General features: G+C 68.5%; 416 protein-coding genes, 7 tRNA genes and 1 riboswitch (2 of these 424 only partly in view). Of the genes, 245 read left to right on the forward strand and 178 right to left on the reverse strand.

Features of this window, described 5'->3' with window-relative positions:
* Nucleotides 1–487, forward strand: partial view of a response regulator transcription factor gene (locus ACAM42_RS15915; RefSeq protein WP_139705513.1) — the 3' portion only. 206 nt of this gene lie to the left of the window's left edge; the window shows 487 of its 693 coding nt (coding positions 207–693); its start codon lies beyond the left edge, outside the window; its stop codon occupies nucleotides 485–487.
* Between the two features lie 65 nt (nucleotides 488–552).
* A complete protein-coding gene (locus ACAM42_RS15920) occupies nucleotides 553–2,346 on the forward strand; it encodes a 7TM diverse intracellular signaling domain-containing protein (protein ID WP_369632598.1) in 1,794 nt (597 codons plus the stop codon).
* Nucleotides 2,347–2,364: 18 nt separating this feature from the next.
* Here ACAM42_RS15920 and ACAM42_RS15925 read toward each other — a convergent pair whose 3' ends face one another.
* Nucleotides 2,365–3,294 (reverse strand): LysR family transcriptional regulator, encoded by a 930-nt coding sequence (locus ACAM42_RS15925; protein WP_369632599.1) that lies wholly within the window; start codon nucleotides 3,292–3,294, stop codon nucleotides 2,365–2,367.
* Between the two features lie 104 nt (nucleotides 3,295–3,398).
* Between ACAM42_RS15925 and ACAM42_RS15930 the strand changes: the two genes are divergently transcribed.
* From ACAM42_RS15930 to ACAM42_RS15970, 9 genes are all read left to right on the forward strand, one after another.
* Nucleotides 3,399–4,394, forward strand: coding sequence for a Bug family tripartite tricarboxylate transporter substrate binding protein (locus tag ACAM42_RS15930; RefSeq protein ID WP_369632600.1), 996 nt, complete (start codon nucleotides 3,399–3,401; stop codon nucleotides 4,392–4,394).
* A gap of 61 nt (nucleotides 4,395–4,455) precedes the next feature.
* Nucleotides 4,456–5,676, forward strand: coding sequence for a helix-turn-helix domain-containing protein (locus tag ACAM42_RS15935; RefSeq protein ID WP_369632601.1), 1,221 nt, complete (start codon nucleotides 4,456–4,458; stop codon nucleotides 5,674–5,676).
* Between the two features lie 46 nt (nucleotides 5,677–5,722).
* Nucleotides 5,723–6,421 carry a hypothetical protein gene (locus tag ACAM42_RS15940; RefSeq protein ID WP_159272073.1) on the forward strand — a complete coding sequence of 233 codons (699 nt, stop codon included), beginning with the start codon at nucleotides 5,723–5,725 and terminating at the stop codon, nucleotides 6,419–6,421.
* A 26-nt stretch (nucleotides 6,422–6,447) separates the two neighbouring features.
* Complete coding sequence (locus tag ACAM42_RS15945; protein WP_159277173.1) at nucleotides 6,448–7,206, forward strand: thioredoxin family protein; 759 nt, start codon at nucleotides 6,448–6,450, stop codon at nucleotides 7,204–7,206.
* Nucleotides 7,207–7,244: 38 nt separating this feature from the next.
* Nucleotides 7,245–7,814 carry a hypothetical protein gene (locus ACAM42_RS15950; protein ID WP_369632602.1) on the forward strand — a complete coding sequence of 190 codons (570 nt, stop codon included), beginning with the start codon at nucleotides 7,245–7,247 and terminating at the stop codon, nucleotides 7,812–7,814.
* Between the two features lie 104 nt (nucleotides 7,815–7,918).
* A complete protein-coding gene (locus tag ACAM42_RS15955) occupies nucleotides 7,919–8,989 on the forward strand; it encodes a putative FMN-dependent luciferase-like monooxygenase (protein WP_369632603.1) in 1,071 nt (356 codons plus the stop codon).
* A gap of 12 nt (nucleotides 8,990–9,001) precedes the next feature.
* Nucleotides 9,002–9,625 carry a CMD domain protein gene (locus tag ACAM42_RS15960; RefSeq protein ID WP_369632604.1) on the forward strand — a complete coding sequence of 208 codons (624 nt, stop codon included), beginning with the start codon at nucleotides 9,002–9,004 and terminating at the stop codon, nucleotides 9,623–9,625.
* 7 nt (nucleotides 9,626–9,632) lie between these two features.
* A complete protein-coding gene (locus tag ACAM42_RS15965) occupies nucleotides 9,633–10,244 on the forward strand; it encodes an alkylhydroperoxidase domain protein (protein ID WP_369632605.1) in 612 nt (203 codons plus the stop codon).
* A gap of 94 nt (nucleotides 10,245–10,338) precedes the next feature.
* A complete protein-coding gene (locus tag ACAM42_RS15970; RefSeq protein ID WP_369632606.1) occupies nucleotides 10,339–10,599 on the forward strand; it encodes a hypothetical protein in 261 nt (86 codons plus the stop codon).
* On the opposite strand, the gene ACAM42_RS15975 is transcribed toward ACAM42_RS15970, so the two are convergent.
* The gene (locus ACAM42_RS15975) at nucleotides 10,596–11,297 is read right to left on the reverse strand and encodes a TetR/AcrR family transcriptional regulator (RefSeq protein WP_369632607.1); all 702 of its coding nucleotides are present in this window, start codon (nucleotides 11,295–11,297) and stop codon (nucleotides 10,596–10,598) included. The two genes, ACAM42_RS15970 and ACAM42_RS15975, sit on opposite strands and share 4 nt — an antisense overlap.
* Nucleotides 11,298–11,495: 198 nt before the next feature.
* On the opposite strand from ACAM42_RS15975, the gene ACAM42_RS15980 reads away from it, so the two are divergent.
* The 3 genes from ACAM42_RS15980 to ACAM42_RS15990 are packed head-to-tail and all read left to right on the forward strand — an operon-like array spanning nucleotide 11,496 to nucleotide 16,192.
* Complete coding sequence (locus ACAM42_RS15980) at nucleotides 11,496–13,865, forward strand: FAD-dependent monooxygenase (protein ID WP_369632608.1); 2,370 nt, start codon at nucleotides 11,496–11,498, stop codon at nucleotides 13,863–13,865.
* A 24-nt stretch (nucleotides 13,866–13,889) separates the two neighbouring features.
* Nucleotides 13,890–14,840, forward strand: coding sequence for a fumarylacetoacetate hydrolase family protein (locus ACAM42_RS15985; RefSeq protein WP_369632609.1), 951 nt, complete (start codon nucleotides 13,890–13,892; stop codon nucleotides 14,838–14,840).
* A 38-nt stretch (nucleotides 14,841–14,878) separates the two neighbouring features.
* Complete coding sequence (locus ACAM42_RS15990) at nucleotides 14,879–16,192, forward strand: OmpP1/FadL family transporter (RefSeq protein WP_369632610.1); 1,314 nt, start codon at nucleotides 14,879–14,881, stop codon at nucleotides 16,190–16,192.
* Nucleotides 16,193–16,202: 10 nt separating this feature from the next.
* On the opposite strand, the gene ACAM42_RS15995 is transcribed toward ACAM42_RS15990, so the two are convergent.
* The 3 genes from ACAM42_RS15995 to ACAM42_RS16005 form a co-directional block, all read right to left on the reverse strand.
* Entirely contained in the window at nucleotides 16,203–16,937 is a 735-nt protein-coding gene (locus ACAM42_RS15995; RefSeq protein WP_369632611.1) for an AP2 domain-containing protein, read from the reverse strand.
* A gap of 42 nt (nucleotides 16,938–16,979) precedes the next feature.
* Nucleotides 16,980–17,690 carry a Crp/Fnr family transcriptional regulator gene (locus ACAM42_RS16000; protein WP_083259102.1) on the reverse strand — a complete coding sequence of 237 codons (711 nt, stop codon included), beginning with the start codon at nucleotides 17,688–17,690 and terminating at the stop codon, nucleotides 16,980–16,982.
* Nucleotides 17,691–17,848: 158 nt separating this feature from the next.
* Nucleotides 17,849–18,502: a hypothetical protein gene (locus ACAM42_RS16005; RefSeq protein ID WP_369632612.1), complete on the reverse strand. Its 654-nt coding sequence runs from the start codon at nucleotides 18,500–18,502 to the stop codon at nucleotides 17,849–17,851.
* A gap of 397 nt (nucleotides 18,503–18,899) precedes the next feature.
* Here ACAM42_RS16005 and ACAM42_RS16010 point away from each other — a divergent pair, with 397 nt between their 5' ends.
* Together ACAM42_RS16010 and ACAM42_RS16015 are read left to right on the forward strand one after the other, a co-directional pair.
* On the forward strand, nucleotides 18,900–19,925 hold the full coding sequence (locus ACAM42_RS16010) for an AraC family transcriptional regulator (RefSeq protein ID WP_369632613.1): 1,026 nt from the start codon (nucleotides 18,900–18,902) through the stop codon (nucleotides 19,923–19,925).
* Between the two features lie 291 nt (nucleotides 19,926–20,216).
* Nucleotides 20,217–21,005, forward strand: a complete 789-nt coding sequence (locus tag ACAM42_RS16015; protein ID WP_369632614.1) for a winged-helix domain-containing protein — start codon at nucleotides 20,217–20,219, stop codon at nucleotides 21,003–21,005.
* Nucleotides 21,006–21,013: 8 nt separating this feature from the next.
* On the opposite strand, the gene ACAM42_RS16020 is transcribed toward ACAM42_RS16015, so the two are convergent.
* Nucleotides 21,014–21,379 carry a c-type cytochrome gene (locus ACAM42_RS16020; RefSeq protein ID WP_139705347.1) on the reverse strand — a complete coding sequence of 122 codons (366 nt, stop codon included), beginning with the start codon at nucleotides 21,377–21,379 and terminating at the stop codon, nucleotides 21,014–21,016.
* A gap of 173 nt (nucleotides 21,380–21,552) precedes the next feature.
* Between ACAM42_RS16020 and ACAM42_RS16025 the strand changes: the two genes are divergently transcribed.
* Nucleotides 21,553–22,236, forward strand: coding sequence for a hypothetical protein (locus ACAM42_RS16025; RefSeq protein WP_369632615.1), 684 nt, complete (start codon nucleotides 21,553–21,555; stop codon nucleotides 22,234–22,236).
* Between the two features lie 22 nt (nucleotides 22,237–22,258).
* Here ACAM42_RS16025 and ACAM42_RS16030 read toward each other — a convergent pair whose 3' ends face one another.
* The 4 genes from ACAM42_RS16030 to ACAM42_RS16045 are packed head-to-tail and all read right to left on the reverse strand — an operon-like array spanning nucleotide 22,259 to nucleotide 25,720.
* On the reverse strand, nucleotides 22,259–23,065 hold the full coding sequence (locus ACAM42_RS16030) for a polyphosphate kinase 2 family protein (protein WP_369632616.1): 807 nt from the start codon (nucleotides 23,063–23,065) through the stop codon (nucleotides 22,259–22,261).
* A gap of 48 nt (nucleotides 23,066–23,113) precedes the next feature.
* Nucleotides 23,114–23,581, reverse strand: coding sequence for an RNA-binding S4 domain-containing protein (locus ACAM42_RS16035; RefSeq protein WP_062481157.1), 468 nt, complete (start codon nucleotides 23,579–23,581; stop codon nucleotides 23,114–23,116).
* Nucleotides 23,582–23,600: 19 nt separating this feature from the next.
* Entirely contained in the window at nucleotides 23,601–25,019 is a 1,419-nt protein-coding gene (locus ACAM42_RS16040; protein WP_174543702.1) for a sensor histidine kinase, read from the reverse strand.
* Between the two features lie 20 nt (nucleotides 25,020–25,039).
* Complete coding sequence (locus tag ACAM42_RS16045; RefSeq protein ID WP_062481159.1) at nucleotides 25,040–25,720, reverse strand: response regulator transcription factor; 681 nt, start codon at nucleotides 25,718–25,720, stop codon at nucleotides 25,040–25,042.
* Between the two features lie 133 nt (nucleotides 25,721–25,853).
* Between ACAM42_RS16045 and ACAM42_RS16050 the strand changes: the two genes are divergently transcribed.
* From ACAM42_RS16050 to ACAM42_RS16065, 4 genes are all read left to right on the forward strand, one after another.
* On the forward strand, nucleotides 25,854–26,813 hold the full coding sequence (locus ACAM42_RS16050; RefSeq protein ID WP_070060440.1) for a tripartite tricarboxylate transporter substrate binding protein: 960 nt from the start codon (nucleotides 25,854–25,856) through the stop codon (nucleotides 26,811–26,813).
* 142 nt (nucleotides 26,814–26,955) lie between these two features.
* Entirely contained in the window at nucleotides 26,956–27,507 is a 552-nt protein-coding gene (locus ACAM42_RS16055) for a tripartite tricarboxylate transporter TctB family protein (protein WP_062482508.1), read from the forward strand.
* 15 nt (nucleotides 27,508–27,522) lie between these two features.
* Nucleotides 27,523–29,046, forward strand: coding sequence for a tripartite tricarboxylate transporter permease (locus tag ACAM42_RS16060; protein WP_354343496.1), 1,524 nt, complete (start codon nucleotides 27,523–27,525; stop codon nucleotides 29,044–29,046).
* Nucleotides 29,047–29,254: 208 nt separating this feature from the next.
* Entirely contained in the window at nucleotides 29,255–29,590 is a 336-nt protein-coding gene (locus tag ACAM42_RS16065; protein WP_369632617.1) for a multidrug efflux SMR transporter, read from the forward strand.
* 30 nt (nucleotides 29,591–29,620) lie between these two features.
* Here the strand turns inward: ACAM42_RS16065 and ACAM42_RS16070 are convergent, their stop codons facing one another.
* From ACAM42_RS16070 to ACAM42_RS16085, 4 genes are read right to left on the reverse strand one after another with little or no spacing between them, the layout of a single operon-like run.
* Nucleotides 29,621–32,731, reverse strand: a complete 3,111-nt coding sequence (locus tag ACAM42_RS16070; RefSeq protein WP_369632618.1) for an efflux RND transporter permease subunit — start codon at nucleotides 32,729–32,731, stop codon at nucleotides 29,621–29,623.
* A 20-nt stretch (nucleotides 32,732–32,751) separates the two neighbouring features.
* On the reverse strand, nucleotides 32,752–33,939 hold the full coding sequence (locus ACAM42_RS16075) for an efflux RND transporter periplasmic adaptor subunit (RefSeq protein ID WP_369632619.1): 1,188 nt from the start codon (nucleotides 33,937–33,939) through the stop codon (nucleotides 32,752–32,754).
* Nucleotides 33,936–35,429, reverse strand: coding sequence for an efflux transporter outer membrane subunit (locus ACAM42_RS16080; protein WP_369632620.1), 1,494 nt, complete (start codon nucleotides 35,427–35,429; stop codon nucleotides 33,936–33,938). The genes ACAM42_RS16075 and ACAM42_RS16080 overlap by 4 nt, the downstream gene beginning before the upstream one ends.
* Complete coding sequence (locus ACAM42_RS16085) at nucleotides 35,426–36,154, reverse strand: CerR family C-terminal domain-containing protein (protein WP_369632621.1); 729 nt, start codon at nucleotides 36,152–36,154, stop codon at nucleotides 35,426–35,428. Before ACAM42_RS16085 ends, ACAM42_RS16080 begins: the two co-directional genes overlap by 4 nt.
* A gap of 128 nt (nucleotides 36,155–36,282) precedes the next feature.
* Here ACAM42_RS16085 and ACAM42_RS16090 point away from each other — a divergent pair, with 128 nt between their 5' ends.
* From ACAM42_RS16090 to ACAM42_RS16135, 10 genes are all read left to right on the forward strand, one after another.
* Complete coding sequence (locus ACAM42_RS16090) at nucleotides 36,283–37,824, forward strand: sigma-54 interaction domain-containing protein (RefSeq protein ID WP_369632622.1); 1,542 nt, start codon at nucleotides 36,283–36,285, stop codon at nucleotides 37,822–37,824.
* On the forward strand, nucleotides 37,821–38,087 hold the full coding sequence (locus ACAM42_RS16095; RefSeq protein WP_095745066.1) for a hypothetical protein: 267 nt from the start codon (nucleotides 37,821–37,823) through the stop codon (nucleotides 38,085–38,087). Before ACAM42_RS16090 ends, ACAM42_RS16095 begins: the two co-directional genes overlap by 4 nt.
* A gap of 156 nt (nucleotides 38,088–38,243) precedes the next feature.
* Nucleotides 38,244–39,431, forward strand: a complete 1,188-nt coding sequence (locus ACAM42_RS16100) for a substrate-binding domain-containing protein (RefSeq protein ID WP_139703690.1) — start codon at nucleotides 38,244–38,246, stop codon at nucleotides 39,429–39,431.
* 176 nt (nucleotides 39,432–39,607) lie between these two features.
* Nucleotides 39,608–41,062 carry a hypothetical protein gene (locus tag ACAM42_RS16105; protein WP_369632623.1) on the forward strand — a complete coding sequence of 485 codons (1,455 nt, stop codon included), beginning with the start codon at nucleotides 39,608–39,610 and terminating at the stop codon, nucleotides 41,060–41,062.
* Between the two features lie 49 nt (nucleotides 41,063–41,111).
* Complete coding sequence (locus ACAM42_RS16110) at nucleotides 41,112–41,876, forward strand: ABC transporter ATP-binding protein (protein WP_062475886.1); 765 nt, start codon at nucleotides 41,112–41,114, stop codon at nucleotides 41,874–41,876.
* Entirely contained in the window at nucleotides 41,873–42,601 is a 729-nt protein-coding gene (locus ACAM42_RS16115) for an ABC transporter ATP-binding protein (protein WP_095745068.1), read from the forward strand. The genes ACAM42_RS16110 and ACAM42_RS16115 overlap by 4 nt, the downstream gene beginning before the upstream one ends.
* Nucleotides 42,598–43,578, forward strand: a complete 981-nt coding sequence (locus tag ACAM42_RS16120) for a branched-chain amino acid ABC transporter permease (RefSeq protein ID WP_070060451.1) — start codon at nucleotides 42,598–42,600, stop codon at nucleotides 43,576–43,578. The genes ACAM42_RS16115 and ACAM42_RS16120 overlap by 4 nt, the downstream gene beginning before the upstream one ends.
* Nucleotides 43,579–43,591: 13 nt before the next feature.
* Nucleotides 43,592–44,659: a branched-chain amino acid ABC transporter permease gene (locus ACAM42_RS16125; RefSeq protein ID WP_369632624.1), complete on the forward strand. Its 1,068-nt coding sequence runs from the start codon at nucleotides 43,592–43,594 to the stop codon at nucleotides 44,657–44,659.
* 23 nt (nucleotides 44,660–44,682) lie between these two features.
* Nucleotides 44,683–45,555 carry an alpha/beta fold hydrolase gene (locus ACAM42_RS16130; RefSeq protein WP_369632773.1) on the forward strand — a complete coding sequence of 291 codons (873 nt, stop codon included), beginning with the start codon at nucleotides 44,683–44,685 and terminating at the stop codon, nucleotides 45,553–45,555.
* Nucleotides 45,556–45,607: 52 nt separating this feature from the next.
* The gene (locus ACAM42_RS16135; RefSeq protein WP_369632625.1) at nucleotides 45,608–46,114 is read left to right on the forward strand and encodes a DUF1993 family protein; all 507 of its coding nucleotides are present in this window, start codon (nucleotides 45,608–45,610) and stop codon (nucleotides 46,112–46,114) included.
* A gap of 6 nt (nucleotides 46,115–46,120) precedes the next feature.
* On the opposite strand, the gene ACAM42_RS16140 is transcribed toward ACAM42_RS16135, so the two are convergent.
* Nucleotides 46,121–46,972 carry a class I SAM-dependent methyltransferase gene (locus ACAM42_RS16140; protein ID WP_369632626.1) on the reverse strand — a complete coding sequence of 284 codons (852 nt, stop codon included), beginning with the start codon at nucleotides 46,970–46,972 and terminating at the stop codon, nucleotides 46,121–46,123.
* A complete protein-coding gene (gene hemH, locus ACAM42_RS16145; protein ID WP_369632627.1) occupies nucleotides 46,969–48,003 on the reverse strand; it encodes a ferrochelatase in 1,035 nt (344 codons plus the stop codon). Before hemH ends, ACAM42_RS16140 begins: the two co-directional genes overlap by 4 nt.
* A 15-nt stretch (nucleotides 48,004–48,018) precedes the next feature.
* Between hemH and ACAM42_RS16150 the strand changes: the two genes are divergently transcribed.
* Nucleotides 48,019–48,750: an HAD family hydrolase gene (locus ACAM42_RS16150; protein WP_369632628.1), complete on the forward strand. Its 732-nt coding sequence runs from the start codon at nucleotides 48,019–48,021 to the stop codon at nucleotides 48,748–48,750.
* A 3-nt stretch (nucleotides 48,751–48,753) separates the two neighbouring features.
* Here the strand turns inward: ACAM42_RS16150 and ACAM42_RS16155 are convergent, their stop codons facing one another.
* Entirely contained in the window at nucleotides 48,754–49,059 is a 306-nt protein-coding gene (locus ACAM42_RS16155) for an NIPSNAP family protein (protein WP_062475864.1), read from the reverse strand.
* A gap of 108 nt (nucleotides 49,060–49,167) precedes the next feature.
* Here ACAM42_RS16155 and ACAM42_RS16160 point away from each other — a divergent pair, with 108 nt between their 5' ends.
* Complete coding sequence (locus tag ACAM42_RS16160; RefSeq protein WP_369632629.1) at nucleotides 49,168–49,809, forward strand: LysE family translocator; 642 nt, start codon at nucleotides 49,168–49,170, stop codon at nucleotides 49,807–49,809.
* 18 nt (nucleotides 49,810–49,827) lie between these two features.
* Here the strand turns inward: ACAM42_RS16160 and ACAM42_RS16165 are convergent, their stop codons facing one another.
* From ACAM42_RS16165 to hpnC, 4 genes are read right to left on the reverse strand one after another with little or no spacing between them, the layout of a single operon-like run.
* Nucleotides 49,828–50,136, reverse strand: a complete 309-nt coding sequence (locus ACAM42_RS16165) for a hypothetical protein (RefSeq protein ID WP_095745072.1) — start codon at nucleotides 50,134–50,136, stop codon at nucleotides 49,828–49,830.
* Complete coding sequence (gene hpnE, locus ACAM42_RS16170; protein ID WP_369632630.1) at nucleotides 50,133–51,398, reverse strand: hydroxysqualene dehydroxylase HpnE; 1,266 nt, start codon at nucleotides 51,396–51,398, stop codon at nucleotides 50,133–50,135. The genes ACAM42_RS16165 and hpnE overlap by 4 nt, the downstream gene beginning before the upstream one ends.
* A 19-nt stretch (nucleotides 51,399–51,417) precedes the next feature.
* Entirely contained in the window at nucleotides 51,418–52,257 is an 840-nt protein-coding gene (gene hpnD / locus ACAM42_RS16175) for a presqualene diphosphate synthase HpnD (RefSeq protein ID WP_062475853.1), read from the reverse strand.
* A complete protein-coding gene (hpnC, locus tag ACAM42_RS16180; RefSeq protein ID WP_369632631.1) occupies nucleotides 52,254–53,114 on the reverse strand; it encodes a squalene synthase HpnC in 861 nt (286 codons plus the stop codon). Before hpnC ends, hpnD begins: the two co-directional genes overlap by 4 nt.
* A gap of 223 nt (nucleotides 53,115–53,337) precedes the next feature.
* On the opposite strand from hpnC, the gene ACAM42_RS16185 reads away from it, so the two are divergent.
* The 13 genes from ACAM42_RS16185 to ACAM42_RS16245 all read left to right on the forward strand — a co-directional run bounded on the left by ACAM42_RS16185 (nucleotide 53,338) and on the right by ACAM42_RS16245 (nucleotide 68,341).
* Nucleotides 53,338–55,182, forward strand: coding sequence for a potassium transporter Kup (locus ACAM42_RS16185; RefSeq protein WP_062475850.1), 1,845 nt, complete (start codon nucleotides 53,338–53,340; stop codon nucleotides 55,180–55,182).
* 109 nt (nucleotides 55,183–55,291) lie between these two features.
* Entirely contained in the window at nucleotides 55,292–56,494 is a 1,203-nt protein-coding gene (locus ACAM42_RS16190; protein WP_369632632.1) for an efflux RND transporter periplasmic adaptor subunit, read from the forward strand.
* Nucleotides 56,491–59,667 carry an efflux RND transporter permease subunit gene (locus ACAM42_RS16195; RefSeq protein WP_369632633.1) on the forward strand — a complete coding sequence of 1,059 codons (3,177 nt, stop codon included), beginning with the start codon at nucleotides 56,491–56,493 and terminating at the stop codon, nucleotides 59,665–59,667. Before ACAM42_RS16190 ends, ACAM42_RS16195 begins: the two co-directional genes overlap by 4 nt.
* A gap of 205 nt (nucleotides 59,668–59,872) precedes the next feature.
* Nucleotides 59,873–59,959 (forward strand) — tRNA-Leu (locus ACAM42_RS16200).
* Nucleotides 59,960–59,985: 26 nt separating this feature from the next.
* Nucleotides 59,986–61,299: a trigger factor gene (tig, locus tag ACAM42_RS16205; RefSeq protein ID WP_070060465.1), complete on the forward strand. Its 1,314-nt coding sequence runs from the start codon at nucleotides 59,986–59,988 to the stop codon at nucleotides 61,297–61,299.
* Nucleotides 61,300–61,422: 123 nt separating this feature from the next.
* The gene (gene clpP, locus ACAM42_RS16210) at nucleotides 61,423–62,031 is read left to right on the forward strand and encodes an ATP-dependent Clp endopeptidase proteolytic subunit ClpP (RefSeq protein ID WP_062475843.1); all 609 of its coding nucleotides are present in this window, start codon (nucleotides 61,423–61,425) and stop codon (nucleotides 62,029–62,031) included.
* A gap of 110 nt (nucleotides 62,032–62,141) precedes the next feature.
* On the forward strand, nucleotides 62,142–63,410 hold the full coding sequence (clpX, locus tag ACAM42_RS16215) for an ATP-dependent Clp protease ATP-binding subunit ClpX (protein ID WP_062475840.1): 1,269 nt from the start codon (nucleotides 62,142–62,144) through the stop codon (nucleotides 63,408–63,410).
* A 15-nt stretch (nucleotides 63,411–63,425) separates the two neighbouring features.
* Nucleotides 63,426–65,867: an endopeptidase La gene (gene lon / locus ACAM42_RS16220; protein WP_062475837.1), complete on the forward strand. Its 2,442-nt coding sequence runs from the start codon at nucleotides 63,426–63,428 to the stop codon at nucleotides 65,865–65,867.
* Between the two features lie 61 nt (nucleotides 65,868–65,928).
* Nucleotides 65,929–66,004 (forward strand) — tRNA-Gly (locus tag ACAM42_RS16225).
* Between the two features lie 63 nt (nucleotides 66,005–66,067).
* A tRNA-Cys gene (locus ACAM42_RS16230) sits at nucleotides 66,068–66,141 on the forward strand.
* 98 nt (nucleotides 66,142–66,239) lie between these two features.
* Nucleotides 66,240–66,331: transfer RNA gene (locus ACAM42_RS16235), tRNA-Leu, on the forward strand.
* A gap of 23 nt (nucleotides 66,332–66,354) precedes the next feature.
* Nucleotides 66,355–66,993 (forward strand): DUF6806 family protein, encoded by a 639-nt coding sequence (locus ACAM42_RS16240; RefSeq protein WP_095745079.1) that lies wholly within the window; start codon nucleotides 66,355–66,357, stop codon nucleotides 66,991–66,993.
* A gap of 31 nt (nucleotides 66,994–67,024) precedes the next feature.
* Nucleotides 67,025–68,341 (forward strand): MFS transporter, encoded by a 1,317-nt coding sequence (locus ACAM42_RS16245; RefSeq protein ID WP_369632634.1) that lies wholly within the window; start codon nucleotides 67,025–67,027, stop codon nucleotides 68,339–68,341.
* A gap of 15 nt (nucleotides 68,342–68,356) precedes the next feature.
* Here the strand turns inward: ACAM42_RS16245 and ACAM42_RS16250 are convergent, their stop codons facing one another.
* From ACAM42_RS16250 to proV, 9 genes are all read right to left on the reverse strand, one after another.
* Complete coding sequence (locus ACAM42_RS16250) at nucleotides 68,357–69,145, reverse strand: hypothetical protein (RefSeq protein ID WP_369632635.1); 789 nt, start codon at nucleotides 69,143–69,145, stop codon at nucleotides 68,357–68,359.
* A gap of 19 nt (nucleotides 69,146–69,164) precedes the next feature.
* The gene (murI, locus tag ACAM42_RS16255) at nucleotides 69,165–69,977 is read right to left on the reverse strand and encodes a glutamate racemase (RefSeq protein WP_369632636.1); all 813 of its coding nucleotides are present in this window, start codon (nucleotides 69,975–69,977) and stop codon (nucleotides 69,165–69,167) included.
* Nucleotides 69,974–71,527, reverse strand: coding sequence for a fumarate hydratase (locus ACAM42_RS16260; RefSeq protein ID WP_369632637.1), 1,554 nt, complete (start codon nucleotides 71,525–71,527; stop codon nucleotides 69,974–69,976). Before ACAM42_RS16260 ends, murI begins: the two co-directional genes overlap by 4 nt.
* Nucleotides 71,528–71,677: 150 nt before the next feature.
* Entirely contained in the window at nucleotides 71,678–73,825 is a 2,148-nt protein-coding gene (locus ACAM42_RS16265) for a hypothetical protein (RefSeq protein ID WP_369632638.1), read from the reverse strand.
* 126 nt (nucleotides 73,826–73,951) lie between these two features.
* Complete coding sequence (locus ACAM42_RS16270; RefSeq protein ID WP_369632639.1) at nucleotides 73,952–74,530, reverse strand: hypothetical protein; 579 nt, start codon at nucleotides 74,528–74,530, stop codon at nucleotides 73,952–73,954.
* A gap of 226 nt (nucleotides 74,531–74,756) precedes the next feature.
* Complete coding sequence (locus ACAM42_RS16275) at nucleotides 74,757–75,875, reverse strand: helix-turn-helix transcriptional regulator (RefSeq protein ID WP_369632640.1); 1,119 nt, start codon at nucleotides 75,873–75,875, stop codon at nucleotides 74,757–74,759.
* A 148-nt stretch (nucleotides 75,876–76,023) separates the two neighbouring features.
* Nucleotides 76,024–77,034, reverse strand: a complete 1,011-nt coding sequence (gene proX / locus ACAM42_RS16280; protein ID WP_369632641.1) for a glycine betaine/L-proline ABC transporter substrate-binding protein ProX — start codon at nucleotides 77,032–77,034, stop codon at nucleotides 76,024–76,026.
* Nucleotides 77,035–77,056: 22 nt separating this feature from the next.
* Nucleotides 77,057–78,241 carry a glycine betaine/L-proline ABC transporter permease ProW gene (proW, locus tag ACAM42_RS16285; protein WP_369632642.1) on the reverse strand — a complete coding sequence of 395 codons (1,185 nt, stop codon included), beginning with the start codon at nucleotides 78,239–78,241 and terminating at the stop codon, nucleotides 77,057–77,059.
* 21 nt (nucleotides 78,242–78,262) lie between these two features.
* On the reverse strand, nucleotides 78,263–79,516 hold the full coding sequence (gene proV, locus ACAM42_RS16290) for a glycine betaine/L-proline ABC transporter ATP-binding protein ProV (protein ID WP_070060474.1): 1,254 nt from the start codon (nucleotides 79,514–79,516) through the stop codon (nucleotides 78,263–78,265).
* Between the two features lie 557 nt (nucleotides 79,517–80,073).
* Between proV and fumC the strand changes: the two genes are divergently transcribed.
* Nucleotides 80,074–81,471 (forward strand): class II fumarate hydratase, encoded by a 1,398-nt coding sequence (gene fumC, locus ACAM42_RS16295; RefSeq protein WP_369632643.1) that lies wholly within the window; start codon nucleotides 80,074–80,076, stop codon nucleotides 81,469–81,471.
* Between the two features lie 59 nt (nucleotides 81,472–81,530).
* Here fumC and ACAM42_RS16300 read toward each other — a convergent pair whose 3' ends face one another.
* Entirely contained in the window at nucleotides 81,531–82,148 is a 618-nt protein-coding gene (locus ACAM42_RS16300; protein WP_369632644.1) for an NAD(P)-dependent oxidoreductase, read from the reverse strand.
* Between the two features lie 107 nt (nucleotides 82,149–82,255).
* Between ACAM42_RS16300 and ACAM42_RS16305 the strand changes: the two genes are divergently transcribed.
* Complete coding sequence (locus ACAM42_RS16305) at nucleotides 82,256–83,167, forward strand: LysR family transcriptional regulator (RefSeq protein ID WP_369632645.1); 912 nt, start codon at nucleotides 82,256–82,258, stop codon at nucleotides 83,165–83,167.
* On the opposite strand, the gene ACAM42_RS16310 is transcribed toward ACAM42_RS16305, so the two are convergent.
* Entirely contained in the window at nucleotides 83,164–83,799 is a 636-nt protein-coding gene (locus tag ACAM42_RS16310; protein WP_095947778.1) for a YqhA family protein, read from the reverse strand. The two genes, ACAM42_RS16305 and ACAM42_RS16310, sit on opposite strands and share 4 nt — an antisense overlap.
* Nucleotides 83,800–83,952: 153 nt before the next feature.
* On the opposite strand from ACAM42_RS16310, the gene acs reads away from it, so the two are divergent.
* On the forward strand, nucleotides 83,953–85,950 hold the full coding sequence (gene acs / locus ACAM42_RS16315; RefSeq protein ID WP_369632646.1) for an acetate--CoA ligase: 1,998 nt from the start codon (nucleotides 83,953–83,955) through the stop codon (nucleotides 85,948–85,950).
* Between the two features lie 200 nt (nucleotides 85,951–86,150).
* The gene (locus ACAM42_RS16320; protein ID WP_062482638.1) at nucleotides 86,151–86,651 is read left to right on the forward strand and encodes a hypothetical protein; all 501 of its coding nucleotides are present in this window, start codon (nucleotides 86,151–86,153) and stop codon (nucleotides 86,649–86,651) included.
* A gap of 36 nt (nucleotides 86,652–86,687) precedes the next feature.
* Here ACAM42_RS16320 and ACAM42_RS16325 read toward each other — a convergent pair whose 3' ends face one another.
* On the reverse strand, nucleotides 86,688–86,993 hold the full coding sequence (locus tag ACAM42_RS16325) for a c-type cytochrome (protein WP_095745089.1): 306 nt from the start codon (nucleotides 86,991–86,993) through the stop codon (nucleotides 86,688–86,690).
* A 107-nt stretch (nucleotides 86,994–87,100) separates the two neighbouring features.
* On the opposite strand from ACAM42_RS16325, the gene ACAM42_RS16330 reads away from it, so the two are divergent.
* Nucleotides 87,101–87,358, forward strand: a complete 258-nt coding sequence (locus ACAM42_RS16330; RefSeq protein WP_062482640.1) for a TIGR04438 family Trp-rich protein — start codon at nucleotides 87,101–87,103, stop codon at nucleotides 87,356–87,358.
* A 46-nt stretch (nucleotides 87,359–87,404) separates the two neighbouring features.
* On the forward strand, nucleotides 87,405–88,223 hold the full coding sequence (locus ACAM42_RS16335; RefSeq protein ID WP_369632647.1) for a DUF3592 domain-containing protein: 819 nt from the start codon (nucleotides 87,405–87,407) through the stop codon (nucleotides 88,221–88,223).
* A 7-nt stretch (nucleotides 88,224–88,230) separates the two neighbouring features.
* Here the strand turns inward: ACAM42_RS16335 and ilvD are convergent, their stop codons facing one another.
* Entirely contained in the window at nucleotides 88,231–89,925 is a 1,695-nt protein-coding gene (ilvD, locus tag ACAM42_RS16340; protein WP_369632648.1) for a dihydroxy-acid dehydratase, read from the reverse strand.
* Nucleotides 89,926–90,030: 105 nt separating this feature from the next.
* Between ilvD and ACAM42_RS16345 the strand changes: the two genes are divergently transcribed.
* Nucleotides 90,031–90,972 (forward strand): LysR family transcriptional regulator, encoded by a 942-nt coding sequence (locus ACAM42_RS16345; protein WP_139703735.1) that lies wholly within the window; start codon nucleotides 90,031–90,033, stop codon nucleotides 90,970–90,972.
* A gap of 3 nt (nucleotides 90,973–90,975) precedes the next feature.
* Here ACAM42_RS16345 and ACAM42_RS16350 read toward each other — a convergent pair whose 3' ends face one another.
* On the reverse strand, nucleotides 90,976–91,914 hold the full coding sequence (locus ACAM42_RS16350; protein ID WP_369632649.1) for a LysR substrate-binding domain-containing protein: 939 nt from the start codon (nucleotides 91,912–91,914) through the stop codon (nucleotides 90,976–90,978).
* Nucleotides 91,915–92,054: 140 nt separating this feature from the next.
* Between ACAM42_RS16350 and ACAM42_RS16355 the strand changes: the two genes are divergently transcribed.
* From ACAM42_RS16355 to ACAM42_RS16390, 8 genes are all read left to right on the forward strand, one after another.
* A complete protein-coding gene (locus ACAM42_RS16355) occupies nucleotides 92,055–92,828 on the forward strand; it encodes an SDR family oxidoreductase (RefSeq protein WP_070060483.1) in 774 nt (257 codons plus the stop codon).
* 42 nt (nucleotides 92,829–92,870) lie between these two features.
* Nucleotides 92,871–93,140, forward strand: a complete 270-nt coding sequence (locus ACAM42_RS16360; RefSeq protein WP_369632650.1) for a hypothetical protein — start codon at nucleotides 92,871–92,873, stop codon at nucleotides 93,138–93,140.
* Nucleotides 93,141–93,197: 57 nt separating this feature from the next.
* Nucleotides 93,198–94,028, forward strand: coding sequence for a prolipoprotein diacylglyceryl transferase (lgt, locus tag ACAM42_RS16365; RefSeq protein WP_139703741.1), 831 nt, complete (start codon nucleotides 93,198–93,200; stop codon nucleotides 94,026–94,028).
* A 190-nt stretch (nucleotides 94,029–94,218) separates the two neighbouring features.
* Nucleotides 94,219–94,887, forward strand: coding sequence for a GntR family transcriptional regulator (locus ACAM42_RS16370; RefSeq protein ID WP_062480546.1), 669 nt, complete (start codon nucleotides 94,219–94,221; stop codon nucleotides 94,885–94,887).
* Between the two features lie 40 nt (nucleotides 94,888–94,927).
* Nucleotides 94,928–96,394, forward strand: a complete 1,467-nt coding sequence (locus ACAM42_RS16375) for a malonyl-CoA decarboxylase (protein ID WP_369632651.1) — start codon at nucleotides 94,928–94,930, stop codon at nucleotides 96,392–96,394.
* A gap of 90 nt (nucleotides 96,395–96,484) precedes the next feature.
* Nucleotides 96,485–97,474: a Bug family tripartite tricarboxylate transporter substrate binding protein gene (locus ACAM42_RS16380; protein WP_369632652.1), complete on the forward strand. Its 990-nt coding sequence runs from the start codon at nucleotides 96,485–96,487 to the stop codon at nucleotides 97,472–97,474.
* The gene (locus ACAM42_RS16385) at nucleotides 97,471–98,253 is read left to right on the forward strand and encodes an enoyl-CoA hydratase/isomerase family protein (RefSeq protein WP_139703745.1); all 783 of its coding nucleotides are present in this window, start codon (nucleotides 97,471–97,473) and stop codon (nucleotides 98,251–98,253) included. The genes ACAM42_RS16380 and ACAM42_RS16385 overlap by 4 nt, the downstream gene beginning before the upstream one ends.
* A gap of 27 nt (nucleotides 98,254–98,280) precedes the next feature.
* On the forward strand, nucleotides 98,281–99,825 hold the full coding sequence (locus tag ACAM42_RS16390; RefSeq protein ID WP_369632653.1) for a malonyl-CoA synthase: 1,545 nt from the start codon (nucleotides 98,281–98,283) through the stop codon (nucleotides 99,823–99,825).
* Nucleotides 99,826–99,846: 21 nt separating this feature from the next.
* Here ACAM42_RS16390 and ACAM42_RS16395 read toward each other — a convergent pair whose 3' ends face one another.
* A complete protein-coding gene (locus ACAM42_RS16395; protein WP_369632654.1) occupies nucleotides 99,847–100,911 on the reverse strand; it encodes a phenylacetaldoxime dehydratase family protein in 1,065 nt (354 codons plus the stop codon).
* 20 nt (nucleotides 100,912–100,931) lie between these two features.
* Complete coding sequence (locus ACAM42_RS16400) at nucleotides 100,932–101,936, reverse strand: carbon-nitrogen hydrolase family protein (RefSeq protein WP_369632655.1); 1,005 nt, start codon at nucleotides 101,934–101,936, stop codon at nucleotides 100,932–100,934.
* Nucleotides 101,937–102,115: 179 nt separating this feature from the next.
* Here ACAM42_RS16400 and ACAM42_RS16405 point away from each other — a divergent pair, with 179 nt between their 5' ends.
* A complete protein-coding gene (locus tag ACAM42_RS16405) occupies nucleotides 102,116–103,090 on the forward strand; it encodes a helix-turn-helix domain-containing protein (protein WP_369632656.1) in 975 nt (324 codons plus the stop codon).
* 45 nt (nucleotides 103,091–103,135) lie between these two features.
* Here the strand turns inward: ACAM42_RS16405 and ACAM42_RS16410 are convergent, their stop codons facing one another.
* From ACAM42_RS16410 to ACAM42_RS16425, 4 genes are all read right to left on the reverse strand, one after another.
* Nucleotides 103,136–103,561, reverse strand: a complete 426-nt coding sequence (locus tag ACAM42_RS16410) for a universal stress protein (RefSeq protein ID WP_062480532.1) — start codon at nucleotides 103,559–103,561, stop codon at nucleotides 103,136–103,138.
* A 73-nt stretch (nucleotides 103,562–103,634) separates the two neighbouring features.
* Nucleotides 103,635–104,462: a sulfite exporter TauE/SafE family protein gene (locus tag ACAM42_RS16415; RefSeq protein WP_062480530.1), complete on the reverse strand. Its 828-nt coding sequence runs from the start codon at nucleotides 104,460–104,462 to the stop codon at nucleotides 103,635–103,637.
* 292 nt (nucleotides 104,463–104,754) lie between these two features.
* Complete coding sequence (locus ACAM42_RS16420) at nucleotides 104,755–105,090, reverse strand: cell division protein ZapA (RefSeq protein WP_369632657.1); 336 nt, start codon at nucleotides 105,088–105,090, stop codon at nucleotides 104,755–104,757.
* Nucleotides 105,087–105,314 carry a DUF904 domain-containing protein gene (locus ACAM42_RS16425; protein ID WP_369632658.1) on the reverse strand — a complete coding sequence of 76 codons (228 nt, stop codon included), beginning with the start codon at nucleotides 105,312–105,314 and terminating at the stop codon, nucleotides 105,087–105,089. The genes ACAM42_RS16420 and ACAM42_RS16425 overlap by 4 nt, the downstream gene beginning before the upstream one ends.
* A 132-nt stretch (nucleotides 105,315–105,446) precedes the next feature.
* Nucleotides 105,447–105,688: riboswitch (cobalamin riboswitch) on the forward strand.
* A gap of 71 nt (nucleotides 105,689–105,759) precedes the next feature.
* Here ACAM42_RS16425 and ACAM42_RS16430 point away from each other — a divergent pair.
* The 16 genes from ACAM42_RS16430 to ACAM42_RS16505 all read left to right on the forward strand — a co-directional run bounded on the left by ACAM42_RS16430 (nucleotide 105,760) and on the right by ACAM42_RS16505 (nucleotide 122,386).
* Complete coding sequence (locus ACAM42_RS16430) at nucleotides 105,760–107,718, forward strand: TonB-dependent receptor (RefSeq protein WP_369632659.1); 1,959 nt, start codon at nucleotides 105,760–105,762, stop codon at nucleotides 107,716–107,718.
* Complete coding sequence (locus tag ACAM42_RS16435; RefSeq protein ID WP_369632660.1) at nucleotides 107,703–109,100, forward strand: cobyrinate a,c-diamide synthase; 1,398 nt, start codon at nucleotides 107,703–107,705, stop codon at nucleotides 109,098–109,100. Before ACAM42_RS16430 ends, ACAM42_RS16435 begins: the two co-directional genes overlap by 16 nt.
* Entirely contained in the window at nucleotides 109,087–109,668 is a 582-nt protein-coding gene (locus ACAM42_RS16440; protein ID WP_070060494.1) for a bifunctional adenosylcobinamide kinase/adenosylcobinamide-phosphate guanylyltransferase, read from the forward strand. Before ACAM42_RS16435 ends, ACAM42_RS16440 begins: the two co-directional genes overlap by 14 nt.
* An 11-nt stretch (nucleotides 109,669–109,679) precedes the next feature.
* Nucleotides 109,680–110,546 carry an ABC transporter substrate-binding protein gene (locus ACAM42_RS16445; protein ID WP_369632774.1) on the forward strand — a complete coding sequence of 289 codons (867 nt, stop codon included), beginning with the start codon at nucleotides 109,680–109,682 and terminating at the stop codon, nucleotides 110,544–110,546.
* Nucleotides 110,547–110,551: 5 nt separating this feature from the next.
* Nucleotides 110,552–111,562 carry a FecCD family ABC transporter permease gene (locus ACAM42_RS16450; RefSeq protein ID WP_369632661.1) on the forward strand — a complete coding sequence of 337 codons (1,011 nt, stop codon included), beginning with the start codon at nucleotides 110,552–110,554 and terminating at the stop codon, nucleotides 111,560–111,562.
* Nucleotides 111,559–112,341 (forward strand): ABC transporter ATP-binding protein, encoded by a 783-nt coding sequence (locus tag ACAM42_RS16455; RefSeq protein WP_369632662.1) that lies wholly within the window; start codon nucleotides 111,559–111,561, stop codon nucleotides 112,339–112,341. Before ACAM42_RS16450 ends, ACAM42_RS16455 begins: the two co-directional genes overlap by 4 nt.
* Before the next feature lie 319 nt (nucleotides 112,342–112,660).
* Nucleotides 112,661–113,230, forward strand: coding sequence for a cob(I)yrinic acid a,c-diamide adenosyltransferase (gene cobO, locus ACAM42_RS16460; RefSeq protein WP_095745107.1), 570 nt, complete (start codon nucleotides 112,661–112,663; stop codon nucleotides 113,228–113,230).
* A 5-nt stretch (nucleotides 113,231–113,235) separates the two neighbouring features.
* Nucleotides 113,236–113,934: a 5,6-dimethylbenzimidazole synthase gene (gene bluB, locus ACAM42_RS16465; protein ID WP_369632663.1), complete on the forward strand. Its 699-nt coding sequence runs from the start codon at nucleotides 113,236–113,238 to the stop codon at nucleotides 113,932–113,934.
* Nucleotides 113,934–114,407 (forward strand): MotA/TolQ/ExbB proton channel family protein, encoded by a 474-nt coding sequence (locus ACAM42_RS16470; protein ID WP_159271949.1) that lies wholly within the window; start codon nucleotides 113,934–113,936, stop codon nucleotides 114,405–114,407. Before bluB ends, ACAM42_RS16470 begins: the two co-directional genes overlap by 1 nt.
* Nucleotides 114,404–114,757, forward strand: a complete 354-nt coding sequence (locus ACAM42_RS16475; protein WP_062479884.1) for a DUF2149 domain-containing protein — start codon at nucleotides 114,404–114,406, stop codon at nucleotides 114,755–114,757. Before ACAM42_RS16470 ends, ACAM42_RS16475 begins: the two co-directional genes overlap by 4 nt.
* Nucleotides 114,754–118,743 carry a cobaltochelatase subunit CobN gene (gene cobN, locus ACAM42_RS16480; protein WP_369632664.1) on the forward strand — a complete coding sequence of 1,330 codons (3,990 nt, stop codon included), beginning with the start codon at nucleotides 114,754–114,756 and terminating at the stop codon, nucleotides 118,741–118,743. Before ACAM42_RS16475 ends, cobN begins: the two co-directional genes overlap by 4 nt.
* 18 nt (nucleotides 118,744–118,761) lie before the next feature.
* Complete coding sequence (gene cbiB, locus ACAM42_RS16485) at nucleotides 118,762–119,742, forward strand: adenosylcobinamide-phosphate synthase CbiB (protein WP_369632665.1); 981 nt, start codon at nucleotides 118,762–118,764, stop codon at nucleotides 119,740–119,742.
* On the forward strand, nucleotides 119,739–120,755 hold the full coding sequence (locus ACAM42_RS16490; RefSeq protein ID WP_369632666.1) for an aminotransferase class I/II-fold pyridoxal phosphate-dependent enzyme: 1,017 nt from the start codon (nucleotides 119,739–119,741) through the stop codon (nucleotides 120,753–120,755). Before cbiB ends, ACAM42_RS16490 begins: the two co-directional genes overlap by 4 nt.
* A gap of 54 nt (nucleotides 120,756–120,809) precedes the next feature.
* Nucleotides 120,810–121,163 carry a CidA/LrgA family protein gene (locus ACAM42_RS16495; protein ID WP_056581435.1) on the forward strand — a complete coding sequence of 118 codons (354 nt, stop codon included), beginning with the start codon at nucleotides 120,810–120,812 and terminating at the stop codon, nucleotides 121,161–121,163.
* Nucleotides 121,160–121,888 (forward strand): LrgB family protein, encoded by a 729-nt coding sequence (locus ACAM42_RS16500; RefSeq protein WP_099796765.1) that lies wholly within the window; start codon nucleotides 121,160–121,162, stop codon nucleotides 121,886–121,888. The genes ACAM42_RS16495 and ACAM42_RS16500 overlap by 4 nt, the downstream gene beginning before the upstream one ends.
* Before the next feature lie 33 nt (nucleotides 121,889–121,921).
* Nucleotides 121,922–122,386 (forward strand): OsmC family protein, encoded by a 465-nt coding sequence (locus tag ACAM42_RS16505; RefSeq protein ID WP_369632667.1) that lies wholly within the window; start codon nucleotides 121,922–121,924, stop codon nucleotides 122,384–122,386.
* 69 nt (nucleotides 122,387–122,455) lie between these two features.
* Here the strand turns inward: ACAM42_RS16505 and ACAM42_RS16510 are convergent, their stop codons facing one another.
* Complete coding sequence (locus ACAM42_RS16510) at nucleotides 122,456–123,370, reverse strand: LysR family transcriptional regulator (protein WP_070060504.1); 915 nt, start codon at nucleotides 123,368–123,370, stop codon at nucleotides 122,456–122,458.
* 181 nt (nucleotides 123,371–123,551) lie between these two features.
* On the opposite strand from ACAM42_RS16510, the gene ACAM42_RS16515 reads away from it, so the two are divergent.
* The 4 genes from ACAM42_RS16515 (at nucleotide 123,552) to ACAM42_RS16530 (ending at nucleotide 130,644) form a co-directional block, all read left to right on the forward strand.
* Entirely contained in the window at nucleotides 123,552–124,433 is an 882-nt protein-coding gene (locus ACAM42_RS16515) for an alpha/beta hydrolase fold domain-containing protein (RefSeq protein ID WP_070060505.1), read from the forward strand.
* Between the two features lie 155 nt (nucleotides 124,434–124,588).
* Entirely contained in the window at nucleotides 124,589–125,842 is a 1,254-nt protein-coding gene (locus ACAM42_RS16520) for an efflux RND transporter periplasmic adaptor subunit (RefSeq protein WP_062479898.1), read from the forward strand.
* Between the two features lie 40 nt (nucleotides 125,843–125,882).
* Entirely contained in the window at nucleotides 125,883–129,155 is a 3,273-nt protein-coding gene (locus ACAM42_RS16525) for an efflux RND transporter permease subunit (RefSeq protein WP_192196552.1), read from the forward strand.
* A 25-nt stretch (nucleotides 129,156–129,180) separates the two neighbouring features.
* A complete protein-coding gene (locus ACAM42_RS16530) occupies nucleotides 129,181–130,644 on the forward strand; it encodes an efflux transporter outer membrane subunit (RefSeq protein ID WP_159271940.1) in 1,464 nt (487 codons plus the stop codon).
* A 16-nt stretch (nucleotides 130,645–130,660) separates the two neighbouring features.
* Here the strand turns inward: ACAM42_RS16530 and ACAM42_RS16535 are convergent, their stop codons facing one another.
* Entirely contained in the window at nucleotides 130,661–130,900 is a 240-nt protein-coding gene (locus ACAM42_RS16535; protein WP_369632668.1) for a hypothetical protein, read from the reverse strand.
* A gap of 94 nt (nucleotides 130,901–130,994) precedes the next feature.
* On the opposite strand from ACAM42_RS16535, the gene ACAM42_RS16540 reads away from it, so the two are divergent.
* From ACAM42_RS16540 to ACAM42_RS16555, 4 genes are read left to right on the forward strand one after another with little or no spacing between them, the layout of a single operon-like run.
* Nucleotides 130,995–132,461 (forward strand): cobyric acid synthase, encoded by a 1,467-nt coding sequence (locus tag ACAM42_RS16540; RefSeq protein ID WP_369632669.1) that lies wholly within the window; start codon nucleotides 130,995–130,997, stop codon nucleotides 132,459–132,461.
* Nucleotides 132,458–133,501: a nicotinate-nucleotide--dimethylbenzimidazole phosphoribosyltransferase gene (cobT, locus tag ACAM42_RS16545; protein ID WP_369632670.1), complete on the forward strand. Its 1,044-nt coding sequence runs from the start codon at nucleotides 132,458–132,460 to the stop codon at nucleotides 133,499–133,501. Before ACAM42_RS16540 ends, cobT begins: the two co-directional genes overlap by 4 nt.
* A complete protein-coding gene (locus ACAM42_RS16550) occupies nucleotides 133,498–134,292 on the forward strand; it encodes an adenosylcobinamide-GDP ribazoletransferase (protein WP_369632671.1) in 795 nt (264 codons plus the stop codon). Before cobT ends, ACAM42_RS16550 begins: the two co-directional genes overlap by 4 nt.
* A complete protein-coding gene (locus tag ACAM42_RS16555; RefSeq protein ID WP_369632672.1) occupies nucleotides 134,289–134,861 on the forward strand; it encodes a histidine phosphatase family protein in 573 nt (190 codons plus the stop codon). The genes ACAM42_RS16550 and ACAM42_RS16555 overlap by 4 nt, the downstream gene beginning before the upstream one ends.
* A gap of 10 nt (nucleotides 134,862–134,871) precedes the next feature.
* On the opposite strand, the gene ACAM42_RS16560 is transcribed toward ACAM42_RS16555, so the two are convergent.
* Nucleotides 134,872–135,729, reverse strand: a complete 858-nt coding sequence (locus ACAM42_RS16560) for an Ivy family c-type lysozyme inhibitor (RefSeq protein WP_369632673.1) — start codon at nucleotides 135,727–135,729, stop codon at nucleotides 134,872–134,874.
* Nucleotides 135,730–135,750: 21 nt separating this feature from the next.
* Nucleotides 135,751–136,398, reverse strand: a complete 648-nt coding sequence (nth, locus tag ACAM42_RS16565) for an endonuclease III (RefSeq protein ID WP_062480730.1) — start codon at nucleotides 136,396–136,398, stop codon at nucleotides 135,751–135,753.
* Nucleotides 136,399–136,573: 175 nt separating this feature from the next.
* Between nth and ACAM42_RS16570 the strand changes: the two genes are divergently transcribed.
* Nucleotides 136,574–137,761 carry a PLP-dependent aminotransferase family protein gene (locus ACAM42_RS16570; protein WP_369632674.1) on the forward strand — a complete coding sequence of 396 codons (1,188 nt, stop codon included), beginning with the start codon at nucleotides 136,574–136,576 and terminating at the stop codon, nucleotides 137,759–137,761.
* A gap of 9 nt (nucleotides 137,762–137,770) precedes the next feature.
* Here the strand turns inward: ACAM42_RS16570 and ACAM42_RS16575 are convergent, their stop codons facing one another.
* Entirely contained in the window at nucleotides 137,771–137,998 is a 228-nt protein-coding gene (locus ACAM42_RS16575; RefSeq protein ID WP_013541760.1) for a hypothetical protein, read from the reverse strand.
* Between the two features lie 57 nt (nucleotides 137,999–138,055).
* Here ACAM42_RS16575 and ACAM42_RS16580 point away from each other — a divergent pair, with 57 nt between their 5' ends.
* Nucleotides 138,056–138,382, forward strand: coding sequence for a DUF6172 family protein (locus ACAM42_RS16580; RefSeq protein ID WP_369632675.1), 327 nt, complete (start codon nucleotides 138,056–138,058; stop codon nucleotides 138,380–138,382).
* Nucleotides 138,383–138,388: 6 nt separating this feature from the next.
* Here the strand turns inward: ACAM42_RS16580 and ACAM42_RS16585 are convergent, their stop codons facing one another.
* From ACAM42_RS16585 to mfd, 3 genes are read right to left on the reverse strand one after another with little or no spacing between them, the layout of a single operon-like run.
* A complete protein-coding gene (locus ACAM42_RS16585) occupies nucleotides 138,389–139,453 on the reverse strand; it encodes an Ldh family oxidoreductase (protein ID WP_369632676.1) in 1,065 nt (354 codons plus the stop codon).
* Complete coding sequence (serB, locus tag ACAM42_RS16590) at nucleotides 139,450–140,163, reverse strand: phosphoserine phosphatase SerB (RefSeq protein WP_369632677.1); 714 nt, start codon at nucleotides 140,161–140,163, stop codon at nucleotides 139,450–139,452. Before serB ends, ACAM42_RS16585 begins: the two co-directional genes overlap by 4 nt.
* Entirely contained in the window at nucleotides 140,160–143,642 is a 3,483-nt protein-coding gene (mfd, locus tag ACAM42_RS16595) for a transcription-repair coupling factor (protein ID WP_070060516.1), read from the reverse strand. Before mfd ends, serB begins: the two co-directional genes overlap by 4 nt.
* Before the next feature lie 118 nt (nucleotides 143,643–143,760).
* Here mfd and ispD point away from each other — a divergent pair, with 118 nt between their 5' ends.
* Both ispD and ispF read left to right on the forward strand, forming a co-directional pair.
* Nucleotides 143,761–144,474 (forward strand): 2-C-methyl-D-erythritol 4-phosphate cytidylyltransferase, encoded by a 714-nt coding sequence (ispD, locus tag ACAM42_RS16600; RefSeq protein WP_062480715.1) that lies wholly within the window; start codon nucleotides 143,761–143,763, stop codon nucleotides 144,472–144,474.
* Nucleotides 144,471–144,962 (forward strand): 2-C-methyl-D-erythritol 2,4-cyclodiphosphate synthase, encoded by a 492-nt coding sequence (gene ispF, locus ACAM42_RS16605; protein ID WP_369632678.1) that lies wholly within the window; start codon nucleotides 144,471–144,473, stop codon nucleotides 144,960–144,962. Before ispD ends, ispF begins: the two co-directional genes overlap by 4 nt.
* Nucleotides 144,963–144,977: 15 nt before the next feature.
* On the opposite strand, the gene ACAM42_RS16610 is transcribed toward ispF, so the two are convergent.
* Both ACAM42_RS16610 and ompR read right to left on the reverse strand, forming a co-directional pair.
* Nucleotides 144,978–146,399, reverse strand: coding sequence for a sensor histidine kinase (locus ACAM42_RS16610; protein ID WP_062480711.1), 1,422 nt, complete (start codon nucleotides 146,397–146,399; stop codon nucleotides 144,978–144,980).
* Between the two features lie 77 nt (nucleotides 146,400–146,476).
* Nucleotides 146,477–147,208 carry a two-component system response regulator OmpR gene (gene ompR / locus ACAM42_RS16615; RefSeq protein WP_007837017.1) on the reverse strand — a complete coding sequence of 244 codons (732 nt, stop codon included), beginning with the start codon at nucleotides 147,206–147,208 and terminating at the stop codon, nucleotides 146,477–146,479.
* A 95-nt stretch (nucleotides 147,209–147,303) separates the two neighbouring features.
* Between ompR and ACAM42_RS16620 the strand changes: the two genes are divergently transcribed.
* Together ACAM42_RS16620 and ACAM42_RS16625 are read left to right on the forward strand one after the other, a co-directional pair.
* A complete protein-coding gene (locus ACAM42_RS16620; RefSeq protein WP_223301309.1) occupies nucleotides 147,304–147,741 on the forward strand; it encodes a hypothetical protein in 438 nt (145 codons plus the stop codon).
* 54 nt (nucleotides 147,742–147,795) lie between these two features.
* Nucleotides 147,796–148,503: an SIMPL domain-containing protein gene (locus ACAM42_RS16625; protein ID WP_062480709.1), complete on the forward strand. Its 708-nt coding sequence runs from the start codon at nucleotides 147,796–147,798 to the stop codon at nucleotides 148,501–148,503.
* Nucleotides 148,504–148,561: 58 nt separating this feature from the next.
* Here ACAM42_RS16625 and ACAM42_RS16630 read toward each other — a convergent pair whose 3' ends face one another.
* Complete coding sequence (locus tag ACAM42_RS16630; RefSeq protein WP_369632679.1) at nucleotides 148,562–149,332, reverse strand: 3-hydroxybutyrate dehydrogenase; 771 nt, start codon at nucleotides 149,330–149,332, stop codon at nucleotides 148,562–148,564.
* 68 nt (nucleotides 149,333–149,400) lie between these two features.
* Between ACAM42_RS16630 and ACAM42_RS16635 the strand changes: the two genes are divergently transcribed.
* The 6 genes from ACAM42_RS16635 (at nucleotide 149,401) to rimO (ending at nucleotide 155,427) form a co-directional block, all read left to right on the forward strand.
* Complete coding sequence (locus tag ACAM42_RS16635; protein WP_369632680.1) at nucleotides 149,401–150,354, forward strand: alpha/beta fold hydrolase; 954 nt, start codon at nucleotides 149,401–149,403, stop codon at nucleotides 150,352–150,354.
* A gap of 58 nt (nucleotides 150,355–150,412) precedes the next feature.
* A complete protein-coding gene (locus ACAM42_RS16640) occupies nucleotides 150,413–152,602 on the forward strand; it encodes a bifunctional (p)ppGpp synthetase/guanosine-3',5'-bis(diphosphate) 3'-pyrophosphohydrolase (protein ID WP_062480706.1) in 2,190 nt (729 codons plus the stop codon).
* Between the two features lie 38 nt (nucleotides 152,603–152,640).
* Nucleotides 152,641–152,717 (forward strand) — tRNA-Val (locus tag ACAM42_RS16645).
* A gap of 267 nt (nucleotides 152,718–152,984) precedes the next feature.
* Nucleotides 152,985–153,308, forward strand: coding sequence for a hypothetical protein (locus tag ACAM42_RS16650; RefSeq protein ID WP_307693744.1), 324 nt, complete (start codon nucleotides 152,985–152,987; stop codon nucleotides 153,306–153,308).
* A gap of 69 nt (nucleotides 153,309–153,377) precedes the next feature.
* Nucleotides 153,378–153,938, forward strand: a complete 561-nt coding sequence (gene phaR / locus ACAM42_RS16655) for a polyhydroxyalkanoate synthesis repressor PhaR (RefSeq protein WP_062480702.1) — start codon at nucleotides 153,378–153,380, stop codon at nucleotides 153,936–153,938.
* 82 nt (nucleotides 153,939–154,020) lie between these two features.
* Nucleotides 154,021–155,427, forward strand: a complete 1,407-nt coding sequence (rimO, locus tag ACAM42_RS16660; RefSeq protein WP_139704634.1) for a 30S ribosomal protein S12 methylthiotransferase RimO — start codon at nucleotides 154,021–154,023, stop codon at nucleotides 155,425–155,427.
* 84 nt (nucleotides 155,428–155,511) lie between these two features.
* Here rimO and ACAM42_RS16665 read toward each other — a convergent pair.
* Together ACAM42_RS16665 and ACAM42_RS16670 are read right to left on the reverse strand one after the other, a co-directional pair.
* Nucleotides 155,512–155,596: transfer RNA gene (locus tag ACAM42_RS16665), tRNA-Leu, on the reverse strand.
* Between the two features lie 271 nt (nucleotides 155,597–155,867).
* A tRNA-Leu gene (locus ACAM42_RS16670) sits at nucleotides 155,868–155,952 on the reverse strand.
* A gap of 81 nt (nucleotides 155,953–156,033) precedes the next feature.
* Between ACAM42_RS16670 and rnr the strand changes: the two genes are divergently transcribed.
* Both rnr and ACAM42_RS16680 read left to right on the forward strand, forming a co-directional pair.
* Entirely contained in the window at nucleotides 156,034–158,304 is a 2,271-nt protein-coding gene (rnr, locus tag ACAM42_RS16675) for a ribonuclease R (protein WP_369632681.1), read from the forward strand.
* 67 nt (nucleotides 158,305–158,371) lie between these two features.
* Entirely contained in the window at nucleotides 158,372–159,136 is a 765-nt protein-coding gene (locus tag ACAM42_RS16680) for an SDR family oxidoreductase (protein WP_062471631.1), read from the forward strand.
* A 9-nt stretch (nucleotides 159,137–159,145) separates the two neighbouring features.
* On the opposite strand, the gene ACAM42_RS16685 is transcribed toward ACAM42_RS16680, so the two are convergent.
* Nucleotides 159,146–160,609, reverse strand: coding sequence for an NAD(P)H-hydrate dehydratase (locus tag ACAM42_RS16685; protein WP_369632682.1), 1,464 nt, complete (start codon nucleotides 160,607–160,609; stop codon nucleotides 159,146–159,148).
* Between the two features lie 43 nt (nucleotides 160,610–160,652).
* Between ACAM42_RS16685 and ACAM42_RS16690 the strand changes: the two genes are divergently transcribed.
* Entirely contained in the window at nucleotides 160,653–161,072 is a 420-nt protein-coding gene (locus tag ACAM42_RS16690) for a hypothetical protein (protein WP_369632683.1), read from the forward strand.
* Here the strand turns inward: ACAM42_RS16690 and ACAM42_RS16695 are convergent.
* Complete coding sequence (locus ACAM42_RS16695; RefSeq protein WP_369632684.1) at nucleotides 161,062–162,315, reverse strand: D-amino acid dehydrogenase; 1,254 nt, start codon at nucleotides 162,313–162,315, stop codon at nucleotides 161,062–161,064. The genes ACAM42_RS16690 and ACAM42_RS16695 overlap by 11 nt on opposite strands.
* 57 nt (nucleotides 162,316–162,372) lie before the next feature.
* The gene (locus ACAM42_RS16700; protein WP_369632685.1) at nucleotides 162,373–163,695 is read right to left on the reverse strand and encodes an amidase; all 1,323 of its coding nucleotides are present in this window, start codon (nucleotides 163,693–163,695) and stop codon (nucleotides 162,373–162,375) included.
* A 205-nt stretch (nucleotides 163,696–163,900) separates the two neighbouring features.
* On the opposite strand from ACAM42_RS16700, the gene rpsB reads away from it, so the two are divergent.
* From rpsB to ACAM42_RS16805, 21 genes are all read left to right on the forward strand, one after another.
* A complete protein-coding gene (gene rpsB / locus ACAM42_RS16705; protein WP_062471618.1) occupies nucleotides 163,901–164,656 on the forward strand; it encodes a 30S ribosomal protein S2 in 756 nt (251 codons plus the stop codon).
* Nucleotides 164,657–164,737: 81 nt separating this feature from the next.
* Nucleotides 164,738–165,661: a translation elongation factor Ts gene (gene tsf, locus ACAM42_RS16710; protein WP_369632686.1), complete on the forward strand. Its 924-nt coding sequence runs from the start codon at nucleotides 164,738–164,740 to the stop codon at nucleotides 165,659–165,661.
* Between the two features lie 99 nt (nucleotides 165,662–165,760).
* Nucleotides 165,761–166,483 carry a UMP kinase gene (pyrH, locus tag ACAM42_RS16715; RefSeq protein ID WP_095947731.1) on the forward strand — a complete coding sequence of 241 codons (723 nt, stop codon included), beginning with the start codon at nucleotides 165,761–165,763 and terminating at the stop codon, nucleotides 166,481–166,483.
* A gap of 11 nt (nucleotides 166,484–166,494) precedes the next feature.
* A complete protein-coding gene (frr, locus tag ACAM42_RS16720) occupies nucleotides 166,495–167,055 on the forward strand; it encodes a ribosome recycling factor (RefSeq protein WP_119551364.1) in 561 nt (186 codons plus the stop codon).
* Nucleotides 167,056–167,063: 8 nt separating this feature from the next.
* Nucleotides 167,064–167,789: a polyprenyl diphosphate synthase gene (gene uppS, locus ACAM42_RS16725; protein WP_159271921.1), complete on the forward strand. Its 726-nt coding sequence runs from the start codon at nucleotides 167,064–167,066 to the stop codon at nucleotides 167,787–167,789.
* Nucleotides 167,790–167,813: 24 nt separating this feature from the next.
* Nucleotides 167,814–168,659: a phosphatidate cytidylyltransferase gene (locus ACAM42_RS16730; protein ID WP_070060528.1), complete on the forward strand. Its 846-nt coding sequence runs from the start codon at nucleotides 167,814–167,816 to the stop codon at nucleotides 168,657–168,659.
* Nucleotides 168,656–169,843: a 1-deoxy-D-xylulose-5-phosphate reductoisomerase gene (ispC, locus tag ACAM42_RS16735; RefSeq protein ID WP_369632687.1), complete on the forward strand. Its 1,188-nt coding sequence runs from the start codon at nucleotides 168,656–168,658 to the stop codon at nucleotides 169,841–169,843. The genes ACAM42_RS16730 and ispC overlap by 4 nt, the downstream gene beginning before the upstream one ends.
* A 24-nt stretch (nucleotides 169,844–169,867) precedes the next feature.
* Nucleotides 169,868–171,241, forward strand: a complete 1,374-nt coding sequence (gene rseP, locus ACAM42_RS16740; protein WP_369632688.1) for an RIP metalloprotease RseP — start codon at nucleotides 169,868–169,870, stop codon at nucleotides 171,239–171,241.
* A 38-nt stretch (nucleotides 171,242–171,279) separates the two neighbouring features.
* Nucleotides 171,280–173,712: an outer membrane protein assembly factor BamA gene (gene bamA / locus ACAM42_RS16745; RefSeq protein ID WP_062471595.1), complete on the forward strand. Its 2,433-nt coding sequence runs from the start codon at nucleotides 171,280–171,282 to the stop codon at nucleotides 173,710–173,712.
* Nucleotides 173,713–174,258, forward strand: a complete 546-nt coding sequence (locus tag ACAM42_RS16750; RefSeq protein ID WP_070060531.1) for an OmpH family outer membrane protein — start codon at nucleotides 173,713–173,715, stop codon at nucleotides 174,256–174,258.
* A gap of 14 nt (nucleotides 174,259–174,272) precedes the next feature.
* A complete protein-coding gene (gene lpxD, locus ACAM42_RS16755; RefSeq protein ID WP_369632689.1) occupies nucleotides 174,273–175,250 on the forward strand; it encodes a UDP-3-O-(3-hydroxymyristoyl)glucosamine N-acyltransferase in 978 nt (325 codons plus the stop codon).
* Between the two features lie 23 nt (nucleotides 175,251–175,273).
* Nucleotides 175,274–175,729, forward strand: coding sequence for a 3-hydroxyacyl-ACP dehydratase FabZ (fabZ, locus tag ACAM42_RS16760; RefSeq protein WP_056582588.1), 456 nt, complete (start codon nucleotides 175,274–175,276; stop codon nucleotides 175,727–175,729).
* A 25-nt stretch (nucleotides 175,730–175,754) separates the two neighbouring features.
* Nucleotides 175,755–176,543, forward strand: a complete 789-nt coding sequence (lpxA, locus tag ACAM42_RS16765) for an acyl-ACP--UDP-N-acetylglucosamine O-acyltransferase (RefSeq protein ID WP_369632690.1) — start codon at nucleotides 175,755–175,757, stop codon at nucleotides 176,541–176,543.
* A gap of 10 nt (nucleotides 176,544–176,553) precedes the next feature.
* On the forward strand, nucleotides 176,554–177,702 hold the full coding sequence (gene lpxB / locus ACAM42_RS16770; protein WP_369632691.1) for a lipid-A-disaccharide synthase: 1,149 nt from the start codon (nucleotides 176,554–176,556) through the stop codon (nucleotides 177,700–177,702).
* Nucleotides 177,674–178,405 (forward strand): ribonuclease HII, encoded by a 732-nt coding sequence (gene rnhB / locus ACAM42_RS16775; RefSeq protein ID WP_369632692.1) that lies wholly within the window; start codon nucleotides 177,674–177,676, stop codon nucleotides 178,403–178,405. The genes lpxB and rnhB overlap by 29 nt, the downstream gene beginning before the upstream one ends.
* A 7-nt stretch (nucleotides 178,406–178,412) precedes the next feature.
* Entirely contained in the window at nucleotides 178,413–179,198 is a 786-nt protein-coding gene (locus tag ACAM42_RS16780) for a TrmH family RNA methyltransferase (RefSeq protein WP_369632693.1), read from the forward strand.
* A 142-nt stretch (nucleotides 179,199–179,340) separates the two neighbouring features.
* The gene (carA, locus tag ACAM42_RS16785) at nucleotides 179,341–180,525 is read left to right on the forward strand and encodes a glutamine-hydrolyzing carbamoyl-phosphate synthase small subunit (RefSeq protein ID WP_369632694.1); all 1,185 of its coding nucleotides are present in this window, start codon (nucleotides 179,341–179,343) and stop codon (nucleotides 180,523–180,525) included.
* Nucleotides 180,518–183,766 carry a carbamoyl-phosphate synthase large subunit gene (gene carB / locus ACAM42_RS16790; RefSeq protein WP_062471576.1) on the forward strand — a complete coding sequence of 1,083 codons (3,249 nt, stop codon included), beginning with the start codon at nucleotides 180,518–180,520 and terminating at the stop codon, nucleotides 183,764–183,766. The genes carA and carB overlap by 8 nt, the downstream gene beginning before the upstream one ends.
* A gap of 12 nt (nucleotides 183,767–183,778) precedes the next feature.
* Nucleotides 183,779–184,648: a Kdo hydroxylase family protein gene (locus ACAM42_RS16795; RefSeq protein WP_369632695.1), complete on the forward strand. Its 870-nt coding sequence runs from the start codon at nucleotides 183,779–183,781 to the stop codon at nucleotides 184,646–184,648.
* A 66-nt stretch (nucleotides 184,649–184,714) separates the two neighbouring features.
* Complete coding sequence (gene greA / locus ACAM42_RS16800; RefSeq protein WP_056518766.1) at nucleotides 184,715–185,191, forward strand: transcription elongation factor GreA; 477 nt, start codon at nucleotides 184,715–184,717, stop codon at nucleotides 185,189–185,191.
* Nucleotides 185,192–185,196: 5 nt separating this feature from the next.
* Nucleotides 185,197–185,619 carry a DUF4149 domain-containing protein gene (locus ACAM42_RS16805; protein WP_095745195.1) on the forward strand — a complete coding sequence of 141 codons (423 nt, stop codon included), beginning with the start codon at nucleotides 185,197–185,199 and terminating at the stop codon, nucleotides 185,617–185,619.
* 36 nt (nucleotides 185,620–185,655) lie between these two features.
* Here ACAM42_RS16805 and ACAM42_RS16810 read toward each other — a convergent pair whose 3' ends face one another.
* Both ACAM42_RS16810 and ACAM42_RS16815 read right to left on the reverse strand, forming a co-directional pair.
* Nucleotides 185,656–186,375, reverse strand: coding sequence for a glycosyltransferase (locus ACAM42_RS16810; RefSeq protein WP_167395020.1), 720 nt, complete (start codon nucleotides 186,373–186,375; stop codon nucleotides 185,656–185,658).
* Nucleotides 186,376–186,416: 41 nt separating this feature from the next.
* Nucleotides 186,417–186,896, reverse strand: a complete 480-nt coding sequence (locus tag ACAM42_RS16815; protein WP_062471564.1) for a YhbY family RNA-binding protein — start codon at nucleotides 186,894–186,896, stop codon at nucleotides 186,417–186,419.
* Nucleotides 186,897–186,929: 33 nt separating this feature from the next.
* Here ACAM42_RS16815 and ACAM42_RS16820 point away from each other — a divergent pair, with 33 nt between their 5' ends.
* From ACAM42_RS16820 to ACAM42_RS16840, 5 genes are all read left to right on the forward strand, one after another.
* Complete coding sequence (locus ACAM42_RS16820; protein WP_369632696.1) at nucleotides 186,930–187,598, forward strand: RlmE family RNA methyltransferase; 669 nt, start codon at nucleotides 186,930–186,932, stop codon at nucleotides 187,596–187,598.
* 166 nt (nucleotides 187,599–187,764) lie between these two features.
* Nucleotides 187,765–189,681 carry an ATP-dependent zinc metalloprotease FtsH gene (ftsH, locus tag ACAM42_RS16825; protein ID WP_062471558.1) on the forward strand — a complete coding sequence of 639 codons (1,917 nt, stop codon included), beginning with the start codon at nucleotides 187,765–187,767 and terminating at the stop codon, nucleotides 189,679–189,681.
* Nucleotides 189,682–189,796: 115 nt separating this feature from the next.
* Nucleotides 189,797–190,609 (forward strand): dihydropteroate synthase, encoded by an 813-nt coding sequence (gene folP, locus ACAM42_RS16830; RefSeq protein WP_369632697.1) that lies wholly within the window; start codon nucleotides 189,797–189,799, stop codon nucleotides 190,607–190,609.
* Nucleotides 190,606–191,943 carry a phosphoglucosamine mutase gene (gene glmM, locus ACAM42_RS16835; RefSeq protein ID WP_369632698.1) on the forward strand — a complete coding sequence of 446 codons (1,338 nt, stop codon included), beginning with the start codon at nucleotides 190,606–190,608 and terminating at the stop codon, nucleotides 191,941–191,943. The genes folP and glmM overlap by 4 nt, the downstream gene beginning before the upstream one ends.
* Nucleotides 191,940–192,434: a GNAT family N-acetyltransferase gene (locus ACAM42_RS16840; protein WP_369632699.1), complete on the forward strand. Its 495-nt coding sequence runs from the start codon at nucleotides 191,940–191,942 to the stop codon at nucleotides 192,432–192,434. Before glmM ends, ACAM42_RS16840 begins: the two co-directional genes overlap by 4 nt.
* 104 nt (nucleotides 192,435–192,538) lie before the next feature.
* Here the strand turns inward: ACAM42_RS16840 and ACAM42_RS16845 are convergent, their stop codons facing one another.
* From ACAM42_RS16845 to lexA, 9 genes are all read right to left on the reverse strand, one after another.
* A complete protein-coding gene (locus ACAM42_RS16845) occupies nucleotides 192,539–193,816 on the reverse strand; it encodes an acyl-CoA dehydrogenase family protein (RefSeq protein WP_062471546.1) in 1,278 nt (425 codons plus the stop codon).
* A gap of 34 nt (nucleotides 193,817–193,850) precedes the next feature.
* Entirely contained in the window at nucleotides 193,851–194,957 is a 1,107-nt protein-coding gene (locus ACAM42_RS16850) for a phosphotransferase (protein ID WP_369632700.1), read from the reverse strand.
* Between the two features lie 12 nt (nucleotides 194,958–194,969).
* Nucleotides 194,970–195,689, reverse strand: coding sequence for a Crp/Fnr family transcriptional regulator (locus ACAM42_RS16855; protein WP_062471540.1), 720 nt, complete (start codon nucleotides 195,687–195,689; stop codon nucleotides 194,970–194,972).
* 60 nt (nucleotides 195,690–195,749) lie between these two features.
* Entirely contained in the window at nucleotides 195,750–196,529 is a 780-nt protein-coding gene (locus ACAM42_RS16860) for an oxepin-CoA hydrolase, alternative type (RefSeq protein WP_062471537.1), read from the reverse strand.
* A gap of 11 nt (nucleotides 196,530–196,540) precedes the next feature.
* On the reverse strand, nucleotides 196,541–198,061 hold the full coding sequence (locus tag ACAM42_RS16865) for a 3-hydroxyacyl-CoA dehydrogenase (protein WP_369628791.1): 1,521 nt from the start codon (nucleotides 198,059–198,061) through the stop codon (nucleotides 196,541–196,543).
* Between the two features lie 133 nt (nucleotides 198,062–198,194).
* Entirely contained in the window at nucleotides 198,195–199,355 is a 1,161-nt protein-coding gene (locus ACAM42_RS16870; protein WP_070060544.1) for an MFS transporter, read from the reverse strand.
* Nucleotides 199,356–199,359: 4 nt separating this feature from the next.
* On the reverse strand, nucleotides 199,360–200,367 hold the full coding sequence (locus ACAM42_RS16875) for a D-2-hydroxyacid dehydrogenase family protein (RefSeq protein WP_062471528.1): 1,008 nt from the start codon (nucleotides 200,365–200,367) through the stop codon (nucleotides 199,360–199,362).
* A gap of 167 nt (nucleotides 200,368–200,534) precedes the next feature.
* Nucleotides 200,535–200,918 (reverse strand): hypothetical protein, encoded by a 384-nt coding sequence (locus ACAM42_RS16880; protein WP_159271907.1) that lies wholly within the window; start codon nucleotides 200,916–200,918, stop codon nucleotides 200,535–200,537.
* A 143-nt stretch (nucleotides 200,919–201,061) separates the two neighbouring features.
* Complete coding sequence (gene lexA, locus ACAM42_RS16885) at nucleotides 201,062–201,745, reverse strand: transcriptional repressor LexA (protein WP_062471522.1); 684 nt, start codon at nucleotides 201,743–201,745, stop codon at nucleotides 201,062–201,064.
* A gap of 73 nt (nucleotides 201,746–201,818) precedes the next feature.
* On the opposite strand from lexA, the gene ACAM42_RS16890 reads away from it, so the two are divergent.
* Nucleotides 201,819–202,805, forward strand: a complete 987-nt coding sequence (locus ACAM42_RS16890) for an asparaginase (protein WP_369628792.1) — start codon at nucleotides 201,819–201,821, stop codon at nucleotides 202,803–202,805.
* Between the two features lie 34 nt (nucleotides 202,806–202,839).
* Here ACAM42_RS16890 and adk read toward each other — a convergent pair whose 3' ends face one another.
* The 6 genes from adk to ACAM42_RS16920 all read right to left on the reverse strand — a co-directional run bounded on the left by adk (nucleotide 202,840) and on the right by ACAM42_RS16920 (nucleotide 206,633).
* Nucleotides 202,840–203,496 (reverse strand): adenylate kinase, encoded by a 657-nt coding sequence (adk, locus tag ACAM42_RS16895; RefSeq protein WP_056581227.1) that lies wholly within the window; start codon nucleotides 203,494–203,496, stop codon nucleotides 202,840–202,842.
* Nucleotides 203,497–203,631: 135 nt separating this feature from the next.
* The gene (gene kdsB, locus ACAM42_RS16900) at nucleotides 203,632–204,405 is read right to left on the reverse strand and encodes a 3-deoxy-manno-octulosonate cytidylyltransferase (protein WP_369628793.1); all 774 of its coding nucleotides are present in this window, start codon (nucleotides 204,403–204,405) and stop codon (nucleotides 203,632–203,634) included.
* On the reverse strand, nucleotides 204,402–204,584 hold the full coding sequence (locus ACAM42_RS16905; RefSeq protein WP_013541700.1) for a Trm112 family protein: 183 nt from the start codon (nucleotides 204,582–204,584) through the stop codon (nucleotides 204,402–204,404). Before ACAM42_RS16905 ends, kdsB begins: the two co-directional genes overlap by 4 nt.
* Nucleotides 204,565–205,560, reverse strand: a complete 996-nt coding sequence (gene lpxK, locus ACAM42_RS16910) for a tetraacyldisaccharide 4'-kinase (protein WP_369628794.1) — start codon at nucleotides 205,558–205,560, stop codon at nucleotides 204,565–204,567. The genes ACAM42_RS16905 and lpxK overlap by 20 nt, the downstream gene beginning before the upstream one ends.
* On the reverse strand, nucleotides 205,561–205,986 hold the full coding sequence (locus tag ACAM42_RS16915; RefSeq protein WP_062471507.1) for a biopolymer transporter ExbD: 426 nt from the start codon (nucleotides 205,984–205,986) through the stop codon (nucleotides 205,561–205,563).
* A gap of 14 nt (nucleotides 205,987–206,000) precedes the next feature.
* A complete protein-coding gene (locus ACAM42_RS16920) occupies nucleotides 206,001–206,633 on the reverse strand; it encodes a MotA/TolQ/ExbB proton channel family protein (RefSeq protein WP_369628795.1) in 633 nt (210 codons plus the stop codon).
* Between the two features lie 312 nt (nucleotides 206,634–206,945).
* Between ACAM42_RS16920 and xseA the strand changes: the two genes are divergently transcribed.
* Nucleotides 206,946–208,259: an exodeoxyribonuclease VII large subunit gene (gene xseA, locus ACAM42_RS16925; RefSeq protein ID WP_369628796.1), complete on the forward strand. Its 1,314-nt coding sequence runs from the start codon at nucleotides 206,946–206,948 to the stop codon at nucleotides 208,257–208,259.
* 50 nt (nucleotides 208,260–208,309) lie between these two features.
* Entirely contained in the window at nucleotides 208,310–208,891 is a 582-nt protein-coding gene (locus ACAM42_RS16930; RefSeq protein WP_095745206.1) for a superoxide dismutase, read from the forward strand.
* Nucleotides 208,892–208,960: 69 nt separating this feature from the next.
* On the opposite strand, the gene ACAM42_RS16935 is transcribed toward ACAM42_RS16930, so the two are convergent.
* The 3 genes from ACAM42_RS16935 to ACAM42_RS16945 all read right to left on the reverse strand — a co-directional run bounded on the left by ACAM42_RS16935 (nucleotide 208,961) and on the right by ACAM42_RS16945 (nucleotide 210,202).
* Nucleotides 208,961–209,431, reverse strand: a complete 471-nt coding sequence (locus ACAM42_RS16935) for a DUF192 domain-containing protein (protein ID WP_082548869.1) — start codon at nucleotides 209,429–209,431, stop codon at nucleotides 208,961–208,963.
* A gap of 91 nt (nucleotides 209,432–209,522) precedes the next feature.
* Complete coding sequence (locus ACAM42_RS16940; protein ID WP_099797527.1) at nucleotides 209,523–209,711, reverse strand: hypothetical protein; 189 nt, start codon at nucleotides 209,709–209,711, stop codon at nucleotides 209,523–209,525.
* Nucleotides 209,712–209,863: 152 nt separating this feature from the next.
* Complete coding sequence (locus ACAM42_RS16945; protein ID WP_062471494.1) at nucleotides 209,864–210,202, reverse strand: hypothetical protein; 339 nt, start codon at nucleotides 210,200–210,202, stop codon at nucleotides 209,864–209,866.
* A 219-nt stretch (nucleotides 210,203–210,421) separates the two neighbouring features.
* Here ACAM42_RS16945 and icd point away from each other — a divergent pair, with 219 nt between their 5' ends.
* The 9 genes from icd (at nucleotide 210,422) to ACAM42_RS16990 (ending at nucleotide 221,900) form a co-directional block, all read left to right on the forward strand.
* Nucleotides 210,422–211,681, forward strand: coding sequence for an NADP-dependent isocitrate dehydrogenase (icd, locus tag ACAM42_RS16950; RefSeq protein ID WP_062471491.1), 1,260 nt, complete (start codon nucleotides 210,422–210,424; stop codon nucleotides 211,679–211,681).
* 360 nt (nucleotides 211,682–212,041) lie between these two features.
* Nucleotides 212,042–214,366 carry a type VI secretion system ImpA family N-terminal domain-containing protein gene (locus ACAM42_RS16955; protein WP_369628797.1) on the forward strand — a complete coding sequence of 775 codons (2,325 nt, stop codon included), beginning with the start codon at nucleotides 212,042–212,044 and terminating at the stop codon, nucleotides 214,364–214,366.
* A gap of 82 nt (nucleotides 214,367–214,448) precedes the next feature.
* A complete protein-coding gene (locus tag ACAM42_RS16960) occupies nucleotides 214,449–215,030 on the forward strand; it encodes a hypothetical protein (RefSeq protein ID WP_369628798.1) in 582 nt (193 codons plus the stop codon).
* Nucleotides 215,031–215,170: 140 nt separating this feature from the next.
* Entirely contained in the window at nucleotides 215,171–215,530 is a 360-nt protein-coding gene (gene clpS / locus ACAM42_RS16965; protein WP_369628799.1) for an ATP-dependent Clp protease adapter ClpS, read from the forward strand.
* Between the two features lie 67 nt (nucleotides 215,531–215,597).
* The gene (gene clpA / locus ACAM42_RS16970; protein WP_062471453.1) at nucleotides 215,598–217,919 is read left to right on the forward strand and encodes an ATP-dependent Clp protease ATP-binding subunit ClpA; all 2,322 of its coding nucleotides are present in this window, start codon (nucleotides 215,598–215,600) and stop codon (nucleotides 217,917–217,919) included.
* A gap of 100 nt (nucleotides 217,920–218,019) precedes the next feature.
* On the forward strand, nucleotides 218,020–219,468 hold the full coding sequence (cls, locus tag ACAM42_RS16975; protein WP_062471451.1) for a cardiolipin synthase: 1,449 nt from the start codon (nucleotides 218,020–218,022) through the stop codon (nucleotides 219,466–219,468).
* Nucleotides 219,469–220,908, forward strand: a complete 1,440-nt coding sequence (sbcB, locus tag ACAM42_RS16980) for an exodeoxyribonuclease I (RefSeq protein WP_369628800.1) — start codon at nucleotides 219,469–219,471, stop codon at nucleotides 220,906–220,908.
* Nucleotides 220,909–220,927: 19 nt separating this feature from the next.
* Nucleotides 220,928–221,362: a DUF3574 domain-containing protein gene (locus ACAM42_RS16985; protein WP_369628801.1), complete on the forward strand. Its 435-nt coding sequence runs from the start codon at nucleotides 220,928–220,930 to the stop codon at nucleotides 221,360–221,362.
* Complete coding sequence (locus tag ACAM42_RS16990; protein ID WP_369628802.1) at nucleotides 221,349–221,900, forward strand: GNAT family N-acetyltransferase; 552 nt, start codon at nucleotides 221,349–221,351, stop codon at nucleotides 221,898–221,900. Before ACAM42_RS16985 ends, ACAM42_RS16990 begins: the two co-directional genes overlap by 14 nt.
* Here ACAM42_RS16990 and ACAM42_RS16995 read toward each other — a convergent pair.
* Together ACAM42_RS16995 and ACAM42_RS17000 are read right to left on the reverse strand one after the other, a co-directional pair.
* On the reverse strand, nucleotides 221,897–222,406 hold the full coding sequence (locus tag ACAM42_RS16995) for a GNAT family N-acetyltransferase (RefSeq protein WP_369628803.1): 510 nt from the start codon (nucleotides 222,404–222,406) through the stop codon (nucleotides 221,897–221,899). The two genes, ACAM42_RS16990 and ACAM42_RS16995, sit on opposite strands and share 4 nt — an antisense overlap.
* A 10-nt stretch (nucleotides 222,407–222,416) precedes the next feature.
* On the reverse strand, nucleotides 222,417–223,481 hold the full coding sequence (locus ACAM42_RS17000) for a DUF72 domain-containing protein (RefSeq protein ID WP_369628804.1): 1,065 nt from the start codon (nucleotides 223,479–223,481) through the stop codon (nucleotides 222,417–222,419).
* A gap of 61 nt (nucleotides 223,482–223,542) precedes the next feature.
* Here ACAM42_RS17000 and ACAM42_RS17005 point away from each other — a divergent pair, with 61 nt between their 5' ends.
* From ACAM42_RS17005 to ACAM42_RS17040, 8 genes are all read left to right on the forward strand, one after another.
* Nucleotides 223,543–225,021, forward strand: coding sequence for a sensor histidine kinase (locus ACAM42_RS17005; RefSeq protein ID WP_369628805.1), 1,479 nt, complete (start codon nucleotides 223,543–223,545; stop codon nucleotides 225,019–225,021).
* Complete coding sequence (locus ACAM42_RS17010) at nucleotides 225,018–225,674, forward strand: response regulator transcription factor (protein ID WP_095745220.1); 657 nt, start codon at nucleotides 225,018–225,020, stop codon at nucleotides 225,672–225,674. The genes ACAM42_RS17005 and ACAM42_RS17010 overlap by 4 nt, the downstream gene beginning before the upstream one ends.
* A 116-nt stretch (nucleotides 225,675–225,790) precedes the next feature.
* Nucleotides 225,791–226,291 (forward strand): heme-binding protein, encoded by a 501-nt coding sequence (locus tag ACAM42_RS17015; RefSeq protein ID WP_056581174.1) that lies wholly within the window; start codon nucleotides 225,791–225,793, stop codon nucleotides 226,289–226,291.
* Nucleotides 226,291–226,989 (forward strand): ankyrin repeat domain-containing protein, encoded by a 699-nt coding sequence (locus tag ACAM42_RS17020; protein ID WP_369628806.1) that lies wholly within the window; start codon nucleotides 226,291–226,293, stop codon nucleotides 226,987–226,989. Before ACAM42_RS17015 ends, ACAM42_RS17020 begins: the two co-directional genes overlap by 1 nt.
* A 65-nt stretch (nucleotides 226,990–227,054) precedes the next feature.
* Nucleotides 227,055–227,690: an FMN-binding negative transcriptional regulator gene (locus ACAM42_RS17025; RefSeq protein ID WP_095745222.1), complete on the forward strand. Its 636-nt coding sequence runs from the start codon at nucleotides 227,055–227,057 to the stop codon at nucleotides 227,688–227,690.
* A 1-nt stretch (nucleotide 227,691) separates the two neighbouring features.
* Nucleotides 227,692–227,916 (forward strand): hypothetical protein, encoded by a 225-nt coding sequence (locus ACAM42_RS17030; protein WP_062480063.1) that lies wholly within the window; start codon nucleotides 227,692–227,694, stop codon nucleotides 227,914–227,916.
* On the forward strand, nucleotides 227,906–229,021 hold the full coding sequence (gene tadA, locus ACAM42_RS17035) for a tRNA adenosine(34) deaminase TadA (protein ID WP_369628807.1): 1,116 nt from the start codon (nucleotides 227,906–227,908) through the stop codon (nucleotides 229,019–229,021). Before ACAM42_RS17030 ends, tadA begins: the two co-directional genes overlap by 11 nt.
* Nucleotides 229,018–229,995, forward strand: coding sequence for an LD-carboxypeptidase (locus ACAM42_RS17040; RefSeq protein ID WP_369628808.1), 978 nt, complete (start codon nucleotides 229,018–229,020; stop codon nucleotides 229,993–229,995). The genes tadA and ACAM42_RS17040 overlap by 4 nt, the downstream gene beginning before the upstream one ends.
* A 52-nt stretch (nucleotides 229,996–230,047) precedes the next feature.
* Here the strand turns inward: ACAM42_RS17040 and ACAM42_RS17045 are convergent, their stop codons facing one another.
* The gene (locus tag ACAM42_RS17045) at nucleotides 230,048–230,383 is read right to left on the reverse strand and encodes a hypothetical protein (protein ID WP_062480058.1); all 336 of its coding nucleotides are present in this window, start codon (nucleotides 230,381–230,383) and stop codon (nucleotides 230,048–230,050) included.
* A 331-nt stretch (nucleotides 230,384–230,714) separates the two neighbouring features.
* On the opposite strand from ACAM42_RS17045, the gene ACAM42_RS17050 reads away from it, so the two are divergent.
* The 3 genes from ACAM42_RS17050 to ACAM42_RS17060 all read left to right on the forward strand — a co-directional run bounded on the left by ACAM42_RS17050 (nucleotide 230,715) and on the right by ACAM42_RS17060 (nucleotide 232,551).
* Nucleotides 230,715–231,662: an adenylate/guanylate cyclase domain-containing protein gene (locus ACAM42_RS17050; RefSeq protein WP_062480056.1), complete on the forward strand. Its 948-nt coding sequence runs from the start codon at nucleotides 230,715–230,717 to the stop codon at nucleotides 231,660–231,662.
* Between the two features lie 122 nt (nucleotides 231,663–231,784).
* Nucleotides 231,785–232,135 carry a hypothetical protein gene (locus ACAM42_RS17055; RefSeq protein ID WP_139706354.1) on the forward strand — a complete coding sequence of 117 codons (351 nt, stop codon included), beginning with the start codon at nucleotides 231,785–231,787 and terminating at the stop codon, nucleotides 232,133–232,135.
* A 185-nt stretch (nucleotides 232,136–232,320) separates the two neighbouring features.
* Nucleotides 232,321–232,551: a hypothetical protein gene (locus ACAM42_RS17060; RefSeq protein WP_070060568.1), complete on the forward strand. Its 231-nt coding sequence runs from the start codon at nucleotides 232,321–232,323 to the stop codon at nucleotides 232,549–232,551.
* 18 nt (nucleotides 232,552–232,569) lie between these two features.
* Here ACAM42_RS17060 and ACAM42_RS17065 read toward each other — a convergent pair whose 3' ends face one another.
* From ACAM42_RS17065 to ACAM42_RS17085, 5 genes are all read right to left on the reverse strand, one after another.
* On the reverse strand, nucleotides 232,570–232,929 hold the full coding sequence (locus ACAM42_RS17065; protein ID WP_369628809.1) for a response regulator: 360 nt from the start codon (nucleotides 232,927–232,929) through the stop codon (nucleotides 232,570–232,572).
* Between the two features lie 85 nt (nucleotides 232,930–233,014).
* Nucleotides 233,015–234,232 carry an ATP-binding protein gene (locus tag ACAM42_RS17070; RefSeq protein WP_369628810.1) on the reverse strand — a complete coding sequence of 406 codons (1,218 nt, stop codon included), beginning with the start codon at nucleotides 234,230–234,232 and terminating at the stop codon, nucleotides 233,015–233,017.
* Nucleotides 234,222–234,836: a chemotaxis protein CheB gene (locus ACAM42_RS17075; protein ID WP_062480044.1), complete on the reverse strand. Its 615-nt coding sequence runs from the start codon at nucleotides 234,834–234,836 to the stop codon at nucleotides 234,222–234,224. Before ACAM42_RS17075 ends, ACAM42_RS17070 begins: the two co-directional genes overlap by 11 nt.
* On the reverse strand, nucleotides 234,833–235,663 hold the full coding sequence (locus tag ACAM42_RS17080; protein WP_062480071.1) for a protein-glutamate O-methyltransferase CheR: 831 nt from the start codon (nucleotides 235,661–235,663) through the stop codon (nucleotides 234,833–234,835). Before ACAM42_RS17080 ends, ACAM42_RS17075 begins: the two co-directional genes overlap by 4 nt.
* 47 nt (nucleotides 235,664–235,710) lie before the next feature.
* Nucleotides 235,711–239,211, reverse strand: a complete 3,501-nt coding sequence (locus ACAM42_RS17085; RefSeq protein ID WP_369628811.1) for a response regulator — start codon at nucleotides 239,209–239,211, stop codon at nucleotides 235,711–235,713.
* A gap of 141 nt (nucleotides 239,212–239,352) precedes the next feature.
* Here ACAM42_RS17085 and ACAM42_RS17090 point away from each other — a divergent pair, with 141 nt between their 5' ends.
* The 7 genes from ACAM42_RS17090 to bioD all read left to right on the forward strand — a co-directional run bounded on the left by ACAM42_RS17090 (nucleotide 239,353) and on the right by bioD (nucleotide 246,997).
* A complete protein-coding gene (locus tag ACAM42_RS17090) occupies nucleotides 239,353–241,692 on the forward strand; it encodes a helicase C-terminal domain-containing protein (RefSeq protein ID WP_369628812.1) in 2,340 nt (779 codons plus the stop codon).
* A complete protein-coding gene (locus ACAM42_RS17095) occupies nucleotides 241,670–242,287 on the forward strand; it encodes an alpha-ketoglutarate-dependent dioxygenase AlkB (RefSeq protein ID WP_369628813.1) in 618 nt (205 codons plus the stop codon). Before ACAM42_RS17090 ends, ACAM42_RS17095 begins: the two co-directional genes overlap by 23 nt.
* On the forward strand, nucleotides 242,284–242,874 hold the full coding sequence (locus tag ACAM42_RS17100) for a DUF4304 domain-containing protein (protein WP_062480038.1): 591 nt from the start codon (nucleotides 242,284–242,286) through the stop codon (nucleotides 242,872–242,874). Before ACAM42_RS17095 ends, ACAM42_RS17100 begins: the two co-directional genes overlap by 4 nt.
* Nucleotides 242,875–242,988: 114 nt before the next feature.
* Nucleotides 242,989–243,300, forward strand: coding sequence for a hypothetical protein (locus ACAM42_RS17105; RefSeq protein ID WP_062480036.1), 312 nt, complete (start codon nucleotides 242,989–242,991; stop codon nucleotides 243,298–243,300).
* Between the two features lie 298 nt (nucleotides 243,301–243,598).
* Complete coding sequence (locus tag ACAM42_RS17110; protein WP_369628814.1) at nucleotides 243,599–245,026, forward strand: adenosylmethionine--8-amino-7-oxononanoate transaminase; 1,428 nt, start codon at nucleotides 243,599–243,601, stop codon at nucleotides 245,024–245,026.
* A complete protein-coding gene (gene bioF / locus ACAM42_RS17115) occupies nucleotides 245,010–246,242 on the forward strand; it encodes an 8-amino-7-oxononanoate synthase (protein WP_354347023.1) in 1,233 nt (410 codons plus the stop codon). Before ACAM42_RS17110 ends, bioF begins: the two co-directional genes overlap by 17 nt.
* Nucleotides 246,239–246,997: a dethiobiotin synthase gene (bioD, locus tag ACAM42_RS17120; RefSeq protein WP_369628815.1), complete on the forward strand. Its 759-nt coding sequence runs from the start codon at nucleotides 246,239–246,241 to the stop codon at nucleotides 246,995–246,997. Before bioF ends, bioD begins: the two co-directional genes overlap by 4 nt.
* Here bioD and ACAM42_RS17125 read toward each other — a convergent pair.
* Nucleotides 246,980–248,032 carry an aldo/keto reductase gene (locus ACAM42_RS17125; RefSeq protein WP_369628816.1) on the reverse strand — a complete coding sequence of 351 codons (1,053 nt, stop codon included), beginning with the start codon at nucleotides 248,030–248,032 and terminating at the stop codon, nucleotides 246,980–246,982. The two genes, bioD and ACAM42_RS17125, sit on opposite strands and share 18 nt — an antisense overlap.
* 236 nt (nucleotides 248,033–248,268) lie before the next feature.
* Here ACAM42_RS17125 and ACAM42_RS17130 point away from each other — a divergent pair, with 236 nt between their 5' ends.
* Entirely contained in the window at nucleotides 248,269–249,252 is a 984-nt protein-coding gene (locus ACAM42_RS17130; RefSeq protein ID WP_062482185.1) for an AraC family transcriptional regulator, read from the forward strand.
* Between the two features lie 159 nt (nucleotides 249,253–249,411).
* Nucleotides 249,412–250,641: a class I SAM-dependent methyltransferase gene (locus ACAM42_RS17135; RefSeq protein WP_369628817.1), complete on the forward strand. Its 1,230-nt coding sequence runs from the start codon at nucleotides 249,412–249,414 to the stop codon at nucleotides 250,639–250,641.
* A 21-nt stretch (nucleotides 250,642–250,662) separates the two neighbouring features.
* Here ACAM42_RS17135 and ACAM42_RS17140 read toward each other — a convergent pair whose 3' ends face one another.
* A complete protein-coding gene (locus tag ACAM42_RS17140) occupies nucleotides 250,663–250,869 on the reverse strand; it encodes a dodecin (RefSeq protein WP_062482179.1) in 207 nt (68 codons plus the stop codon).
* Nucleotides 250,870–251,045: 176 nt separating this feature from the next.
* Here ACAM42_RS17140 and ACAM42_RS17145 point away from each other — a divergent pair, with 176 nt between their 5' ends.
* The 15 genes from ACAM42_RS17145 to ACAM42_RS17215 all read left to right on the forward strand — a co-directional run bounded on the left by ACAM42_RS17145 (nucleotide 251,046) and on the right by ACAM42_RS17215 (nucleotide 268,141).
* Complete coding sequence (locus tag ACAM42_RS17145) at nucleotides 251,046–251,246, forward strand: hypothetical protein (RefSeq protein WP_062482175.1); 201 nt, start codon at nucleotides 251,046–251,048, stop codon at nucleotides 251,244–251,246.
* A gap of 115 nt (nucleotides 251,247–251,361) precedes the next feature.
* The gene (locus ACAM42_RS17150) at nucleotides 251,362–252,369 is read left to right on the forward strand and encodes an LLM class flavin-dependent oxidoreductase (protein WP_369628818.1); all 1,008 of its coding nucleotides are present in this window, start codon (nucleotides 251,362–251,364) and stop codon (nucleotides 252,367–252,369) included.
* A gap of 28 nt (nucleotides 252,370–252,397) precedes the next feature.
* Nucleotides 252,398–253,744 carry an LLM class flavin-dependent oxidoreductase gene (locus tag ACAM42_RS17155; RefSeq protein WP_369632775.1) on the forward strand — a complete coding sequence of 449 codons (1,347 nt, stop codon included), beginning with the start codon at nucleotides 252,398–252,400 and terminating at the stop codon, nucleotides 253,742–253,744.
* Entirely contained in the window at nucleotides 253,744–254,964 is a 1,221-nt protein-coding gene (locus tag ACAM42_RS17160) for a M20 aminoacylase family protein (protein ID WP_369628819.1), read from the forward strand. The genes ACAM42_RS17155 and ACAM42_RS17160 overlap by 1 nt, the downstream gene beginning before the upstream one ends.
* Complete coding sequence (locus tag ACAM42_RS17165; RefSeq protein ID WP_369628820.1) at nucleotides 254,961–255,497, forward strand: GNAT family N-acetyltransferase; 537 nt, start codon at nucleotides 254,961–254,963, stop codon at nucleotides 255,495–255,497. The genes ACAM42_RS17160 and ACAM42_RS17165 overlap by 4 nt, the downstream gene beginning before the upstream one ends.
* Entirely contained in the window at nucleotides 255,494–257,311 is a 1,818-nt protein-coding gene (locus ACAM42_RS17170) for an amino acid ABC transporter permease/ATP-binding protein (protein WP_369628821.1), read from the forward strand. Before ACAM42_RS17165 ends, ACAM42_RS17170 begins: the two co-directional genes overlap by 4 nt.
* Before the next feature lie 38 nt (nucleotides 257,312–257,349).
* Complete coding sequence (locus tag ACAM42_RS17175; RefSeq protein WP_369628822.1) at nucleotides 257,350–258,273, forward strand: ABC transporter substrate-binding protein; 924 nt, start codon at nucleotides 257,350–257,352, stop codon at nucleotides 258,271–258,273.
* 57 nt (nucleotides 258,274–258,330) lie between these two features.
* Entirely contained in the window at nucleotides 258,331–259,212 is an 882-nt protein-coding gene (locus ACAM42_RS17180; RefSeq protein WP_369632776.1) for an ABC transporter substrate-binding protein, read from the forward strand.
* Nucleotides 259,213–259,231: 19 nt separating this feature from the next.
* Complete coding sequence (locus tag ACAM42_RS17185; protein WP_369628823.1) at nucleotides 259,232–260,275, forward strand: LLM class flavin-dependent oxidoreductase; 1,044 nt, start codon at nucleotides 259,232–259,234, stop codon at nucleotides 260,273–260,275.
* A gap of 119 nt (nucleotides 260,276–260,394) precedes the next feature.
* Nucleotides 260,395–261,345 carry a sulfurtransferase gene (locus ACAM42_RS17190; RefSeq protein WP_369628824.1) on the forward strand — a complete coding sequence of 317 codons (951 nt, stop codon included), beginning with the start codon at nucleotides 260,395–260,397 and terminating at the stop codon, nucleotides 261,343–261,345.
* A 127-nt stretch (nucleotides 261,346–261,472) separates the two neighbouring features.
* Nucleotides 261,473–262,684 carry a YeeE/YedE family protein gene (locus tag ACAM42_RS17195; protein WP_369628825.1) on the forward strand — a complete coding sequence of 404 codons (1,212 nt, stop codon included), beginning with the start codon at nucleotides 261,473–261,475 and terminating at the stop codon, nucleotides 262,682–262,684.
* Nucleotides 262,685–262,849: 165 nt separating this feature from the next.
* The gene (locus ACAM42_RS17200; RefSeq protein WP_369628826.1) at nucleotides 262,850–264,439 is read left to right on the forward strand and encodes an ABC transporter substrate-binding protein; all 1,590 of its coding nucleotides are present in this window, start codon (nucleotides 262,850–262,852) and stop codon (nucleotides 264,437–264,439) included.
* Between the two features lie 9 nt (nucleotides 264,440–264,448).
* A complete protein-coding gene (locus ACAM42_RS17205) occupies nucleotides 264,449–265,414 on the forward strand; it encodes an ABC transporter permease (protein ID WP_369628827.1) in 966 nt (321 codons plus the stop codon).
* Between the two features lie 22 nt (nucleotides 265,415–265,436).
* Nucleotides 265,437–266,378: an ABC transporter permease gene (locus tag ACAM42_RS17210; protein WP_369628828.1), complete on the forward strand. Its 942-nt coding sequence runs from the start codon at nucleotides 265,437–265,439 to the stop codon at nucleotides 266,376–266,378.
* Nucleotides 266,375–268,141, forward strand: coding sequence for a dipeptide ABC transporter ATP-binding protein (locus ACAM42_RS17215; protein ID WP_369628829.1), 1,767 nt, complete (start codon nucleotides 266,375–266,377; stop codon nucleotides 268,139–268,141). The genes ACAM42_RS17210 and ACAM42_RS17215 overlap by 4 nt, the downstream gene beginning before the upstream one ends.
* Before the next feature lie 7 nt (nucleotides 268,142–268,148).
* Here the strand turns inward: ACAM42_RS17215 and ACAM42_RS17220 are convergent, their stop codons facing one another.
* The 3 genes from ACAM42_RS17220 to ACAM42_RS17230 are packed head-to-tail and all read right to left on the reverse strand — an operon-like array spanning nucleotide 268,149 to nucleotide 273,814.
* The gene (locus ACAM42_RS17220; RefSeq protein ID WP_369628830.1) at nucleotides 268,149–270,050 is read right to left on the reverse strand and encodes an esterase/lipase family protein; all 1,902 of its coding nucleotides are present in this window, start codon (nucleotides 270,048–270,050) and stop codon (nucleotides 268,149–268,151) included.
* Nucleotides 270,047–271,060: a DUF4105 domain-containing protein gene (locus tag ACAM42_RS17225; RefSeq protein WP_369628831.1), complete on the reverse strand. Its 1,014-nt coding sequence runs from the start codon at nucleotides 271,058–271,060 to the stop codon at nucleotides 270,047–270,049. The genes ACAM42_RS17220 and ACAM42_RS17225 overlap by 4 nt, the downstream gene beginning before the upstream one ends.
* A 60-nt stretch (nucleotides 271,061–271,120) precedes the next feature.
* Nucleotides 271,121–273,814: a GNAT family N-acetyltransferase gene (locus ACAM42_RS17230; protein ID WP_369628832.1), complete on the reverse strand. Its 2,694-nt coding sequence runs from the start codon at nucleotides 273,812–273,814 to the stop codon at nucleotides 271,121–271,123.
* A 319-nt stretch (nucleotides 273,815–274,133) separates the two neighbouring features.
* Between ACAM42_RS17230 and ACAM42_RS17235 the strand changes: the two genes are divergently transcribed.
* A complete protein-coding gene (locus ACAM42_RS17235; protein ID WP_369628833.1) occupies nucleotides 274,134–275,495 on the forward strand; it encodes a homoserine dehydrogenase in 1,362 nt (453 codons plus the stop codon).
* A gap of 7 nt (nucleotides 275,496–275,502) precedes the next feature.
* Here ACAM42_RS17235 and ACAM42_RS17240 read toward each other — a convergent pair whose 3' ends face one another.
* From ACAM42_RS17240 to ACAM42_RS17255, 4 genes are read right to left on the reverse strand one after another with little or no spacing between them, the layout of a single operon-like run.
* Nucleotides 275,503–276,210, reverse strand: coding sequence for an MOSC domain-containing protein (locus tag ACAM42_RS17240; protein WP_369628834.1), 708 nt, complete (start codon nucleotides 276,208–276,210; stop codon nucleotides 275,503–275,505).
* Nucleotides 276,207–276,899, reverse strand: a complete 693-nt coding sequence (locus ACAM42_RS17245) for a glutamine amidotransferase (protein ID WP_369628835.1) — start codon at nucleotides 276,897–276,899, stop codon at nucleotides 276,207–276,209. The genes ACAM42_RS17240 and ACAM42_RS17245 overlap by 4 nt, the downstream gene beginning before the upstream one ends.
* A gap of 22 nt (nucleotides 276,900–276,921) precedes the next feature.
* Nucleotides 276,922–277,473 carry a peroxiredoxin family protein gene (locus tag ACAM42_RS17250; protein WP_369628836.1) on the reverse strand — a complete coding sequence of 184 codons (552 nt, stop codon included), beginning with the start codon at nucleotides 277,471–277,473 and terminating at the stop codon, nucleotides 276,922–276,924.
* 1 nt (nucleotide 277,474) lies between these two features.
* A complete protein-coding gene (locus tag ACAM42_RS17255) occupies nucleotides 277,475–278,023 on the reverse strand; it encodes a carboxymuconolactone decarboxylase family protein (protein WP_307693663.1) in 549 nt (182 codons plus the stop codon).
* 95 nt (nucleotides 278,024–278,118) lie between these two features.
* On the opposite strand from ACAM42_RS17255, the gene ACAM42_RS17260 reads away from it, so the two are divergent.
* Nucleotides 278,119–279,003 carry an AraC family transcriptional regulator gene (locus tag ACAM42_RS17260; RefSeq protein ID WP_369628837.1) on the forward strand — a complete coding sequence of 295 codons (885 nt, stop codon included), beginning with the start codon at nucleotides 278,119–278,121 and terminating at the stop codon, nucleotides 279,001–279,003.
* A gap of 4 nt (nucleotides 279,004–279,007) precedes the next feature.
* Here the strand turns inward: ACAM42_RS17260 and ACAM42_RS17265 are convergent, their stop codons facing one another.
* Both ACAM42_RS17265 and ACAM42_RS17270 read right to left on the reverse strand, forming a co-directional pair.
* Nucleotides 279,008–280,195 carry a M20 aminoacylase family protein gene (locus ACAM42_RS17265; RefSeq protein WP_369628838.1) on the reverse strand — a complete coding sequence of 396 codons (1,188 nt, stop codon included), beginning with the start codon at nucleotides 280,193–280,195 and terminating at the stop codon, nucleotides 279,008–279,010.
* Nucleotides 280,192–281,133 carry a tripartite tricarboxylate transporter substrate binding protein gene (locus ACAM42_RS17270; protein WP_223301319.1) on the reverse strand — a complete coding sequence of 314 codons (942 nt, stop codon included), beginning with the start codon at nucleotides 281,131–281,133 and terminating at the stop codon, nucleotides 280,192–280,194. Before ACAM42_RS17270 ends, ACAM42_RS17265 begins: the two co-directional genes overlap by 4 nt.
* A gap of 188 nt (nucleotides 281,134–281,321) precedes the next feature.
* Between ACAM42_RS17270 and ACAM42_RS17275 the strand changes: the two genes are divergently transcribed.
* Nucleotides 281,322–282,209 carry a LysR family transcriptional regulator gene (locus ACAM42_RS17275; RefSeq protein ID WP_369628839.1) on the forward strand — a complete coding sequence of 296 codons (888 nt, stop codon included), beginning with the start codon at nucleotides 281,322–281,324 and terminating at the stop codon, nucleotides 282,207–282,209.
* Between the two features lie 12 nt (nucleotides 282,210–282,221).
* Here the strand turns inward: ACAM42_RS17275 and ACAM42_RS17280 are convergent, their stop codons facing one another.
* Together ACAM42_RS17280 and ACAM42_RS17285 are read right to left on the reverse strand one after the other, a co-directional pair.
* Nucleotides 282,222–284,540: an ATP-binding protein gene (locus ACAM42_RS17280; protein ID WP_369628840.1), complete on the reverse strand. Its 2,319-nt coding sequence runs from the start codon at nucleotides 284,538–284,540 to the stop codon at nucleotides 282,222–282,224.
* Nucleotides 284,541–284,590: 50 nt separating this feature from the next.
* On the reverse strand, nucleotides 284,591–285,268 hold the full coding sequence (locus ACAM42_RS17285; RefSeq protein ID WP_369628841.1) for a response regulator: 678 nt from the start codon (nucleotides 285,266–285,268) through the stop codon (nucleotides 284,591–284,593).
* Between the two features lie 66 nt (nucleotides 285,269–285,334).
* Here ACAM42_RS17285 and ACAM42_RS17290 point away from each other — a divergent pair, with 66 nt between their 5' ends.
* From ACAM42_RS17290 to ACAM42_RS17320, 7 genes are all read left to right on the forward strand, one after another.
* The gene (locus ACAM42_RS17290; protein WP_369628842.1) at nucleotides 285,335–286,342 is read left to right on the forward strand and encodes a DUF1120 domain-containing protein; all 1,008 of its coding nucleotides are present in this window, start codon (nucleotides 285,335–285,337) and stop codon (nucleotides 286,340–286,342) included.
* Nucleotides 286,343–286,443: 101 nt separating this feature from the next.
* Nucleotides 286,444–287,139, forward strand: coding sequence for a DUF1120 domain-containing protein (locus tag ACAM42_RS17295; RefSeq protein ID WP_369628843.1), 696 nt, complete (start codon nucleotides 286,444–286,446; stop codon nucleotides 287,137–287,139).
* Between the two features lie 23 nt (nucleotides 287,140–287,162).
* Nucleotides 287,163–287,942: a DUF1120 domain-containing protein gene (locus tag ACAM42_RS17300; RefSeq protein ID WP_369628844.1), complete on the forward strand. Its 780-nt coding sequence runs from the start codon at nucleotides 287,163–287,165 to the stop codon at nucleotides 287,940–287,942.
* 263 nt (nucleotides 287,943–288,205) lie between these two features.
* Nucleotides 288,206–288,922 (forward strand): fimbria/pilus chaperone family protein, encoded by a 717-nt coding sequence (locus ACAM42_RS17305; protein WP_235926578.1) that lies wholly within the window; start codon nucleotides 288,206–288,208, stop codon nucleotides 288,920–288,922.
* A gap of 2 nt (nucleotides 288,923–288,924) precedes the next feature.
* Nucleotides 288,925–291,522: a fimbria/pilus outer membrane usher protein gene (locus ACAM42_RS17310; protein ID WP_369628845.1), complete on the forward strand. Its 2,598-nt coding sequence runs from the start codon at nucleotides 288,925–288,927 to the stop codon at nucleotides 291,520–291,522.
* Nucleotides 291,519–292,100 (forward strand): hypothetical protein, encoded by a 582-nt coding sequence (locus ACAM42_RS17315; RefSeq protein WP_369628846.1) that lies wholly within the window; start codon nucleotides 291,519–291,521, stop codon nucleotides 292,098–292,100. The genes ACAM42_RS17310 and ACAM42_RS17315 overlap by 4 nt, the downstream gene beginning before the upstream one ends.
* An 87-nt stretch (nucleotides 292,101–292,187) precedes the next feature.
* Nucleotides 292,188–293,060, forward strand: coding sequence for a winged-helix domain-containing protein (locus ACAM42_RS17320; protein WP_369628847.1), 873 nt, complete (start codon nucleotides 292,188–292,190; stop codon nucleotides 293,058–293,060).
* Between the two features lie 12 nt (nucleotides 293,061–293,072).
* Here ACAM42_RS17320 and ACAM42_RS17325 read toward each other — a convergent pair whose 3' ends face one another.
* Entirely contained in the window at nucleotides 293,073–294,035 is a 963-nt protein-coding gene (locus tag ACAM42_RS17325) for a LysR family transcriptional regulator (RefSeq protein ID WP_369628848.1), read from the reverse strand.
* A gap of 205 nt (nucleotides 294,036–294,240) precedes the next feature.
* On the opposite strand from ACAM42_RS17325, the gene ACAM42_RS17330 reads away from it, so the two are divergent.
* The 8 genes from ACAM42_RS17330 (at nucleotide 294,241) to ACAM42_RS17365 (ending at nucleotide 300,588) form a co-directional block, all read left to right on the forward strand.
* On the forward strand, nucleotides 294,241–295,566 hold the full coding sequence (locus ACAM42_RS17330) for an MFS transporter (RefSeq protein ID WP_223301321.1): 1,326 nt from the start codon (nucleotides 294,241–294,243) through the stop codon (nucleotides 295,564–295,566).
* 50 nt (nucleotides 295,567–295,616) lie between these two features.
* Nucleotides 295,617–296,171: a 2-oxo-4-hydroxy-4-carboxy-5-ureidoimidazoline decarboxylase gene (uraD, locus tag ACAM42_RS17335; protein ID WP_369628849.1), complete on the forward strand. Its 555-nt coding sequence runs from the start codon at nucleotides 295,617–295,619 to the stop codon at nucleotides 296,169–296,171.
* Complete coding sequence (locus tag ACAM42_RS17340; RefSeq protein WP_369628850.1) at nucleotides 296,164–296,676, forward strand: hydroxyisourate hydrolase; 513 nt, start codon at nucleotides 296,164–296,166, stop codon at nucleotides 296,674–296,676. Before uraD ends, ACAM42_RS17340 begins: the two co-directional genes overlap by 8 nt.
* 48 nt (nucleotides 296,677–296,724) lie before the next feature.
* The gene (gene uraH / locus ACAM42_RS17345; RefSeq protein WP_369628851.1) at nucleotides 296,725–297,060 is read left to right on the forward strand and encodes a hydroxyisourate hydrolase; all 336 of its coding nucleotides are present in this window, start codon (nucleotides 296,725–296,727) and stop codon (nucleotides 297,058–297,060) included.
* 19 nt (nucleotides 297,061–297,079) lie between these two features.
* Nucleotides 297,080–297,571 carry a nucleoside deaminase gene (locus ACAM42_RS17350; RefSeq protein ID WP_369628852.1) on the forward strand — a complete coding sequence of 164 codons (492 nt, stop codon included), beginning with the start codon at nucleotides 297,080–297,082 and terminating at the stop codon, nucleotides 297,569–297,571.
* Between the two features lie 100 nt (nucleotides 297,572–297,671).
* The gene (locus ACAM42_RS17355) at nucleotides 297,672–298,283 is read left to right on the forward strand and encodes a TetR/AcrR family transcriptional regulator (RefSeq protein WP_369628853.1); all 612 of its coding nucleotides are present in this window, start codon (nucleotides 297,672–297,674) and stop codon (nucleotides 298,281–298,283) included.
* 53 nt (nucleotides 298,284–298,336) lie between these two features.
* Nucleotides 298,337–298,792: a nuclear transport factor 2 family protein gene (locus ACAM42_RS17360; RefSeq protein ID WP_369628854.1), complete on the forward strand. Its 456-nt coding sequence runs from the start codon at nucleotides 298,337–298,339 to the stop codon at nucleotides 298,790–298,792.
* A gap of 98 nt (nucleotides 298,793–298,890) precedes the next feature.
* Nucleotides 298,891–300,588, forward strand: a complete 1,698-nt coding sequence (locus ACAM42_RS17365) for a long-chain fatty acid--CoA ligase (RefSeq protein WP_369628855.1) — start codon at nucleotides 298,891–298,893, stop codon at nucleotides 300,586–300,588.
* Here ACAM42_RS17365 and ACAM42_RS17370 read toward each other — a convergent pair.
* Nucleotides 300,580–301,518: a LysR substrate-binding domain-containing protein gene (locus ACAM42_RS17370; RefSeq protein ID WP_369628856.1), complete on the reverse strand. Its 939-nt coding sequence runs from the start codon at nucleotides 301,516–301,518 to the stop codon at nucleotides 300,580–300,582. The two genes, ACAM42_RS17365 and ACAM42_RS17370, sit on opposite strands and share 9 nt — an antisense overlap.
* A 130-nt stretch (nucleotides 301,519–301,648) precedes the next feature.
* Here ACAM42_RS17370 and ACAM42_RS17375 point away from each other — a divergent pair, with 130 nt between their 5' ends.
* On the forward strand, nucleotides 301,649–302,056 hold the full coding sequence (locus tag ACAM42_RS17375) for a RidA family protein (protein WP_369628857.1): 408 nt from the start codon (nucleotides 301,649–301,651) through the stop codon (nucleotides 302,054–302,056).
* Nucleotides 302,057–302,264: 208 nt separating this feature from the next.
* On the opposite strand, the gene ACAM42_RS17380 is transcribed toward ACAM42_RS17375, so the two are convergent.
* The 6 genes from ACAM42_RS17380 to mltG all read right to left on the reverse strand — a co-directional run bounded on the left by ACAM42_RS17380 (nucleotide 302,265) and on the right by mltG (nucleotide 306,935).
* Nucleotides 302,265–302,945, reverse strand: a complete 681-nt coding sequence (locus ACAM42_RS17380) for an ankyrin repeat domain-containing protein (RefSeq protein ID WP_070060614.1) — start codon at nucleotides 302,943–302,945, stop codon at nucleotides 302,265–302,267.
* Entirely contained in the window at nucleotides 302,942–303,748 is an 807-nt protein-coding gene (locus tag ACAM42_RS17385) for a TatD family hydrolase (RefSeq protein WP_159271840.1), read from the reverse strand. Before ACAM42_RS17385 ends, ACAM42_RS17380 begins: the two co-directional genes overlap by 4 nt.
* An 85-nt stretch (nucleotides 303,749–303,833) precedes the next feature.
* Nucleotides 303,834–304,217 carry a PilZ domain-containing protein gene (locus ACAM42_RS17390; protein WP_062472893.1) on the reverse strand — a complete coding sequence of 128 codons (384 nt, stop codon included), beginning with the start codon at nucleotides 304,215–304,217 and terminating at the stop codon, nucleotides 303,834–303,836.
* Nucleotides 304,214–305,236: a DNA polymerase III subunit delta' gene (locus tag ACAM42_RS17395; RefSeq protein ID WP_095947640.1), complete on the reverse strand. Its 1,023-nt coding sequence runs from the start codon at nucleotides 305,234–305,236 to the stop codon at nucleotides 304,214–304,216. Before ACAM42_RS17395 ends, ACAM42_RS17390 begins: the two co-directional genes overlap by 4 nt.
* Complete coding sequence (tmk, locus tag ACAM42_RS17400) at nucleotides 305,233–305,904, reverse strand: dTMP kinase (protein ID WP_369632777.1); 672 nt, start codon at nucleotides 305,902–305,904, stop codon at nucleotides 305,233–305,235. The genes ACAM42_RS17395 and tmk overlap by 4 nt, the downstream gene beginning before the upstream one ends.
* 5 nt (nucleotides 305,905–305,909) lie before the next feature.
* Entirely contained in the window at nucleotides 305,910–306,935 is a 1,026-nt protein-coding gene (mltG, locus tag ACAM42_RS17405; protein ID WP_139705821.1) for an endolytic transglycosylase MltG, read from the reverse strand.
* A gap of 138 nt (nucleotides 306,936–307,073) precedes the next feature.
* Here mltG and ACAM42_RS17410 point away from each other — a divergent pair, with 138 nt between their 5' ends.
* Entirely contained in the window at nucleotides 307,074–308,000 is a 927-nt protein-coding gene (locus ACAM42_RS17410) for a folate-binding protein YgfZ (protein ID WP_070060618.1), read from the forward strand.
* Between the two features lie 147 nt (nucleotides 308,001–308,147).
* Nucleotides 308,148–309,077 (forward strand): hypothetical protein, encoded by a 930-nt coding sequence (locus tag ACAM42_RS17415; RefSeq protein WP_369632778.1) that lies wholly within the window; start codon nucleotides 308,148–308,150, stop codon nucleotides 309,075–309,077.
* Nucleotides 309,078–309,095: 18 nt separating this feature from the next.
* On the opposite strand, the gene ACAM42_RS17420 is transcribed toward ACAM42_RS17415, so the two are convergent.
* Genes ACAM42_RS17420 through ACAM42_RS17430 form a run of 3 tightly spaced genes read right to left on the reverse strand, consistent with a single transcriptional unit; the run spans nucleotide 309,096 to nucleotide 311,814 of the window.
* Nucleotides 309,096–309,980, reverse strand: a complete 885-nt coding sequence (locus ACAM42_RS17420; RefSeq protein WP_095947637.1) for a YbgC/FadM family acyl-CoA thioesterase — start codon at nucleotides 309,978–309,980, stop codon at nucleotides 309,096–309,098.
* Entirely contained in the window at nucleotides 309,977–310,891 is a 915-nt protein-coding gene (locus tag ACAM42_RS17425; RefSeq protein ID WP_159278324.1) for an alpha/beta hydrolase, read from the reverse strand. Before ACAM42_RS17425 ends, ACAM42_RS17420 begins: the two co-directional genes overlap by 4 nt.
* A 50-nt stretch (nucleotides 310,892–310,941) precedes the next feature.
* Entirely contained in the window at nucleotides 310,942–311,814 is an 873-nt protein-coding gene (locus tag ACAM42_RS17430; protein ID WP_369628858.1) for a 2-keto-4-pentenoate hydratase, read from the reverse strand.
* A 63-nt stretch (nucleotides 311,815–311,877) separates the two neighbouring features.
* Between ACAM42_RS17430 and ACAM42_RS17435 the strand changes: the two genes are divergently transcribed.
* The 7 genes from ACAM42_RS17435 (at nucleotide 311,878) to ACAM42_RS17465 (ending at nucleotide 320,869) form a co-directional block, all read left to right on the forward strand.
* A complete protein-coding gene (locus tag ACAM42_RS17435; protein ID WP_095947634.1) occupies nucleotides 311,878–313,014 on the forward strand; it encodes an iron-containing alcohol dehydrogenase in 1,137 nt (378 codons plus the stop codon).
* A 175-nt stretch (nucleotides 313,015–313,189) separates the two neighbouring features.
* A complete protein-coding gene (locus tag ACAM42_RS17440) occupies nucleotides 313,190–315,532 on the forward strand; it encodes a type VI secretion system Vgr family protein (RefSeq protein WP_369628859.1) in 2,343 nt (780 codons plus the stop codon).
* 23 nt (nucleotides 315,533–315,555) lie between these two features.
* A complete protein-coding gene (locus tag ACAM42_RS17445; protein ID WP_369628860.1) occupies nucleotides 315,556–315,993 on the forward strand; it encodes a hypothetical protein in 438 nt (145 codons plus the stop codon).
* Nucleotides 315,994–315,999: 6 nt separating this feature from the next.
* Nucleotides 316,000–318,657: a DUF2169 domain-containing protein gene (locus ACAM42_RS17450; RefSeq protein WP_369628861.1), complete on the forward strand. Its 2,658-nt coding sequence runs from the start codon at nucleotides 316,000–316,002 to the stop codon at nucleotides 318,655–318,657.
* Entirely contained in the window at nucleotides 318,654–319,778 is a 1,125-nt protein-coding gene (locus tag ACAM42_RS17455) for a pentapeptide repeat-containing protein (RefSeq protein ID WP_369628862.1), read from the forward strand. Before ACAM42_RS17450 ends, ACAM42_RS17455 begins: the two co-directional genes overlap by 4 nt.
* Nucleotides 319,775–320,461, forward strand: coding sequence for a DUF3540 domain-containing protein (locus tag ACAM42_RS17460; RefSeq protein WP_369628863.1), 687 nt, complete (start codon nucleotides 319,775–319,777; stop codon nucleotides 320,459–320,461). Before ACAM42_RS17455 ends, ACAM42_RS17460 begins: the two co-directional genes overlap by 4 nt.
* Nucleotides 320,462–320,482: 21 nt before the next feature.
* The gene (locus ACAM42_RS17465; protein WP_056580973.1) at nucleotides 320,483–320,869 is read left to right on the forward strand and encodes a DUF4150 domain-containing protein; all 387 of its coding nucleotides are present in this window, start codon (nucleotides 320,483–320,485) and stop codon (nucleotides 320,867–320,869) included.
* Between the two features lie 16 nt (nucleotides 320,870–320,885).
* Here the strand turns inward: ACAM42_RS17465 and ACAM42_RS17470 are convergent, their stop codons facing one another.
* From ACAM42_RS17470 to ACAM42_RS17490, 5 genes are all read right to left on the reverse strand, one after another.
* Nucleotides 320,886–321,872: a tripartite tricarboxylate transporter substrate binding protein gene (locus tag ACAM42_RS17470; protein ID WP_159272713.1), complete on the reverse strand. Its 987-nt coding sequence runs from the start codon at nucleotides 321,870–321,872 to the stop codon at nucleotides 320,886–320,888.
* Between the two features lie 95 nt (nucleotides 321,873–321,967).
* On the reverse strand, nucleotides 321,968–323,044 hold the full coding sequence (locus ACAM42_RS17475; RefSeq protein WP_369628864.1) for a phospholipase: 1,077 nt from the start codon (nucleotides 323,042–323,044) through the stop codon (nucleotides 321,968–321,970).
* A gap of 40 nt (nucleotides 323,045–323,084) precedes the next feature.
* A complete protein-coding gene (locus tag ACAM42_RS17480) occupies nucleotides 323,085–325,460 on the reverse strand; it encodes a Tex family protein (protein WP_070060629.1) in 2,376 nt (791 codons plus the stop codon).
* Nucleotides 325,461–325,539: 79 nt separating this feature from the next.
* A complete protein-coding gene (locus tag ACAM42_RS17485) occupies nucleotides 325,540–326,454 on the reverse strand; it encodes a sensor histidine kinase (RefSeq protein WP_369628865.1) in 915 nt (304 codons plus the stop codon).
* Nucleotides 326,455–326,545: 91 nt separating this feature from the next.
* Complete coding sequence (locus ACAM42_RS17490; protein WP_062472928.1) at nucleotides 326,546–327,340, reverse strand: response regulator transcription factor; 795 nt, start codon at nucleotides 327,338–327,340, stop codon at nucleotides 326,546–326,548.
* A gap of 379 nt (nucleotides 327,341–327,719) precedes the next feature.
* Here ACAM42_RS17490 and ACAM42_RS17495 point away from each other — a divergent pair, with 379 nt between their 5' ends.
* The 8 genes from ACAM42_RS17495 (at nucleotide 327,720) to ACAM42_RS17530 (ending at nucleotide 333,427) form a co-directional block, all read left to right on the forward strand.
* Entirely contained in the window at nucleotides 327,720–328,412 is a 693-nt protein-coding gene (locus ACAM42_RS17495; protein WP_062472930.1) for a hypothetical protein, read from the forward strand.
* A gap of 78 nt (nucleotides 328,413–328,490) precedes the next feature.
* A complete protein-coding gene (locus ACAM42_RS17500; RefSeq protein ID WP_369628866.1) occupies nucleotides 328,491–329,531 on the forward strand; it encodes a hypothetical protein in 1,041 nt (346 codons plus the stop codon).
* Between the two features lie 23 nt (nucleotides 329,532–329,554).
* On the forward strand, nucleotides 329,555–329,893 hold the full coding sequence (locus tag ACAM42_RS17505) for a hypothetical protein (RefSeq protein ID WP_062480212.1): 339 nt from the start codon (nucleotides 329,555–329,557) through the stop codon (nucleotides 329,891–329,893).
* A 91-nt stretch (nucleotides 329,894–329,984) separates the two neighbouring features.
* Nucleotides 329,985–330,494, forward strand: coding sequence for a hypothetical protein (locus tag ACAM42_RS17510; protein WP_070060632.1), 510 nt, complete (start codon nucleotides 329,985–329,987; stop codon nucleotides 330,492–330,494).
* Nucleotides 330,495–330,550: 56 nt separating this feature from the next.
* Nucleotides 330,551–330,913 (forward strand): GIY-YIG nuclease family protein, encoded by a 363-nt coding sequence (locus ACAM42_RS17515; RefSeq protein WP_369628867.1) that lies wholly within the window; start codon nucleotides 330,551–330,553, stop codon nucleotides 330,911–330,913.
* A complete protein-coding gene (locus ACAM42_RS17520; protein WP_369628868.1) occupies nucleotides 330,910–331,350 on the forward strand; it encodes a MarR family winged helix-turn-helix transcriptional regulator in 441 nt (146 codons plus the stop codon). Before ACAM42_RS17515 ends, ACAM42_RS17520 begins: the two co-directional genes overlap by 4 nt.
* 68 nt (nucleotides 331,351–331,418) lie before the next feature.
* Nucleotides 331,419–331,991, forward strand: coding sequence for a DUF2239 family protein (locus tag ACAM42_RS17525; RefSeq protein ID WP_070060635.1), 573 nt, complete (start codon nucleotides 331,419–331,421; stop codon nucleotides 331,989–331,991).
* Nucleotides 331,988–333,427, forward strand: a complete 1,440-nt coding sequence (locus ACAM42_RS17530) for an MATE family efflux transporter (protein ID WP_307638191.1) — start codon at nucleotides 331,988–331,990, stop codon at nucleotides 333,425–333,427. Before ACAM42_RS17525 ends, ACAM42_RS17530 begins: the two co-directional genes overlap by 4 nt.
* Nucleotides 333,428–333,445: 18 nt before the next feature.
* Here the strand turns inward: ACAM42_RS17530 and ACAM42_RS17535 are convergent, their stop codons facing one another.
* On the reverse strand, nucleotides 333,446–333,922 hold the full coding sequence (locus ACAM42_RS17535) for a VOC family protein (protein ID WP_062480220.1): 477 nt from the start codon (nucleotides 333,920–333,922) through the stop codon (nucleotides 333,446–333,448).
* A 285-nt stretch (nucleotides 333,923–334,207) separates the two neighbouring features.
* On the opposite strand from ACAM42_RS17535, the gene ACAM42_RS17540 reads away from it, so the two are divergent.
* Nucleotides 334,208–335,404, forward strand: a complete 1,197-nt coding sequence (locus tag ACAM42_RS17540; protein ID WP_369632779.1) for a serine hydrolase domain-containing protein — start codon at nucleotides 334,208–334,210, stop codon at nucleotides 335,402–335,404.
* Nucleotide 335,405: 1 nt separating this feature from the next.
* Here the strand turns inward: ACAM42_RS17540 and ACAM42_RS17545 are convergent, their stop codons facing one another.
* The 14 genes from ACAM42_RS17545 to ACAM42_RS17610 form a co-directional block, all read right to left on the reverse strand.
* On the reverse strand, nucleotides 335,406–337,820 hold the full coding sequence (locus ACAM42_RS17545) for a TonB-dependent siderophore receptor (RefSeq protein WP_369628869.1): 2,415 nt from the start codon (nucleotides 337,818–337,820) through the stop codon (nucleotides 335,406–335,408).
* 103 nt (nucleotides 337,821–337,923) lie between these two features.
* A complete protein-coding gene (locus ACAM42_RS17550; RefSeq protein ID WP_369628870.1) occupies nucleotides 337,924–338,940 on the reverse strand; it encodes a FecR domain-containing protein in 1,017 nt (338 codons plus the stop codon).
* Nucleotides 338,941–339,009: 69 nt separating this feature from the next.
* Nucleotides 339,010–339,519: an RNA polymerase sigma factor gene (locus tag ACAM42_RS17555; protein WP_062480225.1), complete on the reverse strand. Its 510-nt coding sequence runs from the start codon at nucleotides 339,517–339,519 to the stop codon at nucleotides 339,010–339,012.
* Between the two features lie 211 nt (nucleotides 339,520–339,730).
* Nucleotides 339,731–341,167, reverse strand: coding sequence for a PAN domain-containing protein (locus ACAM42_RS17560; RefSeq protein ID WP_369628871.1), 1,437 nt, complete (start codon nucleotides 341,165–341,167; stop codon nucleotides 339,731–339,733).
* A gap of 185 nt (nucleotides 341,168–341,352) precedes the next feature.
* Nucleotides 341,353–342,837, reverse strand: a complete 1,485-nt coding sequence (locus tag ACAM42_RS17565; protein ID WP_369628872.1) for a flavin-containing monooxygenase — start codon at nucleotides 342,835–342,837, stop codon at nucleotides 341,353–341,355.
* 19 nt (nucleotides 342,838–342,856) lie between these two features.
* The gene (locus tag ACAM42_RS17570; protein WP_369628873.1) at nucleotides 342,857–344,467 is read right to left on the reverse strand and encodes an MFS transporter; all 1,611 of its coding nucleotides are present in this window, start codon (nucleotides 344,465–344,467) and stop codon (nucleotides 342,857–342,859) included.
* 62 nt (nucleotides 344,468–344,529) lie between these two features.
* Nucleotides 344,530–345,159 carry a membrane integrity-associated transporter subunit PqiC gene (locus ACAM42_RS17575; RefSeq protein ID WP_369628874.1) on the reverse strand — a complete coding sequence of 210 codons (630 nt, stop codon included), beginning with the start codon at nucleotides 345,157–345,159 and terminating at the stop codon, nucleotides 344,530–344,532.
* Nucleotides 345,156–346,817, reverse strand: coding sequence for an intermembrane transport protein PqiB (locus ACAM42_RS17580; protein WP_070060642.1), 1,662 nt, complete (start codon nucleotides 346,815–346,817; stop codon nucleotides 345,156–345,158). Before ACAM42_RS17580 ends, ACAM42_RS17575 begins: the two co-directional genes overlap by 4 nt.
* Entirely contained in the window at nucleotides 346,814–347,557 is a 744-nt protein-coding gene (locus ACAM42_RS17585; RefSeq protein WP_369628875.1) for a paraquat-inducible protein A, read from the reverse strand. The genes ACAM42_RS17580 and ACAM42_RS17585 overlap by 4 nt, the downstream gene beginning before the upstream one ends.
* The gene (locus ACAM42_RS17590; protein ID WP_369628876.1) at nucleotides 347,554–348,198 is read right to left on the reverse strand and encodes a paraquat-inducible protein A; all 645 of its coding nucleotides are present in this window, start codon (nucleotides 348,196–348,198) and stop codon (nucleotides 347,554–347,556) included. The genes ACAM42_RS17585 and ACAM42_RS17590 overlap by 4 nt, the downstream gene beginning before the upstream one ends.
* Before the next feature lie 20 nt (nucleotides 348,199–348,218).
* A complete protein-coding gene (locus ACAM42_RS17595; protein ID WP_369628877.1) occupies nucleotides 348,219–349,649 on the reverse strand; it encodes an MFS transporter in 1,431 nt (476 codons plus the stop codon).
* Between the two features lies 1 nt (nucleotide 349,650).
* Nucleotides 349,651–350,868 carry a multidrug effflux MFS transporter gene (locus tag ACAM42_RS17600; RefSeq protein ID WP_167395025.1) on the reverse strand — a complete coding sequence of 406 codons (1,218 nt, stop codon included), beginning with the start codon at nucleotides 350,866–350,868 and terminating at the stop codon, nucleotides 349,651–349,653.
* 99 nt (nucleotides 350,869–350,967) lie between these two features.
* A complete protein-coding gene (locus ACAM42_RS17605) occupies nucleotides 350,968–351,579 on the reverse strand; it encodes a pyridoxamine 5'-phosphate oxidase family protein (protein WP_369628878.1) in 612 nt (203 codons plus the stop codon).
* Nucleotides 351,576–352,751 carry an MFS transporter gene (locus tag ACAM42_RS17610; RefSeq protein WP_369628879.1) on the reverse strand — a complete coding sequence of 392 codons (1,176 nt, stop codon included), beginning with the start codon at nucleotides 352,749–352,751 and terminating at the stop codon, nucleotides 351,576–351,578. Before ACAM42_RS17610 ends, ACAM42_RS17605 begins: the two co-directional genes overlap by 4 nt.
* A gap of 78 nt (nucleotides 352,752–352,829) precedes the next feature.
* Between ACAM42_RS17610 and ACAM42_RS17615 the strand changes: the two genes are divergently transcribed.
* Both ACAM42_RS17615 and ACAM42_RS17620 read left to right on the forward strand, forming a co-directional pair.
* Nucleotides 352,830–353,711, forward strand: a complete 882-nt coding sequence (locus tag ACAM42_RS17615) for a LysR substrate-binding domain-containing protein (RefSeq protein ID WP_307638180.1) — start codon at nucleotides 352,830–352,832, stop codon at nucleotides 353,709–353,711.
* 78 nt (nucleotides 353,712–353,789) lie between these two features.
* Entirely contained in the window at nucleotides 353,790–355,010 is a 1,221-nt protein-coding gene (locus ACAM42_RS17620; RefSeq protein WP_369628880.1) for an MFS transporter, read from the forward strand.
* A gap of 10 nt (nucleotides 355,011–355,020) precedes the next feature.
* On the opposite strand, the gene ACAM42_RS17625 is transcribed toward ACAM42_RS17620, so the two are convergent.
* Nucleotides 355,021–355,578, reverse strand: coding sequence for a methylated-DNA--[protein]-cysteine S-methyltransferase (locus ACAM42_RS17625; protein WP_369628881.1), 558 nt, complete (start codon nucleotides 355,576–355,578; stop codon nucleotides 355,021–355,023).
* Nucleotides 355,579–355,618: 40 nt separating this feature from the next.
* On the opposite strand from ACAM42_RS17625, the gene ACAM42_RS17630 reads away from it, so the two are divergent.
* The 7 genes from ACAM42_RS17630 (at nucleotide 355,619) to ACAM42_RS17660 (ending at nucleotide 362,996) form a co-directional block, all read left to right on the forward strand.
* On the forward strand, nucleotides 355,619–355,774 hold the full coding sequence (locus ACAM42_RS17630) for a hypothetical protein (RefSeq protein ID WP_369628882.1): 156 nt from the start codon (nucleotides 355,619–355,621) through the stop codon (nucleotides 355,772–355,774).
* A 125-nt stretch (nucleotides 355,775–355,899) separates the two neighbouring features.
* Nucleotides 355,900–356,433 (forward strand): GspH/FimT family pseudopilin, encoded by a 534-nt coding sequence (locus ACAM42_RS17635; protein ID WP_369628883.1) that lies wholly within the window; start codon nucleotides 355,900–355,902, stop codon nucleotides 356,431–356,433.
* The gene (gene pilV, locus ACAM42_RS17640; RefSeq protein ID WP_369628884.1) at nucleotides 356,430–357,029 is read left to right on the forward strand and encodes a type IV pilus modification protein PilV; all 600 of its coding nucleotides are present in this window, start codon (nucleotides 356,430–356,432) and stop codon (nucleotides 357,027–357,029) included. Before ACAM42_RS17635 ends, pilV begins: the two co-directional genes overlap by 4 nt.
* Nucleotides 357,026–358,030, forward strand: coding sequence for a PilW family protein (locus ACAM42_RS17645; protein ID WP_369628885.1), 1,005 nt, complete (start codon nucleotides 357,026–357,028; stop codon nucleotides 358,028–358,030). Before pilV ends, ACAM42_RS17645 begins: the two co-directional genes overlap by 4 nt.
* The gene (locus ACAM42_RS17650) at nucleotides 358,027–358,635 is read left to right on the forward strand and encodes a PilX N-terminal domain-containing pilus assembly protein (protein ID WP_369628886.1); all 609 of its coding nucleotides are present in this window, start codon (nucleotides 358,027–358,029) and stop codon (nucleotides 358,633–358,635) included. Before ACAM42_RS17645 ends, ACAM42_RS17650 begins: the two co-directional genes overlap by 4 nt.
* Nucleotides 358,636–358,639: 4 nt before the next feature.
* Entirely contained in the window at nucleotides 358,640–359,143 is a 504-nt protein-coding gene (locus tag ACAM42_RS17655) for a type IV pilin protein (RefSeq protein ID WP_369628887.1), read from the forward strand.
* 49 nt (nucleotides 359,144–359,192) lie between these two features.
* Complete coding sequence (locus ACAM42_RS17660) at nucleotides 359,193–362,996, forward strand: pilus assembly protein (RefSeq protein WP_369628888.1); 3,804 nt, start codon at nucleotides 359,193–359,195, stop codon at nucleotides 362,994–362,996.
* A 27-nt stretch (nucleotides 362,997–363,023) separates the two neighbouring features.
* Here ACAM42_RS17660 and ACAM42_RS17665 read toward each other — a convergent pair whose 3' ends face one another.
* Nucleotides 363,024–366,080, reverse strand: coding sequence for an FAD-binding and (Fe-S)-binding domain-containing protein (locus ACAM42_RS17665; protein ID WP_369628889.1), 3,057 nt, complete (start codon nucleotides 366,078–366,080; stop codon nucleotides 363,024–363,026).
* A 9-nt stretch (nucleotides 366,081–366,089) separates the two neighbouring features.
* Complete coding sequence (locus ACAM42_RS17670) at nucleotides 366,090–366,797, reverse strand: GntR family transcriptional regulator (protein WP_095948543.1); 708 nt, start codon at nucleotides 366,795–366,797, stop codon at nucleotides 366,090–366,092.
* Between the two features lie 121 nt (nucleotides 366,798–366,918).
* On the opposite strand from ACAM42_RS17670, the gene ACAM42_RS17675 reads away from it, so the two are divergent.
* From ACAM42_RS17675 to ACAM42_RS17685, 3 genes are all read left to right on the forward strand, one after another.
* On the forward strand, nucleotides 366,919–368,163 hold the full coding sequence (locus ACAM42_RS17675) for an alanine--glyoxylate aminotransferase family protein (protein WP_369628890.1): 1,245 nt from the start codon (nucleotides 366,919–366,921) through the stop codon (nucleotides 368,161–368,163).
* A gap of 130 nt (nucleotides 368,164–368,293) precedes the next feature.
* Nucleotides 368,294–369,271, forward strand: a complete 978-nt coding sequence (locus tag ACAM42_RS17680) for a tripartite tricarboxylate transporter substrate binding protein (RefSeq protein WP_070060655.1) — start codon at nucleotides 368,294–368,296, stop codon at nucleotides 369,269–369,271.
* A gap of 306 nt (nucleotides 369,272–369,577) precedes the next feature.
* Nucleotides 369,578–370,342 (forward strand): fumarylacetoacetate hydrolase family protein, encoded by a 765-nt coding sequence (locus tag ACAM42_RS17685; RefSeq protein ID WP_369628891.1) that lies wholly within the window; start codon nucleotides 369,578–369,580, stop codon nucleotides 370,340–370,342.
* Here ACAM42_RS17685 and ACAM42_RS17690 read toward each other — a convergent pair.
* The gene (locus ACAM42_RS17690) at nucleotides 370,291–371,253 is read right to left on the reverse strand and encodes a LysR substrate-binding domain-containing protein (RefSeq protein WP_095948546.1); all 963 of its coding nucleotides are present in this window, start codon (nucleotides 371,251–371,253) and stop codon (nucleotides 370,291–370,293) included. The genes ACAM42_RS17685 and ACAM42_RS17690 overlap by 52 nt on opposite strands.
* 90 nt (nucleotides 371,254–371,343) lie before the next feature.
* Between ACAM42_RS17690 and ACAM42_RS17695 the strand changes: the two genes are divergently transcribed.
* Nucleotides 371,344–372,546 (forward strand): MFS transporter, encoded by a 1,203-nt coding sequence (locus ACAM42_RS17695; protein ID WP_369628892.1) that lies wholly within the window; start codon nucleotides 371,344–371,346, stop codon nucleotides 372,544–372,546.
* Here ACAM42_RS17695 and ACAM42_RS17700 read toward each other — a convergent pair.
* Nucleotides 372,504–373,349, reverse strand: coding sequence for a dienelactone hydrolase family protein (locus ACAM42_RS17700; protein WP_369628893.1), 846 nt, complete (start codon nucleotides 373,347–373,349; stop codon nucleotides 372,504–372,506). The two genes, ACAM42_RS17695 and ACAM42_RS17700, sit on opposite strands and share 43 nt — an antisense overlap.
* 156 nt (nucleotides 373,350–373,505) lie before the next feature.
* Between ACAM42_RS17700 and ACAM42_RS17705 the strand changes: the two genes are divergently transcribed.
* Nucleotides 373,506–374,486, forward strand: a complete 981-nt coding sequence (locus tag ACAM42_RS17705; RefSeq protein ID WP_369628894.1) for a GlxA family transcriptional regulator — start codon at nucleotides 373,506–373,508, stop codon at nucleotides 374,484–374,486.
* A gap of 27 nt (nucleotides 374,487–374,513) precedes the next feature.
* Nucleotides 374,514–375,041, forward strand: a complete 528-nt coding sequence (locus tag ACAM42_RS17710; protein ID WP_369628895.1) for an N-acetyltransferase family protein — start codon at nucleotides 374,514–374,516, stop codon at nucleotides 375,039–375,041.
* On the opposite strand, the gene ACAM42_RS17715 is transcribed toward ACAM42_RS17710, so the two are convergent.
* Entirely contained in the window at nucleotides 375,042–375,683 is a 642-nt protein-coding gene (locus ACAM42_RS17715) for an ATP-binding cassette domain-containing protein (RefSeq protein ID WP_369628896.1), read from the reverse strand. It abuts the gene before it with no gap.
* An 83-nt stretch (nucleotides 375,684–375,766) separates the two neighbouring features.
* On the opposite strand from ACAM42_RS17715, the gene ACAM42_RS17720 reads away from it, so the two are divergent.
* Nucleotides 375,767–380,233, forward strand: coding sequence for a Mur ligase family protein (locus tag ACAM42_RS17720; protein WP_369628897.1), 4,467 nt, complete (start codon nucleotides 375,767–375,769; stop codon nucleotides 380,231–380,233).
* Between the two features lie 15 nt (nucleotides 380,234–380,248).
* Here the strand turns inward: ACAM42_RS17720 and gcvA are convergent, their stop codons facing one another.
* On the reverse strand, nucleotides 380,249–381,160 hold the full coding sequence (gene gcvA / locus ACAM42_RS17725; protein ID WP_369628898.1) for a transcriptional regulator GcvA: 912 nt from the start codon (nucleotides 381,158–381,160) through the stop codon (nucleotides 380,249–380,251).
* Between the two features lie 134 nt (nucleotides 381,161–381,294).
* Between gcvA and ACAM42_RS17730 the strand changes: the two genes are divergently transcribed.
* Nucleotides 381,295–381,981 carry an FMN-dependent NADH-azoreductase gene (locus ACAM42_RS17730; protein ID WP_369628899.1) on the forward strand — a complete coding sequence of 229 codons (687 nt, stop codon included), beginning with the start codon at nucleotides 381,295–381,297 and terminating at the stop codon, nucleotides 381,979–381,981.
* A 33-nt stretch (nucleotides 381,982–382,014) separates the two neighbouring features.
* Here ACAM42_RS17730 and ACAM42_RS17735 read toward each other — a convergent pair whose 3' ends face one another.
* From ACAM42_RS17735 to ACAM42_RS17840, 22 genes are all read right to left on the reverse strand, one after another.
* Nucleotides 382,015–382,920, reverse strand: coding sequence for an SDR family oxidoreductase (locus ACAM42_RS17735; protein ID WP_369628900.1), 906 nt, complete (start codon nucleotides 382,918–382,920; stop codon nucleotides 382,015–382,017).
* A 107-nt stretch (nucleotides 382,921–383,027) separates the two neighbouring features.
* Nucleotides 383,028–383,966: a glutathione S-transferase family protein gene (locus ACAM42_RS17740; RefSeq protein WP_369628901.1), complete on the reverse strand. Its 939-nt coding sequence runs from the start codon at nucleotides 383,964–383,966 to the stop codon at nucleotides 383,028–383,030.
* A 32-nt stretch (nucleotides 383,967–383,998) separates the two neighbouring features.
* Complete coding sequence (locus ACAM42_RS17745; protein WP_369628902.1) at nucleotides 383,999–385,639, reverse strand: isovaleryl-CoA dehydrogenase; 1,641 nt, start codon at nucleotides 385,637–385,639, stop codon at nucleotides 383,999–384,001.
* 31 nt (nucleotides 385,640–385,670) lie between these two features.
* Nucleotides 385,671–386,687 carry an NADP-dependent oxidoreductase gene (locus ACAM42_RS17750; RefSeq protein ID WP_369628903.1) on the reverse strand — a complete coding sequence of 339 codons (1,017 nt, stop codon included), beginning with the start codon at nucleotides 386,685–386,687 and terminating at the stop codon, nucleotides 385,671–385,673.
* 32 nt (nucleotides 386,688–386,719) lie between these two features.
* Nucleotides 386,720–387,190, reverse strand: a complete 471-nt coding sequence (locus tag ACAM42_RS17755) for a PaaI family thioesterase (RefSeq protein WP_082817985.1) — start codon at nucleotides 387,188–387,190, stop codon at nucleotides 386,720–386,722.
* A 1-nt stretch (nucleotide 387,191) separates the two neighbouring features.
* Nucleotides 387,192–387,992, reverse strand: a complete 801-nt coding sequence (locus ACAM42_RS17760) for an SDR family oxidoreductase (protein WP_159276960.1) — start codon at nucleotides 387,990–387,992, stop codon at nucleotides 387,192–387,194.
* A 70-nt stretch (nucleotides 387,993–388,062) separates the two neighbouring features.
* Nucleotides 388,063–389,460 (reverse strand): DUF2252 domain-containing protein, encoded by a 1,398-nt coding sequence (locus tag ACAM42_RS17765; protein ID WP_369628904.1) that lies wholly within the window; start codon nucleotides 389,458–389,460, stop codon nucleotides 388,063–388,065.
* Nucleotides 389,450–389,752 (reverse strand): Dabb family protein, encoded by a 303-nt coding sequence (locus tag ACAM42_RS17770; RefSeq protein ID WP_307638155.1) that lies wholly within the window; start codon nucleotides 389,750–389,752, stop codon nucleotides 389,450–389,452. Before ACAM42_RS17770 ends, ACAM42_RS17765 begins: the two co-directional genes overlap by 11 nt.
* Before the next feature lie 20 nt (nucleotides 389,753–389,772).
* Entirely contained in the window at nucleotides 389,773–390,012 is a 240-nt protein-coding gene (locus tag ACAM42_RS17775; RefSeq protein ID WP_139701578.1) for a hypothetical protein, read from the reverse strand.
* A gap of 2 nt (nucleotides 390,013–390,014) precedes the next feature.
* Nucleotides 390,015–391,868, reverse strand: a complete 1,854-nt coding sequence (locus ACAM42_RS17780) for an acyl-CoA dehydrogenase (RefSeq protein ID WP_369628905.1) — start codon at nucleotides 391,866–391,868, stop codon at nucleotides 390,015–390,017.
* A gap of 18 nt (nucleotides 391,869–391,886) precedes the next feature.
* Nucleotides 391,887–392,369, reverse strand: coding sequence for a PaaI family thioesterase (locus tag ACAM42_RS17785; protein WP_369628906.1), 483 nt, complete (start codon nucleotides 392,367–392,369; stop codon nucleotides 391,887–391,889).
* Nucleotides 392,370–392,371: 2 nt separating this feature from the next.
* Nucleotides 392,372–393,547, reverse strand: a complete 1,176-nt coding sequence (locus ACAM42_RS17790) for an acetyl-CoA C-acyltransferase (protein ID WP_062471327.1) — start codon at nucleotides 393,545–393,547, stop codon at nucleotides 392,372–392,374.
* Between the two features lie 49 nt (nucleotides 393,548–393,596).
* Nucleotides 393,597–395,075 carry a M20 family peptidase gene (locus ACAM42_RS17795; RefSeq protein WP_369628907.1) on the reverse strand — a complete coding sequence of 493 codons (1,479 nt, stop codon included), beginning with the start codon at nucleotides 395,073–395,075 and terminating at the stop codon, nucleotides 393,597–393,599.
* Nucleotides 395,076–395,100: 25 nt separating this feature from the next.
* Nucleotides 395,101–397,203 carry a 3-hydroxyacyl-CoA dehydrogenase NAD-binding domain-containing protein gene (locus ACAM42_RS17800; protein WP_369628908.1) on the reverse strand — a complete coding sequence of 701 codons (2,103 nt, stop codon included), beginning with the start codon at nucleotides 397,201–397,203 and terminating at the stop codon, nucleotides 395,101–395,103.
* Between the two features lie 148 nt (nucleotides 397,204–397,351).
* Nucleotides 397,352–398,047 (reverse strand): ABC transporter ATP-binding protein, encoded by a 696-nt coding sequence (locus ACAM42_RS17805; protein ID WP_369628909.1) that lies wholly within the window; start codon nucleotides 398,045–398,047, stop codon nucleotides 397,352–397,354.
* Nucleotide 398,048: 1 nt separating this feature from the next.
* Nucleotides 398,049–398,825, reverse strand: a complete 777-nt coding sequence (locus tag ACAM42_RS17810) for an ABC transporter ATP-binding protein (RefSeq protein WP_062471315.1) — start codon at nucleotides 398,823–398,825, stop codon at nucleotides 398,049–398,051.
* Nucleotides 398,826–400,151, reverse strand: a complete 1,326-nt coding sequence (locus ACAM42_RS17815; RefSeq protein WP_062471312.1) for a branched-chain amino acid ABC transporter permease — start codon at nucleotides 400,149–400,151, stop codon at nucleotides 398,826–398,828. It abuts the gene before it with no gap.
* A gap of 4 nt (nucleotides 400,152–400,155) precedes the next feature.
* Nucleotides 400,156–401,109: a branched-chain amino acid ABC transporter permease gene (locus ACAM42_RS17820; protein WP_062471309.1), complete on the reverse strand. Its 954-nt coding sequence runs from the start codon at nucleotides 401,107–401,109 to the stop codon at nucleotides 400,156–400,158.
* 83 nt (nucleotides 401,110–401,192) lie between these two features.
* Nucleotides 401,193–402,434: a branched-chain amino acid ABC transporter substrate-binding protein gene (locus ACAM42_RS17825; protein ID WP_369628910.1), complete on the reverse strand. Its 1,242-nt coding sequence runs from the start codon at nucleotides 402,432–402,434 to the stop codon at nucleotides 401,193–401,195.
* A 201-nt stretch (nucleotides 402,435–402,635) separates the two neighbouring features.
* Nucleotides 402,636–403,865, reverse strand: coding sequence for a branched-chain amino acid ABC transporter substrate-binding protein (locus tag ACAM42_RS17830; RefSeq protein ID WP_062471303.1), 1,230 nt, complete (start codon nucleotides 403,863–403,865; stop codon nucleotides 402,636–402,638).
* A gap of 140 nt (nucleotides 403,866–404,005) precedes the next feature.
* Nucleotides 404,006–405,649 carry a 3-(methylthio)propionyl-CoA ligase gene (locus ACAM42_RS17835; RefSeq protein ID WP_070060678.1) on the reverse strand — a complete coding sequence of 548 codons (1,644 nt, stop codon included), beginning with the start codon at nucleotides 405,647–405,649 and terminating at the stop codon, nucleotides 404,006–404,008.
* Between the two features lie 117 nt (nucleotides 405,650–405,766).
* Nucleotides 405,767–407,611: a carboxylesterase/lipase family protein gene (locus ACAM42_RS17840; protein WP_369628911.1), complete on the reverse strand. Its 1,845-nt coding sequence runs from the start codon at nucleotides 407,609–407,611 to the stop codon at nucleotides 405,767–405,769.
* Between the two features lie 149 nt (nucleotides 407,612–407,760).
* Here ACAM42_RS17840 and ACAM42_RS17845 point away from each other — a divergent pair, with 149 nt between their 5' ends.
* The 6 genes from ACAM42_RS17845 to ACAM42_RS17870 all read left to right on the forward strand — a co-directional run bounded on the left by ACAM42_RS17845 (nucleotide 407,761) and on the right by ACAM42_RS17870 (nucleotide 412,540).
* Complete coding sequence (locus tag ACAM42_RS17845) at nucleotides 407,761–408,852, forward strand: AraC family transcriptional regulator (protein ID WP_139701692.1); 1,092 nt, start codon at nucleotides 407,761–407,763, stop codon at nucleotides 408,850–408,852.
* A gap of 73 nt (nucleotides 408,853–408,925) precedes the next feature.
* Nucleotides 408,926–410,407 (forward strand): YdiU family protein, encoded by a 1,482-nt coding sequence (locus ACAM42_RS17850; RefSeq protein WP_369628912.1) that lies wholly within the window; start codon nucleotides 408,926–408,928, stop codon nucleotides 410,405–410,407.
* Entirely contained in the window at nucleotides 410,404–410,814 is a 411-nt protein-coding gene (gene msrB, locus ACAM42_RS17855) for a peptide-methionine (R)-S-oxide reductase MsrB (RefSeq protein ID WP_062471289.1), read from the forward strand. Before ACAM42_RS17850 ends, msrB begins: the two co-directional genes overlap by 4 nt.
* On the forward strand, nucleotides 410,811–411,350 hold the full coding sequence (locus ACAM42_RS17860; RefSeq protein ID WP_062471286.1) for a septation protein A: 540 nt from the start codon (nucleotides 410,811–410,813) through the stop codon (nucleotides 411,348–411,350). Before msrB ends, ACAM42_RS17860 begins: the two co-directional genes overlap by 4 nt.
* Nucleotides 411,347–411,625: a BolA family protein gene (locus ACAM42_RS17865; RefSeq protein ID WP_369628913.1), complete on the forward strand. Its 279-nt coding sequence runs from the start codon at nucleotides 411,347–411,349 to the stop codon at nucleotides 411,623–411,625. The genes ACAM42_RS17860 and ACAM42_RS17865 overlap by 4 nt, the downstream gene beginning before the upstream one ends.
* Nucleotides 411,626–411,754: 129 nt before the next feature.
* Nucleotides 411,755–412,540, forward strand: a complete 786-nt coding sequence (locus ACAM42_RS17870; RefSeq protein ID WP_062471282.1) for a peptidylprolyl isomerase — start codon at nucleotides 411,755–411,757, stop codon at nucleotides 412,538–412,540.
* Nucleotides 412,541–412,588: 48 nt separating this feature from the next.
* Here the strand turns inward: ACAM42_RS17870 and ACAM42_RS17875 are convergent, their stop codons facing one another.
* The 3 genes from ACAM42_RS17875 to ACAM42_RS17885 are packed head-to-tail and all read right to left on the reverse strand — an operon-like array spanning nucleotide 412,589 to nucleotide 415,675.
* Nucleotides 412,589–413,575 carry a Bug family tripartite tricarboxylate transporter substrate binding protein gene (locus ACAM42_RS17875; RefSeq protein WP_369628914.1) on the reverse strand — a complete coding sequence of 329 codons (987 nt, stop codon included), beginning with the start codon at nucleotides 413,573–413,575 and terminating at the stop codon, nucleotides 412,589–412,591.
* A gap of 37 nt (nucleotides 413,576–413,612) precedes the next feature.
* Nucleotides 413,613–414,971 carry an amidase gene (locus tag ACAM42_RS17880; RefSeq protein WP_369628915.1) on the reverse strand — a complete coding sequence of 453 codons (1,359 nt, stop codon included), beginning with the start codon at nucleotides 414,969–414,971 and terminating at the stop codon, nucleotides 413,613–413,615.
* Between the two features lie 17 nt (nucleotides 414,972–414,988).
* A complete protein-coding gene (locus tag ACAM42_RS17885; RefSeq protein ID WP_369628916.1) occupies nucleotides 414,989–415,675 on the reverse strand; it encodes a DUF2848 domain-containing protein in 687 nt (228 codons plus the stop codon).
* Between the two features lie 123 nt (nucleotides 415,676–415,798).
* Here ACAM42_RS17885 and ACAM42_RS17890 point away from each other — a divergent pair, with 123 nt between their 5' ends.
* Complete coding sequence (locus ACAM42_RS17890) at nucleotides 415,799–416,482, forward strand: GntR family transcriptional regulator (protein WP_095745340.1); 684 nt, start codon at nucleotides 415,799–415,801, stop codon at nucleotides 416,480–416,482.
* A gap of 110 nt (nucleotides 416,483–416,592) precedes the next feature.
* Here ACAM42_RS17890 and purL read toward each other — a convergent pair whose 3' ends face one another.
* Entirely contained in the window at nucleotides 416,593–420,561 is a 3,969-nt protein-coding gene (purL, locus tag ACAM42_RS17895; RefSeq protein WP_369632780.1) for a phosphoribosylformylglycinamidine synthase, read from the reverse strand.
* A 238-nt stretch (nucleotides 420,562–420,799) separates the two neighbouring features.
* On the opposite strand from purL, the gene map reads away from it, so the two are divergent.
* Nucleotides 420,800–421,624 carry a type I methionyl aminopeptidase gene (gene map, locus ACAM42_RS17900; protein WP_062471267.1) on the forward strand — a complete coding sequence of 275 codons (825 nt, stop codon included), beginning with the start codon at nucleotides 420,800–420,802 and terminating at the stop codon, nucleotides 421,622–421,624.
* Between the two features lie 22 nt (nucleotides 421,625–421,646).
* On the forward strand, nucleotides 421,647–424,256 hold the full coding sequence (locus ACAM42_RS17905) for a [protein-PII] uridylyltransferase (RefSeq protein ID WP_062471264.1): 2,610 nt from the start codon (nucleotides 421,647–421,649) through the stop codon (nucleotides 424,254–424,256).
* Nucleotides 424,257–424,280: 24 nt separating this feature from the next.
* Here ACAM42_RS17905 and ACAM42_RS17910 read toward each other — a convergent pair whose 3' ends face one another.
* Together ACAM42_RS17910 and ACAM42_RS17915 are read right to left on the reverse strand one after the other, a co-directional pair.
* Nucleotides 424,281–424,625, reverse strand: coding sequence for a hypothetical protein (locus ACAM42_RS17910; RefSeq protein WP_056580768.1), 345 nt, complete (start codon nucleotides 424,623–424,625; stop codon nucleotides 424,281–424,283).
* Between the two features lie 53 nt (nucleotides 424,626–424,678).
* Nucleotides 424,679–425,311: a LuxR C-terminal-related transcriptional regulator gene (locus ACAM42_RS17915; protein WP_369628917.1), complete on the reverse strand. Its 633-nt coding sequence runs from the start codon at nucleotides 425,309–425,311 to the stop codon at nucleotides 424,679–424,681.
* 198 nt (nucleotides 425,312–425,509) lie between these two features.
* On the opposite strand from ACAM42_RS17915, the gene ACAM42_RS17920 reads away from it, so the two are divergent.
* The 3 genes from ACAM42_RS17920 to ACAM42_RS17930 all read left to right on the forward strand — a co-directional run bounded on the left by ACAM42_RS17920 (nucleotide 425,510) and on the right by ACAM42_RS17930 (nucleotide 427,962).
* Entirely contained in the window at nucleotides 425,510–425,752 is a 243-nt protein-coding gene (locus ACAM42_RS17920) for a helix-turn-helix domain-containing protein (protein WP_062471259.1), read from the forward strand.
* 124 nt (nucleotides 425,753–425,876) lie between these two features.
* A complete protein-coding gene (pgm, locus tag ACAM42_RS17925) occupies nucleotides 425,877–427,532 on the forward strand; it encodes a phosphoglucomutase (alpha-D-glucose-1,6-bisphosphate-dependent) (RefSeq protein WP_354346820.1) in 1,656 nt (551 codons plus the stop codon).
* Between the two features lie 16 nt (nucleotides 427,533–427,548).
* The gene (locus ACAM42_RS17930; RefSeq protein ID WP_354346818.1) at nucleotides 427,549–427,962 is read left to right on the forward strand and encodes a PPC domain-containing DNA-binding protein; all 414 of its coding nucleotides are present in this window, start codon (nucleotides 427,549–427,551) and stop codon (nucleotides 427,960–427,962) included.
* Here ACAM42_RS17930 and ACAM42_RS17935 read toward each other — a convergent pair.
* Genes ACAM42_RS17935 through ACAM42_RS17945 form a run of 3 tightly spaced genes read right to left on the reverse strand, consistent with a single transcriptional unit; the run spans nucleotide 427,917 to nucleotide 431,025 of the window.
* On the reverse strand, nucleotides 427,917–428,975 hold the full coding sequence (locus ACAM42_RS17935) for an amino acid ABC transporter permease (RefSeq protein WP_369628918.1): 1,059 nt from the start codon (nucleotides 428,973–428,975) through the stop codon (nucleotides 427,917–427,919). The genes ACAM42_RS17930 and ACAM42_RS17935 overlap by 46 nt on opposite strands.
* The gene (locus ACAM42_RS17940) at nucleotides 428,972–429,970 is read right to left on the reverse strand and encodes an amino acid ABC transporter permease (RefSeq protein ID WP_369628919.1); all 999 of its coding nucleotides are present in this window, start codon (nucleotides 429,968–429,970) and stop codon (nucleotides 428,972–428,974) included. The genes ACAM42_RS17935 and ACAM42_RS17940 overlap by 4 nt, the downstream gene beginning before the upstream one ends.
* Entirely contained in the window at nucleotides 429,967–431,025 is a 1,059-nt protein-coding gene (locus tag ACAM42_RS17945; RefSeq protein WP_354346813.1) for an amino acid ABC transporter substrate-binding protein, read from the reverse strand. The genes ACAM42_RS17940 and ACAM42_RS17945 overlap by 4 nt, the downstream gene beginning before the upstream one ends.
* 173 nt (nucleotides 431,026–431,198) lie before the next feature.
* Here ACAM42_RS17945 and ACAM42_RS17950 point away from each other — a divergent pair, with 173 nt between their 5' ends.
* A complete protein-coding gene (locus tag ACAM42_RS17950) occupies nucleotides 431,199–431,588 on the forward strand; it encodes a DoxX family protein (protein WP_062471245.1) in 390 nt (129 codons plus the stop codon).
* Nucleotides 431,589–431,608: 20 nt separating this feature from the next.
* On the opposite strand, the gene def is transcribed toward ACAM42_RS17950, so the two are convergent.
* From def to smc, 5 genes are all read right to left on the reverse strand, one after another.
* The gene (gene def, locus ACAM42_RS17955) at nucleotides 431,609–432,148 is read right to left on the reverse strand and encodes a peptide deformylase (RefSeq protein WP_070060694.1); all 540 of its coding nucleotides are present in this window, start codon (nucleotides 432,146–432,148) and stop codon (nucleotides 431,609–431,611) included.
* A gap of 44 nt (nucleotides 432,149–432,192) precedes the next feature.
* Nucleotides 432,193–432,612 (reverse strand): hypothetical protein, encoded by a 420-nt coding sequence (locus tag ACAM42_RS17960; RefSeq protein WP_369628920.1) that lies wholly within the window; start codon nucleotides 432,610–432,612, stop codon nucleotides 432,193–432,195.
* A 118-nt stretch (nucleotides 432,613–432,730) separates the two neighbouring features.
* Nucleotides 432,731–434,827, reverse strand: a complete 2,097-nt coding sequence (gene ligA / locus ACAM42_RS17965) for an NAD-dependent DNA ligase LigA (RefSeq protein WP_369628921.1) — start codon at nucleotides 434,825–434,827, stop codon at nucleotides 432,731–432,733.
* A gap of 26 nt (nucleotides 434,828–434,853) precedes the next feature.
* Nucleotides 434,854–435,960 (reverse strand): cell division protein ZipA C-terminal FtsZ-binding domain-containing protein, encoded by a 1,107-nt coding sequence (locus ACAM42_RS17970; RefSeq protein WP_369628922.1) that lies wholly within the window; start codon nucleotides 435,958–435,960, stop codon nucleotides 434,854–434,856.
* A 13-nt stretch (nucleotides 435,961–435,973) separates the two neighbouring features.
* Complete coding sequence (smc, locus tag ACAM42_RS17975) at nucleotides 435,974–439,489, reverse strand: chromosome segregation protein SMC (RefSeq protein ID WP_369628923.1); 3,516 nt, start codon at nucleotides 439,487–439,489, stop codon at nucleotides 435,974–435,976.
* A gap of 113 nt (nucleotides 439,490–439,602) precedes the next feature.
* Between smc and ACAM42_RS17980 the strand changes: the two genes are divergently transcribed.
* From ACAM42_RS17980 to ACAM42_RS17995, 4 genes are all read left to right on the forward strand, one after another.
* Nucleotides 439,603–440,373, forward strand: a complete 771-nt coding sequence (locus tag ACAM42_RS17980) for a hypothetical protein (protein ID WP_369628924.1) — start codon at nucleotides 439,603–439,605, stop codon at nucleotides 440,371–440,373.
* A 55-nt stretch (nucleotides 440,374–440,428) separates the two neighbouring features.
* Complete coding sequence (locus ACAM42_RS17985) at nucleotides 440,429–440,749, forward strand: helix-turn-helix domain-containing protein (RefSeq protein WP_369628925.1); 321 nt, start codon at nucleotides 440,429–440,431, stop codon at nucleotides 440,747–440,749.
* Entirely contained in the window at nucleotides 440,746–442,041 is a 1,296-nt protein-coding gene (locus ACAM42_RS17990; protein WP_369628926.1) for a type II toxin-antitoxin system HipA family toxin, read from the forward strand. Before ACAM42_RS17985 ends, ACAM42_RS17990 begins: the two co-directional genes overlap by 4 nt.
* A 79-nt stretch (nucleotides 442,042–442,120) precedes the next feature.
* A complete protein-coding gene (locus ACAM42_RS17995) occupies nucleotides 442,121–442,813 on the forward strand; it encodes a hypothetical protein (RefSeq protein ID WP_062471226.1) in 693 nt (230 codons plus the stop codon).
* A gap of 256 nt (nucleotides 442,814–443,069) precedes the next feature.
* On the opposite strand, the gene fabG is transcribed toward ACAM42_RS17995, so the two are convergent.
* The 6 genes in view from fabG to ACAM42_RS18025 are tightly spaced (at most 20 nt apart) and all read right to left on the reverse strand, a layout consistent with a single transcriptional unit that may run on beyond the window.
* On the reverse strand, nucleotides 443,070–443,801 hold the full coding sequence (fabG, locus tag ACAM42_RS18000; protein ID WP_062471225.1) for a 3-oxoacyl-ACP reductase FabG: 732 nt from the start codon (nucleotides 443,799–443,801) through the stop codon (nucleotides 443,070–443,072).
* A complete protein-coding gene (locus tag ACAM42_RS18005; RefSeq protein ID WP_369628927.1) occupies nucleotides 443,798–444,271 on the reverse strand; it encodes a hydroxymyristoyl-ACP dehydratase in 474 nt (157 codons plus the stop codon). Before ACAM42_RS18005 ends, fabG begins: the two co-directional genes overlap by 4 nt.
* A complete protein-coding gene (locus tag ACAM42_RS18010) occupies nucleotides 444,268–445,038 on the reverse strand; it encodes a class I SAM-dependent methyltransferase (protein ID WP_369628928.1) in 771 nt (256 codons plus the stop codon). The genes ACAM42_RS18005 and ACAM42_RS18010 overlap by 4 nt, the downstream gene beginning before the upstream one ends.
* On the reverse strand, nucleotides 445,035–445,877 hold the full coding sequence (locus ACAM42_RS18015; protein WP_157627289.1) for a polysaccharide deacetylase family protein: 843 nt from the start codon (nucleotides 445,875–445,877) through the stop codon (nucleotides 445,035–445,037). The genes ACAM42_RS18010 and ACAM42_RS18015 overlap by 4 nt, the downstream gene beginning before the upstream one ends.
* Before the next feature lie 20 nt (nucleotides 445,878–445,897).
* Nucleotides 445,898–448,303: an MMPL family transporter gene (locus tag ACAM42_RS18020; protein WP_369628929.1), complete on the reverse strand. Its 2,406-nt coding sequence runs from the start codon at nucleotides 448,301–448,303 to the stop codon at nucleotides 445,898–445,900.
* Nucleotides 448,300–448,800 carry the 3' portion of a LolA-related protein gene (locus ACAM42_RS18025; protein ID WP_369628930.1) on the reverse strand. The gene runs 135 nt beyond the window's last position, so the window shows 501 of its 636 coding nt (coding positions 136–636); the start codon falls outside the window, past its right edge; its stop codon occupies nucleotides 448,300–448,302. The genes ACAM42_RS18020 and ACAM42_RS18025 overlap by 4 nt, the downstream gene beginning before the upstream one ends.

Here is a 448,800-nt window from a genome sequence, read left to right on the forward strand (position 1 = left end):
CGGCAACGGCGTGGAGCTGATCGCGCAGATGAGCGCGCCGACCGGGGCGGCAATGAACGCCGACGACGGCCCCGGCATCCTCGTGATCTCCGCCTGGAGCACCGACGACCTCATCCTCAACGCGCTGCGCGCCGGCGCCACCGGCTACGTGCTCAAGGAGCGCGACGACCTGGAGCTGCTGCTGTCGATCCGCAGCGTGCTGCGCGGCGGGGCGCCGATCGATCCGTTCATCGCGCGCCGCATCCTCGACCTCACGCAGGCGCCGCCCGCCACGCCGGGGCGCGTCGGCGAAGATGTGCTGACCGCACGCGAACTGCAGATCCTCCAGCTGGTTGCCGAGGGCCTGACCAACCGCGAGATAGCCGAGCAGATTTTCCTGTCGCGGCACACCGTCGAATGCCACATCAAGAACATCTACCGCAAGCTCACCGTTTCCTCGCGCACGCGCGCCGTCTTCGCAGCGCGTTCGCGTGGCTTGCTGGCCTGAGCCTGTGGTGGTTGTTCGCGCACGCGGCATGGGCTGCCGAAGGGTGCGCACCGCACATCGACAGCGTGCGGGCCGTGCGCGCCGCCGCCGGCGCGGGGCCTGAAGCACCGCCGCCCATCGACGGCTGGCAGCCGGTGACGCTGCCTGATCACTGGGCCACGCGCTGGCCCGGCTTCGAGGGCATCGTGTGGTACCGCATCGACTGGCAGCGCCCCTGCGCAGGCCGCGACGACGCGCCGCAGCTGGGCGTGGCCTTCGACTACCTGAGCATGGCCGGCGCGATCTCGCTGAACGACAACCTGCTCTGGCGCGACGCCAGCCTGGTCGAGCCGCTGAGCCGCAGCTGGAACACGCCGCGCGTCTTCTTCCTGCCGGCCGCCGCGTTGAACCCCGGCACCAACACGCTGTGGGTGCAGGTGGTGGGCGGCAGCATGTACGGCTCGGGGCTGGGCCGCGTCGTGCTTGGGCCGGCGGTCGAGGCGGTGGCGTACCACGACGAACGTCGCCTGTTCGCGCGCGTGCTGCCCGCGGTCAACCTCGTCATCTCGATCACGCTGGGCTGCTTCTTCCTCGTGCTGTGGCTCATGCGCCGGCAGGAGGTTGCCTACGGCTGGTACGCGCTCAGCGCCATCGCCTGGCTGGTGTTCGCGAGCAATACCGTGGTCAGCACCTTGCCGTGGCCGTTCGCCTCCACCGACGCCTGGTCGCGCTGGATCACGGCCTGGATGGTCCTGTACGTGAGCTGCTTCTGCATGTTCATGTGGCACTTCGGCGGCCAGCGCTTTCCGCGCCTGGGCCGCGCGCTGTGGACCGTGGCCGCGCTGGCCGTGGCGGCGATCGCACTGCTGCCGCAGCCCGCGCTGTCGGTCGCGACGCTGGCGGTGTTCATCGTGTACTCGCTGCTCTTCATGGCCGTGTGCGTGCAGTTCATCCTGCGCGCGCTCGACACGAAGAAGACCGAGCACCTGCTGCTGGCCCTGTGCGCCTTCGGCTTCCTGGTGGCCGCGGTGCACGACGCGCTGATGATCCTGCGCGTCATCGACGACCGCTTCGGCTACACCGTGGTCACGGCGCCGCTGATCATGATCGGCATGTCGCTGATCCTGGCGGGCGGCTTCACGCGCAGCCTGCGCCGTGTCGAGAGCTTCAACGACGAGCTGGCGCGCGAAGTGCGCGGGGCGCGCACCGAGCTGGCCGACACGCTCAGCCGCGAACATCGCCTGGAGCTCGACAACGTGCGGCTGCACGAGCGCCTGAGCGTGGCGCGCGACCTGCACGACGGCCTGGGCAGTTCGCTGGTGCGCTCGATCGCGCTGGTGGAACAGTCGGGCGAGGCGCTGCAGCGGCCGCAGTACCTGTCGATGTTCAAGTCGCTGCGCGACGACCTGCGCCAGATCATCGACACCCACAGCGGCGGCGCGGCACCGGTGGCCGCGACCCCCACGCAATGGCTGGCCCCGATGCGCCACCGCTTCGGCCGCCTGTTCGAGGAGATGGGCGTGCGCAGCCACTGGCAGACGCCCGCGGCCTGGCCCTGTGCGCTGTCCGCGCGCCAGGTGCTGGGCCTCACGCGCCTGCTCGAGGAGGCGCTGGCCAACGTCGTGAAGCACAGCCGCGCGCGCACCCTGCGCGTGCAACTGCTGGCCGACGGCGAGGCCGGCGTGCTCCTGAGCGTCGAGGACGATGGCGTGGGCTTCGATGCGGTGACGGTTGCCTCGTCGATCGGCGGACTGGGCCTGCGCAGCATGCAGGCGCGCATGGCCCGCATCGGCGGCACTTTGCAGATCGACGCGGGCGACGGCGGCACGCGGCTGGAGGCGAGGGTGCAGGCACCCGCGATGGGCGCTGGCAGCAGCTGAGGCGCGCTGCGCGCGTGATCAGCGCGCCTTGCGGAACGCGCGCACCTCGGGTGCGGGGTGATCCTCGATGTGCTGCAGCAGGAAGTCCAGAAACTCCTGCGCCGACGGCGAGAGTCCCCGGTCCTTGTTGAGCCACACCTGGAACTTGCGGCTGAGCACGGGCGTGACGAGCGGGCGGAATTCGAGCTCCTGACGCTGGAGCAGCTCGCCCGCATAGGGCAGGCAGGTGGTCACGCCCAGGCCGTGCTCGACCATGCTCAGCGCCGTCGTCAGGAAGGCCACTTCATGCGTCGGGCTGAACTCCAGCCGGCCGGGCGACGCATACAGCTCGGCGCTGAGCAGCTGCGTGTACTCGCCCTGCAGCGAGATCACGGGGTAGCGGACCAGGTCGCTCCAGGCGACCCGCTGCTTTTTGGTGAGCGGATGCCCCGGGGGCAGCACCGCGAGGAAGGGCAGGGTGAAGAGCGTGCGCGCCACCACGTTGGCCGGCGCGTCGCGCTCGGGGCCGATGGCCAGGTCGACATCGCCGTTGATGAGCCGGCCCAGCACGCTTTCGACCATCGAGTCCTGCAGGCGCACGCGGATGCCGGGGTACTTCCGGGCGAAGGCGGCCATGATTTCCGGCATGACCGTGCACGCCATCACCTGCGGCACTGCGATGCGCACGGTGCCGGTGCGCAGCTCGCGCAGGTCGGACACCGCATCGAGCGCCATGCCCAGGTCTTGCAGGATGCGCTCGGCCATCGGCAGGAACACCTCGCCCGCGCTGGAGAGCTGCAGCTTGCGCGTCGTGCGGTGAAGCATCTGCACGCCCAGGTTCGACTCCAGGTCCTTGATGAGGCCGCTCAGTGCCGACTGCGTGATGTGCAGCCGCAGGGCGGCCTCGGTCACGCTGCCGGCGCGGGCCACCGCGATGAAGGCGCGCAGTTGGCGCAACGTGACATTCATCGGTTTTTCAGATAAGTGGGAGAGAAATATCTGATTGAACCATGAATGAAGCTCGCATCCAATCGCAGCGCCATCACAACAACCACTGCCAGGAGACATCGTTCATGCCCGTTTCTCATCGCCTTGCGCGCCGCGGTTTTCTTTCGCTCGCGGCCGCCGCACTTGCTTTCGCGGGGGCTCCCGCGCAAGCGCAGGCGCAGGCCTTTCCGTCCAAGCCGATCAAGTGGATCGTCGGCTACCCCGCCGGCGGCGGCAGCGACTTCCTGGCCCGCACCATCGGCGCGCAGATGTCGGTGCAGGCCGGCCAGCCGGTGATCGTCGACAACCGGGCTGGCGCCGGCGCCATCATCGGCGCCGAGGTCACGGCCCGGTCGCCGGGCGACGGCTACACCGTGTTCACGGCCGACAACGGCGTGCTCGTCTACAACCCCGCGCTCTACAAGAAGCTGCCCTACGCCGTCGACCGCGACTTCGCGATGCTCGGCCTGATGGCCCGCACGCCGCTCGTGCTGGTGGCGGCGCCGTCGACGAACCTCAAGACCATCGGCGCCCTGATGGAGCAGCTCAAGAGCAAGCCGGGCACGCTGTCGTACGCCTCGCCGGGCAACGGCAGTCCGCACCACCTGGCGATGGAACTGTTCCTGAGCCGCAGCGGCCTGTCGACGATGCATGTGCCGTACCGCGGCGCCGCGCCGGCGCTGCAGGACGTGATGGGCGGACAGGTGCCGTTGATGGTGGTGGACACCTCGTCGGGGCTCAGCGCCATCCAGGCAGGAAAGGTCATTCCGCTGATGGCCTTCAGCGCCAAGCGCCTGCCGATCCTGCCCGCCGTGCCCACGGTGGGCGAGCAGGGCTTCAAGGATTCGGAGGCCTACGCATGGCAGGGGCTGGTGGTGCCGGCCAGCACGCCCGCCGCCATCCAGGAGCGCCTTTCGAAGGAGATGCAGGCCGCGCTGGGCAACGAGGGCGTGCGCAAGAGGCTGCAGGAAGGCGGCTGGGAGCCCGTGCCGAGCGACAGCGTGCTGATGAAGACCTACGCCTTCGCCGAGACCAAGAAGTGGCACGCGCTGATCCGTGAGCGCGGCATCTCGCTGGACTGACGACGCCGCCTCGCGATGAGGCGGGCCGGGGCGCACCGGCGGTGTTGTAGCCTGTCGCCCCATGGATTCCCTCATCGCCGCCTCCGCGCGCGCGCTCGCTGCCGGCGACGCGCTGGGTGCCCTCAAGCGCGTGGCGCTGCGCGACGACCCGCCGGCGCTCGCACTGCGCGGCATCGCCATGGCCCAGCTCGGCGAGCACCCGCGTGCGCGCGAGCTGCTGCGGCGTGCCGCGAGCGGCTTCGGCGCGCACGAAGAACTGGCGCGCGCACGTTGCGTCGTCGCCGAGGCCGAGGTGGCGCTCGCGATGCGCGACCTGGGCGGCTCGCCGCGCGCGCTGACCGCGGCGGCGGCGACGCTCGAAGCCCGTGATGACCTGGCCAATGCGTTGCAGGCGCGGCTCATCGCGGCGCGCCGGTTGCTGCTGCTCGGCCGGCTCGACGAGGCCGCCGCCGCGCTGTCACTGCTCGACGGGCACAGCCTGCCGCCGTTGCTGTCCGCGGTGGCCGAGCTGGCGTCGGCGGAGCTGGCCTTGCGTTCGCTGCGCACCGCCGCGGCACGCGCGGCGCTCGACCGCGCGCACGACGCGGCCTGGCGCGCGCGCGTGCCGGCGCTGCTGGCCGAGGTGGCGGAAGCGCGCGCCGCGCTCGAGCGTCCTGCCGCCCGGCGTATCGCTGCCGGCGGTGAACAGGCCCTGCGCCTCGAGGAGGTCGAGGCGCTGCTCGCGTCCGATGCGCTCGTCGTCGATGCCTGCCGCCGCGGCGTCGGAGGCGGCGACACCTGGCGTTCGCTCGCACGCCGGCCCGTGCTGTTCTCGCTGGCGCGTGCGCTGGCCGCGGCCTGGCCCGGCGATGTCGACCGCGACGCGCTGATCGCCGACGCCTTCCGCACCCGCGACCCCGACGAGACGCACCGCGCACGGCTGCGCGTCGAGATCGGCCGGCTGCGCGCGCTCGTCAAGCCGATGGCGCGCATCGAGGCCACGCCGCAGGGCTTCATCCTCCAACCTCTGGATGCGCGTCCGGTGGTGGTGCTGGCGCCGCCCATCGACGGCGAACAGGCTTCGCTGGTGGCATTGCTGTCCGACGGCGCAGCCTGGTCGACCTCGGCGCTCGCGCTGGCGCTGGGCGCGAGCCAGCGCACGGTGCAGCGCGCGCTGGCCGAACTCGAGGCCGAGCGGCGCGTGCGTGCCATCGGGCAGGCCAGGGCGCGCCGCTGGCTGGCCCCGCCACTGGCGGGATTCACGACGATCTTGTTACTCCCCGCTGCGCTGCCGATTGAATAGAGTCGGGCTCATGCGCTACCCCGTGGCGCACCTACAGGAGCCCACCATGAGCAGCAGCAACAGCAGTCAGAGCAAGAAGGCCGGCAAGGACCGGTTCGAAGGCGCGGTGCAAGCCGCGCAGATCGTGCGCGAATACGGCCCGTTCGAAGGCGTGGAGCGCATCCACGGCGTGACGCACGACGGCCACCAGGTGTGGGCCGCCACCGGCGGGCAACTGGTCGCCTTCGACCCCGCGAGCGGCGAAGCCACGCGCCGCATCGACGTCGCCTGCGACGCCGGCACTGCCTTCGACGGCACCTGCTTCTATCAGATCGTCGAGGCGCGCATCGACAAGATCGACGCCGCCACCGGCAAGGTGCTGGCCTCGATTCCCGCGCCCGGCAACGGCTCGGATTCGGGCCTCACTTGGGCCGAAGGCAGCCTCTGGGTGGGTGAGTACCGCGACCGCAAGATCCACCAGATCGACCCGGCGACCGGCGCGATCCGCCGCACCATCGAGTCGAACCGCTTCGTCACCGGCGTGACCTGGGTCGACGGCGAACTCTGGCACGGCACCTGGGAAGGCGATCAGAGCGACATTCGCCGCATCGACCCCGCCAGCGGCGACGTGATCGCGCGGCTGGAAATGCCCAGCGGCGTCGGCGTGAGCGGCCTGGAGTCCGACGGCGCGGGGCTCTTCTACGCCGGCGACGGCCGGGCCAGCAAGGTCCGTGCGGTGCGTCGCCCGAAGACGGCTACGGCCTGAACGAAACGCAAGCCAAGGAGCACACCATGAACACCCCAGTGAATCACACCGTCGTGACCCCCGAGCGCTGGATCGACGCGCGCAAGTCGCTGCTGGCGCGCGAGAAGGAGCTGACCCAGCTGCGCGACCGGATCGCCGAAGAGCGCCGCGCGCTGCCGTGGACCCGCGTCGAGAAGGCCTATGTCTTCGACACGCCCCAGGGCCGTCGCCCGCTGGCCGACCTGTTCGAAGGCCGTCGCCAACTGCTCGTACAGCACTTCATGTTCGGCCCCGACTGGGAGCAGGGCTGCCAGAGCTGCTCGTTCATGGCCGACCATTCCGACGGCATGCGCGTGCACCTCGAACACCGCGACGTCACGCTGGTGGCCGTCTCGCGCGCGCCGCTCGCCCACATCGAGGCCTTCCGCCGACGCATGGGCTGGCAGTTCGCCTGGGTCTCGTCGCACGACAACGACTTCAACCACGACTTCGGCGTGAGCTTCACGCCCGATGAAATGGCCAGCGGCGCGGTCGCCTACAACTACGTGAAGCAGCCGTTCCCGAGCGAGGAGGCGCCCGGCGTCAGCGTGTTCTTCAAGGACGACGCCGGCGACGTGTTCCACACCTACTCGACCTACGGTCGCGGCGTGGAAGTGATGATGGGCACCTACAACATGCTCGACCTCGTTCCCAAGGGCCGCGACGAGCACAACCCGTCCTACGCGATGGACTGGATCCGTCACCACGACCGCTACGAGCCCGCGCCCGTTGCGGCGGCCGGTGGTTGCTGCCACGCGCAGTCCTAAGGAAAACGCGCGACCCGGCGTGTCGATCGGTCCGCACCATGGCAAGCCTCTGGCCCTGGCTGGCGGTGGCGGGAATGGGCGTCCTGCACGGCCTGAACCCCACCACCGGCTGGATGTTCGCCGCCGCATGGGGCCTGCGTTCGCACGACCGGGCGCAGGCGCTGCGGGCGCTGTGGCCGATCGGTGTCGGGCATGTGGCCTCGGTGGCGCTCGTGGTCATTGCGGTGGCCTTCGGCCTGTCGATGGACCGGGGCTTGCTGCAGTGGCTGGCCGGCGGGCTGATCGCCGTGGTCGCGCTCGTTCACCTGTCGGGGCGCCTGCCCGCCATGGCACGTGCGCCGGCGGGGCATGCAGGGCTGGCGCTGTGGTCTTTCATGATGTCCACCGCGCACGGTGCCGGGCTGATGCTGGTGCCGGCACTGATCCCGCTGTGCATGGGCGATGCAGCGAAGGGCGCGATGAGTGGCTCGCTCGTGCCGGCGTTCGCGGCCGTCGCGCTCCACACGGCGGCGATGCTGGCCACCACCGGGCTGATGGCCGTCGGCGCCGGGGCGGGCGTGGGCTGGCTGCAGCGCTTCACACGGCGATCACCTGCGATGCCGCACTGAACGCGCGATGCGCGCAAAGCGCATAAGCAAACGCGAAAACCGGCGTTCCATTCGAGCGGCCTGCGGCGCAACACTCGAAGGCTCTCGACCCCACAGGCCTTCGGATGCCCGGTACCTTCACTTCCCCGCGCAAGCGGCTCGGCTTCTTCAGCCGGCTGCTCGACGATGCCCCCGCCGCCGAGCGCTACCGCCTCGTCACGGCGCAGATCGCCCATGCCGAGGCCTTCGGCTTCGATTCCGCATGGGTGGCGCAGCACCATTTCCACGAACACGAAGGCGGCCTGCCGTCGCCCTTCGTCTTCCTCGCCCACGTGGCCTCGCGCACGCGGCGCATCCGCCTGGGCACGGGCATCGTCACGCTGCCGCTGGAGAACGCGGTGCGCACGGCCGAAGACGCGATCGTGCTGGACCTTCTCTCGGGCGGCCGGCTCGAAGTGGGCGTCGGCACGGGCGGCACGCCGGCGTCCTTCGCGGCCTTCGGGCTGGACAGCGACGACCGCGCGGCGCTGTTCGAGCGGCAGCTTGCCACGGTGCGCGGGGCCTGGGCCGGCCGGGCGCTGCCCGGCGGCGACACGCTGTACCCGGCGGGCGCGCAACTGCTCGGCCGGCTCTGGCAGGCCACGTTCTCGGTGAACGGCGGCACGCGCGCGGGCACGGCCGGCGACGGGCTGATGCTTTCGCGCGCGCAGCCGCGCACCGCGCAGGCGCCCGATGCATCGCTGGCCGACCTGCAGGACCCGATCATCGACGCCTACCTGGCCGCGCTGCCGCCGGGGCGCACGCCGCGCATCGTGGGCTCGCGCAGCGTGTTCGTGGCGGACACCCGCCAGGAGGCGCTGCGCCTGGCCGAGACCGGGCTGCGGCGCGCGGTGGTGCAGGCCGCCGCCACGGGGCAGATCGGCCTGGCCGACCGCGTCCGCGCCGATGCGCCGCTCGAGCAGCTGATCGCCGCGTACGACGTGCATGTCGGTTCGCCCGACGACGTGATCGCCTCGCTGCGCGCCGACCGCACGCTCGCGCGCGTGACCGACCTCGTGTGCCAGGTGCATTCGGTCGATCCGCCGCACGCGGCCATCTTGCGTTCCATCGAACTGACCGCCACGGTCGTCGCACCCGCCCTGGGCTGGGCGCGCGACACGGGCGTGCCGGACCTTCAATCGCTTGCGCTTCTCTAGGCTGTTGTTTCCATGAATGCCGTTGTTTCTTCTTCTCCCGTTCCCGAGGCTGTCGACGTGATCGACCGGCTGGTGGGTATCGCGCCCGGCAGTGCGCTCGATCGCCTGCGCGCGCAGCGCAAGCAGGCGCGCACGCAGGCGCAGCAGAGCTACCTGGCGCTGTTCGCGCCGACCGAGCCCGTGGCCGGCCACTTCGAGATCGCAGACCGCTTCGCCATCGCGGCCTTTGTCGCCGGATTGCACGGGCAACCCGACGTGGCGCGCTTCTATACCGAGGCCTTGGCGGGGCAGGGCGTAGCGAGGGCCATCGAGGCCGAGGTCGCACGCGGTGCTGCGCAAGGGCCGTATGGCCGCTATCCGGAAGGTCCACTCAGCGTGGAAGACGCGGCTGGCCCGGTCTACGCCGTCGAGGCGGCGCAGCGCGCGGTGCTGAGCGAACGGCTGTCGGCCGGCCTTGCGCATGCGCACCTGCTGGTCTTCCACCCGCGCGACGCCAGTCCGGCCGCATTGCAGGCGCTGCTCGATGCGGGATGGCGCACCACGGAGATCGTTACGTTGTCGCAGCTGGTGGCGTTCCTTGCGTTCCAGATCCGCGTCGTCATCGGCCTGCGCGCGCTGGCCACCCCTTCTGCATGAGCGCCCCATGAGCACCGAATCGACCCTGACCCATCCCGGCAACACGCACCCACGCAGCTTCACGCAGGCGCAGCTCGAATGGCTGCCCTGGCTCGAACCGCTGCCCGAAGACGAACTGACCGAGCGCCACTACGCGGGCCTCGTCGACGCGTCGCGCGCCAAGTCGCCGTACTTCCGCCTGCTGGCGCGCGACCCCGACATCCTCGGCGCGCGCACGCGCACCGACAAGGACATCTTCTACAACCCCGAGGCCGGCCTGCCGCGCGCCGAGCGCGAGCTCTCGGCCGCCGCGGCCTCGCGCTTCAACGGCTGCATCTACTGCGCGTCGGTGCACGCGCGTTTCGCCTCGCATTTCTCGCAGCGGACGGACGACGTGCAGCGCCTGCTCGACGAGGGCGTGCAGGCCGACCTGGGCGCGCGCTGGAATGCGATCGTGCAGGCGTCGGTCGCGCTGTCGGCCACGCCGTCGACCTTCGGGCCTGCGCACGTCGACGCCTTGCGCGTGCAGGGGCTGGACGACCTGGCGATTGCCGACGTCGTGCATGGCGCGGCCTTCTTCAACTGGGCCAACCGCCTGATGCTCTCGCTGGGCGAACCGCAGGCGCCTGCTGCCACGTAGGCCCACGCGGCCGCGCGCAGATTTGTTGCGGCGGCAAGTGAGCGGGATCACAGTCGGGCGCGCGGCGTGCCCGTGGGTCGGCACGATGACCCGCATGCACACCGACGCTCCTGGGTACGCAACGACACGCCACGGCCGCGCGCCCGCGCCCGGCCCGGCATTCGGCAATCCTTTTGTCCGCTGCCGATGCGGACTGGCCGGCCTGGAGCGCATCCACCGGCGGTCGTGGATGAAGTTCCTGCCCGGCCTGCGCTTCTATCGCTGCAGCGGTTGCGGCAAGCCGCAGCTGGCGCTGAAGCGTGCGGTGCGCGACGCGGTCATTGCGCACAGGAGCGAGCAGCAGAACCAGCGCTAGCGGCTCTTCTTCCGAGGCGCGTCCGTCAGCATCCCGTTCAGCAGCAGGTCGATGGTCTGCTCGGTGTGCTGCTCGGCCTGCTCGGGGCTCATCGGATCGACGTCGTAGAGCCGCTTGATCAGGTGCATGGACGACTGCACCGAGGTCAGCAGGCTCGTCATCATGACGCTCGCATAGGCGCGCGGATAGGGCTTGATCAGGCCTTCCGCCTGGCATTCGGCGAGCAGCGCGTCGAGCAGCTCATGGAACGGCCGCATGTAGTGCTCGATGATCCAGTCCAGCCGTGGCCCGGCCTGCGCCACCTCGCGCAGCACCAGCGAATGCGCCGCGGGGTGCAGCACGTTGATGATGGCGAACACCCGCAGCGCGCTGCGCAGCTTGGTGAGCGCATCGGCCGTGTCCTCGTCGACCTGCATCGCATCGATGGACGCCATCGCCTCGGTGTACGTGCTCTCGACCACGGCGCGCCACAGGCCTTCCTTGCCGCCGAAGTGGTAGTTGAGCAGCGGCTGCTTCACGTCCGCGCGCCGCGCAATGGCTAGCACCGACGTGCCCTCGAAACCCTTCTCGGAGAACTCGACGATGGCCGCGTCCATGAGGCGCTGCCGGCCCGAGGTGTCGGCTGCAGGTTCCGTGGCCTCGGTGCGGGCAGGGACGGGGGTGCGCTTCGGGGCTGTCTTGCCCGTGGGAGTCTTCATGGATGGCGTGCGCCGGCGGGCCGTGGCTGGTTGACGATGGCCGCATTGTCCAACAGTCGCGCGCACCGGTCGGCCGGTCGATGCGTGTGACTTATATAAGTATAAACACGCATCTTGCATTGACTTATATTTGTATAAATTCACGTGCATGGCAGCCGTTGGTGCTGCCGAAGGTCGAGAGAGCCACAGATGCACGTGTTGGAAGTTCCCGTTTTGATCGTCGGTGCCGGGCCCGTCGGGCTCACGATGGCGGCCCTGCTGGCCGACCAGGGCATTGCGTCGCTGCTTGTCGAGCAGCGCGACGGTCTGCACCAGGCGCCGCAGGCGCATGTCGTCAGCGCGAGGACGCGCGAAATCCTGGCCGGCCTGGGCATCGCCGACGAGGCGCTGGCGCGCGTGGCCACGCCGCCGGCCGACGCGCGCTACGTGACCTGGCGGCGCAACCTTGCCGAGGAAGACATCGCACGCATCGAGATCGGTGGCGAAGCGCGCTTCGTTCAGCTCGATTCGGTGAGCGGCAAGCGCAGCGCGAACGTGCCGCAGCATCATCTCGAGCGCGTGCTGTTCGATGCGCTCGCCGGCCGCACCCACTGCGAGACGCGCTTCGGCCAGACCTGGCGGGCGGCGGAAGAAGAGGGCGACCGCGTCGTCTCGCGCATCGAGGACGCCGCCAGCGGCGAGGTCTATGCCGTGCGCAGCCAGTGGCTGCTGGCGGCCGACGGCGCGAGCAGCTCCGTGCGGCGAGGCGCAGGCATCGCGATGGCCGGCGACACGAACCTGGCCCACATGGTCACGGTCAACTTCGAGGCTGACCTGCGCCCGCTCGTGAAGGACAGCCCGTCGATCCTGTTCTGGACCCTGTCCGCGAAGGCGCCCGGTACCTTCATCGTCCACGACGCCGCGCGCTACGCGGTGTTCATGACGCCGTACTTCCCGCCGCACGAACAGCCCGCGGACTTTCCGGTCGCCCGCTGCGAGCGCATGCTGCGCGCCGCGCTGGGCGCCGCGGACGTGCCGTTTCGCATCACCTCGCTCTCGCACTGGACGATGCAGGCGCACGTGGCCGACCGCTACCGGCAGGGGCGCACGCTGCTCGTTGGCGATGCGGCGCACCGCTTTCCGCCCACGGGCGGGCTCGGCCTCAACACCGGCATCGCGGACGCGCACAACCTGGCGTGGAAGCTGGCGCTGGTCATGCAAGACCGCGCGGACGTGGGCCTGATCGACACCTACGGCGCGGAGCGCTGCCCGGTGGCCGTGGCGAACTGCGAGGCCAGCGTGAAGAACTTCCACAAGATGCGCGAGGTCACCGCGGCCATGGGCATCGACGACCGACGCCTGCCGCTGCTGGGTCGCGTGCGTTCGAGTGCGCCGGCGCGCGCCTTGCCGGGCGCGGTGCGCTCGGCGCTCGGTGGCCTGTTCGTGGCGCCGGTCGAGTGGCGCACGCGCCGCATCGCGAAGGCCGCGTCCGTGCACTGCACGGCCATCCGCCAGCGCGTGCAGCGCGCCGCCGAGAACCAAATGGCGCACTTCAGCACCGTGGGCCTGGACTTGGGCCATGCCTACCGGGGAGCGGCCGTGTGCGGCGACGGCACGACTGCGCCCGTCGCGCCGGACCCCGTGCGGGACGTGTGCCAGTCGCTCACGCCCGGCGCGCGCTGGCCGCACTTCCACCTTGCGCCCGACACCGGCGTCGCGTACCGCACCAGCTCGCACGAGCTTCTGAAGCCCGGGCACTTCCTCCTGGCGGGCATGGGCCGCCACGGCGCGGCGTGCGAACGGCTGGCGGCGTCGCTGGGCCTGGCCGTCGTGGGCGTGAACCTGGACCTCGCCGCCTCGCACAAGGCGCTCGCACAACTGATCGCCTGGAACGACGGCCGAGCCGACGCCACCTTGCTGGTGCGGCCCGACGGCCACATCGCCTGGCGCAGCACCGCGTCGCAACCGCCGAGCCCGAGCGATGTGGCGGCGGTGCTGCGCGCCATCTTGCAGATCAACCTTTCCCCACCAACCCCTCGACCCCAAGGACATGCAATGACGAACCCCATGGACCGCTTTCCCCTTCCTTCGCCCGACCCGCAGGCGCGGTCGCCGCGCAAGCTCGCGCACGTCGTGCTGGCGACACGCCGCTTCGAAGAATCGATCCAGTGGTGGAGCGTGGTGCTCGGCGCGCGCACGATGTTCCGCAACGAGATGCTGTGCTTCCTGAGCTACGACGACGAGCACCACCGCGTGGCGCTCATCAACGCGCCCACGCACAGCGCCGGACAAGCCCAGACCGCGGGCGTGGACCACGTCGCCTTCACCTACGGCACGCTCGACGACCTGCTGCACACCTACGCGCGGCTCAAGGACCACGGCATGCAGCCGGTGTGGAGCATCAACCACGGGCCGACCACCTCGCTGTACTACCTCGACCCCGAGGGCGTGAAGGTCGAGCTGCAGGTCGACAACTTCGAGAGCGCGGCCGAACTGGACGCGTGGTTCCGCGCCGGCGATTTCGCGACGAACCCCATCGGCGTGGAGTTCGATCCCGAGGTGCTGCTCGCACAGCATCGCGCGGCCTGACGCGCACGCAAGGAGAACCACCCCATGCGCCTGTGCACTTTCTCGACCGATGCGTTCTCGCGGCACGTCGGCCTTGCCTTGCCGGAGCAGCGGCTGCTCGATGTCAGCGCTGCATTTCCCGGCGACCCGCGTTTTGCCACGCTGCTGGACGTGATCCAGCACGAAGACGACACGCTGCCGATGCTTCGCGCATTGCTCGCGCCGACGCAGATGCCGCAAGGCTGTCTGCGTGAACTGAAGGACGTGCGGATCGAGTTGCCCTACCAGCCGCCGCAGATCCGCTGCTTCAGCGTGTACGAGCAGCACCTGAAGAATGCCTTCCGGCAGGTCGCCGCGAACGTCTCGCCGGCGGCCGGCGCACCGGCGTGGGCGATGCAGATTCCGGCCGCCTTCTACGAGACACCCGTCTACTACAAGGGCGTGCGGCTCAACCTGTCCGGCCCGGGTGCATCGGTGCAGCGGCCCGCGCCGGGCACGATGCTCGACTACGAGGCCGAGCTGGCCGTGGTGGTCGGGCGCGGCGGCAAGAACATCGATGCGTCCGCTGCCATGGCGCATGTCTTCGGCTACGTCGTCTTCAACGATTTCTCCGAGCGCGCGCAGCTCATGAAGGAGCTGCGCAGCGGCGTGGGCACCGGTCCGGCGAAAGGCAAGGACTTCGACGGCAGCAACAGCCTGGGGCCCTGGATCGTCACGGCCGACGAGATCGCCGACCCGCATGCGCTCGACGTGACGGTGCGCGTGAACGGCCAGCTGCGCGGGCAGGGCAGCACCTCGGGCATGACGCACCGCATCGATCGCATCCTGAGCTTCGCCTCGCAGAACGAGACGCTGCATGCGGGCGAGCTGCTCGCCACGGGCTGCGTGCCCGAGTGCGCGGGCGTCGAGCACTGGCGCTTCCTGGACGACGGCGACCGCGTGGAAGTCGAGATCGCGGGGCTCGGGGTGCTGGAGAACACCGTCATCGCCGCCTGATCCCCTGCGCTCAAAGAAAACAAAAAACGGAGACAACGATGACAACGACATGGCGGACCCTGGTGTCCGCGGCTGCGCTGTGCCCGGCGCTGGCCGCGGCCGACAACGGCTACTTCCAGATCGGCTACGGCGCGGAGGCGCGCGGCCTTGCCGGCGCGGCGGCCGCATCGACCCGCGATGCCTTCGGCGGCGCGAGCAACCCCGCCACCACCGTGTGGGTCGGCGACCGGATGGAGGGCAACTTCATCGCCACGCGCGGCGACACGCAGATGGTGCGCACGGCGAACATGCCGCCGCCTGCCACGGGCCTGCTCGACACGCGCACCGACAGCCTCGGCCGCTGGGAGCCGCTGGCCGAACTGGCGATCAGCCGCGTGATCGCGCCGGGGCTGTCGGCCGGCCTCGTGGCCTACAGCAACGGCGCCGGCACCTACTTTCCCGCCGACAGCACGCCGTGCCCGTCGCCCACCGGCGCGGTGCAGTGGGCGAACGCGGCCTGCGGCACGGGGCGCAGCATCACGACGATCAAGCAGCTGACGGTGGCGCCCACGGTGTCGAAGCAGCTGGGCGAGCGCTGGTCGGTCGGCGCCTCGCTGCTGCTCACGGCGCAGCAGTTCAAGGCCGAGGGCGTGCAGCCGCTGGCGCCGCAGTCGGCGGCGCCGCAGCACCTGAGCAACCAGGGCGTGGCCTCGTCGTTCGGCGTGGGCTTTCGCATCGGGGCGTACTGGCGCGCGAGCGACACGCTGAGCCTGGGCGCCGCCTGGTCGCCGCGCACGCGCATGGGCCGCATCAAGGCCTACGAGGGCCTGCTGGCCGACCACGGCCGGCTCGATGTGCCGATGAACCTGCTCGTCGGCCTGCAGTGGTCGCCGACCGAGGCGCTGTCGGTGCTGCTGGACTACCAGCGCATCGGCTATGCGGGCGTGGCAGGGCTGGGCAACCGGCCCTTCGATGGCTCGGTGCTGCGCGGTGCGGCGGGCGGCCCGGGCAATGGCTGGAAGGACATGAACGTCGTCAAGCTCGGCGTGCGCTACCAGGCCACGCCGGCCCTGCGCCTGTCCGCGGGCGTGTCGGCGAACAGCGCCGCCTATGCGGACGCGGCCACCAGCGACAACCTCAGTTCGCCTTCGACGTTCCGCCGGCACTTCACGCTGGGGCTGGGCTATGCGACGTCGGCGCGCACCGAATGGTCGGTCTTCTATTCGCTTGCGCCGGCACACCGCACGCGCGGACCTTCGGCGCTTGCCGCTGCGGTGGGCGCGCAGCTGAGCGGCGTGTCGAACCCCTGGGGACGAGAGAGCCTGGCCACGCGCCAGCAGAGCCTCGGCGTGCAGTACGCGGTGCGCTTCTAGGAGGCCGGGTTCAGGCGTCGTCGTTCGTCGTCTTCGCCTGCAACTGCTGCTGGCGTTCGGCAATCGCCATGTCGCGCGCCACGTCGTAGCCGAGCGTGCGCACCGAGAACGAGCGGCTCACGCTGCCCTTGCCCGCCGAGTAGGTGATCGCCACCCAGTACCCGGGATGGCCCGCGCGTGGCGTCTTGAACTGCACGCCGCTGACGCCGCTCGTGTTGTTGCGTCGCACGATCTCCGACTTCGAGCGCTTGGGCGGCAGCGCCGCTTCGTCGTCGGGCGGCGGGCGCCGGCGGATGGCTTCTTCGGCGGGGTGCAGCCGCGCGAGGCCGACCATGCGGCCGAGCTGGCGTTGCCGCTCGCCGATGGCATGCGCGCGGGCCGCGGGGCCCCAGTCGGCGAGGTCGAATTCGGCGCGCAGGATCTCTTCGTTCCCGAGGTAGGTCTTGGCCAGCCAGGCGACCGGCTTGCCTTGCGCGGACAAGCGACTGAAGACGCCGGGCTCGCCCGTCTTGTTGTTGCTGCGCAGGGTCTGCGCGCGGTCTTTGCGCGCGACCGGCGGATGCTCCTTCACGATGGTGTCGCGCCAGGCCTGGGCGCGTCGCAGCGCCTGCTGGGGGCCGCCGTAGCTGGCGTGGCCGAAGAGGCGCGCGTAGCGCACGCCGTTTCGCACGAGCGACACCTCGAAGCCCCAGGGGCGGGGCGAAATGCCATACATGTCGACGGGGTTCGGAATTCCTTTGGGCATCGTCGGTGCTGTCCTTGTGTCAGGGCCGATGAAGGCGGCGTGTCATGGCGCTTCGGGGCTGTCGCCGTTCCAGGCGCAGAGTTCGTCGGAGAGCTCGTGGGCCTGCGGCGGCAGGCTGCCGAAATCGGTCGAGGCGAAGGTCGGCGGCACGTGCACGCCCTGGTCGTCGCGGCGCACCAGCCCGCGGCTTTCCATGTCGCGCATGGTCTTGTTGACGACCTCGCGCGAGAGCCCCGAGTACGACGCGATCACCGCCTGCGTGATGCGCTTGTCGTAGCCGCCCGTGGCGGCCGGCGCCAGCTGCGTCAACTCGTGCAGCACGCGGCTCACGAGGCTTTCGGACGACAGCGACGAGATGCGGCGCAGCTGGCCGCGCACCATGGCGACGCGTTTCATCGCGATCTCCAGCAGGCCCATGGTCACCTCGGGGTACAGCGCGCACAGCCGGCGCACCGCGGCCACCGGCAGGTGGTAGACCGACGAGGGCAGGGCGGCCACCAGCGTCGAGGTGGCCTGGTAGCTGTTCTCGCCCAGCGAGGGGCCGAGGAAGAAATCGCCCCGGCGGATGAAGTCGGTCGTCACGTCCCTGTCGACCGCGCGCAGCAGGCCGGTGGCCACGCAGTAGATGCGGTCGGTGTGCGTGTCCGCCTGCAGCACGATCTCGTTGCGCCGGTAGGAATGCAGCGCGCTGCTGCGAATCAAGGCGGCGCGCTCGTCGGGCGGCACGCTGGCGATCAGGGGATGGAGATACATGGCCAAGGGGGTTGCGAGACCATCGGCGGTTCGTTCTCATGGGCGAATCCACGGGCGGCGGTCAAGGAACAGGACGGTGCGGTGCCCCCGGGGCGACTCGCCATCGGGCGCCCCTTTGCCGGGCCGGGCTGCGATGGGCTGAAGGCGGCAAGGCCATCTCAGCCGGGCTGGAGCTGCGCGAACAGCGTGTCGATCCGGGCCCGTTCCTCGGCACCTCGCAGACAGCGCTCGCGCAGCCACAGGGCATCTCCCTGCCGCGCGATGCGCAGGTCGTACACGTGTTCGATGTCGTCCACCACGACGTCGCTCGCAGGCCGCGCCCTGGCCGTGGGCGCGGGATGCGGTTGTGCGGCCCACAGCGCCAGTTCGATTTCGGCTGGGCTCATCGGCCTGCTGTCGCGCAGGGCGATCCAGTCGGCATGCAGCTGCGGCTGCGCGGCGATGCCCTTGACGAGGATCGGCTCGCGCCCGAGCGCGGCCAGCAGGTCGTCCAGCCGCGCGTGGCGGGTTCGCAGCAGAAAGCAGTCGTCGCGCAGGCAGCTCAGGTCGGTGTCGCCCGACGGCGGGAAGGCCGCGAAGAGCCGGCGCCGGATCTCGCGGCTCACGCCCGCCGCCACCTCCGGGCCGTCGGTGTCGGCCAGTTGCGCCAGGTTGGCGATGAAGACCAGCGCACACACCCGGTCCGCCGGCGGCGGGGGAGAAGCAGGCCGCACCACTTCGGCATCGCGGCGCAGCGCCGGCAGGCAGGACGCCAGCGCTGCGCGCCATCGCGTGCCGAAAGGTTCGAGTTCCGTGAAAAACAAGGCAGCCATTTCATCCCCAGTAGAGAGAGTTCCGGTTGACGTTCGATCCGAAGGAATGCTACGAATCGCGCCCTTCTTTGACATTCGCTTTCGCGGCGCGGATGTGTCGCGAGTCACATCCGGATGCAATTGCCCGCCGCGAGCGCCGGCCGAAGGGCGAAGCGGGCCCGGACCGGCCCGCCGACCGGCGATCGGCGATCGGCGATCGGCAAGGCCTGGAACCGTGGCTTGCGCCAGTGGGCGCGGTGCGTCATCCCCCCGAACACCCGGGCTGTTATCTCTGTTATCGTTTGTAAAAATTATCCGAGGTCCACGCGGACCTGTCAGGAAAAAATCGGGAGTTCCCGTTCGTGACCCGCGGCTTCTGGCGTGGCGCCGGCTGCATGGAGGAAGAGGGGCGTGCCGCATGTCCGACACCGACAGTCGCATCCAGCGCTTTCACACCGGCATGGTGTCGCGCAAAGACGGGTTCGCCTTCTGGGCCGACGAGATCGGCCCGCACGTGGGGCGGCTGGACAGCCCCGAGCGCAGCCACTTCCAGCAGGAACTCACCATCGTCGACACGGCCGGGATGGCCTTCATGCGGGTGCACGGCAGCGGCGCAACCATCGAGCGCACGGGCCCGAGCCAGCTCATGGGCGCCGAGGTCTATCCCTATCACCTGCTGATCAAGCTCGACGGCGGCCTGGCCATCAGCGAGCAGCGCCAGCGCATCGAACTGGCTGCGGGCGACATGGTCCTGATCGACTCCTGGCAGCCGCTGCGCCTGCGCTCGACCGAGGCCACCAACTCATGGACGCTGGGCCTGTCGGAAGCGGTGGTGAACCGCTGGCTGCCGCATGCGGACCAGTCCACCGACCTGCGGCTGGCCGGCGCCAAGGGCTGGGCCGGGATGCTGTCGGGCTGCCTGCGGGCGCTGGACGTGGAGCACCTGTGCAGCATCCAGAGCCCCGCGCAGCGCCAGCTGCTCGGTGAGCACCTGATGTCGATGCTGTCGTTCTCGCTGGAACAGAACGGGCTGAGGGCGCAGCCGGGCGCGCTGGGCGAGCGCGTGTCGCCGCGCGACGGCGACCTGCACGCCCGCATGCGCGCCTGGATTCGTGAGCACCACGCCGACACCGAGATCGACGCGCAGAAGCTGGCCGCCAGCTTCAACGTGTCGGTGCGCTACGTGCACAAGGTGTTCGCCAAGGCCGGCCGCGGCATGACCTTTCTCGAGACCCTGCAGAACGACCGGCTCGAGGCCGCGGCCCGCATGCTGCGCAGCCCCGAGGGCGCGCGCAGGTTCGTCGCCCAGGTCGCCTACGACTGCGGCTTTGCGGACCCGGCCTACTTCGGCCTCGTCTTCCGCAAGAAGTACGGCTGCACGCCGCGCACCTTTGCCCTGCAGCAGGGGCAGGCCGCGGCAGACGGCACGTTGCTCGTCAGCTGACCGGCGCGCCGCCGGCCCGGCCGCCCTGGCCGGTGGATGGGTGCATGGCGTGGCCGCCGTGCCTGATCCTCATATTTCTGTTCCCTTCATTCATACCTGTGAACTTTATTTGGGAATAGATTCACTTCCCAAGGAATTGCGCAGGTTGGAAATGCATTCGTAAAAAAATGCGTCTGCCTTCAACAATTCAGAGCAATTTATTCCTGAAGGGTTGAATGATAAAAGTCGATTTCCCCGCCAACGGGGCAAAAATAGAAGTTTGTGACGCCACGGTGTGCAAGGTAATTTTCAATGTTTGAGCAAAACTCCCCGCACATTGCAGTGTTGGACCCCTCTCCCCGAACGCGGTGGCACGCCAGTCGTGCCGTCAAGATGCTGGGTTATACGCCCGTCGCATTTGCGCATGTCGACGAATTGATTGCGCAGGTGGCACCCGGTGGTAATTTCGAGGCACTGCTGCTTTCAATTCCGTCGGCACCCGACGACGTACAAAAACTCGTGGGCCAGGTGCGTGAAACGCTGCGTTACCACACGCCATTGATCATGAGCGCGCGCAAGCGGCAGATCCGCGGGTTGTCGCTGTTGCATGCCGGCCCCGACGACGCCGTGCTGCCGGAGCCGTCGACCTTCGAGGAGATGTACTTCATGCTCGAATTCTTCCTGCGCCAGCGCAACCGGCCGGTGGTGCCGCGCAGCCTCGACTGGCAGGAATTCAGCCTGTTGTCGCCGTTCGACATGGTCGACGTGGCCGGCACCGAGATTCGCCTGACGCCGATCGAATTCGACCTCGCGGCCGAATTCTTCCGCCACATGAACCGGCCGCTGGACCGGGAGCACCTGGAAATGATCGGCTGGCAAAGCGGCGTGGCCGCTGGCTCGCGCACGCTGGACGCCAACGTGTCGAAGCTGCGCCGCAAGCTCGGGTTGTATGTCGACCAGCCGCACGGCCTGTCGCTGCACGCGGTGTGGGGCATGGGCTATCAATTGAGCCAGCTGGGCAAGCGCGAGGCGCCCGGCACCTGGACGTTCCCGGCGGATTTCCGGGTGGCGTCGGCCGCGCCGTCGCAGCTGTCGACCTGAGCGGCGATTCAGCGCGCGGGTGGCTGCTGCTGTTGCGGCTGCGCCAGCACCCAGCGCGCGAGCACCTGCGCGTCGGCCTCCGACACCAGCGATTGGCGCGGCATGATCACGCGGCCCCAGGTGCCGACGCTGCCGTTGCGGATCTTCTCGGCCAGCCGTGCCGGCGCGGCGGCGTCGCCGCGGTAGCGCTCGGCGATCTGTGCGAAGCCCGGCCCAACCTGCTTGTGCACCAGGCCATGGCAGGCCATGCAGGCGTTCTTGCGCGCCAGGTCGACAGCGGAAAGTTGCGGCTGCTGGGCTGCGGCACCGAAGGATGCGGCGGCGAGGGCGATCGAGAGAAAGTGGGGAGCGGAAAGCCGGGGAATACAGGGCATGGAGGGGAAACCGGGGAGGGGTGAAAACTGTACCTTGCCCTGTCGCAGACCCCGGATCGCAGCCCGAATGCCCCGTCTGGAGGTCGTCTCTCATTCGCGACAAGTCGATTCAAGAGTAACTATATGTATGGTTAAATCCCTCGCAACTACCGCGAAGAGGACGAGGGATTCCCATGAAGCTGCCGCTCAGCATTGCATTGGCCACCGTGGTTCTGGCCGGATGCGCCAGCGCACCGCCGCCCGGGCCCGGCCAGGGCACCGGCATGTCGTACGTGCCGATGGTGGCCATGGAAGGCGTGGACAAGGTGCGCTACGACAGCGACGTGGCCGACTGCCGCACGGCTGCCACCCGCATCACCGCGCGCAGCGAATCGGGTGACGCCATGTGGGCCGCGCTGGGCCTGGGCCTGATCACGGTGCACGGCCAGGGCATCGTCGCCGCGGCCTCGTACACCGGCATCAGCGCCGCCGTCATCGACTGGAACACCCGCCCCAGCAGCGCGCTGATCGCCGAGCACCAGCAGATCGCCATCGTCCATTGCATGGCCAAGCGCGGCTACCGCAACCTCGACCCGAACGTGCAGGACACGTTCTACGGCAACACCTACAACCCCGTGCTCGCGCTCAAGCCGCGCCGCACGGGCATCGACACCTACAACGTCGAGCGCCTGGCCAAGGCCGGCCGCTGCAACGTGCAGCCGCGCGCCGAGCTGACGGCCAAGGGCCCGGGCTACGAGAGCTACAGCGTGCCGTGCACCACCGGCGTGGCCTGGGCCGTGCGCTGCGAGTTCGGCAACTGCCGCGTGCTGGCGCAGACGCCGATGCGCCCGGCGGCGGCGCCCGTGCGCCGCTCCTGAGCCGGCCGCTCCACCTCCAGGCTCACTTCACGACCATGCCCTTGAGCGCCGGGTCGGGCGGCGGGGCCTTCAGCTTCATGTCGCGCAGCGTCTTCACGAGCAGCTGCGCGATCATCATGTTGCGGTGCCGCTTGCTGTTGGCCGGGATCACGTGCCACGGCGCATGGTCGCTCGAGGTGGCGGCCAGCGCGTTCTGATAGGCCTTCTGGTAGTCGGCCCACTTGGTGCGCACCTCGAGGTCGCCCATGCTGAACTTCCATTGCTTGCCGGGCGTGTCGATGCGGGCCTGCAGCCGTTCGCGCTGCTCGTCCTTGTCGATGTGCAGCATGCACTTGACGACGACCGTGCCGGTCTCGGTGAGCAGTCGCTCGAAATCGTTGATCTGCGTATAGCGGCGGCGGGCCTCGTCGCCGTCGATCCAGCCTTCGACCACGGGCACCAGCACGTCCTCGTAGTGGCTGCGGTTCCACACCATGATCTCGCCGGTGCGCGGCACGGCGGCGTGGCAGCGCCAGAGGTAGTCGTGCGCGCGTTCTTCTTCGCTCGGCGCCTTGAAGGCCGTCACCCGCACGCCCAGCGGCGAGGTGCGCGAGAACACCCAGCGCACCGTGCCGTCCTTGCCGCTGGTGTCCATGCCCTGCAGCACCAGCAGCACCTTGCGCCGGCCTTCGGCATGCAGCACGTCCTGCAGTTCGTCGAGCTCGACGGCCAGGGTGTCGAGCTCGGCGCGCTGGGCCGACTCGTCGCCCGTGAGAAAGGGCGAATCGTCGGGGTCGATGCGCGAGAGCTTGAACTTGCTGCCGACGCGGTACTTCTTGAACTTGGACATCTGCGGGCGCTCCGTCAAAAAAGAAACGAAGCCCGCAGGGTACGCGAATCAGCGTTGCGGGCGCCCGCGTGGCGGCGGGTGGTCGTCGTCGCCGTTGCTTTCGTCGATCGACGCGCTCCAGCGGTTGTCCCACTCGGCCTGGTGGCGCACGCCGTCGATCTCGCGCCGGTCGCGCTTGGTCGGGCGGCCCTGCTCGATGGCCAGGGCCGGCTCGCTGCCCATGCGCCGCTGCTCGCGGAAGGCGGCCTGCGCCGCCAGGCTCTCAGGCGTTTCCTCGTACAGCTGCTGGGCCACGGGCGCCGGGCCGCGCTGGCCGCTGAGGCCGCGCACGGTCACGGTCCGCGTGAGCGGGCCCAGGCGCATGGCGACGGTGTCGCCGGCCTTGACCTCGCGCGAGGCCTTGGCGACCTCGCCGTTCACCTGGATGCGGTTCTTGCCGATTTCGTCCGCGGCCAGCGAGCGGGTCTTGAAGAAGCGGGCGGCCCAGAGCCACTTGTCGATGCGCAGACGGTCCATGAAGGTCGAAAAAGAAAGGTCAGCCATTGTGGCGCGACAGCGGCAGCCGCACCACGGCGTCGAGCCCGGTCACGCGATCGGCGCCGCCGGGGTTGGGTACCGTGCGGTTGTCGAGGCTGATGCGTCCACCCAGGGCCAGAACGATCTCGCGGCAGATCGCCAGGCCCAGGCCCGAGCCGCTCGCGGTGTTGCCCGCCGAGAACGGTGCGAACAGGCGCTGGCGCAGCTCGGCGGAAATGCCTGGACCGTCGTCGCGCACGGTGAGCACGGCCTCGTCGCCTTCAGCGTGCACGCGTACCGAGAGCGGCGCGCCAGCGGGGCTGTGCTTGATGGCGTTGTGCAGCAGGTTGCGCGTGAGCTCCTGCAGCATCCACTGGTGCGCGCGCACGGTCACGGCGTCGTCGGCGGCCAGCTCGAAATCGAGTGCCTTGTCGGCCACCAGCGGCGACAGGTCGAGCGCGATGTGGCGCACCACGTCGCCCAGGTCGAGCAGCGCCGATTCGGGCTGCTGGCGCAGTTGCTCCACCTTCGCCAGCGACAGCATCTGGTTGGCCAGCGTGGTGGCGCGCTCGACGGTCTGGCTGATCTCGACCAGCGCCTGCTCGGGCGCCACGTCGCCGCGGCGCGCCGACTGCACCTGCGCCTTCAGCACCGCCAGCGGCGTGCGCAGCTGGTGGGCGCTGTCGCGCACGAAGCGCTTCTGGTGATCGAGCAGCCGCTGCAGCCGGCCCATGACCTCGGTGGTGGCGTCGATCAGCGGGCGCAGCTCGGCCGGGGCGCCGGGCGCGTCGATGGGCGAGAGGTCGTCTTCGGGGCGCCGCTCGATGGCTTCGCCGAGTTCGCGCACCGGCCGCGTGGCGCGCTGCACGACGACGACGGTGACCAGCGCGATCACGCCCATCAGCAGCAGCTGACGCCAGAGCATGTCGAGCAGCAGCTTGCGCACGAGTGTTTCGCGCAGCTCCAATGTTTCGGCCACCTGCACCACGGCCATGCCGCGGCCGCGCGCGCTGGCCACCGGCTGCAGCATCACGGCGACGCGCACCGGCTGGCCGCGAAACTCGGCGTCGTAGAAATCGACCAGCGCCGCGTACGCCCCGCGGTCGGGGATGCGCCCGCGCCAGAAGGGCAGTTCGGCGAAGCCCGAGACCATCTCGCCGTCGAGTGCCGACACGCGGTAGAACAGCCGGCTGCGGTTGTCGGCCTCGAAGGCCTCGAGCGCGGAGTAGGGCACGATCGCGCGCAGCCGCGCCATGTCGTCGTAGCCTTCCACGTCGAGCTGTTCGCCGATGGTCTTGGCCGAGGCCAGCAGCGTGCGGTCGTAGGCGGTGGTGGCGGCCGCCAGGCTCTGGCGGTACAGGCTCACGCTGTTGATCACGACGAACACGGCCACCGGCACCAGGATGCCGAGCAGGAGCCGCGCGCGCAGGGACGACATCGTGCGCCGCAGGGCCGCCCTCAAGTCTCGGCCCGCAGGAGATAGCCCAGGCCGCGCATCGTCATCAGCACGGTGCCGGTGCCCACCAGCTTCTTGCGCAGGCGGTACACGACCACCTCGATGGCCTCGTACTGCACCTCGGACTCGCCCGGGAACACCAGCTCGAACAGGCGCTCCTTGGTGACCGCGTGGCCGGGTTTCATCATCAGCGCCTTGAGCAGCGCGAGCTCGCGCGGCGTGAGCTCGAGCAGTTCCGAGCGGTGGTAGACGGCGCCGTTGTCGGGCTCGAAGCGCAGGCTGCCGACCTCCAGCGGGTTCAGCGTCGGGTCGGGCCCCGCGCTCAGGCTGCGCCGGCGCAGCGCGCGGATGCGGGCCTCGAGCTCGTCCAGGTCGAAGGGCTTGGGCAGGTAGTCGTCTGCGCCGGCGTTCAGGCCCATGATGCGGTCGCCCACCGTGCCACGCGCGGTCAGCAGCAGCACCGGCGTGCGCAGGCCCTCGGCGCGCGCCTGGGCCAGCACCTGCAGGCCGTCGACGTGCGGCAGGCTCAGGTCGAGCGCGACCACGTCGGGCTCGACGGCGCGCCACTGCGCGATCGCCTGCGCGCCGTCGCCGCAGATGCGCACGTCGATGCGGCGCCGCCCGAGGGTGCGCTGCAGGGTGATTTGCATCGAGGGGTCGTCTTCGACGAGCAGCAGCTTCATACGGGCAGGGGGTCGGTACTTCGGTGTTTTCCCCAGTCTGGTGGACAGCCAACTGACAGCGGGGCGGCGCATGATAGCGGCTCAGGTCCAAGTCAGGTTCCATCCGTTCCCAAGTTCTCAGGAGACACCAACGATGCGTCGCGATACCTTTTTGAAGTCCCTGGCCGCACTGGCCGCTGCCGGCGCCTTGCCGCTGTCGGCGCGCGCTGCCGCCAACGTCAAGATGATGATCCCGGCCAACCCGGGTGGCGGCTGGGACACCACCGGCCGCGCGCTGGGCAAGGCCCTGACCGACGCCAAGGTGGCCGACACCGTCGCCTACGACAACAAGGGCGGTGCCGCCGGTGCGCTGGGCCTGGCCCAGTTCGTCAACGGCTCCAAGGGCGACGCCAACGCGCTGATGGTCATGGGCTCGGTCATGCTGGGCGGCATCATCACCGGCAAGCCGCCGGTCAACCTGTCGCAGGCCACGCCCATCGCGCGCCTGACCACCGAATACAACGTGTTCGTGCTGCCGTCGAATTCGCCCTTCAAGACCATGAAGGACGTGGTCGAGCAGCTCAAGAAGGACCCGGGCAGCGTCAAGTGGGGCGGCGGTTCGCGCGGCTCCACCGAGCACATCGCCGCGGCCATGATCGCGCAGAAGGTCGGCGCCGATCCGTCCAAGATCAACTACGTGGCCTTCCGCGGAGGCGGTGAAGCCACCGCCGCCATCCTGGGCGGCAACGTCACCATCGGCGGCAGCGGCTACAGCGAATTCGCCGAGTACATCGCCGCCGGCAAGATGAAACCCATTGCTGTCACCTCCGCCCAGCGCCTGCCGGGCATCAACGTGCCGACCCTGAAGGAACAGGGCATCGATGTCGAGATCGGCAACTGGCGCGGCGTGTACGGCGCGCCCGGCATCTCGGCCGAGCAGCGCAAGGCCCTGACCGACATGGTGCTGGCCGCGCTCAAGAGCCCGTCGTGGGCCGAGTCGCTCAAGAAGAACGACTGGACGCCGGCCGTGCTGTCGGGCGATGCCTTCGCCAAGTTCGTCGACGACGACTTCGCCAGCCTGCGCGCGATCATGGCCAAGTCCGGCATGGTCTGAATTTGGCTCGCCCCCAGGCTGCGCGCACTTCGTGTCGCGCGCGCCAACCCCCTTCCGGGGGCAACACCCGCGGCCCGGCAAAGCCGGTTGGCGGTGTTTCTGGAAGGGGCCTTCTTTTTCCCCACGACTGCGGGAGCAAAAAATGACAACTCCAGAATCCTCGGTCTCACATTCCGCTGAGGCCACCTCCGGCGCGGCCCGCTGGCCGCAATACGTCGTCGGTCTCGGCGTGCTCCTGACCGGCGCTGCGCTGGCCTTCGGCGCCATCGGCATTTCTTCCGAAGCCGGCTACGGCGGCGTCGGCCCCAACTTCCTGCCCTGGATGGTCTCGATCGTCCTGATGGTCTGCGGCGCGTGGATCACCTGGGAAGCGTTCAGCGGCGGCTTCCGCGAGCTCGACGCGCCCTCCGGTGCCGACACCGCCTACTGGCCCGGCTTCATCTGGGTGGCGGCGGGCCTGCTGCTCAATGCGGCGCTCATCACCAGCATCGGCTTCATCCTGAGCTGCGCGCTGTGCTACCTGCTGGCCGTGCAGGGCCTGCGCCGCGCTGCCGGGCAGGCCAAGGTCAACGCACCGGCCACCTGGGTCACCGACTTGGTGACCGGCCTGGCGATCTCGGCCCCGGTCTTCTGGATGTTCACCAAGTTCCTGGCCATCAGCCTGCCGGGTCTCACCAGCACCGGCTGGATCTGAGCGGAGCCACGCCAAATGGATATCTTCAACGCACTGATGACCGGCTTCGCGGCCGCGATCACCCCCATCAACCTGCTGTGGTGCCTCATCGGCTGTGCCCTGGGCACGGCGGTGGGCGTGCTGCCCGGCATCGGCCCCGCCGTGGCGGTGGCGATGCTGCTGCCGATCACCGGCAAGGTCGACATCACGGCCTCGATGATCTTCTTCTCGGGCATCTACTACGGCGCCATGTACGGCGGCTCGACCACCTCGATCCTGCTGAACACGCCCGGCGAAACCGCCAGCATGGTCACGGCGATGGAAGGCAACAAGATGGCCAAGAGCGGCCGCGCGGGCGCCGCGCTCGCCACCGCCGCCATCGGCTCCTTCGTGGCCGGCACCATCGCCACTGTGGTCGTCACGCTGTTCGCGCCGTTCGTGGCCGACTACGCCGTGCGCCTGGCGGCACCCGAGTACTTCCTCTTGATGCTGCTGGCCTTCACCACCGTGAGCGCGGTGCTCGGCAAGAGCACGCTGCGCGGCATGACGGCGCTGTTCGTCGGCCTGGCCATCGGCTGCGTGGGCCTGGACCAGATCACCGGCCAGGGCCGCTACACCGGCAACATGCCCGAGCTGCTCGACGGCATCGAGATCGTGCTGGTGGCGGTGGGCCTGTTTGCGGTGGCCGAGGTGCTGTACGCCGTGCTGTACGAAGGCCGCGTGGTCGAGGGCCAGAACAAGCTGACCCGCGTGCACATGACCTCGCGCGACTGGAAGCGTTCCATTCCCGCCTGGCTGCGCGGCGCGGCCATCGGCACGCCCTTCGGCTGCATTCCGGCCGGCGGCACCGAGATCCCGACCTTCCTGAGCTATGCCACCGAGAAGAAGCTCGCGAAGGACGCCGATGCCAAGGCCGAGTTCGGCACCACCGGCGCCATCGAAGGCGTGGCCGGCCCCGAGGCCGCCAACAACGCCACCGTGACCGCCGCGCTGATTCCGCTGCTCACGCTGGGCATTCCCACCTCGAACACCACGGCCATCATGCTGGGCGCGTTCCAGAACTACGGCATCCAGCCGGGCCCGCAGCTCTTTACCACCTCGGCCGCGCTGGTCTGGGCGCTGATCGCCTCGCTGTACATCGGCAACCTGATGCTGCTGGTGCTCAACCTGCCGATGGTCGGCCTGTGGGTCAAGCTGCTCAAGATCCCGAAGCCGCAGCTGTACGCCGGCATCCTGATCTTCGCGACCGTGGGTGCGTACGGCATGCGCCAGAACACCTTCGACCTGTTCCTGCTGTTCGGCATCGGCCTCCTGGGCGTGGTGATGCGGCGCTTCGATTTCCCGACCGCCCCCGTGGTGGTCGGCATGATCCTCGGGCCGCTCGCCGAAGCCAACCTGCGCAACGCGATTGCCATGGGACAGGGCAGCCCGATCGTGTTCTTCCAGCGCCCCGAGTCGATCGTGGTGATCATCGCCATCGTCGCCGTGCTGGTGCTGCCGCGCCTGGCCAAGCGCATGAGCGAACGCAAGCTGAAGCGATTGGCGCAGCTGGACGCCTGACGCGATCGACCCTCTTTGTCGGTTCACATGCCGCGGGCGATTGGCGCCCGCGGCATTTTTTTTGAATGCGCCTGCGGCGCCAAGGGGCTTGACTGCGCAGTCATCACCGCGTCGCCGCATGTCCCCAGAATGGCGGCTTCGTTCGGGGTACCGCTTGCATCGCCCGCATTCCATGCCCGGTACGGCAGGGGTGTGACGAGGTATTCCCATGAAGAGTCCACAGACTCTGGCCTGGCTGCTGCTCGCGGCCAGCGTGGCGGCGGAAGTCGCCGGCACCATCGCCCTTCGCCATGCCGAAGGTTTCACCCGCCTGTTGCCCTCGCTGCTCACCGCCGCCTGCTATGCCGGCGCGATCTGGCTCATGTCGCTCGCGGTGCGCGTGCTGGATGTGGGGCTGGGCTACGCGGTCTGGGCCGGTGCCGGCACCGCGCTGATCGCGGTCGCCGGCATGGTCTGGTTCGGTGAAGCGGTCACGCTGACGCGCGTGGTCGGCCTGCTGGCCATCGTGGCGGGCGTGGTGGTGCTGAACATCGAGGCGCGGTAGCGGGCTCACCGCTGCCCGCGCTCAGGGGTTTCATCGCTGCGGCGCCTCGACCAGGTCGTCGTCGATGTGCGGATCGGCCGGCTGCCCGCGCACCTTGCGCACGGTGCGCCGGATCCAGTGCTCGATGTCGTCCACGTAGGTGAACACGGCCGGCACCACCAGCAGGCTCAACACGGTAGAAGTGATCAGCCCGCCGATCACCGCCATCGCCATCGGCGAGCGGAAGCTCGAGTCGGCGGCGCCGAAGCCCACGGCAATGGGCAGCATGCCGGCGCCCATGGCGAGCGTGGTCATGATGATGGGCCGCGCACGCTTGTGGCAGGCGTCGCGCAGCGCGTCCCAGCGGCTCATGCCGTGGTCGCGGCGCGCCACGATGGCGTACTCCACCAGCAGGATCGAGTTCTTCGTGGCGATGCCCATCAGCATGATCAGGCCGATCAGCGAGGGCATCGACAGCGCCTTCTGCCCGATCAAGAGGCCCACGAAGGCGCCGCCCAGTGCGAGCGGCAGCGCGCACAGGATGGTCACCGGGTGCAGGAAGTCCTTGAACAGCAGCACCAGCACGATGTAGATGCACAGCACACCGGTGAGCATCGCCAGGCCGAAGCTGGCGAACAGCTCGGTCATCACTTCGGCGTCGCCCACCTCGGCGATGCGCACGCCCGGCGGCAGCTTCTGGATCGAGGGCAGGGCCTCGACGGCCGTCTTGGCGTCGCCCAGGCCCACGCCCGACAGCTCGATCTCGAAGTTGACGTTGCGCGAGCGGTCGTAGCGGTCGATGACGGCCGGGCCGCCTTCCATCGTGAGCGAGGCCACCTGGCTCAGCATGACGGGCCCGCGCGCGCCCGGCACCGACAGGCGCCCGATGAGGTCGAGGTCTTGCCGCGCCGAGTCTTCGAGCTTCACCACGATCGGCACCTGCCGCTGCGCGAGGTTGAGCTTGGCCAGCGCTTGGTCGTAGTCGCCCAGCGTGGCCACGCGCAGCGTCTCGGCGATGGCCGAGCTGGTCACGCCCAGGTCGGCGGCGCGCGCGAAGTCGGGGCGCACGGCGATCTCGGGACGGATCAGGCTCGCGGTCGAGGTGATGTTGCCCAGGCCGGGAATGGTGCGCAGGTCTTTCTCGACCGCGCCGGCGGCAGCCGACAGCGCCACCGGGTCTTCGCCGGTGAGCACCAGGATGTACTTCTCGCCCGAGCCGCCCAGGCCCACGGTGCTGCGCACGCCGGGCAGGGTCTCGAGCGCGGTGCGGATCTCTTTCTCGATCACCTGCTTGCGCGGCCGGTCGCCGCGCGGGTCGAGCTGGATCGTCAGCGTGGCCTTGCGCGTCTCGGGCGTGCCGAAGTTCGCGAACGGGTCGCCGCCGGCGCTGCCGCCCGCCACCGTGGTGTAGACGCTCTTCACGTGGTTGATCTTCATCACGCGGCGGCGCGTTTCCTCGGCCGCGGCCGTGGTCTGCGCCAGCGTGGAACCCGGCGGCAGCGACAGGTAGACCTGCGTCTGCGAATTGTCGTCGGCCGGAATGAAGCCGGTCTTGAGCAGCGGGATCATCGCCAGCGAGCCGAAGAAGAAGAGGGTGGCCATCACCATCGTCTTGAAGCGGTGGTGCGTGCTCCACTCCACGGCGCGCATGTACCAGCGCAGCCAGCCCGGCTCCTTCTCGGCACCGACGATGGGCTTGAGGATGTAGGCCGCCATCATCGGCGTGAGCACCCGCGCCACCACCAGCGAGGCGAACACCGCGAGCGAGGCGGTCCAGCCGAACTGCTTGAAGAACTTGCCGGCCACGCCGCTCATGAAGGCCGTGGGCAGGAACACCGCGATCAGCGTGAAGGTGGTGGCGATCACGGCCAGGCCGATTTCATCCGCCGCTTCCATGGCCGCCTGGTAGGGCGACTTGCCCATGCGTAGGTGGCGCACGATGTTCTCGACCTCCACGATGGCGTCGTCCACCAAGATGCCGACCACCAGCGAGAGCGCGAGCAGCGAGATCACGTTGACCGAGAAGCCCAGCAGGTACATGCCGACGAAGGCCGGAATCACCGACATCGGCAGCGCCACGGCCGAGACGAAGGTGGCGCGCCAGTCGCGCAAAAAGAGCCACACCACGATCACCGCGAGGATGGCGCCCTCGTACAGCAGGTGCAGCGAGCCGTCGTACTCTTCTTCCACCGGGTCGACGAAGTTGAAGGCCTCGGTCAGCTCGATGTCGGGGCGCTGCACGCGCAGGTCGGCCAGCGCCTTTTGAATGGCGCGGCCCACTTCGACTTCGCTGGCGCCGCGGCTGCGGGCCACCTCGAAGCCCACCACCGGCTTGCCGTTGAGCAGCGCGGCAGCGCGCGGCTCGGCGATGGTGTCGCTGATGCGCGCCACCTGGTCCAGGCGGATGCGGCGGCCGTCGCTCAGCGCGATCTGCATGTCGGCGAGCTGGTCGGCCGACTGCACGGTGGCCATGGTGCGCACCGGTTGTTCGCTGCCGCCCAGGTCGATGCGCCCGCCGGCGCTTTCGGTCTGCACCTGGCGCAGCTGGCGCGAGATGTCGGCGGCCGAGGCGCCCAGCGCCTGCAGCTTGGCCGGGTCGAGGTCGATGTGCACCTGGCGCGTGACGCCGCCCACGCGGTTCACCGCGCCCACGCCGGGCAGCGCGAGCAGCTTCTTGGTGATGTCGTTGTCGACGAACCAGCTCAGCGCCTCGTTGTCCATGCGCGAGGACGCGATGGTGAAGGCCAGCACCGGCTGGGCCGCGAAGTCGAGCTTGGTGACGACCGGGTCGCGCACGTCGGCGGGCAGGTCGGCGCGCACCTTCTGCACGGCCGAGCGCACGTCGTCCACGGCCTCCTGCACGGGCTTCTCGAGGCGGAACTCCACGATCAGCGTGGCGGCGCCGTCCTGCACCTTGGTCGTGATGTGCTTCAGGCCCTGGATGGTGGCGATGGAGTTCTCGAGCTTGCGCGCGACGTCGGTCTCCAGCTGCGAGGGCGCTGCGCCCGGCAGCGAGGCCGAGACGGTGACGGTCGGCAGGTCGATGTCCGGGAAGTTCTGCACCTTCATGGCGTTGAACGACAGCAGCCCCCCGAAGGTGAGCAGCACGAACAGCATCACCGCCGGAATGGGGTTGCGTATGGACCAGGCGGAAACGTTCATGGCGTGTTCCTTGTGTTGGCTTATTTGGGCGAAGGGGCGGATGCCCCCGCCTTCGCCGGGGTGGCGGACGAGGCTGCCGCGGGCGTGGCGTCCACCACGCGCACCAGGTCGCCGTCGTTGAGGAAGCCCGCGCCCTGCACCACGATCTGCACGCCCTCGGGCAGGGCGCTGGTGATCTCCACGCGGTCCTTCAGGCGGCGGCCGGTCTGCACCTTGAGCTGCGCCACGCGGCCGTCGGGCAGCAGCGTGAAGACGTTGTTGAAGCCGTCGCGCGGCACGATCGCGCTTTGCGGCACGGTCGGCGCGGAACTGCGGCCGAGTTCGAAGTCGCCGCGCGCGAACATGCCGGCCTTCACGCCGGTGTTCTGCTGCACGTTCGGCAGGTCGACATAGACCAGCGCCGCGCGCGTCTGTGGATCGACCGTGGGCGCGATGCTGCGCACCGTGCCCTTCACCTGCGCGCCGCTGGCGCTGACCACGAAGGCCGGCGTGCCCACGGCGACGCGGCCCAGTTCGGCCGAGGTGACTTCCGCGCGCCATTCGAGCCGGCCCTGGCGGATCAGCCGGAACAGCTCGGTGCCGGCGCCCACCACGCTGCCGACCGTGGCGGTGCGCGCGGAGATCACGCCGTCGTCGGGCGCCAGCACCTGCGTGTTGCGACCGCGCACCTGCTGCGCGGCCAGCACGGCCTCGGCCGCTTCGGCGCGCGCCTTGGCGGTCTGTTCGGTGGTCTGGTACTGGTTGATCTGCTGCTGGCTCAGCGCGCCGGTGGCCTGCAGCGTGCGGGCGCGCGCGGCGTTGCCGGCGGCGTCGGCCGCCGAGGCGCGGGCCTCGGCCAGCGAGGCGCGCGCCTGTGCGATGTCGGCCTGCACCGTCTCGGGCGAGAACACCGCGAGCACCTGGCCCTTCTTCACGGTGTCGCCCACGTTGACGCGCACCTCGGCCAGCTTCAGGCCGTTCGATTCGGAGCCGATCACGGCCTCCTGCCAGGCTGCCACGTTGCCGTTGGCGGCCAGCGTGACCGTCAGCTCGGTGGCTTCGGGTTTGGCGACCGAGACGGTCAGCGCGGGGCGCTGGGCCGGGCCCTTGGCGGCGGGCGCGGCCTTGTGGTCGCCGTCCGGCTTGCGGGTGAGCCACAGGCCGGCGGCGACAACGACGACGAGCGCCAGCAGCGCGAGGACAAGGGTGGAACGCTTCATTGTTTTCATGGCGACGTCGCGACCTTGGCGGCCGGGGTGGTGGTCATTGGGGACGATGCTTCGGCGGGGCGGCTCCAGCCGCCGCCCATCGAGCGGTACAGGGAGACCCAGGCTTCGGTGCTCTCGCGCTGCAGCGAGACGCGCGCGGTCTGCGCGGCGAACAGCGTGCGCCGCGAATCCTCGAGCTCGAACAGGCTGGCCAGGCCGCTGCTGTAGCGGGCCTGGGTGGCGTCGAACGAGGCCTGGTAGTTCTTCACCGCGCTGTCGGCGTCGGTGCTGCGCGCGGTGGTGGCGTCGAGGTTCACCAGGGCTTCCTCGACCTCGCGCACCGCCTGGCGCACGTTGGCGCGGTAGAGCGACACGGCCTCGGTGTAACGCGCCTTGGCGGCTTCGGAGTTGGCTGCGCGCGCGCCGCCGTCGAGCAGCGGCACGGTGAGCGACAGCGGCCCGACCGTCCAGGTGTCGAGCGATTCGCGAAAGCCGCTGGTGCGGATCTGCATGCGGCCGATCGAGCCCGAGAGCGTGAGCTTGGGATAGCGCTCGGCTTCGGCGGAGCCCACCTCGGCGCTGGCCGCGGCCACGCCGAGTTCGGCCGCGTACACGTCGGGCCGCTGCGAGAGCGCCTGCGCCGGCACGCTGGCAATGGCACCGACCACCGGCAGCGCGCGCTGCGTGGGCGAGGCCGCGAGCTTCTGCACGAGCGTGGGTTCGTCGAGCCCGCTGAGTGCGACCAATGCCTTGCGCTGCACCGCGCACAGGGCGCGCTGTTGCGTGAGGCGGCCCGAGGCGTCGGAGGCGCTGGCACGCGCGAGTGCGGCATCGGCCGGTGCGGTGAAGCCGGCGCGCGCCGACAGGTCGGTGAGCCGCGCCGTTTCGCCGCGCGACTTGGCATCCGATTCGGACACGTTCAACTGCTGCTGGCAGGCGCGCTCGGCGAAATAGGCGTTGGCCGTCTCGGCCGCCACGGCGACGCGGGCGTCGTGCCACTTGGCGGTGGCGCTGTCCAGCTTCTGCTGGGCCGCGTCGCGGTCGGCGCGCAGGCGGCCGAACAGGTCGATTTCCCACTTCGATTGCAGGCCGGCCTGCAGCGTGGTGACCGGCGCGGTGGAGGCGCTGCTGCTGCTGCTCGAAGAACCGCCCGCACCGAACGACGAGCCCGAGACGCCCCGGCTGGCCGACGCCGTGCCGTCCAGGCTGGGCAGCAGCGCCGCGCCGGCCTGCACGCGCGTGGAACGCGCCTCGGCCACGCGCGCCGCGGCGCTGGCAAGGTTGGGGCTGGCGGTTTCGGCGGCGGCGATCAGCTCGACCAGCAGCGGGTCGTCCAGCTGGCGCCACCACTCGGCCAGCGCGGCCAGCGAGCCGCCGTGGGGCAGGGGCGCGTGCCACTGCGCGGGGAAGGGCGCCTGCACCGAGGCGGGCGGGCGCGTCAGGCCGCAGCCGGCGAGGCCGAGGCCCAGCGGCAGGCTCAGAACAAGGGCAATCCGTCGGAGTCGTCTCATGGCTTCTTTCTCTGCTCGGCGGCCACCTGGCGGCGGCGTGAGGTTTCGGCCTGGACCAGCGCCATCGCGTAGCCCGTGAGCCGGTCGGCCCAGGTGTCGATGGCGCGCGGCGTGCGCAGCAGCGACGGGCGCAGGGCCTCGATGAAATCCTGGCTCACGTACAGCTGCATCGACAGCCCGGTGATCGCGAAGGTCAGGCGGTGGATGTCGTCGTCGGCGCGCTCCACCTGCAGGTGGCGGCACAGCAGCTCGACGATGGCGCGGTGCGGGCCCTTGATGTCGCGCTCCAGTTCCTTGGCCCACTGGCTGGTGGGCTCCAGCATTTCGCGCATGTGCAGCTGGATGCACTGGCGCACGATCTCTCCCTGCTTGAGCGGATCGATCATGGCCGCCATGCAGATGCGCAGCGTGGCTTCGAGCGACTGGCCCGGCACGTTGCAGGCGGCCACGAGGTCGTTCGAATCGCTGCCCATCGGCTCGTTGAAGGTGGCGGAGTACAGCCCCTCCTTGTCGCCGAAGTAGTAGCTGATGGCCGAGACGTTCACGCCGGCCTCGCGCGCGATCTCGCGGATCGAGGTCTTGGCGAAACCGTTCTGGGCGAACAGCCGCAGCGCGGTGTGCAGCAGGCGGTGGCGCGCCTCGGCGCCGTCGCTGCGGGGGGCGCGGCGCGGCGATGGAACGGGCGTTGGCGTTGGCGTGGGGGTGAGGGGGTCCCTGGCGTTCATCGGCGCGATTAAAGCATGATTGAAATCAAACGATTGATTTACTTAAGGCTTGCTGAAGGCTTTTGTTTTTGGTTGCATGTGGGCCTGCGCGCGGCAGGGGCAGGGGCCGCACACAGTACGATCCGCGCATGTCCGTCGCTCCCTCCGCCGCCGCACCGCCGCCCGCCTTGCCCCTGGACGCCGAAGGCATCCTCGCGCTCGCCGCGCGCTCGATGTTTCATCTGTTTTCGAGCATCAGCCAGGGCATGTTCCTGGTCGACCGCAGCGGGCGCATCGTCTGGGTGAACGAGGGCTACCGCCGCTTCCTGCCGGCGCTGGGTTTCTCGTCCATCGACGAGTTCATGGGCCATATGGTCGAGGACGTGATTCCCAACACCATGATGCGCCGCGTGCTCGAAACCGGCGAGCCGATCCTCATCGACCTGCTGACCAACAAGGCCGGCACCTTCGTCGTGAGCCGCATCCCGTTGCGCGAGGAGCGCGAAGACGGGGAGGGCCTGGGCAAGGTCATCGGCGCCATCGGCATCGTGCTGTTCGACCAGCCCGAGACCACGCTGCAGCCGCTCATCAGCAAGTTCGCGCTGCTGCAGCGCGACCTCGACGACGCCCGCCGCGAGCTGGCCAGCCAGCGCAACAACCCGCTGTACCAGCACGCACCCGACGGGCAGCGCCGTTCCAAGTACACCTTTGCGAGCTTCATCGGCAGCAGCCCGGCGGCGGTGGAGGTGAAGCGCCACGCGCGCCGCGCCGCGCAGTCCACCAGCCCGGTGCTGCTGCTGGGCGAGACCGGCACCGGCAAGGAATTGCTGGCGCATGCGATCCACGCGTCGTCCACGCGCGCCAAGGGCCAGTTCGTCAGCGTCAACATCGCGGCCGTGCCCGACACGCTGCTCGAGGCCGAGTTCTTCGGCTTCGCGCCCGGCGCCTTCACCGGCGCCGACAAGCGCGGGCGCGAAGGCAAGTTCAAGCTGGCCGACGGCGGCAGCCTGTTTCTCGATGAAATCGGCGACATGCCGCTGGGCCTGCAGGCCAAGCTGCTGCGCGCGCTGCAAGAAGGCGAGATCGAGCCGCTGGGTTCCAACAAGCTGATTCCCTTCGACGCCCGCGTGATCGCCGCCACCTCGCGCGACCTGCCCGAGCTGGTGCGCCGCGGCCTGTTCCGCGAAGACCTGTATTACCGCCTCAACGTGTTGCCGCTGCGCGTGCCGCCGCTGCGTGAGCGGCGCAGCGACATCCCGGCGCTGGTCGAAGCGCTGGGCGAAGACATGGCGCTGCGCAGCGGCGAGGCGCCGCCCGAACTCACGCCCGACGCGCTCGCGCTCCTGGCCGGCCAGCACTGGCGCGGCAACATCCGCGAGCTGCGCAACGTGCTGGAGCAGGTGACGATGCGCAGCGACTCGCAGCGCATCGACGCGGCGCAGCTCGAACGCATCCTGCGCGAGGCCGGGCTGGAGCAGATCGAGGCGCCCGACACCTCGCACAGCCTGCGCGACGTCAACCAGGAAGCGGCACTGTTGCGCCCGCTGTCGCAGCAGGTGGCCGAGCTGGAGCGCAAGGCGATCGCCGCCGCGCTCGAAAGCACCGGCGGCAACAAACTCGCGACTTCGCGGCTGCTGGGTATTTCGCGCGCCACGCTGTACGAGCGCATGACGGGGATGGGCTTGTCATGAGCGTGAAAGCGCTGCGTTCCACCTTCGGCCCGAACTGCCATTGGTGCGGGCTGCCGATGGACTTCGACGAGCCGCACGGTCGGCCCGAGTCGGCCACCATCGAACACCTGCTCGACGCCACGATGGGCGGCGTGCGCCAGCAGAAGCACCGGCGCCTCGCGCACGCGGTGTGCAACCACACGCGCAACGAGCTGCGGATGCGGGCCGAGCGCGAGTTCGAAAGCTGGCTCGCGGCGCGCCGCGACTCTGCTGGGAAACCCTGACTGATCAGCAGACAGTTGTCTGAAAACAAGACAGCACGAATGCACTGAAATCAGGCGAAACCGGTTGCGCCCGAATGAGGAAGCCTTTGTTATCAATGGCTTAGGCGGGTGGCACGAACTGTGCAATATTCAGTCACCTTTATCAGGAGACAAGACATGCACCGTCGCCACCTCATCGCCCTGGCCGCCCTGGGCGCCACCGTCGCCACCATGCCCGCCTGGGCCCAATCGAACGAGATCCGCATCGCCCACGTCTACAGCAAGACCGGCGCGCTGGAGGCCTACGGCAAGCAGACGCAGACCGGCCTGATGATGGGCCTGAACTACGCCACCGGCGGCACGATGATGGTCAACGGCAAGAAGCTCGTGGTCATCGAGAAGGACGACCAGGGCAAGCCCGACCTGGGCAAGTCGCTGCTGGCCGCCGCGTACTCCGACGACAAGGCCGCGCTCGCGGTCGGCCCGACCGCTTCGGGCGTGGCGCTGGCCATGCTGCCGGTGGCCGAGGAGTACAAGAAGATCCTGATCGTCGAGCCCGCCGTGGCCGACTCGATCACCGGCGACAAGTGGAACAAGTACATCTTCCGCACCGGCCGCAACTCGAGCCAGGACGCCATCTCCAACGCCGTGGCCATCGACAAGGCCGGTGTCACCGTCGCCACGCTGGCGCAGGACAACGCCTTCGGCCGCGACGGCGTGAAGGCCTTCGGCGCTGCGCTGAAGAAAGCCAAGCTTGCGCACGAGGAATACCTGCCGCCTGCCACCACCGACTTCACGGCCGGTGCGCAGCGCCTGATCGACAAGCTCAAGGACCAGCCGGGCCGCAAGATCATCTGGATCGTCTGGGCCGGCGCGGGCAACCCGTTCAAGATCGTGGACCTCGACCTGAAGCGCTACGGCATCGAGATCGCCACCGGCGGCAACATCCTGCCGGCCATGGCGGCCTACAAGTCGCTGCCGGGCATGGAAGGCGCGGCCTACTACTACTTCGGCATCCCGAAGAACCCGGTGAACGAGGCGATGGTCGCGGCCCACTACAAGGAGTTCAAGACGCCGCCGGACTTCTTCACGGCCGGCGGCTTCTCGGCCGCGATGGCGGTGGTGACGGCGCTGAAGAAGACCAACGGCGACACCAACACCAACAAGCTCATCAGCACCATGGAAGGCATGAGCTTCGACACGCCCAAGGGCAAGATGACCTTCCGCAAGGAAGACCACCAGGCGATGCAGTCGATGTACCACTTCAAGATCAAGGCCGACCCCGCGTTTGCATGGGGCGTGCCGGAGCTGGTGCACGAAATCAAGCCGGAAGAGATGGACATCCCGATCAAGAACAAGCGCTGAACACGGCGCTGATCGTTCCCTGAACCCGCGGCGCGCATGCAGGCGCCGCCCCCTTTTCGCCCCGGATGGCCGCCGGGCGAAGCGCCAGCCTGCGTCCGCGCAAGTTGCCGCGCTCCACGGCCGATTCGTCAGTCTGCAAGCAAGCGTTCGATCAAACACAACAGAAGGAGACAGCGATGCCAGCGATGCGATGGAACAACTGGAAAGGGTTTGCCGCAGCAGCGGTGATCACGGCGGCGGCGCAGGCCGCCACGGCGGCCGTGCCGCTGCCGGCACTGGGCGCCAACCCGGCGGAGGTGAGCGTGTCCGGCCTGTCGGCCGGTGGCTTCATGGCGGTGCAGCTGCACGTGGCCTACTCGGCCACCTTCAAGCGCGGCGCGGGCGTGGTCGCCGGCGGTCCGTACTACTGCGCCGAAGGCTCGGTGGTCAATGCCACCGGGCGCTGCATGACGCACAGCACCAGCATCCCGGTCTCCACGCTCGTGAGCACCACCAACAGCTGGGCCGCCAGCGGTGCGATCGACCCGGTGTCGAACCTCAGCAACTCCAAGGTCTACCTGTTCTCGGGCACCTCGGACAACACCGTCAAGCAGCCGGTGATGGACGATCTGAAGACCTACTACCAGAGCTTCGTGCCGGCCGCCAACACGGTCTACAAGAACAACCTCGGCGCGGGCCACGCGATGGTCACCGACGACTACGGCGGCGCCTGCAGCACCACGGCCGCGCCGTACATCAACAACTGCGGTTTCGACCTCGCGGGCGAGATCCTCACGCAGCTGTATGGTCCGCTGAACCCGCGTAACAACGGCGCGCTGGGCGGCACCTTCACCGAGTTCAACCAGTCGGAGTTCGTCACCGGCCACGGCGTGGCCGCCACCGGCTGGCTCTACGTGCCGCAGGCCTGCACCACGACCTCGTGCCGCGTGCACCTGGTGCTGCACGGCTGCAAGCAGAACTACACCGACGTGAGTGACCAGTACGTGAAGAAGACGGGCTACAACCGCTGGGCCGACACCAACAACATCATCCTGATCTACCCGCAGACCAGCACCGCGGCCACCAACAGCTGCTGGGACTGGTGGGGTTACGACAGCGCCAACTACGCCAAGAAGTCGGGCCCGCAGATGGCCGCCATGAAGGCCATGATCGACCGCGTGACCGGCTCGGCCGGCGGCGGCGGACTGCCGGCGCCCACCGGCGTGGGCACCTCGGGCGCGACCAGCAGCAGCATGGTGATCGGCTGGGCCGGCGTCTCGGGCGCATCGGGCTACAACGTGTACCGCGGCGGCAGCAAGGTCAACGCCTCGCCGGTGACGGGCACCAGCTACACCGACACCGGCCTGGCCGCGTCGACCAGCTACAGCTGGACCGTGGCCGCGCTGAACGCGAGCAACGTCGAAGGCGCGATGTCGGCGGCCGCCACGGGAGCGACCACGGCGGGCCCGGGCGGCGGGGGTACGTGCTACACCGCGAGCAACTACACGCACACCATGGCCGGACGCGCCTATGCGCTGTGGGGCCTGACCTATGCCAACGGCTCGGGCCAGTCGATGGGCCTGTGGAATATCTACGCCATGACCACGCTGAAGCAGACGGGCACCAACTACTACGTGATCGGCACCTGTTGAGGCCGTTCACCCTGCACTGATTTTTTCGATTCGCAAGGACCTTTCCACAATGCTTGAGACCCGGGATCTGACCATCCGCTTCGGAGGGCACGTGGCCGTCAACAGCGTGAGCTGCGCATTCGCGCCAGGCACGCTGACGGCCATCGTCGGCCCCAACGGCGCGGGCAAGACCACTTACTTCAACCTGATCTCCGGGCAGCTCAAGGCCACGGCCGGCACGGTGTCGCTCGACGGGCAACCGTTGTCGCACCTGTCGCCGTCGGCGCGCACGCACGCCGGGCTGGGGCGCGCGTTCCAGCTCACCAACCTGTTCCCCAACCTCACGGTGCTGGAGAACGTGCGGCTCGCGGTGCAGGCCACGCGCGCCGGCGCGCACCGCCACGGGCTCAACCTGTGGAGCATCTGGAGCGACCACAAGGCGCTGACCGAACGCGCCGAGCAGATCCTGGCCGACGTGGCCCTGGAGCCGCGCGCGCACGCCACCGTGGCCAGCCTGCCGCACGGCGACCAGCGCAAGCTCGAGGTGGCGCTGCTGATGGCGCTCGAACCCAAGGTCTTCATGTTCGACGAGCCCACGGCCGGCATGCACGCGGCCGAGGCGCCCGTCATCCTCGACCTGATCCGCAAGCTCAAGCAGGACAAGACCAAGACCATCCTCCTGGTCGAACACAAGATGGACGTGGTGCGCGAGCTCGCGGACCGCATCATCGTGCTGCACAACGGCACGCTGGTGGCAGACGGCGAACCGGCCGAGGTGATCGCCTCGCCGGTGGTGCAGGAGGCCTACCTGGGCATCGCGAAGGAGGCCGCATGAGCACCGAAAATTTGCTGACCCTGGAAGGCGTGCAGACGCACATCGGGGCGTACCACATCCTGCACGGCGTCGACCTGGCCGTGCCCAAGGGCCAGCTCACCATGCTGCTGGGCCGCAACGGCGCGGGCAAGACCACCACGCTGCGCACCATCATGGGCCTGTGGCACGCGTCGCAGGGCAGGGTGCAGTTCGCCGGCAAGGACATCACGGCCCTGCATACGCCGCAGATCGCCGAACTCGGCGTGGCCTACGTGCCCGAGAACATGGGCATCTTCTCCGACCTCACGGTGAAAGAGAACATGGTGCTGGCCGCGCGCGGCGCCAAGAACGCCGACGCCATCGACGACACGCGCCTGAAGTGGATCTTCAAGCTCTTTCCCGCGGTCGAGAAGTTCTGGAACCATCCGGCCGGCAAGCTGTCGGGCGGACAGAAGCAGATGCTGGCCGTGTCGCGCGCCATCGTCGAGCCGCGCCAGCTGCTCATCATCGACGAGCCCAGCAAGGGGCTGGCGCCCGTGATGATCAACAACATGATCGAGGCCTTCGGCGAGCTCAAGGCGAGCGGCGTGACGATCCTGCTGGTCGAACAGAACATCCACTTCGCCCAGCGCCTGGGCGACACCGTCGCGGTGATGGACAACGGCCGCGTGGTGCACAGCGGCTCGATGGCCGCGTTCTCCGCCGATGCGCAACTGCAGCAATCGCTGCTCGGACTCGCCCTATGAAACTAGACTTCGACTGGAAGCCCTTGCTTCTCGCCCCCATCCTCGCGCTCGTCGCGCTGCCGCTCACGGGCTCGGTCTCGACCTGGCTCACGCTCACCGTGGCGGGGCTGGCGATGGGCATGATCATCTTCATCATTGCCTCGGGCCTCACGCTGGTGTTCGGCCTCATGGACGTGCTGAACTTCGGCCACGGTGTGTTCATTGCGCTGGGCGCCTTCGTGGCCAGCAGCGTGCTCGGCCTCATGGGCGACTGGACCGGCTCGGGCGAGCTGTGGCGTAACCTCGTGGCGGTGTTCCCGGCCATGCTGGCCGCGATGGCGGTGGCCGGTGCCATCGGCCTGGCCTTCGAGCGCTTCATCGTGCGGCCGGTGTACGGCCAGCACCTGAAGCAGATTCTCATCACGATGGGCGGCATGATCATCGGCGAGGAGCTCATCAAGGTGATCTGGGGCCCGGCGCAGATTCCGCTGCCGCTGCCCGAGGCGCTGCGCGGCTCGCTGCTGGTGGGCGACGCGGCCATCAGCAAGTACCGCCTGCTCGCGGTGGCCGTGGGCGTGGTGGTGTTCGGCGTGCTGGCCTGGACGCTGGGCCGCACCAAGATCGGCCTGCTCATTCGCGCCGGTGTGCAGGACCGCGAGATGGTCGAGTCGCTGGGCTACCGCATCGGGCGCCTGTTCGTGGGCGTGTTCGTGGTGGGTAGCGCGCTGGCCGGCCTGGGCGGCGTGATGTGGGGCCTGTTCCAGCAGAACCTGGTGCCGCAGATGGGCGCGCAGGTCAACGTGCTGATCTTCATCGTGATCATCATCGGCGGGCTGGGCTCGACTGGCGGGGCGCTGCTCGGCGCGCTGCTGGTGGGGCTCATGACCAACTACATCGGCTTCCTGCTGCCCACGCTCACGCAGTTCGCGAGCATCTTCCTCATGGTGGCCGTGCTGCTGTGGCGCCCGCAGGGCGTGTACCCCGTGGCGAACCGTTGAGGAGAAAGCCGTCATGTTCCTGAAACGACTTCTTTCCAACGACATGCCGCGCAGCCGCCTGCTGGCGCTGCTGCTGCTGGCCCTGTTCCTGGCGCTGGCCTTTGCGCCGTTCCTGTTCCCGGGCGTGAAGGCGCTCAGCGTCGCGGCCAAGATCCTGGTGTTCGTGGTGCTGGTCGCCAGCTTCGACCTGCTCCTGGGCTACACCGGCATCGTGAGCTTCGCGCACACGATGTTCTTCGGCATCGGCGCCTACGGCATCGCCATCTCGGCCTCGCGGCTCGGGCCCAACTGGGGCGCGGTGCTGGTGGGGCTGGGTGCGTCGCTCGCGATCTCGCTGGTGCTTTCGCTGGCCATCGGTTTGTTCTCGCTGCGTGTGCGCGCGATCTTCTTCGCGATGATCACGCTGGCCGTGGCCTCGGCGTTCCAGACGCTGGCCTCGCAGCTGTCGGACTTCACCGGCGGCGAAGACGGCCTGACCTTCAAGCTGCCCGAGCTGATCTCGCCGAGCTTCGAGTTCGCCGAAGAGCCCTTCCTCGGTGTCTCGCTCGACGGGCGGCTGCTGTGCTACTACCTGCTGTTCGTGGCGGCGGTGGTGCTGGTGCTGGCGATGCTGCGCATCGTGAACTCGCCCTTCGGCCGCGTGCTGCAGGCCATCCGCGAGAACGAGTTCCGCGCCGAGGCCATCGGCTACCGCGTGGTGGTGTACCGCACCACGGCGGCCGTGCTGTCGGCGCTGTTCGCGACGCTGGCCGGCGCGATGCTGGCCATCTGGCTGCGCTACAACGGACCCGACACCTCGCTGAGCTTCGAGATCATGATCGACGTGCTGCTCATCGTGGTGATCGGCGGCATGGGCACGATCTACGGCGCGGCCATCGGCGCGGTGCTGTTCGTGGTGGCGCAGAGCTACCTGCAGGACCTGCTGCGCCTGGGCAACGAGGCTGCCAGCGGCCTGCCGTGGCTCGCGGCGCTGCTGTCGCCCGACCGCTGGCTGCTGTGGCTGGGCGTGCTGTTCGTGCTGTCGGTGTATTACTTCCCCACGGGCATCGTCGGCAAGCTGAGGGCGAGGGCAGCGAGATGAGCGACGGCAACAACAACAGCACCATGACGCCGACATCGCACTACGCGCAACTCGCAGGCCGTGAGATCCACTGGCTCGATTGGGGCGCCGCCAATGCCCCCGTCGTCATCGCCTGGCACGGCCTGGCGCGCACCAGCCGCGACATGGACGAGCTGGCGCAGCACTTCGCGGCGCGTGGCTTTCGCGTGATCTGCCCCGACACCCTCGGGCGCGGCCTGAGCCAGTGGAGCCCGTCGCCCGATGAGGAATACACGCTCGCGTTCTACGCACGGCTGGCCAACGCGCTGTGCGACGAGCTGCGGCTGGGCCGCGTGCACTGGGTGGGCACCTCGATGGGCGGCGCGATCGGCACGGTCTGCGCGTCGGGCCTGTTCGAGCCGCGCATGAAGGCGCGCATCGCCAGCCTCACGCTCAACGACAACGCGCCGCAGCTCGCGCAGGCCGCCATCGAGCGCATCCGCGCCTATGCCGGCGACCCGCCGGCCTTTGCCACGGTGGCCGAGCTGGAGGCCTTCTTCCGCACGGTCTACAAGCCCTACGGCTGGCTCAGCGACGCGCAGTGGCGCCGCCTGACCGAAAGCTCCACGCGGCGCCTGGCCGACGGCCGCGTCACGCCGCACTACGACCCGGCGATGGTCCGGCAGTTCAGCGCGCACGACAACGACTACCTGATCTGGCCGCACTACGACGTGATCGAGGCGCCGGTGCTGTGCCTGCGCGGCGCCGAGTCCGACCTGGTGCTGCCCGAGGTGATCGACGAGATGCACCGGCGCGGGCCGGGCGCGGCCGGTCGCCTGCAGGTGATCGAGGTGCCGGGCTGCGGCCATGCGCCCGCGCTCAACGTGGCGGAACAACTGGACCCGATCGAGGGGTTTATCCGCGCGGCCGGTCGTTGAAGGCAGGGCGCGATCACAATCGCGCCGACTTCAACTCCAAGATCACCTCGCCATGGCCCTCTCGATGTACGACCTGTCCGTGCCGGTTTTCACCCGCGGACTCGGCCAGCTGACCCACCTGCTCGACAAGGGCCTCGCGCATGCGAAGGCCCAGGGCATCGACCCGGCGACGCTGGTCGACGCGCGCCTCGCGCCCGACATGCTCACGCTGGCCGGCCAGATCCAGCGCGCGAGCGACGCTTCGAAGCTGGGCACGGCGCGCATCGCGGGCATCACGGCCCCGAGCTTTCCCGACGAGGAAAAGACCTGGGACGACCTGCTGGCGCGCATCGCGAAGACGCAGGATTTCCTGGCCGGCGTGGACCGCGCGCTCATCGACGGCCACGAAGAACGCCCCGTGACCATCAAGGCGCACGAAGGCGAGGCGCATTTCACGGCGCAGCGCTACCTGCTGCAGTTCGCGCTGCCGAATTTCTTCTTTCACGTGACCACCGCCTACGACGTGCTGCGCCACAAGGGCGTGCCCATCGGCAAGCTGGACTACCTCGGCCGCTTCTGAGTTCGTTCAGGCGCGGCGTGCCGCCAGCGCGTACATCAGCGGAATGCGCGGCATGCCTTCGGGCGGGGCCATGCGGCGTCCGCCGAGTTCACGCATGCCCTCGAAGGGCTTCCAGCCGTTGGTGTACGGGTACTCCTCGAAGCGCTCGATGGCCAGGCCCGCCTGTGCGAGCGCGGTCGTCACCTGGCCCACGCCCCAGGTGAACTCGAAGCTGGGGTGCGGGTTGCGAAAGCCCTGCACGCCGGGCATCGGCCGGTCGTCGGCCACGAGGCCGTCGCCCGACTCGGCGACGTAGTCGCCCACGCCTTCCTCGGGCACGGGCGCGTCGTTGAAGTAGTCGTAGTGAAACTTCCACTGCGGGTCGAACACCAGCGCGAACGGGTGGAACTCGACGATCACGAAGCGCCCGCCGGGCTTGAGCAATTGCGCCACGCCGCGGGCCCACGCGCCGAGGTCGGACAGCCAGCACAGCGTGCCGTACGAACAGAACACGAGGTCGTGGCGCTCGCCGCGCGCGGCGGCAGTCTCGAAGTAGTCGTAGACATCCGCGCGCTCGAAGCGCGCCGCAATGCCCGACTCGGCCGAGAGACGGGTGGCGAAGTCGATGGCCTCGTCGGAGATGTCGACGCCGGTCACGCGGGCGCCGCGGCGCGCGATGCTCAGGCTGTCCTGGCCCGCGTTGCACTGCAGGTGCAGCACCGAGAGGCCCTCCACGTCGCCGAGCAGGGCGCTTTCCTCGGGGAACAGCGTGGAGCCGCCCGCGCGGAAGAAGGCGGCCTGGTCGCCCTTGTGGCTGTTGTGCGCGACCGTGGCGGCGTTCCACGACTGGCGGTTGGCTTCGTGCAGGTCTTTCTTCATGGCGTGGTCGTCGTGTCTTGTCGGGTGGGCCAGCCCGCCAGGTGGCGTTCGGCGATGCCCGTGAGCGCGGTGATCCACGCCGGGCTGTCGTTGAGGCAGGGGATGTAGCCGAAGCGTTCACCGCCCGCGTGCAGGAAGGCTTCGCGGCCTTCCATGGCGATTTCTTCGAGCGTTTCGAGGCAGTCGGCCGGAAAGCCCGGGCACACCACGTCGACGTGCTTCACACCGCTGGCGCCGAGTTCGCGCAGGGTCGGCTCGGTGTAGGGCTCCAGCCACTTGGCGCGGCCGAAGCGCGACTGGAAGGTCGTGCGGTACTGCGTGGACGCCAGGCCCAGCCGCGCCGCGAGCAGGCGCGCGGTCTCGAGGCACTGCGCCTCGTAGGGGTCGCCCAGCGCGATGTTGCGCGCGGGAATGCCGTGGAAGCTCATCACCAGCAGTTCGCCGCGGCCTTCGGTCTTCCAGTGCTTCTCGATGCCTTGCGCGAGCGCCTCGATGTAGGCCGGGTCGTCGTGGTACTGGTTGACGAAGCGGAACTCGGGCACGCGGCGCTGGCGGCGGCTCCAGGCGTTCACGGCGTCGATCACGCTGGCCGTGGTGGTGGCGGAGTACTGCGGGTAGGCCTGCAGCACCAGCACGCGCGTGGCGCCCTCGGCCTGCAGCGCATCGAGCCGCGAGGCGATCGACGGGCTGGCGTAGCGCATCGCGTCGCGCACCGTCACGCGGTGGCCGCGTTCGCCGAGCCAGCCGGCCAGCAGGGTGGCCTGCTTCTGGGTCCAGACCTTGAGCGGCGAGCCCTCGGGCAGCCAGATGCTGGCGTACTTCGCGGCCGACTTCGCGGGCCGCGTGCGCAGGATGATGCCGTGCAGGATCAGCGCCCACAGCGCCCTGGGAATTTCGACCACGCGCGGGTCGCCCAGGAAGTCGGCGAGGTAGGGGCGCACCGCGGCGGCGGTGGGGGCATCGGGCGAACCCAGGTTGCACCAGAGCACGGCGGTGCGTTCGTTCTTGCGGTCATCGGAGGCGAGAGGCATGCGATATTCTCGGGCATGACTTCCGCTTCCCCGGCGCCCGGCGGCGCCACGCAGCTCGACATCTCGCGCATCTCGGCGATCACGCTCGACCTGGACGACACCCTGTGGCCGATCTGGCCGACCATCGAGCGGGCCGAGCGCGTGCTGCACGAATGGCTGCTGCGCGAGGCGCCCAAGACGGCCTCGCTGCTGCTCACGCCGGGCGTGCTGCGCGAGCTGCGCGAAGCCACCGCCAAGGAGCGCTCCGACCTCGCGCACGACCTGAGCGCGCTGCGCCGCGAGTCGATCCGCACCGCGCTCGTGCGCGCGGGCGAAGACCCGGCGCTGGCCGATCCGGCCTTCGACGCCTTCTTCGAAGAGCGCCAGCGCGTCACGCTGTACGACGACGCCCTGCCGGCGCTGAAGTGGCTCAGCGAGCGCTACCCGCTGGTGGCGGTGTCGAACGGCAACGCCGACCTCCACAAGACCGGCGTCGGCCGGTGGTTCCGCACCGCCTTCAATGCGCGCGCCTTCGGCAGCGGCAAGCCGCATGCGCCGATCTTCCGCGCCGCGGCGGCCTCGGTCGGCCTGCTGCCCAAGGACGTGCTGCACGTGGGCGACGATGCCGCGCTCGACGTGGTGGGCGCGCTCAACGCCGGCATGCAGGCCGCCTGGCTGGTGCGCGACGAGCGGCCGTGGGAGCACGGGGCGCGCCCGCAGCTGATCGTGCCCAACCTGCACGCGCTGTGCATCGCGCTGGGCGCTTGAAGGTCAGCGGAACACCGGCCGGAAGAAGCTGCGTTCGTAGCTGACGATGCAGCGCGTTTCCTCCGCGTAGCGGAAGGCGGCCTGGCAGTCGGCGTCCTGCATCGAATCGGCCCGGTAGGTTTCGTAGGCGGCCAGGCTCGGGAAGCTGAACATCGCCAGCGCCACGTTGTTCGCGCCTTCGGACGGCAGGAAGTAGCCGTGGTGCTGGCCGCCGAACTTCTCGACCAGCGGAATCCAGAGCTTGCCGTAGTGCTCGAATTCCTTGAGCTTGAAGGGATCGACGATGTAGCGCAGGTAGCAGGTGATCATGGGTGAGGAATGTCAGGGGACTATCGGCGCGGCCCGAGCGGCGTGCGGCTGCCCGGACTATAGTTTTGCGACGGCCTCCTTTCATTGCTTTCGCGCGAATTTCCTTCCATGCATCTCTCCACCTGGCTCCTCTTTTGCGGCGTGACCCTGGTCGTCGCCTTCACGCCCGGCCCGGCCGTGCTGCTCGCGGTGTCCAACGCCATCACCGTCGGCCCGCGCCGCGCAATGATCAGTTCGCTGGGCAACGCCTGCGGGCTCTTCCTGGTCTCGGCCGCCGCGATGGGCGGACTGGGCGTGGTGCTCAACACCTCGGCCACGGCCTTCATGGTGCTGAAGGTGGCGGGTGCGGGCTACCTCGTGTACCTGGGCATCCGGCAGTGGCGCAGCCGCACGAGCGTGTTCGCCGAGCTGCAACCGTCGGCCGCGCCGGCACCTTCGCGTTCCGCGCGCCGGCTGTTCGGGCATGGCGTGACGGTGGCGCTGACCAACCCGAAGGGCATCCTGTTCTTCTCGGCGCTGTTCCCGCAGTTCCTCACGCACGACGCGCCGATCCTCACGCAGTTCGCCGTGCTCACCACGACCTTCGCGGCCGGCTCGGTGCTGGCGCATGGCTCCTACGTGCTGCTGGCGCGCCTGCTGAAGAAGCAGTTCGCGAACCCGAAGCGCGCGCAGCTGTTCAACCGCGTGTCGGGCGGTGCTTTCGTGCTGCTGGGGTTGAGCCTGCTGCGCTTGCGCAACAAGACGGCCTGAAAAGGCCGCAGACTTTCTTCAGTCGAGCCCGAAACGCTCGCGCAGCGCCGCGCAGAAATCGGCGGTGCCGCTGAGCGAGAGCGTGAGGGTGTCCAGGCGCGGGTTGTCTTCCCGCGTGCGCTGCACGTCGCAGTCCCACACCGCACCGTCGTCGAGCGCGCCGCGCGCACCGGGGAAGGTGGCCTCGGCCCAGGCCAGCACCTGCGCGATCTCGGCTTCCACTTCGGGCGTGCGCTCGGGCGGGGTCGAGGCCATGGCGTCGAAGGTGCCGTGGTCTTCGGTGTCTTCGCTGTAGTCGAAATCCAGGTAGCGCAGGGTCGTGGTCATGGGGTGGCAAGTGCGCGCGCGACGGCCAGTCCGTTGAGGACCGCACCTTCGAGCGTGGCGGGATAAGGGCCTTCGGTGTAGTCGCCGCAGGCCTGCAGCCCCGGCGCGATGGCGGCCGGCGGGCGGGCCAGGCCGGGCGTGCAGGCGAAGGTGGCGCGCTTCTCGACCACGGTCTGGATCGGCGTGAGCCCGGGTTGCCCGAGCTGTGCGCCGGCTTGCGCGAGCACCTGTTTCTCGAGTGTCTCGCGCGGCGTCTCGTTGGCGCTCACGACGAAGGCGAGCACGCCTTCTGGTCCGCCGAGCTGGCCGCGATCGAACACGAACTGGGCCGGCGCGCTGCCCGGCTGGCTGCGCAGCGCGAGCATCGGCTCGGCCAGCGGCGCGGCGCCGCGCACGTAGACCGTGGCAATCGCCTCGAAGCGCAGCGATTCGGTGACGTTGCACCAGCGCGAAGCGGCCGGCAGACCGGTGGCGCGCACGAGGCGTGCGGCGTCCCAGGGCGCGCAGGCCAGCACGGCCTGGTCGAAGACCTCGTCATCGACGCGCCACCGGTCGCCCTCGGGCGCGATGGCGCGCACGCGGTGGCCGATGTGCGCGGTGGCGCCGTGCCGGGCGAGCCACGCCAGCGCGGCATCGGGCAGCAGGGCGCCGAGGTCCACGCGCGGCAGCAGCAGGTCGGCGCCGCCGCGCCCGCTGAACAGCGCGTCATGCAGCACGCGCAGGAACACCTGGCCGCTCGATTGCGGCACGGGCGTGTTGAGCGCCGAGACGCACAGCGGCTCGATGAGTTCGTGCATCACGCGCGGCGTGAGGCCGGCGCACAGCGTGGCGACGCTGGTGCCGGGCGCGCAGCGAAAGCCCGCGAGGCGCCAGCGCACGGCGGTGGCCAGCAGCGCGGCCTTGTCGCGCCAGGTCCAGCCGCGCGCGGTGAAGATGCCGATCAGCAGATCGAGCGGCGGCGGCCGGCCCGCGGGCAGCTGCAGCCCGCCGCCGTCGGCAAAGCGCAGCGACAGCGGCAGGCGCTGCAGGGCCGAGTCGACATCCACCCCCACGTCGCGCATGAGCGCCAGCGTGGCGGTGTAGGCGCCGATCAGGATGTGCTGGCCGTTGTCCAGCGCCATGCCGTGCATGTGATCGACCCGCCGCGCCCGCCCGCCGGCCATCGGCGCGGCTTCGAACAGGGTGACGGCATGGCCGAGGCGCGTGGCCTCGACGGCGCAGGCCAGGCCGGCCCAGCCGGCGCCGATGACGGCGAGCCTCATGGGCACGAAGGGTGGGGCGTCATATCCGGCCCAGCGCCTGGACTTTCCAGGCCAGCCAGAACTTGCGCACCGGCGTCAGGCTGATGCGCTGGTTGAGCACCTGGAAGTCGTCGCGCTCGATCTCGCGCAGCAGCGTGCGGTAGATGCTGGCCATCATCAGGCCGGGCTTCTGGGTGCGGCGGTCGGCCAGCGGCAGCAGGGCCAGCGCTTCGTCGTAGGCGGCGTGGGCGCGCTGGGCCTGGAACTTCATGAGCGCGACAAAACGGTCGGAGTGCACGCGGTTCAGGATCTCGTGCGCCTTCACGTCGAACTGCTGCAGCTCGTTGACCGGCAGGTAGATGCGACCGCGCAGCGCGTCTTCGCCGACGTCGCGCAGGATGTTGGTCAGCTGCAGCGCCAGGCCGAGCTTGTGGGCGTAGGCGGTGGTCTGCGGATCGGTCTGGCCGAAGATGCGCGCCGCCACCTCGCCGACCACGCCGGCCACCAGATGGCAGTAGCGCGCGAGGCCGGGAAAGTCGAGGTAGCGGGTCTGGTCCAGGTCCATCTGGCAGCCGTCGATCACTTCGTTGAGCTGGCGTGCCTCGATGCCGTAGGTGGCGGCATGCGGCATGAGCGCCTGCATGACCGGGTGGCGCGGCGTGCCGGCAAAAGCCTGGGCGACCTCGGTGCGCCACCAGGCGAGCTTGGTGGCGGCCACGCCGGGGTCGGAGACCTCGTCGACCACGTCGTCGACCTCGCGGCAGAAGGCATAAAAAGCCGTGATCGCGGCGCGCCGCGGCTTGGGCAGGAACAGGAAGGCGTAATAGAAACTGCTGCCCGAAGCGGCGGCCTTGTCTTGCACGTATTGCTCGGGATTCATCGGGGAGGCGCTGCTTTCATGGGCCGTGATTGTCTCCGCATCCGCCATGCCTTCCAGAGCAGCACGGGCGCGTCGGCCTTGCCGACGGTGGGGCGCTGCGTGAAGGTGTCGAAGCCCAGGTCCTCGATCTTGTCCAAGATGCGCAGGCCGCCCTGCACGACCAGGCGCAGCTCCCAGCCCACGCGGCCCGGCAGGCGGTGCACGAGCGGGGCGCCCTCGGTCATGAGCTCGCGCGCCCAGAAGGCCACCACTGCTATCAGATTGATAGCTTCCTGCGGCGGCGGCGCGGAAGACAGCGGCGCGAAGACTTTGAAATGCTCCGAGGTCAGGCCGCGCCGCGCGCAGTCGGTGCGCGGAAAGTAGAAGCGCCCGCGCGGCAGGTCGACGCTCGGGTCCTGCCAGAAGTTGATGAGCTGCAGCGCGCTGCAGATGGCGTCGCTCTGGGCCAGCGCCTGCGCATCGGTCACGCCGTACAGGTGCAGCAGCAGCCGGCCGACCGGATTGGCGGAGCGGCGGCAGTAGTCGAGCAGCTCGGCGCGGTCGGCGTAGGTGCCGCGGTCGCGGGTCTTCTCGATGTCCTGCATGAAGGCGCTGAGCAGGTCGGCGAGCAGGTCTTCGGGCAAGCGGTACTGGGCGATGGCCCAGGCCAGCGGGCCGAACACGTGGGGCCAGCGCGAGTCGGGCAGCGCGTCGCCGCGCGCGGCGGCGGCCAGTTCCTCGCGGTAGGCGCGCAGCTCGGCCAGGCGCGCATCGGGCGAGGCGTCGCCCTCGTCGGCGATGTCGTCGGCGGTGCGCGCGAAGTGGTAGATCGCGGCGATGGGCGGGCGCAGGTGCGGCGGGCACAGCCAGGAGGCCACGGGGAAGTTTTCGTAATGGGCCGGCGCGGCGGCATGACGAGGATTGGCAGGAGGAGTGGCGGACACGCCACGATTGTCGGCGACGTCATGTCCGGGCACTATGCTCGTGGCGTCGCCACTTTCCATCTCTCTTTCGCCCATGACGATGAAAGCAACTGCCGCGGCTTCCGGGACTTCGCTTCCCGCTTCGGGCGACACGGCACACGCGGCCGGGCCCGGTTTGATGATCGCGGCGCTGGGCGTCGTCTTCGGCGACATCGGCACCTCGCCGCTGTACGCCTTCAAGGAAACGATGAATCCCGAGCACGGCGTGCCGTTCTCGCCCGACGCGGTGCTGGGCCTGCTCTCGCTGATCTTCTGGGGCCTGATGTTCGTGGTGACGCTCAAGTACGTGGTGTTCGTGCTGCGCGCCGACCACGACGGCGAAGGCGGCATCCTGGCGCTGCAGGCGCTGGCGCGCAACGCCGTTTCCGGCCCGAAGACCCGGCCCTGGGTGTGGCGCGGGATCGGGGTCCTGGGCCTGGTGGGCGCGGCCATGTTCTACGGCGACAGCCTGATCACGCCGGCGATCTCGGTGCTGTCGGCGGTGGAGGGCCTGGAGGTGCAGGCGCCGGTGCTGCAGCGCGTGGTGATCCCGATCACGCTGGCGATCCTCGTCGGGCTGTTCATGGTGCAGAAGAAGGGCACGGGCGTGGTCGGCAGGATCTTCGGGCCGGTGATGCTGCTGTGGTTCCTGGTGCTGGGCGTGGCGGGGCTGTGGCAGGTGCTGCAGCAGCCGCAGGTGCTGGCGGCGCTCGACCCGCGCCGGGCGGTGGGCTTCCTGGTCGAGCACCGGGCGCAGTCGCTGGCCGTGCTGGGCGCGGTGTTCCTGGCGTTCACGGGCGGCGAGGCGCTGTATGCCGACATGGGGCACTTCGGCGCCAGGCCGATCCGTCTCGCGTGGCTCTTCATCGCGCTGCCGGGGCTGGTGCTCAACTACTTCGGGCAAGGCGCGCTGGTGCTGGCGAACCCGGCGGCCATCGACAACCCGTTCTTCCGGCTCTTTCCGTCATGGGGCGTGTTGCCGATGGTGGTGCTGGCCGCCATGGCCACGGTGATCGCGTCGCAGGCGGTGATCTCGGGCGCCTTTTCGCTCACCGCGCAGGCGATGCGCATGGGCTACCTACCGCGCATGCGCGTGGTGCAGACCTCGGGCACGGCCATCGGGCAGATCTACGTGCCAGCCGTCAACTGGTTGCTGATGGTCGGCGTGCTGCTGCTGGTGCTGGGCTTCCGCAGCTCGGGCGCGCTGTCGGCGGCGTATGGCATCGCGGTGTCGATCACGATGGTGACGACCACATTGCTGGCCGGCATCGTGGCCTGGGGCCTGTGGCGCTGGAACAAGGTGGCGGTGGCGGTCGGCGTGGCGGCCTTCGCGGCGGTCGACCTGACCTTCGTGGTGTCCAACAGCCTGAAGGTGGCCGAGGGCGGCTGGCTCACGCTGGCGGTGGCGGCCGGCGTGATGGTGCTGTTCACCACCTGGGCCAAGGGCCGGCGCCTGGGCCTGGAAGCGGCGGCGGCCGACAGCCTGCCGCTGCGCCCCTTCGTCGAGTCGCTGGCGCTGAACATGCCGCACCGGGTGAGCGGCACGGCCGTGTTCCTGAACCCCGACGCCACGGCGGTGCCGCATGCGCTGCTGCACAACCTCAAGCACAACCAGGTGCTGCACGAGCAGGTGATCGTGCTGCGCGTGCTCTCGTGCGACACGCCGCGCGTGGACGCGCGCCTGCGCATCGAGGCCGAGCAGCTGATGGACGGCATCTGGGTGGTCACGGCGCGGCACGGCTTCATGGAGCGGGCCGACGTGCCCGAGTTCATCCGCATCCTGGCTTACCAGAAGACCCTGGCCATCGACTCGATGAAGACCTCGTACTTCGTCTCCCGCGCCTCGGTGGGCGAGGAGAACCTGCCGGGCATGAACCCGGTGCGACGGGTGCTGTTCGGCTGGCTGCAGCGCAACGCGGGCCGGGCATCCGATTACTTCGAGCTTCCCGATAACCGGCTGGTAGAGATGGGGCAGAGAACTTAGCGCAAACAGGGTCAACTGACCGGCGGGTCATTGACACTGTTTAACGTTTACCCTAGATTACTAACCGGTGGGTCATTAATGACCCGGTTCCTCTCTTCTTGGGTGTCTCATGACCGCCTTCGCCGCCTCACTCCGTGCCCGCAGCGCCGCTTGGCTGCTGCTTCCCGCCATCTTTCTGGCCGGCTGTTCGCCGAAACCGCCTGCCCAGGAGCCCGTGAGGGCGGTCAAGTTCGTGACCGTCGGCACCAGCGACTACGACGCTCAGCCCGAGTTCTCGGCCGAGGTGCGGGCCCGGGTCGAATCGCGCCTGGGCTTCCGGGTGGCGGGCAAGATCACCAAACGCCAGGCCGAGCTCGGCCAGCACGTGCAGGCCGGCCAGGTGCTGGCCCAGCTCGATCCGCAGGACTACCGCCTGGCCGCCGAGGCCGCCCGTGCCCAGCAGGCCGCCGCGCTGACCAACCGCGACCTCGCAGTCGCCGACCTCAAGCGCTACACCGAGCTGCGATCGCAGAACTTCATCAGCGGCGCCGAACTGGAACGCCGCGAAACCACCTGGAAGGCGGCCCAGGCGCAGCTCGAGCAGGCGCAGGCGCAACTGGCCTCGCAAGGCAACCAGGCCAGCTACACGACGCTGGTGGCCGACGTGGCGGGCATCATCACGGCCATCGAGGCCGAGCCGGGCCAGGTGGTGCAGGCCGGCACGCCGGTCGTGCGCATCGCCCAGGACGGCGCACGCGACGTGGTGTTCGCGGTGCCTGAAGACCGCGCCGCGCTGATCAAGCCCGGCTCGCCGGTGGCTGTGCGCGGCTGGTCCGGCGGCGAGGTGCTGCAGGGCCAGGTGCGCGAGGTGGCGGCCAGTGCCGACGCGGTCACGCGCACCTACTCGGTCAAGGTGTCGATCGACGCCGCGACCTCGCCGGCGCTCGGCGCCACCGTCTACGCCAGGCCGCAGGCCCTGGCGCGCACCGACGTCGCGGTGATCAAGCTGCCGACCAGCGCGCTGCGCCAGGAAGGCAAGGGCTCGGCGGTCTGGGTGCTCGACAAGGACAGCATGACCGTGCGCTCGCAGCCGGTGCAGGTGGTCACGGCCGACGGCAATGAGGCGGTGATCGGCTCGGGCCTGTCGACCGGGATGATGGTCGTGGCCGCGGGCGTGCACGTGCTGTCGCCGGGGCAGAAGGTCACCATCTACCAGTCGAAGGAGGCCATGGCGGCCGCGGCCAATGGCCAGCAACAGGCGCAGGCGAAGCAGCAGGCCGTCGAGGCCGTGGCCGCGACGAAGAAGGAGATCGCAACGGGTGCCGCCAAATGACGGAAGGCCCAGCGACCCCCGCGACAACCCCGGCGCCTGAGTCTGAGTACAAGTCGCCCGGCTTCAACCTTTCCAAATGGGCGCTGGACCACGCGCCCCTCACGCGCTACCTGATGGTGGTGCTGATGGTGCTGGGCGCCTTCGCGTACTTCCAGCTCGGCCAGGACGAAGACCCGCCGTTCACCTTCCGCGCCATGGTGGTGCGCACCTACTGGCCCGGCGCCACCGCGCAGCAGGTGGCCGAGCAGGTCACCGACAAGCTGGAGCGCACGCTGCAGGAAGCACCGTACGCCGACAAGATCCGCAGCTATTCGAAGCCGGGTGAGTCGCAGATCATTTTCCAGATCAAGGACTCATCGAAGGCCGCCGAGGTGGCCAACGTCTGGTACACGGTGCGCAAGAAGATCGGCGACATGCGCGGCACCTTGCCCGCGGGTGTGCAGGGGCCGTTCTTCAATGACGACTTCGGCGACGTCTACGGCGTGATCTACGCGCTGGAAAGCGAAGGCTTCAGCTACGCCGAGCTCAAGACGCTGGCCGACGACGTGCGCCAGCAGCTGCTGCGTGTGAAGGACGTGGCCAAGGTCGACCAGTTCGGCGTGCAGGACGAAAAGGTTTTCATCGAGATCTCGCAGAAGCGCCTGGCCCAGCTGGGGCTCGACTTCAACGCCGTGCTGGCCCAGCTCGGCTCGCAGAACGCAGTGGAAAGCGCCGGCACGATCCAGTCGCCGCTGGACGTGGTGCAGGTGCGCGTGGGCGGCCAGTTCACCAGCGTGGAACAGCTGCGCGAGATGCCGATCCGCGGCAGCTCGGGCAACCAGATCAAGCTCGGCGACATCGCCGAGATCCGCCGCGGGTACGTCGATCCGCCGGCCGTCAAGGTGCACCATCAGGGCAGGGAAGTGATCGCGCTCGGTGTGTCGATGGCCAAGGGCGGCGACATCATCGCGCTGGGCAAGGCGCTCAAGGCCACCACCGCCACCATCGACCAGCGCCTGCCGGCCGGCGTGAAGCTGGCCCAGGTGCAGGATCAGCCGGTGTCGGTGGCCAGCTCGGTCAACGAATTCGTCGGCGTGCTCATCGAGGCCGTGGCCATCGTGCTGGCCGTGAGCATCATCGCGCTCGGCCTGCACAAGGGCGGGCGCTTCGGTTGGTACATCGACATGCGCCCGGGACTGGTGGTGGCCATCACCATTCCGCTGGTGCTGGCCGTGACCTTCCTGGCCATGAACTACTTCGGCATCGGGCTGCACAAGATATCGCTGGGGTCGCTCATCATCGCGCTGGGCCTCCTGGTGGACGACGCGATCATTGCCGTGGAGATGATGGTGCGGAAGATGGAAGAGGGCTACGACAAGGTCCGCGCCGCCACCTTCGCCTACGACGTCACGGCCAAGCCGATGCTCACGGGCACGCTCATCACGGCGGCGGGCTTCCTGCCGATCGGCATCGCCAAGTCGGTGACGGGCGAATACACCTTCGCGATCTTCGCGGTGACGGTGATTGCGCTGGTGCTGTCGTGGATCGTGTCGGTGTACTTCGTGCCGTACCTGGGCACGCTGCTGCTCAAGGTGAAGCCGCACGACCCCGACGCGCCGCCGCACGAGTTGTTCGACACGCCGTTCTACAACAGCTTCCGCCGCGCGGTGAACTGGTGTGTGCAGCACCGCTGGCTGACCATCGGCGCCACCGTGCTGATCTTTGCGCTGGGCATCGTCGGCATGGGCAAGGTGCAGCAGCAGTTCTTCCCCGATTCGAGCCGGCCCGAGATCATGGTGGACATCTGGTTCCCCGAAGGCACCTCGTTCGCCGCCAACGAAGAGGTGGCCAGGCGCGTCGAGCAACGCGTGATGAAGGAAGAGGGCGTGAAGACCGTCAGCACCTGGATCGGTTCCGGCGTGCCGCGCTTCTACCTGCCACTGGACCAGGTGTTTCCGCAGACCAACGTGTCGCAGCTCATCGTGCTGGCCAAGGACCTGAAGGTGCGCGAGACGCTGCGCCTGCGCCTGCCCGCCTTGCTGGCCGAGGAGTTCCCCGAGGTGCGCGGCCGCGTCAAGCTGCTGCCCAACGGCCCGCCGGTGCCGTACCCGGTGCAGTTCCGCGTGATCGGCACCGAGCCCGCCCAGCTGCGCGCCCGCGCCGACGAGGTGAAGGCCGTGCTGCGCGAGAGCCCCAACATGCGCGGCGTGAACGACAACTGGAACGAGTCGGTCAAGGTGATCCGCCTCGAAATCGACCAGGCCAAGGCGCGCGCGCTCGGCGTGACCAGCCAGGCGATCGCCCAAGCTTCGCGCACCATGTTCAGCGGCACCACGGTCGGCCAGTACCGCGAGAACGACCTGCTGATCGACATCGTGCTGCGCCAGTCGGCCGACGAACGCGAGGCCATCTCGGACATCGGCAACGCCTACATCCCGACGACCACGGGCCGTTCGATCCCGCTCACGCAGATCGCCCGTCCGGTGTTCACCTGGGAGCCCGGCGTGATGTGGCGTGAGAACCGCGACTACGCGATCACCGTGCAGGGCGACGTGGTGGAAGGCCTGCAGGGCGCCACCGTGACCGAGCAGCTGCTGCCGAAGCTGCGCCAGCTCGAAGCCGGCTGGCATGCGGCCGGGCAGGGCGGCTACCGCATCGAGGTGGCCGGCGCCGTGGAGGAAAGCTCCAAGGGCTCGGCCTCGATCGTGGCGGGCGTGCCGATCATGCTGTTCCTGGTGTTCACGCTGCTGATGCTGCAGCTGCACAGCTTCAGCCGCTCGCTGCTGGTGTTCATCACCGGCCCGATGGGCATCGCCGGCGTGGCTGCCGCGCTGCTGCTGCTGAACCGGCCTTTCGGCTTCGTGGCGCTGCTCGGCGTGATCGCGCTGATGGGCATGATCCAGCGCAACGCCGTGATCCTGATCGACCAGATCGAGCTCGACCGCGCCGCCGGCGTGCCGGCCTGGGACGCGATCGTCGAATCGGCCGTGCGGCGCCTGCGCCCCATCGTGCTGACCGCCGCGGCGGCGGTGCTGGCGATGATCCCGCTGTCGCGCAGCGTGTTCTGGGGCCCGATGGCCGTGGCCATCATGGGCGGGCTGATCGTGGCCACCGTGCTGACGCTGCTGGCGCTGCCGGCCATGTACGCCGCGGCCTTCCGCATCAAGCGGGAGCCGCAAACCGCTGCCGCCTGAAAAGGCGCTTTTCAGGGGCCGTTGTCGTGCGGCCCGTATCCCTTGCGCGAGAGTGGGTGAAATCCCCCAAAGGGGGAAGCCGGAAGGCCCCCATTCTTGCGTTTAAAATGCGCGGTTGACCGATTTCAGGCGGACGGTCTTGGGCCAGCGGTTTTTCCGCAGCGCCGAGGCCGTCCGCCTTTGCATTCACCTGAAATTTGGCATCGCGCGGGTGGCGAAATTGGTAGACGCACCAGGTTTAGGTCCTGACGTTCGCAAGAACGTGCCGGTTCGAGTCCGGCCCCGCGCACCAGCCACACCCCTCACAAGGAAGACACCATGACCGTGAACGTTGAAACTCTCGAGAAGCTCGAACGCAAGATCACGCTGACCCTGCCGGTCGGCACCATCCAGAACGAAGTCGATTCGCGCCTCAAGAAGCTCGCGCGCACCGTCAAGATGGACGGCTTCCGTCCCGGCAAGGTGCCGATGAACGTCGTGGCCCAGCGCTACGGCTACTCGGTGCACTACGAAGTCATGAACGACAAGGTCGGCGAGGCCTTCTCGCAAGCCGCCAACGAAGCCAAGCTGCGCGTCGCCGGCCAGCCCCGCATCACCGAGAAGGAAGAGTCGCCCGAAGGCCAGCTCGCCTTCGACGCGGTCTTCGAAGTGTTCCCCGAAGTCAAGATCAACGACCTGTCGGGCGCTGAAGTCGAGAAGCTGTCGGCCGAAGTCGGCGACGAAGCCATCGACAAGACCCTGGACATCCTGCGCAAGCAGCGCCGCACCTTCGCCCAGCGCGCCCAAGACGCCGTGGCCGAAGACAACGACCGCGTGACGGTCGACTTCGAAGGCAAGATCGACGGCGAGCCCTTCCAGGGCGGCAAGGCCGAAGACTTCCAGTTCGTCGTCGGCGAAGGCCAGATGCTCAAGGAATTCGAAGACGCCGTGCGCGGCATGAAGTCCGGCGACAGCCGCACCTTCCCGCTGTCGTTCCCGGCCGATTACCACGGCAAGGACGTGGCCGGCAAGCAAGCCGACTTCATGGTCACCGTGAAGAAGATCGAAGCTTCGCACCTGCCCGAAGTCAACGAACAGCTGGCCAAGTCGCTCGGCATCGCCGAAGCCACCGTGGAAGGCCTGCGCGCCGACATCAAGCGCAACCTCGAGCGCGAAGTGAAGTTCCGCCTGCTGGCCCGCAACAAGAACGCCGTGATGGACGCCCTGGTGGCCAACGCCGAACTCGACCTGCCGAACGCCAGCGTGCAGTCGGAAGTCGCCCGCATGATCGACGGCGCCCGCGCCGAGCTCAAGCAGCGCGGCATCAAGGACGCCGACAAGGCCCCGATCCCCGAAGAAGTGTTCCGCCCCCAAGCCGAGCGCCGCGTGCGCCTGGGCCTCGTGGTCGCCGAGCTGGTGCGTGCCAACAACCTGCAGGCCAAGCCCGAGCAGATCAAGGCCCACATCGACGAGCTGGCCGCCAGCTACGAGAAGCCGCAAGATGTCGTGCGCTGGTACTTCAGCGACAACAACCGCCTGGCGGAAGTCGAAGCCGTGGTCATCGAGAACAACGTGACCGACTTCGTGCTGGGCAAGGCCAAGGTCAACGAAAAGTCGGTGTCGTTCGACGAACTGATGGCGCAGCAGCAGTAAGCTGGTTTCCGTCGCTGCATGCAGCAACGCCGATGGGGCTTGTGCTTTGCGGCACGAGCCCCATTTCACTCAGGCGTACAGTTCAATCAGAGCGAACGAATCCATTTTCCGGAGAGCAAATTCATGAGCGCACAGGAAATTCAAGGCCTCGGCATGATCCCGATGGTCGTCGAGCAGTCGGGCCGCGGCGAGCGGTCGTATGACATCTACTCGCGTCTCCTCAAGGAACGCATCATCTTCCTGGTGGGCGAGGTCAACGACCAGACCGCCAACCTCGTGGTGGCCCAGTTGCTGTTCCTCGAGAGCGAGAACCCGGACAAGGACATTTCGTTCTACATCAACTCCCCGGGCGGCAGCGTGAGCGCCGGCATGGCGATCTACGACACGATGCAGTTCATCAAGCCGTCGGTGTCGACCATGTGTCTGGGCTTCGCGGCCAGCATGGGCGCCTTCCTGCTGGCGGCCGGCGAGAAGGGCAAGCGTTTCTCGCTGCCCAACTCCAAGATCATGATCCACCAGGTGCTCGGCGGCGCACGCGGCCAGGCCACCGACATCGAGATCCATGCGCGCGACATCCTGCGCACCAAGGACCAGATGAACCGCATCCTGGCCGAACGCACTGGCCAGCCGCTGGAAAAGGTCAAGTCGGACACCGAGCGCGACTATTTCCTGACTGCCGACGAGGCCAAGGATTACGGCCTGGTCGACCAGGTCGTCTCCCAGCGCGGTTAATGCCGCCCGGCGCCTCGGGCGCCCAAAAGGCAAAAACGGCGTTTCCCACACGGGAAACGCCGTTTTTGTTTAGTTATCATTGTCCATACCCTGTCACGAGGCAAAAGTCCATGGCCGAAAAAAAAGGCACCTCCAGCGAAAAAACGCTTTATTGCTCGTTCTGCGGCAAGAGCCAGCATGAGGTCAAGAAGCTGATCGCGGGCCCTTCGGTCTTCATCTGCGACGAATGCATCGACCTGTGCAACGAGATCATCCGTGACGAGCTGCCGGCCGGTGAGGAAGCGCGCGACGCGCGCAGCGACCTGCCCACGCCGCTGGAGATCAAGACCAACCTCGACAACTACGTGATCGGCCAGGAGCCGGCCAAGCGCATGCTGTCGGTGGCGGTCTACAACCACTACAAGCGCCTGCGCCACAAGGAAAAGAACACGAAGGGCGACGAGGTCGAGCTCAGCAAGAGCAACATCCTCTTGATCGGCCCCACGGGTTCGGGCAAGACGCTGCTGGCGCAAACGCTTGCGCGCATGCTCGACGTGCCCTTCGTGATGGCCGACGCCACCACGCTGACCGAAGCCGGTTATGTGGGCGAGGACGTCGAGAACATCATCCAGAAGCTGCTGCAAAGCTGCAACTACGAGGTCGAGCGCGCCCAGCGCGGCATCGTCTACATCGACGAAATCGACAAGATCTCGCGCAAGTCCGACAACCCCTCGATCACCCGCGACGTGTCGGGCGAGGGCGTGCAGCAGGCGCTGCTCAAGCTCATCGAAGGCACCATGGCCAGCGTGCCGCCCCAGGGCGGTCGCAAGCACCCGAACCAGGACTTCCTGCAGATCGACACGACCAACATCCTGTTCATCTGCGGCGGCGCCTTTGCAGGCCTCGAGAAGGTCATCGAAAACCGCACCGAGGCCTCGGGTATCGGCTTCGGCGCCGCAGTAAAGAGCAAGGCCCAGCGCAGCATCACCGAGGTGTTCCGCGAAGTCGAGCCTGAAGACCTGATCAAGTTCGGCCTGATCCCCGAACTCGTGGGCCGCATGCCCGTGGTCGCCTCGCTGGCCGAGCTGAGCGAAGACGCGCTGGTTCAGATCCTGACCGAGCCCAAGAATGCGGTGGTGAAGCAGTTCACCAAGCTGCTGCAGATGGAGGGCGTGGACCTCGAAATCCGTCCCGCGGCGCTCAAGGCGATCGCACGCAAGGCGCTGGCCCGCAAGACCGGCGCGCGCGGCCTGCGCTCGATCCTTGAACAGTCGCTGATCGACACCATGTTCGAATTGCCGAACGCGACCAATGTCGACAAGGTGGTGGTCGAGGAATCGACCATCGACGAAAACAAGCCCCCGCTGCTCGTGTACCGCGAAACGGCGAAAAAGGCCTAAAGGACAAGGACGCTCATGTCTGGTCATACCCCATTGCCCCCCGAAGCCCTCGACCTGCCGCTGCTGCCGCTGCGGGACGTCGTGGTGTTTCCCCACATGGTGATCCCGCTCTTCGTGGGTCGCCCGAAGAGCATCAAGGCGCTCGAGCTGGCGATGGAGGCCGAGCGCCGCATCATGCTGGTGGCCCAGAAGGCCGCCGCCAAGGACGAGCCCTCGGTCGAGGACATGTTCGAGGTCGGTTGCGTCTCGACCATCCTGCAGATGCTCAAGCTGCCCGATGGCACCGTGAAGGTGCTGGTCGAAGGCCAGCAGCGCGCCCGCGTGAACCGCATCGATGACGGCGAAACGCATTTCTCGGCCAACGTGACGCCCGTCGAGGCGCCCGAAGGCGGCGAGAAGGGCACCGAGGTCGAGGCGCTGCGCCGCGCGGTGATGCAGCAGTTCGACCAGTACGTCAAACTGAACAAGAAGATCCCGCCCGAGATCCTCACCTCGATCTCGAGCATCGACGACGCCGGCCGCCTGGCCGACACCATCGCCGCCCACCTGCCGCTCAAGCTCGACAACAAGCAGGCCGTGCTCGACCTGGACGACGTCAAGGCGCGCCTGGAAAACCTGTTCGGGCAGCTCGAGCGCGAAGTCGACATCCTCAACGTCGACAAGAAGATCCGTGGCCGCGTGAAGCGCCAGATGGAGAAGAACCAGCGCGACTTCTATCTCAACGAGCAGGTCAAGGCCATCCAGAAGGAGCTCGGCGAAGGTGAAGAGGGCGCGGACATCGAGGAGATCGAGAAGAAGATCAAGCTCGCCAAGATGTCCAAGGAAGGTCTGAAGAAGGCCGAAGGCGAACTCAAGAAGCTCAAGCTGATGTCGCCCATGTCGGCCGAGGCCACCGTGGTGCGCAACTACATCGACGTGCTCATCAGCCTGCCGTGGAGCAAGAAGACCAAGATCAAGCACGACCTGGCCAATGCCGAGGCCGTGCTCAACGCCGACCATTACGGCCTCGAGAAGGTCAAGGACCGCATCCTTGAGTACCTCGCGGTGCAGCAACGCGTCGACAAGGTGAAGGCACCCATCCTGTGCCTCGTTGGCCCACCGGGTGTCGGCAAGACCTCGCTGGGGCAGTCGATCGCGAAGGCGACCGGCCGCAAGTACACCCGCATGGCGCTGGGCGGCATGCGTGACGAAGCCGAGATCCGCGGCCACCGCCGCACCTACATCGGCGCGCTGCCGGGCAAGGTGCTGCAGGGGCTGAGCAAGATCGGCACGCGCAATCCGCTGTTCCTGCTGGACGAAATCGACAAGCTGGGCACGGACTTCCGCGGCGATCCGTCGAGCGCGCTGCTCGAGGTGCTCGACCCCGAGCAGAACCACACCTTCGGCGACCACTACGTGGAAGTCGACTTCGACCTGAGCGACGTCATGTTCGTCGCCACCTCGAACTCGATGAACATCCCGCCGGCGCTGCTGGACCGCATGGAAGTCATTCGCCTCTCGGGCTACACCGAGGACGAGAAGACCAACATCGCGATCAAGTACCTGCTGCCCAAGCAGATGAAGAACAACGGCGTGAAGGACGACGAACTGGCCGTCACCGAAGCCGCCGTGCGCGACATCGTGCGCTACTACACGCGTGAAGCCGGCGTGCGTTCGCTCGAGCGCGAGCTCTCCAAGATCTGCCGCAAGGTGGTGAAGGGCCTGCTGCTCAAGCAACTGACGCCCAAGGTCACGGTCGACGGCGAGAACCTCAACGAGTTCCTCGGCGTGCGCAAGTACAGCTTCGGCCTGGCCGAGAAGCAGAACCAGGTCGGCCAGGTGGTCGGCCTCGCGTGGACCGAAGTCGGCGGCGACCTGCTGACGATCGAAGCCGTGACCATGCCCGGCAAGGGCGTGATCAGCCGCACCGGTTCGCTGGGCGACGTGATGAAGGAATCGGTCGAGGCCGCGCGCACCGTGGTGCGCAGCCGCTCGCGCCGCCTGGGCATCAAGGACGAGGTGTTCGAGAAGCGCGACATCCACATCCACGTGCCCGACGGCGCCACGCCCAAGGACGGCCCGAGCGCGGGCGCAGCGATGACGACGGCCTTCGTGTCGGCGCTCACGGGCATCCCGGTGCGTGCCGACGTCGCGATGACCGGCGAGATCACGCTGCGCGGCGAAGTCACCGCCATCGGCGGCCTGAAGGAAAAGCTGCTGGCCGCCTTGCGCGGCGGCATCAAGACCGTGCTGATCCCCGAAGAGAACGCCAAGGACCTGCAGGACATTCCCGAGAACGTGAAGAACGGCCTCGAGATCGTGCCGGTGAAGTGGATCGACAAGGTGCTCGAGATCGCGCTCGAGAAAATGCCCGAGCCGCTGTCCGACGAAGAGGTGGCCGCGTCGGCTGCTGCGGTGGCCGAACTGGCCAAGCAGCGTGCTGCGGCGCCGGCCGTCGAAGGCTCAGTCAAACATTGATCGATTGATTGCAGAACTTGTGAAGCCTCAAAAAACTGGTATATAATTTGAGGCTCGAAACGCGGGAATAGCTCAGTTGGTAGAGCGCAACCTTGCCAAGGTTGAGGTCGAGAGTTCGAGACTCTTTTCCCGCTCCAGTTTTGAAAAAGGGAAGCAAGCAGCTTCCCTTTTTTTCGCAGTTCGATTTCGTTATTCAGCGTGGCGCGATAGCAAAGCGGTTATGCAACGGATTGCAAATCCGTCTAGCCCGGTTCGACTCCGGGTCGCGCCTCCACCCTCTCGTCAAGACCGATCGGCTCCGATACACAAGCCCCGCCAACCGACGTTGCCGGGGCTTGTTTCATTTGGGTTATCGTCGATGTTCAACCCGAGGCCCGGATGGTGAAATTGGTAGACACATCGGACTTAAAATCCGCCGCTTCCTTAATCGGGGCATACGGGTTCGACCCCCGTTCCGGGTACCACCATATTTACAAGGGAGTATTTGATGCCTCGCTACAACGCTCCATTTGAGATCCATGTGCATGGCGATGTGCCGCTGCGCTCGGACGTGAGCTTCGAGCAGATCCAGGAGGCGCTGCGGCCGCTCTGGAAATACGCAGGCGCCAAATCGCTGGCCGACGGTGCCACCAGCACCTACGAAGAAGAACCCGGCATCCGCTTCGAGCAGAAGGACCACACGCTGCAGATCTGCTGGACCGTGCCGGGCGACGAAGACTTCCGCCAGGCGCTCGACGAGATGTGCATGGGCCTGAACGAACTTTCCGAACGCGGTGCCGCGATCGAAGTCACCTTCTACGACACCGATTTCGACGAAGAAGAGGGTGATCCCGACGAAGAATCGCGCGACGACTTCCTGATGCTGTTCGTGGGCCCCAACCCGGCCGCGATCATGCAGGTGCAGCGCGACCTGCTGGTCGAAGACGTGGTCAACCTCATGGAACGCCACTTCGACGGCGCCGAACTGGGCGGCGTGGTCGCCGAAATCGACCGCCTCTTCAGCGACCGTTTCGACGCGCTCGTGAACTCGCTCGAAATCGGCAAGCGTCCGCGCGGTGCCGGTGGGGCCGGCGGCGGCAGCGGTGGTGGCCACGGCGGTGGCCGTCGTCCGCGCCACCTGCACTGACCTTTCCCTTACCGCCCGGTCCCAAGGCCGCATGGCCCTGTTCCCAGCCTCCGCGTTGCGCCCCGGCGTGCGCAAGCGCGAGGTGTTCGGCTGGGCGATGTACGACTTCGCGAACTCGGGCTACACCACGGTCGTGATCACGGCGGTGTTCGCCGCCTACTTCGTGGGCGGCATCGCCAAGGGCGCGCCGTGGGCCACCTTCGCGTGGACCGCGGCCCTCAGTACCTCGTACGCCATCGTGATGCTCACGATGCCCGCCATCGGCGCCTGGGCCGACCTGCGCGCCGCCAAGAAGCGCGTGCTGGTCATGACGACCACGGGCTGCGTGCTCGCCACGGCGGCTCTGGCGCTCACGCCGGGCTTCGCGGGCGGCCCGATGGGCGTTGCGCTCGCGATGGCGCTGGTGATCGTCTCCAACGCGTTCTATTCCTACGGCGAGTCGCTGACGGGCGCCTTCCTGCCCGAGCTGGCGACGGCCGAAGGCATGGGCAAGGTGAGCGGCTGGGGCTGGGCCTTCGGCTATGTCGGCGGCATGCTGGCGCTGGGGTTGTGCCTGGCATACGTGCTGTGGTCGCAGGCGCGCGGGTTGCCGGCGGCGCACTTCGTGCCGGTCACGATGCTGATCACGGCAGCGATCTACGGCGTGGCCGCCTGCGTCACCTTTGCGCTGCTGCCCGAACGCGCCGTGCCGCAGGCCAGTCGAGGCGAGGACAGCGCCTGGCGGCAGTTGCGCGCCACCTTCCAGCAGGCCCGCGCCTACCGCGACTTCATGTGGCTGCTGGTCTGCACCGTCTGCTACCAGGGCGGCGTGGCGGTCGCGATCACGCTGGCCGCGATCTACGCCGAGCAGGTGATCGGCTTCGTCGCGAGCGAGACGATGGTGCTGATCTTCGTGCTCAACGTCGCGGCCGCGCTCGGCGCCTTCGCCTTCGGCTACGTGCAGGACCGCATCGGCCACAAGGTGTCGCTGGCCGCCACGCTGCTCGCGTGGATCGCGGTGTGCGTGATCGCCGCATGGGTCACGACCAAGGGCGGCTTCTGGTGGGCCGCCGCCATCGCGGGGCTGGCAATGGGCTCGAGCCAGTCGGCCGGGCGCGCGATGACGGGCTACCTTGCGCCGCCGCAGCAGCTCGCCGAGTTCTTCGGGCTCTGGACCTTTGCCACGCGCCTGGCCAGCATCATCGGCCCGCTGAGCTTCGGTGCGATCACCTGGGCCACCGGCGGCAACCAGCGCATCGCGATCCTTTCGACGGCCGTGCTGTTCATCGGCGGGCTGTTGCTGCTGCTGCCGATCGACATGCAGCGCGGCCGCAAGGCGGCGCTGCACGACAAGGCTGCTGCGCGATAGCGGCGCCCCGGCGCCTCAGGGCGTCTGCTGCAGCGACTTCGGCACCTTGTAGCGCTCGCCGTCATAGCGCAGCGTCACGGTGCTGAACTTGGCGGGCAGCGCTTTCTCGACGCAGCCCTGGTCTTCCTGTTCCTGCGCGCGGCTTTGCACCAGCGTGCGCGACAGCTGCAGGTCGGCCAAGCCGTTGCTCGTGGTGCGGGCGACCGACAGCATGGTGCGCAGCTTCTCGAAGTGGCCGGTGCAGGTGGCGTCCCAGCCGCCGTTGTCGTGGTCGAGCTCGACCTCCTGCAGTACCTGCTGCAGCTTGTTGCCGCGCTGCACATACAGGCGCACGGTTTCGCTGGCCTGCGGGCCCGAGGTCGGGCTGTTGCCGCGGTAGCGCACGCGCAGGCCGAAGGCGCGTGTGTCGGGCGACAGCACGTAGCGCGAGGTGTCGACGCGGATTTCCTGGATCGAGGTGGTGGCGTCTTCGTCGAGCGCCTCGGGCAGGAAGATCCGCCCGATCACCGTGTCGCGGTCGGTGTTGCCGTTGTCGGGCCGCTGGATCAGCAGCAGCGCGAGGTCGAAGACCTTGGCGCCCTTGTCCGTGGTCTCGCGCGGCATGGGCAGCACCACGATGCTGCGGCCAGGGAACGCCGGCCAGACCTTGCAGGCGGCCAGCCGCTCGTCGAGCGGCTGCTTCGGATAGAGCTTGGCGTGCATGCGCTCGGCCAGCCCGCTTTCGCAGGCGGCGTGGCCCAGGCCGGCGGCCGAGGCCAGGCCCAGCAGGACCAGTGCATGACGCAGGAGGAAGAGGGGGCGCATGGCCGGTGAAGTAGTGATGTCAGGCGGCGCTTGCCGCAGGCAGCGAAGCGTTTTGCGCGCGTGCAGGCAGCCAGCGCGCCGCGGCGGCTTCGAGCACCGCCAGGTCGCCGCTGCTTTCGAGCACCAGAGCGCCTTCGCTGCCGTCGTCGGCCAGCCGGCCGAGCGACGCCAGCACGCGGCGCGTCTGCTGCGCGACCGGTGCGCCGGTGTCGATGAAGCGCAGCGTCGGCGGTGCGTGGCGCTGCAGTTCGTCTTTCACGAGCGGATAGTGCGTGCAACCGAGCACCACGGTGTCGACCTCGCCTGGCCCGTCGCCGAAGGGGCCCGCTTCCGCCATGTAGCGCTCGCACAGCGCGGCGATGGTGGCGCTGTCAAAGCCTTCGATGGCCTTCACGAGGCCGTCGCACGGCACGGGCCGCACAGTCGTCGCGCCTGCGAAGGAATCGCGCAGCGCTGCATACCGGGCGCTGGCCAGCGTGCCGCGCGTGGCCAGCACCGCGATGTGGCCCGTGCGGCTCGTCGCCACGGCGGGCTTGAGCGCCGGCTCCAGGCCGACGATGGGCAGCGCCGGGAATTCGGCGCGCAGCACGTGGATCGCCGCCGTGGTGGCCGTGTTGCAGGCCACCACCAGCGCCTTGATGTCGTGCGCGCGCAGCAGGTGTTCGACCACCTGTCGCGAGTGCGCGATGACGTAGGCGTCGCCGCGCTCGCCATATGGCGCATTCGCGGTGTCGGCGAAGTAGACGAAGCGTTCCGTCGGCAGCTCGGCCTGCAGCGCGGCGAGCGTGCTCAGCCCCCCGACGCCGCTGTCGAACACGCCGATCGGGTTCAAGCGACTTCCAGCGGAATGGTCTTGAACTCGCCGCTGGCGATGCGCTTTTGCCACTCGGCCGGGCCGGTGATGTGCGCGCTGGTGCCGCCGGCATCGACCGCCACGGTCACGGGCATGTCGACCACGTCGAATTCGTAGATGGCTTCCATGCCCAGGTCTTCGAAGCCCACCACCTTGGCGGTCTTGATGGCCTTGCTCACGAGGTAGGCGGCGCCGCCCACGGCCATGAGGTAGGCGCTCTTGTGCTTCTTGATGGCCTCGATGGCGACCGGGCCGCGCTCGGCCTTGCCGATCATGGCGATCAGGCCGGTTTCGGCCAGCATCATCTCGGTGAAGCCGTCCATGCGCGTGGCGGTGGTCGGGCCGGCGGGGCCCACGGCTTCGCTGCCGACCGGATCGACCGGGCCGACGTAGTAGATGACGCGGTTCTTGAAGTCGACCGGCAGCTTCTCGCCCTTGGCCAGCATGTCCTGGATGCGCTTGTGTGCGGCATCGCGGCCCGTGAGCATCTTGCCGTTCAGCAGGATCGTGTCGCCCGGCTTCCAGCTGGCGACTTCGGCGGGCGTGAGCTTGTTCAGGTCGACGCGCTTGCTCTTCTTTTCGTCGGGTGCCCAGTTCACGTCGGGCCACAGGTCGAGCGACGGCGGATCGAGGTAGACCGGGCCGCTGCCGTCCATCACGAAGTGCGCGTGGCGCGTGGCCGCGCAGTTGGGGATCATCGCCACGGGCTTGCTGGCCGCGTGCGTGGGGTACATCTGGATCTTGACGTCGAGCACGGTGGCCAGGCCGCCCAGGCCCTGCGCGCCGATGCCCAGGGCATTGACCTTCTCGAACAGTTCGAGGCGCAGCGCCTCGACCTTGGTGAGCTCGGCGCCCGAGGCGGCCTTGGCCTGCAGCTCGTGCATGTCCAGGTCGTCCATCAGGCTTTCCTTGGCCATCAGCGCGGCCTTCTCGGCCGTGCCGCCGATGCCGATGCCCAGCATGCCGGGCGGGCACCAGCCGGCGCCCATGGTCGGCACGGTCTTGAGCACCCAGTCAACCACGCTGTCGCCGGGGTTCAGCATGACCAGCTTGCTCTTGTTTTCGCTGCCGCCGCCCTTGGCGGCCACCGTCACCTCGACGGTGTTGCCGGGAACGATCTCGGTGAAGATCACGGCGGGCGTGTTGTCCTTGGTGTTCTTGCGATCGAACTGCGGGTCGCCCACGACCGAGGCGCGCAGCGTGTTGTCGGGGTGGTTGTAGCCGCGGCGCACGCCTTCGTTGATGGCGTCGTCCAGCGAACCGGTGAAGCCGCCCCAGCGCACGTCCATGCCTACCTTGAGGAACACGTTGACGATGCCGGTGTCCTGGCAGATCGGGCGGTGGCCCGTGGCGCTCATCTTGCTGTTGGTCAGGATCTGCGCAATGGCGTCCTTGGCGGCGGGACTCTGCTCGCGCTCGTAGGCCTTGGCCAAATGGGCAATGTAGTCCGCGGGGTGGTAGTAGCTGATGTACTGGAGCGCGGCGCTGATCGATTCGATCAGGTCGGCCTGCTGGATCGTGGTCGTCATGGTGGGGAGTCTTCTTGGAGGGGGAACGCCCTCGATTATCTCAGCCACCGATACCGGCTACTTTCCCCGGCGCAATGCCCCTCGGGATGCGGCCAGCCCCATGAAAAAAGGGGCCGGAGCCCCTTTTTCGACTGCACCCTGGTGGTCTTGTCAGGGGGTGATCTGCGACAGGCCGACGTAGCCCAGCGTGGTGAACGCCTCGAACATGGCGTTGGCCGCCTTGAGGTTCATGCGGATCTGCTTCTTCGCCACGGCCTTCCCCTGGCTGCCCACGAACACGGCGCCGTCGCGCTCGATCAGCACGCGGTCCGAGCCGAGGAACGTGTGCTGGCCCGGGACCGAGCCGAAGCGCATCACGCGCGCGTCGCCCATCTGGGTGATTGTGTAGCTGCCGGTGCCGACCACATCGCAGTTGCGGGCCGAGCCGTTGACGGCGCGCTGCTTGCATTCGTAGAAGGTCACGACCTTACTGGCGCCGCCCGCGAAGCTCACGCGCACCAGCGTGTTGGTCGTGTAGTAGCCGGTCGCCGTGGCCGTGGTGCCCAGCGGCGCGTTGCCGAGCGTGCCCAGGTTCGTCGTGGTGCCGCCCCAGCCCTCGTTGCGGTCGCCGCTCGGGAACGCGGTGCCGGCGAGCGGGCCGGGCGCGTGGAAGCAGGCGCGGCCGGGGCTGCGCGCAATCACCTCGTCCAGCGTCGAGGCCGGGGTGCCCGGGGCTGTGGACACCAGGCAGGCAATGGTGGGATCGAGCCGCGAATCGCCGCCCGCGGCGACGTCCGCCGCCGCGACGTTGAGCTTGTTGGCTTCGATCGCGTCGTAGCCCGGCGCGTTCGACAGGTCCAGGGCGCCCTGGTAGTAGAGCGTCGAGCCGGGGGGGAACGTGAAGGGGCTCAGTGTCGTGATGATCTCGGTCAGCGGAAGGTCGGGGCCCCAGTTCGCATACGACTGGCCGTAGGGGCCGCTGCTCGTGTAGGGATAGGTCTTGATCCCTGCGACCACCACCGACATCGGCTGGCCGCTGATGTCGACGGACGTGCGCTTGCTGACGCCCGTGTTCGCGCCTGCGCAGTAGTCGCTCGTGCTCACCGATCTGGCGTCGCGCACGGTGCTGGTGCTCTGGAAGCCCACCGGGCAGGTCACCCATGCGCTGCCGCTCCAGTGAAGGTCGTTCTGCCGTGCGGGAGAGCCGCCGTAGGACCAGGTGGCCAGCGTGCCGTTGGTGCTGCTGTTGCGAAAGTCGCGAAAGCGCACGATCCCGTTGACGGGCGTGACTTCTTCCGTCGTGGAGAGCAGGAGGCGCCGCGACCAGTTGGTGGTGTTCGTCAGAGTCAGGAAGTCGAGAATGCCCGCCGGCGCGGGCGCGTCGGGCTCCGTCACGGCGGGCGCTGCGGCGATGCTCTTGCTGGCCGTTACCGCGGCAAAGAGGGCCAGGGGCTTGTTGAGCTGGCTCTCCCGTGCGTCGGTCACGTAGTAGGTGGAGAGCGAGTCGATATAGCCCTGGCACGTATCGACCGCAGGGCCGCCCGCGCAGGAGGTCTTGGCGAACGACGTGCTGAAACCGAAACGCAGCCCGAGCAGCCGGTCCAGCAGCATGTTCTGCGTTTCCTTGGCGATGTCCCCCGCGCTGATGTTGCCGCCGAGCCCGTCGGGCATGCCGACCTGGCCGGCCAGTTGCACGCTCAGCTTCTGCGCAATCCGGACCAGCGTCGTCGCCATCGAGGCGTTCGGGTGGTCCGTGCTGTAGTCTGCAAAGAGATCGTTGGCCAGGCCCAGCTGCTCCCGCAGATTGGCTTCGGCCTGTTCGGAGGTGGCCCCCGTGTTCTCGACGAGCTGGTTGATCAGGGTCGTGAACGGCGTGACCAGCTGCGCCTTGTCCGCCGGGGCCTTCAGCACATAGGCCGTCGTGACAGGGCCCGATTGGGCGTCCACCGCGTCGGTGCCGACCAGCGCCACCACCGGCGCCGTGCCGCGGTCGGCGGGCGCGATCTGCAGCGTGGCGTTGCCTTCGGCGTCTGTGCGCGCGCTGGGTTCGTCGGTGTCGAGCAGGCCGTTGTTGTTCTTGTCGAGGAACACCACGGCGTTGCGCAGGGCGCCGTCCATGACCTTGACCGCGAACCCGGCGTCCGCGGGCTCCTGCGGGGTGGGGTCGGCAGGGCCGGCCGGCTCGGCGGGGGCCGGCGTGCCACCGATGGGAAAGAACGACCCGCCACCCCCACCGCCGCTGCCTCCGCCACACGCGGCCACGGCCATCAGGGCCACGCAGGCCGCACACACTTTTGAACGCAGGAACGCACTCGCCATCTTCTTCTCCTCGGTTGTTGAAGCACCCCCTCTAGGTGCTTGGCCGTGCGAAGTATTTCGATGGACAGGGGCAGCGACATCCTTCAAATCAAGTACGCGCCATGCAAAAGATCCAGCGCCGGTTGTTCAGCGCCCGTTCTTGTACGTGAAGACCTGCACGATGCCGCGACCCGGCGCGTAGACATAGGCGTAGTCGAGGCCGTTGTTCGTTTTCCAGCGGTACTGCAAGGCGCCCGCAATGCCGTCGTAGGTGCACGAGAGCTTCTCGATCTCGAGCGACGACACGGCGCTGCGCTGGCCGTACAGCGTGTCGTAGCTGCGCTTCTGGCCTTGCTGCCAGAGGCCGACCGGGAACTTGCCTTCGTTGTAGGACTGGCCGAAACGCTGGTCGTAGACGCGGCCGATGGCCGTGCCGTCGGGCGTGAGCGCAAAGCGCTCGTGCGACCGGGGCACCGTGCGTTCGTACACCTCGAACTCCTTGCCGGCGTAGCCCACGTACTTCGTCGGGCCCTTCAGGGTGACGTCTCCCGCACCGAGCTTGCCGTCGGGATGCACGTCAATGAAGGGATAGCGTCGGTCGACCTCGGTGAATTTCAGTTCGCGGGTCTCGGGCATCGGGTTGCCGGTCAGCATCTCCACGGGAATGAAGCGCTCGGTGACGACGGCATCGTGCTCGCACACCGGCGCCGTTTGCGCGGCGGCCATGCGATGCAGGGCCAGGAGAAAGAGGACGGCGACGCCGGCGCGAACCGGGCGGACCGTGCATGCGCGATGCGATGAGGGCTTCATGGGCGAGGGCTCCAGGGATGGGATGCAGGATGACCACGGCATCCGCACACCCGCTGTGGGCGCCGCGCTCCTCGGGCGAGTGTCCGCGGCGCCGTGCGCTCCGGCATCGCTCAAATCAAGTAGAAGAAAAAGGGGCGAGCGTTCAGCGTCGCGGCATGCCGGCCAGGCGGATCAGGTCGCTCTGGCGGCGCAGCCCGGTCTTGTCGAAGATGTTGCGCAGGTGCGTGCGCACGGTGTGCACGGAGATGCCGTGGCGCTGCGCAAACTCGGCCGGACGGGTGCCGTCGACCAACTCGGCGATCACCCGCATCTCCGCCTCCGTGAGCCTGTATTGCGTCGCGACCTGCTGCAGCCTGCGGGCCTGGTGGTCTTCCTGCGGCTCGTCGATCATCAACAACGCGACCGCGGTCGGCCAGGCCAGGCGGCACGCATTGCTTTCTTCGAGCGGAACCAGCCGCGCCGTGGCCGAGGCCCCGGTGTCGTCGTTCCCGCGCTGCCAGAGCGCATGCGTCTGGAGCAGGCCTTGCCGCACCAGGCGCAGCGATGCCGCCACGGCATCGGCATCCAGCGTGCCCAGCCGGACCAGCTTGCCGTGCTGCGTGCCCGCCCAGTCGTTGCGCGACAGCAGGGCCGCGCCGGCCGCGTTCGCGTACAGCACCTCACCGGCGTGGGACAGCACCAGCAGCGGCTTGGGCACCACGTCGAGCAGCGCCAGCGAGGTCTGGCCGGCCTGGGTGCTGCGACCGAGCGCCCAGTGCGCGTGCAGCGCCAGTTGCAGCGGGGCGTGTACCGACTCGAAGACGCGCTTGTCCTGGTAGCTGAACTCCTCGAGCCCGGGGCGCCGGTACAGGCCGATCGCCGTGAACGGCGCAACGAAGGGCTGCGTGCCGTCGTCGACGATCATGGCCAACAGGCCCTTCACGCCGGTGGGCGCCGCGAATTCGTGGAAGTAGTCGAGCTTGCCCAGTGCGTCCCAGTCGCACAGCTCGCGGCCGATGCCGCATTCGCCGGTGCGCACGCAGATTTCCTTGTCTGCCGCGCCGGCCATCCAGGGATCTTTGGCCGACCAGTACTGGACGTAGTCGGGCACCGTGTGGGTGGGCAGCCCGTGATCGACGAACAGCGAGCGGTCGGCGCTCGTGCTGCGCGGGGTGTGGATGCACGCGGCCGTGGCGTTGAACCGCAGGCACAGCGCCTCGAGCGTGTCGGCCCAGCGCGATGCGTTCGATGGGGCGCGCGAGGCCGCGATCACGGCATTCATCAAGCCAATGTCAGAGCCTGCCATCCGTTCCCCTCCCGCTTGGTTTAAGCCGAAAGTGTAGGGGGCACGGCGCGTTTCGCGCCTCTTTTTCGGTGCCGAGGCGCGAGGGCCACGGCGTTCCGTGGCCCGTCCGGCGGGCACTGCGCTGCTAGTTTGCTGCGGCGCGCGCCTGCGCAATCCAGCCGTCGAACGTCGCCTGGTGCACGCGAATCCACCCGTCGGTGTGGCGCGTCACGTCCTGCATGCTGTTCGCGCCTTCGCTCATGCGCAGGTTCTGCGCGTTGATGTCGCTGATCGGCAGCTTCATCACCTCGAACAGGCGGCCGGCGGCGGGGTTCTTCTCGATGAAGGCCCGGTTGGCGACGATGCGCTGCTCGTTGGCCAGGAAGCCGTAGTTGCGGCCGTTGGGCAGCCGGGTGTCGACCTGCGCGCCGGCCTGCGCGGGGGAGAAGGGCACCTGCAGCCAGACCACGTCGGCGCCCGGGCGCAGCACGGCGCTGACCCAGTAGGGCGTCCAGGTGTAGTAGAGGATCGGCTTGTCCTGCTTGAAGCGCGCGATGGTGTCGGCCATGAGCGCCGCGTAGCTGCCCTGCTTGTGGGTCACGCTGTCGCGCAGCTGGTAGGCGTTCAGGTGGTTTTCGATGGCCAGTTCGCAGCCCCAGCCGGGGTTGCAGCCGGTGAGGTCGGCCTTGCCGTCGCCGTCGGCATCGAACAGCTTCGCAATCGCCGGGTCCTTCAGCTGCGCGAGGTTGGTGATGTTGTACTGCTCGGCGGTCTTGCGGTCGATCAGGTAGCCCTGCACCGCGCCGTCGGAGTACGTGCCCTGGCGCCACAGCTTGGCGTCGCCGCCGCTGTTCTTGTAGAAGTCGGCGTGCAGCAGGCTCCAGTGGTTGGCCATGAAGGTGGCGTCGCCATTGGCAATGGCCAGGTGCTCGGTGGCGGGCTCCAGGTCTTTCATCGGCTCGACCGTGTAGCCGAGCTTCTCGAGCGCGCGCATCACCAGGAGCGTCTGGAAGGCTTCCTCGGCGAGCGAGCTTTTCAGCGGCTGCACGGTGATGCCCTGGCCGGGCAGGTCGTTGGCGGCCTGTGCGGTCGCACCGAAGGCGACGAAGCCCAGCGCCAGGAGGCCGCGGGCAAGGAAGAGGCGGGTGGTCTTCATGCGTGGTTGTCCTCCGTGACGGTCAGTGCGCTTGCGCGGAAAGCGCGGGCACGGCGTCGTCGGCGTGCGAGCCGCGCGAGGGCGTGCCCACGAGGCGCTGCAGCGTGCGCAGCGCAAGGCCGGCCGGTCCCGTGTACCACCAGCGATGGCCGGCGCTGCGGCGCGATTTGCCCATGGCCTGCGTCAGGCGGTCCAGCGTGATCGCCAGCAGCACGATGCCCAGGCCGCCGACGGTGGCCAGGCCCATGTCGAGCCGGCCGATGCCGCGCAGCACCATCTGGCCAAGGCCGCCCACGGCGATCATCGAGGCGATCACCACCATCGACAGCGACAGCATCAGCGCCTGGTTGATGCCCGCCATGATCGAGGGCATGGCCAGCGGCAGCTTCACCTTCACGAGCATCTGCCAGGGCGAGGCGCCGTAGGCGCGCGCGGCCTCGATGAGGTCGGGGCGCACCTGGCGCAGGCCGAGGTTGGTCAGGCGCACCAGCGGGGCGAGCGCGAAGACGATGGTCACGATCACGCCCGGCACGTTGCCGATGCCGAACAGCATCACCACCGGCACGAGGTACACGAAGGCCGGCGTGGTCTGCATGGCGTCGAGCACCGGGCGCATCACGCGCTGGGCGCGGTCGTTGCTGGCCAGCAGCACGCCCAGCGGCAGGCCGATGACCATGCAGAACACCAATGAGGTCAGCACCAGCGACAGCGTGACCATGGCTTCGGGCCAGATGCCCAGCACGGTCACCAGCATCAGCGACACGACGGTGCCGATGGCCAGCGCGCGGCCGGCGAACTGCCAGGCGAGCAGGCCGATGAGCGCGATCATCGGCAGCGCGGGCAGGGCGGTGAGCAGGCCCTGCACCGAGTTGAGCGTGCTGTCGATGGGCAGGCGCACCGTCTGGAAGAAGGGACGGAAGTGTTCCACCACCCAACCCAGGCCCTGGTTGATCCAGGCCTCGACGGGCAGCGAGCCGTCCCACAGGCGGTGCAGCGCGAAGCCGTTGGTGGCGGTGTCGGCCTGCCCCGCGAGGGCGTGCGCGGCGTTCGCCGGCGCATCGAGCCAGGCGCTGGCGGTCGAGGTGTCAGGTGCGGCCGAGATGGCTTCCCACGGATCGAGGGCAGCAGGGTGCGCGGCGGGCGTGTCCAGGACGGGGGTGTCCAGCAGGGGCGCGTTCAGGTCGGAAGGCAATGTGGTGTCGTTCATCGTTCAAGGTCCTTCGTGAATTCAGTGCGGCTCGGCGGCGAGTGCGGGCGCGGCGTGCGGCGAGACGGGTTCGATCGGCGGCGTGTCGCGGTCGAGGAAGCGCAGCAGCGTCGTCTTGCTGATCGCGCCGCAGAAACGGCCGTCACCAGCCACGACCGGCAGTGCGCACGGCGCCTGCGCGAGCTGGCCGATCAGGCCGGCCACGGGGGCCTCGGCGTCGATGCGCGGCAGGTCCTCGAGGAAGGCGTGCTGCAAGCCGAGCGGGCCCGAATGCCCGTCGAGTGCGCCACGCAGCGTGTCGGCCGAGACCACGCCCAGGAAGCGCTTGGTCGGGCTGGTCACGTAGGCGAAGTCGCGGTCCTGGTCTTCGAGCAGCTTGAGCGCCGCGCGCGCGCCGCGCTCGGGGTGCTCGCACACCACGGTGAGCGACTTGCGCGCGATGTCGGCCGCCTTGAACACCGCCGCCGCGTCCACGCCGCGCACGAAGCTGCGCACGTAGTCGTCGGCCGGGCTGCGCAGGATCTCGTCGGGCGTACCGACCTGGATCACGTGGCCGTCCTTCATGATCGCGATGCGGTCGCCGATGCGCATGGCTTCGTCCAGGTCGTGCGAGATGAAGACGATGGTGCGGCGTTGCACCTGCTGCAGCCGCAGCAGCTCCGACTGCATCTCGGTGCGGATGATCGGGTCGAGCGCCGAGAAGGCCTCGTCCATCAGCAGGATCGACGGGTCGGACGCCAGCGCGCGCGCCAGGCCCACGCGCTGCTGCATGCCGCCCGAGAGTTCGTCGGGGTAGCTGTCGCCCCAGCCCGAAAGGCCCACTTGCGCGAGCGCGAGGTCGGCCTGCGCGAGGCGGTCTTTCTTGCGCGTGCCCGACAGCTCCAGGCCGAAGGCGGTGTTCTCGCGCACCGTCATGTGCGGCATCAGCGCGAACGACTGGAACACCATGCTGATGTCCTTGCGGCGCAGCGCGCGCAGCTTGCTGTCGGAGTGCTCGTTGATGTCGGCGCCGTCGATCACGATGCGCCCGGCGGTCGGCTCGATGAGCCGGTTCAACAGGCGCACCAGCGTCGACTTGCCCGAGCCCGACAGGCCCATGATCACGAAGATCTCGCCGGCCTGGATCTCGAAGGTGGCATCGAACACGCCGATCGACTGGCCGGTCTTCGCCAGGATTTCCTTCTTGGAAAAACCTTGGCGGACCAGCTCGAGGGCTTGTTCGGGCGAGTCGCCGAACACCTTGAAGACATGGTCGATGAGAATTCCTTTGGCCATATGCCGGGGCTCCTTGAGTGAAGGGTGGACACAGCACCGCCCCGGAGGGCGGCAACGGCCACGCCATCAGCCCGATGAGGGAGCTGCCCGACAGCGCGCATGAAGATTGCGCATGCGCATGCAATGGCCCGGCGAGCCCCGAGGGCTGCCGACAGGCACTGAAGACGACTTGGCGACGAAGCCAGTGCCCGCCGGATGCTTCATTCGCAGACAACGGGCCTGGTCGAGGGGCGCCGCCTGGATGAGCGTGACGTGGCAATGGGGCCGGAAAAAAGATCCGGCCGGTTTGCCGGGCTGGGCCCGGCGTGAAGGGCCTTGCACCGCGACGGGATTCGCAGATCCGCGAGTAGTGCAAGGGTGACCAACATGACTTGTTGGTCGTCGGAAGCCGCTAATTATAACTTTTTGGCATGACGCGAGTCAACCCGCAGGCGTATCGTGTCTGTGGGACCCGGGCGAAAGGCCTCGTCAGATGCGAGCCATTCTTATCGAGACCATACTCGGCATCGCGCCCGACAAGCGGCGCAACCATCCAAGACTGCGGAGCCATTTTTCTCATGACGACTTCTCCCAAGACCCGTGCCGAGCGCGACACCTTCGGCCCGATCGACGTGCCGGCCGACAAGCTGTGGGGCGCACAGACGCAGCGCTCGCTGCAGAACTTCGACATCTCCGGCGAGCAGCAGCCGCGCGAGATCATCAAGGCGCTGGCCCAGGTCAAACGCGCATCGGCCGTGGTCAATCACGCGCTGGGCCTGCAGGACGAGAGGAAGACCCACGCCATCGTGGCCGCGGCCGACGAGGTCATTGCCGGCAAGCACCCGGGCGAGTTCCCGCTCGTGGTCTGGCAGACCGGCTCGGGCACGCAGAGCAACATGAACGTCAACGAGGTGCTGGCCAACCGGGCCAGCGAACTGCTCGGCGGCGAGCGCGGGGAGGGGCGCCTGGTGCACCCGAACGACGACGTGAACCGCAGCCAGTCGAGCAACGACGTGTTCCCCACCGCCATGCACGTGGCGGCCGTGGAAGCCATCACGCACAAGCTGCTGCCCGCCATCGCCAAGCTGCGCGGCACGCTGGCCAAGAAGGCCGAAGACTTTGCCGACATCGTGAAGATCGGCCGCACCCACCTGCAGGACGCCACGCCGCTCACGCTGGGCCAGGAGTTCTCGGGCTACGTGGCGCAGCTGGCGCACGGCGAGGCGCACGTGCGCGCCGCGCTGCCGCACCTGTGCGAACTGGCGCTGGGCGGCACGGCCGTCGGCACCGGGCTCAACGCGCCCAAGGGCTACGCGGAGCAGGTCGCGGCCGAACTCGCGAAGCTCACGAACCTGCCGTTCGTGACCGCGCCGAACAAGTTCGAAGCCATGGCCAGCGTCGATGCGCTGGTGCATGCCCACGGCGCGCTGAAGACGCTCGCCGCCAGCATGAACAAGATCGCCAACGACGTGCGCTGGCTCGCGAGCGGCCCGCGCAGCGGCATCGGCGAGCTGAGCATTCCCGAGAACGAGCCGGGCTCGTCGATCATGCCGGGCAAGGTCAATCCGACCCAGAGCGAGGCCGTGACGATGCTGGCCGCGCAGGTGTTCGGCAATGACGTGGCCATCAACATCGGCGGCGCCTCGGGCAACTTCGAGCTGAACGTGTTCCGCCCGATGGTGGCGCACAACTTCCTGCAGAGCGTGCGCCTGCTGGCCGACGGCATGGTGAGCTTCAACGACCATTGCGCCGTGGGCATCGAGCCGAACCGCGAACGCATCACGGAACTGGTGCAGCGCTCGCTGATGCTGGTGACGGCGTTGAACACGCACATCGGCTACGACAAGTCGGCCTACATCGCGAAGAAGGCGCACAAGGAAGGCACGAGCCTGCGCGAGGCGGCGATCGCGTCGGGGCACCTGACGGCCGAGCAGTTCGACCAGTGGGTGGTGCCGGAGAACATGACAGGTCGTTGATCCGGCTCGCTCATGAAAAAAGGACCCGCGAGGGTCCTTTTTCGTTGCCGGCCGATCGATCAGTAGCCGATCGTGTAGCGCTGGCGCGAGTGCGCGGGCTTCTCGAGCTCGTCGATGAACGCGATCGCGTAGTCCTCGAAGCTGATCCAGCTGCGGCCTTCGGCGCTCACCAGCAGGTCGTCCTTGCCGAGGCGGAACTTGCCGGTGCGCTCGCCTTCGACGAATTCGGCCGAGGGCGACAGGAAGGTCCAGTCGAGGTCCTTCTCGTTGCGCAGCGCGTCCAGGAACACGCCGCCAGCCGTGGCTTCGGCGCGGTAGGCATCGGGGAAGTTCGGCGTGTCGATCACCTTCAGGCCGGGCGCTGCGAACAGGCTGCCGGCGCCGCCGACCACCAGCAGGCGCTTCACGCCCGCGCGCTTGACGGGTTCGATGACGGCCGCGGGCGGCACGGTGGCGAAGTGCGCGGCGCTGAACACGGCGTCATGGCCGGCCACGGCCTTTTCGAGGGCGGCGGCGTCGAGCGCGTCGACATCGACGGTCTTGACGTTGGCACGGCCGGCCAGCTTCGCGCTGGCATGGCGGGCGATGGCCGTCACGGTGTGGCCGCGGCGCAGCGCTTCGTCGAGAAGGCGGCCGCCGGCACGTCCGGTGGCGCCGAGGATGGCGATGTGGCTCATGAGGGACTCCAGTCAAAAGGTTGGGAAGGGATGAACCGCATCTTAGGTTTCTGGTTTCGAAAGAAATACCTCGAATTCCGCGCTTCTTTATTCCTAAAATCGTTCGAATGGACCGATTGAACGCAATGCGGGTGTTCGTGACCGTGGTGGACGCGGGCAGCCTCTCGGCCGCGGCCGACAAGCTCGACTTGTCGCGCCCGGTGGTCACGCGCTACGTGGCCGAACTGGAGCAATGGACCGGCGCACGCCTGCTGCACCGCACGACGCGCCGCCTGAGCCTTACGGCCGCTGGCGAAGAGTTGCTGCCGCGCTGCCGCCAGGTGCTCGAACTCGCGGGCGACATGCAGGCGGCGGTGCGCCACCCCGCCGAGGCGCCGAGCGGGCAGCTGCGCATCACGGCCAGCACCTCGTTCGCGCAGGCGCAGCTGGCCGGCGCGGTGGCCGACTACGTGCGGCGCTACCCGGGCGTGGCGGTCGACCTGGTACTGCTCGACCGCGCGGTGAACCTGGTGGACGAGCGCATCGACCTTGCGATCCGCGTGTCGTCCGAGATCGATCCGAACCTCATCGCACGCCGGCTCTCGGTGTGCCGTTCGGTGGTCTGCGCGACACCCGATTACCTGAAGACGCACGGCCAGCCGCAGCGCGTGGAAGAGCTGGCGCAGCGCAACTGCCTCACGCATTCGTATTTCGGCCGGAGCCTGTGGAACTTCACGCGCAAGGCCGACGGCCTGCCGGTCTCGGTGGCCGTGGCCGGCAACCTCTCGACCAACGACGCGGCCAGCCTGATGGCGCTGGCGCGGGCCGGGGCGGGCATCGCGATGCTGCCCACCTATCTGACGTCGGGGTTGCTGCAATCGGGCGAGCTGGTGTCGCTCTTTCCCGATCACGAGCCGCAGGTGCTGGGGGTGTATGCGGTGTACGCCTCGCGCAAGCACATGTCGTCTGCGCTGCGCACCTTGCTCGATTTCCTGGCCGAGCGCTTCACCGAAGTGCCGGCCTGGGACACGCCTTCCTAGTGGTGGGCGTTGGCGGCGGCCGCCTCGTTCATCAGCTTGTCGGTGTAGGCGATGGCCATGGCCGAGAACAGGAACGCGATGTGGATCACGGTCTGCGCGATCAGCACCTTGTCGGTGTAGTTGTCTGCGTTGATGAAGGTCTTGAGCAGGTGGATCGAGCTGATGCCGATGATGGCGGTGGCCAGCTTCACCTTGAGCACCGAGGCGTTCACGTGGCTCAGCCACTCGGGCTGGTCCTGGTGGCCTTCGAGGTCCATGCGGCTCACGAAGGTCTCGTAGCCGCCCACGATCACCATGATCAGCAGGTTGGAGATCATCACCACGTCGATCAGCGCCAGCACCACCAGCATGATCACCGTCTCGTTGAGCGAGCCGACCGGTGCGGTGGTCTTGTAGCCGATGCTCGCGATCAGGGCCTGCAGCGCGTCCTTGTTGCCGAAGGCGGCTTCGACCAGGTGCAGCAGCTCGACCAGGAAGTGCACCACGTACACACCCTGCGCCACGATCAGTCCCAGGTACAGCGGCAGCTGCAGCCAGCGGCTCGCGAAGATGAGCCGGGGCAGGGGCTTCAGCGGGGAACTGCGCGCTGGTACGGGCGCGTTCCGGGCGTCGAAAGGATCGGGGGCGGACATGGGGAGTAAGAAGACAGGTGTAAAAAGTCGGGCGATTCTAGAGGTCTCCCAGTGACGCACTCGTGATAACCCTGCGAACTAACATCGACCCCGTCAGTGGCCCGTAAGTGCGTGCCCCGACATTACGGCCGCATTCAATCAGGAGACAAGAGCATGAGCAGCGCATCGAAGAACATTGAATCCGTCCTGGTCGAGAACCGCGTGTTCCCGCCCGACGCCCGCGCCACCGAAGGCGCCCGCATTGCCGGCATGGCCGCCTACGAGGCGCTGTGCAAGGAAGCCGAACAGGACTTCGAAGGCTTCTGGACCCGCCTGGCCAAGGACAACCTGCAGTGGACGAAGCCCTTCACCCGCACCCTGGACGAATCGAAGGCACCGTTCTACGAATGGTTCGGCGACGGTGAACTCAACGCCAGCGCCAACTGCCTGGACAAGCACATCGGCACCCCCGTCGAGAACAAGACCGCCATCGTCTTCGAAGCCGACGACGGCGCGGTCACCCGCGTCACCTACAAGGAACTGCTGGCCCGCGTGAGCCAGTTCGCCAACGCGCTGAAAGCGCAGGGCATCCAAAAGGGCGACCGCGTCATCATCTACATGCCGATGACCATCGAAGGCGTGGTCGCCATGCAGGCCTGCGCGCGCATCGGCGCCACCCACAGCGTGGTGTTCGGCGGCTTCTCGGCCAAGGCGCTGCAGGAACGCATCATCGACGCGGGCGCCGTGGCCGTCATCACCGCCAACTACCAGCTGCGCGGCGGCAAGGAACTGCCGCTCAAAGCCATCGTGGACGACGGCATCGCGCTGGGCGGCTGCGACACGCTCAAGACCGTGCTCGTGTACGAGCGCACCCCCACTGCGTGGAACCGCGTCGAGGGCCGCGACAAGACCTTCACCGAAGCCCTGGTCGGGCAGAGCACCGAGTGCGCGCCCGTGCCGGTCAATGCCGAGCACCCGCTGTTCATCCTCTACACCTCGGGCTCCACCGGCAAGCCCAAGGGCGTGCAGCACGCCACCGGCGGCTACCTGCTGTGGGCCAAGCTCACGATGGACTGGACCTTCGACATCCGCCCCGAAGACCTGTTCTGGTGCACCGCCGACATCGGCTGGATCACCGGACACACCTACGTTGCCTACGGCCCGCTCGCGGCCGGTGCCACGCAGGTCGTGTTCGAAGGCATCCCCACCTTCCCGCATGCGGGCCGCTTCTGGGAAATGATCCAGAAGCACAAGGTCTCGATCTTCTACACCGCGCCCACCGCGATCCGCTCGCTCATCAAGGCGGCCGAAGGCGACGAAAAAGTGCACCCGAAGAACTGGGACCTGACCAGCCTGCGCATCCTCGGCTCGGTCGGCGAGCCGATCAACCCCGAAGCGTGGATGTGGTACCACCGGAACATCGGCGGCGAGCGCTGCCCGATCGTCGACACCTTCTGGCAGACCGAGACCGGCGGCCACGTCATCACGCCGCTGCCGGGCGCCACGCCGCTGGTGCCGGGCTCGTGCACGTTGCCGCTGCCGGGCATCATGGCTGCGATCGTCGACGAGACGGGCAAGGACCTGCCCAACGGCGCGGGCGGCATGCTGGTCATCAAGCGCCCGTGGCCCTCGATGATCCGCACCATCTGGAACGACCCCGAGCGCTTCAAGAAGAGCTACTTCCCCGAAGAGATGGGCGGCACGATCTACCTGGCCGGCGACGGCGCGGTGCGCAGCGCCGACCGCGGCTACTTCCGCATCACGGGCCGCATCGACGACGTGCTCAACGTGTCGGGCCACCGCCTGGGCACGATGGAAATCGAATCGGCGCTGGTGTCCAAGACCGACCTCGTGGCCGAAGCCGCGGTGGTGGGGCGTCCCGACGACGTGACCGGCGAGGCCGTGTGCGCCTTCGTCGTGCTCAAGCGTGCGCGCCCGACCGGCGAGGAAGCCAAGCAGATCGCCAACGAGCTGCGTGCCTGGGTCGCCAAGGAAATCGGCCCCATCGCCAAGCCCAAGGACATCCGCTTCGGCGACAACCTGCCCAAGACGCGCAGCGGCAAGATCATGCGGCGTCTGCTGCGCAGCATCGCCAAGGGCGAGGCGATCACGCAGGACACCTCGACGCTCGAAAATCCGGCGATCCTCGATCAGCTGTCCGAGACGAACTGAACCCCCGGGATTGGCCGAATCCGGCCATTCCGGAACAGTTGTCACGAACCTGCTGTATCGAGGTGTAGGACATGGCCGTTTGTGCGGCCATGTGCACCAAAGCGGCCTCCTGGCTGAGGTAAAACCGATGTCGTCACCGCGTGCCCTGACAGGCGCGCGGTCTTTGTCATCGTGATCGGTTGTTTGCAAGGAGGCGCCACATGGGCGTGAGATCCGCTTTTCTTTTTGTCATCGTGCTGCTCATCGCGGGGCTTGCCGCGCTGAACTGGGGCACGTTGTCGGCACCCACCGACGTGTGGCTGGGCTTCATGAGCGTGTCGGCGCCGCTGGGGCTGATCATGCTGGGGCTCACGGCCGTGCTCGCGGCCTTCTTCCTCGTGTACGTGCTGTACCTGCACAGCTCGGTGCTGCTGGAGACCAAGCGCCACACGAAGGAAATGCAGACCCAGCGCGACCTCGCCGACAAGGCCGAGGCCTCGCGCTTCACCGAGCTGCGCAACTTCCTGGAAGCACAGGAGAAGCAGCACATGTCGCACAACGCCGACCGCCACACGGCGCTGTTGGCGCGCATGGATCAGCTGGAAAGCGCGGTCAAGCTGCGTTCGGACCAGACCGACAACACGGTGGCGGCGCACATCGGGCAGCTCGAGGACCGCATCGAGCGCCGTCCGGTGCCCAGCGACATCAACCCGAGCATCTGACCGGGCGCGCCGCTACGCGCTTCGTTTTCCTGCCGATTACTTCGTCGACAGCACCCAGGCCGCGAGCTTCTTCGCATCGGCTTCGCTGACCTGGTTGTTGGCCGGCATCGGCACCGGGCCCCACACGCCCGAGCCGCCCTTGATGATCTTGGTGGCCAGCGAGTTGGCCGCGCCCTTGTCGTCCTTGTACTTGGCCGCGATGTCCTTGAACGACGGCCCGAGCACCTTGCGTTCGACCGCGTGGCAGCTCATGCAGTTCTTCGACGTGGCAAGGGCCAGGTCGGCAAAGGCGGGCGCCGCGAGGCCGAGGCCCAGGGCTGCCATCAACATCGTTCTTTTCATGGGGACTGTTTTCGTAAGGGCTGAGTTACATTCGATCCAACGCGATTGTAGGTAGCGCGGTGCACACGCACCGGCGGCGATACCGACCAACTCGGAGGGTATTCGCGATGTGGTTTCTGCTCTTGGGCCTGCTCGGTGTAGCCCTCAAATATTTCGAAGTGGGCATGGTCGCCGGCTGGAGCTGGTGGATCGTGCTGAGCCCGTTCGCGCTGGCGCTGGCCTGGTGGGCCTGGGCCGATTCGTCGGGCTATACCAAGCGCAAGGTCATCGAGCGCGAAGAGCGGCGCAAGCAGGCGCGCATCGACCGCCAGAAGACCAACATGGGCCTTCGCACCAGCAACGGGCAACAGCGCCCGCGCCGCTGACCACGCGGCTCCGTCACCCGCGCCGCATGCCGACAGGACGCGCGCCATGGACGACGAAGCCGCCACCCACGCCTTGCTCGTCTTCGGGCTGTGGCTGCTGGTCGGGCCGGCCGTCGGTGCGCTGGTCGGGCGTTTCAAGACCTTCTTCTGGGGCGCAGGCATTGGCGCCTTGCTGATCGGCTGCGCCGGCCTGTACGGCGCGGTCACGGTGGGCTGGCAGCGCTACCAGTCGATCGCGGGCACGGCCAGTACGCAGGGCAGCCTGGTCGAGTTCGTGGAAGAGCGCAGCAAGGACAGCAAGGGCTACGTCACCACCACGCGCGCGCCCCTCGTCGAATACACCGCCGCCGACGGGCAGAAGCGCCGCGTCAAGGGCCTGGGCGGTAGCCTGTCGGACAAGGAGTGGGGCGATGCGGTCGAGGTGCGCTACAGCACCGCCGACCCGGCCCAGGCGCTGGTGGCCGACTTCCAGAACATGTGGGGCATCGTCTGGGGGCTCGGCCTCTTCGGCGGCTTTCCGACGATGTTCGGCCTGTTCTTCACCGGCATGGCGCTCAAGGAGGGCCGCAGGGGGCGGCCGGCGCCGGTGCACGAGCCGACGCCCACGCAGAAGAAATGGCGCACGCGCGGCACGGTGCTGGCCAACGTGGTGTTCCTGGCCGGCTTCGCGCTGGTGTTTCTCTATCCCGACGACAGTGCGATGAAGCAGTTCGGTGCGGGTTTTCTCACCATCGGCGCGGGGGCGCTGCTGCACTTCGTCGTGCAGAGCTTTCCCCCGGCGATGGATTTCGAAGCCCGGGCCATCTTCGCGATCGTCGGCCTGGGCTTTGCTGCCTTCGGCTACGGCGCTTGGATGATGGGCTGAGTCCGCTTTAGAACTTGTCGAGCACCGCGCCCGAGCTCGCGCTCGAGGCGTTGAACGCGAACTTGGCCTGCACGCCGCGCGTGTAGCGCGGGGCCGGCGGCGTCCAGCCTTCGCGGCGCTTGGCGAGTTCGGCTTCGGGCACGTTGAGTTCGAGCTTCAGTTCGTGCGCGTCGATGGTGATCGAGTCGCCTTCGTTGACGAACGCGATGGTGCCGCCCGCCGCCGCTTCGGGCGCGACGTGGCCGACCACCATGCCCCAGGTGCCGCCCGAGAAGCGGCCGTCGGTGATGAGGCCGACGCTTTCGCCCAGGCCCGCGCCGATCAGCGCGCCCGTGGGGGCCAGCATTTCCGGCATGCCCGGGCCGCCCTTGGGGCCGAGGTAGCGCAGCACCATCACGTCGCCGGCGACGATCTTGCCGGCCAGGATGGCCTGTAGCGCCGACTGCTCGTCGTCGAACACGCGCGCCGGGCCGGTGATGACCGGGTTCTTCAGGCCGGTGATCTTGGCGACCGCGCCTTCGGGCGACAGGTTGCCCTTCAGGATGGCCAGGTGGCCTTCCTCGTACATCGGGTTGTCGATCGGGCGGATCACGTCCTGGTCGGCGCGCGGCACGTCGGGCACGTCCTTGAGCACTTCTTCGATGGTTTGGCCGCTGATGGTGATGCAGTCGCCGTGCAGCAGGCCGGCCTTCAGCAGCACCTTCATCACTTGCGGAATGCCGCCGGCCTGGTGCAGGTCGACCGCGAGGTACTTGCCCGAGGGCTTCAGGTCGCAGATCACCGGCACCTTCTTGCGCATGCGCTCGAAGTCGTCGATGGACCACTCCACGCCAGCCGCGTGCGCGATGGCCAGGAAGTGCAGCACTGCGTTGGTCGAGCCGCCGGTGGCCATGATGACCGCCACCGCGTTCTCGATGGCCTTCTTGGTCACGATGTCGCGCGGCTTCAGGTCCTTCTTGATCGCCTCGATCAGCACCTTGGCCGATTCCTTGGCCGAGTTGGCCTTCTCGTCGTGCGGGTTCGCCATGGTCGACGAGTAGGGCAGCGAGATGCCCAGCGCCTCGAACGCGCTCGACATCGTGTTGGCCGTGTACATGCCGCCGCAGGAGCCGGTGCCGGGAATGGCGCGCTTTTCGATCTCGTGCAGGTCTTCGTCGCTCATGTTGCCGGCGGCGTTCTGGCCCACGGCTTCGAACACGCTGACGATGTTCAGGTCCTGGCCCTTGTAGCGGCCCGGCAGGATGGTGCCGCCGTACACGTAGATGGCGGGCACGTTGGCGCGCAGCATGCCCATGAGGCCGCCGGGCATGTTCTTGTCGCAGCCGCCGACCACCAGCACGCCGTCCATCCACTGGCCGCCGACGCAGGTCTCGATGCAGTCGGAGATGACTTCGCGGCTCACCAGCGAGTACTTCATGCCTTCGGTGCCCATGGCCATGCCGTCGGAGATGGTGGGCGTGCCGAACACCTGCGCGTTGCCGCCGGCTTCCTCGATGCCCGCGATGGCCGCGTCGGCCAGCTTCTGCAGGCCCGAGTTGCAGGGCGTGATGGTGCTGTGGCCGTTGGCGACGCCGACCATCGGCTTCTTGAAGTCGCCTTCCTCGTAGCCCATGGCGTAGAACATCGAGCGGTTGGGGGCGCGGCTCTTGCCTTCGGTGATGTTCGCGCTGCGGCGATTGATCTGGATGGTCTTGGTGTCCATGGTGTCTCTTCTGTCGTGGGGAGATCGTGAGGGGAGCGCCAAGTATCGGACTTCTGATTGATTGGTTCCAATCCAATTTGAAGCGTGGATTGATATGCTTGGCATATGAATGAAGCCCTCATCGACCTGCGTGCCTGGCGCCAGTTTGTGGCCGTGGCCGAAGAACTGCACTTTGGCCGCGCCGCCCAGCGCCTGCACATGACGCAGCCGCCGGTCACCCAGGCCATTGCCCAGCTCGAGAAAACGCTGGGCGTGGTGCTGTTCGACCGCACGCGCCGCCGCGTGGCGCTCACGCCGGCCGGCGAGGCGCTGCTGCCCGACGTGCGCGAGCTGCTGGCGCGCGCCCAGGCGCTGCCGGCGCGGGCGCGCGCGGCGGCAGCGGGGCAGGTGGGGCGCGTGCGCATCGCCTTCGTTTCAACGGTCGGCTTCGAGCAGCTGCCGGCCTGGGTGCGCGAGTTCCGCGTGCTGTGCCCCGAGGTGGCGCTGGAGCTGGTCGAGGCCACCGGCGACGTGCAGCTCGAGGCCTTCGCGCGCGGCGAGATCGACGCCGGCCTGATGCTGCATTCGCCGGGCGCCGCGCCGCCGGGGCTGGCCTGCCTGCCGGTCGAGGTGGAGCCGCTGGTGCTCGCGCTGCCCGCCCAGCACCGGCTGGCCGAGGCGCGGCCGGTGCCGCTGGCCGAGGTGCTCGACGAGCCGCTGGTGATCTTTCCGCGCCGCATCGTGCCCTCGCTGCACGACGCGATCTTCGACCTGTACCACGCGGCCGGGCGCACGCCGCAGGTGGCGCAGGAGGCGATCCAGATGCAGACCATCGTCAACCTCGTGTCGGGCGGCATCGGGGCGGCCTGGGTGCCGCACAGCGTGATGCAGTTCCGGCGCGCGGGCGTGGTCTACCGGCAGGTCCACGAATTCAAGGGCGTGGGGCGCCGCCGCGTGACGCTGCCGGTGTGCGAGACCAGCCTCGTGTGGCCCGCGCAGGCGGCGCACCCGGCGCTGGCACGCTTCGTGGCCTTCGTGCGCGAGCGGGCCGGGCGCGTGCCGGCGTAAGGCTCAGGCGCTGCGCGCCGCCCGGCCGGCGGGCGAGGGCGCATCGAGCGAGGCTGCCAGCAGCGCGTCGAGCCAGCCCGCGAAGGCCTGCACCCGCCGCGACAGATTGCGCCGGTGCGGGTAGACGAGGTGCACCGGCAGCGGCTCGGCGCGCGCGTCGGGCAGCACTTCCACCAGCTCGCCGGCCGCCAGGTGCTCGCGCACGTCGTAGGCCGGGATCTGGATCAGCCCCAGCCCTGCCAGCGCGCAGGCGATGTAGGTCTCGGCGTTGTTCGCCGCCACCTGGCTGCGCAGGCGCAGCACCTGGGTCTCGCCGTCGCGCACTTGCCACTCCCAGGGCGCGGCCCGGCCGCTGGTCGGCGAGGCGTAGTTGACCGCCACGTGCTGCGGCAGGTCGGCCGGCGTGCGGGGCGTGCCGTGGCGCGCGAGGTAGGCGGGGCTGGCGCAGTTGATGAGCGTGAAGTGCCCCAGCGGGCGGGCCACGAGGCTGCTGCTGGCGAGCGGGCCGACGCGCAGGGCGCAGTCCACGCCTTCGAGCACGAGGTCGACCGCTCGGTCGCTGGAGCCCAGTTCGAGTTCGACCGCCGGGTGGCGTGCGAAGAAGTCGGGCAGCGCCGGCGCGATCAGCAGGCGCGCGATGCGGCTGGGCACGTCGACCTTGAGCCGGCCGCTCACGCTGCTGTGCGCGGGCTGGAACTGCTGCTCCATGTCTTCCATGTCGGCCACCAGCGCGCGGGCCCGCTCGAGCAGCACCTCGCCGTCGGGCGTGAGGCCCACGCGGCGCGTGGTGCGGTGCAGCAGGCGCGAGCCCAGGCGCGCCTCGAGCTGCTGGATGGCGGTCGAAATGGTGGCGCGGGGCAGGGCCAGCCGGTCGGCGGCACGCGTGAAGCTGCCGGTTTCGGCCACGCGCAGGAAGACCTGGAGGAGTTCGATGCGGTCCATGGCGGCGGGGCTGATTGTTCGTGGTTTTCAGAACAGTCTAGCCTTGAATGAATGATTTATCTGCAACTTGGCGATCAATAGACTGGCGGCTCGTCACACATCCCGTCCCGGGTCTTTCACTCACTCAGAGGAATCCATCCATGTCCGCACGCACGCTCACGAACAAGGTCGCCGTCATCGCCGGCGGTGGCAAGAACCTCGGTGCCCTCATTGCCCACCAGCTGGTCGACGGCGGCGCCCGCGGCATTGCCATCCACTACAACAGCGACGGCTCGCGCGCCGAGGCCGAGCAGACGGCCGCCGCGCTGAAGGCCAAGGGCGCCGACACGCTGCTGGTGCAAGGCGACCTCGCGGTGGTCGAGAACAACGTGAAGCTGTTCGACCAGGCCGTGAAGCACTTCGGCCAGGTCGACCTGGCGATCAACACGGCGGGCGTGGTGATCAAGAAGCCGATCCTGGACATCACCGAGGCCGACTACGACAAGAGCTTCGACGCCAATGCCAAGGCGGCCTTCTTCTTCATCCAGCAGGCCGGCCGCACGCTGGCCGACGGCGGCAGCATCGTGACGCTGGTGAGCTCGCTGCTGGCGGCCTACACGCCGTTCTATGCCATCTACCCGGCGGCCAAGGCGGCGGTGGAGCACTACACGCGCGCGGCATCCAAGGAGTTCGGCGACCGCGGCATCTCGGTGAACGCCATCGGCCCGGGCCCGATGGACACGCCGTTCTTCTACGGCCAGGAAAGCCCCGAGGCCGTGGCGTACCACAGCAGCGCCGCCGCGCTCAGCAAGTACTCGAAGAAGGGCCTCACCGACATCGAGGACATCGCGCCCATCGTGCGCTTCCTGGTCACTGAGGGCTGGTGGATCACGGGCCAGACCATCTTCGCCAACGGTGGCTACACCACGCGCTGAAGCGCCGATATCCGGCAAGATGCGCCCAGGAGGACAACGCAGATGCACACAGTCATGGTGATGGGGGGCGGCTTCGCGCTGCTGGTGGTGTTTCTTCTGGCCGGCCGCTTCATGGGCGACGGCTCGACGATGGCGCTGGCCGCGGCGGCCAAGTGGTTCATTCCGGCGTGGTTCGTCGGCGCGGGCATCAACATGGCCGTGGGCGTGCTCAAGGCCGGGTACTCGGTGGCCGAGGAGCTGCCGATCTTCCTGTTCGTCTTCGCGGTGCCGGCCCTGGTGGCGGGGTTGCTGTGGTGGAAGTTCGGGCGCTGACATTGCCCTGAATGCCCCCGTGTCGGCGGCGTCATTGCGCCACGGCACAATCGTCGGATGCTCATGTATCCGCAGATCAATCCCATCGCCTTGCAGCTGGGGCCGGTGGCCATCCACTGGTACGGCCTGACCTACCTGGCGGCCTTCGCGCTGTTTTATTTCCTGGGCACGCGCCGCCTGCACCACGAGCCGTTCCGCTCGCTGGCCACGGCCGGCGTGTGGCAACGCAAGGACATCGAGGACATCCTGTTCCTGGGCGTCATGGGCGTGATCGTCGGTGGCCGGCTCGGCTACTGCCTGTTCTACAAGCCCGAGTACTACCTCACGCACCCGCTCGAGATCCTGTACGTGTGGCAGGGCGGCATGAGCTTCCATGGCGGCCTGCTCGGCGTGATCGGCGCCATGGTGTGGTTTGCGCGTTCGCGTGCGCGGCCGTTCTGGCAGGTGATGGACTTCGTCGCGCCCTGCGTGCCGACCGGCCTGGCCGCGGGCCGCGTGGGCAATTTCATCAACGGCGAGCTGTGGGGCCGCTTCAGCAGCCCCGAGCTGCCCTGGGGCATGGTGTTCCCGCAAAGCGGCTCAATGCTGCCGCGCCATCCGTCGCAGGTCTACCAGTTCCTGCTCGAAGGGCTGCTGCTGTTCGTCGTGATGTGGCTCTATGCGCGCAAGGAGCGCAAGCAGGGGCAGGTGGCCGCTGTGTTCCTCATCGGCTATGGCGTGCTGCGCTTCGTGGCCGAGTACTTCCGGGAGCCCGACGATTTCCTGGGCCTGCGCGCGCTCAGCCTGAGCCAGGGCCAGTGGCTCAGCGTGCCGATGGTGATCGGCGGCATTGCGCTGTGGATCTGGTTCGGCCGCGCCGGCAAGACCGGCAGCACCGCGCGCGCCTGACGCTCCACGCCCCCGCACAACGCGGCGCAGCACCTTCGGGTGCGCGCCGCTTTTTTTCGTCCGTCTCAGGGTAATTCCGGGCCGCACAGGCAGGGCGCGGCCCTTGCATTGCGTTAACCATGCACTCACAATTATGCGTAATTACAGGAAATTACGCGAAACGCCCACCGACTTTCCGAGTCCTCAACGCATGCGCCTGGTCCCCAATTCCCTCCACGACGAAGTCGCCGCCACGCTGCGCGAGCAGATCTTCGACGGCACGCTGTCGCCCGGCAGCTTCGTGGACGAGGTGGCCCTGTGCGAGCGGCTGTCGATCTCGCGCACGCCGCTGCGCGAGGCGCTGAAGGTGCTCACGGCCGAAGGCCTGCTGCGCCACGAGCCGCGCCGCGGCTGCTTCGTGAACGAGGTGACCGAGCGCGACCTCGACGAGATCTTTCCGGTCATTGCGCTGCTCGAAGGGCGCTGCGCCTACGAAGCCGCGCGCAACGCCAGCGACGCCGAGCTGAACGAGCTCGACGCGCTGCACGAGCGCCTGGTGCGCCACGCCAAGGCGCGGCGCATCAACGACTACTACGCCACCAACCACATCATTCACGAGGCGATCATCAAGCTCGCCGACAACAAGTGGCTGGCCCAGGTGATCGGCGACCTGCGCAAGATACTGAAGCTGGCGCGGCTGCAGCAGCTGCACGCGCCGGGGCGGCTCGACCAGAGCCTGTCGGAGCACCTGGCCGTGTTCGCAGCGCTCAAGGCGCGCGACAGCGAAGGCGCCGACGCCGCCATGCGCACCCACATGACGCGCCAGCGCGAGGCGCTGCGCGAAGTGATGCAACAGCAGAAATCCCGGGTGATGCCGTGACAGGCATCGCCCATCTAGCCAACGGCACAGGAGCAGATCGATGAGTGCGACCGAGTGGTTCCAGGCGCGCCTGCGCATGGGCGAATCGTCCAAGGTTCCCGTGGCGAGCAACGGCGCCACGAAAGGCCCGGCCCGTCACACGCCCAAGCCCAGCGCCCGCACCACCGCCGAGCGGCTGCAGGCCACGCTGCGCAAGGCCGACGAGGCCCTGTCGCCGCGCACGCTGCGCCGCGTGCTGGCCGAGCTGCAGGCCGTGATCGATCCGCGCGTGAGCGAGGTCGAGGGCGGCCGTCGCGCCCATGCCATCGCGCAGGCCTACGCCGGCGCCTCGCCCGAAGAGCGCCGCGACTACTGGGCGCTCATGAGCGAGCATTTCGCCGCCGACGCGGGCAAGCTCAAGAGCGCGCGCGATCAGCACCAGAGCGCCGTCGGCACGCCCGACGAAGGGCAGGCCGAGCTGCGCCTGCGCCGCGCGCTGGTGTCGCCGCGCATGCGGCTGCTGCAGCGCTTCGCGGTCGAGCCCGGCGGCATGCGCTTCCTGGTCGACCTGCGCGCCGACCTGCTGCCGTGCCTGAAGTCCGACAAGCGCCTGCTCGCGCTCGAGGCCGAGCTGGAGCACCTGTTTTCCACCTGGTTCGACGTGGCGTTTCTCGAGCTGCGCCGCATCGACTGGAACTCGCCGGCGTCGCTGATCGAGAAGCTCATCCGCTACGAGGCGGTGCACGACATCAAGAGCTGGTCCGACGTGAAGAACCGCCTGGACGACAGCGACCGCCGCTGCTACGGCTTCTTCCATCCGCGCCTGCCGAACGAGCCGCTCATCTTCGTCGAGGTGGCGCTGGTCGACCGCATCAGCGAAGGCATCATGCCGCTGCTCGACGAGGCCGCCGTGCCGGTGCAGCCGGCCAAGGCCACCACCGCGATCTTCTATTCGATCAGCAACACGCAGACGGGCCTGCGCGGCGTGAGCTTCGGCGACTCGCTCATCAAGCGTGTGGTCGAGACCCTGCAGGACGAACTGCCGCGCCTGAAGACCTTCGCCACGCTGTCGCCCATTCCGGGCCTGCGCGCGTGGCTCGCCAAGAACGCCGGCGAACTGCTGCCGCGCCTGGACGAGAAGCGCGAAGCCGAACTCGGCCGCCTCGTCGGCTCGGTTCCGCCCACGGCCGAGCGCCTGCTGGCTGCGGTCGATGCGGCCACAGAACTCGACGCGAAATCGCCGCTGCGCCAATGGCTGCTGCAGGCCACCGCCGAGTACCTGGGCCGCACGCTGGTCGACGGCACGCCGGCCGACCCGGTGGCGCGCTTCCACCTGGGCAACGGCGCGCGCGTCGAGCGGCTCAACTGGGCCGGCGACCCGTCGGCCAAGGGGCTCAAGCAGTCGTACGGCCTCATGGTCAACTACCTGTACGACCTCAAGCGCCTGGACCGCCATCGCACCTGGCTGGCCGAAGGCAAGATCGCGGTTTCGGGAGACATCGAAGGCCTGTTCCTCAAAAAAGGCTGAGTCCGTTCGCTTCGCCGCGGCAGCGCTGCGGCCCGCACCTTGACCGCCGGAGGGCGGCAACATCCACAACGACGACAGGAGACGAGACAGATGACGCAACAGAATTTTCAACGACGCGATGTGCTGCGCGTCGCCGCCGCTGCCGGGGCCGTGGCCCTGTGCGGCGGTGCGCGCGCCCAGGGCTGGCCGACCAAGCCCGTGACCATGGTGGTGCCGTTCCCGGCCGGCGGAGGCACCGACGCCTTCGCGCGTCCGCTGTCGGCCCAGTTCTCCCGCGCGGCGGGCCAGACGCTGGTCATCGACAACCGCGGCGGCGCGGGCGGCACCGTGGGCGCGAGCATCGCGGCCAAGCTGCCGGCCGACGGCTACTCGCTCTTCATGGGCGCGGTGCACCACGCGATCGCGCCGTCGATCTACCCCAAGCTCGACTACGACCTCGAGAAAGACTTCGTGCCCCTGATGCTGCTGGCCAACGTGCCGCAGGTGGTGGTGGTCAACCCGAAGCGGGTGCAGGCCGCGACCATCCAGGAGCTGATTGCCACCGCCAAGCGCAACCCCGGCAAGCTCAACTACGGCTCGGCCGGCTCGGGCACCTCGCACCACCTGGCGGGCGAGCTGTTCAAGCTGCAGACCGGCACCTTCATCACCCACATCCCGTACCGCGGCGCGGGCCCGGCGCTGTCCGACCTGATCGCGGGCAACGTCGACCTGATGTTCGACGGCCTCGGTTCTTCCGCGCAGCACATCAAGGGCGGCCGCATCAAGGCGCTGATGGTCGCCGGCGCCAAGCGCAACCCCGCATTCCCCGACGTGCCCTGCGCCGCCGAAGTGGGGCTGCCCGACTACACCGTCACCACCTGGTACGGCCTGTGGGCGCCCAAGGGCACGCCGGCCGAAGCGCAGACGCAGATCATCGACACGATGAAGAAGGCGCTGGGCACCGACGAGCTGAAGGCCATCTGGGCCCAGAACGGCTCCGAGATCCCGAACGTCACGAACGCCGCCTACGGCCGCTTCGTCAACGCCGAGATCAAGCGATGGGCCACCGTCGTGAAGGCCTCGGGCGCCAAGCTCGAATGACCGAGCGGCAGGTCTCGCTGCGCCGCGAAGGCGCCGTGGCGCTCGTCACGCTGTCGAACCCGGGGCGTCTCAATGCGATGACGCGCGCCATGTGGCGCGAGTTGCGCGCGGTGTTCGACGGCCTGCACAGTGACACCGCGCTGCGCTGCGTCGTCGTGCGCGGGGAGGGCGGTGCCTTCTGCGCGGGCGGCGACATCTCCGAGTACCCCTCGTTCCGCTTCGAGGAAGCGAGCCTGCGCGAATTCCACGAGAACGAAGTCTGGGCCGCGCTGCAGGCGATGCTCGACTGCCCGCTGCCGCTGGTGGCGCAGATCGAAGGCGCCTGCATGGGCGCCGGCGTCGAGATCGCCAGCTGCTGCGACATCCGCCTGGCCGGGGCGTCGGCGAAGTTCGGCGCGCCGATCGCGAAGCTGGGTTTCCCGATGGCGCCGCGCGAAGCCGCGCTGGTGCATGGCGCCATCGGCGACGTGCTCGCGCGCGACATGCTGCTGGCCGCCGGCGTGCATGGCGCGCAGCGGCTGTACGACGCCGGCTTTCTCTTGCACGTGCTGCCCGACGCCGAAGTGCCCGCTGCCGCGCAGGCGCATGCGGCGCGCATTGCCGCGCTGTCGCCGCAGGCCGCGCGCCTGCACAAGGCCACCTTCACCGCACTGAAGAGTGGCGGCGCGGCGGCGCAGCAGCTGCTGGCCACCGCGTATGACTATGCCGACACCGCCGAGCACCGCGAGGGCATCGATGCCTTCCTGGGCAAGCGCCCTCCGAATTTCCGACCTTCCTGAGCCTGCCGTTTGATGATGACGAAGATGATGAAGACGAAGTCCTCCCCCAACGCCAACCTGTTCGCCGCCTTGCGCGCCGCCTTTCCTGCCGACCTCGACGCCATCGCGGTCGAGACCGAGAACGGCCTGCACTACTCGTGGCGCGACCTCGACCGCGCCAGCGCGATGATCGCCAACCTGCTCGACGGCCTGAAGCTCGAGAAGGGCGCGCGCGTCGCCGTGCAGGTCGAGAAATCGGTCGAGGCCATGCTGCTGTACCTCGCGACCCTGCGCGCGGGCTACGTGTTCTTGCCGCTCAACACGGCCTACCAGAGCGCCGAGATCGAGTACTTCATCGGCAACGCCGAGCCCGCCGTGGTCGTGTGCACCGGCCGCAACGCGGCCTGGGTGCGCCCCATCGCCGAGGCGGCCGGCACGCGCCACGTGTTCACGCTGGACGACGACCGCACCGGCACGCTGCTCGACGCGGCGGCGCGCTGCAGCGACCGCCACGCCGTGGCGATCAAGAAGCCCGACGACCTCGCCGCCATCCTGTACACCAGCGGCACCACCGGCCGCAGCAAGGGCGCGATGCTCACGCACCGCAACCTGCTGTCGAACGCCGAAGTGCTCAAGACCTACTGGGGCTGGACGAAGGGTGACGTGCTGATCCACGCGCTGCCGATCTTTCACGTGCACGGCCTGTTCGTGGCGCTGCACGGTGCGCTGCTCAATGGCAGCAAGATCCTGTGGTTCTCGAAGTTCGACCCCAAGCGCATCGTCGCCAAGCTGCCCGAGGCCACGGTGTTCATGGGCGTGCCCACGCTCTACGTGCGTCTGCTGGCCGAGCCGGGCCTCACGCGCGAGGCGGTGCGCACCATGCGCCTGTTCGTCGCGGGCTCGGCGCCGTTGCTCATCGAGACCTTCGACGAGTGGCGCGAGCGCACCGGCCACACCATCCTGGAACGCTACGGCATGAGCGAGACCGCCATGCTCACGTCCAACCCGTATGACGCCAAGAAGGGCGAGCGCCGCGGCGGCACCGTCGGCTTCGCATTGCCTGGCGTGCAGCTGCGCGTGCGCGACGACGAAGGCAAGGACCTGCCGGTCGATGAGATCGGCGGCATCCAGGTGAAGGGCCCCAACGTGTTCGCCGGCTACTGGCGCATGCCCGAGAAGACGAAGGAAGAGTTCACCGCCGACGGCTTCTTCAAGACCGGCGACGTGGGCAAGATCGATGCGCGTGGCTACATCACCATCGTCGGGCGCAGCAAAGATTTGATCATCAGTGGCGGCTACAACGTCTACCCGGCCGAGATCGAGGGCTACATCAACGAGATGGCCGGCGTGGCCGAAAGCGCCGTCATCGGCGTGCCGCACCCCGACTTCGGCGAGGTGGGCGTGGCCATCGTGATCCCCAAGGGCGGCGCCACGATCGACGCCGACGCCATCGTGGCCGAGCTCAAGGCCAAGCTGGCGAACTTCAAGATCCCGAAGCGCTGCTTCGTCGTGCCGGAACTGCCGCGCAACACGATGGGCAAGGTGCAGAAGGCGCTGCTGCGCGCCGAGCACAAGGGGCTGTTCGCCGCCTGAGATCCGCCGCGCGCCCGGGCTTCAGGCGGCGGGTGCGAGCCCGTTCATCAGTCCGCTGCGCGCGTGGCAGTTGATGTACTCGTAGCTCTGCTCGTCGGCCTTCAGCACCGACACCTCGTGGTAAAGGCGCAGGCGCAGCTCGAAGTTCAGCGCCTGCACGTAGCGCATGAAGCTGCCGAAGATCGCGACGTGCGTCGGGTGCGACTCAGCCCAGCGTTCCATGTCGGCCAGCGAGCGCCAGTAGCTCAGGCCGAAGGATTTCTGCAGCGGTGCACCGTGTGCGTCGAGGTGGTGCATGAAGCGGTTGCTGTAGCAACCGATGGGCAGGCCCTGGTCGCGCAGGAAGTCCATGCCTTGACGCAGCACCGGGGCCATGTCTTCCAGGTAGCGCTGGCGTTCCTGGCCGGTGGTCTCGGTCCATTCCTGGCCCGAACGGATCATCGCGAGGTGCGTGTGGCCCGCGATGCGCACGCGCTGGCCTGACGCAGGCGTGCCGGCGATCACCGCGCGCGTGCCCGAAGGCGCGAGCGCGTCTGCCTGCGCGAGCGGGAGTCGATCGCGCATCGACCCCCAGTAGCCGTGCTCCTGCAGTTCGCCGCTCACACCACCCATCACCACGCCGATGCCCTCGAGGCGGTCGGGCGTGCTGAACAGGGTCTCGAAGTGCGCAGCACGCGGGGAGGCGATTTCGCGGAAGTAGCCGAGGCCTTCATGCAAGCGCTCGTCGGCGTTCCACCAGGCCTCGATGGCGGGCGCGGCACACCAGCGCGCGAACGCCGCTGCATCGTGCCAGTAGGCGATGGCGATCAGGTTGTCGTACCCGTCGGCGTCCACGCAATGGGCCAGGTCGTGGTGACCGGGACCGTCGGGCAGGGCGAAGTCGCGGGTGATCTTCAGGAGCGCGGCGCAGGCCCGACCCTGCATCGCCGGGCCGCGCGACTGCACGCCGAAGTAGCCCATCACGACCTGGGTCGTCGCCGCGGGCGCGCGCGCCGACCAGCCGGGGTAGGGCGGGGTGTGGTCGTCTGCCACGCGGCGCTCGCGGGTGCGCGGGCAGCGCAGGTGCTCGGGGATGGCCGATTCCATGGTGCGGCTCCGTGGTCGGCTCAGGCCACGACCGGCTCGGGCACGCTGCCCTCGGGCTCCGGCGTGAGCTGCACCACCACGGGCGTGCGCCGCGTCTTGTTCAGCAGCAGCTGTGTGACGTCGGGCCGCGAATAGTGGCCGCTCGGGTCGGCCGCCGCCTTGGCGAGCGCGATCATGCCGAGGTCGATGTCGGCGATCACCAGGCCTTCGGCGTCCTCGGCCAGCGGCGTGCCCAGCGGCGAGCCGTCCGGGCCATAGATGCGCGCATGCCCGCCGCCGACGCCCAGCATCTGCCGCTTGCCGTCGTCGGTGCACATCAGCTCGCTCATCGCCTTCGACACCGTGGCGCAGGGCGCGATGACGAAACAGCCGCCCTCGACCGCATACACCTGGCTCGCGGCGTTGTTGACCTCATGGCCCAGCGCGTAGGCCGCGCCGCGGTAGAGCGAAAAGCTGGGCCACGCGCCGCAGTGGATCTGCTCGTTCTGCGCATACATCGCGTACTTGCTCAGCGGCTGCAGGTGTTCCCAGCAGCACAGCGAGCCGATGTTGCCCAGCGGCGTCTGGACCACGTGCAGGTCGGCGCCGTCGCCTTCGCCGAACACGGTGCGTTCCACGTGCGTGGGCTTGAGCTTGCGACGCGTCTGCACGGTGCGGCCCTGGTCGTCGATCAGCGCCTGCGCGATGTAGAGGCTGCCCCCGGCTTTCTCGCTGTAACCGAGCGAGAGCCAGATCTTGTGCTGGCGCGCCGCCGCCTGCAGGCGTTCGAACTCGGGCGAGCCGATGACCAGCGAGTTGTCGTGGTAGCGCTGCACGAACTGCATGCCCCAGGCGGGCGAATCGAGCCAGACCCACCACGGGTAGCCCGGCACCCAGGTCTCGGGAAAGGCGATGAGCTGCACACCCTGTTTCGCGGCCTGCGCCATGAGGTCGATGGTCTTGTCGATGGTGGCGTCGAGGTCGAGGAAAACAGGCGCGGCCTGCACGGCGGCGACGCGGAGCTGGGGGTGGACGGTGGTCGGCATGGGGTGTTCTCCAGGGGGCAATGAACGTAACGAAATCCCCACTGTGCGCACCGGGTTTGCACGGTGGCATGCGGGTTGCATGAAGCGTAAATTCGCGCCGCTGGAACGCCTTGACCCGGATTGGCGGCGTTCTTGTTCCAGCGTTGCATGTGCCTTGCGAAGGCCTTCCGAGGACCCCGATGACCCCCTTGCTCAGCACCGATGCCGTCCCGCGCGACCAGCGGCTCGCGTACTGGACCGACATGATCTGCAACGTCTACGTGCAGCTCGAATGCGACGCGGTGCGCACCGGCGACGGCGGCGACGGCGGCGACTTCGAGGGCAGCATCCGCCAGCACGCACTGCCCGGCCTCGGCATGTCGGTCGTGACCTCGCGGGCGCAGAAGGTGATGCGCACGCCCGGCCACATCGCGGCGTCGAGCGACGACTGTTTTCTCGTGAGCATCCAGGCGCGCGGGCAGGGCGTGGTGCGCCAGGACGGGCGCGACGCCGTGCTCGGCGCCGGCGACTTCGCGCTGTACGACAGCACGCGGCCCTACCAGCTGCTGTTCGACCGGCCCTTCGAGCAGATCGTGCTCAAGCTGCCCGGCGAGCGGCTGCGCAGCGAACTGCGCGACACCGAGGCGCTCACGGCCACCACGGTGTCAGGGCGCGAGGGCGCGGGGCACCTGCTGCTGGGCATGATCCGCACGCTGCGCGAGGACTTCGACGCGCTGCAGCCGGCCTCGGCGCTGGCGGTGGCCCATGGCGTGCAGAACATCCTCGTGGCCGGCCTGCAGACGCTGCCTGCGGCGCACGCACCGGCGCTCAGCAAGCTCACGGCGTACCACCTGGGGCGCGTGAAGCAGCGCATTGACGAGCAGCTGGCCGATCCGACGCTGTCGGTGGGCACGCTGGCGGCGCAGCTGGGCATGTCGGTGAGCCACATCCACCGCGTGTTCAAGAGCGAGCCGCTGACGCCCTCGCAGTACATCTGGGAGCGCCGGCTCGACGCGTGCAGCCGCGACCTGCTGGAGCCGCGCCTGGCAGGGCGGCCCGTGGGAGAGATCGCGTACGGGAGGGGGTTCAACGACGCGGCGCATTTCAGCCGCGCGTTTCGCGAGCGCTTCGGATGTTCGCCGCGCGAATGGCGGCAGCAGCGCTCGCCGCAATGACCGCGGCCACGGCGCATCGGCCGTCGCCGGGGTGATCGGGTCTTCTTACTGGACCAGCAGCACCGAGATGTCGGTCTCAGCCACGACCTTGGTCGCGACCGAGCCCATCAGCGCGCGGCCCAGGATGCCGTGGCCGTGCGTGCCCAGCACGATCAGCTCGGCCTTCGATTCGGTGGCCGACTTGAGGATTTCCTCGGCCGCGTGGCCGTGGCGCGCGTCGGCGGTGAAGTTGGCCACGCCTTTCTCGGCGAACCAGGCCTTCACCGGGTCGAGCACCTTGGCGTTTTCCTCGGCGTAGTACTCGGTGACGATTTCCTTGCTCAGGTGGCGTGCCACGTGGCCGGAGATGCCGGTGCAGACATTGACCACCACCAGCTCATGGCCGTCCACGAACATGGCGCGGTTGGCGAGCAGATAGTTGAGGGCCTTTTGCGTGTAGGCGCTGCCGTCGACTGCAATGAGGATTTTCATGGCTTTCCTTCTACGACTGTGAACAAGTGCCGCATAGGATGGCACAGGAAAGCCACGGGGTGTTTGATATGCCTCAGCCCCGCAGGCCCTTCCAGAGCATGTAGGCGGCCAGCAGGTACAGGATGCTCGCGAAGACGCGCTTGAGCTTCTTCACCGGCAGGCTGTGCGCGGCCCTGGCGCCCAGCGGGGCGGTGAACACGCTGCAGGCCGCGATCACCACGAGCGCGGGCAGCCAGATGTAGCCGAAGGCGCCGGCCGGCAGGCCCTGCACCGACTGGCCGCTGAGCACGTAGCCCAGCACGTTGGCCACCGCGATCGGAAAGCCCAGCGCCGCGCTGGTCGCCACCGCGTTGTGGATCGCCACGTTGCACCAGGTCATGAACGGCACGCTGATGAAGCCGCCGCCCGCGCCCACCAGGCCCGAGATGAAGCCGATGGTGCCGCCCGCCGCGAGCTGGCCGCCGGTGCCGGGCATCTGGCGCGTGGGCTTGGGCTTCTTGTCGAGGAACATCTGCGTGGCCGAGAAGCCCACGAACAGCGCGAAGAAGATGGCCAGCGCCGTGCCCTTGAGCAGCGCGAACACGCCCAGGCTGCCCGCCAGGCTGCCGATCACGATGCCGGGGGCCAGGCGCTGCACGATGTCCCAGCGCACCGCGCCGCGCTTGTGGTGCGCGCGCACGCTGGACACCGACGTGAAGATGATCGTCGCCATCGAGGTCGCGATCGCCATCTTCACCGCCAGGTCGGCCGGTACGCCGCGCTGGCCCATGATGATCGTGATGAACGGCACCATCAGCATGCCGCCGCCGATGCCCAGGAGGCCGGCGAGGAAACCGGTGCCCAGGCCGAGCGCGGCGAGTTCGGCGATCAGGAGCGGGTCGAGCAGGGCAGCGAGGTTCACGGGAGGATGGGGAAAGAACGAGCGGCTGAAAAAGCAACGGCCCCGTGCGGTGAAGCAGGGGGCCGTGGCGGGAAAAGGTGTCTGCAGATGGTGTGCCGGACCCGCATCCTGAACCAGGGTTCAGGTGGGCGAGGGCAGCAGGACTTCGGGTTCATCTGACGCGAGATGATCACGCCCGTCAAGCGATGTACCAAGCCCGGCTCCGGAGAGCATTGGAACAAGGAAATATTAAGCCCGACACGTCTGCAGACAAAACGGATTTTACGCCCCGGATGTGCCGGGCCGCGTGCCCTCAGAGCAAATGTCCATCGCCCGCCAGGGCCTGATCGAGTCTCTGAATAAGCTGGGCGGCCTTCGGGTCGGTGTCGGCGGAGCTTTCTTCCGTGCTGCTGGCAGCGACAGGGGCCGGTGCCGCGGCAGCAGCGGCCTGCTGGGCCGCGAGATCGAAAGCCAGGTTCAGCGAGGCGAGCACGGCGATGCGGTCGCGTGCCTTCACCTTGCCCGCGTCGCGGATCTTGCACATGGCCGCGTCCACGCGGTCGACGGCCTCGCGCAGTTGCGCTTCGCCGCCGTCGGGACAGCCGAGCAAATAGCTCTGGCCCATGATCTGTACTTCAATCTGCTTCATGCGTGATGGGAATCTTCGGAAGGGGGGTCGGCCGGCAGCCGTTCGAGCAGGGCATCGAGGCGGGTGCGGGCCGCGGCGAGCCGCGACTTCAGGCCGTCGCGTTCACGCGTGAGCGCATCGACCTGTTCCTGCAGCAGCGCGTTGGTGCGCTGCACCTCTTCGTGACGCACGAGCAGGCGTTCCACACGCTCGGCGATCTGGTCGATGGGGCTGGAGGCGGGCATGGTTGGCGATTGTAGTTTCCCGGGAATTCGGAACATCCGGCGCACCACGCGGGGCGCGCACCGGACGTGGCCGAGATTCTGGGGCCTGCGCCGCTCGTGATCAAACCCGGTGTGGCGTGTGCGCCCCGTGGGCCTAAAATCCTGCCCGTTGGTGCTCGCGGCGTGGTTCGCACGGCGCAGTTCAACGGGAAGCAGGAGTGGACGCCCCCCGGGGCCGAAGCCGCCTGCGCTGCCCCCGCAACGGTCAAGCAGACGACGCCGCAACGCGTCACCCCTTTCCATCCAGCCACTGGGCGCCCTGAAACAGGTGCCTGGGAAGGCGGCAAAGGGTCGATCTGCCAGCCCGGATACCGGCCAACAAGGCGGCTGCCGCATCGGCAGCCATGACGCCCATGGCGCCGGCGGGGAAGCCGGCCAGGGCATAGAAGTTCGTTCGGTTCACCCCATGATTTCCTGTGTTTCCCTCTCCAGCGGCCGCGCCAGCGTGCGCCGCAACCGTCCCGCGTGCCTGCCGCTGACGCTCGCCCTGGCCTCGGCCTTCGGCGGCCTGGCCCTGCTGCCGCTGGCCGCGCAGGCGCAAGCCGCAGCTGCATCAGCAGCACCTGCCACGCTCGACGAGACCGTCGTCACCGCCAACCGCACGCCGCAGGCGCTGTCGGACCTGGTGGGCGATGTCTCCATCGTCGACCGCAAGACCATCGAGCGCAGCGGCGCGACCGGCGTGGCCGACGTGCTGGCGCGCCTGCCGGGCATGGAGATCTCGCGCAGCGGCGGCGTGGGCAACGCCACCAGCGTGTTCATCCGCGGCGCCGAATCGCGCTTCACTGCGGTCTACCTCGATGGCGTGCGCATCGATTCGCAATCGACCGGCGGCGCCGGCTGGGAAGGCATTCCGCTCGCGCAGATCGACCGCATCGAAGTGCTGCGCGGCCCGGCCGCCGCGGTGTACGGCTCGGACGCCGTGGGCGGCGTGATCCAGCTCTTCACGAAGCGCGGCGAGGAGGGCGTGTCGCCCTACGCCGGCATCGGCTTCGGCAGCCACGGCCTGCGCCGGATCGAAGGCGGCGTGAGCGGCAAGTCGGGCCTGCTCGACTACTCGTTCGGCGTGGCGCACGAGGAAAGCAAGGGCTTCAACATCCAGCCGATCGCCAAGCGCACGCCCTCGAAAGACGGCTTCACCAACCCCGACCGCGACGGCTACCGCAGCACCTCGGGCAACCTGAAGCTGGGTTTCCAGATCACGCCCGACCAGCGCATCGACGCCACCTTGCTCACCAGCAACACCGAGGCGGCCTACGACCCGTCGGTGAGTTTTCGCACCAAGCCGCCGATCACCTTCCGCGACGACGTGTCGACCAACGAGCTGCGCACCGCCGGTCTGACCTGGTCGGCCAAGTGGAACGACATCTACAGCACCCGCCTGCAGGTGACCGATTCGCAGACCGTCTACAAGACCCAGCCCTCGTTCTATCGCACCGAAACCCGCCTGCGCGGCTACCTGTTCCAGAACGAGTTCCGTTTCGGCGCGCACCTGGTGACCGCCACGCTCGAGCGCCGCGAAGACGCGCTCGAGAACGCGCCCACCACCTCGGCCAAGCTGTTCTCGCGCGACCGCTCGCAGAACGCCGCCGCACTGGGCTACGGCTACGTGAAGGGCCCGCATTCGCTGCAGCTGCACGTGCGCCATGACGACGACAGCGAGTTCGGCGGCAAGACCACCGGCAGCGCCGCCTACGGCTACGCGATCACGCCGAGCCTGCGCGCCACCGTGTCGGCCGGCACCGCGTTCCGCGCGCCCACGCTGTACCAGCGCTTCAGCGAGTACGGCCTGGCGAGCCTGCAACCCGAATCGAGCCGCAACGTCGAGCTGGGCCTGCAGTACACGGCCGGCGCCACGCAGGCCGGCATCGTGCTGTACCGCAACCGCGTGCAGAACCTGATCGTGTTCGACGGCAGCGCCAAGGGCTGCCAGTCGTCGTTCGGCTGCTACGCCAGCACGGCGCGTGCGCGCTACCAAGGCGTGACGCTCACGGGCGGCCACCGCATCGGCGACGTCACGCTGCGCGCCTCGCTCGACTACCAGGACCCGCGCGACCTCGCCACCGACCACCTGCTGGCACGCCGCGCCCGGGCTCACGGCACGCTGGGCGCCGACTGGCGCATCGCCGGCTGGACGCTGGGCGCCGAGCTCCAAAGCTCGGGCAAGCGCTACGACGACGCCGCCAACACCGTCAAGCTCGGCGGCTACACGCTGCTGAACCTGTCGGCCAGCAAGCAGATCATGCGCGACCTGAACCTGGTGGCGCGCGTGGACAATGTGGGCGACAAGGACTACCAGTTCGCACGGCTCTACGCCACCGGGGGCCGCACCGCGTACGTCGGACTCAAGTGGACTCCGCAGTAAACACCCGCCGCTCCTCGCCCGGTGCAGCCGTCACCTGCGCCGCGGTGCTCGTGGCCGCGCCGGCCTCGGGGCAGGGCAAGACCACGGTCGCGGCGGCGCTCGCGCGGCTGCACGTGCGCCAGGGCCGCCGCGTGCGGGCCTTCAAGTGCGGGCCCGACTTCCTCGATCCGCACTGGCTCGCGCTGGCCACCGGCGCGCCGGTGCACTCGCTCGACCTGTGGATGACCGGCGAGGCCGACTGCCGCGCGCGCCTGCATGCCGCCGCGTGCGAGGCCGACCTGGTGATCGTCGAAGGCGTGATGGGCCTGTTCGACGGCACGCCCAGCGCGGCCGAGCTGGCCGAGCGCCTGGGCCTGCCCGTGCTGGCCGTGATCGACGCCCAGGCCATGACCGGCACCTTCGGCGCGCTGGCCTACGGCCTGCAGAACTTCCGCCCGGGCCTGCCCTGGGCCGGCGTGCTGGCCAACCGCGTGGCCGGCGAGCGCCATGCCGACATGCTGAAGGACGCATTGCGCGAACCCGGCGACTGGCTCGGCGCCTTGCCGCGCAGCGCCGATTTCGCGCTGCCCGAACGCCACCTGGGGCTGGTCGGTGCCGCCGAACTCGGCGATGCGATGGTGCGGCTCGACGCTGCGGCCGACGTGCTCGCCGCCACGCCGCTGGGGCAGCGCACGCCCGGGCAGCTGCCGCAGGTGCGCTTCGAGCCCGCGCCGACGGCGCCCGTCGCGCCGCTGCTGGCCGGACGCACCATCGCCATCGCGCGCGACACGGCGTTCTCGTTCATCTACCCGGCCAACCTCGAGGTGCTCGAAGCCCTCGGCGCGCGGCTCGCGTTCTTCTCGCCGCTGGCCGACGAACCGCTGCCGCCTTGCGATGCCGCCTGGCTGCCCGGCGGCTACCCCGAGCTGCATGCGGCCGTGCTGTCGGCCAGCGACCGGCTGCGGCTCTCGCTCGCCAACCACGTCACGGCCGGCAAACCGATCTGGGCCGAGTGTGGCGGCATGATGGCGCTGTTCGACGAACTCGCCACGCGCGACGACGCCGAGCCGACCGACGTGCACCGCCTCTGGGGCGTGCTGCCGGGGCGGGCGGTCATGCAGAAGCGGCTGGCCGGTCTCGGCCCGCAGCAGCTCGACCTGGGTGCGCATGCCTTGCGCGGCCACACCTTCCACTACTCGCGCTGCGAGACGCCGCTCGCGCCCGCCGCGCGCACCGTCGGCACGCGCGGCGGCGAGGCGCTGTACGTGCACGGCCCCGTGCGCGCGAGCTACTTCCATGCGTGGTTCGCGTCCAGCCCGGAAGCGACCGCGCGGCTCTTCGGCGCCATGCCCCTCGAACTCGACAGCCACGCCGCACAGGCGCCCCCCGATGCCCCTCACTGAGCACGAATTCATCCTCGGCGGCCAGAAAAGCGGCAAGTCGCGCCGCGCCGAGCAGCGCGCGGCCGACTGGCTGGCCCAAGCGCCCGCATCGCGCCGCGCGGTGCTGATCGCCACCGCGCAGGCCCACGACGACGAGATGCGCGAGCGCATCGCGCGCCACCAGGCCGACCGCGCCGAGCGCGTGCCCGGTCTGCAGACCCTCGAGGAGCCGATCGAGCTGGGGCGCGCCATCGTCACGCAGAGCGCGCCCGACACGCTCGTGGTGGTCGACTGCCTCACGCTGTGGCTCACCAACCTGCTGATGCCGCTGCGCACCGAAGGCGCCGCCGTGGTCACGCGCACGCCCTCGGCGCACGCCACGCTGCTGCTCATCGCGCTGCGCGAGGCGCGCGGGCCGGTGGTGCTGGTCGGCAACGAGATCGGCCTGGGCGTGATCCCGCTGGGCCGCGAGACCCGTGCCTTCGTCGACGTGCTCGGCCGGCTGAACCAGGACGTGGCGGCCGCCTGCCATCGCGCGACGCTGATGGTCGCCGGCCTGCCGCTGACGCTGAAGGCGCCCGGCGCATGAGCTTCGATCGCATGAAGACCTGGTTGCGCGCGTCGTTGCTCGGGCTCGCCCTGGTGGTGGGCGCGCAGGCGGCGCAGGCCGTCGATGTAGTGGATGAGCGCGGCGTCACCGTGCACCTGGCGCAGCCGCCGCAGCGCATCGTTTCGCTGCTGCCGTCGCTGACCGAAGGCGTCTGCGCACTCGGCGCCTGCGACCGCCTGATCGGCGTCGACCGTTATTCCAACTCGCCCGCGCAGGTGCGCGCGCTGCCGCAGCTTGGCGGCGGGATCGACCCGAACGTCGAAGCCATCGTCGCGCTCAAGCCCGACGTGGTGCTGCTCGCCAAATCGTCGCGCGTGACGCAACGGCTCGAAGCGCTGGGCCTGAAGGCGATCGTGCTCGAACCCAAGAGCCACGCCGACGTGCGCCGCGTGCTGGGCGCGCTCGACCAGGTGCTCGGCACGCACGAGGCGCCCGCCGTGTGGCGCGCCATCGACGCGGCCGTGTCGGCCGCGGCGCAGTCGCTGCCCGCCAGCGCCAAGGGCCTGCGCGTGTACTTCGAGGTCAACACCGGCCCTTACGCGGCAGGCGACTCGTCCTTCATCGGCGAGACGCTCGCGCGGCTGGGCGTGAAGAACATCGTGCCGGCGTCGCTCGGCCCCTTTCCCAAGCTCAACCCCGAGTTCGTGGTGCGTGCGAACCCCGACCTCATCATGGTCAGCGTGCGCAGCGCGATGGGTCTGGAGCAGCGACCTGGCTGGGGCGGCATCCGCGCGGTGCGCGAAGGCCGCGTGTGCCGCTTCGACGCCGAGCAGACCGACGTGGTCGTGCGCCCCGGCCCGCGCATGGACGAGGCCGCGCGGCTGATGGCGCAGTGCCTGTCGGACAAGGGGCGGTGAGCGGCATGCATTCCGCGCACCTGCGTCGCGTGCTGCTGCTCGGTGCCGGCCTGCTGGTGCTGGGCGCGGCGCTGCTGCTTTTCGGCCTGGGCATCGGCAGCACCGGTTTCCAGAGCCTGCTGTCCGCGCGGCACGACCCGGTGGCGCTGCAGATCGTGTGGGACATCCGCCTGCCGCGCACCCTCGGCGCGTGGCTCGCGGGCGCGCTGCTCGGGCTCGCGGGCGCGGTGGCGCAGGGCCTGTTCCGCAACCCGCTGGCCGATCCGTACCTGCTGGGCAGCGCCTCGGGCGCGTCGCTGGCCGTGGCGCTGGCGCTGATGCTGTTCGGCGGCTCCGTCACCAGCACGCAATGGGTGATGCGCCTGGGACTCACCGGCGCGGCCTTCGTCGGCGCGGTGGCCGCGGTGCTGCTCACGCTCACGCTGGCGCGCGGCGTGCAGCAGACCCTGCGGCTGTTGCTGGCGGGCGTGATCGTCGGCGTGGTGCTGGGCGCCGCCAAGGACCTCATCACCATCGCCTCGGCCGACATTCTTCAGGCGCTGCAGGGCTTCGTGCTCGGCAGCACCGGGCTGGTCGGCTGGGCCGCCTGCGCCGTGATGGCGGCGGTCGGCGTGGCCTGCCTGCTGCTGGCCTGGGCGCTCGCGCCGGTGCTCGACGGGCTCGCGCTCGGCGAGGCCACGGCGCGCAGCCTGGGCCTGCCGCTGGGCGCCATGCGCGCCGCGCTGGTGGCGGTGCTGGCGCTGGCGACCGGCGCGGCCGTCGCGCAGACCGGCCTGATCGCTTTTGTCGGCCTGGCCGCGCCACACCTGGTGCGCTCGGTGGTCAAGACCACGCACGCGCGGCTGATCGTGCTGTCGGCGTTGATGGGCGGGCTGCTGCTGATGGCGGCCGACCTGCTGGCGCGCTGGCTGATTGCGCCGCAGGAACTGCCCGTGGGCGTGCTCACGGCCGTGCTCGGCGGCAGCTACCTGCTGTGGCTGATGCACCGGCGCGGCGCGAAGGGAGGCGGCCTATGAGCCGCACTCGATCCGCCGCGCTCGAAGCGCATGGCCTCAGCGCCACGCTCGGGTCGGTCGAGGTGCTGCACGGCATCGACCTGTCGCTCGCGGCTGGTCGTTGGACCAGCATCGTCGGGCCGAACGGTGCCGGCAAGTCGACGTTGTTGAAAGCGCTGGCAGGTCTGCTCGCACATCGCGGCGAAGTGCGGCTCTTCGGCGAGGCGCAGGCGGCTGTGCCGGCCCGCGTGCGCGCGCGCCGCCTGTCGTGGCTGGGTCAGAGCGGCACGGGCGAGGGCAGCGCCGACGATTTGATGGTCTACGACGTCGCCATGCTGGGGCGCTTGCCACACCAGCGCTGGCTCGCGGCACCCAGCGAAGCCGATCGAGATGCGGTGGAGCGCGCATTGCGCAGCACCCAGGCCTGGGACTGGCGCGACCGTCCGCTGGGGCAACTCTCCGGCGGCGAACGCCAGCGTGTGCTGCTGGCGCGTGCGCTGGCGGTCGAGGCAGAGCTGCTGCTGATGGACGAGCCGCTGGCCAATCTCGATCCACCGCATCAGGCGGACTGGATGCAGACGGCACGCGAACTGGTCGCGCAAGGCCGCACCGTGGTCAGCGTGCTGCACGAACTGCCGATGGCACTGGCTGCGGACGAACTGGTGGTGATGAATCGGGGGCGGGTGACGCATCACGGTGCCTGTTCCGACCAGAAGACTCATGCAGCGCTGGAACAGGTGTTCGACCATCGGATTCGCGTGCATCGCGTGGCAGACCAATGGATTGCGCTGCCGCGATGACGTCTGCTGTCTTTCCCGATGCTGCTTCGGGGCGCGCTCCCGCCGACGGGGCACCTTGCTCCGCGAATGTCCCCCGGCCTGCGGCCTCCTCCTTGATTTCGCTGCGCAAGGCACCCCATCAGCGTGATCGTTGTTCGCAGCGGTCGTTGATCGGCCACGAACCGACAGCGTGCCCAGGTGCGCAGGACACTGGGTGCTTCCCGCAGCGAAATCAAGGAGGAGGGCGAAGCCCGGGGGACATTCGCGGAGGGAAGTACCCGGTGGCCTGTGCACACGCCCTGAACAACGGACACAAGAACACCCAAGAACGGAACCCCTCATGCAAATAGAAACCCCTCCCAGCGAAAAGCCCTACGAAAAGCCCGAAGGCGAACGCCGCGGCATCGTCATCGTCAACACCGGCGACGGCAAGGGCAAGAGCACCGCAGCATTCGGCCTCGCGTTGCGTGCACATGGCCGCGGCAAGGCCGTGAAGATCTACCAGTTCATGAAGGTGCCGTCGGCGCGCTTCGGTGAGCACCGCATGTTCGAGCAGATCGGCATTCCCATCGAAGGCCTGGGCGACGGCTTCAGCTGGAAGAGCCAGGACCTCGAACGCTCGGGCCAGCTCGCGCGCGACGGTTGGGAAAAGGCCAAGGCCGCGATCCTGTCGGGCGACTTCTTCCTCGTGGTGCTCGACGAGATCACCTACCCGCTGATCTACGGCTGGCTGCCGCTCGAGGGCGTGCTCGAGACCCTGCGCGCGCGCCCCAAGCACGTGCACGTCGTGCTCACCGGCCGCCGCTGCCCGCCCGAGATCATCGAGCTGGCCGACACCGTCACCGAGATGCAGATGGTCAAGCACGCGTTCAAGGCCGGCATCCCGGCGCAGCGCGGCATCGAGGACTGACCCCGATGGTGGCGCATGCGTTCGCGGCCGACGAGGCGAAGGCGGTGTACCGCGCCATCCACGAGCGGCGCGACATGCGCCACTTTGCAGGTGGCGAGGTGGAGCCCGAGGCGCTGCGCCGCCTGCTCGACGCCGCGCACCATGCGCCCAGTGTCGGCTTCATGCAGCCGTGGCGCTTCATCCGCGTGCGCGGCGAAGGGCTGCGTCGGCAGTTGCACGAGGTGGTCGAGCGCGAACGCGTGCTCACCGCCCGCGCGCTCGGCCAGCGTGAAGACGAGTTCATGCGCCTCAAGGTGCAGGGCGTGCTCGACGCGGCCGAGCTGCTGGTGGTGACGCTCGCTGACGGCCGCGAGCCGCATGTGTTCGGTCGTCGCACCCTGCCGCAGATGGACCTGGCTTCCGCCTCCTGCGCCATCCAGAACCTCTGGCTCGCGGCGCGTGCCGAAGGACTGGGCATGGGCTGGGTGTCGTTGTTCGAACCCGCCGAGCTGGGCGTGCTGCTCGGCCTGCCCGACGGCGCGGAGCCGATCGCCTTGCTGTGCCTGGGCCCGGTGCATGCGTTCTACGAAGAACCGATGCTGCAGCGCGAACGCTGGGCCAAGCGCGCACCGCTTGCGTCGCTGGTGTTCGACGAAAGCTGGGGCCGGCCGTCGGACCTGTTCGATCCTTCTTCCACTTCATCTTCTTGCGTGGAGCCCACCTGATGCTGGCCTTCGACACCGTTCTCTTCGAGCTCGCGCGCCTGTTCCTCTGGCCCGTGACGCTCGGCGTGCTGCTGTCTTTCGTCTATGCGGTGTACTGCCTCGGCGCCTTCGGCATCGAGTGGTGGCAGCGCCGACGCGACCCGTCGCGTGCGCTGGTGCTGCAGCCTCATGCGCAGGCCAGCCAGGAACAGATGGAGCTGGTCGTGCTCAAGCAGCTCGAAGGCGTGCGCCTGTGCAGCCGCGTGGCGCCGATGCTGGGGCTGATCGCCACCATGATCCCCATGGGCCCGGCGCTCGTGGCCGTGGCCTCGGGCGAATCGCAGGGCGTGGCGCAGAGCCTGGCGCCCGCGTTCGCGGCCGTGATCGTGGCGCTGGCTTCGGCCTCGATCACCTTCGTGGTCTACACGGTGCGCCGCCGCTGGCTCATGCGCGAGCTGGTGATGCTGCTCGACGCGCGGGACCGGCTGTCATGAGCCGACGCCAGTTCTCCATCCTGAGCAGCCTGGACAGCGACGACGACGACCCGGTGCTCTCGACCATCAACCTGATCGACGTCTTCATGGTCGTCATCGGCATGCTGATGATCGCGGTCATCAACAACCCGGTGAACCCGTTTTCGCAGGACAAGGTGACGGTCATCCGCCACGAGGGCCAGCCCGACATGGAGATCATCACGCGCGAAGGCCGGAAGGTCACGCGCTTCAAGGCCAGCGGCGCGACGGGGCAGGGCGACGGCGAAAAGGCCGGCACCGCCTGGCGCCTGAAGGACGGCACGATGATCTACGTGCCGGCGGACGCGGTGCCGGCGTCGGGCGGGAAGTGACGCGGCTTTTCGTCTTCTGGCTGGGGTTCCTGTGCCTGATGGCGCAGCCTGCGGTGGCGGCCGAGTCGCGTGTCGTGGTGTTGAGCACGGCGCTGGTGTCGCCTGCGCGCGTGGTGCGGTTGCAGACGGCGGCGCGTGAAGCCGGCGTGCCGCTGCAGGTGGTGTCGGCTGCGCAGGACACGCCCGAGGCGTTGGCTACCGCGCTCGATGGCGCGCGCCTGCTGGTCATCGATGCGCCGCACCTCAGCGTCGCCCAGTCGGCGGCGGCGCGCTTCGGCGACGTCATTGCGCGCAGTGCCGTTCCCTATGTGCAGATCGGTGAATTCGCCCTCGTGGCAAAAGGCCAGAAACCGCCCGAGGTGCCACCGCTCGCGGCCGAACGCGGCGTCGATGCGGTCTGGGCGCAGCGCCTGCGCGCCTACTGGCGCTTTCCGGGCGAGGCGAACCTGAAGGCCTCGGTGCAGGCGATGGCGCGGGTCGGCGATTCAGCCGGACTCCCTGACCCCGTGCCGTTGCCGCTCGCGGGCTTTTATCACCCTGACTGGCCGCGCGTCGAAAGCAGCATCGCGGCCGTCGAAGCACTGCCGAGCGGGCAGGGCACCGTCGCCATCGCCGTCAACAGCGCCACGCTCACCAGCGACGACACCGGCTGGCTCGACGGCCTGATCGGCACGCTCGCGCAGCGTGGCCTGCGCGCCTACGCCTTCTACGGTCCGCGCCAGCAGAAGGATCTGTTCTTTCGCATGACCCACGCGGGGGAGGGCGAGCGTCGTGTGGCCGACCTCCTCGTCAACGCCGCGCTGGTGTTCAGCCCCAACGAGCGCAAGGCCGAACTCGAACGCATCGGCGTGCCGGTGCTGCAGACGCTGCCCTCGCTCGCCATGGACGCGGCGCAATGGGCGCGCAGCAAGGACGGCCTGGCGCAGACCGACATCGCGGCCTACTACAGCCCGAGCGAACTCGCGGGCATGACCGACCCGATGCTCGTCACCGCGCGCGATGCCGCCACCGGCAGCCTGCAGCCACTGCCCGCGCAGATCGGCGCCGTGGCCGACAAGGCCGTCGCGCTGCTGCGCCTGCGGCGCACGCCCGCCGCCGAACGCCGCGTGGCGATGCTGGTCTACAACTACCCGCCGGGTGAGGCGAACTTCGGCGCGTCGTTCCTCAACGTGCCGCGCAGCGTCGACCTGATGCTGTCCGCGATGCAGGCGGCCGGCTACCGTACCGAGGCGCCCGGCGCAGATACCGTCATCGCGCAGGTGCAGGCCACGATGAAGGCCTATTACCCGACCGCGCAGGGCGGCGACGCGCTGCAGCCGCTGCTCGACCAGGGCCTGGCCGACACGCTGCCGCTGTCGCAGTACCTCACATGGTTCCGTGCGCTGCCCTCGGACACGCAACGCCGCATCGAAGCCTACTGGGGCCCGCCCGAGGCCTCGAAGATGCTGCGGCCCGTGGCCGGCGCACCGGCCTTCGTGGTGCCGCGCGTGCAGTTCGGCCAGGTGGTGGTGTTGCGCCAGCCGCCGCGTTTCGAGCCCGGCACGCAGGTGGCCGACAAGGCACAGCAGGTCTACCACCGCGCGGCCGTGCCGCTGAGCCACGGCTACCTCGCCACCTACCTCTGGCTGCGCAGCCGCTTCGGCGCCGACGCGCTGGTGCACGTGGGCACGCACGGCACGGTCGAGTGGTCGGCGGGCAAGGAGCGCGGGCTCTCGGTGCAGGACGATCCGTTGCTCGCGCTGGGCGACGTGCCCAACGTCTACCCGTACATCATGGACAACCTCGGCGAGGCGACCACCGCCAAGCGCCGCGGCCGCGCGACCATGGTGAGCCATTCGACGCCGATGTTCGCGCCCGCGGGCTTTCGCCCCGGCGTGCGGGACATGCACGACCGCATGCACGACTGGGAAACGCTGTCGCCCGGCGCGGTGAAGACCGCGCTGGAGCGGCGCCTCACCGCCGAGTTCGTTGCCCAGCACTACGACCGCGACCTGCAATGGACGTCCGCGCGCATCCGCGCCGATTTCGCTGGCTTCATCGCTGTGCTGCACCCATACCTCGACGAACTCGCGCAGACCGCGCAACCACTGGGCCTGGCCACCTTCGGCGAGGCGCCCGATGCGCAGCGGCGGCGCCAGACGGTCCTGCAGATCCTCGGCAAGCCCGTGGCGCAGGCGATGGGCGAAGACCTCGACGAGATGTTCCTCACCGATGCGCAGGGCATCGCGGCCTCGAAGCCTGCGCGTTGGTTGGAATCCGTGCTGGCGGGCAACGACACCGCCGACGCTGAGCCTTTGCGCCCCCTGGCCGCGCGGGCCCGCGCACTCGACGCGGTGCTGGCCCACAACGAGGAAATCGAAGGCCTGCTCACCGCACTCGATGGCCGCTACCTGAAATCGCGCTACGGTGGCGACCCGGTGCGCGACCCCGACAGCCTGCCGACCGGGCGCAACCTCTACGGCTTCGACCCCAGCCGCGTGCCCACGCGCGCCGCCTGGGACACCGGCGTCGCCGCGATGGACGACTGGATCGCCGCGCACGCCCGCACCCACGGCGGCCGTCCGCCGCAGAAGATCGCCTTCACGCTCTGGGCCGGCGAGGCTTCGCGCCACCAGGGCGTGACCGAGAGCCAGGCCTTCCATGCACTCGGCGTGAAGCCGCGCTGGGACGAGGCCGGGCGCATGGTCGGCATCGAGATCGTGCCGGCCGCGGTGCTGAAGCGGCCGCGCATGGACGTGCTGATCAGCGTCACCGGTTCGTACCGCGACCAGTTCCCGCACGTGATGCGCTGGCTCGACGAGGCCGTGCAGCAGGTGGCCGCGCTCGACGAACCCGGCAACGCCGTCGCGCAGCACAGCGAGGCGATGGCGCGCACGCTGCGCGCCGGGGGCGCGACGGCGGCCGAGGCGCGGCGCTGGTCGACCGCGCGCGTGTTCTCGAACGAGCAGGGCAGCTACGGCGCCGGGCTCGAGGAAGCGGTGCTCGCCACCGAACTCTGGAAGGGCCAGCAGCGTGGCGGTGGCGACGCGCAGATGGCCGGGCTCTACATGGACCGCATGGGCCACGCCTACGGGCGCGGCCTCGACGGCGCGACGCGCCCGGGCGCCTTCGCGGGCAACCTCGCGCAGGTCGATGCGGCGCTGATGGCGCGCACCTCCAACCTCTATGGCGTGCTGACCAACGACGACCCGTTCCAGTACCTGGGCGGCATCGCGCTGGCCGTGCGCCACCTCACGGGCAAGGACCCGACGCTGTATGTGCAGAACCTGCGCGACGGCGCAGCCGTGCGCACCGACACCGCCGCCGGCGCCATCGCACGCGAGATGCAGACGCGCTACCTGCACCCGCAATGGATCGAGGCGCAGAAGGCCGAGGGCTACAGCGGCGCGCTGCAGGTGCTCAAGACCGCGCAGTTCCTCTGGGGCTGGCAGGCGACCGCGCCCGCGGCCGTGCGCGCGGACCATTGGCAGTCGCTGCACGAGGTCTATGTGCGCGACACCTACAAGCTCGGCACGCGGCAGTGGCTGGAGCGCGAGAACCGCGCCGCCTTCGCGCAGACGCTGGAGCGCATGCTCGATGCCGTGCGGCTGAACTACTGGAAGCCCGATGCCGCGACGCGGCGCGAACTGGCGCAGGCCTACACGGAAGCGCTGCGCGTCACGGGGTTGCGGGAGCGCAACGAGGCGGTGCAGCGGTTTGCGCAGGCTGCGTTGGTGGCGTCGCCTGTCACTGCCCCTGCACCGGTCGTCGCCGCACCCGCCGTCGCGCCCGTCGAAGCGAGCCCGCCCGCACCCGCATCGCCCGCCGCGGCGGACCTCGCGCAACCGGTGGCCGGCCTCCAATTGAAGCCCGTCGCCGACACCCCATCGCCCCCGCCGCCGTCCGCCGTGCTGCCGCGCCTGCTCGCCGCATTCGGCGCCGCCTTGCTGCTGGCCCTCGGCGCGCTGGTGCAATGGCGGCGCGGCCGGGCCGTGCCTGCCGCCTGATTCACGAGAATGCCTGCCATGCCCGCGCTCGATCCCTTCACCGTCTTCGCCCTCGCGCTGGTCGCCGCCTTGTGGCTGGCACTGGCCGTCGACCGCTGGCTCGGCGAGCCGCCCGCCGCGCTGCATCCGGTCGTGTGGATGGGCCGCTACCTGGACTGGATCGGCAGCCGCCTCGCACCGCGCGCGGCCGACACCAAGCCGCGCGACCTGCCCGGCTTCGCGATGGGGGCGCTCAGCTGGTGCGTGGGTACGATGGCCACGTTCGCCGTCGCGTCGGCGGTGCAGAGCCTGGCGATGCAGTGGCTGCCGGTGTGGGTCATGGCCGTGGTGCTCGGGCTCGCGTTCAAGCCGCTCTTTGCATGGCGCATGCTGCGCGACGAGGTGCTGGCGGTCGAAGCCGCCCTGGGCGAATCGCTCGAGGCGGGCCGTGCACGGCTCGCGCGCCTCGTGAGCCGCGATGTCTCGGTGCTGAGCGAGCGCGAGGTGCGCGAAAGCGCCATCGAGTCGCTGGCCGAGAACCTCAACGACTCGCTGGTGGCGCCCGTGTTCTGGTTCGTGCTGTTCGGCCTGCCCGGCGCGGCGCTCTACCGCTTCGCCAACACCGCCGATGCCATGTGGGGCTACCGCGGCGAACGCGGCGGGCGCGACTGGACCTGGTTCGGCAAGTGGGCCGCGCGCGCCGACGACGTGCTCTCGTGGCTGCCCGCGCGCCTCACCGTGCTGCTGCTGGCCCTCGCGGCCGGCCGCTGGCCGCGCGGCGTGGCCAGCGAGGCGCGCCGCACGCCGTCGCCCAACAGCGGCTGGCCGATGGGGGCGATGGCGCTGCTGCTGGGTGTGCGGCTTGCGAAGCCGGGTGTGTATGCGCTGAACGGGGAAGGGCGCGCCGCCACATCGGCCGACACCGCGCGCACCGCGCAGCTCGGTGAACGGGCGGCGTGGGGGCTGGCGGTGATCGCTTCGCTGGCGATGCTGTCGCCGTTGCTGGCGAGGTGGGCATGACGAATCAATCCACGGTGCATGGCGGTCCCGACGAGAGGGGTGCCGCGCCGCACGACTTCTCGACCAACGGCAACGCGGTCGGCTCGTGTCCCGCGGTGCTGGCTGCGCTGCGTGAGGCCGACGCCGCGCACTATCCCGATCCGCGCTACACCGCGCTGCGCGCTGCGCTCGCCGATTTCCACGGCGTGTCCGAAGAACGCATCGCGATCGCGGCGAGCGCGAGCGAATTCATCCACCGCATCAGCGCGGTTGTGGCACAACGCTGCGGCGGAGAAGTCTGGCTGCCCGCGCACAGCTACGGCGACTACGAACGCTCGGCCTTGGCCTGGGGCCTCGGCGTGCGGCGCGCACCTGAGGAGGCCGACGGCGCCGTGCTGCGCTGGTGCTGCGAACCGTCCAGCCCGTTCGGCCAGCCGCAGCCCGACATCGCGCAGCATGCCGCGAGCGATGCCGTCTGCGTGCTCGACATGGCCTACGAGCCGTTGCGCCTCGAAGGCCAGCCCTCGCACGACGCCACGCAGCGCGACCGCCTCTGGCAGCTGTGGACACCGAACAAGGCGATGGGCCTCACGGGCATCCGCGCCGCCTACGCCATCGCACCTGCGAATGCCGACGTGGCCGGCCCGCTGCTGGAGCGGCTCGATCGCCTTGCACCGTCGTGGCCGCTGGGCACGCACGGCGTGGCGCTGCTCACGACCTGGACCAGCGACGAAGCGCAAGGCTGGCTCGCGCGCAGCCTCGACATCCTGCGCGACTGGAAAGCGCGGCAGCGCGCCGTGTGCGAATCGCTGGGCTGGCAGGTGCTGCCCGGCGACGCCAACTTCTTCGGCGCACGGCCCGACACGCCATACCCGCCCCGGGCCGCCGCGCTGCGCGCCGAGGGCATCAAGCTGCGCGATTGCGCCTCCTTCGGCCTGCCAGGGCACCTGCGCCTGGGCGTGTTGCCGCCGGCCAGCCAGCAGGCATTGAAGGCCGCGTGGGCGAGGGCCAGCGCCGCACGACACAGCGGCTGAACGCACCTCGCACCACAATAGGGCTGTCTCAAGAAAAGGAAAACGAACAGGCCCATGCTCTACGCCATCACCACGCTCTTCCTGTGCCAGCTTGCCGGCGAACTGCTCGTGCAGTGGCTGTCGCTGCCGATCCCCGGTCCGCTGATCGGCATGCTGCTGTTGTTCGTCGGCCTGCTGGTGCGCGGCGGCGTGCCGCAGGAACTGACCGACACCTCGGGCCACCTGCTGCGCAACCTGATGCTGCTGTTCATCCCGGCGGTGACCGGCGTCATGCTGCATTTCGAGCGGGTGGGGCGCGAATGGCTCCCGTTCCTCGCGGCCGGCGTCGTGGGCGGCGCCTTCACCATGGCGGTGACCGCGCTCACGCTGCGCTGGATGATCCGCATCACCGGCAAGGACGCGGAATGAACGCGCCCGCCAAGCTGTCTGAAATCTGGGTCTTCCTGGCCCAGTCGCCGCTGCTGTGGCTGTCGCTCACGCTGCTGGCCTACCTGGGCGCGCTGTGGCTGCACGCGCGCAGCGGGCGCAACCCGATGGTCAACCCGGTGCTGGTGTCGGTGATCGTCATCGTGGGCGTGCTGCTGCTCACGCGCACGCCCTACGACACGTATTTCGAGGGCGCCAAGTTCGTCCACTTCCTGATCGGCCCGGCCACCGTGGCGCTGGCCGTGCCGCTGTACAGCCAGGTGGGCCGGCTGCGGCGCCTGTGGCTGCCGATCGGCGTGGCGCTGCTGGTGGGCTCGGTGGCCGCCATCGTGTCGGCCATCGGCATCGGCTGGGTGCTCGGCGGTTCGCACGAACTCCTGATGTCGCTCGCGCCCAAGTCGGCCACCATGCCGATCGCGATGGGCGTGGCCGAGAAGATCGGCGGCCTGCCGTCGCTGGCGGCCGTGGCCGCGGCCATCGCCGGCATCTCGGGCGCGATCATGGCCACGGGCTTGCTGAACCTGCTGCGCATCAAGGAGCCCGCGGTGCGCGGCTTTGCCGTCGGCATGGCGGCGCACGGCATCGGCACGGCGCGCGCCATCCAGGTGAACGAGACCGCGGGTGCGTTCTCGGCGCTGGCGATGGGGCTGAACGGCATCGCGACCGCGCTGTTGGTGCCGCTGATCGTGAAGCTGATGAGCGTCTGACATCCATCATCCATCCATCGAGGAGCACGACCCATGTCCGAGTACACCGCCGAGATCGTCTGGGAGCGGGGCGACCAGGACTTCCTGGCCAACACCTACAGCCGCCACCACGTGCTGCGTTTCGACGGCGGCGCCGAGGTGCCGGGCTCTTCGTCGCCGCATGTGGTGCCGTTGCCGTTCTCCGACGCGTCGGCGGTCGATCCGGAAGAGATGTTCGTGGCCTCGCTGTCCAGCTGCCACATGCTGTGGTTCCTCACCATGGCGGTGAAGCGCAAGTTCGTGGTCGACCGCTATGTCGACGCGGCCACGGGGGTGATGGAGAAGAACGCCGACGGCAAGCTGGCGATGACCGTCGTCACGCTGCGTCCTCAGGTTGAGTTTTCGGGTGAGAACCTGCCCACGCGCGAGCAGATCGAGCACCTGCACCATCGGGCGCATGAGGAGTGCTTCATTGCGAATTCGGTGAAGACCGAGGTGCGGTGCGAGCCGGTCGACTGACAAGAGTCGCTCCCCGCACGCGTTGGCAGCGCTGATCCAGCCCTGAGAAGAGGCCGGGAAAGGCGCCCCTCAGCGCCTCTGCAACCGCGGATTCTTCGCAAACAGATCCGCCGCCCAGTCCACAAACGCCCGCACCTTCGCGCTCAGGTGCCGGTTCGGCGGGTACACCACGTGGATCGGCAGCGGGTCGCGCTGCCAGTCGGCCAGCACCTCGACGAGTTCGCCGCTTTCCAGCAGCGGCTCGGCGGTGAAGGTGATGCACTGCGACAGGCCGAAGCCCGCGAGCACGGCCGTCATGTGCGCATTGCTCTCGTTGACCGACACGCGGTAGGGGCCGTTGAGCTCGATGTACTCGTCGCCCTTCTTGAACTCGTGCGGGTACACGCGCCGGGTGGTGCCCGAGAAGTAGCTCACGACGTGGTGGCGCTTCTCGATGTCGTTCGGATGCTGCGGCGCACCATAGCGCTTGATGTAGGCCGGCGAGGCCACGGTGACGAAGTGCAGGGTGCCGATGCGGCGCGCTACCAGCGACTGGTCGCTGAGCTCGCCCGCACGGATCACGCAGTCGACGTTGTCGCTGATCAGGTCGACGGTGCGGTCGCTCACGCCCAGGTCGACCTGGATGTCGGGGTAGCGGTCGCAGAAGCTGGCCAGGTTGGGCAGGATGATCTGCTGCGCCACCGAGGTGCCCACGTCGATGCGCAGCCGCCCCGTGGGGTTGGCCTGCGCGTTGGTCATGCTGGCTTCCATGTCGTCGAAGTCGTTCAGCAGCCGCGCGGCGCGCTCGAAGTAGGCGGCGCCGTCGGGCGTGACGGTGACGCGCCGGGTCGTGCGGTTGAGCAGCTTCACGCGCAGGCGCGATTCCAGCGCCTGGATCTGCTTGGTGACGGTGCCCTTGGGCAGGGCCAGAGAGTCGGCGGCACGGGTGAAGGTGCCGGCTTCGACCACGCGGACAAAGATCCGCATTGCCTGGATTTGATCCATCGAATGCCTGTTCAGGGAGACCGGCGTATGCCGGAAGGAGGCGGATTCTCACACAAGGAATGCGCCCCTACGGTATGCCCGATTGTTCTCCGTTTGGAAACAGAGTAGGGCTGTGTTTCCTGTTTCAACGCGCTTGTAGCGCCTTATATTTCAACCATCGCCCATCCCCCTGAGGTCGCCCATGTCACCCCGTCCATCGTCCCGGTCCGCTGAAGCTGCTGCGCTTGCCGCGGCGCAAGGCGTGGAGTCCGATCTGTCGATCGAGCTGCCCGGCCGCGAGCCCGTGGCTGCCCGTGTCTACGGTCAGCGTCCGCGGGGCGAGACCGTGCCGCTGGTGCTGCACTTCCATGGCGGCACCTTCATCTGCGGCAATCTCGACAACGGCCGCAACGTGGCCCGGCTGCTGGCCGGCGCGGGTGCGGTGGTGGTTTCGCTCGACTACCCGCTGGCCCCGGCGGCCCCGTTCCCGGAGCCGGTCGAGGTGGGTTATGCGGCGCTCGAATGGCTCTACAAGCAGCGCGTGAAGCTCGGCGGCAAGGGTGCCCAGGTGTACCTGGCCGGCGAAGAGGCTGGCGGCAACCTGGCGGCCAGCGTGGCCCTGGTGGCCCGCGACCGCGCGCATCCGCCGCTGGCAGGCCAGATCCTGCTGTCGCCGATGCTCGACCCGTGCGCCGGCACCGCCTCGCTGCGCAACGCGACCAACGACGCCGCCGAGTGCCGGTGGGCCACGGGCTGGGCCAAGTACCTGAGCTGTCCCTCGAACGCCACGCACCCCTATGCGGTGCCGAGCGGATCGCTGCGGCTGGCCGCCCTGGCGCCGGCGCTGGTGCTGGTGGGGCCCGACGACGCGATGCGCGACGAGGCCATGACCTTCGCGGGCCGCCTGCGCTCGGCCGGCATCGAGGTCACGAGCAGCGTGCTGACCGGGGCCGACAACTGGCCCAAGGCGCTGTACGACACCGAGGCCGTGGGATGCGCATCCTGCGAAGCCAGCGTGCAGCAGCACTTCCGCGAGTTCTTCAGCGCCACCACACCGCCCCCGGCGGTCCCTGAGCCCAGCTAGGCCCGCGAGGGTCCGCTCCGCCCCCTGAACCAAGCCGCCGCCTCCACCGAGGCGGGTGGCAGGGCTTTCTGTTCTCTGAATTCCGCCTCCTGACGCCGCCGGCGCCGGGATGGCCTGTTGCATCCCGAAAAAGTCATCGAGAAGGACGAACCATCATGTCGAACAAGAACGAACAATCGCTGTCTTCCATCACCCGTAAGGGGCTGTGGCCCGCCGTGACTGGCCTCACCGCGGTGCTGGCCGTGGCCGCCGCGGTGGTGGGCATGTACAGCTTCAAGGCCGAGGCGACCGCCCCGGTCGCCGCGCAACAGGGCACGCCGGTGTCGGTCGCCACCGTGGCGTCGAGCGAGATCAACGCCTGGGACGAGTTCTCGGGCCGCCTCGAAGCCGTGCAGCGCGTCGACGTGCGCTCCCGCGTGGCAGGCGCCGTGCAGGCGGTGCACTTCCGCGAAGGCGCGCTGGTGAAGCAGGGCGACCTGCTCATCACCATCGACCCGGCGCCGTACGCCGCCGAGGTGGAGCGTGCCGAAGCGCAGGTGGCGTCGGCCCAAGCCCGCCAGGCCTTCAGCCGCAGCGAGCAGGAACGTGCCCGCCGCCTGTGGGACGAGCAGGCCATCGCGCAGCGTGAACTCGACGAGCGCGTGAACGCCGGCCGCGAAGCCGAAGCCAACCTGCGCGCGGCGCAAGCCTCGCTGCAGACCGCACGCCTGAGCCTGGGCTATACCCAGGTGCGCGCGCCGGTCTCGGGCCGTATCGGCAAGCTCGAAGTGACCGTCGGCAACCTGGTGGCCGCCGGCCCCGGCGCGCCCGTGCTGACCACGCTGGTGTCGGTGAGCCCGATCTACGCGAGCTTCGACGCCGACGAGCAGGTCATCACCCGCGCGCTGAAGGACCTGCCGGCCAACGCCGGTGCGCGCGGCCAGATCGACACGATCCCCGTGCAGATGGGCACCGCCGGCCTCGAAGGCACGCCCTTCACCGGCAAGCTGCAGCTGATCGACAACCAGGTCGATGCCCGCAGCGGCACCGTGCGTGTGCGTGCTTCGTTCGACAACAAGGACGGCGCGCTCATTCCCGGCCAGTTCGCCCGCATCCGCATGGGCCAGGCCCGCAACGACACCGCGCTGCTGGTGAGCGAGCGTGCCATCGGCACCGACCAGAACAAGAAGTTCGTGATGGTCGTGGGCGACGACAACAAGGCCATGTACCGCGAGGTGACGCTGGGCGCGCCCATCAACGGCCTGCGCGTGGTGAGCAAGGGCCTGAAGGCCGGCGACCGCGTGGTGGTGAACGGCCTGCAGCACATCCGCCCGGGTGCGCTGGTGGTGCCGCAGACCGTGACGATGGACGCCAAGCTCGATACGAAGCAACAACAACCGGAACGCGTGGCCGAGGCCGCGAAGTCCTGATTTCGGAGGAGGGCGCCCTGGCGCCCGCCGGAGAACCAACATGAATCTCTCAAAATTCTTCATCGACAGGCCGATCTTTGCCGGCGTGCTGTCGCTTCTGATGCTGATCGCGGGCCTGATTGCGCTGCGCGGCCTGCCGATCTCGGAGTACCCCGAAGTCGCGCCGCCCTCGGTGGTGGTGCGCGCAACGTACCCGGGCGCCAACCCGAAGGTGATCGCTGAAACGGTGGCCACGCCGCTCGAAGAGCAGATCAACGGCGTCGAAGGCATGCTCTACATGGGCAGCCAGGCGACGACCGACGGCGTGATGACGCTGACCGTCACCTTCCGCCTCGGCACCGATCCCGACAAGGCCCAGCAGCTGGTGCAGAACCGCGTCTCGCAAGCCGAGCCGCGCCTGCCCGAAGAAGTGCGGCGCCTCGGTATCACGACCGTCAAGAGCGCACCCGACCTGACGATGGTGGTCCACCTCGTCTCGCCGAACAACCGCTACGACATCAACTACCTGCGCAACTACGCGGTGCTGAACGTGAAGGACCCGCTCGCGCGCATCGAAGGCGTGGGCCAGGTGCAGATCTTCGGCGGCGGCGACTACTCGATGCGCGTCTGGCTCGACCCGCAGAAGGTCGCGCAGCGTGGTCTGTCGGCTTCCGACGTGGTGGCTGCGATCCGTGGCCAGAACGTGCAGGCCGCGGCCGGCGTGGTCGGTGCATCGCCGGGCCTGTCGGGCGTGGACATGCAGCTGTCGATCAATGCGCAAGGGCGCCTGCAGAGCGAAGAAGAGTTCGGCGACATCATCGTCAAGAGCGGCACCGACGGCGCCGTCACGCGTCTTCGCGACATCGGCCGCCTCGAAATGGGCGCCGCCGACTACTCGCTGCGTTCGCTGCTGAACAACGACCCGGCCGTCGGCATGGGCGTGTTCCAGGCCCCGGGCTCCAACGCGCTCGACATCTCGTCCAACGTCCGCAAGACGATGGAAGAGCTGAACAAGAACATGCCGGAAGGCCTGGAATACCGCATCGCCTACGACCCGACGCAGTTCGTGCGCGCATCGATCGAATCGGTGATCCACACGCTGCTCGAAGCCATCGCGCTGGTGGTGCTGGTGGTGATCCTGTTCCTGCAAACGTGGCGCGCGTCGATCATTCCGCTGCTGGCTGTGCCGGTGTCGGTGATCGGTACCTTCGCGGTGCTGCACGTCCTCGGTTTCTCGATCAACGCGCTGAGCCTGTTCGGGCTGGTGCTGGCCATCGGCATCGTGGTGGACGACGCCATCGTGGTGGTGGAGAACGTCGAGCGCAACATCGAGGCGGGGCTCACGCCGCGTGAGGCCACGTACCGCGCGATGCGTGAAGTGTCGGGCCCCATCATCGCGATCGCGCTGGTGCTCGTGGCCGTGTTCGTGCCGCTGGCTTTCATCAGCGGTCTTACGGGCCAGTTCTACAAGCAGTTCGCGGTGACCATCGCGATCTCGACGGTGATCTCGGCCATCAACTCGCTGACGCTGTCGCCCGCTCTTGCGGCACTGCTGCTGCGCGGCCACGACCAGCCGAAGGACGCCCTGACGCGCGGCATGGACAAGGCCTTCGGCTGGCTGTTCCGCGGCTTCAACAAGTTCTTCCATCGCGGTTCCGAGGCCTACAGCGGCGGCGTCAAGCGCGTGATCTCGCGCAAGACGCTGATGCTGGTGATCTACCTGGCGCTGGTGGGCGTGACCTTCGGCCTCTTCAAGGCGGTGCCCAGCGGCTTCGTGCCGGCGCAGGACAAGCAGTACCTCATCGGTTTTGCCCAGCTGCCCGACGGCGCCACGCTCGACCGCACGGAAGAGGTGATCACCCGCATGGGCGAGATCATGAAGAAGAACCCGAACGTGGAAGACGCCATTGCCTTCCCGGGCCTGTCGATCAACGGCTTCACCAACAGCTCGAACTCGGGCATCGTGTTCGCCACGCTCAAGCCCTTCGACCAGCGCAAGCGCGCCGACCAGAGCGGCGGTGCGGTGGCGGGCCAGCTCAACGGTGCGTTCTCGAGCATCCAGGACGCGTTCATCGTGATGTTCCCGCCGCCGCCGGTGGCAGGCCTGGGCACGACCGGCGGCTTCAAGCTGCAGATCGAAGACCGCGCCTCGGTTGGCTACGACCAGATGGACGTCGCGGTGAAGGCCTTCATGGCCAAGGCGTATGCGGCGCCTGAACTGACGGGCATGTTCACGAGCTGGCAGGTCAACGTGCCGCAGCTGTACGCCGACATCGACCGCACCAAGGCGCGCCAGCTCGGCGTGCCGGTGACGGACATCTTCGACACGATGCAGATCTACCTCGGTAGCCTGTATGCCAACGACTTCAACAAGTTCGGCCGCACGTATTCCGTACGCGTCCAGGCCGATGCGCCGTACCGCGCCCGTGCCGAAGACGTGGGCATGCTGAAGGTGCGCTCGACCTCGGGCGAGATGGTGCCGCTGGCCGCGCTGATGAAGGTCAACTCGACCTTCGGCCCGGAACGCGCCATGCGCTACAACGGCTACCTCGCCGCTGACATCAACGGCGGCCCGGCCCCCGGCTATTCGTCGGGCCAGGCGCAGGACGTGATCACCAAGATCGCGGCCGAGACGCTGCCCAAGGGCGTGAGCTTCGAGTGGACCGAGCTGACCTACCAGGAAATCCTGGCCGGCAACTCCGCCTTCCTGGTGTTCCCGCTGGCGATCCTGCTGGTGTTCCTGGTGCTGGCCGCGCAGTACGAAAGCCTGACGCTGCCGATCGCGATCATCCTGATCGTGCCGATGGGCATCATGGCCGCGATGGCGGGCGTGTGGATCTCGGGAGGCGACAACAACGTCTTCACGCAGATCGGGTTGATCGTGCTGGTGGGGCTGAGTGCGAAGAACGCGATCCTGATCGTGGAGTTCGCACGGGAGCTGGAGTTCGCCGGACGCACGCCCATCCAGGCCGCGATCGAAGCCAGCCGCCTGCGCCTGCGCCCGATCCTGATGACCTCGCTGGCCTTCGTGATGGGTGTGCTGCCCCTCGTGCTCTCGACCGGTGCCGGCTCCGAGATGCGCAAGGCGATGGGTGTGGCGGTGTTCGCCGGAATGATCGGCGTGACGGCCTTCGGCCTGTTCCTGACGCCGGTGTTTTACGTGCTGATGCGCCGCCTGGCGGGCAACCGGCCGCTCAAGCTGCACGGCGAAGTGCCGCACGGCGACGACTTCGTGTCGGCCGACCATCCGGTGGCGCCTTCGCACGGTGGCGGTGGTGGCGGTCTGCACCCGGTGCCGGCCTCGCCGCGCCCCTCGCATGGCGCGCATGACTGATCGACAAGAAGAAAGAAGGTTGTCCATGACATTCGCAATCCCAACCCTGATGCGCCCCTTGCGCGCCGCCGTGTTGCCGCTGGTGGCGGCCCTGGTGCTGGCCGGTTGCGCCAGCGTGCCTTCGGGCATGCCCACGGTGCCGACCGCGGCGCAGTTCAAGGAACAGCCGGGTGCCACGGCGCCGGCCGGCTTCACCCGGGCCACGCCCGCCGAGGCGCAACCGCGCGGCGAGTGGTGGCTGGCGTTCAACGACCCGGTGCTCAACACGCTGATCCAGCGCGCCGAGGTCGACAACACCAACATCCAGGCCGCCGCCGCGCGGCTGGCCGAGGCCCGCGCGCTGGCGCGCAGCGCCCAGGCCGACCGCCTGCCGCAGATCGGCCTGGGCGCCGGCGCCAACCGCGGTGCGGGCCTGGACAAGGCCACGGCCAGCACCCGGCCGGGCACCATGACCAACATCGGCGCCACGTTCTCGTACGAGGTCGACCTGTTCGGCCGCCTCTCGGGCGCGGCCGATGCGGCCAAGCTCGACGCGGCCGGCCGCGAGGCGCTGCTGCAGAGCACGCGGCTCGCGGTGCAGGCCGAGGTGGCGCAGACCTACCTGCAGCTGCGCGCGCTCGACGCCGAGCGCGTGCTGGTGCGCGAATCGGTCGCCGCCTACCGCGACACGCTGCGCCTGACGCAGCGCCGCCAGCAGGCCGGCGACATCGCCGAGCTCGACGTGGCGCGCGTGCAGACCGAGGTGTCGTCCACCGAGTCGGACGCGCTCGCACTCGATCGCCAGCGCGCCCAGGTGGAACATGCGCTGGCCGTGCTGGTGGGCGATTCGGCCTCCAGCTTCGGCATGCGGCCCGACGACTGGGCGACCGCATTGCCGGTGATCCCGCCGGGCGTGCCGTCCACCGTGCTCACGCGCCGGCCCGACGTGTCGGCCGCGCAGAGCGCCGTCATGGCGGCGCAGGCCCGCGTGGGCGTGGCGCAGACCGCGTGGTTCCCGAACATCTCGCTGACCGGCGCGGCCGGCTACGCCTCGCCCGAGATCGGCGACCTCTTCAAGTGGTCGGCCCGCTCGTGGGGCGTGGGCGCGCTGCTGTCGCTGCCGATCTTCGACGGTGGCCGCCGCGAGGCCGGCGTGCAGGGCGCCAACGCCCAGCTCGACGGTGCGCTCGCCAGCTACCGCTCGCAGGTGCTGGTGGCGTTCCAGGAGGTCGAAGACCAGCTGGCGGCCATCCGCATCCTGCAGGAGCAGTCGGTGGTGCAGGCGCAGGCCGTGACCTCGGCGCAACGCGCCACCAGCCTGTCGGACACGCGCTATCGCAACGGCTACGTGAGCCAGCTCGACCTGCTCGACGCGCGCCGCAGCGAGCTGCGCAACCGGCGCCAGGCGCTGCAGGTGAAATCGGCCCAGTACCAGGCGACGGTGGGGCTGATCCGCGCCATCGGCGGCGGCTGGGAAGTGCCGGCCACGGAGAAGGTGGCGACCCGCTGATCGGGTCGATCCGGGCTCAGGCGCTGCTGCCGGGGCCCGGGTGCGTCGCCGTGGCGGCGACCTGTTTCAGCGCCACCGCACCCAGTGCGAGCGCGCTCGAATAGCTGGATTGCGGGCGCGCAGCCACCCGCAGCGGCCGGTAGCCGAGCGTGTCGGAGGTGCTGCCGGTGTCGTGGACGGCTTCGAGCAGGAGCCAGTAGAACCGGCCCGGCTCGCGTTCCTCGACCGTCAGCGCCAGATCGTTGAGGGCGGACATGGCTTGGCGGATGCGGCCCGCAGCGGGGCCACATCCCTTGGTACGTCCGATTCGGCTTTCCGGATTCGGTTCAGCGCTCAACGACAATCCGCGGATGAGTTCTAGAGCGACAAGCGGGCCGGCGCGCTGCGTCATGGTCCTGGGCACCACCAGCGGCGCCGGCAAGAGCTGGCTGGCCACCGCGCTGTGCCGGTGGTATGTCCGCCAGGGGTTGCGGGTGGCGCCGTTCAAGGCGCAGAACATGAGCAACAACGCCCGCGTGGTCGAGGGCGGCGAAATCGGCAGCGCCCAGTACTTCCAGGCCCTGGCCGCCAACGCCGTGCCCGACGTGCGCATGAACCCGCTGCTGCTCAAGCCCGAGCGCGACACCCACAGCCAGGTGGTGCTGATGGGGCAGGTGAGCGAGGCGCTGTCGACCCTGCCGTGGCGCGGGCGCAGCGAGCGCGTCTGGCCGCAGATCGCGCAGGCCTTCGACGAACTGCGCGCGGAGAACGACGTGGTCGTCATCGAAGGCGCCGGTTCGCCGGCCGAGATCAACCTCATGGCCAGCGACATCGTCAACCTGCGCGTCGCCCGCCATGCCCAGGCCCGCTGCCTGCTGGCAACCGACATCGACCGCGGCGGCGCCTTCGCCCACCTGTACGGCACCTGGGCGCTGCTGCCCGAGGCCGACCGGGCGCTCATCCATGGCTTCGTGCTCAACAAGTTCCGCGGCGACGCCTCGTTGCTGGCGCCCGCGCCGCAGCAGTTGCAGGAATTGACCGGCGTGCCCACCGTGGCCACGCTGCCGATGTGGTGGCAGCACGGCCTGCCCGAGGAAGACGGCGTGTTCGACGACCGCAGCCGCGCCAGCGGCGTGGTCACGCGCACCGTGGCGGTGGTCGCGTACCCGCGCCTGAGCAACCTCGACGAGTTCCAGGCGCTGAAGAACGTGCCCGGCGTGCGCCTGGTCTGGGCCCGCACGCCGGCCGACGTGGCGGGCGCCGACTGGATCGTGCTGCCCGGCTCCAAGCACACGAGCGGCGACCTGGCCTGGCTGCGCGCGCAGGGGCTGGACCGCGCGGTGGCCGAGCATGCCGGGCGCGGCGGTGCGGTGCTGGGCGTGTGCGGCGGGCTGCAGATGCTGGGCGAAGCGCTGGTCGATCCGCATGGCATCGACGGCAACGCGCCCGGGCTCGGGCTGCTGCCGCTGGTGACCGTGTTCGAGCGCGAGAAGACCGTGCGGCACCGCGAGGCGACGTTCTCGGCAGACCTCGTGGTCGGCCCCTGGGTCGCGCTGGCGGGCGTGCGCATCGCCGGCTACGAAATCCACCACGGCCAGACGGCCGCCCACCCTCAGCTGGTCCACGACGGCCGAGCCGTGATGCCCGAGGGCCTGGCCTGGCAGAACGCGCGCGGCAACGTGTTGGGCCTGTACCTGCACGGCCTGTTCGAAGACCCGGCCGCGCTGCAGGCGCTGTTCGGCACCACGGCGCCCACGTTGGACGCCACCTTCGACGGCCTGGCCGACTTCATCGACACCCACTTCGACGCCGGCGTGCTCGCCGGCCTGATCGCATGACCGACACCGATTTGATTCCCGCCATTCCAGACATCGCCGACGCAGCGCTCGCGGCGCGCCTGCAGGCCGCGCTCGACAACAAGACCAAGCCCGTCGGCGCGCTGGGCCGCCTCGAAGCGCTGGCGCTGCGCATCGGCACCATCCTGGGCACCGAGCAGCCGGTGCTCGACGCGCCGCAGATGCTCGTGTGCGCGGGCGACCACGGGCTGGCGGCGCGCGGCGTGTCGGCCTACCCGAGCGACGTGACCTGGCAGATGGTCGAGAACTTCCTGGCCGGCGGTGCGGCGGTCAGCGTGCTGGCGCGCCAGCACGGCCTGGCGCTCACCGTGGTCGATTGCGGCGTTCGGCGCGACTTCCAGCCGCGCCCCGGCCTGGTGTCGCGGCGCATCGCCGCCGGCACGGCCGACGCCTCGGCCGGCCCCGCCATGACGCCCGAACAGTGCGCCCAGGCCATCGCCAACGGCCGCGAGGTGGTGCGCGCGCTGCCGGGCAACGCGCTGCTGCTCGGCGAAATGGGCATCGGCAACAGCTCGTCCGCCGCGCTGCTGCTGTCGCGCCTGGCCGGGCTGGACATCGGCCTGTGCACCGGCGCCGGCACCGGGCTCGATGCGGAAGGCCTCGCACGCAAGCGCGAGGTGCTGCGCGAGGTGCTCGCCCTGCACGCCGGAGCGACCGCGCCGCTCGACGCGCTGGCCGCGTTCGGTGGTTTCGAGGTGGCGACGCTGGTCGGCGCCGTGCTGCAGGCGGCGCAGGAGCGGCGCGTGATCGTGGTCGACGGCTTCATCGCCAGCGCCGCCGTGCTGGTCGCGCAGGCGGTCCGGCCGCAGGTGACGCAGCGCTGCGTGGCGGCGCACAGCTCGGCCGAGCCGGGGCACACGCTGCTGCTGAAGCACCTCGGGCTCGAGCCCTTGCTGAACCTCGACCTGCGCCTGGGCGAGGGCTCTGGCGGCGCGCTGGCGTGGCCGCTGCTCGAATCGGCCTGCCGCATCCTGCGCGAGATGGCGAGCTTCGAATCGGCGGGCGTGTCGCGCCAGCAATGAACGGCGTGCGCCACTTCCTGCTGGCCGTCCAGTTTTTCACCCGCGTGCCGGTGACGGGAAAACTCGCCGACTGGGTCGGCTTCAGCCCGCAGATGCTGCGCGCCGCCGCGGCGCACCTGCCGGCCATCGGCTGGATCGCGGGCGGGGTGGCTGCGGCCGTGTTCGTGGCCGTGGGCGCCGGCCTGCCGGGCGCCGCAGGGGCCTTTGCGGCGGCCGTGCTGAGCACCGTCGCCACCGTGATGCTCACGGGTGCCTTCCACGAAGACGGTCTGGCCGATGTGGCCGACGGCCTTGGTGGTTCGGCCAGCGGCGAGCGGGCGCTGGAGATCATGAAGGACTCGCGCATCGGCGCCTTCGGCGCGGTCGCGCTGGTGCTGGCGCTGGGCCTGAAGTTCGGCCTGCTGGCCGCGCTGGCCGCGCGCGGGCTGGACGTGGCGGCGGTGGCTATCGTCGGCGCGCACGTTCTGTCGCGGCTGGCGCCGCTGTTCCTGATCCGCTGGCTGCCCTATGTGGGCGACAGCAGCGGCAGCAAGGCCAAGCCGCTGGCCGACGCGATCAGCGGCGGCGCGCTGCTCGTCGCCGTGCTCTGGGCCGCGCCCGCTGTGGCGTTGCTGCTGTGCGCGCACGACGCGGTGGATGTGGGCGCGGCGCTCGCGGCGCTGGTGCTCGCCGGGGGCTGGATGGCGCGGCTCTTCGTGCGTCGGCTGCAGGGCTTCACGGGCGACGGGCTCGGCGCGACGCAGCAGGTGTGCGAACTCACGATCTACCTCGCGCTGGCGTGGAAGGCATGAGCACCGCGATCGCCCAGCTCTGGCTGCAGCGCCACGCACCGGTGATCGCGCCGGCGGGCCTGTGCTACGGCGCGACCGACCTCGATGCCCACGCGGACGGCACGCAGGCCGCCGCCGCGCGCATCGCCGCGGTGCTGCCGGCCGGCATCGCGCTGTGGAGTTCGCCGCTACGGCGTTGCGCCCTGCTGGCGGATGCCATCGTCGCGCTGCGGCCCGATCTGTCGGTGCGGCGCGATGCGCGACTGGCCGAAATGAGTTTCGGCGCCTGGGAAGGGCGCCTGTGGTCGGCCGTGGCCCGTGAGGAATTCGAGGCCTGGACGAATCGTTTCGCCGATGCTCCGGCAGGAGGCGATGGCGAAAGCGTGCGCGCCTTCATGCAACGCGTGGCCTCGGCGCACGCCGACTGGCTGGCGACCGGCGCCGATGCGCTGTGGGTCACGCATGCCGGCGTGCTGCGGGCGGTGCAGCTGCTGTCGCAGGGCGTGTCGTGCCCTGAGCGAGCCGATCAATGGCCCAACGACGCGGCGGCTTTTGGCGACTGGCGCGTGGTCGCCTCGCCGGTCGGCTGACGAAGCGCCGTCAGTTCTTGGCGCGCCACTGCTCGCGCCAGAGCCGGTCGAGCTGCCCCGCGAACTGTGGCGACGGGCCACCCAGGAGCTGGTTCTGCCCGTTGCGCTGCACCAGGCCATAGAGCCGGCCCGAGCCCTGGTCGTAGAGCGCGATGGCGTTGTGGTCGTAGCAGTCGTGCGGCTTGCAGAAGGCGTGCAGCAGGTAGCGCGTGCCGTCCACCGTCACCCATTGCGGCTCGGGCGCCGGGCCTTCGCGGCGCACCAGCCAGCGTTCAGTTTCCCGTGTGCCCAGCGCGGCGCGCCAGGCCTTGTCCATCGCGGGGCCCCGGGCGAGTGCGGCCGGGCTGCCCGTGGCGGGTGCCGGCGGCTTGGGGGCGGCGGTCGCGGGTTCGGCGGGCGGCGCCGCGGCGCGCGCCGGACCGTCGCAGCGCCAGTAGCGCGGCTTCATCAGCTCCGGCCCCAGCTGGCCCATGACCGGCTTGTCGGCCTTCAGCGTGATCGACTGGCCGCGCGCATCGCGAAAGACCAGGAAATTCATCATCGCGTTGTCGCCCTTGTCCACGCGGCTCATGAGCGCCACGTCGAAGTTCGGCGGCGGCGCCTGATTGCCGAAGAAGCTGTGGGCCGTGTCCGGCTGGCGGCCGACGACGCGGCGCTTGCCGCGCTCGGCGATCAGCATGTCTTCGCGCACCTGCAGCGTCGGTGCGGCTGCGTCGGCGCAGTTGGTGGACCAGCGTCCGCCGTAGAGCGCCATCGTCTCCGGCGGCAGCACGCCGTCGCGCGACCAGGCGGCGCCCGCGCTGCACAGCGCTGCGAGAAAGAGGAGGGCGGTGGAAGGCGTCTTCTTGAAAATCGTTGTCGTCGTCATGTGCGAGGTGGTGTGTGCCGCTCAGGCGGTCTTGGGGGCCGGCGTCTTGGGCTTGAACGAGCAGAAGGTGGAGACCGCGCATTCCCAGCAGCGCGGCTTGCGCGCCACGCAGACATAGCGCCCGTGCAGGATCAGCCAGTGGTGCGCGTGCAGGCGGAATTCGGGTGGGATGCGCTTTTCGAGCTTGAGTTCCACGTCCAGCGGCGTCTTGCCGGGCGCAAGCCCCGTGCGGTTGCCGATGCGGAAGATGTGCGTATCGACCGCGATGGTCTCCTCGCCGAAGGCCACGTTGAGCACCACGTTGGCCGTCTTGCGCCCCACGCCCGGCAGCGCCTCGAGCTCGGCGCGCGTGCGCGGCACCTCGCCGCCGTGCAGCTCGACCAGCATCCGGCAGGCCTCCATCAGGTGCTTGGCCTTGCTGCGGTACAGCCCGATCGTCTTGATGTACGACTCCAGCCCTTCCACCCCGAGGTCGAGGATCGCCTGCGGCGTGTTCGCCACCGGATACAGCCGGCGCGTTGCCTTGTTCACGCCCACGTCGGTGGCCTGCGCCGACAGCAGCACGGCGGCCAGCAGTTCGAAGGGCGTGGTGTATTCGAGTTCCGTGCGCGGCTCGGGGTTGGCGGCCTGCAGGGTGGCGAAGAAGAGGGGGATGTCGGATTTTTTCATGGGTCGTGGGGGCCGCCGTTCATTGCAAGGGGCTCGCGGGGCGCATGCCGCGGAAGGCAGGGCGAGCACCGGCGTTTGCGGCGATGGATGCAATATATCGTCGAAAAGCCATGGCCCTACGCAGCTTTCCTGCCCGGGCTTTCGCGACAATGACGCCCAGAAAGTGAGACTGACCATGCAATTCGCCTCCCGCCTCGACAACGTCGAAACCTCCGCCATCCGCGAACTCTTCAAGCTGCTGGGCAAGCCCGGCATCATCAGTTTTGCGGGCGGCTTTCCCGACAGCGCCATGTTCGACGTCGAGGGCCTGAAGGAGGCGAGCCAGAAGGCGCTGGCGGAAGAGCCCGGCGCGGCCTTGCAATATGGCGCCACCGAAGGCTACGAGCCGCTGCGCAACCAGCTCAGTTCCTTCATGAAGACCAAGGGCGTCGACGTGGACCCGAGCGGCCTGATCGTCACCACTGGCAGCCAGCAGGCGCTCGACCTGCTGGGCAAGACCATGATCTCGCCCGGCGACAAGGTGATCGTCGAAGGCCCGACCTTCCTGGCGACGATCCAGTGCTTTCGCCTGTACGGCGCGCAGCTCATCAGCGCACCCATCGACGCCAACGGCGTGAAGACCGACGAGCTCGAAAAGCTCATCGCCGAACACAAGCCCAAGTTCGTCTACCTGATCCCCACCTTCGGCAACCCCAGCGGCGCGATGCTCACGCTGGAGCGTCGCAAGAAGGTGCTCGAGCTGGCCGTGAAGTACCAGACGCTGATCGTCGAGGACGATCCCTACGGCGACCTGTACTTCGGCGAAGCGCCGCCGCCGTCGATCATGTCGCTGAGCAAGGACGTGCCCGGCAGCCGCGAGCTGCTCGCGCATTGCGGCAGCCTGAGCAAGGTGCTCAGCCCCGGCCTGCGCATCGGCTGGATGATCGCGCCGCCCGAGTTGCTGGCCAAGGCGACGATGTGCAAGCAGTTCAGCGACGCCCACACCAGCACCTTCGCGCAGGCCACGGCCGCGCAGTACCTCAAGAGCGGCCGCATGCCCGGCACGCTGGCGCATGTGCGCGAGGTCTACGGCCAGCGTGCGCAGGCCATGGGCGCCGCGCTGACGCGCGAGCTGGGCGATGCGGTGAGCTTCACGCAGCCCAACGGCGGTTTGTTCTTCTGGGCGCGCCTGACGGGCGCCAACGGCAAGCTGGCCGATGCCAACGAGCTGGCCAAGCGTGCGATCGAGAAGCTGGTGGCCTTCGTGCCCGGCGCGCCGTTCTTCGCCGAGAAGCCCGATGTGGCGACGCTGCGCCTGAGCTTTGCGACGGCCGACATCGAGAAGATCGAAGAGGGCGTGAAACGCCTCGGCCAGGCCCTGTAACGCCGACGTTCAGGGGGACCGGTGCAGGCGGGGCGCCGCCAGCAGGTCCAGGTTGTCTGAAATGGCCGCATCCACGTTCGGATAGCGGCCTTTCATTTTGGAGAGCGTCATGATGGTCTGCAGCGCCTTCAGGTCCTTGACCGAGGGCGCGACCTTGATCTGCGCAATGGCCGCCGGGGCGTTGCCGCCGTTCACCAATGCCATCACCTTGCTTGCCCAGTCGTTTGCGCGTGCCATGTCTTCACCTGCTTTCCATTTGAACCGCCGACTTTACACAGCGGGTTACCATCACCCATGAGAAAAACCTTCCAGCTTCAGGTCGAGGGCAAGCACCCCGACCGTCTCCTCGAAGCCGTCAAGCACGAGATCCGCAAGTACATCAAGCGCGAGCGCCGCCGCGACCTGCCCGAAGGCGCCGACTTCTGGGACTTCGACTGCCGGTTCGGCAGCGCCCAGGAATCCGCCGAAACCATCCACCTCACGGCCATCACCGGCCTCATCGACGGTGTGGTGAAAGAGGGCGGCAAGCAGTTCTACATCGAGATCCTGGCCAAGCCCGGCAAGCGCCAGCCGCGGCCCGCGGGTGCGCCCGGCCACGCCGAGAACGACGACGAGGAATAAGCCCCGTCAGATCAGCGCCTGCGCCAGCCGCAGGCCATGCCGCTGCTCCACTTCCTGCAGCGAGCGCGCAATCGACGGGTGCAGCCGCACCCCGTTCGCCGATTGCCCTTCCCGACGCTTCAACCCGCCTTCACCCGGCAGCCGCACAGGCCTGGCCGGGTCGATGGGCGCGTTGTCGCGGCATTTCTCGGCCACGTGGTCCATCTGGCGCAGGAAGGCGTCCTTGCCGCCGAAGGCGTGCAGGTCGTTCAGCGTGAGGTGCACCGTCGCGCCCCAGCCTTCGGGCGGGTCGGCGCGGCCGTGGCCCGCGAGGCCGGCCGTGAGCGTCTCGACCAGCAGCGCCATGCCGTAGCCCTTGTGGCCGTGGCTCAGGCCGCCCACGGGCAGCAGCGTGCCGGGCGGCTGGTCGAACAGCACCTGCGGGTTGTTCGACGGTTTACCGGACGCGTCGATGAGCCATTCCTCGGCGAAAGTCTCACCGGCCGCGCGCTTGCGGTTGCTCATGCCGTTGGTGGTGATCGAGGCCGAGATGTCGACCATCACGCCGCCCTGCGAGAGCGGAAAGCCCATCGCCAGCGGATTCGGCGTGAACACCGCCTGCGTGCCGCCGAAGGGCGCGACGCTGGCCGTGTTGGGGTCGGAGCAGGCCAGCAGCATGAGCATGTCTTCCTGCAGCGCGCGCAGCATGTAGACCGCGAGGCAGGCGATGTGGTGGCTGCGGCGAATCACGAGCGAGGCCGTGCCCAGTTCGCGCGCACGCGGCACCAGCAGGTCCATGCCCTGGTCCATGAGCCAGGGGCCGGGCAGGCGCTTGCCGTCCCAGAGCACGGCGGCAGGGCGGTCGGACAGCACCTCGGGCGCGCCGTCGCGCGTCATGCCACCTGATTCGATTTCTTTCACATAGCCGGCCAGCAGCGCAAGGCCGTGCGTGTCGTGGCCCAGCAGGTCGCCTTCGACCAGCGTGCGCGCCACGCTGTCGGCCATCGAGGCCGCGAGCCCCGCTTTCTGCAGCAGGGCGCTGGCGTAGTCGCGCAGCGCGTCGGCGCGGTACAGCGGGGCGGCGTCGGTCATTTCAGGATTTCCAGCACGCGGTCGAGCCCGCCTTCGTTGATCGCCACCATGGCCTGCTCGCGCACCTTCGGCTTGGCGTGATAGGCCACCGACAGCCCGGCTTCGCCCATCATCGGCAGGTCGTTCGCGCCATCGCCCACGGCGATGGTTTCCTGCGGCGAGATGCCCATGAGCGAGGCCACTTCGAGCAGCGTGCGGCGCTTTTCGGCGCCGTCGCAGATGTCGCCCCAGCTTTGCGTCACGACCTGGCCGGTGAGCTGGCCGTCGGCTTCGTCGAGCAGGTTGGAGCGGGCGAAGTCGATGCCCAGGCGGTCCTTCACGCGGTTGGCGAAGAAGGTGAAGCCGCCCGACACCAGCAGCACCTTGAGGCCCGCCTTCTTGCAGGCCGCCACCAGTTCGGTCGCGCCCGGGTTGAGCTTCAGGCGCTCGTCGTACACCTGCTGCAGCGCAGCCACCGGCACGCCTTGCAGCAGCGCCACGCGGCGGCGCAGGCTTTCCTTGAAGTCCTTGATCTCGCCGCGCATCGTGGCTTCGGTGATCGCGGCCACCTCGGCCTTCTTGCCGACCGCATCGGCGATCTCGTCGATGCATTCGATGTTGATCAGCGTCGAGTCCATGTCGAACGCGATCAGCTTGAAGTCGGCGAGCTGCAGCGGCGACTTCACGCGCTGGAGGACGAGGCCGGGGGAGATTTCTGTCGTAGCGCTCATGCGGGGGCGGTTTCCTTGACGAGGGGTTGTCCGAGGCTGCGCAGCACGTCGCGCACCATCTGGGCGCGGTCCTTCGGCTCCTTGAGTTCGCGCTCGATGCGCAGCTTCTCGTTGCCGGCGAGCTTGATGTGCTTGTTCTTCTGGATCAGCTGGATGATGGCCATGCCGTCCACCGGCGCGTCCTTGCGGAAGGTGATGTTGATGATGCCCGGCGCCGCATCGACCTTGACCACGCCGTAGGGCCGCGCGAGCACGCGCAGGCGGTGCGTGTCGATCAGCGTCTGGGCCTGCGGCGGCAGCTTGCCGAAGCGGTCGACGATTTCCTCCAGCAGCGTGTCGATCTGGTCGGGGTTCTTCGCGGTGGCCAGCTTCTTGTAGAACGACAGCCGCAGGTGCACGTCGCCGCAGTAGTCGTCGGGCAGGAGGGCGGGGGCGTGCAGGTTGATCTCGGTCGTGACCGACAGCGGCGAGAGCAGGTCGGGCTCCTGCCCGGCCTTCAGCGAGCGCACGGCTTCGCTGAGCATCTCGTTGTAGAGCTGGAAGCCGATCTCCATCATGTTGCCGCTCTGGTTCTCGCCGAGCACCTCGCCGGTGCCGCGAATCTCCAGGTCGTGCATCGCCAGGTAGAAGCCCGAGCCCAGCTCTTCCATCTGCTGGATGGCCTCGAGCCGCTGCGAGGCCTGCTTGGTCAGGCCCTCGGTGTCGGGCACCATGAGGTAGGCATAGGCTTGGTGGTGGCTCCGGCCGACGCGGCCGCGCAGCTGGTGCAGCTGTGCCAGGCCGAACTTGTCGGCGCGGCTCATCACGATGGTGTTGGCGGTTGGCACGTCGATGCCGGTCTCGATGATGGTCGAGCACAGCAGCATGTTGTAGCGCTGGGCCACGAAGTCGCGCATCACGCGCTCCAGCTCGCGCTCGGGCATCTGGCCGTGCGCCACGGCGATGCGGGCCTCGGGCAGTATTTCTTCCAACTTCTGGCGCCGGTTCTCGATGGTCTCGACCTCGTTGTGCAGGAAGTAGACCTGCCCGCCGCGCTTGAGCTCGCGCAGCACGGCTTCGCGGATCACGCCCGTGCCCTCGTTGCGCACGAAGGTCTTGATGGCCAGCCGGCGCTGCGGCGCGGTGGCGATCACGCTCAGGTCGCGCAGGCCTTCGAGCGCCATGCCCAGCGTGCGCGGAATCGGCGTGGCGGTGAGCGTGAGCACGTCGACCTCGGCGCGCATCGCCTTCATCGCCTCCTTGTGGCGCACGCCGAAGCGGTGCTCCTCGTCGATGATGAGCAGGCCCAGGTTCTTGAACTTGACCGACTGCGAAAGCAGCTTGTGCGTGCCCACCACGATGTCGACCTGGCCTTCGGCCAGGCCCTTGGCGGCGGCCGTGATTTCCTTGGCGGAGCGGAAGCGGCTCATCTCGGCCACCTTCACCGGCCACTTGGCAAAGCGGTCGACCAGTGTCTGGTAGTGCTGCTCGGCCAGCAGCGTGGTCGGCGCCAGGAAGGCCACCTGCTTGCCGCCGGTGACGGCGATGAAGGCGGCGCGCAGCGCGACCTCGGTCTTGCCGAAGCCCACGTCGCCGCACACGAGGCGGTCCATCGGCTGGGGCGAGATCATGTCCTGCACCACGGCGTGGATGGCGGCCTTCTGGTCGGCGGTTTCCTGGAAGCCGAAGTCGTTGGCGAACACCTCGTAGTCGGCCGGCGAATAGCGGAAGGCATGGCCTTCGCGCGCGGCGCGGCGGGCGTAGATGTTGAGCAGCTCGGCGGCCGAGTCGCGCACCTGCTCGGCGGCCTTGCGCTTGGCCTTTTCCCACTGGCCCGAGCCCAGCTTGTGCAGCGGCGCCTCGTCGGCGCTGACGCCGGTGTAGCGGCTGATCTGGTGCAGCTGGCTCACGGGCACGTAGAGCGTGGCTTTGTCGGCGTACTCCAGGTGCAGCATTTCCTGCAGCAGCGGCTTGCCGTCGGCGCCCGTGCCCTGGCCCAGGTCCATGTGGATCAGGCCGCGGTAGCGGCCGATGCCGTGCGCGGAGTGCACCACCGGATCGCCCACGTTGAGTTCGGACAGGTCCTTGATCAGCGCTTCGACGTCGCTGACCTGTTCCTGCTTCTTGTTGCGCCGGCGCGTGGTGGGCGCGGTGGCGAACAGCTCGGTCTCGGTGACGAAATCGATCGCCTGTTCGCGCCACGCGAAGCCCGAGGCCAGCGCGGCGGTGGCGATGCCGATCTTTTCGTCGCCCGAGGCCTCGAACTCGGCCAGCGAATCGAAGGCCGGCGGGTTCACGCCGCTGGCGCGCAGGAAGTCGAGCAGGCTCTCGCGGCGGCCATCGCTCTCGGCGATCAGCAGCACGCGATGCGGCGTGGCAGCGATGTGGGCCTTCAGGCCGACCAGCGGGTCTTCGGCGCCGCGCACGACGGCAAAGGGCGGCAGCTTGTCGAACTCGGCGTAGGGCGCGTCGGTGGCGATGTCGCCACGGATGGCGAGCTGCGCGTGCGGCTTGGCGCGCTGGTAGAACTGCTCGGCGTTGAGGAACAGCGCCTCGGGCGGCAGCGCGGGGCGCTCGGGGTCGCCCTGCACCAGGCGGTAGCGCTCGTTGGTGTCTTGCCAGAAGTGCTGAAACGCGGGTTCCAGGTCGCCGTGCAGCACGACGGTGGCGTCGGGGCCGAGGTAGTCGAACACCGTGGCCGTTTCGTCGAAGAACAGCGGCAGGTAGTACTCGATGCCGGCGGTGGCCACGCCGTTGCCCATGTCCTTGTAGATGCGGCTCTTGGTCGGATCGCCCTCGAGCAGTTCGCGCCAGCGGCTGCGAAAGCGCGCGCGGGCGTCGTCGTCCATCGGAAACTCGCGGCCCGGCAGCAGGCGCACCTCGGGCACGGGATACAGGCTGCGCTGGGTGTCGGGGTCGAAGGTGCGGATGGAGTCGATCTCGTCGTCGAACAGGTCGACGCGGAACGGCACCGGCGAGCCCATCGGGAACAGGTCGATCAGGCCGCCGCGCACCGCGTACTCGCCCGGGCTCACGACCTGCGTCACGTGGCTGTAGCCGGCCAGCGTGAGCTGCGCCTTGAGCTTGGACTCCTGCAGCTTCTGCTTGGCCTTGAACTGGAAGGTGTAGCCCGCCAGGAAGGCGGGCGGCGCCAGCCGGTACAGCGCGGTGGTGGCGGGCACCAGCACCACGTCGGCCTCTTTCTGGCTGATGCGCCACAGCGTGGCCAGGCGCTCGCTGATCAGGTCCTGGTGCGGCGAGAAGCTGTCGTAGGGCAGCGTTTCCCAGTCGGGGAAGAGGGCGCAGCGCAGCTCGGGCGCGAAGAAGGCGATTTCGTCGATGAGCCGCTGGGCGTCGTTCGCGTCGGCGGTGAACATCGCGGTGGCGCGACCCGCGGCCTTCTCGCGCATGCCGAGCTGGGCCAGCATCAGCGCATCGGCGGACAACGGGGGACGCGGCAGCGTGAAACGCTTGCCCGCCGGGAGAAGGGGGAGGTCCATGGAGCGGTTCGAAAAATGCACGACACCCCGCGCCGGACGGCGAGGGGTGTGCGAATGTCAATTCTAGAATGGCGGCCCCTTATCCGCTTGTCGGCCATCGGCCCGTGCCGCACCCTCCATGTCTTCTTCCCGTTTCTACGTGCTGATCCCCTGTGCCGGTTCCGGCCACCGCGCCGGCGGCGCGCAGCCCAAGCAGTACCGGCGCCTAGCGGGCCAGTCGATGGTGGCCCACACGGTGGACGCGTTTCGTGCGCTGGCCGGGCGTTTCGCGGGCGTGGCCGTGGTGGTGTCGCCCGACGACCGCGAGGTGCAGACGGCGCTGCCGCGCTTCCCGGTGACCGGCGAATACCTGCTGCGCGTGGGCGGCCTGACGCGCGCCGCCTCGGTGCGCAATGGCCTGGCGGCGCTGCGCCAGAAGGGCGCCGGGCCGCACGACTGGGTGCTGGTGCACGACGCGGCGCGCTGCCTGGTCACGTCCAGCCAGATCGAGGCGCTGATCGCCGCCTGCGAGCACGATGCCGTCGGCGGCCTGCTGGCGCAGCGGCTGGCCGACACGCTGAAGGTCTCGTCGACCGACAGCCGCTCGACCCAGACCCTGCCGCGCGCCGACAAGTGGCTGGCCCAGACGCCGCAGATGTTCCGCATCGGCATGCTGCTCGACGCGCTGGAGCGCGTGGGCGACGTGGTGACCGACGAGGCCAGCGCCATCGAGACCCTCGGCCTGGCGCCGCTGCTGGTGCCCGGCAGCGCGCAGAACTTCAAGGTCACCTTCCCCGAAGATTTCGCACTGGCCGAGGCGGTGCTGCTCGGCCGCAAGAAGGCCATGGCATGACGACGACACCGTTCAACATCCGCATCGGCGAAGGCTGGGACGTCCACCAGCTGGTGACGGGGCGCAAGCTCATCCTGGGCGGCATCGAGGTGCCGCACACCACCGGCCTGCTCGGGCATTCGGACGCCGACGTGCTGCTGCACGCCATCACCGACGCGCTGCTCGGCGGCGCTGGGCTGGGTGACATCGGCCGGCATTTCCCGGACACCGACGCCCAGTTCCGCGGTGCCGATTCGGCCGTGCTGCTGGCCGAGGCGGCGCGCCGCGTTCGGGCCGCCGGCTGGGAGATCAGCAACGTCGACAGCACCGTGATCGCGCAGGCGCCCAAGCTGGCGCCGCACATCCCGGCCATGTGCCAGCGCATCGCCGACACGCTGGGCATCGCGCTTGATCAGGTCAATGTGAAAGCCAAGACGGCCGAGAAGCTCGGCCCGGTGGGCGAGGGGCGGGCGATGGAAGCCCGCGCCGCGGTGCTGCTGCACCGCTGAGCCCGGGGTTCTTCCTCAGGCGACCTGCTTCTTGCCCGGCACCTCGCCGGGCTTGCTGCTGCCCGCCGGCATCGCGCGCGGCATCCGGATGTGGGCCGCGAGGCCCCGGCCCGGCGTGCTGGTGAGCGCGAAGGTGCCGCCCATGCGCTCGATGTTCTTCGCCACGATCGACAGCCCCAGGCCGGCGCCGGCCGCCGAGGTGCGTGCCGCGTCGCCGCGGAAGAAGGGCTTGGTCAGCTGCACGAGCAGGGCGGGCTCGACGCCCGCGCCGTGGTCGCGCACCTTGATCAGCACCGCGTCGTTGTTGGCCTGCGCCTGGATCGTGACGTCGGCCACGCCTGTCGACGGCGTCTTGCCGTAGCGCCGGGCGTTCTCGACCAGGTTGGAGATCACACGCGTGAGCTCCACCTCGTCGCCCATCACCTTCAGGTCGGCGGGCACGTCGACGTGGATGTTCATCTCTTCGTAGTCCTGCACGGCGTAGGTGCAGGCGTCGATCACGTCGCGCAGCAGCACGGGGCGCTGGTCGACGTGGTCGGGACGGGCGTAGTCGAGGAACTTGTCGATGATCGCGTCGAGCTGTGCGATGTCGGCGGCCATGTGGTCGCGCGCGTCTTCGTCGGCCACGCTCATCTCGGTCTCGAGCCGCAGCCGGGCCAGCGGCGTGCGCAGGTCGTGCGAGATGCCGGCCAGCATGATGGCGCGGTCCTGCTCGATCTTGGCGAGCTGGTCGGCCATGCGGTTGAAGCCGATGTTCACCGCGCGGATTTCGTTGGTGCGGGCGCGCTCGTCGAGCCGGTGCGCCTCGTACTCGCCCTCGCGCACCTGCAAGGTGGCGCGCGACAGCTGCTTGAGCGGCAGGTTGATGAGCCGCGTGATCAGCGCCGCGCCCGCGAGCGACAGCGCCATCGCCGTGCTGAGCCAGACCAGCCAGGTGCGCCCGCCCACGCGGCTGAAGCGCGTGGGGTCGAGCAGCAGCCAGTAGGTGTCGCTCTCGATGGTGAAGCCGATCCACAGGCCCGGCTCGTCGTTCACGCGGCTGGCGACGGTGGTGCCTTCGCCGAGTTGAGCGATCAGCTCTTCGGTGACGCGCTCGTCGAGCGCGCCGCTGGTGTAGGGCTGGAAGCGGTCGTTGGGCTCGCGCGGCAGGATGCGCACGCCTTCCTGGTCGGCCAGCGTCTTGATGAGCGAGACCCGCGTGATCGCGTCCGAGTACACCAGCGCCGCGCGCGTGAGGTTCACGAGCGAGGCGATCTGGTGTCCGGTCTGGATGGCGCGTGGCTCGTACTCGAGCGAGCGGAAGGTCTGCAGCCACGCGACCGTGCAGCCGATCAGCAGCAGTGCGAGCAGGAAGAAGGTGCGCCAGAAAAGGCTGAAACCCAGCTTGAGGCCGGGGCGGCGGTCACGCTGCGCGCTCGCTTCGAGCGGGCTCGGCATCGTGACCTGTGCCCCGTCCTCCTGGGCCGGGTCAGGTCGGGCGGAATGGAGGCCGATGGCCACCTCTCAGCGGATCGTCAGGCCGTGCCGTCCGGCACGAACACGTAGCCCACGCCCCAGACGGTCTGGATGTAGCGCGGCGCCGCGGCGTCGGACTCGACCAGCTTGCGCAGGCGCGAGATCTGCACGTCCAGGCTGCGGTCGAAGGGCTCGAATTCGCGCCCGCGTGCCAGCTGGGCCAGCTTTTCGCGCGACAGCGGCTGGCGCGGGTGGCGCACCAGCGCCTTCAGCATCGCGAACTCGCCGGTGGTCAGCGAGAGTTCTTCGCCGTCCTTCTTCAGGGTGCGCGATCCGAGGTCGAAGGCGAACGGGCCGAAGGTGACGGTCTCGTTCTCGGTGGAGGGGGCGCCGGGCGCCTCGAGCGGCGGACGGCGGCGCAGCACGGCGTGCACGCGGGCCAGCAGTTCGCGCGGGTTGAAGGGCTTGCCGAGGTAGTCGTCGGCGCCGACTTCGAGACCGACGATGCGGTCCACGTCCTCACCCTTGGCGGTGAGCATGATGATCGGCGTGCGGTCGTTGGCGGCACGCAGACGGCGGCACACGGAGAGGCCGTCTTCGCCGGGCATCATCAGGTCGAGCACGATCAGGTCGACCGTGTCGCGCAACAGGATGCGGTTGAGCGCCTTGCCGTCCTCGGCCACGATCACTTCGAATCCTTCCTGCGTCAGGTAGCGGCGCAGCAGGTCGCGGATGCGGGCGTCGTCGTCGACGATCACGATCTTGTCGGTGCGAGCGGGAACTTGAGTCATTTCTACAACGTTGAATTTGTAACAGCGCCGATTCTGAAGGCGTTAGGACCCCATTGCTGCCGAATTCCGTAGTGGTTGACACTAAGTTACATAACTTGCGGCCGCTCGCCGTCTGGTCATCCGGGCTTTGCCCGGCGGTGGCACAGTCCGTGCTGCCTTATGACGATTGCGCGATGAGACCTTCTTTTTCTGCCTTGCCTCTGCTTTTTTTCGCATGCGCCTGTGGTGCGACGTCCGTCGCTTCCGAAGGGTTTTTGCGGGTCAGTGAAGGGCGCCGCAGCGAAGTGCGCGATGCCGTGGCCGCGCACCGGGCGGCCCAGCGGGAAGAGCAGCGCCGCGGCGAAGCGCTGGCGGGGCGCCGTCTCACGGCGGGCGAACTCTTCGAGTTGAGGCAGCAGGTCCGGGGGCAGTGGGTGCCTGCGGGAACGGGTGTTCTTCTGAATTCGGCAGAATCACAGCCTGCCGAGCGCATCGTGCCGGTACCGCAGCCCGTCGCCAGTCCGCAAACCGCGCCGCGCAGCCTGCGCCACTGAAGAAGAAGGCGCGGGCGAGGGCTTTTCCTCGCATCCACCAGGGAGAAATCTGTCTTGAAGACTGTTCAATTGATCGCGGCCTGCGCCGCGCTGACCTTTGCCGGCGCCGCCTTGGCCCAGAATGCCGTCATGCCTGCTCCACAAAACGTGCTCCAGCTGTCGGCCTCCGGCACCGTCGAAGTTCAGCAAGACCTGCTGAGCATGACCCTTGTCACCACGCGCGACGCCGCCGAGGCGGGCACCGTGCAGACCCAGCTCAAGACGGCGCTCGATGCCGCGCTGGCCGAGGCCAAGAAGAACGCGCAGCCGGGCCAGCTCGACGTGCGCACCGGCAACTTCAGCCTTTCGCCGCGCTACACCAAGGACGGCAAGATCAACGGCTGGCAGGGTTCGACCGAACTCGTGCTCGAAGGCCGCGATTTCGCGCGCATCACCCAGACGGCCGGGCGCATCAGCACGCTCAGCGTGGGCAACGTCGGTTTCGGCCTGAGCCGCGAACAGCGCGCCAAGACCGAGACCGAGGCGCAGAACATCGCCATCGACAACTTCAAGCAGAAGGCAGGCGAGCTGGCCAAGGGCTTCGGCTTCGGCGGCTACACGCTGCGCGAGGTGTCGGTGAACGCGAACGACAGCGGCCCGATCCGCCCGCGCGTGATGGCCATGCAGGCCAAGTCGTTCTCGGCCGCCGATTCGGCCGTGCCGGTGGAAGCGGGCAAGACCAGCGTGGTCGTGAACGTCTCCGGCTCGGTGCAGCTCAAGTAAGAAGCGCACGGCGCCGGCGGGCCGATGCCGCCGGCGTCTTCCGTATCTCTCTATTTATTTACTGAGCCGTCCAGCCGCCATCCATGGCCCAGGCGACGCCCCGCACCTGATCGGCCGCGGGAGAGCTCAGGAAGACGGCCAGCCCGCCCAGTTGCTCGACCGTCGTGAACTGCAGCGAGGGCTGCTTTTCCCCCAGCAATTCGTTCTGCGCCTGGAGGGCCGAAATGCCTTCGCGGGCCGCGCGGTCGTCGATCTGCTTTTGCACCAGCGCCGTGAGCACCCAGCCCGGGCAGATCGCGTTGCAGGTGACGCCGGTGGTGGCGGTTTCGAGCGCCACCGACTTGGTCAGGCCGACGATGCCGTGCTTGGCCGCGACATAGGCCGACTTCTGCGCCGAGGCCACGAGCCCGTGCGCCGACGCCACGTTGATGATGCGGCCCCAGTTGGCCTCGCGCATCGCGGGGATCGCCAGACGCGTCGTGTGGAAGGCGCTCGTGAGGTTGATGGCGAGGATCGCGTCCCAACGTTCGGTCGGGAAGTCCTCGACCTTGGCGACGTGCTGGATGCCGGCGTTGTTGACGAGGATGTCGACACGGCCGAACTTCGACGCCGCGAACTTCATCATGTCCTCGATCTGGTCGGGCTTGCTCATGTCGGCCCCGTGGTACTCGGCACGCACGCCGAGCGCCTCGATCTGGGTCTTTGGGGTGTCGGCGTCGCCGAAGCCGTTGAGCACGATGTGTGCGCCCTGTTGGGCCAACGCCTTGGCGATGGCGAAGCCAATGCCACTGGTGGACCCCGTGACAAGCGCGGTTTTGCCTTTGAGCATGAAGATCAATCTCCGGATGAATTAGGATGCAACGAGACCATTATCCGCACCCGAACCCCTCCGTTTCCATGACAGAACCGACCCTTCACGACGTGGCCTGCAACGACGCCCAGGGCGGTCACCGCATGGCCTATTGGCAATGGGGCGACGCGCACAGCGCACATGTCGTGGTCTGCGTGCACGGGCTGACCCGGCAGGGGCGCGATTTCGACGTGCTCGCGCAAGCTATCGTGGCGCGCGCGGGCGGCGACGTGCGTGTGGTCTGTCCCGACGTGGTCGGGCGCGGCCGCAGCGACTGGCTGCGCGACCCTGCTTTCTATCAAGTGCCTGTGTACGCCGCCGACATGGTGGCGCTGATCGCGCAGTTGCACGGCGAGCATCCCATCGACACGCTCGACTACGTCGGCACCAGCATGGGCGGGCTGATCGGCTTCGTGCTGGCCGGCCACAAGGAGCTGCCGCTGCCACGGCCCATTCGCCGCTTCGTCGCGAACGATGTCGGCCCCACGGTCGAGCCCGCCGCCATCCAGCGCATCGGCGCTTATGTGGGCAAGAGTGGCCAGTTTCCGAGCGTGCAGGCCGCGGCCGACGCGATGTGGGCCCTGTCGACCACGTTCGGGCCGCACACGCCCGAGCAGTGGCGCGCGCTGTCGCAGCACATGGTGGTGCCGGCTTCTGAGCGCAGCGTCGACGGTGCCGCCAAGACCGCCAGTGCCGGCCCGGTGGGCGAGGGCGCCTGGGTGCTGCACTACGACCCGGCCATCGGCGTGCCGTTGCGGGCCATCACGCCCGAGATCGCGGCGCAGGGCGGGGCGGTGATGTGGAGCCTGTACGACGCCATCGAGGCGCGCGCGCTGCTCACGCGCGGCGCGGCGTCCGACCTGCTGTCGCCCGAAACGGCGGCCGCGATGACGCAGCGCGGGCCGCGTGCCACGCTCGTCGAGTTCGAGGGCGTGGGGCACGCGCCGACTTTCGTCGATCCCGCACAGGTCGCCGTCGTCACGAATTTCCTGTTCGATTGAGGGCATCGTGAAGCGAGAGTCTGCGAACCTTCAGACGGCACCCCTGTCCGACGGCGTCATGGTCGATTACCCGCTGTCGGCCGCCACGGCCGACCGCTCGCCGGTCATGGAGAACATGCTGGCGCGCGCCCGTGCGTTCGCCGAACCGCTGATTGCCGACGAAAAGCTCGACACCGGCGAGAACACGCTGGCGCACGCCGATGCCGTGGCCGCCATCGTCGCGAAGATGGGCGGCTCCGAGGCGATGCAGGCCGCGAGCTACCTCGTGTACTCGTGCCAGCACCTGAACCGTCCGCAGGAAGTGATCGCCAAGGTTTTCGGCGACAACTTCGCGGCGCTCGCGGTCGAGACCACCAAGCTCGTGCGCGTGCAGGAGCAGGCGCGCACGGCCTCGCAAGGGCATCACGCCGAAGGCGCCGGCGCGCAGACAGAGAACGTGCGCAAGATGCTGCTGGCGTTTTCGCGCGACCTGCGCGTGGTCATGCTGCGGCTGGCCTCGCGGCTGCAGACGCTGCGGCACGCGGCGGCCAGCAAGCAGCCCGCGCCCGAAAGCGTGGCGCGCGAGTCGCTGCAGGTGTTTGCACCGCTCGCGAACCGGCTGGGCATCTGGCAGGTGAAGTGGGAGATCGAAGATCTCTCGTTCCGCTTTCTCGAGCCCGAAACCTACAAGCTGATCGCACGCCTGCTCGACGAGAAGCGCATCGAGCGCGAAGGCCATGTCGAGCAGTTGCGCTCGCAGCTGGAGCACGAACTGCAGGCCGAAGGCGTCAAGGCCACGGTGCAGGGACGCCCGAAGAACATCTACAGCATCGTCAAGAAGATGCGCGGCAAGTCGCTCGATTTCGAGCAGGTCTTCGACATCCTCGCGCTGCGCGTGGTGGTGCCGGACGTGAAGGACTGCTACGCCGCGCTGGCCTGGGTGCACTCGCACTTCCAGCCCATCGACGAAGAGTTCGACGACTACATCGCACGGCCCAAGCCCAACGGCTACCAGTCGCTGCACACGGTGGTGCGCGAGATCGTCGACGGCAAGGTGGGCAAGCCCATCGAGATCCAGATCCGCACCGAGGAAATGCACGACCACGCCGAGCATGGCGTCGCGGCGCACTGGGCCTACAAGGAAGCGGGCCACAAGGGCTACGCCGGCGTCTGGGCGAGCGGTGAGTACGACGCCAAGATCGCCGTGCTGCGCCAGCTGCTGGCCTGGGAGCGCGACCTGTCGGGCGGGTTGCAGGGGCAGGGGCTGTTCGACGACCGCATCTATGTACTCACGCCCGATGCCGCCATCGTCGAGTTGCCGCAGGGCGCCACGCCGGTCGACTTCGCCTACACGGTGCACACGACGCTGGGCCATCGCTGCCGCGGTGCGCGTGTCGATGGCGCGATGGTGCCGCTGAACACGCCGCTGTCGAACGGGCAGACGGTCGAGATCATGGCGGCCAAGGAAGGCGGGCCGTCGCGCGACTGGCTGAATGCGGAGCTGGGTTATCTCGCGAGCCACCGCGCACGCGCCAAGGTGCGTGCCTGGTTCAACGCACAGATCACGCACGAGACCGTGGCGCGTGGACGCGAAGCCGTCGAGAAGCTGCTGCAGCGCGAAGGCAAGACGGCCATGCGGCTCGAAGACCTGGCGTCGCAGCTCGGCTTCAAGTCGGCGGACCATCTGTTCGAGGTGGTCGGCAAGGACGAGTTTTCGCTGCGCAACATCGAGACGCTGCTGCGTCCGCCCGAGCCGGCGCTGAACCCTGACGACGGCGTGCAGATCAAGAAGGCGCGCGGCAGCGAGAAGTCGGGCAAGGGCGGCGTGCTCGTGGTGGGCGTGTCGTCGCTGATGACGCAGCTCGCCAAGTGCTGCAAGCCGGCGCCGCCGGATGCGATCCGTGGCTTCGTCACGCGCGGCCATGGCGTCAGCGTGCATCGCGCGGATTGCAGCAACTTCCGCACGATGGCCGCGAAGGACGGCGAACGCGTGATCGATGTCGAATGGGGCCTGCCGAAGAAGGGCGCCGATGCGCCGGTCTATGCAGTCGACGTGGCGGTGGAAGCGGCCGACCGTCAGGGTTTGCTGCGCGATATTTCCGATGTGTTCGCACGCGAGAAGATGAACGTGATCGGCGTGCAGACGCAGTCGATCAAGGGCACGGCGTGGATGACGTTCACCGTGGAAATCGCCGATGCCGCGCGTTTGACGCAGGTGTTGAGTGTGGTGACTGCAGTGACTGGTGTGCGATCTGCACGTCGGCGCTGAAAAGGGCCATTTCTCCTGCTATACTCGATGCTTCTCTTAGGCGCGTAGCTCAGTTGGTTAGAGCACCACCTTGACATGGTGGGGGTCGTTGGTTCGAATCCAATCGCGCCTACCAAATTCAAACACGGGTTGCAGCGATTTCGCTGCAACCCGTTCGTCGTTTGGACGACGTGTTTGTCTCTGGATTCGCCCGGTCGCCATGAGCGATCGGCGCAAGCAAAAAAACCTTTCGCGGGCAGCCCTTCGCGCGGTGCAGGCAAGGCCCTGGCGCCATGTGGTTGTGCTACCTTGAGTGGTCTGCCAACCTCCTCGAATTTCCTTGATAAGCGATCTGATGAATACGCGATCAACGCCAGTTGATCGGGCGCACGCCGACCACCGCGTGGCCGCATTGCTCAAGCAAGCCCCTCTTGAATTCGCGCGCGCGGTCTACGGCATCAATGACCTTGCCGCCGGCCGTGCCGACACCATGGCCGCACGCGAAGTGGCGCGTGCGCAACGACAGGGCATGCCGGTGACCGAGGAGCGCGCCGAGCAGCGCGCACGCGCCTATCTTCCGACGGCGGGGCAGGAGCATTGCCCCCGGTGCTGGGTGGTCTACGGGCAGAAGATCCCGCTGCGTTTCAGGCTGTCGACCCCGGAGCGTCCCGAAACTGCAGCGTGTCATGCGTGCGGTGCCGAGTACGCGACCGCGTCGGACGCCTGAAGAAGAATCACGGTCAGGGTAAACCTTGTCGCGATGCAGCAAAACCGCTCCCTAGAATCATCCGATGACATGGGCGTCCATGTGAAGGAGTCTGTAGTGCAGAGCAAGAAGTCCGGGGTGAAGCCGGTCCAGCGTGTGATCAAGAAGTACCCCAACCGACGGCTCTACGACACGGAGACATCCACGTACATCACGCTGACCGAGGTCAAGCAACTGGTCATCAAGAACGCGCAGTTCGTGGTGCGCGACGCCAAGACCGGCGACGACCTCACGCGCAGCATCCTGCTGCAGATCATTCTGGAAGAAGAAGCTGGTGGCGCGCCGATGTTCACCGAGCAGGTGCTGGCCAACATCATCCGTTTCTACGGCCAGGCCATGCAGGGCTACATGGGCCCCTACCTCGAGAAGAACATCCAGGCCATGACCGAGATGCAGGCCCAGCTCGCCGAAAAGGCTGAGGGCCTGACGCCCGAGATGTGGTCGCGTTTCATGACCATGCAGTCGCCGATGATCCAGGGGCTGATGGGTAACTACGTCGAGCAATCGAAGAACGTCTTCCTGCAGATGCAGGAGCAGATGCAGAAAAACACCGAGCAGGTGCTGGGCGCCTTTGGCATCAAGCGCCCCTGAGCGCCGCGCGGCGGCCCGCCCGAATGGGGTGACTGCCCGATGAATGCCCCGCTGTCACCGATAGCTGGGACAATAGAGGCCTATGAGCGAAGTTGCCTCCCCTGAACGTACCGTCACGCCGACCGCCCCCAAGGTCGGCTTCGTCAGCCTTGGTTGCCCCAAGGCCTTGACCGATTCCGAATTGATTCTGACCCAGCTGAGTGCCGAGGGATATCAAACCGCCAAGACTTTCGAGGGCGCCGACCTCGTCATCGTCAACACCTGCGGCTTCATCGACGATGCCGTGAAGGAAAGCCTGGACACCATCGGCGAAGCGCTCGCCGAGAACGGCCGTGTGATCGTCACTGGCTGTCTGGGCGCCAAGACCGGCGACCAAGGCGGCAACCTCGTGCGCCAGATGCACCCCAGCGTGCTGGCCGTCACCGGCCCGCATGCCACGCAGGAGGTGATGGATGCCGTGCACGCCAACCTGCCGAAGCCGCACGATCCGTTCATCGATCTCGTGCCGAACACCTTCGGGGTGGCCGGTCTCAAGCTGACGCCGCGGCACTACGCCTACCTGAAGATCAGCGAAGGCTGCAATCACCGTTGCACCTTCTGCATCATTCCCTCGATGCGCGGCGACCTGGTCTCGCGTCCGGTGGGCGATGTGCTCAGCGAAGCCAAGGCCTTGTTCGAGGGCGGCGTGAAAGAGCTGCTGGTGATCAGCCAGGACACCTCGGCCTACGGCGTCGACGTGAAGTACCGCACCGGCTTCTGGGATGGCAAGCCGGTCAAGACCCGCATGCTCGAACTCGTGCGCACGCTGGGCGAAATTGCCGAGCCGTATGGCGCCTGGGTGCGCCTGCACTACGTGTACCCGTATCCGAGCGTCGACGAAATCATTCCGTTGATGGCGAGCGGCCTGGTGCTGCCGTACCTGGACGTGCCGCTGCAGCACAGCCACCCCGACGTGCTCAAGCGCATGAAGCGGCCGGCCAGCGGCGAGAAGAATCTGGAGCGGATCGCACGCTGGCGCGAGGTCTGCCCCGAACTCGTGATCCGCAGCACCTTCATCGCCGGCTTTCCGGGCGAGACGGAGCAAGAGTTCGAGCACCTGCTCGACTTCATCCGCGAAGCCGAGATCGATCGTGCCGGCTGCTTTGCCTACAGCCCGGTCGAGGGTGCTACTGCCAATGACATTCCGGGCATGCTGCCCGAGGCCGAGCGCGAAGCGCGCCGCGCCCGCTTCATGGAAGTGGCCGAGGCCGTGTCGATCGCCAAGCTGCAAAAGCGCATCGGCTCGACGATGCAGGTGCTGGTTGATTCAGCGCCGGCACTGGGCCGCAAGGGTGGGGTGGGGCGTACGTACGCCGATGCACCGGAAATCGACGGCACTGTTCGCCTCCTGCCACCCGAGAAGATCAGCAAGACGATGAAGGTCGGCGAGTTCACGCGTGCACGCATCGTGGGCGCCGAAGGCCACGACCTGATCGCGTTGCCCGTTTGATGCGCCTGATTCAAACGGCCAAGAAAAAAGCCACCGGAGGCCGGTGGCTTTTTTCAGAAGACCTGGTAAGGGTCTGTTCAATCTTGGTGCCCAGAAGAGGACTCGAACCTCCACGATGTTACTCGCTAGTACCTGAAACTAGTGCGTCTACCAATTCCGCCATCTGGGCTGATTTTGCTTCTCAGCAAAGACTACGATTATATACACAAATTTGGCGCGCTCTTTTGAGCGTGTCGAAATTTCAACTTCTGCGCGACATCGCTCGTGCGGCGGATGTCCTGCCGAAGGCGGGTGGGTGTGATCGTGCGTGCATGGCCGGCGTCGAGGGGCGTGATCTGACGATCGCGTCGCCCGTTTGATGCAGTTTCGAGCGGCCATGAAAAAAGCCACCGGAGACCGGTGGCTTCAATCGGATGACCTGGTAAAGGTCTGTTTAAACTTGGTGCCCAGAAGAGGACTCGAACCTCCACGATGTTACTCGCTAGTACCTGAAACTAGTGCGTCTACCAATTCCGCCATCTGGGCCCACATGACTGCAGAAGCAGCCACGTTTTGAATTTCAGGAAAGAAGGAGATCATATCAAAAATAATGTCACTTCCAGCAGCTTGTTGGATGAAATCGAAGGAACTGTTCAAGGACATCGCGACGGGCACGGCTTCGTGCAACGCGACGACGGCGAGGCAGACATCTACCTGCCACCGAACGAGATGCGCGCGGTGCTGCACAAGGATCGCGTCAAGGCGCGCATCGTGCGACAGGACCGTCGCGGCCGCCCCGAGGGGCGCGTGGTCGAGATCGTCGAGCGGCCCGAGCAGCCCATCATCGGCCGCCTGTTGCACGAAGGCGGGATCTGGCTCGTTGCACCAGAAGACAAGCGCTACGGCCAGGACGTCCTGATCCCGAAGGGCGCGACCGGTCCCGCCAAGGTCGGCCAGGTGGTGGTCGTCCAGCTCACCGAGCCGCCGGCCTTGTTCGGCCAGCCCGTGGGCCGGGTGAAAGAAGTGCTGGGTGAGATCGACGACCCCGGCATGGAAATCGAGATCGCCGTGCGCAAGTACGGCGTGCCGCATGAGTTTTCCGCGGAGTGCCTGGCGCAGGCCAAGGCCCTGCCCGAGAAGGTGCGCCCCGCCGACAAGAAGGGCCGCATCGACCTCACCGACGTGCCGCTCGTCACCATCGACGGCGAAGACGCCCGCGACTTCGACGACGCCGTGTACTGCGAGCCCGCTAAGGTGGGCCGCGGCAAGGGCTGGCGCCTGCTGGTCGCCATCGCCGACGTCAGTGCTTATGTGCAGACCGGCTCGGCCATCGACATCGATGCGTACGACCGCGCCACCAGCGTCTACTTCCCGCGCCGCGTGATCCCGATGCTGCCCGAGAAGCTGTCGAACGGCCTGTGCTCGCTCAACCCCGAGGTCGAGCGCCTGTGCATGGTGTGCGACATGCTGGTTGCGGCCGACGGCGAGATCTACGCCTACCAGTTCTATCCGGCCGTGATGTTCAGCCATGCGCGCTTCACGTACACCGAAGTCGCCGCCATCCTGGGCAACACACGCGGGCCCGAAGCTGCGAAACGCAAGGACCGCGTCAAGGACCTGCTGAACCTCGCCGACGTCTACAAGGCCCTGCTCAAGCAGCGCGGCAAGCGCGGCGCGGTCGACTTCGAAACCACCGAGACGCAGATCATCTGCGACGACGCCGGCCGCATCGAGAAGATCGTGCCGCGCACGCGCAACGAGGCGCACAAGATCATCGAAGAGGCGATGCTGGCCGCCAACGTCTGCAGCGCTGACTTCATCGCCGAAGGCAAGCACCCGGGCCTGTTCCGTGTGCACGAAGGCCCGACGCCCGAGAAGAAAGAAATCCTGCGTGGCTACCTGAAGGCCATGGGCGTGGGCCTGAGCATCACCGACGATCCGCGTCCCGGTGAGTTCCAGGCGATCGCCGAAGCCACCAAGGAGCGTCCCGACTCGCAGCAGATCCACACCATGCTGCTGCGCTCGATGCAGCAGGCGATCTACACGCCGTTCAACAGCGGCCACTTTGGCCTGGCCTACGAGGCATACACGCACTTCACGAGCCCGATCCGGCGCTATCCCGACCTGCTGGTGCACCGCGTGATCAAGGCGATCCTCGGCAAGACGCGCTACCAGTTGCCGATGCTGCCGACGCCCGGCGAAGCGCATGCCAAGCTGGCCAAGCGCCTGGCTTCGCGCGTGAAAGCGCCAACGACCAAGCCGCAGAAAGCCACGATCGCGCCGACCAAGGAAGTGCTGGCATGGGAAGCGGCGGGCCTGCATTGCAGCGCCAACGAGCGCCGCGCCGACGAGGCCAGCCGCGACGTCGAGGCCTGGCTCAAGTGCAAATACATGCGCGAGCACCTCGGCGAGGAATACGGCGGCGTGGTCACCGCGGCCACCACCTTCGGCATCTTCGTCACGCTCGATGCGATGTACGTCGAGGGCCTGGTCCATATCACCGAGCTGGGCGGCGAGTACTTCAAGTTCGACGAGATGCGCCAGGAGTTGCGTGGCGAGCGCACCGGCATCCGCTACGCCATCGGCACGCGGGTGCGGGTGCAGGTGAGCCGCGTCGACCTCGATGGCCGCAAGATCGACTTCCGCCTGGTGCGCGAAGGCGAAGACCTGACCTCGCGCGCCATGAAGGACAAGGGTGGCGCGCCGGTGAAGGCGTCGGCCAAGCGAAGCTCCCGCCACAAGGCGGAAGCCGGTGGCGAGTCGCGATCGGAGCACGGTGGCGGCGGCGCTGCCGCGGTGCCCGCCGGTCCGCAATCGGCCATGCAGGCCTTCAAGTCGGCGGTGAAGAAAGCCGCCAACAAGATGCAGGGCAAGGGCCGCAAGCCCCGCCGCGGATAAGACGTGCCGTGCACACTACCGGTTTATTTACCGTGTGTATGGATCAGTTGAAAAGGAGACTTGAAGCATGAGCGTGGAAAACAACAAGGGCCGCATCGCGATCGTCACGGGCGCGGGGTCGGGCATCGGCCGCGCGGCCGCGCTGGCTCTGCTGGCGGACGGCTGGAGCGTGGCTCTTGCGGGGCGCCGCCTCGAGCCGCTGGAACAGGTGGCGGAAGAATCGGGCGCCGGTGCGCGCGCCTTCGCGGTGCCTACCGACGTGGCCAATGCCGACTCGGTGCAGGCGCTGTTCGGCGCCACGGTCGAACGCTTCGGGCGCGTCGACCTGCTGTTCAACAACGCCGGCGTGGGCAACCCGCCGGGACCGTTCGAGGACTGGACGCCCGAGCAGTGGAAGGGCGTGGTGGACATCAACCTCACCGGCATGTTCTTCTGCATCCAGCAGGCCTTCCGCACGATGAAGGCGCAGACGCCGCGAGGCGGCCGCATCATCAACAACGGGTCGATCTCGGCGACCACGCCGCGGCCGAATTCCGCCGCCTACACCTCGACCAAGCACGCGGTCGAAGGCCTGACCAAGACCGCCTCGCTCGACGGCCGCAAGTACGACATCGCGGTGGGGCAGGTGGACGTGGGCAATGCCATGACCGAGTTGGCCGCGCGCATGGCCACGGGCGTGCCGCAGGCCAACGGCGAACTCGCGATCGAACCGCTGATCGACGTCAAGATCGTCGGCCAGTCGGTGCTCTACATGGCGAACCTGCCGCTGGAAGCCAACGTGCTCTTCCACACCATCATGGCCACGAAGATGCCTTTCGTCGGGCGCGGCTGAGTCCTGCGCTCAGTCGGGCGCGCGGCGGGCCAGCGAGTCCGCCGTGAGCGGGGCCGCATCGGCCGGCCACAGGTCGGCGATGCGGCCGTGCTGCCAGACGGCCTCGCATGCCGCCTCGAATGCGGGGCGGCGCATCGCGAGTGCCGCGCCGATCGTGCCGGCGAGCACATCGCCGGTGCCTGCGGTGGCGAGGCGGGCATTGCCGGTCGGATTGATGACCGGCGGCTCGTCGCCCGCATCGGCAATCACTGTTCCAGAACCCTTGAGCACTGTCACCGCGCCGAAGCGCGACGCCAGCGCACGGGCCGCGGCCAGGCGGTTGGCTTGCACGCCACCCGTCGTGTCTCCGAGCAGGCGTGCGGCTTCCAATGGGTGTGGCGTGAGCACGGTGGGCGCACCAGCCTGGCCTCGCGCGATCAGCTGCGCCTGAAGTGACGGATCGGCGGCGATGGCGTTGAGTGCATCGGCGTCGAGCAGCAGCGCGGCGGCCGTCGACAGCACGCGCGGCAGCAGCTCGCGCACGGCATCGCCGCCCCCGCAGCCGCACACGACCGTCATGCCCGCGAGGTCCAACGCGTGGGCGTCGCGCAGCATCAGCTCGGGCTGCGAGGTGTCGACCGGCGCTGCGCGGGGATCGAGCAATCCGACGAACACGCGTCCTGCGCCCGCATGGAGCGCGGCCGAGCCGGCGAGCAGGGCGGCGCCGGCCATGCCCGAGGCACCGCCGATTACCGCGACATCGCCGTAGCTGCCCTTGTGCGAGGCGTGGGTGCGCGGCTGGATATCGGGCGTGCCTGCGAGGCGGGCCGTCGGTCGCTCCTGGACGAAAGCGCTGCAGCCCAGGTCGTCGAACCACACCGTGCCGGCTGCGTCGCGGCCTTGCGCCGTGAACAAGCCGGGTTTCAGCGTGAGGAAGGTGAGGGTGGTGCGGACCGATGCCGATGCTTGATCTGTGTTGGAGGCCAGCATGCCGGTGTCGGCGTCGAGGCCCGAGGGCACGTCGAGGCTGAGCACCGGTGGTGCGTCCGTGTGCATCCGCGCAAGCCATTCGGCCATTGCGCCCGACGGCGGGCGGGTCGATCCGATGCCGAGCAGCGCATCCACCGCCAGCTCGAAGCTCGATGGTGGCGCCGAAGCGAAGGTGACGCCCGCATCGCGCGCACGCTGCAGCGACGCCTTGGCATCCGGTGGCAGCCGGCCTTCATCGCCCACGAAGGTGACGACCGGAAAGAAGCCGCGATGCCGCAGTTGCGCCGCGGCTTCGAAGCCATCGCCGCCGTTGTTCCCTGGGCCGCAGGCGATCCAGATCGTTCGCGCGTGCGGCGCGAGCGCCATCGCGAGCCGTGCGGCAGCGAGGCCGGCGCGCTGCATCAGCGTATGAGGGGGAAGGGCGGAGGCTGCTGCCTGCTCGATGCGACGCGTGGCGGCGATGTCGAACAGGTCGGCGGCGCTGGCGGACGTGATGCGATGCATCGAGCCATTGTGCCGCCGACACCGCGCCTCCTATCATCGACCGATGACGCTCAAGACCTTCGGCTGGTTGCTGGTTCTGCTGCTGGCGTGCCTGGCCGGCTTCGTTGGCACGGCCGCAGCGACGATCGCTGGCGTGGTCTGGGCGGTCGGCCTGCTGATCGTGGTGTGGGGGCTGTTCCTGCTGGCCGAGCTGTTGCGCCGGGTGCCGCTGCGTGACGTCGCCTGGGCCCTGGGCGTGGGCTATGGCATCGGCGTGATCCGGTGGCTCGACGTGCCGGTCGAGGCAGGGTCCGGTACGCAGTGGCTGATGCTGGGCCTGGACCTGCTGGTGCTGGTGTTCTTCGGGCTGATCGCACCGGCGATCCTGGGGTTGATCGCCCAACGCTGGGCGCCCCGGCCCGAACTGCCGATGGAAAAACCGGCCACCCCCGAGCAACTGCGCCGCTGGGGTCCTAAAGACTGAGCCGCTCGATCCCCAGGCCTTCGAGGTCGATGCCGGGGTCTTGCCCTGAGATCAGGTCGCCCAGCACGCGTGCGCTGCCGCACGACAGCGCCCAGCCGCTCGAGCCGTGGCCCAGGTTGAGCCACACGCCGGGAATGCCGCTGGCGCCCAGCACCGGCGGGCCGTCGGGCAGCATAGGCCGGGCGCCTTTCCATTGCTGGATGCCCGACTGCAACGTGGCAGCGCCCGGAAACCAGTCGTGCAGCACCTTGTAGAGCGTCTGGATCGCGGCCGGGCTCATGGCGTCGGGCGAGCCGCCGATCTCGGCGCTGCCGGCCACGCGCACGCGCTGGCCCAGGCGGGAGATGGCGACCTTGTAGCGTTCGTCCATCACCGCGCTGCGCGGCGCGTTGAGTGGCTCGCGCACCGGGGCGCTGACCGAGTGGCCGTAGACCGGCGCCAGCGGAATGCGCAGTCCCAGCGGGCGCAGCAGCGCGGCGGACGACAGCCCGGCGCAGACCACGATGGCGTCGAACTGCAGCGCGTCCGAGCCGCTGGCCAGCGTCAGCGAGGTGGGTGCAGTACGGCTCAAGGGCGCGATGTCGCAGCTGAAATGGAACTGCGCGCCCAAAGCCTCGGCTTCCCACTTGAGCAGTAGCGCGAACTGGCGGCAGTTCGCGACCTCGTCTTCCGGCAGGTGGATGGCGCCTGCCAGCGGGGTGTCGGGGTTGAGCGCGGGCTCGATCAGGCGGGCCTCGTCGGCATCGATCTCGCGGAATACGCTGCCGGCCGAGCGCAGCACCTCCAGCCCGGGCTGCACCAGTTTTTTCTCGCGCTTGGAGCGCAGCAGCACCAGGTAGCCGTCGCTGCGTTCGTAGCTCAGCTCGCGCGCTTCGGTCACTGCGTGCAGCCGGGTGCGGCTGTAGAAAGCCAGCCGTTGCATGCGGGCGCGGTTGGCCAGGTAGGTCTCGAGCTTGCAGGCCTTCTGCCAGCGCGACATCCAGCCGAGGTCGCGCGAACTCAGCGGCCAGCGCAGCTTGATGGCGCCGTGCGAAGACAGCAGCGAGCGCAGCACCTTGCCGCGCATGCCCGGTGCGGCCCACGGCGTGACATAACCCGGCGCGACCACGCCGGCGTTGGCGAAGCTGGCCTCTTCGGCGGCGGCGCCGCGGCGCTCGAACACGCTCACTTCATGGCCGTCGGAAACCAGTTCCCAGGCGGTGGTGACGCCGACGATGCCGGCGCCCACGATCGCGATTTTCATTGAAATGTTCTAGATAAAAGAAGCGGCTGACGCCCGTGAGGCGGGCGGCGACAGCGGTTATTTCTGCAGCGTGCGTTCGGCCTGGAGCGCCACCGCGAGCACGGCGTCGTCGTGCATCGCGCCGTGCCACAGCATCAGGCCGACCGGCAGTTCGCCGTGGGCGTGGCAGGGCAGCGAAATGGCGCAGCCGTCGAGCATGTTGACGATCGACGGGTTGCGCAGCAGCAGCGCGTTGACGCGGAAGAATTCGTCGTCGCGCTCGGCACCCGGTGCCACGCTGGCGATGGACGGCGCCGTGATCGGCACGGTCGGCGACACGACGGCGTCGAACGGTGCCAGCGCCTTCTCGACGCGGGCGATCCAGTCGCGGCGGGCGCGGACCAGGTCGATGTACTCGTGTGCCTTCATGCCGGCGCCGCGCAGGATGCGCTGCGCCACGCGCGGGTCGTAGCCGGCGCCGCTGCGCTCCAGCAGCAGCCTGTGCCAGGCGTACGACTCGGCCGCCGAGAAGCCGCCGGTGGCGTTGATGCTCTGCAGGTCGGCCAGCTCGGGCAATTCGATTTCCTGGATGCGGGCACCCGTGGCGCGCAGGGTGGCCAGGGTGCGCTCGAAAGCCGTGGCCACGGCGGGCTCGAGGTCGTCGAGGAAGACGTTCTTCACGACGGCCAGCCGGTAGGCCGACAACGGCGCCGAGCCGGGCGTCACCTGCCGCGCCGAGAGGATCTCGTGCGCGGTGACGGCGTCGCGCACCGAGCGGGTCATGGCGCAGACGGTGTCGAGCGTGGTCGACAGCGGCAGCGCGCCGTCGGCCGGCGTGAGGCGGGCGGTGTTCTTGAAGCCGACGATGCCATTCAGCGCCGCCGGGATGCGGATCGAGCCGCCGGTGTCGGAGCCCAGGCCGATGAAGGCTGCGCCGCTCGCCACCGAAATCGCCGCGCCGGACGACGAGCCGCCCGGAATGCGTGGCGTGGCGGTGTCGCTCACGTTGGTGGGTGTTCCGTGGTGCGGGTTGACGCCGACGCCGGAAAAGGCGAACTCCGTCATGTTGGTGCGCCCGGTCAGCACGCCGCCCGCGGCGCGCAGCCGTGCCACGGCGAGCGAATCGGCCGGGGCGGCCGGTGCGTGCGAGAGCACGGCCGATCCGGCGGGTGTCGGCTGGCCGGCGATGTCGAACAGATCCTTGCTGGTGAAGGCAAGCCCGGCCAGCCGGCTTTCGGGCACCGATGCGGCGGCGGCCGCGCGGGCCTCGTCGAACATCGTGCGGGTGAAAACGTGGGCGCAGGCCGGGGATTCGGAGAGGGCGATGGCGCGCTCCATTTCGGTGCGCGCATCGGAACCGCCAGCCAGAAGGGTGAGACGGGTGGCGTGAAGGTCGTTCATGGCGTCGAGGGTACCTTGGAACGGCTCGGTTCGAGGGAGGAGGGGGTGGCCGCCGTGCTATACTCTTTGGGTTTCGCTGGTTATGCGACAGTTTTGTCGCCGCCAGTCAAGCACATCCGCAAACCGGCCCAATCAAGGTGTTGCGACCCCGTCGAAGGGGCGCAAAACGGGCTGGATTTTAGACCCAACCTTTGGAGTAAATTCAATGTCGACCACCATGCGCGAAATGCTGGAAGCCGGTGTCCACTTCGGTCACCAAACCCGCTTCTGGAACCCCAAGATGGCTCCGTTCATCTTCGGTCACCGCAACAAGATTCACATCATCAACCTGGAAAAGTCGCTCCCGATGTTCCAGGATGCGATGAAGTACGCCAAGCAACTCACGGCCAACCGCGGCACGATCCTGATGGTCGGCACGAAGCGCCAGGCCCGTGAAATCGTGGCTGCAGAAGCTCGCCGCGCCGGCGTGCCTTTCGTCGACACCCGCTGGCTCGGCGGCATGCTGACCAACTTCAAGACCGTCAAGACCTCGATCAAGCGTCTGAAGGACATGAAGGCTCAACAAGAAGCCGGCCTCGACAGCCTGAGCAAGAAAGAACAGCTCACGTTCTCGCGCGAAATCGCGAAGCTCGAGAAGGACATCGGCGGCATCCAGGACATGGCTGCGCTGCCCGACGCCATCTTCGTGATCGACGTGGGCTTCCACAAGATCGCCGTGGCCGAAGCCAAGAAGCTCGGCATCCCGCTGATCGGTGTGGTCGACTCCAACCACTCGCCCGAAGGCATCGACTACGTGATCCCCGGCAACGACGACTCGTCGAAGGCCGTCACGCTGTACGCCCGTGGCATCGCCGACGCCATCATCGAAGGCCGCAACAGCGCCGGCGGTGACGTGGTCAAGGCCGTTGCCGAAGGCAGCGGCGACGAATTCGTCGAAGTCGAAGAAGGCGCTTCGGCCTGATAGGCGCGTTCGCGAGCCTGAAGAAGGGGCTTTGGTGCCCCTTTTTTTTAACCTGATTTTTGGATTTACGGAGATACACAAATGGCTGCAATCACCGCAAGCATGGTCGGCGAACTGCGCGCGAAGACCGATGCGCCCATGATGGAATGCAAGAAGGCCCTGACGGAGGCCGACGGCAACATGGAAAAGGCCGAAGAGCTGCTGCGCATCAAGCTCGGCAACAAGGCTGGCAAGGCATCGGGCCGCATCACCGCTGAAGGCGTGGTCACGGCTTTCGTCGACGGCGCTGCCGGCGGCATGATCGAAATCAACTGCGAAACCGACTTCGTCACCAAGAACGACAGCTTCCTGGCCATGGCCAACGCTGCCGCGATGCTGGTCGCCAAGAACAACCCCGCCGACATCGCCGCACTGGGCGCGCTGGCTTACGAGCAGGACGGCTTCGGCCCCACGCTCGAAGACGTGCGCAAGGGTCTGATTGGCAAGATCGGCGAGAACATGAGCTTCCGCCGCTTCAAGCACTTCACGGGCAACGGCAAGCTGGCTTCGTACCTGCACGGCACGCGCATCGGCGTGATGGTCGAGTTCGAAGGTGACGACACCTCGGCCAAGGACGTCGCGATGCACATCGCCGCCATGAAGCCGGTCGCCATCCAGGCCTCGGACGTGCCCGCCGACCTAATCGAAAAAGAGCGCGCCGTGGCCGCTGGCAAGGCTGAAGAAGACCGCAAGACGGCCGAAGCCGAAGGCAAGAAGCCGCAGCCGGCCGACATCGTTGCCAAGCGCATCGAAGGCGGCGTGCAGAAGTACCTCAAGGAAGTCTCGCTGCACAACCAGCCGTTCGTGAAGAACGACAAGCAGACCGTCGAGCAGATGCTCAAGGCCGCCGACACCACGATCAAGGGCTTCACCCTGTACGTGGTCGGCGAAGGCATCGAGAAGAAGGTCGACGACTTCGCTGCCGAAGTCGCTGCCCAGGTCGCTGCTGCCAAGGCTGCCGCCTGATCCGGCGGGCCTCCAAGCGGCGGTGCGCGACAGCGTGCCGCCGCTTTTTCACCGCCACGTTTTACACTCGCCCCCGCCAACCCCCTAAGGAAAATGCCCATGTCTGATGCCCGCCCAGCCCACAAGCGAATCTTGTTGAAGCTGTCGGGTGAGGCACTGATGGGCGATGACGCCTTCGGCATCAACCGCGCCACCATCGTGCGCATGGTCGAAGAAGTGGCCGAGGTCGTGAACATGGGCGTCCAGGTGGCGGTCGTGATCGGCGGCGGCAACATCTTCCGCGGTGTCGCGGGAGGCTCCGTCGGCATGGACCGCGCCACGGCCGACTACATGGGCATGCTGGCCACCGTCATGAACTCGCTGGCCCTGGCCGACGCCATGAACAAGCAGGGCCTCGTGGCCCGCGTGATGTCCGCCATCGCCATCGAACAGGTGGTCGAGCCCTATGTGCGCCCCAAGGCCCTGCAGTACCTCGAAGAGGGCAAGGTCGTGGTGTTCGCAGCCGGTACCGGCAACCCCTTCTTCACGACCGACACGGCCGCCGCGCTGCGCGGTGCCGAAATCGGCGCCGAGCTGGTGCTCAAGGCGACCAAGGTGGACGGCGTCTACACCGCCGATCCCAAGACCCACCCCGAAGCCACGCGCTACGCCTCGCTCACCTTCGACGAGGCGATTGCGCAGAATCTCGGCATCATGGACGCCACGGCCTTCGCGCTGTGCCGCGACCAGAAGCTGCCGATCAAGGTGTTCTCGATCTTCAAGAACGGCGCCCTCAAGCGCGTCGTGATGGGCGAGGACGAGGGCACGCTGGTGCATGCCTAGGAGTAATTGAGATGACCATTGCAGACATTCGCAGTGCGACCGACGCGAAGATGAACCAGTCGCTCGCCGCCTTCCAGAACAACCTCACCAAGATCCGCACGGGCCGTGCCAACTCGGCGCTGCTCGACTCGATCCACGTCGAGTACTACGGCTCGCAGGTGCCGCTGAGCCAGGTGGCCAACGTGTCGGTGCTCGACTCGCGCACCATCAGCGTTCAGCCCTGGGAAAAGGGCATGGGCGCCAAGATCGAGAAGGCTATCCGCGAAAGCGACCTGGGCCTGAACCCGGCGTCGATGGGCGACCTGATCCGCGTGCCGCTGCCCGCCATGAGCGAAGAGCGCCGCAAGGAAATGACCAAGCTGGTCCGCAACGAAGGCGAAAGCGCCAAGATCGCCACGCGCAACCTGCGCCGCGATGCGAACGAAGCGGTCAAGAAGCTCGTGAAGGACAAGCTAGCCTCGGAAGACGACCAGAAGCGTGCCGAGACCGAGATCCAGAAGGTCACCGACAAGCACATCGCGGAAATCGACCGTCTGGTCGCCGCGAAAGAGGCGGAGATCATGGCCGTTTGAGGCTCCGCATGGCCTCCTCGCCGCAGACGACGCCCCCTCCGCACCACGTTGCCATCGTCATGGATGGCAATGGCCGGTGGGCCACCAAGCGCTTCTTGCCCCGCGTAGCGGGGCACAAGCAGGGCGTGGAGTCGCTGCGGCGCTGCGTCAAGGCCTGCGCCGACCGTGGCGTGGGCGTGCTCACCGTGTTCGCGTTCTCTTCGGAGAACTGGAACCGTCCCCCTGAAGAAGTCTCCGGCCTGATGCAGCTGATGGTCGGGGCATTGGCGCGCGAAGTGCCGCGCCTCAATGCCGACGGCGTGCGGCTGCATTTCGTGGGCGAACGCGCCGGCCTGTCCGACAAGATGGTGGCCGGCCTGGTGTCGGCCGAGCAGACCACGGCCCACAACTCGCGTCTGATTCTCAACATCTGCTTCAACTACGGCGGGCGCTGGGACATCGCCCGCGCCGCGGCCAAGCTCGCCGAGCAGGGCCTGCCCATGACCGAGATGAACCTCGATCGCGCCATGGCGCTGGCCCACGTGCCCGACCCCGACCTGTTCATCCGTACGGGTGGCGAGCAGCGGCTGTCGAATTTCCTGCTTTGGCAGAGTGCCTACGCCGAGCTGTTCTTCAGCGACAAGCTGTGGCCCGAGTTCGACGAAGCCGCACTGGACGAGGCCATTGCCGCGTTTCAGGGCCGCGAGCGTCGCTTCGGCCAGACCTCGGCGCAGGTCTCGGCTTCCGCGGCCTGACAACGGCCCGACACCACCTTCCGCATGCTCAAACAACGCATCCTCACGGCGATCGTGCTGCTCGCGATCCTGCTGCCGGCGCTGTTCTACCGAAACCACATTCCCTTCGCCTGCGTGATGCTGGTGCTGATCGGCGCCGCCGCGTGGGAGTGGGGGCGCCTGAACGGCTACGGGCAGGGCATGTCGCTGTTCCTGGGTGCCGAGATGGTGGCGCTGTGCGGGCTGTCGTGGTGGCTGGGGCTGCTGGAGCAGCGCCTGTTCCTCATGTGGTCCCTGGCCAGTGCGGCCTGGGTGCTCGGCGGCGCGGCGCTGCTGCGCGTCGCAGTGCCTGGCTGGCCGCGCATTCCGCGCGGGCTGCGCTTGGTGGGCGGCCTGCTGGCGCTGTGGGTCGCATGGCTCGCGGCGGTGCAGGCGCGCATGGTCGGCATCAACTTCCTGCTGTCGATCCTGGTGCTGGTCTGGGTGGCGGACGTGTTCGCCTATTTCGCCGGCCGCGCCTTCGGCCTGAAGTTCACGCGCGCCAAGCTGGCGCCCGCCATCAGTCCCGGCAAGAGCTGGGAAGGTGTCTGGGGCGGCATGGCCGGCGTCATCGTGCTGGCGTTCGCCTGGGTCTGGGCCGACAAGAGCCTGGGCGCCACGGTGCCCAGCCTCTACACCCGCCTGCATGAGCGCGGCTGGTGGTTGCTGCTGATCGGGGCGGTGTTCCTGGCGGCGATGAGCGTCGTCGGCGACCTCGTCGAATCGCTGATCAAGCGCAGCGCCGGCGCCAAGGACAGCAGCCGCCTGTTGCCCGGCCACGGCGGCGTACTCGACCGCGTGGATGCCCTCTTGCCGGCACTTCCCATTGCCATGATGCTGGCTTTCCTGTGAACACTCCCAAACAACGTGTCACGGTGCTTGGCTCGACCGGTTCGGTCGGTGTCAGCACGCTCGACGTCATTGTCCGCCACCCCGAACGCTTCGAGGTGTTTGCGCTCTCGGCGGCCACCAAGGTCGACGAGCTGCTGGCCCAATGCGCGCGCTTCTCGCCGCGCTTCGCCGTCATGGCGAGTGCGCCGCATGCCGCGCTGCTGGCCGAAAAGCTCAAGCAGAACAACCTGCCGACCCGCGTCCTGATGGGCGGCGATGCTCTCGAAAGAATAGCGTCCGATGACGAAGTCGACGCCGTGATGGCCGCCATCGTCGGTGCTGCCGGCCTGGCGCCGTGCCTGGCCGCCGCGCGCGCCGGCAAGCGCCTGCTGCTGGCCAACAAGGAAGCGCTGGTCGTCGGCGGCGAGCTGTTCATGCGCACGGTGCAGGAGGGCGGCGCCACGCTGCTGCCCATCGACAGCGAGCATTCGGCCATTTTTCAGTCGCTGCCCGAAGACCCGTCCACCTGGGCGCGGCGCATCGACAAGATCATCCTGACCGCGTCGGGCGGCCCGTTCCGCACCCGCGCGCCTGACACGCTGGGCGCCGTGACGCCCGAGCAGGCCTGTGCGCACCCGAACTGGGTCATGGGCCGCAAGATCTCGGTCGACTCGGCCACGATGATGAACAAGGCGCTCGAGGTGATCGAGGCGCGCCACCTGTTCGGCGTGTCGCCGGAGCAGATCGAGGTCGTCATCCACCCCCAGAGCGTGGTCCATTCGATGGTGCAGTTCACCGATGCCTCGGTCATCGCCCAGCTCGGCACGCCCGACATGCGCGTGCCGATCGCGGTCGGGCTGGCCTGGCCGGAGCGCATCGAAAGCGGGGCGGCACGGCTCGATTTCCGCCAGATGGGCTCGCTGACCTTCGACGCGCCCGATCCTGCGCTGTTCCCCGGTCTGGGCCTGGCGTGGCAGGCCTTGCGCGCCGCGTCGGGCACCACGGCGGTGCTGAACGCGGCCAACGAGGTGGCGGTGGCCGCCTTTCTCGACCGGCGCCTGCGTTTCGATCGCATTCATGCGGTCAACCTGGAAACTTTGGAGGCGGTCATGCCCTCCAAGCCGGCATCGCTGGCCGACCTGCTGGCGCTCGACGCCAGCGCCCGCGAGGCGGCCAATGCCGCCGCGGCACGTTTCGCGGCCTGATTCCCTACTGCGCAGAGGACCCCGATGCTCACCGTCATAGCTTTTGTGGTCGCTCTCGGCGTCCTCATCGCGGTCCATGAATACGGCCACTACCGCGTGGCCGTGGCCTGCGGCGTCAAGGTGGAGCGCTTCTCGGTCGGCTTCGGCGAGGCCCTCCTGCGCTGGCAGCCCAAGCGCCAGCATCCGGGACAGCAGACCGAGTTCGTGATCGGCGCCTTTCCCTTCGGCGGCTACGTCAAGATGCTCGACGAGCGCGAAGGCCCCGTGGCGCCCGAGGAGCGGCACCGCGCCTTCAACACCCAGCCGCTGCGTTCGCGCGCGGCCATCGTGGCCGCCGGTCCGATCGCCAACCTGCTGCTGGCGGTCGTTCTGTACACGGCGGTCAACTGGATCGGCGTCGACGAGCCCGTGGCCAAGCTGGCCCGGCCCGTGGCGGCGTCGCTGGCCGAGGCGGCCGGCCTGCGCGGCGGCGAACACATCACCCAGGCCGGTTTCGACGGCGACCTGTCACCGGTCCAGTCCTTCGAAGACCTGCGCTGGCGCATGACGCGCGGCGCGCTCGACGGCCGCGACCTCACGCTCGAAGTGGCGGGTGAGGGCGGTCGCCCCGGCCGTCAACTGGTCCTGCCGCTGAGCCGCATGGAGGCCAAGGACGCCGATCCGCAGATGTTCCGCAAGATCGGCGTGGTCGCACCGCTGACCCGTCCCGAGATCGGCGAGGTCATGGCGGGCAGCGCGGCGGAGCGTTCGGGCCTTCGCCACGGCGACCTGGTCCTGGCCATTGGCGACACCCCCATCCTCGACGGGCAGCAGCTGCGCGAAGTCATCCGTGCCTCGATCGATGCCTCCGGGCAGGCGCGCACACAGACCTGGCAGCTCCAGCGCGGCGGCCAGCCGCTCTCGCTCGAAGTCAAGCCGGAAGTGCGCGAAGAGGGCGCCACCAAGGTCGCGCGCATCGGCGCCTACGTCGGCGCGCCGCCGGAGATGGTCACGGTGCGCCAGGGCGTCATCGACGGCGTCTGGCGTGGCGTGGTGCGCACCTGGGAGGTGTCCGCGCTCACGGTTCGCATGATGGGCAAGATGCTGATCGGTGAGGCCTCGATCAAGAACCTGAGCGGTCCCTTAACAATTGCTGATTACGCCGGCAAGTCCGCCAGCCTCGGTCTGACGCAGTACCTGGTCTTTCTCGCGCTCATCAGCGTGAGCCTCGGGGTGCTCAACCTGATGCCGCTGCCGGTCCTCGATGGGGGGCACCTGATGTATTATCTTTGGGAGGGCCTGACCGGGAAAAGCGTCTCCGACGCCTGGATGGAACGGCTGCAGCGTGGCGGTGTCGCCTTGCTGCTGGTGATGATGTCGGTCGCACTCTTCAACGACGTCACGCGGCTCTTTGGTTAACTTTCTGCCGGCCCTTTCCGTGCCGGCCCAATTCACAGATGAACACAAACTTCAGTCGCTTTCGCCTGCGTAGCGTTGCCGCGGTGGTGGCCAGCACGCTGGCGGCCACGGCCGCTTGGGCCGTCGAGCCTTTCACGGTGCGCGATATCCGCGTCGAAGGCTTGCAACGCGTCGAGGCCGGCACGATCTTCGGGTCGCTGCCCCTGCGTGTGGGCGACACCTACAGCGACGAACGCGGCTCGGCCGCGATCCGTGCGCTGTTCGACCTGGGGTTGTTCAAGGACGTGCGCATCGACGTCAACGGCAACGTGCTGGTGGTGATCGTCGAAGAGCGGCCCACCATCGCCGACGTCGACTTCGTCGGCGCCAAGGAATTCGACAAGGCGGCGCTGCAGAAGGCGCTGCGTGAAATCGGACTGGCCGATGGTCGTCCGTACGACAAGGCGCTGGCCGACCGCGCGGAGCAGGAGCTCAAGCGCCAGTACGTGAGCCGGAGCCTCTACAACGCGAACGTCGTGACCACCGTCACGCCCATCGAGCGCAACCGCGTGAACCTGACGTTCACCGTGACCGAGGGCGAATCCGCCCGCATCCGCGAAGTGCACGTGGTCGGCAACAAGGCCTTCAGCGAATCGACGCTGCTGAGCCTGTTCGACCAGGACAGCGGCGGCTTCATGAGCTGGTACACCAAGTCGAACCAGTACTCGCGCGCCAAGCTCAACGCCGACCTCGAGACGCTGAAGAGCTACTACATCACCCGCGGCTACCTCGAGTTCCGCATCGATTCGACCCAGGTCGCCATTTCGCCGGACCGCAAGGACCTGAGCGTCACGGTGAACATCACCGAAGGCGAGAAGTTCGTGGTGGCGGGCATCAAGCTCGACGGCAACTACCTGGGCCGCGACGACGAGTTCAAGTCGCTCATCACCATCAAGCCCGGCGAGCCCTACAACGGCGAGCAGGTCACCGAGACCACCAAGGCCTTCAGCGACTACTTCGGCACCTTCGGCTACGCCTTCGCCCGCGTGCAGGCGCGTCCGGACATCGACCGTGTGAACAACCGCGTCACGCTCACGCTGCAGGCCGAGCCCTCGCGCCGCGTGTACGTGCGCCGCGTGTCAGTCGGCGGCAACAACAAGACGCGCGACGAAGTGATCCGCCGCGAGTTCCGCCAGTTCGAAGCCTCGTGGTACGACGGCGACAAGATCAAGGTCTCGCGCGACCGCGTGGACCGCCTGGGCTTCTTCACCGAAGTGAACGTCGAGACCCAGGAAGTGCCCGGCTCGCCCGACCAGGTCGACCTGACCGTCAACGTGGCCGAAAAGCCCACCGGCACGCTGCAGCTGGGCGCCGGCTACTCGAGCGCGGAAAAGGTCGCGCTGACCTTCGGCATCTCGCAGGAAAACGTGTTCGGCTCGGGCAACTTCCTGGGCGTGCAGGTCAACACCAGCAAGTACAACCGCACGCTGTCGCTGACCACCACCGACCCGTACTTCACGAAGGACGGCATCTCGCGCACGATCAGCGTGTACCACACGACGACGCGTCCGTACTCCACGAACGAAGACGGCGACTACAAGCTGGTGAACCAGGGCGCCTCGATCCGTTTCGGCGTGCCGTTCAGCGAACTCGACACCGTCTTCTTCGGCGTCGGCCTGGAGCGCTACGCGTTCGACCCGAATCGCTCGGCACTCGCCGGCCTCACCACGCCGCAGTCGTACCTGAACTACTTCCATTGCGGCAAGGACGCGACCGGCTGGTTCGTCACCAGCTGCGACCAGAAGAGCGTCTGGGGCATCCCGCTGACCGTGGGCTGGGGCCGCGACAGCCGCGACAGCGCGCTGGTCCCGACCACCGGCCGCCTGCAGCGCGCCAACCTCGAGTTGGGCGTGGGCGGCGACATGAAGTACCTGAAGACCAGCTACCAGTACCAGCAGTTCTTCGCGATCAACAAGCAGTACACCTTCGCCATCAACGGCGAAGTGGGTTATGCCAAGGCCTTCGGTGGCAAGGTCTACCCGATCTTCAAGAACTTCTACGCCGGTGGCCTGGGTTCGATCCGCGGTTTCGAGCAGAACTCACTGGGCCCGCGCGACCAGCCGCTGCTCGGCCAGACCGAAGGCGCGGCACTGGGCGGTACCAAGAAGGCCATCTTCAACGCCGAGCTGAGCACGCCGTTCCCCGGCGCCGGCAACGACCGCACGCTGCGCCTGTACGGCTTCTTCGACGTCGGTAACGTGTTCGGCTCCCGTGCACCCAACGTGACGGACGAGCAATGGAAGGCCCAGAAGAAGCTGCGCGCCTCGGTCGGCCTGGGCATCAGCTGGATCTCGCCGCTGGGCCCGCTGCGCCTGGCCTACGCCTTCCCCGTCAAGTCCCAGAAGGAAGTGACGGATCCGAGCACCGGGTTCGTCGTGATCCCGAAGGATAGAATTCAGCGCCTCCAATTCCAGATCGGAACGTCTTTCTAAATGAAGCATTTGATTCGCGCCGCCGCCGGCGCGTTCCTGATTCCCGCTTTTGCCCTCATGGCTGCGCCCGCGCAGGCCCAGGAAAGCTTTCGCATCGGTTTCGTGAACCCCGACCGCGTGCTGCGTGAAGCGCAGCCGGCCAAGACCGCGCAAGCCAAGCTCGAGGCTGAATTCCTCAAGCGCGAAAAGGACCTGACCGTGCAGGGCGATGCGCTGAAGACGGCCTCGGAGAAGTTCGAGCGCGAGGCACCGACGCTGTCGGAAAGCCAGCGCGTCTCGCGCCAGCGTTCGCTGGTCGACCAGGACCGCGACTTCCAGCGCAAGCGCCGCGAGTTCCAGGAAGACCTGAACGCGCGCAAGAACGAAGAGCTCCAGCAGGTCTACGAGCGCGCCAACCGCGTGGTCAAGCAGGTCGCCGAAGCTGAAAAGTACGACGCCATCCTCCAGGAAGCGATCTACATCAACCCGAAGCACGACATCACCGACAAGGTGATCAAGGCGCTCAACGCGTCGGTCGGCTCCTCTGCGCCTGCGGCCGGCAAGTAACGCCGCGAACCGGCGTGTCGCTGCAGCTCGGAGCCATCGTTGACGCCCTCGGGGGCGAGCTTCATGGAGATGCCACGCTGTCCATCGAGCGGCTCGCGCCGCTTCAGAATGCACAGCCCGATGCGCTCAGCTTCCTGAGCCATCCCAAATACCAGCAGGAACTGGCCGCCTCCAAGGCGGCCTGTGTCATCGTGTCGCCCGCCATGCGCGAGGCTGCCGCGGCGCGTGGCGCCTACATCGTCACGCCCGACCCGTACTACTACTTTGCGCGCCTGACGCAGCTGTGGAAAGCGCACCATGCGCGCCCGGAAGCCGACCGCATCCACCCGTCCGCCGTGATTCATCCCGCGGCCCAGATTGACGCCACCGCGCGCATCGGCGCGTTGTGCGTGGTGGAGCGGGGCGCGCGCATCGGTGCGGGCACCGTGCTGAAGTCGCGCGTCACGGTCAGCGAAGACTGCACCATCGGCGAACGCTGCCTGTTGCACCCCGGCGTGGTGATCGGGGCTGACGGCTTCGGCCTCGCGCCGCACCAGGGCGCCTGGGTCAAGATCGAGCAGCTGGGCGCGGTGCGCATCGGCAACGACGTCGAGATCGGTGCCAACACCTGCATCGACCGCGGCGCGCTCGACGACACAGTCATCGAAGACGGCGTGAAGCTCGACAACCTGATCCAGATCGGCCACAACGTGCGCGTCGGCAAGCACACCGCCATGGCGGGCTGTGTCGGTGTGGCCGGCAGTGCCACCATCGGCGCGAATTGCACCTTCGGCGGCGGCGCCATCGTGCTGGGTCACCTCACGGTGGCCGACGGCGTGCACGTGTCGGCCGCCACCGTGGTGACGCGTTCCATCCGCAAGCCGGGCCAGTACACCGGCATGTTTCCGATCGATGACAATGCGAACTGGGAAAAGAATGCGGCAACACTCAAGCAGTTGCACAGCCTGCGCGAACGACTGAAGGCGCTGGAAAAAGCCCCCTCGAAACAATGACGACGATGCAGGAACAGAACACCATGACGGACACGACGCTCGATATCCACCAAATTCTCAAGTTGCTGCCGCATCGCTACCCGTTTCTCCTGGTGGACCGGGTGTTGAGCATGGAGAAGGGCAAGCGCATCACGGCCCTCAAGAACGTGACGATGAACGAGCCCTTCTTCAACGGCCACTTCCCGCACCGTCCGGTGATGCCGGGCGTGCTGATGCTCGAAGCCATGGCGCAGGCTGCGGCGCTGCTGTCGTTCCGTTCGCTGGACATCGTGCCCGACGACAACACCGTCTACTACTTTGCGGCCATTGACGGCGCGCGCTTCAAGCGCCCCGTGGAGCCGGGCGACCAGCTCACGCTGGAAGTCGAGATCGAGCGCATGAAGGCCGGCATCTCGAAGTTCAAGGGCCGTGCGCTCGTGGGCAGCGAACTGGCGTGCGAAGCCTCGCTGATGTGCGCCATGCGCCAGATCAACAGCTGATCCGGCTCATCGTCTCTTGCAAGGCATGACCCAGGTTCATTCGACCGCGATCGTCGACCCGAAGGCCCAGCTCGACGCCTCGGTGTCGGTCGGTCCCTACACCGTGATCGGCCCGCACGTGCGGATCGGCGCGGGCACCACCATCGGCGCGCATTGCGTGATCGAAGGGCGCACGACCATCGGGCGCGACAACTGGATCTTCCAGTTCTCGTCGCTCGGCGCGATCCCCCAGGACAAGAAATACGCGGGCGAGCCGACCGAGCTGACCATCGGCGACCGCAACGTGATCCGCGAGTTCTGCACCTTCAACCTCGGCGTCCCCGGGGCAGGGGGCATCACGCGTGTCGGCAACGACAACTGGATCATGGCGTACACGCACATCGCGCACGACTGCCGGGTCGACAACCACACGACGCTGTCCAACAACACCACGCTGGCCGGGCACGTGCATCTGGCCGACTGGGTCACGATCGGCGGCCTGACCGGCATCCATCAGTTCGTCTCGGTCGGTGCGCACGCCATGGTCGGTTTCGCGAGCGCGATCTCGCAGGACGTGCCGCCGTTCATGCTGGTCGACGGCAATCCGCTGGCGGTTCGCGGCTTCAACATCGTGGGTCTGCGCCGGCGCGATTTCTCGGCGCAGCGGCTCGCGGCGGTCAAGCAGATGCACCGCCTGCTGTACCGCCAGGGCAAGACGCTCGAAGAGGCGCGCGCCGCCATCGCCGAGCTCGCGGCGGAAATGCCCGAGGCCGCCGGCGATGTCGCGCTGATGGAGGCCTTCCTCGCTCATTCAACGCGCGGCATCGCGCGCTGACATGGGCGCGATGAGCACGAACGAACAGCGCCGCTTCGCGCTGGTCGCGGGCGAAGCGTCCGGCGACCTGCTCGCGGGTTTGCTGCTCGACGGCCTCGAAGCCCGCTGGCCGGCCTTGCAGACCGTCGGCATCGGCGGTCCGCGCATGCTGGCCCACGGCTTCCAGAGCTGGTGGCCGCAGGAAAAGCTGGCCGTGCGCGGCTACATCGAGGTGCTTCGGCACTACGCCGAGATCGCCGGCATCCGCCGCCAGCTCAAGGCCCGACTGCTGCGCGAGCGCCCCGAGCTGTTCATCGGTGTCGACGCGCCCGATTTCAATCTCGACCTCGAAGCCGGCCTGCGCAGCGAGGGCATCAAGACGGTTCATTTCGTCTGTCCCTCGATCTGGGCCTGGCGCGCCGACCGCATCGACAAGATCCGCGCCGCCGCCGACCACGTGCTGTGCATCTTCCCGTTCGAGCCCGAATTGCTCGAAAAGCAGGGCGTGGCCGCGAGCTATGTGGGCCATCCGATTGCCAACGTGATCCCGATGACGCCCGACCGCGCCGCCGCCCGCGCCGCACTCGGGCTGGACCCCGAGGCGCAGGTCGTTGCGCTGCTGCCCGGCAGCCGGCGTTCGGAAATACGCTACTTGGCGGCCCGCTTCTTCGCGGCCGCGGCGCTGATGCAGAAGGCGAAGCCGAAGCTGCAGTTCATCGCGCCGATCCTGCCGGGGTTGCGCGCCGAGGTCGAAAGCCTGCTGCAGGCCGCCGGCATGGCAGGGCGGGTGAAGCTGCTCGACGGCCAGTCGCATGCCGCGCTCGCCGCCTGCGATGTCACGCTGATCGCCAGCGGCACGGCCACGCTCGAGGCCGCGCTGTTCAAGCGGCCGATGGTCATCGCCTACAACATGAACGGCCTCTCGTGGCGCCTGATGCAGCGCAAGCAGCTGCAGCCCTGGGTCGGGCTGCCGAACATCCTGTGCCGCGAGTTTGTGGTGCCCGAATTGCTGCAGGAAGCCGCCTCGCCCGAGGCCCTGGCACAGGCCACGCTCGAATGGCTCGACGCGCCCGCGAAGACGCAGGCGCTGCAACAAAGATTTTCAGCGCTGCATGTGCAATTGCAGCGCGATACGCCCACACTGTGCGCCGATGCGATCCAGAAAGTTCTTGAAGGCTGAGCAGGCCCCACTGGTGTGGGACGCGCCCGGCCTGATGGCGGGCGTCGACGAGGCAGGGCGCGGACCGCTGGCCGGCCCCGTCGTGGCCGCGGCCGTAATCCTCGACGACCTGCGCCCGATCCGCGGCCTGGCCGACTCCAAGACGCTCACAGCCCTGCAGCGCGAACGCCTGCACGACCAGATCCTGGCCAAGGCGCTGTGCTGCTCGATCGCCCAGGCCTCGGTCGAGGAGATCGACAGCCTCAACATCCTGCAGGCCACCATGCTCGCGATGCGTCGCGCGGTGGAAGGTCTGCGACTCAAGCCGGTCAAGGTGCTGGTGGACGGCAACCGGCTGCCCCGGCTCGACGTGCTGGCCGAGGCCATCGTCAAGGGCGACGCGCGGGTCAAGGCGATCTCGGCCGCGTCCATCCTGGCCAAGGTGCACCGCGACCGGCTCTGCACGCAACTGCACGACGAATTCCCGCACTACGGCTTCGCCGGCCACAAGGGCTATGGCACGCGCGAGCACCTCGAGGCACTCCAGCGTCATGGGGCCTGCGTGCATCACCGCCGCACGTTCAGCCCGGTGGCGGCGGCGCTGGCGCGCACGGCCGCCGCAACGTCAGGCGTCAACGTCATGGCCGGCGAGGTTTCGGTCGCCCACGTGATCGGCGCCGCCGAAAACCACGGCGCACGCCTCGATCCGCGCGCCGCCCCCTGAGCCCGCCATGACCATCGACACCGGCCCGAGCCACATCAGCTCGCGCGACAACCCCTTGCTCAAAGACCTGCGCAAGCTTGCGCAGGACCCGGGCGCCTATCGCAAGCTCGGCCGGCTCTGGCTCGAAGGCGATCACCTGTGCCGCGCGGCGCTGGCCCGCGGCGTCCAGCCGGCGGTGGCGGTGTTCTCGGAGGCATTCTGGCCCTCGGCACCCGCCGAATGGGTGCAGAGTGCTATCAAAACGGTAGTGGTTGCCGACGACTTGCTGCGCGCAGTGAGTGGCCTGGAGTCGCCCGCGCCGATGGGCTTCGTGCTCGACCTGCCGCCGCGACCGGAAATCCTCCCCGACGCCCCGAGCGTGGTGCTCGACCGCCTGCAGGACGCCGGCAATGCCGGCTCCATCCTGCGCAGCGCGGCGGCTTTCGGCTTCACCCAGGTGATCTCGCTCAAGGGCACGGCCGCGCTGTGGGCGCCGAAGGTGCTGCGTGCCGGCATGGGGGCCCACTTCGGCCTGCGGCTGGTCGAAGGCGTGGACATCGACGCGCTCGACGCGCTGCGGGTGCCGCTGGTGGCCACGAGTTCACACCGGGGCGAATGGCTGCACAAGGCCGATCTGCCGCACCCCTGCGCCTGGCTGATGGGCCACGAGGGGCAGGGCGTTTCGGCCGTGCTGGAGGCCCGGGCCAGCCACCACATCCGCATCGCGCAGCCGGGCGGCGAAGAGTCGCTCAACGTGGCGGCGGCGGCCGCCATCTGCCTGCACGCAAGCGGAGCAGCCCTGCAGGCCAAATAACACACCCAGTCCGAGCTACAATCGGGGGCTTACTCGCAAATCAGCGTCGCCCGGCCGCCTTCAACGCCAAAATCCCCTTAAGCAGCAGTCCGCAGGCAACGCGCCTGGGGCTCCGGGCGACCGTAACCATCCGGAGAACCCAGTGCTTTTGTCTCTCAAGGGAAGTTTCCCGCCCGCCATCCTGGCGCTCGCAGACGGCACGGTCTTTCTCGGCAACTCGATCGGAGCCGCCGGCTCCACGACCGGTGAAGTGGTGTTCAACACCGCGATGACCGGTTACCAGGAAATCCTCACCGACCCCAGCTACTGCCAGCAGATCGTCACCCTGACGTATCCGCACATCGGCAACTATGGTGTCAACGGCGAGGACATCGAGGCCGACAAGATCCATGCCGCGGGCCTGATCATCAAGGACCTGCCCCTCGTCGCGTCCAACTTCCGCAAGACCGCCACGCTGACCGAGTACCTCGTGTCCGGCAACACGGTGGCCATTGCGAACATCGACACCCGCAAGCTCACGCGCCACCTGCGCACCCACGGCGCGCAGAACGGCTGCATCCTGGGCCTGGCCGCGGGCGAGACCGTGACGCAGGCGCTGATCGACAAGGCCATCGCCGCAGCCAAGGCCGCGCCCAGCATGGCCGGCTTCGACCTGGCCAAGGTGGTGTCGGTCAAGCAGACCTACGAATGGACCGAGACCGAGTGGAAGCTCGGCGCGGGCTACGGCGTGCAGATCACGCCGCAGTTCCATGTGGTCGCGTTCGACTACGGCGTCAAGAAGAACATCCTGCGCATGATCGCGCAGCGTGGCGCGCGCATCACCGTGGTGCCGGCGCAGACGCCCGCGGCCGACGTGCTCAAGCTCAAGCCCGATGGCATCTTCCTGGCCAACGGCCCCGGCGACCCGCAGCCCTGCGACTACGCCATCAGCGCCGTCAAGGAACTGATCGAAACCGGCATCCCCACCTTCGGCATCTGCCTGGGCCACCAGATCATGGCGCTCGCCTCGGGCGCCAAGACCTTCAAGATGAAGTTCGGCCACCACGGCGCGAACCATCCGGTCAAGGACCTGGACAACGGCCGCGTGAGCATCACCAGCCAGAACCACGGCTTCGCGGTCGACGAGAAGTCGCTGCCGGCCAACCTGCGTCCCACCCACATCAGCCTGTTCGACAACACGCTGCAGGGCCTGGCGCGCACCGACAAGCCCGCGTTCTGCTTCCAGGGCCACCCCGAAGCCTCGCCGGGCCCGCACGACATCGGCTACCTGTTCGATCGCTTCACGGCACTCATGGAAAAGCACAAGACGGAGAACAAGAATGCCTAAGCGCACCGACCTCAAATCGATCCTCATCATCGGCGCCGGCCCGATCATCATCGGCCAGGCCTGCGAGTTCGACTACTCCGGCGTGCAGGCCTGCAAGGCGCTGCGCGAAGAGGGCTACAAGGTCATCCTGATCAACAGCAACCCCGCGACGATCATGACCGACCCGGCCACGGCCGACGTCACCTACATCGAGCCCATCACCTGGCAGACGGTTGAAAAAATCATCGCCAAGGAACGCCCCGACGCGATCCTGCCGACCATGGGCGGCCAGACCGCGCTGAACTGCGCGCTCGACCTGTGGCGCAACGGCGTGCTCGACAAGTACACCGGCACGGCCACGAACCGCCCGATCGAGCTGATCGGCGCCACGCCCGAAGCCATCGACAAGGCCGAGGACCGCCTGAAGTTCAAGGACGCGATGACCAAGATCGGCCTGGGCTCGGCGCGTTCGGGCATCGCCCACACGCTCGACGAAGCGTGGGCCGTGCAGAAGACGGTCGGCTTCCCGGTCGTCATCCGCCCCAGCTTCACGCTGGGCGGCACCGGCGGCGGCATCGCCTACAACCCGGAAGAGTTCGAGACCATCTGCAAGCGCGGCATCGAAGCCTCGCCGACCAACGAGCTGCTGATCGAAGAGTCGCTGCTCGGCTGGAAAGAGTACGAGATGGAAGTCGTGCGCGACAAGGCCGACAACTGCATCATCGTCTGCTCGATCGAAAACCTCGACCCCATGGGCGTGCACACCGGCGACTCGATCACCGTGGCCCCCGCGCAGACGCTGTCCGACAAGGAATACCAGATCCTGCGCAACGCCTCGCTGGCCGTGCTGCGCGAGATCGGCGTGGACACCGGCGGCTCGAACGTGCAGTTCTCGATCAACCCGAAGGACGGCCGCATGGTCGTCATCGAGATGAACCCGCGCGTGTCGCGTTCCTCGGCGCTGGCCTCCAAGGCCACGGGCTTCCCGATCGCCAAGGTCGCGGCCAAGCTGGCTGTGGGCTACACGCTCGACGAGCTGCGCAACGAGATCACCGGCGGCGCCACGCCTGCGTCGTTCGAACCGTCGATCGACTACGTGGTCACCAAGATCCCGCGCTTCGCGTTCGAGAAGTTCCCGCAGGCCGACTCGCGCCTGACCACGCAGATGAAGTCGGTGGGCGAGGTGATGGCGATGGGCCGCACCTTCCAGGAATCGTTCCAGAAGGCCCTGCGCGGCCTTGAAGTGGGCGTCGACGGCCTGAACGAGAAGACGCAGGACCGCGAAGTGCTCGAGAAGGAACTGGGCGAGCCCGGCCCCGAGCGCATCTGGTACGTGGGCGACGCCTTCGCCATGGGCCTGAGCGTGGATGAAGTGTTCGCGCTGACCAAGATCGACCCGTGGTTCCTGGTGCAGATCGAAGAGATCGTGAAGATCGAACTCGAACTGGAAACCAAGTCGCTGGACGACATCGACAAGGACACGCTGCTCGCGCTCAAGAAGAAGGGCTTCTCCGACCGGCGCCTGGCCAAGCAACTCAAGACCACCGACACAGCCATTCGCGAGAAGCGCCGCGCCCTGGGCGTGCGCCCGGTCTACAAGCGGGTGGACACCTGCGCGGCCGAGTTCGCGACCAACACGGCCTACATGTACTCGACCTACGAGGATGAGTGCGAGGCCGACCCGACCGACAAGAAGAAGATCATGGTGCTCGGCGGCGGTCCCAACCGCATCGGCCAAGGCATCGAGTTCGACTACTGCTGCGTGCACGCCGCGCTCGCCATGCGCGAAGACGGCTACGAGACCATCATGGTCAACTGCAATCCCGAGACCGTGTCGACCGACTACGACACCTCGGACCGCCTGTACTTCGAGCCGCTCACGCTCGAAGACGTGCTCGAGATCGTCGACAAGGAAAAGCCGCTCGGCGTGATCGTGCAGTACGGCGGCCAGACGCCGTTGAAGCTCGCGCTCGACCTCGAAGCCAACGGCGTGCCGATCATCGGCACCTCGCCCGACATGATCGATGCGGCCGAAGACCGTGAGCGCTTCCAGAAGCTGCTGCACGAGCTGGGCCTGCGCCAGCCGCCGAACGCCACCGCGCGCACCGAACCCGAAGCGCTCGAAAAGGCTGCGGCCCTGGGCTACCCGCTGGTGGTGCGCCCGAGCTACGTGCTCGGCGGCCGCGCGATGGAAATCGTGCACGAGCAGCGCGACCTCGAGCGCTACATGCGCGAGGCCGTGAAGGTCAGCAATGACTCGCCGGTGCTGCTCGACCGCTTCCTGAACGACGCCGTCGAGTGCGACGTCGACTGCATCCGCGACGCCGAAGGCGGCACGCTGATCGGCGGCGTGATGGAGCACATCGAACAGGCCGGCGTGCACTCGGGCGACTCCGCCTGCTCGCTGCCGCCCTACAGCCTGAACGCCGACACGGTGGCCGAGCTGAAGCGCCAGAGCGCTGCCATGGCCGCTGCGCTGAACGTGGTCGGCCTGATGAACGTGCAGTTCGCCATCCAGCAGAAGGACGGCAAGGACGTCATCTACGTGCTCGAAGTGAACCCGCGTGCGTCGCGCACCGTGCCTTACGTGAGCAAGGCCACGGGCATCCAGCTGGCCAAGGTGGCCGCACGCTGCATGGCCGGCCAGTCGCTCGCGTCGCAGGGCGTGACCAAGGAAGTGACGCCGCCGTACTTCAGCGTGAAGGAAGCCGTGTTCCCGTTCGTCAAGTTCCCGGGCGTGGACACCATCCTCGGCCCCGAGATGAAGTCGACCGGCGAAGTGATGGGCGTGGGCAAGACCTTCGGCGAAGCCTTCGTGAAGTCGCAGCTGGGCGCGGGCACGCTGCTGCCCAAGTCGGGCAAGGCCTTCATCTCGGTGAAGAACAACGACAAGGCACGCGCCGTCGAAGTGGCGCGCGGCCTGGCCAAGCTGGGCTTCGAGCTGGTCGCCACCAAGGGCACCGCCGCGGCCATCAGCGCTGCCGGCATCGCCTGCGAGACGGTCAACAAGGTGACCGAAGGCCGCCCGCACATCGTGGACATGATCAAGAACAACGAGATTGCCTTGGTCATCAACACGGTGGAAGAGCGCCGCAACGCGATCACCGACTCGCGCCAGATCCGCACCTCGGCGCTGCTGGCGCGCGTGACCACCTTCACCACGATCTTCGGCGCCGAAGCCGCGGTCGAAGGCATGGGCTTCATGGACGAGCTGGGCGTGATCTCGGTGCAGGAGATGCACGCGCAGCTGGCCGCGGCCTGACCGGGCACCGCCATGGAAACGCAGCTGGTCGAACTGGACCTCGCGGACTGGAACGCGGCCACGCCCAACGAGGCGTGGATCGCGGAACTGGAAGCCGGCAAGGTGCTGTACTTCCCGCGGCTGGGCTTCGAGCTGCTGCCTGAAGAGCGCAGCCTGCTGACGCCCAGCCTGCTGTCGCCCGACGTGCGCAACATCAGCCTCGATGCCCACGGCAAGCTCAAGGGCGCCGTAGGCGACGAGGCGGTGCAGCGCGCCGCGGCGGCGATGGTGAAGCGTTTTCGCACGCAGGCGCAGCAGCTCATTCATGGCTTGCTGCCGCATTACACGCCGGCCCTGCGCCTGGCGCCGACCAGCTACCGGCCGGCCCAGGTCGAGACGCGCGTGCAGTCGTGGCGCGCCGACGACCGGCGCCTGCACGTCGATGCATTCCCGTCGCGCCCCAACTACGGCGAGCGCATCCTGCGCGTGTTCACCAACGTCAATCCTGACGGCGCATCGCGCGTGTGGCGCGTGGGCGAGCCTTTCGAGGACATCGCCAAACGCTTCCTGCCGCGGGCCAAGCCCTATGCGCGCTGGCAGGCCAAGCTGTTGCAGGCGCTGCACGTCACCAAGTCGTTCCGCAGCGAGTACGACCACCTGATGCTGCAGCTGCACGACGGCATGAAGTCGGACATGGCGTACCAGGAAAACTCGCCGCAGGAAACGGCGAAATTCCCGCCGGGTTCGGTGTGGGTGTGCTTCTCGGACCAGACCTCGCACGCCGTGATGGCAGGCCAGTACATGCTCGAGCAGACCCTTCATCTGGCCGCATCGAAGCAATACAATCCCGAATCGAGCCCGCTCGCCATCCTGAGCCGGCTGACCGGACGCACACTCGTCTGATCAATTCCCTCAATCGACCGCCGAACGGCAGCGTTCGGCGGTTTCGCTTTATGGAGAACCAACAACATGGCCACCATTCCGATCACCAAGCGCGGCGCTGAAAAACTGCGCGCCGAACTGCATCAGCTCAAGACGGTCGACCGTCCCTGGGTCATCAACGCCATTTCCGAGGCACGCGCCCAGGGCGACCTGAGCGAAAACGCCGAGTACGAAGTCGCCAAGGACCGCCAGGGCTTCATCGAGGGCCGCATCCAGGAAGTCGAAGGCAAGCTTTCGGCCGCGCAGATCATCGACCCGAGCGAGCTCGATGCCGGCGGCAAGGTGGTGTTCGGTTCGACCGTCGAACTCGAAGAAGAAGAGTCGGGCGATGCCGTCAAGTACCAGATCGTGGGCGAAGACGAAGCCGACCTGAAGCTCGGCCTGATCAACATCTCCAGCCCGATCGCACGCGCGCTGATCGGCAAGGAAGAGGGCGACACGGCCGAAGTGCAGGCGCCGGGCGGCCTCAAGCGCTACGAGATCGTGGCGGTCCGCTACCTCTGAGTCGGATGAAAGACCGCGTCGCGCTGATGCTGGCGGCCCTCTGGTGGGGCAGCCTCAGCACCATCGGTTTCCTGGTGGTGCCGATGCTGTTCGCCCGGCTTGGCAACCCGGCGGTGGCGGGCAATTTCGCGGCCCAGCTGTTCGAGGCGCAAAGCTGGATCGCCATCGGCTGCGGGCTGATCCTGCTGATCCATTTCCGCCAGAAGGCCGACGACGGCATGACCGGGCCGGTGTTGACGGCGATTTTCCTGGTGCTGGCGGCGTTGCTGCTGGCGCTGTTGCAGCAGTACGCCGTGGCGCCGCGCATCGTGGCGCGTGACAACCTCAAGCTGTGGCATGCCGTGGGCACGGGCATGTACTTTGTTCAGTGGGCGTGCGCCGGCACGTTGCTGTGGCGCATGGGCGCCGCCGCTCGGGCGCCACGCTGAACCGGGGCGGCGGCGCATCGCCGCCTCCCTCCGGCTTTACTCTTTCCAGTGCTTGGCGACCCAGCTCGCCGGCCGGATGTAGCGGAAGGCGCGGTTGCGCCGTCCCGCCAGCGCGTCGGGCGGGTTGCACTCGCCGTGGAATACCATCACACGGGCGCCTTCGGGCACGAAGGGCTCTTCCCAGTAGTTGGTCGGCCAGGTCGGGATGCCGTGGTACTTGAAGCTCGGGCACCAGGCCGCGGGCCAGTAGGCCAGCTTGCCTTGCTTGTGCAGCACGTCCGACAGGTAGGCCTGCTCGTTGCGGTACTCGGCCTGCACCTTGTCCATGTTGGCGCGAAAGTACGCCAGCACGTCGGCATGGGCGCCCAGCTCGAAGCGATAGACCGATGAATTGCCCGTGATCCGCTCGCGCCGCCAGGGGCGGGCGTAGTCGTGAATGATCAGGAATTCGCCGGGCTGCTCGAAGAAGGCGTCCAGGCTGCCGACGATCACCACGTCGACGTCCAGGAAGAGGGCGGTGCCGCGCAGGCCGTGCAGGTCCTGCTCGAAAGTCGTGAGCTTCTTCCAGGCGCCGTCGCGCTGGCCCGGGGCCAGCTGGAGGTTGAGCGGCGGAATGGGCAGGCACGTCACTTCGGGGCGAATGCCGTTGCCGTCGTCGGTCAGGCAGACGAACTTGAAGTCGCCGCTGAGGTGGCGGCGCACCATGGCGTAGAGCCGGTTGACGTACTCGGGGCCGTACTTGGTGCCCCACTTCATGCAGAGGATATGGCGCTGGGCGCCTTGCGCTGCCACCAAGTTCAGTCCGCCTGGTTGCGTTTCTTGGCCGACAGCGGGCGCTTGGCCTTGGCGCGCTTGATGGTGCCGCCAGGGGTCAGGCGCTGGTTGCCGAGCACGCGCAGGGTCTTGATTTCAGGGCGTTGGCCGCCGCGCTTGCTGTACTTGACGATCTTCACGTCGCGCGGGCCGGGCATGCGGTCTTCGTCGATGACACGCTCTTTTTCGGGCTTCGGGCGCCACAGCACGAGCAGCTTGCCGATGTGCTGGATCGGGGCGGCGTCGAGCTCGTCGGCGAGCTCCTGGAGCATGGCGTCACGGGCGAGGCGGTCGTCGGAGAAGACGCGCACCTTGATCAGGCCATGGGCCTTCAGGGCCGCGTCGGCCTCCTTTTTCACGGCAGGGGTGAGCCCGTCTCCACCGACCATGACGATCGGATCCAGGTGGTGAGCTTCGGCGCGGTGCACCTTGCGCTCGGCAGGGGTAAGTTGAATGGCGGGCATCCCCGTATTATCGACGCGTACACGAACACCCTCATGAGCACCAAAGCCAAAAGCAAAAAAGTCAACAAGGCGTGGCTTCACGACCACATCAACGACCCCTACGTGAAGCTCGCGACCAGAGAGGGCTACCGCGCCCGCGCGGCTTACAAGCTCAAGGAAATCGACGAGTCGCTCGGGCTGGTCAAGCCCGGCCAGCTGGTGGTCGACCTGGGCTCGACCCCGGGCGCCTGGAGCCAGTACTTGCGGCGGCGCATGTCGCCGGGCGGGGCGGCGGTCGGCGACCTCAACGGCACCATCATTTCGCTCGACCTGCTGCCGATGGAGCCCATCGAAGGCGTGACCTTCCTGCAGGGCGATTTCCGCGAGGATGCGCTGCTGGCGCAGCTCCTGGCGGTGCTGGACGGCCGCAAGGCCGACCTGGTGGTGTCCGACATGGCGCCCAACCTGTCGGGCATCCACTCGGCGGACGCTGCCCGGGTCGAGCACCTGATCGAGCTGGCCATCGACTTCGCCCAGCACCACATGAAGCCCGAAGGGGCATTGGTGGCCAAGGTCTTCCACGGCAGCGGGTACGACGAATTGGTCAAGATGTTCAAGGCCCATTTCCGCGTCGTGAAGCCGCTCAAGCCCAAGGCATCGCGCGACAAATCGGCCGAGACCTTCCTCATCGGCAGGGGATTGAAGGCGCTCGATACGCATTGATACCTTGCCGCAGCGTGCCCTCCAGGGGCGCAAACCCTTGTCAGCCTATGGCTGCTATAGGGAAATGTCCGCTTTTCGCAGCTTGAAAAGCCTAAAATGGGGCGCAATTGCGTACCCTCAGCGCGTATTTCATATTCCCGTCACGCGCTTTCGACTGGAGCTTCGTTTGAACAATCAGTGGTTTTCCAAAGTTGCCGTATGGCTCGTCATTGCCATGGTGTTGTTCACTGTGTTCAAGCAGTTCGACACCCGCGGTGGCGTCGGCTCGGGAACGGTGAGCTATTCCGAGTTCCTGGACCAGGTCCGCAACAACCAGATCAAGAGCGCCATCATTCCTGAAGGCGCCGGCGGCGGCGAGATCGTCGCCGTCACCAACGACGATCGCAAGATCCGCACGACCGCCACGGTCCTCGACCGCGGTCTCGTGGGCGACCTGATTGACCACAACGTCAAGTTCGACGTCAAGCCGCGCGAAGAGGGCTCGCTCCTCATGACCCTGCTGGTCAGCTGGGGCCCGATGCTGCTGCTGATCGGCGTCTGGATCTACTTCATGCGCCAGATGCAGGGCGGCGGCAAGGGCGGGGCGTTCAGCTTCGGCAAGAGCAAGGCCCGCATGATGGACGAGAACAACAACACGGTGACTTTCGCCGACGTCGCAGGCTGCGACGAGGCCAAGGAAGAAGTCCGTGAAGTCGTCGACTTCCTCAAAGACCCGCAGCGCTTCCAGAAGCTCGGCGGCCGCATTCCGCGCGGCCTGCTGCTGGTCGGCCCTCCGGGCACCGGCAAGACGCTGCTGGCCAAGTCGATCGCCGGCGAAGCCAAGGTGCCGTTCTTCTCGATCTCGGGTTCCGACTTCGTTGAAATGTTCGTCGGCGTGGGCGCGGCCCGCGTGCGCGACATGTTCGAGAACGCCAAGAAGAACGCGCCTTGCATCATCTTCATCGACGAAATCGATGCGGTGGGTCGTCAGCGTGGCGCCGGTCTCGGCGGTGGCAACGACGAGCGCGAGCAGACCCTCAACCAGATGCTGGTCGAGATGGACGGCTTCGAAACCAACCTCGGCGTGATCGTGGTGGCTGCCACCAACCGCCCCGACATCCTCGACGCCGCGCTGCTGCGCCCGGGCCGTTTCGACCGTCAGGTGTACGTCACGCTGCCCGACATCCGCGGCCGCGAGCAGATCCTCGCCGTCCACATGCGCAAGGTCCCGCTGGGCCAGGACGTGAACCCGAGCGTCATCGCCCGCGGTACGCCCGGCATGTCGGGTGCCGACCTGGCCAACCTGTGCAACGAAGCCGCCCTGATGGCCGCCCGCCGCAATGCGCGCGTGGTCGAGATGCAGGACTTCGAGAAGGCCAAGGACAAGATCTTCATGGGCCCCGAGCGCAAGAGCATGGTCATGCCCGAGGAAGAGCGCCGCAACACGGCCTACCACGAGTCCGGCCACGCCCTCATCGGCAAGCTGCTGCCCAAGTGCGACCCGGTTCACAAGGTCACGATCATTCCGCGTGGCCGCGCCCTCGGCGTGACCATGAGCCTGCCGTCGCAGGACCGCTACAGCTACGACCGCGAGTACATGCTGAACCAGATCAGCATGCTGTTCGGTGGCCGCATCGCCGAAGAAGTGTTCATGCACCAGATGACCACCGGCGCCAGCAACGACTTCGAGCGCGCGACCTCCATCGCCCGCGACATGGTCACGCGTTACGGCATGACCGACGCGCTGGGCCCGATGGTCTATGCCGAGAACGAAGGCGAAGTGTTCCTGGGCCGCTCGGTCACCAAGACCACGAACATGAGCGAACAGACCATGGAAAAGGTCGACGGCGAGGTGCGCCGCATCATCGACGAGCAGTACGCCCTGGCGCGCCGCCTCATCGAAGAGAACAGCGACAAGATGCACGCCATGGCCAAGGCGCTGCTCGAATGGGAAACCATCGACAGCGAACAGCTCGACGACATCATGGCCGGCCGCGCACCGCGCCCGCCCAAGGACTGGACGCCGCGCATTCCGCCTTCGGGCAGCGGCGGCAGTGGTGGCACGCCGGCCGTCAATCCTGACCCGGCGCCGACCGCCGCTTGAGGTGGGCTTGAAATCAAGCAACAACGGGGCCCCTGGCCCCGTTTTCCATGGTGAGCCAGATGGTGCGGTTTGGCAGACCTCGCGTTTCAGGATTGACCTCGCGCAGCCGCGCGTGATGGGCATCGTCAACGTCACGCCCGATTCCTTCTCCGACGGCGGCGCGCACGCGTCGACCGAGACGGCGCTGAAGCACTGCGAGCAGTTGCTGAAGGAGGGCGCCGACATCCTCGACATCGGCGGCGAATCGACCCGCCCCGGCAGCCCCGCCGTGCCGCTTGATGCCGAGCTGGCGCGCGTGCTGCCCGTGGTGCGCGAGGCCGTGAAGCTGAACGTGCCGCTGTCGATCGACACCTACAAGCCCGAGGTGATGCGCGCCGTGCTCGACCTGGGCGCGGACATCGTCAACGACATCTGGGCGCTGCGCCAACCCGGCGCGCGCGAGGCCGTGGCGGCGCACCCGACCTGCGGCATCTGCCTGATGCACATGCACCGCGACCCGCAGACCATGCAGGCGCTGCCGATGCAGGGCGACGTGATTCCCGAGGTGCTGGCTTTCTGGGACGCGCAACTGGCGCCCCTGACGGCGCTGGGCATCGACCCTGCGCGCATCACACTCGATCCGGGCGTCGGTTTCGGCAAGAGCGTGGCGCAGAACTTCGCGCTCCTCGGTCGACAGCGGGAATTGTTGGCAACCGGTTACCCCTTGTTGCTAGGTTGGTCCCGCAAGTCCTCCATCGGGGCCGTCACCGGCATCGAGAATGCATCCGGGCGTACCGTGCCCAGCGTGGCAGCCGCCGTGCTGGCCGTGGACCGGGGTGCGGCGGTCGTGCGGGTGCACGACGTGCGCGACACCGTCGCCGCCCTCGCCGTATGGCGTGCCATGCGCGCGGAAGCACCGCAAGAACACCTTCAAAGAGCAACAACATGACCCGTAAGTATTTCGGCACCGACGGCATCCGCGGCACGGTCGGCCAATCGCCCATCACCCCCGATTTCGTGCTGCGCCTCGCGCACGCCGTCGGCCGCGTGCTCAAGAAAACCCAGGCCCGTCCCACCGTGCTGATCGGCAAGGACACCCGCATCTCGGGCTACATGCTCGAGTCGGCGCTCGAGTCGGGCTTCAACTCCGCCGGCGTCGATGTGGTGCTGCTCGGCCCGCTGCCCACGCCGGGTGTGGCCTACCTCACGCGCGCCCAGCGCGCCAGCTTGGGCGTGGTGATCAGCGCCAGCCACAACGCCTTTCCCGACAACGGCATCAAGTTCTTCAGCGCGCAGGGCACCAAGCTCGACGACGCCTGGGAGCTGGCCGTCGAGGCCGCGCTCGAAGAAGAACCCGTCTGGGTGGATTCGGCCAACCTGGGCAAGGCCCGCCGCCTCAACGACGCGGACGGCCGCTACATCGAGTTCTGCAAAAGCACCTTCGCCAACGACCTGTCGCTGCGCGGCATGAAGCTGGTGGTCGATGCCGCCCACGGCGCGGCCTACCAGGTGGCGCCGAACGTGTTCCACGAACTGGGCGCGGACGTCACCAGCATCGGCTGCGCGCCCGACGGGCTCAACATCAACAAGGGTTTCGGCGCCACGCATCCCGAGGCGCTGGTCGCCACCGTGACGGCGCAGAAGGCCGACTACGGCATCGCGCTGGACGGCGACGCCGACCGGCTGCAGCTGGTCGACGCCAGCGGCCGCCTGTTCAACGGCGACGAGCTGCTGTACCTGATGGTGGCCGAGCGCATCGCGCGCGGCGAGAAGCCGGCGGGCGTGGTCGGCACGCTGATGACCAACAAGGCCGTCGAGATGGCCCTGCGCGCGCAGGACATCGAGTTCGTGCGCGCCAAGGTCGGCGACCGCTACGTGCTCGAAGAGCTCGACAAGCGCGGCTGGCTGCTCGGCGGCGAGGGCTCCGGCCACCTGCTGGCGCTCGACCGCCACACCACGGGCGACGGCATCGTCAGCGCGCTGCAGGTGCTGCAGGCCTGCGTGCGCAGCGGCAAGACGGTGGCGCAGCTGCTCGAAGGCGTCACGCTGTTCCCGCAGACGCTGATCAACGTGCGCCTCGCGCCCGACCAGGACTGGAAGAGCAACCAGGCGCTCGCCAGCGAAACGAAGCGCATCGAAGCCGAGCTGGGCGATGCGGGCCGCGTGCTGATCCGTGCGAGTGGCACCGAGCCGCTGGTGCGCGTGATGGTCGAGGCGCGCGATCCGAAGCAATCGCAGTCCTGCGCCGAGCACCTCGCGGCCACGCTCAAGCCCGCCGCATGACGACGACGGGCCGCATCGAAACCCGCCTGGCCGACTACCGCGATCCGCTGCAGGCGGCGGCGGTGGTCGAGCTGCTCGACAGCTACGCGCGCGACCCGGCCGGCGGTGGCACGCCGCTGCCCGCGTCGGTGCGCGAAGGCCTGCCCGCCGCGCTGGCGGCACGTCTGCAGGCGTTCAGCGTGCTGGCTTTCGACGGCGACACGCCCGTGGGCCTCATCAACTGCATCGAAGGTTTTTCGACCTTCGCCTGCCAGCCGCTGGTCAACGTGCACGACGTGGTCGTGCGCGCCAGCCACCGTGGCCAGCGCGTGGCGCAGCAGATGTTCGCGCAGGTTGAGCAGGAAGCCCGCCGGCGCGGCGCCTGCAAGCTCACGCTCGAGGTGCTGTCGGGCAATGCGCCCGCGCTGCGCAGCTACGAGCGCGAAGGCTTCGTCAGCTACCAGCTCGACCCAGAATTCGGCCATGCCGTCTTCCTGCAGAAGAAGCTCTGACCGAATCAGGCCAATGAAAATGCCGCCGACGCGCAAGGCGTGGGCGGCATGGTCGAAGCAGACAAGAGAAGGGCGCGGCGATCGCGCCCTTTCTTTTTTCCGGATCAGAAGCGCGTGACAGGCGCGTCGGCGGTGGCACCCGACTTGTCGGCGGCGTACTTGCCCAGCTCCCACTTGGCGATCGCGTTGCGGTGCACTTCGTCCGGACCGTCGGCAAAGCGCAGCGTGCGCGCCTGCGCATAAGCCGAGGCCAGCGGGAAGTCGTCGCACATGCCGCCGCCGCCGTGGACCTGCATGGCCCAGTCGATAACCTGGCAGGCCATGGTGGGCGCCACCACCTTGATCATGGCGATCTCGGTGCGCGCGACCTTGTTGCCGGCCACGTCCATCAGCCAGGCGGCTTTCAGCGTGAGCAGGCGGGCCATGTCGATCTTGCAGCGTGCTTCGGCGATGCGTTCCTGCGTGACGGTCTGCGAGGCGACGGTCTTGCCGAAGGCCACGCGCGACGAAGCGCGCTTGCACATCAGCTCGAGCGCACGCTCGGCCAGGCCGATCAGGCGCATGCAGTGGTGGATGCGTCCGGGGCCAAGGCGGCCCTGGGCGATCTCGAAGCCGCGGCCTTCGCCCAGCAGGATGTTGCCGACGGGCACGCGCACGTTCTCGAAGTACATCTCGACGTGGCCGTGCGGCGCGTCGTCGTAGCCCATCACGTTCAGCGGGCGCACGATGCGGATGCCCTTGGCATCGGCCGGCACGATGACCATGCTCTGCTGCGAGTGCTTGGGCGCTTCGGGGTCGGTCTTGCCCATGGTGACGAACACGGCGCAGCGCGGGTCGGCGGCGCCGGAGATCCACCACTTGTGGCCGTTGATGACGTACTCGTCGCCCTGGCGCTCGATGCGGGTGGCGATGTTGGTGGCATCGCTGGAGGCGACGTCGGGTTCGGTCATCGCGAAGGCCGAGCGGATCTGGCCTTCGAGCAGCGGCTTGAGCCAGCGCGCCTTGATCTCTTCCGAGCCGTAGCGGGCGATGGTTTCCATGTTGCCGGTGTCGGGCGCCGAGCAGTTGAAGGCTTCCGATGCCCATGGCACCCGGCCCATGATCTCGGCCAGCGGGGCGTATTCCTGATTGGTCAGGCCCGCACCCTCATAGCCCGAGGCCGAGGCGCTGTCGACTGGCAAGAACAGGTTCCACAGGCCTTGTGCCTTGGCTTTGGCCTTGAGCTTCTCGACGGTCTGCAGGGCGCTCCAGCGCTTGCCGGCGACCGTGTTGGCGGCCAGTTCGGCGCTGTACTCGGCTTCGGCCGGGTAGATGTGGTCTTCCATGAAGGCGAGAACGCGCTTCTGAAGCTCCTTGGTTTTGGCCGAATATTCGAAATCCATGCTGTCTCCTGGTGGGGTTAAGGGGGAGGGCTGGCTATGCCTTTTGGGCAAATTGCCAGGCCATCTCGGCCATCGGCCGTGCGCCACGGGCGGACGCCACGGCTTGCTCGCTCGATGCAGTACCGGCTTCGACGCGTTTCGCAATGCCCTGCAGGATGGCGGCCATGCGAAACAGGTTGTAGGCCTGGTAGAAATTCCAGTCGGGCGCCAGCGCCTCAGGCGTGCTGATGCGCGTGCGCTCGCAATAGCGGGCGATGTATTGGCTCTCGGTGGGAATGCCCAGCGCCGCCACGTCCACGCCGCCGATGCCGCGGCCGGTGGTGGGGGGCATGTGCCACGACATGCAGTGGTAGCTGAAGTCGGCCAGCGGGTGGCCCAGCGTGGAGAGCTCCCAGTCGAGCACCGCGATGATGCGCGGCTCGGTGGCATGGAACATCACGTTGTCCAGGCGGTAGTCGCCATGCACGATCGAGACCTTGGTCTCGTCGCGTGCGCTCGCCGGCATGTGGGCGGGCAGCCAGTCGATCAGGCGCTCCATGGCCTCGATGGGCTGCGACAGTTCGCCGGCGCCGTCGGCCGAGGCCTTGTACTGCTTGCTCCAGCGGCCGATCTGGCGCTCGAAGTAGTTGCCGGGCTTGCCGTAGTCGCCCAGGCCGCGGGCGGCGAAGTCGACCGTGTGCAGCGCCGCGATGACGCGGTTCATCTCGTCGTAGTAGGCCGCGCGTTCGGCGTTGCTGAAGCCGGGCAGCGACTGGTCCCACAGCACGCGGCCCTGCATGAACTCCATGATGTAGAAGGCGCGGCCGATGATGGACTCGTCTTCGCACAGGCAGTACATGCGCGGCACGGGCACGTCGGTACCTTGCAGCCCGCGCATCACCTTGTATTCGCGCTCGACCGCATGGGCCGAGGGCAGCAGCTTGGCGACCGGGCCGGGCTTGGCGCGCATCACGTAACTCTGCGTGGGCGTGACGAGCTTGTAGGTCGGGTTGGACTGACCGCCCTTGAACATCTCGACCGTCAACGGCCCCAGGAAGCCCTCGAGGTTCTTTTCGAGCCAGGCCGCAAGCGCGTCCACGTCGAAGGTGTGCTGTTGGGACACCGCGCGGGTGCCGATGAAACTGGAGAAGTCCTGGCTCATGTCGAATCTTTTTTAGTTGTCTGCTTCAGAGATGTGCATCAGCGCCGAGCGGTCCAGCACGACCAGTCCGGCCGGCTCGATCCGGATGGTGCCCTCGCGCTCCATCGTCTTGAGTTCCTGGTTGACCCGCTGGCGCGAGGCGCCGAGCAGCTGCGCGAGTTCTTCCTGCGCCAGTTGCAGGCCGATGCGCGTCTGGCTGCCGTCGTCCAGGTTGGGCACGCCGTAGCTGCGCACCAGGTGAATGAGCTGCTTGGCCAGGCGTGCGCGCAAGGGCAGAGTGTTGAGGTCTTCCACCAGCCCGAACAGCGTGCGGATGCGGCGCGCCTGCAGCCGCATCAGCGCTTCGTACAGCTCGACGTGCGTGGCCAGGATCTTCTGGAAGTCGGCGCGCGCCACGCACAGCACGGTGGTGTCGCCGTGCGAGTACGTGTCGTGCGTGCGCCGCTCTCCGTCGAACATCGCCACGTCGCCGAACCAGATGCCCGGCTCGACGTAGGTCAGCGTCACCTGCTTGCCCGACACCGCGGTCGAGCTCACGCGCAACGCCCCCTTGGCACAGGCGATCCAGTGCTCGGGCGGGTCGCCGCGCGCGGCGAGCAGGTCGCCGTCCTTGTAGCGTTTGACAAAGGCGCATCGGAGGATGTCGTGCCGTAGCGATGGAGATAGGGAAGAAAACCAGCGACCACTGTTGATCGCTTCACGTTCTTCGATGGTAAGAATGGGGTCGTCCATGGTCTGTCCTCTCGGCGACTGAAAAGCTGTGGGGTGTCTCGGGAGCGACGCCGTCAGGCGTCACTCGTAGCGTGGCGGTGTCTTGTCGAGGAACGCGGCGATGCCGATGCCCGCGTTCGCGTGGTGCAGGTTGCGCACGAAATGATCGCGCTCCTGCGATAGCTGCGACGCCAGTGTGGCGCCGCGCGCGTCGCTCAGCAGCTCCTTGATGCTGGCCAGCGAGTTCGGCGCGCGCGCGTTCAGGCGGGTGGCCAGGGCCAGCGCGCCGGCCAGCGCCTGTCCGCTGTCGGTGAGCTCGTTGACGAGGCCGAAGGCATGCAGGCGCGCGGCCTCGATGCGCTCGCCGTTCATCAGCCATTCGCTCGCCAGCTGGCGCGGCAGCGCCTGCCCGAGGTGCCAGCTGAGACCGCCGTCGGGCGACAGCGCCACGTTGCTGTACGAGGCCGCGAACACGGCGTCGCGCGCGGCCACGACGAAGTCGCAGGCCAGCGCGAGCGAGAAGCCGGCGCCGGCCGCCGCGCCCTCGACGGCCGCGATCACCGGCTTGGGGAAGGTGCGGATCGAGTCGATCCAGTTGTGCAGGCCCTCGATGCTCTCGGCCTGCACCGAGCGGTCGAGCTGGCGGTTGGCCAGCAGCCGCTGCAGCGAGCCGCCGGCGCAGAACCAGGCGCCTTCGCCCACGATGACGACGCTGCGGATCTCGTCGCTGCTCTCGGCGCCGTTCAGCGCCTCGATGCCGGCGGCATAGATCTCGGGGCCCAGCGCGTTGCGCTGGGTCGGGTTGACGATGGTCAGCACCATGGTGCTGCCTTCGCTGGTGCTCTTGAGTTCGGCGGTCATGGTGTGCGTGCTTATTCTTCTTCGTGCAGCAGGCTCAGGCCCAGCGCGCCGCGGCGGCGCAACCACGGGCTCGGGCGATAGCGCGGGTCGCCATACACGGTCTGCAGGTTGAACAGCACCTCGAGCATGTTGGTCGGCCCGTACAGGTTGCCCATGGCGAGCGGGCCGCGCGGATAGCCCAGGCCCAATTGCACGGCGGTCTCGAGGTCGGCCGGCGTGCACACGCGCTGCTGGCACATGTCGGCGGCGATGTTGACGATGGCGCCGATCACGCGCTGCGTGACGAAGCCGCCGCTGTCGCGGATCACGCTCACGGCCTTGCCGTCGCGCGCGAAGAGGGCGTGCGCGGCGTCGCGCACGTCGCGGCGCGTGGCCGGGTTGGTGGCGAGCACGCGGCGCTTGGTGGCGGCGTCGTCGATCAGCATGTCGATGCCGACGGTGCGCGTGGCGTCCAGCCGCTCGACGGCCGCGACCGTCGTCACGTCGAAGCCCAGCGGCGCGACCAGGATGATCGACTGCGGTGCGGGAGCGCTGCCGCTGTCGATCTGCGCACCCAGCGTGTTCACCAGGCGCAGCAGCTCGGCGCGGCGCGCGGCACGCGGCGACACCCAGACCGCGGGCGTGCCTTCGATCACCGGCGCGGGCGCCTCGGGCGCCTGCTGCATCACGCCGTTGTCGTAGCGGTAGAAGCCTTCGCCGGTCTTGCGGCCGAGTGCGCCAGCGGCCAGGCGCTGCGCGGTGATCACGCTCGGGCGGAAGCGCGGCTCTTCGAAGTACTGGTGGTAGATCGACTCCATCACCGGGTGCGACACGTCGAGCGCCGTGAGGTCGAGCAGCTCGAACGGGCCGAGGCGAAAGCCGGCCTGGTCCTTCAGGATGCGGTCGATGGTGGCGAAGTCGGCCACGCCTTCGCCGACGATGCGCAGCGCCTCGGTGCCGTAGCCGCGGCCCGCGTGGTTGACGATGAAGCCGGGCGTGTCCTGCGCCTGCACGGCGCTGTGGCCCATCTGCGTGGCATAGCCGGCCAGTTGCTGGCAGACCTCGGGCGAGGTCTTGAAGCCCGCCACCACCTCGACCACCTTCATGAGCGGCACGGGGTTGAAGAAGTGGAAGCCCGCGAAACGCGCGGGGTGCTGCAGGCCGGCCGCGATGGCCGTGACCGACAGCGACGAGGTGTTGGTGACCAGCGTGGCGGTGGGCGCGACCACGTCCTCGAGCTCGCGGAACAGCGTGCGCTTGACCTCGAGGTTCTCGACCACGGCTTCGACCACGAGGTCGCAGCCCGAGAGCGCCTGCATGCCGTCGACCGCCTTCACGCGGGCCACGTAGGCGTCGCGCGTGGGGGCGTCGATCTTGCCCTTCTCGTGCAGCTTGTTCCATTGGGTGGCGAGGGCTTCGCGGCCACGCTCGGCGGCGCCTGCGAAGCTGTCGAGCAGCAGCACTTCGCTGCCGGCCTGGGCGGCGATCTGCGCGATGCCGCGCCCCATGGCGCCGGCGCCGATCACGCCGATTCGGGGGTAGTTCACTGTCATGGGATCAAGGTTCTCATGGGTTGGTGGGTGTCCGGGGCGGCCGCGCCGGCGCGGGTGCGCGACGCGGACGAAAGCTCCGATTTTGCAATCTCGCGGGAGGCCCGCGCCCCGGGTGTTACGCGGGGCATCGGAATCAGGCCGGGCGGCGGCTGCGGTCGATGGCGATGCTCAGGCCCATGGCCAGCAGCATCAGTGCAAAACCGACCCGGCTCATCCACTCGGTGGCGTCGTTCGCCAGCAGCCAGCCGCCCAGCGCCGCACCCAGGGCCTGGCCGATGTAGATGCCCGAGCTGTTGAGCGCCACCGAGCCCGGCGCCAGGGCGGGCGCCAGCCCCACGAGGCGCGCCTGCTGCGAGGAGTTGGTGGCAAAGCAGCCCAGGCCCCAGGGCACGAGCACCACCGCGAGCCACGCCAGCGTGCTGGCCAGCGGCCACAGCAGCAGGCTGAGCGCGATCAGCCCGGTCGTCAACAGCACCATGCGCCCGGCGCCGACGCGGTCGATGTAGCGGCTCACCACCATGTTGCCCAGCAGGCCGAAGGCGCCGAACAGCGCCCACATCAGGCTCAGCGTGTTGGCGTCGGCGCCGAAGCCCTGCTTGAGCAGCGGGCCGAAATAGCTGAACAGCACGAACTGGCCGACGCCCTGCAGCGCCGTGACCGACACGATGCCCATCAGCACCGGGCTGCGCAGCACCCGCGACCAGGCGGCGGCCGTGAGCGCGGCGGGCCGGATGCCGCTGGGCAGCGTGAGCCAGACCGAGGCCGCGCTCACGACGCTGAGCGCCGCAATGGCCATGAAGGCCATGCGCCAGCCCAGGTGGCCGCCGATCAGCGCGCCGATCGGCAGACCCAGCACCGAGGCCACCGACCAGCCGAGAAAGACGAAGGTGACGGCGCGCCCGCGCTGCTCGGGCGGCACCAGCATGCCGGCGCAGGCCGCGGCCTGGGGCGTGAAGATGGCGGGCGCGATCACCGTCAGCATGCGCACCGGCAGCAGCGCGCCGAAGCTGGGTACGAGCGCCGCGACCACGTGCCACGCGGCGTACCAGAGCAGGGTGAGGGCCAGCAGCTTGCGGCGGTCCCAGCCGGCGACCGCGGCGGCCAGCAGCGGGGCGCCCAAGCACATCACGAAGGCGGCCGCGCTGATCAGCTGGCCCGCGGTGGCGACTTGGACCGCCAGCGAGGCGCTGATCTCATTGAGGGTGCCCGGCACGACCATCACGCCCGTGCCGATCACGAAATTGCCGGCCAGCAGCGCCCAGAGCGCGCCTCGCTGCGGCGCGGGCCGGCTCATGGGTTCACCGCCGGACCTGCAGCGCGCCGGGATTCACGATGTTCGTGGGGTTGCCCTTGATGAAGCTCACGACGTTGTCGAACGCCTGGCCGAAGTAGCTTTCGTAGCTTTCCTGTTCGACGTAGCCGATGTGCGGCGTGCAGATGCAGTTCTCGAGGCGCAGCAGCGCATGGCCCTGCAGCGGCGGTTCGCTCTCGAACACGTCGATGGCCGCCAGCCCGGGGCGGCCGCGGTTGAGCGCGGCCAGCAGGGCATCGGCTTCCACCAGCTCGGCGCGCGAAGTGTTGACGAACAGCGCCGTCGGCTTCATGCGCGAGAGGTCTTCGAGCTTGACGAGACCCTGGGTGTCCTCGTTGAGCCGCAGGTGCACCGACAGCACGTCGGCGGCGGCAAAGAATTCGTGGCGGTTCTGCGCCACCTGGAAGCCGTCGGAGCGCGCCTTGGCGCAGCTGGCCTCGCGGCCCCAGATCACCACCTGCATGCCGAAGGCCTGTCCGTAGCGCGCCACCAGCTGGCCGATGCGGCCGTAGCCCCAGATGCACAGCGTCTTGCCCTTGAGCACCGAGCCCACGCCGAAATTCGGCGGCATCGATGCCGACTTGAGGCCCGACTGCTGCCAGGCCCCGTGCTTGAGGTTGCTGATGTACTGCGGCAGGCGGCGCATGGCCGCCATGATCAGCGCCCAGGTGAGTTCGGCGGGCGCCTGCGGCGAGCCCGAGCCTTCGGCCACCGCCACACCGCGTTCGGTGCAGGCCGTGACGTCGATGTGGCCGCCGACGCGACCGGTCTGGGAAATCAGCTTGAGCTTGGGCAGCTTCTCGATCAGCTGGCGGGAGATCTGGCTGCGCTCGCGGATGAGCACGATGACGTCCGCATCCTTGAGGCGAACCGACAGCTGACCGATGCCCTTGACCGTGTTGGTGTAGACCTTGGCGGCGTAAGCGTCCAGCTTGGCAGCGCACTGCAGCTTGCGCACGGCGTCCTGGTAGTCGTCGAGGATCACAATGTTCATGGCATGCCATTGTGCCTCGCAGCATCGGCAGGTCGCACGTGTGAACGTTTGGATACCCGGTGCCGGATGGCGGCCGGAAGGCCTGTTTCAGGCCGATTCCAGTGAATCCGCCGTGCGCATGAGGGGCGCACAGAGTGCGCAGGCACGGCGGGTTCGTTGGCACTTTTTCAGTGCAGGTGGCTGGGGCGGGGCGCGCCGCTGCCGGTTTCCGCGGCTTCCAGCGCGGCGAGCCGGTCGAGTTCGGCGCACACGTCGGCCATGCGGCCGGAGATCACGACCCGGTTGGCGCAGCCGCGCTGCGTGCCTTGGCGGTCGACCACGCGGACCACGCGCAGCGGGCGGGCGGGCGCTGCGGCGGCGGATGGCGAACTGGCAGGCGTGGAGCCGCCAGCGGGGCGCGCCGTGCAGGCCGGGCGAATGGCCACGTAGCGCAGACCGGCAGCAGCGTCGCCGCTCTCACCGTGCGACGGGCGGCGGGCGGGCATCCAGCGGGTGGCCAGCGATTGCAGGGGCGACCAGAGGTCGGCGATGGCGAGGAGGGCGATTCCCATGTGAACTCCAAAAAAGTATGAGGTTGAACACAGGCAGGATTTCTTGAGTCGGCCACGACAGGGTGATGGCGACTTCGCGCCATACGCCCGCCACCTGTCGCGGCCGGATGAGATGCTGCTGCGTGTGGGCAGCAGGCCCGGGGCTACATCAGCATCGTGTTGCGGATGAGGCCGACCGCGAGGCCTTCGATTTCGAAGGGCTCGCCGGGCTGGACGATGATGGTCGGGTAGTCGGGGTTCTCGGCGTGCAGCTCGATCACCTGCTTGTTGCGCTTCAGGCGCTTCACGGTGACTTCCTCGCCCAGGCGCGCCACCACGATCTGGCCGTTGCGCGCTTCCTTCGTGGCCTGCACGGCGAGCAGGTCGCCGTCCATGATGCCGGCGTCGCGCATCGACATGCCGCGCACCTTGAGCAGGTAGTCGGGTTGGCGCTGGAAGAGCGTGTTCTCGACGTAGTAGGTCTGGTCGACGTGCTCTTGCGCAAGGATGGGCGAACCCGCCGCCACGCGGCCGATGAGCGGCAGCGCGAGCTGGGCCATGCCGGGCAGCGAGAGCGAGAACTGGTTGCCTTCGCGGTGGCGCGTTTCGTGGAGCGAGCGCAGCGCATCGCCCTTGAGGCGGATGCCGCGCGAGGTGCCGCTGACGAGTTCGATCACGCCCTTGCGGGCCAGGGCCTGCAGGTGCTCCTCGGCGGCGTTGGCCGACTTGAAGCCCAGCTCGTTGGCGATTTCGGCGCGCGTGGGCGGCGCACCGGTGCGTGCGATGGCGCCCTGGATCAGGTCCAGGATCTGCTGCTGGCGGGCGGTAAGCTTCACTGCGAACTGCATAGTGGTTTCCTTGCGGCACTGGCTAGATATCCAGTACCTGTATTTTTAACCAGTTTTCAAAAGTTGACAAGCCATGACTCATTCCTCTTCGTCCGAGACGCGCCGCGTGGTCGTGCTGGGCACCGGCGGCACCATTGCCGGCAAGGCTGCCAGCAGCGGCGACAACATCGGCTACACCGCCGGGCAGGTGGGCGTGGCGGACCTGCTGGGCGGCATCGAGGCGCCGGCCGGCGTGACGCTGGTGGCGGAGCAGGTCGCGCAGCTCGACAGCAAAGACATGGACGCCGACACCTGGCGCCAGCTGGCCGCGCGCTGCGCACACTGGCTGGCGCAGCCTGATGTGGCCGGCATCGTGACCACGCACGGCACCGACACGCTAGAGGAAACCGCCTTCTTCCTGCACGCCGTGCTGGCGCCAGCCAAGCCGGTGGTGCTGACGTGTGCGATGCGTCCGGCGACGGCCCTGTCGCCCGATGGTCCGCAGAACGTGCGCGACGCGCTCGTGGTGGCTTCGACGCCTGGCGCGCGGGGCGTGACGGTGGTGTGCGCGGGCACGGTCCACAGCGGCCTCGACGTGCAGAAGGTGCACACCTACCGTCTCGATGCCTTCGCGTCAGGCGATGCGGGGCCGGTCGGCTATGTGGAAGAGGGCGAAGTGCGGCGCGTGCGTGCGTGGCCGCAGGGGGCGCCGTTCGATGCGGCGCGGCTGGAGGCCGTGTCGAAGCCGTGGCCTCGTGTCGAGATCGTCATGAGCCACGCGGGCGCGAGCGGCGCGATCGTCGAGGCGCTGCTGCTTCCATCGGCAGAGCCCTTGCGCGGACTGGTTCTGGCGACGACCGGCAACGGCACCGTGCACCACGCGCTGGAAGCCGCGACGCTGACGGCGCAGGCCGCCGGCGTGGCGGTGCTGCGCGCCACGCGCTGCACGAACGGACGCATCCTGCCGAAACCCGGGGACGGGCTGCGGGATGCGGGCGCACTCACGCCGGTGAAAGCGCGGGTCGCGTTGGTGCTGGAACTCTTGGGAGTGGCCGCCCTGCCGGAGTCGGAGGGCGGTTAGGAGAGAGGCTGACGGGGTCAGCCGCTGAATCAAATCAGCTGTTCAGTGCGGCAAGGGCGCGCTGCGTGATCTCGTCGACCGTGCCCACGCCCTGGATGGCGCGGTACTTCGGTGCGGCGGCCGGATCGGCCTTGGCCCAGGCCGAGTAGTAGTCGACCAGCGGACGGGTCTGCTGGCTGTAGACGTCGAGCCGCTTGCGCACGGTCTCTTCCTTGTCGTCTTCGCGCTGGATCAGCTCTTCACCGGTCACGTCATCCTTGCCTTCCACCTTCGGCGGATTGAATTTGACGTGGTAGGTGCGGCCCGATGCCGGGTGCGAGCGGCGGCCGCTCATGCGTTCGATGATGTCGCCGAAGGGCACGTCGATCTCGAGCACGTAGTCGAGCTTCACGCCGGCCGCCTTCATGGCGTCGGCCTGCGGAATGGTGCGCGGGAAGCCGTCGAACAGGAAACCGCCGTTGCAGTCGGGCTGCGCGATGCGTTCCTTCACGAGGTTGATGATCAGGTCGTCGCTGACCAGTGCACCCGAATCCATGATCGTCTTGGCCTGCAGCCCGAGGGGGGTGCCCGCCTTGACCGCGGCGCGCAACATGTCGCCGGTCGAGATTTGGGGGATGCCGTATTTCTGGCAGATGAAGGTCGCTTGCGTGCCTTTGCCTGCTCCGGGCGCGCCCAGCAAAATAAGTCTCATGGTGTCCTCGGAAGGTTCTTAGATTTTGTGTCGCGCCCCATGCGCACCCTCAGGCGCGCCGAGGCGGAATTGCATCGAGGATAGCATGCGTCCCCGTGACAAATTGCCGCCGTCTCCCTCGGGGCGGCCTGCAGCTCATGCAGGCGAGCCGGCCGCGAAGACGGCGCGCACGCGCGCGAGGTCTTCGGGCGTGTCGATCCCGGGGCCCGGTGCGACATCGCTCACATGCACCGCGATGCGGTGTCCGTGCCACAGCGCGCGCAACTGTTCGAGCGCCTCGGTGGCTTCGACAGGGGCGGGCGACAGCAACGGAAATTGCCGCACGAAGCCTGCGCGATAGCCGTAGATGCCGATGTGGCGCAGCGGTGCGGGGCTGGGCAGCACCGACGGCGCCGCGCCGCCCGACGAGCCGTCGCGCCACCAGGGGATCGGCGCGCGGCTGAAGTACAGCGCATGGCCTTGTGCGTCGAGCACGGCCTTCACCACGTTCGGGTTCATGAAGTCGGCCAGCGAGTCGATCGCGTGGACGGCGGTGCTCATCGCGGCCTGCGGTCGCGCGGCCAGCGTGGCGGCAACGGCGTCGATCAGCGCGGGGTCGATCAGCGGCTCGTCGCCCTGCACGTTGACGACGATCGCGTCACCGTCGAGCCCGAGCTGTTCGCAGGCTTCGGCCAGCCGGTCGGTGCCGCTGGGGTGGTCCTGGCGGGTGAGCAGGGCCTCGACGCTGTGCGCCTTGCAGGCGTCGATGATGGAAGCGTCATCGCCGGCCACCACCACGCGAAGGGCGCCGGACTGGCGGGCACGTTGCGCCACGCGCACGACCATCGGCAGGCCGGCGATATCGGCGAGCGGTTTATTGGGAAGTCGCGTCGAAGCCAGCCGGGCCGGCACCAGAACGGTGAAGCTCACAGGCCCAGCTCTTCGTCGGACAGCGTGCGGGCCTCGTTCTCGAGCAGCACCGGGATGCCGTCGCGCACCGGGTAGGCCAGACGCGCGCTGCGCGAGCAGAGCTCCTGCTTCTCGGCGTTCCAGGTCAGCGGGCCCTTGGTGACGGGGCAGACGAGCAGTTCAAGCAGCTTGGTATCCATCGAGCGATGATAGCTTTGCGTCGAGGGCGGTGAAGAACGCCGGCGAGGGTTCGAAGTGCAGCGGCACGGCGAGCGCGTCGGGTGCTAGGAGCCAGAGCTTGACGGCGTCTTTTTCCGTGCAGATTAGGGGCAGGGCGGGACCAGCTGGGCGTTGCCAGCCGCTGAAGTCGTGGTGATCGGGCAGCGCGAAGGTGTCCGCGAGCGTCAGGCCACGTGCGCGCAGCATCGTGAAGAAGGCTTGCGGCCGGGCGATGGCAGCGAGCGCGATCACGGACTGGCCGGCGAGCGTGTCGAGCGGGATGCGTCGGCCGTCCTTCGCGAGGGCGTACGGCGCCAGTTCGCGGGTGGCGGTGTAGCCATCGGCGAAGGCGGGCCGCTCGCCGCTGTGCAACAGCAGGTCGCAATGGCGCGGCCACGGCTCACGCAAGGGGCCGGCTGGTAGCAACCAGCCGTTGCCGACACCGCGGTCGTCGAACACACAGATCTCGATATCGCGGGCCAGCGCCAGATGCTGAAGTCCATCGTCGCTGACGATGACCTGGATGTCCAGATGTCGATCGAGCAGGGCGCGCGCGGCGTCAATGCGTTCCCGGGCCACGAAGACCGGCGCGCCGGTGGCATGGTGGATCAGCGCGGGTTCGTCGCCGACGTCCTGCGGATCACTGTCGGCATGGACTTCACGGCAGTCGTCGGTGCGACGGCCGTAGCCGCGCGACACCACGCCCACCCGCAGGCCACGCGCCTGAAGGTGGCGCACGACGGCCATCACGACCGGTGTCTTGCCGGCTCCACCCGCGATCACATTGCCGACCACGATCACGGGTACCGGCACGCGTCCGGTTTTCTGCCAGCCCCATCGATAGAAGGCGCGCCGCAACGCGAAGAGGGCGCCGTAGACCTGCGACAGCGGCCACAGCAGGCAGGCCAGCGCACCGCGGCGCAGCCAGGCATCCTGCAGCCGCGCGCCGGTCGACACTCAGTGACCGGCCTGGGCCGTCGACTGGGCGGCGAAGGTGATCTGCATCAGGCCGGCGCGGCGCGCGGCCTCCATCACCGTCACCACGGCCTGGTGCGGGCTGGCGGCATCGGCGCTGATGATCACGACGCTGTCCTTGCCGCCGGTGGCGGCGGCGCCGAGCGCGGCGGCCACGGTGTCGACGCTGCGGTCCGCCAGCGGCGACTTGTTGATCACGTAGCGGCCGTCAGCCGACACTGCCACGATCACCTCTTTCGGGTAGTCGCGCTGGGCGTCGACGTCCGCGGTCGGCAGCCGCAGCTGCATCTCGGTGAACTTGCTGTAGGTGGTCGACAGCATCAGGAAGATCAGCACGACCAGCAGCACGTCGATGAACGGGATCAGGTTGATCTCCGGCTCGTCGCGCGCGCCGTGGCGAAACTGCATGCGGCCGCGCGAGCTCATTTGCGCAGGGCGTTCAGGTGGCGGGCAAAGCGCTCGCCTGAGAGTTCGAGGTTCAGCAGGTACTCGTCGACGCGGCTGCGGAAATAACGCCAGAAGATCAGCGTGGGAATGGCCACGATCAGGCCGAAGGCCGTGTTGTACAGGGCGACCGAGATGCCGTGCGCCAGCTGCGCCGGGTTGCCCGAACCGACGGCACCGCTGCCGGGCGACTGCGAGCCGAAGATCTCGATCATGCCGATCACCGTGCCCAGCAGGCCGAGCAGCGGCGCCGCCGAGGCGATGGTGGCCAGCGCCGGCAGGTAACGTTCGAGCTTGTGCGCCACGGTGCGGCCCGAGGCTTCCATGGCGGCGCGCAGGTCTTCTTCGGTGCAGCGCGGGTTGGCGTTCAGCGCGCGCAGGCCGGCGGCCAGCACCTGGCCGAGCATCGAGTTGCTTTCCAGTTTGGTCACGACATCCGGGCCGGGAACCGCGCCGCGCGACACGGTGATGGTCTCGTCCAGCAGCTTCGGCGGCAGGACCTTGACGGTCTTGAGGCTGGTGAAACGTTCAATGACCAGCGCGAGTGCGATGACCGAACAGGCGAGCAATGGCCAGATTGGCCAGCCCGCGGCAACAATGATGGAAAACAAGAAAATCCTCCGGCCCGTAGACTGCAAATGCGCGGCGATTATCCACCGAGCCACCATCGGTTCACGGCTTGTTTGCGTGTCGGCAAGGACGCACAGATTCTGTGGATAACTTTGTGATTAACCCATCGCGCAATGTCTCCGAACCCGCATGGGACGGGCTTTCCGTTAGATCGATTGAATTTTGAGCAGCACTTTGTTTAATGAAATCAACAGCTTGCACGAGAACTCGTGCATCTGTTCCACCATACCCCTCCAAAGTGGGGGGCGCGACGCCCGTTGTGGAAGAGTGGCGCTCGGCGGCGGAGGGGCGCGATGAGCTTCAGGGAGCCGAATGCAGCGCCCGGGCCGCGCGTGTGGGCCGTGGGCGCGCTGTGCCGCGCAGTAGCCGATGCGCTCGATGCACGCTTCAACCCGGTCTCGGTGCGCGGGGAAATTTCGGGTTTCTCGCGCGCATCGAGCGGTCATTGTTATTTCTCGCTCAAGGACGAATCCGGCCAACTGCGCTGCGCGATGTTCCGTCGCGCGGCGGGCCTGCTCGACTTCACGCCGCGCGACGGCGACCAGGTCGAGGTGCGCGGCCGACTGGCGGTGTACGAACCGCGCGGCGACCTGCAGCTGGTGGTCGAGAGCCTGCGGCGGGCGGGGCAGGGTGCACTGTTCGAACAGTTCCTGCAGCGCAAGGCGCGCCTCGAGGCCGAGGGCCTGTTCGATCCGGCGCGCAAGCGGGCGCTGCCGTCCATGCCGCGCGCCGTGGGCGTCGTCACCTCGCTGGGCGCTGCGGCGCTGCATGACGTCGTGACCGCGCTGCGGCGGCGCGTGCCACATATTCCCGTGGTGCTGGCGCCGTCGGCGGTGCAGGGCGCCAACGCGCCGGCCGAACTGGTGCGCGCCTTGCAGTCGCTCTACACGCTGGAGCCGGTTGTCGACGTGATCCTGCTGGTGCGCGGTGGCGGCTCCATCGAGGACCTCTGGGCCTTCAACGACGAAACGCTGGCGCGCACCATCGTGCAGAGTCCTGTGCCGGTAATCAGCGGCGTGGGGCACGAAACCGATTTCACCATCGCCGACTTCTGCGCCGACCTGCGCGCACCGACGCCGACGGCCGCCGCCGAACTCGTCAGCGCGCCGCGCGACCTGTGGCTCGGCGCGCTCGACCTGCTTGACGAACGGCTCGGCGATGCGCTGGGCGGGCGGCTCGACGTGCTCGGCCAACGGCTGGACCAGGCGGCCGCGCGGCTGGGCCGCCCATCGGGCCTGGTCGCGCGCCAGCAGTTGCGGCTGGCGCACCACGCGCAGCGGTTGCATTACGCGGTGCTGTCGCGCCGGGAGCGATTGGCGCAGGTGCCGCAGGCCATTGCCACCGATTTCTCCGCGAAATTCGCGCGTTCGCTGACGCAGCGGCGCGAGCGGCTCGAGCGCGTGGCCCTGCGCCTGCGCCTGCTCGACCCGGCCCTGGTGCTGCAGCGCGGCTATGCCTTGCTGACCGACGGCGAAGGCCGCGCGGTCGTCAGCGCAGGCAGCCTGCAGGCCGGCGATGCCGTGGTCGCACGCCTTTCGGACGGCTCGGTCGACCTGACCGTGACGCCCGGCGGCGCGACGGGAACACCTCTGACGCCGCCCCCATGATTACTTCCTAGAATCCTTCATTCCCCACAACCAACCCACGAGAAAAAACCATGGAACATGTGCTCCCACCCCTGCCGTACGCCATCGACGCACTGGCCCCCGAGTATTCGAAGGAAACGCTCGAGTACCACCACGGCAAGCACCACAACGCCTACGTGGTGAACCTGAACAACCTGCAAAAGGGCACCGAATTCGAAGCGATGACGCTCGAAGAGATCGTCAAGAAGTCCAGCGGCGGCATCTACAACAACGCCGCCCAGATCTGGAACCACACCTTCTTCTGGAACTGCATGAAGCCCCAAGGCGGCGGCGCACCCACCGGCGCGCTGGCCAAGGCCATCGACGCCAAGTGGGGCAGCTACGACGCCTTCAAGGAAGCTTTCGTGAAGTCGGCCGTGGGCAACTTCGGCTCGGGCTGGACCTGGCTGGTGAAGAAGGCCGACGGTTCGGTGGACATCGTGAACACCGGTGCCGCCGGCACGCCGCTGACCACCGCCGACACCGCGCTGTTGACGGTGGACGTGTGGGAACACGCGTACTACATCGACTACCGCAACCTGCGCCCGAAGTTCGTCGAAACCTTCCTGGCCAAGCTGGCCAACTGGGATTTTGCGGCGAAGAACTTCGGCTGAAGCCGGACCTGACGCTCGCCATGAAAAAAGCCGACCTGCGGGTCGGCTTTTTTACGGGCGCTCAATTGCTCAGCGCTTGGCGGCCGAGAAGAGCTCTCCGCCGAGCTTGGCGCCCTTCTTGATGTTCTTCTTGGCGAACCAGCCCTGGTTCATCTCGAGCACGTAGCGCACCGGCTCTTCGGAGCAATGCGAGTTCTCGGTCATCGGCTGCATGTCGACCAGGTTGACGATGCGGCCGTCGTCGGCCACGAAGGCGGCGGTCAGCGGCAACAGGGTGTTGCGCATCCAGAAGCACTGCGTGGCCGGCTGCTCGAAGACGAAGATCATGCCCTCGGCCTGCGGCATCGTCTTGCGGAACATCAGGCCGATCTCGCGTTCGCGGGGCGATTGCGCCACCTGCGCATCGATCTTGTAGAGGCCGACCGACAACTGCGTGCGTGCCAGATCGGTTTGGGGTTGCGGTTGGATTTGCTGCTGCGCGTGGGCCGGCGCCAGGAAGGACGCGGACACCAGAAGCAGCGCGGCGAGACGCTGAAACATCGGATGACTCTTTCGGGGCGGCGACACACGAGGTCGGCCCGTGACCAATAAAAATGCCCGCTGAAGCGGGCATTGCCGGGAGCTTGAAAGCTTACACCTTCTTGGCGGCGGCCGCGTGGGCCTTGGAGACGTGACGCACCTTGTGCTTCTTGACCGTGTGCTTGGCCTTGGCCTTGTGGGCAGCGGGAGCGGCCGGCGCTGCGGGAGCGGGTTCGGCGGCTTGGGCGAATGCACCGGCTGCGAAGAGGCCGGCGACCAGGGCTGCGATCAGCTTGTTCATGAGAAATCCTTTGAGATTGTTGATATGGATCACCTCCCTGCGGAAGGCCTCCATTCAACGGACCTCAAGAACCCCGGTTGACAGTGGTTGAACAAAACTGCGAACGAAAAAAAGCGCTCCGGAGAGCGCTTTTCTTAGGGGGACCGACCAGCTTACTTGGCGCCGGGCATGTCAGGCGTGCCGCCTTGGGTGGCCTTGCGCTTCACGCTGCCGTCCTTGTTGCGGCGACGATCGTCGCGGGTCTTGGCGCGCTTTTCGCCAGCAACGCCAGCCTTGTCGGCACCGAAGGCGCCGCCTTCAGGCGTCTTGGCGATGTCGCCAGCAGCGGGAGCCACTTGACCAGCGGGCTTGGCTTCCTTCTTGGCTTCAGCGCGAGCTTGCGGCTTGCTGTTGGTCGCGTTGCCTTGTTCGGGCGTGGTACCGGCCGGGTTCTGGGCGTACGCGCCAGCGGCGAACAGGCCAGCGATCATGACTGCGAGAAGTTTGCTCATTGATGATTCCTCTATCGAGAATTGGTTGGAAACGCCTCCCGGCGAGCAGAAGGTCAGCCAGTAACGGGCTCTATCGCCCTACGGTTGACAATTGTCCGCTGATGGGTTGCGTCTAAAATGTACAGCGATTTGTTAGCGCGCTGTACAGCGATTCTCCCTCGCTGTCTGAATTCGCAGACAGTCGTTCGAATTACGTCACTCCCGGAGTCAAGCCCCCTCATGTCCAGCTATCAGCACATCAAAGTCCCGACCGAAGGCCAGAAGATCACGGTCAACGCTGACAATTCGCTCAATGTGCCCGATCAGCCGATCATTCCGTTCATCGAAGGCGACGGCACCGGGCTGGACATCACGCCGGTGATGCTCAAGGTGGTGGACGCCGCAGTGGCCAAGGCCTACGGCGGCAAGAAGAAGATCCACTGGATGGAGGTCTACGCCGGTGAGAAGTCGACCAAGGTCTACGGCCCCGACGTCTGGCTCCCCGAGGAAACCCTGCATGCGGTGCGCGACTACGTGGTGTCCATCAAGGGCCCGCTGACCACGCCCGTCGGCGGCGGCATCCGCTCGCTGAACGTGGCGCTGCGCCAGGAGCTCGACCTGTACGTCTGCCTGCGGCCCATCCAGTACTTCGAAGGCGTGCCCAGCCCGGTGCGCGAGCCGCACAAAACCAACATGGTCATCTTCCGCGAGAACTCGGAAGACATCTACGCCGGCATCGAGTTCGAAGCCGAAAGCGACAAGGCCAAGAAGCTCATCAAGTTCCTGCAGGACGAGATGGGCGTCAAGAAGATCCGCTTCCCCAACACCTCGGGCATCGGCGTCAAACCGGTTTCGCGCGAAGGCACCGAGCGCCTCGTGCGCAAGGCCTTCCAGTACGCCATCGACAACGACAAGCCCAGCGTGACCCTGGTCCACAAGGGCAACATCATGAAGTTCACCGAAGGTGGCTTCCGTGACTGGGGCTACAACCTGGCCGCCAAGGAATTCGGCGCCGAGCTGATCGACGGCGGCCCGTGGATGAAGTTCAAGAACCCCAAGACGGGCAAGGAAATCACCGTCAAGGACAGCATCGCCGACGCGTTCCTGCAGCAGATCCTGCTGCGTCCCGCCGAGTACAGCGTGATCGCCACGCTGAACCTCAACGGCGACTACGTGTCCGACGCACTGGCCGCACAGGTCGGCGGCATCGGCATCGCACCGGGCGCGAACCTGAGCGACACCGTCGCCATGTTCGAAGCCACCCACGGCACGGCCCCCAAGTACGCAGGCAAGGACTATGTGAACCCGGGTTCCGAAATCCTGTCCGCCGAAATGATGCTGCGCCACATGGGCTGGACCGAAGCGGCCGACCTGATCATCAGCTCGATGGAGAAGTCGATCGCCAGCAAGAAGGTCACCTACGACTTCGCGCGCCTGATGGACGGTGCGACGCAAGTGAGCTGCTCTGGCTTCGGTCAGGTCATGATCGACAACATGTAATTGCGATCGCTGACGTCGAGAGACGTCAGACCCTTATCAAGCCCTCGAGCTTCCGAAAGGAGTCGAGGGTTTTTTCTTGCCTGTCGCCCTCGCGATATCGTTAGCGAATTACCTCCTTTGTGTTCTGAACGTAAGGAGAGGCGGGCAAACATCACAGATCAATAGGCTCCGTCTTTCGTTTAACCATTGGTAGAAACTGTGCTGTGTTTGCCTCGCAGCGAGCCGCCAGAATCGCGCCCATTCCAAGAAGCATAGGGGGCGCGAAGTGGGGAAAAAGAACGCAGGAATCTGCCCGGCAACGGGGGGCCTCGCAGACGACTCGATCGAACAGGGCGTGCACGCTGCACGGCAGATCGCGCAATGACGATCTCTCGGCGAGCGCTGTTCGGCAAGCTCAACCTCACCTTGTTTCGCGGCATCGAGTCCGCCACCGCCTTTGCCAAGCTGCGCGGCAATCCCTATGTCGAACTGACGCACTGGATCCACCAGCTCTGGCAGCTCAACGACAGCGACCTGCACCGCATCTGCCGGCACTACCAGATCGACGCGCAAGCCATTGAGAAAGACTTCACATCGGCCTTGTCCAGCTTGCCATCGGGTGCCACCTCGCTGACCGATTTTTCCAGTCACATCGAAGCTGCCATCGAGCGCGCGTGGGTGCTCTCGAGCCTCGAGTTCGGCGCGCATTGCGTGCGTGGTGCGTGGCTGCTTGCTGCGCTGCTTCAGACGCCGGACCTGCGGCGCGTGCTTCTTGGCATCTCGCCTGCATTCCAGAGAATCCCAGCAGACCAACTGACGGAGGCTATCGATGCCATCGTGGCCGGTTCTCCCGAAGGGCAGGAAGGACCGCACGATGGCTCCGGTCTGCCATCAGCACTGCCTGGTGAAGCCAGCGCCGCGCTCGCGGATGCCGCGTCGGACGGAAAGTCGGCATTGCGGCGCTACTGCACGGATCTGACCGAACGTGCGTCTCAAGGGCGGATCGATCCGGTCATCGGGCGCGGACACGAGATCCGCACGATGGTCGACATCCTGCTACGCCGCCGCCAGAACAATCCCTTGCTCACAGGAGACGCAGGCGTCGGTAAGACAGCGGTGGTCGAGGGGCTCGCGTTGGCCATCGCGCAAGGCGAGGTTCCTCCCGATCTGAAGAACTGCCGCCTGTGGAGCCTCGATGTCGGAGCGCTGTTGGCCGGCGCAAGCATGCGCGGGGAATTCGAGTCCCGCCTCAAGGCCTTGCTGGAAGAGGCGGGCAAATCGGTGCAGCCCATCATCCTCTTCATCGATGAGGTGCACACCTTGGTCGGCGCGGGCGGGCAATCCGGAACCGGCGATGCCGCCAACCTGCTCAAGCCAGCGCTTGCACGGGGAACCTTGCGCACGATCGGTGCCACCACCTGGAGCGAGTACAAGCGCCACATCGAGAAAGACCCGGCGCTGACGCGACGCTTTCAGACGCTGCAGGTGGCAGAGCCCGACGAGATTTCTGCGATCGAGATGGTGCGTGGCCTTGTCGCCACCTTTGCCGAGCACCACGGCGTGCTCGTGCTCGATGAGGCTGTGCGCGCCGCCGTGACGCTGTCGCATCGCTACATCCCTGCACGCCAGCTGCCCGACAAGGCGATCAGTCTCCTGGACACCGCATGCGCGCGCGTTGCCATGTCGCTTCACGCGCCGCCGCCTGACGTCGAGCAATGGCGGCACCGCATCGCAGCCCTCCAGGTTGAGCTCGAACTGCTGGGTCAGGAGGGTGTCGTTGCCCAGGGGAGTGATGCAAGAGCGTTGCGCCTCGACAAAGCTCGATCCCAACTCGATGCCGCGCAGCAGGCGTTGACCTTGCACGAAGCGCGATGGCAAGACGAGCTTGCACTGGTTCGCACGATTCATGGACTGAGGACCAAGAAGAGGGAGGAGGCGAAAGAGCTGAGCTGCGCCGAGGGGAATGCACCCTCGGCGCAGCTGGAGGCCCTCGAGCTCGAGCTTGCCGCACACCAGCAGGAGTTGCCTCTGATTTTCCCCCAGGTGGACGAGGCCGTGGTGGCGGGCATCGTGGCCGATTGGACCGGGATTCCCGTGGGGCGGATGCCCTTGGCCCCGGACGCACTGCGTGACATCGTGAGCCTGCACCTGGATCGCGTGGTCGACCGGCTGTCCCCCTTCAGCGCGGCGGCGCCTTGCGGCCCCAGCCTGGAATACGACGCCGAATACGCCGTCCTGCTGGCGCGCATGTCCCCGCGTGGCGATGCGCAGTACGGGCAGTTCGTCGGAGCTCCCGACGCGCCGAACTGGGCCGAGATCGAACGGGACTGCCGCCGGCTGCTGCTGCGAACGCGGGACATCAATCTCTTTGTCTGGCTGTGCCGCGCACGCACCCGTCTGGCGCAGGCTGCAGGGCTTGCGCAGTCGTTGGTGCTGCTGGTCGAGGCGCTGCGGACCTGGCCTGAAGCGGTGCACCCCCAGTTGGTGATCGAAGGTGAGCGCGACCCGGCCGTGCGCGCCAATGCGCTCGCTGCGCTGGCCGATCCGGAGGCCCGCTTCCGTCGTGGCCGGCAAGCACGCCAGCCGGTGAGGGCCTGGCGACACGCGACGACATCCTGCGTGACATTCGCAAGGCCCGGCGATGGTTCGAGAACCACGAACCGAGCAGTCCTGTCGCTGTGTTGCTCAAGCAGGCCGAACGCATGACCGGCCTGCGGTTTTCCTTGGTGGCCGATGCCATTCCACTTGATCTGCTGCGCAAATGGGATGCCGACGAGGAGGCTTCGCTGTGACGCCGATCCAGGCCAATTTTCTTGTCATCTGCTTCGCGATCGGCGCCGCCGGCGCCTTGCTGGGTCTCTGGGTGTTCTCGCACAGGCTCGGCAGGCAACTCGACGCGCAGCGCCGTGCCTCGGATTCGGAGCGCGAACAGATGCGGCTGGCGATCCGCGCCGAATTGGCGCTGCTCGGGCAACAGCAGACCGCACATCAGAAAGCGCAACGCTTGGCACTGGCGCGGTGGCAGGCTGAGCAGGATGCGCGGCGGCTGGCTGAATGGCAGGCGTTGTCGCCAGCGCTCCCCCCTTTGGCGGGCAGAAGAGGAGGGCCGGTTGCGCCGCCCGTTGCACCGTTCCCCACACAGCGGCCGCGATCGCAACCAGGACCCGCCTTTCACGAGGATTCGGAGCCGCAGAACTCGCCGGTCCCGCTCGCCCTGCCCACCGCTGTTGACCCGGAGGCAGAAGCGGCACCCGAGCGCGAACTCACCGACGAAGAAATCGACGCCTTGCCGCCCGATCTGCCGGTGCCGACCCGGGTGCCGGGCCGGAAATTGCCGGCGCCCAAAGGTCCCGTTCTGCGCAATCTGTAAAAAAGACCGGCAACCTGCCGGTTTTTTTACGTCTGTCTTCGTGCTGTCGTACACGAGGCATGCCTCTTGATTTGTCGAATAGGCGTCACCAAGTCTGTTGGCGTCGGCACGGTGCTTGCACGCTCTATAGAATCTTTTTCATGGCAACGAGAATTCCCAAAACTCCCAGCACCTCACCGGCGCAGAAACCGGCGGGCGACGACGGAGATTCGGTCGTTCTGGAGCGCCGCCCGCAAAAAACGGCGCCGCCCCAGATGTACCAGGTCGTCATGCTGAACGACGACTACACGCCGATGGAGTTCGTGATCGTCATCCTGCAGGAATATTTCAGCAAGGACCGAGAAACGGCGACCCAGATCATGCTCAAGATCCACCTCGATGGCCGGGGTGTCTGTGGGGTTTATTCCCGCGACATGGCGGCCACCAAGGTCAATCAGGTGATGGAGGCCGCGCAGCAGGCAGGGCACCCGCTGCAATGTGTCAGCGAACCGGTCGCGTGAACCAGTTGAATTGCACGCGCTCCAACCCATCTGAGAACTTATTTACAGCAAGGCAAAAGGAAATCACATGATTGCCCAGGAACTGGAAGTCAGCTTGCACATGGCCTTCGTCGAGGCCCGGCAGCAACGCCACGAGTTCATCACCGTGGAACATCTGCTGCTCGCTTTGCTGGACAACCCGAGCGCCGCGGAAGTTCTGCGCGCCTGCTCGGCGAACGTCGACGACCTGCGGGCGTCGCTCACCAACTTCATCAAGGACAACACGCCGCAAGTGGCGGGTACCGATGATGTCGACACCCAGCCCACCCTGGGTTTCCAGCGCGTGATCCAGCGCGCCATCATGCATGTGCAGTCCACCGGCAACGGCAAGAAGGAAGTCACTGGCGCCAACGTGCTGGTCGCAATCTTCGGCGAGAAGGATTCGCACGCCGTGTACTACCTGCACCAGCAGGGCGTCACCCGCCTGGACGTGGTCAATTTCATTGCCCACGGCATCAAGAAGAGCGATCCGCCCGAAGCCGTCAAGGGCAGCGGCGAAGCGCCTCAAGGTGAAGGCGAAGAGGGCGGCGGCGAACGCAACGAGAAGGCATCGCCGCTCGAGCAGTTCACGCAAAACCTCAACCAGCTCGCCAAGGACGGCAAGATCGATCCGCTGATCGGCCGCGAGTACGAAGTCGAGCGCGTCATCCAGATCCTGTGCCGCCGGCGCAAGAACAACCCGCTGCTCGTGGGCGAGGCCGGCGTGGGCAAGACCGCGATCGCGGAAGGCCTGGCATGGCGCATCACCCAGGGCGACGTGCCCGAGATCCTCGCCGAGGCGCAGGTCTACTCGCTCGACATGGGCGCGCTGCTGGCCGGCACCAAGTACCGCGGTGACTTCGAACAGCGCCTGAAGGGCGTGCTCAAGTCGCTCAAGGACAAGCCGAACGCCATCCTGTTCATCGACGAAATCCACACCCTGATCGGTGCGGGCGCAGCTTCGGGCGGCACGCTCGATGCGTCGAACCTGCTCAAGCCGGCGCTCTCCAGCGGCCAGCTCAAGTGCATCGGCGCCACCACCTTCACGGAATACCGCGGCATCTTCGAGAAGGACGCGGCCCTGTCGCGTCGTTTCCAGAAGGTCGACGTGGTCGAACCGTCGGTGCAGGAAACCGTCGACATCCTCAAGGGCCTGAAGTCGCGCTTCGAGGAACACCATGGCGTGAAGTACGCCGTGGCGGCCCTGCAGGCTGCAGCCGAGCTCAGCGCCAAGTACATCAATGACCGTCACCTGCCCGACAAGGCGATCGACGTCATCGACGAAGCCGGCGCCGCTCAGCGCATCCTGCCGCCGAGCAAGCGCAAGAAGACCATCAGCAAGACCGAGGTCGAGGAAATCGTCGCGAAGATTGCGCGCATTCCCCCGGCCAACGTCAGCAACGACGACCGCAGCAAGCTGCAGACGATCGAGCGCGACCTCAAGAGCGTGGTGTTCGGCCAGGACAAGGCACTCGAAGTGCTGGCCTCCGCGGTCAAGATGGCACGCTCGGGCCTGGGCAAGGGCGACAAGCCGATCGGCTCGTTCCTGTTCTCCGGCCCCACGGGCGTCGGCAAGACCGAAGCGGCGAAGCAGCTGGCCTACATCATGGGCATCGAGCTGATCCGCTTCGACATGTCGGAGTACATGGAGCGTCACGCGGTGAGCCGCCTGATCGGCGCGCCTCCGGGCTACGTCGGTTTCGACCAGGGCGGTCTGCTGACCGAGGCTGTCACGAAGAAGCCGCACGCGGTGCTGCTGCTCGATGAAATCGAGAAGGCGCACCCGGACATCTTCAACGTGCTGCTGCAGGTCATGGACCACGGCACGCTGACCGACAACAACGGGCGCAAGGCCGACTTCCGCAACGTCATCATCATCATGACGACGAACGCGGGTGCCGAGACCATGAACAAGGCGACCATCGGCTTCACGAACGCGCGGCAGGCCGGCGACGAAATGGGCGACATCAAGCGCCTGTTCACGCCTGAATTCCGCAACCGTCTGGACGCCATCGTCAACTTCAAGGCGCTCGACGAACAGGTCATCCTGCGTGTGGTCGACAAGTTCCTGCTGCAACTGGAAACCCAGCTCAGCGAGAAGAAGGTCGAGGTCACCTTCACCGACAAGCTGCGCAAGCACCTGGCGAAGAAGGGCTTCGATCCGCTGATGGGCGCACGTCCGATGCAGCGCCTGATCCAGGACACGATCCGTCGTGCACTGGCCGACGAGCTGCTGTTCGGTCGCCTGACCGACGGCGGTCGCCTCGAAGTCGACCTCGACGAGAAGGACGAAGTGCTGCTCGACATCCAGCCGATCCCGAAGAAGGAAGGCAAGTCGAAGCCCGAAGCCGAGGAAGCAGCCACGGGCTGATCCCGCCTCTCTGAGGAACGAAGTCAAAGGCCGGTAGCATTCGCTACTGGCCTTTTTCTTTGGGCCGGCCGAAAACACTCCGCCTTCAACCGCTTTTGCCTTGATCCTCCCCGAACTCAGCCACGAATGGAAAACCGGCCTCTCCCTGGCGTGGAGCGGCTACATCGCCGTGCTGTCGATCTGGATCGTGATGCAAAAGCGCGCGCCGGTGTCCACCATGAGCTGGATCCTGTCGCTGGCGCTGCTGCCGTTTGCGGGCTTCATCGTCTATTACTTCCTGGGGCCGCAGCGGCTGCGCAAGCAGCGGCTCAAGCGCCTGCGCAACCGCGCGAACGCGCATGCGCAGGCCGACCTGGCGCGGCTGCGTGACGCCTCGCAGCATGCGCCGCCGGCGCTGCAGCAGATGGCCCGACTGGGCACCGCCGCCTGCGGCCTGCCGGTGTCGAGCGCCACGGGCGTCGAGCTGCTCTCGGGAGGCGCGCGCACCTTCGATGCGATCTTCGAGGCCGTGCGCGCGGCGCGTGACCACATCCACCTCGAGTACTACATCTTCGAGCCCGACCGCATCGGCACCGCGCTGCGCGACCTGCTGGTCGAGCGCGCACAGGCCGGCGTGCGGGTGCGCCTGCTGCTCGACGCGCTCGGCTCCAAGCGCATCGGCCGCAAGTTCATGGCGCCGATGCACGCGGCCGGCGTGGAAGTGGCGCTGTTCCATGACACCAAGATCGGCCGGCGCCTGCGCCCCGTGACCAACTACCGCACCCACCGCAAGATCGTGGTGTGCGACGGCCGCGTGGGCTTCACGGGCGGCGTGAACATCACCGACGAGGAAGACAAGCGCACCAACCCCAAGGACGCGTACCACGACGTGCATGTGCGCATCGAAGGCAGCGCCGTGCGCTGGCTGCAGACCACCTTCCTCGAGGACTGGAGCTACGCCACCGGCGAAAAGCAGCACCGCTCCGACGCCGTGCTGGACGCGCTGCTGCCCCAGGTAGAGGCGGGCGACATCCCGGTGCAGATCGTCACCAGCGGCCCCGACAACGCCTTCGAGGCCATCCACCGCATGCACGTCGAGGCCATCCATTCGGCCACGCGCCGGGCCTGGCTCACCACGCCGTACTTCGTGCCGGGCGAGCCCGCACTGATGGCGCTGACCAGCGCGGCGCTGCGCGGTGTCGACGTGCGGCTGCTCGTGCCGCGCCGCAGCGACTCGGCCATCGTGAGCGCCGCCGCGCGTTCGTACTTCGACGAGCTGATCGCCGCAGGCGTCAAGATCTGGGAGTACAAGGAGCGCATGCTGCACTCCAAGACGCTGGTGGTCGACGACCATTGCGCGATGATCGGCACCGCCAATTTCGACAACCGCAGCTTCCGGCTCAACTTCGAGGTCTGCGCCGTGGTCTACGGGCCCGCGCTGACCCAGCCGCTGGCGGCGCAGTTCGAAACCGACCTGCACAGCTCCGGCGCGGTGCGCGCCCACCGCCCGCAGACTTTCTGGCGCCGCCTCGGCGATGCCATTGCGCGACTGTTTTCTCCCTTGCTCTGAATGAACCACACCTTTCTCTGGCACGACTACGAAACCTTCGGCGCCGTGCCGCGCCGCGACCGTCCCTCGCAGTTTGCAGCCATCCGCACCGACGCCGAGCTCAACGAAGTCGGCGAGCCGTTGATGATCTATTGCAGGCCCGCGCCGGACTACCTGCCCAGCCCCGAGGCCTGCCTCATCACCGGCATCACGCCGCAGGTCTGCCTGGAGCGCGGCATTCCCGAGCACGAGTTCGCCGCGCACATCGAGCAGGCCTTCTCGCAGCCCGGCACCATCGGCGTGGGCTACAACACCATCCGCTTCGACGACGAGGTCACGCGCTTCCTGTTCTGGCGCAACCTCATCGACCCGTACGCGCGCGAATGGCAGAACGACTGCGGCCGTTGGGACCTGCTCGACGTGGTGCGCCTCACGTATGCGCTGCGCCCCGACGGCATCGAGTGGCCGAAGAAGGAAGACGGCAAGCCCAGCTTCAAGCTCGAAGACCTGGCACGCGCCAACGGCCTGCTGCACGAGTCGGCGCACGATGCGCTGTCCGACGTGCGCGCCACCATCGCGCTGGCGCGGCTCATCCGCGACAAGCAGCCCAAGCTCTTCGACTTCGCCTTCGGCCTGCACAAGAAAGATCGCGTGGCGATGGAGCTCGGCCTGCCCGCGATGCGCGAGACCGCCAAGCCCTTCCTGCACGTGTCGGGCATGTTCCCGGTCGAGCGCGGCTGCCTGGCCGTGATGTGGCCGCTGGCCAGTCACCCGACCAACAAGAACGAACTGCTGGCCTGGGACCTGTCGCAAGACCCGAGCGAGCTGCGCGACCTCGACGCCGAGACGCTGCGCCTGCGCCTGTTCACGCGAACTGCCGATTTACCCGAAGGCATGACGCGGCTGCCGATGAAGAGCGTGCACCTGAACAAATCGCCGATGGTGGTCGGCAACCTGCGCACGCTGGCACCGGCCATGGCCGAGCGCTGGGGCGTCGACATGGACACCGCCATGCGCCACGCCGCCATCGCGCGCGACCTGCCCGACATGAGCGCGATCTGGTCGCAGGTCTTTTCCCGCCCGAAGGAGGCGACGCCCGATGTCGATGAAGACCTCTACGGCGGTTTCGTCGGCAACGGCGACCGCCGGCGCCTGAACCAGCTGCGCGGGCTGTCGCCCGAGGGGCTCGCCAAGGAGCGCGTGGCCTTCGACGACGGGCGGCTCGAAGAGATCCTCTTCCGCTACCGCGCGCGCAACTGGCCCGAGTCGTTGAACGAGGAAGAAACCGAGCGCTGGGAAGCGCTGCGCGTGGCGCGCCTGTTCAAGGGCGAGGGCGGGGCGCGCACCATCGAGGCGCTGTTCAGCGAAGTCGATGCGCTGTCCGAGAACGCCGACGAGCGCGGTGAGGAAATCCTGGGCGCGCTGTACGAGTACGCCGAGTCGATCGCGCCCGAGGCCTGAACCAAGACCGAGGGCCGGCATGAACCGCGTCGTACGCCCCAGGCTGTCTCGCGCAGGCATGGCGGGTGCGCTGGCCGCTGCGGTGCTTGCAGGTTGCGCCGCAGGGCCGTCCGGCCACTGCGCCGCGGGCTTCGACGCCTTCGAGCGCGACACCCTCTATTTTGGCCGCGCCATCCCCACGGGCGGTCAGGTGTCCGACGCCGACTGGGCCGACTTTCTCGACACCCGCGTCACACCGGCCTTTCCGCAAGGCTTCACCGTGCTCGACGCTGCCGGTCAGTGGCGGGGCGCATCGGGGCAGGTGGTGCGCGAGCCTTCGAAGCTGGTCGTGCTGCTGCACCCGCGCGACGCGAAGGCTGACGCGGCCATTGCCACCTTGATCGAAACCTACCGCCAGCGCTTCGCGCAAGAGGCGGTGTTGCAGGAAAGGCAGTCCGTCTGTGCCCGTTTCTGAAGCCGCTCCCACCATCCGCCGGCTGGTTCCCGCCGACGCGCCGGCCTACCGCACGCTGATGCTCGACGCCTACGCGCGGCACCCCGAGGCGTTCACGTCCACGGTCGAGGAGCGCGCCTGCCTGCCGCCGGTCTGGTGGGAGACGCGCCTGCGCACGGACGCCGATGCGGCCGAGGTGGTGTACGGCGCCTTCGATGCCGCCGGCGCGCTAATCGGCGCGGCGGGGCTGGGTCGCGAATCGCGGCAGCGCACGCGCCACAAGGCGAGCTTGTTCGGCATGGTGGTGGCGGAATCGGCACGGCGCGTGGGCGCCGGGCGACAACTCGTGCAGGCCTTGCTCGCGCATGCACGCACGCTCGGCGGCGTGCGCGTGGTGCAGCTGACCGTGACGGAAGGCAATCGCCCGGCGCAGGCGCTGTACGAGCGCTGCGGCTTCCAGGTCTTCGGCGTCGAGCCGATGGCCACCGTGCTCGAGGGCGTGTTCTCGTCGAAGGTCCACATGTGGTGCGACCTTGAGGCCGCGCCGCCTGCGGCTTAGGCGTCGCGCTCGCGCACCATCAGCAGCGCGGGCCCGTCGGGCGTGACCACCTCGCCCAGCGCACGGAAGCCGGCCTTGGCATAGCTGCGGATCGCGCGGGCGTTGTGCGGCGACGGATCGGTCTGGATGCGCGTCACCGCTGGGTCGGCGAACAGCTGGTTCGTGAAGGCGCGGACCATCGCGCTGCCGAGCCCGCGATCCAGCTGGTCCGCCTGCGCCAGGAACTGGTCGATGCCGCGCGCGCCCGGGTCGCGTTCGTTTTCCCACCAGCCGTCGCCCGAACCCATCACGACGTACGACTGGATGAATCCCAAGGGCCGCCCGTCGCGCAGTGCGATGTAGCCGCGGTCGGGCGAGTCAGGCGCCAGCATCGGCGTGAAGTCGGCCTCGACCTCGGCGAGCGTCGGCACCGGCGTCCACCATTCGGCCACGTGCGGGCGGCACAGCCAGTCGTGGAGCATCACGAAATCCGTGGATTGCAGCGGGCGGAACGAGATCGAAGGCATGGCGGGCGTCCTAGCGGCAGATCCGGTCGACGATGTCCTGCGCCAGCGAGGCGATGGTCAGCGGCGCGCAGCCTTCGGCGTTGTTGCTCACGGTGACGAAGGCGTTCTGTCCGGCGCCCGTGGTGCCGGCGATCACCTTGGCCAGCGCGGCGCGGGTTTCGGGGTCGGGGTCGAGCACCTTGTCGAAGGGGCCGTAGAGTTTTTCGGCATCTTCGTAGCCGAAGCGGCCGTGGCGGCGGTGCAGGTTCCAGCGGCACACCAGCGGCCCGGGCCACAGGGCGCGCAGCATCGGCAGTTGGTCTTCGATGGGCGGCATCTTCGCGTGCAGGCCCATGCAGAAGGTCGCGCCCACGCTGCGCAGCATGTCGGCGAAGGCGGGGCACAGCAGCTGCGGGTCGCGCACCTCGACGGCGAGCACGGCGTCGGGCGCTGTCGGCTTCAGGTCGGGCATCGCCGCCAGCATCGCGCCGATGCGGGCGATCAGCGCGGGCTGGTCGGCCAGCAGGTGCGCGGGGATCGGACTCAGCTGAAACACCAGCGCGCCGATGCGGTGGCCCAGCCCGTCGAGCGCCGGCTGCACGAACTCCTGCAGCGCGATCTCGTGGCTCAGGAACACCGGGTTGGCCTGCGTGCCGCGGCCGCTTTCGTCGCGTACGGTGGCGTCGGTGACGAGGCTCGGGGCCTTCACGACGAAACGGAAGTCGTCGGGCACCATGGCCGCGTAGCGCGCGTACTGGCTGGCCGTGAGGGCGCGGTAGAAGTTGCGGTCCAGGCTCACGGTGCGCAGCAGCGGGTGCTGGGCGAGCGCCGACAGGCCGTTTTTCGAGAGCACGGTCTCGGCGTAGTCGCCGTCCCAGACCAAGCCGGCCCAGCCCGGGTAGCTCCACGACGAGGTGCCCAGCCGCAGCTGCGGCGGCAACTCGGCGGCGAGAGCGACCAGTGCCGCGTCGGGTGCCACGGGCTTCACGGTGGCGCCGCGCGGCTTCTTCGGCGAAGGCGGCGGCGCGTCGGCCGCTTCGGCCGGGCGCGGAAGTTCGGGGAGGTCGGAAAAGAGGGAGTCCTGCACGTCAGCCATGTCTGGGTCGGCATTTTCGGCCAAGCGGGGAGGCCCGTCGGCGCCGGGCACAATCCGCGCCATGACACAGTGGTTGCGTACGCGGGGCGGTTGGTGGCTGGCATGGGTGGTGCTCACGGCCGCCGGGGCCGTGTGGTTCGCGCGCGCCGAGCTGACGCAACTCCAGCAGGATTTCGAGACCGACGCGCGCATCGCGCACCGGCTCATGAGCCAGCAGGTGGTGCAGTACGACGCCGTGCTGGCCACGCTCGCCTTGCTGGAGCCCAACGCCGGTGCCGATTACCCCGAGCGGCGCCTGCCGTCGGTGTACTCGTCGATCCTGCGCGTGCAGCGGCGCGCGGCCGACGAGCCTTGGCCCGATGCCGAGCACGCCGACGCGCTGGCCGCGGCAGAGGCCCGCTCGCGCGCCGAACGCCGTGCCGACCTGGCTGTGCTCGACCTGGCGCACGGTCGCTACCAGCTCGTGATCGGCTCCGAGCCGCTGAGCTACGCGCTCGAGATCGATCTTGTCGGCTCGGTGCCCTGGCGCGACTGGCCGATGAACCCGCAGCGCAGTCCCGTGCGACTGTTCCTGCAGCGTGACGGCCAGCAACTGGTGCTGCAACACGGCCAGTCGGCCGAACATGGCTGGCGCTACAGCCTGAGCAAGGAACTGGCGTCGCCGAGCCAGCCTTTCGAGCTGGTGGCCGAGCGCCAGGTCGGCTGGGCCGAGCTGCCGTGGCGCACCATCGGCGGCTGGGCGGTGGCGATGGCGCTGCTGCTGGCGGGCCTGTGGGCCGCACAACGCCAGCGCATCGCGCGGCGCCGCGCCGAGGAGCTGCTGCGCCTGGGCCAGGTGGCGCGGCTCAATGCGCTGGGCGAGCTGTCGGCCGGACTGGCGCACGAACTCAACCAGCCGCTCACGGCCGTGCTGGCCAACGCCCAGGCCGCGCGCCGCCTGCTCGACGACGACCCACCCGACCTGGCTACCGCGCGCGACGCGATGGGGCAGGCCGTCGAGCAGGCCCGCCGTGCCTCCGGTGTGGTTGGCCGCCTGCGCCGCGTGATCGAACGCCCCGAGGCCGGCGGCGACGTGAAGCCGCTGGTGCTGCAGGAAGTGGTGCGCAGCGCCATGCACCTGCTGGCGCCCGAGTTCGCGCGCCACGGCGTGGCGGCCCAGTTCGATGCCAGCGCGCAGGCGCCCGTGCGCGTGCAGGCCGAGGCCGTGGCGCTGGAGCAGATCGTGCACAACCTGCTCATGAACGCGATGCAGGCGCTGGACCTCGTGCCCGCCGCCGAACGGCGCCTCGTGGTCTCGGTCGGCCGCAACGGCGAGGAGGGCGTGCTGACTGTCACCGACAACGGCCGCGGCATCGCGCCCGAGGCGCTGCCGCGCCTGTTCGAACCCTTCTTCAGCACGCGCGAAGGCGGCCTGGGCCTCGGCCTGAGCCTGAGCGAAACGCTGGCCAGCGGCATGGGCGGCAGCCTGAGCGCCGCCAACGCCTCGCCGCGCGGTGCGCGCTTCACCTTGCTGCTGCCGCTGGTGGCACCTTCGACATGACCACGCCAACCACCGCCGACCAGCCGCAATCGCCCCTGATCCACCTGATCGACGACGACCAGGCCGTGCGCGACAGCCTCTCGCTGCTGATCGGCACGGTCGGCCTGCGCGTGCAGGGCTGGGCCGATCCGCAGGCCTTCATCGACGGCTTCGATCGCGCGAGCGTCGGCGCCATCGTGCTGGACGTGCGCATGCCCGGCATCAGCGGCCTCACGGTGCTAGACCGGCTGGTGGCGCAGGGTGTCGACCAGCCCGTGATCATGCTGACCGGCCACGGCACGGTCGAGATGTGCCGCCGCGCCTTCAAGGCCGGCGCGGCCGAGTTCCTGGAGAAGCCGGTGGACGACGAGCAGCTGCTCGAAGCCCTGCAGCAGGCCGTGCGCCAGCATGTGCGCACGCGCGAGCGCTCGCAGGCCGACAACGCCGCGCGCGAGCGGGTGGCGCAGCTGTCGGAGCGCGAGCGCGAGGTGCTGGCCTTCATCGTGCAGGGGCTCACCAACAAGGAGATCGCGCGCGTGCTGGCGCTGTCGCCGCGCACCGTCGAAACCCACCGCGCCAACCTGTTCGCCAAGCTCGATTGCGACTCGCTGGCGCAGCTGATCCGGCGCTATGCCGTGCTGGCGTCGGATGCGGGAGAAGAGGGCGCTCCGTAGTTCTACGGAGTGCCGGGCGTAGCCGTACGAATGGTTGCAGCGGACCTTATTTTTTACAGTGACACCGTGGTCGGCACAGGCCGGCACGAACCCTCTCATCACTGGAGAAACAACACATGCAATCGATCATCCGCGTTGGCGGCCTCGCCGTTCTGCTCGCTGCTTCCGTCGCCCAGGCCCAGACGCCGGCCCCCGCTGTTCGCACCGAGAAGAACATCTCGCTCGCGCTGGCCAACCAGATCGCCGCAGAAACCGTGGCCGCCTGCGCCGCCAACGGCTACAACGTGGCCGCCACCGTGGTCGACCGCGCCGGCACCGTGCGTGCCGTGCAGCGCGCCGACAACGCCGGCCCGCACACGCTGTCGTCGAGCGAACGCAAGGCCTGGACCTCGGCTTCGGCCAAGAGCCCCACGCAAGCCATGATGGAAGGCGCCCAGAAGAACCCCGGCGCCGCCAACCTCGTGTACCTGCCGGGCTTCCTGCTGCTGGGCGGCGGCGTGCCGATCAAGTCGGGCAACGAAGTGATCGGCGCCGTGGGCGTGGGCGGTGCGCCCGGCGGCCACCTCGACGAGCAGTGCGCCAACGCCGCGCTCGAGAAGGTCAAGGGCCAGCTCTGATGACGGCGCGCGGTCTCTGGTCGGCGGTGCTCGCCGCCGCAATCGGCTGGAGCGCCGCGCCCGGCGCGGCGGCCCAGGTGCCGCCGCTGGCCGCCGAAGTGCTGGCCTACGAAGGCCTGCACCGCGCCGCCTGGCACGGCGACCTGCCCAAGCTCAAGAGCCTGATCGCCTCCGGCGCCAGCCTCGATGTGCGCGACGCGCGCGGCCGCACGCCGCTGCAGGTCGCCACCTACGCACGCCAGCGCGACGCCGTGACGCTGCTCGCCAAGGCGGGCGCGAACATCGACCTGCTCGAAGACGACCGCTACGACGCCGTGACCATCGCGTCCGTGGCCGACGACGTGACCACGCTCACGCTGCTGCTGCAACTGGGCGCCAAGCCCGGGCAGGTCACCAGCCGCTATGACGGCACCGCATTGATTGCTGCCGCGCACCTGGGGCACGACGAGGTCGTGCGCCGGCTGGTCGCAGCCGGTGCGCCGCTGGACCACGTGAACAACCTGCACTGGACGGCGGTGATCGAGTCGATCGTGCTCGGCGACGGCGGCGCCCGCCACCAGCGCACGCTGGCCGCGCTGATCGCCGGCGGTGCCAACCTGCAACTGGCCGACCGCCAGGGCCTCACGCCGCTGCAGCTCGCAAAGGCGCGCGGCTACACCACGATGGTGAAGCAGCTCGAAGCGGCACGCGCCAAGTAGCCTGCTGCACCGCAAGCCGGGGGCGACTCGGGGACAATCGGACCTCCCCACGAGGAACCCGCCCCATGTACATGCCTCCGCAGTTCAACGCCAAGGACCCGGCCGTCGCGCTGGGCCTCATGCGCGACCACCCCTTTGCCAACCTGATCTCGAACGACGACGAGGGCCTGCCCTTCGTCACGCACCTGCCCATCGTGGCCGAGCAGCGCGAGGGCGATGCGCTGGTGCTGCTCGGCCACTGCGCCAAGCCCAACCCGCACTGGCGCTACCTGCAGGCGCGGCCGCGCGCGGTGGTGGTGTTCCAGGGGCCGCACGCCTACCTGTCGCCTTCGGTCTATCCCGACCTGGCGCGGGTGCCGACATGGAACTACCTCGCGGTCCATTGCACCGTCGAAGCCCGGCTCGTCGAGACGCCCGAGGCCAAGGACGCGTTGCTCAAGAAGCTCATCGGCGACCACGAGCCGGCCTACGCCCAGCAATGGAAAGACCTCGGCGAGGAGTTCCAGCGCAAGATGCTGGCCGGCATCATGGGCTTCGAGCTGCACGTGACGGCGCTGCAATGCAAGATCAAGCTCAACCAGCACCGGCCCGAATCGCATGCGGCGATGCGCGAGGTCTATCGCGCGGGCTCGGCCGACGAGCAGGCGCTGGCCGTGTGGATGGACCGGCTCGGCATGGCCGTCGCACCGGAGGCGCGCTGAGATGCGGATGTTCGGTTTGATCGGCCTCGTGCTCGCGCTGGTGGTCGTCGGCCTGCTGGCGAAGCAGCAGCTGTCGCGCACCGCCATCGCCAAACAACCGGCCGCACCTGGCGCATCTGCGCCGGCGGCTGTCGATGCGCGCACGCAGGCGCAGCAGGTCCAGCAACAGGTCAAGGACGCCCTCGACGCCGCGGCCCAGGCCCGCAAGATGCCCGATGACAACTGAGCCGGCCGCATCGACATCGGACGCGCACTGGATGGCGCTCGCGCTGCAGGAAGCGCAGCGCGCAGCCGACGCGGGCGAGGTGCCCGTGGGCGCGGTGCTGGTGAAGGATGGCCATGTCATCGCGACCGGCCGCAACACGCCGGTGGCGCAGCACGACCCGAGCGCGCACGCCGAGATCAACGCACTGCGCGCCGGCGCCGCCGCGCTCGGCAACTACCGGCTCGACGGCTGCGAGCTCTTCGTCACGCTCGAGCCCTGCGCGATGTGCGCGGGCGCGATGCTGCATTCGCGGCTGGCGCGCGTGGTGTTCGGCGCTGCCGACCCCAAGACCGGCGCCGCGGGCTCGGTGCTCGATCTCTTCGCCGAGCCGAAGCTGAACCACCACACGCGCGTGCAGGGCGGCGTGCTGGCCAACGACTGCAGCGCCTTGCTGCAGCGCTTCTTCCAGCAGCGCCGCAGCGTCGCGCGCGCGCAGGCCGAGCCACTGCGCGACGATGCCTTGCGCACGCCCGTCGAACGCTTTGCCGCGCTCACCGATTTCGGCTTCGCGCCGCATCACGTCCAGGACCTGCCAATCTTGCAAGGCTGGCGCCTGCACTGGATCGACGAATCCGGCCCGGCCGGCAGCGACGGCCGCGTGGCGGACGTCCTGTGCCTGCATGGCCCGGGCGAGTGGGGCTACTTCTTCCGCCACCTGGTCCGCACGCCCGGCCTGCGCACGCTGGTGCCCGACCTGATCGGTTTCGGCAAGAGCGACAAGCCCAAGCGCGAAGCCACGCACCGGCTCGAATGGCACCGCGACGTGCTGCTGGCGTGGCTCGACCAGGTGCATCCCGAACCGCTCGCGCTGGTGCACAGCGAGGGGGGCGATGAACTGGCAACGCTGCTGCAAACGGCGGCGCCGGGCCGCTTCAGCGCGACGCTAACCGCACCCGACAGCGGCGTGCGCGCCAAGGACGCCTGGCGCGCGCCGTTCCCCGACCGCGGCTACGAAGCTGCGCTGCGCGCGCTCGGTCCGCGTGCCGCATCGGGCGGTCCAACGGCCGCGCAGGCCGCCCCCCTGGCCCGGCAGATCCGGGACGCAATGGGATACTCGACGACGTGACGTCCAAACATATCTACATCTATTCCCCCTCCAGTGCCATCCGCGACAAGGCCGCCTTCCGGCGTGGCGTGGCGCGGTTGAAGGCCCTGGGCCATGAAGTCGAAGTCGATGAAGCCGCGCTCTCGGCGCACCAGCGTTTCGCGGGCGACGACGCCACCCGGCTCGCCGCCATCTCGCGTGCGGCCGCCAGCGGCGCCGACGTGGCGCTGATCGCGCGCGGCGGCTACGGCCTCACGCGCATCCTCGACGCGCTGCCGTACAAGGCGCTGGCCAAGGCCATCGACAAGGGCACCGAGTTTGTCGGCTGCAGCGACTTCACGGCCCTGCAGAACGCACTGCTGGCCAAGAACGGTGCCGTCACCTGGTCGGGCCCCGCGGTCGGCGAAGACTTCGGCGCCGAAGGCGGTGCCGACGACATCATGGAAGCCTGCTTCGACGACCTGTTGAGCGGGCAGGGCGAAGGCACCGGCTGGCGCATGCCGGCGCGCGACGCCGAGCTCAAGGTCAAGCCGATCGAAGACGCCGTGCTCTGGGGCGGCAACCTCTGCGTGCTGACCAGCCTGTTGGGCACGCCGTACTTTCCGGTGGTCGACAAGGGCGTGCTCTTCATCGAGGACACCAACGAACATCCGTACCGCATCGAACGCATGCTCGACCAGCTGAAGCTCGCGGGCGTGCTGGCGCGCCAGAAGGCCGTCGTGTTCGGACAGTTCACGGGCGTGCGCAACATCGCCGGCTACGACCGCGGCTTCGGCATGAACACGGTGATCGACCGGCTGCGCGCGAGCCTGAAGAAGGTGCAGGTCATTGCCGGCCTGCCGTTCGGGCATGTGCAGACCAAAGTGCTGCTGCCGGTGGGTGCGAAGGTGGCGCTGGCCGCCGAGGGGCGCGACGTGTTCCTGGTGTGGGGCCATCGGCATGGGCACCATGACCATGCTCACCACGGTCACGACCATCACGGCCACGACCATTGAGCCAGCACGCAGGCGGCCACCGGTGCCGCAGCGATGCCGGCCGATCAGAACATCACTGGTTGGTGAAACGCTGATGGACGCGCGGGCCCATCGAGCCGGGCAGGCCGCCCTTGAACATGCTGTTGATTTCTTTCATCTGGCGCCGCGCGGCCGATTCGCCGTCGATGGCGCTCAGCGCGACCATCACGTCCTGACGCAGGTACCAGAGGGTCTCGACATCGACCGCAAAGCGCACGCGTTGGCTGACACGCTGGATCGATTGGCCACCGCGGCCCTGGAGCACCGACAGCATCGCCGTGCGGATGCGCCCGAGCTGACTTTCCGCAACCTGCCGCGAGCCCAGGCCGGGTACGTTCAGGAGCTGAAAAAGGCGGCGAAAGAGCAGCATGTCACGAAAAGCGTATTGCCGGGAGCTGAGACGGTCGCTACCTTAAGCCTCAGTTCGCCGGGACACAAGATGTGAAACACCGTTTCTTGTTTGCAAACAACAAGCTTTAGCGGTCTCTTTTGTTGTCATTTGAATTTTGAGCGCAAAAGTATTAAAAAACTTTGGCATTCATCTGCACGATGCGCCAAGCTGGCCCCGTCGATGCAGCGTCAACAAGAAGCTTCTGCGGATCGTTCCTTGCATGTGAAGGCGCATGTCGGGGAAACTTCTCGCAGGAGCGGCGAAAGGTCCAGAGCAACATAACCAGCGCTTGCCGCCAAGAAAAAACAGTATGGGTGTCAATTCCACAGTCGTTTTCGCGGACTTGACCGGAAGTACCAGGGTCTTCGAGGCCATGGGGAATGCACGTGCCACCGAAACCGTGACGCGGCTGACCCAATGGATCGGGCGTGTGTGCGAGGCCCACGGCGGCCGGGTCGTGAAATCGCTCGGCGACGGCGTGTTCGCCATCTTCACCAGCGGCGCCGCCGCCACGCACGCGGTCATCGAGTTGCAGCGCTACCACCAGAAGCGCCTGGCCGGCTGGCCCGTGCCGCTGCGCATGGCGCTGCAGATCGGCGTGGCCAGCGGCGACGTGGTCGAGGTCGAGGGCGACTGCTTCGGCGACGCCGTCAACCTGGCCTCGCGCCTGAGCGACCTGGCCGGCCCCGGCCAGATCTGGGTCACCGAGGCGGTGATCCAGCAACTGCACGAAGGCGCGGTGCAGCACCGCGACCTCGGGCCCATCAGCATCCGCGGGCGCACCGAGATGTCGATCGTCCACCGCATCGACTGGCAGGAAGACCTCACCAGCTTCCTCACCGTGCCGGCCGCGCTGCTGCCGGCGCGCCTGCCCGATTCCACCTTCGGCCGCATCGAACTCGCGTGGCTCGACGTGCGCTCCATGTTCCGCATCGACCAGCTGCCCATCCACCTGGGTCGCGTGGGCGACGCGCAATTCGTGGTCAACGACCCGCGCGTGTCGCGGCTGCATGCGCGCATCGAGGAGCGGCAGGGCAGTTGCGTGCTGATCGACGTCAGCACCTACGGCACCTGGGTGCGCTTCCATGGCAACGGCGGGCCGAGCCACGAGATCGCGCTGCGGCGCGACGAGTGCGTGCTGCACGGCCGCGGCGAGATCGGCCTGGGCGCGCCGCTGAGCGACTTCAGCGCGCCGACCATCGCCTTCAACACGACAGGCGACGACGTGATGCTGTCGCGCCGGGCCATCGTGAACTGAAGGCCGACTGAAAATCCCGTTCACGTTTGGCAACCAGCTGGTGCGCTTCGAGGTGCACCACGCAGGGACATGTGGCGTTGCAGGACCACGCCGGCGCCGTTCGCGCCAGGCCTGGAGCCACCATGCATTCCCCAAGTGATTCTTCTGTTTTCAGATGGGCCGCCGCTGCCGCGATCGCGGCCGGCGCGCTGCTCGCCACGGGTGCCGCCAGCGCGCGCACGAGCTGGTCGGTGCAGATCGGCACGCCCGGTGCGGTCTATGCGCCGCCGTACTACGTGCCGCCGCCCGTCTATGCGTACCCGGCCCCGATCTACTACGAGCCGCCACCGCCGCGGGCCTACTACCGTCCGCCGCCACCCGTGTACTACCGGCCGGCCCCGATCTACGTCCCGCCGCGCGGGCGCCTGTACTACGGCCCCGGCTATCCCTACCGTGCGCCGAACGATGACGACGACGATGACGACCGCGATTGACCGGCGACCCGCAAGCTTTCAGGCATGCCAATTCTTGGCGTGAACTCTGACGAAAACGTCACATTCAGTCACATTTGTAAGATCAAAGAATTCATTTCATGCCTGAGGGAGGGTTGAGGCCCGGGGCATGACACTTGCCTTGCATCGTTCAACAGGCGCGCAGAGTGCCGAAGGAGCGACAAAAAATGCAGACCAGCGTTCGGCCTTTCACCGATGTCGAGGCCGCCATTGCGGCGGTGGAGGCCCTGGACGGCGAACTCCGTAAGTTCGAGCTGGCCGTGGGGGACAACCTCCAGGACAGCATCGGCCTGCAGATGGCGCAGATCACCGACCGTGCGCTCGCACGCGGCTGGGAGCCCAGCGGCTTCATCCAGAAGGAAGGTTTTCGCCTCTACCGCTACCGCGCGATGCGCTGAAAGGCGAGGGGAGCCGAATCAGCCCGGCGCGAGGATGCGCTCGAGTGCCCCGATGTCGATGGGCTTTTGCAGGTGGTGGTCGAACAGCACCTCGCCCGGCGCCGCATTCGCCGCGTCCCGTTCCGAAAAACCAGAAATCGCCACCAGCAGCCGCGGCGTGCCTTCGGTGGCGGTGGCACGCAGCCGGCGCGCCACCTCGGTGCCAGGGAAGTCGGGCAGGGTGAGATCGATCAGCGCCGCATCGAAGCGCTCGCCGGCCGCCGCGTCCAGCGCCTGTTGCGCCGTGTAGGTGCAGCGGGCGGTGTGATCCTGCAGCGTCAGCAGCTCCCGCAGCAGGTCGGCCGCGGCCTCGTTGTCGTCGACGATCAGCACATTCACAGTTGTTTTCTCTCGGCATCCATTGATTGCGATCCCGCAGTATCGACGCTGTGCCTACCGGAATCCGTAACAGAGGCCTTGTTTGTTACTTCCCGGTGTCGGCCGAGGCGGGCGGCGGCTGCAGCGGCAGCTCGACGAAGAAGCGCGCGCCGTGGCCCGGCGTGCTCTCCACGCCGATGCGGCCCGCATGCAGGCTCACGATCTTGTGCGTGATGTACAGCCCCAGGCCCAGGCCGGCCGCGTGCTTGCGGCTGACGTCGGTGCGTTCGAACTGCTCGAAGATGCGCTGGTGGTCCTCGGGCGAGATGCCGATGCCCTGATCGCGCACGCTCACGACCGCGTGGTCGCCGTCCTGGCGCACCGTCATCTCGACCGGCTTGCCGCCGCCGTAGCGCAGCGCGTTGGTCAAGAGGTTGGTCAGCACCTGTTCGATGCGGAACTCGTCCCACACGCCGCGCAGCGCCGGGGGCGCGTCCAGGCTGATGGTGCAGCCCGCGGCCTCGGCCTGGTGGCGCAGGTTGTCGACCACGGCGCGGGCCAGCTCGGCCAGGTCGACCGGCTTGGTCTGGATCGACAGCGCGTCGCGCCGCAGCCGCGTCACGTCGAGCATGTCGTCGATGAGGCGCACCATGTTGCGGATCTGCCGCTGGTCGCGCTCGATCATGGTGGGCAGCTTCTCGGGCGAGAAGCTGTCGAGCTTGCCCTTGGACAGGTGCAGCTGCCGCAACTGCGCCTCCAGGTAGAGCGTGTTCAGCGGCGTGCGCAGTTCGTGCGACACCATCGACATGAAGTCGTCGCGCATGCGCACCGCGCGCTCCAGCTCGCGCTGCGTGTGCTGCAGCTGCTGCACCAGCTCTTCCTGCTTGCGGTGCGCGGCGGCCAGCGATTCCATTTCATGGCGCAGCGCCTTGCGGTGCTGGTGCAGGTCGACGAACACGCTGACCTTGCTGACCACCGCGTGCGGATCGAGCGGCTTGTGCAGGAAGTCGACCGCGCCGCTTTCGTAGCCCTGGAAGGCGTAGTTCATCTCGCGCCCGGCGGCGCTCACGAAGATGATCGGGATGTGCCGCGTGCGCTCGGTGCCGCGCATCAGCTCGGCCAGTTCGAAGCCGTTCATGCCGGGCATCTGCACGTCGACGATGGCGAGCGCGAATTCGTGTTCCAGCAGCAGCGCCAGCGCGGCCTCGGCCGAACCGGCGCGGTACACCAGCCGTCCGGGTGCGCGAATCAGCGCCTCGAGCGCCAGCAGGTTCTCGGGCAGGTCGTCGACGATCAGCAGCTTGCTTTCGACCTCAATGGGCATGGGCGGGCTCCAGTAGCTGCAGCAGGATGCGCAAGTCGCGCAGCCGAAGCACGTGGTCGGGGGCGTGGCGCGCAATGGCGGCGAGGGGCATGGTGGGAACCAGGGCTTCTTTCGGGTCTTGCACGGCGGTGAGTCCGCCGGCGCGGTGGATGCGCAGCAGGCCTTCGGCGCCGTCTTCGTTGGCGCCGGTCATGAGAAAGCCGGCCACCGACGGCCCGTAGGCATCGGCGGCCGAGGCCATGAGCACGTCGATAGACGGGCGCGAGAACAGCACGGGCGGCTCGCAACTCAATGAAAAGCGGCGCCCGCGCTCGATCGACAGGTGGTAGCCCGGCGGCGCGAAGTACAGGCAGCCGTCCACCAGCGGCATCTTGTCGAGCGCTTCGTGCACGGGAATCGGCAGGCGCTGCGCGAAGATCTCGGCCAGGTGGCTCTCGTGCGATTCGGGCAGGTGCAGCACCACCGCCATCGGAATGCGCCAGTTGGCCGGCAGGCCGTCGAGCACCGCACTGAGCGCGTCGATGCCGCCGGCCGAGGCGCCGAGCACCACGGCTTCGACGCGGCGAACCGGAAACGGACGGTGCTGCGTGCCGGCGCGCTTCATGCGACCTTGCGGTAGATGCGCTCGGCGCGCGCGTGGGCGTCGAAGCGGTCGGCATAGCCCGAGAAGTCGATGCTCTCCTTCGAGCCCAGCCCGAGAAAACCGCGGTGCGACAGCGACTCGTGGAACAGCCCGAGCGCGCGGTCCTGCAGCTGGCGGTTGAAGTAGATCAGCACGTTGCGGCACGACACCAGCTGCGTCTCGGCGAACACGCTGTCGGTGGCCAGGCTGTGGTCGGCAAAGATCACGTCGGCGCACAGCGAGGGGTCGAAGCGCGCGGCCTCGTAGGCGGCCGTGTAGTAGTCGGAGAACGCACTCAGGCCGCCCGCGCGCTGGTAGTTGGCCGTGTAGCCGCGGATCGCCTCGAGCGGAAAGATGCCCTGGCGCGCCTTCTCGAGCGAGGCCGGGTTGATGTCGGTGGCGTAGATCTGCGTGCGCTCGAGCAGGCCTTCCTCGCGCAGCAGGATGGCCAGCGAGAACACCTCTTCGCCCGTGCTGCAGCCCGCCACCCACACCTTGACCGAGGGGTAGGTGTGCAGGATCGGCACCACATGCCGGCGCAGCGCCAGGAAGTACGCCGGGTCGCGGAACATCTCGCTCACAGGAATCGTCAGGAACTGCAGCAATTGGCCGAACAGCGCCGCGTCGCGCAGCACGCGGTCCTGCAGCGCCGAGATGCTCGGCAGCTCGAGCTGTTCCAGCGCATACAGCACGCGGCGCTTCTGCGAGGCGGTGGTGTAGTTGCGGAAGTCGTAGCTGTACTTGAGGTAGATGGCCTCCATCAGCAGGCGCAGCTCGATCTCGGTGTCGCTCAGCGGCTGGGGCTGCATGGGGGCGGTGGCCGGGTCCTGCAGCGCGGCGGGCAGGGGCTTGCGGGTCACAGGCGCTCCATCTTCGGCATCCACACGCGCAGCAGCGAGAACAGCCGCTCCAGGTCGACCGGCTTGGCCAGGTAGTCGCTGGCGCCCGCGGCCAGACACTGGTCGCGGTCATCCTTCATGGCCTTGGCGGTGATGGCGATCACCGGCATCTTCACAAAGCGCGGGTCGGCGCGCAGGTGGCGCGTGGCTTCCAGGCCGTCCATCTCCGGCATCATCACGTCCATCAGCACGAGGTCGATCTCGCTGACCTGGTCCAGGCGCTCCAGCGCCTCGCGGCCGTTGCGGCCGATCTCGACCGTGGCGCCGCGCTGCTCCAGCGCGCTGGTGAGCGCGAAGATGTTGCGCACGTCGTCGTCCACCAGCAGGATGGTGCGGCCCTCGAAGATGCGGTCGCGCCCGCGCGCCGTCTTCAGCATGCCCTGGCGCTCGCTGGACAGCGAGGCCTCCACCTTGTGCAGGAACAGCGTCACCTCGTCGAGCAGCCGCTCGGGCGAGCGCGCGCCCTTGATGATGATCGAGCGCGAGTAGCGCTGCAGCTCGGTTTCTTCGTCGCGCGTGAGGTTGCGCCCGGTGTAGACGATGACCGGCGGGAACGACACGATCTCTTCCGCCGCCATGGCCTTGAGCAGCTCGCTGCCCTGCATGTCGGGCAGCCGCAGGTCGGTGATCATGCAGTCGAACACGCGCGTGCGCAGCAGCGCCAGCGCCTCCTCGCCGGAGCCGACCGCGACGATCTCGATGTCGTCGTCGCCGATCAGCCTGATCACGCTCTCGCGCTGCAAGGCGTCGTCTTCCACCAGCAGCACGACCTTGACCTTCTGGGTGAGCTTTTCTTCCAGCCGGCCGAACACTTTGGTCAGCTCCTCGCGCGTGGCCGGCTTCAGCGCGAAGCCGATGGCGCCCATGTGCAGCGCGGCGGCCTGCGCGTTGTCGGCGGCCGAGACCACGTGGATCGGGATGTGGCGCGTGTGCGGCGAGTCCTTGAGCTTTTGCAGCACATCCAGGCCGGTGCTGTCGGGCAGGCGCATGTCCAGCAGGATCGCGTCGGGCACGAACTGCGTGGCCAGCTCGAAGCCGTCGGCCGCGCCATGTGCCACCAGGCAGCGGTAGCCCAGCTCGTGCGCCAGGTCGTACAGGATGTGGGCGAACTGCGGCTCGTCCTCGATGACCAGCACGCGGCGCACCTGGTCGCGCGGAATCGAGCGGTCGTCCGCGAAGCGCGGGGCCGGCACCACCGGAGCCGGGGCAGGGGGCGCGAGCGGCGGCGGCGACAGCACGGCGGGTGCATGCGAGGGCGAGGCGCTCGACACCGAACGCAGCGTGCCCACCGGCACGGCCGGCGCCGGCATCGTCTGCGGCGCGCGCGGCGGCAGCTGCAGCGTGAAGGTGCTGCCCTGGCCGGCTTCGCTCTTCACCGTCAGCGAGCCGCCCAGCAGCTGCGTGAGATCGCGCGAGATCGACAGGCCCAGCCCCGTGCCGCCGTAGCGCCGGCTGGTGGTGCCGTCTGCCTGGCGGAAGGCCTCGAAGATCAGCTCGTGCTGCTGCGGGTCGATGCCGATGCCCGAGTCGTGCACCGCAAAGGCGGCACCGCCGTCGGCCGTGGCCGACACCGTGAGCGCCACCTCGCCGCGCTCGGTGAACTTGATCGCATTCGACAGCAGGTTCTTCAGGATCTGCTCCACGCGCTGGCGGTCGGTGACCAGCAGGGCCGGCGCGTCGGGCCGCAGCTCCAGGCGGAACTCCAGGTTCTTGTCGGTCGCGAGCGGGCGGAAGGTGCTTTCCAGGCTCTGGGCCAGCTTGTCGAGCGGCACCTCCTCGGGCACCAGTTCGAGCTTGCCGGCCTCGACCTTGGCGATGTCCAGGATGTCGTTGATCAGCACCAGCAGGTCGTTGCCCGAGGCGTAAATCGATTCCGCGAACTTCACCTGCTCCAGCGACAGGTTGCCCTGCGGGTTGTCGCCCAGCAGCTTGGCCAGGATGAGCGCGCTGTTCAGCGGCGTGCGCAGCTCGTGCGACATGTTCGCCAGGAACTCCGACTTGTAGCGGCTGGCGCGCTGCAGTTCGTCGGCGCGGTCTTCCAGGTCGCGCTGCACGCGGCGCAGCGCGGTGTTGCGCTGGTCGAGCGCTTCGGTGCGTTCCGACAGCTGGCTGTTGGTCTGCTCCAGCTCGGCCTGCTGGTTCTCCAGCATGGCCTGCGAGGCGCGCAGGGCGCGCGACTGTTCTTCGAGCTCTTCGTTGGCGGTGCGCAGCTCTTCCTGCTGCACCTGCAGCTCCTCGTTGAGCTGCTGCGTTTCAGCCAGCACGTCCTGCAATTGCTCGCGGTAGCGCGCCGCCGCCAGCGAGGTGCCGATGTCGTCGGCCACGAGGTCGAACAGCTGCTCGCTGCGCGCGTCGGGCGTGCCCGGCAGGCCGAGTTCGAGCACGCCGTTGACGGCGCCGTCGGCCGCCACCGGCAGCAGCAGCACGGCCTTGGGCGCCATCTCGCCGAGGCCGGAATTCACCTTCAGGTAGTCGGCCTGCACCGGATCGATCAGCATGCGGCGCTGCTCGGCCGCCGCCTGGCCGACCAGGCTTTCGGTGGGGGAGAACACCTGCGGCGAGGCTTCGGCCTCGCTCGAAAAACCGTAGCTCGCGGCGCGGCGCAGCGGGCCGTGGCGTTCACGCACATAGAGCGCGCCCACGGAGCTGCCGAGGTGGCGCGAGAAGAACGCGAGGATCTTGCGGCCCATGTCCGGCGCGCTGAGTTCGCCGACCAGCTCGCCCACCAGCTCGGTCTGCGCATTGCGCAGCCAGGCCTCCTGCGACAGGCGCTCGGCGTGCGCCGCCTGTTCGCGCAGCACCACGTCGTAGCTGTCGGACAGGCGCATCAGCTGCCGGCGCCCGAAGAACGCCACCAGGCCCGAGTACACCAGCGTGAACAGAAGGAACAGCCCGACCACCCACCAGCTCGTGCGGTTGGCCTCGGTGTTGCGCTGGAAGCGCAGCGTCTGCTCGGTGTCCATGAAGGCCGTGAACTCGGCACGCAGGTCGTCGGTCAGGCGCTTGCCGCGGCCCAGCCGGACGGTGGCCTGCGGATCGATGCCGTTGCGCCGCGCCTCGATCATTTCCCGCGCGAAGTTCAGCCACGACTCCTGCAGGCCGACGATGCGGTCGACACGCTCCACCTGCTGGCGGTTGTCCGACACCTGGCGGCGCAGCGCGTCGGTGTCGGCCTTCAGGCGCGGCAGGGCGGACTGGTAGGGCTCGAGAAAACTCTCCTCGCCGGTGATCAGGAAGCCGCGCATGCCCGTTTCCATGTCGATGGAGCGGCGTTGCAGTTCGCTGGCGGCGCGCGTGACCTGGTCGGTGTGCTCGACCCAGCTCAGGCTCGTCAGCAGATACAGGATCAGCGCGACGAAGGCCACGGCCCCGATCAGTCCGCCCAGCAGCGGCAGCTTGAGGTTGCGGCTGAGCAGGCGGTCGAATTCGACGGGGTCGATCGCGGAGGGAGTTTTCATGAATGCATTTGTAAGCAAAACTTGTCAAGTCTTGCCGAAAAAGATCATTTGACCTGTCGGAGAAGGCCTCGATACCGATTTGTGTGACGTATTGCCGCATTCGGCACTCGCTATACTGTGATTTCATCCAGTATCGGCAGCATGCCTTCCGACCTCCATTCCGCTCCGTCAGCCGCCGTTTCGGCGGCGCACGTCGTGTCCGTCAAGGCCTTGTGCGCCTTCGGCGCGAAGGCGGGCGATCTCGACCTGCGCTTCGTGCCCGCGCCCAGCGCGCTCGAAGGCATGGCCGGCCACGCGCTGGTGCAGGCCCGGCGCGGCGGCGACTACCAGAGCGAGGTGCCGCTGGCCACCACCTGCGGCACGCTGCGCGTGCGCGGCCGGGCCGACGGCTACGACCCGGCGCAGGCACGGGTGGAAGAAATCAAGACCTTCCGCGGCGACTTCGACGCCATCCGCGCCAACCACCGCGCGCTGCACTGGGCCCAGGTGCGCTGCTACGGCTGGATGCTGTGCGAGCAGGAAGGGCATGAGCAGCTGACCGTCGCGCTGGTCTACCTCGACCTGGCCAGCGGCGACGAAACCGTGCTCGAAGAGCAGCACACGCGCGACACGCTGCGCACGCACTTCGAGACCCTGTGCGCCTGCTACAGCGACTGGGCGCAGCGCGAGGCCGCGCACCGCGGCGCGCTCGACGACGCGCTGGCGCGGCTCGAATTTCCCCATGCCGACTTCCGCACCGGCCAGCGCGAACTGGCCGAGGCGGTCTACCGCGCCGCCGTGGGCGGGCGCTGCCTGCTGGCGCAGGCGCCCACGGGCATCGGCAAGACGCTGGCCACGCTCTTTCCGCTGCTGAAGGCGCGCGCGGCGCACAAGCTCGACAAGGTGTTCTTCCTCACCGCCAAGACCTCCGGGCGGCCCGTGGCGCTCGACGCCTTGCGCGTGCTGGGGCAGGGCGGCGCGCACCGGCCGCGCGTGCTCGAGCTCGCGGCCCGCGAGAAGGTCTGCGAGTACCCCGACCGCGCCTGCCACGGCGAGGCCTGCCCGCTGGCGCGCGGCTTCTACGACCGCCTGCCGGCCGCGCGCGCCGAGGCCGCGCAGGTGGGCTGGCTCGACCGCGAGGCGCTGCGGCGGGTCGCGCTCGCGCACGAGGTGTGCCCCTATTTCCTGGCGCAGGAAATGACGCACTGGAGCGACGTCGTCGTGGGCGACTACAACTACTACTTCGACAGCAGCGCGTTTCTGTTCGCCAGCATGAAGGACGCCAACTGGCGCGTCGCCGTGCTGGTCGACGAGGCCCACAACCTGCTGGAGCGCGCACGCGGCATGTACACCGCGAAGCTCGAAGGCGCGGCGCTCGAAGAAGCGCACCGCGCCGCGCCGGCCGCCGTGCGCGGCCCGCTGGCGCGGCTGTTCCGCGAATGGGACACGCTGCAGCAGGCGCAGACCGCCGGCTACGACACCGCCGACGAGATCCCCGAGCGCTTCCTGCGCACGCTGCAGGCCGCCAACACCGCGATGGCCGAGCACTTCGCCGCCACGCCCGATGCGGCGCAGGGGCCGCTGCAGCGCTTCTTCTTCGATGCGCTGCACTTCGCGCGGCTGGCCGAGGTCTTCGATGACCACTCGGTGTTCGAGCGCACGCTGGGCGCCACGCAGGAGCAGCGCGGCCTGGCCATCCGCAACCTCGTGCCCGGGCCCTTCCTCGAAGGCCGCTTCGCCGATGCGGTGTCGGTCACCTGTTTCTCGGGCACGCTCGCGCCGTTCGCGTTCTACCGCGACGCGCTCGGCCTGCCCGAAGACACGGCGCAGCTCGACGTCGAATCGCCGTTTCGCGGCCAGCAGCTGCGCGTCGAGGTGGCGACCGGCGTCTCCACGCGCTTTCGCGACCGCGCCGGCTCGCTGCGCCACGTGACGGACATCATCGGCGCGCAGTTCGAACGCCTGCCCGGCAACTACCTGGCCTTCTTCAGCAGCTTCGACTACCTGGACAAGGCCTGCGCCGCGTTCTCGCTGCGCCACCCCGGCGTGCCTGTGTGGACGCAGACGCGCGGCATGCGCGAAACCGACCGCCACGATTTCGTCGCGCGCTTCGAAGAAGGCGGGCAGGGCATCGGCTTCGCCGTGCTCGGCGGCGCGTTCGGCGAAGGCATCGACTTGCCCGGCAGCCGGCTCATCGGCGCCTTCGTCGCCAGCCTGGGGCTGCCGCAGTACAACGAACTCAACGAGATCACGCGCGAGCGCATGCAGTCGCGCTTCGGCAAGGGCTACGAGTACACCTACCTCTACCCAGGCCTGCAGAAGGTGGTGCAGGCCGCCGGCCGCGTGATCCGCACCGAGGCCGACACGGGCGTGCTGCACCTGCTCGACGACCGCTTTGCGCGCGCCGAGATCCGCGAGCTGCTGCCGCGCTGGTGGCATGTGCAGCTGGCCGGGGAGGCCGGGGAGGCCGGGGAAAACGATGCGCGCCACCCGACGCCTTGAGCACGCCGGCCAGCCCGACCTGTTCGGCGAGGCGCCCGTGGCGGCCATCGAGGGCCTGCGCTACGAGGCCGGGTTCCTGTCGCGCGACGAGGAGGCCGGCCTGCTGCGCATCGTGCAGGGCCTGCCGCTCAAGGAGATGCGCTACAAGGAATACACCGCCCGCCGGCGCGGCACCAGCTTCGGCGGCAGCTACGACTTCGACACCAACCGCCTCAAGCCCGGCGCGCCGCTGCCCGAGGCGCTGCACCCGCTGCGCGGGAAGGCGGCCGCCTGGGCCGGCCTGGCGCCCGAAGACCTCACCCACGTGCTGATCGCCGAGTACCGCCCCGGCACGCCGCTGGGCTGGCACCGCGACGTGCCCGACTTCGAGGACATCGTCGGCGTCTCGCTGCACGGCGATGCGGTGATGCAGTTCAGGCCCTACGTGCCCGGCGCGCCCGCGTCGGGGCCGGCCGCGCTCGAGGTCCTCGTCGAGCCGCGCTCCGTGTACCTGCTGCGCGGGCCGGCGCGCTGGGCATGGCAACATGCCATCGCCCCAACCGAGGGCCTGCGTTATTCGATCACCTTGCGTACCCGGAGACCCCGCGCGCCATGAACCGCACCACCTTCCTCAAGCTGCTCACGCACCACCTCTTTCCCGTGCTCAAGGCCGAAGGCTTCCAGGGTTCGGGCCAGACGCTGCGGCGCATCGACGGGCCGGTGATCCACGTGTTCAACGTGCAGGGCGCCAGCGGCGGCAAGGCCTGCTACCTGAACCTCGGCGCGCACCTGGACTTCTTGCCGCCCGAGGGCGGAACGCCGGTGGCGCCCGAGGCGCTCGAAGAATCGCACTGCGTGTTCCGCGACCGCCTGGACCCCCCGCCCGGCGCCGCGTTCGGATGGGCCTATGGCGAGACGAAAGAACAGGCCGAGGAAAACGTCGAATTCATCGTGAGCGAGTGGGAAGGGCCGGGGCGTACTTTCTTCGCACGGCATGGCAGCTATCCGCAGAGCTTCGAACAGATGCTGCGCGAGACCGACCCGCACCAGATCCATGCGCGCACCGCCTTGCACTTCGCACGGATCGCGATGCACCTGGGCGACCGCGCACGGGCACAGGCGCTGGTCGAGGCGGGGCTCGCGCGGGCGCCGGAACGGGCCACGGCCCTGAAGGCCGACCTCGCGAACGTGTTGTCGGCCTGAGCGCGCACGACAGACTGCGCTGACGCGCAGCGCCTGCCTCTTCCGACCCATGGCGGCTCACAGGCGGCCAGCATGAAGGCTTCTTTCATCCCATTTGATTGAAGGAGCGCAGACATGCCACGAGGCGACAAGTCGTCCTACACGGACAAGCAGAAGCGCAAGGCCGAGCACATCGAGGCAGGCTACGAGCACCGCGGCGTGGCCAAGGGCGAGGCCGAGCGTCGTGCCTGGGCCACGGTGAATGCCGAGACCGGCGGTGGCAAGAAGAGCGGTGCGGGCCGCGGCAAGGCCGAGAACCACGGGCCCTCGCGCAAGGGCGGGCGCCTCGGTGGCGCCGCCGCGGCGAACCGCACCGCCGCCGAACGCTCGGCCTCCGCGAGGAAGGGCGCCGCCACGCGCAAGCGCAACGCCGAGAAGCGCGGCTGAAGCCGGTTGCGAATACCAGCCATATCTTCTGTCCGAAAAGCGGAGTCCACCCACCACACACCCTGAAAAGCGGACATTCCTTCGCCATCTGTGACGGCAGCCGGACAACTTGCGTCGGCCCCGCGCCGGCGCGGCCCCGCACGAAGTCGCCAGCTTGCGCGACGTTGGCCTGAACGCACGCGCTACACCGCCCAACCTCGGTCATTCCGCCTTCTTTTTGCACGCGTTCCGGGCGTTTGCCGGGGCGCGTTCGCGTCGATACGATCCGCCGCCTTGCCCTCCAGAAAGGAACGCGCGGGTGCCTCCCTCGAACGTTTTCTCCCCCACGACCGCGCCAGCCGCCGCAGGTGCCGATGCCGCCAATGCCAACGCCGACTGGCAACAGCGCAGCCGCCGCCATGTCTGGCACCCCTGCACCCAGAGCATCCGCCTCGACGTGGCGCCGCCGCTGCCCATCGCGCGCGGCGAGGGCGTCTGGCTGACCGACCACGAAGGCCGGCGCTACCTCGACGCCACCAGTTCGTGGTGGGTCAACCTGTTCGGCCACGCGCACCCGGCGATCAACGCCGCGCTGAAGGCGCAGCTGGACACGCTGCCGCACGTGATGCTCGCCGGCTGCACGCACGCGCCGGCGGTCGAGCTGGCCGAGCGGCTGGCGGCGCTCACGGGCCATGCGCTGGGCCATTGCTTCTATGCCTCCGACGGCGCCTCGGCCGTGGAGATCGCGCTCAAGATGAGCTTCCACGCCTGGCGCAACGCGGGCCGCGCCGGCAAGCGCCGCTTCGTGGCGCTGCGCGGGGGCTACCACGGCGAGACGCTGGGCGCGCTGCACGTGACCGACGTGCCCGTGTTCCGCGACGCCTACGCGCCGCTGCTCGCCAGCGCGCACCTCGTGGCCTCGCCCGACGCGCGCGCCGCCCGGCCCGGTGAAGACGCCGCCGCCGTGGCGAACCGCGCGGCCGACGAGCTCGAGGCGCTCTTGGCCGCGCAGCACGACAGCATCGCCGCCGTGATCGTCGAGCCGCTGGTGCAGTGCGCCACCGGCATGGCGATGCACGACCCGGCCTACCTGCGCCGCGTGCGCGCGCTGTGTGACTGCTTCGGCGTGCACCTGATCGCCGACGAGATCGCGGTCGGCTGCGGGCGCACCGGCACCTTCTTCGCCTGCGAACAGGCCGGCATCTGGCCCGACTTCCTGTGCCTGTCGAAGGGCATCAGCGGCGGCTACCTGCCGCTGGCGCTGGTGATGACGCGCGAGGCCATCTACCAGGGCTTCGTCGACGACGACGCCGCGCGCAGCTTCCTGCATTCGCATTCCTACACCGGCAACGCGCTGGCCTGCCGCGCGGCGCTCGCCACGCTCGAGCTGTTCGAGCAGGAAGACGCGCTGAACCGCAACCGCTCGCGGTCCGCGCGCCTGCTGGCGCGGCTGCGCGAGGGGCTCGCCGGCCAGCCGATCGACCACCTGCGCCAGCGCGGAATGATCACGGCCTTCGACGTGCGCGAGCCCGGCGCGCGCTTTTCCGAGCGCTTCCACCTCGCGGCGCGCGACCACGGCCTGCTGATGCGGCCCATCGGCGCCACCGTGTACCTGATGCCGCCGTATGCCATCGCCGACGACGAGATCGACCAGCTCGTGGACGGCACGCTCGCCACGCTCCAGGCCGTCACCCACGCATCCGGCGCCCGCGCCGACGAAGGAGTCCGCGATGCTGCGCTTGCTTGAACGCCTGCAGGACGAAATCACCGCGCTCGACGCGCGCTCGCTGCGCCGCCGCCGGCAGATCGCCGAGACCGCCTGCGCGCCCGAGCAGATCCTCACGCTGGCCGGCGCCGCTGCGCCGCGCACCATGCTCGGCTTCAGCAGCAACGACTACCTGGGCCTGGCCGCGCACCCCGCGCTGGCCGAGGCGCTGGCCGAAGGCGCGGCGCGCTACGGCACGGGCAGCGGCGGCTCGCACCTCATCCTGGGCCACTCGCGCGCCCATGCGCAGCTCGAGGAGCGGCTGGGCGAATGGATGGCGCCGCACATTCCCGACGCGCGCAGCCTGTTCTTCTGCACCGGCTACATGGCCAACCTGGCGGTGCTGTCGGCGCTGGGCGACGGCGAGGCGGTGATCTTCTCGGAGACGCTGAACCACGCCTCGCTGATCGACGGCGCGCGGCTGGCCCGCGCCCGCGTGGAGCGCTACCCGCACTGCGACCTGCAGGCGCTCGACGCGCAACTGGCGGCCTGCGACGCGCCGGTCAAGATCATCGTGAGCGACGCCGTCTTCAGCATGGACGGCCACATCGCCCCGGTGGCGGGCCTGCTGGCGCTGGCCGAGCAGCACGACGCCTGGCTGGTGATCGACGACGCGCACGGTTTCGGCGTGCTCGGCGCCACCGGGCGCGGCGCGCTGCAGGCGCTGGCGCTGCGCTCCGAGCGGCTGGTGCTGATCGGCACGCTGGGCAAGGCGGCCGGCGTGTCGGGCGCCTTCGTGGCGGCGCACCGCACGGTGATCGACTTCCTGGTGCAGCGTGCGCGGCCCTACATCTTCACCACGGCCGCGCCGCCGGCGGTGGCGCATGCGCTGCTCACCAGCCTGGCGCTCATCGAGGGCGAGGAGGGCATGCGCCGCCGCGCGCAACTGCGCGCCCGCATCACCCAGCTGCGCAACGGCCTGAAGCAGGTGCTGCCGGCGGACGGCAGCGCCTGGCTGGCCGATTCGCCGACCGCCATCCAGCCGCTCATCGTGGGCGACAACGCGCGCGCCATGCAGACCATGGAACGGCTCGACGCGCACGGCCTGCGCGTGGGCGCGATCCGTCCGCCCACGGTGCCTGCCGGCACCGCGCGGCTGCGCATCGCGCTGTCGGCCAGCCACACCGAGGCCGACGTGGCGCGGCTCATCGGTGCACTGGGCGAGGCCCTGGCCGAACCGTGGCCGGAGGCCGCATGACGACGGCAGCAGCTGCGACACAGCGCCGCTGGTTCGTCACCGGCACCGACACCGGCGTCGGCAAGACGCTGGTGAGCAGCGCCATGCTCGCACTGCTGGCCGCCTCGGGCCTGCGCGCGGTCGGCATGAAGCCGGTGGCGGCGGGGCTCGATGCCATCGACGGCGAATGGCGCAACGAAGACGTCGAGCGCCTGCAGGCGGCCGGCAACGTCGACGCACCACTCGCCTGGCGCTGCCCCTACGTGCTGAAGGCGCCGATGTCGCCGCACCTGGCGGCGCGGGAAGAGGGCGTGCAGGTCGCGCTGCCCGTGCTGCTCGATGCCTTCGAGCGGCTGTCGGCGCAGGCCGATGCGGTGGTGGTGGAGGGCGTGGGCGGCTTCTGCGTGCCGCTGGGCGACGACCTGGACACCGCCGACCTCGCGGTGGCGCTGGGCCTGCCCGTGATCCTCGTGGTCGGGCTGCGGCTGGGGTGCCTGAACCATGCGCTGCTCACCGCCGAAGCGATCCGCGCGCGCGGGCTGGTGCTGGCCGGCTGGGTCGCGAGCGTGGTCGAGCCGCAGATGCTCTCGCCCGAAGGCAACCTGCAGACGCTGCGCGCCCGGCTCGGCGCGCCGCTGCTGGGCGTGGTGCCGCACCTGGCAGAGCCCTCGGCGGCGCGCGCAGCCGAGCACCTCGACCTGCGCGCGCTGCGGGCGAGCGCGGCCCATGCCGCGCGTCGCACCGAGGCCCCGCTCGTGTCAGCCGCGACGGCCTGAATCGGCCAGCCGCTGGGCGCGCACGCCGCCCTGGCGCGCCAGCATCCAGCCCGGGTACTCGGGCGCCAGCGCGCTCACCTTGTCGAGCGCCGCGAGTTCGTCGGCCGTGAGCCGCACCTCGGTGGCGGCGATGTTGTCGTCGAGCTGGTCGATGCGCTTGGCGCCGACGATCACGCTGGTCACGACCGGCTGGTGCAGCAGCCAGGCCAGGGCGATCTGTGCCACCGACACGCCGCGCGGTTCGGCGAACTGGCGCATGAGGTCGATGCAGTCGTAGGCGCGCTCCACGTTCACCGGCGGAAAGTCGAAGCTCGCGCGGCGGCTGCCTTGCGCGGTGGCGGTGTGGCGGTCGACCTTGCCGCTGAGCAGGCCGCCGGCCAGCGGGCTCCAGACCATCAGGCCGAGCTGTTCGCTGCGCAGCATCGGCACCAGCTCGCGCTCCAGGTCGCGCCCGGCCACGGTGTAGTAGGCCTGCAGCGACTCGAAGCGCACCAGCCGGTCGCGCTCGGCGATGCCCAGCGCCTTGGCGATCTGCCACGCGGCCCAGTTCGACACGCCTACGTAGCGCACGTGGCCCTGGCGCACGAGGTCGTCGAGCGCGCGCACCGTTTCCTCGATGGGCGTGATCGGGTCGATGCCGTGGATCTGGTACAGGTCGATGTGGTCCAGTTGCAGCCGCTTCAGGCTGGCCTTCACGCCGTCCATGATGTGGTAGCGCGAGGCGCCGGCCGAGTTCACGCCCTTGCTGCCGGTTTCGCCCAGCACCTTGGTCGCGACCACCACGCGGTCGCGCGGCACCTTCAGGTTCTTCAGCGCCTGGCCGGTGATGGTCTCGGACAGGCCTTCGGAGTAGACGTCGGCCGTGTCGATGAAATTGATGCCGGCGTCGAGCGAGCGGCCGATGAGGCCTTCGGCCTCGCCTTGCTGCAGCTGGCCGATGTGGTCCCAGATGCCCGGCGCGCCGCCGAAGGTCATCGTGCCGAGGCAGAGTTCGGAAACCAGGAGGCCGGTGCGGCCGAATTGGCGGTATTGCATCGAAAGTTGTCCTTTGGGTGGGGAGGGGCCGTCCGGCTTGACGAATGGCCGGCGGGTGCGAAAAAGTATCCCGCCGGCGCGCCCCGACGGGCGAGCGCGTTTCTGCAAAGTCTTTGCCTATTTCTCCAGACCTCGCGCCGGGGCGGTGCAGAGAGGAGGATGCGACGCTAAGCTGCGGGCAGCCCAATCCTCCATGGCCGCCACCGCGGCCGCTCCCCTTTGTCAGAGGCCTACCCATGTCTGATGAAACCCCCGACACCGCCACCGTCCTCGCCATGCCGATGCCGCTGGAACCCGAACTCGATGCCGCCCGCGAAGAGCTGGTGCAGCTCATCCGCCACATCACGCGCGGGCAGGACGGCACGGTCGAATGCGCCGTGCCCGGCCTGCAGGTGCACTGCATCAGCAAGCCCGACGGCCCCAAGCACGGCTTCGCGACGCCGGCGCTGGGCCTCATCGCGCAGGGCTCCAAGCGGATCATCGTGGGCGACGACATCTACGTGTACGACCCCATGAACTACCTCGTCACCTCGGTCGACCTGCCGGTGTGCGGCCAGGTGTGCGTGACCAGCGAGAACGAGCCCTACCTGGGCGTGCGGCTGGAGCTGGCGCTCGACGAGATCGGCGACCTCATCGGCGACGAGAAGCTGCCGGCCAAGGCCAACGCCCCGGCCTCGCGCGGCATGTACGTCAACCGCATCGCCATGCCGGTGCTGGAGCCCGTGCTGCGCCTGCTGCGGCTGCTCGACACGCCCGAAGACATTCCGATCATGGCGCCGCTCATCAAGCGCGAGATCATGTACCGGCTGCTGGTGAACGGCGAGGGCGCGCGGCTGCGCCAGATCGCGCTGCACGACAGCCACACGCAGCGCATCGCGAAAGCCATCAGCGCGCTGCGCACCAACTACGCGCAGTCGCTGCGCGTGGAAGACATGGCGCGCGCGGTGCACATGAGCGTGTCGTCGTTCCACCATCACTTCAAGGCCGTGACGGCGATGAGCCCGCTGCAGTACCAGAAGCAGCTGCGCCTGCAGGAGGCGCGCCGCCAGATGCTGATCGCCGGCACCGACGTGGCCAGCGCCGCGCACAACGTGGGCTACGAAAGCCCCTCGCAGTTCGCGCGCGAGTACGGCCGCATGTTCGGTGCGCCGCCGCTGCGCGACAAGCGCCGCTGGCTCGGCGAGGCCGGCAACGACGCGACCTCGATGGAAGCCGCGTAGGCCCGGGGCCCCGCGCGAGGGGTCTTTCAACATAGCACCTGCCGCGATTTCTTGCGTCGTCGTGGAAATGCAGGTTTCGCCAAATCTCGCTATCGTTTTGTTCGCTGCAGCACCCGTCCGCCCGTGGAGGCGGGACTACTCAACAACTCGGAGAGATGCATGCTTTGGGAAAAGAAGCTGGCGCAGTGGAGCGCCGCGGTCCGTGCTCGGGCGAACCTGCCCGCGCGGCTCACCTTGTGGGACGGCCAGTCCTACGACTTCGGTGACTTCAGCGGGCCGGCGGTCACGCTGCACGTGAAATCGCCCGCGGCGCTGTCGCTGATGCTGCAGCCCACGCTCGACAACCTGGGCGAGGCCTACGTCAAGAGCAAGATCGACATCGAAGGCAAGCTCAGCGACGTGATCGACATCGCCTACGGCCTGGCGAAGAACTCGCTCGAGAAGCCCGGCGGCGCGCTGCAAAGCATGGCCCGCTACTTCGCGCACACCAAGTCGTCGGACAAGAAATCCATCGAGTACCACTACGACGTGTCGAACGCGTTCTACCAACTCTGGCTGGACGCGAACATGGTCTATTCGTGCGCCTACTTCGAGAACGGCGACGAAGACCTGGCCACCGCGCAGCTGAAGAAAATCGACCACATCCTCACCAAGATCGAACTGCAGCCCGGGCAGACGCTGCTCGACATCGGCTGCGGCTGGGGCGCGCTGGTGATCCGCGCGGCGCAGAAGTTCGGCGCGCGCTGCGTCGGCGTTACGCTGTCGCAGAACCAGTTCGACCTCGCGACAGAGCGCGTGAAGGCCGCAGGCCTCGCAGACCGCATCGAGATCCGCCTGCAGGACTACCGCGACGTGACCGGCCAGTTCGACCGCATCACCAGCGTCGGCATGTTCGAGCACGTGGGCCGCAAGAACCTGCCCGAGTACTTCAAGCGCGTGCAACAGCTGCTGGCCGACGACGGCATCGTCATGAACCACGGCATCACCTCGTCCGACCCCGAGGGCGGCGGCGTGTCGTACGGCGGCGGCGACTTCATCGACCGCTACGTGTTCCCCAACGGCGAGCTGCCGCACATCAGCCTGGCGCTGCAGGCCATGCAGCAGGGCGGGCTCGAGGCCTTCGACGTGGAGAACCTGCGCCGGCACTACGCGCAGACGCTGCGCCACTGGAGCGACGCCTACGAGGCCCATGCCGACGAGGCGCGTGCGCTGGTCGACGAAGAAAAATTCCGCATCTGGCGCATCTACCTCGCGGGCTGCGCCTACGCCTTCGAGAACGACGACGTGGCGATCTACCAGATCGTCGGGCGCAAGGCGGGCAGGGCGGCAAGCACGCTCCCGTGGTCGCGCCGCTATATCTACGACGGCACCTCGGCGCTGCGCGCCTGACCCGTCAAGGCCGCGTTGCGGCTACTCGAGCGTGAAGCCGATCTTCACCGTCACCTGCCAGTGCGCGACCTTGCCGTCGACCACGTGGCCACGCGTCTCGGTGACGGTGAACCACTGGATGTTGCGCACCGTCTCGTGCGCCTTCGCGATGGCGGTCTGCACCGCGTCCTCGATGCTGGTCTTGGACGAGCCCGTCAGCTCGAGCGACTTGTAGACATGGTTCGACATGGCGGCTGCTCCTTGGGTGGTTGCGTGCCCATCGTAGCCATCGCAGGGGGAGCGAGGCAACACCTTTGGGCGCGCGGATGCGATGCAAACCGCATCAGGACATTCGCAATCCGTCGTTGGCAACGGCGGATGCGCTTCGCAGAATCGGCGGCATCGAACCAGGGAAACCGCCCGCCATGCCACTGCACACCGTCGCCTCTTCATCCCCGGCCGCACAGGCCCGCCACGTCCTCGCGCTGACCGCCATCGCCTGGTGCATCGCGCCGGCGTCGCCGCATGAAGTGGCACGCCGTGCGCCGCATGGCCATGTGCCGCTGCGCGTGCGCAGGAGGCTGCACGCCACGGCCGTGGCGGCGCTCCTGCCCTATGCATGGTGAGCCGCGCGACCCCGCAGATTCCAGATATCGATAGAGGAATTCAGCGCAAACGGCCCGCGTGATGGCTCGCAGAATTTGAAGCACACCCGCTTCCACTGCGCCATCGCCGAACACCGTGTCCTACTCGCTCTCCCTGCTCGACAAGAGCCTGATCCCCGAAGGTGCCGACGCCGCGCAGGCGTTCCAGCACACCATCGCGCTGGCCCGGCGCGCCGAACGGCTGGGCTACCGCCGCTACTGGCTGGCCGAGCACCACGGCAACCGCACCTACGCCGGTTCGGCGCCCGAAGTGCTGGCCTCGCACCTGCTCGCGAAGACCTCGCGCATCCGCATCGGCACCGGCGGCGTCATGCTGCAGCACTACAGCCCCTTCAAAGTGGCGGAGACCTTCAAGGTGCTGGCCTCGCTGGCGCCGGGCCGTGTCGACCTGGGCATCGGCAAGGCGCCGGGCGGCCTGCCGCTGACCAGCAAGGCGCTGCAATCGCTGCACGACCCGGCGAAGGCGAAGGCCCTCGATTTCGAAGCGCGCCTGCGCGAGCTCGATGCCTTCCTGCACGACGGCGTGCCCGCCGACCATGCGCTGGCCGGTGCCGTGGCCACGCCGTTCCCGCCGGTGGCGCCGCAGCGCGTGCTGCTCGGCGGCAGCCCCGAGAGCGCGCTGCTTGCGGCGCGGCTGGGCTGGCAGTTCGTCTATGCGGGCCACTTCAATGGCGACCCCGTGAACATCGAGCAATCGATCGACGCCTACCGCGGCGCGACCGGCCGCGCGCCGCTGCTCGCGCTGTTCGCCTTCGCCGCCGAAACGCACGACGAGGCCGCCGAGCGCGTGGGCGCGTTGCGCAGCTTCCGCGTGACCTTGCCCACGGGCCAGAGCGTGAACCTGCCCAGCCTCGAAGCCACCGCCGAGTTCGCGCGGCAGGCCGGCGCCAGCGACTACCGCACCGAAGAGCGGCGCCCGCATGTCATCGCCGGCACCGGCGACGAGGTGCGCGACGCGCTCGAAGCCCTCAGCGTACGCCATGGCATCGAGGAGTTCGTGGTCGACATCCCGGTGGCGGACTTCGGCGCGCGCGCCACGGCGGTCGAGCTGCTGGCGCAGGCCCGCGAGCCCGCACTGGCCTGAGTTTTTTCTTTTTCCCATCACAAGAACGATCGTCATGAGCAACATCCAGTTCGGCGTCATGCTGCAAGGGGCCGGCAGCCACATGAATGCCTGGAAGCACCCGGGCGGCCCGGCCGATGCCAGCGTCAACCTCGACTTCTTCATCCGCAGCGCGCAGAAGGCCGAGGCCGCGGGCATCGCCTTCGCGTTCGTCGCCGACGGGCTCTACATCAACGAGAAGTCGATTCCGCACTTCCTCAACCGCTTCGAGCCGATCTCGATCCTGTCGGCGCTGGCCGCCGTCACCACGAAGATCGGCCTGGCGGGCACCATCTCCAGCTCGTACAGCGACCCGTTCACGGTGGCGCGGCAGTTCGCCTCGCTGGACCTCATCAGCGGCGGGCGCGCGGGCTGGAACGTGGTGACCACGCCGCTGGAAGGCAGCGCCAAGAACTACAGCCGCGCCCACCCCGAGCACGCGCTGCGCTACGAGATCGCCGACGAGTACCTGGCCGTGACGCAGGGCCTGTGGGACAGCTGGGACGACGACGCCTTCGTGCGCGACCGCGAGAGCGGCCGCTTCTTCGACCGCGACAAGCTGCACACGCTGGACCACAAGGGCCGCTTCTTCCAGGTGGCGGGGCCGCTGAACATCCAACGCTCGCCGCAGGGCCAGCCCGTGATCTTCCAGGCTGGTTCGTCGGACGCGGGCATCGGCCTCGCGGGCAAGTACGCCGACGCGGTGTTCACGCATTCGCCCTCGCTCGAAGACACGCGCGCCTTCCTCAGGCAGGTGAAGGCCAGCGCCGTGGCGCAGGGGCGGCAGGCCGGCGACGTGAAGATCTTCCCGGGCATCGGCCCCGTGGTCGCCGCCACCGAGGCGGAGGCCGAGGCCAAGTACCTCGCCATCCGCGCACTGCTGACGGTGGAGGAAGCATTGGCTTACCTGGGCCGCTTCTTCGACCACCACGACTTCAGCCAGTACCCGCTCGATGCGCCGTTTCCCGAGCTGGGCGAGATCGGCCGCAACAGCTTCCGCTCGACCACCGATCGCATCAAGGCCAATGCCAAGGCCAAGGGCCAGACGCTGCGCGAGGTGGCGCTCGAAGTGGCCACGCCGCGCACGCAGTTCGTGGGCACGGGCGAGCGCATCGCCGACGAGATCATCCGCTGGGTGGACGAGGGCGCGGCCGACGGCTTCATCCTCGGTTTCCCGGTCCTGGGGCAGGGCCTGGACGACTTCATCGAGTTCGTGATCCCGGCGCTGGAGGCGCGCGGTCGCTACCAGCGCACGCTGCCCGGCCAGACCCTGCGCGACCACCTGGGCCTGCCGCGCAAGGCGAGCCGCCATGCCGCGCCGCAGGGCGGCGCCACCGCCGAGCGCAAGGCCGCCTGATGGGCGCCGCGCTGCCACGACCGGCCCTCAAGGACATCCACCGCGTCGAATCGACCATTGCCGGCTACGGCGACGAATTCATTGCGCTGCGGCGCGACATCCATCAGCACCCCGAGCTGTCGTTCAAGGAGCACCGCACCTCGGCGCTCGTGGCCGAGCGGCTCGCGGCCTGGGGCTACGAGGTCACGACCGGCCTGGCCGGCACCGGCGTGGTGGGCACGCTGCGGCGCGGGCCGGGGCGCAGCCTCGGCATCCGCGCCGACATGGACGCGCTGCCGATCCAGGAAGCCACGGGCCTGCCGTACGCCAGCGAGAACGCGGGCGTGATGCATGCCTGCGGCCACGACGGCCACACGGCGATCCTGCTCGCGGCGGCGCGCTTCCTGGCCGAGACGGGCAGCTTTCGCGGCACGCTGCACCTGATCTTCCAGCCCGCCGAAGAACTGGGCGCGGGTGCGAAGAAGATGATCGACGAGGGCCTGTTCACGCGCTTCCCGTGCGACGCCGTCTTCGGCCTGCACAACTGGCCCGGCGTGGGGGCAGGGCACGTGGGCTGCGTCACCGGGCCCGCGATGGCGGCCATCGACCAGGCGCAAATCACGGTGCGCGGCAAGGGCGGCCACGGCGCGCAGCCGCACGAAACGGTCGACCCCGTGGTTGCGAGCGCGCACCTGATCGCGGCATTGCAGACCGTGGTGTCGCGCAACGTCGATCCGCTCGACATGGGCGTGGTCACCGTGGGCTCCATCCACGGCGGTGAGGCCTCCAACGTGATTCCGAACACCGTCGAGCTCAAGCTCACGGCGCGTTCGTTCAAGCCCGAGGTGCGCGCGCTGCTGGCGCAGCGCATTCCCGCCCTGGCGCGGGCACAGGCCGAGAGCTTCGGCGCGCAGGCCGAGGTCGACTACCGGCCGGGCTTTCCGCCGGTGGTCAACCACGCGGAAGAAACCGCCTTCGCACGCGCCGTGGCGCTGGACACCTTCGGCGCGCAGCGCGTCGACCCGGCCTTCCGCCCGCGCACCGCCAGCGAAGACTTCGCCTACATGTTGCAGGCGCGCCCCGGCAGCTACGTGTTCTTCGGCAACGGCGAGAGCGCCTCGCTGCACAGCCCGCGCTACGACTTCAACGACGCGATCCTCGCGCCCGCGGCCGTGTACTGGGCCCGGCTGGCCGAGCGTTTTCTTTCCGCCGACGGCGACACCCAGGAAACCACCCCATGAGCGAACAGTTTCTCTACACCACGCCGCTGGACCCGCTGGCCCGGCCGTTGATCGAAGGGCTCACCTTCGAGTACGACAGCCGCTACGGCGACGTGCTGCGCGAGCCCGGCGCACCGCGCGAGATCGACCGCTACGCGCCCGAGGTGTTCGCGCCGCCGCACGGCAACTTCGTGCTGCTGCTGCGCGACGGCGTGGCGATCGGCGGCGGCGCCTTCATGCGCCACGACGAGCGCACCGCCGAACTCAAGCGCGTGTGGACGCACGGCGCGCTGCGCCGCCAGGGCCTGGCCAGCCGCGTGCTGGCCGAGCTGGAGGCGCAGGTGCTGCGCCAGGGCTACGAACGCATCTACCTCACGACGGGCTTTCGCCAGCCCGAGGCCGTGGGCCTGTACCGCAGCCATGGCTACACGGCGCTGTTCACGGACGACGCCGACCCCGAGACGCCGCGCAAGCTGCCGTTCGAGAAGCACCTGGCGCAGTGGGCCACGCAAGGCCGCGTGGGTACGGCGCTGAGCGGGGCGGTGTCGCGATGAACACGACCACCGTGCTCGACGCCGGTCCGGAGCCTCGTACCCCCACGGCACCCCTGCGCCGCAGCGATGCAGCACCGCCCGCCAAGGGCGACTACTCGCACTTTCGCATCGTGCCCGCAACCTACCCGGCGCGCACCGTCGGCACCGTCTTCGCGGTGGCGGTGATCGGCCTCGTGCTGCATTCGGTGCTCACCAACCCGCGCTGGGGCTGGCCGGTGTTCGCGCAGTGGTTCTTCTCGGAGCCGGTGCTGGCCGGCCTGGGCCGCACGCTGCTGCTCACGGCGCTGGGCGCGGTGCTGGGCTTCTTCTTCGGCACGGGGCTGGCGCTGGCGCGGGTGTCGCGCTCGCCGCTGCTGGCGCGGCTGGCCTGGGTGTTCACCTGGCTCTTCCGTTCGGTGCCGGTGATCGTGCTGCTCTTGATCATCAACAACCTCGGCTACCTGTACGAGACCGTGTCGCTGGGCGTGCCGTTCACCGACCTGACGTTCTTCTCGTACCCGACCACGCAGCTCATCAGCCCCTTCGTGGCGGCGCTGCTGGGCCTCACGCTGAATCAGGCGGCCTTCGCTTCGGAGATCGTGCGCGGGGGCATTTTGTCAGTGGACCAGGGGCAGCTCGAGGCGGCGGCTGCGCTGGGCCTTTCGCGCCGGCGCCAGGCCTCGCGCATCGTGCTGCCGCAGGCCATGCGCAGCATCCTGCCGACGGCCTTCAACGACATCATCGGGTTGGCCAAGGGCACCTCGAACCTCTACATCCTGGCGCTGCCCGAGCTGTTCTACACCATCCAGATCATCTACCGGCGCAACCTGGAAGTGATTCCGCTGCTCATGGTGGCGACCGTGTGGTACCTCGTGATCCTCACGGTGCTGTCGGTGGCGCAGCACTACATCGAGCGGCATTTCTCGCGCGGGGCCCTGCGCCATGCGCCGCGCTCGTGGCTGGGCGGCGTGGTGCACGGGCTGTGGGCGCGGGGCAGGGCGCCGGCCGTGGTGCCCGTGTCGGCACCGGCGCCGGCCCCCGCGCAGGTGCCGCGCTGGAACGGCTCGCGCGCGCCGGGCGGCGAGGTGACGATCCACGGCGTGTCCAAGCGCTTTGGCGCGCTGCAGGTGCTCGACGACGTGACCTTCACCGCACCGCGCGGCAGCGTCACCGTGATCCTCGGGCCGTCGGGCTCGGGCAAGTCGACGCTGCTGCGCACCATCAACCACCTGGAGCGCGTGGACGACGGCTTCATTGCCATCGACGGCGAGCTCATCGGCTACCGGCGCGATGCCGACACGCTGTACGAGCTGCACGAGAAGGACATCCTCGCGCGCCGCGTCGACGTGGGCATGGTGTTCCAGAACTTCAACCTGTTCCCGCACCTCACGGTGCTGGAGAACATCGTCGAGGCGCCGCAGTCGGTGCGCGGCCTGCCGCGCGCCGAGGCCGAGGCGTTGGCCTCCGACCTGCTGGCGCGCGTCGGGCTGGCCGACCGCAAGGACGCCTACCCGCGCCAGCTCTCGGGCGGCCAGCAGCAGCGCGTGGCGATCGCGCGGGCGCTGGCGCTCAAGCCCAAGGTGCTGCTGTTCGACGAGCCCACCTCGGCGCTCGACCCCGAGCTGGTGGGCGAGGTGCTCGCGGTGATCGAGGAACTCGCGAGCTCCGGCACCACGCTGGTCATCGTGACGCACGAGATCGGCTTCGCCCGCGAGGTGGCCGACACCGTGGTCTTCATGGAGCAGGGCCGCATCCTCGAGACCGGCACGCCCGAGCAGGTGTTCAACGCGCCGAGGCATCCGCGCACGGCCGAGTTCCTGGCCAAGGTGCTCTGAGTTTTTTCCCTTCCCCCATTTTCAAACCGACCGCTTTCATGACCCATCGACGCCTTCTCCTGACCGTTCTCCTGGCCGCATTGCTGCCGATCGCCGCCACGGCCCAGACCGCCCCGGCGCCCGACCTGAGCCCCGAGCAGCCCGGCCGCCCGCGCGCGCAGAAGATCGACGAGGCCGTGCGGCTCGCGAAGGACTTCAAGTTCCTGAAAGAGGGCGTGCTCGTCGTGGGCACCACCACCGGCCGGCTGCCGTTCGCGGCCTACGCCACCGACACGAAGACCCCCGTGGGCAACGCGCCCGACATCGCGCAGCTCGTGGCCGACAGCCTGGGGCGCAAGCTGGAGCTGGTGTCCACCGCCTGGGCCGACTGGCCGCTGGGCCTGCAGTCGGGCAAGTTCGACGTGGTGGTGTCCAACGTGACCGTGACCGAGGAGCGCAAGGAGAAGTTCGACTTCTCGACCTACCGCAACGACCAGCTGGGCATCTACGTGAAGTCGGACAGCAAGCTCGGCGCCATCAAGGAGCCCAAGGACATCGCGGGCCTGAAGCTCATCGTGACGGCCAGCACGAACCAGGAGCAGATCCTGCTGCGCTGGAACAAGCAGAACCTCGCCGCCGGCCTCAAGCCCATCGAGATCCAGTACTACGACGACGATGTGGTGCAGCGCCTGGCCATCCAGTCGGGCCGCGCCGATGCGTACGTGGGCCCCAACGCCATCGCGGCCTACGAGGCGCGCGACGGCAAGACGCGGCTCGCGGGCCTGGTGTCGGGCGGCTGGCCGCTCAATGCCGAGATCGCCGTCACCTCGCGCAAGGGCTCGGGCATTGCCGAGGCCGTGACGCTCGCGCTGAACACGCAGATCAGGAACGGCAACTACGGCAAGGCGCTGTCGCGCTGGAACCTGGCGTCCGAAGCCATCGAGGTGGCGCGCACCAACCCGCCCGGCCTGCCGAAGAACTGAGGGGAGGGGACCATGTCGCTCAAGAAGACACTGGGGGCGCTGGCCGCCCTCGGGCTGATGGCGTTCGCGCCGGTGCACGCCGCTGACACCTTCGACTTCAGCCCCGAGCAGAAGGGCCGCCTGCACACCGGCAAGGACGCCGAGGCCGTCAACGCCATTCCGCCGAGCTTCAAGTTCGTGAAGGAGAGCGTGCTGACCATCGCCATCGCGCCGTTCGCGCCGCCGATCTCCACCTACGCCACCGACGCGAAGACGGTGGTGGGCTTCGACCCCGACTTTGCCCACCTCATCGCCGAGGCGCTGGGCCTGAAGCTGGAGCTGCGGCCCGTCGCCTGGGCCGACTGGCCGCTGGGCCTGAGCTCGGGCAAGTACGATGCCGTGATCTCCAACGTGGGCGTGACCGAGCAGCGCAAGGAGAAGTTCGACTTCTCGACCTACCGGCTCGGCCTGCACGGCTTCTACGTGCGCACCGACAGCGCCATCCAGTCGATCAAGGAGCCGAAGGACGTGGCGGGCCTGAAGCTCACGACCGGCGCGGGCACCAACCAGGAGCGCATCCTGCTCGAATGGGACCGGCAGAACGTGGCCGCAGGCCTGAAGCCGGTGTCGATCCAGTACTACGACGACGATGTGACGCGCTGGCTGGCGGTGACGACGAAGCGCGTCGACGCCAACTTCAACCCCAACGCGCCGCAGGCCTACGAGGCCGCGAAGAACGGGCAACTGCGGCTGGCCGGCACGGTGAACGCGGGCTGGCCGCTGAAGTCGGACGTGGCCGTCGCCACGCGCAAGGGCAGCGGCCTGGCGGTAGCGCTGAGCACCGCGGCCAACAACCTGATCCGCAACGGCACCTACGCCAAGGCGCTCGCGCGCTGGCGCCTGGCCGAAGAGGCGCTGCCGAAATCGGAGGTCAACCCGCCGGGGTTGCCGAAGTTCTGACCCTGCGAGCGACACGACCATGACCATCCAGCACATCGGTTTCCTCACGCCCGGCAACTACGACGAGGCCGACCCGCACGCCGGCCTCGAAGCCGCGCTGCGGCTCTTTGAATTCGGCGAGCGACGTGGCTTCGACAGCGCCTGGGTGCGCCAGCGCCACCTGGAGCGCGCCGTGTCGTCGGCGCCGACCTTCCTGGCCGCCGCCACGCAGCGCACGCGCCGCATCGAACTCGGCGCGGCCGTGATCCAGATGGGCTACGAAAACCCGTTCCGGCTCGCCGAAGACCTGGCCACCGTCGACGTGCTTTCGCGTGGGCGCCTGCAGGTGGGCCTGAGCGCGGGCGCGCCGCCGCACGGCGCCTTGCTGGGCGGGCGCTTCCAGGACGCGCCGCCGGCCACGGTCGACTTCACGCACAAGCGCGTGGCGCGGCTGCGCGCCAACCTCGAGGACGTGCTGCTGGGCGACGAGGACACGGTGGTCGAATCGGCCGGCGGGCGCGTGCGTCCGCGCGTGCAGCCCTATGCGCCCGGCCTCGTCGGGCGGCTCTGGTACGGCGGCGGATCGCTGCGCTCGGCCGAATGGGCGGGGCGCAACGGCTTTCACCTGCTGCTGGGCAACGTGCTCACGGGCGAGACCACCGACGACTTCCTCGAGGCGCAGACCGGGTTGGTCGAACGCTACCGCGCCAGTGAAGTGCCCGGCGCGCGGCGCGGGCGGATCGCGCTGGGCCGCGTGATCGTGCCGCTCGACGGCGCCGATGCCGCCACGCGGCGCCGCTACCGCGCGTTTGCGGCGGGCCGCGTCGAGCGCACGCTGTCGCCGCAGGGCGAGCGCCGCACGCTGTTTGCCGGCGACCTCGTGGGCAGCGCCGACGAGATCCTGGAGCACCTGCACCGCGACCCGGTGCTGCCGCTGGTGAGCGAGCTGCGCGTGGAGCTGCCCTACAACTTCGACAGCGAGGCCTACGAGCAGATCCTGGACGACCTGGCGGTGCGCATCGCGCCCGAGCTGGGTTGGCGCGTGCGCGCCGAGCTGCCACATCAAGAGGCCGCGCTCGCCTGAGCCTCAGACGCTTTGCGCATGCGCTTATCGCAAACGCTTCGTTGGTGATCGCGCGTGGCCTGCCTAGAGTTCGCTCTGATCTGTTTCAGATGTCTTCCATTCAACACAAGGAGTCCCGCATGTCGATCTTCAGCAGATGGTGGCGCGCCGCGTCCCTCGCCACGCTGACCTTCCTGGCCACCGCACCGTCGGCCTTCGCGCAGGCCTCGGCCGACGGCAGCGGTCCGCTGGTCTCCACCGACTGGCTCGAGAAGAACCTGCGCAACCCGAAGCTGCGTGTGATCGAGGTCAGCGTGAACCCGGGCCTGTACGAGCGCGGCCACATCCCAGGCGCGGTGAATTTCTCGTGGCACAACGACCTCAACGACCGCGTGCGCCGCGACATCGTGAGCCAGACGGAATTCGAGAAGCTGCTGTCGGCGGCCGGTGTCGACAAGGACACCACCGTGATCCTCTACGGCGATACCAACAACTGGTTTGCCGCCTGGGGTGCCTGGGTGTTCGACCAGTACGGCGTGCAGAACGTGAGGCTGCTCGACGGCGGGCGCAAGAAGTGGGAGGCCGAGAACCGCGTGCTCGACAACCGCGCGCCCGAACACGTCGCCACGCGTTTCAAGGTGACGCAGCCCAACCCGCAGCTGCGCGCGCGGCTGGCCGACGTGCTGGCCGTGGCCGAGGGCCGCTCCGACGCGAAGCTGGTCGACATCCGCTCGGCCGACGAGTACAGCGGCAAGATATTCGCGCCGGCCGGCGCCGCCGAACTGGCGGTGCGCGCGGGCCACGTGCCCGGCGCGGCCAACGTGCCGTGGGGCCGCGCGGTGAACGAAGACGGCACCTTCAAGTCGGCCGCCGAGCTGAAGGCGATCTACGCGGCCGTGGGCATCGACGGCAGCAAGCCGGCCATCACCTACTGCCGCATCGGCGAACGCTCGAGCCACACCTGGTTCGCGCTGCACAAGATCCTGGGCTACAAGAACGTGCGCAACTACGACGGCTCGTGGACCGAGTACGGCAACGCCGTCGGCGTGCCGGTGAACAACCCGGCCGGCACGGTGTGGGCGTCCAAATGATTGAGTTGAGGTGAGATGAGTTCGAGGTGAGTCGGCGTTGGAGGGACCTCGCGGCCTCTCTGATGAGCGACATTGGGCGAGCCCTCGGGCTCGCTTTTTTTTGGACCCAAGAAAGAGGAACCGGGGCATGTCCGCTTCGTCAATCCATGCGGCGCCTGTGCCGCTTTCTCGCACGGGCCTGGGCGCTGCTGTCGTGGTGTTGTTGCTGATCGCCGCCGGTGTGCATCTGCTCGGCGAGCGCAGCGGTGGCCGCGCGCTGGCTTTCGCGCTCGGGCTGGGCGCGGTGCTCGGCGTGGTGTTGCAGCGCTCGCGCTTCTGCTTCTACTGCCATGCGCGCGACTACTTCGAGGGCGGCGACGCACGCGGCCTGCTGGCCATCGTGGCCGCGCTGGCGGTCGGCACCGTGGGCATGCATGTCGTGATGACGGGCTGGTTGCCGGTGCCGCAGCCGGGGCGGCTGCCGCCCGATGCGCACATCGGACCGGTCAGCGGCGCACTGGTGCTCGCGGGGCTGGCCTTCGGCGCGGGCATGGTGGTGTCGGGCTCTTGCATCAGCGCGCACTGGTACCGGCTGGGCGAAGGCTCGCCGACTGCGCCGTTCGCGCTGTTCGGTGCCGGTGCGGGCTTCCTGCTGGGGTTCGGCAGTTGGAACTGGCTCTACAGCGCCACCATCGCCACCGCGCCCGTGGTGTGGTTGCCGCATCACCTGGGCTATGCGGGCTCGGCCGTACTGCAACTGGTGGTGCTCGCGGCGTTGAGCGCCTGGCTCTGGCGAAAGCTGCCGGCGGGCGGCGCGGCATTGCCCGCACCGCGCAGCTTCATCGACGCCGCGCGCCGCCTGCTGCACGGGCGCTGGCCGTATGCGTGGGGCGGGCTCGCGGTCGGCGCGATCGCCGTGATCGTGGTGCTGCGGCTGCGTCCCCTCGGCGTAACCGCAGCTTTGGGCAGCGCCGCGCGCGACCTCGGCAACGCGCACGGCCTGCTGCCGCAGCGGCTGGACGGGCTCGACGGTTTCGGCGGCTGCGTCACGGCGGTGGTCGAAAGCCTCTGGCAGACGCCCAACGCGCTGCTGGTCGGCGGCCTCGTGGTCGGCGCACTGGCTGCGGCGCTCGCAAGCGGGCAGTTCAAACCCGCGTGGCCGACGGTGGGCCAGGTCGTGCGCGGCCTCGGCGGCGGCGTGCTGCTGGGGTGGGGCGCGATGACCGGGCTGGGCTGCACGGTCGGCAACCTGCTGTCGGGCACGATGGCCGGCGCGCTGTCGGGCTGGGTGTTCGGCGCGAGCGTGCTGCTGGCGGTGTGGGGTGGATTGCGATTGAAGCGGCTTGCCGCGAGGGCGTAGCGCCCGGTTCATCGTCACGCGGCAGGCACCGCATTTCCATATGCGGAGTCCTTCTTTCGAGACGGCGCGGCGCAGGGCACAGTCCCTCACGCACAGGCACAGGACGACGCCGCCCCGCGCGGCCGTCCGCCTGTCTTCTCTTCCAAAGAACACCCGAGGGATTCCATGCTCCGACCACTCCTGACCGCGGCCCTGCTGGCCGCCGGCTTGCTGCAGGCGCCTGTTGCCGCCGCCGAAACCGTGCGCTGGGCGCGCAGCGCCGACCCCGCCACGCTCGACCCGCATGCGGTCAACACCGGCACCAACTTCGGGCTGCTGCACCAGATCTACGAACCGCTGATCCTGCGCGGCGCCGACAGCAAGCTGCAGCCCGCGCTGGCCACCTCGTGGAAGCTCACGGCCGACCCGACGGTGTGGGAGTTCAAGCTGCGCCCCGGCGTCAAGTTCCATGACGGCGCGCTGCTCACGGCCGACGACGTGGTGTTCTCGCTGCAGCGCGCGCAGGCGCCGAGCTCGGCGCTCAAGTCGCTGCTGTCGTCTGTGGCCGAGGTGAAGAAGGTCGATCCGCTCACAGTGCAGGTCAGGACCAAGGGCCCGAACCTGATCTTCCCGAACAACCTCACGAACCTCTTCATCCTCAACGAGGCCTGGGCCAAGGCGAACAAGGCCGAGCAGTCGCAGGACGTGGCCAGCAAGACCGAGAACTTCGCCACCCGCAACGAGAACGGCACCGGCCCGTACGTGCTGGCCTCGCGCGAGGTCGATGCGCGCACGGTGCTCAAGCAGTTTCCGCAGTACTGGGGCCGCGGCCAGTTTCCGCTGGACGTGACCGAGCTGGTCTACGTGCCGATCAAGTCGCCCGCCACGCGCGTGGCCGCGCTGCTGTCGGGCGAGGTCGATTTCGTGCAGGACCTGCCGGCGCAGGACGTGGGCCGGCTCAAGGCCGACAAGCGCCTGCGCGTGACCGAAGGGCCCGAGAACCGCTCGATCTTCCTGGGCCTGAACGTGGGCGCGAAGGAACTCAAGTACGCCGACGTGAAGGGCAGGAACCCGCTGGCCGACCCGAAGGTGCGCGAGGCCATCGGCCTGGCCATCGACCGCGACGCGATCAAGGCGGCGGTGATGCGTGGGCTGTCGAACCCCTCGGGCATCATCGCGCCGCCGTTCGTGCACGGCTACGAGAAGGGCTTCGCGGCCTACCCGAAGGCCAACGCGGCGCAGGCGAAGAAGCTGCTGGCCGAGGCCGGCTACCCGAACGGCTTTGCGATCACGCTGCACACGCCGAACGACCGCTACGTGAACGACGAGGCCATCAGCACGGCGGTGTCGGGCTTCCTCGGGCGCATCGGCATCAAGACCACGGTGGCGGCGCGCCCGATCGCGCTGCACAGCACCGCCATCAACTCGGCCGACACCGACTTCTACCTGTTCGGCTGGGGCGTGCCGACCTACGACTCGGCCTACATCTTCGACTACCTGGTGCACACGCGCGGCAAGGACGGCCGCGGCCCGACCAACGCCACCGGCTACAGCAACGCCGAGGTCGACGCGCAGATCGCATCGCTGGCCGCCGAGAGCGACAAGGCGAAACGCGACGCCACCATCAAAAGCATCTGGCAGACGGTGCAGAAGGAGCGCATCTACATCGCGCTGCACGATCAGGTGCTCAACTTCGCCTCGACCCCGAAGCTGGACATTCCGGTCAGCCCCGACGGCAGCGTGTTCTTCAAGAACGTGAAGGTGGCAAAGCCCTAAGCACACGCCATGTGGGTTCATCTCTTGCGCCGGCTCGGCCAGTCTGTGCTGGTGCTGCTGGCGGTGTCGTTCGTGTCCTTCCTGGTGTTCCGTCACATCGGCGACCCGACCATCAGCCTGCTCGGCGAGGACGCCACGCTGGAAGAGCGCGCCGCGCTGACGGCCGAGCTGGGTTTCGACCGCCCGGTGCTGGTGCAGTACCTGCGCTACGTGGGCCATGCCCTGCAGGGCGACCTGGGCGTGTCGTACCGGCTCAAGCGGCCGGTGGTCGAGCTCATCGCCGAGCGCCTGCCGGCCACGCTCGAACTGGCGCTGGTGGCGGCCGTGCTGGCGGTGGCGGGTGGCGTGGCGCTGGGCGTGTACACGGCGATCCGGCGCGACAGCGTGGCCAGCCGCGCGGTCATGGCGGTGTCGCTGGTCGGCGTGTCGCTGCCCACCTTCCTGATCGGCATCGGGCTCATCTACCTGTTCGCGGTCGAGCTGCGCTGGCTGCCCTCGTTCGGGCGCGGCGACACGGTGCAGCTGGGCGGCTGGAGCACCGGGCTGCTCACGGCCTCGGGCTGGGCGTCGCTGCTGATGCCCGCGCTGACGCTGGGCCTGTACAAGCTGACGCTGATCATGCGGCTGGTGCGCGCCGAGATGCTGGAGGTGCTGCGCGCCGACTACATCCGCTTCGGCCGCGCGCGCGGGCTGCGCGAGCGCGACCTGAACTACGGCCATGCGCTGCGCAACACGCTGATCCCGGTCATCACCATCACCGGGCTGCAGATCGGCTCGCTGGTGGCCTTTGCCATCGTCACCGAGACGGTGTTCCAGTGGCCGGGCGTGGGCCTGCTGTTCATCACGTCGATCCAGGGGGTGGACGTGCCGGTGGTGGCGGCCTACCTGCTGCTGATCGCGCTGCTGTATGTGGCGATCAACTTCATCGTCGACCTGCTGTATGTGCTGGTCGATCCGCGCCTGCGACGCGCCTGACTCCTTTCTTGTTTTTTTCCGAATGACGCTTCCTTCTCCGACCGGCGTTCCCGCGCCGCGCCGCTGGCGCAACGCCGAGTCGCCCGTGCTGCGCGCGTTTGCACGCTCGCGCACCGTGCAACTGGCCGCCTTCGTGCTGCTGCTGGTCGCGCTGGCCTCGCTGTTCGCACCGTGGATCGCGCGGCAAGACCCCTTCGACCCGGCCGTGCTCGACCTGATCGACGCCTTCACGCCGCCGGGGCAGCAGGGCGCCTCGGGCGCGTTCTACCCATTGGGCGCCGACGACCAGGGGCGCGACGTGTTCTCGGCCATCCTCTACGGGCTGCGCATGTCGCTGCTGGTGGGCGTGAGCGCGGTCGGGTTGTCGCTGGTCATCGGCGTGCCGCTCGGGCTGGCGGCCGGCTATGCGGGCGGCTGGTTCGACACGCTGGTGATGCGCGTGGCCGATGTGCAGCTGACCTTTCCGGTGCTGCTGGTGGCGCTCCTGATCTTCGGCATTGCGCGCGGCCTGCTGCCCGAGGGCTACCGCGACGACATGGCGGTGTACGTGATCGTGGCGGCCATCGGTCTGTCGGAATGGGTGCAGTACGCGCGCACGGTGCGCGGCGCGGTGATGCTCGAGAAGCACAAGGACTACGTGGCCGCCGCGCAGATCATCGGCCGCTCGCGCACCGGTATTCTGGTGAGGCACATCCTGCCGAACCTGCTGGCGCCGGTGCTGGTGATTGCCACCATCAGCTTCGCGCTGGCCATCGTGGCGGAGTCGACGCTGTCGTACCTGGGCGTGGGGCTGCCGCCCACGCAGCCGTCGCTGGGCACGCTGATCCGCATCGGGCAGGGCTTTCTGTTCTCGGGCGAGTGGTGGATCCTGCTGTTTCCCGCGCTGGTGCTGCTGGCGCTGGCGCTGTCGGTCAACCTGGCGGGCGACTGGTTGCGCGACGCCCTGAACCCGAGGTTGCAATGAGCGCGCGCGACCCCTCGCCATCGCCCCGCGGCGAAACGCCCGTGCTGCGCGTGCGCGGGCTGGACGTGGCCTTCGACACGCACCGGGGCACGGTGCAGGTGCTCGATGGCGTCTCGTTCGAGATCGCACCGGGCGAAATCCTGGGCGTGGTCGGCGAGTCGGGCGCGGGCAAGTCGATGGTCGGCGCGGCCGTCATCGGGCTGGTGCCGCCGCCGGGGCGCATCGCGAGCGGCACGGTCGAGCTGCACGGCGAGCGCATCGACACGCTGCGCGGCGAAGACATGCGCCGCGTGCGCGGGCGCCGCATCGGCAGCGTGTTCCAGGACCCGCTGACCAGCCTGAACCCGGTCTACCCGATCGGCCGGCACCTCGTCGAGACCATCCGCACGCACCTGCCCGTGAGCGAGCAGGAGGCGCGCCGGCGCGCGCTGGCGCTGCTGGCCGACGTGGAGATTCCCGACCCCGAAAGCCGCATCGACCAGTACCCGCACCAGTTCTCGGGCGGCATGCGCCAGCGCGTGGCGATTGCACTCGCACTGTGCGCCGAGCCGCAGCTGCTGATTGCCGACGAGCCCACCACCGCACTCGACGTGTCGGTGCAGGCGCAGGTGATCCGCGTGTTCCGCCGCGTCTGCCGCGAGCGCGGCACGGCCGCGATGCTCATCACGCACGACATGGGCGTGATCGCCGAGGCGGCCGACCGCGTGATGGTGATGTACCAGGGCCGCGTGCTGGAGACCGGCCCGGTGCGCCAGGTGCTCGACCACCCGCGCGAGCCGTACACGCGCGCACTGATGGCAGCGATTCCTTCGGTGCACGACAGGCTGCATCGGCTGCCTGTGCCGGAGATCGGCGCGGACATCGCCGTGGCTGCCGCGTTGCCACCCGCGCAGGCCGAGACCGTGGCGGCGCCAGCATTGGCCGACAGCCCGCCGCTGATCCGCGTGCAGGGCCTGTCGCGCGAATTCGATCTTTCGGCCGGCTGGCTCGTGCGCACGCTCGCGCGCCAGCCGAAGAAGGTGCTGCACGCGGTCGACGGCGTGAGCTTCGACATCGCGCGCGGTCGCACCTTCGGGCTGGTCGGCGAATCGGGCTCGGGCAAGTCGACCGTGGCGCGCATGATCGCGGGCCTCACGCGGCCCACGGCCGGCACGGTGCATTTCGACGGCATCGACCGCTGGGGCGACGCCGCGCAGACGGCCGCGTTGCGGCGGCGCTTCCAGATGATCTTCCAGGACACGCATGCCAGCCTCAACCCGCGCTGGCGCGTGGACCGGCTCATCGCCGAGCCGGTCGAGGTGCTGGGCCTGGCCGCCAGCGCCGACGAAACCGCCGAGCGCGTGGCGCAGGCGCTGCGCCGCGTGCGCATGTCGCCCGACGATGGGCGGCGCTACCCGCACCAGTTCTCGGGAGGCCAGCGCCAGCGCATCGCCATCGCGCGGGCCTTGGCCAGCCAGCCCGAGTTCATCGTCTGCGACGAGCCGACCTCGTCGCTCGACGTCTCGGTGCAGGCCCAGGTGCTGAACCTCATGCGCGACCTGCAGGACGAGTTCGGCCTGACCTACCTGCTGATCAGCCACAACCTCGCGGTGATCCGCCACATGTGCGACGACGTGGGCGTGATGCAGCGCGGGCGGCTGGTGGAGCAGGGCAGTGCGGCCGAAGTGCTCGATGCGCCGAAGCACGCGTACACGCGGGCGTTGATGGCGGCGGTGCCGGACATGCGGCATGCACCGGCCGCGGCCGTGCTCGCCACGGCCTGAAGTGCCCTCAGGGCACGCGCTGCAGCTGTTCGCGCAGGATGCGCCGGATCTCCAGGATCGCCAGCGGGTGCTCCTGCACGCTGTGCGCCGACGGAATCACCAGCTCCGACACCGCGCCGTCGAGGTGCGCGCTGGTGTAGGGCACGATGCCATCGCTCGACTCGGCCAGCGGCAGGCCGGGCGTGTCGTTGCCGATGATCGAGTGGTAGCGCACCTTCGGGCTCAGCGGCAGCCCCGACGACAGCCGCACGAACGCATCGCGGTCGCTGAGGTTGTCGATGCTGTTGGGAATGCGCAGCGGGCCCATGTCCTGCGAGCTGGGTGCCACGCGCATCAGCTCGCGCGAGATGTCGTTGAGCTGGCCCAGCATCGCCACCGGCAGCGTGATGAGGTTGGCCACCCAGCGCGAGATGCGCTTGTTGGCGAACGAGGTGCCGCGGTGCGGCGAGGCGATGAAGATGGCATCGCTGACCTGGGGCAGCGGCTCGAAGCGCAGGTAGGGCCCCAGCCCTTCTTCGATGCGGCGGCGCTGCGCGGCCGGCATGGGGTAGCCCTCGCGCAGCGCGTCCCACAGCACGTCGCCCGACGACGACACCAGCAAGCGCGAGAGCACGCCGCCCATGCTGTGGCCGATGAGCGTGACGTTGCGCGAAGCCTCGGCGCGGCCCTGCGGATCGAAGTGCGCCAAGGTCTGCGTGATGGCTTCGCGGATGGCCAGGTTGTTCAGCGGCAGCGGCGCATTCGTGGGGTAGTACACCTGCCAGATCTGGTAGCGGCGGCGCAGCGTCTCGTCGCCGAGCACTTCGTTCGCCACGTTGATCCAGGCTTCGGGGCTGCTGGCCAGGCCGTGCAGCATGACGATGGTGCGCCGCTTCGGGTCGTAGGGCTGCATCAGGTAGATGTGCGGCCGGGTCAGGCCCTCGGCGCCGCCGAAGAGGCTGCGTAGCGCCTGCAGCGCGAAGTCGGAGCGGGCCAGCCACAGGCCGTAGCCCGAGGTGAAGTTGGCGGCCAGCGGAATCTCCTCGCCGGCCAGCCGGATCGTGCTGGTGCGGTAGGGGTCGAACACGGCGATGCGCAGCGTGCGCGTGGCCAGCACGTCCTGCAGGGTGGCGCCGTCGAACTGCAGCAGCGCGGTGAGCGCGGGGAAGGGCGTCTCGCTGAAGGGCGGGGCGTCTTCGTCGGCCTGCGCCGCGGTCGGACGGTCGTCGCCCGCGGCGACCAGCTCGGCGCCGAAGCCGTCGCGGCGGTAGATGTTGCGCAGGCCCGAGAAGGTCAACGAGGCGGCGGGAATCAGCTCTTTGGGCGGGGGCGCGTCGGGCGCGAGCTGCAGCGCCGACAGGTCGGCGTCGATGCGCCAGCCGCTCACCTGCGGAATGGCGGCCACCGACATGTCGCTCTTGCGGTAGCGGCTGAACAGGCCGGTGATGGCGCGCTGCACCGCGTAGTTGTAGTAGTCGCGCACCTGCGTCTGGCGGTCTTCGAAGGCGCGGTCGCGCGGCTTGCGCGCCGTGTGGAACAGGTAGGCGTAGGCGTGGCGCGCGGTTTCCAGCCAGGCCTCGATGGCCTCGGGCGCCATGGGCTGCGCGGCCGAGCCGCCGGCGCCGCCCGCCAGCGCGAGCTGCAGCCACACCTCGGACAGCGCCGACATGCGTTGCTCGTCGCTCAGGCCGGCGGAGGTGGCGAGGTTCTGGCGGCAGGCGCGGCCGTCCTTGCGGCACTGGTCGGCATCGGAGCCGATGACGCGCAGCACCTCTTGCGCGGAACTGCTGAGCTGGCCGGTGGTGAGCACGTCGCCGCGCCGCTGCGCCAGGTAGTCGGCCGGCGAGATGGTGCCGACCGTGACGCCCGCGCAGCCCGTGAGCAGCGACAGCGCCAGCAGCAGGGCGGGGAGGAAGCCGATGCGCCTCATGGCGTCACGCCCGGCAGGCCGTGGCGGATGGCTTGCGAGAAGTTCACGCCGGGCTGCTGGTCGGTGGCGATGGCCCGATCGGTGATGCGGCCGCCGGCGCGCAGCGCGTCCATGCTCAGGCCGGGCGTCAGGCCGCCCACGTCGTGCAGGTACTCGGGCAGGTAGCCCGAGGCCAGCAGGCGGTAGTCCATCGGCAGGCCGGGCACGACGTGCCGGGCGAGGCTGTAGACGATGGTGGTGCAGTTGGCGGTGAGCGTGTTGTAGAAGCTCGGCGCGCGCGCCAGCGCATTGGCCTCGCCCACGTAGCCCAGGAACAGCGAACGCATCTCGGCCTGCGGCAGGTGCACGCGGTACATGTAGACGTCTTCGCCGCGCACGTTGGTGCGCACGCGCAGGATGTCGTGCTCGTCGGCGGCCACGAGGCTGTTCTCGAACTGCTTGAAGAAGCCGCCCACGGACGAGAAGCTTTCGCCGCGCTCCTTGCGGATCTCAATGGAAAAGGTGACGTACTGGCCGTCGTCGAAACCGAAGGACACCAGCGTGTGGGCGATGGCCGGGCCGGTCCAGTACGACAGCGACACGTCGACCGAGCGCAGGCGGTCCAGGTCGTAGCGGCGCGTGTCCCAGCGCACGGTGTAGTCGGTGTCGCTGCGCCAGTCGAAGTTGCGCACGTTCTCCATCATGACCACGCTGCCTTCGACGCGCGGCTTCAGGTGGCGCGCCACGTCGTCGGCCCATTCGCGATGCTGAGAGGGCGCGATGGTGCCCCACCACTCGAGCAGCACGACGAAGCCGATGGCGTAGGCCAGCAGCGAGCGGCCGGCCTTGCCGCGCCACAGCAGCACGATCGCCGCCAGGCCGAAGAGGCCCCACAGCACCATCGCGCCGACCTTGACCGGCAGCGTCGCGGGCAGCTGGTACCAGAGGGCCGCGCAGGCCCAGGCGGCCGACAGCAACACGGCGAGGCTCACCAGCAGGCGGCCGAGGGAACGCAGGAGGATTCGGAGCATGAAGAAACGCGGAGGTGGAGGGCGGCCGATTCTCGTCGAGTTGCAGCCGCCGCCGTCGGGCTACAGCGGGTAGGTCACGAGCTTGAAGTCCGGGTCCTCGGGGAAGGACTTCACCGAGAAGCCCAGCCGCCGCACCAGCTTGAGCATGTCGGGGTTGCCGCCCAGCACCAGCCCGTCCATCTCGGAAAGGCCGCGGTCGCGCGCCACGTCGATGATGCTTTCCATGAGGCGCGAGCCGATGCCCTTGCCGCTGAACTCGTCGGCCACCACGAGCGAGAACTCGCAGCTGGTCTGGTCGGGGTTGGTGATGTAGCGCGACACGCCCACGATGCGCTCGCTCTCGAGGATGCTGCCGTCGGGCGCGGTGCTGCGCTCCATCACGGTGGCGACCAGCGCCATCTCGCGGTCGTAGTCGATGAGCGTGAAGCGCGACAGCATCGACGGCGGCAGTTCGTGGAAGCGCGAGACGAAACGGAACCAGCGGCTCTCGGGCGACAGGCCCTGCACCAGCGCCTGCAGCATCTGCGCGTCGTTCGGATGCACCGGCCGCACGACGTACGCGCCGCCACCGGGCAGCGGCCATTCGCGCCGGTAGCGCGCGGGGTACGGCATGATGGCCAGGTGCTGGTAGCCGTTGCCCACCGGGCCCGCCACGGCTTGCGTGCTGCTGTCGACCACGATGCGCGCATCGACCGACACCGCGCCGTGCTCGTCCACGATGATGGGGTTGATGTCCATCTCGCGCAGCTCGGGCAGCTCGCACACCATTTCGGACACGCGCAGCAGCACGTCCTCGATGGCTTCCATGTTCACCGCGTTGGCGCCGCGCCATTCGCCCAGCGTCTCGGCCACGCGCGAGCGCTCGATGAGGTGGCGCGCCAGGAACTGGTTCAGCGGCGGCAGCTCCATCGCGCGGTCGTTCATGAGCTCGATCATGGTGCCGCCGGCGCCGAAGACGATCACGGGGCCAAAGGGCTGGTCGGTGACCAGGCCCACGTAGATTTCGCGCCCGCGCCGCGCGCGCACCATCTTCTGCACGGTCACGCCGTTGATGCGGGCATCGGGTGCCAGGCGCGCCACGCGCTCCATCATCTCCAGGTAGGTGTCGCGCGCGCTGGTGCCGTTCATCACGTTCAGCGCCACGCCCTCGACGTCGGACTTGTGCGAGATGTCGGGCGAGTCGATCTTCAGCGCCACCGGAAAGCCCAGCTGCGTGGCGATCATCATGGCCTCGTTGGCGCTGCGCGCGAGCAGGGTGCGCGTGATCGGGATGTGGAAGCACGACAGCAGCGACTTCGACTCCATCTCGGTCAGCACCTTGCGCCGCTCGGCCAGCACGCTTTCGATGAGCAGGCGCGCGCCGTCGATGTCGGGCTTGGCCAGCGCCGACAGCGGCGGCGGCGTCTGCTGCAGCAGCTGCTGGTTCTGGTAGAAGGCCGCGATGTTGCCGAAGGCGCCCACGGCCGCCTCGGGCGTGCGAAAGCTCGGGATGGTGGCCTCGGCCAGCACGGCCCGCGCGTTGCCCACCGACGCGTCGCCCATCCAGCACGACAGCAGCGGCTTGGGCATGGGGCGCGGAATGTCGGCCAGCGCGCGCGCCGTGGCGGCCGCGTCGACGCCGGCCTTGGGCGAGAAGATGGCGAGCACGCCGTCGATCTGGCTGTCGGCCGAGGCGGTGTCGATGGCGGCGCGAAAGTGCGCGGGCGTGGCGTCTTCCGACAGGTCGATGAGGTCGGTGAGCGACGCGAGCGCCGGCAGCGAGGGCTGCAGCGAGCGCTGCGCGGGGGCCGAGAGGCGGCCCAGGTCGAGGCCGATCTCGTTGATCCAGTCGGCCGCGAGCACGCCGGGGCCGCCGCCGTTGGTGACCACGGCCAGCCGCTTGCCCACCGGCCGGTAGCGCGAGGCCAGGCACTTGGCGGCCGAGAACAGCTCGACGAAGGAGCGCACCCGCACCGCGCCCGCGCGGCGCAGGGCGGCGTCGAACACGTCGTCGCTGCCCACGATGGCGGCGCTGTGCGTCTGCGCGGCCTCGTTGCCGGCCGGCTTGCGGCCCGCCTTGAGCACCACCACCGGCTTGGCGTGCGAGGCCGAGCGCAGCGCGCTCATGAAGCGGCGCGCGTCGGCAATGCCTTCGAGGTACACGATGATGCTGTGCGTGCTCGAATCGTTGGCCAGGAAGTCGAGCACCTGCGGGATGTCGACCGAGGTGTGCGGCCCGAGCGACACCACGCTGGAAAAGCCCACACCGTTCTGCCGCGCCCAGTCGAGCATCGAGGCCGTGAGCGCGCCCGACTGCGACACCAGCGCCAGCGGCCCGGTGCGCGCGAGCGGGCCGGCCACGCTGGCGTTCAGGTGCAGCGGCGGGCGCTGGAAGCCCAGCGAATTCGGGCCCAGCAGGTGCACGCCTTCGCGGCGCGCGATCTTGCGCCACTGCGCGGCCTGCTCGGCGGCGATGCCGGTGGAGATGACCACCGCGGCCTTGCAGCCGATGCGCCCCGCGATCTCGAGGGCGGCCGCCACGTCGTGCGGCGCCAGCGCGATCAGCGCCAGGTCGGCGTGCGTCTGCGCCAGCTCTTCGAGCGTGCCCTGGGTGCGCACGTCGAGAAAGCGCAGCGTGCCGTCGAAGCGGTCGGCCCGGAAGGCTTCGCGCAGCGTGCGGCCCAGGGCGGTCTGGCCGCCCGGATCGCTGGGCTGGCCGACGAAGGCCACGATCGACGCCGGGGCGAACAGGGGGGTCAGGAAATGCTTGTCCATGCCCTAGTTTGCCCGGATCGGGGCGTGCCGCAAGCACCGCGTGTACACTCGCCGGCTCATGTCGTGCCTTTCACTTTCCCCCGTTGCAGCATCCAGCGCCGCCGTTCTCGGCCGCACGATGCCGTTCGCCGCTTGCCTGCGAACGAGCGACGCAGTGAATGCACGAATGATTACCACCATGACCGCCGCGGCCCCCTGAGCACGCGCAGGGTGGCCGCTCCGGCAGCCACCTGGTGTCTCTTCTCCCGAATGAACGAAACCCAGCTGGCAGCTGGGTTTTTTTGTTTTTGTCTTGTTCGTTCGTTGTTTGGAGAAGCCCATGTACCGCGATCCCGTCTCGTCCTTCCTGCCCCAGCCCAGCCATCCTGCGGCCATTCGCCCCTTGCGCGTCGGCATGATCGGCATCGGCACCGTGGGCGCGGGCACCTTCCGCGTGCTGGCCCGCAACCAGGCGCTCATCGCCGCCCGCGCCGGGCGCGGCATCGAGGTGACGGTGGTGGCGGCGCGCAACCTCGCGCGGGCCCAAGGCATCGTGGGCGAGGGCGTGGCGCTCACGGCCGACCCGATGCAGGTGGCCACCGATCCCGATGTCGACGTGGTGGTCGAAGTGGCCGGCGGCACCGGCCCGGCGCGCGACTGGGTGCTGGCCGCCATTGCGCACGGCAAGCACGTGGTCACGGCCAACAAGGCGCTGCTGGCCGTGCACGGCCCCGAGATCTTCGCCGCCGCCAGCGCGCACGGCGTGGCCGTGATGTACGAGGGCGCGGTGGCGGTGAGCATCCCCATCGTGAAAGCGCTGCGCGAAGGCCTCACGGCCAACCGCATCGAGTGGGTGGCGGGCATCGTCAACGGCACCACCAACTTCATCCTGAGCAAGATGCGCGACGAGGGCCTGGACTTCGGCGACGCGCTCGCGCAGGCCCAGGCGCTGGGCTATGCCGAGGCCGATCCGGCCTTCGACATCGAGGGCGTCGACGCCGCCCACAAAACCGCGCTGCTGGCCGCCAATGCCTTCGGCATGCCGGTGCGCTTTGCCGATGCGCAGGTCGAGGGCATCACCGCGCTGCAGCGCCTGGACGTGGCCTGCGCCGAGCAGCTTGGCTTTCGCGTCAAGCTGCTGGGCGTGGCGCGCCGACGTGAAGAAGGCGTGGAGCTGCGCGTGCAGCCCGCGCTGGTGCCGGCGACGCACCTGCTCGCGCAGGTGAACGGCTCGATGAACGGCATCATGGTCAAGGCCGACGCGGCGGGCATCACGATGTACTACGGCGCGGGCGCCGGCTCGGAGCAGACCGCCTCGGCCGTGATCGCCGACCTGGTCGACGTGGCGCGCCTGGACGGCACCCATGCCGGCCAGCGCGTGCCGCACACGGGCTTTCATGCGCATGCGGTGCGCGAACTGCCGGTGCTGCCGCGCGCGGCCGTGCGCAGCGCGCACTACCTGCGCGTGCCGGTGCAGGCGGCGACCGACATCGCGGCCGTGGCCGAGCTGCTGGCCGCGCAGCGGCTGCCGGTGCGGCAACTGGTGCTGGCGAACGGGGCGGCGGATGCGGCGCCGCAGGTGCTGGTGATCACCGAATCGGCGCTGCAAGGCGCGGTCGATCTCGCCTTGCACGCGTTGCAGACGAGCCCGGTCGTGGCTGGCCCGGTGATCGCGCTGCGCGTGGAAATGCTGGACGACTGAAGGGCGCTCAGGGGTCGGACGCGGGTGCGCGCAGCCGCGGCTCCCAGTCTTCGACGCGCTCCGCATCCACCCGCTTGCGAAACGTGGCGCGCCAGCGCTCGGCCAGGGCGGGCAGGGCGGCGGCCTGTTCCCATTCGGGGGCGAAGCGCGCGTCGCGCGAGAACAGCAACGCGATGAGGCGCGACAGCGGCCAGTCCGGGTGCGGGCGTTCCACGCGCGTGGCCAGGGCGCCGGCCCGCACCCAGCCGGGTTCGAGCACGCGGTAGTACCAGCCCGTGCAGCCGCGCGCCTGCATCTCGCGCGCCATGCCGGGCCTGCCGAAGTGCGCATCGAGCTTCCAGCAGGGCTGCCGGCCCTGCGACACCTGCACCCGCGCGTCGCCGAGCTGCACGACGTCACCGATGCACACGGTCGATTCGTCCCAGCCCGTGGTCGAGATGTTCTCGCCGAAGGCGCCCGCGTGCGCCAGCAGTTCGCTGCGGTGGTCGCCCGCCGCCCAGCCGGCGTAGTGCTCGCGCGGGTAGTGGTGCACGGCCTTCTCGATACCGCCGTGGATGCGCAGGTCGGCCTGCGCATCGCCCTGCAGGCCGGTGGGAGACAGCCACAGCGCATCGGCCGTGGGTGTCTTGCGGATGCCGCTGCGCGTGCGGCCGTCGGGCAGCAGGGCCACGGGGCCGACCAGCAGCGCGTCGATGGGCAGGGCGGGCTGCGTCATGCGAGCTGATCCAGCCATGCCGCCAGCATGCGCGTCGCGGCATCGGAGCGCAGGTCGGCCAGCTCGGCGCTGCGGGCGCGCAGCGCGCGGATGTCGACGCCGGCCGCGGCCAGTTCGTGGTGGTGCCCGATGAGCCAGGGCTCGATGCGCGCGGGGTCGGCCTCGGGGTGGAACTGCAGCGCGAGCGCATGGCGGCCGTGGCTGAAGGCCTGGTGTGGCGTGCGTGCGGTGCTGGCGAGCAGTTCGACGCCGGGCGGCAGGTCGAAGGTGTCGCCGTGCCAGTGCAGCACGGGTTCGCCATCCAGCGCCGCGAGGCACGAGGCCCGGCCCGCCGCGCTCAGGTCGACCGGCGCCCAGCCGATCTCCGTGTGCCCCGACGGGTACACGCGCGCGCCGAGCGCACGGGCCATGAGCTGCGCGCCCAGGCACAGGCCCAGCGTCGGTCGCTGCAGCGCCAGCCGTTCCCGCAGGCCGGCGATCGCTTCGGCGAACCAGGGGTAGGTTGCCGTGTCGTAGGCCCCGATGGGGCCGCCGAGCACCACCACGAGGTCGGCGTGGCGCCACTCGTCGGCGCTGAGCGCGGACGGGCCTGCCTGCCGGTAGTCGATGGCGTGGCCGGCCCGGGTGAGCACGTTCGTGAAACGCCCGAGGTCTTCGAAGGCGAGGTGTTGCAGGGCGATGCATGGCATGCGGCGAGTGTCCTTTCTTCTTTCAGGCGCGGCAGGCGGTGTCGTCGCACGGGCCGTCTGGCGATGCATCGTCTGCAGGTTGGGCAATGAGGTGCGCAGGCGCCTCTTCGGCCGCCAGCTGCCCGATGGCGGCGCCCAAGGCCATGTCGTCGATCAACCCGAAGTGGCTCATGCGCAGGCGCCCCTGCCGGTCGACCAGCACCGTGCTCGGCGTGCCCTGCCACTGGTAGTCGCGCATGGTGGCGGGGATGCCGCCGGTGGGCGAGGGCTGGTCGATGCCGATGGGAAAGCCCAGCCGGTACTCGCGCACGAAGGCGTCGAGCGCGGCGGGTGTCATGACGTCGTGGTGCTCGAACACCGAGTGCAGGCCGAGCACCGCCACGTCTTTCGCGGCGAAGAGCTGCCGCGTCTTCTTCGCCTGCGGCAGGCCGTGCGACACGCAGGCCGGGCACAGCATCTGGAACGCGTGCAGCACCACGACCCGGCCGCGCAGCGACGCGAGCGTGACGGGCGTGTCGGTGTTGAGCCAGCGGGCGACCTGCAGCTCGGGCGCCTCAGGGCGCGGCCAGGCCATGTCAGGCCGCCTCGGTGCGCAGCTTCACCTGCGGAAAATCCACCGGTACCTGGAACGCCACATTCACGTAGTTGGTGAACAGGTTGAGCGCGACGTGGGCCAGGATCTCGACGATGTGCCGGTCGTCGAAGCCCACGGCGCGCAGGGCCTGCACGTCGGCGTCGTTGACCTGGCCGCGCGCATCGACGAGCTTGAGCGCAAAGCGCAGCGCCGCCGCCGTGCGCGGGTCGGCCGATTCGCCGGCCTGCGCGGCCGCCATGTCGGCGGCCGACACGCCCGCCTTGCGCCCCAGCGCGGTGTGCGCTGCGAGGCAGTAGTGGCAGGCGTTGCGGTCGGCGACGGCCACGGCGATCTGCTCGCCGAGCTGCGCCGGAATGACGCCGCCGCCGAGCGCGCCGAACGATCCCCACAGGCTGCGCAGCGCCGCGGGCGAGTTGGCGACGGCGCGGAACATGTTGGGCGTGGCGCCGAAGGCACCGTGGATGTCGGCGAGCAAGGACTGCGCGTCGCCGGTGGCGGCGGTGTCGGTGACGAGGTTGACGCGGGGCATGAAGACTTCCTTTCGATGATGACGATGCAAGCAGTGTCTTCCGGAAATCCGTATGATTTGAACGCTTTCATCCATTCAACATACCTTTTCGTCCAATGCCGAGCGCTCCGCTACCGCCGCCCATCGACAGGCTCTCGTCCCTGCTCGAGCGCTTCCGTGTCCGGGCCCACCTGTTCCACACGGGGCCGCTGTGCGGCGTGACGCACTTCGCGGCGAAAGAGGGGCGCAGCTTTCTGCATGTGATGCGGCGCGGCGAGATGGTGGTCACGCATTCGGCGCCGTCGGTGCGCGCGGCCGGCGTGCCGCGCAAGCTGGTCGTGAAGGAGCCCAGCCTGCTGTTCTACCCGCGCCCGCTGGCGCACGACTTCCACAACGCGCCCACCGAGGGCTCGGACTTCGTCTGCGCCACGGTCGACTTCGACGGCGGCGACGCGCACCCGCTGGTGCGTGCCTTGCCGCCGCTGGTGTTGCTGCCGCTGCATGCGGTCGACGGTCTCGAAGCGGCGCTGGCGCTGCTGTTCGCGGAAACCGGGCGCGTGCTGTGCGGCCACCGCCTGCTGGCCGATCGGTTGTTCGAGGTGGTGCTAATCCAGCTGCTGCGCTGGCTGCTCGACCATCCGCAGGAAAGCGGCGTGCCCGCCGGCCTGCTGACGGGCCTGGGCGACCCGCAGCTGGCGCGCGTGCTGGTCGCGCTGCACGAGCGCCCGGGCGAGCCGTGGCCGCTCGAACAGATGGCCACCGAGGCCGGCATGTCGCGCAGTGCGTTCGCTGCGCGCTTCAAGTCGGTGGTGGGCGCGACGCCCGCCGACTACTTGGCGCAGTGGCGCCTGACGATCGCGCAGGCCGAGCTGCGCACGGGCGCGTCGGTCAAGACGATTGCCGACAGCCTCGGCTACGCGAACGCCTCGGCGCTGTCGCGCCTGTTCGCGCAGAAGGTGGGCGTGTCGCCGCGCGAATGGCTCGCGCGGCAGTCTTCTTGAACGTTCAGGTCGTGGCGCGCAGGAAGCGCTCGGTCAGCAGCACCCAGTAGGCGCCGCCCACGGCAACGTTGCTGTCGTTGAAGTCGTAGCCCGGGTTGTGCACCATGCAGGCGCCGTGCGCGTCGCCGTCGCCATTGCCGATGAGCAGGTAGCAGCCGGGCACGCGCTCCAGCATGAAGGCGAAGTCTTCGCTGCCCGGCAGCGGCGGCGTCTGCCAGGTGACCTGCGCCGAGCCCACGAGTTCTTCGGCCACGGTGCGCGCGAAGGCGGTTTCCTCGGGTGTGTTGACCAGCACCGCGTAGCCGGGCCGCCAGTCGATCTGCGCCTGCACGCCGAAGCTCTCGGCCTGCGCGGCCACCAGCGCCTTGATGCGGGTTTCGATCTTCTTGCGCACCTCGCGGTCGAGGGCGCGCACGCTCAGCTCGAGCACGGCGCCTTGCGGGATCACGTTGTTGGCCTTGCCCGCGTGGATGGCGCCCACCGTGACGACCGCCATCTGCAGCGGATCGATGTTGCGCGAGACCACGCTCTGCAGCGCCATCACGATGCTGGCCGCGGCCACGATGGGGTCGGCCGCGCGGTGCGGCATGGCGCCGTGGCCGCCCACGCCGGTGAGCGTGATGGTGGCGTAGTCGGACGAAGCCATGGCCGGGCCTTCGCGCATCGCCAGCCGGCCCTGCGCCATGCCGGGCATGTTGTGCATCGCAAAGATCGCGTCGCAGGGGTAGCGCTCGAACAGGCCGTCGTCGATCATGCGCACCGCGCCGCCGCCGCCTTCCTCGGCGGGCTGGAAGATCAGGTTCAGCGTGCCGTCGAAGCGCCCGCGTTCGGCCAGGTGCTGCGCTGCCGCCAGCAGCATCGCCGTGTGGCCGTCGTGGCCGCAGGCGTGCATCACGCCGGTGTGTTCGCTGGCGTAGGCCAGGCCCGTGGCCTCGTCGATGGGCAGGGCGTCCATGTCGGCGCGCAGGCCGAGGCGGCGCGTGCCGCTGCCGCGCACCAGCCGGCCCACCACGCCGGTGCCGCCCACATGGCGCTCCACGGTGTAGCCCCAGGCCTGGAGCTTTTCGGCCACCAGCGCCGAGGTGCGGTGCTCGTCGAAGCCGAGTTCGGGGTGCTGGTGGATGTCGCGGCGAATGCCGATGAAGGTGTCGGCGCTGGCGTGCAGGTCGTTCAGGAGGGCGGTGGTGCTCATTGGGGTTCCAGTCGGATGGACTTGGCGATGTCGCGGTAGCGCGCGGTCTCGGCTTCGTAGAACTTCGCCGATTCGGCCAGCGTCGTCTGCGGCGAGGCCAGCTGCGTCTGGGCCGCGAGCTGCTCGCGCACGCTGGTTTCCTTCAGCGCCGCGCCGACGGCCTGGTGCAGCTTCTGCACCACGTCCTCGGGGGTGTTCTTGCGCACGAAGAAGCCGCTCCAGGTCTTGTAGTTGACGTTCTTCAGCTCCTTGCCTTCGCTGGCGGTGGGCACGTTCTTCAGCAGCTCGGAGCGCTGCCCGCCGAGCTGGCCGAGGATCTTCAGGCGGCCCTGGTCGGCCAGCGCGCCCATGGCAGCGCTATACACCAGCACGGCAAAGTCGACCTGGCCGCCGCCGATGTCCTGCAGCAGCGGCGCATTGCCCTTGTAGGGCGCGTGCATGAGCTTCACGCCGGTGTCCAGCTGCACCTTCTCGAGGATCAGGTGGTAGAGCGAGCCGATGCCCACGCTGCCGTACGACAGCGGCTTGTCGGGCGACTTGCGCGCCAGCGCAATAAGTTCGTCGACGCTGTTGGCCGGCAGGTCCTTGCGGGCGACGAAGACCATCACCGCCTCGGCCACCGGGTGCACCATGCGGAAGTCTTCGGCCTTGAGCTTCACGGCCGCATTGGCCAGCGGCGCCAGGATGATCTCGTTGGGCGAGCCCTGGAAGAGGTAGTAGCCATCGGCCGGCGCGGCCAGCACCTTCTGCGCGGCCATGGCGCCGCTCACGCCGCCCAGGTTCTCCACGACCACCTGCTGGCCCAGCGCCTTGCCCAGCGGCACGGTGAAGATGCGCGCGGTGGCGTCCGAGGGGCCGCCGGCCGGGTAGGGAACCATCAGGTTCACGGGCTTGGCGGGAAAGCCGTCGGCGCGGGCGGGGCCCGCGGCCGCCAGCATCAGCCCGCAGCCGAGCAGCAGCGCGGATCGGAAGAGCGAAGTCGTCGTCAAAGTCATGTCTCCTGGGGTGGTGCCGGCTCGTGGGGCCGGATGCAGGGGAATGCTAGGAGCGAGCCGATGCAACGTCCAATGCATTGTTGGCTGCATTAGCATGAGTCCAATGCATTCATGAAAACGAGGTTTTCGCCATGACGCTGGTCCAACTGAGGCACCTGATTTCGCTGGCCCACACGGGCTCGTTCAGCCAGTCGGCGCAGGCGCTGCACCTGACGCAGCCCGCGCTCAGCCGCAGCGTGCGCGCGCTCGAGGACGAGCTGGGCATGCCGCTGTTCGACCGCATCGGCCGGCGCAACGAGCTCACGGTCTTCGGGCGCGAGGTGCTGGAGCGCGCGCGGCTCTTGGTGTCGGAGGCCGAGGCGCTGCGCGACCGCGGCCGGCAGATGCGCGAAGGCGAGGGCGGCACGGTGCGCATCGGGCTGGGCTCGGGGCCGGGCGCGCTGCTGATGACGCCCTTTTTGCTGCACATGGCGACGCACCACCCGGCCGTGCGCACCGTGATCGCGCGCGGCAGCACCGACCTGCTGGCGCAGGCGCTGCGCGAGCGCAGCCTGGACGCGCTGGTGGTCGATGCGCGCGCGCTCAAGCCCGCGCCGGACCTGGTGCTGACCCACGTGTACGAACTGCGCGGCGCCTTCCTGTGCCGCCGCGGCCATCCGCTCACACGGCTGCGCAAGGGCGTGAGCTTCGACGCGGTGCAACGCTACCCGATCGCCTCGACGCCGCTGAGCGACGAAGTGGCCCGCGGGTTGGTCGAGACCTACGGCCCGCAGGCGCATCCGGCCAACTGCGTGACCCTGCAGTGCGAGGAGCTGCCCAGCATTGCCGACGTGGTGCGCCAGAGCGACACGGTGCTGCTCGCGGTGCACGAGTCGGCACCCGACCTGGTCGAGTTGCGGATGGAGCCGCCGATGCGCGGCACGGCGCGCTTCGGGCTGGTGACCTTGCGCCAGCGCACCGAGGCGCCGGCGCTGGCGATTCTTCGGCGGTTGATGAAAGAACGGATGGCGGGAGCGTAGGGCGTCGTCTGCTCAGGGCGCCGCCTGCGCCGACAGCGCAAGCTGGAGTTCGTCCAGCAGGTCCGCCACGCGCATGTGATCCGAAGCGGTTTCGCCGCGAGCGATTTCCTCCAACGCATCGGCGGGCGCTGCCACGGTCGCAGCGTCGACCATCAAGGCCGCGCCCCTGATCCGGTGGGCATGGTGCGCCGCACTCGCGGTGTCGCCCGCAGCGAACGCCCGGCGCAACGCCGCAAGGTCTTCCGCCATGGCCTCGTGAAACTGCGGCGGCAAGGCCGTGTCGAGGCGTTGCGGCGACGACGGCGCCCCGCCCAGCCAGAGCTGCAGCATGCTCGACAGTTCGTCCAGGCGCAGCGGCTTCTTGAGCACGCCGTCCATCCCGCTTTCCATGCATTCGTCGAGGTGCGCCGAGTCGGTCGCGGCCGAGATCGCGATCACGGGCAGATGGCTGACGCCTGCCTCTCGCTCGCTCTCTCGGAGGCGGCGCGTCGCCTCGTAGCCGCTCATCCCGGGCATGTGGCAGTCCATGAGCACGAGCGCAAAGGGATGTGGCGGCGCGAGCGCCGCCAGTGCCGCCGCGCCGTCGGCCTCGATCCGGGCGTCGTAGCCCAGCATGCGCAACTGCTCCGCGATGATGAACTGGTTGCCCGGATGGTCCTCCACAACCAGCACGGTGGCCGCAGGCCCGGAGGGCGGCTTGCCATGCGCCGAAGCTGCATCCTTGGACGGTTCTTGTGGGGGCGACACAAGCTTCACCGGCAGGGCGAACTCGACCGAGGTGCCCGCACCGAGCCGGCTGGTCAACCGGATCTCGCCGCCCATCAACTCGACCAGCTCCTTGCAGATGGTCAGCCCCAGGCCGGTGCCGCCAAATCGCCGCGTGGTCGAGTTGTCGGCCTGCGAATAGGCATCGAAGAGGGTGGCCTGCTGCGAGGGCGCGATGCCGATGCCGGTGTCGCTCACCGTGACCGTCAGCAGGCCGTTCATGTCGCCATCGTCCAGAAGCTCTGGTGTCACGTCGATGCGCCCGCGCTCGGTGAACTTCACGGCATTGCCCAGCAGGTTGAGCAGCACCTGCCGCAAGCGCGTGGGGTCGATCAGCACCTGCCGGCCCGACGGGTTGTGCGTGCGCACCGCGATGACGAGCGGCTTGTCCTGCGCGTTCACGCGCGCCACATGCGCGACCTTCTGCGCGAGTGCGTCGACGTCGGTGGGCACCAGTTCCAGCGCGAGGCGCCGGGCGTCCAGCTTCGAGAGGTCGAGCACATCGTCCAGCAGCGACAGCAGGGCTTCGGCCGCCGCCGAGGCGGTGCGCGTGAAGCGCGTCTGGCGCGCATCCAGCGGCGTGTGCGTGAGCATCTCGATGGAGGCCAGCACCGCGTTCATGGGCGTGCGGATCTCGTGGCTCATGACCGCCAGGAAGTTCGACTTGGTGCGCTCGCTCTTCTGTGCGGCGCGCTGCGCCACGCGGGCGCGCCAGGCGAACCAGCCGAGCAGCACGACGCCGCCGAGCAGCAGCAACAGCTGCGGCAGGCGGTAGCGCACGATCGACAGCAGCGAGGGCTCGCCGAGGTCGGTCTGCTCCAGCCACCGGTCGTTCATCTGGCCGGTCTCCGCCGCCGAGAGGCTGGCGAGCGACTTCTCCACGATGGAATGCAGCAGCGGCAGGTCGGCGCGAACGCCCATCTGGGCCACGTACAGGAGATCGCCGATCGTGCCGGAGATGCTCAACTGGCGCGCATGCCTGCGGCGCATCATGGGCAGGAACACCGCGTCGGAGCCGATGGCGGCGTAGGCCTCGCCGGTGATCACCGCGTCGAGGCTTTCCATCGGCTCACTGGTGGGCAGCACGCGCACGCCGGGGTAGCGTTCGGCGAAGACATGGGCGTAGGTGCCTCCGCCGCGCACGGCCGCCACCTTGCCGTCCAGGTCCTTCATGTGCAGGACGAAGGGGGCATCGGTGCGCGTGACGATGATCGTCTGCGCCACGAAGAAGGGATCGGTCAGGCGCAGCCTGGCGCCGACCTCGCGCGTGGTGCGGTCGGCGCTGGCGTTCGGGAACATGTCGACCTTGCCGTCGAGGAAGGCCTGCTGGGCTTCCTGCCAGTCATGCGTGGCGTGCAGCTCGAAGCGCAGGCCCGACTTGCGGGCGACCGCGTCGAGGTACTCCGCGATCAAACCCTTGTAGCGGCCGTGCTCGATGGACTCCAGCGGGCTCAGCCGCGTGTCGGCGGCGTAGCGCACGACGGGGTTGGCCTTCATCCAGCGCTGTTCCTCGTCGGTGAAGAGGGGCTGCGCCTGCGCCCAGGCAGGGCCGGCGGGGAGGGCCATCGCGCCGCACATCGTCCACCGGGCCGCTCGCCCGAGAGCGCGCCAGGGATTCATGTCTTGTCCAGCTGGTGGCGGATCTTGAACAGCTCGTTGTCCGTGCGGATGCCCAGCTTGCGGAAGGCCGCGTGTTTCTGCGTGCTGATGGTGTTCACGTTGCGAGAGAACTTCGCGGCGATCTGCGTGACCGACAGGCCTTCCAGGCAGCAGCGCAGCACCTCGCGCTCGCGCGGAGACAGCAGCGGGTTCTTCGTGAGCGCCTCGGCGTCGGTGTGGGGCGACGCGGCTTCGGCGTAGGTCGCGATGTCCGCCGCCATGTCGGGATGCAGGTGGATGCGGCCCTTGCCCACCGTGCGCACGGCCGCCACGAGTTCGTCCAGTTCCTGGCTCTTTCCGACATAGCCGCGCGCGCCGGCCTTCAGCGCCAGCGCCACGGTGGCCGCGCTGTAGTGCGCGGAGATGACGATCGTCCGGCTGCGCGGATGCCGCACCTTCAGCGCCCGCAGGAGGTTGAGCCCGTCGATGTCCGAGGGCCCGAGCGAGAAATCCATGAGCACGACATCGGCCGCCACGGTGGCCAGGGCATCGAGCAGTTCGCGGCTGGTGGCATGGCTGCCGACCACCGACAGGTCGGGCTCGTCCGCCAATCTTGCGATCAGGCCATGCCGGACGACCGCGTGGTCGTCGAGCAGCATCAGGCGAAGCGGCTGCGCGGCGAGGTGGTGTGCCATGAGGACCCTCCCAGTGGGCGGATCGTAGGCCGCTCGCCCCCACGTCGACACCATCACAACGAGGGGATGCGTGAGCGCATGCCGCGCGAGCCCGCGCCGCTCCGGGTTCGAATTTTCGAACGATCCCTAAGTCGACCCCCCGATTTTTCGTTGCATTTCTATATCGGGAAAAGCACCCAAAAAGAACAATTCATCGGAGCAAAACACGCCGCCGCTCACACGCTTTTCGTGCGCACTTTCAAGGGCGCTCGCTGCAAGAGGCGCAAGGCCCTTGCAACGCGAAACCCGACGCATCGGCGGTTGGATTGGGTTCGTTGCGGTGCAGTCCAACGCATCGTTTCGAGGCCATGGGTGGGTTTCAACGAATCCTTCGTTGAACCTTTTTTTTTTGAAGTTCTTGAGGAAATACCAGTGAAGAAAATTGCAACCCTTGCCGCTGTCACCTGCGCGGCTGCCGTGATGTTTGTGCCCGGCCAGGCAAGCGCCGAAAGCGCCGAACTGCGGATCACCGGCACCATCATTCCGGCCGCGTGCACGCCCGTTTTCACCGGCGGTGGCGTGGTCGACTACGGCAACATTCCCGCCAGCTCGCTGAACCCGACGGCCCAGACCACGCTCGCGGACAAGTCGACCCAACTGACGCTGACCTGCGATTCGCCCGCGCTGTTCGGCTTCAAGGTGATCGACGAACGCGCTGCGACGGCGGTCGCCGCGCTGGAAACCATTCCGGGGTATGCCACGAACGCGAAGTTCGGCCTGGGCGCCGTGGATGGCAAGAACATCGGCGCCTATTCGTTGCAGATCACGAAAGAGACGGCCGATCAAGGCAGCACCAAACACATCAACAGCGTGGACGGCGGGGCCACCTGGTCGGACTTTGCTGGCGGCATGACCGGCGACGGCGGCACGCTCGTTGCGTTCGCCGCCAGTGCCACGGGAACGGTGCCAGGCGCCCACACCGCCATCACCGCCGACATCCGTGTGGTGACCGCCATCGACAAGGGCAGCAACCTGCCACTGACCAAGCAGATTCCGCTGGATGGCCTGTCGACGTTCGAACTCGTCTACCTGTAAGCAGCAGCTGACGAACAGCCCGCCGATCCATTTCCGTTCTTGTTTCTTCTGCCGTCAAGGGCAGCGTTTCGGGGCCATGGCGGGCGTCAACGAATCCTTCGTTGAAATCCTTTTTTGAAGTTCTTGAGGAAATATTCGTGAAGAAAATTGCAACTCTTGCCGCTGTCGCCAGCGTGGTCGCCGTGATGTTCGTGCCCGGCCAGGCGAGCGCCGAAAGCGCCGAGCTCCGGATCGCCGGCACGATCACGCCCACTGCTTGCACGCCCGTTTTCACAGGCGGTGGCGTGGTCGACTACGGCAAGATTCCCGCCAAGTCGCTGAGCCCGACGGCCCAGACCAATCTCCCGGAGAAATCGATCCAACTTGGCATGACCTGCGAAGCGCCTGTGCTGTTCGGCTTCAGGACGATCGATGAACGCGCAGGAACCGCGGTCACTTCGCTTCAAACGGGTGTGACGGAGCCGGAAACGAAGTTCGGCTTGGGCACTTCGGATGGCCAGAAGATTGGCGCCTATTCGATGCAGATTGTGGGTGCGACCGCCGATGGAGGACTCGCGAAACCCATTTTTAGCGCGAACGGCGGCGCCACCTGGGGAAACCTCAACACTGGCGGCCTGATGACTGATGGGCGCAGACTCATCGCATTCGTCAACAACGGGGGATCGGGGCCGAATGCTCACAAGTCTGCCACGACGGACATCCGTGTGACGACCGCCATCGACAAGGGCAGCAACCTGCCGTTGACCCACGCGATCCCGCTGGATGGCCTGTCGACCTTCGAACTCATCTACCTGTAAGCAGCGGCTGACGAACAGCCCGCTTGTCCATTTCCATTCTCGATTCTTCCGCCGTCAAAGGCCGCCTTTCGGGACCATGGACGGGCTTCAACCAATCCTTCGTTGAAATCTCTTTTGAAGTTCTTGAGGAAATATCTGTGAGGAAAATTGCAACTCTTGCCGCTGCCGCCTGCGCGGCCGCCGTGATGGTCGTGCCCGGCCAGGCGAGCGCCGACAGTGCCGAGCTCCGGATCGCCGGCACCATCGTGCCAGCAGCTTGCACGCCCGTTTTCACGGGCGGAGGCGTGGTCGACTACGGCAACATTCCCGCCAGCTCGCTGAACCCGACGGCCCAGACCACGCTCGCGGAAAAGTCGATCGAACTGATCATGACCTGCGATGCGCCTACGCGGTTCGGCTTCAAGGTGATTGACGAACGCGCCGCGAGCGCGATCACTTCGCTTGAAACGATCAAGGGGGCCGCCCCGAACATGAAGCTCGGCTTGGGCACTTCGGATGGCAAGAAGATTGGCGCCTATTCGTTGAAGCTCTTGGGTCTGATCACCAGTGAAGGCGGCGCGTATATCGTTCAGAGCGATAACGGCGGTACCAGCTGGAGCCAAGTTGGCTCATCTACCCTGGTCGCTGATGGGAGCAGGCTCATTGGGGCCGTCAACAGCGCCACGACCACGACGCCGAATCCCCACAAGTCCGTCACGACCACGATCGGCGTGGTGACCGCCATCGACAAGAGCAGCAACCTGCCGTTGACCCACCCGATCCCGCTGGACGGCCTGTCGACGTTCGAACTCGTCTACCTGTAAGCCACACGGCTGTATCGGGCGGTCCTTCCGCCCGATACAGGGTGGTGCCGGGCAGGGCGCCTGGCGCAACCCTTTCCAGGACATCCCGTTCTCGAGCCCGCTGCGGCATTGAGCACCGGCCGGCATCGCGTCCGGACCGATCGGGATCGACGCGGTGCCACGGCTGGCAAACGGCCCGTCGGTCCCTCCCCATTTTTGATTCTTCTCGAAAGCGCCCCTTTCGAGACGGCGGACGCGCTCGTCCGACCACAGGAAAGAGAACCGTGAACTTCATCCCCGCCAGATTTGTTTTCGCACTGTCTGCCTCGACCGCATTGATTGCGGGCCTTGCCCCGCTGCCGCTGCATGCCGCGGGCATGCTGCCGGAGACCTCGGTCGTCATCGTCAACGAGAGCGATGGCGAAGCCAGCATCAACGTCAAGAACACGGACGCCAAGCCGGCGCTCATGTTCACATCGCTGACGGGCATTCCGGGGGACGACGACACCCTGCTGATCGTGACCCCGCCGGTCGCCCGGGTCGAGCCGGGTGAGACGCAGCTGGTGCGTTTTCTGCTGCAGACCAAGGAGCCGCTGAAGACGCAACGCCTGCGGCGCGTGATCTTCGAAGGCATCCCGCCGAAGAACACGGAGCCGGGCCTGCGCGTGACCATGAACGTGCGCCAGAACCTGCCGGTGCTGATCCACCCCAAGGGCCTGGCCAAGGACGACCAGCCATGGAAGCGACTGAAGTGGTCGGTCGGGACCGGCACGCTGCGCGTCGTGAACGACAGCCCGTACGTGGTACGCATGGCCACGGAGGTCCAGTTGCTGCCGTCGACCGCGACGGTCGAATTGCCACGCCCCTATGTGCTGCCCGGTGAGACGGTGGAAGTGCCCCTGCCGGCCGCTGCGAAGGGGGCCGCCACGGTGCGGATGGTGCCTGCGACGGTGTATGGCTTCACCGTGGCCCGCTACGACGTCAGGCTCGCGGCGCACTGACGATGGCTGGGTTGTCCTTCCGCACCGCGGCCCCGGCGGCCGCCCATCGGCCGCGCGGGCGCGCCCCGGGCCGGGTTCACCGCCGCTCGCCGGTGGCTGCGGCCGCCATGGGCGGGCGCACGAAAGGCGCTTCGGTCGGCCTGCCGGCGATGCTCTGCGTGCTGCTGGCTTCTCCGTCGGCCTTTGCGCTGGCCGGCGAGGATCGCGCCGACGTCATCGAGCAGTTCATCAAGGAAAAGCAGGGCGCCGGCTTCGACCTGGACGTACTCAAGCAACGCGGCATCGACCCGAAGCTGGCGGACTACTTCCGGCACGAGGCCCGCTTTCGCGCCGGCACGAGCGTCGTGACGCTGTTCGTCAACGATGAGCGGCGCGGGCTGGTGCCCGCCACCTTCGATGCGGACGGCCGCTTGTGCTTCGACGAGACGCTGCGAGACAAGGCGGGCCTCGTCATGGGCCGCGAGGTGGACGACGCAGGTGCGGGCGCCACGGCCTGCGATGAATTCCAGCGCCAGTTTCCCAGCACGATCGTCGAGCTGCGCCCCGGCAGGGACGAAGTCCGCCTCATCGTGCCGACCGACGCGTTCCGGGCCCGGGAGCGCGCCGACACCTTCAGCAGCGGCGGCGTCGCCGGCCTGCTGAACTACGACCTGCTGACGATGGACAGCCGCCATGCCGGCGGCACCAGCAGCTTCCATTCGCTGGGGACCGAGGCCGGCCTGAACGTCGGCGACTGGATCTTCCGCAGCCGCCAGAGCTACACCTCGAACAACGGCAAGGAGAAGCTCCAGCACCTGTATGCCTACGGCCAGAAGACGCTGACCGGCCTGGGCTCGACGGTGCAGGGCGGCCAGATCACCATCGCCAGCTCGATCTTCCCGGGCGATCCGATCCTGGGCGTGCAGATCGTCCCGGAGGAGGCCCTGCGCGCGGACGCACGCGACAACGGCGCGGTGGTCGAAGGCATCGCCCACACGCAGGCTCGCGTCGAGGTGCGGCAGAACCAGGCGCTCATCTATTCGACGGTCGTCCCGCCGGGGCCGTTCTCGCTCACGGGCTTGCCGCTGCTCAGCGGCGCGAGCGACCTGGAAGTCACGGTCATCGAGGCCGACGGCTCGCGCCGGCCGTTCACCGTGCCCGCCGCCGCCCTGGGCGCGACCGCGCTTCGCACGACGGCCGGCTATTCGTTCGCCATCGGCCGCTACCGCCCGTACGGCCACGGCGACCGGCAGGACAAGCCCTGGGTGGCGACCGGCACCGGCACCTGGGCACTGGACAAGCGCACGCACCTGACGGCGGGCGCCATGGCGGCCACGCGCTACCAGGCCGCGGCATGGGCCGTGAATCGCATGGTGGTGCCGGGCACGATGGCGGGGTTTCGCCAGGCCGTGTCCAACGCCACAGGGGAGGGCGTGCGCGGCACGCAGGTCGATGCCTCGCTGAGTAGCGTGATCTCGCCGGCCTTGTCGGCGTCGATGAGCGCCACGCAACAGACCCGGGGTTACCGCGCCCTGGCGGACACGATCAACCCGAACCTGTTCGACACCACCTGGACGCGCCAGCGCTACAAGGGCCAGTACACGGGCTCAGTCGGCTGGACCCATGCGAGCCTCGGCGGTTTCCGGCTGGCCTATTCGGCTTCCTCGACCTTCGACGGACGCCACATCCAGCGCGTGATCGGCTCGTGGGTGAAGTCGTTCCCGCACGCCACGGTGTCGCTCAACCTGGAACGCAGCACGGGCGACCTCGGGCGCTTCGACAACCGGCATGCGGCCTATGTCACCGTGAGCATTCCGCTGGGCTCGAAGACGGTGAAGACGTACGTCAACCGCTACGACGATCGGACCCGCGCCGGCGTCACGCTCAACGAGCGCATCAACGACACCACGAGCTACCAGGTCTCGGCCGAGCGGGACAGCCGCGACGGGCGCAACGATTTCGCCGAGCGCCTGAGCCTGCTGCCGCGCTACACGCAGGCCAACCTGGGCTTCTCGCGCAACGGCGCGAGCACCACCTACAGCGGGCAGCTGCAGGGCGGCATCGTCGCCCACAAGGACGGCGTGACGTTCTCGCCGTACCCCGTGCAGGACACCTTCGGCATCGTCTCGGTGGGGGGCGTGTCCGGCGTCAGGATCGGCACGCCGCAAGGCCCGGTGTGGACCGATGCCTGGGGGCGCGCGGTGGCCCCGCAGCTGTTCCCGTACCACACGAGCCGGCTGGAGGTCGCGACCCGGTCGCTGCCTCGCAACGTCGACCTGGTGAACGGCTACCAGGAGCTCGATGCGGGCCGCGGGTCGGTGAACCACATTCGCTTCGGCGTGGTCAACGCCCGCCGGGTGTTGCTGAAAGCCGTCGGTCCCACGGGGCAGGCGCTCGAGAAGGGTGGGGCGGTGGTCGACGGCGACAACCAGTACGTCACCTCGGTGGTCGACGGCGGGCAGGTCTTTCTGCCCGACGTGCGAGACGGCGCGGACCTGCGGGTCACGCTGTCGAACGGCGGCAGCTGCAGGCTCGTGTTTTCGCTGCCGGACAAGCCCGACGCCTCCGCTTACTTTGAATCGGCCGACGCCACCTGCACGGCCATGAAAGCACATCCATGATCACGATGAAGAACCTGCGCCGCCAAGGCGCAATGTCCGGCATGGCACTGGCCGCACTCTTCGCCCTGGCAGCAACGCCGGCGCATGCACAGGCCTCGGCACGCTGCGATGCGCAACTGAGCGAGTCGCTCGTCGACTACGGACGGATGACCCGCGCACAGCTGCTGGAACGCCAGCCCGACCCCGCCAGGGCCTCGCTGGGCAAGCGCCTGGTGACGCTCACGGCGGTGTGCGCCGAACGCACGGCGATGGCGCTGTCGTTCCAGGGCGCGGCGGCGGACGACACGGGGTTCCGGTTCGCCGGGAACGGTCGCTTCACCCTGCGGATCGTGCAGGCGCAGCTCGACGGCAAGCCGGTTCGCCTGGCCGCATCGCATGCGGATGCCACGGGCTCGGCCCCTTCGTCGCTGCTTCGGCCCGGCGACCGCGTGTCGCCCATGGACGGCGCAAGCCTGGCCCAGGGCCAACGCCTGACGGTGCAGCTCGAGATCGAGCCCTTCGTGGGAGCTGGCGCCACGCGCGTCGCGGCCGAAAGCACCTGGGAAGGCGCGGGGCGTTTCGAAGTTCTGAGCCGTTAGCCCGTCATCCGGCGCACAGGCCACTCATTCGGTTCGCCCACAAGGCGATTCGACATCCGATCCATCCATCCACCTCTGGAGTGATCCTTGAAGCAGAGTCATTGCACTGTCCACACCGCCACCCCTTCCACGCTGCGGCTGCCCATCACGTGGGGCGAGACCGCGTGCGCCACCATTGCGGTGATCGACCCGGAACTGCGGCCCCGACAGCAGATGGGGCGGGCCATCCGCAGGCTCGGCCATTGGCCGCTGGTCTTCACCAGCGCGCTGGAATTGATGCAGGCGTGCCGCTACCTCCACCTTCGCTTCGACGCCGTGGTCGTGGCCTGTCCGGTGGACGCCGGCGCGGCGGGCGCACTGATCGCCCAGGTGCGGGAGCAAGTGGGCCCAGAGTGCCCCCTGGTCCTGAGCGGCAGCAAGCGCGGTCTGCGTGAACTGGCGGTCCTGCATGCACGCGAATCCGACCACGTGGAGGTGACGCCGTCTTCGTTCGAAGAGGCGTACCTGCTGATGCGGTGCTTCCTGCAGTGGCACCGGACACGGGTGGCGGGTCAGTTCGTCGAGTGGGGTGCGTTCCGCTTCGACCTGTCCGCGGACAGCGCGCAGGTGGCCGGCGTCCGGGTCGAGCTGACGCCCAATGAGTTCGACCTGGCCATCGTACTGTTCAGGAACGTCGATCAGGTCCTGACCCACCACGCACTGCGCGCGCTGGTCTGGGACAGCGGCCATCGCTGCGGCTCCGGGGTGCTCTCCACGAACGTGTGTGGCCTGCGGCGCAAGCTCGGCCTGGGCGCCGGACGCCATGGGTTGGAGCTGCAGGCCGTTCCGGGGCAGGGCTACCGGTTGAGCACGACGGCCAGCGCGCCGGAAGAGAACAGGCGCCGGCAGCGGGAACCCGTCCGAAGGGCAGGGGAACGCGCGTGGGGGAGCGCAGCCGCTGCGCCGGGTTCGGCCGCCTGAGCGAAAGGCCGCCTAGGCGCTTGCTGGTGCGGCAGCTTCCGCCGCATCGGGCCGCGCCAGCCCCGACGCCACCGCCGCCAGGATGCCGCGCAGCCAGCGGTGCGCCGGTTCGTGCTGCGAGCGGTCGTGCCACAGCTGGTAGAAGCGCATGCGCGGAAAGCCCTGCGGCGCGGGCACCGCCACCAGCGGCAGCGTGTGCACGAACTGCATCGCGAAATGGCGCGCGGTGGTGAAGACCAGGTCGGTGCCCACCAGCAGGTGCGGCGCCACGGTGAAGTAGGGCACGGCAATGCAGGCCTCGCGCGTCTGGCGCAAGGTGGCCAGGTGCGTCTCGACCACGCCCCGCTGCGACGCCGCATACGGCGTGGGCACGACGTGGCGCGCGGCGATGTAGCGCTCCATCGTCATCGCGCCCTTGGCGGCCAGCGGGTTGTTCTTGCCCATGAGGCACATCAGGTCGTCTTCGAGCAGCAGCGACAGGTGCAGCCGGTCGGGCGGCTGCGGCCAGTTGCCGATCACGATGTCCAGCTCGCCCTGGGCCAGCGCGCGCTCGTAGTCGTAGGTGACGCTCAGCGGGTGCACCACCAGCCGCGCGTGCGGCGCCTCGGCGCGGAACCGCGTCGTCACGTCGGCCAGGAAGCTCATCGCCAGGTAGTCGGGCAGCGCGAGGTGGAAGGTCATCGCGCTGGAAGCGGGCTCGAACTGCTCGGGGCCCGAGAGCATGCGGTCGATTTCGAGCAGCGCGCCGCGTGCGCGGTCGCGCAGCTGCAGCGCCCGCTCGGTGGGCACCATGCCGCTGCGCTCGCGCACCAGGATGGGGTCGGCGAACACCTCGCGCAGCCGGCGCAGGGCGGTGCTGATGGCGGGCTGGGTCTGGTTCATGCGCACTGCCACCCGGGAGACGCTGCGTTCGGCCACCAGGGCGACCAGCACGCGCAGCAGGTAGGTGTCGATCGGGGCGTGGGAGCGTGACATGGCGAAGAGAAATGGCCTCTGGGGCGCTACGGGCGGCAGGCCCCTCATGGCAAACCGTTATGTCGCACATTCTAGAGAGCGTGATCCGGGGCCGCGATATCTGCCTACAGTTCGCCACCAGCGGGAACGGCAGCCGCAAGCGGACCCACAGAAGGTCCCAGGCGGCGCGTCCCGTCCACACCTAGAAATGGAGACAACCATGAGCATGGACGCCACGATGGCGCCAGTCCGGGAACACACCGCCACGGCGGAACTGGACGGCATCTACCGCAAGATCATCTTCCGCCTGATTCCCTTCCTGATGCTGCTGTGGGTGCTGGCCTGGATCGACCGGGTCAACATCGGCTTCATCAAGCTGACGATGCTGGACGACCTGAAGTGGAGCGAGGCGGCCTACGGGCTGGGCGCGGGGATCTTCTTCCTGGGCTACTTCTTCTTCGAGGTGCCCAGCAACCTGCTGCTGCAGAAGATCGGCGCCAAGAAGACCATCATGCGCATCACGATCGGCTGGGGCCTGACCTCGATCGCCACGATGTTCGTGAAGAGCACCGAGATGTTCTACCTGCTGCGCTTCCTGCTGGGCGTGTTCGAGGCGGGCTTCTACCCCGGCATCATCCTGTACCTGACCTACTGGTTCCCCGACAGCCGGCGCGCCAAGGCCTTCGGCATGTTCATGTCGGCCTCGGCCTTCGCGGGCGTGATCGGCGGGCCGCTGGCCGGCACCATCATGAACAACATGCATGGCGTGAACGGCTGGGCCGGCTGGCAATGGGTGCTGCTGCTCGAGGGCATTCCCTCGGTGCTGGCCGGCATCGCCACCTACTTCTACCTGACCGACCGGCCCGAGCAGGCCCACTGGCTCACGGCGCGTGAACGCCAGCTGGTGCACGACGACCTGGAACGCGACCGCAAGACGCTGGGCCACCGCGAACACAGCATGCTGGCCTCGCTGAAGAACGGCAAGTTCTGGCTGCTGATCCTGATCTTCTTCTGCATCATCGCGGCCAACTCGTCGCTCACCTTCTACGGCCCGACGCTGGTGAAAGAGATCGGCTTCACCAACCCGCTGACCGTGGGCTGGATCATGGCCGGCGCCTACCTGTGTGGCGCGGCCGGGATGATTTGGAACGGCTTCCACTCCGACCGCCACCAGGAGTCGCGCTACCACTGCGCGCTGGCCGCGGCGCTGGGGTCGGGTGCGTTGCTGGTGGTGGCGCTGTTCCTGCGCCAGAGCCCGGCCCTGGTGCTGGCGGGCCTCACGCTGGCCATCGTCGGCACCATGAGCGCGATCCCCGTGTTCTGGCAGATGCCCAACCGCTTCCTGGCCGGCACCGCGGCCGCCGGCGGCGTGGCGCTGATCAACTCGATCGCCAACCTCGCGGGCTTCGGCGCGCCGTGGATGCTGGGCCTCATCAAGACCGCCACCGGCAGCCTGGCGCCGGGCCTGTATGTGGTCGCGGCGGTCGAAATCTGCGCCACCGTGCTGATCCTGCTGTTCGTGCCGCGCCTGCACAAGACGCCTGCGCGCTGATTCCTTCCACCCCTTCGTCCGACTGTCTGAATACAAAGGAGATGCGCTCCATGCCTTCCCACGCCCATCGTTTCGATCTCCAGGCGCTCAACGCCATGGACTGCGACGCGTTCGTCGCCGCACTCGGGCCGACGTTCGAGAACTCGCCCTGGGTCGCACGCTCGGCCTGGTCGCTGCGGCCCTTCGCCACCATCGACGCGCTGCACGAAGCCATGCTCGACGTGGTGCGCCGCGCACCCGACGCCCAGCAGCTGGCCTTCCTGTGCGGCCACCCCGAGCTGGCGGGCCGCGAAGCCCAGGCCGGCACGATGACCACCGAGTCGGTCGGCGAGCAGGGCAGTGCGGGCCTGAACGCGCTGAGCCGCGAAGAGATGGCCGAGATCCAGCGGCTGAACCGCGTGTACCGCGAGCGGCACGGCTTTCCTTTCATCATCGCGGTGCGGCGCAGCACCAAGGGCCAGATCTTCGAGGCGCTGCGCAGCCGCGCCGCCGAGTCCACCGAAGCCGAGCGCCGCATGGCGCTGACGCAGATCGGCCTCATCACCCGCGGTCGCATCGACGCGCTGCTGGGTGCGTCCACCTCCCAAGGAGCGGTCCATGCCTGAGAAAGAAATTTCCCTGCCCGCACGCCGTCGCTTCGCGCTGTCGGGCCTCGCGCTCGGCGCCGCGGCCCTGGCGCCGCACGGTGCTGTTGCGCAAACGGCCGCACCCGTCGGCCCGGCCCAGGCCAGCGGCCCGATCGTGCTGCACGGCGTGAGCCCGCGCCTGACCGTGCATGCGCTCGACACCTTCCACGGCGCCGCGGCGACCGGCCTGCGCATCGATTTCTCGGTGCGCGAGGGCGACGGCTTCAAGCTGCTGCGCACCGTGACCATGAACGGCAACGGCCGCTCCGACGAGCCGCTGCTGATCGGCGACAGCTACCGCGCCGGCGACTACGAGTTGCTGCTGCATGTGGACGAGTACTTTGCGCGCAAGCAGTCGCGCCTGCCCACGCCGCCGTTCCTGTCGAAGCTGCCGGTGCGCATCCGCGTGGCCAACGTGGCCGAGCGCATCCACCTACCGATCCAGTTCGGCCCGTGGAGCTACACCTACTCGCGCGGCAGCTGACCAAGCAGGCCCCGTTCGTTCCCATCGTCCGCAAGGAGTTTTCTTCGTATGACCGGCATCACCACCCACGTGCTCGACATCACCACCGGCCGCCCGCTCGTCGGGCTGAAGGTCGACCTCTACGACGTGGCGACCACGCCGCCGACGCGCCTGAACAGCACGCGCACCAACGCCGACGGCCGCACCGACGCGCCCAGGCTCGCCGCCGCCTCGGCGCGCACCGGGCAGTTCGAGCTGCAGTTCCATGTCGGGGGCCACTTCAAGGCCGCCGATGCGCTGTCCGACGTGGTGCCCGTGCGCTTCGCCATCGCCGACGCCGCACAGCACTACCACGTGCCGATGCTGTGCGCCCCCTGGTTTTTTTCCACCTATCGCGGCAGCTGACCGCGGGAGCTTTTGCTGAATGACCACATCCCATGACCCCCACGCAGGCGCGTACCTGCTCGACTCCATCCGCCTCGCCATGGGCAACATCCGCGAGCGCAAGACCTGGCCCTTCGGCGCCGTGATCGCGCGCGACGGCAAGGTCATTGCCACCGCCGTCAACGAAGTGGACGCCCTGTGCGACCCCTCGGCCCACGCCGAGATGCAGGCCGTGCGCGCCGCCGCCAAGGCCCTGAAGAGCACCGACCTGTCGGGCTGCACCGTGTACGCCAGCGGCTACCCGTGCTCGATGTGCCTGACGGCGATGTACCTGTCGGGCGTGAAGGAGGTGTTCTACGCTTACTCGAACGAGGACGGCGAGCCCTTCGACCTGTCGGCCGCGCGCGGCTACGTCGAGATCGCCCGGCCGGTGGAGCAGCGTGAGATGAAGCTGCATTCGCTTCCGGTGCGCGATGAGGCCGCTGAGGACTTGTACGAGGCTTGGCGCAAAGTGACGCAGCCGGCGGGTTGAGCCAGAGACAGCGCTGCGCCCGGGCCTGCCGGACCGATGCTGCGTGCCATACTGCCCGCGTGTTCACGTGGCGCAGCAGCCATCGAGGAGAAAGACGCACATGGTCCAGCAGGCCAAGCGCAGCGCAACCACCGTCGGGGCCATCCTCGCCTCGGCGCGACAGCTGTTCATCGAGCGGGGGTTCGCGGCGGTCAGCATCGACGACATCGCGGCCGGCGCGGGGATCGCCAAGGGCGGCCTGTATCACCACTTCCGCGCCAAGCACGATGTCTTCGAGGCCGTACTCGATGCGGTGCAGGCCGAGCTCGCAGCGGAACTCGGCACGCGCATCCAGCGCATCGAAGGGCACCGCTCGCCCCACACCATCGCGACCAACCTGCGCATCTACCTCGAAGCGGCCACGCAGGAAGGCCTGCGCCAGCTGATCCTGGTTGACGGGCCCGTGGTGCTCGGCTGGGAGCGCTGGCGCGGCATCGACGACCGTCACTTCATGGACTCGATCCGCACCGGGCTGGTGGCGATCATGCCGGCAGGCACGCCACCCGAAGAGATCGAGGCCGCCACGCGGCTCATCGCCGGCGCGGTGGCCGAAGCGGCGCTGGCCTGCGGGGCGGCGCCAGACCCGATGGCCGCCGTGCAGCTGCACTGCCGGTTGCTCGAAACCATGCTGTGCGGGCTGCAGCAACACGGGTCGAATCCGCACCCGGATTGACAAACCGACTTTGAGTCGGTAAATTTTCTCCATCGCATCCGATGGAGACAGACATGGCGTTTCCTGGCAAGACCGACCCCGCCGACCCCGCCCTGGGGACCGAAGCGTTGTTCGCGCGGTACCACGTCGGATGGGAAACACGCGACCCCGACGGCATCGCGTCGCTGCATTCCGAAGACACGACCTACTGGCTGCACGACGGTTCCGCGCCGGTGCGCGGGCGCGAGGCACTGCGCCAGTACTGCGTCGGCGTGTTCGCCCGCTATCCCTTCAGCTTCGAACTGCGGCGCAGCCTGTTCGGCGCGCGGCACTGGGTGCTGGAGTGGGTGATGGTGCTGCCGCTGAAGGACACGGCAGGGAAGCCGTTCACCGCGCGCGTCGAGATGCTCGACGTGGTCGACGTCAACGACGCCGGCGAGGTGACGCGCAAGGACGTCTACATGAACGGCGCCCAGTCGCAGGCCGCCTTTGCGCGCGCGGGCATCGCGCCCGGCCAGCCCCAGCCGTAGCCGTCTCGTTCCCGAACATCGCTCCCGCCTCCGGCACGCGGGAAGCGGGCAGGGCGCAGCACGCCCAACGACCGGTTACCCCCCACCAGGAGCACGCCATGCAGACCCGCCCGCATCACACGTTCTGGCCCCGGCGCCTGCCGCGCACCTTGCACGCGGCGCGCACACCGCTGTGGGACAACCTCGCGGTCAATGCCCGCCGCTTTCCCGACAAGGCAGCGCTCATCTTCATGGGCCGCACGCTGAGCTACGCGCAGCTGTGGGCTGCCGTCGAGCGCCTGTCGGCCGGCCTGCACGCGCTGGGCGTGCGCCCCGGCGACCGCGTGCTGCTGGCGATGCAGAACTGCCCGCAGCTGGTGATCGCGCATTTCGCGATCCTGCGCGCCGATGCCGTGGTGGTGCCGGTCAACCCGATGAACCGCGCCGAGGAGCTCAAGCACTTCATCGTGGACCCCGATGCGCAGGTGGCGATCGCGACGGCGGACCTCGCGGTCGAGCTCGCGAAAGCCAGCGATGCCTTGCCGCAGGCGCAGCAGCTGCGCCACCTCGTCGTGACGCAGTTCACCGATGCCTTCGACCCGGCCGCGCTGTCGGAACAGGACATGCCGGCAGCCTGGGCGCCGTGGCTGCTGCCACGGCGCGAACTGCCGATGCTGGCCGGCGGCGCGGTGCACGCGTGGTCCGACTGCCTGGCCTGCGAAGCAGCGCCGCCCACGGCCCGCGCCGATGCGGACGCACTGGCCCTGTTGCCCTACACCAGCGGCACGACCGGCCTGCCCAAGGGCTGCATGCTCAGCCACGCGAACGCGATGCACAACGCGATGGCCATCAACGCCTGGGGCAACGTGACGCCGCAGAGCATCCACCTCGTGGCCGTGCCGATGTTCCACATCACCGGCATGGTGGGCGTCATGCATGCGGCGATGCAGGTGGGTGCCACGGCCGTGCTGATGCCGCGCTGGCACCGCGAGCTGGCGGGCCGGCTGATCGCCACGCACCAGGTCACGCACTGGGCCAACATCCCGACCATGGTCATTGACCTCTTGGCCAGCCCGAACGTGGCGCGCTTCGACCTGTCGAGCCTGGTGGCCATCGGTGGCGGCGGGGCGGCGATGCCGCAGGCGGTGGCGCAGCGGTTGTTCGAGCAGTACGGCCTGCGCTACGTCGAGGCCTACGGCCTCACCGAAACCGCCGCGCCTTCGCACTACAACCCGCCCGATGCGCCCAAGCTGCAGTGCCTGGGCATCCCGTTCATGAGCACCGACGCGCGCGTGATCGACCCCGACACGGGCCGCGAGGTCGCGCCGGGAGCGCAGGGCGAGATCGTGATCCACGGGCCGCAGGTCTTCGCGGGCTACTGGAAGCGGCCGGCGGACACCGAGGCCGCCTTCGTCGAGATCGACGGCAAGCGGTTCTTCCGCTCCGGCGACATGGGGCATGTGGACGGGGAGGGCTACTTCTTCGTCACCGACAGGCTCAAGCGGATGATCAACGCGAGCGGCTTCAAGGTCTGGCCGGCCGAGGTGGAGGCGCTGATGTTCCGCCACCCGGCCATCCAGGAGGCCTGCGTGATCGCGACCCGGGACGCCTACCGCGGCGAATCGGTCAAGGCGCTGGTGGTGCTCAAGCCTGCGCAGCCGCCGGTGAGCGCGCAGGACATCATCGACTGGTGCGCCGCGAACATGGCAGCGTACAAGGCGCCGCGCGTGGTGCAGTTCATCGACGCGCTGCCCAAGAGCGGCAGCGGCAAGGTGATGTGGCGCGCGCTGCAGGAAGCAGAGGCTGCGTCAACCTGAACCCGACGGGCCCGGGCGAACGATGACCGGCGCATGCTGCGCCATGAGCCCGGCGACCCACTCGATGAACGCACGCAGCTTGGCGCTCACATGCCGGTTCGGCGCGAACGCCACGTACAACGGCATCGGATCGAGCTGCCAGTCTTCGAACAGCGGCACCAGTTCGCCGCACGCCCGGTGCGGCGCGGCCATGTAGTCCGGCAGCCAGAGGATGCCCAGGCCCGCCAGCCCGGCCGCAAGGTAGGCGTTGCCGTCGTCGACCGAGAGCACGTAGCGGCCCTGCACGTCGACGCGCTCGCCGCCCCGGCGCATGGCGTACGGAAAGGTCTTGCCGTGGCGCGACCACAGGAAGCCGACGATGCGGTGGTGCGTGTCTTCCAGCTCGCGCGGGTGCGCGGGCGTGCCTGCCAGTTCGAGGTAACTCGGCGCCGCATAAACCCCGAGCTCCAGGTCGCCCACGCGGCGGGCCATGAGCGAGGGGTCTGTGAGCTCGCCGCCGCGCACGACGCAATCGACGTTCTCGCCGATCACATCGACCATGCGGTCGCTCACGCCCATGTCGAGCTGGATGTCGGGGTAGCGCGCATGAAAGGCCGGCAGCGCGGGCACCAGGATCATGCGGGCCAGCGGGCTGGGCACGTCCACGCGCAGGCGGCCGCGGGGCAGGGCGGCGGCGCTCGACAGGCTGGTCTCGGCGTCGTCCAGGTCGGCCAGCAGCCGCACCGCACGCTCGTAGTACGCCGCGCCGTCGGCCGTGACGTTCACCTTGCGCGTCGTGCGATGGAGCAGCTTCACACGCAGCCGCGCCTCCAGCTGCTGCACCAACTGCGTCACGCTGGTCTTGCTCATGTGCAGCGTGTCGGCGGCCTTGGTGAAGCTGCCGGCTTCCACCACGCGGGTGAAGGCCTGCATTGCATCGAAACGGTCCATGGGAAGGCTCCTGCGCGGCGATTGTTTGGGATCTGCAAACAGTGATTGTTGGCTTTGCCCGTTTATCGATGGCGCATGGCTTCCTAAAGTCCCTGCATCGTCCTCATTCACCGCAGAAAGAAAACACCCCATGGCCTCACGCGACGTCGTTTTTCCACCCGGGCGCCAGGCGCTCTACGAACGCAACCGCTATTCGCCAGCCATTCGCTCCAACGGCTTCCTGTTCGTGTCGGGGCAGGTCGGCTGCCGCGAAGACGGCTCGCCGGAACCTGAATTGGAGGCGCAGGTGCGGCGCGCCTTCGACAACCTGAACGCCATCCTGAAAGCCGCGGGCTGCACCTTCGACGACGTGGTCGACGTGACGGTCTTCATCGTCGACCCGGAATCGAACTTCGAAACGATCTGGAAGCTGGTGCCTGAGTACTGGGGCGAAGCGCCGCACCCGACGCTGACCGGGATCGGCGTGACGTGGCTCTATGGCTTCCAGTTCGAGATCAAGGTGATTGCGAAGCTGCCGGATGGGAGCACGCTGAGCTGATTCGACTCGGGGCCACTTCGCCCAGGTCTGAAATGAAGGGCTGGGCGAAGTGCGAAGGCCGGAAGGGCATTTGGCTCGGGTCGAGGACTGCCAAGGCTCTCTGGTTCACCGCGGCAAGCGTTCCGTACGCACGCAAGTCATTTTACATAATGCACATTGTGTTGATTTCAGATGGGCCATCCCAGCCGCACTCAACCCATCCAGCCGCTCACCACTTCCCATCCTTCGGCACCGCCTTCACCGCATTCGCCTTCGCATCCCCAGCCGCCTTGATCAGCTCCGCAGACTCAGCCCGATTCGCCTTCACTGCAAAGTCGACCGCAGTCATGCCAAGCTGGTTCTTCATCGCCGTATCCGCGCCTTCGGCCAGCAGCAGCTTCACGGCGTCGTTCGATCCGTACATTGCGGCCATCATCAGCGGCGTGGTGCCGTTGGGCGACTGGGCGTCGATGAAGGCATGGTTCTCGAGCAGCAGCTTCATGATCGACAGCTGCCCGCTGCTGGCGGCGTAATGCAGCGGTGCCCAGCCGGTCTTGTTGACGGCGGCGTCGCGCTTGAGCAGTTGCACCACCAGGTCCTGTTGGCCCTTGATCGACGCCAGCATCAGCGGCGTTTCGTCCTTGGCGTTGGCCAGGTCGACGTTGAGTTGCGGCGACTCCATCAGCACCTGGATGACCTTTGGCGACGGTTCGCGCAGCGCGAGCATCAAGCCGGTCTGGCCGTGTTCGTCGCGCGTGTTCGGGTCGAAACCGCGGTTCAGCAGGGTGCGCACACCGCTGGCGTTGTCTCCGCGCACGGCGCGGAAAAAGTCTTCGAACGAACCGGCATGTGCTGCAAAAGATGCAGCCATGACAACAAGATATATCGACTTCTTAAAGTAATTTTTCATGATTTGACTTCCCTGAACAATGTTTCGAAGTTGTCGCTTGTCGCCTTGGCGATGTCCTCTACGGGCATTTGTCGCAGTTCGGCGATCTGTTGTGCCACGAAGGGCACGTACGACGGGTTGTTGGTCTTGCCTCGGTACGGCACGGGCGCCAGGTACGGGCTGTCCGTCTCGATCAGCATGCGGTCCAGTGGCACGAAGGCCGCCACGTCGCGCAGGTCCTGGGCTTTCTTGAAGGTCAGGATGCCCGAAAAGGAAATGTAGAAACCCAGATCGAGCGCGGCGCGCGCCACCTCGGCGGTTTCGGTGAAGCAATGGAACACGCCGCCGGCCGCCCTGCCCGCGCCGTCTTCGCCCTCCTCCTTGAGGATGGCCAGCGTGTCGGCCGAGGCGTCGCGGGTGTGGATGATGAGCGGCTTGCGGGTCTGCTGCGCGGCGCGGATGTGCACGCGGAAGCGGTCACGCTGCCACTCCATGTCGGCGATGCTGCGGCCGCCCTTGCGCTCTTCCATCTGGTAGTAGTCGAGGCCGGTCTCGCCGATGGCCACGACACGCGGGCGCGCCGACAGGCGCACCAGGTCTTCCACGGTGGGCTCGGCGATGTCCTCGTTGTCGGGGTGCACGCCCACGCTGGCCCAGAAGTTGTCGTAGCGGGCGGCCAGGGCCTGCACGTCGTCGAATTCCTCGAGCTTGGTGCAGATGCACAGCGCCCGGTCGACCTTGGCGGCGGCCATGGCAGCGCGGATCTGGGGCATCTGGTCCGCGAATTCGGGAAAGGTCAGGTGGCAGTGGGAGTCGGTGAACATCGGAAAGGATGAAGTGCGGCGCGCCTGTGGGAGATCGCGCCGTGTCCGGAGTTCCGCGTCACGGGGACGGCGGCGGAGAAAGAACTCAGATGGTCTGGGTCGGGCGGTCGGAGGCCATGGAGCCACCGAGCGCGGCTTCGATGCGCGCCTTCAGCTGGCGCGACTTCTCGTCCGAGGGAAAGCGCACACCGACGCCCGGCGCCCGGTTGCCGGCGGCGCGGGCCGGCGTGATCCAGGCGACCTTGCCAGCCACCGGATAGCGCTGCGGGTCTTCGGGCAGCGTGAGCAGCACGTAGACGTCGTCGCCCAGCCGGTATTCGCGCGTGGTCGGAATGAAGATGCCGCCCTCGGCAAACAGCGGGATGTAGGCCGCGTAGAGCGCGCCCTTTTCCTTGATGGCGAGCTGGATGACGCTCGGCCGGGCGGGCGTGGCGGACGAAGCGGCGGCGGGAGCGACAGGTTGGTTCATGGGCGGCGAGCGGCAGAGTTTAGGGTGCTTCGCGCCTCGCTCACAAGCGCTTCGAGCATGAGGCCGGCGTTGAACGGGTGCTCGGCGGTCCGCGCGGCGGCGGCGAGCGACTTCGACCAGCGTGCCAGCGCCAGCTTGTGCGGGGCCGGCGGCAGGTCGGCCGCGTCGAAGAAACGGGGTTCGGCGCCGTGGCCCACGGCCATCAGGTCGTGGCAGAGCTTCTGCAGCGAGACGACGGCCTGGGCTGGCGCCTGGTCGGCCAGCGCGCCCACGTCGCCACGCGACACGGCCTTGGGCAGCAGCGACCACGCCTTGGGCGACTGGCCCGAGCGCGCCAGCCGCAGCGCATCGCTGGGCCGTCCGCCCGCGGCGCGCAGCAGCTGCGCGGCGTCGGCGGCGGGCACGTCCTGCGCCACCAGCCAGGCCTCGGCCTCGGCGGTTTCGGGCCACGGCAGCGTGAAGCCCAGGCAGCGGCTGCGGATGGTCGGCAGCAGCTGCCACGCAGCCTCGCTGGCGAGTACGAAGCGCACGTCGCCGACGGGCTCCTCGAGCGTCTTGAGCAGCGCGTTGGCCGTGATGGTGTTCATGCGCTCGGCCGGATACACGAGCACGACCTTGCCGCGGCCGCGCGCGCTGGTGCGCTGGGCAAAGCCGACGGCGTCGCGCATGGCTTCGACCCGGATCTCGCGGCTGGCCTTGCGCTTCTTGTCGTCGATGTCGGACTGCGCTTTTTCATCGAGCGGCCAGCCCAGTTCCTGCATCGCGACTTCGGGCATCAGCACGCACAGGTCGGCGTGGGTGCGGACCTCGATGGCGTGGCAGCTGGCACAGTGGCCGCAGGCGGCACCGCCCTCCTCCACCGGCTGTTCGCACAGCCAGGCGGCGGCAAGCGCCAGGGCAAGTTCGTACTGGCCGATGCCCGACGGGCCTTGCAGCAGCCAGGCATGGCCGCGCTGGCGCAGCAGCTCGGCCAAGGGCTGGCGCAGCCACGGGGTCAGCGTGTTCACCGGCTCGCTCATTGCGCCGCTCCCTGCACCGGCGACAGCACGCCACGCGCCACCAGCGCCGTGTCGATCTGCTGCCAGACCTGGTCGCGGGCCTGGCTTGCGTCGATGCGCACGAAGCGCGACGCATCGGCGGCGGCGCGGTTCGCATAGCCCTGCGCCACGCGGCGGAAGAACTCGACAGGCTGGGCCTCGAACTTGTCGGGCACGCGCGCGCCGGCCAGGCGCTGGGCGGCGATCTCGGGGGCGAGGTCGAACCACACGGTCACTTGCGGCTGCAGCAGTTGCGAAGCCGGCAGACCGGCCCGGCCCGCCTGCACCCACTGTTCGAGGGTCGCCAGCACGGCGGTGTCGAAGCCGCGCCCCGCGCCCTGGTAGGCGAAGGTGGCATCGGTGAAGCGGTCACACAGCACGACCTCGCCGCGCGCCAGCGCCGGCTCGATGACCTGGGCGATGTGGTCGCAGCGTGCCGCGAACACCAGCAGCGATTCGGTCAGCGGGTTCATCGGCTGCTCGAGCACCAGCCCGCGCAGCGTCTCGGCCAGCGGCGTGCCGCCGGGTTCGCGCGTGCGCACCACGGTGCGGCCCTGCGCCTTGAAGCGGGCTTCCAGCGCGTCGAGGTGGCTCGACTTGCCCGCGCCGTCGATGCCTTCCAGCGTCAGAAACAGACCGCCATTGCTGATCGAACTCATTGGGTCGCCTTGGGTTGGGAGCTGCTGCCACCGCCTCGCTGATAGCGGTTGACTGCGCGGTTGTGGTCGTCGAGCGAGCTGCTGAACTGGCTCGTGCCGTCGCCGCGCGAGACGAAGTACAGCGACTTGCTCTGCGCCGGCTGCACGGCCGCCAGCAGCGCGGCCTTGCCGGGCATAGCGATCGGCGTGGGCGGCAGGCCGCCGCGGGTATAGGTGTTCCAGGGCGTGTCGGTCTGCAGGTCGCGCTTGCGCAGGTTGCCGTCGAAGGCGGTGCCCATGCCGTAGATCACGGTGGGGTCGGTCTGCAGCGGCATGCCGATGCGCAGCCGGTTGGTGAAGACGGCGGCAATCTCCGCGCGGTCGTTGGCCTTGCCTGTCTCCTTTTCGACAATGCTGGCCAGAATAAGCGCCTCATCGGCCGATTTGAGCGGCAAATCGGCCGCGCGCGCCGCCCAGGCGGCCTCGAGCTTCTTGTCCATGGCCCGCATGGCGCGCTGCAGCAGCGCGATGTCGGTCGAGCCCTTCGAGTAGGTGTAGGTGTCCGGGAAGAAGCGGCCTTCGGGGTGCAGGCCCGGCTTGCCCAGCGCGGCCATCAGCGCGTCTTCGCTCATGCCCACGCTTTCGGGCTTGAGCTGCTCGGCCTTGGCGAGCGCGGCGCGCACCTGGCGGATGTTCCAGCCTTCGACCAGCACCACGCTGCGCGTGGCTTCCTCGCCGCGCACCAGGACGTTGAGCAGCAGCTTGGGCGTGACACCGCGTTCCAGTTCGTAACTGCCGGCGCGCATCTGGCGGTCTTGCCCCGAGACGCGGAACCACATGTACAGCAGCTGCGGCTGCACGTCGACGCCGGTGTCGGCCACGGCCTGCGCAATGCCGCGCGGCGTGGTGCCGGGCTCCACGGACAGGTCGACGCTGGGCGTCGGCAACTTGAGCGGCTGGTGCACCCACCAGAGACCGGCGCCGCCGAGCGCCAGGACGGCCAAGGCCACGAGCAGGAAGAGCGTGAGGAAGAAGCTGCGCACGAATCCGAGGAAAAGACGGAGGAAGAAAAAGGGCTGGCAAGCAGATGGACACCGACCCGCGGGAACGGCCGGCCCCGTCGCTGCGACGGGGAATCCCTGCCGCCCCGAAGGAACAGGCACGGCCATGATAATTCAGCGATGACCACAGTCGTTCTCAACGGGGTGAGCACCCTGCCCCACCTCGGCGTGATCCGCGCCGAAGGCCCCGATGCCGCCAGCTTCCTGCACGGCCAGCTCACGCAGGATTTCTCGCTGCTCGGCGCCACCGAGGCCCGCCTGGCGGCGCTCTGCACGGCCAAAGGCCGCGTGATCGCCAGCTTCATCGGCATCCGCCCGCAACCCGAACTCATCCTGCTGGTGTGCAGCCGCGACATCCTGGCGGCCACGCTCAAGCGCCTGTCGATGTACGTGCTGCGCGCCAAGGTCAAGCTGACCGACGCCACCGAGCAGTTCGCGCTGCACGGCGTGGCCGGCACCGCCCTGACCGCCAACGGCCTCGATGCGGCCCTGCCGCCCGGTCGCCGCACGGCCATCGGCGAAGACATCAGCGTGGTGTCGCTGTACCCGGCCGACGGCGTGCCGCGCGCGCTGTGGATCGCGCCGGCCGACCAGAAGGCGCCCGTGGGCCCGACGCTCGACGCCGCCCTGTGGCCCTGGAGCGAGGTGCGCAGCGGCATCGTCACGCTGACCACGCCGGTGATCGAGGCCTTCGTGCCGCAGATGATCAACTACGAGTCGGTGGGTGGCGTGAACTTCAAGAAGGGCTGCTACCCCGGCCAGGAAATCGTGGCCCGCAGCCAGTTCCGCGGCACGCTCAAGCGCCGCACCTACCTCGCGCAGACCGACGCGCCGCTGGCCGCGGGCCAGGAGGTGTTCGCGGCCAACGACGCCGAACAGCCCGTGGGCACCGTGGCGCAGGCCGCGCCCGCGCCCGACGGCGGCTGGTCGGCGCTCATCTCGATCCAGATCGCCGCACTCGAGGCCGGCGGCCTGCATGCGGGTGCGCCCGGCGGACCGGCGCTGTCGGTCGAGCCGCTGCCCTACCCGCTGCTCGAAGACATCTGATTTCCCCTGCGTCCCTGCCTTCTTTCCGGGGGCGCTTGGCGCTGTCTCACCGACAGCGCCATTTTTTTTGCGCGACGCTTAACCCCGTTCGCGAGGCCCCGCCGTAGAAGCCTGCATCGATCCACTCCTGGCAAGGAAGCCACCATGATGCAGCGCAGACTTCTTCTCACCACCGTCCTGGCCCTGACCGCGCTGTCGGCGGGGGCGGAAAGCCCGATGCGGCCGTACCCCTCCGGTGCCAGCCGCATCGGCGGGCTGATGAACATCAGCATCGTCGACCGCACGAGCGGCGCCGAGCTGCCGATCTACCGCCACCGCGGCGAGTACTGGGTGGCCGGCCGTCCTGGCGCGCGCTATGCGATCCGGGCGCGCAACGCGATGGGCGAACGCATCATGGCCGTGATGTCGGTGGACGGCGTCAACGTCGTCACCGGCGAAACCGCCGGCGTCGGCCAGAACGGCTACGTGTTCGGCCCGCGCGAGCGCAGCGACATCGCGGGCTGGCGCAAGAGCGATTCGCAGATCGCGGCCTTCGAATTCGCCGCCGCCGGCAATTCCTACGCGAGCCGCACCGGCCGCCCCGACGACGTGGGCGTGATCGGCGTCGCGATGTTCCGCGAACGCCGGCCGGAACCGCCGCCGCCGGTCGTGACGCCTTATCCGTCGCGCGACGAGTACAGCGGCGGCAACAGCAACCGCGAACGGCGCAGCGAGGCGCCGCCGGCACCGTCGTCGATGGGCGATGCGCGGGCCAAGGCAGCCCCGCCCGCCGGCAACGCCGGCAATGCCGACATGGCCGCCGAGTCGTCCGCCGGCGCCATGGCCCGCCAGTCGGCGCCCAGCCCGAGCCTGGGCACGGCCCACGGACGGCGCGAGACCTCCTACGTCGGCAAGACGACCTTCGAGCGCGCCAGCTCGCAGCCCGACGAGGTGATCCGCATCCGCTACGACAGCCGCGAGAACCTGGTCGCCGCGGGCGTCATCCCGGTGCCGCAGCGCTGGCCGCGCCCGTCGGGCCCGTCGCCCTTCCCGGGCTCGGACCCCGGCTACGTGCCGGACCCGCCGGCCCGCTACTGAGCGCAGGCGCTGCTGCGCTCAGCGCAGCGCGCGCCGCATCTCGATGTGCGCGATGCCGGCTTCCTCGAAAGGCTGGCCGTGCACTGCGTAGCCCAGCCGCGCATAGAAGCGCTCGGCGCTGCGCTGCGCGTTGAGCGCCACCTCGCGGTCGCCGCGTGCGCGGGCTGCCTCTTCGAGCGCCTGCACCACGGCCGCGCCGTGGCCGCCGCTGCGCAAGGTGCGGTGCACCGCCATGCGGCCGATGTGCGACACGCCGTCCTCGGCGGGCAGCAGCCGGCCGGTGCCGATGACCTGGCCGAGCCGGTTGCGCGCCACCGCGTGCAGCACGACGGCGTCGTGCGCGTCCCACTCCAGTTCCTTGGGAATGTTCTGTTCCTCGATGAACACGGCGCGGCGCAGCGCGCTCGCGCCTTCGCCGAGCGTGGCCCAGTCGCCGGTCTCGACGGTGCGCATCGGCTCGCCGGCCTCGAAGGCCGTCAGCGTCTCGCGCAGGGCCGCGGGCACGGGCTTCGAGGTCTGCGTGGCCGGGTCGGCGAACACGTAGACGAGCTCGCAGCCCACCAGGAATTCGTCCTGGCGGAACAGGCCGCCCTGGAAAATGATCGACGAGTTGCCGATGCGCGCGCACTTCATGCCCACGTCGATCACGTCGTCCATGCGGGCCGAGGCGCGGAAGTCGATGGTCGCCTTGCGCACGTACAGGTCGCCGCCCAGCGAATGCATGGCCTCTTCGTAGGGCAGCGCCATCGCACGCCAGTAGTCGGCGATGGCGGTGTCGAAGTACATCAGGTAGTGCGCGTTGAAGACGATCTTCTGCATGTCCACCTCGGCCCAGCGCACGCGCAGGCGGTGGAAGTAGTGGAAGTCCTCGCGGCGGACCGGGGTGTTGTTGTTCTCGCTCATGGGTTCAATGCCTCTTTCAGTGCGCGGGCCGCGTCGTTCTGCGCCTGCAGCGCTTCGGGAATCGCGCGGCCCATCTTGATGAATTCGTGGATCACGCCACGGTAGATTTCCAGGTCGACCGCCACGCCCGCGGCGCGCAGCTTGTCGGCGTAGGCGATGCCTTCGTCCACCACCGGGTCGGCCTCGGCCAGCCCGATCCAGGCCGGCGCCACGTCGTCGACGTCGTCGGCCAGCAAGGGCGCGAAACGCCAGTCGTCGCGGTCCGCGGGCGTGTTCACGTACTGGGCGAAGAAGAAGTCGATCATGGCCTTGGTCAGCAGCGGGCCGTCCACATGGCGTCGGTGCGACTCGGTGTCCTGGTGCGCGGCCATGCCGGGGTAGATGAGCAGCTGCAGCGCCACCGGCAGGCCGGCATCGCGCGCCAGGATGGCGCACACGGCCGCCAGCGTGCCGCCCGCGCTGTCGCCGCCCACCGCCAGTCGCGTGCCGTCGAGGCCCAGGCTCGCGCCCTGCGTGGCGATGAACTGGAACGCGTCCCAGGCATCGTTCGACGCGGTCGGAAACTTGTGCGCGGGCGCGAGCCGGTAGTCGACCGACACCACCGCGCAGCCGCTCTTGAGGCTGAGCACGCGGCACAGCGTGTCGTGCGTGCGGATGTTGCCGACCGTGAAGCCGCCGCCGTGGAAGTACACGAGCACCGGCAGCACCTCGGCCGACGGCGCATACAGCCGCGCGGGAATGGCGTGGCCGTCGCGCGCGGCGATGTGGAAGTCTTCGATGCGCGCCAGCTCGGGCTTGGGCACCTCGAGCACGCCCGCGCCTTTTTCGTACGAGGCCTTGGCTTCGTCGGGCGTGAGCTGGTCGAGCGGCGGATGGCCCGCGCGCGCCATGCGCTCGACCACGCCGGCCATCTTCGGGGTGAGTGCGGGTTGCGCGAGGCGGTTCGCTGTCGTGGTCGTGCTCACTTGAAAGACACCACCACCGGTTGCATGCGCGACAGCCCTTCGTAGCTCACCACCACCGTCTGCCCGGCCTTGGGCGGCAGCAGCGGCGAGAACGAGCCCAGGCTGATCAGGTCGCCCGGCTTCAGCGCGATGCCTTCCTTGGCCAGCGCGCCGGCCAGCCACACCACGGCATTGAGCGGGTGCTCGAGGATGTCCGATCCCTTGCCGGTCGCCAGCTCCTTGCCCTGCCCGTCCTTCATGACCACGCGCATGTCGCGCAGGCTTTCGAGCATCCAGGACTGGCCGTCGGCCGTGGCCGGCACATCGACCGGCAGCCCGCGCACGCCGAGCCGCGCGCCGACGTTGATCGCCGCCACGCCCGGGCCGTTGAGCTTCGAGGGCGTCTGCACCGCGAGGTCGGGCAGCTCGATGAAGGGAATGAGCTGGTCGATGTTGGCCAGCACCTCGGCCGGCGTCTTCGCCTTGTGGATGTCGGCACTCTTCACGCGCACCAGCATGTCGGCCTCGAACAGCGGCCGCGCGCCGAAGGCCGCATCGACCACCGCGCCGCTGTCCAGCAGCATGCGCTGGTAGAGCACGCCCCACACCGGCTGGTCGTAGTTGAAGCGCTTTTGCACCGCGGGGTTGGTGAGGCCCGCCTTGTAGCCGACCACGTCACCGAGGTTGCGCGCATGCAGCACGTTGAGCTTGGCGCGCGTGCAGGCCGCGTCGGCCTCGCTGAGGTTCTCGATGTCGGCGGCGGGCGTGCGCGCCGCCTGCGCGGCGGCGAAGTCGGCCACCTGGGTGTCGCTGAGGCAGGCGGCGTGGACCGAGGCGGTCAGCAGCGCTGAGCCCAGTGCGACAGACGCAAGGGTTTTGTTGGTGGGCAAGAATGTCCCCTCTTGTTAGATTCGAACGGTCAGCAATCGTACTGCCCTCGGGCGTTCCCCCTCATGGCCCTCATCCAATACCTCACCCAGATCCAGTTCGAATTCGGCGCCATCAAGCTCCTGTCGAGCGAGTGCGCGCGCATCGGCATCAACCGCCCCCTGATCGTCACCGACGCCGGCGTGCGCGCGGCCGGCGTGCTGCAGAAGGCGCTCGACGCCATCGCCGATCTCGAGGTCTCGGTGTTCGACCAGACGCCCTCCAACCCGACCGAGGCCGCGGTGCGTGCCGCCGTCGAGCTGTACCGCAGCGGCCGCTGCGACGGCCTCATCGCCGTGGGCGGCGGCTCGGCCATCGACTGCGCCAAGGGCGTGGCCATCGCGGCCACGCACGACGGCCCGCTCAAGACCTACGCCACCATCGAAGGCGGCTCGCCCAAGATCACCGAGCGCGCGGTGCCGCTCATTGCCGTGCCCACCACCAGCGGCACCGGCAGCGAGGTGGCGCGCGGCGCCATCGTCATCGTCGACGACCACCGCAAGCTGGGCTTCCACAGCTGGTTCCTCATGCCCAAGGCCGCCATCTGCGACCCCGAGCTCACGCTCGGCCTGCCGCCCCGGCTCACGGCCGCCACCGGCATGGACGCCATCGCGCACTGCATGGAAACCTTCATGTCGGCCGCCTTCAACCCGCCGGCCGATGGCATCGGCCTCGACGGCCTGGAGCGCGCCTGGGGCCACATCGAGCGCGCGACGAAAGACGGCAGCGACCGCGAGGCGCGCCTGAACCTCATGAGCGCATCGATGCAGGGCGCCATGGCGTTCCAGAAGGGCCTGGGTTGCGTGCACTCGCTGAGCCACAGCCTGGGCGGCGTTGATCCGCGCCTGCACCACGGCACGCTCAACGCCCTCTTCCTGCCGGCGGTGATCCACTTCAATTCGGGTGCCGAGTCGGTGCAGAAGGAACAGCGCTTGCAGCGCATGGCGCAGGCCATGCACCTGGACTCGGCCGGCGACCTCGGCCACGCGATCCGCGACATGAACGCGCGCCTGGGCCTGCCCAAGGGCCTGGCCGAAGTGGGCGTGACGCCCGCGATGTTCGAACAGATCATCGACGGCGCCATGGCCGACCACTGCCACAAGACCAACCCGCGGCTGGCCACGCGCGACGACTACAAGGCGATGCTCGAAGCGTCGATGTAAAACCTTTGCGTCACTCCTGCTGCGCAGGCGTGCATTCGCTTTCACAAAAGGCCGTTTCGACGGCCTTTTGCATGTGCCGCGTCATGGATGTGACACGCGGCGTTTTCATACTGGCCTGGCCCCATCTGCAGAGGCTTCGCATCCGTGAAAGCCCGAGGGGTCAGGGAAGTGTCGAATGCCGCGTACCGTCCAAGTCCATACCGTCCTGAGCGCCGAACAGCTCAAGTTCCGCGCGATGCGGGGGCACGAAGGACTCTCGCAACTCTTCGAGTTCGAGGTCGACATGGTCAGCACCAGCTTCAACCTCGACCTGAAGCGCCTGCTCGGCACCTCGCTCACGCTGGCCATTGCCGACGACGGCACAACGCGCCACCTCAACGGCACCGTGGTGCGCTTCGAGCTCGTCGGGCGCGCCAACGAAACCGGCCGCCACTACATCTACCGCGCGCTCGTGCAGCCCTGGCTGTGGTACCTCACGCGCACCACCGACTGCCGCATCTTCCAGAACCAGAGCGTGCCCGAGGTGCTCGATGCGGTGCTGGGCAAGTACGGCTTCCAGTTCGAGAAGCGCCTCACGGGCAGCTACCGCCCCTGGGAGTACTGCGTGCAGTACCAGGAGAGCGACTTCGCCTTCGTGAGCCGCCTCATGGAGCACGAAGGCATTGCGTACCACTTCGAGCACAGCAATGGCTCGCACCTGCTGGTGCTGGCCGACGACACGGGCGGCTACCACCCGCTGCCGGGCCACGCCCGCATTCCCTACCGCCCGCGCGACCGCGTGGTGAATGCGCTGGAGCCCTGCATCGACCGCTGGCGCGTGGCCGAGCAGATCACCTCGGGCCGCGTGATGCTCGACGACTTCGACTTCAAGAAGTCGCGCGCCTCACTGCAAAGCGTTCAGCAGGACCCCAAGGGCCACGACCACGCGACCTACGAAGTCTATGAATGGCTCGGCGGCTACAGCGAGCACCAGCAAGGCGACGCCTACGCGAAGATCCGCCTGCAGGAGCTGCAATGCGCGCACGAGCTGGCCTCGGGCCACACCAACGTGGTGGGCATGGCGCCGGGCCACCTGTTCGAGATGACGCACTGCCCGCGCGAGGCCGACAACCGTGAGTACCTCGTCACCGGGACGCGCTACGACCTGCGCGAGCCCGAGTACTCGACCGGCGGCAGCAGCGAATCGGTGTGCGAGTTCGACTTCACCGTGCTGCCCTCGGCCGTGCCCTACCGCCCTGCGCGCACCACGCCGCGCCCGCGCACCAATGGCCCGCAGACCGCCACCGTGGTCGGCCCTGAAGAGATCTGGACCGACCGCTTCGGCCGCGTGAAGCTGCAGTTCCGCTGGGACCGCTACGGCCAGTCGGACGAGAACAGCTCGTGCTGGGTGCGCGTGTCGAGCAACTGGGCCGGCGCCAACTACGGCACCATGCACATGCCGCGCGTGGGCCAGGAAGTGATCGTCGATTTCATCGGCGGCCAGCCCGACCGCCCCATCATCACCGGCCGCGTCTACAACAGCGACCAGATGCCGCCGTGGGAACTGCCCGCCAACGCCACGGCCAGCGGCATCCTCACGCGCTCCAGCACAGGCGGCGCAGCCAACCAGGCCAACATGCTGCGCTTCGAGGACCGCGCAGGCGCCGAGCAGATCCTGCTGCACGCCGAGCGCAACCTCGATGTCGAAGTGGAAGCCGACGAGACCCACACCACCGACGGCACCCGCACCACCCTCATCAAGGGCCACGAGTCGGCCACCTACCAGGACGGCGAGACGCGCGACATCACCGCCGGCGCGACGGAAACCATCACCGGCGGCGACACGCGCGACGTGACGGGCGGCTTCAGCGAAACCGTGAGCGGCGGCGTGACGCAGCGCATCACGGGCGGCAAGACGCGCACGCTCAGCGGCGGGCTGAACGACACCATCTCCGGTGGCGTGACGCTCGCCATCAGCGGCGGCTTCAACGGCACCATCGACGGGCAGGAAATCCGCTTCGTGAGCGCAGGCCGCAACGACACCATCAACACGTCGAACACCGTGCATGTGAACGGTCCGTCGAACACTACGGTGACCGGCCCCACGGTCCACACCTCGCCGGACGTGACCTTCAACACCACGAACCACATCCACAACACGACGCAGCACGTGATCAACACCAACGTCTACAACACGACGTCCAAGGTCTACAAGAACATCACGAACGACTACACGAACAACTCGAAGACCTACATCAACAACTACGCCAAGAGCAACGACTGGCGCTGGTACCGCGCGGGCGGCGTGGGGGCGCGTTTCTCGGCGGTCGGGCTGGCGCTCGACCTGTGGGGGCTGCGCCAGCAGAACTACATCCTCAACTCGCAGTTCTCGGGCATACGGCTCGACGTGGCGGTGTTCCGCTCGCAGAATTCGGCGACCGAGATCGAGGGAAAGATGCTCAAGGTCGCGAACATCGGCATGAAGATCGCCAGCGGCGGCCTGGCCTTCGCCGCCAAGGCGATGACCGTCAAGGTCTGAGCCGCCGACCGATCGCATCGCCAATGCCCATCTGGGAACAGGTCCTCTGGAGCGTCTTCGCCGTGATGATGGGCGGGGCGTTGCTGGCCGGCGTCGCGGTGGTCGTCACCGCCACGCGCGAGCAGCGCAGGTACACGCAGGAACGGCGCATCGGTGAGCGCCTGGGCCTTGCCGGCGTGGCCACGCACGGCGTGGTGGCCCAGGTGCGGCGCTCCGAACACCAGCTCACCAGCCCGGGCAGCCACGGCCAGTGCATGGTCGCGCTCGAATTCACGCTGCAGATGCCGCCCTCGTCCCCGGTGCCGAGCGTGGTGCTGCGCACGCTGGTCGACGAGCTGCTGCTGCCCCGCCTCGCGGTGCCGGGCGCGACCCTGCACCTGGTCCAGGACCCGGCGCATCCCGATGTGGTGTCGGTCGACCGGCAGCGCACGCCGCTCGAAGTGGCGCCCGCACGGAGCTGATCCCCATTGAAAACCGTCAAGCCGCTGCGGCTGAGCGTCATCACGCGCCCCTTCCTGCGGGGCCGCCAGCAACGCCTGGGCGTCACGCTGATGGGCATGGTGTCGATGGACGCCGCGCCCGTGCTGCTGCCCGAGCCGGAGTTCTGGAAGATCGCCGCCGAAGAACTCGGCCCCACCGACGCCATCGACCTGGGCATTCCCAAACCCCACGCCGAGTTCCTGGCCACCGGCCATGCCTACACGCACCATCAGGACGACAAGACCGCCTGCGCCGTCGCGATGCGCGTGGGTGAGCTTTCGCGCCAGCTGCTGGTGTTCGGCGACCGCTTCTGGCTCGACGGCCGTTCCACCGCGCCGCAGCCCTTCGAATCGATGCGGCTCGACGCCACGCGCGCCTACGGCGGCCCCGGCTTTGCCGAGAACCCGCAGGGCATCGGCCACGCGCACGAGACCGTCAACGGCCTGCAGGTGCAGCGCCTGCCGAACATCGAAGACCCGCAGCAGCGCATCGACCGGCCTGACCGAGAGACCGAGCCGGCCGGTTTCGGCCCGATCGAGCTGACCCGGCCCAGCCGCATGCGCCTCATCGGCCGTCAGTACGACGGCCACTGGCGCGAGCACCTGTTCCCCGGTTTTTCGGAAGACATGGACTGGGGCTTCTTCAACGCCGCACCGCCGCAGCAACGCTGGCCCGCGCGCAACCACATCCCCGGCGGCACGCCCTACGAGATCTGGCACATGCACCCCACGCAGTCGGTGCAGCGCGGGCGTTTGCCCGACTGGCGTGCGCGCGCCTTCATCGCGCGTCGAAGCGGTCGCGGCCGCGAGCCGGAGCAGTTCGACGAGGTGCCCATGCGCCTCACCACGGCCTGGTTCTTTCCGCACCGCGCGCAGGTGGCGCTGATCCACCACGGCGAAATCGACATCGTGGAAGACGACGCCGACGACGTGACCCATGTGATGCCCGCCATCGAAGCCGCGGGCGATGCGCCGCGCCCGCTGGCGCACTACTTCGCCCTCCTCCAGCGCCGCTGCGATCCCGAGACTGGCGCGCTGCATGCCGCCCGCGACGACGAGCTGCTGCCCGCGCAGGCCATCGGCCCGTGGCTCGACACCCTGGACGACGGCGACGAATCCGCATTGGTGCGCAACATGCGCGAGCGCGGCGACCGGCTGCGCGCGGACCTGATGCAGCAGGCGCGCGAGGCCGACCACGATCCGCGTCTGCTGCGCGAACGGCCGCTGCCCGAGCCTTTTCGCAAAGCACCGACGCTCGCCGAGCTGCCCGAGTTCATCGAGCGCACGCGGCGCTTCACGCAGGACCAGCGCAAGGCGCTCGACGACGGGCGGCGCGAGCTGAAACGTGCGGGGCAACTCAATGCGGCCGAGTCACGCCAGGTCGGCTTCGACTCCGCAGAGCTGGTCTCGAACATCGACCGCACCACGACCAAGGGCCCGCCCGCTTTCGACGCGCAGACCGTGCTGCAGGGCATGTTCGGCATCGCCGCCGCCACGGGCACGTCCGCGCTGCCGCCCGCGCAGCAGCAGGCCTTCGCGGAGGTGGTCGAGAAGGGCCAGCGTGGCTTGATCGACATGTACCGGATGGGCGCGCAGCACCAGTCGCCCGCCGACGTGCTCGAAGGCGAACGTGCCGTCGAAGCGCGCCAGCGCGTGCATAACGCCATGACCACCACGAGGGACTTGTCGGAGATGGACCTCACCGGCGCCGACCTGTCCGGCATGGACCTGCGCGGCGCGCGCCTGCACCGCACGCTGCTCGAACACGCGAACCTCGAAGGCGCCCGGCTCGATGACGCGGATGCCACCGAGGCCGTGCTCGTGCGTGCGCGCCTCACCCAGGCCTCGCTCGCGGGCTGCGTGCTGCACCGCGCGAACCTCAGCCTGGCCCGTTGCGTCCGCACCGTGTTCACCGGCGCGCAGCTGCACCACACCACGCTCGAGCAGACGCACTTCGAGCACTGCGATTTCTCGCAGGCCTCGCTGGAGCACCTGACCGTGCTCGGCCTGCAGGTCGACCACTGCCGCTTCGATGCAGCGCGCCTTTCCTACGTGACTTTCCTCGAACAGACCCGCCTGCAGGACTGCAGCTTTCGCAACGCCACGCTCCACAAGGTCGGCCTGATCTCGTGCATCGCCGAGCGGCTCGACTTCAGCGCGGCCCGGCTCGAAGCCTGCGCCTGGGCCCACACGCCGGGCGACACCGGCATTGTCTTTCGCGGCGCCACCCTGCACACCACCTGCTTCGTCGGCACCAGCAGCCTGCGCGCCATGGACTTCGAAGACGCGACGCTGGTGCAATGCGGCCTGCGCGAGATGCCGCTGGACGGCGCGCGCTTCGTGCGTGCCACGCTCGACACCTGCGACCTGTCGGCCTGCAGCCTCACGGGCGCCGACCTCAGCGGCTGCGATGCGCCCGAAAGCCTTTTCATCCGCGCCGACTTCACGCAGGCCTCGCTGCGCGGCGCCAACCTCATGCATGCCAGCCTGCAGAAAGCCCGCCTGGTGCGCACCGACCTGCGCGAGGCCAACCTGTTCCGCGCCGACGTCTCGCAGACCCTGATCGACAGCGTGACCGACACGCACGGCGCGCACCTCGAACAGGCCAAGACCCTCCCGCGCCGCGCCGCGGACCCGGCCCGATGACGCCGGCCGAGCTGGCAGCGAAGCTCCGCGGCGGCGACCACCTCCAGGACCAGGACTTCCAGGGCATGGACTTCGACGGCATGGACCTGCGCGGCGGCAGCTTCGGCGCCTGCGATTTCCGTCGGGCGAACCTGCGTGGCGCGCGGCTGGGCGAATCGGTGTTCGACAGCTGCCGCTTCGACGACGCGGTGCTCGACAGCGCCGACCTGCAACATGCCGCCTTCCACCGCTGCGCCCTGCCCCGCGCGCGCCTGCAGTCTGCGGCGATGGCCCACGCCGTCTTCTCCGAGGCCGACCTGAGCGGCGTCGACATGAGCGCGGCGCAGGCGGGCCAGGCCACCTTTCACCAGAGCACGCTCGACGGCGCGGGCTTCGGGCGTGCGGACCTCACGAAGTCGGTGTTCGGCGAATGCCGCCTCGACGGCACGCGCTTCGACGACACGGCGCTGAACACCACCGTCTTCTACCGCGCGGCGTTGCGCGGCACGCACTTCAAGGGCGCGAGCTTCCACAACGTGATCTTCGGCGAGGCCGACCTCGCGGGGCAGGACTTCTCGGCGCAGTCGTTTCATCTGTGCCAGTTCATCGACGCCGACCTCACGGGCTGCAACTTCGCCGGCGCGCGCCTGAGCCAGTGCAATTTCAAGGGCGCGAAGCTCGCAGGCGCGGTGCTGTCGGGCGTGCAGGCGCCGCAGTGCCTGTTTCCCGAAGCCGACCTGCGCCGGGTGGATGCGCGCGGCGGGCATTTCGACCAGAGCCTGTGGGTCGGTGCCCGGCTCGACGACGCCGACCTGTCGGATGCGCGGCTCGAACAGTGCGTGTTCCACCGCGCGAGCTGCCGCCGCACCGCGTTCGCTCGCAGCCACCTCGTGTACGCGGATTTCTCCTACGCCGACCTCGCCGATGCCGACCTGCGCGGCGCCACCTTCCACCGCACCCAGATGCACCGGGCAATCGAGACCGGCGTGCGCTGGAGCGACCGCCTCGGCGTGCTCGACAGCGACCCCGCGCTGTTCGAGGCCGAGCGCTTTTCCGCCGCCCGTGCGAGCCGCCCGCAACGCGCCGGCCGCGACACCTTCGGCCGGCCGCTGCCGTCCGATCCACAGGACACCCCGCCATGAATCACCGAGTCCTTCGCGAACCTGTTTCGCCGTCGTCGGATATGCCCGAGACCGAGATGCACGCGCTGCTGCGCAAGCCGCTGCCCGCGGTCGCCGCACCGGCCTGGACCGGCAGCGCGCTCGGCACCGTCGTGCAATCGCTGCCCGACGGCCGCTTCGTCGTCGAGCCGCAGACAGGCAGTGCGCCCTGGCATTGCCCACGCGCCGCGAGCTGCCTGTTGCAGCCCGCCGTGGGCGATGTCGTGCTCGTGGCCGGGCCGCAGCGCGACCAGCTGTTTCTGATCGCAGTCGTCACGCAGGTCGACCCCAGCCAGTCGCAGCTCGTGGCCGAGGGCGACCTCACGATCCGCTCGCGGCGCGGCGGCATCGCGCTGCAGGCCTCCGCGTTCGCACTTCAGGCCGACAAGGCCACCGTCGACATCACCGACATGGCCTACCGCGGCGCCGAGGTGCGCGTGACCACGCTGGTCGCCCGCTTCGTGGGCCGCACGCTGGAGACCGTGCTCGACCGCCTGAGCCTGCTCACGCGCTCGAGCTTTCGCCTCACCGAAGAGGTCGAGCAGGTGCGTGCGGGCCAGATCGACATGCAGGCCTCGCAAAGCCTGCGCCTGCACGCCAAGAACACCTTCGTCACCAGCCAGGCGCTGGTGAAGGTCGACGCCGAACAGATCCACATGGGTTGATATCGACAAGGAGCCAGAACCATGTTCGCCAACGCACAGATGATGGGAATGGACCTCGCGTTTCCCGATGTCTGCAAGACACCGCCCGCGCTGCCCGTGCCCTACCCCAACATCGCGCTCGGGCCGACGGCCCTGCCCAACGCCTGGAACATCCTGTACGGCGGCACGCCCGTGCACAACATGGCGACCACCACGCCGATCACCAATGGCGACAACGCCGGCGTGCTGATGGGCGTGGTGTCGCAGACGGTGATGGGGCCGTCGCGCCACATCACCGGCGCCTTCACGGTGCTGCTCAAGGGCACGCCGTGCACGCGCATGACCAGCCTGGCGGTGCAGAACCGCTGCAACATCGTGGGCATGCGCATCGTGCCCAGCCAGTTCAAGGTGCTGGTGCTGGCGCCCTGAAACAGCGTGGGGCCGCTCAGTCGAGCTTGACGCCCGCCGTGCGGATCACCTTGCCCCACTTGGTGGTCTCGGACGCAATGAACGCGTCGAACTCCTCCGGCGTGCTGCCCGCCGGGAAGGTGCCCATGGCATCGAGCTTGGCGCGCGTCTCATCGCTCTTGATGATGCGCGCCACCTCTTCCGACATGCGCTTGACGATCTCGCGCGGCGTGCCCGCCGGTGCCAGCATGCCCGCCCAGGTGCTGCCGGTGAAGCCCGCGAAGCCCTGCTCGATGAAGGTGGGCACGTCGGGCACGGCCGGCAGGCGCTTGTCGCCGGCCACGCCGATCAGACGCACCTTGCCGGCCTTGCCCTGGTTGATGAGGCCCGTGGGCGCATCGAAGAACAGCTGGATCTGCCCGCCCATCAGGTCGGTCAGTGCGGGCACCGCGCCGCGGTACGGGATGTGGATCATGTAGGTCTGCGTGAGCGACTTCCACAGCTCGCTCGTGAGGTGCGCGGCCGAGCCGTTGCCCGACGAGCCGAAGCTCACCTTGCCGGGATGCTTGCGTGCGTAGTCGATGAGCTCGCGCGCGGTCTTGAACGGCGCGTCGTTGTTGACCGCCGCCAGCAGCGGCGACACCCCCATCAGCGACACGCCCACGAGGTCCTTGCGCGGGTCGTAGGGCAGCTTGGGGTACAGCGTGGTGTTGGCCGTGTAGGCCGCGATGACGACGCCGAAGGTGCTGCCGTCGGGCGCGGCCTTGGCCACGGCATCGACGCCGATCAGGCTGTTGGCGCCGGGCTTGTTGTCGATCACCACCGGCTGGCCGAGACGCGTCTGCAGGCCTGCCTGCACCAGCCGCGCCATCTGGTCGGTGAAGCCGCCCGGCGTGTAAGGCACGACGATGCGGATCGGCTTGCTCGGCCAGGCGCTCTGCGCGAAAGACGGCGCGGCGAGGCTGGCTGCGGCGGCCGCGGTGGCGAGGGAAAAACGGCGACGGGAGAGCGTGGCGTGCGGCATGGTCGGGAACCCTTCGGATGGCATGGATCGGGCCATTCTCGAAGCGCCCTCCAGCGCCGGCGCTCAGGGTTTGTCCCCGACGGGACAAGGTGAGTTCAGAGCGGCAGGATGTCGCGCGAGCGCCCGTCGTCGCCGAGCCAGGCTTCGAACTCGTCCGACAGGCGCGTCGCCTCGCGCGTGGCTTGACCCCAGGCCGCGATGCGGGCCTGCGCGTCGTTCGCGAAGCGGATGAAGTCCTTGCGGTCGGGCAGCTTGCCGTGGGGCAACGTCTTCACCCACTCGGGATTCGGTGCGAGCACCACCATGCGGTCGAGAAAGCGCGTCGACTTGTGGCGCCAGCGCAGCCCCTTGTCGAGCCAGCCCGGCACCACGGCCTGCTGGAAGTGCGGGTACAGCACGATGCCTTCGTCGGCAGGCTGGTAGTCCAGGTGCAGGTGGTAGTCGGTGATGCCGCCGTCCCAGTAGGCGCCGCGCGGCGCGCCCGGAATGTCGTGCACCGCCGCCAGCAGGAACGGAATGGAACACGAGGCCTGCAGCACGCGATTGAAGTTGGCCTCGCTCAGCGCGTGCTGGCGCGTGCGGAAGTCGGTCGTGCCGAAGGGCAAGGCCGCGCCGGGCGTGGAGAACACGCAGCGCTCCAGCCAGGCGCCCAGGCTCTTGCGGTGCAGGCTGTTGCTCGCGAAGGCGCCCAGGTAGCCGACCGGCGTGCGCGCCCTGCCCTCGCGCCCCAGGATGTGGCGCCCGCGGGAGGTCACCACATGCAGCCGGTAGCGCGCATGGCCCAGCACCTCGCCGATGCGTCCGCCGTAGAAGGTGTCGAGGCTTTCCGCGAAGCGTTCGCTGAGCTGGTGCGGGCTGAGCCGTTTCTGGCCCGGCGGCACTTCGAACTGCTGGCGCACGTAGTCGTGCTCGAAGCGCCCGAAGGCCGCCTCCGGGTCCGCCAGGCAGGCCGTCGCCAGCCGCCACGCGCCGATCGACGCACCCACCAGGTCCACCGGCTGGCTCGACTGCGTGAGCCAGCGCCCGAAGATGAAGCGATCGAGCGGCCCGAGGATCAGCCCCTTGGGCCCGCCGGCCGCACCGGGGACGGTGCGCACGTCCTGCGGGCGCAGGCCGTGCTGCTCGATGTGCTGGCGGGCCGCGGGGCCGGCGTAGATGCGCAGGGCTTTCATGCCGGCGGTGTCTGCAAGAAACGTGCGGTCCGCGGGGTGCTTACTTGCGCAACCCCTGCAGCTTGGCAAACGCACTCGCCATCTGCCCCGCCGGCTGCGGCGAGTTGTCGCGCCGGCCTTGCTGCTGCTGGCCGCGCCCTGCCCCTTCGAAGCGGTTGTCGCGCGGACCGTCGCGGCGTGCGGGCGCGGCGTCGAGCTTCATCGACAGGCCGATGCGCTTGCGGGCCACGTCGACTTCCATCACCTTGACCTTGACGATGTCGCCGGTCTTGACGACTTCGCGGGCGTCGTTGACGAACTTATGGCTCAGCTGGCTCACGTGGACCAGGCCATCCTGGTGCACACCGAGGTCGACAAAGGCGCCGAACTGGGCCACGTTGCTCACGGTGCCTTCGAGGATCATGCCCTCGGTGAGGTCGGAGATGTCGTCCACGCCGTCGTTGAAGCGCGCCACCTTGAAGTCGGGGCGCGGGTCGCGGCCGGGCTTCTCGAGTTCGCCCAGGATGTCCTTGACCGTGATGACGCCGAACTTCTCGTTGGCGAACAGCTCGGGCTTGAGGGTCTTGAGCATGTCGGCGCGGCCCATCAGCTCGGCGATGGGCTTGCCGGTCTTGACGATGATCTGCTCGACCAGCGGGTACGTTTCGGGGTGCACGCCGGTGATGTCCAGCGGGTCGGCACCGTCTCGGATGCGCAGGAAGCCGGCGCTCTGCTCGAAGGCCTTGGGGCCGAAGCCGGTCACGTCGAGCAGCTGCTTGCGGGTGGAGAACGCACCGTTGGCCTCGCGCCAGCGCACCACGGCCTTGGCCACGCTGGCCGACAGGCCCGACACGCGGCTGAGCAGCGGCACGCTGGCGGTGTTCAGGTCGACGCCCACCGAGTTCACGCAGTCTTCGACCACGGCCTGCAGGGTGCGCGCGAGTTCGCTCTGGTTCACGTCGTGCTGGTACTGGCCCACGCCGATGCTCTTGGGGTCGATCTTCACGAGTTCGGCCAGCGGGTCCTGCAGGCGGCGCGCGATGGAGGCGGCGCCGCGCAGGCTCACGTCCACGTCGGGCATTTCCTGCGAGGCGAATTCGCTGGCGGAATAGACGGACGCGCCGGCTTCGCTCACCACGACCTTGTCGACCGTCATTTCGGGCGCACCGGCCTGCGCGGCCATCTTGGCCAGCAGCTTGATGAGGTCGCCGGCCAGCTTGTCGGTCTCGCGGCTGGCGGTGCCGTTGCCGATGGCGATGAGGTTCACGCCATGCTTGGCGCACAGCTTGCCCAGGGTGTGCAGCGAACCTTCCCAGTCCTTGCGCGGCTCGTGCGGGAACACGGTGGCGGTCTCGACCAGCTTGCCGGTCGAATCGACCACGGCCACCTTCACGCCCGTGCGGATGCCGGGGTCCAGGCCCATCACGACGCGCCGGCCGGCGGGCGCGGCCAGCAGCAGGTCGCGCAGGTTGTCGGCGAACACCTTGATGGCGACCTTTTCGGCGTCTTCGCGCAGGCGGGTGAACAGGTCGCGCTCGGTCGACAGCGCGAGCTTCACGCGCCAAGTCCAGGCCACGCACTTGCGCAGCAGGTCGTCGGCCGGGCGGGCCGCGTGGCTCCAGCCCAGGTGCAGCGCGATCTTGCCTTCGGCGATGCTGGGCTTGCCCGGCTCGGGTTCGACGGGCAGCACGAGCTTGGCGTCGAGCACCTCGAGTGCGCGGCCGCGGAACACGGCCAGGGCGCGGTGCGAAGGCACGCGGCCGATGGGTTCGTCGTAGTCGAAGTAGTCGCGGAACTTGGCGATGTCGGCGTTGTTCTCGTCCTTGCCGGCCATCAGGGTGGACTTGAGCAGGCCTTCGTTCCAGAGCCATTCGCGCAGGCGCTGCACCAGCACGGCGTCTTCGGCCCAGCGCTCGGAGAGGATGTCGCGCACGCCGTCGAGCACGAGGGGCACGGTGGAGAAATCGGGGCCCGGCTTGCCGTCGTCCAGCGTGGTGGCGGGCTGCAGGAAGGCCTTGGCCTCGACGGCCGGGTCGAGCGTGGGGTCGGCCAAGAGCTTGTCGGCCAGCGGCTCGATGCCGAATTCGCGGGCGATCTGGCCCTTGGTGCGGCGCTTCTGCTTGAACGGCAGGTACAGGTCTTCGAGTTCCTGCTTGGTGGGCGCGAATTCGATCGCGGCGCGCAGCTCGGGGGTCAGCTTGCCCTGCTCGTCGATGGCCTTGAGCACCGCCACGCGGCGGTCTTCGAGTTCGCGCAGGTAAGACAGCCGGGCTTCCAGTTCGCGCAGCTGGATGTCGTCGAGGCCGCCCGTGACTTCCTTGCGATAGCGGGCAATGAACGGAACCGTGGCGCCTTCGTCAAGCAGTTCGACGGCGGCCTTCACCTGGTGCTCGCCGACCTTGATTTCAACGGCGAGCTGGCGAATGATTTTCTGCATGTCTTGAGCGCGTCCCTGGCAAAGCGCGGAAGTTTGCCATAGGCGACGAGGCCCCCCGCCGGGCACCGGCGCGGGATGGTTACAACGTGCTCTCGGCCGGCGCCGCGACCGCCGACTGCGGCAGCACTTCGCCGGGCATCACGAGCCGGATGCGCAGCCCGTGCGGCGCTGCGTCCATGACGGCCAGCTCGCCGTGCAGCGCATCGGCGCGCTCGCGCATGCTGCGCAGGCCCTTGCCGCCCGGTTCGCCGGCCGCCGCATCCAGGCCGCGCCCGTCGTCGAGCACTTCGAGCACCAGGCCGTGCGAGCGTTCGCGCGGGCCGAAGCGCACCTCCACGCGGGTCGCCTGCGAGTGGCGCAGCACGTTGGACAAGGCCTCCTGCGCGATGCGGCACAGCTGCATCGCGGCCTCGGGCGACAGCGGCGGCGCCAGCACCACGTCCTGCACGTTCCACACGAGCGTGATGCCGAGCCGGTCGAACGCCGGTTGCAGTCGGTAACGCAGGTGGCCCAGGCGCTCGCCGATGCTGGTGTCGGCCTGGTCGTCGAGGGAGTCGACCGTCATCTGCAGCTCCAGCAGGCAGGCCTGCAGGGCCATCGACAGTTCGCGGGCGTCGGCGGAGCGCGGGTCGTAGCTGGCCATGAGGGCCACCAGCCGCGAACCGACGCCGTCATGCAGGTCGCTGGCGATGCGGCGGCGCTCGGCGAGCACGGCCTGCGCCTGGCGGTAGCGCACGAGGCGGCGCCGCGTGAAATACCAGGTGGCCACGATCATGCAGAGCACGGCGACGTTCACCCCCTGCAGGGCCCAGAAGGCGGCCGGCACCTCGGTACCCAGTGTGGTGATCGCCGAGGTCGCGCGAATCACCTGCCCGACCACCGGCGTCAGGTGCAGCGCGAATGCGAGCCCCACCCACAGCAGCATCCGCTGGCGCGAGGCACGCGGCCACAGCCAGATCAGGAGCACACACCAGGCGGCGATCGAAAGCCACACGAACTGGTCCTCCAGGAAATACGGCGGGAGCGGGGGCGCGGGCGCGCGCATGGGTGGCTCCGCTGCGAACGCGGCGCGCCCGAAGCGCGCCCTAGAGCAGCCCCCGGTGCGAGGCGAAACTCACGGCCTGCGCGCGGGTATGGGCGTGCAGCTTGCGGTAGATGTTCTTGACGTGCGCGTTAACCGTCTGGGCACTGATGGTGAGCTGCAGCGCGATCTCTTCCGTCACATATCCCGTGGCTACAAGTCGCAACACTTCGCGCTCCCGTGCCGACAGGGTCGCCTTGCTGTCCGGCGGGCGCACCGGGCTCGGATTGGCGCGCTGGTGGTCCAGGTGAACGAGCAGCCGGCGCGCCAGCCGGGGGGTGATGGCAGCCCCGCCATTCACCACCTGCAGCACGGCCTGGGCATAGCTCTGGAACCAGGCGTTCTTCACCAGGTAACCCGAGGCGCCGAGCTCGAAGGCGTGCAACACCTGGGGCTCGTCTTCCAGCGCGGAAATGACGATGATCTCGGCCGCGCTGCGGTGCTTCTTGGCCTCTTCGATGAGCTCGAATCCGCTGCCGTCTCCGAGGCGGATGTCGACCATGAGCACATCGAATTCATGCTGCATCAAGAGGCGCCTTCCCTCGCGCAGGGAACCGGCCTGGCCTTCGAGCTGGATGCGCAGATCGCCCAGCAGTTCCTGGGCGATGACACGGCGGACAAAGGGGTCGTCGTCGACGAGCAGGACACGAACGGGCTTGGTTTCCTGGCCCGTGAGGTAGTCCGGCCACGGCAGGGTATCCGCCGAGGGAGCCAGCAGCCCACCGAACTGGCCGGGATTGGAGAATTTCCTAGCGCCACCACCGACATCGGTCAATGAAATGTCGAGATCGTTTTCCATTTAAGCCCCCTTGTCACAGATAAAAGTCGCGACTTCGTGAACAAAAGTTAATCGATTTCTACTCTTTTTCCGGCTATCGGCTTTTTTGATTACCTTGGTTTCTTTCGGTTGCAATATTGCCAGATTGTGAACCAAAGTGATAGTTCCCACGAGGGGAACAGGGCCTAGAACCGGCTCTCTGCCAACGCCCAAAACGCCCTCGGGCATTGCTTTCGCCATAGCCTTGCACTACCCAGCCTGAGGCATTTTTCGATCCCTTCCCCCCGCTGAAACTGCATCCCGGTCGCAACGGAATCCATTCAATCCGTGCTCGCTGACCGTCGCTGATGGCCGGATTCCCCGGCGATCGGGTTCGTTTCAACACTATCGAGGAAGCATCATGAAGAAGACTCTTATCGCCATGGCAGTGGTTCTCGTGGCTGGCATCGGGACCGCAACCGGCAGCAGCGTGGCGCTCGCCGTCACCAACACCACGACCGGCTCCTCCAGCTCGGCAGGCTCGGTCGCCGCCAGCTCCGGAACGGGCAGCGCACTGAGCTACAACGCTGCCAGCTCCACCTCGTCGGCCACGGCCAACGCGGCGGGCGGCGCAGCAGGCAATGCCTTCCTGCGCGTCGGCGGCGCCACCGCCAGCGGCTCGGCCACCACGCAAGGACGCGTGACCAGCGTGGCAGCAACGACCGGCAACGGCGTGGCTGCAGGCGGTGCGAATGCACAGGCCAATGCGACCTCGAGCGCCAATGCGAACTACGCCGGCGGCGGCGCCAACCCCGTGAGCGGCTCTGCAGGCGGCGCAGCCGGCTCCACCACCAACAACACCGCAGCCACCGCTGCAGGTCCTGGCGGCGGTCTGGCCGTGGTGACGCGCACCTCGGGCACGACGGCCGGCTTCAGCGCCAATTCGGGCGCGGTCAACGGCATCGTCAACGGCACGACGACCTCGGCCACGTCGGGCTCGACCGGCGGTTCCACGGGCGTCATCAACTTCGCCGTGGGCAACGCAGCGGGCTTCAGCAACGGTGGCGGCACCGCCGGTGGCGCGATCTCCGGCGCAACGGCCAACGCTCCCTGAGCGATCCGGACCATCGGTTGTTGGACCAGAAACGGGGAGGGGCACGCCCCTCCCCTGCTTCCCAAAGGAGTCGAAAAAATGAAAACATTGATTGCCCTGACCTTGCTGGGCCTGTCCGCCGGCGCCTTGGCGCAGACCACGGCGGGTGGCGCCAACAACCAGTCGCAGAGTTCAGCCACCACCAACGCCCAGGGCAACACCCAGGCGGTGAATTTCAACAGCTCCGCCCCCTCGGAAGTCACCTCCCGGGCCACGGTGGACAGCAACAGCACACAGAACATCAACAACACGGGCGCGACGACCAGCACCGTCGACTACCGTGGCAGCTACACCGTCAAGAACGTGCCCTCCGTGAGCGGCCCGAACCTGACGACCAGCAACGACACCTGCATGGGCAGCACCAGCGCCAGCGCCAACGGCGCAGGGGTCGGGCTGAGCTTCGGCACCACCTGGACGGACGAACACTGCAAGCGCCTGAAGATGAGCCGCGAGCTCTGGAACAAGGGCATGAAGGCAGCGTCGCTGGCCATGGACTGCATGGACCCGGCGGCCCAGGCGGCCCTGGAGATGACCGGCTCGAAGTGCCCGCAGTCGATGACCGCCGAAGAGCGCGTGAGCGCGTTCGGACCGCAGGCCTCGTCGGCCGGCGCGCCCGTGGCGGCACGTCCGGCGGCGCCGGTAGCGCCCGTGGCCGCGGCTCCAGCACCTGCGCCGGCCCCCGTGGCGGTGGCCGTGCCCCAGCCGGTGGCGCCCGTGGCACCTGCAGCGCCTGTCGCGTTGGCGCCGGCCCCGGCACCCGCGCCGGTCGTGGCGGTGCAGCAGCCTGCCGCACCGGCCACGCTGGTCGAGGCGATGCCCATGGCAGCCCCGGTGCAGGAACAGCCGGCGCCGCAACCCGCGCCGGCCGCGACCGCCGTCCCGGTGTCTGCGCCGGAAGTGGCACCGGCCCCCGTGGCCGCAGCGCCCGCCGAAGAAGCCGCGGCACCTGCGGCGGAGCCGGCGCCGGTCATGGCGAGCGCCGTGGCCCCGCAGCCGGACATCCTGGAAGCGCGCATCACGCGCCGCCTGCCGGCTGAACCGGCCGACGAGGTGGCTTCGGCACCGGCCGACGCGCAATGAGGTCGGCTCTGGAGTCCATCACCATGAACACCAGGACCGTTCCTCTCTGGCTGGCCGCCTGTTGCGTGGCGACGGCGTCGGTCGCCGCCACGCCGATCATCCGCATCGAGCGGATGCCCATGGGCAGCGGCCTGCAGAACGCCAGCGGCACGGAAAACGCCGAGCCGGTGGGCGACTACGGCGTCTGGCACGTGCCGCAGTACATGCCGGGGTTCCCGACCTCGGCCACCATCTGGCCGCGCGTGGTGATCATCCAGTGCAACGTCACGCGGTGCAGCGGCTACGAGGTCACGCCCGAACTGGGCCGGGGCGAATACCTGTTCTTCCGGCCCGCGGAAGACAGCAGCGTCGGCCGCAAATAGACAGGCGCGCAGACGCCGCTTTTTCGAACGATGCGCCGCCGGGTCCGCAAGGTCCCGGCGGCGCGCGGCCATGTGCGGATACCCTTCGCGCATGCACAACCCCCTCGTGCGCGCCTTGCGCGCCCTGTTTCGCGCCGTTGCCACCACGATCCTCGTGCCGGTGCTGCTGTTCGAGGAATGGGGCTGGGCCCCGCTCGCGGCGCTGGTCGCGCGGCTGGCGCGCCTGCCCTTCTGGGCGCGGCTAGAGAACCTGCTGCGCGCACTGCCGCCCTGGGGCGCGCTGCTGGCGTTCTTCGTGCCGATGCTGCTGCTCTTTCCGGTGAAGCTGCTGGCGCTATTCCTGTTCGGCCGTGGCCACGCGTTCAGCGGCATGGCTGTGCTGCTGCTGGCCAAGCTCGCCGGCACGGCCGTGGTCGCGCGGATCTTCCAGTTGGTCGAGGGCTCGCTGATGCGCCTGGCCTGGTTCGCCCGCTGGTACCCGCGCTGGAAAGCATGGAAAGACAGCGTGCTGACGCGGGTGCGCGAAAGCCGCCCCTGGCGCATCGTGCGGGCGGTGCATCGGCGGGTGCTGCGCGGCTGGCACCGGCTGCGCGCCGAGTGAATTTATTTTTACCCGGGTGTATTGTGTTTTATATTTTGCCCGGGTAATATTTGGAGATGAATCCATCTCCTTCCACCCGACGTACCCTCGTCAAGCAATACAAGGACAGCGTGCGCCCCGCTGGCGTCTTCGTGATCCGCAACCTGACGGACGGCCGCGTCTACGTGGCCGGCAGCCTCGACGTCGAAGGCGCCATGAACCGCGCCCGCTTCGAGTTGAACCTGCGCTCGCACCGCAACAAGGCATTGCAGCGCGACTGGGTCGCGCAGGGCGCGACGCACTTCGGCTTCGAGGTGATCGACCGGGTGAAGGAGCGCGACGACCCCGCCTTCGACCGCGCGGCGGAGCTGGAAAAGCTGCTGGAGCTCTGGCGCGAGGAACTCCAGTGCACCACTGACAAGGGCTACAACACGCCATGAGCACCGACGCACTGGGTTTTTGCCTCGACCTCGGCCGCGCCCACGCCAGCCTGAGCCTGAAACTCAACGAGGACCTGGGCGCCTTCCACGGGCTGGACTACGACGACTTCACCCTGCTCCACCTGTTGCTGCGTGCCGGCAACGGCGCCATGCCGATGACCGAGCTCGCGCACACGCTGGGGTTGCCAATGTCGGCGCTCATCCGCAAGATGGTGCTGCTCGAAAAGACCGGCTTGGCCGAGCGCACGACGGGACCCGATGACGACCCCCAGCGCCATGCGAATATTCGCAGCGGCGGAAAGAAGTTGATGCAAGCCGCCATCACCACCGTCGAAGCGATCTGCGTCGATGCCGTGAAATCGCTGGACCCGCAATGCCTGCCAGACCTCCATGCCGCGCTGCGGGTGCTGTGCGATCACGACACGCCGCACGCCTGAACCGTCCTGCGGGTAGATTACGAACCTCGTTTCGTTCCGCCCGGATCGACAACCCAAAAAGAATCTGCATGTCACCCGACGAACTACCGACCACATTCACTGCGTTTGCCGGCTTCCAGCGCGTCGCTGCCGGCACCAAGGCCCAGGTGCTCACGCAACTGCGCGAGCGCGGCGACGCCGCCACCTGCCTCGTGTTCGACGACCAGACCGGCGAGCAGCTCGATGTCGACCTGCGCGATCCGAAGGCCATCGAAACCTCCGCGCTCGAAGCCGAGAAACACGAAGACGCGCCGCGCGGCGTCGGCCGTCCGCGCCTGGGCGTGGTGGCGCGCGAAGTCACGCTGCTGCCGCGTCACTGGGACTGGCTCGGCCGCCAGCCGGGCGGCGCCTCGGTGGCGCTGCGCAAGCTGGTGGACGACGCACGCCACGTGCACGCCGACCGCGACACGGTGCGCGCCGCGCGCGAAGCCACCTACCGCTTCATGACCGCCATCGCGGGCAACCTGCCCGGCTTCGAGGAAGCCACGCGCGCGCTGTTCGCGGGCGAGCATCAGCGCTTCAGCGACCTCGTGGAACCCTGGCCCACCGACCTGCGCGTGCACCTGCACAAGCTGTCGGCCGGTGGCTGGGGTGCTGCATGAGCGCGGCGCCCGACAGCAGCAGCACCACCTCCACCAGCCCCGGCAACCCGAGCGGACTGCGCGGCGTGCCCGTGGCGCCGGTGGGTGCGCCGCGTCCGCTGTGGAAGGTATTCCTGTTCTTCCTGGCGCCGATGTTGCTCAGCAACATCCTGCAGTCGCTCTCCGGCACCATCAACAACGTCTACGTCGGGCAGATGCTCGGCGTGAGCGCGCTGGCGGCGGTGTCGAGCTTCTTCCCGGTGATGTTCTTCTTCATCGCCTTCATCATCGGCCTGGGCGCGGGCGCCTCGGTGCTCATCGGCCAGGCCTGGGGCGCGCGCGACGCGGCCAAGGCCAAGGCGGTGGCGGGCACCACGCTCACGGTCGGCCTGCTGCTGGGCCTGGCGATCGCGGTGTTCGGCGGCCTCTTCACCACGCCGATGCTGGCCATGCTAGGCACGCCGCCCGACGTGCTGGCCGACTCCACGCGCTACGCCCGCATCATGCTAATCGCGATGCCCGGTGTGTTCCTGTTCCTGCTGGCCACCGCCATGCTGCGCGGCGTGGGCGACACCATCACGCCGCTGCTGACGCTGCTGATTTCCACGGCCATCGGCCTGGTCGTCACGCCCGCGCTCATCCGCGGCTGGGGCGGGTTGCCGCAACTGGGCGTGGCGGCAGGCGCGTGGGCCTCGGTGCTGTCGTTCGCGGTCGCGACCACGTGGCTGGGCTTCCGGTTGCGCCAGAAGAAGAGCCCGCTCGCGCCCGACGCGGAGTTCGTGCGCTGCCTGCGCATCCAGCCGCACCTGCTGAAGGCGGTGCTGAAGATCGGCGTGCCCACGGGCGTGCAGATGATCGTGGTGGCACTGGCCGAAGTGGTGCTGCTGTCGATGGTCAACAGCTATGGCTCCAACGCCACGGCCGCCTACGGCGCGGTGAACCAGGTGGTGGCGTACGTGCAGTTCCCGGCCATCTCGATCGCCATCACCACGTCGATCCTCGGCGCGCAGGCCATCGGCGCGGGCCGCGCCAACCGGCTCGGGGCGATCGTGCAGACCGCGCTGGGCATGAACCTCGTGCTGACGGGCGGGCTGGTGCTGCTGGGCTACCTGTTCTCGCGTCCGCTGATGGGCTTCTTCATCACCAGCGCACCGGTGATCGAGATCGCGCAGAACCTGCTGCACATCATGCTGTGGAGCCTGGTGCTGTTCGGCATGGCCTCGGCGATCTCGGGGATCATGCGCGCCAGCGGCTCGGTGCTGGTGCCCACGCTCATCTCGATCGTCTGCATCCTGGGCGTCGAAGTGCCGGTGGCCTGGCTCATGAGCCGCCACTTCGGCATGGGCCTGGATGGGATCTGGGTCGCCTACCCGGTGACCTTCGGCGCGATGCTGCTGCTGCAGACCGCGTACTACCGGCTGGTGTGGCGCAAGAAGCCGATCGGCCGGCTGGTCTGACCCGGACTTCGGCGGGGTTCACTCCCCGTCGAAGGCCTTCTTCACCGTGGCGATGTCGAGCTTGATCATCTTCATCATGGCCGCCATCGCGCGGGCCGCCTTGGCCGCGTCCTTGTCCTGGAACATGCGGATGAGCGGCATCGGCGTGACCTGCCACGACACGCCGAAGCGGTCGGTGAGCCAGCCGCACTGCACGGGCTGGCCGCCGCCCTCGAGCAGCTTGTCCCAGTAGTAGTCGACCTCCTCCTGCGTCTCGCAGGTCACGATGAGCGAGATGGCCGGCGTGATCTTGTACTCGGGCCCGCCGTTGAGCACCATGAACGACTGCCCGTCGAGCTCGAAGGTCGCGGTGAGCAGCTTGCCCTTCTTGGCGGGATTCACATCGCCCCAGAGCAGCGTGTCGGTCAGGCGCGACTTCGGAAAGATGGCGGTGTAGAAGTTGACCGCCTCCTCTCCGTTGCCGTCGAACCAGAGGCAGGGAATGATCTTCTGCATGGAATCTCCTTGGGTTGAATGATGAACTGAAGGGTTCAGTATCAAAGCCGAAGCGGCGCCCTGTCAACCTGCGCCGCGGCTGTCAGTGAGAAGTTCGCAGGCCGGGCCGAGGGCCACAATGGGCCGGTCCTTCGCTTCGGAACTGCCATGTTCGCCCCTTCCAGAACCCGCCTTGGCGCCCAGGCTTTGCTGGCCGCCGCGCTCACCGCCCTGGCGGTGTCGGCCGGCGCGGCCGATGCCACCTACCCCGACGCCGCCGCCAGCGACCCCGCCCGGCTCGGCTGGATGACAGGCTCGCCGCCGCCGCCCGAGCGCACGCTGCGCTTTGAGGACGGCAGCTATTTCCGATTTCCGGCGATGCGCTGGAGCGTGTCGAATTTCCGCCAGCTGATGCCGACCGTGAACGTGTCGCGCGGGCTCGGTGCGCCCACCGCCCTGCCCCAAGCCTTGCGCAAGGACATCGACACGCTGCGCTTCACGCCGCTCGATGCGAAGACGCTCATGACCTGGGACGCCTCGCTGGCCGCCACCTACACCGACGGCATCCTCGTGCTGCACCGCGGGCGCGTGGTCTACGAGCGCTACTTTGGCGTGCTGAAAGACGACGGCCAGCACGGCGCCATGTCGGTCACCAAGTCGGTGGTCGGCACGCTGGGCGCGATGCTGGTGGCCGAAGGCACGCTCGATGCCAACAAGCAGGTGGCCGACTACGTGCCCGAGCTCGCGAAGTCAGCCTTCGGCAACGCCACCGTGCGCCAGGTACTCGACATGACCACGGGCCTGAAGTTCAGCGAGGACTACGCCGACCCGAAGGCCGAGGTCTGGGCCCATGCGCAGGCCGGCAACCCGCTGCCCAAGCCGAAGGACTACACCGGCCCGCGCAGCTACTACGAGTTCCTGCAGACCGTGCAGCCCGAGGGCAAACATGGCGAGGGCTTCGGCTACAAGACCGTCAACTCCGACGTGCTGGGCTGGGTGATCGCGCGCGCCACCGGCCGCACCGTGGCGCAGCTGCTGTCGGAGCGCATCTGGCGCCACCTGGGCGCCGAGCAGGACGCCTACTTCACCGTCGACTCCATCGGCACGCCCTTCGCGGGCGGCGGCCTGAACACCGGCCTGCGCGACCTCGCGCGCTTCGGCGAGATGCTGCGCAACGACGGCCGCGTGAAAGGCCGGCAAATCGTGCCCAAGGCGGCCGTCGAAGACATCCGCCGCGGCGGCGACAAGGCGGCCTTCACCAAAGGCGGCTACCCGCTGCTGCAGGGCTGGAGCTACCGCAACATGTGGTGGGTGATGCACAACGACCACGGCGCCTACATGGCGCGCGGCGTGCACGGCCAGCGCATCTACATCGACCCGAAGGCCGAGATGGTGATCGTGCGCTACGCCTCGCACCCGATCGCGGGCAACGCCGCGAACGACCCGGTGACGCTGCCGGCCTTCGAGGCGCTGGGGCGGCACCTGATGGCACAGCGTCGCTGACCTACCAGCGGTAGGTCGCTGTGGCCGTCGCCGTGCGCGGGTAGCCGTAGTAGCAGTTGCGGTAGCCGCAGTTCGCGAAGTACGTCTTGTTGGTCAGGTTGCGCAGGTTCAGCGCCAGGCTCCAGCGGTCGATGTCGTAGCCGAGCATGGCGTCGAACACCGTCGAGGCCGGCACCTTGCTCGGCCACGCGGCCTCGCCGTCGCCGTAGTTCGAGCCCGTGTAGCGCGCGCCCAGGCCCACCTTCACGCCGCCGGCGAAGCGGTAGTCCGCCCACACCGACAGCCGGTGGCGCGGCACGGCCGTGGCCTGCTTGCCGATCTCGTTCGTGTTGGCGCTGGCCGTGACGATGGCCCGCGGCGTGTAGCTGTACGACGCCGTGAGGTTCAGGCGCGAAGCGATCTCGGCCGTGGCCTCGAGCTCCAGGCCGCGCACCGAAATCTCGCCCGTCTGCTTGGGCATGAACTCGCCGTCGTAGCTGATGTAGTTCTTGCGCCGCAGGTCGAAGATGGCGGCGCTGTACATCGCCTTGCTGCCCGTGGGCTGGTAGCGCACGCCGGCCTCGTACTGCTTGCCGCTTTCGGGCTTGAACGGGTCGCCCGACGCCGGGTCGATGGTGGCCGTGGGCGCGAACGACTCCGAGTAGCTCAGGTACGGCGCCCAGCCGCTCGGGTGCAGGTAGACCAGGCCGGCCCGGCTGGTGAACTTGTGGTCGCGCATGCGCTGGCGCGAGCCGTCGAGGCGGCTGTCCACGGTGCTGTCGGCGGTGTCGTAGCGACCGCCCAGCGTCAGCGTCCAGCGCTCGCCCCACTTGATCTGGTCCTGCAGGTAGACGCCGGTCTGCGCAAGCCGGGTGATGCCATCGAAATACGGCGCGGGCCGCTCGATCGGCCCGCCGTACACCGGTGCGTAGATGTTCAGCGGCGAGGCGCTGCCGCCGCTGAAGGTGACCTGGTCGATGCGCGTGCGCTGGTAGTCCAGCCCGACCAGCACCTTGTGCTGCGTCTCGCCCAGGCGGAAATCGGCCTGCAGCTGGTTGTCCAGTGCCAGGGCGCCGATGTTCTCGCGGCTGCCGAACACGCTGCGCGACATCTGCTGGAAGTTGAGCGGGTCGTTCGGCACGTCGGGGTTCAGCGCCATGAAGCCCTTCAGCTGCGTGCCCGTGTAGTCGAGCTTCTGGTGCGCATAGCGCGCGTTCTGCCGCACCGTGAAGGTGTCGTTGATGCGGTGCTCGAACTGGTAGCCGACCATCTGCTGGTCCTGGTCGAAGCGGTCGAAGCCGGGCTCGCCGACGAACAGCTTCGAGGGAATGGTGGTGCCGATCGCGGTCGGATCGAGCGAGCCGACCTGCGGCCGTGCGCGCGTGTAGACCCCGCCGCGCGTGCGCGAGAACTGCGACAACAGCGTGAGCGTGGTGTCGCCCGACGGCTTCCAGGTGAGCGCGGGCGCGATGTACATGCGGTCGTCGGCCTCCTTGCCCGCCGGCAGTTGCGCGTCGCGCACGAGGCCGGTGATGCGGTACAGCAGCTTGCCGTCGGCATCGAGCGCGCCCGAGAAATCGCCCGCCACCTGCTTGCGGGCGTGGTCGCCCACCTGCAGCTGCAGCTCGCGCACGGGCTCCGCCGTGGGCCGCTTGCTGACCACGTTCACCACCCCGCCGGGGCCGCTCATGCCGTACAGCACCGACGACGGGCCGCGCAGCAGCTCGATGCGCTCAGCGCCGTAGTTCTCGGTGCGCCACACGCCCCAGGTGCTGTTGTTGCGCAGCGGCAGGCCGTCCAGGTAGAAGCCCGGCGAATAGGCGTCGAAACCGCGCAGCGAGATCCAGTCGTAGCGCGAGTCGGCGCCGTAGGTGGTAGTCGACACGCCCGGCGTGTAGCCCAGCGCGTCCTTGAGGTTGGTGGCGCCGATGGCCTCGATGCGGTCGGCGGTGATCACCGAGATCGACTGCGGCGTCTCGATGATCGGCGTGTCGGTCTTGGTGGCGGTGGCGCTGCGTTTGGCGACATAGCCCTGCACCCGGCCCGTGGCGCTTTCCTCGCCGTCGGCCACGACGGTCACCGCCGGCAGCGTGGAGGTGCCGCCCGTGGCGGGCGCCATCTTGATGACCGCCGCATTGCCTTCCATCGTGGCCGCCAGGCCGCTGCCCGCCAGCAGGCGGTCGAGCGCCTGCCGGGCCGTCAGGCTGCCCGAGATGGCGGGCGCGGTCTTGCCCGCCACCAGGCTCTGCTGCACGACCAGCTGGATGCGGGTCTGCCTCGCCCAGTCGTTGAGCGCCTCGGCCAGCGGCTGGGCCGCGATGCGGATCGGCTGGGGCGCGCCCTGCGCCCGGGCCATCAGGGGCGCGTTCGCCAGGGCCAGTGCAACGGCCAGGGCCAGCGGCGCGGGTGTCATCTTTGTTCTCAAGCGCTTCGTCATCGAACGTCTTCCAGGTAGTGAATGCAAATGGTTCCTATCTGGGCTGACGCACGAGCCGGCGGAATCCCCGTAGTGCCGGCGAGAAATTCTTGATTCTTTTGTTTCAGGGGGCCGGCAGGATTTCCGCGACCGTGCCGGTGTCCTTCAGCCGCACCGGCAAGGCGCTGGCCAGGGCGCGCCGCAGCGTGCGCGCGTCCCGCGGGTCGAAGGTGCCGCTCAGTCGCAGGGCCGCCACGGCCGGGTCGTTCACCACCAGGCCGGTGCTGCCGTAGCGCTCCAGCTCGGCCAGCGCGCGGGCCAGCGGCGTGTCGACGAAGCTCAGGCGGTGCTCGCGCCAGGGCGCGATGCCGTCGCGCGGCACGGCCGAGACGGCGGAGAACCGGCCCTGCGCATCGCTTTCCACCTGGCGCCCAGCGGTCAAGAAGACTTCGCTCGTCGCATCCGGCGCCCGGCGCACCACGCGCACCTTGCCCTCTTCCACCGACACCCGCGTGCCATCGGCGCCCGGCATGCCGGGGGTGTGGCGCACGGCAAAGCGCGTGCCGACCACCCGCACGCGCAGCGGACCGGCCAGCACGTCGAACGGGCGTTTCGCATCGGACTGCACGGCGAACACCGCCTGCCCGTCGAGCAGCGTCACCTCGCGGCGGTCGCGGAACAGGCGCACTTCGAGGCGGGTGGCGGTGTCCAGCCGCAGCCGGGAGCCGTCGGGCAGCGGCGCTTCGAGCTGCTGGCCGCGCCGGGTGGCGAAGGCCTGTTCGAACACGGGCTGGGCCTGCACGTGGTGCCAGCCGAGGTAGCCGGCGCCGACCGCCATGCCGGACGCAGCCAGCACGAAAGCCGGTTTCAGGAAGCCGCGGCGCGTGGGGGCGGCGGGCGCGTGGCCTTCGAAGCCGCTGCGCCAGCCTGCGACCGTCTCGGGCGCGATCGCGTCGAAGGCGCGCCAGCGCGACTCCCATTCGCGGAACGCCTCGCCATGGCGCGCATCGGCACCGAGCCAGGCCTGGAACGCGCGCTCGTCGGACGCGCTCCATTGCGCGCGCTGGCGGCGGACGAACCAGTCCAGCACGTCCTGTCGCAGGCGCAGGGCTTCTTCGGACGGTGGCGACGTGAGGGTCATGGCGTGGGGATCGTTCTTATGGGGGTAGACGCACGAGCGTGGTCAAACCCTGTAATGGGGCGTCTCATCTCACTCTGAACCACGGGTCCGCTCCAGGCACGCCCAGCACGCCTCCATCGCAATGCGCAACTGCATCTCGACCGTCCGCACCGAAATGCCCATGCGCGCAGCCACCTCGGCGTACGAGAGCCCGTCGAACTTGTAGAGCACGAAGGCTTCGCGGCAGCGCGGAGGCAGCCGGTCGATGGTCTCGACCATGGCCGCCATGCCCTGGCTGGACGACAGGATGGCGTCGGGCTCGAAGGTGGGCGGGCCGATGCAGTCGTCGGCGTCGGGCGGCGCGTCATCGGGCGCCGCCGTGTCGCCGCCCGCGCGCACGCTGGTGCGGCGGTGGTGGTCGGTGACGAGGTTGCGGGCCGTGCGGTACAGCAGCGCGCGCGGATCGCGCACCACGCTGCCGGTGCGCTGCGCCTCGTACACCCGCACGTAGCTCTCCTGCGCCAGGTCGGCCGCGGTGGCGCGGTCGGGAACCTTGCGGGACAGAAAGCTCAGCAGCTCGCGGTAATAGCGTTCGAACACGGGCGCACCACAGCCGGGAAGGGTTGGTCGAAGTCCAGGGGCAGGTTGGCTTCGACACGGCGTGGCTACCTGAGAGATTCAGAACAAAAGAAAACGCGAGATTATGTGCGGGTTCAACCCGCCGATCGCCGAAGGGTAGGCATTTCGCCTGCCGCGCACGGCATGCGCGCGGGCTACCCTCCCCTTCGGCCCGGTCCGGACTCGCCTGCCCTCAGTTCCCACACGCCGGGTGCTTCTGCCCTTCGGTGGTGTTCGGCAGGCCCAGGAAGTCCAGGATGTGCGGCGTCGTGCCGTCCACCTGCGTCAATGCGGTACCCCCGAGGTTGCCCACGCAGTAGCTGGGCTTGAGCGGGTTCTGGTGGTTGTTGTTCAGGATCAGCAGCGTGTCGCGCTCGGCCGCCGTCTGTCCGCCGTGGCTGCTGCCGGTGCCGCCGTGGTCGGAGGTGACGACGATCAGCCATTCCTCGTTCGCGTAGTTCGGCCGCGACGTGAGCGCTGTGAGCACCTGCTGGATCTGCTGGTCTTCGCCGGCGATCTTGCCCTGGTAGTAGGCATTGAGCGGGTCGTAGCTCGGCGCGTGGACGTCGACGTTGTGCAGGTAGTAGAAGATGGCCGTCGGCGGGTGCTTCCAGCTCAGCCAGCCTTTCACCGCATCGGTGGCCTGCTGCGAATTCTTGGCTGCGTTGGCGACCACGAAGTCGGCCAGCGCCGGGCGCAGGTTGTGGGTGATGTTGAACCAGTCGCCCACCACCGCGGTCGTGGCCGTCGGCCAGGCCACCTTGATCTGGTCGAACACGTGCGTCTTCTTCAGCGGCAAGGTGGTGGTGTTCGAGGTCACGCCGTGCTTGTCGGCCCAGAAGCCGGTGAACACCGACGACCAGCCGGGTCCGCTCACGGTCGCCTGCTTGGTGCCGCCCGCCAGCACGTTGCCGTGGAAGGCGCCGCCGGCGATCAGCGCCGACATCGCGGGCGTCTGCACGCAGCCCGCGCACTGGATGGCGTCGCCGCGCAGACCGTCGATGCCGATCAGCAGGATGTGCTTGTTGCCGGGCACGGGGTTGGGAACGCCCTCGCCCGCGATCAGCGCATAGTGGTCGTAGGGGTTGCCGACGTAGTCGGTCTTCAGGCCGCCGATGTCGCTGGCGCGCTTGTCGCTCAGGTCGCAGCGCTGGTTGGTCTTGTGGTAGTCGAAGGACTTGCACCACGACGAGCGGCTCGCGTCGGTGCAGGCGTTGGCGCAGTCGGCGGGCGTCACGGCCTGCAGGGCCTCGGTGTTGTAGCCGCTGATGGCCGCATTGGGCGTGCGCGCGAAAGGCTTCAGCGGATCGGGCTTGAGGCTGTAGTGGTCATAGGGGTTGCCGGGGTAGTCGGTCTTCAGCCCGCCCACGTCGGCGGCGCGCTTGTCGCTCAGGTCGCAGCTCTGGCCGGCCTTGTTGTAGTCGAACGAGACACACCAGGCGCCGCGTGGCGCACCCAGGCAGGCCGACGCGCACATCTCGGGCGTGGACTGCGTCAGGTTCTCGATGTTGTTGCCGGAGATGGCGGCGTTCGGCGTGGCCGCGAAAGCGTCCAGCGAGGCAGCGCTTGCATGTCCTGCCAGCGCTGCGAACAGCAGGCCCGCCAGGGATGCACGGATCGATGACTTCATGAGGTCTCCTCATCACAGGGTCGTGGGGTGATTCCCGGGTGCCGCCTCGCCGTCTTCTGCAGGGCGAGTGCAACGCCGGGCGGAGTAAATCACCGCCGCCTGCCATCGATCCAATTCAAAAATCTTCGATGTTGTATTGAGCAGAGCTATACATCGACGTGTCACGCAACGCGGTCAGGCCGCGATCAAACCGCGCGGTTCGAGAACGCCATCACCCCGTCGTCCACACGCCCGAGGCGCAGCAGGAGGATGTCGCGCAGGTAGTTCTGGTGCAGCTTCCACGGCGTGCGCGCGCCCTGCTTGGGAAACTTGTCGAGCGAGCGCTGCACGTAGCCCGAGCTGAAATCGATCCACGGTTCGGGCGACAGGTCGGGGCCCGCGTTGTGCGGCGTGCATTGCCGCCAGCCGTGCTTGTGCATGTGATTCAGCAGCCGGCAGACGTAGGCGCAGGTCAGGTCGCACTTGAGCGTCCACGAGGCGTTGGTGTAGCCGAAGGACGAGGCCAGGTTGGGCACGTCGCTGTACATCATGCCCTTGTAGTTGAAGGTCGCGGCGGGGTCGACGCGGCGGCCGTCCACGCTCAGTTCGATGCCGCCGAGCACCTGCAGCTCGAGGCCGGTGGCGGTGACGACGATGTCGGCCTCGAGTTCGCGGCCCGACTTCAGCCGCAGGCCCTCGGGCGTGAAGGTGTCGATGTGGTCCGTGACCATCGAGGCGCGCCCCGCGTTGAGCGCGGCGAACAGGTCGCCGTCGGGCACGAGGCACAGGCGCTGGTCCCACGGGTTGTAGCGCGGCGTGAAGTGCGTGGCGATGTCGTAGCCGGGCCCGAGCGCGTGGCGCACGCCGCCCAGCAGCATGCGCCTGACGCGCGCCGGCTTGCGCCGCGCGAGCCGGAAGAACAGCATGCCGAGCGTCACGTTCTTCCAGCGCGTGAGGCGGTACGCGGCCATCGCCGGCAGCAGGCGCCGCAGGCGATTGGCAATCGGGTCTTCGGCCGGGCGCGCCACCACGTAGGTCGGCGAGCGCTGCAGCAGCGTGACGTGCGCGGCGCTCTTGGCCATCGCGGGCACCAGCGTCATCGCGGTGGCGCCGCTGCCGATCACGACCACGCGCTGGCCGCCGTGGTCCAGGTCGGCGGGCCAGTGCTGCGGATGGACGATGCGGCCTTGGAAGTCGGCCATGCCGGTGAAGTCGGGCGTGTAGCCCGCCTCGTAGCGGTAGTAGCCGCTGCACAGGAAGAGGAAGTTGCAGCGCCACTGCACGGGCCGCTTGTCGGCGCCCTGCTCCACATCGACCGTCCAGCAGGCGTCGGCGCTCGACCAGGCGGCGCGCACCACGCGGTGCTGGTAGTGGATCTTGTCCTCGACGCCGTGCTGGCGCGCGGTGTCGCGCACGTACTGCAGGATCGACGGACCGTCGGCGATCGCCTTGGCCTGCGTCCACGGTCGGAACACGTAGCCCAGCGTGTACATGTCGGAGTCGGAGCGCACGCCCGGGTAGCGGAACAGGTCCCAGGTGCCGCCGCTGCGTTCGCGCCCTTCGAGGATCGCGTAGCTGCGGCCCGGGCACTGCGCCTGCAGGTGGCAGGCGGCGCCGATGCCGGACAGGCCGGCACCGACGATCAGGACATCGACATGCGGCGGCGCGTCGGCCGGTTGTGCTGCTTCCATCGGTGGTTTGTCTCCTGTCTCATGGCTTGTCGTTGTCTGGCTTTTCTGAGGGCGTGCGCCGGATCATCAGCCAGGCGCTCACCGCACTCAGCACGGCCAGGCCGGCGCTCAGCAGCATCACCCAGCGAAAGCCCGCGACGAAGGATTCGGCCACCGCGCGCTTCACGGCGGCGACGGTGGCCGCATCGGCACCCGGCGGCGCACCGGCCGCAGCCAATCGATCGCGCTCGGCCGCAAGAAAAGCCCGCACCTCGTCCGACGCGCCCATCGCCTGCAGCCGCTCGGCCAGCGCCGCATCGAAGGCCCAGGCCATGATGGCGCCGAACACGGCAATCGCGAGCACCGCCGCCGCGCGCGACACCGCGTTGTTCACGCCCGAGGCCACGCCCGCGAGGTCGGGCCCCACGGCGTTCATGACCGTGGTGGTGAGCGGCGCGACCGTCACCGTCATGCCGAAACCCAGCACCACCACGGCGGGCAGGAAACCGCTCCAGTAGCTCGCCCCCACGCCCGGCAGCGCGAACAGCGCAAAGCCCACGGCCGCGATGGCCGGTCCGATGACCAGCGGCAGGCGCGGCCCGAAGCGGTCGACCAGCTGCCCGGCCCAGCCCGAGAGCGCGAACATCAGGAAGATGAACGGCAGCAGCGCCGCGCCCGCCACCGTGGCCGAGTAGCCCTGCACCTGGATCAGGTTGAGCGGAAAGAAATACAGCCCGCCGCCCAGCGCTGCATACAGCAGCAGCGTCAGCAGGTTGGCACCGCTGAAGTTGCCGATGCGCAGCAGCGACAGCGGCAGCATCGGCGTGCGCGCCCGGCGTTCGGCGACGACGAAGCCGATGCTGCCCGCGACACCGATCACCAACGCCGCGAGCACGGCCGGCGAACGCCAGCTCTGCGTCGGCGCCTCGATGAAGGCGTAGACGATGCCGCCCAGCCCGGCGGTCGCCAGCAACGCGCCCCACAGGTCGAGCCCGCCGCGCGCCGCGGCGCCTTTGCTCTCGGGCACGTGGCGGCGCACGATCCACAGCACCAGCAGCGCCATCGGCACGTTGATGAGAAAAGCCCAGATCCACGAGAAGTGATCGACCAGGAAGCCGCCCAGCACCGGCCCCACCGCCGCCGTGATGCCGCTGAAACCCGACCAGGTGCCGATGGCCTTGCCGCGCTCCTTCTCGGGAAACGACGCGCTGATGAGCGCCAGGCTGCCCGGCACCAGCAACGCGCCACCGATGCCTTGAATCGCGCGTGCGGCGATGAGCTGCTGCACGTCGGCCGCGAGCGCACAGCCCACCGACGACAACGCGAACACGACGACGCCGATGGCAAAGATGCGCCGCCTTCCGTAGCTGTCGCCGAGCGCGCCACCCACCAGCAGCAGCGCCGCAAGCAGCAAGGCGTACGACTCGACCACCCATTGCGCCTGGAAGGCCGTGGCATGCAGGTCGGCCTGGATGGCAGGCAAGGCGACGTTGACCACGGTGCCGTCGATGAAGGCCATGCTCGAGCCGACGATGGCCGCGGCGAGCACCCAGGGCTTGGAGGCTTCGGGGCAGGCGCCCTCTTCCGTGGGAGATGGAGACCCATGCAGGATCAGCGTGTCGTCGCAGGGCGCCTTGCCGATCTGTGCCATGGGACCTCCGTTCTAGCGGATGGCGGCGTGGTGCCTTCCCCCGTCGGGGAAAGGTGAAAGCCTCAGGTCGCGCACGCCGTCGCGCCCGGGTTCGTCCGCGCCGCGTTCACGCTGCGCGCCATGGCCGCCGCCGCCGCGGCCGTCACGCGCTGCGCACCCTGCGCCAGCGCGTCCATGCCGCTGCCGGTGGCCTCGCCCGCGTCGAGCCGGCACACCAGCGTGCGCGCCTCGTCGGAGCGGCGCAGGGTCCAGGTGAAGCCGGCGTCCACGCGCCCGCCGTCCACCATCTCGAACTGGCGCACCTGCACCGCCACGCGCCACACGGGCTGCGAGGTCTGGCGCCCGCCCTGCGTGACGTCGAGCGCGCCGAGCCGGCTGGCAATGCCGCTGCCGAGCGCGTCGCGCAGCTCGTTCTCGAAGGACGAGGCCCAGCGGTGCTGCTCGAGCACGTCGACCTGCACACCGCCGGTCGGGCGGCGCACCACCATCTGCGGGCGCGCCAGCCGCTCGGGCACGGCCACGGGCGCGAGCTCGATGTACAGCGGCGCGGCGGCATCAGGAGTGCGCGGCGCCGCGTCGGTGAGCGCGGGCGGGCTGGCCAGCGTGTAGTAACTGTCGGGCTTGCTCGCGCAGCCTGCCAGCAGCAGCAACGCGGCGGCGCCCGCGAGCGCGAAGGTCGTCGTCGTCTTCATTTCTTGTCGTCCGGTTTGCCGCGCAGCAGCGATTCGGGATGGCGTTCGAGGTAGTCGGTCAGCACGCGCACCGAACCGGCGGCGCGCGTCAGCTCGCGCAGGGTCTGGCGCATGTCCTGCTGCAGCGGCGAGTCGTCGGCCAGCGTGCGTTCGGCCGAGTTGACGGTCTTGCGCACGTCCTTCATGGCGGCGGCCAGCTCGGGCGTCACGTCGCTGTTGATGCGGCTGACGGTCTGCTCGGTGCTGGTGAGCGTCTTGTTGAGCGTGGCCAGCGTGGTGCGCAGGTCGGTGGCGATCTGCTCGTAGGGCACCTTGTTGAGCTTGGTGGCGATTTCCTGCACCTGCGACTGGATCTCGTCCAGGCCATTGGCGATGGTCGGCAGCTCGATCGGGCTCTTCGACAGGTCGATCTTCGCCGGCGGCGCCTTCGGGAAGAAGTCGAGCGCCACGTAGACCTGGCCGGTCAGCAGGTTGCCGTTGCGCAGTTGGGCGCGCAGGCCCTTCTCGGCCAGGAAGCGCAGCCGTTCCTGCTGCGTCGCGCGCGACTCCGTGGCCTGCGCACCGGCACCACTTTCGCGGCGGCGCAGGCGGTCGGGGTAGATCTGCACCAGCACCGGCATGCGGAACTCGCGCTCGGCGCGGTCGAACTCGACGCCGATGGATTTCACCTCGCCCAGCACCACGCCGCGGAAATCGACCGGCGCGCCCGGCGTGAGGCCGCGCAGCGACTGGTTGAAGTACATCAGCAGCGTCTGCGAGGGGCCGTCGGGCTCCTTCATAGCGGCGCTTTCGTCCTGCGCCAGCACGAAGGCGGTGTTCTCCTTGGCCAGCGGGCCCATGGCATCGTCGGGCGCCTGGAAGGCGATGCCGCCGAGCAGGATGGTGGCCAGCGACTGCGTGCGCAGCGTGAAGCCGCTGGCGCTGAGCTGCGCGTCGATGCCGCTGGCCTGCCAGAAGCGCGTGTTCATGCCGACGAACTTGTCGTACGGCGCGTTCACGAACACCCGCAGCGTGACGCCGCGGCCGTCGCCGTCGAGTTCGTAGGCCGCGACCTGCCCGACCTTGATGCGCCGGAAGTACACGGGCGAGCCAACATCGAGCGAGCCCACGTCGCGTGCGCGCAGCAAAAACTGCTGGCCTGAGTCGCCACGCGTGACGATGGGCGGGGCTTCGAGGCCGGTGAACTCGCCCGCGGTTTCCTTCTCGACACCCGCGTCGGCGCCGATGTAGGCGCCCGACAACAGCGTGCCCAGGCCCGAGATGCCCGAGGTGTCCAGCCGCGGCCGCACCACCCAGAAGCGCGAGTCGGCCGAGGTGAAGCCCTCGGCGTCCTTGTTGAGCTGCACCAGCACGCGCACGTGCGAGCGGTCGCGCGCCAGCCGCAGGCTCTGCACCAGGCCGATCTGCACGTCCTTGTATTTCACGGCGGTCTTGCCGGCTTCGAGGCCCTCGGCCGTCTTGAAGGTCAGCACGATCTCGGGGCCGCGCTCCATGAGGATGCGGGCCACCAGCGTCACGCCGACCAGCGCGGCGACGATGGGAATCAGCCAGATCAGCGAGGGCAGCCATTCGCGGCGGCGCGCCACTTTCGGCTTCGGCAGCGCGGGCGGGGCCGACGCTGCCGGACGGTCTTGCGGTTGCGTGTCTTCTTCACTCATGCGATTTTTTCTTCCCTGCTTTCAATCTGTCGTTCGTCCGTGTCTGCTTGCGGCACCGGGCCGTCCCACGTCAGGCGCGGGTCGAAGCTCAGCGAGGCCAGCATGGTCAGCACCACCACCGCACCGAAGGCCGCAATGCCCACGCCCGCGGTGATGACCGCGAAGCCCTGGATCTGCACCAGCCCGGTCAGCAGCGACACCACGAACACGTCGAGCATCGACCAGCGCCCGATGATCTCGATGATGTGATACAGCTTGGCCCGCTCGCGCCGGCGCCAGTTGCTGCGCCGCTGCGCCAGCACCACAAGCAAGAGCAGTACCGCCAGCTTGAACAGCGGCACCAGGAAGCTCGCGATGAACACGATGGCCGCCAGCCCCCACGCGCCTGACACCCAGAAGTAGATGACGCCGCTGAGGATGGTGTCGTACTGCGCGCCGAACAGCGTGCGCGTGATCATCACCGGCAGCAGGTTGGCCGGGATGTACATGATGCAGGCCGCGATCAGGAAGGCCCAGGTGCGGTTCAGGCTCTGCGGCTTGCGTGTGTGCAGGTGCGTGCCGCAGCGGGCGCAGGCGTCGCCATCTTCGGCATCGCGCCAGACGGCGGTGCAGTGCGTGCAGACGTGCAGGCCGAGCGCGGCGGCCGTCGGCATCGGGTTCTCGTGGTCGTGCTCGTCGTCGGCCTGCGCCTCCCAGGGACGTGCCGAGGCCAGGCGGGCGGGCAGCCCGCGCACGTTCATGCGCGCACCTCCGGCGCGGCTGCATCCTCTTCATCGGCTTTGCGGAAAGTCATCTCCCAGAACGCGCCGGGGTTGAACGACAGCACGGCCGTGAGCGTCACGGTGAGCGCCACGAAGGCCCACAGCGCGGGGCCCGGCACCACCGTCGCCATGCTCGACAGCTTGACGATCGCCACCAGCACGCCGAGCAGGAACACCTCGATCATTCCCCAGGGCCGCAGCGACTGCATCATGCGCACCAGCACCGCGAAGCCCCAGGGCCGGTGCGCACGGGCCAACGGCACCAGCAGGTAGGCCAGGATGCACAGCTGCAGCAGCGGAAACAGGATGGTCGTGGCCAGCACCAGCAGCGCCACCGGCGACATGCCCTCGGCGCTCAGCACCACCACCGCGCCGGCCAGCGTGGTCTGGCTGCGCAGGCCCTGCAGCTCGATCTCGACGATGGGAAACAGGTTGGCGATGGCGAACATGATCAGGCTCGCGACCGTCAGCGGCAGGATGCGCCGCTGCTGCGCACCCGGGTGCCGGTCGAGCTCGGTGCCGCAGCGCGGACACTCGGCCACGTCGCGCGGCGCCAGCGGCGTGCGGGCGTAGACCGCGTCGCAGCCCGGACAGATCACGGTGTCAGGTACTTCCTTCATGAGGCCGTACCCTACCTTATTCAGGCATGCGGACTTGTCGTCTTCAGCCGCAGACTGCTGAAAACCGCCGCCACCGCCGCACAGCCCGCCGCCAGCACCAGCGCCACCACCGGGCCATGCCCGCCGTGCGGGCTCCAGACGCTGAACACCGCCGCCAGCACCACGGCCCCGAGCGTCTGCCCCGTGAGCCGCGCCGTGCCCAGCATGCCGCTGGCCGCACCACTTCGGTGCGCAGGTGGCGAACTCACGATGGTGTGGTTGTTGGGCGACTGGAACAGGCCGAAGCCCAGGCCGCACAGCGCCATGCGCCAGGCGATGTCGGCATTGCCCGGATGCGCCGGCAGCGCCGCCAGCAGCGCCAGGCCCGTGGCCAGCAGGCCCAGGCCGATGCCGCCCAGCAGCCCGTCGGGATAGCGCCCGATGAGCCGCCCGGCGATGGGCGCCATCACCACGATGGCCAGCGGCCACGCCGTGATCAGCAGGCCGGCCTCGATGTGGCTGCGGCCGTACACGTCGAGCAGCAGGAACGGCAGCGCGATGTAGGCCAGCATCTGCGCGCAGAACGCCGCCACCGAGGTGCCCATCGACAGCGCGAACACCGGGATGCGCAGCAGGTCGATGGGAAAGAGCGGCACCGCCTGCGTGCGCTGGCGCCGCAGGTAGACGAAGCCCACCGCCAGCCCGGCCGCCAGCGTGGCCCAGGCCGACCACGGCGTGCCCGTGGCCTGCACCCCGCCCTCGCGCACGCCCAGCTGGTCCACGCCGAGGAAGACCAGCGAGAACATCAGCACGTTGAGCGTCACGTCGACCAGCGAGAAGCGCGCGCCCGCGGCCGGCGCCGCGCGGTTGAACGGCAGCGCGCGCATGCCGAGTGCGAAGGTCACGATGCCCAGCGGCACGTTGATGGCGAAGAGCCACGGCCACGACGCTACCGACAAGATCGCCGCCGCCACCGAAGGCCCGGCCACCGACGAGGTGGCGACCACCAGCGAATTGATGGCCATGCCCCGCCCCAGCTGCGCCGAGGGGAACGTGAGCCGCACCAGCGCCGCGTTGACGCTCATGATCCCCGCCGCGCCCAACCCCTGGAGTGCGCGCGACGCGATCAGCGTGCCGAGCGAATTGGCGAAGGTCGCGGCCAGCGACGACACGGTGAACACCGCCATGCCCACGAGGTACACGCGCCGGTAGCCCACGAGGTCACCCAGCGAGGCCAGCGGCAACAGCATCACCAGCGTGGCGATCTGGTAGGCGTTGACCACCCAGATGGCCTGTGCCGGCGTGGCCTGCAGCTCGCGCGCGATGCCGGGCAGCGCGAGGTTGACGATGGTGCCGTCGAGCACCGAGACCGTGAGCCCGAGGATGATGACCAGCATCGCCCAGCCGCGCGCGGGCGCGGCCAGGCCGTCGAGCTGGGCCTGCGGACCGTTGCCTGTCATGGCGACCGTCATGTCAGGCCTCCTGCGCCCTGCCCCCGGTCGGCTCCGAGCGCACACCGCCGAGCGTGAGCCAGGTCAGCACCAGCGCGATGAGCGCGCCTGCGGCCATGCCCGCCACCATCGGCAGCGGCCGGCCGTTGGAGAACAGGCCCACCACCGCCATCGCCAAGGCGCCGGTCAGCATCTGCAGCGTGCCCAGCAGCGCCGAGGCCGTGCCGGCGATGGCGCCGTGCATCTCGAGCGCGAGCACGCCGGTGGTCGGGATCACCAGGCCCATGAAGCCCGAGGCGATGAAGTACAGGACGATCAGCACCCACAGGTTGTCGCCGCCCATCGCGAAGTACACGAACATGGCGACCATCGCCACGCCGCAGCAGGCCACGCCGAACTTGACGAGGTTGACCAGCCCGTAGCGCTCGCCCAGCGAGCCCGTGAACTGCGAGGCCGCGATGAAGGCCGCCGCATTCACGCCGAAGGCCACGCTGTACATCGCGGGCGACAGGCCGTAGTGGTCGATCATCACGAACGACGAGTTGGCCAGGTAGGTGAAAAAGCCCGCCATCGCGAAGCTGCCGATGAACACCAGCCCGAGGTAGTGCCAGTCGCGCAGCAGCAGCCAGTAGGCCGACAGCGCGCTGCCCAGGCTGCTTTCGACACGCTCCGAGGCCGGACGTGTTTCGTCGAGCAGCTTGACCATCATGGCCAGGCCCGCCACCGCGGCGATGGTGACGGCCCAGAACACGCCGCGCCAGCCGGTGAAGGCAATGACCAGGCTGCCCGCGAGCGGCGCCAGGATCGGCGACACGCTGAACACCAGCATCAGCAGCGACATCAGCCGCGCGGCATCGGTGCCCGTGTGCAGGTCGCGCACCACGGCGCGCGGAATCGCCATGCCGGCGGCGGCGCCCAGGCCCTGTACGAAGCGCAGCGCGATCAGGGTCTGGATGTCGGTCGCCAGCGCGCAGCCCACGCTGGCCAGCGCGAACAGCACCAGCCCGGCATACAGCGGCGGCTTGCGCCCGACCATGTCGGAGATCGGGCCGTAGAGCAGTTGGCCCGCGCCGAGCGACAGGAAGAAGGCGGTGAGGCTCATCTGCACCGCGCCGATGTCCGCATGCAGGCTCTGCCCGATGGCGGGCAAAGCCGGGAGGTACATGTCGATCGCGAAAGGCCCGATGGCGGAGAGCAGGCCCAACAACAGGGCCATTTTGAAGAACGGAGAAGAACGCATTGGGTCGATTGTGGCGAAGGCTCGCAATCGGTGCAGGCGTGGGGTCGGCGGCTTTCGCCGCTAGTGCATTCGTTCTACCGGGCGGTACGCCGCGCCCCTTCAGTACAGCGTGGCCTGCTGGCGCGCGGGCAGTTCGCGGTCGTAGGTGACGCCGTCGAAGGCCGCATCGGTCAGCGCCGAAAGGATGGCACCCGGCGTCGGCACGGTGCGCGGCGCGTCCTGCGGCACCGGCGCCCAGAGCTTCGAACGCTGGATCGCGCGGGCGCACTGGAAGAACACGGTCTCGACGGCGATCTCGATCACGCACTGCGGCGCGCGCCCTTCCACCGCGAAGCGCGCCAGCAGCTCGGGCGCCACGCTGATGCGTGCGCGCCCGTTCACGCGCAGCGTCTCGCCCACGCCCGGAATCAGGAACAGCAAGGCCACGCGCGGCTCGGTCACGATGTTGCGCAGGCTGTCGATGCGGTTGTTGCCGCGCCGCTCGGGCAGCAGCAAGGTCTTGTCGTCCTGCACCGCGACGAAGCCCGGGGCGTCGCCGCGCGGCGAGGCATCGAGCCCGCCGGGGCCTGTGGTCGCGAGCACTGCGAACGGCGACGCGGCGATCAGCGCCTGGTAGCTCGGGTGCAGGTACGGCACTTCCTTCTTGAGCGAGGCTTCGCCCGGCTGGCCAAACAGGGCTTCGAGTTGCGCAACGGTGTCGATGGTGGTCATGGGGTGATGTTCTCCTGGATCGGGGTGGGTGGCGATGCGCGCCGGACACAGGCCAGCGCCGCCACCGCCAGCAACAGCGCGGCACTGCCGTAGATCCACGGCGGCGAGGCAAGGGGCAGCAGCACGCCCGCCAGCAAGGGCCCGGCGCCCGCGCCGATGTCGCGCCAGACCGCGCGGGCCGCGAGCGCCCGCACGCGCTCCGGTCCGGGCGTGCGCCGCGCCACGATGGGCGGCAGGAGTGGCAGCTGCAGCGCGCGCAGCACTACGATCAGCGCCGCGCAGCTCCACAGCCAGCCCAGGCCGAAGCCCACGAGCGCGAGCGACGTCACCAGCGACAGGCTCACGAGCAGGCGCTCGGCGCCGAAGTGCTCCGCCATGCGCCCGCCCACCGGCCCGAGAAAGATTTCCGCGAGGTAGCGCAGCGCCATCAGCACGCCGGCCACGATCACCGCACCGCCGGGCAGCAGGTCCTTGCCGAGGTACGACAGGCCCACAATGAACAGGCCGTCGAGTGCCAGCCCTTCCATGAAGGACCAGCCGTCCAGCGCGTTCGGCCGCGAGAAGCGCCGTGTCGGCGCTGCGCTGTGGTGCGGCTTCGACGGCAGCCGCCGGGTGACGAACAGCGCGAGCAACGACACCACCGCCAGCACGCCGAAGATCGCGCGCGGCCCGACCGTGTACGCCAGCAGCGCGCCGAGCGGCAGCGCGAGCACTGGCCCGGTCGCGATGAAGGCGCGCGAACGCCCACTGCGCCGCGCGGCACCGAGCGGGTCGGCCGTGGCCAGGGCCTGTGTCGACAAATTGAGCGCCGCGAAGCACAGGCCCCAGGTCAGCCGCAGCGGCAGCAGCGCCCAGAAACCCGAGAGCGTGGCGTAGCCCAACCCGCAGCAGGCGGCGGCCACCACGGCCAGCGTGCAGCTCGCCCGGTCGCCGTGGCGCGCATAGAAACGCGCGACCCAGCCGTAGCCCGCGATGCGCACCAGCCGGTTGGCCGCCAGCAGCAGACCGACCTCGGCCAGCGAAACGCCGAACTGCGACGCGTACATGGGCAGCAGCAGGTACAGCACCACATCGGCCGGCAACGACAGGCCAAGCGCCATGGCGGCGTGGCGGGAATCCAGGTCGGTGGAACGGACGGGAACGGCGGGAGAAAGCGGTGGTGCAGCGGACATCGAGCCCGTATCGTGCCCGCTCGCAACGCCCGCCGACAAACGACATTCCCGCGCGGCATGCGTGAGAAAATCGCACGCATGCCGCTTCGCGAACCGCCCCTCCATGCCGTGCGTGCCTTCGTGGCGGCAGCCCGCCACCTGAGCTTCACGCGTGCCGCGGTCGAACTGCACGTGACGCACAGCGCGGTGAGCCGGCAGATCAAGAGCCTCGAAGCCTGCCTGGGCGTGGCGCTGTTCGAGCGCCGCATCCGGCAGGTCACGCTGACGCCCGAAGGCCAGCAGTTCTTCGCGGAGACCGAACCCGCGCTCGCGCAGATCCACGCAGCGGCCCGCGCGCTGCAGCTGCAGGGCCCGGCGCGCGCGGTGCGCATCAATGTGCGGCCGTCGTTCGCGGTGCGCTGGCTCATTCCCCGGCTGCCGTCGTTCGTGGAACGCCATCCCGATATCGAGCCGCAGGTCGTCACCAGCACCGTGATGCCCGAGCAGGCCACGGACAGCTTCGACATCGCCGTGCGCCGCGGCCTCGAGGGCTGGCCGTCGTCGATCCAGGTGCGCCCTTTCCTCGAAGACGAAGTGCTGGTGGTCGGTGCGCCCGCGCTGTTCAAGGCGCAGCCGCTGCCCGACCTGCGCGCCCTCGCTTCGCACGTGCTGCTGTCGGCGCGCACGCGCAAGGACGATTGGGACGACTGGAAGAAGCAGGTCGGCGCACCGCGCGCGCGGCCGGCCGGTCGGCTGCAGTTCGATCACCTGCACTTCGTGCTGCAGGCCGCGGTCGACGGCCTGGGCATCGCGCTGGCCCCGACCTCGCTGGTGGCGCACGACCTGGCGTCGGGCCGGCTGCAGTCGCCGTTGCCTGAATTGCGGATGACGCTGGAGCGCTACTACTACGGCCTCGCGCCCGATGCGGCGCCCGAGGCGGTGTGCGTGGCCGAGTGGTTCGAGCAGATGAACGCGGGCTGAGGCTTCCACGTCCGTAAACGGCCAGCGGCAGACGGGCGCGGCCCCGAGGATGCGGTCTTTGTCTTCGTGCCACGCCCCATGCCCTCGCCTCTTCCCCGTTCCTTCTCCCACCTTGCCTGGGCCAATCTCGCGGCGCAGTCCGCCGAACAACTGAGCCTCGCAGCCGTGCCGCTGGTGGCCGTGCTCGCGCTCGGCGCCGGGCCGGGCGAGATCGGCTTTCTCGCGGCGGTGCAGACGCTGCCCTTCCTGCTGGTCTCGCTGCCGATGGGCCTGCTCGCGGACCGCATGTCGCGCCGTCGCTTGATGGTGTGGGCCGAGGGCCTGCGTGCGGTGTCGCTGCTGGCCTTGCTTGGCATGGTGCTGTCGTCGACGCTGGGCATCGGCGGGCTGGCTGTGCTCGGGTTCCTCGGCGCGGTCGGCACCGTGGGGTTCAGCGTCGCGGCGCCCGCGCTGGTGCCTGCGCTCGTGCCGCGGGAGGCGCTGGCGCGCGCCAACGGGCGGCTGGAGCTGGCGCGCAGTGCCGCCTTCACGGCCGGGCCCGCGCTCGCGGGCGCGCTGGTCGCGTGGGCCGGTGCCTCGTCGGCCTTCGTGCTGGCGGCGGTGCTGTCGGTGGCGGCCGTGGGCCTGTTGTTGCGCTTGCACGAAGCGCCCCGCCCCGCGGCCCCGTCGCGCCATCCGCTGCGCGACGTGCACGATGGCGCGCGCTTCGTCTGGCAACACGCGTTCCTGCGGCCGATGCTGATGACCGGCGCGGTCTTCAACATCTCGTGGTTCGTGCTGCAGGCGGGCTATGTGCCTTATGCGGTGCGCGTGCTGGGCCTCGGCGCGCAGGCCGTGGGCTTCACCCTTGCGATGTACGGCGCGGGCATGGTGGTCGGTGCGCTGCTGACCTCGCGCGTGACGGCGCGGCTGCCTTTCGGGCGCGCGATCCAAGTTGGGCCGGCGGTGGCGGTCGCCGCAGCCGCGACGATGGCGGCCACGCTCGTCGTGCCGACCGCCTCGCTGGCCGCGCTTTCGTTCTTCCTGTTCGGCGCGGGGCCGATGGTCTGGGTCATCACGTCGACCACGCTGCGCCAGAGCGTGACGGCCTCGGCGATGCTGGGCCGGGTGTCGGCCGTCTTCCTGACGGTGAATGCAGGCGCACGCCCGGTCGGCGCGGCGCTCGGTGGCCTGGTGGGCGCCTTGTGGGGCGAGCCGGCCTGCCTGCTGCTGGCGCTCGCGGGCTTCGTGCTGCAGGCCGCGATCATCTTCGGCTCGCGCATCGCAGGACTGCAGCAACTGCCCGTGCCGGCAGCTTGACCGTTCAAGCTCAGAACAGCGAGCGCGTTCCGCTCGGCGTGGCGCCTTCGATGTCGAGCATGCGCAGCTTGGTCAGCGAGCCGCCGCCCGCCGAGAAGCCGCCGGGCTTGTTGCCTGCGGCCAGCACGCGGTGGCACGGCACGACCGGCGCGAAGGGGTTGTGGCCCATGGCCTGGCCGACCGCGCGCGACAGGCCCTTGTCGCCCAGTGCTTCGGCCACCTCGCCGTAGGTGCGCGTCTGCCCCGGCGGAATGCGCCGCGCGATGGCATAGACGCGCTGATGGAACTCGGACACGCCGCGCATGTCGAGCTCGATGTCGCACAGGTCGTCGGTCGCGCCTTCGAGCAGCGCCTGCACACCCGCGATGGCATGTTGCGCGCGCGGCGACGGCGGGGCTTCCTCCAGATCAGGAAAGCGCCGGTGCATGCGCGCACGCGTCGCGGCCTCGCCCCGCTCTTCGGGCAGCTGCACACCGACCAGCCCCTGCGGCCCCCAGGCCAGCGCGCAGACGCCGATGGCGGTCGGGAACAAGGCAAAGCCGGAATCGGAAGGGGATGCGGCAGTCATCGAAGCATTGTGATTCAAGGTTGAAAAACGACGCGCGGACATGAGCGCGAAGACCTCTTCCGCAGAAGAGAAAAAGTACCAGCCGAAGACCTCGAAATACCAGACTTTCATTCGGCGCTTCGAGGCATTTCCGCTCATCCTTTCGAACGCACCGAATGTCGGCAAGCCGTTGTCGGACATGTGCATCGCCGCCTAGTCTCGCGCCCAGAAGTTGTCGGCTGAAATTCCAAAACAACAGGGAGACACATGCACATGAGGCCACGCGATTCTTCGCGGCCGGCGCGGCTGCGCGACCAGCGCGGACTGACGGCCATCGAGCTGATGGTCACGCTGGCGATCCTCGCGATCCTGATCGGCATCGCGGCGCCTTCGATGACGCGCTTCATCGTGCAATGGCGGCTGTCCAACGCCGTCAACGCCGTGACCGGTTCGTTGCGAACCGCACGCACCGAAGCCATCGCCCGCGCAAGACCCGTCGTCGTCTGCCAATTGCGCGCAGGCACCGCGGTCGAGTGCGAAACCGGCTCGGGCGGCAACGATTTCGCGGCCGGCTGGATCGTCTTCGCCAAGAACGACCGCGACGGCGACTTCGCCTATTCCGAGTCGACAGACGAAGTGCTGTTGCGACAGGACGCACTGCCTGCCATCGCGAAGATTGCCCTGGGAAAAGCCGGCCGCTTTGTCTTCCTGCCCAATGGTCTGGTGAGCTCGGGGAGCAACAGCATCACCGTCGATGCCCCCGGATTCGAGACGGCCAGCACCACCCCATGGGCACGCAAGACGCTGTGCATCAGCAAGCCCGGGCGCATCCGCTACGCCGCGGATGGCGAAGATTGTTCGGGCAACGACGAATGAAGCGCCCCACACAACAACACGGTGCCACCCTCATCGAGGTGCTGGTCGCCATCGTCATCCTGGCCATCGGCCTGTTCGGCATGGCCGGGCTCACCTCGGCAGCCCTCAAGTACAACCAGTTCTCGCGCATGCGCGCCACGGGCCTGAGCCTGGTGAACGACTACGCGGAACGTGCCCGCGCCAACCTCGCGGGCTTTGCCGGCTACACCCACGCCAAGGCCTACAACGCCAGCACGCGCGAGGCAGCCTCCACGGACCCCACGCCGCCGCCCGCCGCCTGCGAGGTCGACACCTCCGTTCCCGATAGACCGGTCAACACCTGTGGCGCGGCCATTGCCGCCTACGACCTCGCGCAGTGGCTCACCAATGTCGGGAACCGGCTGCCTGGCGGCACGGCCTACGTCACGACGGAACTGGTCGACGCGGCCTCCGGCGTGAACGGCCTGCCGGCCACGCGCGTGCTGAACATCTGGCTGATCTGGCGCGCCATCGCGGAGGACGCGGGCTTCGCGCAGCACCAGGCCTGCCCCATCGCCGGCGCCAACATCGCGGCCCCGGCAGAGGTGAACTGCATGTACTTCCGGGTCACGCTATGAGCGCCGTCTTCACTGCTCCCCCGCGCAGGCGCAATCCGGCCCGTGGCTTCACGCTGATCGAACTGATGATCTCGCTGACGATCGGGCTGGTGATCCTGGCCGCCGCTCTGTCCACGTTCTCGACCTCCAGCCGCAGCAGCCAGTTGTCGCAGGCCGAGACGCAGTTGAACGAGGACGGCATCCTCGCGCTCAACCTGATCCAGCAGCAACTCAAGCAGGCCGGCTATTCGCAGCAGCTCATCCCGAGCAACGGCGCCACGGTGATGGGCAACTACGCCGGCCCCGCCGTGCGCGGATGCACTGGTGGATTCACCGACGCCGCAGCCGCTTTCGACAAGCTGTCGTGCACGGGCAAGGGCAGCGACGCCATCGCCATCCGCTACGAAGCCACCACCGACAACACCATGCCCACGGGCACCGACGCCAAGCTGGCAACGAACTGCCTGGGCAACGGCATCAACGCCCTCACGCCGTCGCAGGTGAACCCGCCGCCCACGCCGGCACCCGGCGCGCCCCCACCCGACAACTACGCCCTGGCCGACAACCGCTATCTGGTGACCGACGCGAGCACGGCGCCGATGCTGTCCTGCCGCGGCATGGAAAAGCGCGACGCCGTCAACGCCATCGGCCCCTCGCAGCCGCTGCTGGCCAACGTCGAGAGCATGCGCATTCTCTATGGCGTGGCCAGCCGTCCCAGCATCGAGCTGGCGGCCACCTACGACCCGCTGCGACACCAGATCGTCAAGTACCTGGATGCCGCGGGTGTCGATGCCCTGCCCGGCAGCGGCGTTCTTGCCGATCTCGCCGAAGACCGCTGGAGCCGCGTGCTGAGCGTGCGCGTGTGCCTGCAGATGCGCAGCGACCGGCCGGTGCGCGACGTGCCCGACGGTGGCCTTGCCTACAAGCGATGCGACAACACCGACCGCACCGGCACCGACGGCTACCTGCGCAGGACCTTCACCACCACGGTGCTGCTGCGCAACCGCCTGATCACCCCATGAACACGAAGCCATCCCCTCTTCCGCGCCGCATCGCCGGCCGTGCGTACGAACGCGGCGTCGTACTGATCGTCACGCTGATCCTGGTCGTGATCCTGTCGCTGGTCGGCACCTTCGCGATCCGCAATGCCACGCAGAGCGAGCGCAGCGTGAACGGCATCCGTTCAACCGAGGTCGCGCGCGAGGCCGCCGAGACCGCGCTGCGTTTTTGCGAACAGGTGGCCATCTTCGACGGTGACGACAAGGACTACACCGAGTACGCCTCCGTCGGCATGCGCGCCCGGATCATCACGACCCCCATCGGCTCGGAGTTCGACGAAACCGCGGCATGGCGCAAGAAGGCCAGCTGGGTGGGCAACAGCGCGATCGTCGTTCCGAAGGCCTACGTCAACAAGAAGCCCACCGGCACCACGGTCGACGCGACGCCCCTGGAGATCGAACCGCGCTGCCTCATCCAGAAGATCGCCACCACCTCGACGCCCAGCCTGACCGGCTACCTGATCACCGCCCGGGGCTTTGCCAACAACGCCAGGTTCGAGACGTCGACCGGCATCGCCACCCAGGGCGCGGAAGCATGGCTGCAGTCCGTGCTGACGCGCGATAAATGACTTCGTGACCTCCATCGCCATGACACTCCTGCCTCCTGCATCTTCACGCTCCCGCCGCGGCTTCACGCTGATCGAAGTCATGGTCGTCGTCGCGATCGTCGCCATCCTGGCCGCCATCGCGCTGCCGAACTACCAGGAGCACGTGCGCCGCTCCAAGCGCGCCGAAGCCCAGGGCATTCTGATGGAGGCCGCGCAGTTCATGCAGCGCTACTACTCGGCGAACGATCGCTACACCGCTGCCGCGGGCGATGCCGGCGAGGAGACCGAGCAGAAGAAAGGCGCAGAGAGCCTGTTGCCCAAGGCCTTGCAGCAGTCGCCGAAGTCCGGCGCCGCCAACTACACCATCGCCGTCTTCGCGCGCGACACCCCACCCAGCTTCATCCTCAAGGCCACCCGCACCGGCAGCATGACCGGCGATCGGTGCGGCACGCTGACCTTGAGCGGCCTGGGTGTGAAGGACATGGACGACGAGGTCGCGGGACTGCTGACGAAGGAGTGCTGGCGATGAATCTCGCACGCCTTATCAGCGCCCCACTTTCAACCGCAGGGAAAACCGCATGACCGCCACGCGCCCGCTTCTTGTTCCGGCACCCGCCAAGGCCGCACGCACGCTGCGAGCCTTCGTCAGTCTCGCTGTCGCGTGGAGCCCAGCGCTTCTTCCCGTCGGCGACGCGCTGGCCGCCACGACGCCGAGCCAGACCCCGCTGTACAACGCCGTGCCGGGCGCCAAGCCCAATCTGATGTTCGTGCTGGACAACTCCGGGTCGATGGACGACGAGATGCAGGACGGGTATGCGGTCAACGACCAGTGCAAAGGAGAAGAGAAGGATTGCAGGGGCAAGTTCGGGTGGTATTCAATGCGGTCCAGCAACATCAACACCCAGTACTACAACCCCGCGATCACCTATAGCGCCAGAGTCGATGCGACCGGAAAGGAAAAGTCCAACCCGGTTTCCTTCGTGGACAACCAAACGTCCACCGACAAAAGGCCTCTGAACGAAGCGGGGATGACGACAAGCACCAAGAAGTTCACCTACGTTCTGTGCAAGAACAACGATTGTTCCAGCGAGGCCAATCGAACAGTCAGCACCATCGGGGCGCTCGATGTCGGCAATGTCCCCTTGCCACCCGGACACAGGCGAACCGACTGCGGGAGCGCCAACGAATGCACCGCGGTGCTGGAGCGCAAGAACATCGCGAACTGGTACACGTGGTACCGCAACCGCGCCCTCGCCGTCAGCACCGCCCTGGGCCTGGCGATGCAGAGCTACGACAACAAGTTCAGGGTCGGGTACGTTCAATACAACCAAAGCGTGGCGGAAGTAGATCCGAGAAACCCGGCCAAACCCGCCGAGCACATCGTCAGCGGCGTCAACTACTTCAAGGACGAGTCCACCGCTTCGGGGCAAAAATGGAAGTCCAGGTTCTATAGCTGGATCTACGACATCGTCCCCAACGGAGGAACGCCAAGCCACAACGCCCTGAGACTCGCCGCCAACTACTACGCGGGCAAGGAGACCGCGACCTATGCCGCCTCCTCACTGACCAGCCCCTGGAAGAACGATCCCAACGACGTGACGAGCGGCGAGCTGAGCTGCAGGCGCGCCTACGCCATCGTGCTGTCCGATGGCGCCTGGAACTCGGGCACGGCGCAAGACATCGACACGCGCTACACAGCCACGACCGCCAGCACCAACTACGACGGCAAGCCGTCCGGCAGTGCCGCGAAGTTCAAATACGACCCCAAGGGCGCTCCCGCCCGCGACAGCCTGGACCTGCCCCAAAGGTTGAGCGCCAGAAACCTCTACATCCCCTACAGCGATGGCGGCACCAGCAGCAACGGTTTCGCCGACCTCACGGCCCGCTACTTCTGGCACACGGATTTCTCCAGCACGCTGTCCAACGACGTGCCACCCGTGGAGGGTCAGCACAACCCCACCTTCTGGCAGAACATGACCACGTACACCATCGGCTGGGGCCTCACGCCCTCGGGCGATTCCCCCCTCAAGAAAGGGCTGACGTGGGCGCAGATCGAGAAGTACAACAGCGACTGGCTCGCCGGCAATCCGGCCACGCCGCCGCAGTGGGCAACCGGCAACCTGAACCTCGACGGATCGGACGCGGGCGACGCCCGGCGCGTCGATGACTTCATCCGCGCCGGCTTCACCGGCGGCGGCCGTGCCTACAGCGTGTACTCGGGCGAGGACGTGCGCCGCGCGCTCGACAACGCCTTGAGCAGCATGGTCGGCTCCGGCAACGACGCCGGCGTGGCGGTATCGGGCAACAGCAACGAGTTCCAGACGCTGCAGGGCCAGTACAAGTACACGACCGAGTACCAGACGGCCGACAACAGCGGCGACATCAAGGCCTTCGCGCTGAATGCCGACGGCGCCAACGCTGTCTTCGACGATGCCGGAAAGCCGAAGCCAGCCTGGTCGGCAAATGCCAGGATGCCGGCCGTGGACAAGCGCACGATCCTTGCCCTCTCAAACTACGACCCCAACACCCCCGGGAACGCCCAGCGGACGGCGCTCACCTACGGCACCCGGCTGAGCGACCTGCCGAGCGATCTCCAGACCCTGCTGAATGCCGACAAGCAGCAGGCCACCGACGAACGCTTTGTCCGTTACCTGCTGGGCGAGGACCCGCAGAAGGATGTCGGCGACACGGTCTACCGGCTGCGCAGGCAGCCCATCGGCGCCTCGGTCAACTCACCGCCGGTGTTCGTGGGGGGACGCTTCGACATGGGCTACGGCACCTTCGGCGCGGTCGACGGCAAGGACACCTATGCCGACTACAAGGCGCTCAAGACCACGCGCCCTCCCACCATCTTCGCGGCCACCAACAACGGCAAGGTCCATGTGCTGAACGCCGGCAGGAACGATGCCGCAGGCAGCGAGCTGGCCGCGTTCATGCCCAAGGGCGCCATGGCCTCGCAGATCGACCTCGCCGGCGCGAACTTCCGCTTTCGCTACACGCTCGACGGCCCGCTGGTCGAGCAGGATGTGTACGACAAAAACGGCCAGACCCCCGCCGGCGAAAAGAACACCTGGCGCCAGCTGGTGCTGGGCACGGGCGGACGCGCGGGCCCTTTCATGTACGGACTGGAATCGCCGTTGAACAACGCCGACCGGACCCCAGGCAAGGAACACTTCCTCTGGGAAGTGAACAACAAGCACAAGGACTATCCCCACCTGGGCCATGTGACCAACAACCCCGCCGCGGGCCAGCTGGACGACGGCACCTGGGTGATGCTGACCGGCAACGGCCACTACCCCGAAACGCAGAAGGTCGGGCTGTACGTGGTGGAGGCGCTCACCGGCAAGCTCAAGCAGTTCATTCAACTCCCCACGGGCTATGGCGGCGAGGTCAGCGGCGGCAACCGCGGCCTGGGCGGCGTGGTCGCGGTGCGGGACAGCACCCGCCGCATCGTGGCTGCCTACGCCGGCGACGCCAACGGCAACCTGTGGCGCTTCGACCTGCGAAGCGCGAAGCTCGCGGCCTCCGTTCCCAGGCGGCTGTTCACCACGCCACAGGGCAGAAAGCAGCCCATCTATGCCGCGCCGACCTGGCAGGTCCACCCGGGCGACGGAAGCACGTGCACCTACAGCGCCACCTCGCAGTGCGGCGCCATCGTGGTGATCGGCACGGGCATCCTGCTCGACGAGGACGACCTGGCGATGCCGGCCACGAAGCAGGCCCTCTACGGCCTCTGGGACCAGACCCCGATCGGAGGTGACGACAAGGCCGGTGCCGCGCTCAGCACCTCGAGCCTCGTGACGCAAACCATCATTCCTGTGGCGAAGACCGGCGCCGGCATCGAGGAGGGAAAGGACTTCTACCAGCTCAGCACGAATGCCGTCGATTGGAAAACCAAGAAGGGATGGCAACTGAACCTCGGCACCATCACCCACCCCGGCGCGATGGCCAACGGCGAGCGCGTGGTCGGCGACCTCGCCAACCTGGGCAGCAGCGTGATCGTCTCGTCCTTCCTGCCGGAGGACAAGAAACAGGGCATCGAGTCCTGCACGGCCACGGGCAGCCTGCCCAACATCATCTACGTGCTCGACGCCCTCACCGGCAAGAACAAGAACTCCTTCGACGTGGATGGCAACGGCAGCTTCGACGCGTACTCGGTCGTCTCGATCCCCACCGGCGGCTTCACGCGCGGCAACGTGAACTCGCGGAACATGGTCGGCCAGCCCAACGAAGGCCAGCCGGACGGCAAGCCCAGGAGCAGCTGCACCAACGAAACCGGCTTTCTCACCGGCGTGGGCGGCACGCAGAAAGCCGGTGACGGCTGCCCGGACTCCCGCACCTGGCGCCGCAGCTGGCGCCAGGTGGTCTCGCCACCCTTCTGAGTTCCGAAAGAGAAAGCCGCAGCCGCCTCAGAGCATCATGTGCCGCGCCAGCAGCACCGCCACATGCACCGCCTCGCGCTGCGCCCCGTCGCCGATCTGGTGCCTGCAACTCGTGCCGTCGGCCACCACGATCGCATTGGGCTTGGCGCGGATGGCCGGCAGCAGGCTCGCCTCGGCCATCTGCATCGACACCTCGAAGTGGCTGGCCTCGTAACCAAAGCTGCCGGCCATGCCGCAGCATGAGCTTTCGATCAGTTCGGGCTCGGCGCCCGGAATCAGCTTCAGCACCTCCATGATCGGGCTCACCGCGCCGAAGGCCTTCTGGTGGCAGTGGCCGTGCAGCAGGATCGGCGCCGTGGCCGGCTTCAGCGCGAGTTCGAAGCGGCCGGCCTTGCGTTCGCGGGCGATGAACTCCTCGAACAGCAATGCCTGCTTCGCGACGGCCTGCGCCTTGTCGCCGAAGCCCATCACCAGCGTTTCGTCGCGCAGCGTGAGCAGGCACGAGGGCTCGAGCCCGACGATGGGAACGCCGGCCTGCGCCAGCGGCAGCAGCGCGTCGATCAGCGCCCCGGCGCGCACCTTGGCCTCGTCCACCATGCCGCTGGCCAGGAAGGTCCGGCCGCAGCAGTGGTGCCCGCCGCCCTTCTCCACCGTGTGCAGCGCATAGCCCGCAGCGTGCAGCACGCGCGCGGCCGCGAAGACGTTCTCGCTTTCGAAGGTGCCGTTGAAGGTATCGACGAACAGCACGGCGACCTTCTCGCCGCGCACTGCCGCAGCCAACACCGAGGCCTGGTCGGAAAACAGGCCGGCCGCCACCGCGTCCTTCGCCCGCCAGAAGGTGTCGGTGCGCCATTCGGGCAATGAGCGCTTCGCCGAAAAGCCCAGCATCTTCTCGCCCAGCCATGCCGCGCCCGGCACGCGGTTGCGCAGGTTCAGCAGCCAGGGCATGCGGCTGGCGCGGTGTGCGTAGTCGGGCATGTAGGCGACCAGCTTGTCTTTCAGCGTGTGGCCGTGGCGCTTCTTGTAGTGGACGAGAAACTCGACCTTCATCTTCGCCATGTCCACGCCGGTCGGGCAGTCGCGCTTGCAGCCCTTGCAACCCACGCACAGGTCCATGGTCTCGTGCATGGCCTCGCTGGTGAAGGCGTCGGCGCCGAGCTGGCCCGACAGTGCCAGGCGCAGCGTGTTGGCACGGCCGCGTGTCAGGTGCTGCTCGTCGCGCGTCACGCGGTAGCTGGGGCACATGGTGCCGGCGTCGAACTTGCGGCAGTGGCCGTTGTTGTTGCACATCTCCACGGCCTTGGCGAGGCCGCCGGTGCTGTCGCCGCCGGTGCCGGGCGCGGTGGTCACCTCGGTCACGGGGTCGGCATTGACGTTCCAGCCCGACCAGTCGAGCACGGGCTTCAATTCGATGCGGCGGTACGGCTTCGGCGCGGTGGGCGGCGCAAAGCGGAACAGCGCGCCGTCGTCCATGCGCGGCGGGTCGATGATCTTGCCGGGGTTGAACAGGCCGATCGGATCGAGCTGCTGCTTGATCGCGCGGAAGGCCTCGTTGATTGCCGGCCCGAACTGCCATTCGATCCATTCGCCGCGGCACAGGCCGTCGCCGTGCTCGCCGCTGAAGGCGCCCTTGTACTTGCGCACCAGCGCGCTGGCCTCTTCGGCGATGGCGCGCATCTTGGCCGCACCGTCGGCGCGCATGTCGAGAATGGGCCGCACATGCAACGTGCCGACCGAGGCATGCGCGTACCAAGTGCCACGGCTGCCGTACTTCGCGAACACCTCCGTCAGCGCGTCGGTGTATTCGGCCAGGTGTTCGAGCGGCACCGCGCAGTCCTCGATGAAGCTCACGGGTTTGCCGTCGCCCTTGAGGCTCATCATGATGTTGAGGCCGGCCTTGCGCACCTCCCACAGGTTCTTCTGGCGGCCGTCGTCGGGCATCTCGACCACGCTGCCGGGCAGGCCGAGGTCGCCCATCAGTTCGACCAGCCGCTTCAGCTGCGGCAGCAACGCGGCCTTGTCGGCGCCCGAGAACTCGACCAGCAGGATGGCGGCGGGCTTGCCGATCAGCGCCGTTTCCACGGTCGGCTTGAACGCGGGGTTGGCCAGGCTCAGCTCGATCATCGTGCGGTCGACCAGCTCCACCGCCGTCGGCCCCAGCTTCACGATGTGCTGCGCCGCGTCCATGGCCCCATGGAAGGTCGGGAAGTTCACGATGCCCAGCACCTTGGCGCGCGGCAGCGGTGCGAGCTTGAGCTTCAGGCTGCGCGTGTAGGCCAGCGTGCCTTCGGCGCCGATGAGCAGGTGCGCCAGGTTCACGCTGCCGTCGGCCGTGTAGGGCCGCTCGCTCTGGTTGTCGAAGATGTCCAGGTTGTAGCCCGCCACGCGGCGCATCACCTTGGGCCAGTGTTGCGCCATGGCCTCGCCATGCTGGCGCGCCAGCCCGTGCACGAACTGCGCAATGCCCGCCGCGCGCGCACCTAGCGCGCCCACGGGACCGAACTCGACCAGCTCGCCACTCGACAGCCACGCGCTCGCGCCCAGCACGTTGTGCACCATGTTCCCGTAGGCGATGGAGCGCGAGCCGCAGGAGTTGTTGCCCGCCATGCCGCCCAGCGTGGCCTGCGCGCTGGTCGACACGTCGACCGGGTACCAGAGCCCATGCGGCTTGAGCTGCGCGTTCAGGTGGTCGAGCACCAGGCCCGGCTCGACCGTCGCAGTGCCCTCTTCCACGTTCACCTCGAGCACCTTGCGAAAGTGCTTGCTGTTGTCGATGACCAGCGCCGCGCCCGTGGTCTGGCCGCACTGGCTGGTGCCGCCGCCGCGCGCCAGCACCGGCACCTTCAGGTCGCGCGCGATGTCGATGGCAGTGGCAATGTCGCGTTCGTTCATCGGCACGAAGGCGCCGACCGGCGTGATCTGGTAGATCGACGCGTCGGTGGCGTAGCGCCCGCGCGAACCGTCGTCGAACAGCACCTCGCCCTGCGTGTCGGTGCGCAGCCGGCGCGCCAGCAGTTCGCAGGTGTCGTTGGGCGGAAGAACGGTTCCGGCTGGCTGCATGTGGCTGGCGGGATCGATGCGCATGGTGGGATGTCAGCTCGCTTTGTTGGTTGTGCTCTTGGCTTGCGGGTAGATCTGCCCGGCACGCAGCAGCTCCAGCACGGTGTCGCGCTTGCGCAGCACGTGCGCCGTGAGCACCTTGCGCATGGCCTGCGCGTCGCGCGCGGCCAGCGCCTGCACCATCTGCTCGTGCTCCTCGACCGCGTGCTTCCACTTGGTCTCGTCCTGGTTGGTGCGAAAGCGCAGCGACTGCACGCGGGCGTTGATCGAGCGGTAGGTGTTCGACAGCACCGGGTTCGCCGCCGCGTCGTTGATGGCCGTGTGGATGCGCGCGTTCAGGCGGTAGTAGCCCGACAGGTCGCGCCGCGCGAAGCAGGCCATCATTTCGTAGTGCAGTGCACGTACCTCTGCCAGTTCCTCGTCGGTGATGCGCTTGGCCGCCAGCTCGCCCGACATGCCCTCGAGCATCGCCAGCACCTCGAAGGTGTTGAGCACGTCGGCCTCGGTGAGCTTCACCGCCACCGCGCCGCGGTTGGGCAGCAGGTCGACCAGCCCCTCGGCCGCCAGCAGCTTGATGGCCTCGCGCAGCGGCGTGCGCGACACGTTCAGCTGCAGGCACAGCTCGCGTTCGTTGAGCTTGGCACCGGGCGCGATGCGCCCCTCCACCAGCATGGTGCGCAGGCGCGACGCCACCTGGTCATGCAAGGCCAGCCTGGAGATTTCGATGATTTCAGCGGTCATATGTGGTCCCCTTGTCTGCATTTTGAATGCAAAAAATAGGCACTACAACCTTGTATGCTAGGTGTAAACCAGCATACATAAATGCATTTTGAATGCAAAACTGAGCGCACAAGGAGAGCCCATGCTGCAACTCGACATCCACCCCACCGGCCGTCACTTCCTCCAGATTCCCGGCCCCAGCCCGGTCCCCGACCGCATCCTGCGGGCCATGAGCCTGCCCACCATCGACCACCGCGGGCCCGAGTTCGGCACGCTGGGCCTGAAGGTGCTCGGCGGCATCAAGGAAATCTTCAAGACGAAGCACCCGGTCGCGATCTACCCCGCGTCGGGCACCGGTGCATGGGAAGCCGCACTCGCCAACACGCTCAGCCCCGGCGACCACGTGCTCATGTACGAGACCGGCCACTTCGCGTCGCTGTGGCAGAAGATGGCCACGCGCCTGGGCCTGTCGACCGAGTTCCTGGCCTACACCGGCACCGACGCCCAACTGCCGAATGCGCCCAGCTGGCGCCGCGGCGTGCAGGCCGAGCTCATCGAGGCGCGCCTGCGCAAGGACACCGAGAAGAAGATCAAGGCCGTGTGCGTGGTGCACAACGAAACCTCCACCGGCGTCACCTCCGACATCGCCTCGGTGCGCAAGGCCATCGACGCGGCGGGCCACCCCGCGCTGCTCATGGTCGACAGCATCTCGGGCTTGGCCAGCGCCGACTACCGCCATGACGAATGGGGTGTCGACGTGTGCGTGAGCGGCTCGCAGAAGGGCCTGATGCTGCCGCCCGGCATCAGCTTCAACGCGCTGTCGCCGCGCGCCCTCGAAACTGCCAAGCACGCCAAGCTGCCCAAGGCCTTCTGGGCCTGGGACGAGATCGTCGAGATGAACAAAGACGGCTACTGGCCCTACACGCCCAACACCAACCTGCTCTACGCCCTCTCGGAATCGCTGGACATGATCCTCGGCGAAGGCCTGGACAACGTGTTCGCGCGCCACCAGCGCTGGGCCGCCGGCGTGCGCGCCGCGGTCAACACCTGGGGCCTGCCGATCCAGTGCGCCGACCCGTCCGTGTATTCGCCCGTGCTCACCGGCGTGATCACGCCCGAGGGCGTCGATGCCGACGCCGTGCGCCGCCTCATCCACCAGCGCTTCGACCTGTCATTGGGCACCGGCCTGGGCAAGCTCAAGGGCCGCATGTTCCGCATGGGCCATCTGGGCGACAGCAACGACCTCACGCTCGTGGCCATGGTCGCGGGTGTCGAGATGGGCATGAAGCTCAGCGGCATCAAGCTGGCGGGCAGCGGCGTGCAGGCGGCGATGGACTACTTCGCGAGCCACCAGGCTGCATCGGTCGGCCTGCAAAAAGCAGCCTGAACCCGGCGCACGCCAACTCACACCGGCCGCAGCGCATCGCTCGAACGATGCGGCGGTCCACCACCCTGCCGGGCCCGCGCAAGCGGCTCCCGGCACGCATCGGATTCCCCAACCGACGGAGACAAAGAAGATGCAAAGACGTTCCCTGATCCAGGCCGCCGCCGGCGCGGCCGCCACGCTGGGCGTGCCCCGGCTGTTCGCACAGGAGTGGCCCACGGGCCCCGTGCGCATCGTGGTGGGCTTTCCACCGGGCGGCGGCACCGATGCGCTCGCGCGCGTGGTCGCGCAGAAACTCACGACGATGTGGGGCCAGCAGGTCATCGTCGAGAACAAGGCCGGCGTCGCCGGCGTGCTCGCGGCCGACTATGTGGCGCAGCAGCCCAGCGACGGCAGCACCCTGCTCATGGCCCACATCAACAGCCACGCGCTCGCCCCCAGCCTGCAGCCCAAGCTGCGCTACAACGTGGAGCGCGACTTCGTGCCGATCGTGCTCGTGGGCGTCACGCCCAACCTGCTCATCGCCAACCCGGGCCAGAAGGCCCTCAGCGTGAAAGACATCGTCGCCGCCTGCAAGGCCGCGCCCGGCACCGTGAGCTTCGGCTCGGCCGGCGCGGGCTCGGCGCAGCACCTGGCGCTGGAGATGTTCAAGCTGCAGGGCGGCGTCGATGCGCTGCATGTGCCGTACAAGGGCAGCGGCCCGCTGCTGGCCGACCTGATGGGCGGGCAAATTCAATACAGCTTCGAGACCATGACTGCCGCCACCCCGCACGTGAAGAACGGCCGCGTGCTCGCCGTGGCCCAGACGCGCACCAAGCGCGCCAAGGGCCATCCGAACGTGCCGACGATGCAGGAGCAAGGCTTCGCCGGCTTCGAGGCCACCACCTGGTACGGCCTGGCCGGCCCCGGCAAGCTGCCACCCGCCATCGCACAGAAGGTGAACCGCGACGTCAATACCGTGCTCGCGATGCCCGATGTGCAGGAACGGCTCGACACCTACGGCGCGGAAGACGGCGGCGGTTCGCAGGACAAGTTCAAGCAGTTCATCAGCACCGAGATCGCCAAGTGGGCGAAAGTCGTCAAGGACGGCAAGGTGCAGGTCGAGACTTGACGGTCGTTGTTCAAGGCGACGCTCCCGCCGACGGGGCACCTTGCTCCGCGAATGTCCCCCGGGCTGCGCCCCTCCTCCTTGATTTCGCTGCGCAAGGCACCCCATCGGCGTGAGCGTGTTCAGGGCGGTCGTTGATCGAGCCAGCACAACGACAGCGCCCAGCGTGCCCAGGACACCGGGTGCTTCCCGCAGCGAAATCAAGGAGGAGGCCGCAGGCCGGGGGACATTCGCGGAGGGAAGTACCCGGTGGCCTGGGCACGCGCCCTGAACAAACGACCCCCAAAAGAAACTGAGAAGATCCAAAAAATGACGCCCGACCAAAAAGCCCTCACCGAAGCCCTCATCGCCGCACGCCAAGCCAATCGCACGCTCGACGCCACGCCCTGGATCGATGCCCTGCCAGACGCACCGCAAGCGTATGAAGTGCAAGACGCCGTAGCAGCAGCCCTCGGCTGGTTCGACGGTGTTCCGAAGACCTGGAAGTCCGGCGGCGGCTCCCGCAGCACCACGCTCACACACGCCCCGCTGCCCCCATCCGGCGTGCGCCAGAGTCCCGCCAGCTTCAGCGACCTCACATTCCACACCCCCGGCATCGAGGCAGAGATTGCATTGAGACTCGGCCAGGACGTCACCCCCGCCCAAGCCGCCGCACTCGACCACGACAACTCGGCAGCCCTCATCGACGCCATGGCCGTCTCCGTCGAAATCGTCGATGCGCGCTGGCAAGACCTGGCCGCCACGCCCGCCCTGCTGCGCCTGGCCGATTCGCAGGTCCACGGCGCACTCGTGCTCGGCGACTGGCAACCGTACGCCGCCGTCGACTGGGCCTCGCAGCGCTGCGAAACGAAGATCGGCGACGCAGAAACGGTGGTGCGCGAAGGCACGCATCCGCTGGCCGACCCGGCCTGGCTGCTGCCGATCTGGCTGCGCCACCTCACGCGCCACGGCCAGACCGTGCCCGCCGGCACCGTCGTCACCACCGGCTCGTGGGTCGGCGTGCTGCCCTGCCGCCGCGGCGATCAGGTGACGGCCGAGTTTCCCGGCATCGGCGCCGTGCGCTTGAGCGTGTAACGCCCGCCGCCCACGCCCGAGCACGCCACCAGGAAGTCGAGCACCGCCCGCACCCGCGCGGGCAGCGTGCCGGCCTTGCCGATGTACACCGCGTGGATCGGCTCGATCTCGCCCGGGTTGAACTCTTCGAGGAGCGGCACCAGCCGGCCGGCATCGATGTCGTGCTGGATGTGATACAGCGACAAGCGCGCCACACCCGCCCCCGCGATCGCCAGCTGCCGCAGCGTCTCGCCGTCGCCCGCGCGCACCGGCCCCGCCACCGGCAGCATCACCATGCGCCCATCGACACGCAACGGCCAGTCGGGCGTGTTGCGCCGGTAGCTCCAGCCCAGCCGGTTGTGCGCCTCCAGCTCCTGCGGCGTGCGCGGCGTGCCGTACTTCGCCAGGTAGTCCGGCGCGGCCACGATGGCCTGGCTGGTTTCGCCCAGGCGCCGCGCCACCAGGTCGGACGACGGCAACTGGCCCCAGCGGATCGCGATGTCGGCGCGCTCGTCCATCAAGTCGACGATGCGGTCGGTCAGTGCAATGTCGAGCGTGATCTGCGGATGCATCTCGAGCAGGCGCGGCACCAACGGCACCAGCTTGTGATGACCGAAGGACACGCTCGCGTTGATGCTCACCCGCCCGCGCGGCGCCGCACCGGCCGCGGCGCAACGCTCGGCCTCGTCCATGTCGGCCAGCACGCGCGTGCTGCGCTCGTAGAAATGCAGCCCCTCGGGCGTGAGCTGCAGCTTGCGCGTGGAACGGTGCACCAGCTGGATGCCCAGGCGCAGCTCGAGCCGCGCCACCAGCTTGCTGACGGCCGAGGGCGTCATGTCCAGCAGCCGCGCCGCCGCCGAGAAACCGCCCGCCTCCACCACCTGCACGAAGGCCTCCATTTCACCGGAGCGGTTGACGTCGATGCGCGGCATGGCCTTCCTTTGCTGTGACTTGAATTCACAAGTGCATGTACTGGCGGCATTCTAGTCATCGAGGTCGATCGTCCGCACAGTACAGGCATCATGCCCATCGCTCTCCTTGCCCTCACCGCCGGTGCCTTCGGAATAGGCACCACCGAATTCGTCATCATGGGCCTGCTCCTGCAGGTGTCGACGGATCTGCACGTCTCCATCACGGCCGCCGGCCTGCTGATCTCGGGCTACGCGCTCGGCGTCGCGGTCGGCGCGCCCGTGCTCACCATCGCCACCCGCAAGCTACCGCGCAAGACCGTGCTGCTCGCGCTGATGGCGATCTTCACGCTCGGCAACCTCGCCTGTGCGCTCGCGCCCAACTACGAAATGCTGATGACCGCGCGCGTCATCACCTCGCTGGCGCACGGCACCTTCTTCGGCGTCGGCTCGGTGGTCGCCACCGGCCTCGTGGCGCCCGAGCGCCGCGCCTCGGCCATCGCGATCATGTTCACCGGCCTCACCGCCGCCACGCTGCTGGGCGTGCCGGCCGGCGCATGGCTGGGCCTGCAACTGGGCTGGCGCTCGACCTTCTGGGCGGTGACGCTGATCGGCGTGCTGGCCTTCGTGGTGCTCGCGGCCTTCGTGCCCCGCATGAAGGGCGAAGCCAAGCCGGCACCGCTGCGCGAAGAGCTCGCCGTGCTCGCCCGCCCGCAGGTGCTGCTGGGCCTGGCGATGACGGTGCTCGGCTTTGCCGGCGTGTTCGTGGTCTACACCTACATCCAGCCGCTGCTGACGCAGATCACCGGGCTCTCGGAATCGGCCGTGTCGCCGGTCCTGCTGGTGTTCGGCGGCGGCCTGGCCGTCGGCAACATCCTGGGCGGCAAGCTGGCCGACCGCGCACCGATGGCCGCCGTGCTCGGCACGCTGGTGGCGCTGGCCGTGGTGCTCGGCGCGATGCAGTTCACCATCGGCACGCCTTTCACCGCCGTGGTCTTCGTCGGCCTGCTCGGCGTGGCCTCGTTCGCCACCGTGGCGCCAATGCAGCTGCGCGTGCTCGAGAAGGCTTCGGGCGCGGGCCAGAACCTCGCCTCGAGCCTGAACATCGCGGCCTTCAACCTCGGCAACGCGCTGGGCGCCTGGGTCGGCGGCGTGACGATTGACCACGGCCCGGGGCTGCGTGCCTTGGGCTGGGTGGCCGCGCTGCTCACGCTCGTGGGCCTGGCGATCGCGCTGTGGAGCCGCGCGCTCGACCGTCGCGCACAGAAGACCGGTCAGCTGCCGGCCGACGGCGCCGCTTCTTCCGCACGGGCCTGATCCGCAACCCCCAGACGGCGCGCGAAGAACGAAAGGATCTCGTCGCGCGCCGCAAGGGTCGGCTGGCCGGCCTCGTCGATCAGGTGCGCCGTCACCACGCTGTGCGGGCTCGCCACCACCTGCGAGAAGAACGACGGCAGGTCGCGCGTGTTGGCCGCGCTATCGGGCAGCACGCGGGCCACGAAGCGATCGCCCAATGCGTCCGCATACGCCGCGAAACGCTGGGCCCGGCAGAAGCGGTCGCCCTCGAAGCGGTAGGCCATCACCGTCAGGTCGTCGCGCTCCAGGCGCTGGCGGATCTGGGCGATCTCTTCCGGCGAGATCTCGATGCCGCCGGGGTTGTCCAGCGGCAGCGACGGCTGCGACAGCACGGGCGCCAGCACCGCTGGCTCCAGCATCATGGTGAGCGCGAAGTTGCCGGTGAAGCACATGCCGATGGCGCCCACGCCCGGCCCGCCGCACTCCGCATGCGCCAGCCGCGCGAGCGCGCGCAGCCACTGCGTCACCGGGCTCGAGGCGTTGCCCGCGAAGGCGCGGAACTCGGCGCTCACGCAGGCGCGCTGGAACACGGCCTTGCCCTCCTCCGCATCCGGCACCGCGCCGTCGCGGCCGAACATCGACGGCATGTAGACCGTGAAGCCGGCCTCGCGCACCCAGCGGGCGAAACGCGCCACGTGCGGGCTGATGCCGGGCATCTCGGTCATCACGATCACGGCCGGGCCGGTGCCGGCCACGTAGACCGCCTTGGTGGCACCGTCGAGCGTGATCTCGCGGCGGGCGAAGTCGTCGAGCGGGTCGGTCATGGCAAGACCTCCCAGGCGTGCTGGTGGGCACACTGAGGAGCAAGGGCAAGGATGTGGGACACGAAGGCACTTTCGGTGTTGCGACGATGCCCATTGCACCCGAGCACGCACTAGACTGCCAGTGTCCATTCAGACGCCTATCGGGCGTTTTCTGCCATGCACGATTTCACCGTCCTCGTCCTTCCCGGCAGCTTCGCCACCAGCACCGCCGTCACGCTCGACGTGCTGGCGGCCGCCGCCACGCTCGCGCCGCGCCACCAGATGCCCCGCCCCACCTGGCGCGTGGTGTCGCCCGATGGCGGCAGCGTGCCGCTGAGCAACGGCCTGCGGATCGACACCCTCGCCATGCCCCGCCGCGCGCGCACCGACGGCTCGACCTGGATCGTGCCCGGCCTCGGTGTCGACAAGCCGGCCGACCTCGCACTGCGCCTGACCGACGACCACGCCCGCGCCGCCATCGACGCGGTACGGCGCCATGCCGCACGCGGCGGCGCGGTCGCGGCCTCGTGCTCGGCCGTGTTCCTGCTGCAGGCGGCTGGCCTGCTGCACACGCGCCGCGTCACCACCTCGTGGTGGCTGGCGCCCGAGCTGCGCCGGCTCGAACCGGCCTGCCATGTCGATGCCGACCGCATGGTCTGTGCCGACGGGCCGGTGAGCACCGCGGGCGCGGCCTTTGCGCAGTCGGACCTCATGCTGCACCTGCTGCGCACGCGCTTCGGCCCCGCGCTGGCCGAGGCCGTGAGCAAGGTGCTGCTGATCGACGGCCGCCAGGCGCAGGCCCCGTTCGTCGTGCCCTCGATGCTGTCCAACGGCAACGAGTTGGTCGCGCGCCTCACACGGCGCATCGAGGCCGCGCTGCCCACGCCGCCCAGCGTGGCCGCGCTGGCCGAAGAGTTCGCGATGTCGCAGCGCACGCTGGCCCGCCGCGTGCGCGCCGCCACCGGCCTGGGGGCACTGGCGCTGGTTCAGAGCGTGCGGCTGAACCGCGCGCGCCTGCTCATCGAGAGCAGCCGCATGACCATCGAGCAGGTCGCGGCGCAGGTCGGCTACGAAGACGCCACGGCGCTGCGGCGGCTGATGCGCAAGTCGGCCGGTGCACCGCCGAGCCGGTTCCGGTCGGCGCTGCAGGCAGCGTGAGGCGCTTGCCGCAGAATGCGCCGCACCATGAACCGTCCGTCTGTCACCCTCCGCCCCGCCACCGCAGCCGACGCGCACACCCTTGCCGCGCTCGCGATCCAGGTCTGGCTCGACACCTACGCCACCGACGGCGTGAACGACGTGCTCGGGCGCTACGTGCTCTCGACCTTCACGCCGGCCGCGTTCGCCGCGTGGTCGGAATCGCCTCAGGTTGCGCTGCGCGTGGCGCAGGTCGGCGACCAGCTCGTGGGCTATGCGCTGCTGCAGTTCGGTGCCGCGCAGCCGCTGGTGCCGGGCTGCGACACGGAACTTCGCACGCTCTACGTGCAGTCACCTTTTCAGCACAGCGGCGTCGGGTCAATGCTGCTGCGCGAAGCCCGCAGCGCCGCGCACGCACGCACGGGCAGCGACGGCCTGTGGCTCGCGGTGTACGCGAAGAACCCGCGCGCCGTCGCGTTCTACGAAAAGCAAGGCTTGGTCGCGATGGGGCTCACGCAGTTCATGCTCGGCGGCAAGCCTCACGACAACCACGTGATGGCGACACCGGGCCGCTGATCAACCCAGCGGCAGCTCGATGCAGGCGGCCAGCGGCACCTCCGTGACGCGCTCGCTGCTCGCCACGACCACCGCCCGCCCCGGCTGCGCAACGCGCCGTTCGATCGCCTGCCACAGGCCGTGGATCGAACGCGCATCGAGCGCACCCACCGGGTCGTCCAGCAGCACCACGGGCCGCCCCGACGCGAGCGCGGCAGCCAGCCCGACCTTGCGGCGCGAGCCGGTCGACAGCATGAACATCTGCTTTTCCAGATGCGGCGTGAGCGAGAAGGCCTCGACGAGCCGCTGCCACTCGGCCTTGTCGAACCCCGCATCGCCCTCGCCCAGCAAGGCCGTGCAAGCCTGCACGCTGAGCGCGTCGAAGGCTTCCGACGCCGGTTCGCAGAAGAAGACCTGACGCCGGTAGGCCGCGGGCTCGGCGTCGAGCGCCACGCCGGCCGCGCGCAGTTGCCCGGCCGATGCGGGCTGCTGGCCCGCCAGCACGCGCAGCAAGGTCGACTTGCCGCTGCCGGTGTCGCCGTACAGCAGCGTGACGCCCTCGCCGATGGCGGCGGACCAGCCATCGGCCAACGCCGGCTGGTCGGGGTACGCGAAGCGCAGGTTCTGGATCTCGATGAGAGAGGGAGCTATGGAAAGCCTCATGCGGAATATGTATCTGTAACGCTAGACTGAACGCCATTTGTAACCGCACCCGCCGCGAGTCGGGCAGGACAGGACACAACGCCGTGAGTCTCTCCGATCTTCTGGGCAGCGCCTGGCAGGGCCTGCACGCCGCATCGAACCCCGACGAAACGGCCGCCGCCGAAGGCCTCGAGGACTGCCTTGTCTTCTTCGCCTGGAGCGACGGCACGACGCAGGCGCGGGTGCTGTCCGGACGCGGCAAGGACCTCGAAGCCGCCTGGGCACAAGGCACGCGGGCGCTCGAGGCACAGGCCACCGGCGTGCCACGTGATCTGCGCGTCGACTGGGTTCGCCGCCTGCGTCCGCTGCGCTGGGCCACGTTCAAGGACGGCCTCGGTGTCCCCGCCGCCGAAGGCCTGGCCTTCGACGCGCGATGCGAGTCCGCCCTGCTCGCCCCGCAGGTCGACAGCCAGCGCCACCGCCTCCTCAACGCCCCCACCGACGACGACACCACTGTGTGGGCCTTCCAGACCCGCGCGGTGCATGTGGACGCCAGCGGCGTGCACGTCCTCGCCGCCGATGGCCATCGCGAACTGCAGCCCATCGACGCGCCCTTGCTGCGCCGCCTCGTCGCGGCCGGCGCCGACCACCTCGCCGCCCGCGTGCAAGCAGACGGCACGCTCGCACCAAGCACGCCCGATGCCGACGCCCCCCGCGCCGCCGACCACGCCCACGCCGTGCACGCGCTGCTGGAGGCCTGGGACCCGGCGCAGGCCGAAACCCGCCAAGCCGCGATCCACCGCGCGCTCGCGCGGCTGACGCGCACGCTGATCCGGCCGGCCGCGCTGCCCAACGGCACGCACGTCGCCTGCCTCGTGGAGCCCGGCAGCAGCGACACCTCGCTGGGCGCCAACGCCGCCTGCATCGGCGCGCTGGTGCGCTACACCGAGCTCAGCCGCGACCGGCGCTACCTGCCCCTGCTCGACCAGCTCGCGCGCACCGTGCTGCACATGCAGGACCCGATCTCCGGCCGCTTCGCCCACACGCTGCACCACCCGTCGATGGCCGAGAAGGCCGAAACGCCCGGCGATGCGCGCGAGGACGACCAAGCCATCGTCGCATTGCTGCGCCTGTATGCGCTGACCGGCAACCGCCGCTGGTTCGGCGCCGTCGAAAAAGCCTTCGAGCACTTCGTCGCCGCCAGCTACGCCAACGCACAAGACCATGCGCTGTGCCGCGCCACCAGCGCATTCGTGCGCTACCGGCCCGAGCCGCGCCACTTCCAGTTCGGCCTGCAGAACCTCCACGCGTCGCTCGACTTCGCGCTCGCACAGACCACCGCCGTGGCGGCCCTGCCAGCGCAACTCGCGGCGGGCGCCGAGCTGGTCGCGCGGCTCGACGCCAACCCCGCCCAGCAGCCGCTGCTCGACGGGCTCGATCGCACCGCCCTGCACCGCGCGCTGCTGCACAGCATGCAGCGCCTCGCGGACAGCCACGCCGGGCCCGAGCGCGCGATGTTCTTTGCGCAGCCGGCGGCCGTCGAAGGCAGCTTCTTCGGCGACACGGCGCAGGCGCTTGCCGACGCCATGGCCTGCCTGAAGCTGATGCAGTCGCCGGCCGGCGCGCCGTTGCGCGACGAGGCCCTGGCCGAAGCCGTGCGCACCGCCGCACGGCAGCCGCTGGCCGACGCGGTGCTCGATGCCGTGCCGCGCGACGTCCGCTTCACCCACCCGCTCACGCTGGGCCCGCTGCGCCTGCTCGGCGCGCGCGTGCGCCCGCGCGAGATGACCAGCCCCGGCCCGCTCACCGTCGAGACCTGGTGGCAGGCCGACGCGCCCGTCGACACCGACTGGCGCCTGGACATCGGCACGCGCCCCGCCACCTGCGTTACCGCGCCGGCCTGGGGCCTGTCGAGCGGCCACACGCCCTGCCAGGGCCGCCACCCCGTCAGCCGGTGGACGCCGGGCAAGGTCTACCGCGACGTCCACGTGCTGCGACCGCCGCTGGCCACGCGGCTGTACGACGTCGACATGCAGATGGAAGCCGGCCTGATCGGCCCCGACGGTCGTCGTGTGGAGCGCCTGCGCATGCCGCGCTTCTTCGACTTCGTCGTGCAGGAAGGCAAGGCCTCGCCGGCGCCGATGTGGCGCTATCCACCGGTGCCGCGCTACCGCGTCGTCGCGCCCGAGTCGCTGCCGCCGGACCAACCGGGCGAGCCGCGTCAGACCTGGAACGCCGCGCAGATCGAAGCCGTGACGGGCGGCAGATGGCACGTCGCCCCGCCGCCGGGCTGGTTCATTCGCTCGCTCACGCGCGGCGAAGGCCACACGCCCATGGTGCCGCCGCCCACGATGTTCGTCGCCTCCGACTACTGGACCCTCGCGATCCACGAACGCTTCGGCGACAACGAGGGCGAGCGCAACTGGGACTGGTCGGAGTCGGTCGCGCGCATGCAGCCCACGCTGGCCGGCGCGGTGCTGCGCAAGCCCGTGCCGGGCCTGGCGCCCGACTTCCCGGTGCTGCTGGTCGACGACCCGATCCAGGCGTTCGTCGAGCTGGGCATTGCCGCGCGCGAACGGCTGCAGGGGAAGGTCATCGGCATCACGGGCAGTGCAGGCAAGACCTCGGTGTGCCATATGCTCGACCACGCCTTTGCGCCCACGCACACCCGCGTCGCGACCATCGACAACTACAACTCGCGCGTGGGCATGCTGTCGATGCTGGCCAACACGCCCGCGCAAACCGACCTGGTGATCCTGGAGGTGGCCGTCAGCGCGATCAACGCGGTGGACTACCAGAACATCAAGCGCGTGCGGCCCGACCTGGCCGTGGTCACGAACATCACGGCCTCGCACCTGGGCGAAGGCGAAACCGTGATGGACGTCGCGCGGCGCAAGGCCAACATCTTCGAAGGCATGCGGCCCGGCGCCTGGGCCGTGATCTGCACCGACACCGACCACTTCGATTTCCTGGTGCAGCGCGCGCAGCAGCGCGAGCTGCGCGTGCTGACCTACGGCAGTGCCGCATCGGCCGACTTCCGGCTCGACGCGCACGACCCGGCCACTGGCCACATCCACGCCAGTCGCGACGGCCAGGGCTTTGCGTACACGCTCGGCGCCAAGGGCAGGCACATGGCCGTCAACAGCCTCGTGTGCTTCGCCGTGGCCCATGCGCTGTCGCTCGACAGCGGCCGCGTCCCCGAACAACTGGCGTCGTTCGCGGCCGTGAAGGGGCGCGGCCAGGAGCTGTCGTTCACGCTCGACCACCGGCACTTCCGCGTCATCGACGAGTCGTACAACGCCAACCCGCTGTCGATGACCGCCGCGCTCGCCTCGCTGGCCGACCGGCCCGACGAACAGGGCCGCAAGCTGCTCGTGCTTGGTGACATGAAGGAGCTGGGCGACGACACGCAGCGCCACCACGACGAGCTGGTCGAGCCCATCGTCCAGTGCCGACCCGCGCGCGTGTTCCTGCTGGGCGAATGCATGACGCGTCTGCACGACCGCCTCGCGGCCGCCCTGCCGCAGGGCGCGGCCGTGCAGGCCTTCGACACGCTGGAGGCGCTCGAACGCGCGCTGCTCGACGCGGTCGCCACCGACGACACGGTGCTCTTCAAGAGCTCCAACGGCACGGGGCTGTGGAAGATCGTGCGCACCATGACCGAGCTGGAGGAAGAAGAAAAAGAAGAAGCACAGCGGCAAGCGCGTCGCGAACGCGAGCGTGCCGCGGCAGCGCCCAAGCCGCCGGTGCTTCCCCCGATGCCCCAACCGCCCGCCGTCGTGATCCGGCGCGCCGGCATGTCGGAAGACAGCGAGGCGTACCAGCCAAGCTGGGTGCTCTACGACCTGACGCACGACCGGCTGCTGACCCATCAGCCTGCCGAGCGCAGCTTTGCGCCCGCTTCGTTGTCCAAGCTGGTGACCGCCGTGTTGGTCGAGCAGAAGCTGCGCGACGACCGGCTCGACCGCCACGCCGAAGCCGTGCCCGTACCGGCCGAGCCTGCACCAGCCCCCACCGACCCTTCCGCCGCGCTCTATGCCGCCGACGCGCCGCCGCTGCCCGTGCACCGTCTGCTCGAGGCCGCGCTGGTCGTGTCGTCGAACAAGGCGGCGATCACGCTCGCGTCGTGGCACAGCGGCGACTTCCAGACCTTCGTCGCCGCGATGAACCGGCAGGCGCAGGCCTGGGGCATGCACGACACGCACTTCGCCTGCCCCGCCGGCCTGGTGCCCACAGCGCGCACCACCGCGGTCGACATGCTCACCATGGCGCGCCATGTGCTGCACGACTTTCCGGCAGTGCTCGAGATGGCCGGCAAGGACCGCCTCGACGGCGTCGACACCGACGCCCCGAGCACCAACCTGCTGCTGGGCCGCATGCCCGGCGTGGACGGCCTGAAGACAAGCTCGCTGCCCGGCGTCGGCGCGCACCTGATCGCCACCGCGCAGCGCGACCAGCGCCGACTGGTGTCGGTCGTGCTCGGCGCGCCCGATCGCGAGACCTGCGCGCGGCTGTCGGCGCTGCTGTTGCAGCGCGGGTTCGAGACGCCGGCGGCGCCTGGGCTGCAATAGGCAGGCTGTGCCGGATCAGCGCCCGGCAGTGGCTGCGTCCAGCGGCGACAGCCCTTTCACCCACTCGAACACCGCCGCCACGTTCGGATCGTCGCGCCGCGCCTGCGGGCACACGAGGTAGAACGGCGAGCCCTGCAGCACCGGCCCGAAGGGCTGCACGAGGTTGCCCGCGCGCAGCTCGTCCGCGATGAGCGCCAGGCCCATCAGCGCCACGCCCTGCCCCTGCAGCGCGGCCGAGACGGTGTGGGTTTCGTCGGAGAACACGGGGCCGGCCGTCACGTCCAGGCCGGGCACCTGCGCCGCGTGCTGCCATGCGGCCCAGGTGCCCGGCTGGGTCTTGCTGTTCGGCACGGCGAAATGCAGCAGCGTGTGCTTCACGAGGTCGGCCGGGCGGCGCAGCTTGAGCGCGGGGCTGCAGGCCGGCGCGAAGACGGTGTCGAACAGCTTCTCGGCCACGAGGCCCGGCCACTGGCCCTTGCCGTAGCGGATGGCGACATCGGCGGTGAGGCCATCGAGCGGCACCGCGTCGTGCGAGGCGTGGATGCGCAGGTCGAGTCGGGGGTGCGCCGCGCGCAGCGCTCCCACGCGCGGCAACAGCCAGCGCGCGGCCACGGCGGGCGTGGTCGACAGCGTGATCGCGCTGCGCTCCGGTGGCGCTCGCAGGCGTGCCACGGCCTGGGCCATGGCAGCGAACGAATCGCTCAGCACCGCCTGCAGCTCGCGGCCCTGCGGCGTCAGCACGAGCTGGCGCGGCTGGCGCACGAACAGCGCCACGCCCAGCGACTCTTCGAGCTGACGCACCTGGTGGCTGATGGCCGTGGGCGTGACCGACAGCTCGTTCGCCGCGAGCTTGGCGCTGCAATGGCGCGCGGCGGCCTCGAAGGCGCGCAGCGAGGCCAGCGGAGGCAGGGAATGCAGGAGGGCCATGGCGTGCTGATAGATGAATTGAATTTTCTGCAGCGAGAAAAATTCGTCGTTTGTCCGGCCATGGATGCTTCGATAGATTGGGAACCGTGTCAAGCAGACAGCTGAATTCTCTTCATCCAACCGAGGACCACGCCATGACCACCACCACCCTGCTCCACATCGATGCCAGCCCCCGTTCCGGCCGTTCGGGCTCGGTCGTCCACGGCTCGCATTCGCGGCGCCTGAGCCACCACTTCGTCAGCACCTGGCAGGCAGCCCGCCCGCACGACGAGGTGATCTACCGCGACTTCGGCATCGCGCCGCCGCAGGCGGTTACCGGCGACTGGATCCACAGCGCCTACACGCCCGCCGAAGCGCGCGAGCCCTGGATGCACGAGGTGCTGGCCGAGAGCGACACCTTCATTGCCGAGCTGCGCCGCGCCGACGTGATCGTGATGGGCACGCCCATGTACAACTACAGCGCCCCGGCCACCGTGAAGGCGTGGATCGACAACATCGTGCGCGTCGGCGAGACCTTCGACATGGACCCGAGCCTGGACGACCCCTATGTGCCGCTGCTGGCCGAGCGCCCGCGCCGCACGGTACTGCTCACCGCGCACGGCAGCAGCGGCTTCGGGCCCGGCGGCTTGCAGGCGCATCTGAATTTCCTGGTGCCGGGGGTGAAGGCCGCGCTGGGCCTGGTCGGGCTGCGCGAGGTGCACGACATCGCGGTCGAGCATGCGGAAGACCGGGGCGACCTGCTGGAGCGGTCGATGGCCGAGGCGCTGTCGGGCATCGAGCAATTGGTGCGCGACCTGCAGGCGAAGGTGCAGGCCGGCTGAAAGCGGCCCGCGAGGGGCCGCCTCAGGAAGGGATCAGGCGGAACGCAGCTGCTCGCGCAGCTTTTGCCCGATCTCGGGGCGCTCGAGGAACGGATCGGCCGGGTTGGTGATCGACACGATGTTCTCCATGCGGCTCTTTACGTTGCCCAGCGCCTTGGGGTGGCTGAACACGTAGAACTGGTTGTCGCTGATGGCCTCGAACACCTTGTGCGCCACCTCGGCGGCCGTGATCTTGCCGCTGCTCACCGCCTTGTTGCTCATGGCCTGGCCGATGAGCTGGCTCTTGGTGAGTTCGGTGTCCTTCGGTGCGTTCGGACGGTTGCGCTCGCTGCTCGTGATGCCGGTGGGCACGAAGTACGGGCACAGCAGGCTGGCACCGATCTGGTCGGTGACCAGGTTCAGGTCCTGGTACATGGTTTCGGTCAGGCTCACGACGGCGGCCTTGGCCGCGTTGTAGATGCCCATGTTGGGCGGCGTGAGCAGGCCCGCCATGCTGGCGGTGTTGGTGATGTGGCCGCGGTAGCTCGGGTCCTTGGCAGCAGCCTCGAGCATCATGGGCGTGAACAGGCGCACGCCGTGGATCACGCCCCACAGGTCGACGCCCAGCACCCATTCCCAGTCGGCCACGGTGTTTTCCCACACCAGGCCGCCGGCGCCCACGCCGGCGTTGTTGAACACGAAGTGCGGCGCGCCGAAGCGCTCCTTGACTGCCGCCGCCAGTGCTTCCATCCGGGCCGCGTCGGACACGTCGACCTTGCGCGCCAGCACCTGGACGCCCAGGGCCTCCATCTCGGCCTTGGCCTTGTCGAGTGCGTCCTGCTGCACGTCGACCAGCACGAGGTTCATGCCGCGGGCGGCGCCGATGCGCGCGCATTCGAGGCCGAAGCCCGAGCCTGCGCCGGTGAGTACGGCGGTCTTGCCCTTGAAGTCCTGGATCATTTGCCGGTGTCCTTGTCTCTGACGTTGAAGCGGAAGCCGCTATTGAAATACGGAACGCGCGCCGGCGCAGTCACGAAGGTGCCCGTCGCACGCGGATCTTTCGCTCATCAGGCCTCTGCTTTCTTCAACACATACCCGATGCGCGGAAAGTGCACGTGCACCGTGCCCGTGCGCTCGCTGCTTCGCTCCAGCGTGTAGTGGGTGCGCGTCGCGGCCACCAGCGTGCCCGCCGTCTCTTCGAGGCCGAAGCTCTCGGCGCGGATGGTGACGGCGCTGCCCAGCGCAATGCCGTGGTCGTCCTGGAAGGTGCTGTCGGTCAGCAGCGTGTGCGGCGTGGCGGCCTTGGCGACGGCGATGGCCTCGTCGCTGGAGAACTTCGACGAGGTGCCGTGGCCGATGGCCGCCATGCGGTCCATCCAGTCGAGCACCGCAGGCGTCAGATCGAGGATGCCCTTCACCGCCTCGATGCGGCGCGTGTACCACAGCGGGTGGTAGGCCGAGAAGTCGGCAATGCTGGGCACTTCGCCCAGCAGGAAGGGCTTGTCGTCGAGCATGTCCGACAGGCGGCGCAGGTACGACTTGTAGGCGCCGGTGGCGTCGGCCGGGCGCAGGCGCGTCATGTTGCCGGCGCTCATCTTGCCGCGGTCTTCGCCGAAGGCCTTGATGGCTTCGGGCGGCGCCTTGGCGAACACCTCGGCAGCGCCTTTGGGCTGCAGGCTCCAGGCCATCGCGGCCCAGAACAGCGAGGTGTCGGCCCACTGCGCGAGGATGCGCGACATGCCCTTCTCGGGCTCGGGGTAGAGCGTGGGCTCGGGCTGCAGGTGCTCCAGCACGTCGGCGATGAGCGCGCTGTCGCAGTACATGTCGGCGCCGATCTGCAGGAACGGCGTCTTGCGGTAGCCGCCCGTGAGCACCTCCACGTCGGGCTTGGGCATGATCGGCGGAATGAAGACCGACTTCCACGGCAGCTTCTTGGCGCCGAGGATCGTGCGCACCTTTTCCGAGAACGGCGAGGTGGTGTAGTGGTGAAGGATGAGGTCGGCCATGGTGTCTTTCGTGGAGGTGTTCGTGTCGGGGCTCAGCGCGGCTGCGCCCGCTGGATGATCGAATCGAAATCGGTGCCCGCGCCCAGCGTGCCGAAGGCCTGGCCCCAGTCGCCGCCCAGGCGCGAGGCGCAGAAGGCGTCGGCCACGGCGGCGGGCGCGGTCTGCACCAGCAAGGCGGCCTGCACGGCCAGTGCCACGTCCTGCGCGAGGCGGCGTGCCTCGGTCTCGGAGGCCATGGCCTCGATGCGTGCGGGCAAGGCGTCGGCCAGGCGGTCGAGGGCGGCTTGCTGGCCGCGTGCGGGCGCCAGTTCGTGCGCCAGCGCGGCCACGGCGTCGCCCTTGCGCAGGCCGCGCAGCAGGTCGAGCGCCATGATGTTGCCGGCGCCCTCCCAGATGGAGTTGAGCGGCATCTCGCGGTAGATGCGCGCGAGGACGCCCTCGCCGCCCTCTTCCACGTAGCCGTTGCCGCCCAGGCACTCCATGGCCTCCTGCGCGAAGTGGCTGCCGCGCTTGCAGATCCAGAACTTGGCGACCGGCGTGAGTAGGCGCGCCATCAGGTTCTCGTGCGCGTCGGCCTGGCGGTCGAAGGCCCGTGCGAGGCGGATCGCCAGGGCGGTGGCGGCTTCGCTTTCGAGCGCGAGGTCGGCCAGCACGTTCTTCATGAGCGGCTGTTCGACCAGCGGCTTGCCGAAGGCCTGGCGCTGCGCCGTGTGGTTCAGCGCGATGCCCAGCGCCTGGCGCATGAGGCCGCTGGTGCCGAGCGAGCAGTCGAGCCGCGTCATCGTGCCCATCTCGAGGATTTGCGGAATGCCGCGGCCCTCCTCGCCCACCAGCCAGGCGCTGGCGCCGTGGAACTCGACCTCGGAGCTGGCGTTGGCCTTGTTGCCGAGCTTGTCCTTCAGCCGCTGGATGTGGATGGCGTTGCGCGTGCCATCGGGCAGCACGCGCGGCAGGAAGAAGCACGACAGCCCGGCCGGCGCCTGCGCGAGGATGAGGAAGGCATCGCACATCGGCGCCGAGAAAAACCACTTGTGGCCGGTGATCGCGTAGCGCTCGCCCCAGGCGTCGCTGCCGTCGCGCACGGCCTGCGTGGTGTTGGCCCGCACGTCGGAGCCGCCCTGCTTCTCGGTCATGCCCATGCCCATGGTCACGCCGGGCTTGTCGTGCAGCGGCTTGAGCGCAGGGTCGTACCAGAGGCTGGCGAGCTTCGGGCCCCACTCGGCATGCACGCCCGCGTTGCCGCGCAAGGCGGGCGTGACCGCGTAGGTCATCGAGATCGGGCACAGGATGGACGGCTCCAGCTCGGTGAAGAGCATGAAGCCCGCCGCGCGCAGCACGTGCGGCGAGGCGGATGTGCCCGTCCACGGCGTGCCGTGCAGGCCGGCACCGACCGCGGCAGTCATCAGCGCGTGGTAGCTCGGATGGAACTCCACCTCGTCGATGCGACGGCCGAAGCGGTCGTGCGTGTGGAGTTCGGGCGTGTGGATGTTGGCCAGCCGCGCATGCGTCTGCATGGCGGCCGAGCCGAGGGTGGCGCCCAGCTCGTGCAGCTGCGTGGTCTGCAGCGCGGGCGCGTTGAACTTCAGCGCATCGCGCAGGGGGCGGTGGGTGTCGAAGAGGTTGTAGTCGACCAGCGGCGTGGGCTGGTTGAAGACCTCGTGCGTCGTGTCCATGACCGGCCTCCTTGCCGTGCGTTTCAGTGCATCAGATCAGCTTGACGAGTTGCTTGCCGAAATTCTTGCCCTTGAGCAAACCCAGGAAGGCTTCAGGGGCGGATTCGATGCCTTGCGCCACCGACTCGCGCGGCTTGAGCTTGCCCGTGCCCACCAGCGTGCCGAGTTCGGTCAGCGCCTCGGGCCACACTTCCATGTGCTCGCTGACGATGAAGCCCTCGATCTTCAGGCGGTTGATGAGGATCAGCGCCGGGTTCGCCAGCGGCAGCGGCTGGCCGTCGTAGCCCGCGATCATTCCGCACAGCGCCACGCGCGCGAAGGCGTTGGTGCGCAGCAGCACGGCGTCGAAGATGTAGCCGCCGACGTTCTCGAAGTAGCCGTCGATGCCGTTCGGGCAGGCTTCCTTGAGCGCGGCGCTCATGGTCTTCACGTCGGGGTGCTGGCGGTAGTCGATGCAGGCGTCGAAGCCGAGCTCGTCGGTCACGTACTTGCACTTGTCGGGGCCGCCCGCGATGCCGACCACGCGGCAGCCGCGCGCCTTGGCCAGCGCACCGAAGGCGCTGCCCACGGCGCCGCTGGCGGCGGTGATGACCACGGTTTCACCGGCCTTGGGCGCGATGATCTTCACGAGGCCGTACCAGGCCGTCACGCCGGGCATGCCCACGGCGCCGAGGTAGTGCGACAGCGGCACGTGCGTGGTGTCGACCTTCTTCAGCGCGCCGGGCTGCGAGCCATCGACGACGCTGTATTCCTGCCAGCCGCCGAAGCCGACGACCTTGTCGCCCACGGCGTACTTGGGGTGCTTGCTCTCGACCACTTCGCCGACCGTGCCGCCCTGGAACACCTGGCCCACGGGTTGCGGCTGCGCGTAGCTCTTCGCGTCGTTCATGCGCCCGCGCATGTACGGGTCGAGGCTCATGTAGTGGTGGCGCACCAGCACCTGGTTGTCGGCGAGCGCGGGCGTCTCGACAATCACCAGCTTGAAGTTGCTGGCAACGGCTTCGCCCTCGGGGCGGTTGTCGAGGTGGATCTGCTTGTTGGTGGGCATGGAAGTCTCCGGGGAAATGGGGTGTCAGTCGGTCAGTCGGTGGATGGCGGGCGCATCGCGTTCGCGCTCGCGGGGCCGGTCGGCAGCCGGCGCTTCACGTACTTGAAGGTGCCCGTGGCATGGGCGCACACGCGCTCCTGCTCGTCATAGATCTTGGCTTCGGTGAAGGCCAGCGTCGCGGTGCGGTGCAGCAGCGTGCCGCGTGCGTGCAGCGGGCCGACCGACGGCTGCATGAAGCTGGTCTTCATCTCGATGGTGACCACGCCGGTCTCGGGCGCCACGCTGCGCGCAGCGGCCGCCATGGCGATGTCGAGCAGCGTCATGCAGGCACCGCCGTGCGTCACGTCGAAGGTGTTCAGGTGCTCGGGCTTGGCGGTGTAGATGATCTCGGACTGGCCGTCCTCGAACTTCGTGAGTTCGAAGCCGAGGTGGCGCGCGAACGGAATCTGGCTCGTGTACGAGCGGATGTTGATGTCGCTGGACTTTTCAGGCGAATCGGACATGTCAGGCCGCACCCAGCACCACGCTCACGCCGCCATCGACCGCGACCCACTGGCCGGTGATGTGCTTGCCTGCGTCGCTCGCGTACAGCAGCGTCAGGCCCTTCAGGTCTTCGTCGTCGCCCAGGCGGCCCAGCGGTGCCGAGGCGGCCATGTGCTCTTCGCCCAGCGTCTTGATCAGGCCGGCGGCCATCTTCGTCATGAAGAAGCCCGGGCAGATCGCGTTGACGTTGATGTTGTACTTGCCCCATTCGGCGGCCAGCGTCTTCGTGAAGCCGATCACTGCGGTCTTCGAGGTGTTGTAGGCCAGCGTCTGCATGCCGGGCGGGTTGCCGTTCAGGCCCGCAATCGAGGCGATGTTGATGATGCGCCCGCGCTTCTTCGGGATCATGTAGCCGTTGGCAACCTGCTGCGCGAGGATGAAGTAGCCGCGCACGTTGAGGTTCATCACCTTGTCCCAGGCCTCGACGGGGTGGCTCTCGGCCGGCGAACCCCAGCTCGCACCGGCGTTGTTGATGAGGATGTCGATGCCGCCCATGCGCTGCAGGGTCTCGTCGGCCAGGCGGCGGGTGTCTTCTTCCTTGGAGCAGTCGGCGGCGATCCAGCGCGCGTCGATGCCGGCGGCCTGCAGCTCGGCGGCGGCCTGTTCCAGGTCGTCGGCCTTGCGCGAACTCAGCATGATCTTCGCGCCGGCTTCGCCCAGCGCATGGGCCATCTGCAGGCCCAGGCCGCGCGAGCCGCCGGTGATGAGCGCCGTCTGACCCGTGAGGTCGAACAGCTGTTGGGTGGTGCGGGGCTTCGTCATGTCGGTGTCTCCGGTGTGGATGATGAAAGAAGAGGGTTGCGTTGGCGCTGGAGGCGGTGGCTTCGGGCTGTCAGGACGCGGTGTCGTCCGCCTCGACCGAGGCGGCCTTGCCGGCGGCCACGGCTTTTTTCAGCCGGCGCCAGTCGGCCTGGTTCACGTCGGCATAGCCTTCGGCGAAATCGGCGAGCGCCGTATTGAAGCTCTTGGCGCGCCCCAGGTAACCGTCGATGGCCCAGGCGTCGCCGCCCTTGGCATGCGCGCGGGCCAGGCTGTAGCCGCAGGCTTCGGCGAACTCGAGCAGGTCGACCGGCTTGAAGTCCTCGAGCTTGTAGGAGGCCTTCATGTCGCGCAGCTGCCGCACGTAGAAGCCGCGCCCGCCCGGTCCCTGGGCCCAGCCCAGGAAGACGTCGCTGGCGGCCTGTGCCAGCCGCTGGCCCTGCACCACGCGCTGGCCAGGCGACGCCGTGTCCGGTGCCGCGCCCAGCGGGGCTTCGAGCACCGACTCGCCGGCCTCCTTGCACTGCAGGAACAGCGGGTGCGCGCGGTCGGCCACGAACAGCAGCAGGAAGCAGCGCCGACCGACCGAGCCGACGCCGGGCGTGAGCACCGCGACATCGTGCAGCTCGTAGCGGTCGAACAGCCGCTGGCGCTCGGGCGGCAGGCTGGCGCGGTACTGCGCCAGGAAGGCCGGCAGTCCGGCGCGGAAGCGCTTGATTTCACGCGCCGTCGCGCGGGCGTCGTGGTACACGAACGGCGGCTGGTCGCGGATCATGAGGCGGCCGTCGACCGTCTCGGTCGCGCTGTCGGCGAACACGCGCGAGGTGCTGCGGCGCGCCTTCTTGATGACCGCGAGCTCGGTCGCGTCTTCGGCGCCGAGCTTCAGCAGGGTTTGCGAGGTGAGCCGCGCGTACCAGGCCTCCAGCGTGTCCATGCGTGCGAAGGCCCGCATGCGGTCGCGGTAGGCCTCGGCCAGCTGCTGCACGGCCTCGCGCCCGATGCGCGGCTTGAAACCCCGGTCGCGCGCGGCCACCACGAACGAGGTGGCCAGCCGGCGCACGTCCCAGTCGAAGGGCCCTTGCAGGGTTTCGTCGAAATCGTTGATGTCGAAGACCAGCGCGCGCTCGGGGCTGGCAAAGAAGCCGAAGTTCGCGAGGTGCGCATCGCCGCACAGCTGCGTCGCGATGCCGCTGTGCGGCAGCCTGGCGAGGTCGTTCGCCATCAGGCTGGCGGCGCCGCGGTAGAACGTGAAGGCGCTGGCCAGCATGCGGCCGTGGCGCACCGGCACCAGCTCGGGCACGCGGCCGCGGTTGGAGGCCTTCAGCCACCCGAGCGGGTCACGGTCCTTGGCGTCGGGCCGGGGTGACTCCGCCCACTGGCCGAGCGCACAGCGCTGGCGCTGCGCACGGCCGAACGCCCGCCGCTCGGCCGGTGAGGCCGTGGCGTCGGGCGCGTGGGGTTCAGAGCTCATAGTCCATGCACTGGCGGGCTTCGCGCACGGCGCCGATGAAGGGCTTGAGCGCCACGTGCTGCGGATGGTCCGCATAGGCCGCCAGCGCGGCGGCGTCGGTGAATTCCGAGTTGAGGATCAGGTCGTAGGTGGCCTCGAGCCCGGGCTGGGCAATGACCACCTCGAAACGGTGCGTGCCGGGCGAGAGCTTGGCGCAGGCGTCGAGCAGCGCCTTGGCCTTGAGCAGGTTGGTCGCCTTGTCGGCGCCCTCGGCGTGCTCCTTGAACTTCCACATCACGATGTGCTTGAGCATGGTCGGTCCTTGCCTTGTTCTTACTTGAGCCGCGAACGCACGTAGATGAGCACGACGCCCACCGCGGCGACCACGACGCCGGGCACGGCCATCGACCAGCCCAGCGCGGGCTCGGTGCGGCCCGTGGCGATGCCCAGGATCACGAGGAACAGGCCGCCGTAGATCAGGATCCAGATCCACTTTTCGAGCCGCGCATGCGGCTTGGGTGGTTTCGGCGGTTGGGCGGCGGGCGGGGGTGAGTTCGGGGCGGCGTTGGCCATTGTCAGAAAGCGTCCTCGGGCAAAGCGGTACAGGTCGGGTCACGGGTTTCGACCACCTGGAGCCAGGCACCGATTTTCGGCAGCTCGTAGTGGAAGAAATAGTCCGTGGCGCCGATCTTGCCAGCTGTTACCGCCCTCGCCTTCTGTGCGTCGATTTCCAGGGCCCGCAGCGCCACGTCGAGCCAGAGCCAGGCCAGCACCGTGTGGCCGAAGGCCTGCATGTAGGGCACGGCGTTGGCCAGCGCGTCGGCCGGGTCGCCGGTGGACCAGGCGGCCTCGGTGGCGCTGCCGATGCGCTGCAGCGCGGCGCCCAGCGCCTTGGCGTGCGGCGCCAGCGCAGGCACCTTGGCCGCGCGGCCGATGGTCTCGGTGACGCGCCCGGCCAGCAGCTGCAGGCCGCGGCCCTTTTCCATCAGCACCTTGCGGCCCAGCAGGTCGGCCGCCTGGATGCCGTGCGTGCCCTCGTGGATCATGTTCAGGCGGTTGTCGCGCCAGTACTGCTCCACCGGGAAATCGCGCGTGTAGCCGTAGCCGCCGTGCACCTGGATCGCCAGCGAATTGGCTTCCAGGCACCACTCGCTGGGCCAGCTCTTGGCGATGGGCGTGAGCACCTCCAGCAGCAGGCGGGCATCGTCGGCCTGCGCGGCATCGCCGGTCTTCTGCGTGTCGACCAGGCGGGCGCAGTACAGCTCCAGCGCCAGCGCGCCCTCGCAATACGCCTTCTGGGCCAGCAGCATGCGGCGCACGTCGGCGTGCTCGATGATGCGCACCTGCGGCGCGGCCGAGTCCTTGGCCACGGCGGCGCCGGCGGCTTCGGGCTTCTTCACCAGCCGGCCCTGCGGGCGGCTCTTGGCGTAGTCGAGCGAGGCGTAGTAGCCGGCCATGCCGAGCATGGTGGCGGCGGTGCCGACGCCGATGCGGGCCTCGTTCATCATGTGGAACATGCAGTGCAGCCCCTTGCCGGGCGCGCCGACCAGGTAGCCCACCGCGCCGGCCTTGCCGCCGACCGGGTACTTGCCCTCGCCGAAGTTCAGCAGCGTGTTGGTGGTGCCGCGCCAGCCGAGCTTGTGGTTGAGGCCTGCCAGCGCCACGTCATTGCGCTCACCGGTGAGTTCGCCCTGCGTGTCCACCATGCGCTTGGGCACGATGAACAGCGAAATGCCGCGCGTGCCCGGAATGAGCTTGCCGTTCTCGTCGGGGATCTTGGCCAGCACGATGTGCACGATGTTCTCGGTCAGCTCGTGGTCGCCGGCCGAAATCCACATCTTGTTGCCCGTGAGCCGGTAGCGCGGGCCCAGCGGGTCGTCCTGGAAGTCGGCGCCGTCGGGCACGGCGCGCGTGGCCACGTCGCTCAGCGACGAGCCGGCCTGGGGCTCCGACAGGCACATGGTGCCCGCCCAGCGGCCCGAGAATTCATTCTTGGCAAACACGTCTTTCTGCTTCTCGGTGCCGTGCACCATGAGCAGGTTGGCGTTGCCGCTGGTGAGCATGTTCGAGCCGATGCTCACCGAGGCCATCGCGAAGAAGCTGTTGGCCGCGGCCTGCACCGTGTAAGGCAGCTGCATGCCGCCAATGTCGTAGTCTTGCGCGGCGCTCAGCATGCCGGACTCGACGAAGGCCTTGTGCGCATCGTGCGTGGCCTGCGGCAGGATGACCTTCTCGCCATCGAAATGCGGCTCCTGCGTGTCGACGGTGCGGTTGAACGGCGCGTACTTTTCGCGCGCGATGCGCTCGCAGGTGTCGAGCACGGCGTCGAAGGTCTCGCGCGAGTGGTCGGCAAAACGCTCGCTCTGGTTGAGCTTTTCGGCGTCGAGCCAGTCGTAGAGCAGAAAGTCGAGGGTGGGACGCAGGCTCATGGTGATGTCTTCTTCAGGCTACGACTTCGCGGGTGACGAAGTCTTCTTCTTCGGGGAATCGGGCAGCGTGGCGATGGTGCCCTGTGCCAGTGCGCAGAGCTTCTCGGTGCCGTCGTCGGCCACCGCCACCACCTCGCAGGTGCACACGGCCTGCGAGCTGCCGGTGTGCACGGCCCGGGCGCGCGCAATCAGCCGCTGGCCGATGGCGGGCCGCACGTAATTGATCTTGAATTCGGAGGTCACGACCGGCACGCGCAAGGCGCTGCCACCGGCGAAGGTGAGCGCGTTGTCGGCCATGTAGCTCACGATGCCGCCATGGGCGAAACCGTGCTGCTGCTTCAGCTGCGCAGTGAGCGGCAGCTGAAGCTCAGCATGGCCCGGCGCGAGTGCGTGCAGCTCGGCGCCGATCAGCACGCTGAAGGGCTGCGCGGCCAGCACGCTGCTGCCGTAGGCCAGGACGGCTTCGGGCGAGACCTCCTGGTCATTGCCCAAGCCGGACATGGTTACAGGACCTCGAACACGCCCGCAGCGCCCATGCCGCCGCCGATGCACATCGTGACCACGACCTTCTTGGCGCCGCGGCGCTTGCCTTCGATGAGCGCGTGGCCCGTGAGGCGCTGGCCGCTCACGCCGTAGGGGTGGCCCACGGCGATGGCGCCGCCGTTCACGTTCAGGCGGTCGCCCGGAATGCCCAGCTTGTCGCGGCAGTAGATGACCTGCACGGCGAAGGCTTCGTTCAGTTCCCACAGGTCGATGTCGTTGACCGTGAGGCCCAGGCGCTTGAGCACCTTGGGAATGGCGAAGACCGGGCCGATGCCCATTTCGTCGGGCTCGCAGCCGGCCACGGCGAAGCCGAGGAAGCGGCCCAGGGGCTTCAGGCCCTTCTGCTGGGCGTACTTCTCGTCGACCACCACGCAGGCGCCGCCGCCGTCGGAGAACTGGCTGGCGTTGCCGGCCGAGATCAGGCCACCGGGCATGGCCGAGCGGATGCCGCTGATGCCTTCCTTGGTGGTGCCGGGGCGGATGCCTTCGTCGTTCTCGATCGTGACTTCCTTGGTGCGCAGGCCCATCACGGGGTCGGCCACGCCGGCCAGCACGGTGATGGGGGCGATCTCGTCCTTGAACTTGCCGGCTTCGAGCGCGGCGGTGGCGCGCTGCTGGCTCTGTGCGCCGTACTCGTCCATGGCGTCGCGGCCGATGTTGTAGCGCTTGGCGACCTGCTCGGCGGTCTGCAGCATGTTCCAGTAGATCTCGGGCTTGTGCTTCACGAGCCAGGGGTCGGCCAGCATGTGCGTGTTGGCTTCGTTCTGCACGCACGAGATGCTCTCGACGCCGCCGGCCACGTACACGTCGCCCTCGCCCGCGATGATGCGCTGGGCGGCGGTGGCGATGGTCTGCAGGCCCGACGAGCAGAAGCGGTTGATGGTCATGCCCGAGGTGGTGACCGGCAGGCCGGCACGCAGGGCGATCTGGCGCGCGATGTTGGAACCGGTGGCGCCTTCAGGCGTGGCGCACCCCATGATGACGTCGTCGACCGAGGCCGGATCGATGCCGGCGCGCTGCACCGCGTGCTGCACGGCATGGCCGCCCAGCGTGGCGCCGTGGGTCATGTTGAAGGCACCCTTCCAGCTCTTCGCGAGCGGCGTGCGGGCGGTGGAAACGATGACGGCGCTGGTCATGGTGAGGTCCTTTGAAGATGGAAGGGAAAAGAGGGAAAAGACGGGGTCGTCATTGCGCCGGCGCAGCAGCGTTCGTGTTGCGCAGGAGCTGGTGGTAGAAGCCGATCATCTCGCCGTAGTTCGAGATGGCCAGGCGTTCGTTGTTGCCATGGAAGCGCGCCAGGTCCTCGCTCTTCACCCGGAACGGCGAGAAGCGGAAGACGGCATCGCTCACGAGGCTGAAGTGGCGGGAATCGGTGGCGGCGGTCATGAGGCCGGGCGCCACCACGGCGTCGGGAAAGCTCTGGCGCACGGCCTGCTGGATCGCGCGGTAGCCGGTGCTGTCGGTGGGCGACACCGGCGAGGGCTCCGAGTTGCCGGGGTACGGCTTGATCTTGATGTCGTCGTCGCCCAGCGCCTTGCGCAGGTGCGCCTCGACGCTGGCCAGCGTGTCGCCGGGCAGCACGCGGAAGTTGACGGCGGCCTCGGCGCGGCCGGGCAGCACGTTGTCCTTGTTGCCGGCGCGCACGATGGTCAGTGCGGTGGTCGTGCGCAGCATGGCGTTGCTGCTCGGGCTCTTCTCGAGCTGGCCGCGCACCAGCGGCTCGGTGAGCCACAGGTTCGACAGCATGACGCGATTGACGCCGCCCATCTCGGGCGCAAGCGCGCCGAACATCTGCCCCGCCACGCCCTGGATGCCGCCGGGCATCGGCGACGCTTCGAGCCGCGCGAGCGCGGCACTCATGCGGCCGATGGCGCTCTTTTGTGGCGGCATCGACGAGTGGCCGGGCGCGGTATCGAGCGAGAGGAAGAAGGTGCCGTAGCCCTTCTCCGCCAGGCCGATGAGTGCCGCGGGCTTGCTCAGGCCGGGCAGCACGCCGTCGAGCACGAGCAGGCCTTCGTCGAGCACCCAGTCGAGCTTCACGCCGCGCGACTTGAGCAGTTCGGCGATGGGCTGCGCGCCGCGCAGGCCGCTCACCTCTTCGTCGTCGCCCATCACGAGGTAGACCGTCTGCTTGGGCTGGAAGCCGCTGCCGATGAGCAGCTCGATGGCTTCCATCTGTGCAAACAGGTTGCCCTTGTTGTCGAGCGTGCCGCGGCCCCAGACGAAGCCTTCCTTGATCTCGCCCGCGAAGGGGTCGACCGACCAGGCCTTTTCGGTGCCGGGGGCGATGGGCACCATGTCCTGGTGCGCCATGAGCGCGATTGGCTTGGCTTGCGCGTCGGTGCCGGTCCAGGTGTAGAGCAAGGCCTTCTGGCCCACCACTTCCTTCTTGAGGGTGGCGTGAACCTTCGGGTACTGCTGCGCCAGGTAGGCGTGCAGCTTGTCGAACTCGGCCAGGTTGGCGGCCGCGTCCTCCAGGCTCGACACCGTGCGGATCGGGATCGCGCCGGCCAGCCGCTTCGCAGCGGCCTGCAGATCGATGTCCAGCTTGGGCGCGGGCGCCACCGCGAGCTGCTGCGATGGCGTGGTCCAGGTCTTGACCGCCACGGCCGCCACGAGTGCCAGGAGCACCAGCAGCAGCCCGAGGAAGATGCGTTTCAACATGGGCGGTCTTGATCCCGGTTCAGACTCAGCTGAAGGACTTGCCTTCGGCCACCAGCTTCTGGATCAGCGGTGCGGGCTGCCAGAACTCGGCGTCGTCGCGCGGGTTCTGCGCAAAGCGCTTCATCGTCTCGGCCACGTTGTACAGGCCGACCTGCGAGGCGTAGTGCATCGGGCCACCGCGGTAGATCGGGAAGCCGTAGCCGGTGAGGTACACCATGTCGATGTCGCCCGACTTGGAGGCAATGCCGTCTTCCAGGATGTGCGCGCCTTCGTTGACGAGGGCGAACACCAGGCGCTGCACGATTTCCGTGTCGGAGATCTTGCGCGGCGTGATGCCCAGTTCCTTGCGGTGGTCCTCGATCATCTTGTTGACGAGTTCCGACGGGATGGCGTCGCGCTTGCCGGCCTGGTAGTCGTACCACCCTGCCCCGGTCTTCTGGCCGAAGCGGCCCAGTTCGCACAGCTTGTCGGCCGTGCGGCTGTACTTCATGTCGGCGCGCTCGACGGCGCGGCGCTTGCGGATCGCCCAGCCGATGTCGTTGCCGGCCAGGTCGCCCATGCGGAACGGGCCCATGGCGAAGCCGAACTTCTCGATGGCCTTGTCGACCTGCTGCGGCGTGGCGCCTTCGTCCAGCAGGAAGCCGGCCTGGCGGCTGTACTGCTCGATCATGCGGTTGCCGATGAAGCCGTCGCACACGCCCGACACGACGGACGTCTTCTTGATCTTCTTGCCGATGGCCATCACGGTGGCCAGCACGTCCTTGGACGTGGCCTTGCCGCGCACCACTTCGAGCAGCTTCATCACGTTGGCCGGGCTGAAGAAGTGCATGCCGACCACGTCCTGCGGACGGTCGGTGAACGAAGCGATCTTGTCGACGTCGAGCGTCGAGGTGTTCGAGGCCAGGATGGCGCCCTTCTTGGCGACGCGGTCGAGTTCCTTGAAGACCTTTTCCTTGACGCCGATTTCTTCGAACACGGCTTCGATGATGAGGTCGGCGTCCTTCAGGTCGTCGTAGCTCAGCGTGGTGCTCAGAAGCGCCATGCGCTGCTCGTACTTGTCCTGCTTGAGCTTGCCCTTCTTGACCTGGGCTTCGTAGTTCTTCTTGATGGTGGCAATGCCGCGATCGAGCGCCTCTTGCTTCATCTCGAGGATCTTGACGGGGATGCCCGCGTTCAGGAAGTTCATCGAGATGCCGCCACCCATGGTGCCGGCGCCGATGACGCCCACGGCCTTGATGTCGCGCTTGGGCGTGTCTTCGGGCACGTCGGGAATCTTGCTCGCGGCGCGCTCGGCCATGAACAGGTGGCGCAGGGCCAGCGATTCGGGCGTGAACATCAGCGCGGTGAAGAGGCGCCGCTCTTCAGCCATGCCGTCGTCGAACTTCATCTTGGTCGCGGCCTGCACGGCATCGACGCACTTCAGCGGCGCGGGGTAGTTCTTCGACATGCCGCCGACCATGTTCTTGGCGAACTGGAAGTAGGCATCGCCTTGCGGGTGCTTGCACGGCAGGTTGCGCACCAGCGGCAGCTCGCCGCCTTTGGCAGCGACCGACTTGGCAAACTCGACGGCCTCGTCGAACACCGACTCGGCCGAGGCGGCCAGCTTGTCGAACAGCTTCTGGCCCGGCAGGCTGGCGAGCAGTTCGCTCTTCACCGGCTCGCCGCTGACGATCATGTTCAGGGCGGTTTCCACGCCGAGCACGCGCGGCAGGCGCTGCGTGCCACCAGCGCCCGGCAGCAGGCCGAGCTTGACTTCAGGCAGTGCCACGCTGGTGCCCGGTGCGGCCACGCGGTAGTGGCAGCCGAGCGCCAGCTCGAGGCCGCCGCCCATGCACACGGAGTGGATGGCTGCGACGACGGGCTTGGGCGAGGCTTCGAGCGAGAGGATCACGCTCAGCAGGTTGGGCTCTTGCAGCGCCTTGGGCGTGCCGAATTCCTTGATGTCCGCACCGCCCGAGAACGCCTTGCCGGCGCCGGTGATGACGATGGCCTTGACGGCGCTATCGGCATTGGCCTTGGACAGGCCGTCGGTGATGCCGATGCGTGTCGAGAAGCCGAGACCGTTGACCGGCGGGTTGGTCAGGGTGATCACGGCGACATCGCCGAGCACTTTGTATTCAGCCGTCATGCTGCGTTCCTTGGTGTGTGAAGAAAAAGAAGAAAAAGCACGAGTGTTCTTTTTCGAAGATTCTAGGCGTTTTGCGTGGCCGAACAATGGCACGCAGTCGCTGTCGGGACAAGGGGAATCCGGGGCGCGGCCCGGACTCCCGGCTGGATCAGACTTCCAACCATTCCCTGCGGGTAGTGCCGTCGGCGCGCAGGCTGTCGGGCGTCCCGTCGAACACGATGCTGCCGTGGCCCATGACGAGCGCGCGGTCCGAAATCTGCATCGCGATGGTGAGCTTCTGCTCGATGAGGAGCACCGAGATGCCCTTGTCCTTCAGCGTGCGCAGGTACTGCCCCACCAGCTCGACGATCTTGGGCGCGAGGCCTTCGGTGGGCTCGTCGATGATGATCAGGTCGGGGTCGCCCATGAGCGTGCGGCACAGCGTGAGCATCTGCTGCTCGCCGCCCGAGAGCACGCCGGCCTCGGTGTGCTGGCGCTCCTTCAGGCGCGGGAACATGCCGTACATGTCGTCGAAGGACCAGCGGCTGCCCTTACCCGAGCCCTTCTGCCCCAGCAGCAGGTTCTGGTGCACCGTGAGCTTGGGGAAGATGTCGCGGTTCTCGGGCACGTAGCCGATGCCCATGTGCGCGATCTCGTAGGCCTTGCGACGCAGGATGTCGCCGCCCTTCCACTGCAGCGTGCCCTCGGCATGCACCAGGCCCATGATGGCCTTGGCGGTGGTCGAGCGGCCCGAACCGTTGCGACCCAGCAGGGCCACGATTTCGCCCGGGTGGACGTCGAAGGAAACGCCATGCAGCACATGGCTCTTGCCGTAGTAGGCGTGGATGTCGTGAAGCTTCAGCATGTCAGTGTCCCGCCCCTTGCGCGTCGGCAACCGACGAACCCAGATACGCCTCCTGCACGCGCGCATTGGCGCGCACGGCAGCCGGCGTGTCGAAGGCGATGACCTCGCCGTAGACCACCACGGCGATCTTGTCGGCCAGCCCGAAGACCACGCCCATGTCGTGCTCCACCGTCAACAGCGTCTTGCCGACGGTGACGTGCTTGATGAGCGAGATGAAGTGCGAGGTCTCGGTCTTGCTCATGCCGGCCGTGGGCTCGTCCAGCAGGATGACGCCAGCGCCGCCAGCAATCGTCACGCCGATCTCGAGCGCGCGCTGCTCGGCATAGGTGAGGTTCACCGCATGCACGTCGCGCTTGCGCTCCAGGCCGATCTGCTTGATGAGCTCTTCGGTGCGCGCGTTGGCGTCGTCCAGGTTCGAGAGAAAGCGCAGGAAGGTGTACTTGTAGCCCAGGCTCCACAGCACGCCGCAGCGCAGGTTCTCGAAGACGCTGAGCTTCGGGAAGATGTTGGTGATCTGGAAGCTGCGCGACAGCCCCAGGCGGTTGATTTCATAGGGCTTCTTGCCGTCGATGCGCTGCCCGTTGAGCAGCACCTCGCCGCTGGTGGGCGTGAGCCGCCCGCTGATCAGGTTGAACAGCGTCGACTTGCCCGCGCCGTTCGGCCCGATCACGGCGATGCGTTCGCCGGCCTTCACCGCCAGGTCCACGCCGCGGATGATTTCGGTCTTGCCGAAATTCTTGCGCAGCGCCTTCAGTTCCAATGCGTATTGCGCGCTCATTTACGCCGCCTCCCGACGTTTGATTTCTGCTTCGATCTCTTCCTGCGCCTGGCCCCAGACCCGCACGAAGCGGCGCCGTGCCACCTCGAGCAGGCCCAGGCCGACGGCCAGGATCGCGATGGCGCCCAGCCAGCTGGTCACGCCCGCCGTGTTCAGCATGGTGCCGAAGAACTTCAGGTCCGGGCCCATCGCCGCGTTGAGCTGGATGTGATAGATCATTTCGATCAGCGCGGCAGCGCCGACCACCACTGGCACCAGGGCCACGGCGAGCGCGGCGTACAGGCCCCAGAAGCGGTTGAACTTGCCGAACTTGGCCACGCGCAGGTTCATCATGACCAGGCTGGCGATGCCGCCGGGAGCGAACATCACCATGAACACGAACACCAGGCCGAAGTACAGCTGCCAGGCCTTCGACAGTTCGGACAGCAGGATCGAGGCAAACACCAGCAGCACCGCGCCGATGATCGGGCCGAAGAAGAACACCGCGCCACCCAGGAAGGTGAACAGCAGGTAGCCGCCCGAGCGGATGGCGTTCAGGCTGTCGGCCGCGTTCACGATCTCGAAGTTGATCGAGGCCAGGCCGCCGCCGATGCCGGCGAAGAAGCCCGCGATGATGAACGCGAAGTAGCGCACGCGCTGCGTGTTGTAGCCGATGAACTCGACGCGCTCCGGGTTGTCGCGCACCGCGTTCAGCATGCGGCCCAGCGGCGTGCCGGTGAAGGCATACATCAGGGCGGTGCACACGAAGCAGTACGCGGCAATCAGGTAGTACACCTGGATCTGCGGGCCGAAGGTGAAGCCGAAGAAGCTCGGGCCGTACACGCGGTCGGTGGTGATGCCGCCCTCGCCGCCGAAGAAGCTGGGGAACATCAGCGCCATCGAGGCCACGAGCTCGCCGATGCCCATGGTGATCATGGCGAAGGTGGTGCCCGACTTCTTGGTGGTCACGAAGCCCAGCAGGATGGCGAAGAACATCCCCGCCAGACCGCCGACGAGCGGAATGAGCACCAGCGGAATGGTCGGGCCGCCCTTGGTCGCCATGTTCATCGCGTGGATGGCGATGAACGAGCCCAGGCCGGTATACACGGCATGGCCGAAGCTCAGCATGCCGCCCTGCCCCAGCAGGATGTTGTAGCTCAGGCAGATGATGATCAGGTAGCCCATCTGCGAGAGCATCGTCAGCGCCAGGCTGCTCTTGAACAGCATCGGCGAGATGATCAGCACCAGGGCGAACAGCGCCCAGACCAGGTAGCGCCCGATGTTCCAGGGCTTGAAGCGGTAGTACCGCGTCGGGGTCGTCGGTGAAGTGGTGGTTGCGGTGGTCATGGTGTCAGTCCTCCCGGGTGCCCAGAAGACCCTTCGGGCGGAAGATGAGGATCAGCACGAGGAACAGGTACGGCAGGATCGGTGCGACCTGCGAGATGGTGAGCTTGAGCAGCTCGTAGCCGAAGGTCTGGTCGGTCACGGCCACGCCCAGGGCCTGCAGCGCGGTGGCCAGCGAGTGGTCCAGCGCCACGGCGAAGGTCTGGATGATGCCGATCAGCAGCGACGCCAGGAAGGCGCCGGCCAGCGAGCCCATGCCGCCGACCACCACCACCACGAAGATGATGGTGCCGACCGAGCCGGCCATGGCCGGTTCGGTGACGTAGGTGTTGCCGCCGATCACGCCCGCCAGGCCGGCCAGCGCGGCACCGCCGCCGAACACCAGCATGAACACGCGCGGCACGTTGTGGCCCAGCGCCTCGACCATGTCGGGGTGCTTCAGCGCCGCCTGGATCACCAGGCCGATGCGGGTGCGCGTGAGCAGCAGCCACACGGACACCAGCATCAGCATCGCCACCAGCATGATGAACGAGCGCGACTTGGGGAACTGCGTGCCGTACAACGAGAACAGCGGCCCCTGCAGCGCCTCGGGCAGGCCGTAGGGCACCGTGGAGCGGCCCCAGACCAGCTGGACCAGCTCGAGGATCAGGTACGAAAGACCGAAGGTCACCAGCAGCTCGGGCACGTGGCCGAACTTGTGGACCCGGCGCAGGCTGTAGCGCTCGAAGGCCGCACCCAACGCACCCACCAGCAGCGGCGAGAGAAAGAGCGCGGGCCAGAAGCCGACGATGCCTGACAGGGTGTAGGCGAAATAGGCGCCCAGCATGTAGAAGCTGGCGTGTGCAAAGTTGAGCACACCCATCATGCTGAAGATCAGCGTAAGGCCAGAGCTCAGCATGAACAACAGCAGGCCGTAGCTGACGCCGTTGAGCAGTGAGATGACGAAGAATTCGACGTTCATCGGTCTTCCGTGTCGGTTGAAAAAGAAAGAGGCCCGAGTGTTGAAGTCGGGCCTCGACCGGTCAGGGGGCGATCAGCAGGCGATCAGGAGGCGCCGCCGGGTCGCTTCATCTGGCACGAGGTGGGCGTGCTCGAGACGTAGGGCTCGTAGTACTTGACCGGTGCCAGCGTGTAGCCGGTGTTCTCCGGGCTGTACGGGCTCTTCGCGTCGGCCTTCTGCCAGCGCGTGATCCACAGGCCCTGCTGCAGCTGGTGGTCGGACTTGCGCATCTCGACGTCGCCATTGAAGCTCTTGAACTTCATGCCTTCCATGGCGGCCGCCACCTTCACGGGGTCGGTCGACTTGGTGCGCACGAAGGCTTCGGCGAGCATCGCGTACACGGTGTACGGCGACGTCGTGTACAGGTCTTCGTTGAAGCGCTTCTTGAACTCGTTCATCATCGGCGCGATCGGGCCCGGCGCGTTGTAGTGGCTGTAGCCCACCATGTAGACCTTGCCGTCCGAGGCCGCGCCCATGGCGGTCGGCGTGCCGTTGGTCACGGCGTAGTAGGTGTAGAACTTGACGTTCAGGCCTGCGTCGTTGGCCGACTTGATGAGCAGTGCGAGGTCGGAGCCCCAGTTGCCGGTGATGACGGTGTCGGCGCCCGATGCCTTGATCTTGGCGATGTAGGGCGCGAAGTCGCGCACCTGGGCCAGCGGGTGCAGGTCGTCGCCGACGATCTGCACGTCGGGGCGCTTGGTCTTGAGGTTGTCCTTGGCGTACTTGGCGACCTGCTGGCCGTGCGAGTAGTTCTGGTTGATCAGGTACACCTTCTTGATGTCGGCCTGGTCCTTCATGAAGGTGGTCAGGGCTTCCATCTTCATGGAGGTGTCGGCATCGAGGCGGAAGTGCCAGTAGCTGCACTTGCTGTTGGTCAGGTCGGGATCGACGGCCGCGTAGTTGAAGTACACGACTTCCTTGCCCGGGTTGCGGGCGTTGTGCTTTTCGAGCGCGTCCATGATGGCCAGCGCCGGGCCGGAGCCGTTGCCCTGCACCACGTAGCGCGCGCCCTGGTCCATGGCCGAGCGCAGCGCGGCGGTGGTTTCCTGCGGGCTGAGCTTGTTGTCGATGCCGATGACCTCGAACTTCACGCCGGCCACGTTCTTCTTGTTGAATTCTTCGGCCAGGAACTGGAAGGTCTTGAGCTGGTTGGTACCGACGGCCGCCATCAGGCCCGACAGCGGGTCCAGCCACGCGATCTTGACGGTCTCACCCTTCTGGGCAAATGCACCGGTGGCAGTTGCCGCGAGCACGGCGGCGGTAGCGATCTTCAGAGCGAACTTCAATCTATATCTCCTGGTCAAACCGATATCAAAAACGCTGCACAAGCGTACAAGTCTTTGCCACCCCACCCCTCAGGGAATGCCCGTAAGGAAGGGGCTGCAAAGGCACGTATCTATCGCGCAGGCGACAGTGCATTTCCTTCTTTTGCTACCCGGCGGTAGGTATCTTCTACCGATGGGTAGGAAATGCGTTCACAAAGACGCCTAGGGGCGCTTCATCTGGCAGGTCGTGGGCGTGCTCGCCACATACGACTCGTAATACTTCACGGGGACGTTGGTGTAGCCGGTGTTCTCGGCGTCGTAGGGGTACTTGGCGCTGGCCTTCTCCCAGCGCGAGATGTACAGGCCCTGCTGCAACTGGTGGTCGGCCTTGCGCATCTCGACCTCGCCGTTGAAGCTCTTGATCTTCATACCCTCGAGCGCCGCGGCCACCTTGACGGGGTCGGTCGACTTGGTCTGCACGAAAGCGGCATCGAGCAAGGCGAAGGTGTGATAGATCGAGGACTGCGTCAGGTCGTCGTTCATCTTCTTCTTGTAGCCGGTCAGCAGCCGCTGGATTTCGCCGCCCATGTTGTAGTGGGCATAGGCCACGGTGTAGACCTTGCCGGCCGAGGTGGCGCCCATGGCCGTGGGCGTGCCGGCGCCCGGTGCGTAGTACGTGAGGAACTTGACGTCCAGCCCCGAGTCGTTCGCCGCCTTGATGAGCAGCGAGAGGTCGGAGCCCCAGTTGCCGGTGATGACCGTGTCGGCGCCCGAGGCCTTGATCTTGGCGATGTACGGCGAGAAATCGCGCACCTGCGCGAGCGGGTGCAGGTCGTCGCCCACGATCTGGATGTCGGGGCGCTTGGTCTTGAGGTTGTCCTTGGCGAACTTGGACACCTGCTGGCCGTGGGAATAGTTCTGGCCCAGGATGTAGACCTTCTTGATGTCGGCCTGGTCTTTCATCCAGGTGGTCAGCGCTTCCATCTTCATGGAGGTGTCGGCATCGAGGCGGAAGTGCCAGTAGCTGCACTTGCTGTTGGTCAGGTCGGGATCGACCGCCGCGTAGTTCAGGTAGAGCAGTTCCTTGCCGGGATTGCGCGCATTGTTCTTCTCGACGGCGTCGATGATCGCGAGCGCCGGGCCCGAGCCGTTGCCCTGGGTGATGTAGCGCGCGCCCTGGTCCTGCGCCGAGCGCAGCGCCGCGGTGGTCTCCTGCGGGCTCAGCTTGTTGTCGATCGCGATGATCTCGAACTTCACGCCCGACGCATTCTTCTTGTTGAACTCGTCAGCCAGGTACTGGGTCGTCTTGAGCTGGTTGGTGCCCACGGCCGCCATCAGACCCGACAGCGGGTCCAGCCAGGCGATCTTGACGGTTTCGCCCTTCTGGGCGAACGACGCTGAAACACTCACCAACATGGCGCAGGCGGCCACTGACTTGATACCGAAGTGCATGAAGAGTCTCCTGGTTGAAAGGCGGGACGCCAGCGTACAAGCGCCCTTTTCTTCGCCGCACAGGGAATGCCCGGAAGGAAAGCCGCCGGGGCGGCCTTCCTATCGCGTGCGCGACAGTGCGGGTGGGCTTTGGCCGTGCTTCAGAGGCCCGGCAGCTTGTAGTCCTTGAGCAGTTCGCGAAGCTTGGTCTTGAGGATCTTGCCGGTGGCGCCGATCGGAATGGCCTCCACGAACACCACGTCGTCGGGGATCTGCCACTTGGCGGTCTTGCCCTCGTAGAACTTCAGCAGCTCCTCGCGGGTGACTTCTGCGCCGGGCTTCTTCACGACGGCGATGATCGGGCGCTCGTCCCACTTGGGGTGGAACACGCCGATGCACGCCGCCATGGCGATGGCCGGGTGCGCGACGGCGATGTTCTCGATGTCGATGGAGCTGATCCACTCGCCGCCGGACTTGATCACGTCCTTGCTGCGGTCGGTGATCTGCAGGTAGCCCTCGGCGTCGATGGTGGCCACGTCGCCGGTGGGGAACCAGCCGCGGCCTGCGGCGTCGGCGACCAGCGGATTGCCGCCCTCGCCCTTGTAGTACTCCTTGACGACCCAGGGGCCCTTGACCAACAGGTCGCCGTAGGCCTTGCCGTCCCAGGGCAGCTCGTCGCCGTTGCCGTCGACGATCTTCATGTCGACGCCGAAGATGGCGCGGCCCTGCTTCATGCGGATCTGCAGCTGTGCGTCGGCGGGCAGCGACAGGTGCTTGTTCTTCAGCGTGCACAGCGTGCCCAGCGGGCTCATCTCGGTCATGCCCCAGGCATGCAGCACCTCGACGTTGTAGTTCTCCTGGAACGCCGTGATCATGGCCGGCGGGCAGGCCGAGCCGCCGATGACGGTGCGGTTCAGCTTGCTGAACTTCAGGCCGTTGGTCTGCATGTGGCCCAGCATCATCTGCCACACGGTGGGCACGCCGGCCGCGAAGGTCACGCCTTCGGACTCGATGAGTTCGTACACCGACTTGCCGTCCAGCGACGGGCCCGGGAACACGAGCTTGCAGCCCACCAGCGCGGCCGAGTACGGAATGCCCCAGGCGTTGACGTGGAACATCGGCACCACCGGCAGCACCGAGTCTTGCGCCGAGATGCGCATGACGTCGGGCAGCGCGGCGGCGTAGGCATGCAGCATGGTCGAGCGGTGGCTGTACAGCGCGGCCTTCGGGTTGCCCGTGGTGCCGCTCGTGTAGCACATGCTCGAGGCCGAGTTCTCGTCGAAGGTGGGCCAATCGTAGGTGGTGGACTGCGTGCCGATCCAGGCCTCGTAGCTCACGAGGTTGGGCACGCCGCTGTCGGCCGGCAGCTTGTCGGCATCACACAGTGCAACCCATTTCCGGATCGTGGGACAACGCGCATGCACCGCCTGCACCAGCGGCAGGAAGCTCAGGTCGAAGCACAGGATCTGGTCTTCGGCATGGTTGGCGATCCACGCGATCTGGTCGGGGTGCAGGCGCGGGTTGATGGTGTGCAGCACGCGGCCGCTGCCGCTCACGCCGTAGTACAGCTCCAGGTGGCGGTAGCCGTTCCAGGCCAGGGTGGCGATGCGGTCGCTGAACAGCAGTTGCTCGCCATCCAGCGCATTGGCCACCTGCCTGGCGCGCGATGCGATGTCGCTCCAGGTGCAACGGTGGATATCGCCCTCGACACGGCGCGAGACGATCTCGCCGTCGCCGTTGTGGCGCTCGACGAACTCGATCAGCGACGAGATCAAAAGCGGTTGGTCTTGCATCAAACCCAGCATCTACGGACTCCTATGTGAAATGACTTCAAAAAGCGTTGCGAACGAGAGATTCACGCAAGCTTCGGCCACTTGCACAATGACACAAACCCGCACTGCATGATTGAACGAAGCGGCTCTTCAAGGGACGTTCAGCGGCGTGATCTTTGCCGCAGTTGGCGTGGCATCCAGCAGCATCTGCGAAGGCCACGTTCCCCAGGTTGCACCGAGTTCGGGCGTGTTCGGATCGCCGTTGCGCATGAAGGCCCCGACGCTGGCCATGACGGCCTTCGACAGCGCCACGCGCCCCTTCTCGTTGGCCTTGCCGCCCATCACGTTGCTCAGCAGCGAACCCTCGAAGTTGCCGAACACGAACGGCAGGTCGAAGGCGTGCGATGCGCCGTACACGTCGTTCCACGGCGCGGCCTCCTGCGACCAGTCGAGACGGTAGTGCCAGATGTTCGACTGGCGCGTCTTCATGGTGTTGAGCAGGTTGTCGCGGTTGGCCTCGAAGAGCCCCTTCGTGATGAGCGCGGTGGCTGCGTTGTAGCCGGTGCCGGCCTTGTCTACCGGAAGGTAGAACGGGTCGATGATGTGGTTCACCGTGAGCGTGGGCGCAGCATCGGGGTTGAAGTTGAACATCATCGAGAAGCGCGCGTCGTCCTTGACGATCCAGCCCGCCTTCAGGCCCGGGATGCCCAGCGATCCCAGCAGCGACGCAAAGAGCTTGCCCTCGTCGCGCGTGTTGCCCGCGAGCATGGGCACCTTGACGTACTTGTCGGCCGCGATGGCGCCGATCGGGTCCGACGGCAGCACTGTGCCGTCGGGAATGGGCGCAACGGAACCCTGCCCGGCGGCAGTGACCTTGGTCAGCAGCGCCCCACCCTCCTGCGCACGCAGGTACTCGGCGATCTGCGCCGGCGAGCGCGTGCCGATGTACACCTTGGCCGCCGCTTCATCGGCCACGGTGCCGTCGGCGACAAGCAGCTTTTCGAGGATCGTCTGGCCCTGCGTCAGCGAGGCCGAAGCCGGCTGCAGCGTCGGCAGCGTCCCGGGCGGCAGATTGGTCTTGAGCGAAATGCCACCACTCATCTCGAAGGCCTTGTGGAACAGGCCCTTGGCCATCGGCGAGGTCATCACCGCCAGCAGGTTGGTCGCACCGGCCGATTCGCCCGACAGCGTGACGTTGCCCGGGTCGCCGCCGAAGTTGGCGACGTTGCCCTGGATGAAGCGCAGCGCCGCCATGTTGTCCAGCAGCGCGAAGTTGCCCGAGTCGTCGCCCGCGCTGCCGCCCGGCCGCAGCTGCGGCATGTTCAAGAAGCCCAGGATGCCCAGGCGGTAGCTGGCGGTGATGACCACCGCATTGGTGGCCTTGGCCAGCGCCGCGCCGTCGTACAGCGGATCGGCCGTGTAACCCGAAATATTGCTGCCGCCATGGATGAACAACAGCACCGGCAGGTTCTTCTCGGTGGTGGCCGGACGCCAGATGTTGACGAACAGGCAGTCTTCGCTGCCGACCGGCTTGCCCAGGTTGGTGCCGATGGTGGCGTCGTAGGTGTTGCTGGTGCCGGGGCTGAAGATCCGGCCGATCTGCAGGCAGGCGTTGCCGAAGGCCTTGGCCGGGCGGATGCCGGTCCAGGCTTCGGGCTCGACCGGTGCGCGCCAGCGCAGCGCGCCGACCGGCGGCTGGGCGAACGGAACACCCTTCCAGGACCAGGTGCCGTTCCTGGCGCTGTCGTCCGAGCCCTCGACCTTGCCGGCCGTGGTCTGGCGCACCATGGGGCCGTCGGCGGCGGGTGCCGGAGCGGGCGCGGGTGCCGGAGCCGGTGCAGGCGGCAACACGGGAAAGGCGGTCGCCCCGGACGAACCGCCACCGCAGGCTGCAAGCGCCGCCGCGGCGGCCAGCGTGGCCACGGTGGCGATGGCGCGCGCCATCGCCGTCTGTCCTGCCGCACCCTGGTTTTGTGCTGTTGTCGTTGTCTTCATGTTTTGTCTCCACACCGGGTTAATCGGAATTCCTGGCTTGGCGCGCGGCACCCATACTCCGGGCCGCCGTGCACTGGAAAAATTCTAGGAACCGGCCCCGTTTTCACCGCTATCGCAAGCGAGCCAATCGAATGACTTCAGAAGCCTCCCTGCCGCGCCATTCGCGCCGGCCGTCGCGCCGCCCCGGATGTCCGCAGCCGGAGCTGCGCACCAGCTCGGCCGCATGGCTGGAGGGGGTGCTGTCGATGTTCGAGGCCGAGGGGCTGAACGTGCCCACGCTGCTGCGCGATGCCGGCTTCGACCCCGACTCGCTGCACCGCCAGAACGCGCGCATCCCGGTCGACGAGATCTCCGTGCTGTGGCAGGTGGCCGTGGCGCACGCCGGTCGGCCCACGCTGGGCCTGGACCGCGACCTGGCCGCCACGCACAGCAAGCTGGGCACCGTGGGCCACGCCATGGCCTGCAGCCCCACCCTGGGCGCGGCGCTCACGCGGCTCACGCGCTACATGGCCGTGATCTCCGACGCCACCGCGTTCTCGCTGCAGTCCGACGCGCGCGGCTGCTGGATGGTCATGGAGCACACCGGCGGCAGCCTGCCGATTCCGCGCCAGCGCGTCGAGTACGCCCTGCTGACCGTGCTCATGCAGTGCCAGTGGCTCACGCGGCGCGAGCTGCAGCCGCTGGCCATGGAGTTCGTCTACCCGCCGCCGGCCAACGACCGGCTGCACCGCGAGGCCTTCGGCTGCGAGATCCGCTTCAACGCGCCCGCCAACCGCGTGCTGCTGTCGTCGGCCGACATGACCATGCCGCTGCCCACCCACCACCCGGCGCTGGGCGAAATGCAGGAGCACCTGCTCGACGACCAGCTCAACCTGCTGGGCCAGACCACCACCGCCAGCCTGGTGTGCGCCGAGATCGCGCGCCGGCTGCAGCACGGCGAGCCGCGCCGCCAGGACGTGGCCTCGGGCCTCGGGCTGGCCGACCGCACGCTGCAGCGCCGCCTGCAGGAGGAGTCGGTGTCGTTCCAGGCGCTGCTCGACCGCACCCGCCGCGAACTCGCCAAGCAGTACCTGGCCGAACAGCGCCACACGCTCGCGGATGTGGCCGACCGGCTGGGCTTCGTGGACGTCAGCAACTTCTTTCGCGCCTGCAAGCGCTGGTTCGGCCTGCCGCCGGCCCAGTACCGCGCCAGCCTCGCGCTCGACGGCGCCGGGGCGCTGCGCGGCGCGCTGCTGAACTGAGCGGCGCCGCCCGCCCCACGCGCCCGATGGCCTCAACGGCCTGGGGTTTCGCGGGCTGCCGGACAATCCGGGCATGAGCTTGTTAGCCGAAGACACCCCGGTCGCCGACCTGGGCCTGCGCTGGAAGCCCGGCTTCTCGACGCTGGGCCCCGCTTTTTTCACCGAACTGCGCCCCACGCCGCTGCCCGACCCGTACTGGGTCGGCCACAGCGACGCCGTCGCGCGCGAGCTGGGCCTGCCGCCCGGCTGGCGCGAGTCGGACGCCACGCTGGCCGCGCTCACCGGCAGCCTGCCGGTCGCCGGCACGCGGCCTTTCGCCACGGTCTACAGCGGCCACCAGTTCGGCGTCTGGGCCGGGCAACTGGGCGACGGGCGGGCGATCCTGCTCGGCGAGACCGAGGGCGGGCTCGAAGTGCAGCTCAAGGGCGCGGGGCGCACGCCCTACTCGCGCGGCGGCGACGGCCGCGCCGTGCTGCGTTCGAGCATCCGCGAGTTCCTGTGCAGCGAGGCCATGCACGGCCTGGGCATTCCGACCACGCGCGCGCTGTGCGTGACCGGCTCCGACGCCCGCGTGCGCCGCGAAGAGCTGGAAAGCGCTGCCGCGGTCACCCGCGTGGCGCCCAGCTTCATCCGCTTCGGCCACTTCGAGCACTTCGCCGCCAACCAGCGCGAAGACGAGCTGCGCGCGCTGGCCGACTACGTCATCGACCGCTACTACCCCGAATGCCGCGCCACGGCGCGCTTCAACGGCAATGCCTACGCCGCCTTTCTCGAGGCCGTGAGCGAGCGTACCGCCGCCCTGCTCGCGCAGTGGCAGGCCGTGGGCTTCTGCCACGGGGTGATGAACACCGACAACATGAGCATCCTCGGGCTCACCATCGACTACGGCCCGTTCCAGTTCCTCGACGGCTTCGACCCGCGCCACATCTGCAACCACAGCGACACCCAGGGCCGCTACGCCTTCAACCAGCAACCCAACGTCGCCTACTGGAACCTGTTCTGCCTGGCGCAGGCGCTGCTGCCGCTGATCGGCGACCAGGAAATCGCCGTGGCCGCGCTGGAGTCGTACAAGACCGTGTTCCCCAACGCCTTCGAAGACCGCATGCGCGCCAAGCTGGGCCTGCCGGCGCCCGCCGAGGGCGACCGCGCGCTGATCGAAGGCGTGCTCAAGCTGATGGCCGCCGAGAAGGTCGACCACACCATCTTCTGGCGCCGCCTGTCGAATCACATGGCGGACGGCAACGTCGAGCCGGTGCGCGACCTGTTCCTCGACCGGGCCGGCTTCGATGCCTGGATGCTCTCTTTTTCGGAGCGCCATGCACAATCGCAGCGCGCCGAAGCGGCAAAATTGATGCTGCAGTCGAACCCCAAGTTCGTGCTGCGGAACCACCTGGGCCAGCAGGCCATCGAAGCCAGTCAGCAAAAGGACCACGCGGGTGTGGCAACCTTGCTGACGCTGCTCCAAACCCCATGTGAAGAACACCCCGGTGCCGACGACTACGCCGGCTTCCCGCCCGACTGGGCCTCCACGATCGAAATCAGCTGCTCATCATGACCACGCCCGTACAGAAAACCGACGCCGAATGGAAAGCCCTGCTCGCTGAGAAGGGCGCCGAACCCGCCGCCTTCGAGGTGACGCGCCACGCCGCCACCGAACGCCCCTTCACCGGCAAGTACGAAGCCCACTGGGACGACGGCACTTACCACTGCATCTGCTGCGGCGCCAAGCTGTTCGAAGCGGCCACCAAGTTCGACGCCGGCTGCGGCTGGCCCAGCTTCTCCGAAGAAGCGGTGCCCGGCGCCATCCGCAACATCGTCGACCGCTCGCACGGCATGGTGCGCACCGAGAACGTGTGTGCCAATTGCGGCGCCCACCTGGGCCACGTGTTCCCCGACGGCCCCACCGAAACCGGCCTGCGCTACTGCATGAACTCGGCGTCGCTCGACTTCCAAAAGAAATGAAACTGCTCCTCGACTTCTTTCCGATCCTGCTGTTCTTCGGCGCCTACAAGTTCGCCGACATCTACACCGCCACCGGCGTGCTGATGGCCGCCACCGTGGTGCAGATGGCCGTCATCTACGCGATGGAACGCAAGCTGCAGGCGATGCAGAAGGCCACGCTGGTGCTGATCCTGCTGTTCGGCACGCTCACGCTGGTGCTGCACGACGACCGCTTCATCAAGTGGAAGCCGACGGTGCTGTACGGCGCCATGGCCGTCGCGCTGGCCGTGGCGCTGTGGGCGCTGAAGAAGAACTTCCTGAAGATGCTGCTGGGCGCGCAGCTCGAGCTGCCCGAGCGCATCTGGGGCCGGCTCAATGTGGCGTGGATCGGCTATTGCCTCTTCATGGCGCTCATCAACGGCTACGTGGCGGCGTACTTCACGACCGAGGCCTGGGTCAACTTCAAGCTCTGGGGCTACGTGTTCCCGATCGTCTTCCTGGTGGCGCAGGGCCTGTACATCGCGCCGCACCTCAAGGAAGACAAGCCGACCGCATGACGACCACCACCATCCCCCTTCCTACCGTGGCAGCGCTCGAGGCGGCGCTGCGCGCCTCGCTTTCGCCCACGCAGCTCGAAGTGATCGACGAAAGCGCCGCGCACGCGGGCCATGCGGGCGCCAACGCCGAGGGCTACGGCACGCATTTCCGGGTGCGCATTGCGTCCCCGCTGTTCGACGGGAGGCCCCGCGTGGCGCGGCATCGGCTTGTGTATGATGCCCTCCAAGTTTTTATCGCACAGGGTCTGCACGCCATCGCCATCGAGGTGCTCTGAGTCGTCCAATCGGTTGCTTGCCGCGTTCGCCGCGGCCGCCCACCCTCTCCTTCTTTTCTCCTGATTCCTGCTTTCTTTCCCGCGCCTTTTCCTACACGCGCATTTCCTCTCCAGCCTGATATTCATTTCATGAAAAAACACATCTTGCAGGCCGTTGCGGCCGCAGCGCTGATCGGTGCACTCCCCCTGTCGGCCCTGGCGCAGAACGCAGCCATCGTGAACGGCAAGCCGGTGCCCAAGGCCCGCATGGACGTCCTGGCCCAGCAGCTGGCTGCCGCCGGCCGCCCGGTGACGCCCGAGATGCAAAGCCAGCTGCGCGAGGAAATCGTGGCGCGCGAAGTGTTCATGCAGGAAGCGCAAAAGCAAGGCCTGGACGCCACCGAGGACTACAAGAACCAGCTCGAACTCGCCCGCCAGGCCATCCTGATCCGCGCGCTGTTCGAGAACTACCGCAAGACCAACGCGGTGTCCGACGCCGACGTGAAGGCCGAGTACGACAAGTTCGTGGCAGCCAACGGCGGCAAGGAATTCAAGGCCCGCCACATCCTGGTCGAGACCGAAGACCAGGCCAAGAAGATCATGGCCGACCTGAAGAAGGGCGCCAAGTTCGAAGACATCGCCAAGAAGCAGAGCAAGGACCCGGGATCGGGCGCCAACGGCGGCGACCTCGACTGGGCCAACCCCGCCAGCTTCGTGCCCGAGTTCTCGGAAGCGATGATCAAGCTCAAGAAGGGCGAGACCACCCCTGCCCCGGTCAAGACCCAGTTCGGCTACCACATCATCCGCGTCGACGACATCCGCCAGGCCCAACTGCCGAAGCTGGAAGAAGTGAAGCCGCAGATCACGCAGCAGCTGCAACAGCAGCGCCTGCAGAAGTACCAGGAAGACCTGCGCGCGAAGGCCAAGGTCGAGTAAGCCTCAAGCCATCGGCCAGTAAAAAGCCCCGCAGTCGCGGGGCTTTTTTCATTGCGGCGTGATGTTGAAGTCTTTCACGAACCGGGCGTAGTCGTTCGACTCCTTGCGCACGAAACTCGTGAAGTCCGCCGTCGAGCCGCCGATGACTTCCAGGCTGAGGTCGGTGAACTGCTTCTGCGTGTCGGCGTTCTTGAGCAGCGCCTGCACCTGCTCGTTGAGCTTGGCGATGACCGGTGCGGGCGTTCCGGCCGGCGCCACCAGCCCGACCCAGCCCATGAAGCGGTAGCCCGGCACGCCGGACTCGGCCACCGTCGGCACGTCGGGCAAGGTGGAAACGCGCTTGTCGCCCGTGACCGCCAGCGCCTTCAGCTTGCCGCTCTTGGCATAGGGCACGGCGGTCGGCGAGGTTTCGAACATCATGTCGATCTGCCCGCCGACGAGGTCGGACAGCGCGGGCGCCCCGCCCTTGTAGGCCACGTTGAGCAGATCGGTGCCGGTCATCTGCATGAAGCGGCGCGCGGCCACGTCCTGCGGGCCGCCCACGCCCGAGGTGCCGACGCTGAGCTTGCCGGGGTTGGCCTTGGCGTAAGCCACCAGCTCGCCGACGTTCTTGAACGTCCACTTGGGATTCATGATGAGCACGTTGGGCTGGTCGGCCACGCGGATCACGGGCGCCAGATCCTTGATCGGGTCATAGGGCAGCTTCGCGAACATGTGCCCGTTGGAGGCCAGGCCGGTGTGCACCATCAGCAAGGTGTAGCCGTCCTTCGGGGCCTTGGCGACGTAGTCCATGCCGATGTTGCCGCTGGCGCCGGGGCGGTTGTCCACCAGCACGGGCTGGCCCAGCGCCGTCGAGAGCTTCTGGCCGACCAAGCGCGCCGTCATGTCGATACTGCCGCCCGGCGGGAACGGCACGACCATGCGGATCGGCTTGGAGGGGTAAGCCTCTTGCGCGTGGGTGACGGGGACGACGCACGCCAGGCCGGCGGCGAGACAGGCAAGCGAGGCGAGCGGGAAACGGAAGCGCTGGGTCATGAGGTTCTCCGGAGTTTCTTGAGGGTGGGCAGACGGGTCAATCGGCGGTGGCGCGCAGGGTGCGTTCGATGTCAGCGGCCCACGCGAGCAGCGCGGCGTCGCGCATCGGCAGGCCAGCAAGGCTCAGGCCCACGGGCGCTTCGCCGGCCGCGTGGCAGGGCAAGGAGATGGCGCAGCCGTCCATGAAGTTGACGATGGAGGGGTTGCGCAGCATCGCGACGTTGACGGCGACGTACTGCGCCTCGTCGGCTTCGAGGGCCTCGATGCGCGGCGCCACCAGTGGCACGGTCGGCATGAGCCAGCCGTCGAACTCGCCCATGCGCGCGGCCACGCGGCGCTGCCAGTCGGCCCGCTGTGCCTGCAGCGTGAGGTAGGCCCGCGCCGTGAAGTCCTTGCCGCGCAGGATGCGGCTGAGCACGCGCGGGTCGTAGCCGCTGCCGCTGCGCTCGATCAGCTCGGCATGCCACGCCCATGACTCGGCGGCGCTGAAGCCGCCTGCGGCATTGATGGCCGCGAGCTCGTCGAACTCGGGCACCGCCAGCTCGACCAGCTGCGCGCCGGCGGCCGAGAGGCGCTGCAGCGCGCGTCGGAACGTGGCGGCGACGTGGGCGTCCATGCCGTCCTGCACCAGCGTGGTCGGCACCGCGAAGCGGGCCTGGCGCAGGTGCTGCGTTCGGGGCGCCTCTGACACGCCGGACAGCACCGCCTCCATCGCCACGCAACCGGCCACGTCGAGCGCCATCACCCCGACCGCATCGAGGCTGTGCGACAGCGGCACGAGCCCGGTGCCGGGCATGCGGCGCGCCGTCGGCTTGAAACCCGTGATGCCGCACAGCGCCGCCGGAATGCGCGCCGAGCCGCCCGTGTCGCTGCCGACGCTCGCAACGCACATGCCGTCGGCCACCGCCACGGCCGCGCCCGAGGACGAGCCACCGGGAATGCGCCGCTCGCCGCGCTGCCACGGATTGGCCGGCGTCCCGTAGTGCGGGTTGAGGCCGAGGCCGGAGTACGCGAACTCGGTCATGTTCGTCTTGCCGACCAGCACCGCGCCGGCCGCCAGCAGGCGCCGCACGGCCTCGGCGTCGTGCGCGGCGGGCGGCGCGTCGCGCAGCACGACGGAACCGGCGGTCGTCGTTTCGCCGGCCACGTCGAACAGGTCCTTGACCGAGACCGGCAAGCCTTCGAGCGGCGAGCGCACGACGCCGGCTTCGCGCAGGCTGTCGGAGGCGCGCGCCAGGTGCTGGGCGCGGTCTGCCAGCACGCGCGTGAAGGTGCGCGCGCCTTCGCCGGCAGGGTCGGCGATGCGTTGCAGCGCCGATGCGGTCAGCGCGGCGGAGGTGACACGGCCCGCGGCCAGGTCGGCGCGGGCGGCAGCGAGGGAGATCGGGGCGGGCATGTGCGGTCCCTTGGGCGTCAGGCGACGATCGGCAGCGAGACCGCGCGGTACTCGTGCGCGATGCGGCGGCCGGCGTGTTCGTCCACCAGTTCCATGCGAAAGCGCGCGGCCGGGCGGATGCCGCCGATGGCACCGACCGTGCCGCAGGTCATCGCGAAGCCGTCGGCCGGTTCGCCGTCGGCCGCGGCGCAGCGCGCCAGCAGATCGGCCGGCGGGCGCAGCGCGGCCAGCGTGCCTTCCTGGTACAGGCGCCATTCACCGCCTTCCTCGATCCACGAACGCAGCACCAGCGTGTCCCAGCGCTCCTGCACGTCGGCCAGCCGCCAGGCGCTGCGCGCCACGGGCTTCACGCAGATCTGCTTGGACAGCGCCACGCTGTGCGCTTCCAGCGCGCGGTCGGTGTGGTCCGAGCCGATCGAGACGAAGAACTCACCCCCGTGCAGGAACAGCAGCGGCTCGACCTCGCCCGAGGTGTCGGCCCCCACCACCTGCACGACGTCGGCCTGGCTCAGCTGCTGGGTGGCCACCCGGTAGAACAGCGGCACGGTGCTGGGCGCGGGCACGCCCAGCTCGGCGAGTTCCTCGATGTGGTGCTCGATGGCGGCGGTGTCGCGCCCGGTCCAGCCGGCGATCACGAGGTGCCGGGCCTCGAAACTCAGCGTTTGCGGGGTATTCCCCTCGGGAAGTTCGAAAGACAGTTTCATGGGTGGCAGCTCGATTGAAGTTTCAGTGAAATTTCACAACGATATTACAGTGAGTCCACAGAAACTTCAAAGGGATTTCCCGCAGGTACCATCGGGGAACTCCACCATGACCCTCCCGCCCCGATGAACGCAGCCACGCCCGCCCGCAAAGCCCCCGTCCGGCGGCCCGAAGCAGCCATCTCCCTCAACGAAACGGCCTATCTGCGCCTGAAGGAAGCCCTGGTGACCCTGGCCTACAAGCCCGGGGAATACCTCAACACCGCCCAGGTCATGGAGCGGCTGGGCGTGGGCCGCACGCCGGTGAACCAGGCGCTGCACCGCCTGTCGGCCGAGGGCCTGGTCCGCATCATTCCGCGCAAGGGCGCGATGGCGTCGCCGCTGTCGATCAACGACGCGCTGGAGCTCATCGAGGTCCGGCTGGTCAACGAGGTGCTGTGCATGCGCCTGGCCGCGGCGGCCATCACCGAGGCCGAGCTGGCCGAGCTGCAGGCCATCGCCGAGCAGTTCGAAGCCGCGGCGCAGCGGCGCGATGCGATGTCGGTGATGAACCTCGACCGCCTCTTCCACGAAAAGATCGCTGCGGCGGCGCGCAACGCGATGCTGCAGGACATCCTGAGCGTGCTGCACGCACGCTCGCAGCGCTTCTGGGCGATTTCACTGGCCGCCGAGGGACACCTGGCGGAGGTGATTGAGGAGCACCGCACCATCGTCGCCACGCTGCAGCGGCATGACGCCGACGCGGCGGCCGAAGCGGCGAAGACGCATGTGCTGTCGTTCAAGGCGTCGATGCTGAACAGCCAGCGCTGATCGACAGCGCTTCAGGCGCGTCTCCATGAAAAATGCCCTCCAGACCCGAGCCTGGAGGGCATTTTTCGTTGGCCGTCGTCAGGCCGCCTGCGCGGCCCGCCGTCGCCCGATCAACCCACCCACTTGCGCGCGTTGCGCCAGATCTGCATCCACGGGCTCAGTTCGCTCTTGTCGCCCGAGGTCCAACTCATCTGGATGTTGCGGAACACGCGCTCCGGGTGCGGCATCACGGCCGTGAAGCGGCCGTCCGGCGTGGTGACCGAGGTCAGACCGCCGGCGCTGCCGTTCGGGTTGAACGGGTATTGCTCGGTCGGCTGGCCGTGGTTGTCCACGAAGCGCATCGCGCCGATGGCCTTGGCCGCGTCGCCGCGGTGCTTGAAGTTGGCATAGCCCTCGCCGTGCGCCACCGCGATCGGCAGGCGGCTGCCGGCCATGCCCGCGAAGAAGATGCTGGGCGACTCGAGCACCTCGACCATCGACAGGCGCGCCTCGAAACGCTCGCTCTGGTTGGTGGTGAAGCGCGGCCAGGCTTCGGCGCCCGGGATGATGTCGGCCAGTTCGGCAAACATCTGGCAGCCGTTGCACACGCCCAGGCCGAAGGTGTCGGCGCGACCGAAGAAGGTCTTGAACTGCTCGGCCAGCTTCGGGTTGAAGGTGATGCTGCGCGCCCAGCCGATGCCCGCGCCCAGCGTGTCGCCGTAGCTGAAGCCGCCGCAGGCGACCACGCCCTTGAACGCGGCCAGGTCCGCCCTGCCCGTCTGCAGGTCGGTCATGTGGACGTCGAAGGCTTCGAAGCCGGCTTCGGTGAAGGCATAGGCCATCTCGACGTGCGAGTTGACGCCCTGCTCGCGCAGGATCGCGACCTTGGGGCGCGACTGCAGGATGGCCGGTGCCACCGGGGCGTTCGGCAGGAACACATGCATGCCCGGGTCGTTCGGCACGCCGGCCGCGGCGTGCTCGGCATCCGCGCAGGCCGGGTTGTCGCGCTCGCGGGCGATCTTCCAGCTGACCGAATCCCACACCTGGTGCAGGTCGTGCAGCGAGGCGCTGAACACCGACTTGGCATCGCGCCAGACTTCGAGCTTGCCCTTGCCGGCGTCCATGGCCGAGCTGGCCGGGCGCGTCTTGCCGACGAAGTGGCTGTGCGTGCTCAGGCCGTGGGCGCGCAGCACCTGCATCACGTCGTTGCGCTCGGCGGTGCGCACCTGCAGCACCATGCCCAATTCTTCGTTGAACAGCGCCTTGAGCGTGAGCTCTTCGCGGCGCGCGCTGACCTGCTGCGCCCAGTTCTTGGCGTCGCCGGTTTCCATGCGGCTGTCGGAAATGCCGTCGCCTTCGGTGACGAGCATGTCGACGTTCAGCGCCACGCCGACGTGGCCCGCAAAGGCCATTTCGCAGGCGGTGGCGAACAGGCCGCCGTCGCTGCGGTCGTGCATCGCGAGGATCTTGCCGTCGGCGCGCAGCGCGTTCACGGCGTTGACCAGCGCGACCAGCTGTGCCGGGTCGTCGAGGTCGGGCACGGTGTCGCCGCTCTGTTCGAGCGTCTGCGACAGGATGCTGCCGGCCATGCGGTGCTGGCCACGGCCCAGGTCGATGAGCACGAGCGTCGTGTCGTCTTCGGTGGCGTCGAGCTGCGGCGTGAGCGTGCCGCGCACGTCGGCCAGCGAGGCGAAGGCGGTGACGATCAGGCTCACGGGCGAGGTGACCTTCTTGGCTTCGCCGTTGTCCTTCCACTGCGTGCGCATCGACAGCGAATCCTTGCCGACCGGAATCGACACGCCGAGTGCCGGGCACAGCTCCAGGCCCACGGCCTTGACGGTTTCGTACAGCGCGGCGTCTTCGCCGGGCTCGCCGCAGGCGGCCATCCAGTTGGCCGACAGCTTGACGCGCGAGAGTTCGATCGGCGCGGCCAGCAGGTTGGTGATGGCCTCCGCCACGGCCATACGGCCCGAGGCCGGCGCATCGAGCGCGGCCAGCGGCGTGCGCTCGCCCATGCTCATGGCTTCGCCGGCGAAGCCCTTGTAGTCGGCCAGCGTCACGGCGCAGTCGGCCACGGGCACCTGCCACGGGCCGACCATCTGGTCGCGGTGCGTCAGGCCGCCCACGCTGCGGTCGCCGATGGTGATGAGGAAGCGCTTGGAGGCCACGGTCGGGTGCGACAGCACGTCGATGGCAGCCTTCTGCAGGTCGACGCCCGTGAGGTCGAGCGGCTTGAAGCTGCGGGCGACGGTCTTCACATCGCGGTGCATCTTGGGCGGCTTGCCCAGCAGCACGTCCATGGGCATGTCGACCGGCTGCACCGCAGCGCCTTCGTCGGCCACCAGCAGCTGGCGCTCTTCGGTCGCCACGCCGACCACCGAGAACGGGCAGCGCTCGCGCTCGCAGAAGGCCTTGAACTGCTCGAGCGACTCCGGTGCGATGGCCAGCACGTAGCGCTCCTGGCTTTCGTTGCACCAGATTTCCTTGGGCGCCATGCCCGACTCTTCGAGCGGCACGGCGCGCAGGTCGAAACGCGCGCCGCGGCCGGCGTCGTTGGTCAGCTCGGGGAAGGCGTTGCTCAGGCCGCCCGCGCCCACGTCGTGGATCGCCAGGATCGGGTTGGCCGCGCCCTGCTGCCAGCAATGGTTGATGACCTCCTGCGCACGGCGTTCGATTTCGGGGTTGCCGCGCTGCACCGAGTCGAAGTCGAGTTCGGCCGCATTGGCGCCGGTCGCCATCGAGCTGGCAGCGCTGCCGCCCATGCCGATGCGCATGCCGGGGCCGCCCAGCTGGATCAGCAGCGAGCCGGCCGGGAACTGGATCTTCTTGGTCTGCGTGGCGTCGATGCTGCCCAGGCCGCCCGCGATCATGATGGGCTTGTGGTAGCCGCGCTGCACGGTGTCGAGGTCGCTCGTCACCGCCTGCTCGTATTCGCGGAAGTAGCCCAGCAGGTTGGGACGGCCGAATTCGTTGTTGAACGCGGCGCCGCCCAGCGGGCCCTCGGTCATGATCTGCAGCGGACTGGCGATGTGCTCGGGCTTGCCGTAGTGGCCCTCTTCGGGCCAGAGCTTGGAGACCGTAAAGCCGGTCAGGCCGGCCTTCGGCTTGGAGCCGCGGCCGGTGGCGCCTTCGTCGCGGATCTCGCCGCCCGCGCCGGTCGAGGCGCCGGGGAACGGGGAAATGGCCGTGGGGTGGTTGTGCGTCTCGACCTTCATCAGCACATGGCTCAGGGCGCTATCTTTTTGATAGCTCTGCGAGCCGTTCGCCGGAATGAAGCGCTCGATGGTCGCGCCTTCCATCACCGAGGCGTTGTCCGCATAGGCGATCACCGTGTGCTGCGGGTTCTGCTTCTCCGTGTGGCGGATCATCGAGAACAGGCTCTGCGGCTGGGCCACGCCGTCGATGGTGAAGTTGGCGTTGAAGATCTTGTGGCGGCAGTGCTCGCTGTTGGCCTGCGCGAACATCATGAGTTCGACGTCGCTGGGGTTGCGGCCCAGGCGGGTGAAGGCTTCGACGAGGTAATCGATTTCGTCTTCCGCCAGCGCCAGGCCGAAGCCGGTATTGGCTGCCACCAGGGCGTCGCGCCCGCCCGTTTGCACGTCGACCTGCGCCATCGGCTGGGCCGGCAGTTCGCTGAACAGGCTGGCCGCCTGTTCGACGGCGGCGAGCACCGATTCGGTCATGCGGTCATGCAGCGGGCCGGCCACGGCAGCGAGCGCGTCGCCTTCGAGCACGGGGGCCTTGCCGATCAGCGGCGCCTTGAGCTTCAGGTGGTACTGGGTGACGCGCTCCACACGGCGCAGCGCCAGGCCGCAGTTGTGGGCGATGTCGGTGGCCTTGGAGGCCCAGGGCGACACGGTGCCCAGACGGGGCGTGACGACCACCGAGGCGCTCGCCTTGGCTGCCGGGGCCTCGAAGGGCTCGCCGTAGGTCAGCAGCGCGGCAAAGCGCTCGCGGTCGGCGTCGCCCAGCGATGCATCGGTGACCACCAGGTGCACGAAACGGGCCGAAATGCCTTCGATGCGCGGCTCGATGGCCTGCAGCTTCGGCAGCAATTGCCGCGCACGGAAGTCGCTGAGTGCGCTGCCGCCCTCGAACATGGTTACGACAGGAAGGGCTTGAGGTGCGGGCTGCGTCACGGTCGATGAGGCCTCGGGGGGCGCGTTGGAAATCAAGGAATCGAGGCGGATGGCCGCTGACTGGGGTCATCCGCGTTAACCCGGAATTTTAGGCCATCGCCGGGCCGCCCCAAGATGGCCGCCCCCCTCGGGGGGCAACGGAACACGAAGTGCTCCGTGTTGGGGGCAGGTTCATTTGCCGAATGGGATAATTCGGGGCATGAGCATTACCTACAAAGACGCCGCAGGCATCGAAGCCATGCGGGTCGCCTGCCGCCTCGGGTCCGAGGTGCTGGACTACCTCACGCCCTTCATCAAGCCCGGCATCACGACCAACGACGTGGATCGGCTGGCCGCCGAGTACATGGTCAAGCAGGGCACCACCTCGGCCACGGTGGGCTACATGGGCGCCAGCAGCGTGCCGTTCCCGAAGTCGCTGTGCACCTCGGTGAACCACGTGGTGTGCCACGGCATCCCCAATGACAAGCCCCTGAAGAAGGGCGACATCATGAACGTCGACGTGACCGTCATCAAGGACGGCTGGTTCGGCGACAACAGCCGCATGTTCGTGATCGGCGACGCCTCCATCGCGGCCAAGCGCCTGTGCAACGTCACCTTCGAGGCCATGTGGCACGGCATCCTGCAGGTGCGCCCCGGCGCCCACCTGGGTGACGTGGGCCATGCGATCCAGAAGTTCGCCGAGGGCCAGGGCTTCTCGATCGTGCGCGAGTTCTGCGGCCACGGCGTGGGCCAGCGCTTCCACGAAGAACCCCAGGTGCTGCACTACGGCCGCCCGGGCACCATGGAAGAGCTCAAGCCCGGCATGATCTTCACCATCGAGCCGATGATCAACGCCGGCAAGCGCGACGTGAAGGAAGACTTCAAGGGCGGCCAGTACGACGGCTGGACCATCGTCACGCGCGACCATTCGCTGTCGGCCCAGTGGGAGCACACGGTGCTCGTCACCGAGACCGGCTACGAGGTGCTGACGCTTTCCGAAGGCAGCCCGCCGCTGCCGGCCTTCGTCACCTCCACCAAAACCTGACGCGCCGAAGCGCGCCCCCGCCGTGATCGAAGCAGCCAAGATCGACGTGGCGACGCTGCGCGAAGCCTATCGCGCGAAAAAGCTCGCCCTTTTCGACACCCTGCGCTTCGCACGCGCGCCCACCCGCAGCGTCCACACGGTGCTGCGCCAGCTCTCGGCGCTGGCCGACCAGACGCTCACGGCGCTGTGGAACGAAGCCGGCTTCGGCGACGCCTTCGCGCTGGCCGCGGTGGGCGGCTACGGGCGCGGCGAGCTGTTTCCGTACTCCGACGTCGACGTGCTGCTGCTGCTGCCGCCCGAGGGCCAGGACAGCGGCGTCGAGCCGGCCCGCATCGAGGCCTTCATCGGCCAGTGCTGGGACGCCGGCCTCGAGATCGGCTCCAGCGTGCGCACGCTCGAAGAATGCCTGGACGAGGCAGCCAAGGACATCACGGTCCAGACCTCGCTGCTCGAATCGCGCCTGATCACGGGCGACAAGAAGCTCTTCGCGGCCTTCCGCCGCCGCTTCACCCAGGCCATCGACCCGCAGGCCTTCTTCGTGGCCAAGTCGCAGGAAATGCGGCACCGCCACCAGAAGTTCGACAACACGCCCTACGCGCTCGAACCCAACTGCAAGGAATCGCCCGGCGGCCTGCGCGACCTGCAGACCATCCTGTGGATGAGCAAGGCCGCCGGCTTCGGCAGCCGCTGGGACGACCTGGCCAAGAACGGCCTGGCCACGCCCTTCGAGGCGCAGCAGATCAAGCGCAACGAAGCCCTGCTCTCGCTCATCCGCGCCCGCCTGCACGTGATTGCCAACCGGCGCGAAGACCGGCTGGTGTTCGACCTGCAGACCGCCGTGGCCGCGAGCTTCGGCTACGAGAGCGAGTCGCAGCGCAAGTCGAGCGAGGCGCTGATGCGCCGCTACTACTGGGCGGCCAAGGCGGTGTCGCAGCTCAACCAGATCCTGTTGCTCAATATTTCCGAGCGGCTGCAGCCCATCGACGAGCAGCCCACGACGATCAACGAGCGCTTCTACGAGCGCGCCGGCCTGATCGAGATCGCCAGCGACGACCTGTACGAGCGCGAGCCGCATGCGGTGCTCGAGACCTTCCTGCTGTACCAGAAGACCATCGGCGTGAAGGGCCTGTCGGCGCGCACGCTGCGCGCGCTGTACAACGCGCGCCATGTCATGGACAGCAAGTTCCGCAACGACCCGGTCAACCACGTGACCTTCATGCGGATCCTGCAGCAGCCCTACGGCATCACGCATGCCTTCCGGCTCATGAACCAGACCTCAGTGCTGGGGCGCTACCTGCGCGTGTTCCGCAGCATCGTGGGGCAGATGCAGCACGACCTGTTCCATGTGTACACGGTCGACCAGCACATCCTGATGGTGCTGCGCAACGTGCGCCGCTTCTTCATCGCCGAGCATGCGCACGAGTACCCGGGCTGCTCGCAGCTCGCGGCCGGCTGGGACAAGCCCTGGATTCTCTACGTCGCCGCCCTCTTCCACGACATCGCCAAGGGCCGCGGCGGCGACCACTCCACGCTCGGCGCGCGCGACGTGCAGCGCTTCTGCAAGCAGCACGGCATCGCCCGCGAAGACGCCAAGCTCATCGAATTCCTCGTGGCCGAGCACCTGGTGATGAGCCAGGTCGCGCAGAAGCAGGACCTGGGCGATCCCGAGGTCATCGGCGCTTTTGCCAAACGCGTGGGCAACGAGCGCTACCTCACGGCGCTGTACCTGCTGACGGTGGCCGACATCCGCGGCACCTCGCCGCGCGTGTGGAATGCCTGGAAGGGCAAGCTGCTCGAAGACCTGTACCGCTTCACGCTGCGTGCCCTCGGCGGGCGCATGCCCGACCCGGACGCCGAGGTCGAGGCCCGCAAGCGCGAGGCGCTGGTGCAGCTCGCCCTGCACGCCCAGCGCTTCGAGGCGCACAAGGCGCTGTGGGACACGCTCGACGTCGGCTACTTCATGCGCCACGACGCCACCGAGATCGCCTGGCACGCCAAGCAGCTCTCGCGCTTCGTGCCGCCCAAGAACGTGCCTATCGATCCGAAGGCGCTGCCCATCGTGCGCGCGCACCTGTCGCCGGTGGGCGAAGGGCTGCAGGTGGTGGTCTACACGCCCGACCAGTCCGACCTGTTCGCGCGCATCTGCGGCTATTTCGACCAGGCCTCGTTCAGCATCCTGGACGCCAAGGTCCACACCACAAGCAACGGCTACGCGCTCGACACCTTCCAGGTGGTGACGACCTTCCAGCCCGACCATTACCGCGACCTGATCAGCATGGTCGAGACGGGCCTGGCGCAAACGCTCACCGAAGCCGGCGCCCTGCCCGCCCCCAGCATGGGACGCGTGTCACGCCGGGTGCGCAGCTTTCCGATCAAGCCACGCATCAGCCTCGTGCCCGACGACAAGGCGCAGCGCTGGCTGCTCAGCATCTCGGCCAGCGACCGCGCGGGCCTGTTGTATTCGGTGGCGCGCGTGCTCGCGCGGCATCACCTGAACCTGCAGCTGGCGAAGGTGACGACCCTGGGCGAACGGGTGGAAGACACGTTCCTGATCAGCGGACCGGAACTGCAGGGCCAGAAGACGCAGCTGGCCATCGAGACCGACCTGATGGAGGCGCTGGCCTCCCAGTGAGGCCGCTGAATGGGCGTGTGCGGCTCAGCCGCAGTACGCGCCGAGGATGCGACCCGTGGGATCGACCTGCGCGTTGAGCCGCGTCGCGTCCTGGGCCGGGTCGGCCGGCGCCGTGGCCGGCACCGTGCGGGCGGTTTTCGCGCCGGCGCGCTGGCGCATCTCTTCCAGCAACGGACGCGTCGCTTGCATGCCCAGTGCAAAGCGCACTTCCGGGGCCTGGCAACTTTCGGGCGGGGGCGCGAAGCTCGGCGGCGCCGGCACTTCGGAGGTGAGCGGCCGGTCCTTGGGCGGGGCCTCGCAGCCCGCGAGCACCGCAGCCAGGGCCGCAGCCGTCAGAAGAAACCCGTGCCGGCCAAACGTCATGCGCATCTTGTCTTGCTCCTTGAAACCAGCCTGAAGCTTAGCCGCCCGCGGAGGCCCGCTCATGACCCCTTGCGCTGCAGCGGCGACAACAGCCCCAGGCGGATGCCCGTGATCACGGCCTCGGTGCGATTGTGCACACCCAGTGCCTGGAACAAGGTGCCGATGTACTCCTTCACCGTGTGTTCGGACAGGCCGAGCTCGCGCGCGATCGACTTGGTCGGCAGCCCGCGCGCCAGGCCGTGCAAGGTATCTGCCTGGCGCGGGCTGAGCGTCGGCCTGGCGGTGCTCTTCGACCCCAGGTGCAGGATTTCCTGCGGCAGGTAGACCTCCCCCGCCAGCACGGTCTCGAAGGCCCGTTTCAGGAAGTCGGCCGGCATGCTCTTGGGCACGAAGCTCATGGCGCCCGCCTCCAGGCAACCGCGGATGATGTCGACATCGGTCGAGGCCGACACCACCACGGCCGCGATGTCGGGCGCGGCCGCCTTCAGGCGCACCAGCGCATCCAGACCGTACTCGCCGCGCAGTTCGAGATCGAGCAGGCAGATCGCCAGGTCGGGATGGCGCAGCGCCAGGGAGCAGGCCTCGTCGACCGTGGCGGCTTCGAAGATTTCGGCACTGCGCTCCATGCTCTCCAGCAGCATGCGCAGGCCCGCGCGAAACAACGCGTGGTCGTCCAGCGTCATCACTTTCATGGCACACCCCCTTCGGCCTTTCTGGCCGATATGCACCCTCATTCTGACGCTGGCGCCCACGGGTGCAGCCGCCGCGCGTCGGAACTAGATCACCCTCCATGCAAAAAACTACCAGCCCCTGCGAAGGAGGGGTTGGGTGCCTGGCGCGTTTCGAGGAAATTCAGAGCCGACCGCTGTTGTCGCCAAAGGGGGCCGACCATGAACGCCAGTTTTCAAGACCGCCTGATCTCGCTCGTCGCCGGATCGCAGCCCCAATGGAAATCCGAGCTCGCCCGACAGTGCGGCGTCAGCGCCCCCACCGTGATCCGCTGGCTCACCGACCGCCACAGCTGCGCAGGCACCCTGCACCTGCATGCGATCGCCGCGTACTTCGAGGTGCCGGCCCGGTGGCTGGCCACGGGCGACGGCCCGGAACGGGTCCGCACGCGGCGCTCACATTGAAAGGGTTGTAAGCGGACCTCTGTGAACGGGCGCCCAGGCGGCAAGCCGGTCCCGGCCATGGCGTATGCTGAAAGGCCGCGCACGGCACCGCCGGCGCGCTCCTCTTTCATCACCCGCTTTCGACATGAGCACCACTTCCCATCCCCTCGCGGGCCAGCCGGCCCCGTCTGATCTGCTGGTGGACGTGCCGCGCCTCGTCTCGGCCTATTACACCGGTCGCCCCGACCCAGCCGCGCCCAGCCAACGCGTGGCCTTCGGCACCTCGGGCCATCGCGGCTCCTCGTTCGACGACGCCTTCAACGAATGGCATGTGCTGGCGATCAGCCAGGCCATCTGCGACTACCGCAAGCAGCAAGGCATCGACGGCCCGCTGTTCCTGGGCATCGACACGCACGCGCTGTCCACGCCCGCCTTCGCGAGCGCGGTCGAGGTGCTGGCGGCCAACGGCGTCGAGCTGATGCTGTCGAAGGACGACGAATACACGCCCACGCCGGCCGTGTCCCACGCCATCCTGGTCTACAACCGCGGACGCACCAGCGGCCTGGCCGACGGCATTGTGATCACGCCTTCGCACAACCCGCCCGAAAGCGGCGGCTTCAAGTACAACCCGCCCAACGGCGGCCCCGCGGGCACCGACATCACCTCCGCCGTCGAAGCGGCCGCCAACAAGATGCTGGCGAACAAGCTCGACGGCGTGAAGCGCATGCCGCTGGCGCAGGCGCTGAAGGCGTCCACCACGCACCGCCACGACTACCTGAACACCTACGTCGAAGACCTGGCCCAGGTGCTCGACATGGACGCGATCCGCGGCGGCACCATCGACCTCGGTGTCGATCCGCTGGGCGGTGCCGGCGTGCGCTACTGGCCGGCCATCGCCGAGCGCTACAAGCTCCAGCGCCTGAACGTGCTGAGCCAGGCGGTCGACCCGACTTTCCGCTTCATGTCGCTCGACTGGGACGGCCGCATCCGCATGGACCCGTCGTCGCCCGACGCGATGCATGGGTTGGTCGCGCTGAAAGACCGCTTCGGCATCGCCTTCGCCTGCGACACCGACCACGACCGCCACGGCGTGGTCACGCGCAGCGCGGGCCTGATGCAGCCGAACAACTACCTCGCGGTGATGGTCGACTACCTCTTCACGCACCGCCCGCACTGGCCGGCGCAGGCGGCCGTCGGCAAGACGGTGGTCAGCAGCCGCATGATCGATCGCGTGGCGGCGCGGCTGGGCCGCCCGCTATACGAAGTGCCGGTGGGCTTCAAGTGGTTCGTCGACGGTCTGGTCGACGGCTCGCTGGGCTTCGGCGGCGAGGAAAGCGCGGGCGCCACCTTCCTGCGCCACGACGGCAGCGCCTGGACCACCGACAAGGACGGCATCGTGCCCGCCCTGCTCTCGGCCGAGATCGCCGCACGCACGGGCCGCGACCCCGGCGAGCGCTTCAACGAGCTGACGCAGGCGCTGGGGCGCCCCGTGTCCGACCGGGTGGACGCGCCCGCCACGCCCGAGCAGAAAAAACGCCTGTCGGCCCTGTCGCCGCAGCAGATCACCTCGACCACGCTGGCCGGCGAGAAGATCGAGAACGTGCTGAGCCACGCCCCGGGCAACGGCGCGGCCATCGGCGGCGTGAAGGTCGTCACCGAGAACGGCTGGTTCGCCGCGCGGCCGTCGGGCACGGAGAACATCTACAAGATCTACGGCGAGAGCTTTCTCGGCGACGACCACCTCGCACGCATCCTCGGCGAGGCGCAGCAGGTGGTCGACAAGGCGCTGTCGGCGAGCTGACGCGAGGCGCACGCGCATGGACACGCTGGTGCTGCGTCTGCAACCGGGCGACGACCTGCGCGCGGCGCTCGACGCCGTGCTGAAGCAACCCGGCATCGGCGACGCGGCCTTCGTGGTCTCGGGCATCGGCAGCCTGCGCGGCGCGAGCATCCGTTTCGCGGGTGCGGAGACGGCGACGCGGATCGAAGGCGACCTTGAAATCCTCACGCTCGCCGGCACGCTGTCGCCCGACGGCTCGCACCTGCATCTCAGCGTGTCGGACGGCGACGGCCGGGTGTCGGGCGGCCATGCCGCGCCGGGCTGCGTGGTGCGCACCACGGCCGAGATCCTCGTCGCGGTGCTGCCCGCGTGGCGCTTCTCGCGCGAGCCCGATGCGCAGACCGGCTACGCCGAGCTGGTGCCCAGGCGCCGCTCGAGCCAGACGCTGTAGCGCGACAGCCCGAAGCACAGCAGCCAGTAGACAGCTGCCACGAACAGGTAGCCCTCGAGGTAGAACGGCCGCCAGACCGGGTCGCCACCCAGCGCCAGCCCGAGCGCGCCGGTCAGCTCGAACAGGCCGACCACGGTGACCAGCGAGGTGTCCTTCAAGGTGCCGACCACGCTGTTGGTCAACGCCGGCACCACGAGGCGCAGCGCCTGCGGCAGCACGATGTCGCGCTGCACCGGCCAGCGGCCGAAGCCCAGCGCCATCGCCACCTCGGTCTGCCCGCGCGGCACGGCCTGCAGGCCGCCGCGGATGATCTCCGCAAGATAAGCAGCGACGAACAGCGTGAGGCCCATGAGCACGCGCACCAGCACGTCGGGCTGCCAGCCCGCGGGCCACAGCAGCGGCAGCAGGAACGAGGCCATGAACAGCACCGAGATCAGCGGCACGCCGCGCACCAGCTCGATGTAGCTCGCGCTCAGCGTGCGCACCACGGGCCATTCGGAACGCCGCCCCATCGCGAGCAGCAGCGCCAGCGGAAAGGCCAGCGCCAGCCCGACCACCGCCAGCCCGATGGTGAGCGGCAGGCCGCCCCAACGGCTGGTCGGCACCACGCTCAGCCCCGCCACGCCGCCGTGCATCAGCCCGACGAACAGCAGCAAGGCCACGCCCCACAAGGGCGCCAGCCACCAGTGCCAGCTGCGTGGCCAGGCGCTGAGCACGGTCACCGCGGACAGCACGACCACCGCGATGGCCGGGCGCCATTGCTCTTCGTACGGAAAGCGACCGAACAGCATCGGCCGCCACTTCTCGGCCACCACGCCCCAGCAGGCACCGTGCTGCACCGCGCGGCAGGCGTCGGCGTCGGGGCGGAACACGGCATGCACCACGCCCCATTCGAACGCGTGGAAGCCGGCCCAGGCCAGCAGGCCCAGCAGCAGCACCGTGGCCAGTGCGCGCAGCGGCGACCCCCACAGCTCGCTGCGCCATGCGATGGGGCCTTGCGCGACGTTTCTCATCGCCAGCCTCGCAGCGCGACGCGCGCGTTATAGCGGTTCATGCCGAAGGAGATCACGAGCGACAGCAGCAGGTACACCGCCATGATGATCGCGATGCACTCGAAGGCGCGCCCGTTCGAGCCGATGGTGGTGTTGGCCACCGACACCAGCTCCGGATAGCCCACGGCCACGGCGAGCGACGAGTTCTTGGTGAGGCTCAGCAGCTGGTTGGTGAGCGAGGGCACGATCACGCGCAGCGCCTGCGGCAGGATCACGAGGCGCAGCTGTTGCACCGACGACAGGCCCAACGCCTGCCCCGCCAGCACCTGCCCCTGCGACACCGAGAGAATGCCGGCGCGCACGATCTCGGCGACGAAGGCCGCCGAGTACAGCGACAGCCCGGCGACGATGGTCACGTACTCCGGGCTCAGCGCGGCGCCGCCGCTCACGCCGAAGTCACCGCGCTCGGGCCATTCGAAATGCGTCGGCCACCCGCCACCCTCGCCCGCCACGGGCCAGGGCACGCTGAGCCCGCCCTTGCTGAGCCACACGCCCGGCAGCAGGTGCACGGGCTCGGTCGGATCGGGCAGCAGGTTGGCCATCGCGAACGCCAGCATCAGCAGCTGCACCAGCAGCGGCACGTTGCGCAGCAGCTCCACATACGCCGTGCAGATGCCGCGCAGCAGCACGTGCGGCGCGAGCCGGCCGATGCCGATCAGCGTGCCGAGCACCACCGCGAAGACGGCCGCAGGCACGGCCGCGCGCACGGTGTTGATCAGGCCCGCGAGGAACGCGCGCCACGACGGCTGGCTGGCATCGAAGTCGAGCCAGCCTTCGCTGATCGAAAAGCCCGCGGGCTCGGTGAGAAAGTCGAAGCCCGAACGTACGCCGCGTGCGCGCAGCACCTCGAGCGCATGGTTCACCACCCAGAAGGCACCGGCCACGACGGCCAGCACCAAAAGGGCCTGCACGAGCCAAGCCAGCCAGGCGCCGCGGCGCGAGGCCTGCCGACTCATCGAACAGGAGGTGCGTAGATCAGGCCGCCTTTGCTCCACAGATTGTTGGAGCCGCGCGGCAGCTTGAGCACCGACTTCGGTCCGACGTTGCGCTCGAACATCTCGCCGTAGTTGCCCACCGCCTTGATGGCGCGGTACGACCAGTCCTTGTCGAGACCCAGCAGCTTGCCGAGGTCTTCACCGGCGCCGAGCAGTCGCTGCTGCGCCGGGTCCTTGCTGCCGGCCTTGAGCTGGTCGGCATTGGCCTGTGTGACACCGAATTCTTCGGCCTCGATGAGCGCGTTGGGCACCCACTTGGCGATGGCAAACCACTCGTCGTCGCCGCGGCGCACCAGCGGCGCCAGAGGCTCCTTGGAGATCAGCTCGGGCAGGATCAGGTAGTCGTCGGGGTTCGGCGCTTCCTTGTTGCGCAGGCCGGCCAGCGCCGAGGCGTCGGTGGTGAAGGCCTGGCAGCGGCCCGAGAAGAAGGCCTTGAACGAGGCTTCGAAGCTCTCGAACACGACGGTCTTCACCGGGATGTTCTGCGCGCGGAAGTAGTCCGACACGTTCTTCTCGTTGGTGGTGCCCGACTGCGTGCAGATGGTGGCGTTCTTGAGCTGCTTGGCGCTCGTCACCTTGAGCTTCTTGGGCACCAGGAAGCCCTGGCCGTCGTAATAGGTGATGGTGGTGAAGTTGAAGCCCAGCGAGGCGTCGCGCGTGAGCGTCCAGGTGGTGTTGCGCGCGAGGATGTCAATCTCGCCGGCCTGCAGCGCCGAGAAGCGCTGCTGCGAGTTCAGCGGCACGAAGTCGACCTTCTTGGGATCACCCAGCACGGCCGCGGCGATGGCGCGGCAGGTGTCGACGTCCAGGCCCGACCAGTTGCCCTGCGTGTCGGGGGCCGAGAAACCGGCCACGCCGTTGGTCACGCCGCACTTGACGGTGCCGCGCTGCTTGACCGCGTCGAGCGTCTTGCCCGCAAAGGCCGGGGCCGCGGCGGCCAGCACGAGAACGGAAGCGGCGGCGAACAGTGCCGGGCGCAGTCGGGTGGTTGGGGTGGTCGTTGTCTTCTTCGTCATGGGTGTGTACTCCTCAACAGTAGGCAAAAGGCAGTGTACGGGGCGATGCAGGCCGACGACAAAGAACCCTGCGTTGGATACATATGTCGATCCGCTCGCGGGCGATCGGTCCGCGGCGCGGCCAGTTTCACTACCATACGGCCCTTTCATCACTCCCGAACAGGAATCACACCATGGTCAAGTCCGACGACACCGGCAAGCTCATCCTGCGCGTTGCGCTGGGCATCCTCATCCTGCTGCATGGCATTGCCAAAGTCGGCAAGGGCGTCGACGGCATCGGCGGCATGCTCGCGTCGCACGGCGTGCCCGCGGTGCTGGCCTACCTGGTCTACGTCGGCGAGATCCTGGCGCCGGTGCTGCTGATCGTCGGCCTGTTCACGCGGCCCGCGGCGCTGGTCGTGGCCATCAACATGGTGGTGGCAATCTGGCTGGCCCACCGCAAGGACCTCGGCGCGCTGAACGGGCAAGGCGGCTGGGCGCTGGAACTGCAGGGCATGTTCCTGTTCGCGGCGATCTCACTCGCGCTCACGGGCGGCGGGCGCTTCGGGCTCAACAACAAGTAGGCGAAGAGGCGACTGGCGAATCAGTCGTCGTCGGCCGCATCGAGGCCCGGGAACAGGACCTCGGTGTAGCCGAAGCGCGAGAAATCGCGCACCCGCATCGGGTACAGCTTGCCGAACAGGTGATCGACCTCGTGCTGCACCACGCGCGCATGGAAACCGTCGGCGGTGCGGTCGATCGGGTCGCCGTACAGGTCGAAGCCCGTGTAGCGGATGTGGGCGAAGCGCGGCACCACGCCGCGCAGGCCGGGCACCGACAGGCAACCTTCCCAGCCCTCTTCCTCTTCATCGCCCAGCGGCGTGATGACGGGGTTGAGCAGCACGGTGCGCGGCACCGGCGGCGCGTCGGGGTAGCGTGGATTGACGGTGTCGGTGCCGAAGATCACCAACTGCAGGTCGACGCCGATCTGCGGCGCCGCGAGGCCGGCGCCATTGACCGCCTGCATGGTCTCGAACATGTCGCGCACCAGCAGGTGCAGTTCGTCGGTGTCGAAAGCGGCGACCGGCTGCGCGGTGCGCAGCAGCCGGGGGTCGCCCATCTTGAGAATTTCGCGGAAGGCCATGTAGAGATTATGGCCAGCGCGCCGCGCCCTCGCTGGACGCTTGCTCAGGGCTTGTCGGCCAACGCCGGCGCGTCACGCCACGGCACGCCCGGCGGTGGGCGCATCGCATTGCTCGGGTAGTTGGGCGACACGCCCGGATGCGCAGGCGAGACAGCCGGCGGACGTTGCCAACCCGGTGGACGCCCGGCCGGATAGGTCGGCCGCACGGCTGGGTAGCTGGGACGCACCGCGGGATAACCGGGACGGCCATAGTAAGGACGGCGGTCGTAGTACGGACGCCGCTCGTAGTAGCCTCCACCCTGGATGTACACCGGCGCCGGCACCACCACGGGACCCGGATCGGAGTAGTACGGTTCGGAATAGCCGCCGGAGTAGTACGGATCGCCAGGAACGGCCACGCAGCCGCTCAGCAGCGCGATGCCGCCGAGTGCGAGGCTGGTAGCGAGAACACGAATTTTTTGCATGAGAGACTCCTTGTCGGCCTTCTGTGATCGTTCAACGCCCGCTTGTAGACCCTGTTGACTGCGCTGGTGTGAAGTCGCGTAACGGCCGGTAAGGGCCCGGTGCCGGGGCGCCGGCGACTCAGGCGTCAGGCGCCGGCGGAACACCGCTGGCGAGGATCTCCAGCATACGCGCCTCGTCGATCACCGTGACGCCGAGGTCGCGCGCCTTGTCCAGCTTGCTGCCGGCCTCTTCCCCGGCCACGAGGTAGTGGGTCTTCTTGCTGACGGAGCCGGCCACCTTGGCGCCGGCTGCCTCCAATTTATCCTTCGCTTCGTCGCGGCCCAGCGTAGGAAGGGTGCCGGTGATCACGAAGGTCAGTCCCGCCAAAGGCTTGGGCGCGCGGGCTTCGGGCTCGAACTCTTCCCAGGTCAGGCCGCAGGCGCGCAGTTGCTCGACCACCTCGCGGTTGTGCGGCTGGTCGAAGAAGGTGCGCAGGCTCTGCGCCACCACCGGACCGACGTCGTTGACCTCGAGCAGCTGTTCCTCGGTCGCGTCCATGATGGCGTCGAGCTTGCCGAAGTGCTTGGCGAGGTCTTTCGCCGTGCTCTCGCCGACGTGGCGGATGCCCAGGCCGAACAGGAAGCGCGGCAGCGTGGTCTTCTTCGAGGCCTCAAGCGCATCGACGAGGTTCTGGGCCGACTTCTCTGCCATGCGGTCCAGCCCCGCCAGCGTGACGAAGCCGAGCTTGTAGAGATCGGGCAAGGTGCGGATCAGGTTGGCATCGACCAGCTGCTCGACCAGCTTGTCGCCCAGCCCGTCGACATCGACCGCGCGCCGCGCCGCGAAATGCAGGATGGCCTCCTTGCGCTGCGCCGCGCAGAACAGGCCGCCGGTGCAGCGGTAGTCGACCTCGCCCTCCTCCCGCACCGCCTCGGAATCGCAGACGGGGCACTTGCGGGGCATGGTGAAGACCGCACCGCGCTGGTCGTCGGGCTTGGCCAGGCTGTCGGGCGCCACGCCCACCACTTCGGGAATCACATCGCCGGCTCGGCGCACGATCACGGTATCTCCCACGCGCACGTCCTTGCGGCGCGCTTCGTCCTCGTTGTGCAGCGTGGCGTTGGTCACGGTCACGCCGCCCACGAACACCGGTGCCAGCTTGGCCACCGGCGTGAGCTTGCCGGTGCGTCCCACCTGGATCTCGATGCCGACCACCTCGGTCAGCTGCTCCTGCGCGGGGTACTTGTGGGCCACGGCCCAGCGCGGTTCGCGCGAGACAAAGCCCAGCTGGCGCTGCAGCTCCAGGCTGTCGACCTTGTAGACCACGCCGTCGATGTCGTACGGCAGCGCATCGCGCTGGCGGCCGATGGTTTCGTGGAACGCTATCAGTTCAATAGCACCGGTCGCCCGCGCGGTCTGCGTGGCCACCGGAAAGCCCCAGGCGTGGAACTGCTGCAGCCAGTCGAACTGGGTCGCGATGTCGGGGCCGCCTTCGGTCGCGGGCGAAACCTCGCCCAGGCCGTAGGCAAAGAAGCTCAGCGGGCGCTCTGCCGCGATCGCCGGGTCGTGCTGGCGCACCGCGCCGGCCGCCGCGTTGCGCGGGTTGACGAACACCTTCTCGTTCTTCTGCCCGGCGGCGATCTTCTGGCGCTGGCGTTCGTTGAGGGCATCGAAATCGGCGCGCTTCATGTAGACCTCGCCGCGCACCTCGACCACCGGCGGGGCCGCGCCCTTGAGCTTGAGCGGAATCTCGCGCACGGTGCGGATGTTCTGTGTGACGTCCTCGCCCACCTCGCCGTCGCCGCGCGTGGCGGCCTGCACCAGCACGCCGTGTTCGTAGCGCAGGCTCATGGCCAGCCCGTCGAACTTGAGTTCGCAGACATAGCTGATCTGCGGCGCGTCTTCGGCCAGGCCCAGTTCGCGTCGCACCCGCGCATCGAAGGCGCTGGCGCCGGCGGGCGTGATGTCGGTCTCGGTGCGGATCGACAGCATCGGCACCCGGTGGCGCACCTTGGCCAGGCTGTCGAGCACCGTGCCGCCCACGCGCTGCGTCGGCGAATCGGGCGTGCGCAGTTCGGGAAACTCGGTCTCCAGCACCTGCAGGCGCTGGAACATCTTGTCGTACTCGGCGTCGGGCAGCTCGGGGGCGTCGAGCACGTAGTACAGATGGGCGTGGCGATGCAGCTGCTCGCTCAGTGCGGCGGCTTCGCGTGCCGCTTCGTCGCGCGTTGTCATGGGGTGTCCCTCGGGAAAAAGACGGGTCAGCTGAAGAGGCGTCGCGCCAGCGGCGAACCCGCGGCCAGATCGCGTGCGTCGAGCGTGTCGTACAGCTGCTCGAGGTCGGTGCCGATCACGTCCATGGTTTCGTCGCGCAGCAACTGGCCGTCGCTGTCGGTCACCACGCCGTCCATCTCGCGGGCGAGCGTGGCGGCGGCTTCGCGCATGCGTCGGAACGGCTCTTCGCCGCGATCGACCTGCGGCACGTCCAGGCTCAGGCTGAGCTCGCGAATCGCCGATTGCGCCGGATCGTCGGCCAGCGCGGCCTGGGTGTCGAACGAGAGCCCGAGGATCGGCGGCAGGCCGGCCTCGCTGGTCGGCAGCACCATGCGGCCCGGAATGATCCCGGCCACGAAGCCCAGCCGCGCGGCGTTCTGCTGCACGTAGCCCGGGCTCCAGGCGGCGTGCAGCGCGCGCAGCACGAAGCCCAGCTGTGCGTCGTGCGCGCTGGCGAACTGGTCGAGCTCGCGGGCGCGCGCCACTTCGTCGAGCATCTCGGGAAACTCGGGCGCGCCGTTCACGGCGTCGGCAAAGGCCTGCGCCTTGACCACGAACTCGGAGTACTCGATCTCGTTGAGTGCCCCGGTGCGGTTGGCCAGCTGCACGCCGACCTGGAACGCGCGGTAGCGCTGCCCGGGCGCCGGCGGCTCCCATTGGCTGGTGAGGTCGTTCAGGCCTTCGATGGCCACCGGCTTGCTGCCGGCGCGGCGCGTCGACGGCATCGACGCGAGCGCGGCATCGCCCGAGGCCAGGCCTTCGAGCGAGATGGGCGCGATGACGTCGATCAGCGGATCGAGCCCGCCGCGGCGCTCGCCGGTGGGCATGGGCACGCCGCTGGGCGCGGGCAGGTCGGGGTCGAACAGCGGCTCGTGGCGGTCGCTGCCGGCCACCTGGCTCGGGTCGGCATGGAGCATCGGCTCCACACCGCCGTCGCCGCCGCCGGCCAGCGCGCGCTCGGCCTCGGCCAGGGCGACATCGACCGCATCGGGCTGGCGCGGCGCGTTGCGGCGCGACATCAGGGTGTTGTAGGCCACGACGGCCGCGAGAACGAGGCCGCCGAGGATCGCCAGGGCGAGGGTGAGATTGCTCATGCGCGCGCCTGCCTTATGCCGCTTCGACCATCGAGACCGCCGACTCCATGTCGACCGCAACGATGCGCGACACGCCCTGCTCCTGCATGGTCACGCCGATCAGCTGTTCGGCCATTTCCATGGCGATCTTGTTGTGGCTGATGAAAAGGAACTGGGTTTCACGGCTCATGGCGGAGACGAGTTTGGCATAGCGTTCGGTGTTGGCGTCGTCCAGCGGCGCGTCCACTTCGTCCAGCAGACAGAAAGGCGCCGGGTTCAGCTGGAAGATGGCGAACACGAGCGCAATGGCCGTGAGCGCCTTCTCACCGCCCGAGAGCAGGTGGATGGTCTGGTTCTTCTTGCCGGGCGGCTGGGCCATGACCTGCACGCCGGAATCGAGGATTTCGTCGCCCGTCATCATCAGCTTGGCGTTGCCGCCGCCGAACAGCTCCGGGAACATGCGGCTGAAGTGCTCGTTGACGATCTTGAAGGTGCCGCCAAGCAGGTCGCGCGTTTCGGCGTCGATCTTGCGGATGGCGTCTTCGAGCGTGCCGATGGCTTCGTTCAGGTCGGCCGACTGGGCGTCGAGGAAGATCTTGCGCTCGCTCGCAATCGCGAGTTCGTCGAGCGCGGCCAGGTTGACGGCGCCGAGCGCGACCACCTCGCGGTTCAGGCGGTCGATTTCGCTTTGCAGGCCGGTCAGGCGCACCTTCTCGGTCTCGATCGATTGCGCGACCGCCTCGAGGTCGGCGCCGGCGTCGTCCAGCAGCTGTTGGTACTGTTCGACGCCCAGGCGCGCGGCCTGCTCCTTGAGCTGGAACTCGGTGATGCGCTGGCGCAGCGGATCGAGTTCGCGCTCCAGCTGCAGCCGGCGCTCGTCGCTGGCGCGCAGCTTGAGTGTGAGGTCGTCGTACTGGCTGCGAGCCGCGCCCAAGGCGGTCTCGCGCTCCAGCTTGAGCGACAGCGCGTCCTGCAGGCCGGCTTGCGCAGCGGCGTCCGACAGGCGGCTCAGCTCGGCGCGGGCCCGCTCGTCTTCGTCGGTCAGCGCCACGGTCTGCTGCGAAGCGGTTTCGATGCTGCGGTTCAGTTCGCCGCGGCGCGCTTCGAGCGTGCGCTGCGAGAAGGTGGCTTCCTGCGCCTGTCGCTCGAGGCTGCGGTGCTGTTCGCGGCTGGCCGTGAGCGCGCGGCCGGCTTCGATCACGCGCTCGTCGAGCTGCGCATGGCGCTCCTGGCTGTCGGCCAGCTGCATGTCGAGCTCTTCGAAGCGGCCTTCGGCGGCGATGCGCTTTTCTTGCAGTTCCTCGAGCTGGGCATCGACCTCGCCGAGGTCGGCGGCCAGCTGCTGGCTGCGCGCACGGGTCTGTTCGGCGAGCTGCGTCATGCGCAGCGTCTCGACCTGCAGTTCATGGGCGCGCGACTGCGTTTCGGCGGCTTCGCGGCGGGCCGTGACCAAGCGTTGTGCGGCGTCGCCGTAGGCCGCTTCGGCGCGGACCAACGCGGTGCGCGCCTCTTCGTTGATGAGCGTCTGGGCCTTGAGCTGGCGCTCGAGGTTTTCCATTTCCTGCTGACGGGCCAGAAGGCCGGCCTGCTCGGAATCGGGCGCGTAGAAGTTCACGCTGTGCGACGACACGGCATGGCCGCTGCGCACGTAGATCACCTCGCCGGGCTGCAGCGTGGCGCGCTGGGCCAGCGCCTCTTCGAAAGTCTCGGCCGTGAAGCAGCCGTGCAGCCAGTCGTTCAGCAGCGCCTGCTGGCCAGCGTCGTTCAGGCGCAGCAGGCTCGACAGCTTGGGCAGCGCGCCCGCGCCCTGCGACACGCCAGCGGCGGGCGGGCTGTAGAAGGCCAGCTTGGCGGGCGGTGCGTCGTTGCCGAAGGCACGCACCATGTCGAGCCGGCTGACCTCGAGCGCACCGAGGCGCTCGCGCAGTGCGGATTCGAGCGCGTTCTCCCAGCCCTGTTCGATGTGGATGCGGCTCCACAGGCCCTGCAGGCCGTCGAGGCCATGCTTGGCGAGCCAGGGGGCGAGCTTGCCGTCGGTCTTGACCTTCTCCTGCAGCGCGCGCAGCGCTTCGAGGCGGGCCGAGAACTCGGCGTGGCGGGCGCCCTCGGTGTTGACGGCCTGCTGCTTGGCGCGACGGTCTTCGTCGAGCTGGGGCACGGCCTCCTGCAGCTCCTGCAGGCGGGCGTCGGATTCGCTGGCGGTTTCCTGCGCCGCGGCCAGCTGCTCCTGCATTTCCGTCAGCCGGTCTTCGTCGGGCGCGGCCAGTGCGTTCTGATCGGCGCGCAGGCGTTCGCTGCGCAGCGTGAGCTGGCGGCTCTGGTCTTCGATGTTGCGCTGGTCGGCGGCCAGCACCTGGATCTGCTGCTGCACCTGCGACACCGTGGCGCGCTGCGTGTTGGCTTCGTTCTGCGCACGCTGCACGGCCTCTTCGAGATCGGGCAGGCGCGCGTCGTGCTCTTCGAGCTGCGCGGCCAGCAGGATGGCCTGCTCTTCGGCATCGACGCCGGCACCGGCCAACGTCTCGATCTCGGCTTCGGCTTCTTCGCGACGGCGGCCCCACTGGCCCATCTGTTCGCGCAGTTGCACGAGGCGCTGCTCGACGCGCTGGCGGCCTTCGACCACGAAGCGGATCTCGCCTTCGAGCCGGCCGACTTCGGCGCTGGCTTCGTACAGCTTGCCCTGCGCCTGGTTCACCAGGTCGCCGGCGCCGTAGTGGGCCTGGCGCACGGTTTCGAGCTCGGACTCGATGCGGCGCAGGTCCGCGGTGCGCGATTCGAGGTCGTTGATGGCCTTTTCCGAGTCGGCCTTGATCTTGGCCTGGTCGGCATCGCTTTCGCCGCGCTTGAGGAACCACAGCTGGTGCTGCTTCTTCGTGGCGTCGCCCTGCAGCGCGTTGTAGCGCGCCGCCACCTCGGCCTGCTTCTCGAGCTTCTCGAGGTTGGCGTTGAGTTCGCGCAGGATGTCTTCGACGCGCGTGAGGTTCTCGCGCGTATCGCCCAGGCGGTTCTCGGTTTCGCGACGGCGCTCCTTGTACTTGGAGACACCCGCAGCTTCCTCGAGGAACAGGCGCAGTTCCTCGGGCTTGGATTCGATGATCCGGCTGATCGTGCCCTGGCCGATGATGGCGTAGGCGCGCGGGCCGAGGCCGGTGCCCAGGAACACGTCCTGCACGTCGCGGCGACGCACCGGCTGGTTGTTGATGTAGTAGCTGCTGGTGCCGTCGCGCGTGAGCACGCGGCGCACGGCGATTTCGGTGAACTGGTTCCACTGGCCGCCGGCGCGGTGGTCGGCGTTGTCGAACACCAGTTCGACGCTCGAGCGGCTGGCCTGCTTGCGGGTGGTCGTGCCGTTGAAGATCACGTCCTGCATCGACTCGCCGCGCAGTTCCGACGCACGCGACTCGCCGAGCACCCAGCGCACGGCATCCATGATGTTCGACTTGCCGCAGCCGTTCGGCCCCACCACCCCGACCAGTTGGCCCGGCAGCAGGAAGTTGGTGGGTTCGGCGAACGACTTGAAGCCCGAGAGCTTGATGGAGTTAAGACGCACGACTTGTCGCCCTGCCTTGGCGTAGCGCCAAGGTATTGATTTGTAAGGAAAATTGCACGGGCCCGCAGCTTGAAGCGGGCCGCCGCCCCAGCCGTGGATGATAACGTCAGGGCATGAGCGATTCCCTGGCTTCTCCCCTCGCGGCGCGACGCACCTGCCTGTTGGCGGGCACCGCGGCCGCCCTGCTCGCGCCGCTGGCGCTGACGGGCTGTTCCTCCTTCCGTTCCACCGAGCGCGCCGAGCCCTACGGCAACCAGGAATGGCTGCAATCGGCCACCAACCGCATCGCCAACCTGTCGCTGCGCGACAACCTGCAATCGGTGCGCCGCGTGCAGACCACGCTGTACCGGCGCAACCCGCGCGAATGGCGCAAGTCGGCCGCCAGCATGGAAGAAGCCACGCAGCGCACCTGGGACGCGGTCCTGCAGGGCACGCCGCTGCCCGAATTGCGCGGCGCCACCGGCATCGACGCCATCCGCCTGGCCTTCGAGACCGGCCCGCAGGCCTACCAGGGCGACCGCGTGGCGGCGCTGGTCGTCGGGTGGGCCTCGATGCTCAAGCAGGCCAACGGCAACACCTGGGACCAGACCATGATCGACGGGGTCGACGCCGAGAACAGCTACCGCACGGCGCGCAACTTCGAGATTTCGCTCTGGCTCATTTCTTCCAAGACCGGCCCCGACGGCCAGCCACTGCTGCTGGCCACCGAGATCAGCGAGCGCGGGCGCAACCTCGTGGCCGATCGCGAACTGTCGAAGGTGGTGGCACGGCTCGACCTGCTGGCCGCGCAGGCCGACGAGAAGTACCGCCGGGCGGCCCTTGATTTCGGGCAGAACTGGGTGATGGGCGTGGTCATGCCGCTCTTCACGCTGATACCCAAGTAGGTTCTTCGCATCGGAAATATGTTTCCGAAATAGGCATTTGCGGTAATATATTTCCGTGGACAAGCAGGAACTCATCACCGCCCTCACGGCGCGTCGCGGGGCCACCGGCCTCACGAACGCCGAGATCGCCTTGCGTTCGGGGCTCACCGAGCGCTCGGTGCGCAATGCCCTGAGCCTGAAGGGCAATCCGCAACTGTCGTCGCTGCTCGCGCTGGTCGATGCGCTGGGGCTCGAACTTCAACTCGCGCCCAAGGGCTTCGGCGAAGGCACGGCCGTCGATCCCGGCTACCGCCCGGTCGCCACGCGTGTCGGTCGTGCGCTGGCCGACGCGCCTGCCGCGCCGCCCTACGTGCGGGGCCGCCGCTCACCGCCATGAACGTCAAGATCCTCGAGATTTCGCTCGGCGCACACCGTCTCGGCAAGCTGTTCCAGTACGCCGACCTGTGTCGTTTCGTGGCGGAGCCCGAGTTGATCGCCAACCCGCCGCCCGGCGTGCTTTCGCTGTCGATGGTCGCGAGCGACCCGGCCGCCCAGGCCGCGTTGTGGAGCGACGTGAAGAACCCGTTGTTCAACGCCCAGGGCGGCCAGTTGCCCGGCTTCTTCCAGAACCTGCTGCCTGAAGGCGTGCTGCGCAGCCACATCGCGCAGCTGCGCGGTTGCCGCGAGAACGACCACTTCGAACTGCTGGCGGCCTGCGGCGGCGACCTGCCCGGCGCCGTGGCCGCGCGCCCGGTGTCGGTGGACCGCGGCACGCTGCAGCGGCTCATCACGCAGGACCAGGACGCGCTCGAGATGTCGGTGGTCGAGTTGCCGATGCCGCAGGGCATCTCGGTCTCGGGCGTGCAACCCAAGCTCGGTCTGCGCCGCCAGGGCGGGCGCTACGTGGCGCGCGTGCGCGCCGGCGCCAGCACGCGCGTGATCGCCAAGCTGCCGGTGGCCGGCCGACCGCACATGCCGCAACTCGAGATGCTTTCGCTGCAGATGGCCGGGGTGGCGGGTGTCGAGGTGTGTCACGCCGAACTCGCGCCGCTGTCGGCCATTGCGGCGGAGCACAGCTATGCGCTGCCGGACGAGCCCGAGTTCCTGGCCGTCACGCGCTTCGACCGCGACGGTGCGCGCCGCATCCATTTCGAAGATTTCGCCCAGGTGCTCGCGGTCGACCCGATGCACAAGTACAGCGGAAGCTACCTCGACATGGCGCTGGCGATGCGCGCCTTTCCGTCGTTGGGCGAAGACGCCGTGCTCGAACTGGTGCGGCGGCTCGTGGTCAACGACTTGCTGGGCAACCCGGATGCCCACCTGAAGAACTTCGGTGTGCTGTACCCCGATGGCATCGCGCCACGGTTGGCGCCGGCCTATGACATCGTGGCCTATGCGGCATTGCAGGGTGTCGAGGGCCATGCGCTCCCGCTGTTGCCGGCCGCGGTGGGTGCCACCGCCCGTCGCACCGCGATGTTCACGCCGGCCAATGTGCGCGCGTTCTGTTTCTCGGCTGGCTTGCACGAGCCGCGCATGCGACGCGTGGTCGCAGACACGGCCCGTCTCGCGCGCGACCAGTGGCCCGCGATGATCGACGGCTCGGCGCTGCCAGCTCCGTGGAAAAAGCGACTGCAGCAGCGCTTGCAGGCACATCCCTTGCTGCAGGGCATGAGCAAGCGGGGTCGCTAGCCACAGTGGTGCGACAGGTGACCCCTAGAATGAATCCGCCCTCCTCCACCCCTCAACCCATTCGAGGCAGCAACCACTCATGAGCTCCATCAACTTCATCGGCGGCGAAAAAGGCGGTGTCGGAAAATCGGTCACGGCCCGCGTGCTGGCCCAGTACTTCATCGATCGCAGCCGGCCCTTCACCGGCTTCGACACCGACCGTTCGCACAGCTCCTTCACCCGCTTCTACGAGGGCTTTGCCTCGCCCGTGGTGGTCGACAGCTTCGAAGGCCTGGACACGGTGGTGAACGGCTTCGAGACCAACCCGAAGCAGAGCGTGATCGTCGACCTCGCAGCGCAGACGCTGGCGCCGCTGTCGCGCTGGATCAAGGAATCCGACCTGTTCGATGTGTTCGAGGAGATCGACGTCACGGTCAACTTCTGGCACGTGCTGGACGACGGCAAGGACTCCACCGACCTGCTCGGCACGCTGATCGACACCTTCGGCAACCGGCCCAACTACATCGTGGTGCAGAACTACGGGCGCGGCAGCGACTTCGGGATGCTGCTGGCGTCGCAGTCGCTATCGAAGGCCAATGCGAACGGCGCACGCGTGATTGCCTTGCCGCGTTTGCACGAAGCCAGCATGCGCAAGATCGATGCGCAGAACACGAGCTTCTGGAAGGCGGTGAACGACCGCGAAGGGCCGCATGCGCTTGGATTGCTGGAACGGCAGCGCGTGAAGTCTTGGCTGGCTACTGCCTACGCTGCGTTCGATACGCTGCCTCTCTAGGCCTTTTGGGAGCGCCCGACAGGCGGCACGGCGTGGTCGGCCCCGCTGTGCCGGCCGCTTCGCGGCTCCCCTGCGGTGCTCGCGTTTCGCGGGGTCTCGCAGAACTCGCCTTCGGCTCAAACAGCTGCGAGCCCTGATCCGCGAAACGCTGCGCTCCTCGGCGGCACAGAGGGGCCGCCCACACCGCACCGCCTGCCGGGCTTCGGGGTGAAGTGGATGCCGCGCCCTTCGCAGGGAAGAACGAACTGGCAGGACCTCAGATCATCCCGCCGTTGATCGAGATCACCTGACCCGTGATGTACGCGGCTTCATCGCCTGCCAGGAACGCTGCCAGCGCCGCCACTTCCTGCGGCGTTCCGGCGCGCTTCACGGGCACCATCTGGTTGATGAGCGCGGGGTCGAACACCGCATCGGCCATCGGCGAGGCGATGATCCCCGGCGCGATCGCGTTCACGGTCACGCCGCGCGACGCCACTTCGAGCGACAGCGCCTTGGTCGCACTGTTCAGCGCGCCCTTGGCCGCGGCGTAGTTCACCTGCCCCTTGTTCCCCGCGATGGCAGCGACGGACGAGATGTTCAGCACGCGCCCCCAGCGGGTGCGCATCATCGGCAGCAGCAGCGGTTGGGTCACGCGGAAGAAGCCGTTCAGCGACACGTCGATCACCTTGTGCCATTGCTCGGCGCGCATGCCGGGCAGTACGGCATCGTCGTGCACGCCTGCGTTGTTGACGAGGATTTGCACCGCGCCGCCTTCGAGGATGCGTGCGCAGCCGGCCGCGCAGGCCTCGTCGCTGCGCAGGTCGAACACATGGCATTCCGCCTTGCCGCCGGCGGCGGTGATCGACGCGGCCAGCTGCTCGATGGCCTCGGGCCGCGAGTTCGCATGCAGCAACACGGTCGCGCCGTCGCGTGCAAAACGCTCCGCCATGGCCGCGCCGAGCGCGCCGCTGGCGCCGGTGATCAGTGTGCGTTTTCCTTCGAAACTCATGACGGTGTGCTTTCCGTGTCTGCCAACGGCGTGTTCAAGACCACCACGGCCCGGCCTTCGGCCAGCAGGCGGCCGTCGTCGGCCGCCACCGTGAATTCATACAAGACCTGCCGGTCGTCGCCGGACAGGCGCTTCGCGCGCACCTGCAACGCCCCGGCGATGTCGTCCAGCCGCGCCGCCGCCAGCTTCACGTTGCGCGCGCTGGCCAGGAAACCGGCCGACGGCGTGCTGCCCTCCGCCGCCAGCAGGCCGCCGTGCAGCGCCATGGCCTGCGCCGCGTACTCGATGGCGTTCGGCGCGAGCAGGCCGCTCTCGGTGCGCAGCGGGTTGTCCGCCTGGCTGTGCGTGGTGGTGCTGCAATGGATCGATTCGCCGTCCCAGCCTTCGAGGCGCTCCAGCAGGCACATGCTGCCGCTGTGCGGAATGCGCGCGGCAATGCCCGCGCGGTCGAGCGTCTGCGGTGTCGTCAAGCGGCAGCCTCCAGGTCGGCCACCAGCAGCACGTTGGCGAAGGGCGTGCCTTCGCTCATCGGAATGCTCTGCACGCGGAACCCCAGGCGCTGCAGCAGCGCAGTCCATTCAGTCAGTGGCCGGCCCCAGGTCGGCGAGACCTTGTGGCCGCGAATACGCGTCACGGTGCGATCGACCCACTGGCTGATCGCGAAACCGCGCGTGCTCGACGCATCGCCCACGCGCAACAGCAGGCGCGCCTTCGGGTTGCCGCCGCGGCGGAGCGCGTCGCGCACGCGGGTCAGCACGCCTTCTTGCGCCGCGAGGTCCACGTAGTGCAGCACGTCGAGGATCACGACCAGATCGCAGTCGGGCAAGGCGGCCGAGCACATGTCGGCGCACACCAGGCGCGGCGTCGGCTTCAGATGGCCGACCGACGCCTCGGCGCGCGCCACGTCCTTCGGCATCAGCTCGATGCCCGTGTAGTCCGCGGCGGCCGGCGTGGCGGCCCATGAGGCCGGCCAGCGGCCCTGTTGCTGCATCGTGCTCATCGAGGCCAGCAGGCTCACGAAGAGGCCTTGCCCGCAGCCGATGTCGACCACGCGCCGGTGCTGCGCGTCGATCAGACCGCGTTCGAGCAGGCCGCGGAACACCGGGTCGCGCCCGAGCTTGCCGCGCGCGAACTGCCAGGCGAAGGTACCGCCCTTCTTGTAGGGCACGGTCGCGGCTTCGTGCAGCTCGCGCCAGGCTTGGTCGGTGGTCATCGTCGATGGCATCACGGCGCTCATGCGGTCTTCAATCCTTCAGGCAGGGTCACCGCGCGCAACCCATCGGTGCGCAGGCGTTGGAGCAACAAGGGCAGGACTTCCAGCAAGACGGGTTGCCCTGCTGCGGTGCGCGCGGCATTGCCGTCGTGCAGCAGCAGGATGTCGCGTGCCTGCAGGTGACGGGCGAGGCGCGCCATCACCTTGGCGGCGTCGCCTTCGCGGGTGTCGAAACCGCGCCGCGTCCAACTCACGAGCGAGAGGCCGAGGCGGTGCAGCACGGGTTCGAGGAAAGGGTTGCGCAGGCCGGCGGGCGCGCGGAAACAGGTCGGGCGCTGGCCGGTCACGTCGGTCAGGATGTCCTGCGCGCGCGCGATCTCCGCCGCGAAGCCGCGCGGGCCGAGGAAGGAGAAGTTGTGCCGATGTCGCGCCGTGTGGTTCTGGATGCTGTGGCCGCGCGCGACGATCTCGCGCGCCAGCGCCGGGTGCGCCAGCACGCGCTCGGCGATGCAGAAGAAGGTGGCGCGCTGGCCGTGCGCGTCCAGCAGGTCGAGCACGCGGGGCGTGACCTCGGGCTCGGGTCCGTCGTCGATGGTGATCGCCACCTCGCGACGCGCAGCGGCGGCCTCGGGCAGGCGCGTGACGTTCGGGCCAAGCAGGTTGCTGCGCGGCGTGAGCCCGGCGCCGGTGATCAGCGCATGGTTCAGCACCACAGCGCCGAGCGCCCAGGGCCATGCGCCCGGCACCAGCACGCCCGCGCCCAGGGCCGCCACATGCACGGCCGCGCTGGCGCGCATGGCCGGCGGCCAGGGCCAGGATTCGGAGGCGGCAGAACGGGTGGAAGGGGCGGAAGGCGACGACATGGTGGGTCCGGATTTTCCCATCAGCGCGGTCGCTGCGGGCTCGGGCCCTTCCCGGGCGCCACGTTGCGCGCGAACGCGGCCGACAGCAGCAGCGCCAGCAAGGCCCCCGGCGCGACCACGCGGCCAATGGACGACAGCGCCGGAATGTCCGAGATCGCGATCAGCCCGAACGACACCACCGTCGTGAGGTTGGCCAGCATCAGCGAGGCCAGCGTGTCTTCGTCGGCGCGCCCGGTCGTGCGCAGCTGGTCGAAGAAGAGCGCGTAGTTCGATCCCACGGCGACGATCAGCAGCAGCCCCACGAGGTGCAGGATGCCGAGTGCCGCCTGTGCCAGCGCCATGCCGCCCAGCGTGAGAACCACCGCGAACAGCAGCGGCTGGCACACGGCCAGCAGCCGGCGCCACGAGCGCAGGTACACGCCCAGCAACAGCACCACCGCGAGCGCACCCAGCAGCACCTGCACGAAGGCCTCGTGCAGGTAACGCTGGTAGAGGCCGCCGAGTTCGCGGCCGACGTCCACCACCTGCACCTCGGGCAGCCCGGCCAGGGCCTCCTCGAGGCGCGCCTGTTCAAAGCCCGGGCCGGGATGCAGCACGACCAGCGTGGACCAGCCACCGCCCGGACGCTCGTACATCAGCGTGTTGACCACGGAGCCCAGCGGGCCGCCCATGAGGTCGGCGCGCTGCACGGGCGCTTGCTTGCGCGCAGCCTCCACGTCGGCCACGAAGGGTCCGAGGCGCGATGCCGGCAGCGGCAGGCCCTTGGTCGCCTCGGCCAGGTTGGCACGCAGCGTGTCGGCGTCGGGCAGGCTGGCCTGGCGCGCCGTTTGCGCGGCCACGCTGGGCAGCACGCGGGTCACGGCTTCGTAGCCGCTGAGCTCGCCCTTGTCGACCAGCGCATCGAGGCGCGCGGCCGCAGCCTCGGTGTGGCGCAGTGCGGCCTGTTCGTCATCGCCGAAGGCCACCACGAGCACGCCGCCGTCGCTGGCGCCGATGTCCTTGCGCAGCATCTCGTCGAGCTGCTGGGCCGAACGCGGCACCGGGCTCATCGCGCTCAGGTCGGCGCGCCACAGGTGGCCACCTTGCCACAGCACCAGCGCGAGCGCCGCCACGCCGAGCGCCGCCAGCGGCCAGCGCAGGCGCGGCAGGCCGCGCACCAGCAGGCCGGCCAGCCGCGCCATGTGCCGGCGCATGCCCATGCCGGTCGCGCCATCGGGTGCCAGCACAGGCAGCACGTAGCGCGTGGCAAGCGCCGCCGACACCAGCCCGGCGATCGAGAACACGCCCAATTGCGCCAGCCCTGGAAAGCCCGAGAACACCAGCGCCGCAAAGCCGCACACGGAGGTCAGCAGGCCCAGCCGCACCGTGGGCCAATGCACCTCGCGCCAGCGCTGCCAGCCAGTACCGGCCACGGCCGCGCCGCGTGCCTGGATCAGGTAGTAGATGGCGTAGTCGACCGTCTCGCCGATCAGCGTGCTGCCGAAACCCAGCGTGAGCCCGTGCACCGAGCCGAACACCAGGCTGACCGACGCGGTGCCGACCACCACGCCCGTGGCCACCGGCAGGAAGGCGATGACCAGCGCGCGCGGCGAGGCAAAGGCCAGCAGCAGCAGCACGCTCATCACGATGCCGCCCACCACCGCGAGGTGGATGGCTTCGGTCTTGATCTTTTCGCGGCTCATCACCGAGAACACGGGCGGCCCGCTCAGCAGCAGCTTGGGCGCGGCCTCGCCCATGCCGCGCGCGGCGGCTTCGTAGGCGGCCTGCACGCGGGCGATGGCGACGGCCTGCGCGTCGAGGTCGCCGCCAGCTGCGCGCGTGGTGGCGATCATGAGCGCACGCGGCGCCTCGCGCGACATCCAGACGCCGGCCTCGCTGCGCGGTGCGCTGGCCGGCACCAGCTCCATCGCGATGCGTTGGGTCTCGCCCGTCGGATCGCTGTCGAGCAAGGGCTTGATCGCGTTGCCGGCCGGCGTGCCGAGCATCGACAGCGTGTCGACGATGGCCTCGCGCAACCCTTCGGCGGTGAACTGCCCCGGCATCACGCCGGACGAGAGCTGGTAGCGGTGCTGGAACACCCAGGTGCCGGCCTCGCTCCAGTCGCTCACGTCGCCGTTCTGCACCAGGTCGAAGAGCTGGCTGTCGCGCATCACCTTGCCGACGGCGCGCGAGACCTCAGCGCGCTGCGCGACGCTGCCGCCCTCGAAGCCCAGCATCAGCGTGCGCGAGGCGACGCCGCTTTGCAGCTGCTCGATGAGCACGCGCTGGCGCAGGTCCGGGCTCTTGGGGAGAAAGGCCGACAGGTCGGCGCCGATCTGGGTGCGCGCGATGACGACCGCGCCAAGGGCCACGACCAAGAGCCACGCCAGCAGAACGACGATGCGGCGCGACCACCCCGGCGGGCCGCCCGCCTGCGCCAGGCTCACGGTGCCGCGCGCCCGGGGGCGCCGGCCGGCAGCGCCGACGGCGGCGCGTTGGGCGAGATGTGCATGACCGAGCGGTCACCGCCCACGAACTCCATCTCCAGCCCCAGCACCTCGCTGTTGCGGCCGGTGATGCGCATGCTGCGCACCTGCGCGGCCAGCCGGCTGTCGTTGGGCGTGAGGTCGAGCGTCCACTTGCCGGCGGCGCCGGTCACGGTGCTCTTGAAGTAGCGCTGCAGCGTGGCGCCATCGCCGCTCAGCGTGCCGCGCATGGCTTCGACCAGACCCAGCAGCTCGGGCATGCTGTCCAGTGCCAGCGTGCGGTTGCGGTTGCCGCGCGACAGGGTCAGCGTGTTGCCGTCGACGGACATGGTCTCGATGCGCGGCGACAGCGTGCGGCGCACCAGCTTGTCGGGCGCCTCGAAGCTCAGCGTGCCGCTCGCGTCGAGCGGGCCTTCGAGGCCGTGCACGAAGCGCTGCTCGGTGAAGCGCGCCTCGCC

Source organism: Variovorax sp. V35 (assembly GCF_041154465.1).
Lineage (GTDB): Bacteria > Pseudomonadota > Gammaproteobacteria > Burkholderiales > Burkholderiaceae_C > Variovorax > Variovorax boronicumulans.

Coding starts and splice junctions, on each gene's coding strand:
- ACAM42_RS17215 (WP_369628829.1), top strand. CDS start 266,375: ATGAGCGCGCGCGACCCCTCGCCATCGCCCCGCGGCGAAACGCCCGTG.
- ACAM42_RS17620 (WP_369628880.1), top strand. CDS start 353,790: ATGCCCTCGCCTCTTCCCCGTTCCTTCTCCCACCTTGCCTGGGCCAAT.
- ispF (WP_369632678.1), top strand. CDS start 144,471: ATGACGACGACACCGTTCAACATCCGCATCGGCGAAGGCTGGGACGTC.
- ACAM42_RS16550 (WP_369632671.1), top strand. CDS start 133,498: ATGAACGGCGTGCGCCACTTCCTGCTGGCCGTCCAGTTTTTCACCCGC.
- clpA (WP_062471453.1), top strand. CDS start 215,598: ATGATTGCCCAGGAACTGGAAGTCAGCTTGCACATGGCCTTCGTCGAG.
- ACAM42_RS17760 (WP_159276960.1), bottom strand. CDS start 387,992: ATGACGAAGCCCCGCACCACCCAACAGCTGTTCGACCTCACGGGTCAG.
- ACAM42_RS16355 (WP_070060483.1), top strand. CDS start 92,055: ATGTCCGCACGCACGCTCACGAACAAGGTCGCCGTCATCGCCGGCGGT.
- ACAM42_RS17530 (WP_307638191.1), top strand. CDS start 331,988: ATGAGCGCGGCGCCCGACAGCAGCAGCACCACCTCCACCAGCCCCGGC.
- ACAM42_RS16810 (WP_167395020.1), bottom strand. CDS start 186,375: ATGAAGTGGGGCACCAAGTACGGCCCCGAGTACGTCAACCGGCTCTAC.
- ACAM42_RS17700 (WP_369628893.1), bottom strand. CDS start 373,349: ATGACCGACCCGCTCGACGACTTCGCCCGCCGCGAGATCACGCTCGAC.
- rseP (WP_369632688.1), top strand. CDS start 169,868: ATGCTCACCGTCATAGCTTTTGTGGTCGCTCTCGGCGTCCTCATCGCG.
- ACAM42_RS17625 (WP_369628881.1), bottom strand. CDS start 355,578: ATGACTGCCGCATCCCCTTCCGATTCCGGCTTTGCCTTGTTCCCGACC.
- ACAM42_RS17810 (WP_062471315.1), bottom strand. CDS start 398,825: ATGAGCGCGCAATACGCATTGGAACTGAAGGCGCTGCGCAAGAATTTC.
- ACAM42_RS16840 (WP_369632699.1), top strand. CDS start 191,940: ATGACGACGACGGGCCGCATCGAAACCCGCCTGGCCGACTACCGCGAT.
- ACAM42_RS15925 (WP_369632599.1), bottom strand. CDS start 3,294: ATGAATGTCACGTTGCGCCAACTGCGCGCCTTCATCGCGGTGGCCCGC.
- hemH (WP_369632627.1), bottom strand. CDS start 48,003: ATGCCTCTCGCCTCCGATGACCGCAAGAACGAACGCACCGCCGTGCTC.
- ACAM42_RS17140 (WP_062482179.1), bottom strand. CDS start 250,869: ATGTCGAACCATGTCTACAAGTCGCTCGAGCTGACGGGCTCGTCCAAG.
- ACAM42_RS16005 (WP_369632612.1), bottom strand. CDS start 18,502: ATGGCTGCCTTGTTTTTCACGGAACTCGAACCTTTCGGCACGCGATGG.
- ACAM42_RS16085 (WP_369632621.1), bottom strand. CDS start 36,154: ATGAACGCCAGGGACCCCCTCACCCCCACGCCAACGCCAACGCCCGTT.
- ACAM42_RS16375 (WP_369632651.1), top strand. CDS start 94,928: ATGAGTGCGACCGAGTGGTTCCAGGCGCGCCTGCGCATGGGCGAATCG.
- ACAM42_RS17010 (WP_095745220.1), top strand. CDS start 225,018: ATGACCACGCCAACCACCGCCGACCAGCCGCAATCGCCCCTGATCCAC.
- ACAM42_RS16560 (WP_369632673.1), bottom strand. CDS start 135,729: ATGACGACGACAACGATTTTCAAGAAGACGCCTTCCACCGCCCTCCTC.
- ACAM42_RS16095 (WP_095745066.1), top strand. CDS start 37,821: ATGAGCGTGAAAGCGCTGCGTTCCACCTTCGGCCCGAACTGCCATTGG.
- frr (WP_119551364.1), top strand. CDS start 166,495: ATGACCATTGCAGACATTCGCAGTGCGACCGACGCGAAGATGAACCAG.
- ACAM42_RS17380 (WP_070060614.1), bottom strand. CDS start 302,945: ATGAAAAATTACTTTAAGAAGTCGATATATCTTGTTGTCATGGCTGCA.
- ACAM42_RS17500 (WP_369628866.1), top strand. CDS start 328,491: ATGAAAACATTGATTGCCCTGACCTTGCTGGGCCTGTCCGCCGGCGCC.
- ACAM42_RS16680 (WP_062471631.1), top strand. CDS start 158,372: ATGAGCGTGGAAAACAACAAGGGCCGCATCGCGATCGTCACGGGCGCG.
- ACAM42_RS17590 (WP_369628876.1), bottom strand. CDS start 348,198: ATGAAGGAAGTACCTGACACCGTGATCTGTCCGGGCTGCGACGCGGTC.
- ACAM42_RS17060 (WP_070060568.1), top strand. CDS start 232,321: ATGCAGACCAGCGTTCGGCCTTTCACCGATGTCGAGGCCGCCATTGCG.
- ACAM42_RS16860 (WP_062471537.1), bottom strand. CDS start 196,529: ATGACCGCCGAACTCAAGAGCACCAGCGAAGGCAGCACCATGGTGCTG.
- ACAM42_RS17425 (WP_159278324.1), bottom strand. CDS start 310,891: ATGGCCGGCGTGGTCGAGCGCATGGCGCGCGCGGGCCATCCGCCGCTC.
- ACAM42_RS17850 (WP_369628912.1), top strand. CDS start 408,926: ATGAGCTTGTTAGCCGAAGACACCCCGGTCGCCGACCTGGGCCTGCGC.
- bioD (WP_369628815.1), top strand. CDS start 246,239: ATGACGACGGCAGCAGCTGCGACACAGCGCCGCTGGTTCGTCACCGGC.
- ACAM42_RS17580 (WP_070060642.1), bottom strand. CDS start 346,817: ATGAGTGAAGAAGACACGCAACCGCAAGACCGTCCGGCAGCGTCGGCC.
- ACAM42_RS18010 (WP_369628928.1), bottom strand. CDS start 445,038: ATGAGCGCCGTGATGCCATCGACGATGACCACCGACCAAGCCTGGCGC.
- ACAM42_RS16500 (WP_099796765.1), top strand. CDS start 121,160: ATGAACGCGCCCGCCAAGCTGTCTGAAATCTGGGTCTTCCTGGCCCAG.
- mfd (WP_070060516.1), bottom strand. CDS start 143,642: ATGGACCTCCCCCTTCTCCCGGCGGGCAAGCGTTTCACGCTGCCGCGT.
- ACAM42_RS16400 (WP_369632655.1), bottom strand. CDS start 101,936: ATGCCGACCACCGTCCACCCCCAGCTCCGCGTCGCCGCCGTGCAGGCC.
- ACAM42_RS17205 (WP_369628827.1), top strand. CDS start 264,449: ATGTGGGTTCATCTCTTGCGCCGGCTCGGCCAGTCTGTGCTGGTGCTG.
- ACAM42_RS16330 (WP_062482640.1), top strand. CDS start 87,101: ATGTGGTTTCTGCTCTTGGGCCTGCTCGGTGTAGCCCTCAAATATTTC.
- ACAM42_RS17675 (WP_369628890.1), top strand. CDS start 366,919: ATGCTGCAACTCGACATCCACCCCACCGGCCGTCACTTCCTCCAGATT.
- hpnE (WP_369632630.1), bottom strand. CDS start 51,398: ATGAGGCTCGCCGTCATCGGCGCCGGCTGGGCCGGCCTGGCCTGCGCC.
- ACAM42_RS16190 (WP_369632632.1), top strand. CDS start 55,292: ATGACCGCCTTCGCCGCCTCACTCCGTGCCCGCAGCGCCGCTTGGCTG.
- ACAM42_RS17780 (WP_369628905.1), bottom strand. CDS start 391,868: ATGAGCCTGCGTCCCACCCTCGACTTTCTGCTCTACGACTGGCTCGAC.
- ACAM42_RS17020 (WP_369628806.1), top strand. CDS start 226,291: ATGACGGCGCGCGGTCTCTGGTCGGCGGTGCTCGCCGCCGCAATCGGC.
- ACAM42_RS17635 (WP_369628883.1), top strand. CDS start 355,900: ATGGTCACGCTGGCGATCCTCGCGATCCTGATCGGCATCGCGGCGCCT.
- ACAM42_RS17420 (WP_095947637.1), bottom strand. CDS start 309,980: ATGAGCGAGAACAACAACACCCCGGTCCGCCGCGAGGACTTCCACTAC.
- lon (WP_062475837.1), top strand. CDS start 63,426: ATGTCTGGTCATACCCCATTGCCCCCCGAAGCCCTCGACCTGCCGCTG.
- ACAM42_RS17225 (WP_369628831.1), bottom strand. CDS start 271,060: ATGCTCCGAATCCTCCTGCGTTCCCTCGGCCGCCTGCTGGTGAGCCTC.
- ACAM42_RS17600 (WP_167395025.1), bottom strand. CDS start 350,868: ATGCGTTCTTCTCCGTTCTTCAAAATGGCCCTGTTGTTGGGCCTGCTC.
- ACAM42_RS16125 (WP_369632624.1), top strand. CDS start 43,592: ATGTTCCTGAAACGACTTCTTTCCAACGACATGCCGCGCAGCCGCCTG.
- ligA (WP_369628921.1), bottom strand. CDS start 434,827: ATGACAACGCGCGACGAAGCGGCACGCGAAGCCGCCGCACTGAGCGAG.
- ACAM42_RS17495 (WP_062472930.1), top strand. CDS start 327,720: ATGAAGAAGACTCTTATCGCCATGGCAGTGGTTCTCGTGGCTGGCATC.
- ACAM42_RS17330 (WP_223301321.1), top strand. CDS start 294,241: ATGGACGCCACGATGGCGCCAGTCCGGGAACACACCGCCACGGCGGAA.
- ACAM42_RS16455 (WP_369632662.1), top strand. CDS start 111,559: ATGAGCCGCACTCGATCCGCCGCGCTCGAAGCGCATGGCCTCAGCGCC.
- ACAM42_RS16110 (WP_062475886.1), top strand. CDS start 41,112: ATGCTTGAGACCCGGGATCTGACCATCCGCTTCGGAGGGCACGTGGCC.
- ACAM42_RS16470 (WP_159271949.1), top strand. CDS start 113,934: ATGCTGGCCTTCGACACCGTTCTCTTCGAGCTCGCGCGCCTGTTCCTC.
- ACAM42_RS17470 (WP_159272713.1), bottom strand. CDS start 321,872: ATGCCGCACGCCACGCTCTCCCGTCGCCGTTTTTCCCTCGCCACCGCG.
- ACAM42_RS17645 (WP_369628885.1), top strand. CDS start 357,026: ATGAGCGCCGTCTTCACTGCTCCCCCGCGCAGGCGCAATCCGGCCCGT.
- ACAM42_RS17890 (WP_095745340.1), top strand. CDS start 415,799: ATGAACGCAGCCACGCCCGCCCGCAAAGCCCCCGTCCGGCGGCCCGAA.
- ACAM42_RS17865 (WP_369628913.1), top strand. CDS start 411,347: ATGACGACCACCACCATCCCCCTTCCTACCGTGGCAGCGCTCGAGGCG.
- ACAM42_RS17245 (WP_369628835.1), bottom strand. CDS start 276,899: ATGCCATGCATCGCCCTGCAACACCTCGCCTTCGAAGACCTCGGGCGT.
- ACAM42_RS17190 (WP_369628824.1), top strand. CDS start 260,395: ATGTCGATCTTCAGCAGATGGTGGCGCGCCGCGTCCCTCGCCACGCTG.
- ACAM42_RS17235 (WP_369628833.1), top strand. CDS start 274,134: ATGTACCGCGATCCCGTCTCGTCCTTCCTGCCCCAGCCCAGCCATCCT.
- ACAM42_RS17680 (WP_070060655.1), top strand. CDS start 368,294: ATGCAAAGACGTTCCCTGATCCAGGCCGCCGCCGGCGCGGCCGCCACG.
- ACAM42_RS17805 (WP_369628909.1), bottom strand. CDS start 398,047: ATGCTGAAGCTTCACGACATCCACGCCTACTACGGCAAGAGCCATGTG.
- cobT (WP_369632670.1), top strand. CDS start 132,458: ATGACCGACACCGATTTGATTCCCGCCATTCCAGACATCGCCGACGCA.
- ACAM42_RS17070 (WP_369628810.1), bottom strand. CDS start 234,232: ATGCCCATTGAGGTCGAAAGCAAGCTGCTGATCGTCGACGACCTGCCC.
- ACAM42_RS17475 (WP_369628864.1), bottom strand. CDS start 323,044: ATGAAAGCCCTGCGCATCTACGCCGGCCCCGCGGCCCGCCAGCACATC.
- ACAM42_RS17145 (WP_062482175.1), top strand. CDS start 251,046: ATGCCACTGCACACCGTCGCCTCTTCATCCCCGGCCGCACAGGCCCGC.
- ACAM42_RS17015 (WP_056581174.1), top strand. CDS start 225,791: ATGCAATCGATCATCCGCGTTGGCGGCCTCGCCGTTCTGCTCGCTGCT.
- ACAM42_RS17135 (WP_369628817.1), top strand. CDS start 249,412: ATGCTTTGGGAAAAGAAGCTGGCGCAGTGGAGCGCCGCGGTCCGTGCT.
- ACAM42_RS17275 (WP_369628839.1), top strand. CDS start 281,322: ATGACGCTGGTCCAACTGAGGCACCTGATTTCGCTGGCCCACACGGGC.
- bioF (WP_354347023.1), top strand. CDS start 245,010: ATGCTGCGCTTGCTTGAACGCCTGCAGGACGAAATCACCGCGCTCGAC.
- ACAM42_RS17210 (WP_369628828.1), top strand. CDS start 265,437: ATGACGCTTCCTTCTCCGACCGGCGTTCCCGCGCCGCGCCGCTGGCGC.
- ACAM42_RS16150 (WP_369632628.1), top strand. CDS start 48,019: ATGACTTCCGCTTCCCCGGCGCCCGGCGGCGCCACGCAGCTCGACATC.
- ispD (WP_062480715.1), top strand. CDS start 143,761: ATGTCTTCTTCCCGTTTCTACGTGCTGATCCCCTGTGCCGGTTCCGGC.
- ACAM42_RS15960 (WP_369632604.1), top strand. CDS start 9,002: ATGAATGCCGTTGTTTCTTCTTCTCCCGTTCCCGAGGCTGTCGACGTG.
- ACAM42_RS16020 (WP_139705347.1), bottom strand. CDS start 21,379: ATGCCCTGTATTCCCCGGCTTTCCGCTCCCCACTTTCTCTCGATCGCC.
- acs (WP_369632646.1), top strand. CDS start 83,953: ATGAGCAGCGCATCGAAGAACATTGAATCCGTCCTGGTCGAGAACCGC.
- pilV (WP_369628884.1), top strand. CDS start 356,430: ATGAAGCGCCCCACACAACAACACGGTGCCACCCTCATCGAGGTGCTG.
- ACAM42_RS16850 (WP_369632700.1), bottom strand. CDS start 194,957: ATGAGCCAGGACTTCTCCAGTTTCATCGGCACCCGCGCGGTGTCCCAA.
- ACAM42_RS17195 (WP_369628825.1), top strand. CDS start 261,473: ATGTCCGCTTCGTCAATCCATGCGGCGCCTGTGCCGCTTTCTCGCACG.
- tsf (WP_369632686.1), top strand. CDS start 164,738: ATGGCTGCAATCACCGCAAGCATGGTCGGCGAACTGCGCGCGAAGACC.
- ACAM42_RS16685 (WP_369632682.1), bottom strand. CDS start 160,609: ATGCATCGCATCACGTCCGCCAGCGCCGCCGACCTGTTCGACATCGCC.
- ACAM42_RS17910 (WP_056580768.1), bottom strand. CDS start 424,625: ATGCGCATGACGTTTGGCCGGCACGGGTTTCTTCTGACGGCTGCGGCC.
- carB (WP_062471576.1), top strand. CDS start 180,518: ATGCCTAAGCGCACCGACCTCAAATCGATCCTCATCATCGGCGCCGGC.
- ACAM42_RS17930 (WP_354346818.1), top strand. CDS start 427,549: ATGGACACGCTGGTGCTGCGTCTGCAACCGGGCGACGACCTGCGCGCG.
- ACAM42_RS16075 (WP_369632619.1), bottom strand. CDS start 33,939: ATGAAAACAATGAAGCGTTCCACCCTTGTCCTCGCGCTGCTGGCGCTC.
- ACAM42_RS17545 (WP_369628869.1), bottom strand. CDS start 337,820: ATGACGAAGCGCTTGAGAACAAAGATGACACCCGCGCCGCTGGCCCTG.
- ACAM42_RS16410 (WP_062480532.1), bottom strand. CDS start 103,561: ATGAAAATCCTCATTGCAGTCGACGGCAGCGCCTACACGCAAAAGGCC.
- ACAM42_RS17170 (WP_369628821.1), top strand. CDS start 255,494: ATGAACACGACCACCGTGCTCGACGCCGGTCCGGAGCCTCGTACCCCC.
- ACAM42_RS17715 (WP_369628896.1), bottom strand. CDS start 375,683: ATGAGGCTTTCCATAGCTCCCTCTCTCATCGAGATCCAGAACCTGCGC.
- ACAM42_RS16035 (WP_062481157.1), bottom strand. CDS start 23,581: ATGGACCGTCTGCGCATCGACAAGTGGCTCTGGGCCGCCCGCTTCTTC.
- ACAM42_RS16505 (WP_369632667.1), top strand. CDS start 121,922: ATGTCCGAGTACACCGCCGAGATCGTCTGGGAGCGGGGCGACCAGGAC.
- ACAM42_RS17520 (WP_369628868.1), top strand. CDS start 330,910: ATGAGCACCGACGCACTGGGTTTTTGCCTCGACCTCGGCCGCGCCCAC.
- ACAM42_RS17350 (WP_369628852.1), top strand. CDS start 297,080: ATGACCACATCCCATGACCCCCACGCAGGCGCGTACCTGCTCGACTCC.
- ACAM42_RS17630 (WP_369628882.1), top strand. CDS start 355,619: ATGAGCGCGAAGACCTCTTCCGCAGAAGAGAAAAAGTACCAGCCGAAG.
- ACAM42_RS17540 (WP_369632779.1), top strand. CDS start 334,208: ATGACAGGCTCGCCGCCGCCGCCCGAGCGCACGCTGCGCTTTGAGGAC.
- ACAM42_RS17265 (WP_369628838.1), bottom strand. CDS start 280,195: ATGAGCACCACCGCCCTCCTGAACGACCTGCACGCCAGCGCCGACACC.
- ACAM42_RS16955 (WP_369628797.1), top strand. CDS start 212,042: ATGACGATCTCTCGGCGAGCGCTGTTCGGCAAGCTCAACCTCACCTTG.
- cbiB (WP_369632665.1), top strand. CDS start 118,762: ATGCCCGCGCTCGATCCCTTCACCGTCTTCGCCCTCGCGCTGGTCGCC.
- ACAM42_RS17935 (WP_369628918.1), bottom strand. CDS start 428,975: ATGAGAAACGTCGCGCAAGGCCCCATCGCATGGCGCAGCGAGCTGTGG.
- ACAM42_RS17615 (WP_307638180.1), top strand. CDS start 352,830: ATGCCGCTTCGCGAACCGCCCCTCCATGCCGTGCGTGCCTTCGTGGCG.
- clpS (WP_369628799.1), top strand. CDS start 215,171: ATGGCAACGAGAATTCCCAAAACTCCCAGCACCTCACCGGCGCAGAAA.
- ACAM42_RS16575 (WP_013541760.1), bottom strand. CDS start 137,998: ATGGCACGCGCAAACGACTGGGCAAGCAAGGTGATGGCATTGGTGAAC.
- ACAM42_RS16690 (WP_369632683.1), top strand. CDS start 160,653: ATGACGCTCAAGACCTTCGGCTGGTTGCTGGTTCTGCTGCTGGCGTGC.
- ACAM42_RS17325 (WP_369628848.1), bottom strand. CDS start 294,035: ATGTCACGCTCCCACGCCCCGATCGACACCTACCTGCTGCGCGTGCTG.
- ACAM42_RS17395 (WP_095947640.1), bottom strand. CDS start 305,236: ATGAGCGAGCCGGTGAACACGCTGACCCCGTGGCTGCGCCAGCCCTTG.
- hpnD (WP_062475853.1), bottom strand. CDS start 52,257: ATGAATCCCGAGCAATACGTGCAAGACAAGGCCGCCGCTTCGGGCAGC.
- uraH (WP_369628851.1), top strand. CDS start 296,725: ATGACCGGCATCACCACCCACGTGCTCGACATCACCACCGGCCGCCCG.
- ACAM42_RS17050 (WP_062480056.1), top strand. CDS start 230,715: ATGGGTGTCAATTCCACAGTCGTTTTCGCGGACTTGACCGGAAGTACC.
- ACAM42_RS16425 (WP_369632658.1), bottom strand. CDS start 105,314: ATGCCCGCCTCCAGCCCCATCGACCAGATCGCCGAGCGTGTGGAACGC.
- ACAM42_RS16245 (WP_369632634.1), top strand. CDS start 67,025: ATGGCCCTGTTCCCAGCCTCCGCGTTGCGCCCCGGCGTGCGCAAGCGC.
- ACAM42_RS17670 (WP_095948543.1), bottom strand. CDS start 366,797: ATGACCGCTGAAATCATCGAAATCTCCAGGCTGGCCTTGCATGACCAG.
- ACAM42_RS16855 (WP_062471540.1), bottom strand. CDS start 195,689: ATGGACGACCCCATTCTTACCATCGAAGAACGTGAAGCGATCAACAGT.
- ACAM42_RS16000 (WP_083259102.1), bottom strand. CDS start 17,690: ATGTATCTCCATCCCCTGATCGCCAGCGTGCCGCCCGACGAGCGCGCC.
- ACAM42_RS17920 (WP_062471259.1), top strand. CDS start 425,510: ATGAACGCCAGTTTTCAAGACCGCCTGATCTCGCTCGTCGCCGGATCG.
- cobO (WP_095745107.1), top strand. CDS start 112,661: ATGCAAATAGAAACCCCTCCCAGCGAAAAGCCCTACGAAAAGCCCGAA.
- ACAM42_RS17390 (WP_062472893.1), bottom strand. CDS start 304,217: ATGAACCAACCTGTCGCTCCCGCCGCCGCTTCGTCCGCCACGCCCGCC.
- ACAM42_RS17830 (WP_062471303.1), bottom strand. CDS start 403,865: ATGCACTTCGGTATCAAGTCAGTGGCCGCCTGCGCCATGTTGGTGAGT.
- ACAM42_RS16105 (WP_369632623.1), top strand. CDS start 39,608: ATGCCAGCGATGCGATGGAACAACTGGAAAGGGTTTGCCGCAGCAGCG.
- ACAM42_RS15975 (WP_369632607.1), bottom strand. CDS start 11,297: ATGAAGACTCCCACGGGCAAGACAGCCCCGAAGCGCACCCCCGTCCCT.
- ACAM42_RS15985 (WP_369632609.1), top strand. CDS start 13,890: ATGCGCCTGTGCACTTTCTCGACCGATGCGTTCTCGCGGCACGTCGGC.
- ACAM42_RS17740 (WP_369628901.1), bottom strand. CDS start 383,966: ATGGCCGACCTCATCCTTCACCACTACACCACCTCGCCGTTCTCGGAA.
- ACAM42_RS17815 (WP_062471312.1), bottom strand. CDS start 400,151: ATGACCACCGCAACCACCACTTCACCGACGACCCCGACGCGGTACTAC.
- ACAM42_RS16135 (WP_369632625.1), top strand. CDS start 45,608: ATGGCCCTCTCGATGTACGACCTGTCCGTGCCGGTTTTCACCCGCGGA.
- ACAM42_RS17750 (WP_369628903.1), bottom strand. CDS start 386,687: ATGCCCACCAACAAGCAGATCCACCTCGACAACCGCCCCGAGGGCGAA.
- ACAM42_RS16635 (WP_369632680.1), top strand. CDS start 149,401: ATGACAGAACCGACCCTTCACGACGTGGCCTGCAACGACGCCCAGGGC.
- ACAM42_RS15990 (WP_369632610.1), top strand. CDS start 14,879: ATGACAACGACATGGCGGACCCTGGTGTCCGCGGCTGCGCTGTGCCCG.
- ACAM42_RS17280 (WP_369628840.1), bottom strand. CDS start 284,540: ATGGCCCTCCCCGCCGGCCCTGCCTGGGCGCAGGCGCAGCCCCTCTTC.
- ACAM42_RS17560 (WP_369628871.1), bottom strand. CDS start 341,167: ATGAAGTCATCGATCCGTGCATCCCTGGCGGGCCTGCTGTTCGCAGCG.
- ACAM42_RS16385 (WP_139703745.1), top strand. CDS start 97,471: ATGACCGAGCGGCAGGTCTCGCTGCGCCGCGAAGGCGCCGTGGCGCTC.
- ACAM42_RS17005 (WP_369628805.1), top strand. CDS start 223,543: ATGACACAGTGGTTGCGTACGCGGGGCGGTTGGTGGCTGGCATGGGTG.
- ACAM42_RS16275 (WP_369632640.1), bottom strand. CDS start 75,875: ATGAATGCCGTGATCGCGGCCTCGCGCGCCCCATCGAACGCATCGCGC.
- ACAM42_RS17870 (WP_062471282.1), top strand. CDS start 411,755: ATGAAAAAACACATCTTGCAGGCCGTTGCGGCCGCAGCGCTGATCGGT.
- ompR (WP_007837017.1), bottom strand. CDS start 147,208: ATGACTCAAGTTCCCGCTCGCACCGACAAGATCGTGATCGTCGACGAC.
- ACAM42_RS17165 (WP_369628820.1), top strand. CDS start 254,961: ATGAGCGAACAGTTTCTCTACACCACGCCGCTGGACCCGCTGGCCCGG.
- ACAM42_RS16515 (WP_070060505.1), top strand. CDS start 123,552: ATGTCACCCCGTCCATCGTCCCGGTCCGCTGAAGCTGCTGCGCTTGCC.
- rpsB (WP_062471618.1), top strand. CDS start 163,901: ATGTCGACCACCATGCGCGAAATGCTGGAAGCCGGTGTCCACTTCGGT.
- ACAM42_RS17515 (WP_369628867.1), top strand. CDS start 330,551: ATGAATCCATCTCCTTCCACCCGACGTACCCTCGTCAAGCAATACAAG.
- ACAM42_RS17525 (WP_070060635.1), top strand. CDS start 331,419: ATGTCACCCGACGAACTACCGACCACATTCACTGCGTTTGCCGGCTTC.
- ACAM42_RS17820 (WP_062471309.1), bottom strand. CDS start 401,109: ATGAACGTCGAATTCTTCGTCATCTCACTGCTCAACGGCGTCAGCTAC.
- ACAM42_RS17075 (WP_062480044.1), bottom strand. CDS start 234,836: ATGAAGCGCGCCGGCACGCAGCACCGTCCGTTTCCGGTTCGCCGCGTC.
- ACAM42_RS17705 (WP_369628894.1), top strand. CDS start 373,506: ATGCACGATTTCACCGTCCTCGTCCTTCCCGGCAGCTTCGCCACCAGC.
- ACAM42_RS17945 (WP_354346813.1), bottom strand. CDS start 431,025: ATGACGAAGAAGACAACGACCACCCCAACCACCCGACTGCGCCCGGCA.
- ACAM42_RS15940 (WP_159272073.1), top strand. CDS start 5,723: ATGAGCAGCAGCAACAGCAGTCAGAGCAAGAAGGCCGGCAAGGACCGG.
- ACAM42_RS17410 (WP_070060618.1), top strand. CDS start 307,074: ATGACCACAGTCGTTCTCAACGGGGTGAGCACCCTGCCCCACCTCGGC.
- adk (WP_056581227.1), bottom strand. CDS start 203,496: ATGAGACTTATTTTGCTGGGCGCGCCCGGAGCAGGCAAAGGCACGCAA.
- ACAM42_RS17840 (WP_369628911.1), bottom strand. CDS start 407,611: ATGAAGACAACGACAACAGCACAAAACCAGGGTGCGGCAGGACAGACG.
- ACAM42_RS16300 (WP_369632644.1), bottom strand. CDS start 82,148: ATGAGCCACATCGCCATCCTCGGCGCCACCGGACGTGCCGGCGGCCGC.
- ACAM42_RS17745 (WP_369628902.1), bottom strand. CDS start 385,639: ATGGACACGACGCACGAGGTCTTCAACCAGCCCACGCCGCTGGTCGAC.
- purL (WP_369632780.1), bottom strand. CDS start 420,561: ATGTTCGAGGGCGGCAGCGCACTCAGCGACTTCCGTGCGCGGCAATTG.
- ACAM42_RS17000 (WP_369628804.1), bottom strand. CDS start 223,481: ATGGCTGACGTGCAGGACTCCCTCTTTTCCGACCTCCCCGAACTTCCG.
- ACAM42_RS16240 (WP_095745079.1), top strand. CDS start 66,355: ATGCCTCGCTACAACGCTCCATTTGAGATCCATGTGCATGGCGATGTG.
- ACAM42_RS16065 (WP_369632617.1), top strand. CDS start 29,255: ATGAAGAGTCCACAGACTCTGGCCTGGCTGCTGCTCGCGGCCAGCGTG.
- ACAM42_RS16540 (WP_369632669.1), top strand. CDS start 130,995: ATGAGTTCTAGAGCGACAAGCGGGCCGGCGCGCTGCGTCATGGTCCTG.
- ACAM42_RS16555 (WP_369632672.1), top strand. CDS start 134,289: ATGAGCACCGCGATCGCCCAGCTCTGGCTGCAGCGCCACGCACCGGTG.
- ACAM42_RS16580 (WP_369632675.1), top strand. CDS start 138,056: ATGAGAAAAACCTTCCAGCTTCAGGTCGAGGGCAAGCACCCCGACCGT.
- ACAM42_RS16070 (WP_369632618.1), bottom strand. CDS start 32,731: ATGAACGTTTCCGCCTGGTCCATACGCAACCCCATTCCGGCGGTGATG.
- ACAM42_RS17550 (WP_369628870.1), bottom strand. CDS start 338,940: ATGACCCTCACGTCGCCACCGTCCGAAGAAGCCCTGCGCCTGCGACAG.
- ACAM42_RS17660 (WP_369628888.1), top strand. CDS start 359,193: ATGACCGCCACGCGCCCGCTTCTTGTTCCGGCACCCGCCAAGGCCGCA.
- ACAM42_RS17950 (WP_062471245.1), top strand. CDS start 431,199: ATGGTCAAGTCCGACGACACCGGCAAGCTCATCCTGCGCGTTGCGCTG.
- ACAM42_RS17290 (WP_369628842.1), top strand. CDS start 285,335: ATGCGTGAGCGCATGCCGCGCGAGCCCGCGCCGCTCCGGGTTCGAATT.
- ACAM42_RS17875 (WP_369628914.1), bottom strand. CDS start 413,575: ATGACCCAGCGCTTCCGTTTCCCGCTCGCCTCGCTTGCCTGTCTCGCC.
- ACAM42_RS16130 (WP_369632773.1), top strand. CDS start 44,683: ATGACGCCGACATCGCACTACGCGCAACTCGCAGGCCGTGAGATCCAC.
- ACAM42_RS17095 (WP_369628813.1), top strand. CDS start 241,670: ATGCGCGCCACCCGACGCCTTGAGCACGCCGGCCAGCCCGACCTGTTC.
- clpP (WP_062475843.1), top strand. CDS start 61,423: ATGAGCGCACAGGAAATTCAAGGCCTCGGCATGATCCCGATGGTCGTC.
- ACAM42_RS16985 (WP_369628801.1), top strand. CDS start 220,928: ATGAACCGCGTCGTACGCCCCAGGCTGTCTCGCGCAGGCATGGCGGGT.
- ACAM42_RS16805 (WP_095745195.1), top strand. CDS start 185,197: ATGAAAGACCGCGTCGCGCTGATGCTGGCGGCCCTCTGGTGGGGCAGC.
- ACAM42_RS17025 (WP_095745222.1), top strand. CDS start 227,055: ATGTACATGCCTCCGCAGTTCAACGCCAAGGACCCGGCCGTCGCGCTG.
- ACAM42_RS17785 (WP_369628906.1), bottom strand. CDS start 392,369: ATGTCCGGCTTGGGCAATGACCAGGAGGTCTCGCCCGAAGCCGTCCTG.
- fabZ (WP_056582588.1), top strand. CDS start 175,274: ATGACGGACACGACGCTCGATATCCACCAAATTCTCAAGTTGCTGCCG.
- ACAM42_RS16195 (WP_369632633.1), top strand. CDS start 56,491: ATGACGGAAGGCCCAGCGACCCCCGCGACAACCCCGGCGCCTGAGTCT.
- ACAM42_RS17505 (WP_062480212.1), top strand. CDS start 329,555: ATGAACACCAGGACCGTTCCTCTCTGGCTGGCCGCCTGTTGCGTGGCG.
- ACAM42_RS16025 (WP_369632615.1), top strand. CDS start 21,553: ATGAAGCTGCCGCTCAGCATTGCATTGGCCACCGTGGTTCTGGCCGGA.
- ACAM42_RS17220 (WP_369628830.1), bottom strand. CDS start 270,050: ATGAGGCGCATCGGCTTCCTCCCCGCCCTGCTGCTGGCGCTGTCGCTG.
- ACAM42_RS17980 (WP_369628924.1), top strand. CDS start 439,603: ATGAGCGATTCCCTGGCTTCTCCCCTCGCGGCGCGACGCACCTGCCTG.
- ACAM42_RS17285 (WP_369628841.1), bottom strand. CDS start 285,268: ATGGCACACCACCTCGCCGCGCAGCCGCTTCGCCTGATGCTGCTCGAC.
- ACAM42_RS17860 (WP_062471286.1), top strand. CDS start 410,811: ATGAAACTGCTCCTCGACTTCTTTCCGATCCTGCTGTTCTTCGGCGCC.
- xseA (WP_369628796.1), top strand. CDS start 206,946: ATGAGCTTCAGGGAGCCGAATGCAGCGCCCGGGCCGCGCGTGTGGGCC.
- ACAM42_RS16890 (WP_369628792.1), top strand. CDS start 201,819: ATGACTCATTCCTCTTCGTCCGAGACGCGCCGCGTGGTCGTGCTGGGC.
- ACAM42_RS17665 (WP_369628889.1), bottom strand. CDS start 366,080: ATGCGCATCGATCCCGCCAGCCACATGCAGCCAGCCGGAACCGTTCTT.
- ACAM42_RS16100 (WP_139703690.1), top strand. CDS start 38,244: ATGCACCGTCGCCACCTCATCGCCCTGGCCGCCCTGGGCGCCACCGTC.
- ACAM42_RS16040 (WP_174543702.1), bottom strand. CDS start 25,019: ATGTCGTCCCTGCGCGCGCGGCTCCTGCTCGGCATCCTGGTGCCGGTG.
- ACAM42_RS16015 (WP_369632614.1), top strand. CDS start 20,217: ATGTTTGAGCAAAACTCCCCGCACATTGCAGTGTTGGACCCCTCTCCC.
- ACAM42_RS17995 (WP_062471226.1), top strand. CDS start 442,121: ATGAGCTCCATCAACTTCATCGGCGGCGAAAAAGGCGGTGTCGGAAAA.
- ACAM42_RS17100 (WP_062480038.1), top strand. CDS start 242,284: ATGAACCGCACCACCTTCCTCAAGCTGCTCACGCACCACCTCTTTCCC.
- greA (WP_056518766.1), top strand. CDS start 184,715: ATGGCCACCATTCCGATCACCAAGCGCGGCGCTGAAAAACTGCGCGCC.
- ACAM42_RS16520 (WP_062479898.1), top strand. CDS start 124,589: ATGTCGAACAAGAACGAACAATCGCTGTCTTCCATCACCCGTAAGGGG.
- lexA (WP_062471522.1), bottom strand. CDS start 201,745: ATGCAGTTCGCAGTGAAGCTTACCGCCCGCCAGCAGCAGATCCTGGAC.
- ACAM42_RS17310 (WP_369628845.1), top strand. CDS start 288,925: ATGGCTGGGTTGTCCTTCCGCACCGCGGCCCCGGCGGCCGCCCATCGG.
- ACAM42_RS15965 (WP_369632605.1), top strand. CDS start 9,633: ATGAGCACCGAATCGACCCTGACCCATCCCGGCAACACGCACCCACGC.
- ACAM42_RS16050 (WP_070060440.1), top strand. CDS start 25,854: ATGCGTCGCGATACCTTTTTGAAGTCCCTGGCCGCACTGGCCGCTGCC.
- ACAM42_RS16445 (WP_369632774.1), top strand. CDS start 109,680: ATGAAGACCTGGTTGCGCGCGTCGTTGCTCGGGCTCGCCCTGGTGGTG.
- ACAM42_RS17610 (WP_369628879.1), bottom strand. CDS start 352,751: ATGTCCGCTGCACCACCGCTTTCTCCCGCCGTTCCCGTCCGTTCCACC.
- ACAM42_RS16320 (WP_062482638.1), top strand. CDS start 86,151: ATGGGCGTGAGATCCGCTTTTCTTTTTGTCATCGTGCTGCTCATCGCG.
- ACAM42_RS17770 (WP_307638155.1), bottom strand. CDS start 389,752: ATGCTCAAGCACATCGTGATGTGGAAGTTCAAGGAGCACGCCGAGGGC.
- proV (WP_070060474.1), bottom strand. CDS start 79,516: ATGGCCAAAGGAATTCTCATCGACCATGTCTTCAAGGTGTTCGGCGAC.
- ACAM42_RS16535 (WP_369632668.1), bottom strand. CDS start 130,900: ATGTCCGCCCTCAACGATCTGGCGCTGACGGTCGAGGAACGCGAGCCG.
- ACAM42_RS16305 (WP_369632645.1), top strand. CDS start 82,256: ATGGACCGATTGAACGCAATGCGGGTGTTCGTGACCGTGGTGGACGCG.
- ACAM42_RS16120 (WP_070060451.1), top strand. CDS start 42,598: ATGAAACTAGACTTCGACTGGAAGCCCTTGCTTCTCGCCCCCATCCTC.
- ACAM42_RS17735 (WP_369628900.1), bottom strand. CDS start 382,920: ATGATCCAGGACTTCAAGGGCAAGACCGCCGTACTCACCGGCGCAGGC.
- ACAM42_RS17445 (WP_369628860.1), top strand. CDS start 315,556: ATGCCCATCTGGGAACAGGTCCTCTGGAGCGTCTTCGCCGTGATGATG.
- ACAM42_RS16865 (WP_369628791.1), bottom strand. CDS start 198,061: ATGACAGTGAACTACCCCCGAATCGGCGTGATCGGCGCCGGCGCCATG.
- ACAM42_RS17480 (WP_070060629.1), bottom strand. CDS start 325,460: ATGCAGAAAATCATTCGCCAGCTCGCCGTTGAAATCAAGGTCGGCGAG.
- ACAM42_RS16360 (WP_369632650.1), top strand. CDS start 92,871: ATGCACACAGTCATGGTGATGGGGGGCGGCTTCGCGCTGCTGGTGGTG.
- ACAM42_RS17175 (WP_369628822.1), top strand. CDS start 257,350: ATGACCCATCGACGCCTTCTCCTGACCGTTCTCCTGGCCGCATTGCTG.
- ACAM42_RS17125 (WP_369628816.1), bottom strand. CDS start 248,032: ATGCAATACCGCCAATTCGGCCGCACCGGCCTCCTGGTTTCCGAACTC.
- ACAM42_RS16995 (WP_369628803.1), bottom strand. CDS start 222,406: ATGCCTTCGATCTCGTTCCGCCCGCTGCAATCCACGGATTTCGTGATG.
- ACAM42_RS16335 (WP_369632647.1), top strand. CDS start 87,405: ATGGACGACGAAGCCGCCACCCACGCCTTGCTCGTCTTCGGGCTGTGG.
- rnhB (WP_369632692.1), top strand. CDS start 177,674: ATGCGATCCAGAAAGTTCTTGAAGGCTGAGCAGGCCCCACTGGTGTGG.
- pgm (WP_354346820.1), top strand. CDS start 425,877: ATGAGCACCACTTCCCATCCCCTCGCGGGCCAGCCGGCCCCGTCTGAT.
- ACAM42_RS16490 (WP_369632666.1), top strand. CDS start 119,739: ATGACGAATCAATCCACGGTGCATGGCGGTCCCGACGAGAGGGGTGCC.
- ACAM42_RS16915 (WP_062471507.1), bottom strand. CDS start 205,986: ATGCAGTTTCGCCACGGCGCGCGCGACGAGCCGGAGATCAACCTGATC.
- ACAM42_RS15935 (WP_369632601.1), top strand. CDS start 4,456: ATGGATTCCCTCATCGCCGCCTCCGCGCGCGCGCTCGCTGCCGGCGAC.
- ACAM42_RS16325 (WP_095745089.1), bottom strand. CDS start 86,993: ATGAAAAGAACGATGTTGATGGCAGCCCTGGGCCTCGGCCTCGCGGCG.
- ACAM42_RS17375 (WP_369628857.1), top strand. CDS start 301,649: ATGGCCTCACGCGACGTCGTTTTTCCACCCGGGCGCCAGGCGCTCTAC.
- ACAM42_RS16370 (WP_062480546.1), top strand. CDS start 94,219: ATGCGCCTGGTCCCCAATTCCCTCCACGACGAAGTCGCCGCCACGCTG.
- ACAM42_RS16875 (WP_062471528.1), bottom strand. CDS start 200,367: ATGAACATTGTGATCCTCGACGACTACCAGGACGCCGTGCGCAAGCTG.
- pyrH (WP_095947731.1), top strand. CDS start 165,761: ATGTCTGATGCCCGCCCAGCCCACAAGCGAATCTTGTTGAAGCTGTCG.
- ACAM42_RS17255 (WP_307693663.1), bottom strand. CDS start 278,023: ATGCCCCGCGTCAACCTCGTCACCGACACCGCCGCCACCGGCGACGCG.
- bluB (WP_369632663.1), top strand. CDS start 113,236: ATGGTGGCGCATGCGTTCGCGGCCGACGAGGCGAAGGCGGTGTACCGC.
- ACAM42_RS17455 (WP_369628862.1), top strand. CDS start 318,654: ATGACGCCGGCCGAGCTGGCAGCGAAGCTCCGCGGCGGCGACCACCTC.
- ACAM42_RS17885 (WP_369628916.1), bottom strand. CDS start 415,675: ATGAAACTGTCTTTCGAACTTCCCGAGGGGAATACCCCGCAAACGCTG.
- ACAM42_RS16165 (WP_095745072.1), bottom strand. CDS start 50,136: ATGACCACGACCCTGCGCTACCTGGATTTCGACTACAGCGAAGACACC.
- ACAM42_RS16570 (WP_369632674.1), top strand. CDS start 136,574: ATGCAATTCGCCTCCCGCCTCGACAACGTCGAAACCTCCGCCATCCGC.
- ACAM42_RS17090 (WP_369628812.1), top strand. CDS start 239,353: ATGCCTTCCGACCTCCATTCCGCTCCGTCAGCCGCCGTTTCGGCGGCG.
- ACAM42_RS16450 (WP_369632661.1), top strand. CDS start 110,552: ATGCATTCCGCGCACCTGCGTCGCGTGCTGCTGCTCGGTGCCGGCCTG.
- ACAM42_RS16350 (WP_369632649.1), bottom strand. CDS start 91,914: ATGGACCGCATCGAACTCCTCCAGGTCTTCCTGCGCGTGGCCGAAACC.
- ACAM42_RS17650 (WP_369628886.1), top strand. CDS start 358,027: ATGAACACGAAGCCATCCCCTCTTCCGCGCCGCATCGCCGGCCGTGCG.
- ilvD (WP_369632648.1), bottom strand. CDS start 89,925: ATGGACACCAAGACCATCCAGATCAATCGCCGCAGCGCGAACATCACC.
- ACAM42_RS16055 (WP_062482508.1), top strand. CDS start 26,956: ATGACAACTCCAGAATCCTCGGTCTCACATTCCGCTGAGGCCACCTCC.
- ACAM42_RS18015 (WP_157627289.1), bottom strand. CDS start 445,877: ATGTCGTCGCCTTCCGCCCCTTCCACCCGTTCTGCCGCCTCCGAATCC.
- ACAM42_RS17055 (WP_139706354.1), top strand. CDS start 231,785: ATGCATTCCCCAAGTGATTCTTCTGTTTTCAGATGGGCCGCCGCTGCC.
- ACAM42_RS17940 (WP_369628919.1), bottom strand. CDS start 429,970: ATGAGTCGGCAGGCCTCGCGCCGCGGCGCCTGGCTGGCTTGGCTCGTG.
- ACAM42_RS17880 (WP_369628915.1), bottom strand. CDS start 414,971: ATGCCCGCCCCGATCTCCCTCGCTGCCGCCCGCGCCGACCTGGCCGCG.
- ACAM42_RS16780 (WP_369632693.1), top strand. CDS start 178,413: ATGACCATCGACACCGGCCCGAGCCACATCAGCTCGCGCGACAACCCC.
- def (WP_070060694.1), bottom strand. CDS start 432,148: ATGGCCTTCCGCGAAATTCTCAAGATGGGCGACCCCCGGCTGCTGCGC.
- ACAM42_RS17130 (WP_062482185.1), top strand. CDS start 248,269: ATGTCTGATGAAACCCCCGACACCGCCACCGTCCTCGCCATGCCGATG.
- lpxA (WP_369632690.1), top strand. CDS start 175,755: ATGACCCAGGTTCATTCGACCGCGATCGTCGACCCGAAGGCCCAGCTC.
- ACAM42_RS17800 (WP_369628908.1), bottom strand. CDS start 397,203: ATGACGGCTGAATACAAAGTGCTCGGCGATGTCGCCGTGATCACCCTG.
- ACAM42_RS16750 (WP_070060531.1), top strand. CDS start 173,713: ATGAAGCATTTGATTCGCGCCGCCGCCGGCGCGTTCCTGATTCCCGCT.
- ACAM42_RS17990 (WP_369628926.1), top strand. CDS start 440,746: ATGAACGTCAAGATCCTCGAGATTTCGCTCGGCGCACACCGTCTCGGC.
- ACAM42_RS17510 (WP_070060632.1), top strand. CDS start 329,985: ATGCACAACCCCCTCGTGCGCGCCTTGCGCGCCCTGTTTCGCGCCGTT.
- ACAM42_RS15950 (WP_369632602.1), top strand. CDS start 7,245: ATGGCAAGCCTCTGGCCCTGGCTGGCGGTGGCGGGAATGGGCGTCCTG.
- ACAM42_RS16940 (WP_099797527.1), bottom strand. CDS start 209,711: ATGAACAAGCTGATCGCAGCCCTGGTCGCCGGCCTCTTCGCAGCCGGT.
- ACAM42_RS16945 (WP_062471494.1), bottom strand. CDS start 210,202: ATGAGCAAACTTCTCGCAGTCATGATCGCTGGCCTGTTCGCCGCTGGC.
- ACAM42_RS17970 (WP_369628922.1), bottom strand. CDS start 435,960: ATGAGCAATCTCACCCTCGCCCTGGCGATCCTCGGCGGCCTCGTTCTC.
- ACAM42_RS17685 (WP_369628891.1), top strand. CDS start 369,578: ATGACGCCCGACCAAAAAGCCCTCACCGAAGCCCTCATCGCCGCACGC.
- ACAM42_RS16390 (WP_369632653.1), top strand. CDS start 98,281: ATGAAGACGAAGTCCTCCCCCAACGCCAACCTGTTCGCCGCCTTGCGC.
- ACAM42_RS17535 (WP_062480220.1), bottom strand. CDS start 333,922: ATGCAGAAGATCATTCCCTGCCTCTGGTTCGACGGCAACGGAGAGGAG.
- ACAM42_RS16795 (WP_369632695.1), top strand. CDS start 183,779: ATGGAAACGCAGCTGGTCGAACTGGACCTCGCGGACTGGAACGCGGCC.
- ACAM42_RS17230 (WP_369628832.1), bottom strand. CDS start 273,814: ATGGACAAGCATTTCCTGACCCCCCTGTTCGCCCCGGCGTCGATCGTG.
- fumC (WP_369632643.1), top strand. CDS start 80,074: ATGACGACTTCTCCCAAGACCCGTGCCGAGCGCGACACCTTCGGCCCG.
- ACAM42_RS17765 (WP_369628904.1), bottom strand. CDS start 389,460: ATGAGCTCTGAACCCCACGCGCCCGACGCCACGGCCTCACCGGCCGAG.
- ACAM42_RS17710 (WP_369628895.1), top strand. CDS start 374,514: ATGAACCGTCCGTCTGTCACCCTCCGCCCCGCCACCGCAGCCGACGCG.
- nth (WP_062480730.1), bottom strand. CDS start 136,398: ATGAAAAAATCCGACATCCCCCTCTTCTTCGCCACCCTGCAGGCCGCC.
- ACAM42_RS16610 (WP_062480711.1), bottom strand. CDS start 146,399: ATGCCGAGCCCGCTCGAAGCGAGCGCGCAGCGTGACCGCCGCCCCGGC.
- ACAM42_RS16060 (WP_354343496.1), top strand. CDS start 27,523: ATGGATATCTTCAACGCACTGATGACCGGCTTCGCGGCCGCGATCACC.
- ACAM42_RS16380 (WP_369632652.1), top strand. CDS start 96,485: ATGACGCAACAGAATTTTCAACGACGCGATGTGCTGCGCGTCGCCGCC.
- ACAM42_RS17045 (WP_062480058.1), bottom strand. CDS start 230,383: ATGCTGCTCTTTCGCCGCCTTTTTCAGCTCCTGAACGTACCCGGCCTG.
- ACAM42_RS15930 (WP_369632600.1), top strand. CDS start 3,399: ATGCCCGTTTCTCATCGCCTTGCGCGCCGCGGTTTTCTTTCGCTCGCG.
- ACAM42_RS17440 (WP_369628859.1), top strand. CDS start 313,190: ATGCCGCGTACCGTCCAAGTCCATACCGTCCTGAGCGCCGAACAGCTC.
- ACAM42_RS16525 (WP_192196552.1), top strand. CDS start 125,883: ATGAATCTCTCAAAATTCTTCATCGACAGGCCGATCTTTGCCGGCGTG.
- ACAM42_RS16080 (WP_369632620.1), bottom strand. CDS start 35,429: ATGAGACGACTCCGACGGATTGCCCTTGTTCTGAGCCTGCCGCTGGGC.
- map (WP_062471267.1), top strand. CDS start 420,800: ATGAGCATTACCTACAAAGACGCCGCAGGCATCGAAGCCATGCGGGTC.
- ACAM42_RS16475 (WP_062479884.1), top strand. CDS start 114,404: ATGAGCCGACGCCAGTTCTCCATCCTGAGCAGCCTGGACAGCGACGAC.
- ACAM42_RS16270 (WP_369632639.1), bottom strand. CDS start 74,530: ATGGCCGCCGCGCAAACGGCGCCGGTGTGCGAGCACGATGCCGTCGTC.
- clpX (WP_062475840.1), top strand. CDS start 62,142: ATGGCCGAAAAAAAAGGCACCTCCAGCGAAAAAACGCTTTATTGCTCG.
- uraD (WP_369628849.1), top strand. CDS start 295,617: ATGCCTTCCCACGCCCATCGTTTCGATCTCCAGGCGCTCAACGCCATG.
- ACAM42_RS16010 (WP_369632613.1), top strand. CDS start 18,900: ATGTCCGACACCGACAGTCGCATCCAGCGCTTTCACACCGGCATGGTG.
- tig (WP_070060465.1), top strand. CDS start 59,986: ATGACCGTGAACGTTGAAACTCTCGAGAAGCTCGAACGCAAGATCACG.
- ACAM42_RS17270 (WP_223301319.1), bottom strand. CDS start 281,133: ATGCTGGCGGCCGCGGGCCCCGCCCGCGCCGACGGCTTTCCCGCCAAG.
- ACAM42_RS17415 (WP_369632778.1), top strand. CDS start 308,148: ATGCAGCGCAGACTTCTTCTCACCACCGTCCTGGCCCTGACCGCGCTG.
- ACAM42_RS16420 (WP_369632657.1), bottom strand. CDS start 105,090: ATGAAGCAGATTGAAGTACAGATCATGGGCCAGAGCTATTTGCTCGGC.
- ACAM42_RS17690 (WP_095948546.1), bottom strand. CDS start 371,253: ATGCCGCGCATCGACGTCAACCGCTCCGGTGAAATGGAGGCCTTCGTG.
- ACAM42_RS16640 (WP_062480706.1), top strand. CDS start 150,413: ATGGTCGATTACCCGCTGTCGGCCGCCACGGCCGACCGCTCGCCGGTC.
- ACAM42_RS17160 (WP_369628819.1), top strand. CDS start 253,744: ATGGGCGCCGCGCTGCCACGACCGGCCCTCAAGGACATCCACCGCGTC.
- ACAM42_RS16155 (WP_062475864.1), bottom strand. CDS start 49,059: ATGATCACCTGCTACCTGCGCTACATCGTCGATCCCTTCAAGCTCAAG.
- ACAM42_RS17355 (WP_369628853.1), top strand. CDS start 297,672: ATGGTCCAGCAGGCCAAGCGCAGCGCAACCACCGTCGGGGCCATCCTC.
- ACAM42_RS17915 (WP_369628917.1), bottom strand. CDS start 425,311: ATGAAAGTGATGACGCTGGACGACCACGCGTTGTTTCGCGCGGGCCTG.
- ACAM42_RS17570 (WP_369628873.1), bottom strand. CDS start 344,467: ATGGCACAGATCGGCAAGGCGCCCTGCGACGACACGCTGATCCTGCAT.
- ACAM42_RS17585 (WP_369628875.1), bottom strand. CDS start 347,557: ATGAACGTGCGCGGGCTGCCCGCCCGCCTGGCCTCGGCACGTCCCTGG.
- ACAM42_RS17595 (WP_369628877.1), bottom strand. CDS start 349,649: ATGACGGTCGCCATGACAGGCAACGGTCCGCAGGCCCAGCTCGACGGC.
- ACAM42_RS16495 (WP_056581435.1), top strand. CDS start 120,810: ATGCTCTACGCCATCACCACGCTCTTCCTGTGCCAGCTTGCCGGCGAA.
- ACAM42_RS15955 (WP_369632603.1), top strand. CDS start 7,919: ATGCCCGGTACCTTCACTTCCCCGCGCAAGCGGCTCGGCTTCTTCAGC.
- ACAM42_RS16530 (WP_159271940.1), top strand. CDS start 129,181: ATGACATTCGCAATCCCAACCCTGATGCGCCCCTTGCGCGCCGCCGTG.
- bamA (WP_062471595.1), top strand. CDS start 171,280: ATGAACACAAACTTCAGTCGCTTTCGCCTGCGTAGCGTTGCCGCGGTG.
- ACAM42_RS16260 (WP_369632637.1), bottom strand. CDS start 71,527: ATGACGACCACGATCCAGCAGGCCGACCTGATCGAATCGATCAGCGCC.
- ACAM42_RS17795 (WP_369628907.1), bottom strand. CDS start 395,075: ATGTTGAAACGCATCTTCCTCGGGCTGCTGCTGGTGCTCCTGGCACTC.
- ACAM42_RS17200 (WP_369628826.1), top strand. CDS start 262,850: ATGCTCCGACCACTCCTGACCGCGGCCCTGCTGGCCGCCGGCTTGCTG.
- ACAM42_RS17460 (WP_369628863.1), top strand. CDS start 319,775: ATGAATCACCGAGTCCTTCGCGAACCTGTTTCGCCGTCGTCGGATATG.
- ACAM42_RS16630 (WP_369632679.1), bottom strand. CDS start 149,332: ATGCTCAAAGGCAAAACCGCGCTTGTCACGGGGTCCACCAGTGGCATT.
- ACAM42_RS16185 (WP_062475850.1), top strand. CDS start 53,338: ATGATCGCGGCGCTGGGCGTCGTCTTCGGCGACATCGGCACCTCGCCG.
- ACAM42_RS17695 (WP_369628892.1), top strand. CDS start 371,344: ATGCCCATCGCTCTCCTTGCCCTCACCGCCGGTGCCTTCGGAATAGGC.
- proW (WP_369632642.1), bottom strand. CDS start 78,241: ATGAACGACACCACATTGCCTTCCGACCTGAACGCGCCCCTGCTGGAC.
- fabG (WP_062471225.1), bottom strand. CDS start 443,801: ATGAGTTTCGAAGGAAAACGCACACTGATCACCGGCGCCAGCGGCGCG.
- ACAM42_RS16430 (WP_369632659.1), top strand. CDS start 105,760: ATGATTTCCTGTGTTTCCCTCTCCAGCGGCCGCGCCAGCGTGCGCCGC.
- ACAM42_RS17775 (WP_139701578.1), bottom strand. CDS start 390,012: ATGGCCAACGCCGCCCCGAACTCACCCCCGCCCGCCGCCCAACCGCCG.
- ACAM42_RS17465 (WP_056580973.1), top strand. CDS start 320,483: ATGTTCGCCAACGCACAGATGATGGGAATGGACCTCGCGTTTCCCGAT.
- serB (WP_369632677.1), bottom strand. CDS start 140,163: ATGAGCGCTACGACAGAAATCTCCCCCGGCCTCGTCCTCCAGCGCGTG.
- ACAM42_RS16030 (WP_369632616.1), bottom strand. CDS start 23,065: ATGTCCAAGTTCAAGAAGTACCGCGTCGGCAGCAAGTTCAAGCTCTCG.
- ACAM42_RS17080 (WP_062480071.1), bottom strand. CDS start 235,663: ATGCAGCCCCAGCCGCTGAGCGACACCGAGATCGAGCTGCGCCTGCTG.
- ACAM42_RS17575 (WP_369628874.1), bottom strand. CDS start 345,159: ATGAAGACGACGACGACCTTCGCGCTCGCGGGCGCCGCCGCGTTGCTG.
- sbcB (WP_369628800.1), top strand. CDS start 219,469: ATGAACCACACCTTTCTCTGGCACGACTACGAAACCTTCGGCGCCGTG.
- ACAM42_RS17180 (WP_369632776.1), top strand. CDS start 258,331: ATGGCGTTCGCGCCGGTGCACGCCGCTGACACCTTCGACTTCAGCCCC.
- proX (WP_369632641.1), bottom strand. CDS start 77,034: ATGAAGACCACCCGCCTCTTCCTTGCCCGCGGCCTCCTGGCGCTGGGC.
- ACAM42_RS16510 (WP_070060504.1), bottom strand. CDS start 123,370: ATGGATCAAATCCAGGCAATGCGGATCTTTGTCCGCGTGGTCGAAGCC.
- ACAM42_RS17605 (WP_369628878.1), bottom strand. CDS start 351,579: ATGACCACCATCGACACCGTTGCGCAACTCGAAGCCCTGTTTGGCCAG.
- ACAM42_RS17435 (WP_095947634.1), top strand. CDS start 311,878: ATGGCCCTCATCCAATACCTCACCCAGATCCAGTTCGAATTCGGCGCC.
- ACAM42_RS16090 (WP_369632622.1), top strand. CDS start 36,283: ATGTCCGTCGCTCCCTCCGCCGCCGCACCGCCGCCCGCCTTGCCCCTG.
- ACAM42_RS17340 (WP_369628850.1), top strand. CDS start 296,164: ATGCCTGAGAAAGAAATTTCCCTGCCCGCACGCCGTCGCTTCGCGCTG.
- ACAM42_RS16905 (WP_013541700.1), bottom strand. CDS start 204,584: ATGGATACCAAGCTGCTTGAACTGCTCGTCTGCCCCGTCACCAAGGGC.
- ACAM42_RS16250 (WP_369632635.1), bottom strand. CDS start 69,145: ATGCGCCCCCTCTTCCTCCTGCGTCATGCACTGGTCCTGCTGGGCCTG.
- gcvA (WP_369628898.1), bottom strand. CDS start 381,160: ATGGCCCTCCTGCATTCCCTGCCTCCGCTGGCCTCGCTGCGCGCCTTC.
- uppS (WP_159271921.1), top strand. CDS start 167,064: ATGGCCTCCTCGCCGCAGACGACGCCCCCTCCGCACCACGTTGCCATC.
- ACAM42_RS15945 (WP_159277173.1), top strand. CDS start 6,448: ATGAACACCCCAGTGAATCACACCGTCGTGACCCCCGAGCGCTGGATC.
- ACAM42_RS17105 (WP_062480036.1), top strand. CDS start 242,989: ATGCCACGAGGCGACAAGTCGTCCTACACGGACAAGCAGAAGCGCAAG.
- ACAM42_RS17240 (WP_369628834.1), bottom strand. CDS start 276,210: ATGACGCAGCCCGCCCTGCCCATCGACGCGCTGCTGGTCGGCCCCGTG.
- ACAM42_RS17370 (WP_369628856.1), bottom strand. CDS start 301,518: ATGGACCGTTTCGATGCAATGCAGGCCTTCACCCGCGTGGTGGAAGCC.
- ACAM42_RS16870 (WP_070060544.1), bottom strand. CDS start 199,355: ATGAGCCGGCCCGCGCCGCAGCGAGGCGCGCTCTGGGCGCTGCTGGCC.
- ACAM42_RS16695 (WP_369632684.1), bottom strand. CDS start 162,315: ATGAAAATCGCGATCGTGGGCGCCGGCATCGTCGGCGTCACCACCGCC.
- ACAM42_RS16440 (WP_070060494.1), top strand. CDS start 109,087: ATGCCCCTCACTGAGCACGAATTCATCCTCGGCGGCCAGAAAAGCGGC.
- ACAM42_RS16730 (WP_070060528.1), top strand. CDS start 167,814: ATGCTCAAACAACGCATCCTCACGGCGATCGTGCTGCTCGCGATCCTG.
- ACAM42_RS17030 (WP_062480063.1), top strand. CDS start 227,692: ATGCGGATGTTCGGTTTGATCGGCCTCGTGCTCGCGCTGGTGGTCGTC.
- ACAM42_RS15995 (WP_369632611.1), bottom strand. CDS start 16,937: ATGCCCAAAGGAATTCCGAACCCCGTCGACATGTATGGCATTTCGCCC.
- ACAM42_RS17755 (WP_082817985.1), bottom strand. CDS start 387,190: ATGTCCGATTCGCCTGAAAAGTCCAGCGACATCAACATCCGCTCGTAC.
- rimO (WP_139704634.1), top strand. CDS start 154,021: ATGAGCGAAGTTGCCTCCCCTGAACGTACCGTCACGCCGACCGCCCCC.
- ACAM42_RS17385 (WP_159271840.1), bottom strand. CDS start 303,748: ATGTTCACCGACTCCCACTGCCACCTGACCTTTCCCGAATTCGCGGAC.
- ACAM42_RS16395 (WP_369632654.1), bottom strand. CDS start 100,911: ATGGAATCGGCCATCCCCGAGCACCTGCGCTGCCCGCGCACCCGCGAG.
- ACAM42_RS17790 (WP_062471327.1), bottom strand. CDS start 393,547: ATGACCAGCGCCGTCATCGTTTCCACCGCCCGCACGCCGCTCGCGAAG.
- ACAM42_RS16405 (WP_369632656.1), top strand. CDS start 102,116: ATGACCCCCTTGCTCAGCACCGATGCCGTCCCGCGCGACCAGCGGCTC.
- ACAM42_RS16265 (WP_369632638.1), bottom strand. CDS start 73,825: ATGGCGAGTGCGTTCCTGCGTTCAAAAGTGTGTGCGGCCTGCGTGGCC.
- ACAM42_RS16585 (WP_369632676.1), bottom strand. CDS start 139,453: ATGACCGACGCCGCCCCGCTGTACCGCGCCGACGCGCTGCGCGACTAC.
- ACAM42_RS15970 (WP_369632606.1), top strand. CDS start 10,339: ATGCACACCGACGCTCCTGGGTACGCAACGACACGCCACGGCCGCGCG.
- ACAM42_RS16845 (WP_062471546.1), bottom strand. CDS start 193,816: ATGGATTTCGAATATTCGGCCAAAACCAAGGAGCTTCAGAAGCGCGTT.
- ACAM42_RS16160 (WP_369632629.1), top strand. CDS start 49,168: ATGCATCTCTCCACCTGGCTCCTCTTTTGCGGCGTGACCCTGGTCGTC.
- ACAM42_RS16700 (WP_369632685.1), bottom strand. CDS start 163,695: ATGAACGACCTTCACGCCACCCGTCTCACCCTTCTGGCTGGCGGTTCC.
- ACAM42_RS16115 (WP_095745068.1), top strand. CDS start 41,873: ATGAGCACCGAAAATTTGCTGACCCTGGAAGGCGTGCAGACGCACATC.
- lgt (WP_139703741.1), top strand. CDS start 93,198: ATGCTCATGTATCCGCAGATCAATCCCATCGCCTTGCAGCTGGGGCCG.
- ACAM42_RS16930 (WP_095745206.1), top strand. CDS start 208,310: ATGGAACATGTGCTCCCACCCCTGCCGTACGCCATCGACGCACTGGCC.
- ACAM42_RS17185 (WP_369628823.1), top strand. CDS start 259,232: ATGACCATCCAGCACATCGGTTTCCTCACGCCCGGCAACTACGACGAG.
- ACAM42_RS17260 (WP_369628837.1), top strand. CDS start 278,119: ATGCCGAGCGCTCCGCTACCGCCGCCCATCGACAGGCTCTCGTCCCTG.
- folP (WP_369632697.1), top strand. CDS start 189,797: ATGGGCATCGTCAACGTCACGCCCGATTCCTTCTCCGACGGCGGCGCG.
- ACAM42_RS17730 (WP_369628899.1), top strand. CDS start 381,295: ATGACCACCACCACCCTGCTCCACATCGATGCCAGCCCCCGTTCCGGC.
- ACAM42_RS16345 (WP_139703735.1), top strand. CDS start 90,031: ATGAATGAAGCCCTCATCGACCTGCGTGCCTGGCGCCAGTTTGTGGCC.
- icd (WP_062471491.1), top strand. CDS start 210,422: ATGTCCAGCTATCAGCACATCAAAGTCCCGACCGAAGGCCAGAAGATC.
- ACAM42_RS17565 (WP_369628872.1), bottom strand. CDS start 342,837: ATGGAAGCAGCACAACCGGCCGACGCGCCGCCGCATGTCGATGTCCTG.
- ACAM42_RS17085 (WP_369628811.1), bottom strand. CDS start 239,211: ATGAAAACTCCCTCCGCGATCGACCCCGTCGAATTCGACCGCCTGCTC.
- ACAM42_RS17250 (WP_369628836.1), bottom strand. CDS start 277,473: ATGGCCTGGCCGCGCCCTGAGGCGCCCGAGCTGCAGGTCGCCCGCTGG.
- ACAM42_RS16045 (WP_062481159.1), bottom strand. CDS start 25,720: ATGAAGCTGCTGCTCGTCGAAGACGACCCCTCGATGCAAATCACCCTG.
- ACAM42_RS17960 (WP_369628920.1), bottom strand. CDS start 432,612: ATGCAAAAAATTCGTGTTCTCGCTACCAGCCTCGCACTCGGCGGCATC.
- ACAM42_RS16935 (WP_082548869.1), bottom strand. CDS start 209,431: ATGTTTCAGCGTCTCGCCGCGCTGCTTCTGGTGTCCGCGTCCTTCCTG.
- phaR (WP_062480702.1), top strand. CDS start 153,378: ATGGGCGTCCATGTGAAGGAGTCTGTAGTGCAGAGCAAGAAGTCCGGG.
- msrB (WP_062471289.1), top strand. CDS start 410,404: ATGACCACGCCCGTACAGAAAACCGACGCCGAATGGAAAGCCCTGCTC.
- ACAM42_RS16820 (WP_369632696.1), top strand. CDS start 186,930: ATGAGCACCAAAGCCAAAAGCAAAAAAGTCAACAAGGCGTGGCTTCAC.
- ACAM42_RS17315 (WP_369628846.1), top strand. CDS start 291,519: ATGATCACGATGAAGAACCTGCGCCGCCAAGGCGCAATGTCCGGCATG.
- ACAM42_RS17490 (WP_062472928.1), bottom strand. CDS start 327,340: ATGGAAAACGATCTCGACATTTCATTGACCGATGTCGGTGGTGGCGCT.
- ACAM42_RS16815 (WP_062471564.1), bottom strand. CDS start 186,896: ATGCCCGCCATTCAACTTACCCCTGCCGAGCGCAAGGTGCACCGCGCC.
- ACAM42_RS17835 (WP_070060678.1), bottom strand. CDS start 405,649: ATGCTGGGTTTGATGCAAGACCAACCGCTTTTGATCTCGTCGCTGATC.
- ACAM42_RS17360 (WP_369628854.1), top strand. CDS start 298,337: ATGGCGTTTCCTGGCAAGACCGACCCCGCCGACCCCGCCCTGGGGACC.
- lpxB (WP_369632691.1), top strand. CDS start 176,554: ATGAGCACGAACGAACAGCGCCGCTTCGCGCTGGTCGCGGGCGAAGCG.
- glmM (WP_369632698.1), top strand. CDS start 190,606: ATGACCCGTAAGTATTTCGGCACCGACGGCATCCGCGGCACGGTCGGC.
- ACAM42_RS16880 (WP_159271907.1), bottom strand. CDS start 200,918: ATGGGAATCGCCCTCCTCGCCATCGCCGACCTCTGGTCGCCCCTGCAA.
- ACAM42_RS16310 (WP_095947778.1), bottom strand. CDS start 83,799: ATGTCCGCCCCCGATCCTTTCGACGCCCGGAACGCGCCCGTACCAGCG.
- ACAM42_RS16140 (WP_369632626.1), bottom strand. CDS start 46,972: ATGAAGAAAGACCTGCACGAAGCCAACCGCCAGTCGTGGAACGCCGCC.
- ACAM42_RS17365 (WP_369628855.1), top strand. CDS start 298,891: ATGCAGACCCGCCCGCATCACACGTTCTGGCCCCGGCGCCTGCCGCGC.
- tadA (WP_369628807.1), top strand. CDS start 227,906: ATGACAACTGAGCCGGCCGCATCGACATCGGACGCGCACTGGATGGCG.